This is a genomic window from Streptococcus sp. HPH0090 (genome assembly GCF_000411475.1).
In the GTDB taxonomy this organism is placed as follows: Bacteria; Bacillota; Bacilli; order Lactobacillales; family Streptococcaceae; genus Streptococcus.
Genome location: NZ_KE150464.1, coordinates 690358 through 1151730, shown reverse-complemented (window position 1 = coordinate 1151730; position 461373 = coordinate 690358). Strand labels below are relative to the sequence as shown.

Sequence of the window (461373 nt, the reverse complement as noted above, 5' to 3'; positions counted from 1 at the left end):
TCAAAATGACTTGATTATCTTTGCGGATGAAATCTATGACCGTATGGTTATGGATGGCAATGTCCACACACCCGTGGCAAGTTTGGCTCCAGACCTTTTCTGCGTCAGCATGAATGGTCTGTCTAAATCTCACCGTATCGCTGGTTTCCGTGTTGGTTGGATGGTCTTGTCTGGACCTAAACATCATGTAAAGGGCTACATTGAAGGTCTCAACATGCTTTCAAACATGCGACTTTGTTCGAATGTGCTTGCTCAACAGGTTGTTCAAACTTCACTAGGTGGTCACCAGTCAGTGGATGAGTTGCTTCTTCCTGGTGGACGAATTTACGAGCAAAGAAATTTCATTTACAATGCCATTCAAGATATTCCAGGTTTGTCTGCGGTTAAACCTAAGGCTGGACTCTATATCTTCCCTAAAATCGACCGCAATATGTACCGTATTGATGACGATGAACAATTTGTCCTTAATTTCTTGAAACAAGAAAAAGTGCTTTTGGTACATGGACGTGGTTTTAACTGGAAAGAACCAGATCACTTCCGTATCGTTTATCTACCACGTGTCGATGAGTTGGCCCAAATACAGGAAAAGATGACTCGCTTCTTGAAGCAGTATCGTAGATAAGAACGATCTAGGTTTCGAGTACAATCAGCAAATTTTATCTCAGAGAAATCAAATGTTTTGATGGTTTTAACATTGTTTCTCTGAGTTTTTTCATGTTTTAAAAAAAATGTAATGATTATCTGCAATATCCTAAGAATTTTGAATTTGTTGATTTAGATAATGAAGTATCTGCGATTGAACTTCTTTAATGTTGTGCATATAAATAAAAATGAAGCAAGAGTGTAGAATTGAATGGGATAGGAAGACGAATAAAATGTTAACTATGAAAGAGATTCTTGAGGAATTTGAGGAAAGTTCTAATGATATTAAATTCCTTAAATGTAACAAAAAAATAACGGATAGTATAGAAAGACCACAAGAACTAAAGTTTATCTTAGAACATTTTTCTTATGTAACTGTTAATGGTTATTTAAAAATCTTGGGGAATGATTCAGAGAATGGCTTCAGCTACTGTAATGAATTGTTTTCAAAATGTTATAATTCTAATCATTGTTTGATAGCTTATGATATCTTGGGAGGTCTATTTGCAATAAATATTGAAAAATTAAATTCAATAGAATATTTCGCTCCTGATACATTAGAATGGGAGGATTTGGAGATAGATTATAAGGAATTTCTATATTGGGTTACTACAAATCAGTTAGACACATTTTATCAAGAACTTATAGTACCAGATTTGTTAACATTAGATTTATCGCTTGAAAAAAATGAAGTTGTTTTGACCTATCCTTTTATTTGGTCAATGGAATACACTCCATCAGGTGCAGTTAGAAAAATAGTTCCCTTTAAAGAATTGTTAGAAATGAATGCTGATTTTTATAGACAGTTAAGGATGTGATAAATAAAGGGTACAATGCACTAAAAAGATATTTGAAATTAGTACATACAGACTTCCCCCAGCAAAAAAGCTGGAAACATTTGTCAGAGCTATTGACAAATACGTAAGAATCAGATAGAATAGTAAAGTATGTTTAGTAACTGATCACTTTATAGCCGGCTAAACGAATACAAAATCTATGAGGAGGTATTCATCGTGAAACGTACTTATCAACCAAGTAAACTTCGTCGTGCGCGCAAACACGGATTCCGTAACCGTATGTCAACTAAAAACGGTCGTCGCGTATTGGCAGCTCGTCGTCGTAAAGGACGCAAAGTTTTGGCTGCATAATCCAAACGAATTAAACAAAGAAGTCAGTAGGAACTCGAGCCTACTGACTTTTCTGTTATCTAAAAGTGAATGTTCTAAGGTGATTGATTTAGTCTGAAAACTTTAGAAGATTTATTGGAAAGCTGATATATAGAAAAAAGCTCAAAACCAGAGGTTAAGTTTTCTGGTTTTGAGCTTTTCTTTATTCTTTCAAATGATAAGAGTAGCTAGCAACGACGACATCTTCGTGCCATCTGAGAGCATATTTTAATTTGAGACTCATTTGATTGTGGAGGATATTTTGCCAAGGTTTGTTAGGGATGAATTGGGGTACTAGAACTGTAACTGTGTAGTTCTTTTTCTTGGCTTCTTGAGAGATTTTTCGAACATAGCGAACTGTTGGTGTGATGATATCGCGATAGCTAGTATTAATGTTTTTTAGAGTGATATTTGGGAAATAGTCGGCGAATTCTTGGAGGATTTCTTGGTCTTTTTCCTCCGTTTCCTTGGTGGAAATGTGCATGGCCAAAACCTCATCTCCTATGCTTTGAGCGTAATTAATCGCTCCGACGCTGACTCGAGTGACATTTCCTACTAAGACAAGGACGACATTGCCATCGTAGACTTTCTTTTGAATTCCTTCATAAAGTCGAAGTTGTTTAGCCACCTTTTGGTAATGACTGTGGATGGCTAAAAAGAGGAAAGTTAAGACTAGGATAATTGGGAAGAAGGGCCAGATATCTCCAAGTCTGAAGAAGAGTAAGATAAGAACGATAGCATAACAAATGATGGCACCGAGGATATTTGCAAAGGCAGATTTTAAGAAATGAGAGCCTTTTTCTTTTTTCCAGTGGCGAATCATCCCTGTTTGAGAAAGAGCAAAAGGTACGAAAACTCCAATAGTATAAAGAGGGATCAAGCGTTCCGTATTTCCGTTAAAAATGAGCAGAAGAATCATAGCGCCAAAGGCCAAGGTTAGGATACCGTTTGAGTAGCCTAGACGATCTCCTTTTTCCATAAAAAGATGGGGCATGTACTTGTTTTTAGCCATATTGTAAGCCAACATTGGAAAGGCAGAAAAACCAGTATTTGCAGCTACGGCAAGGATGAGGGCTGTTGAAAATTGGAATAGATAATAAACAACTTGACCGAGAGCTGAATCCCCTAAAATTCCTTTAGCCATCTGTGAAAGGATTGTTTCTCCGTGTTGAGGAGTAATCCCCATCCAGTAGTTTAGGAAGGTAATTCCTGCAAAGAGAAATCCAAGGATCAGAGACATGATGGTCAGTGTTTGAGCTGCGTTTTTCTCTTTGGGAGTTTTGAAAAATGGAACAGCGTTTGAGATAGCTTCAACTCCAGTAAGTGAAGCCGAACCGCTGGTAAAGGCTCTTAAAATGAGAACAATTGAGAGACTTGGAACTGTTTGACCAATAGAGGAAGTTGCATGATAGCTTAGAGAACCTGTCAATAGCTGGGAGAGACCAAACAATAAGAGGAAGACCGTGCTAAAGATAAAGAGGTAGACAGGGATCATCAGAGAACTAGCAGATTCCCTCAAGCCTCGCAGATTCAAAAGCATGAGCAAACAGACCAGAAAAATGGAGATGTGGAGGTTGTAAGGATGGAGTGCGGGAAGTGCAGCAGTGATTGCATCCGCACCTGCAGCCACGGATACGGCTACTGTTAGCATATAGTCAACAAGCAAGCTTCCCCCAGCAATCAAACCGAGCTCAGGTGATAGGTTTTCTCGAGTAACCATATAGGCACCCCCACCTTGAGGGTAGGCGTGAATGATTTGTCGGTAAGAAATGGTTAGACTAGCAAGTAGCAAGAGGACAAAAATGCCGATAGGGAGACTCCACCAAATAGCAAGCGGAGATAGGCTAGCCAAGACAAGGACAACCTGCTCAGGCCCATAGGCGATAGATGAAAGGGCATCGCTTGAGAGCATTGCAAGTGCTTGTGTTTTTCCAAGAAGTCCTCCTTCACCCTCAGTTAAAGATTTTAGAGGACGACCGATAAAGGTATATTTAAGTTTTGTAAACATTTTCTTTCCTTTTTTGAAATTTTCAACAAGAGCTATTATACTGCTATGAAAAAATACCGTCAAGGGAAAATCATTGATTTCAAAATATTTTTTTCCTATAAGGATGCGACTAGTTTTTTGGTATAATAGAAAGTAGAAAAAACGAGGGAATATAAATGATTTTTGATACACATACCCACTTGAATGTGGAAGAATTTTCAGGAAGAGAAGCAGAAGAAATAGCCTTAGCAGCTGAAATGGGTGTGACTCGGATGAATATTGTTGGATTTGATAAACCGACCATTGAGCGTGCTCTAGAATTGGTGGACAAGTATGACCAACTCTATGCGACAATTGGATGGCATCCAACAGAGGCAGGGACCTATACAGAGGATGTTGAGAAATACCTGCTGGAGAAACTAAAACATCCCAAAGTTGTTGCCTTGGGTGAGATTGGTTTGGACTATCATTGGATGACAGCCCCTAAAGAAGTGCAGGAGAAGGTTTTTCGTCGTCAGATTCAGCTATCAAAGGAATTGAACTTGCCTTTTGTGGTCCATACTCGTGATGCGCTAGAAGACACCTATGAGATTATTAAGAGTGAGGGAGTTGGTCCTCGTGGTGGTATCATGCACTCTTTCTCAGGTTCACTGGAGTGGGCTGAGAAGTTTGTGGAGCTTGGCATGACTATTTCCTTTTCTGGAGTAGTAACCTTTAAAAAAGCGACTGACATTCAGGACGCTGCTAAAGAGTTACCTTTGGATAAGATTTTGGTAGAAACGGATGCCCCTTACCTGGCTCCTGTTCCTAAACGTGGCCGTGAAAACAAGACAGCTTACACGCGCTATGTAGTGGACTTTATTGCAGACTTGCGTGGCATGACGACAGAAGAGTTAGCTGCTGCAACCAGTGCCAATGCAGAACGAATCTTTGGATTGGAACGTAAATCATGAAAGAGAAAATTTCCCAAGTCATCGTAGTCGAAGGGCGTGATGATACGGCCAATCTCAAACGTTATTTTGATGTGGAGACCTATGAGACTCGTGGCTCCGCTATCAATGGGCAGGATCTTGAACGTATCCAACGTCTACATGAACGTCATGGGGTGATTGTCTTTACAGATCCTGACTTTAATGGGGAGCGCATTCGTCGTTTGATTATGACGGCTGTTCCATCAGTGCAACACGCTTTTCTCAAGCGTGATGAGGCAGTTCCTAAGTCCAAGACCAAAGGACGTTCCCTAGGAATCGAACATGCCAGTTATGAAGACTTGAAGACAGCCTTGGCGCAAGTGACAGAGCAATTTGAAGTAGAAAGTGACTTTGATATTAGTCGTAGTGACTTGATTCGATTAGGGTTTCTAGCTGGATCAGACAGCCGAAAACGCAGAGAATATCTAGGAGAAAGCCTTCGTATTGGTTATTCCAATGGGAAACAACTTCTCAAGCGTTTGGAATTATTTGGCATCCGTTTAGCTGAAGTTGAAGATGCCATGAAATCTTATGAAGATTGAGAAACTCCCCAAAATGTAAGGGGAATATGATACAATAGAAGTAATCATAAACGGTTTAATCAAGCTTGGTAGCAAGCATTAGAAAAGTGACTCCATAGGCTTTGTGCTAAGTGGAGTTAATGAGGAAAAGTTATGGGAATCTTTGATTTTTTAAAAAAGACAGAAGCAACAAAAACAACTGAAATAACGGAATCCAATAAGGAAGCAGAAGAGGCGAAAGGCAATGCTTGCTTGGGAGTTCTAGGATTTTTCCCAATGGAAGAAAAGGGGGAGCTCTTAATTGCTGCCAACCTAGAAGGAAGTTTGAAGGTTGGTGATTGTCTCCTGTTTTGTAATCCCGATCAGGGGATGGATGCTCTTGGTTCAGTAGTCGTGAAAAAACTTTCCTGCCATAAAGAGGATGTAGAAGCTCTAAACGACGAAGAACTGATCTATCTAGAAGTTGATAAGGTTCCTTCCTTGGATAAACTGAAAAAGGGAAGTGTGCTCTATAGTCAGGGAGTCGAAGAGGAAAAACGTTCATCTACTTATGGATATGCTCTTTACCGAGCTTTTGTGACTATCCAAGAAGGTAAAGTAGGTGATGAGGACTATCAGGCCCTTAGTCTTGAGGATAGCATTGAGATTCTACAAGCATTTTTATGGGATTGCCGTCAAAATCAGGAAACTGAAAGTGAAGAAAGTTATCAAGCTAACACCCGCAAGTTGGAGCGCCTAGCAGAAATTGTCAAGGACAAGTTGTTGGTAGCAGATTCGGTTTATGCAGTTTATTCGGAAAAAACAGGTGAACCCTATCTTTTTTCAACTACCTATGACAGAGGAGAAGAAGGGTATCTCTGTACAGACCCGATGATCATGCTTTTTACACCACGTTGCTATCATCGATTTAAGGAAACCATTGACAGTCGACCAAAGTCAGTGGTGAAACTAATTGAAAATACAGAAGATAAAAAAGGGATTGAGAATTTTCTTGGGACAGCCTTTTATTTAAACGGTGCTTTAGGTGCTTTCTTTAATAGTAAGGAAGTAAGCATTGCTGCATCGGTTTTAGTTCCAAAACCAGATTTTTCTGATTTGCCAGAAATACAAGTTCCTGTGATGAATCCTGATGTTGTAAGATGGATGCTTTTGATGGGACAACTGGATAGTCCGACGACAGAAGACGAAGAAGTAATTTATAAGCTCTATTATAAGTTCTTTTCAATGGCTGTGCCAAAAGCCAAATTCTTATTGCCTTTAGAGGCGGCTTCAGGCTTCCCAGAGGGTGGTCAGGAAGCAAACTCCTTTGTCTTAGATGAGTCAGCGAAATTTAATATTCCAACTGGAGAAGGCAAAAATGGGCGAAACTCTGTTCCAGTATTTACTGATTGGAAACGTCTGCGCATGGTCTTTGACGAAAAATGGAATGGGATGATTGAAAACGCTGGGAACATGATTGAATTCTTCGACTATGCCATTAACCCAACGGAATACTATGAAGCGGGTGCCTATGTTGGCCTAACAGCTTTTAAAGAAATGCAAAAGCTTAGTGAGGAACAAGAAGGCAGAGCTAAAGATTAGAGAGTTTCTTTACATTGGGAAACTATATAGTTTTATCTACATCCTAATTGAACCTCTACCCTTTTTCAAAGATTTTGAAAGGAAATGGAATGGCGAATAGAAGTTATATTTACTTAAAAAACGGAGATGAGGCTCGTATTCTAACAGAGGGAATTTACACAATACCCTATTTTTGGCAATTATTTTGGGATGAAGAAGATTTAAAAGCTCCAATTGCTCTTTGGAAAACAGCAGAAGAACTCGAAGAAGATGAAGAGCAAGCAGAAAGATTTTACCAAGAGCAGAATGTAGATATCTTGCTTCCTATTGAAAAATTCCGGCAAAATGCCCTCCAAAACCGGTCTTTTTTAGAAGAAAATGTCCCACAATCCGTGCAACTATATGATGCCTTTGTTCGTTATATTCTTGCAAATGTCAAAGATGGTGATGTACTCGGATTTGATGTCTTAGATATTGTTTTTATGGACCAAGTGTCTGTTGTTTCTGATAAACTGTTAAAAAATATAGGAGCTATTCGGGAAAATCAACCCAAAGACTTAGATTTTTCTTTGACAGAAAAGAACTTAATTGGTCTTGCTATGGGCTTCCCTGATTATTATGCTTCAGAATTATTGCCAGAAGATAATATTCTAGATTCGGTTGCCTATCAGGATGAACTCAAGAAAATGAAGCCTCAAGAAGATAAGCAAGGGGGCGATATGACTGGAGCCGATACAAAAGCGAACAAGTGGAGGAGTGGTATAGTATATTTGCTTATACTTGCATTAGTAATTAGGTTGATTTTTTATATGATGGTTAAGAGATAGAAAAGAGAATAAATGAGAATTGCAGATTATAGCGTGACCAAGGCAGTGCTGGAGCGTCACGGTTTTACCTTTAAAAAATCCTTCGGGCAAAATTTCTTGACCGATACCAATATCCTTCAAAAAATTGTGGATACGGCTGAGATTGATGATCAGGTCAATGTCATTGAAATTGGTCCAGGGATTGGTGCCTTGACGGAGTTTTTAGCTGAGCGTGCAGCTGAAGTCATGGCCTTTGAAATTGACCACCGTTTGGTACCAATTTTAGCAGATACCCTGCGTGATTTTGACAATGTGACCGTAGTCAACGAGGACATTCTAAAGGTTGACTTGGCGCAGCATATCCAAAATTTTAAAAATCCTGACTTACCAATTAAGGTAGTGGCAAACTTGCCTTACTATATCACGACGCCTATTCTCATGCACTTGATTGAAAGTGGCATTCCTTTTAGTGAGTTTGTGGTCATGATGCAAAAAGAGGTGGCAGATCGTATCTCTGCTAAGCCAAATACCAAGGCTTACGGTAGCTTGTCAATTGCGGTTCAGTATTATATGACAGCCAAGGTTGCCTTTATCGTGCCTCGTACAGTATTTGTGCCAGCACCAAATGTGGACTCAGCTATCCTGAAAATGGTGCGCCGTCCAGAACCAGCTGTAGCAGTTGAAGACGAGAACTTCTTCTTTAAAGTTTCCAAGGCTAGTTTTACTCATCGTCGCAAGACCTTGTGGAACAACTTGACAGGTTACTTTGGGAAGTCTGAAGAAGTCAAGGATAAATTGACCAAGGCTTTGGACCAATCAGGCTTGTCACCATCTGTACGTGGTGAAGCTCTTGGTTTAGAAGAATTTGCCAGTCTAGCAGACGCACTTAAAGAACAAGGACTCTAAGATGCAGGGACAAATTATTAAAGCCTTAGCGGGTTTCTACTATGTGGAGAGTGATGGCAAGGTTTATCAAACACGCGCACGTGGGAATTTTCGTAAAAAAGGTCACACACCCTATGTTGGGGATTGGGTAGATTTTTCTGCAGAGGAGAACTCAGAAGGCTATATATTGGAAATTCATGAACGAAAAAATAGTCTGGTTCGTCCACCCATTGTCAATATTGACCAAGCTGTTGTCATTATGTCCGTTAAAGAACCTGACTTTAATAGCAACTTGTTGGATCGCTTCTTGGTTCTCTTAGAACATAAGGGCATTCATCCTATCATCTATATTTCCAAAATGGACTTACTGGAAGATGGGGGAGAACTGGATTTTTACGAGCAGACCTATGGTGCTATTGGTTACGACTTTGTGACTAGTAAAGAGGAGCTCCTACCCTTGTTGACAGACAAAGTGACAGTCTTTATGGGGCAGACAGGTGTTGGAAAGTCAACCCTCCTTAATAAAATTGCACCTGACCTCAATCTAGAAACGGGAGAAATCTCAGACAGTCTAGGACGCGGTCGCCATACTACTCGAGCTGTTAGTTTTTACAACCTCAATGGTGGTAAAATCGCAGATACACCAGGTTTTTCGTCGCTAGATTATGAAGTATCAAGTGCTGAAGAGCTGAACCAAGCCTTTCCAGAGATTGCTAGTGTCAGTCGCGATTGTAAGTTCCGTACTTGTACGCATACTCATGAGCCATCTTGTGCAGTGAAACCAGCAGTAGAAGAGGGTATCATTGCAAACTTCCGTTTCGACAACTATCTACAATTCCTCAGTGAGATTGAAAATCGCAGAGAAACCTATAAAAAAGTCAGCAAAAAAATTCCAAAATAAGGAGAAACCTATGTCTCAATACAAGATTGCTCCGTCAATTCTGGCAGCAGATTATGCCAACTTTGAACGTGAAATTAAACGCCTAGAAGCAACTGGGGCAGAATACGCCCATATCGATATCATGGATGGTCACTTTGTACCTCAGATCAGCTTTGGTGCAGGTGTAGTCGAAAGTCTTCGACCTCATAGTAAGATGGTCTTTGACTGTCACTTGATGGTCTCTAACCCAGAACATCATTTAGAGGATTTTGCGCGTGCAGGAGCTGACATCATCAGCATCCATGTTGAAGCGACACCTCATATCCATGGCGCTCTTCAAAAGATTCGTTCTCTCGGTGTTAAACCTTCGGTTGTCATTAATCCAGGTACGCCTATTGAGGCGATTAAACATGTCCTTCACTTAGTTGATCAAGTTTTGGTCATGACGGTTAATCCTGGATTTGGTGGGCAAGCTTTTCTCCCTGAAACCATGGATAAGGTTCGTGAGTTGGTTGCCCTTCGTGAAGAAAAAGGCTTGAACTTTGAAATCGAAGTCGATGGTGGTATTGATGACCAAACCATTGCTCAAGCCAAAGAAGCTGGCGCTACAGTTTTTGTAGCAGGGTCTTATGTCTTTAAGGGAGATGTCAATGAACGAGTGCAAGCCCTCAGAAATCAACTGGGCTAAAGCTGCAGTTTTTGCAGGGGGAGACCGCGGTCACTACCGGACAGATTTTGACTGTTTTGTCGGTGTAGATCGAGGCTCACTCTGGATATTGGAAGAAGAACTTGCTCTTGCTTTAGCAGTTGGGGATTTTGATTCTGTGACTGTAGAAGAACGTCAGTTGATTCAAGAACGTGCCCAACACTTTGTCCAAGCTCAGCCAGAGAAGGATGATACCGATCTGGAACTAGCACTTTTAACGATTTTTGAAAAAAATCCTCAGGCTCAGGTGACCATTTTTGGTGCCCTAGGTGGTCGCATCGACCATATGCTGGCTAATGTCTTTCTGCCTAGCAATCCTAAATTGGCGCCCTATATGCGTCAAATAGAGATTGAGGATGGGCAAAACTTGATTAGCTATTGCCCAGAAGGGACCAGTCAGCTAGAACCACGTTCGGACTATGATTATCTTGCTTTTATGCCCGTGAGGGATAGTCAGTTGACTATTATCGGAGCCAAGTACGAATTGACAGAGGAGAACTTTTTCTTTAAGAAAGTCTATGCTTCTAACGAATATATAGATAGGGAAGTTTCGGTAACATGCCCGGATGGCTATGTGGTCGTACTGCATAGTAAGGACAGGAGATAGGATGGAGATTGTATTACTACTGTTATTAATTGCTAACCTAGTCGGCCTCTTTCTCATTTGGCAAAGGCAGGACAAGCAGGAGCAATATTTGACCAAGAGTCTAGAAGATCAGGCAGATAATCTCTCAGACCAGCTGGATTATCGCTTCGAACAAGCTAGACAGGCCAGTCAGCTGGATCAAAAAAAACTTGAAGTGGCTGTCAGTGATCGCTTGCAGGAAGTGCGTATCGAGTTGCACCAAGGTCTGACTCAGGTTCGCCAGGAGATGAATGAGAACCTCCTCCAAACCAGAGATAAGACCGACCAACGTCTCCAAGCCATGCAGGAATCAAATGAACAACGCTTAGAGCAGATGCGCCAAACAGTCGAGGAAAAGTTAGAAAAGACCTTGCAAACTCGCTTGCAAGCCTCCTTCGAAACAGTGTCCAAGCAATTGGAGTCTGTCAATCGAGGTCTGGGCGAAATGCAGACGGTGGCACGGGATGTCGGTGCGCTTAATAAAGTCTTATCTGGAACCAAGACCCGAGGAATTCTGGGTGAATTACAACTGGGACAGATTATTGAAGATATCATGACACCTGCCCAGTATGAACGAGAATTTGCAACGGTTGAAAATTCGAGTGAGCGAGTCGAGTACGCCATCAAGTTGCCTGGGCAAGGCGACCAAGAATATGTTTATCTACCAATTGACTCTAAGTTTCCATTGGCGGATTACTACCGCCTAGAAGAAGCCTATGAATCAGGTGACAAGGACGAGATCGAGCGCTGCCGTAAGTCACTCTTAACGAGTGTTAAGCGTTTTGCAAAGGATATCAAGAGTAAGTATCTGGCGCCACCTCGAACAACCAATTTTGGAGTATTGTTTGTCCCGACAGAAGGTCTCTATTCAGAGATTGTTCGCAATCCGATTTTCTTTGATGATTTGAGACGGGAGGAGCAGATTATCGTTGCAGGGCCAAGTACATTATCAGCCCTTCTTAACTCTCTATCAGTTGGCTTCAAAACTCTCAATATCCAAAAGAGTGCCGACCATATCAGCAAGACTCTTGCCAGCGTCAAGACCGAGTTTGGCAAGTTTGGGGGGGTTTTGGTCAAGGCACAAAAACATCTCCAACATGCCTCTGGCAATATTGATGATTTATTAAACCGTCGTACTACAGCTATCGAGCGAACGCTCCGTCACATTGAGTTATCAGAAGGTGAGCCTGCGCTTGATCTACTCCAGTTCCAAGAAGATGAGGAAGAATATGAAGATTAGTCACATGAAAAAAGATGAGCTATTTGAAGGCTTTTATCTGATCAAATCAGCCGATCTGAGACAAACGCGTGCTGGGAAAAATTACCTAGCTTTCACCTTCCAAGATGATAGTGGGGAAATCGAAGGAAAACTCTGGGATGCCCAACCTCATAATGTTGAGGCCTTTACGGCAGGGAAGGTTGTTCACATGCAAGGTCGTCGTGAAGTGTACAACAATACGCCTCAGGTAAATCAAATCTCTCTTCGCTTACCTCAGCCTGGCGAACCAAATGACCCAGCAGATTTCAAGGTCAAATCACCAGTTGATGTTAAGGAAATCCGTGAGTATATGGCGCAGATGATTTTCAAAATTGAAAATCCTATCTGGCAACGAATCGTTCGAGCTCTTTATACCAAATATGATAAAGAATTTTATTCTTATCCAGCTGCCAAAACCAACCATCATGCCTTTGAAACAGGACTTGCTTATCATACAGCGACTATGGTTCGTTTAGCAGAGGCAATTGCTGATGTGTACCCACAGCTTAATAAGAGTTTGCTCTATGCTGGAATTATGCTCCATGACCTAGCCAAGGTTATTGAGTTGACTGGCCCAGACCAGACAGAGTATACAGTTAGAGGGAATCTAATTGGCCATATCGCTTTGATTGATAGTGAAATTACCAAAACAGTAATGGAGTTAGGCATTGATGACACTCGTGAAGAAGTGGTACTCTTACGCCATGTGATTCTCAGCCACCATGGCTTGCTTGAGTATGGTAGTCCAGTTCGTCCTCGTGTGATGGAAGCTGAAATCATTCATATGATTGATAATCTAGATGCCAGCATGATGATGATGTCAACAGCGCTCGCCCTTGTTGATGAGGGGGAAATGACCAATAAGGTCTTTGCTATGGACAATCGTTCCTTCTACAAGCCCAAATTAGACTAGAAACTAAAAAAATGAGCTTTATTTAAACAATAAAGTTCGTTTTTTTGCTTTAGTGTGATATAATGAGAAAAAGACTAATAAAAAAGAATGGTGAATAACTAATGAAATTAAGAAGAAGTGATCGGATGGTTGTTATTTCCAATTACTTGATTAACAATCCTTACAAATTAACCAGTCTCAATACCTTTGCAGAAAAGTATGAATCTGCTAAGTCTTCTATTTCAGAAGATATTGTCATCATTAAGCGCGCCTTCGAAGAAATTGAAATCGGGCATATTCAAACGGTGACAGGTGCTGGTGGTGGAGTTATTTTCACACCATCTATCTCTACCCTTGAGTCCAAAACAATCATCGAAGAGCTACGCGATAAACTTTCAGAGAGTGACCGTATTCTTCCAGGTGGCTACATCTATTTATCTGACCTATTAAGCACCCCAGCTATTTTGAAAAATATCGGTCGCATTATTGCTAAGAGCTTTATGGATCAAAAGATTGATGCTGTTATGACTGTTGCGACCAAAGGGGTTCCGCTTGCAAATGCGGTAGCAAATGTTCTCAATGTACCGTTTGTCATTGTTCGTCGTGACTTGAAAATCACTGAGGGTTCAACTGTTAGTGTCAACTACGTTTCAGGTTCTAGTGACCGTATCGAAAAAATGTTCCTTTCAAAACGTAGCCTCAAAGCAGGAAGTCGTGTCTTGATTGTCGATGACTTCTTGAAGGGTGGAGGAACCATTAACGGGATGATCAGCCTTTTAGCAGAGTTTGATTCTGAATTGGCTGGAGTAGCCGTCTTTGCCGATAATGCGCAAGAAGATCGCGAACAACAGTTTGATTACAAATCACTCTTGAAGGTTACCAACATTGATGTGAAGAATCAACAAATTGCTGTTGAAGTTGGAAACATCTTTGATGCAGAAAAATAAGAATGAACTTAAAATACAAAGGTTGGAACTTTCGTCCCAGCCTTTCTTTGATAATGAATATAAAGGAGTCCTATGAAAACACCATTTATTAATCGTGAAGCCCTAGAAAAAATTGTTGAAGAGTTTCCAACCCCTTTCCACCTCTACGATGAAAAAGGGATCCGCGAGAAAGCACGCGCAGTAAACAAAGCCTTTTCTTGGAATCAGGGCTTTAAAGAATATTTTGCAGTCAAGGCGACTCCGACCCCAGCTATCTTGAAAATCTTACAAGAAGAAGGATGTGGAGTGGATTGTTCTAGTTATGTAGAACTCTTGATGAGTCATAAGCTAGGATTTTCTGGTTCTGATATGATGTTCTCATCCAATAATACTCCAGATAGAGAGTATGCTTATGCCCGTGAATTAGGTGCGACGATTAATTTAGATGCTTTTGAAGATATCAAACATTTAGAGCGTGCAGCAGGTATCCCAGAAATCATCTCTTGCCGTTACAATCCCGGTGGAGTATTTGAACTAGGAACGGACATTATGGATAATCCTGGCGAAGCTAAGTTCGGGATGACTAAGGAGCAGCTTTTTGAAGCCTTTGCTATTTTGAAAGAAAAGGGAGCTAAAACCTTTGGAATTCATTCCTTCCTAGCTTCCAATACAGTGACTCACCTTTATTATCCAGAATTAGCGCGTCAGCTCTTTGAGTTAGCAGTAGAAATTAAGGAAAAGTTGGGTATTTCGCTGGACTTTATCAACCTTTCTGGTGGTATCGGGGTCAACTATCGTCCAGATCAAGAGGCTAATGACATCGCTTTGATTGGTGAGGGAGTTCGTCAGGTTTATGAAGAAGTTCTTACGCCAGCAGGTCTTGGTCAAGTTAAAATTTTTACAGAACTAGGACGCTTTATGTTGGCACCTCATGGAATTTTGGTGACAACAGTTACTCATAAAAAGAAAACCTACCGTACATATCTAGGAGTAGATGCGTCAGCTGTTAACCTGATGAGACCGGCTATGTATGGCGCTTATCACCATATTACCAATATGATGAATCCTGACGGTCAAGCTGAAGTCGTTGATGTTGTTGGTTCTCTTTGTGAAAACAACGACAAGTTTGCGGTTAATCGTGAAATACCTCAAACAGAAATTGGTGATTTGTTAGTGATTCATGATACAGGTGCGCATGGCTTCTCTATGGGTTACCAGTACAATGCGAAACTTCGTTCGGCAGAGATTCTCTACACAGAGGATGGTGGTGCTCGACTAATCCGTAGAGCAGAGCGCCCTGAGGACTATTTTGCAACTCTCTATGGGTTTGACTTTGACAAGGATTAGAAGAATTTTTGAAAATCATGAAAGTTGAAAGTAAAAAACAGATTGTTTTCTAAAAAATAGACAAAATCTATTGTTTTTCCTTTCAAGCGTGATATAATAAAATTATAAAACGGTTTCAAGGAAGGTGACGTTATGTCAGAAGAAACAATTGACTATGGACAAGTGACAGGAATGGTGCATTCGACAGAAAGTTTTGGGGCGGTAGATGGTCCCGGAATCCGTTTCATTGTCTTTTTGCAGGGCTGTCAGATGCGTTGCCAATATTGCCATAATCCCGATACATGGGCGATGGAAACCAATAAATCTCGTGTACGAACAGTAGATGATGTCTTGGAAGAAGCGCTTCGCTATCGTGGTTTTTGGGGAGACAAGGGAGGTATCACAGTCAGCGGAGGAGAAGCCCTCTTGCAGATTGATTTCTTGATTGCCCTCTTTACCAAGGCGAAAGAAAAAGGCATCCACTGTACCTTGGATACTTGTGCCCTTCCGTTCCGTAATAAACCACGCTATCTTGAAAAATTCAACAAGCTTATGGCTGTGACTGACTTGGTTCTCCTTGATATCAAGGAAATCAACGAAGCTCAACATAAGATTGTAACCAGCCAAACCAATAAAAATATCTTGGCTTGTGCGCAGTACTTGTCAGATATTGGAAAACCTGTTTGGATTCGTCACGTTCTCGTGCCTGGATTGACAGACCGTGATGAAGATTTGATTGAGCTTGGGAAGTTCGTAAAGACTCTCAAAAATGTTGATAAGTTTGAAATCTTACCTTATCACACGATGGGTGAGTTCAAGTGGCGTGAACTTGGCATTCCGTATTCGCTTGAAGGCGTTAAACCTCCAACAGCAGATCGTGTTAAGAACGCTAAGGAACTAATGGATACAGAGAGTTATCAAGATTACATGAAACGTGTTCATGGATAAAAAAAGAAGCCTGATGGGAACATCGGGCTTTTAAGTTTACACAGATAAATATAGATAAGGCTAAATTAAACAAAATAAAATTTTTATGATTTATATGACAATACAGATTTTATAAAGATTTAAAATCCTGAAAAAAATCCGAAAATTATTGATTAATATATACTTGTTTCAAATGATACAACAAATTGAATAGGAGAAATCTATGGAACAAAGTATTACCATTAAAAATCTATGTAAGTCATATGGTCAAACTCAAATTTTAAAAGATATTTCTTTTGAAGCAAAAGCAGGAAGAGTAACTGCTTTCCTAGGTCCAAATGGAGCTGGTAAAAGTTCAACCTTACGTATCTTATTAGGATTAGACAAAGCAACATCTGGTCTTACCAAAATTGGAGATCAAACTTATAAGGAATTAAAATTTCCTCTAAAGACTGTAGGAGCTTCATTTGACAGTGTCGGTGCTCCTGATGATCGGACTGTTTATCAACATTTGAAAATTGTTGCTGCTAGTAATGGGATATCCAGTCAGCGAATTGAGCAAGTCTTGGATATGGTGGATATTAGCCATAAGAAAAAATCTAAAATTGGGAAATTATCATTAGGAGAAGGACAACGCTTGGGAATTGCAACAGCTCTATTAGGAAATCCTCAATATCTGATATTGGATGAACCGACAAATGGTTTGGATCCAAGAGGAATTCGGTGGTTTAGAGAGTTTATAAAAAAACAAGCTCAAGAAGGAAAGACCGTCTTGCTATCATCTCATATATTATCGGAAGTGGAAGCAGTGACAGATGATGTGGTCATCATAAATAAAGGCAAAGTTCTTATAAAAGGGACTTTACAAGAAGTGATGAGAAATCTTTCTTCACTGGAGGAAGTTTTCTTTAGTTTAACAGAGGGAGGAAAGTGACATGGCACTTATTTACTCTCTTCATTCTGAAATATTGAAATTACTTTATAAGAGAGCTACTCATGTTGTACTATTCTTGATACTAGTATTTCAAACGTTTTTAGCAGATATTGGTGCTTCTCAAATTGTTTCAGTTGGTATCCATGCTACACCAGAGACAAATCCAGAGTTAGTAGAAGCTATTCCACCTATTGAATTTTTAGGATTTGATGTTACTCTAATTGGCATTTTTTTTATGATTATCTTAGGCTCAATCTACGGAGCTGAAGAGTATAAAGATTCTGCTATTCGCACAAGCCTCCTCTCTAATACGAGTCGAATTACTCTCCTAGTTTCAAAGACATTAATTTGGCTGGTATTTTCTTTTGTCATTTCCTTCCTATCAATATTTCTGACGATTAACATGACACATTATGTTTTAGGACAAGATGGTTTATTGCTTTTTTCACTAAATGGGACAGTTTGGTTCTATATGTTTTTGGACAGTATAGCTTGGACATTGTTGGGACTTTTAGCCTATATTCTGGCTTTAACATTTAAAAAAGCCCTTGTTCCCCTATTGTTTTTGCTTCCTCAAGTCTACAATTTAGGAACATTCTTAGCCGACCATATATCAATTGCAAAATTTCTTCCAGTTTCATTGAGCTATGGACTGATTGCTACATCTCCACAAATGTTAGAACAGAATAGTTTACAAAATATTTTGCTTTTACTTTGTTGGAATTTGTCATTCTTGGCTTTGGCAATTTACCGCGTACTTCAGTCAGATATTGGAGGAGGAGAATGAGTTGAAAGAGCAATTTAAATGTGAGTATCTCAAGTTTATGATGAATCCTTGGCATTGGTTGATTATAGGTGCTCTATTACTTTGTGTTCCGCCGATGGTTATTTTTTTAAATAGTAAACCAGATCAGTTGACCCTACACTTTGTTTTGGAACAGCTACTGCAAAGTCTCTATTTAGGACAGGCGGGTTTTATTAGTCTAGCTGTACTATTTATAGGTCAAGAATTTACAGGTTCTAGCCTTCGTACAAGTTTTCTTACATGTCCAAATCGTTTAAAATTTATAATATGTAAAATAGCTATTGTGTTATGTGTGGAAATTGTATTATTGCTAGCTGTAATATCAGTATGTATACTATTTGCTCAAGGATATTACAATATCAATCTTTTGAGCAATATTAAAAATGTTCTAACAGTTCTATTTCCAGTTTGTATTTCTATTTTAACCTTCTCTCTTTTAAGTGGTATTTTTGTATTTATTTTCCGATCTTTTACCTTAATTTTGGGAATAAGTTTATCACTTTTATTGGGGCTAGGGCAAATGTTATTACAATTCAGTTCTTTATTTAGAAATTTACCCTTACTAGCGAGTATGAACTGTTACTATATCCATCCTTTATCACTTTATTATCCAGTGTGGCAAGGCTTAGGGATACAAATAGTATGGTTATTAATTGTTTTTGTATTTGCTACATTGATACTTAGAGAAAGAAATGTACGCTAAAGACAGGGGTTATCCTGTCTTTTTCTCAGTTAATGATATAATATAATTTAGGAGCGTGAGTTATGGCTTATAAAATTTTAGTGGTAGATGATGATCTTGATATTCTTCGTCTAATAAAAAAGGTACTAGAATATGAAAAGTATGAAGTAGTCATACGAAATAACATAGAAGAGATTGATCTTTGTGATTTTACAGGATTTGACTTGATTTTATTAGATATTATGATGCCTGTTAGTGGTTTAGAAATTTGTCAGATGATTCGCAATCAGATAACTGTTCCTATCTGTTTTATAACTGCTAAGGATATGGATGAAGATTTGGTGGTTGGAATCAATGCAGGCGCTGATGATTATATTATGAAACCTTTTAGTATGCAGGAGCTTTTAGCGCGTGTAAAAATGCATCTACGTCGTGAAGAACGGACTAAAGGAACTGTGCATCAGATAAAAAGTGGGAAGCTTGTACTATATACTGATAGTAAGGAACTATTTATAAAGAATAATAAGGTTCCATTGACAAGTAGGGAATTTGATATTGTCAGCCTTCTAGCAAGTCACCCAAATAAAATATACTCAATTGAGGAAATATATAATTATCTATATCCACAAAATTCAGAAGCTCTTTTACGTTCGGTTTCAGAGTACATTTATCAAATTCGTCAAAAGCTGAAACCATATCAGTTAAATCCAATTAAAACCTTGTACGGTGGAGGATATCAATGGGTAGAATCAAAAGTTTTAGACAATTAATTCTAGAAACTTGTTGGAGAATTATTTGGCAGTTTGGTCTTGGTTTGTTATTAGCTTATCTTATTCCCTTAGCTTCTGTATCAATACAAATAATGGAGGACGGGAAGCCTCTTAAAAATAATGATGTTCAATCAATTTTTTTCAATGTGTCATCATGGATATATATTTGTGTTTTATTGATTATTCTAATAAGTTATCACATTGGCAAATTGTTGAAAAAACTAAGTTATGAAATGAATTTGATTTATGAAAATAGTATGTGGCTAGAAAGCGAATGTACAGAAAGATTAACAGTTAAGGAATTTCGTGAGACAGGAAATCGAATTATTGTGATGCAAGATCGTATTCGACAGCTATTAGATGATGAGAAGCAACAGAAAGAAGATTTGATGTTTCAGGTTTCAGCAGCTTCTCATGATTTAAAGACACCTCTAACTATCATCAAAGGGAATGCAGAATTTTTGCACACTTCCACTAAAGATGAGCAGTCTAAAGAATGTTTAGCAGATATCGTTCGTGCTAGTCAACGCTTACTAGATTATTTTAATCAGTTGATTCATTATTCTAAAACTTACTATGATGATGAGGCAGACTGGACGGAGTATTCCTCTTCAGATTTTATCAATGAATTAAAGAATGAAATCTCTTTTTTGATAAAAAATCAGATGAAGTTTTCTTTTGAACAAAATTTGAATGGAACTGAAAGCTATTATATAAATCCATCTCTTCTGATTCGTGCAATACAAAATATTTTAACAAATGCTTTGGAGTATGCAGATAAACAGAATCCTAAAATTAAAATTAGAGTAGAGCAAGAGGGGAAGGAATTGAAAATAGGTATATGGAATAATGGCTCTGAATTTCCAGAAGAAGTTTTAAATAATTTTGGGAAGCTCTTTTATCGTATGGATAAAGCTAGATCGGTTAAAGAGCAACATTATGGTATTGGACTTAGTTTTGTATGTAGAGTTGCAAAACTGCATAAAGGACAAGTAGAACTGAAAAATAGAGACGAGGGAGCAGAAGTTATAATGAGTCTCAATTGTATTAAATCAAAGTAATTGACTTACTAATTTGTTGCCATAGGATTTAAATAAATTAAGATGTGAAAGTAGATAATAAAAACGAGTGAAGATAAGCAGTTAATGAAAACCATTTATCTTCATTCGTTTTTTAATTATTTGATAATACACGTAGCTTTATCTCGAATGTTGTTTACCAGCATTGCGTTTTTTGTTTTTCTTCTTGTTAGAAGTTGAGATTACTGCTGCTGATTCAGGAGTCACATCCTTGCGAGCGCCTGAAGTTTTGCTTGCTTTTGGTGGGTTCTTTGCAAATTCTTCGCGTACTTTTTTACGAAGTTTTGGACGAATGATGTAGTTGACGATGAATTGTTGAAGGATCATCATGAAACCACCGACAACCCAGTAAAGTGTGACACTGGCTGGGGAGAAGATTGAGAACATGACAATCATCAACGGACTCATGTAAATCATTTTCTTGAGTTGTTCTCTTTGAGTCTCGTCTTCAACTCCGTGTAGAGAAAGGAGTGATTGGATGTAGTATAGAACACCTGCGCAGGCAATGAGAATCCAACTTGGAGAACCCAGTGCAATACCTAAGAAGCTAGCTTCAGAAACACCTTCTGTGTGTTGAGCAGCAAAATAGATAGCAGAGAAGAAAGGCATTTGAATGAGGATAGGGAAACATCCTACACCACCAAACATACTAATGCCATGCTCTTTTTGAGCAGCAAAGAGAGCTTGTTGGGCTTCTAGTTTTTCTTCTTGAGTCGTTGCTTCTTTCAGACGAGTCTGATGTGGCTCAAGGACATGCTTGAGGGCGTTCATCTTCTCAGAGTGAAGGGTAGCCTTCCATGATTGGTAGATACCAAGTGGGAGGATAATCAAGCGGACGATAATAGTTACGATGATGATACCAACACCGAAACCGAGACCTTGGTCATTGGCAAAGTATTTGATAGCCTCTGCCATAGGCGCTCCGATGGTATTCCAGATAAATCCGGTTGGCTGACCTGTTGCTTTATCAACCTGGACACAACCTGTCAATGCTAATAGCATAGCCACTCCCATGATTGAGAGGCCGATTCGTTTAATTGATTTCACTGTTTTTATTCCTTCTTTAAAAATTATACCTTTCTATTCTACTGTTTTTTTTGAAAATATACAATAGTTCTAGAGACCTAATTTGCGACTTTGAAGTCAGAATAGGATGGAAAGTTACTCAATTGAACGTCAAGATAGGTTACTTTTGAGAAGGGAGTTGGTCCTTTTCGGATTTCTTGGATGAACTTAGCCATAATGGCAGAAGACTCTGCCTGGGCAAGAATTTCAACGGTTCCGTCATCGTTGTTCCAGACCCGACCGGTGATTCCGCCTAGTTCGAGAGCAAGGGTATAAACACCCCAGCGGAAGCCAACACCTTGGACGCGTCCCTGTGCAATCATTTTGACCTTTTGCATACCAAACCTCCTTGATTGTGTTATAATACTCCTATGACTATTATAACCTCTAAAGCGAATTCTGTGGTAAAAAATGCCAAGAAATTGCATCAAAAAAAATATCGAAAATCTTCTTATTTAATTGAGGGCTGGCATTTATTTGAGGAAGCTGTTCAGGCAGGAGTAACGATTGAGAAAATTTTTGCCTTGGCAGAACATGGGGGAAAATTAGCTGACTATCCTCAGACAGTCTTTGTGACGGAAGAAATCTTGCTTGATTTGGCTGATTCACAAACACCTCAGGGCATTGTAGCTATTGTTCAAAAGGAAGAGGAGCTGTTGCCGGATTTGACCTCAGGTAAATATCTTTTCTTAGAAGATGTGCAGGACCCCGGAAATGTGGGGACTATGATTCGGACGGCAGATGCAGCAGGTTTTTCAGGAGTCATTGTTTCAAGTAAATCAGCTGATATCTACAGTCTTAAAACTCTTCGCTCCATGCAGGGGAGTCATTTTCATTTGCCGATTTATCGGATGCCTGTTGATACATTTGTTGAAGAGGCGAAAAAGAATCACTTGCCCATTCTAGCCACCACCTTGTCTCAAAATTCTAAAGATTATCGTGAACTGGATCGGTTAGAGGATTTTGCCTTGGTTATGGGAAATGAAGGGCAGGGCATTAGTCCATTCATGACAGATCAGGCAGACCAACTGGTTCATATCAGCATGAAAGGACGAGCAGAGAGTCTCAATGTTGCCATCGCCGCAGGCATACTCATGTTTTATTTGAGTTAAATAATTTTATTTTTGTTATAATCAATAAAAAGATTTCATAAGGAGAAAAAGATATGAATCAAACAATTATTCAAGAACGTTCAGGTTTGAATCAATTTTATGCAAAAGTCTATGCTTTCGTAGGAATTGGAATTGCCTTATCTGCAATTGTCTCAGCCTTAATGTTAACAACCTTCCAAGACCTTCTCGTACAGTTAATGCTTAATGCTCGTATATGGCTAATCGTGACAGGAGTAGTTGAAGTTGCTCTTGTCATATTCGCAAGTGGTTTAGCATTAAAGAATAGTCCAGCGGCATTTCCAATATTCCTATTATATTCTGCGGTCAACGGTTTTTCGCTGAGTTTCATCGTATCGCTTTACCTTCCTGGTACAGTCCTAACAGCCTTTATCTCCAGTGCAGCCCTTTTCTTTGTCATGGCGATCGTCGGAGTCGTCATCAAAAAGGATTTGAGTGGTATCGGACGTGCTTTGATTGCAGCCTTATTTGGTCTGATACTGGCCATGGTTGTTAATATCTTCCTAAATAGTGGCCTAATGGACTACATTATTAGTATTGTTATGGTACTTGTTTTTGCAGGTTTGATTGCTTGGGATAATCAAAAAATTCGTTATGTTTACGAAGAGTCAGACGGTCAGGTTGCTACTGGCTGGGCAATTTCTTTAGCACTTAGCCTCTACCTTGACTTTATCAACCTCTTCCTTAGCTTCTTGCGTATCTTTGGAAGTGACGATTAATACTTTTAGAGCTCAAATGAGCTCTTTTTTAATTTTTACTTTCATTTTTACTAGCAAAAGGGTATAATCTTTTTATTATTCAAAAGGAGGGATACATATGAAAAAAAGTTTTATTCACCAGCAGGAAGAGATTTCATTTGTAAAAAATACCTTTACCCAGTATTTAAAAGATAAGTTAGAAGTAGTAGAAGTACAAGGTCCAATCTTGAGTAAGGTTGGAGATGGGATGCAGGATAACCTTTCAGGGATTGAACATCCGGTATCTGTTAAGGTTCTGCAAATCCCAGATGAAACCTATGAGGTGGTACATTCGCTTGCTAAATGGAAACGCCATACTTTGGCTCGTTTTGGTTTTGGCGAAGGAGAAGGTCTCTTCGTTCACATGAAGGCTCTTCGCCCAGACGAAGATTCACTGGATGCGACTCACTCGGTTTATGTTGACCAGTGGGACTGGGAAAAGGTTATTCCCAATGGACAACGCAATTTAGCTTATCTTAAAGAAACAGTTGAAAAAATTTATAAGGCTATTCGTTTGACTGAGTTAGCAGTTGAAGCACGTTACGATATTGAGTCAATTTTGCCCAAACAAATTACCTTTATCCATACAGAAGAGTTGGTTGAGCGCTATCCAGATTTGACACCGAAAGAACGTGAAAATGCTATCTGTAAGGAGTATGGTGCTGTCTTCTTGATTGGTATCGGTGGTGTATTGTCGGATGGAAAACCTCATGATGGCCGTGCACCAGACTATGATGACTGGACAACTGAGTCTGAAAATGGCTATCATGGCTTGAATGGAGACATTCTTGTTTGGAATGATAACTTGGGCGCAGCCTTTGAATTATCTTCAATGGGAATTCGTGTCGATGAAGACACTCTCCGTCGCCAAGTAGCTATTACAGGAGATGAAGACCGCCTTTCTTTGGAATGGCACAAAGCTCTCTTAAATGGCCTCTTCCCATTGACAATTGGTGGAGGAATCGGGCAATCACGTATGGCTATGTTCTTACTTCGTAAGAAGCACATCGGTGAAGTCCAAACCAGTGTTTGGCCACAAGAAGTTAGAGATACTTACGACAATATTCTTTAAACAATCGAACCGAGAGGTTCGATTTTCTAATTTCATCAGAATTTGGTATAATAGACCTTATGAAAATCGTATCAGGAATCTACGGAGGACGTCCTTTAAAGACGTTAGACGGGAAAACAACGAGGCCGACATCGGACAAGGTCCGAGGAGCTATTTTCAATATGATTGGTCCCTACTTTGAAGGAGGACGTGTACTAGATCTTTATGCTGGTAGCGGTGGTCTATCCATAGAGGCAGTTTCGAGAGGAATGTCGAGTGCCGTTCTGGTTGAGAAGGATCGCCAGGCCCAGAATATTGTGGCAGAAAATATCCGGATGACCAAGGAAACCTCAAAGTTTCAATTATTGAAAATGGAGTCCAGTCGTGCGTTGGAGCAGGTGGATGGTGTCTTTGATCTCATCTTTTTGGACCCTCCCTATGCAAAGGAGCAAATCGTATCCGACATTGAAAAAATGGCGGAGAGAAATCTTTTCTCAGAAGATGTCATGGTGGTCTGCGAGACCGATAAATCAGTAGAGCTTCCAGAAGAAATCGCCTGTTTAGGCATCTGGAAGGAAAAAATATATGGGATTAGTAAGGTGACGGTTTATGTCAGATAAAATTGGGCTATTTACAGGTTCGTTTGATCCAATTACCATTGGTCATTTGGACCTTATTGAACGTGCAAGTAAGCTCTTTGATAAATTGTATGTAGGAATTTTTTATAATCCACACAAAAATGGATTTTTACCAATAGAAAGTCGGCTAGAGACGGTTGAAAAAGCGGTGGGACACCTAAAAAATGTCCAAGTCATTGCTTCTCATGATGAATTAGTCGTTGATGTTGCTAGAAAACTGGGTGTCCATGTTCTTGTTCGTGGTTTGCGTAATGCTGCGGATCTTCAGTACGAAGCCAGTTTTGATTTTTACAATCATCAATTAGCAGGAGAAATGGAGACAATCTATCTTCATAGTCGCCCAGAGCATATCTATATCAGTTCTTCAGCTGTGAGGGAATTGTTGAAATTTGGCCAAGATATCAGTGAGTATGTACCAGCTACTGTCTTAGAGGAGTTAAATCATGAAGAAAAAAACTAGATGGCCCATATATCTAATTATTGGGCTTATTATCACATTTATAGCTTTTACAGTGCCCCTACCTTATTACATTGAGGTTCCAGGGACTTCAGAAGATATTCGAAAAGTCTTACAAGTCAATAATCAACCTGATCAAGAGGAAGGTTCCTACCAATTTGTAACGGTTGGAGTTAAGCACGCTAGACTGGTCGATTTGGTTTATGCCTGGCTGACACCTTTTACAGATATTCGAAGCGCCAAAGAAATGACAGGTGGTTCATCAGATGCTGAATATATGCGAATCAACCAGTTTTACATGGAAACGTCGCAAAATATGGCTAAATATCAAGGCCTGAAAACTGCTGGCAAGGAGATAGAACTCAAATATCTCGGCGTTTATGTTTTGACTGTGACGGATAACTCGACTTTCAAGGGAATTCTCAATATCGCTGACACCGTGACGGCTGTCAATGATAAAACTTTTGAAAGCTCCAAGGAGATGGTCGACTACGTCAACTCTCAAACTCTTGGTGATAAAGTTAAGGTTACTTACCAAGAGGATGGGAAAGTTAAAACGGCTGAAGGGAAAATCATTACTCTTGAGAATGGGAAAAATGGTATCGGAATCGGTTTGATTGACCGAACAGAAGTATCAAGTGATGTGCCAATCAAGTTTTCAACTGCAGGCATTGGTGGTCCTAGTGCTGGGCTGATGTTTAGCTTGTCGATTTATACACAAATTGCGGATCCAACTCTTCGAAATGGACGAGTTATTGCCGGTACAGGAAGTATCGATAGAGATGGGAATGTTGGTGATATTGGTGGAATTGACAAAAAAGTTGTTGCCGCATCTAAAAAGGGAGCTACTGTATTCTTCGCACCGAATAATCCCGTTTCTGATGAAGCTAAAAAGGCAAATCCAAATGCCAAGAGTAATTATGACACAGCTGTAGAAGCGGCTCAGATGATTAAAACTGACATGAAGATTGTTCCAGTCAAAACGCTTCAAGATGCGATTGATTATTTGAAAAACAATCCATAAATTAAAGCGTGAGTTTAGAGACTAGCGTAGAAAAAGAGAAGATGGTATAATAGGCAGATGATTCAATTGTTTTTTACCCTCAGTAGTCATATGTTTTTTGTCTACCTAGTGTTTCAGCTCTTGAAAGATTTGGTTAAATGGGATCAAATCTTGAAGGTGACCAAGGACAATGCGAGGAAGGTACGACTTTTGGTAGTATTGTGTAGTATTGGTTTAGGGTATCTGATTAGTTCTTTTTTCCTAAATCTCTATCAACTATGGCAAGAAGCAGTACGAACATTATTTTAAACTTGAAAGTAAAGGAAAATATCCATGGAAAAAATTGTAGTTCAAGGTGGAGATGATCGCCTAGTTGGAAGTGTTACGATTGAAGGTGCGAAAAATGCAGTTTTACCATTACTTGCAGCGACTATTTTAGCAAGTGAAGGAAAAACAGTTCTAAAAAATGTTCCAATCTTATCAGATGTCTTTACCATGAATCAAGTGGTTCGTGGATTAAATGCGAAAGTGGATTTTGATCAAGAAGCACATATTGTTGAAGTTGATGCGACAGATGAGATCACAGAAGAAGCGCCTTATAAGTATGTTAGCAAGATGCGTGCGTCTATTGTAGTCTTAGGTCCAATCCTAGCTAGAGTTGGTCATGCTAAAGTTTCCATGCCAGGTGGCTGTACGATTGGTAGTCGTCCAATTGATCTTCACCTTAAGGGCTTGGAAGCGATGGGGGCTAAAATTACCCAAACAGCTGGTTATATCGAAGCCAAGGCAGAACGTCTACAAGGCGCTCACATCTACATGGATTTCCCAAGTGTAGGTGCTACACAGAACTTGATGATGGCTGCAACGCTAGCTGATGGCGTAACTGTTATCGAAAATGCTGCGCGTGAACCTGAAATTGTAGACTTGGCTGTTCTCTTGAATAAAATGGGAGCAAAAGTCAAGGGTGCAGGAACAGAAACTGTGACAATCACTGGTGTTGAGAAACTCCATGGTGCGACACACAATGTTGTTCAGGACCGTATTGAAGCAGGGACCTTTATGGTGGCAGCTGCCATGACAGGTGGAGATGTCTTGATTAAAGATGCTATCTGGGAACACAACCGTCCTTTGATTGCTAAATTGCAAGAAATGGGTGTGGAAGTCATTGACGAAGATGAAGGTATTCGTATCCGTTCTCAGCGTGATAAGTTAAAGGCTGTTCATGTTAAGACACTTCCGCATCCAGGATTTCCAACAGATATGCAGGCGCAATTCACAGCTCTGATGACAGTTGCCCAAGGTGAGTCAACCATGGTGGAAACTGTATTTGAGAATCGTTTCCAACATTTAGAGGAAATGCGTCGTATGGGCTTGCACTCTGAAATTATCCGTGATACAGCTCGTATCGTCGGTGGCCAACGCCTCCAAGGAGCAGAAGTCTTGTCTACAGACTTACGTGCGAGTGCTGCCTTGATCTTAACAGGTCTTGTAGCCGAAGGTGAAACAGTTGTTGGAAAACTTGTCCATTTGGATAGAGGATATTATCGTTTCCATGAAAAATTGGCTCAGTTAGGAGCTAATATTGAACGGGTAAGTGTGGAAGCTGATGAAGATGAATAAACAAGTAGGGTATGTGCTACGTCGATTTCTATTAGTCATTATTGTTTTACTTCTAGGAGCCTTAGCACTTGGTATCGGCTTGATGATTGGCTATGGCATCGTAGGAAAAGGTCAAGATCCATGGGCGATTTTGACACCCGATAAATGGCATGAACTGATTGCAAAATTTACAGGAAAATAGGCTGGGGAACCGGCCTTTTTCTAGGGATAAAAGTAAGGAGGAAACATGAATAAAAAAACCAGACAGGCCCTCATAGGTCTCCTGATTTTTCTACTATTGACGGCAGGAAGTTACTACATTAAAAAAATGCAGGCTTCCAATAATACACCACAAACACAAGTGACACAAAAATCGCAGTCATCCGACACTCCTGGTCAAGAATTGGCAGAGAGTGTACTGACTGACTCGGTCAAAAAACAAATCAAGGGCACAATCGAGTGGAATGGAGCCGGAGCCTTTGTAGTCAATGGGAACAAAACAAATCTAGATGCAAAGGTTTCAAGTAAACCCTATGCAGATAATAAAACAAAAACTGTAGGTGGTGAGACCGTTCCTACCGTAGCCAATGCGCTCATGTCAAAGGCAACTCGACAGTACAAAGACCGTGAAGAGACGGGGAATGGTTCAACTTCTTGGACACCAGCAGGATGGCATCAAGTTAAGAACCTAAAAGGAACCTACAATCACGCAGTAGATAGAGGGCATTTATTAGGCTATGCCTTGATTGGTGGTTTGGATGGTTTTGATGCATCTACTAGCAATCCAAAAAATATTGCTGTACAAACAGCCTGGGCCAACCAAGCACGAGCTGAAGATTCGACTGGACAAAACTACTATGAAGGTTTAGTTCGAAAAGCGCTAGATAAGAATAAACGAGTGCGTTACCGCGTTACGCTACTGTATGCGACAGAAGAGGACCTAGTACCATCTGCTTCTCAGATAGAAGCCAAATCTTCTGATGGTGAATTAGAGTTTAACGTTGTAATTCCTAATGTTCAAAAGGGAATTCGGTTAGATTACCGAACAGGAGAAGTTACGGTTACAAAAGACTAATAAATAGTAAATCCCTTATCGTTTTGATAGGGGATTTACTATAGAAATCGAAAATTAATGTGTAGAAATTGAAAAATATGGTATAATAGTCTCAATTATACTTTTTAGGAGAAGGAAAATGGAAGACCCGAGCAGTCAGGATTTGTTACTGCAGTTTGTATTATTAGTTGTTTTGACCTTTTTAAATGCTTTTTTCTCTGCGACAGAGATGGCTATGGTTTCTCTTAGCCGTTCACGTGTTGAACAAAAGGCAGAAGAAGGAGATAAACGCTATATCCGTTTGCTAAAGGTACTTGAAAACCCAAATCACTTTTTATCAACTATTCAGGTTGGTATTACCTTAATTACGATCTTGTCAGGGGCTAAACTAGCAGACTCTCTCGGAGAATTGATAGCCTCATGGATGGGAAATAGCGAAACTGCGCACGCAATCGCAAGTTTCCTGTCACTTGCTTTCTTGACCTATATCTCTATCGTTTTTGGTGAACTCTATCCCAAACGAATCGCTCTTAATCTTAAAGATGCCTTGGCTATCCGAACAGTGCCATTTATTATCGCTCTTGGTAAGATTGTGAGTCCATTTGTTTGGATGTTGTCAGCATCAACCAATCTCTTGAGTCGTTTGACGCCAATGACATTTGACGATGCAGATGAAAAAATGACTCGTGATGAGATTGAGTATATGCTTACCAATAGTGAAGAAACCTTGGATGCAGATGAAATCGAAATGTTGCAAGGAATTTTCTCGCTGGACGAGCTTATGGCACGTGAAGTCATGGTTCCTCGAACTGATGCTTTCATGGTAGATATTCAAGATGACACTCAGACGATTATCGAAAGCATCTTAAAACAAAACTTTTCTCGAATTCCTGTTTATGACAATGACAAGGATAACGTGATTGGTTTGATTCACACCAAGAGTCTGCTAAAAGCTGGGTTTACCGATGGTTTTGATAATATTGTATTGAGAAAGATATTACAGGAACCTCTATTTGTACCAGAAACTATTTTTGTGGATGATTTATTAAAAGAATTGAGAAATTCACAAAGACAAATGGCTATTCTTCTCGATGAATATGGAGGAATGGCAGGTTTGGTTACTCTTGAGGACTTGCTCGAAGAGATTGTCGGTGAAATTGATGATGAGACTGACAGAGCTGAAGTTTATGTTCATACCATTGCTGAGAACACTTATATTGTCCAAGGGACAATGAATTTGAACGATTTCAATGATTATTTTGATGTCGAACTTGAAAGTGACGATGTAGATACCATTGCTGGTTATTATTTGACAGGTGTGGGAACTATTCCGACTTCAGAGAAACTTAGTTATGAGTTAGAAAGTAGCAATAAGCATATCACTCTAACCAATGACAAAGTAAAAAATGGTCGTGTAACCAAAGTTAAGGTTCAAATCCAAGAACTGGAAGTAGAAGAAGAAACTGAATAAAATAAAGGCTTTATCAGCTGATTGCTGATAAAGCTTTTTTAATTGTTAAAAAGAAAAGACTCCGCTCGGAGTCTTTGTTAATATAGAGGCGGTAGACGGATTTGAACCGACGATCAAGCTTTTGCAGAGCCGTGCCTTACCACTTGGCTATACCGCCTTAACTTTTATTATTATACCTTGAAAATTGTTTCTCGTCAATAGTTTTCTTTTCTGAAAACATAAGATTCAAATGTTTAAAAAAACATGCGACAAAATATTCTGAAAATTCGTTTACTTTTTGAAAAAACTGTGGTATAATCTTCAATATCCACTATTTAAAACGAGGAGTTTAAAAAATGAAAAAAAGTCGGATTCTTGCGGTAGCAGGAGTATCCTTGCTTGCAGTAGGAGTGCTTGCTGCATGTTCAAATTCAAATGCAGGTTCAAGCAATGCAAAATTAGCATCAGATTATAAATACGTTTATTCAGTTGACCCTGAAACATTGGATTATGTTGTTAACAATGTTGATTCTACTTCTTTTGTAACGACAAATGCAGTAGATGGTTTGCTTGCTAACGATAAATATGGAAACCTTGTGCCATCGATTGCTGAATCATGGACAGTTTCACAAGACGGTTTGACTTACACTTATAAAATCCGTAAGGATGCTAAGTGGGTTACTGCTGAAGGAGAAGAATACGCTCCAGTTAAAGCCCAAGACTTTGTGACAGGTTTGAAACACGCGGTAGAAGGCAAATCAAAAGGTTTGTCAGTTATTAGTTCTTCAATTAAAGGACTCGATGCTTACATTAACGGTGAAACAAACGACTTCTCAACTGTTGGTGTAAAAGCTGTTGATGATAACACTCTTGAATATACATTGAACCAGCCAGAAACGTTCTGGAATGACAAAACAACAAACGGCGTGATGATGCCAATCAACGAAGATTTCCTTAAATCTCAAGGGGAAAGCTTTGGTGCGCCTACAGATCCATCATCTATTTTGTACAATGGACCATTTGTTTTGAAATCAATCACTGCTAAGTCTTCGATTGAAATGGCTAAGAATGACGCTTATTGGGATAAAGATGCTGTTAAAATTCAAAACATCAAATTTACTTACTTTGATGGAAAAGACCCAGATATCATTGCTAAAGGATTCTCAGAAGGCCAATACAGTAAAGCTCGTATCTATCCTACTAGCTCAACATATGAAAAATATGCTTCTGAGTTCAAAGACAATATCTTCTTTAACGAACCAGGATCAGCTATTGCTACTGTAAGTGTGAACTATGGTCGTACAACTTATAACCATACCTCAAAAACAACAGATAGCCAAAAAGAATCTACAAGAAAAGCTTTGCTAAACAAAGAATTCCGTCAAGCCCTTAACTTTGCGGTAGACCGTAATTCTTACTCAGCTCAGACAAATGGTACAGAGGGAGCTGCGGTTGCAATCCGTAATACTTTCTCACCATATGACCTTCAAGTTGGAGACAAACAGTTTGGTAAACTTGTAGAAGAAAGTCTTGCGAAGACAAACTCAAGCACATGGTCAAACGTATCGCTTGCTGATTCACAAAACGGTCTCTACAACGAAGAAAAAGCTAAAGCTGCCTTTGCAAAAGCAAAAGAAAGCTTGAAAGCTGAAGGAGTAGAATTCCCAATCCATTTGGATGCTCTAACCATCCAAGAATCTACAGCTGTTGTGAATCGTGTTCAATCGCTTAAACAGTCTATTGAAAACGTACTTGGATCTGACAATGTTGTTATCGATCTTCAACAAATGACTCAAGCAGAAGCATTACCACTTTCATTCAGTGCTCCAACAGCGAAAGAACAAGACTGGGATATTCATACCTTGACTGGATGGAATCCAGATTATCAGGATCCATCAACATTCTTAGACCAGTTCACGATTAAAGGCGGAAACACTCGCTTGCTCATGGGTATTGATAAGGATACTGATGCATCAGTTATCCAAAAACTTGGTTTGTCTGACTATGAAAAATTACTTGACGATGCAAACAAAGAAAATCAAGACGTTCAAAAACGTTACGAAAAATATGCCCTTGCTCAAGCTTGGTTAACTGATAACGGTTTGACAATTCCTGTTATGGCAGGTCCAAAAGAAACCGCTGTTTCATTTGTATCTAAAGTTATTCCATTTACTTCTGCTTACTCAACTGCGGGTCTTAAAGGAGAAAACTCAGGTTACTTGAAATACACTGAGGTTGGTGAAAAACCTATTACAAAAGAAGAATACCAACAAGCTCGTGAAAAATGGCTTAAAGAAAAAGCTGAATCAAATGAAAAAGCTCAAAAAGATTTAGCAAGTCACGTGAAATAAATAATGCTCATTAGAACTTTCTCTCCAAAAGGAGAAGGTTCTTTTGGGATTTTAAAGGAAATAATATGAAAAAATATGTTTTTATGCGTATCTTGCGGTCGTTAGTTTCTATCTTTTTAGTAACGACCTTGATTTACACAATCATCTATACGTTGGTTCCACGGAAGTTGATCTTCAAACAAGATACTAACTACAATAAAATTGCAACCACAGCTGATAAACGCGATAATTATGAAAATACCGTTTATGAGCGTATGGGTTATATCGAGTATTACGATACGAAAGAGTTGCAGGAAAAAGCTAGTAGCATTGACCCTTCTGTAACCGTTGATGCAAACGATACAAATAAAGCTATCTACGAAAAATACATCCAACAAATTGGAAACGGTTGGACTTTGGGTGAGTTTACAGAGAGCGGCCAATTCTATGCTACTCGTGAAATCCCTATTTTCGAGCGTGTGTTCAAATTCTATGCAAACTTGCTTGATATTGACCATACAAACAAGATTCAAGACCCAGAAAATCCTAACTTAGAGCGTTATTTGCGTTTTGAAAACGATCCAGCTATTGGATGGTCTTTAGTAGGTTCAGGGACTAAACATAAATACCTCTTGTACTTCAACAGTCAGTTCCCATTTGTTCACCAAAACTTTGTGAACTTGAACCTAGGAGATTCTTACCCAACTTATGCCAATACTCCTGTACTTCAAGTTATTACACAAGGACAAGGACAAACCAAGACTTCAGAAGTTCAATTCCCAACAGGTAAGAAAACTTCATCAGTCAACATCTATACAAGAACTTATAAATCACCAAGTCAGGCTGATGCCCGTGAAATAGCCAACTATGGTAAGGATGATCCATATACAGCTACTGAAAGTAACTATCAGTATCCATCAATGATTGCAAGTTCTGCTATCACAGGTTTGATTGGTCTTGCTATTTCATACGCGATTGCAATCCCACTTGGTTCTGCAATGGCTCGTTACAAGAACACATGGATTGATAGTTTCTCAACAGGAGCTTTGACATTCTTGCTTGCACTTCCAACGATTGCCCTTGTATATATCATTCGTTTGATTGGTTCTTCAATTGGATTCCCAGATTCATTCCCTATCTTGGGTGCTGGAGACTGGCGTTCATATGTTTTACCTGCAGTTATCCTTGGTTTGCTTGGAGCACCAGGTCTAGCTATTTGGATCCGTCGTTACATGATTGACTTGCAATCACAAGACTTCGTTCGTTTTGCTCGAGCTAAAGGTCTTTCTGAAAAAGAAATTTCTAACAAACACATCTTTAAAAATGCCATGGTGCCACTTGTTTCTGGTATCCCAGGTTCAATTATTGGTGTTATCGGTGGAGCGACTCTTACTGAAACAGTCTTCGCCTTTCCAGGTATGGGTAAAATGTTGATTGACTCTGTAAAAGCGTCAAATAACAACATGGTTGTCGGTCTAGTATTCATCTTTACAAGTGTCTCAATTTTCTCTTACTTAATCGGAGATATTTGGATGACTATTATTGACCCTCGTATTAAGTTGACAGAGAAAGGAGGCAAATAATGTCTACAATTAGTAATGATAAATTTCAATTTGTAAAACGAGATGATTTTGCCTCTGAAGCAATTGATGCTCCTGCCTACTCATACTGGGGATCTGTTTTTAGACAGTTTTTGAAGAAAAAATCAACAATCATCATGCTCGGTATTTTGATTTCCATCGTATTGATGAGTTTCATCTACCCAATGTTCTCAGATTTTGACTTCAATGATGTAAGTAAAGTAAATGATTTTAGTGCTCGTTACATTAAGCCAAATGCTGAACATTGGTTTGGTACAGATAGTAATGGTAAGTCTCTTTTTGACGGTGTATGGTTTGGAGCACGTAACTCTATCTTGATTTCAGTAATCGCGACTTTTATCAACCTTGTTATTGGTGTTATTGTTGGTGGTATCTGGGGTATTTCAAAATCTGTTGACCGTATCATGATGGAAGTTTATAACGTTATCAATAACATCCCATCACTTTTAATCGTTATTGTTTTGACTTACTCTATCGGTGCAGGTTTCTGGAACTTGATCTTTGCCATGAGTGTAACCACTTGGATTGGTATCGCTTATATGATTCGTATCCAAATCATGCGTTACCGTGATTTGGAGTATAACCTTGCTTCACGTACATTGGGAACACCAACTTACAAAATCGTCATTAAAAACATCATGCCTCAATTGGTATCTGTTATTGTTACGACAATGTCACAAATGCTTCCTGCATTTATCTCATATGAAGCCTTCCTATCATTCTTTGGACTTGGTTTGCCAATCACAGTACCAAGTTTGGGACGTTTGATTTCGGACTATTCTCAGAACGTAACAACAAATGCTTACCTCTTCTGGATTCCATTGACAACTTTGGTTTTGGTATCCTTGTCACTTTTCGTAGTTGGTCAAAACCTAGCGGATGCTAGTGATCCACGTACACATAGATAGGAGTAGACATGACAAAAGAAAAAAATGTAATTTTGACTGCTCAAGATATTGTCGTGGAATTTGACGTTCGTGACAAAATTTTGACAGCTATTCGAGGTGTCTCCATCGATTTGATTGAGGGAGAAGTTCTCGCATTAGTTGGTGAGTCAGGTTCAGGTAAATCAGTTTTAACAAAAACCTTCACAGGGATGTTAGAAGAAAATGGTCGTATTGCACGCGGTAGCATTCAATACCGTGGACAAGAATTGACAGAGCTTACATCTAATAAAGATTGGGAACAAATTCGTGGTGCTAAGATTGCAACAATCTTCCAAGATCCGATGACCAGTCTTGACCCAATCAAGACAATCGGAAGTCAAATCACTGAAGTTATTGTGAAACACCAAGGGAAAACAGCCCAAGAAGCAAAAGAGTTGGCTATCGACTATATGAATAAGGTTGGTATCCCTGATGCTAAGAGACGTTTTGATGAGTATCCATTCCAGTATTCTGGTGGGATGCGTCAACGTATTGTTATTGCAATTGCGCTTGCATGTCGTCCAGATGTTCTTATCTGTGATGAGCCAACAACAGCCCTTGATGTGACCATCCAAGCTCAGATTATTGACTTATTGAAATCACTTCAACAGGAATACCACTTTACAACAATCTTTATTACCCACGACCTTGGTGTCGTAGCAAGTATTGCTGATAAAGTTGCAGTTATGTATGCTGGTGAAATCGTCGAGTATGGTACAGTTGAGGAAATTTTCTACGACCCACGTCACCCATACACATGGAGTCTCTTGTCAAGTTTGCCACAGTTGGCTGACGAAAAGGGTGAATTGTACTCAATCCCTGGAACACCTCCATCACTTTATACAGAATTGAAGGGAGATGCTTTTGCTCTTCGTTCAGATTATGCGATGAAGATTGATTTCGAAGAAAAAGCTCCACAGTTTGTAGTATCAGATACTCATTGGGCGAAAACATGGTTGCTTCATGAACAGGCTCCAAAAGTTTCAAAACCAGCAGTGATTGAAGACTTACACGATAAAATTCGTGAAAAGATGGGCTTTGCTCATCTTGAGGACTAGGAGGAAGGAAATGTCTGAAAAATTAGTAGAAATTAAAGACTTAGAAATTTCCTTCGGTGAAGGAAGCAAAAAGTTTGTAGCCGTTAAGAATGCAAACTTCTTTATCAACAAAGGAGAAACTTTCTCACTCGTTGGAGAATCTGGTAGTGGTAAGACAACAATTGGTCGTGCTATTATCGGTCTTAACGACACCAGCAAGGGAGATATTATCTTTGATGGTCAAAAAATCAATGGTAAAAAATCACGTGAACAAGCAGCGGAATTAATCCGTCGCATTCAAATGATTTTCCAAGACCCAGCCGCAAGTTTGAATGAACGTGCGACAGTAGACTATATCATCTCTGAAGGTCTTTACAACCACCATTTGTTTAAAGATGAAGAAGAAAGAAAAGAAAAAGTTCAAAATATCATTCGTGAAGTAGGGCTTTTGGCTGAACATTTGACACGTTACCCACACGAGTTTTCAGGTGGACAACGTCAACGTATCGGGATTGCACGTGCCTTGGTTATGCAACCTGACTTCGTTATCGCGGATGAGCCAATTTCAGCCTTGGACGTTTCTGTACGTGCCCAAGTTTTGAACTTGCTCAAGAAATTCCAAAAAGAATTAGGCTTGACTTATCTCTTTATCGCCCATGATTTGTCAGTAGTTCGTTTTATCTCTGATCGTATTGCGGTAATCTATAAGGGTGTCATTGTTGAAGTAGCTGAGACGGAAGAGTTGTTTAACAATCCAGTCCATCCATATACACAAGCACTTTTATCAGCTGTTCCTATTCCAGACCCAATCTTGGAACGTAAAAAAGTTTTGAAAGTCTATGATCCAGATCAACATGACTATGAAACTGATAAACCTTCTATGGTAGAAATTCGTCCAGGTCATTTTGTTTGGGCTAACCAAGCAGAATTGGAACGTTATAAAAAAGAAATGAAATAATAAATAAGGTTTTATAGTCTTGCTAGAAGAATTCTAGAAAGGTTATGAAACTTTTTTATTTTGTAGATAAAAGCTTGATTATCTACAAAAATTTGATATACTGAATTCAGTAAGATCTGATTTGTTAGAAACGAGATGAACTAGGGGAGAATCGCATGGATCAACAACCAAATTTTTTACCAACATGGCTAGAGTAATTGGAACATGCCTCTGGGTAAAAGGGATGGAAGTATTGACTGAAAAGAAGGAGTCTGAGCCAAAAGCGATAGAGCTTGCTAAGTTTCTTACGGCCTATAAAATGTTATCTTCTTTACCTTGGATTGTGGGACTTCCTAGAAAGGAAGATAAAAAATGAAGTTTATTTGGGATATTTTATTTTATATCCTGGTGAAACCACTAATCGCTATTGTAGAATTCATTTGGTATCTTATTTGCTCAATTTTCTATGATTTCCTTATGAATCTTTTGTATTCGATTTTTAACTGGTTTTATAGTTTGTTTTAGAGGAATCAAAAAGGATGAGTATTTTACTCATCCTTTTTTGTCTATCGAAGTTTTTATAGATTTATCAAAATCACTCTTTTTTTCCTTTAAGCAAGAAAGCTGCCGTTAAGGCTAGACCAAGGCTTGCCATAAAGAGGAGTGGGCTTGACTCTTCTCCAGTAGCAGGAAGCTGTTTGTCATTTGTAGAATTTTCACCATTGATCTGGTTTTTATTTGCTAATGGACTAGCTTCTTCGAGTTGAACTGAATTTGCTGGTTCAGCTACTGTGTCCGTCTTGTAGACGATGGCATAAGTAGTCAAGTCAAGAGTGAGAAACTCAAGCATGCCATCACGAATCGTGAAATCTTGTGCTTTCAAGTCTTTTTGTGAATTAAAGCGATAGAATTCTTGGACTGTTCCAGAAATTGGTAATCGAACGAGGATAGCACCTTTTGCTTGGATAGGTTGACCATTTTCATTCTTGAGTTGAAGGTTATAGGCATCATATTTCTTGCCTAAGAGTTCCTGTTTTTCTACTTTCTGAATTTCAAGATAGCTTGCTCCTTCTAGTTCATTTGTTCCGCTAATGACTTGAACTCCAGTAGCCTGATCTTTTAAGACTTTGAGTTTGAACTCAGGAAGAGAGATACTTGGCGCCGCTTGATCACTAGCAGTTCCGATAGGTCCAGTGTATTCAGGAATGTCCAGAATAGGAGCCGCCTGGTCGCTCGCAGTACCGATAGGCTTAGTGTATTCAGGAATATCTACGCTAGGCGCTTCTTGTTCCCCTGCAGTACCGATAGGCTCAGTGTATTCAGGAATATCTACAGTAGGCGCTTCCTGTTCTCCTGCAGTTCCAATTGGGTCAGTATATTCAGGAATGGTTACTACTGGAGCTGGCTCATCACCTTTGCTTGTAACAACTTTTTCTTCTACAGGTGCAGTTTCCCCTTTTGGAAAAACTGTTACAATAGTACTGCTTCGTGTTTCTCCTAGGATAGCATAAGCTTCTATTGGATTGCCAGATTTACGTTCCACAGTTTCAGGAATGTCGATTTGAACCTTATTATCCTTTATGCTTAATACAGTTTGCTCGCCAGAAGTGACAAGATGATCTTCATCAACTTTTCTTAGGAGTAGGGGATCTGTAACACCAGGGAATGTCACAGCAACAGCATCCCAGTTACCAGTTGGTAAAGTTAGTGTTACTTTCTTATCTTCTACCTTTATAGGTTCGAGGCTTGGTGTATCTAATGATACTGATGGAGCTTTTAGAATGTCGAATGAATCAAGGGAGATTTTCTTTCGACCGTCTGGAGAATCTGGGTCCACTTTTAAAGTTAAGACGTGGTCGCCATCTGCTAGATTCGTGAATTCACCAATCAAAGCTCCTTTTTCGGTAGCTCCGGCAGTGTAGAAATCAAGGCTTGGCATTTCTTTTCCATCGAGTGTCACAAGAGCCTTGCCAAGAGCTGAAGTTTTCAGCCCATAGATACGAATACCTGTACCAGAGAATGGGATTCTTGCAGTTGCTTCAGGAGCAAGACTATCGTCTGCGTTGATATCTGCATATTTCTCTGTAGAAGCATAGAGTTCCGCATCAGTCCAGTCTTTAAATGCTGAGCCGTATTGGATACGAGAATCACGATCATCTATTTTCTCAACTGTTTCTCCTTGTCCTGGGAAGACCTTGAAGTAATCTAAGGAAATTTTTGAGCGTTCACTTCCACGTCCCTTATGTTCACGCTTAACAGTGATAGTCATAAGGTGAGGGCCTGAAGATAGATTTGTATAACGACCGATTAGGACACCCTTTTCAGTAGCTCCAGCCGTATAGAAATCAAGCTCACCAACAGATTTGCCATCGATTGTAACCTCAGCAAGTCCTAATTGAGAAGACTTGAGTCCGTAAATTTCAATACCAGATCCATTGAAAGGAATGGTTGCTGTTGCATCCTTATCGGAATAATTCCCATTTGAGATATCGGCGTATTTTTCTGTTCCGCCAAAGAGTTCTGAGTCAGACCAGTCTCCAAAGGCAGTACCATACTGAATGCGAGAGTCACGATCGTCCATGAGCTCACTAAAGGCAGAGATTGAAGCAGTATCTGAAATAGGTGTTGAGCGTTCTCCCAAAACTGCCTGGACTGTATATGTATAAGCGTGGCTTGAATCAATAGAACGATCGACGAAGTGAGTTTGGTTGGTTGTGAACTCACGTACGGTAGAGTTTTGACTATTTTCATCCGTACTTTCTCGGCGGATAATATAGTGGGTAGCTCCTTCAACAGCATTAAAGTTGAGTTCAGCAGTTGTTGAATCTTTTCGTTGGGCAGTCAGACGAGTGACACGCCCAGGGAAGTTTTCAAAGGTAATGACATCGCCCTTTTGAGTTGCAAGTTGAATGCGGTTGTCTTTGATGCGGGTAACTTGTACTTCCTTACCGTTTACCTTGACAATGCTAGCTTCGATATTTGGATAGTCTACGACTAAGTCTCCACCAACATTAGAAAGGAAGGATAGCGTCTCAAGATTTTTCTCTTTCCATTTCATGCTGACTTCAAAATTACCACGAGCTACGAGACCTGAGACTTGACCGTCTTTCCATGCATCTGGAAGGGCTGGTAATGGGGCAATGTAGCCTGTGTGAGATTGAAGGAGCATTTCTGCCATACCGCTGGTTGCGCCAAAGTTACCATCGATTTGGAAAGGCGCGTGCGTATCCCAGAGGTTTTCTAGAGTTGAGGATCTGAGCTGTTCTGCCAACAAATGGTGGGCACGATTTCCATCTAGGAGACGAGCCCAGAGGTTGATTTTATTGGCCTTAGACCAACCGGTACCGCCATCTCCACGATGGTTTAGGGTTGCGCGTGCAGCTTCCAAATATTCAGGCTGATCCTTGCCAAATAGAGTACCTGGGAAGAGACCAACTAGATGGGAAACGTGACGGTGATGGTTTTCAATTCCTTCGTTGGTGAATTGTGGGCTGTCTTCCTCGTACCATTCCTTAATACGGCCCTCTTGGTTGATGTGAAGTGGTTTGAGCTTGTCAAATTTTGCCTTTACTTCGGTCACCAAGTCTTGGTCGACATTCAGATGATTGGCTGCTTCCATATAGTCATGGAAGAGCTGCCAAACTAGTGATTGGTCAAAGGTATTTCCGATTGTGATAGTACCATGCTCTGGCGAGTAAGATGGAGAAGAAACCCAACGGTCACTAGCCTTGTCGTAGTGTAAGAAGGAGTTCCAGAACTTAGCTGTTTCCTTGAGCATTGGATAAATCTTTTCTTTGAGATAAGTTTCATCCTTGGTGAATTTGTAGTAGTCATAGACGTTCTGCATCATCCAAGCATTAGCAGCTGGAGACCAACCCCAATAGTAGTTCCAACCAGGAGTAGTCCAGCCAAATGGTGTCGCCTGGGTATGAACCAGCCAACCGTTTTCTTGACCTTCTTTGGACTCGATACCTGCATATTCTTTAGCAGCGATACGGCCATAGTAACGCATATCATCGATATAATTGATCATTGGCTTTGCCGTTTCTGCAAGATTGTTCATGTAGGCAGGCCAATAGTTCATTTGTAGGTTGACATTGAGGTGGTAGTCAGAATTCCAAGGTGGATTATCTACCGCATTCCAGACTCCTTGCAAGTTGGCAGGAAGGGCATCTGTCCGATTACGAGAAGAACTGATGAGTAGGTAACGGCCGTATTGGAAGAAGAGTTCTTCTAGTTTTTGCCCTTTTTCGGGATTATAGGTTTGAAGAGCTTCTTTTGTAGTTTGATTAGACTTGCTACCGCCAAGATTTAGTTGAACGCGGTTGAAGAGGCTTTGATAGTCCTTGATATGATCATTTTTCAGAGTTTCATAGTCTTTGGCCTTGGCAGCTTCAACGATAGACTTAACCGTTTTTTCTAAGTCAATATCTTTGCGATAATTGGTTTTTGGATTTTGAGCAAAGTTGGTTTTGGCACTGAGTAAAAGGGTCGCATAACTGGCCCCTGTAACAGTCAAGTAGCCATCTTGAGAAGTGACCTGTCCGTCTGTTTTAATACCAAGATATGAGGCGAATTTTAGGCCGTTGTCTTTGACAGTACCCTTGAGTAAGATACCATTTGAATCGGTAGTGACTGCTCCCTGTTTATACTTCGAATATTCCCAAGAGTAGTCACCATTCGCAAGTAAATCTTCTGTCAAGCTATTCCAAAGGGTAAAATCGAGGGTCTTATCCCCTTTTTTACTCAAGTGAGTCACAGTGACATCGTCAGGATAGCTAGAGAAGGTTTCACGTTTAAAGTTTGTCCCGTCCTGAGTATAAGAAGTGGTCGTCACAGCTTCGGTAATATCTAAGTCACGGTGGTAGTCGGTAACGTTCTCTAAACCTTTCTTTTGGTTGTTAAAGACCATGAAGATATCACCAAAAGATAGGTAACGACCATACTGAGCATTGTTTGGCCCTACGAGGTTGCGCTCTGCCAATTGCTTGGCTTTTTGGCGGTTTCCTTCTTCTAATGCTTTACGTATTTCTGCCAAAACCTTATAGCGGTCCTGATAGTTCCCTCCATTGTAGTCAGTGCTATCAGGTTGAGGTCCTCCAGACCAGAGAGTTTTTTCGTTGTATTGGATTCTTTCTTCACCGATAAGTCCGAAAACCTTAGCCCCCATTTCTCCATTTCCGACAGGAAGGGCTTGTTTTTCCCAACCGTCATAAGAAGGAGTAGTTGGCTGATCGTAATGAAGTTGATAGTTCTCTTGCTTAGTCATAGGAAGTTCGGGCTTTTCACTCTCCTTGTTTTCAGAAGGTTCAGCTACGGCGCTAGTTTCTGATTGATTGTTGGTTTGAGGTGCTTCCTTTTCTGGTTTGACCTCTTTGTCAGCTATTTCAGTAGAAGGCTGACTTTCTGTGTTTGGCTGATTCTCTGTCTTGGCTTGAGTTGGTTCCTCTACTTTCGTATCCACTTGAACCGTTGTCTCGCTGACGTTTGTTTGATGTTCCTTCACTTCGAGGCTATCTGCGGCTACGTTTTGTGTCGCTAGAAAAACAGCTCCAAGTAAAACAGAAGCAGTTCCAACGGTTAATTTTCGGATGCTATACTTACAGGATTTTTCCCAATAGCTCTTATCCATAAAAACTCCTTTCTCAAATCTGTAAGCGCATACATTTTTTGATAAAAAAATAAGACTTGCAGAAAGATATTTTCTTTGTTTTGTATAATCTTAATATAGCAAATAAATCAAACCAATGCAAGGTTTTTTCGGAAAAACTGAATTATTTTACCAAATTTTAGTGCTTTTATTTTTTTATAAAAATCGAACTCAAAAATGATTAGATATTAAATGAAATATGAGGAATTAGCCGTTTGAAAGCGTAACTCAAACTAGTCAGGCGTAGGACTTTATGGTATAATATAGAAGATTCAAAAAGAAACAGGAGAAAAATTATGGACCTTATTTTAGCAATTGTCTTGATTGTTTTAGCTTTTCTAGGCGGAGCTCTTGGAGGAATGTACTTGGTGCGCAAGCAAATCGAAAAAGAATTTGCGGATAACCCACGTTTGAATGCAGAAGCTGTTCGTACTCTCTTGAGTGCAAATGGTCAAAAACCAAGTGAAGCTAAGGTACAACAAGTTTACCACCAAATCATTCGTCAACAAAAAGCAGCCCTCGCTAACAATAAAAAGAAATAAATAGGAAAAGTCTGGGATGAAAGTTCCAGACTTCTCACTATGTTCAACTGATATTTAGAGACAAGACTTTTTCCTTGCATTCTATTGATATTTGATTATGATTAAGATGGAGACAACTGATGACGAATCAGTCGGTCGGAAATTTCAGTAAGAAATGTAATGATAATGAACTATCAATCAGAATAATAAGACTAGAAAGAAGACTATATGGATAATCGACCAATCGGTTTTTTGGACTCTGGTGTTGGAGGCTTAACTGTTGTGCGTGAGCTCATGCGTCAGCTTCCTCATGAAGAAATCGTCTATATTGGAGATTCGGCACGGGCGCCATATGGCCCTCGTCCTGCTGAGCAAATTCGTGAATATACTTGGCAGTTGGTCAACTTTCTTTTGACCAAGGATGTCAAGATGATTGTCATTGCTTGTAATACAGCAACAGCAGTCGTCTGGGAAGAAATTAAAGCGCAGTTAGATATTCCTGTTCTTGGAGTGATTTTGCCTGGTGCTTCAGCAGCTATCAAAGCAAGTCAGGGTGGGAAAATCGGAGTGATTGGAACACCGATGACTGTACAATCAGATATTTATCGCCAAAAAATCCATGATTTGGATCCAGATTTGCAGGTTGAAAGTTTGGCTTGTCCCAAGTTTGCTCCCTTGGTTGAGTCTGGTGCCCTTTCAACCAGTGTAACCAAGAAAGTAGTTTATGAAACCTTGCGTCCATTAGTGGGCAAGGTAGACAGCTTGATTTTGGGATGTACCCACTACCCACTCCTCAGACCTATCATCCAAAATGTCATGGGACCTAAGGTACAACTAATCGATAGTGGAGCGGAGTGTGTTCGTGATATCTCGGTCCTACTCAATTATTTTGAGATTAACCGTAGTCGAGATGCGGCACCACTTCAACACCGTTTTTACACAACTGCAAATAGCCAAAGCTTTGCTCAAATCGGAGCAGAATGGCTGGAAAGAGATATTCATGTGGAGCATGTAACATTATGACAAACAAAATTTATGAATACAAGGATGACCAAGACTGGTATGTTGGATCCTACAGTGTTTTTGGTGGTATCCGTACTTTGACGGATGATGAGTTAGATTTTCCTTTGTTTGATTTAGCCAAAATCTTTCGGGATGAGGAGCGAGGATTTCCGCTTTCAGTCACTGTTTTACGATATGGTTCAGCCTATCGCCTGCTTTCTTTTGTAGTAGATATCCTCAATCAAGAAGCAAATCGAAACTTGGAAGTCATCCAACGTCAGGGTGCCTTGCTCTTAGTTGAAAATGGACAACTCTTGCATATTGAATTACCTAAAGAAGGAGTCGATGTAGAAGCCTTCTTTGAGACAAACAAGGTTAGAGAAACTTTGCTGATTGCGACTCGTAACGAAGGGAAGACCAAGGAATTTCGAGCTATCTTTGACAAACTAGGTTATGACGTAGAAAATCTCAATGATTATCCAGACCTACCTGAAGTTGCTGAAACGGGTATGACCTTCGAAGAAAATGCCCGCCTCAAAGCAGAAACTATTTCCCAATTAACAGGGAAGATGGTTCTGGCAGATGATTCTGGTCTTAAAGTCGATGTTCTCGGTGGTTTGCCAGGTGTTTGGTCAGCTCGCTTCGCAGGAGTCGGCGCAACTGACCAAGAAAACAACGCCAAACTCTTGCACGAGTTAGCCATGGTCTTTGATCTCAAGGACCGCTCAGCTCAATTTCACACAACCTTGGTCGTTGCCAGTCCAGGTAAGGAAAGCTTGGTCGTCGAAGCTGACTGGCCAGGTTACATTAACTTTGAACCTAAGGGTGAAAATGGTTTTGGCTATGATCCGCTCTTTTTAGTAGGAGAAACTGGTAAATCATCAGCCGAATTAACCCTTGAAGAAAAAAATAGTCAATCCCACCGTGCCTTAGCCGTTAAGAAACTTTTGGAGGTATTTCCATCATGGCAAAGCAAACCATCATTGTAATGAGTGACTCCCACGGAGATAGCTTGATTGTAGAAGAAATACGTGACCGTTATCTTGGGAAAGTCGATGCTATTTTTCACGATGGTGACTCGGAACTTCGCCCAGATTCACCACTCTGGGAAGGAATCCAGGTAGTCAGAGGAAACATGGATTTTTATTCAGATTATCCAGAACGCATAGTGACTCAGCTGGGTCCTACCAAGATTATCCAGACTCATGGGCATTTGTTTGATATTAACTTCAACTTCCAAAAACTTGATTTCTGGGCTCAAGAGGAAGATGCAGATATCTGTCTTTATGGGCACTTGCATGTACCAAATGCTTGGATGGAAGGAAAGACCCTCTTTCTAAATCCTGGTTCAATCAGTCAACCACGTGGAACTATCAGAGAATGTCTCTACGCTCGTGTGGAAATTGATGATAGCTACTTTAAAGTGGACTTTTTGACACGTGACCATGAGGTATATCCAGGCTTGTCTAAGGAGTTTCCTCGATGATTGCCAAAGAATTTGAACAGTTTTTACTGGAGCAAGAGGAAACCTTTTTAACTCCTGCTGAAAATTTGGCTGTACTCATTGATACCCACAATGCAGATCATGCAATTCTCCTCCTTAGCCAGATGACCTATACCAGAGTGCCAGTCGTGACTGATGAGAAAAAATTCGTCGGGACTATTGGTCTTAGAGATATTCTTGCCTACCAGATGGAGCAGGGATTGAGTCAGGAAGTCATGGCAGATACAGATATCGTACACATGACCAAGAAGGATGTTGCGGTGGTAGCTCCAGATTATACATTGACAGATGTTTTACATAAGTTAGTGGATGAATCATTCCTACCAGTTGTTGATAAGGATGGAATCTTCCAAGGGATTATTACACGGAAATCAATCCTTAAGGCTGTCAATGCCCTTCTGCATGATTTTAGTAAGGAATATGAGATTCGAAGCAAATGAGAGAATGGATTTCAGTATTTTTAGAAGAAAAACAAAATCTATCTAGTAATTCTAAGCAGTCTTATAAGTATGATTTGGAGCAGTTTTTGGATTTTGTTGGAAAACAAATTTCAGAGACAAGTTTAAAAATCTACCAAGCTCAATTATCAAATTTTAAAATGAGTGCCCAAAAGCGGAAGGTTTCTGCTTGCAACCAATTTCTTTACTTTTTATATCAGAAAGGAAAGATTGGTACCTTTTACCGTCTGGAATTACCCAAACAGGCTGAGAAAAAGCCAGGAAAGTCGGAACTTTTAGACCTCAGTTCTTTCTGGCAAGAAAGTGCTTATCCAGAAGGACGCCTACTAGCCTTGTTAATAGTAGAGTTGGGCCTCTTGCCGAGTGAAATTTTAGCCTTAAAAACAGGTGATGTGAACCTGGATTTTCAAGTTTTGAGAGTCAATAAAGCTTCTCAACAAAGAATCTTGAGCCTTCCCACAAATTTGCTTGCGGAGTTAGAGCCCTTGATGGGGCAGACCTATCTCTTTGAAAAAGCTGGGAAACCGTATTCCCGTCAATGGGCCTTTCGTCAGTTGGAAGCTTTTTTAAAGGAAAAAGGTTTTTCAGATTTATCTGCCCAAGGATTGAGAGAACAGTTTATATTAAGACAAATCGAAGAAAAGGTTGACTTGTACGAAATCGCTAAAAAATTAGGATTAAAGACAGTCATGACCTTAGAAAAATATAGATAATGGATATTAAATTAAAAGATTTTGAAGGGCCTTTGGACTTGCTCCTACACTTGGTTTCAAAGTATCAGATGGATATCTATGATGTGCCGATCACAGAGGTTATCGAGCAATATCTAGCCTATATCTCGACATTACAAGCCATGCGTTTAGAAGTTGCAGGCGAATACATGGTGATGGCTAGCCAACTGATGCTGATTAAAAGTCGCAAGCTCTTGCCAAAAGTTGCAGAAGTGACGGATTTAGAGGACGACCTAGAGCAGGACCTCCTTTCTCAGATTGAGGAATACCGTAAATTTAAACTTTTGGGAGAGCAGTTGGAAGTGAAGCACCAGGAACGAGCTCAATATTACTCAAAAGCACCTACAGAGTTGATTTATGAGGATGCAGAACTTGTGCATGATAAAACGACGATTGATCTTTTCTTAGCCTTTTCAACCTTACTGACCAAGAAAAAGGAAGAATTCTCGAAAAGTCACACAACTATTTTACGAGATGAGTATAAGATTGAGGATATGATGGTTATCGTCCGAGAAGCCTTGGTTGAAGGTCAGCAATTATGCTTGCAGGATTTGTTTAAAGAAACAAAGGATTTACAAGAGGTCATTACACTCTTTTTAGCAACTTTGGAGTTGATTAAAACCCAAGAAATTCTCTTGATTCAAAAAGAGAGTTTTGGAGATATTTATCTCATGAAAAAGAATGAAGAAAATCAAGTAGAGCAGAGTCAAGCTTGATAGAGAGGAAATATGAGTACTTTAGCAGAAATAGAAGCACTCCTGTTTGTAGCGGGGGAGGATGGCATTAGAGTCCGTCAGCTGGCTGAGGTCCTATCGCTTCCACCGACTGGGATTCAGCAAAGCTTAGAAAAGTTAGCCCACAAGTATGAAAAAGACCAGGATTCTAGTTTAGCACTGATTGAGACCGGTGGTGCCTACAGATTGGTGACCAAGCCACAATTTGCAGCAATTTTAAAAGAATACTCTAAGGCACCAATCAATCAAAGTCTATCTCGGGCCGCCCTTGAAACCTTATCCATCATTGCTTACAAGCAACCCATCACACGGATTGAGATTGATGCTATTCGGGGGGTTAATTCAAGTGGAGCGCTAGCTAAGTTACAGGCCTTTGAGTTGATACGAGAAGACGGGAAAAAAGAAGTTCTTGGGCGCCCTAATCTCTATGTAACGACGGATTATTTTCTAGATTACATGGGAATTAATCACTTGGAAGAGTTGCCCGTGATTGATGAGCTTGATATTCAAGCACAAGAAAGCCAATTATTTGGTGAAAGGATAGAAGAAGATGAGAATCAATAAATATATTGCCCACGCAGGAGTGGCCAGTAGGAGAAAAGCAGAAGAGTTGATCAAGCAAGGCTTGGTGACGGTTAACGGTCAAGTCGTGCGTGAACTAGCAACGACCATCAAGTCAGGCGACAAGGTCGAAGTTGAAGGTCAACCAATCTATAACGAAGAAAAAGTCTACTATCTGCTTAACAAACCGCGCGGTGTGATTTCTAGCGTGACAGATGACAAGGGCCGCAAGACAGTTGTCGATCTCTTGCCTAATGTGAAAGAGCGCATCTATCCTGTGGGGCGCTTGGACTGGGATACGTCTGGTGTCTTGATTTTGACCAACGATGGGGACTTTACAGATGAGATGATTCACCCTCGTAATGAGATTGACAAGGTCTATGTTGCGCGTGTGAAAGGGATTGCCAACAAAGAAAATCTCCGTCCCTTGACTCGTGGAGTTGAGATTGATGGCAAGAAGACGAAGCCAGCTGTTTACGAGATTTTAAAAGTAGATCCAGTAAAAAACCGCTCAGTTGTTCAGTTGACCATCCATGAAGGGCGCAATCACCAGGTTAAAAAGATGTTTGAAGCTGTTGGTCTCCAAGTGGATAAACTCTCTCGTACTCGTTTTGGACATCTAGACTTAACAGGTCTTCGTCCAGGTGAATCACGTCGTCTTAATAAAAAAGAAATTAGCCAATTACACACCATGGCTGTAACCAATAATAAATAATGAAAAAAATTTTAATTGCGCCAGTGCGCTTTTACCAACGGTTTATCTCGCCTGCTTTCCCGCCATCTTGTCGCTTTGAACCGACTTGTTCGAACTACATGATTCAAGCTATCGAAAAGCATGGTGCCAAGGGAGTTCTGATGGGTTTGGCACGGATTTTACGATGCCACCCTTGGTCCGAAGAGGGTAAGGATCCAGTGCCGGATGTTTTCTCATTAAAAAGAAATTCAAAATAAAAGAATCACATTTGTGATTCTTTTTTGTTGCAGGAAATAAGTTACATGGTAAAATGTTGATTTCTACTACCTTTCTCCTATAAAAAGTGGTAAAATGGTTGAAAGAAAGAAGGGATAGAAATGACAACATTATTTTCTAAAATCAAAGAAGTAACAGAGCTTTCTGCTATCTCAGGTCATGAAGCACCTGTTCGCGCTTATCTTCGTGAAAAATTAACACCTCACGTGGATGAAGTGGTGACTGATGGCTTGGGTGGTATTTTTGGGGTTAAGCACTCAGAAGCAGCCAATGCACCTCGTGTTTTAGTAGCCTCTCACATGGATGAAGTTGGTTTCATGGTCAGTGAAATCAAAGCAGACGGGACCTTCCGAGTAGTCAGCATTGGTGGTTGGAACCCAATGGTTGTTAGTAGCCAACGCTTTAAACTCTTTACACGTGAAGGTCGTGAGATTCCAGTAATTTCAGGCTCAGTTCCTCCACATTTGACTCGTGGTACAGGTGGGCCAACTATGCCAGCTATTTCTGATATCGTTTTTGATGGTGGTTTTGCAGATAAGGCTGAGGCTGAAAGTTTTGGTATCCGTCCTGGAGATACAATTGTTCCAGATAGTAGTGCTATCCTAACTGCTAATGAAAAAAATATCATCTCAAAAGCATGGGATAACCGTTATGGTGTTCTCATGGTTAGCGAGTTGGCTGAAAACTTGTCAGGCCAAAAACTAGGAAATGAACTTTACCTTGGTGCTAACGTCCAAGAAGAAGTTGGACTTCGTGGTGCCCATGCCTCTACAACAAAATTTGATCCAGAAGTATTCCTTGCTGTGGATTGCTCACCAGCAGGTGATGTTTATGGTGGTCAAGGTAAGATTGGTGATGGAACCTTGATTCGTTTCTACGACCCAGGTCACTTGCTTCTCCCAGGTATGAAGGACTTCCTTTTGACAACTGCAGAAGAAGCTGGAATCAAATACCAATACTACTGTGGAAAAGGTGGTACAGATGCAGGAGCAGCTCATCTGAAAAATGCTGGTGTTCCATCAACAACAATCGGTGTCTGCGCTCGTTATATTCACTCTCACCAAACCCTTTATGCTATGGACGATTTCCTTGAAGCTCAAGCTTTCCTACAAGCCTTGGTTAAAAAATTAGATCGCTCTACTGTAGATTTGATCAAAAATTATTAAACTAAAAAGATGGAAGTGATGGGTATGGAAGAACCAAACCTAGAAACCTTGATACGAGAACTTTACAACAATGCTCGCCAAACATTGAGTGAAGACTTAGTGGCTGCACTCCTAGAAACTGCTAAGCAGTTGCCCAGCACCAATGAACGATTGCTAGCAGTCCGACTTTCAGGGTTAGTCACACTTGAACTACTCAAGAATCCCAGAACACCTGCGCCAGAGTTAGTCAATCTGGCCCGCTATATCAAAAAGGAAGAAGCTAGGTACAAGGGGGCAGCTGCCTCTTCCTTTATGATTGGAGAGTTATTTAAAATGCTTTGATTCGAAAGAATCAAAGCATTTTTTTATCTTAGATTTGTTCTGCCAAAACTTTTTCAGCAAGGTTCATAGCATGGTCTGACACACGAGTATAGTGTGAAATGATGTCGATAAAGTTGACACCTGCTTGAGTAGAACATTCACCGTTGTTTAGGCGTTTGATATGGGTCTTACGAAGAACACGTTCCATCTTGTTAATAGCTTCATGACGTTCGATAAGAGACTCAGCTAACTCAAGGTCGTTGTTCTCCACACTTTCGAGAGCATCTTTAACGAACTCACTTGTTTGACGGTAAATTTCTTCTAACTCTTTTAGGGCTGAGCTAGAGAATTGAACATTCTTGCGTTGCAAGTAGTCGTTGAGATTGATTAGAGCTTCTGCGTGGTCTCCGATACGTTCCAAGTCTCGAGAAGAGTCGAGGATATTTGTTAAGACTTCACTCTCTTTTTGACTCAAAGCTTCACTAGAAAGAGTAATGAGGTAGCGCGTTAATTTCTCATCGATTGTATTGATAGCTTCTTCAGTCTTGTGCCCTTTTTCAGCTACTTTTTCGTTAGAATTGATGATGTAATCGTAAGAAAGGTCAAATGCTTTTACAGCATAGTTTCCAAGGTGCAGAAGTTCTTTCTTGGCATTTCCTAGGGCGATAGAAGGAGCTTGCTGGATCAGTTGTTCATCTAGATAAAGAGGTTCGTATTTAACAACCTCATCTTCACCAGGGATTAACTTAGTTACAAAGTAAGCCAAAGCACCGATGAATGGGAATTGTACAATGGTATTACTTACGTTGAAGGCACCGTGTGAGAAGGCAATCGTCATTTCAGGAGAGAGATGAAGTAGAGCCTGGAAGTACTCAATCATCGAAGTGAATGGGCCTAACAAGATTAAGCAGAGGATGGTTCCTAAAACGTTAAAAGTAACATGTGTTGCAGCAACTCGTTTAGCAGAAATATTTGCTCCGGCTGCTGCGATAATAACCGTTAAGGTTGTACCGATATTATCCCCGAAGAGGACAGGTAGTGAACCTTTGAGGTCGAGGAAGCCGCCTGCATAGAGACCTTGTAAAATCCCGATGGTTGCAGAAGATGCCTGAATCAGAACGGTAATGACTGCACCAGCCACAACTCCCAAGATAGGATTTTGACCCAAAGTAACCATGTATTCCTTGAATTGAGGCAAGTCCTTAAGCGGGCTCATCCCAGCACTAATGAGGTTGAGGGCATAGAAGATACCACCAACACCAAAAAGGATACGTCCAATATTGTTTACAGTACGATTTTTTGTAAAGAATAAAAACATGGTTCCAAGGAAAATCAAGGGTAGTGCATACTCGCCAAGTTTGAAACCGATGATAAATGACGTTACGGTCGTACCAATATTGGCTCCCATGATAATCCCGATAGCCTGTCTTAGAGTTAAGAGACTAGCGCTGACCAGTCCAACTGTAATAACCGTTACACCCGTACTCGACTGAATCAGGGCAGTAACGACAATCCCCACTAGGACCCCTAAGAAAGGATTACTTGTGTACTTATCAATGTAATAACGAAGGCGATCTCCAGCAGCTTGTTGCAAACCGTCTCCCATGGTCTTGATACTATACAAAAATAGTCCTAGACCACCTAAAAAGTGAAAAATAATTTCCTGCCAATTAATGGACATTTCCTTTTTCCTCCGAAAAATAATCACGGAATTTCTCCCATTCTATTTTAAAGGATTAATAGCAATCTAACAAGTAGTAAATGAAGTTTTTTAGGAAAAATGATAGTAAAAGTATAAAAAATGCTTCTGATTGTCTAATTTATATCATTTATTCACTCCTTTATAGATATTTATGGACAAGTGTTGACTCTTCTATGAAAAAACGTAAAATAAAAATGAACAGTTCTGCTATTTTAAGGGCAGTTACTTTTTTAAAATAAAAATAAAGCGCTTACTTTTTAGAAATAAAAGGAGGAAAAGATGAAGAATCCGTTTTTTGAGAAACGTTGCCGCTACAGTATTCGAAAATTATCAGTGGGTGCCTGCTCCTTGATGATTGGATCTGTTTTGTTTGCTAACCAGGCTTTAGCAGAAGAAGTCGCCCTTCCAGCAAATGAAACAACAACTACTGCTGTAGCTACAGAGCAACCGTCAAATAACACGACTGAACAGCCATCGACTGCAACTACAGAACAACCAATAACTACTTCACCTGAAGTCTTGAAGCAGTTAGAGGAAACTGAAAATAAGGTTAGTGAACAACCTGTATCAGAAGAAAAACCAACCTTGGACCAATTGACTGCAACTGATAAGGAAGCGACTAGGCCAGTTACTGAAACTCCTAAGGTTGAAGAAGTACCTGCAACTACAGAAAATAAACCAGAAGAAAAAGCTACTGTTTCTGATGTTCCTAAGAAAGAAGAAAAAAGTCTTCGACCAAAAGAAATTAAGTTTGACACCTGGGAAGATTTGTTGAAATGGGAACCAGGTGCCCGTGAAGATGACGCTATTAACCGTTCTTCAGTTGAATTGGCTAAACGTTATCGTGGACATGTAGTCAACGAAAAAGCCAATAAGGACGCCAAGGTTGAAGCTCTTGCCAATACCAACTCTAAGGCTAAAGACCACGCTTCTGTAGGTGGTGAAGAGTTTAAGGCCTATGCTTTTGACTACTGGCAATACTTGAATTCAATGGTCTTCTGGGAAGGGCTTGTTCCAACTCCAGACGTGATTGATGCTGGTCACCGTAATGGTGTCCCAGTATTGGGTACTCTTTTCTTTAACTGGTCTAATAGTATTGCAGACCAAGAAAAATTTGCTGCAGCCCTTCAACAAGATGAGGATGGAACTTTCCCTATCGCTCGTAAGTTAGTTGATTTGGCTAAATATTATGGATTTGATGGCTACTTTATCAACCAAGAAACTACGGGTGATATCGTAACGCCTCTTGGTAAGAAAATGCGTGACTTCATGCTCTATACCAAGGAATATGCAGCTCAAGTTAACCATCCTGTTAAGTATTCTTGGTATGATGCCATGACTTATGAATATGGCCGTTACCATGAGGATGGACTTGGTGAGTACAACTATCAATTCATGGAAAAAGAAGGCGATAAAGTACCTGCAGATCACTTCTTTGCAAACTTTAACTGGACTAAAGAGAAAAATGATTACTCTGTAACAATGGCGCAATGGCTAGGACGCAGTCAGTATGATGTTTTTGCAGGTTTGGAATTGCAACAAGGTGGTTCTTACAAGACAAAAGTAAAATGGGATGCCCTCTTTGATGAAAATGGCAAACTTCGCTTATCACTTGGTCTCTTTGCCCCTGATACTATCACTAGTCTTGGGAAGACAGGAGAAGACTATCACAAGAATGAAAATATCTTCTTCACAGGCTACCAAGGAGATCCAACTGGTCAAAAACCAGATGACAAGGATTGGTACGGAATTGCTAACCTAGTAGCTGACCGTACACCAGCAGTGGGACGTACCTTTACAACATCCTTTAACACAGGACATGGTAAAAAATGGTTTGTAGACGGTAAAGTTTCTAAGGATTCGGAATGGAACTATCGTTCAGTATCAGGTATCTTGCCTACATGGCGCTGGTGGCAAACTTCATCAGGTGCTAAACTTCAAGCTGACTATGACTTTGAAGATGCCTACAATGGTGGTAACTCACTTAAGTTTGCGGGTGATTTAGCTGAAAATACCAACCAAGATGTTCGCCTTTACTCTACTAAACTGGAAGTAACAGATAAAACAAAACTTCGTGTTGCTCATAAAGGTGGTAAGGGAAGCAAGGTATATGTGGAGTTTGCGACTCAGAAAAACTATACCTATGGTGGCGAGAATACTCGTAAAGAGCTGACTTTATCTGACGATTGGACAAAAGATGAATTTGATTTGAGTGCCTTGGCAGGTCAGACTATTTATGGCATCAAGCTCACTTTTGAAAATACTGCTGCCCTTAAGGGTTATCAATTTAACTTGGGTGAGTTGACTGTGACAGATAATCAAGAGGCTCCTCAAGCACCAACAGCTCTAAAAGTAGCTAAACAATCCCTTAAAAACGCCCAAGAAGCAGAAGCTATTGTCCAATTTACTGGAAATAAAGATGCTGACTTCTATGAAGTTTATGAAAAGGATGGCGATACTTGGCGCCTATTGACAGGTTCATCTGCCACTACGATCTACCTACCAAAAGTTAGCCGTTCAGCTAGTGCAACTGGTACTAGTCAGGAGTTGAAGGTTGTCGCAGTTGGTAAGAATGGCCTTCGTTCTGAAGCAGCAACTACAAAATTTGAGTGGGGAATGACAGTCCAAGATACAAGTCTTCCAAGACCATTAGCAGAAAATATCGTTCCAGGAGCGACTGTTATCGGAAGTACCTTCCCAGACACAGAAGGCGGCGAAGGCATCGAAGGTATGTTGAATGGAACTATCACTAGCTTATCTGATAAATGGTCTTCTGCTCAATTGAGTGGTAGCGTTGATATCCGTTTGACACAACCACGCCGTGTCGTTAGATGGGTTATGGACCATGCTGGTGCTGGTGGAGAATCTGTCAACGATGGTTTGATGAATACGAAAGACTTTGACCTCTACTACAAGGATGAAGCTGGAGAATGGAAACTAGCCAAGGCTGTTCGTGGCAACAGAGCCCATGTTTCAGATATTACCCTTGATAGTCCAATCACTGCGCAAGAATGGCGTTTGCACGTCATCACGTCTGATAATGGAACACCATGGAAAGCCATCCGTATCTACAACTGGAAGATGTATGAAGCTCTTGACACTGAGAGCCAAAACATCCCAATGGCTAAAGTTGCAGCGCGTGTTCTAACAGACAATAAGATTCAGCTTGGCTTCTCAGAAGTTCCTGCTGGAGCTACCATCACAGTCTATGACAAGCCAGATTCAAAAACTCCAATCGCTACCTTGAATACAGTAGTTGGAGGGGATTTGGCGACAGATTCATTAAACTTTGAAAAACGTCCTAGCCTTCTATACTATCGTACACAATTACCAGACAAAGAAATCAGTAATACTCTTGCTGTGACGATTCCTCAGGATGAGAGAAAGATTAAGGCTGTCAGTCTAGAAGTAGCACCTAAAAAGACAACTTACCAAGATGGCGAGGAATTGAATCTCAAAGGTGGTCTTCTTCGCGTCAAATATGAGGGGGAAGAAGCAGATGAAGTCGTCAACCTCAGTCATGCAGGTGTAGTTGTTAACGGCTATGATGCTCACCGTCACGGCGAGCAAGAGTTAACAGTGACCTATCTTGGTCTACCGGTTGCAGGAAGCTTCAAGGTTCAAGTGACAGGTGGAGAAACTGGTCCAAAAGAAGTCGCAGCCTTGTATATTAGCAAACAACCGAAAATTGACTACTTGGTAGGCAATGCTCTTGATTTATCAGAAGGCCGCTTCAAGGTCTTGTATGATGATGAAACTGAAACAGAACATAGCTTTACAGACGAGGGAGTCGAAATTACAGGCTATGATTCTCAAAAAACAGGCCGTCAAAAACTTCAATTGCACTATCAAGGTCAAACTGTCGAGTTTGATGTTCTAGTGTCACCTAAGGCAGCCATTAACGACGAATATCTGAAACAAGAAATCACATCTGCTCAAGGACGCAAAGGAACAACAGCTTATACATTTGCGGATACCGAAAAACAAGCAGCTCTTGTTGAGAAGATTGATGCAGCAAAAGCGATCTTAGAAAATCACGATGCTAGCCAAGAAGCAGTCAACCAAGCCTTGAATGACTTGAAACAAGCTGGTGCTGACTTAAATGGTGTACAGGTTTATCAAGCAGCTAAAGAAGAACTTGAAACTCTACTAGGAAAAGTTCGTGAGAAAAATGCAGATGATCAAATCATCGCTCAAGCAGAAACTCTCATTGGCTCAACAAATCCTACTCCAGAAGCCTTTGCGGACATGAAAGAAAAGCTGAATAAGAAACTAACTCCTGCAGAAGAAAGCCATCATGTAGGTAGCTTAGAAGATGAAACAGCTCCAACAGTTGAAGCTTTACCTGAGTTGGTGATTGAAACAGAGACTCAAGCCTTCGAGCGTCAAGAACGTCCGTCAGGAGACCTCTTATTGGGTGAACGTCGAGTCGTTCAGGCAGGTGTAGAAGGTCAGACTCGTCGTCTGATTGAAGTTGATGCCAAAGGCAAACGCACTCTTCTTAAGACAGAAGTAGTCAAAGAAGCAGTGGCAGAGATTACTGAAGTTGGTAAGAAGGTAGAAAGTCGTGTTCAGCCAGTGGATGGAGTCAAAGATTTGACCATTAGCAACCCAGCACTAGTGATTGAGGAAGAAACAGTTGCATACGAACATGAAGAACGAGTAAATCCTGGTCTTAAAGCAGGTGAGCGTCGTCTGGTTCAAGCAGGAGTTGAAGGGCTTCGTAGAAATCTTGTAGAAGTTAACGCAGAAGGAAACCGCAGTCTTAAGGGATCAGAAGTTCTCAGAGAAACTGTAACTGAAATTGTTGAGGTTGGTCCAACAGTTGAAGCCCAAGAAGATAAACCTCTTACCCCTGCTCCAGTTGCACAAATAGCTAAGCAGGAACCAGCAAAAGAAGAAGCAGAAAAACCTGAAGGAAAACAACTTCCAAGCACAGGTGAAGAAGATGCAAATCTCCTTGCACTTGGATTGGTCGGAGTTCTAGGTGGTTTTGGATTACTTGCTCAAAAGAAAAAAGAAGATTAAGTCAGCTAACTGATCTAAAATTGACTTCATAACAATAAAAAAGATTTGACGATTCATGGTCAAATCTTTTTTTGACTTGCTAAGGTGAAAAACGGGAGTATCTGTTGTTACTTGAGAGATTCTCTAAATTTACCGGCGAGAAATGGTTGGGGGAAAAGTTTAAGGTTTTGCTATCTCTTTTATTGATTTTGTGATATAATTAACACGTAAAAAAAAAGAAGGAGTCATATCTAATGGCAAAATTGACTGTTAAAGACGTTGACTTGAAAGGGAAAAAAGTTCTCGTTCGTGTTGACTTCAACGTACCTGTAAAAGATGGCGTGATTACTAACGACAACCGTATCACTGCTGCCCTTCCAACTATCAAGTACATCCTTGAACAAGGTGGACGTGCAATCCTCTTCTCTCACCTTGGACGTGTAAAAGAAGAAGCAGATAAAGAAGGTAAATCACTTGCTCCTGTAGCTGCTGACTTGGCTGCAAAATTGGGTAAAGAAGTTAAATTTATCCCAGGTGTTACTCGTGGTGCTGAATTGGAAGCAGCGATTAACGCTCTTGAAGATGGACAAGTTCTCTTGGTTGAAAACACTCGTTACGAAGATGTTGACGGCAAGAAAGAATCTAAAAACGATCCTGAACTTGGTAAATACTGGGCATCACTTGGAGATGGTATCTTCGTAAACGATGCATTCGGTACAGCTCACCGTGCACACGCATCTAACGTTGGTATCTCAGCAAACGTTGAAAAAGCAGTTGCTGGATTCCTTCTTGAAAACGAAATTGCCTACATCCAAGAAGCAGTTGAAGCTCCAGAACGTCCATTCGTGGCTATCCTTGGTGGTTCAAAAGTTTCAGATAAGATCGGTGTTATCGAAAACTTGCTTGAAAAAGCTGATAAAGTTCTTATCGGTGGTGGGATGACTTACACATTCTACAAAGCACAAGGTATCGAAATCGGTAACTCACTTGTAGAAGAAGACAAATTGGATGTCGCTAAAGCTCTTCTTGAAAAAGCAAACGGCAAATTGATCTTGCCAGTTGACTCAAAAGAAGCGAACGCATTTGCTGACTACACCGAAGTGAAAGACACTGAAGGTGAAGCAGTAGATCCAGGATTCCTTGGTTTGGATATCGGTCCTAAATCTATCGCTAAGTTTGACGAAGCTTTGACTGGTGCGAAAACAGTTGTATGGAACGGACCAATGGGTGTATTTGAAAACCCTGACTTCCAAGCTGGTACAATCGGTGTAATGGACGCTATCGTGAAACAACCAGGCGTTAAATCAATCATCGGTGGTGGTGACTCAGCTGCCGCAGCTATCAACCTTGGTCGTGCAGACAAGTTCTCATGGATCTCTACTGGTGGTGGAGCTTCAATGGAACTTCTTGAAGGTAAAGTTCTTCCAGGACTTGCAGCTTTGACTGAAAAATAAGAATATAAAAAAGGAGGCTGGGACAAAAGTCCTAGCCTCTCAATTGTCTTTGGATTTTCGAGCAGGACGCAGTGGTTGAGTGGACTCTACTACGCTGATTTCATTAGTTTTTACAACCCTACTCAACTGTGCGGAGGTGGGACGATGAAATCGAATTCTAACGAATTACCGATTTCTGTCCCACACTTTTTTTTGCGCTCTTTTAAAGTTTGAGAGTAGCGAGGGATAATTGGACAGAATCCAAAAAAAACAGTAAAATAGAGGAATACCAATCTAAATGAAATTTGAGTGATAATCGTGGAAAAAAGAGACAATCATACAAAAACAGCTATTTGCGGTATTATCAATGTCACCCCAGATTCTTTTTCTGATGGGGGCCAGTTTTTTGCTGTTGAGGAAGCTTTGAAGCAGGCTCGAAAATTGATTGCTGAAGGTGCTACTATTTTAGATATTGGTGGAGAATCCACTCGACCTGGAAGTAGCTATGTTGAGATTGAAGAGGAAATCCAACGTGTGGTTCCAGTCATTAAGGCTATCCGTCAAGAAAGTGATGTTTTGATTTCGGTAGACACTTGGAAAAGTCAAGTTGCAGAAGCAGCTCTAAAGGCTGGGGCCCATATAGTCAATGACATTACAGGTCTTATGGGTGATGAGAAGATGGCGGATGTGGTTGCTAAAGCTGGAGCTCAGGTAGTCATCATGTTTAATCCAGTCATGGCACGCCCTCAGCACCCTAGTTCACTTATCTTCCCTCATTTTGGCTTTGGAGAGCCTTTTACAAAAGAAGACTTAGCAGACTTTGAACAACTACCAGTAGAAGAATTGATGACAGCTTTCTTTGACCGTGCTCTAGTAAGAGCGGGAAAAGCAGGCATTTCGCAAGAAAAGATTATGCTAGATCCTGGGATTGGCTTTGGCTTGACAAAAAAGGAAAATCTCATACTTCTACGTGACCTTGATAAATTACACGAGATGGGCTATCCTATCTTTTTAGGAGTCTCTCGCAAGCGCTTTGTCATCAATATTCTGGAAGAAAATGGTTTTGAAGTAAACCCAGAAACTGAAGCTGGTTTCCGCAATCGTGATACGGCTTCAGCTCATGTGACTAGTATCGCTGCTAGACAGGGTGTAGAAGTGGTGCGTGTACACGATGTAGCCAGCCACAAGATGGCAGTTGAAATCGCATCAGCCATCCGTCTGGCAGATGATGCGGAAAATTTAAACTTGAAACAGTATAAATAAGATGAATAAAAACGAAACGAAACAGTGGATAGCTAACTATCGGACAGACCAACCGCATTTTGGTTTGGAGAGGATGGTGAAGCTATTAGCCTTACGTGGCAATCCCCATCTGAAACTCAAGGTTATCCATATCGGAGGAACCAATGGTAAGGGGTCTACTATAGCCTTTTTGAAGAATATGTTGGAAAAGATGGGGCTAAGAGTTGGAGTCTTTAGCTCACCCTATCTGATTCATTATACCGATCAGATTGCCATTAATGAGGAATCTATCCCAGAAGCAAGATTAGAGACCTTGATGGTAAACTATCGCTCACTACTTGAGGGGGAGCATGCTCATGATTTGCGAGGGACGACAGAGTTTGAGATTATCACTGCTATAGCCTATGACTATTTTGCTTCTGAGCAAGTCGATGTGGCCATTATGGAAGTAGGTATGGGCGGACTTTTGGATAGTACCAATGTTTGTCAGCCTATCTTAACAGGTATTACGACCATTGGGTTGGACCATGTAGCTCTACTAGGGGATAGCTTGGAAGCTATCGCGGAGCAGAAGGCTGGAATTATCAAACAAGGAGTTACTCTTGTAACGGGGAACATTGTCCCAGAAGCCTTGGCGGTTATTGACCAAATTGCGGAAGCAAAACAGGCTCCTAGACTGTCCTATGGAGATGCCTATCAGGTTAGCCATCGTGAAAGTATTATCACTGGAGAGGTATTTGACTATACAAGTTCTGTTAGACAAGGTCGCTTTCAAACAGGTCTGCTTGGTTTGCACCAGATAGAGAATGCTGGAATGGCATTAACTTTGTTGGATGCCTATTGTCAAGAGACTGGACGAGAATTGCCAGAAAATGATATAGTGGCTCAAGCCGTAGAAGAAACAAGTTGGCCTGGACGCTTTGAAGTTGTTTCTAGAAGTCCCTTGATGATTTTAGATGGGGCCCACAACCCACATGCAATCAAAGCTTTATTAGCTACCCTGAAAGAACGCTTTGCTGATTATCACAAGGAAATACTTTTTACATGCATCAAAACCAAGGCCTTGGAGGACATGTTAGATTTATTAGAAATCTTGCCAGATACTGAGCTTACACTAACGCGCTTTGATGATGGACGAGCAACCGCCGAAGAGCTGCTCAGACAAGCAGCTCATTCTAGAAATCTCAATTATCAAAGTTGGCAGGCGTTTCTAGATCAGAAAAAACCAGAAAATGAAGAGGAAAAAACAGTTAGGATCATCACGGGCTCCTTGTATTTCTTGAGCCAGGTGAGAGCCTATCTGATGGAGAGGAAAAACTAGCGAATGGATACACAAAAAATTGAGAAGGCTGTCAAAATGATTATCGAGGCAGTCGGTGAAGATGTCAACCGCGAAGGCTTGCAGGAAACTCCTGCCCGTGTAGCTCGCATGTACCAAGAAATTTTTTCAGGACTTGGTCAAACTGCAGAGGAACATTTGTCAAAATCCTTTGAGATTATTGATGACAATATGGTAGTGGAAAAGGATATTTTTTTCCATACCATGTGTGAACACCACTTCTTGCCATTTTATGGGAAAGCCCATATTGCTTACATCCCAGATGGCCGTGTAGCAGGTTTGTCGAAGCTTGCACGTACAGTTGAAGTTTATGCTAAAAAGCCACAAATTCAAGAACGCTTGAATATCGAAGTAGCTGACGCCTTGATGGACTATCTTGGTGCCAAAGGTGCTTTCGTTGTTATTGAAGCGGAGCATATGTGTATGAGTATGCGAGGTGTTCGAAAACCAGGGACTGCTACCTTAACCACTGTAGCTCGTGGAGTCTTTGAAACGGATAAAGACCTCCGAGATCAAGCATACCGTTTGATGGGACTATAAGAAATCTGTTTTAAGTAGATTTTTCTAGAAAGGACTAGTTATGGATCAATTGCGCATTAAGGATCTGGAAGTTTTTGCCTTTCATGGACTCTTCCCTAGTGAGAAGGAATTAGGGCAAAAGTTTGTCATTTCAGCTAGCTTATCCTATGATATGACCAAGGCTGCGACGGAGTTGGACTTGGAGTCTTCTATCCATTATGGGGAACTTTGTCAGCAATGGACGACTTGGTTTCAGGAAGTAAGTGAAGACTTGATTGAAACAGTAGCCTACAAACTAGTAGAACGCACTTTTGAGACTTACCCTATCGTTCAAGAGATTGAATTGGAGCTCAAAAAACCATGGGCACCTGTCCATTTACCACTAGATACCTGTTCAGTAACCATCCATCGTCGTAAACAACGAGCTTTTATCGCACTAGGAAGTAATATGGGTGATAAGACAGCTAATCTTGAGCAAGCGATTGACAAAATGCGAGCTCGTGGCATCCATGTTCTCAAGGAGTCTAGCGTAATTACGACTGAGCCTTGGGGCGGGGTAGAGCAAGATAGCTTTGCCAATCAAGTCATTGAAGTGGAAACCTGGTTGCCAGCTCCAATCTTGTTAGAAACCTTGTTGGCGATTGAGTCAGAAATGGGACGAGTTAGAGAGGTACATTGGGGACCACGCTTGATTGACTTGGATTTGCTATTTGTAGAGGACCAAGTGATCTATACTGACGCCCTCATCTTGCCACATCCCTATATTCCCGAGCGCCTTTTTGTCCTAGAATCCCTTCAAGAAATAGCTCCGCATTTTATTCATCCAGTGCTAGGACAACCGATTCGTCACTTGTATAGTCAATTGGAGAAAGAAAATGCCTAAGTTTTCCGAAACTTATAGTAAATGGAGAAGTCTAGGGGAGGGAGCGCTAGCTATTATCCTTGGTCTTCTCCTGATTTGTTTTGGGCAGATAGTACCGAGATTGGGTTACCAGCTATTGATGGGTTACTTTTTCTTGTCAGCAGTTTGGCATTTATTGACACGATGGTTTCAGGAAAAGTCCCGTAGAGAAAATATTTTTGTAACATTAGCCAAGCTCTTTGTTGCTGTCATCCTATTTGATTCTGTCATTCTGCAGGGAATAGCCCTCTATTTCTTAGTCATTGCTATTGGAAGTTATCAATTGTGTACTGGTCTGATTAGTCTGATTACCTGGTTGATTTATCGGAAGAATCATATTCGTCCAAGGGTCAATTACTTATTTGATGCTGTGTGGATGATGGGATTTGGTCTCTACAGTATCTCCCCTTTCCATGATGCAACAAATTTTGAGTTGCTTCTGTTAGGTTTTTACTTAATCATGTTGGGGTCGAGCAGTTTCAGGGATGGTTTATTTTTTGAAAAAGGGAGAAGCAATCCCAAGCTGAAGCGCAGAATGAGAATGACACTGCCTATATTTGTGACAGCTTTGATTCCCATTAACACCTTACGAAAGTGGAATGAAACCTTAGCGACCCATCAAACGGAAGAAAGTCAAGTACATTCAGAGAGAAAAAATGAAAAATCAGTTGATCTAGAAATTTTTATCCATGCTTCAGAATCGTCTTTCTTCTTGGCAATGGGACATGTAGATATTTGCTATCAAGGTCAGGTTATTTCATATGGTTCCTATGACCCTCACTCAGAGCGCTTGTTTGGGACGATTGGCGACGGTGTTTTTTTTAAGGCCAATCGAGAAAAATATATTGAACTCTGTAAGAGAGAAAGCCAGAAAACGCTATTTGCTTATGGCTTGAGCTTGTCTGAACAACAGAAAAAGGCAATCGAAGAGCGATTGAAAGAAATAGAGAATCTTTTAATCCCTTGGGAACCAAGTTCGCAGTTGATGAAAAGAAGAGAAGGGGAAATCAAACATACTTACTCTTATCAATTGAAACATGAAGCAGATGCCAGTCTCTATAAGTTTAAATCGTCTAAATACAAAACCTATTTTGTCCTTAGTACCAACTGTGTTCTGCTAGCAGATTCTATCGTTGGAGAAGCTGGGACAGATATCCTGAGCCCGCAAGGGTTTATCGTTCCTGGAACCTATCAGGATTATCTAGATTTAGAATTTAAAAAACCAGGTGGTATCGTGGTCAGTCGATCTGTTTATTAATAAAAATAAAACTCTAGTCAGGAGACTAGAGTTTTTAAAATAGGTCATTTTCTTCAGGGAGGAGAATGGTTTCCTTGCCGTCCATATCCATCACAAGTACTTTGGGTGGATACAAAGGATCAAAACGATGATTAAAATCAAAGTCAATCGTTGTAGGCAGATGTTTACTAGAAAAGCGGAAGGTGATAGAGCCTTCGTTATTTAATAGTCGAAATTCCAATTCATCTTCTAATTCAAAAACATGCTTTAAAAAATGATCGATAATATACCAGATTGAATCGATAACATCATCTGGGAGATTAGTTACTACACCAAAACTGGCACAACGTCGATGCGAATCCGTGAAAGCCATCGATGCCTCCTACTTCATTTTTTTATTATCATACTGCAAACATCTCTAAAAATCAAGAAAAGTAAACTGATTTCAGAAAATATGATTTACAGTAAAATTTTTTCAAAGAAACTTTATATATCCCTTGAAAATGCTTACAATTAATGGTAAACTAGTGGTAGTGTAAACATGAAAACAAAATTTTCAACATTAGAAAGGAAACGGTATGAACACAGATGATACAGTAACAATTTATGACGTTGCCCGAGAAGCAGGAGTTTCAATGGCAACCGTCAGTCGTGTAGTTAATGGCAACAAAAATGTCAAAGAGAACACTCGTAAGAAAGTTCTAGAGGTTATTGATCGCCTTGACTATCGTCCCAATGCAGTTGCTCGTGGTTTGGCAAGCAAACGTACAACAACTGTTGGGGTTGTCATTCCAGATATCACAAACACTTATTTTGCGGCTCTCGCAAAAGGGATTGATGACATTGCAGAGATGTACAAGTACAACATCGTTCTCGCTAATAGTGATGAAGATGATGAAAAAGAAGTAGCCGTAGTAAACACACTTTTTTCAAAACAAGTTGATGGTGTTATCTTTATGGGCTACCATTTGACAGAGAAGATTCGTTCAGAGTTTTCACGCTCACGTACTCCTGTCGTTCTTGCAGGAACAGTAGATGTTGAACACCAACTTCCAAGTGTTAACATTGACTATAAGAATGCTACTGCGGATGCTGTTCGTCATTTATTGAAACGTAACAAAAAGATTGCCTTTGTGAGTGGCCCATTAGTAGATGATATCAATGGTAAAGTTCGCTTGGTTGGTTATAAGGAAGCTTTGAAACAGGCTGGAGTCAACTATAGTGAAGGTCTTGTATTCGAATCAAAATATCGCTATGATGATGGTTATGCCTTGGCAGAACGCTTAGTTTCTTCAAAAGCAACTGCGGCGATTGTGACTGGTGATGAATTGGCGGCAGGTCTCTTGAACAGCTTAGCTGACCATGGAGTTTCAGTACCAGAAGACTTTGAAATCATTACAAGTGATGATTCTCAAATCGCACGCTTTACTCGACCAAACCTGACTACTATCGCACAACCCTTGTATGACCTTGGTGCGATTAGTATGCGTATGTTGACGAAGATTATGCATAAAGAAGAGTTGGAGGAACGTGAAGTTCTTCTCCCTCACGGTTTGACAGAGCGTAAATCAACTCGTAAAGACTAACAAAAAATCCCAGGAAATCAGTTGATTTCCTGGTTTTTCTTATCCTTCCATATATGCTCGGAGTTCATCGCCCTTTAGTCCTGCATTAATCGCAATAAGGAGTTTAAGACGTGCTTTCTGAGCATTTAATTCTTTTACAAAATAAACACCATCATTTTGAAGGCAAATTCCTCCGCCTTCATAGGCATAAACAGGTTCTGCAATCCCATTGAAACAACGAGAAACGAGTGCAATAGGAAGTCCTGTTTGACAGAGAGATTTCAGTTTTTGAGCAGTTTCTTTAGGCACATTTCCAGCACCAAAAGCTTGAATTATCAGCCCATCTAACTGATCTACAGGAAGTAAATCAAGAAGCTCCTCAGTCATGCCCGCATAAACAGGTACGATAGGAACCAATCCCTGAATGTGGTCCAAGTCAAAACGAACACGAGGTTCTGCCGTTTTGAAGTAGAGAATTTCATGCTTCATAATGAGTCCAAGTGGACCGTGAGTCGGTGTTTGAAAGGTACTAACATTTGTAGTATGTGTTTTAGTGACATACTTCGCAGCGTGAATTTCGTCGTTCATAACGACTAGCACACCCTTATCTGCAGCCTTGTCATCACTAGCCACACGTAAGGCGCTAAGATAATTATAGACGCCATCACTTCCTAGTTCATTGGAAGATCTCATAGCACCTGTTAAAACGATAGGCATATGAGGAACCTCCATGGTATCTAGAAAATAGGCAGTTTCTTCTAGAGTATCTGTCCCATGTGTAATCACAACGCCATCGTATGCAGCTGCCTCTTCTTTTATCTTTTTGTAAAGAGCTAGCATATGCTTGGGTTTGATATGTGGACTTGGTAAATTTAAAAAATCCAAGGAATGGACTTCGATGCCTTCGAGTGGATTAGAGATATGGTTCATAGGGTTGTCAGCACTAGTTCTTACAGCTCCAGATTCATCTGCCTGCATGGAAATAGTACCACCAGTATGTAAAACAAGGATTTTCTTAGTCATGATTCACTCACTTTTTCTGAAATGTGGTATAATCATTGTATCATAAAAGAAAGGAATGAGATAGGATGGAAGTCAAAGCAGTTTTTTTTGATATCGATGGAACGCTTGTAAATGACCGTAAGAGTGTTTTGAAGTCCACTAAAGAAGCTATCAAGATTGTGAAAGAGCAAGGGGTGCTTGTTGGAGTAGCAACAGGGCGAGGACCTTTTTTTGTTAAGGATTTGATGGACGACTTAGACCTGGATTTTGCAGTAACCTACAATGGCCAATATATCTTTAACAAAGACCGTGTTCTTTTTGCTAGCCCTATTGATAAGAGAAGTCTCAGACAAATCATCTCTTATGCCAAGGAAAATCGAAAAGAGATTGCCATGGGAAGGAGACAAGATGTTGTCGGTTCTCGTATCATGTCCTTTGGGCTTAGTCCTCTGTCACAATTAGTTAGTCGTTTTGTGCCTAAGTTCTTAACACGTACTGTAAGTCATTCCTTTAATCGCATGATCAGCAAGGCGCTACCTCAGAAGGAAGATGATTTGCTGGACTTGATTAACCAACCGGTCTACCAGGTGCTCATGTTGATGACTCCTGAGGAGACCAATCATGCGGCTGAGCAATTAAGTCATCTCAAGTTTACTAGGAGTAATCCTTTTGCGGCGGATATTATCAATCAAGGAAATTCCAAGTTGGAAGGAATTCGCCGTGTCGGAAAAGAGTACGGTTTTGATCTCAATCAAGTCATGGCCTTTGGTGACTCAGATAATGACTTGGAGATGTTGGCTGGAGTTGGGATGTCTGTTGCCATGGGAAATGGTAGCAGTAGTGTGAAAGAGGTTGCCAAGCATATTACTGCCAGCAACCAAGATGACGGCATTCACAAGGCTTTAGAATATTTTGGAGTCTTGGCTTCTGAAAAAGTCTTTGTTAGTCGCGACTATCATTTCAATAAAGTCAAAACCTTCCATCACATGATGGATGAGCGAACTCAAGAAGAACCTATCGCTTGGGATTTAGAAGGGGCAACTCACCGTGCTGGCTTTAAGATTGAAGAGTTAGTTGAGTTTGTCCGCGCTGCCAGCAATTCTGAAGAGGAATTCCAACAAGCCGTACAAGATTTGCATCGAGCACTCGATAAAGCAGCAGAAAAAGTAAGTAAGTCAACACCAGCTGAGAAAAGCCTCGTTGGTCAAGTAGATGCTTTGATTGATACGCTCTACTTTACTTATGGTAGTTTTGTTCTGATGGGGGTAGACCCAGAGAGAATCTTTGAGATTGTCCATCAAGCGAATATGGGTAAAATCTTCCCAGATGGTAAAGCTCATTTTGATCCAGTAACCCACAAAATCTTGAAACCAGATAACTGGAAAGAAAAATATGCTCCAGAACCTGCGATCAAAAAGGAGATAGAGCGCCAAATTAAGGCTTATGAACGCCATAAGGAAAGAGAAAATAGAATGAGTTAGAAGCTTCAAGATGAAAAATTAAAATACCTATTGGATTTATTCAATAGGTATTTTTGTTCATATTAGATTTTGGAGCTAGTTTACACGACTTTTTTCTTTAGATGTTACATCTTTTACAGCTTCGACACCTTCACTTGCTTTTTCTTTAGCAGTTGATACACCATTACTGAAACCAGATTTAACTTTTCCAAATTGTTCGGATGCAAATTCACCTGTTGACTCTGCTACGTCAGTTACTCTATCTTGAAGACTCACTGAATCTGCTTCAAATTGTTCTTTTGTTTTGATATCAACAACGTTCACATTTACTTCAACAACTTCAAGATTTGTCATTTGTGAAACCTCAGAAGTGACAACTTTTTTAATTTTGTTGTATAGTTCAGGAACGTTAATTTTGTATTCTACAACAACATTCAAATCGACAGCAACTTGTGTCTTACCAACTTCAACATTAACTCCACGAGTAACATTATCTGTGTTAATAATTTTTTCAGTTAAATTAGAGAAAAATCCTCCATCAACGTCCAAAAGACCAGGTACTTTTTCTAGTGCTAGACCAATAATTTTTTGGATAACCTTATTTTCATAAGTAAGGCTTCCTTTTACTTCATGAGTAGTAGCAGTAGATTCATTTTTTTCTGTAGAAACGTTTTTTTCCAAGTTTGACATATGCAACTCCTTATTATTTATTTATATAGTTTTTTTGGATATATAATCCAATTACAATTCCTAAAGCTCCGAAAATCAAAACAAATAGTGTTTTGAAGAAACCAAAGGAAATAATTAAACAAGCTAGAATAATACCTATTAAGCCTGATAAAATTGGATACTGATACTTTTTAAGTAATTCCATCTTTTCACTTCCTTAATCTACACGACTTGTAGTTTTCTTGTGTTGAGTTGGAGGTTGATAGTTTTTAACCAAAACTTCAAGTTTTACCTCACGTTCAAGACCAAAAAACTGCCTTAATCCTTGAGTTATTTCATTTTGAATTGACTGGCACTTAGTAGAGATGTTGTCTGAAGTAATTATTCTACCTTCCACGTAAACAAAACATTTATTTCTTCTGATATTTACACGGATAGTTGGATTTTTAATCAACTCATATTCATCAACAACACATCTAACGAACCCTTCAATAGCTGAATTTTTTAGTTTAAGCTTATCATCTTTAGTACCTAATTGAATATCCAGATATTGTTTAGGATAAAATAGTATAACTAGGATTGATGATAAAACTAATACTGATAGGATTAATGTCCCCCAAAAAATGTATTTTGAAATGAATGTAGCAAAACTCCATTCTCTCCAACTAAACAATTGAATGCCTAAGTCACTTGCTTGTTGGTAATCAATCAAGATGGGGAGGAAGACTGTCAAGATAAGAATACAGAAAATAAGTAAAAGTATTTTCTTTGTTTTTGACATATACAATCCTTTCGAATTAAGCTCATAGATTATTGTAATAGTTTAGGCAGGTGTACAACAATCTATCATCTTCAAGATAGAAGAATACGGAATTAGTGACTTTGAAAAGTGCTACTATGATAGATGAGGTTAGCTAATTTAGTTAACGAAGGGCTCATCACCCCGAGGGATTGTTAATAGAGAACTAGGAAAATGGAGTAAGTAGTTTCAAAACAAAATGTATGATACCCTTAGACGTAAAAATGCCAAGTTGTCTATAACAAGTGGCAAAAAAATGGGTCTCCTTTTCTAAACTGCGAATACATTCTCAGTTGTTTTTAGTATAGCATTTTATGAAAGCACTGTCAATTTTGAACATCCTCTCCTTTACTTTACAGATTAGTTTAGGATTTTTTGACGAATATAGTCCTCGCTGTATAAAAGGCTATCACTAATAAAAAGCGAGGCCGGGATTTTCCCGACCTCTTTTGTTCTCATTATAAAGTTTTATCCTTGTCTCGAACAACGAGAAGGTCAACACTTGTATGGCGTAGGATATATTCTGATGAAGATCCGACAAGCAAACGTTCGAAGGCGTTAAGCCCAGTTGCTCCAACCAAAATCAAATCAACATGTTCTTGTTCAGGGATTGTTTTGGCTAAAAGAGTTTTAGGATTTCCCATTTCGATGACAACTTTTATGTCTGTAAGACCAGCGTCTCTAGCACGCTTTTCATATTCTGCCATCAAGTCTTGGGCTTCCACTTGTAACTCTTCATAAACTTCAGCATCAAATGTTGAAATACTTTGAAGAGCACGAGTGTCAATGACATGGGCAATGGTTAATTTAGCTTGGTTACGCACAGCTGACTGAACTCCCTTAACAAAAGCCAAATCAGCTTCTTTAGAACCGTCGACTGCTACCATGATGTTTTCGTAACGTTGTGTCATAGCAAAAACCTCCTCATTTCTTATCATCCTCATTGTAATCCTTTTCACTAAAAAAGTAAAGTAAAAAATGATAGGAAGGAAAACGCTTTTGACTTTGCTTTTAAGAGTGCTATAATTAAATGTGAGAAAACAAGAGGGATTGATATGACAAAAATTGCGGTACTTTCAGATATTCATGGCAACACAGGAGCATTGGAAGCAGTTCTCACAGATGCGGAAAAGGCAGGAGTTGAGGAATATTGGCTTTTGGGAGATATTCTCATGCCAGGAACAGGACGAAAAAGTATCCTCAGACGATTGGAGGAATTGCCGATTACGGTTCGGGTTCTGGGGAATTGGGAAGAAAGTTTATGGCGGGCTGCTCACCGCAAATTAGATACTAGAAGACCCAGTCATCGCTATCTTTTGCGTCAATGTCAGTATATCATGGAAGAAATTAGTCTAGATGAGATTGAAGAACTTCAGGATTTTCCTATGCACACCCATCGCCAGTTTGGAAATCTAAAGGTGGGGATTAGTCATCATTTACCGGATAAAAATTGGGGAAGAGAACTGATTCATCTTGGTAAGCAGGAAGATTTTGACCGTTTGGTGACGAATCCTGACTGTGATATTGCGATTTATGGGCATATTCATCAACAGTTTCTTCGCTATGGAAGTGGTGGGCAACTTATTTTGAACCCTGGTTCGATTGGGCAACCATTCTTTTTATCAGCAAGTCTGCGTGGGGACTTGCGAGCCCAGTATATGATTTTGGACTTTGATGACAAAGGACTGAAGGATGTAGACTTTCGACGTGTTGATTATGATGTTGAGGCAGAATTGCAGCTGGCTAGAGAGTTACAGTTGCCCTACTATAAAATTTACTATGAAAGCTTAGTCAATGGAATTCACCACACTCATAATCAAGAATTACTCCATGAAATTGCTCAAAATGAAGGACATGATGCAGAATTGGATGACTGGCTCAGTCGTAACTCTTGACATTACAACTAGAGGAGTTATAATAAATATAAGAGAAGAATGAGCTTAGTTAACGAAAAAGGAGAACTGCATGCAAATTTCAAGTCGCTTTACCATTGCAACCCATATGCTGGTTATCATTGCTCTTGAAGGAAAAGAAAACAAAGTTACCAGTGATTTGCTAGCTAGTAGCGTAGGAGTCAATCCTGTTATTATCCGTAAAACCTTGTCCCAACTGAAAAAAGCGAACTTGATTTCTGTTGCGCGTGGGACTGGAGGAGCAGAAATCATCAAAAATCTTGAAGATATCAGTCTCTTAGATGTTTATCAAGCTGTTGAATGCCTCGGAAAGACTGGTCAACTCTTTAGTTTTCATGACAATCCAAATCCAAATTGTCCAGTTGGAGCCAATATTCATGGGGTTTTGGATCAAAAACTCGATAAGATTCAGATGGCAATGGAGCAGGAGTTGGGTCAAACTAGTCTTGCTCAACTAGTGGCAGATGCAAAAGCAAAAATAAAAAGTTAAGAGGAATTTAGTTCCTCTTTTCTTATAAGGGAATCCTCTGGTAATAAAAGTCTCAATTTTGACTCTCTAATTTAAAAAAGCAAGAATTTTTTAGTTCTTGCTTTTTTGTTGATTATTTATAAAGTGCTGAATTATTGAAGCCTATAACCCTATTATTTCTCTTTTTTCTTTAGGAAACTTCCAAGTCCGAGAAGGGAGAGGATGCTGAATCCAGCAAGAGCAAGGAGGGATTTGCTCTCAGTTCCTGTGTTTGGAAGGAGGTTCTGAGAGTGAGCCTCTGCAGCAGTTTCTTGAGTTTCAGGATTGGCTGCTAGGTTTTGAGCTTGACCTTGTTCTGGTTCGACTTCCAAGCTAGAAAGATCAAATTCTGGTTTTTCTTCTACGGCTGGAGCGACGATGGCGCCACCTTGAGACAAGCGGAGAACGACAGCAGTGAGAGCGTTCAATTTCAAGCCTTTTTCAGTCCATTCGAGACCTTGAGGTTTAGCGATTCCTACTGGTCCGGCTTGATTTTCATCTGCCAAAACTTCAGCATTTCTTAAGTGAGCAAAGTCTGTTCCTAGAGTGAATTCACGAGCCTTTTCATCTGCATTTACAAAGACAGCGTAGATATCTCCATTTGGAGCAGTGATTTGGTAGCCGATGACCACATCTTCATTTTTAACTCCATTTTGTCCTGGGACAGTAATGAGGCGGACACGCTCCTTGATATCTTGCAGACTCTTGAGTCGGAAGGCATCTGTAGATTGACGAAGAGCAATCAGTCCTTTCATGTAGTCGCGACTCTTGACATTTTCAGGGAAAGCTTTACCATCTGTAGCCTTAGTCCAGTCAAACTTGTTGACAGCATCGCTAGAGTCATAAGAGTCATGGATGAAATATGGATAGACAAATGGATTGCCGTCCTTATCACGCAACAAGTGAGATTTGTTTGGAACCTTATCCTCTGAAACAGGAGTTTTATAGGCTGGATCCAGGAATTGTTTGGTACGTCCATACTCCTGACCAGAGTGGATAAATGGTGTTCCTTGTGCCGTTAAGACCATGAGGTTTCCAAGTCGTAAACGACGATGTATTTCCGCATAGTTCTCAGCCTTACTTGGGTCTTTTTTGATAGATTGGGCAATGATGTCAAAGAGGGTCAAGTTATCATGGGCTGCGATATACTGGATAACATCTCCTGGGTTGTCCGCTTCAAAGTTGGTTGGTTGAGCAATGAGATTTTTAAAGATGGTATTGATATCACGTTTACCACCTGTGATAAAGGCAGGTTGCCCTTCGTTTGGATAGCCAGACTTGAGGTTGTTGCGGATGTCGTCTGAAAAGACAGCGACAGTATCTGTTTTCTTCATCCAATCTTGGTCAGCAGGTTGTACAGGCGTATTTTCATCACCAGTGTAGGTTCTCCAGCCTTCACCTAACATGATAAGGTGTGGATTGAGGGCGCGTGCAGCCTTATAAGCTTCTTCGATAGAAGCTGCATCGTGGTCTCCCATCATATCGAAACGGAAACCATCCACTTTGTAGGTGTCAACCAGGTACTTGATAGAGTCTACCAAGACACGTTTAGACATGTAGTGGGTTGTTCCTAGACGACCACCACCAAAGTTAGTACGTGGCGAACCATCAGCATCCATGAAGTGGTAGTAGTTTGGCTCAAGGTCTTCAAAGATATCGACATTGGCAGTATGGTTGTATACTACGTCCAAGATGGCTCCCATGCCACGTTTGTGGATCTCGTTCACGAGATTTTTAAATTCTGCGATACGTTTTTCTGGATTCTTAGGATCACTTGAGTACATACCGGTTAAGGAGAAGTAGTTTTGAGGGTCATAACCCCAGTTGTAGTTGCTATTGCTTGAAGCATAACCAGCTAAGCGTTCTTGGTTCTTCAATTCATTGACATAGTAGTAAGACAAGACAGGAAGGAGTTGGATGTGGGTAACACCTAAATCCTTGAGGTAGTCAAGCTTTTCGATAAAGGCTTCAAAGGTACCAAAGGGTTTTGTCAAGTCTTTTGCGATGGCAGGATCTGAAGTGAAGTCGCGAACATGGGCTTCATAGATGACAGCATCTTCACGTGATTTGAAGTTGCGAATTTTACCATAGGTCAAGTCTTGTGGACCTAGTTTTGATGGATCTACAAAGGCAGCTTTAGCAACTTTATGAGCAGGATCTGTTTTTGCTAGATCGCTATTCCAAGCTGCTAGTGATTTAGCATAAGGGTCTAGCGCAAGGATGGATTTGCCTTGGCGTTCGATTTGGTAGTGGTAGTAGTAACCAGTGTAGTTACTGATGCCGAGACCTGAATTTTCATCTAGAGTTTGTTTCCAAGTTCCTTTTTCTCCCTTTTCAAGGGCTACAGTTCCGACCACTTTTTCAGGATCTCTCTTATCGTAGACGACAACGGCAACTTTATCGGCACTTGGAGACCAGAGGGTGAGTTCAACGCGCTTGCCATCTTCTTTGAGGTTAGCACCGAGAGGACCGTCGTAACTGTAGGTTTCGTCCTTGAGACGCCAGCTAGAACGAGTTGTGAAACGATCTGAATCGTAAGCAACTGTGTAAGGGTTTTGAGTATCAGAGAAGTCACCGATGTAGGTTACTTTCTTACCAGCTTCATCTAGTTCGAGATCTGTGATGGCTATTTTGTTCCCTTGGTGGTCAGTGATGTTAGAATGTTTGAGGATATCTTCTTTCTTGGCACCAACTAGGGTAGAAAAACTGCTTTCGATACGAGACTTAGCGACATGTTGAGCACCAGTCATGCGAATATCGTGAACATAATATGGGTTGGTGTAGATAGTTGCATCATCATCTTTGAGGAAAATCTGACTGTGATTTTTCAAATCTGTGAATTTATAGTCTTCTTTTCTGATTTTCACATCATCTCCCTTTTTGCTTTCGTCTAGTAATAAAAAACCGAATTCTCTTGCAGCTTCATTCAGTGGAATATCAATGTAGCGACCGTGTTTTCCAGTTTCGGTAAAGTCTGTTCCATCAGGCCATTCTCCACTACTTGGATTCTTGACATCACCCCAGTACCAGAGGGATTTTTTATCATAATTTCCATCTGTTCGATAATAGTTGACACGAATAGTTCCTGCTGGTTGAGGTTGATAGTTGTATACTTTATAGTTTTCATCTAGCCAAGCTTCATTCATTTTTGGAGAGAGACGCTCTACAGAACGGTCTCCAGTAAGATTATCTCCTTTTGTATTGTTGATGAGGAAGCTGACCTTCTTGGCTTGATCATTTTTGAGTTTGACATCCAGGTAGTAGCCATAGTCATCTCGTTTGGCATCTTTAAATGACTGGGCTCCATTTGGCCAATTTTCAGATGGTTTTTCGACATCGTCCCAGGTCCAAAGTCCTTGAGAATCCTTAGTTTCTTCTGGGAGTTTTTTTACATGGATACGGAAGTAGTTGTCTGCGATTGGAGTTTCAGAATTAGTTTCTACTTTTGTTTTTTCATCTGAAACTGGACTTGCAGCTACTTCAGTTTTTTTATCCTCTGAAGTTGTGGCTGGCTCGTCTTTCTTTTCTACTTGATCGCTAGAAGGATTGGTTGTTGCACCCTCAGCTTTAGCATTTTCAGTAGTTAAAGCTACTTCAGATTTTTTAGCCTTTTCTTCAGTTTCGAGGGAATCACTTTCATTGTTTTGGTCAGAAACAGGAATTGGAACTGGCATAGAATTTGTATCTGCAGGGTTAACAGTAACAGCGCTTACATTTTCTCTAGTGCTTGATAAATTCTCATCTGCAGTAACATGAGGAGTTGCAAGAGCTAGTAGGATAAAGCTAGCACCAATAAGTACTGACCCTGTTCCATTTTTTAGAGAACGAATACTATAAACCATTTTTTTCTAGTGCTGAGGAAATATGTTTTTCATCAATAGTCTCCTATAAATTTATTTTTAAATCAGTATAACATGGGGTAAAAAATTGTGCAAGCGTTTTCCTAAAAGCTATGCTATTAAAAAAAACTCTCCTTGATTTTTAAGGAGAGTTTTTTTATAGAAATACTTGAAAGAAGGCAATGGGAAAGTTTCTCGGCTTATGGAAGAATGGGGTGAGAATTTTTTTCAGTTGCTACCCTTAGAAGAGAGACTATTTTTCGCTGATGCGAGAAATAATTGTGAAGGTTTATTAAGGAAAAGATCTTCTGAACTATAAAGTATTTGTGTCTGGATGTCTGAGAAACCATGATTTTTTATATTCTCTTCAAGTTCAGAAATGATAAAACCATGTTTTTCTTTATCTGGCTTGGTATAGTCGGCGATAAATAATTGTCCACCATGAGTCAAATGTTCCTTAAACATGGCGAGACTGTCATCAAGATTAGGCATATGATGAAGAACACGACTGACGATAATGAGATCGAATGTTTGTTCTAATGGCTTATGCAATAAGTCTTGATGAATCAAGTCTATATTTTCAAGTTTTTGGTTTTTAATCTTGATACGAGCTTGCTCCAGCATTTTATCTGAAATATCAACCAAGGTCACTGAATTTACTTTTTTGGCTAGAGGTAGAGAGATTAGACCAGTTCCTCCTCCAAAGTCTAGAATTGATTTACTTGATAAATCGTGCATTTGTTTTTCAATATTTTTTATGATAAGTTCGGCAAGAAATTTATTTTTGGGAGAATCAAACGATTCGGCACGATGATTAAAATGATGTTCCATGTTAATAGTTTAGCATAAAGAGAAAACATTTTGAGATTATAGATATCTCTTGTTCAAAAAAGTTTAGGGTTTTGACTGCTCTTTGGTTCTTTTTTAAAAATTGATGGGGACAGAAGGTTTTGAGGTTTAGCTTTATTAAGCTGAGAATATAAAAAAGAGAAAAAGTAAAAATCGTGTTATAATAAATGAATAGAATCGTAAGAAAGAGTGGATGAATGTGTGATAATTCCTACTTATAATTGGAAATTTTCTCCGCAAGTTGAGGATGCGGATTTTACAAAGATAGCCAAGAGTGCAGGCTTGAGTTCTGAAGTCGCTTGTTTGTTGTTTCAACGTGGAATCAAGGACGAAAGTTGCCTGAAGAAATTTTTAGAACCTTCTTTGGAAGATTTACATGACCCTTATCTATTACATGATATGGATAAGGCAGTTGAGCGGATTCGCCTTGCCATCGAGCGAGGAGAATTGATTCTCGTCTATGGTGACTACGATGCAGATGGGATGACTTCAGCTTCGATTATCAAGGAGAGTTTGGAACAATTAGGGGCAGAGTGTCTGGTTTATCTCCCAAATCGCTTTACAGATGGTTATGGTCCAAATGCCAGTGTTTACAAATATTTCATCGAGCAACAGGGTGTGTCTTTGATTGTGACAGTGGATAATGGAGTTGCTGGACACGAAGCCATTGATTTGGCTCAGTCTATGGGAGTGGATGTCATTGTGACAGACCACCACTCCATGCCAGAAGTTTTACCAGATGCATATGCAATCGTCCATCCTGAACATCCAGAAGCAGATTATCCTTTTAAACATTTAGCAGGCTGTGGAGTTGCTTTTAAACTAGCTTGTGCCCTCTTGGAGGAAGTGCAGGTTGAGTTGCTTGACTTGGTTGCCATTGGAACCATTGCGGATATGGTTAGCCTGACGGATGAAAATCGTATCATGGTTCAGTACGGTCTAGAAGTTTTACGCAATACTCAACGAATTGGTCTCCAAGAACTCTTTGAAATTGCAGGAATTGCTAGTAGTGATATTACAGGTGAAACAGTTGGTTTTCAGTTGGCGCCACGTTTGAATGCCCTAGGACGCTTGGATGATCCCAATCCAGCGATTGATTTACTGACTGGCTTTGATGATGAAGAGGTGCATGAGATTGCCCTCATGATTCAAGAAAAAAATGAAGAACGCAAGGAAATCGTTCAATCCATCTATGAAGAAGCTAAAAGTTTGGTAGATCCTAACAAAAGTGTTCAAGTTTTAGCTAAGGAAGGCTGGAACCCGGGCGTACTTGGGATTGTAGCAGGTCGCTTATTGGAAGAGCTGGGACAAACAGTTATTGTTTTAAATCTTGAAGATGGACGTGCTAAGGGAAGTGCGCGGAGTATTGAAGCTGTCGATATCTTTGAAGCCTTGGATCCACATCGTGAACTTTTCATCGCCTTTGGTGGCCATGCAGGTGCCGCAGGTATGACGCTCGAAGCTGAACAGTTAGACGCCTTGTCAGAAATTTTAGAAACCTATGTAAAAGACAAAGGGATAGATGCCAAAGGTAAGAGTAAATTATATCTAGATGAAGAACTAGATTTGGAAAACTTGAGTTTAGATACGGTTAAAAGTTTTGAACGATTAGCTCCTTTCGGGATGGATAATCAAAAGCCTGTCTTCTATATTCGAAATTTTCAAGTTGAAAATGCTCGTTCTATGGGAGCAGGCGATAGTCACCTGAAATTGAAAATATCCAAAGGTAATGCGAACTTTGAAGTAGTTGCTTTTGGTCAAGGGTCGAAAGCGACAGAATTTGCGCAGACCAAACAACTGGAGTTGGCAGTCACTCTTTCCGTTAACCAGTGGAATGGACAAACAACCCTCCAGTTGATGATGGTAGACGCTCGTGTAGACGGTGTTCAACTCTTTAATATTCGTGGGAAGACTGCAGCTCTACCAGAAGGAGAACCAGTACTTGATTTTACAGGAGAATTGCCTGATATTTCTTCAAGTCAAGCTGTTGTGATCAAGAATCTCCCGGAAGACATCAGGATTCTCAAGGACATTTTCCAGCAACATGATTTTCTAGCAGTCTACTTTAAAAATGATATCGACAAGCCCTACTATTTGACTGGCTCTGGTACAAGAGAGCAGTTTGCTAAGCTTTATAAGACTATCTACCAGTTTCCAGAATTCGATATCCGTTATAAATTAAAAGATCTATCAGCTTATCTTAAAATTGAGCAAATCTTACTCGTTAAGATGATTCAAATTTTTGAAGAGCTTGGTTTTGTCACCATTGAAAATGGTGTGATGAGGGTTAATAAAGATGCGGCTAAACGGGACATTGCTGAAAGTCAGATTTATCAAAATCTCAAACAAACTGTTAAAGACCAAGAAATGATGGCACTAGGTACAGTGCAGGAAATGTATGATTTCTTGATGGGAAAATAAAAGGAAAGAAGCTGAGGTAATCTATCTCAGCTTTTTTGTAGTCTCTTATAATTTTAAATGTTGTGTTCTTTAGAGCGTCATGTAGTAAAAGTAAACAGATTTGTAACATGACTACAACATAACTCTAAAATAATTGACATGTAAAAGATGTATGATTCTCTTGTCAACAAAAAAATTAAAAATGATCAATAAAATTTTAGGAGAAAATTGTTATGAAAAAAACAGTTGCTAAACTGACTCTTGGTTTAACATCTACAGCTATTTTGGCTACAGTTGGTGCTCAGACTGTTAGCGCAGACTCTTACGTTGTTCAAGACGGGGATTCATTTTTTGGTATTGCTGCTGCAAGTGGTATGGATCCTTATGTATTGGCTGCTAATAATGGGAAAAACATTTTTGATACCATCCACCCAGGTGATGTGCTCGAAGTGAGCGGCTCAACTCAAGCGAATTATTCATACAATGCTCCAGCTTCTGAAGCAACAAGTACTTTGAATCCAGCTTCAGATGATGATGTTGTCGTGAATACTCCGACAAACTATGGGAACTCATACCCTGTTGGTCAGTGTACATGGGGCGTGAAAGAATTGGCGCCTTGGGCTAGCAACTGGTGGGGAAATGCTAACACTTGGGCAATCTACGCAAGTGCTCAAGGTTATAAGACAGGTAGCGTTCCAGTAGTAGGTGCAATCGCCGTTTGGGACGGTGGTGAATATGGTCACGTTGCTTATGTCACAGATGTTCAAAGTGAAAACTCTATCCAGGTCTTGGAAGCAAACTACAGACGTCAAAAGCAGATTGCTAATTACCGTGGTTTCTTTAACCCTCATGAATTTTTAGGTAACGTCACTTATATCTATCCAAACTAAAAAATAATTAAAAAGATTTAGAAACTCTAAATCTTTTTTTAGTTACTCCTTCCTAGTTATTTAGATTTTAGTGGTGAATGTTCTATACTTGAAATCCTGTCTTCATTTTGAAAATTAGTAAAAAAATGGTATAATGAGAAGAAAAGATTCGGATAAAAGTAAATTGAACTTTTAAAAAAAGAGAGTTATATAGACTCTACAAACACGATATAGTAATACTTCGGAGGGAAAATGACCAATATTAAATTAACAACTTTGGGTGGTGTTCGTGAAAATGGGAAAAACATGTACATCGCAGAAATTAACGACTCAATCTTTGTTTTAGATGCAGGTTTGAAATATCCTGAAAATGAGCAGTTGGGTGTCGATGTCGTTATTCCAAACATGGAATATCTGTTTGAAAATAGTGATCGTATTGCCGGTGTCTTTTTAACACACGGACACGCGGATGCAATCGGAGCTCTTCCTTATCTCTTATCAGAAGTAAAAGTTCCTGTCTTTGGTTCAGAGTTAACTGTCGAACTTGCTAAGCTATTTGTAAAGGGGAATGATAGCGTTAAGAAATTCGATGACTTCCATGTTATTGATGAAAATACAGAAATCGACTTTGGCGGTACGGAGGTTTCCTTCTTCCGCACAACTCACTCTATCCCAGAGAGTCTGGGTGTCGTTTTGAAAACATCTAAAGGAAGTATCGTTTATACAGGGGACTTCAAATTTGACCAAACGGCTAGCGAATCATATGCGACTGACTTCGGTCGTTTAGCAGAAATTGGTCGCGAAGGAGTTTTAGCTCTTCTAAGCGACTCAGCAAACGCAGACAGTAATATTCAAGTAGCCAGCGAAAGTGAAGTTGGTGATGAAATTACGCAAACCATTTCTGACTGGGATGGACGTATCATCGTAGCTGCCGTTGCAAGTAACCTTTCTCGCATTCAGCAAGTCTTTGATGCTGCTGCAGAGACAGGACGTCGCGTTGTTTTGACTGGATTTGATATTGAAAATATCGTTCGTACAGCTATTCGCTTGAAAAAATTGTCATTGGCTAACGAAAGTCTCTTGATTAAACCTAAAGATATGTCTCGTTTTGAAGACCACGAGTTAATTATCCTGGAAACCGGTCGTATGGGTGAACCGATTAATGGACTCCGTAAAATGTCAATCGGTCGTCACCGCTATGTTGAAATCAAGGATGGAGACTTGGTTTATATCGTTACAACGCCATCAATTGCTAAGGAGGCTGTGATGGCACGTGTAGAAAACATGGTCTACCAAGCAGGTGGTGTCGTTAAGCCGATTACTCAAAGCTTGCGTGTATCAGGGCATGGGAATGCACGTGATCTTCAATTAATGATTAATCTCTTACATCCTCAGTATCTCTTCCCAATCCAGGGAGAATACCGTGAGTTGGATGCTCATGCCAAGGCTGCTATGGCTGTTGGGTTGCTACCAGAGCGTATTTTTATCCCTAAAAAAGGGACTACTATGTCTTATGAGCATGGGGACTTTGTTCCATCTGGTGCAGTTGCTGCAGGTGATGTCTTGATTGATGGTAATGCCATTGGGGATGTTGGGAACGTTGTTCTTCGTGACCGCAAGGTCTTGTCAGAAGATGGTATCTTTATCGTAGCTATCACTGTTAACCGTCGTGAGAAGAAGATCATTGCTAAAGCGCGAGTACATACGCGTGGATTTGTCTATCTCAAGAAGAGTCGCGATATTTTACGTGAAAGTACAGAGTTAGTGAACCAAACCGTTGAAGATTATCTCCAAGGTGAGGACTTTGACTGGGCTGATCTTAAAGGGAAGGTCCGTGATAATTTGGCAAAATTCCTTTTTGACCAAACCAAGCGTCGTCCAGCTATCCTCCCAGTAGTCATGGAAGCAAAATAAGGATTAAATAGCAAGGAGAGAAAGTCGAGTTTCGGCTTTTTCTTATCTCAAACAAATAAGGAGCAAGTTATGGCAGTAATGAAGATTGAGTATTACTCAGAAGTTTTAGATATGGAGTGGGGTGTAAATGTTCTCTACCCTGATGCATCTCGGGTGACAGAACCAGACTCTACAGATATCCCTGTTCTCTATCTCCTTCATGGGATGTCAGGAAATCATAACAGTTGGCTTAAACGGACCAACGTAGAGCGCTTGGTGCGAGGAACCAATCTGATTGTTGTTCTGCCAAATACATGTAATGGCTGGTACACAGATACTCAGTATGGCTATAACTACTATACAGCCCTAGCAGAAGAACTACCTAAGGTGCTCAAACGCTTCTTCCCAAATATGACTAACAAGCGTGAAAAGACTTTTATCGCTGGTCTTTCAATGGGAGGTTACGGTTCCTTCAAGTTGGCACTGTCAACTGATCGTTTCTCCCATGCAGCTAGTTTTTCAGGCGCTCTAAGTTTTGAAGAGTTTTCTCCTGAAAGTCAAAATCTAGGAACGAATAATTACTGGAGGGGTGTTTTTGGCAAAATCACTGACTGGGTGAATAGTCCTTACTCACTTGAAACCCTTGCTAAAAAGTCAGACAAAAAGACAAAACTCTGGGTTTGGTGCGGGGAGCAAGATTTCTTGTATACTGCTAATAATCTAGCAGTGAAGAATCTCAAGAAACTTGGTTTTGATGTGACTTATAGTCATAGTGCGGGTAACCACGAGTGGTATTATTGGGAAAAACAATTGGAACGCTTTTTAGCTACTTTGCCAATCGATTTTGTTTTGGAAGAACGCTTGTCTTGATTTTAGCTTTCTTTCAGTTTGTTTCAGTAAAATAAAGAATCTATCTTTAGAATGGGAATCCATGGCTTAAAGATGGGTTCTTATTTTTTTAGAAAGGTGGGCAATTATGGGCTGGATTATTCGTGTGTTATGTCGATTTTTACTAGGGATTTTTCGCATTTTTTGGCGCCTTATATGGACGCTTATCTTCTTCATTCTCATCACTTTTGGGATCCTCTGGTATGTGACAGGTGATTTACCTGCTACTTTAAATCAAGTTAGCAAAGTGGTCCAAGTCGGCCAAGCAGGTTGGCAACAATGGCAAGAAACTGGCACGTTGCAAGGTTTGTCTCAGACAGATCATCACCAAGATTCAGGAGCAAAATGGCCAAAGGCAGAAGCAACGATTTATATCGATCCTCAAATGGATGTTAGCTTTCAAAAAGCTTATGCTGAAGCTATTTCCAACTGGAACCAGACTGGTGCTTTTAATTTTGAGCTTGTAACCGAACCGGACCAGGCCGATATTTTCGCTACTGAAATGAATGATGGTTCGACAGCTGTAGCAGGTGAGGCGGAGAGTCAGACAAATCTCCTAACCAAACAATTAATTTCAGTGACCGTTCGCTTGAATCATTATTATCTATCCAATCCAAACTATGGTTATAGCTATGATCGTATCATGCATACAGCAGAGCATGAACTAGGTCATGCGATTGGTTTGGAACACACCAATGAAGTTTCGGTTATGCAACCAGCAGGCTCCTATTATGGAATCCAATCTCAAGATGTAAAAGAAGTTCAAGAACTGTATGATTCTGGGGAATAAGTGATTTTCTAAGGGAACTGGAGCTCTCTGATTTAAGCAATACAGGGGGCTTTTTGCTATAATGGAACTATGAATAACTTGATCAAATCAAAACTGGAGCTCTTGCCGACCAGCCCTGGTTGTTACATTCACAAAGATAAAAACGGCACTATCATTTATGTAGGAAAGGCTAAAAATCTGCGCAATCGGGTGCGGTCCTACTTCCGTGGGAGCCATGATACCAAGACAGAAGCCCTGGTGTCTGAGATTGTAGATTTTGAGTTCATTGTCACGGAGTCTAATATTGAGGCCCTTCTTTTAGAGATTAATCTCATCAAGGAAAACAAGCCTAAGTACAATATTATGCTCAAGGATGATAAGTCCTATCCTTTCATCAAAATCACCAATGAGCGCTATCCTCGCTTGATTATCACCCGTCAGGTCAAAAAAGACGGAGGTCTCTATTTTGGTCCCTATCCGGATGTGGGGGCAGCCAATGAAATCAAACGGCTATTGGATCGGATTTTCCCTTTTCGCAAGTGTACCAATCCACCATCTAAGGTTTGTTTTTATTACCATATCGGCCAGTGCATGGCTCACACCATCTGTAAGAAAGACGAGGCTTATTTCAAGGCTATGGCGCAAGAAGTCTCTGATTTTCTCAAGGGACAAGACGATAAAATCATTGATGAACTTAAGAGTAAGATGGCTTTGGCAGCCCAAAGTATGGAGTTTGAACGTGCAGCGGAATACCGTGATTTGATTCAGGCCATTGGCACTCTGCGGACTAAGCAACGAGTCATGGCAAAAGATCTTCAAAATCGGGATGTATTTGGCTACTATGTAGACAAGGGATGGATGTGTGTTCAGGTTTTCTTTGTCCGTCAAGGTAAACTGATCGAGCGGGATGTCAATCTCTTCCCTTACTACAATGATCCGGACGAGGATTTCCTGACCTATGTGGGGCAGTTTTACCAGGAGAAATCTCACTTGGTACCTAATGAAATTTTGATACCTCAGGATATTGACGAAGAAGCTATCAAGGCTTTGGTGGATACAAAGGTTCTCAAGCCCCAACGAGGGGAGAAGAAGCAACTGGTTAATCTGGCTATCAAAAACGCTCGTGTTAGTTTAGAGCAAAAGTTTAATCTGTTAGAAAAATCAGTCGAAAAGACCCAGGGTGCTATTGAAAATCTTGGGCGACTTCTACAAATTCCAACCCCAGTCCGTATCGAGTCTTTTGACAACTCTAATATTATGGGGACTAGTCCAGTCTCTGCTATGGTTGTTTTTGTTAACGGAAAACCGAGCAAGAAGGATTACCGTAAGTATAAAATCAAGACGGTGGTCGGGCCAGATGACTATGCAAGTATGCGAGAGGTTATTCGTAGACGTTATGGACGGGTCCAGCGTGACGGTTTGACACCGCCAGATCTAATTGTCATCGATGGTGGACAAGGTCAAGTAAATATTGCTAAGCAGGTTATTCAAGAAGAGTTAGGCTTAGATATTCCGATTGCAGGACTTCAAAAAAATGACAAGCACCAAACCCATGAATTACTTTTTGGAGATCCGCTTGAGGTGGTAGAGTTGTCTCGCAATTCTCAGGAATTTTTCCTCTTGCAGCGCATTCAGGATGAGGTACACCGCTTTGCCATTACATTCCACCGTCAACTTCGTTCTAAAAATTCCTTCTCTTCTCAATTGGATGGAATCGAAGGCTTAGGTCCCAAACGCAAGCAGAATTTGATGAAATATTTCAAATCTCTGACAAAAATCAAGGAAGCTAGCGTGGACGAGATTGTTGCAGTTGGTATACCAAGAGCAGTGGCAGAGGCAATTCATCAACACTTAAATCTAGAAGAAGACTCAGCGCTAGCTCAAGTAGCTGAGAAACCTCTTGAATACAAGGAATAAAGTAGCAATGGAATGTTTTGGCTTTAGTGGGTGCAAGCTAGTCGGATTTGTGGTAAAATAGATAAGATATGACAAAAGAATTTCATCATGTAACGGTTATGCTCCATGAGACCATTGATATGCTAGATGTAAAACCTGATGGTATTTACGTTGATGCGACCTTGGGAGGAGCAGGACACAGCGAGTATTTATTAAGTAAGTTAAGCGAGAAAGGGCATCTCTATGCCTTTGACCAAGACCAGAATGCCATTGATAATGCGCAAAAACGTTTGGCTCCCTATATCGAAAAGGGAATGGTCACCTTCATCAAGGATAATTTTCGTCATTTGAAGGATCGCTTACATGACTTAGGTGTGACTGAAATTGATGGAATTTGTTATGATTTAGGTGTGTCAAGCCCGCAGTTGGATCAGCGTGAACGTGGTTTTTCATATAAGAAGGATGCGCCGCTGGATATGCGGATGAATCAGGAAGCTAATTTGACTGCTTATGAAGTCGTTAATCATTATGACTATCACGAATTGGTTCGAATCTTTTTCAAATATGGAGAAGATAAGTTTTCCAAACAGATTGCTCGAAAAATTGAACAGGCACGTGAACAGAAACCGATTGAGACGACAACCGAATTGGCAGAGATTATTAAATCTGCCAAACCGGCAAAGGAGCTCAAGAAAAAAGGCCACCCAGCCAAACAAATTTTCCAAGCTATCCGTATAGAGGTCAATGATGAACTAGGTGCTGCAGATGAATCAATCCAGCAGGCTATGGATATGCTGGCTCTAGATGGCAGAATATCAGTGATTACCTTCCATTCGCTGGAGGACCGCTTGACCAAACAGTTATTTAAGGAAGCTTCCACAGTTGAAGTTCCTAAAGGTTTGCCTTTCATCCCAGACGATCTCAAGCCCAAAATGGAATTGGTATCTCGAAAACCGATTTTACCAAGTAAGGAAGAATTGGAAGCCAATAATCGTTCCCACTCAGCCAAGCTTCGAGTGGCAAGAAAAATTCACAAGTAAGAGGAAATAATGGCAGAAAACAGAGGAACAACGAGCCAATTGCTACAAGCTCGTATAAAAAAAATTTCACGTGTTGAAAAGGCCTTTTACCTTTCAATTGCCATCACTGCTCTTGTCTTGGCAATCAGTGTAGTCTATATGCAGACTAAACTTTTGCAGGTCCAGAATGATTTGACAACTGTTAACACACAGATTGAAGAGAAAAAGACAGAGCTGGATGATGCTAAACAAGAAGTTAATGAATTAATCCGATCAGAACGTTTGACCGGAATTGCAAATTCGCAAGACTTGCAATTGAATAATGAAAATATCCGATCGGCGGAGTAGTAAATGAAAAACTGGAAAGAAAGAATCATACGCTTTGCCATTAAAAACCGTAAATCTCCAGCAGAAAACCGCAGATTAGTGGGAAAGAATTTGAGCCTTTTGGCCGTCTTTCTCTTTGCTGTTTTTTTGGTTAACTTTGCGGTGATTATTGGTACAGGCTCAAAATTTGGTGTAAACCTAGTTAAAGAAGCAAGTAAGGTCCATCAAACCACTCGGACAGTTCCTGCAAAACGTGGAACAATTTATGACCGTAATGGAACACCGATTGCAGAGGATGCCACATCCTATAATGTCTACGCGATTATCGATAAAGAATATAAATCTGCAACCGGGAAAATTCTCTATGTAGAGGATTCTCAGTACAGTAAGGTTGCAGAAGTCTTTCATAAATATCTAGACATGGATGAATCCTACGTCAAGGAGCAACTTTCTCAACCGAATCTCAAACAAGTTTCCTTTGGTGTTAAGGGCAATGGGATTACCTATGCCAACATGATGTCCATTAAAAAAGATTTGGAAGCAGCTAATGTTCAAGGAATTGACTTTACAACAAGTCCAAATCGTAGCTATCCAAATGGGAAATTCGCTTCATCCTTCATCGGTCTTGCTCAACTCCATGAGAATGAAGATGGTTCAAAGAGTCTCATCGGAACGTCTGGTGTTGAAAGCTCCTTGAATACCTTGTTAGCAGGGACTGACGGAATTATTACTTACGAAAAAGATCGCCTGGGTAATATTGTACCGGGAACAGAGCAAGTTACTCGACAAACAGTAAACGGAAAAGATGTTTATACAACCCTATCAAGTCCATTACAATCTTTCATGGAAAGTCAAATGGATGCCTTCCAGGAAAAGGTGAAAGGTAAGTATATGACTGCAACCTTAGTCAGCGCCAAGACTGGAGAAATTCTGGCGACGACTCAAAGACCGACCTTTGACGCTGATACCAAAGAAGGAATTACCGAAGACTTTGTTTGGCGTGATATCCTTTACCAAAGTAACTACGAGCCAGGTTCGACCATGAAGGTAATGACCTTGGCGGCAGCGATTGACAACAACACCTTCCCTGGGGGAGAATATTTCAATAGTAGTGAACTGAAAGTAGCAGATGCTACCATCAAGGACTGGGACGTTAACGAAGGTTTGACTAGTGGTGGCATGATGACCTTCTCGCAAGGTTTTGCTCACTCTAGTAACATTGGTATGACACTCCTTGAACAAAAGATGGGTGATAGCACTTGGCTAGATTATCTCAACCGTTTCAAGTTTGGGGTTCCGACTCGTTTTGGAATGAGTGATGAATACGCTGGTCAACTCCCTGAAGACAATATCGTTAATATTGCCATGAGTTCCTTTGGTCAAGGGATCTCCGTTACACAAACGCAGATGCTTCGTGCCTTTACGGCTATTGCCAATGATGGGGTTATGTTGGAGCCTAAATTCATCAGTGCCCTTTATGACCCAAATGATCAAACAGTACGTAAGTCACAAAAAGAAGTTGTGGGAAATCCTGTTTCTAAGGAAGCTGCAAGCTTGACTCGAGACCACATGGTGATGGTTGGTACAGATCCGACCTATGGTACAATGTACAATCACAGTACAGGTAAAGGAACCGTCAATGTTCCTGGCTATAATGTAGCCTTGAAATCAGGGACTGCTCAGATTGCGGATGAGAAAAATGGAGGATATCTAAAGGGAAATACCAACTATATCTTCTCTGTTGTCTCTATGCATCCGGCTGAGAACCCAGATTTCATCCTCTATGTTACTGTCCAACAACCAGAACATTACTCAGGAATTCAGTTGGGTGAATTTGCCAATCCTATCTTAGAGCGAGCTTCAGCGATGAAGGAATCTCTCAATCTCCAATCAACAGCTAAGAGTTTGGATCAGGTAACAACTACAACCAACTATGCGATGCCTGCAACAAAAGACTATAGCCCTGGAGACTTGGCAGAAGAACTACGACGCAATCTTGTTCAACCAATCGTTATCGGTTCTGGGACAAAAATCAAAGATAGTTCAGTATCAGAAGGAACCAATCTAGATGCCAACGAACAAATCTTATTGCTCTCTGATAAGGTAGAAGAAATGCCTGATTTGTACGGATGGTCCAAGAAAAATGTTGAAACTTTTGCAAAATGGCTGAATATTGAAGTTGAATTTGAAGGTACAGGAGAAACTGTAAAAAAACAAAGTGTTCGTACCAATACAGCTTTAAAAAATATACAGAAAATAAAAATAACTTTAGGAGATTAGAATGCTAGTTTCTATCTTTCCTGGAATCCTTACTTTTGTTCTTACAGTGGTAGGAATTCCAGCTTTTATCCGTTTTTACCGTAAAGCACAGATTACTGGTCAACAGATGCATGAGGATGTTAAACAACACCAGGCAAAAGCTGGGACGCCAACAATGGGAGGAATTGTCTTTCTCATAACAAGTGTTTTAGTTAGTTTAGTTCTTGCACTTTTGACTAATCAACTAACCAACAATGTCGGAATGATCCTCTTTATCCTTGTTTTGTATGGTTTGGTTGGCTTCTTAGATGATTTCCTCAAGGTTTTCCGTAAAATCAACGAAGGACTTAATCCAAAACAAAAACTCTTGCTTCAGTTAGTCGGAGGAGTGATCTTTTATTTCTTTTATGAAAGAGGAGGAGATATCTTAAATGTATTTGGCTATCCGTTGCATTTGGGTGTGCTTTATATTCTCTTTGCCCTTTTCTGGTTAGTCGGTTTTTCAAATGCTGTTAACCTAACTGATGGTATTGACGGACTAGCAAGTATTTCGGTGGTCATTAGCCTATCTGCCTACGGAGTGATTGCCTATGTGCAAAACCAGTTGGATATCTTACTAGTGATTGTAGCTATGATTGGTGGCCTTCTTGGTTTCTTTGTCTTTAATCACAAGCCTGCTAAGGTCTTCATGGGTGATGTTGGAAGTCTTGCCCTTGGAGGGATGTTGGCTGCTATTTCTATGGCACTTCACCAAGAATGGACCTTGCTCTTGATTGGGATTGTATATGTTTTTGAAACAACATCTGTTATGATGCAAGTTAGCTACTTTAAGTTGAGTGGAGGGAAACGCATCTTCCGTATGACACCAGTTCACCACCATTTTGAGTTGGGTGGCTTTTCAGGTAAAGGTCAAGCTTGGAGTGAGTGGAAGGTCGATTTCTTCTTCTGGGGAGTCGGTTTACTCGCTAGTCTTCTAACGTTAGCTATTATGTACTTGTTCTAAAAATAGAATGATAAATCATAGAAAAAGAGAAGGATTTTTACCTTCTCTTTTTCTATTTTTGAATCCTTTTCTCAAAAAAAGTAAAATTATGGTAAAATGGAAAAAAGAAAGATGAGATTATGAGTTATTTTAAAAAATATACATTTGACAAATCGAAGTTTAAGTTAGGGATGCGAACGTTTAAAACAGGAATCGCTGTTTTTTTGGTCCTCATGATTTTTGGATTTTTTGGTTGGAAGGGACTTCAAATCGGAGCTCTAACAGCAGTGTTTAGTTTGAGAGAAGACTTTGATAAGAGTGTCCATTTTGGGACATCTCGTATTTTAGGGAATAGTATCGGTGGTTTTTATGCTCTGATTTTCTTCCTCCTAAATAATTTTTTCCATGGGGCCTTTTGGGTAACTCTCCTTGTGGTTCCGATATGTACCATGTTAACCATCATGACAAATGTTGCCATGAATAATAAGTCGGGAGTCATCGGTGGAGTTGCAGCTATGTTGATTATTACCCTATCAATTCCAAATGGCGAAACTGTTTTGTACGTGTTTGCCCGGGTTTTCGAAACTTTTATGGGTGTTTTTGTAGCAATTCTTGTAAATTACGATATTGACCGTTTGCGGAGTATTTTGCTGAAAAAATAAAATAATGTCACAAAATGTGACATAAACAATTGACGATTGATTTTTTTTAGACTATAATAGACAGAAAGAAGGAAGTGTACATGAAGGAAAAAGAATTTCGCCGCAATATGGCAGTTTTCCCTATTGGTAGTGTTATGAAGCTAACCGATCTTTCGGCGCGCCAAATTCGTTACTATGAGGACCAGGAGTTGATTAAGCCTGACCGCAATGAAGGCAATCGTCGGATGTATTCTTTGAATGACATGGATCGCTTGTTGGAGATTAAAGATTATATCTCTGAAGGTCTTAACATTGCTGCCATCAAGAAAAAATATGCTGAACGTGAAGCGAAATCTAAAAAACCAGTTAGTCAGACTGAAGTGCGTCGGGCGCTTCGGAATGAGGTTCTCCAACAAAGCCGCTTTGCTTCTCAACAATCACCTTTTGGTCGCGGTTAGGCAACCGCTAGTCGTCATATATAAGGAGAAAAACCATGCCAATCACAGCTGCAGATATTCGTCGTGAAGTTAAGGAAAAAAATGTAACTTTTATCCGCCTCATGTTCTCAGATATTTTGGGAACTATGAAAAACGTCGAAATTCCTGCTACAGATGAACAACTAGACAAGGTCTTGTCAAATAAGGCTATGTTTGATGGATCTTCTATTGAGGGATTTGTACGTATCAATGAATCAGATATGTATCTATACCCTGACTTGGATACCTGGACAGTCTTTCCTTGGGGAGATGAAAATGGTAGTGTCGCGGGATTGATTTGTGATGTTTATACGACAGAAGGAAAACCTTTTGCAGGAGACCCTCGTGGAAACCTCAAACGTGCTCTTCGTCACATGGAAGAAGTTGGATTCAAGTCTTTCAACCTTGGTCCTGAACCAGAATTCTTCCTATTTAAGCTGGATGAGAATGGTGATCCAACTCTTGAGGTAAATGACAAGGGTGGTTACTTTGATTTGGCGCCTACAGACCTTGCCGATAACACTCGTCGTGAGATTGTTAACGTCTTGACCAAAATGGGATTTGAAGTTGAAGCGAGCCACCACGAAGTTGCCGTAGGTCAACATGAGATTGACTTTAAGTACGATGAAGTTCTTCGTGCTTGTGATAAGATTCAAATCTTTAAACTTGTTGTAAAAACAATTGCCCGTAAACATGGTCTCTATGCAACCTTTATGGCTAAACCAAAATTTGGTATCGCTGGTTCAGGTATGCACTGTAATATGTCCTTGTTTGATGCGGAAGGAAACAATGCCTTCTTTGATCCAAATGATCCCAAAGGAATGCAGTTATCAGAAACTGCTTACTACTTCCTTGGTGGTTTGATCAAACATGCCTACAACTATACAGCTATCATGAACCCAACTGTTAACTCATACAAACGTTTGGTTCCAGGCTACGAAGCCCCTGTTTACATCGCTTGGGCAGGTCGCAATCGTTCACCACTTGTCCGCGTACCAGCATCACGCGGAATGGGAACTCGTTTGGAGTTGCGCTCAGTAGACCCAATGGCAAACCCATATATCGCTATGGCTGTCCTTTTGGAAGTTGGTTTGCACGGTATTGAAAACAAAATCGAAGCACCAGCTCCAATCGAAGAAAATATCTATATTATGACTGCAGAAGAGCGTAAAGAGGCAGGCATTACTGACCTTCCATCGACTCTTCACAACGCTTTGAAGGCTTTGACAGAAGACGAAGTGGTTAAAGCAGCCCTTGGTGAGCATATCTATACGAGCTTCCTTGAAGCCAAACGCATCGAGTGGGCAAGCTATGCAACCTTTGTCTCACAATGGGAAATTGACAACTACTTAGATCTATACTAATGATAAATCAGAAAGATTGTCCGTGAGGACAATCTTTTTTTTTTTTTTTTTTTCTTGCATTTTATATCGAGGTGTGATATATTCTATATAACGAAGTGCGATACATCGAACTACATAGGGGGTGCTTAAATGGGATTAACAGATAAGATTAGACGGGTCTACCTTCCCATGACTGAAACAGGTTTTTATATTCTGTTCTGTCTGCAAAAGGAGAACCATGGTTATGGTATTACACAAAAGGTCAAAGAGATGACAGATTCGCAGGTTTCAATTAGTCCTGGAACCATGTATGGAACCCTGTCAAAGATGGAAAAGGATGGTTTGATTTACTTTGTCCGAGAAGAGGAAAAACGAAAAATCTATCAGATAACAGACTTGGGCCGAAAAGTTTTAGACATTGAGTTGAAGCGTATTGAACGACTCTACAGAAACAGTCGGGAGGAGTTTTGATGGAAAAGAAAGTTGTTTATAGGATTTGTACCATTGCGGATTATGATAGAGAGGCTCTCTATCTCAGGAAAATGCATGCTGAGGGCTGGAAACTTAAGGAAGTAAGTTATTCTAACTTAGTAGTTGCGGTTAAGTATACTTTTGAAAAGTGCCAACCGGAGCAGGTGGTTTATCAGTTGGACTTTTATCCAATGAAAAAGTCAGAGAGAGCTTCCTATTTACAACTGTTTAAAGATTGTGGCTGGGAGCATATTACAGGATTTAATGGTTTTTCCTATTTTAGAAAACCTTATTCTCAAATTGAATCGGATGCCGAGTTTGAAATTTATAACGACGCGGCCGGGAAGTTAGCTATGGTCAAGCGCATTTTAATAATGCGGATGCTTCCTGTCTTGCTTCTCTTTTCAGTGCTTCTACCTGTTTTTTTAAAGTTACTCAGTGGAAGAGGTTATTTCAGTTGGGGAATGTTTTTGATTGTTAGCATAGACTGTACTTTATTGATTGTTTTTACGATTCAGATTTCTTATATTTTTTGGAGATTGTTTCAAAAGTGGAAAGAATTATCTGATAAATAAAACCATTTTGGAGGTCAGACAATGAATAGCAAGGTACAATTTCGAATGTTTACCATTTTTGATTTGGATAAGGTAGAAGATTATTTGCATGAGATGCATTTGAAAGGTTGGAAATTTAAATCGAATCGTTTTGGCTTTTTCTATTTTGAACAATGCCAACCTGATGATGTGATTTACCGTGTGTGGAATACTAGCTATCTTAGAAAAAATGAGGTAGATTTACAAGGTATTAAGGATAGAGGATGGGAATTTGTGAGAAATTGTTCTTATTCTGTTTTTCGAAAAGAAACTTGTGATGTAGATTTAAATGATCGATTTTTCATGGACAATCGTCTTCGATGGGCTGATGTGAAATCTAGACTTCGTACATCTACAGTTTCTATCTCTGGCGGTCTAGTTGTTTGTATGAGCTTGTTTCGCGAAAGTCTCTCTCAGTCTTTCTTCCTTATTTTTGCCCTATATGCTCTCATGATTTCTTATCTAATCTATAGTTTTTATAGACTGAGACGAAAATATCTGGTTGATTGACATTGGTTTCTAGGTCCTCAGACTGATTTTTAGCACTCTTGATAAAAGAGTGCTAATTTTTTGTGTTTTTGTCTTGACATTCTCTTTTAAGGGTGTATAATAGAATTATAAGTTAGCACTTGAATGTATTGAGTGCTAAAAGATCTATCAGAGAGGAGTAGCGAGATGGTTACAGAACGTCAGCAGAATATTTTAAATCTGATTATTGACATCTTTACCAAAACGCACGAACCTGTTGGATCCAAAGCCTTGCAAGAGTCTATCAACTCTAGTAGTGCAACCATTCGAAATGATATGGCAGCCCTAGAAAAGCAAGGTTTGCTTGAAAAGGCTCATACTTCCAGTGGTCGGATGCCGAGTGTAGCTGGATTTCAATACTATGTTAAACATTCCTTATCCTTTGACCGTTTAGCCGAGAATCAAGTTTATGAGATTGTAAAAGCTTTTGATCAGGAGTTCTTCAAACTTGAGGATATCCTTCAAGAGGCAACGAAAATCTTGACAGACTTGAGTGGTTGTACGGTTGTAGCGCTGGATGTCGAACCAAGTAGGCAGAAGCTAACAGCTTTTGATATTGTTGTCCTCGGACAACATACAGCTCTGGCAGTTTTTACACTTGATGAGTCTAGAACAGTTACCAGTCAGTTTTTGATTCCGAGAAACTTCTTGCAGGAGGATTTAAATCGCCTCAAGACTATGATTCAGGAACGTTTCCTGGAACAGACTGTTTTGGATATTCACTACAAGATTCGGACAGAGATTCCGCAGATTATCCAACGTTACTTTACAACAACGGATAACGTCATGGACCTCGTCGAACATATCTTCAAAGAAATGTTCAATGAAAACATCGTGGTTTCTGGGAAAGTCAATCTTTTGAATTTCGCTAATTTAGCGGCATATCAATTCTTTGATCATCCGCAAAAAGTAGCATTGGAAATTCGAGAGAATTTGATTGGAGACCAGATGCAGAGTGTCCGAGTTGCAGATAGCCAAGAATCTTGTCTTGCTGACTTAGCAGTGATTAGCAGTAAATTCCTGATTCCCTATCGTGGATTTGGAATTCTTGCGATTATAGGTCCAGTCAATTTGAATTATCAACAATTGGTAAATCAACTCAATGTTGTTAATCGAGTTTTGACTATGAAGTTGACGGATTTTTACCGCTATCTCAGCAGCAATCACTATGAAGTGAATTAAGATTGAAATCATTAAAGGAGGCGAAAATGGCCCAAGATATTAAAAATGAAGAAGTAAAAGAAGAGGAAGTTGTGGAAACAGCTGAAGAAACAACTCCTGAGAAGTCTGAATTGGACTTGGCAAATGAACGTGCCGAAGAATTTGAAAACAAATACCTTCGTGCCCATGCAGAAATGCAAAACATTCAGCGCCGTGCCAACGAAGAACGCCAACTCTTGCAACGCTATCGTAGCCAAGATTTGGCGAAAGCAATCTTGCCATCACTGGATAACCTTGAACGTGCCCTTGCTGTTGAAGGATTGACGGATGATGTGAAGAAGGGCTTGGAAATGGTCCAAGAAAGTTTGGTACATGCTCTGAAAGAAGAAGGAATCGAAGAAATTCCAGCAGATGGAGAATTTGACCATAACTACCACATGGCCATCCAAACCTTGCCTGCAGATGACGAACATCCAGCAGACACCATCGCACAAGTCTTCCAAAAAGGCTACAAACTCCATGACCGCATCCTACGCCCAGCCATGGTAGTTGTCTACAACTAGGATAGAAAACTTAAAAACTTTGTCCGAAACGACACTAAACTATGAAAGAAAGATAAACAATGGTTCAGCTTTACCAATAGTGAGCGAAGCGAACCAAAGGCGATACTCTTCGCCGTGGCGGTATCTTCGCAAACTTTGAGACCTTAGGCTCAAAGTTTAGTCAAAGAGATTGACGAAGTCAAGCTCTGACGGCGTCGCCACTTAAGAAGAGTATCAAAAAGAAAGAATATATAATTTAAGGAGAAAAACATATGTCTAAAATTATCGGTATTGACTTAGGTACAACAAACTCAGCAGTAGCAGTTCTTGAAGGAACTGAAAGCAAAATTATCGCAAACCCAGAAGGAAACCGCACAACTCCATCTGTAGTGTCATTCAAAAACGGTGAAATCATCGTTGGTGACGCAGCAAAACGTCAAGCAGTAACAAACCCAGATACAGTGATCTCTATCAAATCTAAGATGGGTACTTCTGAAAAAGTTTCTGCTAACGGAAAAGAATACACTCCACAAGAAATCTCAGCTATGATCCTTCAATACTTGAAAGGTTACGCTGAAGAATACCTTGGTGAAAAAGTAACTAAGGCTGTTATCACCGTTCCAGCTTACTTCAACGATGCTCAACGTCAAGCAACAAAAGACGCTGGTAAAATCGCTGGTCTTGAAGTAGAACGTATCGTCAACGAACCAACTGCAGCAGCTCTTGCTTACGGTTTGGATAAGACTGACAAAGAAGAAAAAATCTTGGTATTCGACCTTGGTGGTGGTACATTCGACGTATCTATCCTCGAACTCGGTGATGGTGTCTTTGACGTATTGGCAACTGCAGGGGATAACAAACTTGGTGGTGATGACTTTGACCAAAAAATCATCGACCACTTGGTAGCTGAATTTAAGAAAGAAAATGGTATCGACTTGTCAACAGACAAGATGGCACTTCAACGTTTGAAAGATGCAGCTGAAAAAGCGAAGAAAGACCTTTCTGGTGTGACTTCAACACAAATCAGCTTGCCGTTCATCACTGCTGGTGAAGCTGGACCTCTTCACTTGGAAATGACCTTGACTCGTGCTAAATTTGACGATTTGACTCGTGACCTTGTAGAACGTACAAAAGTTCCAGTTCGTCAAGCCCTTTCAGATGCAGGTTTGAGCTTGTCAGATATTGATGAAGTGATCCTTGTCGGTGGTTCAACTCGTATCCCTGCCGTTGTAGAAGCTGTTAAAGCTGAAACTGGTAAAGAACCAAACAAATCAGTGAACCCTGACGAAGTAGTTGCCATGGGTGCTGCTATCCAAGGTGGTGTGATCACTGGTGATGTTAAAGACGTTGTCCTTCTTGACGTAACGCCGTTGTCACTTGGTATCGAAACAATGGGTGGCGTATTTACAAAACTCATCGATCGCAACACTACTATTCCAACATCTAAATCACAAGTCTTCTCAACTGCAGCAGACAACCAACCAGCTGTTGATATCCACGTTCTTCAAGGTGAACGCCCAATGGCAGCAGATAACAAGACTCTTGGACGCTTCCAATTGACAGACATCCCAGCTGCACCTCGTGGAATTCCTCAAATCGAAGTAACATTTGACATCGACAAGAACGGTATCGTATCTGTTAAAGCTAAAGATCTTGGAACTCAAAAAGAACAAACTATTGTCATCCAATCAAACTCAGGTTTGACAGACGAAGAAATCGACCGCATGATGAAAGATGCAGAAGCAAATGCTGAAGCAGATAAGAAACGTAAAGAAGAAGTAGACCTTCGTAACGAAGTAGACCAAGCAATCTTTGCGACTGAAAAGACAATCAAGGAAACTGAAGGCAAAGGCTTCGATGCAGAACGTGATGCTGCTCAAGCTGCACTTGATGACCTTAAGAAAGCTCAAGAAGACAACAACTTGGACGAAATGAAAGCAAAACTTGAAGCATTGAACGAAAAAGCTCAAGGACTTGCGGTTAAACTTTACGAACAAGCCGCTGCAGCCCAACAAGCTCAAGCAGGAGCAGAAGGCGCACAAGCAACAGGAAACGCAGGCGATGACGTCGTAGACGGAGAGTTTACGGAAAAGTAAAACAATCCAGTGGATTGTTTTAGCGGAACCTCTTGAAATAAAGAAAGGTTCCGAGATTTTAGGATTCCTTTAATCCGAAACTCAATTCAGCCTTACTAGTTCAAAAACAAAGTATAATTGACTTTGTTTTTGAATGTCGTAATGATAGGAAGAAATCCAGAGGTTGCAACCCAGCCTCTGTTTTTCGGTAAAAGGGGAATAAACCTGATTGATGTTGGGTTTGTATCACAATAACAATAGAAAGGAACAAAGAGTGTTCGGGGAATTGAACTCGAGCTCTTAAGTTTCTTACTCAATATGAAAGAAAGGAACTGAACCCGACCTAAATTCTCGGAAAAAAGATAAATCTGTCTAGGAGCATCGCTCCTGCGCCAGATTTCCTATTTTTCAGTCGAATTTTACGGTCTTGGTATCTTAAATGAACAATACTGAATTTTATGACCGTTTGGGCGTTTCAAAGAATGCATCTCAGGATGAAATCAAGAAAGCCTATCGGAAATTATCTAAAAAATATCACCCAGATATCAACAAAGAACCTGGTGCTGAGGAAAAGTACAAGGAAGTTCAAGAAGCTTATGAGACCTTAAGTGATGAACAGAAACGTGCTGCCTATGACCAATACGGTGCTGCTGGTGCCAATGGTGGCTTTGGTGGTGCAGGCGGTTTCGGTGGCTTCGATGGAGCAGGTGGTTTTGGTGGCTTCGAAGATATTTTTTCAAGTTTTTTCGGCGGAGGCGGTTCTTCTCGCAATCCAAACGCTCCGCGTCAAGGTGATGATCTCCAATATCGCGTTAATTTGACTTTTGAAGAAGCTATCTTTGGTACTGAAAAAGAAGTCAAATACAACCGTGAAGCAAGCTGTCGTACATGTAATGGATCTGGTGCTAAGCCTGGAACAAGTCCAGTTACTTGTGGACGCTGTCACGGTTCTGGTGTTATCAATGTTGATACCCAAACACCACTTGGTATGATGCGCCGTCAAGTAACCTGTGATGTCTGTCACGGGCGTGGAAAAGAAATCAAAGATCCATGTACAACTTGTCATGGAACAGGTCATGAAAAACAAGCCCATAGTGTCCATGTGAAAATTCCAGCTGGTGTCGAAACAGGTCAACAAATCCGTTTAGCGGGTCAAGGGGAAGCTGGGTTTAACGGCGGACCATACGGTGACTTGTATGTTGTGGTTAATGTTGAGCCTAGCGACAAATTTGAACGTGAAGGAACAACTATTTTCTACAAATTAAACCTCAATATCGTTCAAGCAACTCTTGGTGATACAGTCGATATTCCAACCGTTCACGGTGATGTTGAATTGGTGATCCCAGAGGGAACTCAAACCGGTAAACGATTCCGCCTACGTGGCAAGGGAGCTCCGAGCCTACGTGGTGGTGCTGTTGGTGACCAATACGTGACTGTTAATGTCGTGACTCCAACAGGCTTGAACGAACGTCAAAAAGCAGCCTTGAAAGAATTCGCAGCTGCAGGTGACTTGAAAGTCAATCCAAAGAAAAAAGGTTTCTTTGACCATATAAAAGATGCCTTTGAAGGAGAATAAAGCAAAAAGAGCCGATTGGCTCTTTTTGTGTTGTCTTGAAAAATTTAGCTTCAGAAAATCATTTTCCAGTTAGTCTACTATTTATACTTTTGAGTGAGCAAGCCAGCTTCATCCATTTTCTGGATGAGTTGCTTGAGTTCCGCTTCTTTACCAGGTTTCACGGTGACAGTATCAATATGCTTAATCGCCGAATTATCCTGAATATCTACCAAGGTCAACGCTTTTTCATAGAATGCGATTCCCTTTTTCATGCTTTCCGAATCCTTCAAAGTTAGAATTGAGTAATTAGGATTTGGTTTCTTTCCGATTTCCTGTAAATAATTCCTACTTTCCTTCTCTAAAAATTGCAATAAACCGTGATTGAATAAGTTGTCCTCTACTTTATAGTAAGAAATATCTCCTGTCTGTAGGACATAGACTTTGAGTCGGTTTTTAGTGAGGTTTGGACTTTCTTTCAGGACAGGGTGGCTATTGATGACCTCATCTGAGAAAGTCACATAAAAATTTAAGCCTCCACCCTCGAATTCATAGTGTCCATCTGATTCTACTTTTTCAGGAGGTAGGTCAAGGGAGATAAAGATTTGTTTTAAGTCTTCATTCCCTTTTCGGATGTCACTTGATGAAGCCTTGAAAAGATTGGCCACTAGTAGAAATGCTAGGGTTGCAAGAAGGCAGAGGCCACCAGAAATAATCAAGATGACTTTTAAAAACAGTTTCATTTTTAGTCCCTCCCTTTTCTGTTAGGATCTGGTAATCCAAGATGAATTTAAGGGGATATAAGTAAAGTTGGATTCTTTCTTTTTTAGTTTTCTTCAGTTTCTCGTAGTTCTTTTATCACAGCAAGTCTTGCTTGGAGGTCTTTTTCTAAGACTTTAAATTTGTAAGTGAGGTCTTCTTGGTATTCTTTGATGACTTCTTTTTGTTGATTGATAATTTGTAAGCTATTTTGGATAACATCTAAATCACCTTTGATTGCTTCAACGCGATCAGTGGTATCTAAAACTTCTTCAGTGATAACTTCACGATTTTTAACGAGGAGGTAAGATCCAACTGCAGAGCCTGCAAAAAGTAGTAAATTTGATAGTTTCATAGGAACTCCTTAAGCGTTTTTGATGGTTTCAGCGACTTGGGCAAGTTTGTCAAAGTCAGGTTCGTGGGCGACAAAGTCAATCTTGAGGTCATCCTCGGCACCATAGCGAGGGACGAGGTGGACATGGGTATGAAAGACTGTTTGTCCAGCGACTTCTTCGCAGTTAGCGATGATATTCATACCATCAGCTTGGGTAGCCTTCATGACTTTTTGAGCAATGACTGGAATCTTAGCAAAGAGTTGACTAGCACTCGCAGCATCCATCTCTAAAAGGTTGCGATAGTGTTCTTTAGGTACGACCAAGGTATGACCTGGGGTAACTTGGGAAATATCGAGGAAGGCAAGAACCTGTTCATCCTCATAAACCTTTGATGCAGGAATTTCCCCAGCTAAAATCTTACAAAAAATACAATCTGACATAAAAAACCACCTCTTGCGTATTGAATTTTGATATAATATAGCTACATTATACCAGATTCGGAGAAAATATGTTAGAAATTAAAAACCTGACAGGAGGCTATGTTCACGTACCTGTCTTGAAGGATGTATCTTTTTCAGTTGAGAGTGGACAGTTGGTCGGTTTGATTGGTTTGAATGGTGCTGGTAAATCAACTACTATCAATGAAATTATTGGCCTCTTGACACCCTATAGTGGAGAGATTAAGATTGACGGCTTAACCCTGCGTGAGGATGCTACGAGCTATCGCAAGAAAATTGGTTATATCCCTGAAACTCCTAGCTTGTACGAGGAATTGACTCTCAGAGAGCATATTGAGACAGTTGCTATGGCCTATGGTATCGAGCAAAATCTAGCTTTCGAACGTGTAGAGCCCCTTCTAAAAATGTTTCGATTGGATCAGAAACTGGATTGGTTCCCTGTTCATTTTTCCAAAGGAATGAAGCAAAAGGTTATGATTATCTGTGCCTTTGTTGTGGATCCAAGTCTCTTTATCGTAGACGAGCCATTTCTCGGCCTCGACCCCTTGGCGATTTCAGATTTGATTCAACTTCTAGAAGTGGAAAAGAAAAAAGGCAAATCTATTCTCATGAGTACCCACGTTCTTGATTCTGCTGAAAAGATGTGTGACTCTTTTGTCATTCTTCACAAAGGTCAAGTGAGAGCTCAAGGAAATCTACAACAACTCCAAGAAGCCTTTGATATGCCAGAAGCAAGCCTCAATGATATCTATTTGGCTCTGACCAAAGAGGAGGAGCTATGAAAGACTTGTTTTTAAAACGAAAGCAGGAATTTCGTAAGGAATGCTTGGGCTATCTTCGTTATGTGCTCAATGACCATTTTGTCTTGTTTTTGTTGGTGTTACTAGGATTTTTGGCTTACCAGTACAATCAACTATTGCAAGATTTTCCTGCAAATCATTTCCCAATCCTAATTTTGATTGGGATGATATCTATTTTACTTTTGCTTTGGGGCGGTATTGCGACCTACCTAGAAGCGCCTGACAAACTATTTCTTTTAGTTGCTGAAGAAGAAGTGAGAGAACACATCCAGAAGCAAAGTCTGATTTCTTTCATCTTTTGGGTCAGTATACAGACTCTCTTTTTGCTCCTGTTTGCGCCTTTATTCTTAGCCATGGGTCTTGGTTTGCCGATTTTTGGAGTCTATCTCCTTGTCTTGGGGATAGCAAAATACGTGATTTTTCGCCAAAAGTCTAGCAACTTTTTCCTTGGAAATGGACTTGACTGGGATTATGTCATTGCACAAGAAAGTAAACGGAAGCAGTTCTTACTTCGATTCTTTGCCCTCTTTACCCAGGTTAAGGGGGTTTCAAACAGTGTTAAGCGCCGAGCCTATCTGGACTTTATTCTCAAGGGTGTTCAGAAAGTACCAGGGAAAATCTGGCAGAATCTTTATCTCCGATCCTATCTTAGAAATGGAGATTTATTCGCTCTTAGTCTGCGGCTCATAATCCTATCTTTGACCGCTCTCATCTTCATTGAGCAATCTTGGATTGCAGTCGCAATTGTAATTTTATTCAATTATCTTTTGTTATTCCAGCTTCTAGCCCTCTATCATGCCTTTGACTATCAATATTTGACGCAATTATTCCCAGTAGGTAAGGGGCAAAAAGAGAAAGGCTTGAAGGAAATTTTGAGAGCGATTGGGATCTTTGTCTTGATCTTGGAAAGTCTCATAGGATTGCTTGTTTTCGAGGAAAAAATTCTTGTTCTAGCACTTGTGGGAGCAAGTTTTGTCTTGCAATTTCTTTATCTGCCATATCAACTGAGAAGATTGGTTGACGAATAGCATAAAAATTAGTAGAATAATAAGGAAACTTTATTCGGAGGAAAGAAATGGACTTGGGTGATATTGAGCTAACGCTAACCCCGATATCTGGGAAGAGCGGGAAAGCTTATATGGGAAGTTATCCTGATGGAAAACGTGTTTTTATAAAAATGAATACTTCTCCAATCCTGCCTGGTTTAGCTAGAGAGCAAATTGCACCACAATTACTCTGGAGCCGTCGTTTACCAGACGGCCGTGATATGTCCGCTCAGGAGTGGTTGGCAGGAAAAATTTTGACGCCAAGCGATATGAACCGTAAACAAATTATCGATATTTTGACACGTTTACACCGTTCACGTCCCTTAATGACCCAGTTGACACGCTTGGGATATGCAATGGAAACACCTTCGGATTTACTTCAGTCATGGGTAAACAAGGCTCCGGATGCTTTAAAAAACAACCAGTATCTACGTATGGTTTTAGGTGATTTGCGTGAAAATCTTCCTGGCTTTAGAGAAGATTATGCAACTATAGTCCATGGGGATGTCCGTCATAGCAACTGGTTTGAGACAGAAAGTGGCTTGATTTATTTAGTAGATTGGGATTCCGTTCGCTTGACTGATCGTATGTTTGATGTGGCCTATCTGCTCTGTCACTATATTCCAGAGTTTCAATGGCAAGAGTGGCTAACTAATTATGGCTATAAGTATAATCAAACTGTCTTGAATAAGTTATATTGGTACGCTCAACTGTCATTTTTGAGCCTCATTACTAAATACTATGAAAATCAAGATTTGGATAATGTAAATCGGGAAATCTATGCTTTGCGTAGCTTCCGAGATAAGTATGGAAAGAAAAAATGAGAGTTAGAAATCGTAAAGGTGCAACAGAACTGTTAGAGGCTAATCCGCAGTACGTTGTTTTAAATCCCACAGAGGCTAAAGGAAAGTGGCGAGATTTATTTGGCAATGACAATCCAATCCATGTAGAGGTGGGTAGCGGCAAAGGTGCTTTCGTAACAGGAATGGCCAAACAAAACCCTGACATCAACTATATCGGGATTGACATTCAGAAGTCTGTATTAAGCTATGCTTTGGACAAGGTATTAGAAGTTGGAGTTCCAAATATCAAACTTCTATGGGTTGATGGTTCAGAATTGACCAATTATTTTGAAGATGGTGAAATTGACCGCTTATATTTGAATTTCTCGGATCCATGGCCTAAAAAACGCCATGAGAAGCGTCGTTTGACTTATAAGAGCTTCTTGGATACTTTCAAACGAATCTTACCTGAACACGGTGAAATTCATTTCAAGACAGATAATCGTGGCTTGTTTGAATATAGCTTAGTGAGCTTTTCACAATATGGTATGAAACTCAATGGCGTTTGGCTAGATTTGCATGCTAGTGATTTTGAAGGAAATGTCATGACTGAGTATGAGCAAAAGTTCTCAAGCAAGGGTCAAGTCATCTACCGAGTTGAAGCTCAGTTTTAATGTAAAGACTTGTTAGTGAGAAACTGTCGTTCACTCAAATATAATGTAAATATGCATCTCAAGGATTTAGTTCTGTCTTGGACAGGACTGAATCCTTGAGTTTTTTTATAGATTTGGAATTTTGATAAGTGTGTACTTGTGCCCTGATAAGTGGTATAATGATGGGGTTATGAGAAGAAGCATAAAACCTGTTGTAGTCTATCTTTTCTTTCTCCTTGTGATAGGTGGTTTGATTTTTTCTGACCATCAACATCGTAGACAAGAAGAGGCACAAGTAGACAAAGTTGATAGAACTAGTCAAGCCAGTGATGTAGAAAAAAATAAGGTTATTGAAGACAGATTGGCCAAGATGACCTTGGAAGAGAAAGTAGGACAGTTATTCTGGGCTAGAGTTCCCGATAATCATCAGATAGAAGATCTTCAGTCCTATCATTTGTCTGGTTATATCTTATTCGGGAGGGATTTTGAGGGCCAAACCATAGAGAATATGAAGGCTTTGACAAATCGCTACCAGGCCGCTTCCAAAACACCATTGTTAATTGGTTCCGATGAAGAAGGAGGAACAGTAACTCGTATCAGTTCGATTTTAGATACTCCTTTCCAATCTCCTATGACACTTTATCAACAAGGAGGAATGGAGGCAATCCTTTCTGATACTAGGCAGAAGGCCGAGGTGCTAAAATCTGTTGGGATCAATGCTGGGCTCTTTCCAGTTGCGGATCTTGCAACTGATCCATCAGCTTTTATTTATGACCGGACCATCGGACAAGATGCCCAAACAACTGCAAGTTATGTTAAGCAAGTTGTAGAAGAACTTCAAAAGAATAAGGTCGGTTCAACCTTGAAGCATTTTCCGGGATATGGTGATAATGGAGACAGTCATACTGCTATTATCCGAGACAATCGCTCCCTAGATGAATTAAGACAGGCAGATTTTTTACCCTTTCAAGCTGGGATAGATGCAGGGGCGGATAGTGTTTTAGTTTCTCACAATATCCTATCTAAAATTGATACAGTGCCATCATCTATCTCGCCGAAAATCAATGACATTCTTCGCAAGGAACTGAATTTTAAAGGCGTTATAATGACGGATGATTTAGACATGGCAGGGTTAGCCGACTTTGTCAGTCAGGATGAAGCTGCGCTTCAAGTAATTTTAGCAGGCAATGATTTGATTTTAGGGTCTTCCTACCAAACTCAGATTCCTTATCTATTAAAGAAAGTTTCTTCTGGGGATTTGACAGAAGAACGGATTGATGAGTCTGTGAGACGTATTTTAGCTTGGAAATATGACTTAGGATTATTCGAAACATCACAGTAAAAGGAAGCGTCATTTATAAAATCATACAGAAACCTTTGAAGGAAAGCCTTCTATTGGTTGTAAAAAGGTCAAATCCTTGCAGGTTTGATTGATTTGTGCTATACTAATAACAAGAATATAAGAAAGAGAGGCGGGGAGATATCTTCGCCTCTTGCTTATGAGGAGGTGGACGCAATCGCAACGATCGTTGAATTAGTCAGAGAAGTCGTAGAACCTGTCATTGAAGCGCCTTTCGAACTCGTGGATATCGAGTATGGAAAGATTGGCAGTGACATGATTCTTAGTATTTTTGTAGACAAGCCTGAAGGAATCACCTTGAATGATACAGCAGACTTGACTGAAATTATCAGTCCTGTCCTAGATACTATCAAGCCGGATCCCTTCCCAGAACAATATTTCCTAGAAATTACCAGTCCAGGATTGGAGCGTCCTTTGAAAACCAAGGAAGCAGTCGCTGGAGCGGTCGGGAAATACATCCATGTCGGGCTCTACCAAGCCATCGATAAGCAAAAGGTTTTTGAAGGAACCTTATTGTCCTTTGAAGAGGATGAGTTGACAATGGAATATATGGATAAAACGCGCAAGAAGACAGTCCAAATTCCATATAACTTGGTATCAAAAGCACGTTTAGCAGTAAAATTATAGAAAAGAAAGGATAGCTTTTGAAAATTCAAAAGTAAAAAGAACATGAGTAAAGAAATGCTAGAGGCCTTCCGCATTTTGGAAGAAGACAAGGGAATCAAGAAAGAAGATATCATCGACGCAGTAGTAGAATCACTTCGTTCTGCTTATCGTAGACGCTATGGTCAATCAGATAGCGTAGCTATCGACTTCAACGAAAAAACAGGCGACTTTACAGTCTACACTGTCCGCGAAGTTGTTGATGAAGTATTTGATAGCCGTTTGGAAATCAGCTTGAAAGATGCTCTTGCCATTAATTCAGCCTATGAGCTTGGTGACAAAATCAAATTTGAAGAAGCACCAGGAGAGTTTGGTCGTGTAGCGGCTCAGTCTGCGAAACAAACCATCATGGAAAAAATGCGCAAGCAAACACGTGCCATTACCTACAATACATACAAAGAACATGAACAAGAAATCATGTCAGGTACAGTAGAACGCTTTGACAACCGTTTCATCTATGTCAACCTTGGCAGCATCGAAGCTCAATTGTCAAAACAAGACCAAATTCCTGGAGAAGTTTTTGCTTCTCATGATCGTATCGAAGTTTATGTCTACAAAGTTGAAGACAACCCTCGTGGTGTTAACGTCTTTGTTAGCCGTAGCCATCCAGAAATGATCAAACGTTTGATGGAACAAGAAATTCCAGAAGTATACGATGGAACTGTTGAAATCATGAGTGTGGCTCGTGAAGCGGGTGACCGTACCAAGGTTGCAGTTCGTAGTCACAATCCAAATGTGGATGCTATCGGAACAATCGTAGGACGCGGTGGTGCAAACATTAAGAAAATCACTAGCAAATTCCACCCAGCTCGTTACGATGCTAAGAGCGACCGCATGGTACCTGTAGAAGAAAATATCGATGTTATCGAGTGGGTAGCAGATCCAGCTGAATTTATCTACAATGCTATTGCTCCTGCAGAAGTTGACCAAGTTATCTTTGATGAAAACGACAGCAAGCGTGCCTTGGTTGTTGTACCAGATAACAAACTTTCTCTTGCAATCGGTCGTCGTGGACAAAACGTTCGCTTGGCAGCTCACTTGACTGGATACCGTATCGATATCAAGTCTGCAAGTGAATTTGAAGCAATGGAAGAAGCCGGTCAAGTTGATTTCGCTGACGCAGACGAATTGACAGAAGAATAAAAGCTGCAAGAGGAGGGAAAGATGAAAACAAGAAAAATCCCTTTGCGCAAGTCTGTTGTTTCCAACGAAGTGATTGATAAACGTGATTTGCTCCGTATTGTCAAGAACAAAGAAGGCGAAGTCTTTATCGATCCGACAGGCAAGGCTAATGGCCGTGGCGCTTATATCAAGCTAGACAATGCAGAGGCCCTAGAGGCTAAAAAGAAAAAAGTCTTTAACCGTAGCTTTAACATGGAAGTTGAAGAAAGTTTTTATGACGAGTTGATCGCTTATGTTGATCACAAAGTAAAAAGAAGAGAGTTAGGACTTGAATAAGCAAAAAGTAAGTAATCTCTTGGGACTTGCTCAACGAGCAGGTCGGATCATATCAGGTGAGGAATTGGTGGTCAAGGCCATCCAAGACCAGAAAGCTAAGTTAGTCTTTCTAGCCCATGATGCTGGTCCCAATCTGACCAAGAAGATTCAAGATAAAAGTGACTATTATCAAGTAGAAGTTATAACCGTGTTTTCAACACTGGAATTAAGCATAGCAGTTGGGAAATCAAGAAAGGTTTTAGCTGTGACAGATGCTGGATTTACAAAGAAAATGAGGTCTCTTATGGAATAGAAGAGGAGGACATGATTTGTCTAAGAAAAGATTGTACGAAATCGCAAAAGAACTTGGAAAAGAAAGTAAAGAAGTTGTAGCGCGTGCAAAAGAGTTGGGCTTGGAGGTGAAGAGCCACTCGTCAAGCGTTGAAGCTGATGTTGCTGAAAAAATCGTTGCTAGCTTTAAGCCTGCTGCTCCTAAAGCAGAAGCAAAACCTGTAGCGCCAAAAGCAAGTGAAGCGAAGGTGGAAAAGAAATCTGAAACACCAGTAGCTCCTAAGGAAGAAAAAGTAGTAGCTGCTAGACCACAAAGCCGAAACTTCAAGGCAGAGCGTGAAGCTCGTGCAAAAGAGCAAGCAGAGCGACGCAAGCAAAACAAGGGCAACAACCGCGACCAACAACAAAACGGGAACCGTCAAAAAAATGAGAACCGTAATGGTGGAAAAACAGGTCAAGGAAACCGCGACAACCGTCGTTTTAATGATCAAGGGAAGAAACAACAAGGTCAGCAAAACCGTGGCAATGATCGTCGCCAACAAGCGGAAAATCGTCCGAACCAAGCTGGTCCACGTATTGATTTCAAGGCTCGTGCTGCAGCCCTGAAGGCAGAACAAAATGCCGAATACGCACGCTCAAGCGAGGAACGTTTCAAACAGTCACAAGCAGCTAAAGAAGCTTTTGCTCAAGCTAATAAACGCAAAGAACCAGAGGAAATCTTTGAGGAAGCTGCTAAACTAGCTGAACAAACTCAGCAAGTGGTTGAAGTAGCTCCTGTAGTCAAAGAGCCTGTAGTGGATACACGTCGTAAAAAACAAGCCCGACCAGACAAAGATCGTGATGATTACGATCGTGAAGAAGATGGTCCTAGAAAACAACAAAAGAATCGAAGTAGTCAGAATCAAGTGAGAAATCAAAGAAATAGTAACTGGAATAACAATAAGAAAAATAAAAAAGGCAACAAACAAAACAATCGTAATCAGGCTCCAAAACCTATTACAGAACGTAAATTCCATGAATTGCCAACAGAATTTGAGTATACAGATGGTATGACTGTTGCGGAAATCGCAAAACGTATCAAACGTGAACCAGCTGAGATTGTTAAGAAACTATTTATGATGGGCGTTATGGCCACTCAAAACCAATCTTTGGATGGAGAAACAATCGAACTCCTCATGGTTGATTACGGAATTGAAGCTAAACAAAAGGTAGAAGTGGACAATGCGGATATCGAACGTTTCTTCGTAGAAGATGATTATCTGAATGAGGATGAGTTGGTTGAACGTCCACCAGTTGTAACTATCATGGGACACGTTGACCATGGTAAAACAACCCTTTTGGATACTCTACGTAATTCACGTGTTGCGACAGGAGAAGCTGGTGGTATCACTCAGCATATCGGTGCCTATCAGATTGAGGAAAATGGTAAGAAGATTACCTTCCTTGATACACCAGGACACGCGGCCTTTACTTCCATGCGTGCACGTGGTGCTTCTGTTACCGACATTACTATCCTAGTCGTAGCGGCAGATGACGGGGTTATGCCTCAGACTATCGAAGCCATTAACCACTCAAAAGCAGCTAATGTTCCAATTATCGTAGCTATTAACAAGATTGATAAACCAGGTGCAAACCCAGAGCGCGTTATCGGTGAATTGGCTGAACACGGTGTTATGTCAACAGCTTGGGGTGGAGATTCTGAGTTTGTAGAGATCTCAGCTAAATTCAACCAAAATATCGATGAACTCTTGGAAACTGTTCTTCTTGTGGCTGAAATCCAAGAACTTAAAGCAGACCCAACAGTTCGCGCCATCGGTACTGTTATCGAAGCGCGCTTGGATAAAGGAAAAGGTGCGGTTGCAACTCTTCTTGTTCAACAAGGTACCTTGAACGTTCAAGACCCAATCGTTGTCGGAAATACCTTCGGTCGTGTCCGTGCCATGACCAATGACCTTGGACGTCGTGTGAAGGTAGCTGGACCATCAACACCAGTATCTATTACAGGTCTAAACGAAGCGCCAATGGCGGGTGACCACTTTGCTGTATATGAAGATGAAAAATCTGCTCGTGCAGCTGGTGAAGAACGTGCTAAACGTGCTCTTATGAAGCAACGTCAAGCTACTCAACGTGTCAGCCTTGAAAACCTTTTTGACACTCTTAAAGCTGGTGAACTCAAGTCTGTTAATGTCATTATCAAAGCCGACGTACAAGGTTCTGTTGAAGCTCTTGCTGCTTCCCTTCAAAAGATTGATGTGGAAGGTGTAAAAGTTACCATCGTTCACTCAGCAGTTGGTGCGATCAATGAATCTGACGTCACCCTTGCCGAAGCTTCAAATGCCTTTATCATTGGTTTCAACGTACGCCCTACACCACAAGCTCGTCAACAAGCAGAAGCAGACGATGTAGAAATCCGTCTTCACAGCATTATCTACAAGGTTATCGAAGAGATGGAAGAAGCTATGAAAGGGATGCTTGATCCAGAATTCGAAGAAAAAGTTATCGGTGAAGCAATCATCCGTGAAACCTTCAAGGTATCTAAAGTCGGAACAATCGGTGGATTTATGGTTACTAGCGGTAAAGTTACCCGTGACTCTAAAGTCCGTGTTATTCGTGACGGAGTCGTTATTTACGATGGTGAACTTGCAAGCTTGAAACACTATAAAGATGACGTCAAAGAAGTTACAAACGGCCGTGAAGGTGGTCTTATGATAGATGGCTACAATGATATCAAGACTGATGATGTGATTGAGGCCTACATCATGGAAGAAATTAAGAGATAAGATTTTTGCTCCTTTCTTAGGTGGTGAGGGACGCAAGCAAACCGATGGTTTCATTGCTTATTTTTGAGCCTGAGGTCTCAAAAATCCCCTATGATGGTACGGATAAATCAGTTCCATCACTTTCACCACAGCGAAAGAAGCGGATGAGTTCAAACTGAACTTCGTTTCAATTTGAACTGAAAATCAGTAAGTTTAAAAATAGCTAGGTCTGCTGGCCTAGCTTTTGGTTCAATAGAGAGGAAGGAATAGCATGGCAAATCATTTCCGTACGGACCGTGTGGGCATGGAAATCAAACGTGAAGTCAATGAGATTTTACAAAAGAAAGTCCGTGATCCACGTGTCCAAGGAGTGACCATCACAGATGTTCAGATGCTAGGCGACTTGTCTGTAGCGAAGGTCTACTACACTATTTTGAGTAACCTTGCCTCAGATAATCAAAAAGCTCAAATCGGACTTGAAAAAGCAACTGGAACCATCAAACGTGAACTTGGTCGCAATTTGAAATTGTATAAAATTCCAGACTTAACTTTCGTTAAAGACGAATCCATCGAGTATGGAAACAAGATTGACGAGATGCTACGCAATCTGGATAAAAATTAATACTCTTCGAAAATCAAATTCAAACTACGTCAGCGTCGCCTTACCGTACTCAAGTACAGCTTACGGCTAGCTTCCTAGTTTGCTCTTTGATTTTCATTGAGTATAAGAAAGAGGGGGAACCCTCTTTTTTATTTTATACACGAGGACTCTGCTTTACTAAAAGCTTATCAAGAAAAAATGAGTTCAGAAAATTTCTTTTCAAGAATAAATGTGATATGATATAGTTCAAAATTGATAGAAGAAGAGAAAAAAACAAGATGTCTAAACAAGATGTAGCTTTGCAAGTATTGCAACAAGTCGTGAAACTCCCTGTTGTCAAAGTTGATCGGTCAAAATTTTTAGTAGATAAATTTTCCAAATTATTGGATCCAAAGGATATTCCTAGATTATTAGAAGAGGGTCCAACAGCCTTATTGTCTCAAGATGCTTTAGATAAAGTTGCTGATACTTGTATCAAGGATAATGTCTTATTGGCAAGTGGTACTTCTGTAATTGCAGGTATACCAGGTGGTCTAGCTTTGGCAATCACCATCCCAACAGATGTAGCTCAGTTTTATGCTTTTTCCTTAAAACTAGCGCAAGAATTAGGATATATTTATGGCTATGATGATCTTTGGGCTTCTCGAAATGAATTGAGTGAAGAAGCAAAAAATACACTCTTGCTCTATCTCGGAGTTATGCTTGGAGTCAATAGTGCTGGAGCTCTCCTTCGATCTGGTGGAGTTTCAGTTGCTAAACACGTCATGAAGACAGTTCCCCAGAAGGCTTTAGCTAAGACTTTGTGGTATCCCATTTTAGAAAAAGTTTTGAAAATTTTTGGGGTAAATCTGACAAAGGGAGGTTTTGCTAAAGGGTTAGGCAAATGTATCCCGATTCTAGGAGGTATCGTATCAGGTGGTTTAACCTATACAACTATGAAACCGATGGGTAAAAGTTTGCAAAGAGAATTATCCAAACTAGTCAATTACAGCGAAGTTCAATATCAAAGAGATGTGGAAACAATTCGAAAAGAAGCAGAAATTATCGAAGCAGAGTAATGTGAAGAAACTAGCAGGCTTGTACTGCTAGTTTTTTTATCCAAATCCTTGTGGTATAATAAGAAAAGAAAAACCAGCGAGAGAATATGATGGAGGTTGTGATGGATAATATTATTGACGTTTCTATTCCTGTTGCGGAAGTGGTGGACAAGCATCCCGAAGTTTTAGATATTTTAGTTGAGCTTGGTTTCAAACCTCTTGCTAATCCCTTGATGCGCAATACTGTAGGTCGAAAGGTTTCGCTCAAACAAGCTTCTAAGCTCGAAGGAACTCCTATGGACAAGATTGTACGAACCCTTGAAGCAAATGGTTACGAAGTGATTGGATTAGACTAATGACAGATGAACGAATTCATGTCCTTCGGGATATTTTATTAGAATTGCATAATGGAGCCTCTCCTGAATCCGTTCAGGAGCGCTTTGACGCAACCTTTACAGGTGTATCAGCCATTGAGATTTCTCTCATGGAGCATGAGTTGATGAACTCGGACTCAGGTGTAACATTTGAGGATGTCATGGAGCTCTGTGATGTCCATGCTAATCTCTTTAAAAATGCTGTTAAAGGAGTGGAAGTTGAAGATACCGAACATCCAGGTCATCCTGTACGTGTCTTCAAGGATGAAAATCTAGCCCTCCGTGCAGCCTTGATTCGGGTCCGTAGATTGCTAGACACTTATGAGTCTATGGAAGACGAGGAAATGCTGGCGGAGATGCGTAAGGGTTTGGTTCGCCAAATGGGACTTGTAGGCCAGTTCGACCGTCACTATCAGCGTAAGGAAGAACTCTTTTTCCATATCATGGAGCGTTATGGACATGATTCGCCACCAAAAGTCATGTGGGGAGTCGATGATCAAATCAGGGAACTCTATCAAAAAGCTTTATCTTCTGTTAAATCTTTGCCAGAAACAACCATTGCAAATGTAAAAGAAACCTTTGAAATTTTTGCGACAGAATTTGAGAGTATGATTTTCAAGGAAGAGTCTATCCTTCTCATGATTCTGCTCGAATCCTTTACCCAAGATGACTGGATTCAGATTGCCGAGGAAAGTGATGCCTATGGTTATGCTATCATCCGTCCGTCTGAAAAATGGGTCCCCGAACGTCAAAGTTTTGTTGAGGAAAAAAGTGTAGAAGAACCAATTCAGCCAGAAACTGTAGATGGACAAGTTCAGCAAGTGATTGATACGCCAGAAGGTCAGTTTACTATTACCTTTACACCTAAGGAAAAGGAAGCAGTGCTAGACCGTAATAGCCAACAGGCTTTTGGCAACGGTTATCTCTCAGTTGAACAAGCTAATCTTATCCTTAATCACCTGCCTATGGAGATTACCTTTGTTAATAAGGATGATATCTTCCAGTATTATAACGATAATACACCAGCAGATGATATGATTTTCAAGCGGACACCATCCCAAGTCGGGCGAAATGTTGAGCTTTGTCACCCACCCAAGTACCTTGATAAGGTAAAGACCATTATGAAAGGTCTTCGTGAGGGAGAAAAAGACAAGTACGAGATGTGGTTCAAGTCGGAGTCACGGGGCAAGTTTGTTCATATCACTTATGCTGCGGTACACGATGAAGACGGAGAGTTTCAAGGAGTCTTGGAGTATGTTCAGGATATTCAGCCTTACCGTGAGATTGATACAGACTACTATCGAGGAATAGAATAAGGAGAGACAATGAGTTACGAACAAGAATTTATGAAAGAATTTGAAGCTTGGGTCAATACCCAAATCATGATTAACGATATGGCCTTCAAAGAAAGCCAAAAAGTCTATGAAGAAGATCAAGATGAGCGTGCTAAAGATGCCATGATTCGCTACGAAAGTCGCTTGGATGCCTATCAGTTCTTACTTGGTAAGTTTGAAAATTTCAAGGCAGGCAAGGGGTTCCATGAATTGCCAGAAGATTTGTTTGGTGAGAGACATTATTAAAATTTAGGAATTAGAAAAGGGAGTTCAACTCCCTTTTTCATTGTTCCTAGAACCTTTTTGTGTTACAATGTTAGCATGAAAACGAAAAATATTATTAAAACAGGTTTGGCATTAGTAGGTCTTGGAGCACTTGCTTTTGGAGCAAAGAAAGTAGCTGATGAGCACAAGCTCATGAAGACACAAGAAGAGTTGACTGCGATTGTGCGTGACTACTTTTCAGAGATGGGTGAAATTGCGACTCTCTATGTCCAAGTATATGAAAGCAGCCTAGAGCGTCTCGTTGGCGGTGTCATTTTTGAAGATGGCCGTCACTATACCTTTGTCTATGAAGATGAAGATCTCATCTACGAGGAGGAACTCTTATGATTTCTCCTAAGAGTTTGGAAGAACTAGCTAATCTAGTTGAACAGGATGGCAAGAAGGTCTTCCTTTTTGTTGCGGATTGGTGTGGCGATTGCCGTTATATCTATCCCGCCTTGCCAGAGATTGAAGCGGCAAATCCAGAGTTCACTTTTATACGGGTCGACCGTGATGACTACATGGAACTTGCTAAACTTTGGGATGTATACGGGATTCCAAGTCTTGTTGTTTTAGACAAGGACAAGGAAATTGGGCGCTTTGTCAATCGTAACCGTAAAACTAAGGAAGAGATTAATCACTTTTTAGCAGGATTGAAATAGGAGAAAAGAATGATTTTTACATACAATAAAGAATATGTAGGCGATGTCCTTATGGTTATCGTGAAAAACAGTGGTGATGCCAAGCTAGATGCTGAGCGTAAAGGCAATATTGCGCGTGTTTTTCTAAAAGAAACTGGTGAAACTGTCGCTTGGAATATTTTTGAAGTTTCTAGCTTATTTGAGATTGAGAATCGTGGCCAAGTATTTCTAACAGACGACCAAGTGGCTCGTTTGAATCAAGAATTGCAAGCTCAAGGATTTACTGAAGAAATCATCAATGACAAGGAACCAAAATTTGTCGTTGGAGAAATTGTAGAGATGGTTGCGCATCCAGATAGTGACCATTTGAATATCTGCCAAGTTGCTGTTGGAAATGACAAAACAGTACAAATCGTTGCGGGTGCTCCTAATGCGCGTGTGGGCTTGAAAACCATTGTAGCTCTTCCAGGAGCGATGATGCCAAAAGGCAATCTCATTTTTCCAGGGGAACTTCGTGGTGAAAAGAGTTTTGGGATGATGTGTAGTCCTCGTGAACTTGCCTTACCAAGTGCTCCCCAAAAACGTGGTGTTATTGAATTGTCAGAAGACCAAGTTGTTGGAACTCCATTCGATCCGGCTAAACACTGGACAGCTTAATTGGTAACTAGTATATATTAAACTAGATAGGAGAAAGTAAGATGGCAAAAAATGTAGTGATTACAGGTGCAACATCAGGTATTGGTGAAGCAATTGCGCGTGCCTATCTAGAAAAAGGTGAAAATATTGTTCTCACAGGACGTCGAATAGAAAGACTTGAAGCTCTAAAAGCAGAGTTTGCAGAAGCCTTTCCGAATCAAAATGTTTGGACCTTTCCGCTAGATGTAACCGATATGACAATGGTTAAAACGGTTTGTTCAGATATTCTTGAAGCAGTAGGTTCGATTGATGTTTTAGTTAATAACGCTGGACTTGCTTTAGGCTTAGCTCCATATCAGGACTATGATGAGTTGGATATGTTGACCATGCTAGATACCAATGTCAAGGGATTGATGGCGGTTACGCGGTGTTTCTTGCCTTCCATGGTAGCTGCCAATCAAGGTCATATCATTAACATGGGTTCAACCGCAGGTATTTATGCCTATGCGGGTGCAGCAGTCTATTCAGCAACCAAGGCTGCAGTTAAAACCTTTTCAGATGGGCTTCGGATTGATACCATTGCCACAGATATCAAGGTGACCACTATTCAACCTGGAATTGTAGAGACGGATTTTTCTAAGGTACGTTTTCATGGAGATGAAGCACGGGCTGCGACGGTCTATCAGGGAATCGAAGCCTTGCAAGCACAAGACATCGCTGATGCAGTAGTTTATGTGACCAGTCAACCACGTCGTATACAAATCACAGATATGACCATCATGGCCAATCAACAAGCTACTGGATTTACGATTCACAGAGATTAATATTATTATTAAAAAAGTTACAAATGTTGTAACTTTTTTTGATTTCCTTCGAATAGATAAGTAGGAGGATGAAAAATGTATAATAAAGTGATTATGATTGGACGCTTGACGTCTACACCCGAATTGCACAAAACCAACAATGATAAGTCTGTAGCTCGTGCGACGATTGCTATTAACCGTCGTTTTAAGGATCAAAATGGGGAACGTGAAGCGGACTTCATCAATATTGTTGTCTGGGGGAAATTGGCTGAAACCTTGGCTAGCTATGCGACTAAAGGCAGTCTCATTTCTGTCGATGGGGAGCTCCGTACTCGTAAGTTTGAGAAGAATGGTCAGACCAACTATGTGACCGAAGTTCTAGCTACAGGATTTCAACTTTTGGAAAGTCGCGCCCAACGTGCTATGCGTGAAAATAATGCTGGTCAAGACTTAGCAGATTTAGTTTTGGAAGAGGAGGAACTTCCCTTCTAGTAATAATAAAGAAAGCTGGTTCGTCAATAGACCAGCTTTTTTAGTTTATTATAGTCAAATGATTCGGGAATTACTTCTTAGAAATAAAATAGTTAAATGCATTTGTACAATAAAATCAAGCACTTTTTTTGAAAAAATAGTAAAATAAAGTAAAGTATATTCAAAATTTTCAGAAAAAGGAACGAAGCTTGAAGGGAAACAAAGAGAGAAAAGAACAGTTGAAATGGTTGATAAAACGGATATTACTGCTGATTCCAGTGGCCTGTCTTCTCTTCTGGGTCTATACAGTTTGTCAAACGACTAGTATGAATGAAAAGACTAAGATTGGTGTCACCTATATGACCATGAATAATGAGTTCTATAAAAGTATTCATTCGGAAATTAGTCGAATTGCTGACGAGAGGGGAGCTCTGGTTTATGTCCGAGATCCAGAATTGGACGAAGAAAGACAGTGCCAACAAATCGATGATTTTTGCGCTCAAAAAGTCAATGTGATTGTGATTAATCCGGTCAAGGGGGATAGTCAACTAATTTTAAGGGCTCTTGAAAAAGCTAGAAAACAAGGGATTAAGATTATTGCAGTAGATACTCAGTTGAAGAATTTTAAGCCTGATGCTAGTATTGTATCCGATAACTACCAAGCAGGAGTATTGATTGCTAAAGAGCTCATGAAACGCTCTTCTAGTGCTCGGATACTCCTCTTGGAGCATAAAGGAACAATTTCAGCAGATACACGGATTCAGGGATTTAAGGATACTATCGAAGGACACGAATCTTATCAGATTGTCTCGGAACTAGAAACTAAGGGACAGACAGAAATTGCGATGCCAACTGTACGCAACTTCTTGCAACTAGAATTTGAGATCGATACCTTGGTTGCCTTAAATGACCGTTCAGCTATAGGAGCTTTAGCTGCTATTAAGGAGAAAGGAATTAGCTACCCCATTGCGATTTATGGAATTGATGGTTCACCAGATATGAAATCTTTATTGCATTCAACAGATGATGTTGTGGGAACAGTTGCTCAGTCTCCTTTGCAGATGGGAGATCGCGTGATGGAAGTCATCCAGGATATTGTTGATGGGAAGAGCTACTCTGAAGAGGTAACCATTCCAGTTCAAATGATGACAAAGGAAAACATCGATCGATTCGATGTGAATGGGTGGCAGTGATGAGAAAATTTAGAGGTGTGCGATACAGTTTGACCCTCCTGATGATCGTGAATTTTATTGCAGTCATGCTCAATAGTATTATCTATCTTCAAGCAACCAACTATATCATCGTCCAACGACAAGCTTCTTTGTTAGTAGAACGCTTAGATCGCGTTCCTTTTGCGCCTTCTCTGACCTTTTGGTTGTCTGCGCTCTTATTTGCTGGGATTGCCTTGATATCGATGGCTCGTTATCGTCCTCAAACGAGCCGATGGTCTATCTTTGATAAACGAAATATTCTAGAGATTCTCCTGATGTTGCTCTTGATGTGGGTTCAAAATATAGCTTATAATGGGATTATTCTCTTGGTTTTTGCGGATATTTTCTATGGTTCTAAAGAGTTGAATACTAAACGAGACCGCAAGTATTGGTTTGCGTTTATACTAGTGAGTTTCCTGATGCTTCTTGTGACCAACTCAGACGTCTTTTCACTTTTCTTTCCGATTCCGTCCTTGGATACGTATATTCAGTTTTATCCGTCCTCCCTCCGAATTTTGGCCTTTTTTCTGAAGAATTCTCTCTATGCCTCAAATTTGGTGTTCTTCATTATTTCGCTTTTGTTTTATATTATGAATGTCCTTGCGGAGAACCACGAAGTGGAAGAGGAATTGGCCATGGTATCCAAAGTTAATACGGAGTTGAACAACTATATGGCCTTATCTGAGAAAATTGCAGAGGATCGGGAGCGTAAGCGGATTGCTCGTGAGATTCACGATACCTTGGGGCATGCGTTAACAGGAATCTCAGCTGGTTTAGATGCAGTTGGAGTCTTGATTGATATAGATCCTAATCGGGCAAAAGAACAGGTAAAAAATGTGTCGGAAGTCGTCCGCGAAGGGATTCAAGATGTGAGAGGCTCTCTCAATCGCCTTCGGCCAGGAGCTCTTGAGGGACGAACTCTCAAAGATGCTTTAGAAAAGATGATTCATGAGTATCAGAATCTTTCAAATTTACAGGTTGATTTAATCTATGAATGGGTTGATGTCGATATGGACGTCATGATTGAAGATACGATTTTTCGTGTGATTCAAGAGTCTATGACCAATGCGGTTCGTCACGGCCATGCTAGTCTAATGGAGCTTCATTTTTTTGAGGATGAAGCAGATTACATAATAGAGTTGCAGGACAATGGAGTTGGGTTTGAAACCTTGACCTATGGATATGGGCTCAAGCAGATGATGGAGCGTATTTCTATCCTAGGAGGACAACTTCAATTTGAAAGTCGCGATGGATTTTTCACACGAGTCAGTTTGCCGAAATAAAAAGAAGGGAGATAAGAGATGGTGATAAAAGTAATGGTGGCAGATGACCAGTCTTTGATTCGAGAATCTCTGAAAATTATTTTGTCAGCTCACTCCGATATCGAAGTGGTAGCAACAGTAGAAGATGGGAATCATGTCTTGTCGAGCATTCCACAAACTCATCCTGATCTAATTTTGATGGATATTCGGATGCCAGGTATGGATGGAGTTTTGGCTACAAAAGAAGTAAAAGAGCATTATCCGGATATCAAAATTATTATTTTAACGACCTTTGATGATGATGAATTTATCTATAGTGCGCTCAAATATGGTGCTTCAGGATATCTCTTAAAAGGGACCTCGACAGACGAGCTCTATGAAGCTATTAAGGTGGTATATCAGGGTGGAGCTATGATTAACCCTAATATCGCTAGCAAAGTCTTTCAAATTTTCTCACAGATGGCTAAATCCAACTTTTCTATTACTGTGGATGAAGATAATGTCAAAGATTTAAGCACTACGGAATGGCGAATTATTCAAGAAATTGGTTATGGCGAGTCTAACAAAGAAATTGCGGCTAAACTTTTCTTGTCAGAAGGAACCGTGCGCAATTACTTATCAACGATTTTGGCAAAATTAAACCTACGGGATCGAACGCAATTAGCAATTTGGTCAGTCCAAACAGGAGTGACCAGACGCGATTTTTCAAAAGGGAATACGGAATGAAATTAAAGCGAAAGCATCTTTATTTTGGGATTGGGCTCCTTATTATGCTCTGTGTAAGTGCGGGGGTTTATGGGTGGAAACAGCAACCAACCGTGCTTCATATAGGAGTTTATGCAGGTTCTAGTTGGGATGTACCAACCAGTCAACGTTCGCATGCTTTGGATCGAGCAATTGAAAAATTTGAAAAATCCCATCCCAATGTCCGTGTGGAGTATGAAAATGGAATTCCACAGTCTGAATATTCAAACTGGCTCTCAGAAAAAATTGTTTCAGGAAAGACACCGGATGTCTTTATGGTCTCTGAACAAGATATTTCTTTATTGGCAGCGCGTGGCGTTTTAGAAAATTTGAATGGTTATATGAGTCAAAAAGATCAGGCTACTTTTTATACCGCTGCATTTGAATCCTGTGTCTATCAGGAACAACCCTATGCATTACCTTACGAAAGCAATCCTATTTTAATGTGTGTCAATAAAGATTTGCTGGATAAGGAAGGTATTGAGGTTCCCAAAGAAGGTTGGAGTCTTGAAGAATTTTATGAGATTTGTAAGGAACTAACCAAAGATACCAATGGAGATGGGCAATTGGACCAATTTGGGAGTACAGAATACACCTGGAAAGAAGCTTTGGCAGCAAATGGAGGCAGTCTCTTTCAAGGAGGGATGCTCAAGCTCACAGCTCCAGAAGTCAAAGAATCTTTGACTTTTCTGCAAAAATTGGAAGAGTTAAATAAAAATTATAAGGTTAGTTTCAAAGATTTTGACCAGGGGAAAGTAGCGTTTTACCCCATGACCTTGGCTCAATATAGGACTTATAAACCTTATCCCTATCATGTTTCCAAATATTCAAACTTCACCTGGACCTGTATTCCTATGCCTGCTAAGTCAAAAACCACCAAGGCGACCTTGGTTACGACGACTTCTTTTGCCATGTCTGCTCGGACTCCTCATTCAAAGTTGGCTTGGGAGTTGATGCAAGTGTTGACAGAGGATCCAGAAATCCAACAAACTCTTTTTGCTGAATCTCAAGGGATTTCTGTCATGCCTGATGTAGTCAAGAGTCGTTCTAGTAAAGATCTTCTGCAAGTGGATGATTTTGGGGTAGATTCCTTAACCAATCAGACCTTGAACCGGATTATGGAACAAGCTGTTGAAAGTAGTCCCAAGAATGTCTCAAAAGAGGTGTTAGAAAAGCTAGACTACTTGATTGGCAATGCCTTGCGCAATCAAGATGTTGAGAACCGCCTGCCGCAAATTCAAAGGGAGATTGAAAGTAGTCTTCAGGTAGGATTTTAAAGAAAAAAGATGACATCGTGTCAAGTGACAGATGTCATTTTTTTATTGCTAAATGTCATGTTTATAATGTGACATTTGACAATGTAAAAACGCTTTCAAATAATCTACAATAGAGTCAAATAAAGGAGGCGTAGCAAAATGAAATACCTCATTTTAGTCAGTCATGGAGGATTGGCAGAAGGCCTAAAAACATCACTAGCTATGTTTGCTGGTGATAAGATGAGCCAGGTCATCGCAGTTGGACTCAAAGAAGGAAAATCGGTCGATGATTTTGCAGTTGATTTTAGAGAAAGCATTTCAGAATTGACAGCAGATGATTCTGTGCTGGTCTTGGCAGATATTGTAGGTGGTAGTCCATTAACCACGGCAGCCACTGTCCTAGAAGAAGCTGGAAAGCTAGATGGAGCTTTGATCCTTGGTGGGATGAACCTCACCATGGCCTTGACAGCAGTTGTGATGAAGGATGTGTTGGATGGAGAGGATTTGTCAGCCACCATCTTATCAGAAGCACAATCTGCACTACAGCCTTTTGAAGTTTCAGCCACTAGTGCTGAAGAAGATGATGACGATATTTAATAGGGAGGTACCTTATGGTAGTAACATTTGTACGGATTGATGACCGCATGATTCACGGTCAAACAGTCACACGCTGGGCAAAGGAAAAACCATGTGATGGTTTGATTGCCGTAAACGATGCAGCAGCATCAAACAAGGTTTTAATTCAAGCATACAAGGGTGCGTCAGACAAGAAAACCTTTGTATGGACAAAGGAAGCCTTTAAAGAAAAATCAGCAAAAGTAACGGAATCTGACAGTCGGTACTTCTTGATTACCAAAAACCCAATTGATATGAAGGAAATTTTGGTGGATCAAGGTTTTGTCCCAGGAGATGTTAAAGAAATCATTGTTGGCCCTGCAAATGATCGACCTGGTGCAGTGAAATTGGGTAATAACCAATCCATCACACAGGAAGAAGCAGAAGCCTTCCAAGCCATTCAAGCAGCAGGATATAAGGTGAAATTCCAGTTGTTGCCTGATGTTTCGATCGGTTATTGGGATGATTTCAAATCAAAATTTGGTTTTTAAAACTAACAGTTCAACTGTTAAATAAATTTACAAACAAAAAGGAGCGTTTGTTATGACAATTTCATGGATTCAAGCAATCTTGCTTGCTGTTTTCGCCAGCTTGTCTTCAATGCCTGGTATGGGAGGTTCCAGTATCGGGAACTATACACTCGGTCGTCCCTTGATCGGTGGGTTGATTTCAGGTTTAATTCTTGGAGATGTGACAACCGGTATTATGGTCGGGGTTGCCCTTCAAGTCGTTTATATCGCCTTGGTAACACCTGGTGGAACCGTATCTGCCGATGTTCGTGCCATCTCTTATATCGGTGTTCCTCTTGCTATCTTGTTTGTGCATGCAAATCACATCACAGATGAAGCTGGAATTGCAGCAGCTGCAGCCCCAATCGGTGCGGCCGTTGGAACAATCGGTACAGTTCTTTTCTACGGAACAGCTACCATGAACTTGCTTTGGCAACACATTGGTTGGAAAGCCGTTGAAGAAGGAAACTTCAAAAAACTCTACGCAGTTGACTGGGTTTACCCATGGATCTCTCACTTCCTCTTCTCTTTCCTTCCAACTATGATTATCACTAAATATGGTGAAAACATGGTTGATTTGATGAAACTTTACCTTCCTATGGATGGTTTCTGGATGAAAGCTCTCTTTACAGTCGGAGCTCTTCTCCCATGTGTCGGTATTGCTATCTTGTTGAAACAAATTGTTACAAAAGCAACTGACTTCATTCCATTCTTTGTTGGATTTACCTTGGCTAAATCTCTCGGCTTGAACTTAGTAGCTAGTGCGGTTGTTTCATTGATCTTTGCAGTAATCTACTATGAACTTGAAGTAATCAAATCTATGAAAGCTGTTCCAGCTGGGGCTGTTTACGTAGACGATGATGAGGAGGATATTTAAAATGGCTGATAGAAAGAAAATTTCAAAGAAAACATTAGCAAAAGCATTTCATCATTGGTATTATGGTCATTTGACTTGTTTCTCTCAAGAACACATGCAAACCTTTGGGTACTTGACTTCTATGCTTCCAATCGTAGAAGAAATGTATGATACAAAAGAAGAACAAAAAGATGCTATGCAAACCTATACTGCCTTCTTCAATACTGAACCACAACTTGGATCTCTTGTTGTAGGGATTACAGCTGGTTTGGAAGAAGCACGTGCAAATGGAGATGCAGTAGATGGTGAAACCATCAATGGGATGCGTGCCGGTTTAATGGGACCAATCGCTGGTATTGGTGACTCTTTGATCGTTGGTACCTTGATTCCAGTTCTTTTGGGGATTGCACTTGGTCTTTCAAAAGGTGGTAACGTCGCTGGTGCTATCTTCTACATCGTCGTGTGGAATTTCCTAGTCTACTTTGGTATGCGCTTTGCCTTCTTTAAAGGGTATCAATTAGGGGATAAAGCCGTTGAATTTCTTGTAGGACCAAAAGGACAAGCTCTTCGTAAAGCGATCAGCGTTGTTGGTGGTATGGTTATTGGTGCCGTAGCAGCGACTTGGGTCTCTGTTACAACAGCACTCGAATTCAAAAATGCTAACGGAGAAGCCTTCCTTAAAATTCAAGAAAAGATTGATGGTGTTTATCCAGGTCTCTTGACAGCAACCTTCATCACTATTTGCTGGTGGTTGATGTCTAAGAAAAAAGTATCACCAAACAAAGTCATGTTAATTCTAGTTGTTGTTGCCTTAATTGGTGTTGCTCTAGGTATCTTTGACCCACATCTTAATTACTAAGGTCAAGAGACCCCAATATTTACTAGTAAAAATTTTGAGAATGAAGTAGACTAATCTCCTTCTCTTACACTTCATTCTCAATTTTTATCAGGAGGATTTTCATGGTTACAAAACAAGAACTTGTTAATGGATATGAAATAGAAATTAAGTATCAACGCCACATGCTTGAAAATTTGGGTCGTTGGTTCAGTTTGCTCTTTATCACTGCTAGTATTGGTGTGGTATTGATTTATCTTTTTCATAAAACTTTCCTCCCACTCTTAATTTTCGGAATTTTACTTGCCTTGATTGGAATATTAGGAATGGTGGTTTTTGGATATGGTATCTATCGCGGGCGGATCAATCTCCAAAAGGTTATCGATGATTTCAATCAAAAATTGACGATTCTCAATTAATATTAAAGGAACATCTCTTTCACTTTAGAGGTGTTTTTTTCTTGACTATTTCTGACTAAGTGATACAATAGAACTATGGTTTAGCACTCATAGATAAAGAGTGCTAATAATATGATTGTCTTATGGAGGAAAGCAGATGTTGAAACCATTAGGAGACCGTGTGGTCTTGAAAATTGAAGAAAAAGAACAAACTGTCGGAGGCTTTGTCCTGGCAGGATCAGCCCAAGAAAAAACAAAAACAGCTAAAGTTGTAGCTACTGGGGAAGGTGTTCGCACCTTGAGTGGTGAACTAGTTGCTCCAAGTGTAAAAGCTGGAGATCAAGTTTTAGTTGAAGCTAATGCAGGTATTGATGTCAAAGATGGGGATGAAAAATATATCATCGTAGGTGAAGCTAACATCTTGGCAATTATTGAAGAATAGAAGGAGAAAGTAAGTATGGCAAAAGACATTAAATTTTCATCTGATGCACGTTCAGCTATGGTTCGTGGCGTTGATATTCTAGCAGATACTGTTAAAGTAACTTTGGGACCTAAAGGTCGTAACGTTGTGCTTGAAAAATCATTTGGTTCTCCATTGATTACCAACGACGGTGTAACAATCGCCAAAGAAATCGAATTGGAAGACCATTTTGAAAATATGGGTGCCAAATTGGTATCAGAAGTAGCTTCTAAAACTAATGATATTGCTGGTGACGGAACAACTACTGCAACTGTCTTGACTCAGGCTATCGTTCGTGAAGGAATTAAAAACGTAACTGCTGGCGCAAATCCAATTGGTATTCGTCGTGGGATTGAAGCAGCGGTTGCAACTGCTGTAGAAGCCTTGAAGAACAATGCCATTCCTGTTGCTAACAAAGAAGCGATTGCGCAGGTCGCTGCCGTTTCATCTCGTTCTGAAAAAGTTGGTGAGTACATCTCTGAAGCTATGGAAAAAGTTGGAAAAGATGGAGTTATCACTATTGAAGAATCACGTGGTATGGAAACAGAGCTTGAAGTTGTAGAAGGAATGCAATTTGACCGTGGTTATCTATCTCAGTACATGGTTACTGATAATGAAAAAATGGTTGCAGACCTTGAAAATCCATACATTTTAATTACTGACAAGAAAATTTCAAATATCCAAGAAATCTTGCCACTTCTAGAAAGCATTCTTCAAAGTAGCCGTCCGCTCTTGATTATTGCAGACGATGTTGATGGAGAAGCTCTACCAACTCTTGTCTTGAACAAGATTCGTGGAACTTTCAACGTAGTTGCTGTTAAGGCTCCTGGTTTCGGTGACCGTCGTAAAGCGATGTTGGAAGATGTTGCGATTTTGACAGGTGGAACTGTTATTACCGAAGACCTTGGTCTTGAGTTGAAAGATGCTACCATCGAAGCTTTAGGTCAAGCAGCTAAAGTGTCTGTTGATAAAGATAGCACAGTTATTGTAGAAGGTGCAGGAAATCCTGAAGCCATCGCTAACCGTGTCGCTGTCATCAAGTCTCAAATCGAAACAACAACTTCAGAATTCGACCGTGAAAAACTCCAAGAACGCCTGGCTAAATTATCAGGTGGAGTAGCAGTTATCAAGGTCGGTGCTGCAACTGAAACTGAATTGAAAGAAATGAAACTCCGCATCGAAGATGCCCTTAACGCTACCCGTGCAGCAGTAGAAGAAGGAATTGTTGCAGGTGGTGGTACTGCCTTAGTGAATGTCATTCCAGCTGTTGAGGCCTTAGAATTGACAGGTGACGAAGCAACAGGACGTAGCATTGTTCTTCGTGCCTTGGAAGAACCAGTTCGCCAAATTGCCTACAATGCAGGCTATGAAGGTTCAATCGTTATCGATCGTTTGAAAAATGCAGAAGCTGGTACAGGCTTTAACGCTGCGACAGGTGAATGGGTGAACATGATTGAAGCAGGTATTATCGACCCTGTTAAGGTTAGCCGTTCAGCCCTTCAAAACGCAGCTTCAGTAGCAAGTCTTATCTTGACAACAGAAGCAGTTGTGGCTAACAAACCAGAACCTGTAGCACCAGCTCCAGCTATGGACCCATCAATGATGGGTGGTTACTAGAGAATATAAAAATAACAGGTAGAGATGAAAGATTTTCTACCTGTTTTTTTACATGAAATGCAAAAGAGGAAGTTATGCTTCCTCTTGTTTATTTTATGGTTTGATAACTTCAGCTCCACCCATGTATGGACGAAGGATTTCTGGAATAGTAACAGAACCATCTTCGTTTTGATAGTTTTCAAGAATAGCAGCGACGGTACGTCCAACGGCAAGTCCAGAACCGTTCAAGGTATGTAGAAGTTTAACCTTACCATCGGCTTCATCACGGTAACGGATTTGGGCACGACGTGCTTGGAAATCTTCTGTATTGGAACAGCTTGAGATTTCACGGTAGGTATTTTGTGCTGGGATCCAAACTTCCAAGTCGTAAGTCTTAGCAGCTGAGAAGCCCATATCTCCTGTAGAAAGAGCAACTACACGGTATGGCAAGTTGAGTTTTTGAAGGATGTTTTCAGCGTTGGCTGTCATCTTTTCAAGTTCTTCGTATGATTCTTCAGGCTTGGCAAATTTCACCATTTCTACCTTGTGGAATTGGTGCAAACGAATCAAACCGCGAGTATCGCGACCAGCAGAACCAGCTTCAGAACGGAATGATGGACTCATAGCAGTAAAGTAGATTGGCAAGTCTTTTCCGTCAAGAATTTCATCACGGTAGTAGTTAGTTAGAGGAACTTCAGCTGTAGGAATGAGGACATAGTTGGTATCGCTAATCTCAAAAGTATCTTCCTTGAATTTTGGATATTGACCAGTACCAAACATAGAGTCATGGTTAACCATGTAAGGGGTGATGACTTCAGTGTAACCTTCTTTTCCGTGTTCATCCAACATAAAGTTGTAGATGGCACGTTCCAAACGAGCTCCGAGGCCTTTATAGAAGAGGAAACGAGCTCCAGTGACTTTTCCACCACGTTCCCAGTCAAGAATACCAAGGTCTTCTCCGAGATCCCAGTGGGCTTTTGGTTCAAAGTCAAACTCACGAGGAGTTCCCCAACGGCGAACTTCTACGTTATCATCTTCGTCTGCCCCAATAGGAACACTGTCAGCAGGGATGTTTGGAAGAGTAGTGGTAAATTCTGTCAATTTAGCATCGATTTCAGCTAATTCTGCATCGAGTGCTTTGACTTCGGCAGATAGGGTTTGCATGGCAGCAATCTTATCATCGGCATTTTCCTTGTTGCGCTTAGCTTGGGCGATTTCAGCAGAAACCGTGTTACGCTCTGCCTTGAGGGTTTCAACCTTGACCAAGATGTCACGACGTTTAGCATCGATTTCTTTCATCTCGTTCAAGATAGCAGCGTCTACACCACGTGTAGCCAATTTTTCTGCGACAGCATCAAAGTCTGTACGAATACGTTTGATATCTAGCATATAAACTCCTTTATGAAAAAAGCACACCTGACAAAGCGTTGGAGTGGCAGAGCCACGGTTCCATCCAACTTCACAGGTGTGCACTTGATTCTGTATTTGATTTAAAACAACGGTAGAATTTCACCTATCTCTCCTATCTGCTCGCAACATCCGCAGACTTTCTGGAAGAAGAGGATAACCTACTTATCCGTTTCTATGATTATACTAAACTTTCTATTTTTTTGCAAATAGATTTTTGATTTTACGACCGATGATTTGGAGTAAGGTTGGAAGCTTCACAACCTTTTCATTTCCGATTTTTTCCCGAGCAATTTTAAGAATTTTTCCGGAGTCTTTTGAGGCAAAGAGGAATTTTCCTTGGTCAGTGAAGACTTCGAAATGACGACTAACCTTGCGCCTAGAGACATTGGCTCCGATTTGATTAACGCTGGACCAGGGAATCTGAATGTAATCCTCAACATTACGGTCTGCGTAAAATTCTAAAGCCTGATCTCCAACCAGAAATTTTCCAACCTTTCCTGAAATGGAAAGATAGGAGGTTCCAGTAGTTTGCAGGTCAACGACTTTGTTAAGGGATTGTGCCATCTTTAGTCTTCCTTACTTTCACCAAAAAATGCCTGGTAAAGAGCCTTGATGGCTGCTTTCTCTTGGTCTTTGTGGACAACGAACATGATAGAAACTTCGCTAGACCCTTGGGACATCATTTGGATGTTGATATTATTTTCAGACAAGGCGCGAGTAGCAGTAGCAGTTACCCCGATATGACGCTTCATCTTTTCACCAACGATCATAATGATTGAGAGGTCATGTTCAATTTCAGCATGATCGACTTCTGCTTTTTGAACAAGTTGACGAAGGATTTCTTCTTCTTTAATAGGAGTGAGTTCACGTGAACGTAAAATGATTGACAAGTCATCGATACCAGTTGGCATATGTTCCCAACCGATATTTAAGTCTTCAAGGATTTGAAGAACTTTACGACCAAACCCAATTTCACGGTTCATAAGGTACTTAGACATATTGATGCTGACAAAGCCAGAGTCACCTGCGATTCCTACTACTGGGAATTTATCACTACTATGTTGTAGTACGATACGAGTACCTGGATGGTCAGGGTTATTGGTGTTCTTGATAACCAAAGGAATTTTCCCGCGGTAGGCTGGCAAGAGAGCTTCGTCATGGAGCACAGAAAATCCAGCATAAGCCAATTCACGCATTTCACGGTAAGTCAATTCAGGAATTGAGTGTGGTTTGTGAATAATACCAGGGTGAGCCGCAAAAATCCCATTAACATCAGTAAAGTTCTCGTAAAGGTCTGCTTTGACACCAGCAGCAATGATAGAACCTGTGATATCAGATCCACCACGGGAGAAGGTACAGATTTGGTTTTCTTTTGTGACACCGAAGAATCCAGGAATAACAAGGACTTCTGTGCCGTTATTGAGTTCCTCGATTTTATCATAGCTTGAAGGAATGATACGAGCGTTACCAGGTTCGCTTGTCACAACGATACCAGCTTCTCGTGGATGAACATAGCGAGCTTCTACTCCGTTTTGGTTGAAGTAAGCTGCAATCAGTTTGGCATTATTGTTTTCTCCTGCAGCAAGAAAGGTATCATAAAGAAATTCGTTGTTTTCAATTGGAAGAGTAGCGAGAGCTCGGATACTTTTAGAAATTCGTTCTAAAACAGCTGGTTTAAGTCCTAGTTCGCTAACCATTGTAGCATAACGGTCGATAATCCAATTTTGGCTTGCGCTGATATCATTTCCTGCTACATAATCACGATAATATTTAATCAAAGCATCCGTAACTTTTGTATCTTCAGCATCGCGCTTTCCTGGTGCAGATACAACTACAAAACGACGTTCAGGATCACTTTTTACAATGTCCAAAACCTTTTTCAACTGGCTTGCAGAGGCAAGTGAACTCCCTCCAAATTTTACAACCTTCATAAGAACTCCTCAGTTAGTATTTTATACGATTATAGCAGAAAGAAGGGCTTTTTTCAATCTGGAATAGGAAAACCACCTTCTTGTAAGAGGTCTGGACATGATTATCTCAACCAAACTATTTTAAAGATAGAAAATATATTTTCAAAATCGGCTGATACACTTTTTATCGATTTTTGCTTGTGTAAATAGAAATAAAAAGATATACTTTGAAGATAAAATAATTTAATCAGCTTTTTAAATTAAAGGAGTAGCTATGAATCATATTATCTTTCAAATTCAAGACGATTTAGCAACGATTACTTTAAATCGTCCCGAAGTGGCAAATGGTTTCCATATTCCTATGTGTGAAGAAATTTTAGAAGCACTGGAATTGGCTGAAAAAGACGATTCTGTTTCATTTATTCTCATCAATGCAGCAGGCAAGGTATTTTCAGTCGGTGGAGACTTAGTTGAGATGAAACGTGCTGTCGATGAAGATGATATTGCTTCACTTGCACGAATTGCTGAATTGGTTAATACAATTTCTTATAAGATTAAACAGATTCCTAAGCCAATTATCATGGAAGTGGACGGAGCAGTTGCTGGAGCCGCAGCAAATATGGCCTTAGCAGTTGATTTCTGTATTGCATCTGATAAAGCTAAATTCATCCAGGCTTTTGTAGGTGTGGGCTTAGCTCCTGATGCTGGTGGATTGTTCTTGTTGACTCGTTCATTAGGTGCAACGCGTGCAACACAATTGGCTATGACAGGCGAAGCATTTACCGCTGAAAAAGCCTTTGAAGCAGGAGCTTTGTATCGTCTATGTACTAGTGAACAATTAGAAAAAACAAGAGAACAATTGTTGAAGAAATTGAGACGTGGTTCTTCAAATTCTTATGCAGCAATTAAGAAACTTGTTTGGGAAAGTGAATTTAAACAGTGGCATGAATACGCTCAACTTGAATTAGAATTGCAAGAATCACTATCCTACACAGAAGATTTTAAAGAAGGTGTACGTGCACATTCTGAGAGAAGACGTCCAAAATTTGTCGGGAAATAAAAAAATGCTTGCGTAATTCTTTGAAGTTTGATATACTTTTTTTGTCAAATGTTTTGATTATTAAACTTTTTTGGTAAGGAGGGAAGAGAAATGGACTACCAACAAGTCAATGATTATTTAACATCAATTTTTAACAACGTCCTAGTGATTGAGGAAGTTAGTTTGCGAGGTAGTCGTTTCAAGGATATCTCCATCAAAGAAATGCACACGATTGATGTTATCGGTAAGTATCCAGAAGTGACTCCAAGTCAAGTTTCCAAAGAGTTGATGGTAACTCTAGGGACTGTGACAACGAGCTTAAACAATTTGGAACGAAAAGGATACATCGAACGGATTCGTTCAGATCAAGATCGTCGTGTAGTACATCTACTTTTGACAAAGAAGGGTCGTCTCGTGCACCGTCTCCATAAACGTTTCCATAAGGCCATGGTCGAAAGAATTATCGAAGGTATGAGTCCTGAGGAAATGGATGTTATGGGTAGAGGGTTGACAAATCTGTATCACTTTTTGGAGGATTTGAAATAATGGCTTTTGCAAAAATAAGCCAGGTTGCTCATTATGCTCCAGAGCAAATTGTCACTAACGAGGACTTGGCACAGATCATGGACACGAGTGATGAATGGATTTCAAGTCGGACAGGAATTAAAGAACGCCATATTTCAAAGACAGAATCAACAGGAGATTTGGCCACAGAGGTTGCAAGACAACTTCTAGAGAAAGCAGGTATTTCTGCAGAGGAACTAGATTTTATTATTCTAGCTACAATGACACCTGACTCGATGATGCCTTCAACAGCTGCTCGTGTTCAGGCCAAAATCGGCGCTCATAAGGCTTTTGCTTATGATTTAACAGCCGCTTGTAGTGGATTTGTCTTTGCGCTATCAACTGCAGAAAAGTTCATATCTTCAGGGGTTTATCGCAAGGGACTAGTTATCGGTAGTGAAACCATGTCAAAAACCTTGGACTGGTTTGACCGTTCAACAGCGGTCTTATTTGGAGATGGGGCTGGTGGTGTCCTACTAGAGGCGAGTGACCAAGAACATTTCTTGGCGGAAAGTCTCAATAGTGATGGTTCTCGTGGTGAGTGCCTCACTTATGGACAAACAGGATTGATTTCACCGTTTTCAATCCAAGAAGAGCCAGATGTTTTCTTAAAAATGGATGGTAGAGCAGTTTTCGACTTCGCAATTCGAGATGTGGCTAAATCCATTAAAGAGACCATCGAAAAGAGTCCGATATCAGCAGATGAACTGGATTATCTCTTGCTTCATCAAGCTAATATTCGAATTTTAGATAAGATGGCTAGAAAAATCGGTGTCGATCGTGAAAAGCTTCCTGCCAATATGACCAAGTATGGAAATACGAGTGCGGCAAGTATCCCGATTTTACTTTCTGAGTGTGTAGAAGAAGGGCTCATCCATTTGGATGGTAGCCAAAAAATTCTCTTGTCAGGTTTCGGTGGAGGTTTGACATGGGGCACACTTATTGTTACAATTTAGGTAATCATGTGGTGATCACATTGTTATAAAAAACTATTTATTTTAAAGGAGTCTATCATGGCAGTATTTGAAAAAGTACAAGAAATTATCGTTGAAGAACTTGGAAAAGACGCATCAGAAGTAACACTTGAATCTACTTTTGATGATTTGGATGCAGATTCATTGGACTTGTTCCAAGTTATCTCAGAAATCGAAGATGCTTTTGACATCCAAATCGAAGCTGAAGACAACTTGAAAACAGTTGGTGACTTGGTTGCTTACGTTGAAGAGCAAACAAAATAATTAGAATAAACAAAGAAGGAGTAGGGGAGACCCGCTCCCTCTTGTTTAGGTAATAGTTTGACTGTCAAATTATAATGTAGTCGAACTATTACGTAAGCAAGACATATGGAGGCAATATGAAAACACGTATCACTGAACTATTAAATATTAAATATCCTATCTTCCAAGGTGGAATGGCCTGGGTAGCAGATGGTGACTTGGCTGGAGCTGTTTCAAAAGCTGGTGGTCTTGGAATCATTGGTGGAGGAAACGCACCTAAAGAAGTTGTTAAAGCTAATATCGATAAGATTAAATCTTTAACAGATAAACCTTTTGGTGTTAACATTATGCTTCTGTCTCCATTTGTAGATGATATTGTTGACCTCGTTATTGAAGAAGGGGTTAAAGTAGTCACAACTGGTGCAGGAAATCCAAGCAAATACATGGAGCGATTCCACGAAGCGGGGATTACCGTTATTCCTGTAGTCCCAAGTGTAGCTTTGGCTAAACGCATGGAAAAAATCGGTGCAGATGCCGTCATTGCAGAAGGTATGGAAGCTGGTGGACACATCGGTAAATTAACAACAATGACCTTGGTTCGTCAAGTTGCTGCTGCTGTTTCAATTCCTGTAATTGCTGCAGGTGGTATTGCAGACGGTGAGGGAGCTGCCGCTGGATTTATGCTTGGTGCAGAAGCCGTGCAAGTGGGAACTCGTTTTGTAGTTGCTAAAGAATCAAACGCCCATCCAAACTATAAAGCTAAAATTTTAAAAGCTCGTGATATTGATACAACGATTTCAGCACAACATTTTGGACACGCAGTTCGTGCCATCAAAAACCAATTGACTCGTGATTTCGAGCAAGCTGAAAAAGATGCCTTCAAACAAGAAAATCCAGACTTAGAAATCTTTGAACAAATGGGCGCTGGAGCCTTAGCTAAGGCTGTTGTCCATGGTGATGTAGATGGCGGTTCAGTAATGGCCGGCCAGATTGCAGGTTTGGTATCTAAAGAAGAAACTGTTGAAGAAATCTTAAAAGATATCTACTATGGTGCAGCTGAGAAAATTCAAAAAGAAGCCGCTCGTTGGGCAGGAGTTACAAGAAATGACTAAAACAGCCTTTCTATTTGCAGGTCAAGGAGCCCAGTACCTTGGAATGGGACGTGAACTATACGACCAATATGCTATCGTCAAGGAAACAATTGACCAAGCTAGCCAAGTCTTGGGTTATGATCTCCGTGATTTGATTGATAATGATGAAAAAAAGTTAAATCAGACTCGTTATACGCAACCAGCTATTTTAGCTACTTCAGTAGCAATTTACCGACTTCTAGAGGAAAAAGGTTACCAGCCTGATATGGTGGCAGGTTTGTCTCTTGGAGAATATTCAGCCCTTGTAGCTAGTGGTGCTTTGAATTTTGAAGATGCAGTGGCACTAGTTGCTAAACGTGGTGCTTATATGGAAGAAGCGGCACCTGCAGGATCAGGGAAAATGGTAGCTGTGCTCAATACACCAGTTGAAGTTATCGAACAAGCTTGTCAAGAAGCTTCTCAACTTGGCGTTGTGACTCCAGCTAACTACAATACTTCAAGCCAGATTGTTATTGGTGGGGAGGTAGCTGCAGTAGATCGTGCAGTTGAACTCTTGCAAGAAGCAGGAGCAAAACGCTTGATTCCGCTAAATGTTTCTGGCCCTTTCCATACAGCTTTATTGGAGCCTGCTAGTCAAAAATTAGCACAAGCCCTGACAGCAGTTGAATTTTCTGACTTTGCTTGTCCTCTTGTTGGAAATACAGAAGCAAAGGTCATGGAAAAAGAACAAATAGCAGAACTCTTGACTCGTCAAGTTAAGGAACCTGTCCGTTTTTATGAAAGTATTGCAGTGATGCAAGAAGCTGGTGTGACTCGTTTTATCGAAGTTGGCCCTGGTAAAGTCTTGTCAGGATTTGTCAAAAAAATTGATAAAACGGCTCAACTTGCTAATGTGGAAGATCAAGCAAGTCTACAAGCACTCTTAGAAAATTAGACTAATGTGGTAGAAGTTCTGAAAGGAGAAAAATGAAACTAGAACAGAAAAATGTCTTTATTACAGGCTCAAGTCGAGGAATTGGTCTTGCCATTGCTCATAAATTTGCTAGCTTGGGAGCTAACGTTGTCTTGAATAGTCGTGGTGAAATCTCCGAGGAGCTTCTAAACGAGTTTAAACCATATCGTGTGAAGGTACTTGCTATTTCTGGTGATGTCTCAGACTTCACAGATGCAAAACGCATGGTGGATCAAGCGATTGAAGAACTAGGTTCAGTTGATGTCCTAGTGAATAATGCTGGGATTACTCAAGACACCCTCATGCTGAAGATGACAGAAGAAGATTTTGAGAGGGTCTTGAAAATCAATTTGACAGGTGCCTTCAATATGACACAAGCTGTTTTGAAACAGATGATAAAAGCACGTGAAGGTGCTATTATCAACATGTCGAGTGTTGTCGGTTTGATGGGAAATATCGGTCAAGCAAACTACGCTGCTTCTAAAGCTGGTTTAATTGGATTTACTAAATCAGTAGCACGTGAGGTTGCCAATCGTAATGTGCGTGTCAATGCTATTGCACCAGGAATGATTGAATCAGATATGACTGCAGTCCTATCTGATAAGGTGAAAGATGCTATGTTAGCACAAATTCCGATGAAACAATTTGGCCAAGCTGAGCAGGTCGCAGAGGTCACAGCCTTTCTTGCAAGCCAAGATTATCTAACGGGACAGGTCATTGCAATTGATGGTGGACTAACCATGCAATAAGAGTTAAAATAGAGGTATGAAAATGAAACTAAATCGAGTAGTAGTAACAGGTTATGGATTAACATCTCCAATCGGTAACACACCAGAAGAATTTTGGAACAGTCTTAAAAATGGAAAGATTGGAATTGGTGAAATCACCAAATTTGATCACAGTGCTTTTGATGTTCATAATGCAGCAGAAATTAACGATTTTCCGTTTGACAAATATTTTGTAAAAAAAGATACTAATCGTTTCGATGATTATTCTTTATATGCCTTGTATGCAGCTCAAGAAGCAGTGAACAATGCTAATCTTGACGTAGAAGCGCTTGATAAAGATCGCTTTGGTGTCATTGTTGCATCAGGTATCGGTGGAATCAGAGAAATCGAAGACCAAGTGCTTCGTCTTCACGAAAAAGGTCCAAAACGAGTAAAACCATTGACACTTCCAAAAGCCTTGCCAAATATGGCAGCAGGAAATGTTGCTATGCGCTTTGGTGCAAATGGTATCTGTAAATCTATCAATACAGCTTGTGCTTCATCAAATGATGCTATCGGAGATGCCTTCCGTTCTATCAAGTTTGGTTTCCAAGATATCATGTTGGTTGGTGGTTCAGAATCATCAATTACTCCATTTGCGATTGCAGGTTTCCAAGCCTTAACAGCTCTTTCAACAACAGAAGATCCAACTCGTGCTTCTATTCCATTTGACAAAGACCGTAATGGATTTGTCATGGGTGAAGGATCAGGTATGTTGGTTCTTGAAAGCTTAGAGCACGCAGAAAAACGTGGAGCAACGATCCTTGCCGAAGTTGTTGGTTATGGTAACACTTGTGATGCCTACCACATGACTTCACCACATCCAGAAGGCCAAGGTGCTATTAAAGCTATCAAACTTGCCTTGGATGAAGCTGAAATCACACCAGACCAAGTAGCCTATGTCAATGCTCACGGTACATCAACTCCAGCTAATGAAAAAGGAGAAAGTGGAGCGATTGTAGCTGTTCTTGGCAAGGAAGTACCTGTATCTTCAACCAAGTCATTTACAGGACACTTGCTCGGTGCAGCAGGTGCAGTTGAGGCTATTGCAACAATTGAAGCAATCCGTAACAACTATGTTCCAATGACAGCTGGAACAACAGAATTGTCAGACTACATTGAAGCAAACGTTATTTATGGACAAGGCTTGGAACATGAAATTCCTTATGCTATCTCAAATACTTTTGGATTTGGTGGGCATAACGCAGTTCTTGCTTTCAAACGTTGGGAGAATAAGTAAAAATGAATTTAAATGAAATCAAAGACTTGATGGCACAATTTGACCAGTCGAGCTTGAAAGAATTTTCTTATAAAAATGGAACGGACGAGTTGGTCTTCAGTAAGAATGAAGCGAAACTTGTGGCAGAAACAAGTCCAGCACCTCAACCTGTAGTTCCAGCAGCTGTACCTACAGTTGCACCACAAGCTCAAACTACACCAGCTGTAGAAGCAGTTTCAGAATCAAGTGCTAGTGAATCTGTAGCTGAGGGGGACCTTGTAGAAAGTCCACTTGTCGGAGTTGCTTACTTGGCTGCTGGACCGGACAAACCTAATTTTGTTTCAGTTGGTGATACTGTTAAAAAAGGCCAAACCTTGGTCATCATTGAAGCTATGAAAGTTATGAATGAAATTCCAGCACCTAAAGACGGTGTCGTAACAGAAATTCTTGTTGAAAATGAAGAAATGGTTGAGTTCGGGAAAGGCTTGGTACGTATCAAATGATTGATATTCAAGGAATTAAAGAAGCTTTGCCACATCGCTATCCCATGCTCTTAGTGGACCGTGTCTTGGAAGTTAGCGAAGACACCATTGTTGCTATTAAAAATGTAACGATAAACGAACCTTTCTTCAACGGACACTTTCCAGCCTACCCTGTAATGCCAGGTGTCTTGATCATGGAAGCTTTGGCACAAACAGCAGGTGTTTTGGAATTATCAAAACCTGAAAACAAAGAGAAGCTTGTCTTCTATGCTGGTATGGATAAGGTTAAGTTTAAGAAACAAGTTGTTCCTGGTGATCAGCTTGTCATGACAGCAACTTTTGTCAAACGTCGTAGCACAATTGCAGTAGTAGAAGCGAAGGCAGAAGTAGATGGTAAGCTTGCAGCAAGCGGTACTCTGACCTTTGCTATTGGAAACTAGGGAGGTTTTCCATGTTTCGTAAGATTTTAATTGCCAATCGTGGTGAAATTGCTGTTCGTATTATTCGTGCGGCACGAGAGTTAGGAATCGCAACAGTCGCTGTCTATTCGACTGCTGACAAGGAAGCTCTCCACACGCTTTTGGCTGATGAGGCTATCTGTATCGGCCCTGGGAAGGCTACAGAATCTTATCTGAACATCAATGCCATCCTATCAGCTGCGGTCTTGACTGAAGCTGAAGCTATTCACCCTGGATTTGGTTTTTTAAGTGAAAATTCCAAATTTGCAACTATGTGTGAAGAAGTCGGTATCAAATTTATCGGGCCATCAGCTCGAGTCATGGATGTCATGGGAGATAAAATTAACGCCCGTGCTCAAATGATTAAGGCTAATGTGCCTGTCATTCCAGGATCAGATGGAGAAGTCCATACTGCAGAAGAAGCGCTTGCTGTTGCCGAAAAAATTGGTTATCCAGTTATGCTGAAAGCTTCAGCTGGAGGTGGTGGTAAAGGAATTCGTAAGGTTGAAAAGGCAGAAGACCTTGTATCAGCCTTTGAAACAGCCTCTAGTGAAGCTAAAGCAAACTTTGGTAACGGGGCTATGTACCTCGAGCGTGTGATTTATCCTGCTCGCCACATTGAGGTACAGATTCTTGCTGACCAGATGGGACATGTGATTCACCTAGGTGAGCGTGACTGTTCGCTTCAACGGAACAATCAAAAGGTTTTAGAAGAAAGTCCTTCGATTGCTATCGGGAAAACACTTCGTAATGAAATTGGTGCTGCAGCAGTCCGTGCAGCGGAGTCTGTTGGTTATGAAAATGCGGGGACCATCGAATTTCTACTAGATGAAGCAACTGGGAAATTCTACTTTATGGAGATGAATACTCGTGTCCAAGTAGAACATCCAGTAACCGAATTTGTTTCTGGTGTGGATATTGTCAAGGAACAAATCCGTATTGCGTCAGGTCAACCTTTGACTCTGAAACAAGAAGACATTGTTCTAAAAGGACATGCTATTGAGTGCCGTATCAACGCAGAAAACCCAGCCTTTAATTTTGCACCGAGCCCTGGTAAGATTACCAATCTTTATCTACCAAGCGGTGGTGTTGGCTTGCGTGTTGACTCTGCAGTTTATCCGGGGTATACCATTCCACCATACTATGATAGTATGATTGCTAAAATTATTGTTCATGGTGAAAATCGTTTTGATGCACTCATGAAAATGCAAAGAGCTCTTTATGAACTCGAAATTGAAGGGGTCGTCACCAATGCTGATTTTCAACTCGATTTGATTTCAGATCGTCGTGTGATAGCAGGGGACTACGATACTTCATTCTTGATGGAAACTTTCTTACCACACTATCAAGAAAAAGAATAATATAAAAAGTATGAGACTGAAAAGGGGGATGTATGGCTCTATTTAGTAAAAAAGATAAATATATACGAATTAATCCCAATCGTTCACTTAGAGAAAAGCCCCAAGCCAAGCCTGAGGTTCCAGACGAACTCTTCTCAAAATGTCCAGGTTGTAAACATACCATTTACCAAAAGGATTTGGGGAGTGACCGTATTTGTCCTCACTGTGGCTATACCTTCCGTATTTCAGCTCAAGAGCGTCTTGCTTTAACCATTGACATGGGAAGCTTCCTAGAGATGTTTACAGGAATTGAGACACAAGATCCATTGGAATTTCCAGGCTACCAGAAAAAATTAGCCTCTATGCGTGAAAAGACAGGTCTTGATGAGGCTGTTGTCACAGGAACTGCTTTGATTAAGGGTGAAAAAGTTGCTCTTGGAATCATGGATTCTAACTTTATCATGGCGTCTATGGGAACAGTAGTTGGTGAAAAAATCACTCGTTTGTTTGAATACGCGACAGCTGAAAAATTACCAGTCGTTTTGTTTACAGCATCTGGTGGAGCACGTATGCAAGAAGGAATCATGAGTTTGATGCAGATGGCTAAAATCTCTGCAGCAGTCAAACGTCATTCCAATGCAGGTCTCTTTTACCTAACAATCCTTACTGATCCAACAACTGGTGGTGTTACAGCTTCCTTTGCTATGGAAGGGGATATTATCTTGGCAGAGCCTCAAAGTTTGGTAGGATTTGCTGGACGTCGTGTCATTGAAAATACCGTAAGGGAAGATTTGCCAGAGGATTTCCAGAAGGCAGAGTTTTTGTTAGAACATGGATTTGTGGATGCGATTGTTAAACGGAGAGAATTGCCAGATATGATTGCTCGATTAGTAAGGTTACATAAGGGGGATTGTTGATGAATATTGCAAAAATCGTCAGAGAAGCACGTGAACAAACCCGCTTAACTGCCTTGGACTTCGCAACAGGAATATTTGATGACTTTGTAGAGCTACATGGTGATCGCTCTTTCCGAGATGATGGTGCTGTTATTGGTGGTATCGGTTGGTTGGGAGACCAAGCAGTAACTGTTGTTGGAATTCAAAAAGGTAAAAGCTTACAGGATAATCTTAACCGTAACTTTGGACAACCTCATCCTGAAGGTTATCGAAAAGCCCTTCGCTTGATGAAGCAGGCTGAAAAATTTGGCCGTCCTGTTGTAACTTTTATCAACACGGCTGGAGCCTATCCTGGTGTTGGTGCAGAAGAACGTGGTCAAGGTGAAGCTATTGCTCGTAACCTCATGGAGATGAGCGATCTTAAGGTGCCGATTATCGCTATTATTATTGGTGAAGGTGGTTCTGGTGGAGCCCTAGCTCTTGCAGTAGCTGACCGTGTCTGGATGTTAGAAAACTCGATCTATGCAGTTCTCAGTCCTGAAGGTTTTGCTTCTATCCTTTGGAAGGATGGCAGTCGTGCCATGGAAGCTGCAGAGTTGATGAAGATTACTTCTTTTGAATTGCTAGATATGAAAATTGTTGATAAGGTTATATCTGAGGTAGGTCTATCAAGCAAAGATTTAATCAAGCAAGTCAAAGAACAACTTCAGGCAGAACTCAATGAACTTGGTAAACTTCCGCAAGATCAACTTATTGAGGAACGTTACCAACGCTTTAGAAAATACTAAGAAATATAAAAAAGCTAGAACTAACTATAAGTTCTAGCTTTATTCTTGTTCTCGGAAAGAATGATTCATTTGATTGAAGTGAAATAAAAAAGTGTTTGACAGAAGTCAAACACTTTTTAGAGATTTAGTTTTCTTCAGTTACGAATTGACTGAGTAGTCCGTTGATGAAACGGGCTGACTTTTGATCTGAAAAGCTTTTTGCAAGTTCAATAGCTTCATTCACAGCTACGAGTTGAGGAGTATCAAAAGAAGTAATTTCGAAGACTCCTAAACGCAATAGATTCTTTTCTACTAAGGTTAGACGGTCAATCGTCCAACCAGCCTTTAAATGCTGAGTGATTTGTTTATCTAGTTCCTCTTTTTGAGCTTGAACACCAGATACAAGATCGATTAGGAAACTAGGGAGTTTTACCTCGTCGTCTTCTCGATCATGAGTATAAGCGAAGCGACAAGCAGTTTCAATATCAGAACCATATTCAAGACTCATCAGTGCTTGGAAGGCACATTTTCTTAGTTCGCGTCTGGATTCTAATAATGGATTAGTCATTGAGGAAGTCCTCATCAAACAAATCTGTTAATGCTGGTTTCGGTGTTTTATCTGGTGCAATACCAGCAACGTGAATGTTTACAGCTGAGAGTTCGATGTCAGCCATATTACGAACAGCATCTTTTACAGCTTTTTGAATAGCCATTGCAACTTTAGGTACTTTGACACCGTACTCTAGATAGAGATAGATATCAGCTGTTAACTCTTCTTCAGATTCTTTTAGATAGACGCCACGACCAAGTGAAAGTTTTGAAAGGGTGTCAGATACTGATTTGTTTGAAAAAGAGTGGACACCATCAACTTTAGCTGTAGCGATAGCAATGATTTTTTCAAGTACACGTGGGGCGATAACGATTTCGCCTAATTGTTCTTCAATTCCCATAGAATGACCTCTTTCTTAGAGATTAGGCACGAGAAACATAAGTTCCTTCTGCAGTGTTGATAATGAGTTTTTGTCCTGCTTCAATGAAGTCTGGAACGTTAACGACAAGTCCAGTTTCCATTGTAGCTGGTTTACCAGAACCTGTAACAGTAGCACCTTTAATAGATGGTTGTGTTTCAGCAACTGTCAATTCAACAGTTGTAGGAACTGTTACACCGATGACTTCAGTTCCGTAAAATTGAATTTTAACTTCAGAATTTTCAAGGATGTAAAGTAATTCGTTTTCAACATTTACAACAGGAATTTCGTATTGGTCGTAAGTTTCAGTGTTCATGAAATAAGCTGTTTCATCCATTTTGTACAAGTATTGTGCTGGTACAGTTTCGATAATCGCTTGTTCAAATTTTTCCTCTGGACGGTAGCTAGTTTCAAATGTTGAACCAGTACGGACATCACGCAATTTCATACGCATGATAGTGTTACCTTTACCTGGTTTGTGGTGGCTAGCTTCCAAAACGCGGATCAATTTTCCGTCAGCTGTTTCAAAGGTCATACCAGCCTTTAATTTACTTGCTTCAATCATGTTTTTACCTCTTTAATAAAATAATTTACTCTTTATTGTATCATAAGTCGTTAGATTTCTCAAATATCAGGGAAGTGAGATTAGTTGACAGGAACGATGTTTCCTTCTTCATCTTTGGTTACCAATACGTACTTGCCATCAACTTCGATGTAGAAGTTTTTATTAGTTGGTTGTTCAGGAGTAGCAACTTGCTCAGGACTTGAAGTTTGTACCGGATTAACAACTTGGTTTGGATCAGCAGGTTGTACTGGGGGAACAGTTTGATTTGGGCTAACAGGTTGAGCTTGTTGGTTTAATTGACCACCAAGTGTTTGCCCTAGGTTCATTCCCATAATCATGTTCATACCATTGCCATTACCTTCGTTATTAGCTGCAGCAATAAGAGCTTCGTTACGAGCACGACGTTCTTCAATCTCGATGGTATTGTATTTCATAGCAACGAGTTCGCTGTCAAGTTTACGTACAATCTCCATGCTTTCTTGGTCGTAGCTCAAATCCTCAAGAAGGATATTGGTTGCTTCAATACCGTAAAGTCCTGTCCATACCTTGTTGACTTCTTGTTTAGCAAGTTCATTGAAAGTATCTTGGTTGGCATTGAGGCTATAGATATCAACTCTGTTTTCATTGGTATACTTAGCGATAGCAATTGCGATTTTAGGAGAGATATTTTGTCGAAGTGTTCCTTGAGCAATATCTTGGAGTGTAAATGGTTTATGTTCCTCAATTTGTTGACTGATAGAGCTAACATAGAAAAGAACTGGATCCGCAACTTTGATGTCAAACAAACCGTAAAAACGGATATTGAGCATTTGTTGGTAACGTTCACTGAAATACTCTACAGCATTTTGGGTACCAAATTTATTCCCTGCGATTGGTTGCATACGGATAAAGATGATTTCTTGTCGAGTAATGACTTGTCCACCAAAAGAGAAGCGGTTTTTGAAGTTTTCCCAAGTACCCTTGATTCCACCTTTTTCAAGAAGCCAAGCGTTATCACCTGCACGCCATTCATGGCTTCCAGCTTCGAGGACATCCCCTAGGAAGGTACCATTATTGACAAGAACAGCAACATATCCTTGAGGAACAATGACAACAGAACCGTCTGTTAATAGTCCTGTATTTTGATTGCTTTGTCTTGAACCACCGTCAGGATCTTTTGTAAGAAGTTGGCCCTTGATGGCCATAACATCTGCAGAGACTTGGTCTGGAAGTACAACGGCTTCCTTGAATTTGCTATCATTAAAACTATTTAGCCCAGCTGAAAGGGCAGCGCGAATAAATCCCATAATTTCCTCCTAATTATAAAGTTCGTCTTCATCCACAACTTCATAGGTGTCAAGAACCCATTGATTTGGACTACGTGTGAGCTCAGCTCCGCAGTATTCACATTGGCTAATAGCTGAGATTTTCAGTGGAGCACCACAGTTTGGACAGTGGTCGCTAACAGCTTCATCTTGAACATTGTTTTCAGTTTGGCTACCATGTTTGCGGATGAAGTTCATTTGATAAACTGTAAATAGATCTTGTTGAGGGTCTCCCTCAATAACCTTACGAGTCTTGTCATCGATGACATAGTCTCTCAAAGTAGATGAAAGGATAACCACTAAAGTATCATTTCCATCTGGATTACTCTTGAAATCTTTGATTCGTACATTATCAACATAAACTCGTTCCAAGACATTTGTTGTTTGTGCCTGAATATGTTCTTCCAGTTGAGCACTGTGTTGAGTATAGAGGCTAGCACTTTCAAGTGAGCGCACCAAATTCCAATCTTTTTTAGTCCAAGCTGATTGTAACTGGATGTAGACTTCTCTAACCCATGTAGTGAAAGCATCCGCATCAAAGTTTGGATCGTAGTATCTGAGTCGGTCGATAGCTTGGTTATTATTTTCAACTCTACGATGGCTAATTGGCTCTGGTTCGTAGTTAGTAGTATGTCTTCTATACGGTGTTTCAGATGGAGTGTTCTGATCGTTAAGGTACTTGATGAGCATGAAGAGTAGGAAAGCCCCGACACCAAACATGATAAGAATAGTCATCCCGGTACCTAAAGATCCACCTGAACTTGAGTAACTACCGCCAGAACGATAGCTGCTTCTAGAAGAAGAACTACCACTTGAACGACTAGAACTACTACTTCGTGAACTACTGCGACTAGAACTACTACTTCGTGAACTGCTACGGCTAGAGCTACCACTTCGAGAATGTCCAACACCCGCATCGATTGATTGTAGAGGTGTCACAAATAGAAGAAGCAAGAAGGTAGCGATAAGAGTATATAACTTTTTCATATGTCTCCTAACTATGTGAGTACAGAGTGCAAGGCAGCAAGCTAGAATTTTATATCAGCTTGTGACAGTTATATTTAGATTTATTGATTAATCATTTTTCAACTTAGCCAATTCTTGGGCAAGCAGTTTAAGGGCAACTTGTGGGTTGGCTTGGCCTTTGGTTGCCTTCATGAGGAAGCCGGCGAAGGCTTTATCAGCGTTACGTTTTCCTGACTTGAAGTCGGCAACAGCTGCTTCATTATCCGCAAAGACTTGGTGGATAATTGGAATCAAGACTTCAGGATCTGAGATTTGAACCAAACCAGCTTTTTCCACGTATTCACGAGCACCGCCACCATTTTTAGCAAGGTGGACAAAGACTTTCTTGGCAATCTTAGATGAAATCGTGCCGTCTTCGATGATGGCAATCATTTCCACCAAGTTTTCAGGTGTCAATGCGATTTGTTCCAGTGTTTTACCTTCAGCGTTCAAAAATTGAGCGACTTCACCTTGGAGCCAGTTAGAGACTTGTTTAGCATCACCACCTAGAGCAACTGCCTTTTCAAAGAAATCAGAAGTGACTTTGTTAGCAGTCAACTGACTAGCATCGTATTCTGATAAGCCAAGTTGAGAAACGTAACGAGCACGGCGCTCTTTTGGAAACTCTGGCAACTCAGTGCGCATTTCCTCAATCCACTCATCTGAGATTTCAAAGAGTGGTAGGTCTGGTTCTGGGAAGTAGCGGTAGTCTGCAGCACCTTCCTTGACACGCATGAGGATGGTTGCTTTGTTCGGTTCATCGTAACGACGTGTTTCTTGGCGGATTTGACCACCTGAGCGAAGAATTTCAGCCTGACGTTGCACTTCGTACTCAAGACCCTTGCGGACATTTGAGAAGGAGTTCAAGTTTTTCAACTCAGTCTTGGTACCAAATTTCTCTTGACCATAAGGACGAAGGGAGATGTTAGCATCTACACGCATAGATCCTTCTTCCATCTTAACGTCGGAAATACCAGCATATTGGATCACTTCCTTGAGGGCTGTTAGATAAGCGTAAGCTTCTTCTGGTGAGCGCATGTCGGCTTCAGATACAATCTCAATCAAAGGCACCCCTTGACGGTTGAGGTCGACATAAGAGAAACCATCTGTTCCGTGGGTATTCTTACCAGCATCTTCTTCTAGATGAGCACGTTCGATACCGATTTTCTTAGTTGTACCGTCTTCAAGTTCTACTTCAATCCAACCGTTGTAACCGATTGGCTCATCAAATTGAGAAATTTGGTAGGCTTTTGGATTATCAGGGTAGAAATAGTTCTTGCGGTCAAAGTGCATCTTCTTATGGATATCCATGTTGAGAGCAAGAGCTGCTTTGATACCGGCATCAACAACACCCTTATTGAGAACTGGCAGAACACCTGGGAAAGACCAGTCAATCACGTTGGTGTTGGCATTTTGGTCATTTCCAAAGTGGGCAGAAGTAGGTGAGAAGATTTTTGAATTGGTGTTGAGCTCTACGTGGACTTCAAGTCCAATGACTGTTTCAAAGTTCATTAGTTATCACCTCCAAAAATCACGGGTTGTTGTTTGTGGTAGTCTGTTGTTGCTTCAAAGGCAGCAGCAGCTTGGTAAATGGTTTCCTCAGAGTATTTAGGACCAATCAATTGCAAACCTACTGGTAGACCTTGAGCAAATCCTGCAGGAATCGAAATTCCTGGTAGACCAGCCAAGTTAACTGGGATTGTCAAGAGATCCGCCAAGTACATAGCAACTGGATCGTGGTTGAGCGAATCCAAATCAAAGGCTACGCTTGGAGCTGTCGGACCAAGGATGAGGTCATAATCTGCAAAGACTTTTTCGAAATCTTGGATAATAAGGGTACGAACTTGACCAGCTTTCTTGTAGTAGGCATCGTAGTAACCTGATGAAAGACTGAAAGTACCAAGCATGATCCGACGTTTGACCTCATCACCAAATCCTTGGCTACGAGTGTTAACGTAAATCTCATCCAAGTTCTTAGCATCCTCGGCACGGAAACCATAGCGGATCCCGTCAAAACGTTGCAAGTTTGATGAAGCTTCAGATGAAGCGATGATGTAGTATACAGCAACCCCATATTTTGAGTGTGGAAGGCTAACTTCTTCCACGATAGCACCTAGTTTTTCAAAGTGTTTAGCTGCGTTAAGGATGGTTTCTTTGATTTCTGGATCAATCCCTTCACCAAGGTATTCCTTAGGAAGGGCAATCTTCATTCCCTTGATGTCTTGGCCGATTTTTGAAGTAAAGTCAGCAACGCGGACAGGAGCAGAAGTAGAGTCTTTGGCATCTTCGCTAGCAATCGCATTGAGCAATAGGGCGTTTTCCTTAACGGTTGGAGCAAAAGGACCAATCTGGTCTAGCGAGCTACCAAAGGCAATCAGACCAAAACGTGAAACTGTTCCATAAGTAGGTTTGAGACCAACAATCCCGTTAAAAGCAGCCGGTTGACGGATAGAACCACCGGTATCTGAACCAAGGGACAAACGGACTTGCCCTGAAGCTACAGAAGCTGCAGATCCGCTAGATGAACCACCGGGAACCTTGCTGTTGTCCCAAGCGTTTTTAGTTGCACCATAGTATGATGTTTCACCAGAACCACCCATGGCAAACTCGTCCATATTAGTTTTTCCGACAACAATCATGCCCTTAGATTTTGCATTGGCAACTGCTGTTGCATCAAAGATTGGCTCGTAGTTATAAAGCATTTTTGAGGCTGCAGTTGTCAGAATGCCGTCTGTAGAGATATTATCCTTAACGGCTAGTGGAATTCCTGAAAGGATATTGTCAGCGTCGATTCCAGCCTCGTCAATAGCTTTAGCTTGAGCAAGGGCTTGGTCTTCAGCAATCGTAACGAAGGCATTGATAACCTCTTCACGCGCCTTGATATCTTCAAGAGTTGCTTGTGTTAGTTCAGTTGCAGAAATTTCCTTAGAGACAAGGAGGTTGTGCAACTCTTCAATCGTTTTATTGTTAAAAGTCATTAGGCATCTCCTCCGTCATCTAGGATAGCTGGCACCTTGATATAGTAGTTTTCTTTTTCAGGTACATTTTTAAACAAGCGGTCACGGTCAGTTCCTTTTTCAGCAATATCTGGACGCAATACTGTCTTACGATCAGCCATAGTAGTCGTTGGTTCAACACCAGTTGTATCGACTTCACCGAGCAACTCAACCATATCAACAATTTTAGACAAGGTTGTCGCAAACTCAGCTGTTTCATTTTCAGTGAATTTTAATTTAGAAAGATTGGCAACGTGGGTTACCTCTTCTTGTGTAATTTTCATCTTTTATCCTTTCGTGAAATGATGATTCTTTATCTGTTCTATTTTACCATATTTTCCTATAAATAAGGCAAGTCAAACTGAAAAGAAATAGAAATTGAAAAATAGTTTTTATTTCGATATAATGGTTGAAACTAGAAGAAATAACAACTGTCGTATTTAGTTGGTATATAACCCAACTAGAACACGTTAAGGATGGCACATGAAGCTTTGGGAGTTACTTTTTACCAGTGAAAAGACAGTCCCTCCTCGTTTGGGAGCATTTTACTTTTTATTACCTACTTCTTTGGTAATCATAGCTTTTTTATCGATTCGCTATGCAAGTTCTAAACGTTACCTAGAATTTTGGTATTGGGGACAATTGATTCAGTTGCTCATTATCAACGCTTGGTATATTGCTGCACGCCTGCCCCTATCTGAAGCTCTCCCTTTTTACCATAGTCGCATGGCTATGTGGATTATTCTTTTTGCCCCTAATAAGACCTTTTTCAAGCAATATTTTGCCTTAGTGGGAGTTTTTGGTTCTATCATGGCCTTGGTTTATCCAGTCTTTTATCCTTTTCCCTTCCCTCATGTTTCGTCTGTGAACAATGTTTTTGGACATTGGGCCCTCTTGGCTAACTGCTTGATTTATCTTGTTAGATATTATAAAGTTGAAAAAGGGGATACTTGGAAAATATGCCAGATGACATTTGGAATCAATGCCATTATCTTTCTAGCCAACCTCTTGACAGGAGGAAATTATGGCTTTATGAGTAACCCCCCTGTGATTGGGGATTATGGCGCTTTGGTTAACTATCTCATAGTGACCAGTATGATGACAGGAGTTGTCATCCTCATCAATCAACTTGTTAAATACAAACATAAGAAAAGTTAATGTACAACTGAATTCGTTGCCTTAAGGAGATTTTATGCATCATTTTATTACAAGAACCCAAACAACACCGCCTCCTATTTCCATTTTTTGGTATGGAGTCATGATAGGCCTTCTTGCTTTGTCTATTTATGCTTCTCTTACTTTCTACAAAAATCCAAAATTTGTTCGATTGTTTAAGTGGATTCAAATAGCGCAACTGCTAGCTCTTTATACTTGGTATATTGGTTTTAGCATTCCATTTTCAAATAGTCTGCCTCTTTACCATTGTCGTTTAGCTATGTTCGCGGTTGTCTTCCTACCAGACGGATGGAAAACCAAGCAGTATTTTGCCCTTATGGGAGCTAGTGGAGCAGTATTTGCCTTGGGCTACCCTGTTTTCGACCCCTATGATTTTCCGCATATTACCAGCTTTTCTTTCTTGATTGGTCATTATGCACTTTTGGTTAATTCCCTGGTCTATCTCATGAATCACTACGATAAGACCTTGCTGAAAAAGTATCGAATCATCGCTTACACTTTTGTTCTTAATCTTTTTCTAGTTGGAGTCAATCAATTGACAGGTGGGAATTACGGACTTTTGAATACTACGCCTTTTATCCCAGATGCTCCTATTTGGATCAAGTATCTTCTGGTTTCAATCATTCTTTCTTCAGCCTTAGTACTCTTTGATATCTTGTTTAAGAAACGCTGGCAAAAGAAAATGGCTTTAGAATCAACTTTTTCATGAAACCATAGTAAGTAAAAAACGATACAGATTCGATTGTAAAATATAAATTGAGATATCTATTATTTAAAAGCAAGTCTACTATGTAGACCTGCTTTTTCTGATATCAGCGATTGAAAAACTCCCTAAAATCCGATATAATGGAGTGTTGAAAGGAATTTAAGAGTCCAATGTAACAAAGAGTGATTATCTATTGAAATCATTGAAAATAAAAAGAAAAAAGAAAGAGAAGTTATGAGTATTCAAGAAGAAATTAAAAAACGTCGTACCTTTGCCATCATCTCCCACCCGGACGCGGGTAAAACGACGATTACAGAGCAGTTGCTCTACTTTGGGGGAGAGATTCGTGAGGCTGGTACCGTAAAAGGGAAGAAAACAGGAAACTTTGCCAAGTCTGACTGGATGGATATTGAGAAACAACGTGGGATTTCGGTAACCTCATCTGTCATGCAGTTTGACTATGATGGCAAACGGGTCAACATCCTTGATACACCAGGGCACGAGGATTTTTCAGAAGATACTTATCGGACCTTGATGGCGGTAGACGCTGCCGTCATGGTGGTGGACTCAGCCAAGGGTATCGAGGCCCAAACTAAGAAATTGTTTGAGGTTGTTAAACACCGCGGAATTCCAGTATTCACCTTTATGAACAAGCTGGACCGTGACGGTCGTGAGCCACTAGATCTTTTGCAAGAATTGGAAGAAGTCTTGGGCATCGCTAGCTATCCGATGAACTGGCCGATTGGGATGGGGAAAGCCTTTGAAGGACTTTACGACCTTTACAACAAACGCTTGGAACTTTATAAAGGAGACGAGCGTTTTGCTAGTCTGGAAGATGGGGACAATCTATTTGCTAGCAACCCATTCTACGAGCAAGTCAAAGATGACATCGAACTCTTGCAAGAAGCTGGGAATGAATTCTCAGAAGAAGCCATCCTTGCGGGTGAATTAACTCCAGTATTCTTCGGTTCGGCTCTTACTAACTTTGGAGTACAGACCTTCCTTGAAACCTTCCTCAAGTTTGCTCCAGAACCACACGGTCACAAGAAAACAGATGGCGAAATTGTCGATCCTTACGATAAGGATTTCTCAGGCTTTGTCTTTAAAATCCAAGCTAACATGGACCCTCGTCACCGTGACCGTATCGCCTTTGTCCGTATCGTATCGGGTGAATTCGAGCGTGGTATGAGTGTTAATCTTCCTCGTACTGGTAAGAGTGCTAAACTATCAAATGTTACCCAGTTTATGGCAGAAAGTCGTGAGAATGTCACCAATGCCGTAGCAGGAGATATTATCGGGGTTTACGATACTGGTACTTATCAGGTGGGAGATACTTTGACAGTTGGGAAAAACAAATTTGAATTTGAACCACTGCCAACCTTTACCCCTGAAATCTTCATGAAAGTTTCTGCTAAGAACGTTATGAAGCAAAAATCCTTCCACAAAGGGATTGAGCAATTGGTTCAAGAAGGAGCTATTCAGCTTTATACAAACTACCAAACGGGTGAATACATGTTAGGTGCCGTTGGTCAATTGCAGTTTGAAGTCTTCAAGCACCGGATGGAAAATGAGTACAATGCAGAAGTGGTTATGAGCCCAATGGGTAAAAAGACGGTTCGTTGGATTAAGCCAGAGGACCTAGATGAGCGCATGTCTTCAAGCCGAAATATCTTGGCGAAGGATCGCTTTGACCAGCCTGTCTTCCTCTTTGAAAATGACTTTGCTCTCCGCTGGTTTGCGGACAAGTATCCAGATGTGGAGTTGGAAGAAAAAATGTAGATCGCCAAAGTTACTTGATTGTGTGACAATCTAAGTAACTAACGCCAAGTTTCTATGGAACTTGGCTAGGCGCTCCACTAGTAAAGTTTTACGAATATTATCGATTCGTAAAACTTTACGTCGTGATGGGTAAAAAAGTGGCCTAACAGCCTTACTAACTTCGTTTTACAAATGAAATCGATTTATAAAACTCAGTGTCGTAATCTAATAAACTGCAACCACTATGGAGGTTTACCTAAACGCTTCATTAGGAAAAGTCCACGAATAGTATCGATTCGTGGGCTTTTCCGTCGTATCGTAACAGAAAGGAAGCGGTCTAACAACTGCCTTACTAACTGAGTTTGGCAAATAAAATCGATTTGCCAAATTCAGTGTCGTAGTTCAGGAAATTTATGTGGTTGTATGGCAATCTAAGTAACTAACGCCAAGTTTCTATGGAACTTGGCTAGGCACTCCACTAGTAAAGTTTTACGAATATTATCGATTCTTAAAACTTTACGTCGTAACAGAAAGGAAGTGGACTAGCTTACTGTCACTATCTCCGTATAGCAACTTCTCGCACCTAATTCGTGTTTCGTTCTTAAATAGACAAAAAGGACTAGAAATTAGATAGATTTCTAGTCTTTTTATTTTAAATTATATTAGTAGTGGAACCTTCATTTATTGAATGGCATCTATACCAACAACCTTGATAAGAATTGTCAGAAGGATAAGCATGAGAATGCTCATTCCATTAATTACTAAATGGAGGAAAATAGACATTTCTAGACGTTTGGTGCGATATGCAGTCCAAGTTAGGACGGCAGACATCCAACCATAGATTAAGAAAGAAGGCGGGTTTGTTGGGATATGGGCCATTGTAAAGAGGAGCCAACCAAAAACGTAACCAATTTTTTCATATCCTTCAAAAAGTTTAGTAGGTATAATACCACGGCAGATAATTTCCTCACAAATAGGAGCTACCAAGACAACTACGAAAAAGCTTGAAATGATCGAAGTTTCTGACATGAGGCTATTAATAGTTTCTTGATTTGAAGTAGTTGTTTGATTTAGAAGTCTTAGCCAAATTCCACCAACCATATTTACAGCGATAATGGCTGCATAGCTGAGTGCGATTCGAGGGGCATCATTAATGCTAAAGAGTTTCGATTTTAAATTTAAGAGTTTGCTTTTGTGAGCACCATATAAAAAGAGTGTAACAACAGTCGTAGAGACAATCCCTACTATTAAAGATGCCCAAATAGATTCTAGTTGAGTTCTTTGTAGCAATACCCAAGTCAAAATAGGAACTTGAGATAGAAACATGGCTACAAAAAAGATTCCTAACCAAAGCAGTCTTTTGCTATAATCTTTAAAAAAATTCATCCAAATATCTCCTAAAAAATTTATTTCATTATAGCATACTTTGGATAGGAATTCTATAAACTACCAAAACATGAGTGTAGAGACAATTAGTAAGATATTTCGTATTAAATGACTGTAGAAGGATAAATCGTGTCTTAATTTTTGGGGAAATAAAAAGCTGAGGAAGCTGACTCCTAATAGGATATAAAAGCTGACAGAAAGGATAGTTATAGGATTATGCAGAAAAAATAAACTAAAGATCATTAGGCTAATTAGTTTTCTTGTCTTATTATGAGTTGGTAACTTCTTCCATTTCTTGAGCGGTAAAAAAGTTGCAATATCTACTCCAAGCAAGAAAAAGAAAGAGATAAACATCAAATCCATCACTTCTTTTTGAAGCAAAGTGTCACTACTAGGATTATCAAATAGGATAAGGCTGACTCCCGCCACATTAATGACAATCATAGTGCTATATAATAAAAAGAAAGAACGGCTGCGATTTCGTAGCTGACTGTTGACAGGATCATGGCCTGAAAGATAGTGGATAAAAGTACACATAGCAGCTAATGCCAGCAAGAAAAGCAACAAGTAAAAGTATGATTGTTTGAGAGTTAGAGAAATTCCAGACCAAAATACACAACTACAGAGTCCAAGATATGCTACGGATCCCAATAAGAGAAACTGGATTGATTTTCTAATTTTTTCCATAAATAAACCCCTATGTTTTTTTAAAATTATAACGAAATGGATTCACAAAAAATCAACTTTTTCCCAAGTGTTTGTTTTCGACTCTCAACTGTCTTTTTTATCTGATCCAGCAAAAAACACATCCCTCGATTTTTGAAGGATGTGCTATTTGATTATAAAATTCTAACGTTTAGACCAAGTTCGCTTCATAAAGAGTAATATGATAGGATAAATTTCAAGACGTCCTGCAATCATTGCAAAGGATAGGAGGAGTTTTGAAAATGGACTAAAAATTGAGAAACTTGAAGTCGTTCCTAAAATTGGACCGATATTGTTAAAACAACTGAAAACAGCACTCGTAACAACCATTAGATTGTTAGTATCTAAACTGACGATAAAGATCAGACTGAGTAGAATCATGATGTAAACTACAAAATACTTCAAAATCTTGTGTTGGGTATCCTTGTCGATGACCGTTTTATTAACATGAAGAGTTAAGACACGGTGAGGGGATATAGTAGACAAGAATTGGTTTTTTGCAATTTTAGCGAGGATAACTCCACGGATGACCTTGAGACCACCGGCAGTGGAACCAGCAGAACCACCAATTGCCATTAACATCAGTAAGATGTATTGAGAAAACAAAGGCCAGTTCGTGATGTCACCATAACCAAAACCAGTAGTGGTAATGATATTAGAAACTTGGAAGAAGGCCATCTCAAAACTTTGTGAAACACCACTATAAAGGTGAAGTGTGTTGAGTGTGATTAAGCCAGTAGATATAGCCACGATTAAGAGATAAGCTCGAAGTTCCTCATCGAAAAAGAATTCCTTAACTCGACGAAGCATGAGATAGTAGTAAAGGTTGAAATTGACACCGAACATCAAAACCCCAATACTTGTCAAATAAGTGATGAGAGAACTATGATAGTGGGCAATACCATCGTTATAAACAGTGAATCCCCCAGTTCCAGCTGTTCCCATTGCGATAATAAAGCTATCGTAGAGGGGCATTCCTGCAATATAATAAATAACCACAAAGAGGGCGAACATAGCTAAGTAGAGGATGTAGAGGATTTGGGCTGTATTTTTTAGTTTAGACACAACCTTACCAAATACTGGTCCTGGGACCTCAGCCTTCATAACCTCTAAGTGACTGTTTTTGGCATTGTCCATTATAGCTAATGCAAAAACCAGCACCCCCATCCCTCCAATGAGGTGGGTAAAACTCCGCCAAAATAGAAGTGAACGGCTTAGGACAGATACGTCATTTAGGATGGTCGCACCCGTTGTTGTGAAACCGGAGCTAACTTCGAAGAAGGCATCGATAATATTGGGGATTTGTCCTGAAAAGACAAAGGGAAGGGCGCCAAAGAAAGACCAGAGAATCCAACATAGAGCAACGATCAAGACCCCTTCTTTTGCATAAATTCTTTGTTTTTTTGGCTTGCTGATGATACCAAGAAGACCTAGGACGACAAGAATCCCGATAGTAGAGAAAAGAGCTGTAAATACTTGACTAGATTCTTGATAGTAAAGAGCGATACTAACTGGTACCAAGAGAAGGGCAGCCTCGATTAAGAGTAGCTTTGCAAGAAGAAAGCGTACCATACTTCTATTCATAGCTTACCTCTCTAACAAATCATAAATCTTGGTGATGTTTGATAGCAAAGTGATGACCACTAGCTTATCACCGACTTGGAGCGTATCTTCTCCAGTTGGGAAGATTGTTTTTCCGTTCCGAATAATGGCGGCAATCAAGACATCTTTTTTTAGCTTTAATTGAGACAAGGGTTTGCCAGTCATCTTGTTTGCTTCCTTAATTAGGAACTGAAGGGTTTCTACCTGGCCATTTGCAAGGTGATGCATAGCTTGAAGGTCAGAATATTGGGCATTTACACGACCATGGATAAAGTGCATGATAGTATCAACAGCGATTGTCTTAGGCGTGATGATGCTTGAGAAGTCTGTTGCATGGATAATTTCCAAGAGACTAGTACGGTTAACTTTGGTAATGTTTTTTTGAACACCAATACTATCCAAGAACATAGATGTAATGATGTTTTCCTCGTCGACTCCAGTCAAAGTAGCAACAGCATCGTAGTTTTGGGCACTTTCTTCTAAGAGAATATCTTTAGTTGTTCCATCCCCTTGAACGATATAGAGTTTAGGGAATTTTTCACTAAAGAAGGCAGCTCTTTCTTGGTTGACCTCTATCACTTTCGTATCGATTCGACTATCTTTTAAAATACCTAGTAGGTAGTATGCAATCTTACCAGCTCCAATGATGAGCAAGCTCTTAACGACTCTAGATTTGAGATAATTGTGGAAGAGCATCATATCGACACGATGTCCTGTTACAAAGATGCGGTCTTTATCTTCTAGAACAAAATCTCCACTAGGAATCATCAGTTTATGATTACGTTCAATGACGCAGACGATAACGTTACCGAACTTTTTACGAAAATCAGCAATGGACATCTGACAAATATTGCTATCTTCTCGAACGACGAATTCCATTAGGCTAACCAAGCCACCCACGAAACGTTCAACTGATAGAGCGTTTGGGAAGTCAATGATGTTTGCGATAGCACGAGCAGCTAAGAGTTCTGGGTTAACAATCAGTGAAAATCCGAGAATATTTTTTTCTTTAAAGTAAGGATTAGAATATTCAGGATTACGAACACGAACGATGGTTTCTTTGGCTCCCATTTTTTTAGCGAGAACGGCTGAAACCATGTTAACTTCATCATACTGTGTCATGGCGATGAAAATATCGCAGTCTTGAACATTGGCTGCCTCTAACATAGCAAAGTCAGCACCGTTGCCTGCGATACCGATAATATCAAAGCGACTTGTCATGTAATTTAAAACAGTTTCGTTCTGTTCAATCAAGACAACGTCATGGTTGTCAGCAACAAGCGAACGACAAAGGGCAGAACCGACTTTTCCCCCTCCGACAAGAATAATTTTCATAGTTATATAACCTACTTTTTCAATATGTCTCTATCATACCTTTTTTTCGGAAAAAATGCACTCAACAACCGATTTCTTGCCCCTTTTGAAGAATCAGATTCACATCTAAAAATTTTTTGGTTTAAAATCAATAATCTTTTAGGAATCAGTTCATTTTTCCCAAGTTTTTAATACAAGCCAATCCCATGATATAATTGATTCGATGAACCTTATTTAACTTTTGTAAATATGTTTGTAAAAAAAATGAAAAAATCAAGTCATTTCTATTGACAATCAGGCTGAAAGTGTTATACTAAAAAAGTAGTTTCGCTGATTTACTTCAAACCTGTTGTGAGGTAAGTTAACGACGCCTTAACCACGCTGTTTGCTGAGCTTGACTCCGGGCAGTGTGGCTATTTTTTTGCACTAGTGAGAGGAAGCAAGGCATGACCAATCATATTGTATTGTTTGAACCACAAATTCCACAAAATACGGGAAATATTGCACGAACCTGTGCAGCGACAAATGCGCCCCTTCATATTATCAAACCTATGGGCTTTCCTATTGACGATCGTAAAATGAAGCGAGCTGGGCTTGACTATTGGGACAAACTTGATATTTATTTCTATGATAGTCTAGATGAATTTATGGGAAAAATGAATGGACAACTCTACTTGATTTCCAAGTTTGCAGAAAAGGTCTATTCAGATGCAGATTTCACAACAGAAGGGAATCATTATTTTCTCTTTGGCCGTGAAGATAAGGGTTTGCCTGAGGAATTTATGCGTGAACATCCTGAAAAAGCTCTCAGAATTCCTATGAATGATGAACATGTTCGTAGCTTGAATGTTTCCAATACAGTCTGTATGATTGTCTATGAGGCCCTACGTCAACAAAACTTTGCGGGACTTGAACTGGTTCACACTTACGAAACAGATAAGTTGAAATAAACACTGATGAGAGATAAAATGCTTGCGCTTGCAAGCTTTTTTTGTTATCATAAAGGGGTCTTCAGGGCTGGGTGAGATTCCCGACCGGCGGTGAATTTGACTAGCTATTTTAGCTTTCTCTTCGTTGTCTTGTCTCGATATACTTTAAGTATTATCTTCGACTGCGACGTCTAGATAAATCTAAAATATCTTAGCCAAATAAGTCCGCGAGCGCAAGCTGATGTGGTGAGATTCCACAACCGACAGTATAGTCTGGATGGGAGAAGACGAAAGAATGGCTTTGTCTATTCTAATTGATTTTTTATAGGTAAATTGCAACCGCTTGCTAAAAAGAGTGAGGGGGAACTTTTGGAATATAAAAATAAAGGATAGATAGAGGAATCCTTTCCAACTTCTTCTGATTTTATAGAAAATTGGAGGAACCTGTTATGACAAACACACGTCGACTTTCGACCATTGCAATTTTATCAGCACTTTCATTTGTGTTGATGTACTTTGACTTTCCGCTTTTGCCAGCGGCATCCTTTTTGAGGATTGAGTTCAGTATTTTACCGGTCCTTGTGGGCTTGGTAGTCTTGGATTTACCAGCAGCTTTTGGAGTGCTTTTCCTTCGGTCCTTGTTGAAAATCCTTCTGAACAATCAAGGGGTTAGTACCTATATTGGTTTACCGATGAATATTGTTGCCTTGGGAGTCTTTGTACTTGCTTTTGGTTTGATTTGGAAAGAAGAACGAACAGCCATTCGTTTTGCTCTAGCTTCCCTAATTGGTGTGATTAGTATGACTCTGGCAATGCTAGTGTTAAACTATGTTTATGCTGTCCCTTTGTACGCAAAATTTGCTAATTTTGATATTGAAAATATTCTAGGGCTAAGTAATTACTTGTTGGCAATGGTTTTACCATTCAATTTGATTGAAGGCGTCGTCTTTGCCCTCTCATTCTGGTTATTATTTGTCCTATTGAAACCAACCTTGAAATACTATGAAAGATAAACAAACATATTTCACAAAGGGCTCTTTCGCCCTTTTACTTTTTGTGATTATTGGTTATATGGTAAAGTTCTACCCTGAAATGTTGGTCAACTTTGATCAACCGATTCAGACAGCGATTCGAGGAGATTTGCCTGAATATCTAACCTTGCTTTTTAGAGCAATTACGCATCTAATTGATATCCCGATCATTATCACTTGGGTTCTAATCGTAGCTTTTATTTTTTATCGCAAGCAATGGAAAATGGAAAGTTTTCTCATGTTGGGAAATCTAGCTTTGGCTGGGATCTTGATTGTGACTTTTAAGAATATTTACCAAAGACCACGGCCAGAAATTCTACACTTGGTAGATGAAAAAGGTTTTTCGTTTCCTAGTGGACATTCTCTGGCGGTAACGATTATGGTAGGAACTTTGATTGTGATTTTCAGTCAAAGGATTAAAGACAAGCTTTGGAAAAGAATCGTCCAAATCTTACTAGGATTCTATTTATTGAGTGTACTCGTATCCAGAGTCTATCTGGGGGTTCATTATCCATCAGATGTTCTTGCCAGTCTTTGTGTTGGCCTTGGGGTTCTATTTATTGAATTTCCATTTTATGACAAACTCCGTTTTCAATGGCGTTTTAAAGGCAAGCAGAAGTAATGATAGGAAGCACTCAAATAGAGTGCTTTTTTGACGTGAAAACACTGTTTCTTAAAGTAAACGGTTAAAAAAATAAATAGATTTTAGATAATCATTTAAACGAAAAAAATCTCAAAAAAATTGATTTTTCCTACTTGAATTTTAGACAGAATAGTGTATAATAGATGGGTATGTGTAAAACATACTTGTGGGAGGTAAAAATCTCTAAATTACCGCCAAAACCACAAAGGAGGATTTAAAAATGGCTAAAAAAGTCGAAAAACTTGTAAAATTGCAAATCCCTGCTGGTAAAGCTACACCAGCTCCACCAGTTGGACCTGCTCTTGGTCAAGCTGGTATCAACATCATGGGATTCACAAAAGAGTTCAACGCTCGTACAGCTGATCAAGCTGGTATGATTATTCCAGTTGTTATCTCAGTATACGAAGATAAATCATTTACTTTCATCACTAAGACACCACCAGCTGCTGTTCTTTTGAAAAAAGCTGCAGGTGTTGAAAAAGGATCAGGTACACCTAACAAAACTAAAGTTGCTACAGTTACTCGTGCACAAGTACAAGAAATTGCAGAAACTAAGATGCCAGATTTGAACGCAGCAAACATTGAGTCTGCAATGCGTATGATTGAAGGTACTGCTCGTTCTATGGGATTCACTGTTGTTGACTAATCAATAACATCCCCAATATAACCCGCAAGACTTCATCATTTCGAGAAGTGACGTGGGAGATGAAAATCGATTGAACCACTTACAAGGAGAATAGAAAATGGCTAAAAAAAGCAAACAACTTCGTGCTGCACTTGAGAAAATCGACAGCACAAAAGCATACAGCGTAGAAGAAGCTGTAGCACTTGCAAAAGAAACTAACTTTGCAAAATTTGACGCAACTGTAGAAGTTGCTTACAACTTGAACATCGACGTTAAAAAAGCTGACCAACAAATCCGTGGAGCAATGGTATTGCCAAACGGTACTGGTAAAACTTCACGCGTTCTTGTTTTCGCACGTGGTGCTAAAGCAGAAGAAGCGAAAGCTGCTGGAGCAGACTTCGTAGGTGAAGATGACCTTGTTGCTAAAATCAACGACGGTTGGTTGGACTTCGACGTGGTTATCGCTACACCTGATATGATGGCTCTTGTTGGACGTCTTGGACGTGTCCTTGGACCACGTAACTTGATGCCAAACCCTAAAACTGGTACTGTAACAATGGATGTTGCGAAAGCAGTTGAAGAGTCTAAAGGTGGTAAAATTACTTACCGTGCTGACCGTGCAGGTAACGTTCAAGCAATCATCGGTAAAGTATCATTTGAAGCTGAAAAATTGGTTGAAAACTTCAAAGCTTTCAACGAAACAATTCAAAAAGCTAAACCAGCTACAGCTAAAGGTACTTACGTAACAAACTTGACTATCACAACTACTCAAGGTGTTGGTATCAAGGTTGATGTAAACTCACTTTAATTAGTAATTTGTAAAAAGGTTGAAGACGATAAGTCTCAACCTTTTTTTCTATGAAAATGTTAAAAAAACGGATAAACTTTGGAATCGATTTGATATTGTAAAGTATCTAGATAGAAAATTCAGAAAATTTCTTCTTTTGTCTTGAAAATTTTTGAAAAAATGGTATTATAGAAACAAGTCATTTTAAGAGAACAGAAAGGGGAACAATGGAGAAAATCATTTTAGATTCACCAAAGTCGGGATCAGAACTTGTTTTGGAAACACTCCGTGATTTAGGAATTGATACGATTTTTGGTTATCCAGGCGGAGCCGTATTGCCTTTGTATGATGCTATTTATAGTTTTAAAGGCATTCGTCATATTTTAGGGCGCCATGAACAAGGATGTCTTCATGAAGCTGAAGGTTATGCTAAGTCAACAGGAAAACTTGGTGTTGCAGTCGTCACAAGTGGACCGGGAGCTACAAATGCCATTACGGGTATTGCAGATGCTATGAGCGACAGTGTTCCTCTTTTGGTTTTCACAGGACAAGTGGCAAGAGCTGGTATCGGTAAAGACGCCTTCCAAGAAGCGGATATTGTCGGTATTACCATGCCAATTACCAAGTACAATTATCAGGTTCGTGAAACAGCAGATATTCCACGTGTGATTACAGAGGCGGTGCATATTGCGACAACAGGTCGTCCAGGTCCAGTCGTCATTGATTTGCCGAAAGATGTTTCTGCACTTGAGACAGATTTTATCTACTCACCAGAAGTAGTGTTACCAAGTTATCAACCAACCGTTGAGCCCAATGATATGCAAATCAAGAAAATCTTGAAGCAGTTATCTAAAGCTAAAAAACCAGTATTACTTGCTGGTGGTGGAATCAGTTACGCAGAGGCTGCCGCAGAGTTGATTGAATTCGCAGAACGGTATCAAATTCCGGTTGTAACCAGTCTTTTGGGACAGGGAACAATCGCAACTAGCCACCCACTGTTTTTGGGGATGGGTGGAATGCATGGTTCCTTTGCAGCTAACATTGCCATGACAGAAGCAGATTTTATGATTTCTATTGGTTGTCGTTTTGATGACCGCTTGACTGGAAATCCTAAGACTTTTGCTAAGAAGGCTAAAGTAGCGCATATTGATATTGATCCTGCAGAGATTGGTAAGATTATCGCAGTCGATATCCCAGTTGTTGGTGATGCTAAAAAAGCCTTACAACAATTACTTGCAGAACCAGTTGTTCATAACAATACTGAAAAATGGATTGAAAAGGTCACAAAAGATAAAAATCGTGTTCGATCTTATGATAAGAAAGAACGTGTGGTTCAACCTCAAGCAGTCATTGAACGCATCGGTGAGTTGACCGAGGGGGACGCCGTTGTTGTAACAGACGTTGGCCAACACCAAATGTGGACAGCTCAATACTATCCATACCAAAATGAGCGTCAATTGGTAACCTCAGGTGGTCTAGGAACGATGGGATTCGGAGTTCCTGCAGCCATCGGAGCAAAAATTGCTAATCCAGATAAAGAGGTCGTCCTCTTTGTCGGTGACGGTGGTTTCCAGATGACCAACCAAGAATTGGCAATCTTAAATATCTATAAGATTCCAATTAAAGTCATCATGCTCAATAACCACTCGCTCGGGATGGTTCGTCAATGGCAAGAAGCCTTCTATGAAGGACGAACATCAGAGTCGGTCTTTGATAGCCTTCCTGATTTCCAATTAATGGCGCAGGCGTACGGGATTAAAAATTATAAATTTGACAATCCTGAAACCTTAGAGAAGGATTTGGAAGTCATCAAAGAGAATGTACCAATGTTCATCGAAGTAGATATTTCTCGTAAAGAGCATGTCTTACCGATGGTACCAGCTGGTAAGAGTAATCATGAGATGTTGGGGGTGAAGTTTAATGCGTAGAATGTTAACAGCCAAACTTCAAAACCGTTCAGGTGTTCTCAATCGCTTTACTGGAGTCTTGTCGAGACGTCAAGTTAATATCGAAAGTATTTCTGTGGGTGCAACGGAGAATCCTAATGTATCACGAATTACTATTATCATTGATGTTGCATCGAATGATGAAGTGGAGCAAATCATCAAACAACTTAACCGTCAGGTCGATGTTATCCGTGTTCGTGATATCACTGATAAACCTCACCTAGAGCGAGAAGTTATCTTGGTTAAGATTGCTGCACCAGCTGAGAAGCGAGCAGAAATTTTGGCCATCATTCAACCTTTCCGTGCAACTGTGGTCGATGTAGCTCCTAGCTCCATTACCGTTCAGATGACGGGAAATGCAGAAAAGAGTGAAGCTTTGATTCGTGTCATTCGACCATACGGTATCAAGAATATTGCTCGTACGGGTGCAACTGGATTTACCCGTGATTAATACTCTTCGTAAATCAAATTCAAACTACGTTAGCGTCGCTTTGCCGTAGGTATATGTTACTGACTCCGTCAGTCTTATTTACAACCTCAAAGCAGTGCTTTGAGCAACCTACAGCTAGCTTCCTAGTTTGCTCTTTGATTTTCATTGAGTAAAAGAATCCAACCTAAATTTGTTAATTTAGCCTATCAGGCAATAAAAATAGAAAAGAGAGAAAAAACTATGGCAGTTCAAATGGAATACGAAAAAGATGTAAAAGTAGCAGCACTTGACGGTAAAAAAATCGCCGTTATCGGTTATGGTTCACAAGGACACGCCCACGCTCAAAACTTGCGTGATTCAGGTCACGATGTGATTATCGGTGTTCGTCCAGGTAAATCATTTGATAAAGCTAAAGAAGATGGTTTTGAAACTTACACAGTAGCAGAAGCAACTAAATTGGCTGATGTTATCATGATTCTGGCTCCAGACGAAATTCAACAAGAATTGTACGAGGCAGAAATCGCTCCAAACTTGGAAGCTGGAAATGCAGTTGGTTTTGCACATGGTTTCAACATCCACTTCGAATTCATCAAAGTTCCTGCAGATGTTGATGTCTTCATGTGTGCTCCTAAAGGACCAGGACACTTGGTACGTCGTACTTACGAAGAAGGATTTGGTGTTCCAGCGCTTTACGCTGTATACCAAGATGCTACAGGAAATGCTAAAGATATTGCTATGGACTGGTGTAAAGGTGTTGGTGCAGCGCGTGTAGGTCTTCTTGAAACAACATACAAAGAAGAAACTGAAGAAGATTTGTTTGGTGAACAAGCAGTTCTTTGCGGTGGTTTGACTGCCCTTATCGAAGCTGGTTTTGAAGTCTTGACTGAAGCTGGTTATGCTCCAGAATTGGCTTACTTCGAAGTGCTTCACGAAATGAAATTGATCGTTGACTTGATCTACGAAGGTGGATTCAAGAAAATGCGTCAATCAATCTCTAACACAGCTGAATACGGTGACTATGTTTCAGGTCCACGTGTGATTACTGAACAAGTCAAAGAAAACATGAAAGCTGTTCTTGCTGATATCCAAAATGGTAAATTTGCCAACGACTTTGTGAACGACTACAAAGCTGGTCGTCCAAAATTGACTGCTTACCGTGAACAAGCTGCTAACCTTGAAATTGAAAAGGTTGGTGCAGAATTGCGTAAAGCAATGCCATTTGTTGGTAAAAACGACGATGACGCATTCAAAATCTACAACTAATTTTTGAGAATAAAGATAGAAGGCGAGTTGGGGGTACCTAACCCGCTTTTTATCTTGAAAACGAATCAAGGAGAAGATTATGCTTAGTGCAAAAGATGTGGTAAAAGCCCATAAAGTATTGAGTGGTGTAGTAGTCAATACACCGTTAGAATATGATCATTACTTATCAGAGAAATACGGAGCTAAAATTTATCTCAAGAAAGAAAATGCTCAACGTGTTCGGTCATTTAAGATTCGTGGTGCTTATTATGCGATTTCTCAATTGACCAAGGAAGAACGTGAACGTGGTGTAGTGTGTGCTTCAGCGGGAAATCACGCCCAAGGAGTTGCTTACACATGTAATGAGATGAAGATTCCTGCAACAATCTTTATGCCAATTACAACACCTCAACAGAAAATTGGTCAGGTTCGTTTCTTTGGTGGTGATTTTGTAACCATTAAATTGGTAGGAGATACCTTTGATGCGTCAGCTAAGGCAGCTCAAGAGTTTACAGTCGCTGAAAATCGTACCTTTATCGATCCTTTCGATGATCCTTATGTTCAAGCGGGGCAAGGAACTGTTGCCTACGAGATTTTAGAAGAAGCACGCAAAGAATCCATTGATTTTGATACTGTTTTGGTACCTGTAGGAGGTGGAGGTCTTATTTCTGGTGTTTCTACCTATATTAAAGAAACAAATCCAGAAATTGAAGTAATTGGTGTTGAGGCTGAAGGGGCTCGTTCTATGAAGGCGGCGTTTGAAGCTGGAGGACCAGTCAAACTTAAGGAAATTGATAAGTTTGCTGATGGGATTGCTGTGCAAAAGGTAGGACAGTTGACCTATGAGGCAACTCGTAAAAATGTACAGACTCTTATCGGAGTGGATGAAGGTTTGATTTCTGAAACCTTAATTGATCTCTACTCTAAGCAAGGGATCGTAGCAGAACCTGCGGGTGCTGCTAGTGTTGCAGCCCTAGAAGTGTTATCTGATTATATTAAAGGAAAAACTATTTGTTGTATCATCTCTGGAGGGAATAATGACATCAACCGTATGCCAGAGATGGAAGAACGTGCCTTAATCTATGATGGCATCAAGCATTACTTTGTAGTGAATTTCCCACAACGTCCAGGTGCTCTTCGAGAGTTTGTAAATGATATCTTGGGACCGAATGATGATATCACACGTTTTGAATACATCAAACGTGCTAGCAAGGGAACTGGACCTGTTTTGATTGGTGTAGCTCTAGCAGATAAGCACGATTATGCAGGTTTGATTCATCGAATGGAAAAATTCGACCCGTCTTATATTAACTTAAATGGGAACGAAACCCTATATAATATGCTTGTTTAATATCCTATAAAATTTTTATCATATTATTTGCCTAACCTATATGCGAGTGCTATAATGTAAGTGAAGAAAGGGGGAGATTCCCATGGTTTTACCAGTTTTACTTGTTGTATTAATTCTAATGCTTATTGTGGGAGTTACTCTAGTAAGTTCTGTTTATGTCGTTCGTCAACAATCTGTTGCCATTATCGAACGATTTGGTAAATATCAAAAGTTAAGTAATAGTGGTATTCATCTGCGAGCACCATTTGGCATTGACAAAATTGCAGCTCGTGTACAGCTACGCCTTTTACAAAGTGAAATCGTGGTTGAAACCAAAACCCAAGATAACGTTTTTGTGACCATGAATGTCGCAACTCAATACCGTGTAAATGAGCAAAACGTTACAGATGCTTACTATAAATTGATGAGACCGGAAGCTCAAATTAAATCTTATATTGAAGATGCATTACGCTCATCTGTTCCTAGATTAACTTTGGATGAATTGTTTGAGAAAAAAGATGAAATTGCATTAGAAGTTCAAAAACAAGTAGCGGAAGAAATGTCAACGTATGGGTATATTATCGTTAAGACGCTCATTACCAAAGTTGAGCCGGATGCAGAAGTCAAACAATCTATGAACGAAATCAATGCTGCTCAACGTAAGAGAGTGGCAGCTCAAGAATTGGCTGAAGCAGACAAAATAAAGATCGTTACAGCGGCAGAAGCTGAGGCAGAAAAAGATCGTCTCCATGGTGTGGGGATCGCAGAGCAGCGGAAAGCAATTGTTGATGGACTTGCTGATTCTATTAAAGAGTTAAAAGGAGCTAATGTCGAATTAACTGAAGAACAAATTATGTCAATCCTATTAACCAATCAGTATTTAGATACATTGAATAATTTTGCAGACAAACAAGGAAATAATACTATATTCTTGCCAGCAAATCCTAATGGAGTTGAAGATATACGGACCCATATATTATCGGCTTTAAAAGCCAAATAATCATGTTCTGAGCGCTTTAATTCAGTGTATGTATGCGTTTTTATTGACAAATACTATAAAAACATATAGAATGAAATAGCGCAAAGAAAAAAATAGGAGAATAACATGGCTAAGTCTAACTTTGAAAAAGTAGAATCAGTTGTTAGCTGGGTTCGTGATAAGAAAATCACAGGGTATCGTATTTCTAAGGAAACAAATGCACGTGAAATGTCTATCATTGCTTTAGCTCAAGGACGTGCAAAAGTTAAAAACATTTCCTTTGAAACAGCCCTCGGCTTAATTGATTTCTACGACAAAAATCATGAAAAATTTGAAGATTAGTCTTTGGATATAGGCAGGTTCGAAAAGAATCTGCCTTTTCATTTTAGGAAATATAAAAAGACTGCAGGTTGCAGTCTTTTTTGATTATCCAAGATAGCGTTGTAAAAATTCTCTGGTGCGTTCTTCTTTAGGATTGGTAAATAGATCTTCAGGTTTGCCTTCTTCTGCAATAACCCCCTTATCCATAAAGATAACACGGTTTGATACATCGCGAGCAAATTCCATTTCATGGGTTACAACGATCATAGTCAAGCCTTCTTGAGCTAGTTCTTGCATGATTTTGAGAACTTCACCGACCATTTCAGGGTCGAGGGCTGATGTAGGCTCGTCAAAGAGAATGGCATCAGGATTCATAGAAAGAGCGCGAGCAATAGCCACACGTTGCTTTTGACCACCAGAAAGTTGTTTTGGTTTGGCTTGCCAGAAACGTTCTCCCATACCAACCTTTTCAAGGTTTTCTTTTGCAATTTTCTCTGCCTCTGAGTGTTCACGTTTGAGAACAGTTGTCTGTGCCACAATCGTATTTTCGAGAACATTGAGATTTTCAAAAAGATTAAAGGACTGGAAAACCATACCTAGTTTTTCACGGTAGTGAGTAAGGTTATACCCTTTTTCAAGGACGTTTTCACCGTGATAAAGAATTTCACCTTCAGTTGGGGTTTCGAGAAGGTTGATAGAACGTAGGAAGGTTGATTTACCACTACCGGAGCTACCGATGATAGAAATCACTTCTCCTTTATGAATAGTGAGTGAGATGTCTTTTAGGACCTCGTTTTGTCCATAGGATTTTTTGAGGTGTTTGATTTCAAGAATGGGTTGATTCATTATTTCAAATCCTCCGTTTGCATTTGGTTAGCACCTGTTGTATAGGTATCCATATCCATACGTTTTTCAATGTAACGGAGAATACGCGTTACTGTAAAGGTAAGGACAAAGTAGATAACTGCGATGATGGTAAAGGTTTGGAAGTATTGGTAGGTTTGTGTTGCTACTGTATTTCCTGAGAAGTAAAGTTCTACAACAGAGATAACGTTCAATACAGAAGTATCCTTGATGTTGATGACGAATTCATTACCAGTTGCTGGTAGAATATTTCGAACAACTTGAGGCAAAACAATCTTACGCATGGTTTGATTATGAGTCATACCAAGTGCAGTTGCCGCTTCAAATTGTCCCTTATCAACAGCCAGAATACCACCACGGACGATTTCTGTCATGTAGGCACCAGTATTGATAGAAACGATAAAGATAGCAGCCAGTGTTCGGTCTAGGTTGATTCCAAAGGCTTGTGCAGTACCATAGTAGATAACCATAGCTTGTACAATCATAGGCGTACCGCGGAAAATTTCAATATAGATGTTGAGAATCCAGCCAAGTAGATTTTGGATTACATAGATAAATTGATTTTCAGATTGAGGTGCAGTACGGAAGACACCGATAGCAAGACCGATGATGAGACCGACGATAGTACCGATAATGGAAATTAGAAGAGTGATACCGGCACCACGCAAGAGTTGTTGCCAGTTCTCAGATAGAATTTTAGCAACTTGGCCAAAGAAATTACTGTTGCTTTCTTCAGTTGTTGTAGATTCGGCAGGTTGCTCTTTAATCATACGATCCATGAGCGCAACTTGCTCTTCTTTAGAAATGGTTTCGATACTAGCGTTGATTTGACTGATACGTTCGTCGTCTTTACGTAAACCGATAGCGATAGATGTATCTTCCTCCCCAGTTTTAAAGCCAGGTTCAGGTTGAATCATTTTAAACTTAGCGTTTGCTGATTCAGCAGTTAAGGCTTCTGGACGTTCAGAGACATAGGCATCGATGACCCCAGCTTCAAGAGCTTGTCGCATTTGCGCAAAATCACCCATAGCAGTTTCTTTCTGAGCACCTGGGATTTGTGAAATCAAGTCATAAAGGTAAACACCTTGTTGAGAAGTGATTTTTGCTCCGCTAAAATCCTCTAGTGATTTGGCATTTGCATAGGCAGAATCCTTTTTGACCAAAAGTACTGGTTCGCTAGTGTAGTAGCTGCTTGAGAAAGCAATTTCTTGTTTGCGTTCAGCAGTTGGGCTCATACCTGCAATGATCATATCGATTTTACCAGAGGTAAGGGCTGGGACAAGTCCTTCCCATTTAGTTTTTACAACCAAAGGTTCTTTGCCGAGGTCCTTAGCAATCTTTTTAGCTATTTGGACATCGTACCCATTAGCATATTGATTGGTTCCATCGATTTTGACAGCACCGTTACTGTCATCATCCTGAGTCCAGTTAAAAGGTGCGTAAGCTGCCTCCATTCCAATGCGTAAATATTCATCGGCTTGGACCTGGCTAACTAGTCCTAGAGTAAGGGCTAGGCTAGCAAGGATAGATAAGCATAATTTTTTCATGTTTTCTCCTATTTCTAGTCTAAAAATGGCTCCCTCTATTGTATCTAAAAATGATGAGATTTTCAATACAAGTAAACCTTAACTTCTAAAAAATGATATAATAGTGAAAAAACTTGGAAGGCAGTGTAAGATGAAAAAGAAATGGCTATTGGCTTTGATATTCACCTGTTTCCTTTTTGTACCGCGCTTGGTTTTTGCTGTAGACTTTGATATTTTATCCTATAAGGGAGATTTGAATATTCATGCAGATAATACAGCAGTTTTCAAAGAAACAATTACCTACCATTTTAAAGATGATTTTAATGGTCAATTGATTGGGCTCGGTAAAGCAGGGAAGATGCCAAAGGGATTTGAGATTGATGATGACCCAACTGTCCTTGTATCTAAAAATGGGCAAATCGTTCAGGATGTTCTCTCATATACTAAGGAAGAAGAGGATGGCTACAAGGTCATCATTCTTAATCCAGGAAATGCAGGAGATACTGTTCGGGTAACCGTTACTTGGCAACTGTCAAATATTCTCTTTTTGTATAACGACATCGCGGAGCTAAATTGGCAACCACTGACAGATAGTTCTGGGGATATCAAAGATTTAGAATTTCGAGTAACTTCAGATAGTCCTGCAGAGAAACTCTTTTTCCATACTGGCAAACTCCTCAACGAGGGAAGTGTCGAAAAAATCAATGATATCTACTGGGTTAAAATGAAGGATCTTCCTAAAAAACGTCAAGTTGAACTACACGCCTATTGGCCGAGAGAGGCTTTCTCAAGTGCTCCGAGTCAGGGTCTAAATGAAGAAAATTTAAGCAACTTCAAAAGAGTTGAGGTAGAAATAAAAGCCAATAAAGTGCAGGCAAACGTCATGATAAAATGGATTTTCCCAACTTTCTTTATGGCTTTATTGCTACTTACTATCATGTATTATCGAGCCTTTCGCAAACAGATAAGTCTCCAAAAAGTATATCCGAAGAATCATCGACTTTACGAACCTCCAATGGACTTACCTCCAATGGTTTTGGCAGAAGCAATCTATTCAACCTCCTTAGAGGAAGTTAGTCCCCTAAATAAGCATAAGTTTGGTAAGTTCACTTTTGAACAACTAATCCAGGCAACATTGTTGGACTTAGTCGATCGTGGGCATTTATCCATTTTTCAGGGTGAAGAGGAACCGTGGATAAAAATTAATAGTGAAAAAGGCTTGTCTAATTTTGAAAAAGAATGTTTACGCATGACTCTTTCAACTAAGAAAGAAATTGCTTTATCTGACCTTTTCCTTGAATATCAAGTTTCTTCAACTTTGTTTCATGGTGCTAAGGAAGCTGATGAGAAACATATTCGAGAATTCGGATTACATCTAAAACGTTCTTTCGAGAGACGACTTCAACGTATGCAAAGTTGTGTTCGAGACAAGGTAAAAATTTTACGACTTCCGAGCTACTATCGTCCTTTGACAGATACAGAAAATAATCTTGTGAAGAAAATGAAAGTCTGTTCAGCTGTAACAGGACTTATCGGCCTTATCATTTTTTACTATAGTCTAAGAACCTGTGGTTATTTCTCAATTCCTTTACTTTCCCTCGGTTTACTGGGGTTACTTGCTAGTGCCTTAGTTCATTTTGCGACACGAGGGCCATCTCGTGATGGTGTCTTAAATGAAGAAGGAGCAGAAGCATTTTATCTCTGGACAAGTTTTGAAAATATGCTTCGGGATATTGCCCATTTAGAGAAGGCTGAACTAGAGAGTATTGTTGTTTGGAATCGCCTATTGGTTTATGCGACACTTTATGGATGTGCCAAGAAAGTGAACAAAATCATGAAACTCCATAACATACAACTTGGAAATGCAGATATGAATCTTTATGTGTATTGTGGATGGGATACAAACTTTCATGCATCGGCCTCTCATATCAACCATTATGCAACCATCGCAAATACTGCAAGTACTTTTTCTGTATCATCCGGAAGCGGTAGCTCTGGGGGTGGTTTCTCAGGCGGTGGCGGCGGTGGAAGTGTCGGCGCTTTCTAAAGAAAACTAAACACATCCTTTAAAAGTATGATATAATGGAGGATAGAAAAAAGGAGTAATCTATGTATTTTTTTGAAATTTTAAAAGCTATCTTTTTTGGAATTGTTGAAGGGATCACGGAGTGGCTACCGATTTCAAGTACTGGTCACTTGATTTTAGCACAAGAGTTTATCCAGTTTAAAGATCAAAATGAAACCTTTATGTCTATGTTTAACGTCGTTATTCAACTGGGTGCTATCTTAGCCGTTATGGTTATCTACTTTAACAAGCTTAATCCCTTTAAACCAGGTAAGGATAAAGTTCAAGTTCGTAGAACTTGGCAATTATGGTCCAAAGTATTTGTGGCTACACTTCCTTTATTAGCCGTTTTTAAATTTGATGATTGGTTTGAAACCCATTTCTATAATAAAGTTTCAGTAGCCATCATGTTGATTGTTTATGGGGTTGCCTTCATCTATCTTGAAAAACGAAACAAGGCACAAGCTATTGAGCCAACAGTTACTGACTTAGATAAATTACCTTATAAAACAGCATTGTATATTGGCCTTTTCCAAGTCTTGGCCCTTTTACCAGGAACTAGCCGTTCAGGTGCCACTATCGTCGGTGGTTTGTTAAATGGAACCAGTCGTTCAGTGGTGACAGAGTTTACCTTCTATCTAGGAATTCCAGTTATGTTTGGAGCCAGTGCCTTGAAGATTTTTAAATTCATCAAAGCAGGGGAAGTATTGAGTTTTGGTCAATTCTTCTTGCTCCTAGTCGCCATGGTAGTCGCTTTTGCAGTCAGCATGGTTGCTATTCGTTTCTTGACCGGCTATGTAAAAAAACACGACTTCACAGTCTTCGGTAAATACCGTATTGTTCTTGGTAGTGTCTTGTTGCTTTATAGCTTTGTTCGATTATTTGTATAAGAAAAAACCTTGAGGGAAGTTTCCTTCAAGGTTTTTAAAACCCTGTCACTGTGACTCCCAATAAACGGACGCCTTTATCCTTATCACTAAGTGTTTCGTAGAGTTGAATAATGCATTGAGCGATTTGGTCTGAATCTTGTGTTTGTTGATCTAGGGTTTTTCGCTTAGTCAAAGTAGAAAAGTCAGCGTAGCGAATTTTTAAGATGACAATCTTACCACTTTTTTCATATTTTTGAAGACTAAGAGCGACTTTTTGCGAAAGCAGAGTTAGCTCTTTTTTGATATCTTCTTCCAGACTAAGAATCTTACTATAGGTTTTTTCTTTACCAATAGACTTACGAATACGGTCAGATTTAACGGCAGAATTATCAATCCCACGAGCCTTTCGATAAAGGTCAAATCCAAGTCGTCCAAAACGATCAATAAGCGTAATTTCAGAGATTTCTATGAGATCAGCTCCTGTGAATACACCCATTTGATGCAATTTCTCAACAGTTTTCTTGCCAACGCCGTGGAATTTAGCAATATCCATTTGTTTGAGGAAATTTTCGGCTTCTTCAGGGAGAATAACCGTCAAACCACGAGGTTTTTGATAGTCACTAGCCATTTTAGCTAAAAACTTATTATAAGAAACCCCGGCAGAAGCGGTCAGATGGAGTTCTTGCCAAATATTCTGCTGAATTAAGCGAGCAATTTTAACGGCAGATTTGATACCGAGTTTGTTTTCAGTTACGTCTAGATAGGCTTCATCGATACTCATAGGCTCAATTTTATCTGTATATCGTTTGAAAATAGCTCGTATCTGTTGACCGACAGCAGTATATTTTTCGTAGTTTCCAGAAATGAAAACGGCTTGCGGACAACGCTCATAGGCCTCTTTGGAACTCATAGCTGAGTGGATGCCAAAGGCTCTCGCTTCATAACTACAAGTCGAAACAACTCCGCGACCTCCTGTTTTTCTTGGGTCGCTACCAATAACAACGGGTTTCCCTTTAAGCTTAGGATTGTCTCTAATTTCTATCGCAGCAAAAAAGGCATCCATGTCAATATGGATGATTTTACGAGATAAATCATTCATTAGTGGAAATATCAGCATGTGATGACCTTTCTTTGGTAGAATTACTAGCTATATTATAACCTTTTTCAGAAAAAATAGAAAATAGGTAAATCCTTTTTCAAAACTATAATACAGTTATCGCGAAAACAACAACTGTATTATAAAAGAAAGTGGCAAAAATGACTTATTTTAGTTGTTGAAATCGTTTACTGTGTGGTATACTGGATACATGAATGTAACAGATGACTGTTACTAGAAAGATAAAAGAGGACATTAACATGGTTGTTAAGACAGTTGTTGAAGCACAGGACATTTTTGACAAAGCCTGGGAAGGCTTTAAAGGTGTTGACTGGAAAGAAAAAGCAAGTGTATCACGCTTTGTACAAGCTAACTACACACCTTATGATGGAGATGAAAGCTTCCTTGCAGGACCAACAGAGCGTTCACTTCACATTAAAAAAATCGTAGAAGAAACTAAAGCACACTACGAAGAAACTCGTTTCCCAATGGACACTCGTCCAACTTCTATTGCTGATATTCCTGCTGGATTTATCGACAAAGAAAACGAATTGATTTATGGTATCCAAAACGATGAACTCTTCAAATTGAACTTCATGCCAAAAGGTGGTATCCGTATGGCTGAAACTACTTTGAAAGAAAATGGATACGAACCAGATCCAACTGTTCACGAAATTTTCACTAAATACGTAACAACTGTTAACGATGGTATCTTCCGTGCTTACACTTCAAACATCCGTCGTGCTCGTCACGCTCACACTGTAACTGGTCTTCCAGATGCATACTCACGTGGACGTATCATCGGTGTTTACGCACGTCTTGCTCTTTACGGTGCAGACTACTTGATGCAAGAAAAAGTAAACGATTGGAACTCAATCGAAGAAATCGATGAAGAAACAATCCGTCTTCGTGAAGAAATCAACCTTCAATATCAAGCTTTGCAACAAGTTGTACGCTTGGGTGATCTTTACGGAGTTGATGTTCGCAAACCAGCGATGAACGTTAAAGAAGCTATCCAATGGGTAAACATCGCCTTCATGGCAGTCTGCCGTGTGATCAACGGTGCGGCTACATCTCTAGGACGTGTGCCAATCGTATTGGACATCTTTGCAGAACGTGACCTTGCTCGTGGAACATTTACTGAATCAGAAATCCAAGAATTTGTTGATGATTTCGTTATGAAACTTCGTACAGTTAAATTTGCTCGTACAAAAGCTTATGACCAATTGTACTCAGGTGACCCAACCTTCATCACAACTTCTATGGCTGGTATGGGTAACGACGGTCGCCACCGTGTTACTAAAATGGACTACCGTTTCTTGAACACACTCGATAACATCGGTAACTCTCCAGAACCAAACTTGACAGTTCTTTGGACTGACAAATTGCCATACAACTTCCGTCGCTACTGTATGCACATGAGCCACAAACACTCTTCAATCCAATATGAAGGTGTTACAACAATGGCTAAAGATGGATACGGTGAAATGAGCTGTATCTCATGCTGTGTATCTCCACTTGACCCAGAAAACGAAGAACAACGTCACAACATCCAGTACTTCGGTGCTCGCGTTAACGTTCTTAAAGCTCTTCTTACTGGTTTGAACGGTGGTTACGACGATGTTCATAAAGACTACAAAGTATTTGATATCGAACCAATCCGTGACGAAGTTCTTGAGTTTGAATCAGTTAAAGCTAACTTTGAAAAATCTCTTGACTGGTTGACTGACACTTACGTAGATGCTTTGAACATCATCCACTACATGACTGACAAGTACAACTATGAAGCTGTTCAAATGGCCTTCTTGCCAACTAAACAACGTGCTAACATGGGATTCGGTATCTGTGGATTCGCTAACACTGTTGACACATTGTCAGCTATCAAGTACGCTACAGTTAAACCAATCCGTGATGAAAATGGCTACATCTACGATTATGAAACAATCGGTGAATACCCACGTTGGGGTGAAGATGACCCACGTTCAAACGAATTGGCAGAATGGTTGATCGAAGCTTACACAACTCGTCTACGTAGTCACAAACTTTACAAAGACGCAGAAGCTACTGTATCACTTTTGACAATCACATCTAACGTTGCTTACTCTAAACAAACTGGTAACTCTCCAGTTCACAAAGGTGTATACCTCAACGAAGATGGTTCTGTGAACTTGTCTAAACTTGAATTCTTCTCACCAGGTGCGAACCCATCTAACAAAGCTAAAGGTGGATGGTTGCAAAACTTGAACTCACTTGCGAGCCTTGACTTTGGTTACGCAGCTGATGGTATCTCATTGACAACTCAAGTATCACCACGTGCTCTTGGTAAAACTCGTGACGAACAAGTTGATAACTTGGTAACAATCCTTGATGGTTACTTCGAAAACGGTGGACAACACGTTAACTTGAACGTTATGGACTTGAACGATGTATACGAAAAGATCATGTCAGGTGAAGACGTTATCGTACGTATCTCTGGATACTGTGTAAACACTAAATACCTCACTCCAGAACAAAAAACTGAATTGACACAACGTGTCTTCCACGAAGTTCTTTCAATGGATGATGCATTGAGCTAAGATTCATAAATAGTAAATCGAAAACCAGTCATTTTGACTGGTTTTTTGGTATTAAAAAAATATTTAAAAAAAGTTGGTCAATTTTGGTCAAAACCCTTGACTAATACTGACCAAAGTGATATACTAAGAACATAAGGATGAGAAAATCCTTAGAAAACCTTGATTTTAAGGTGATTGTGTAATTTATCTTAAGATTAAAGTATGGGTAAAACCTAGAAAGAGGTGCAACCTATGTTTAACATTAGTATTTTTAGAAGTCCAATTAGAAAACTTGTATTGGATAAAGAAAAACCTGAAATTATACGTAGAGTAGCAAATAGCTAGTCTAAATTTTTTAAAATAAAGGTCAGAGAAAGTCAAAGTGTTTTGACTAACTAATTTTGAATTTAACGAGGTATGAAATATGAATAACAACTTTAATAACTTTAACAACATGGATGATTTGTTTAACCAATTGATGGGTGGTATGCGTGGATACAGTTCCGAAAATCGTCGCTACTTGATTAACGGTCGTGAAGTAACACCTGAAGAATTCGCGATTTACCGTCAAACAGGTCAACTTCCTAGCGAAGGAAGTGATCAAGCTCAGTACGTTCAAGGGAAAGGTATGAAACAAGACGGTATTCTTGCTAAACTTGGACGTAATTTAACTGCTGAAGCTCGTGAAGGGAAGCTAGATCCGGTTATTGGACGTAACAAGGAAATTCAAGAAACATCTGAAATCCTTTCTCGTCGTACAAAGAATAACCCGGTTCTTGTCGGCGATGCTGGTGTTGGTAAAACGGCAGTAGTAGAAGGTCTTGCCCAAGCTATTGTGAATGGTGACGTTCCAGCAGCAATCAAGAACAAAGAAATCATTTCAATTGATATTTCTGGACTTGAAGCTGGTACTCAATACCGTGGTAGCTTTGAAGAAAATATTCAAAACTTGGTAAACGAAGTCAAGGAAGCTGGGAATATAATCCTCTTCTTCGATGAAATCCACCAAATCCTTGGTGCAGGTAGCACAGGGGATGGTCAAGGATCTAAAGGTCTTGCTGATATCTTGAAACCAGCTCTTTCACGTGGGGAATTGACAGTGATTGGTGCAACAACTCAAGATGAATACCGTAATACCATCTTGAAAAACGCGGCCCTTGCTCGTCGTTTCAACGAAGTAAAAGTCAATGCACCATCTGCTGAAGATACTTTCAAGATTCTCCAAGGGATCCGTGATCTTTATCAACAACACCACAACGTCATCTTGCCAGATGAAGTATTGAAAGCGGCTGTTGATTACTCTGTTCAATACATTCCGCAACGTAGCTTGCCTGATAAGGCTATCGACCTTGTCGATGTGACAGCCGCTCACTTGGCAGCACAACATCCAGTAACAGATGTGCATGCAGTGGAACATGAAATTGAAGAAGAAAAAGCTAAACAAGAAGCTGCGGCTGCTAAAGAAGATTATGAAGCCGCTTTAAATGCAAAAGTTCGTATCGAAGAACTTGAAAAGCAAATTGCTAACCATACAGAAGATCACAAGGTTACAGCGACTGTAAATGACGTAGCTGAGTCTGTCGAACGGATGACAGGTATTCCAGTATCACAAATGGGGGCAACTGATATTGAACGCTTGAAAGATATGGGTCACCGTTTGCAAACTAAGGTTATCGGCCAAGATAAGGCTGTTGAAGCAGTAGCACGTGCGATTCGTCGTAACCGTGCAGGTTTTGATGAAGGAAATCGCCCAATCGGTAGCTTCCTCTTTGTAGGACCTACTGGTGTTGGTAAAACTGAGTTGGCTAAACAATTGGCACTTGATATGTTCGGTACTAAAGATGCCATCATTCGTTTGGACATGTCAGAATACAGCGATCGTACAGCCGTTTCTAAATTGATTGGTACAACAGCTGGTTATGTTGGTTATGATGACAACAACAATACTTTGACAGAACGTGTTCGCCGTAACCCATACTCAATCGTCCTTCTCGACGAAATTGAAAAGGCTGACCCTCAAGTGATTACTCTTCTTCTTCAAGTATTGGATGATGGTCGTTTGACAGATGGTCAAGGTAACACTGTAAACTTCAAGAATACTGTGATTATCGCAACTTCGAACGCTGGCTTTGGCTATGAAGCCAACTTGACAGAAGATGCGGATAAACCAGAATTGATGGATCGTTTGAAACCTTACTTCCGTCCAGAATTCTTGAACCGTTTCAACGCTGTGATTGAATTCTCACACTTGAGCAAAGAAGACCTTTCTAAGATTGTTGATTTGATGTTGATTGATGTCAATAAGACACTTTCTAAGAAAGAAATCGACTTGGCAGTGAGCGATGCAGCCAAAGAATACATGACTGAAGAAGGTTATGATGAAGTTATGGGTGTTCGTCCACTCCGTCGAGTAGTTGAACAACAAATCCGTGATAAAGTAACAGACTTCCATTTGGATAATCTTGATGCTAAACACCTTGAAGCCGACATGGAAGATGGTGTCTTGGTCATTCGTGAAAAAGCCTAAATCAAGAATTCGAAAATAAAAAAGGAACCAGCTGAAAAGCTGGTTCTTTTTTTATTGTTAAATAACATGACGTTCAAAGGCATCGTCTGAAATTCCTTGTTCAAGAATCAATTTAGCCCACTCCTTAGCTGAAAATAGGCTGTGATCCTTGTAGTTGCCACAAGATTCAATGGTAGTCCCTGGGACATCTTCCCAAGTTGTTGTCTCTGCAATTTCTTTCAGCGAATCTTTGATAACAGATGCGATTTCAGCGCTAGTATGGCGTCCCCACATAATCATATGGAAACCTGTACGACAACCAAATGGGGAACAATCAATCATACCATCAATGCGAGTACGGATGAGCTTAGCTAAGAGGTGCTCAATTGTATGAAGACCAGCGGTTGGGATAGAGTCCTCATTTGGTTGAACCAAGCGGATATCAAAGTTAGAAATGATATCTCCTTTAGGACCTGTTTCTTCTCCTATTAAACGAACGTACGGTGCTTTAACAATGGTGTGGTCAAGTTCAAAACTTTCAACAATAACTTCTTTTGACATAGTATTTCCTTTCAACTTTCTTCTTTCATTATATCATAAAGAATTGTTTGAGAACTGTCAAAAAAAGAATTTTGTATCAGATGTTTATTGAAAAGTTAGAAATAGAAAAAAATATTTTCAAATCAATTTGAAAAATTCTGAAAATTGTATTGACACTTAGCAAAAAAGGGACTATAATGTATAAAAAGTCATAAAGGAGTTTATTATGAAATTTTCAAAAGTAATGGCCCTAGCAGGAGTGACTCTGTTGGCGTCAGGTGTTTTGGCGGCTTGTTCAGGTTCGAGCGCAAAAGGTGAGAAAACTTTTTCTTACACGTATGAAACCGACCCAGACAACCTCAACTATTTGACAACTGGTAAAGCAGCAACTGCTAATATCACTAGTAACGTCATTGACGGTTTGATGGAAAATGACCGCTACGGAAACTTTGTGCCATCAATGGCAGAAGATTGGTCTGTATCTCAAGATGGTTTGACTTACACTTACACAATCCGTAAAGATGCTAAATGGTATACTTCTGAAGGTGAAGAGTACGCAGCTGTGAAAGCTCAAGACTTTGTAACAGGTCTTAAATATGCAGCTGACAATAAATCAGAAGCACTTTATCTCGTTCAAGATTCTATTAAGGGTCTTGATGCATATGTGAAAGGTGAAGTTAACGACTTTTCTGAAGTTGGAATCAAGGCAATTGATGATCAGACAGTTCAATACACTTTGAACAAACCTGAAAGCTTCTGGAACTCTAAAACAACTATGGGTGTTCTTGCACCGGTCAATGAAGAATTCCTTACTTCACAAGGAAGTAACTTTGCCAAAGCAACTGATCCAAGTAGTATCCTTTATAACGGTCCGTACTTGTTGAAATCATTGGTAGCTAAATCTTCAGTAGAATTTGAAAAGAATCCAAATTACTGGGATAAGGACAATGTTCATATTGATAAAGTAAAACTCTCATTCTGGGATGGTCAAGATACAAACAAACCTGCAGAAACCTTTAAGTCTGGTGGTTTCTCAACGGCTCGTCTATTCCCAACAAGTGCAAGTTATCCTGAAACTGAAAAAGAGTTTAAAGACAATATCGTTTATACACCACAAGATTCTTCAACTTACTTAATTGGTACCAATATTGATCGTCAGTCTTATAAATATACTTCTAAAACTACAGATGAGCAAAAAACTTCAACTAAGAAAGCTCTCCTTAACAAAGACTTCCGTCAAGCCATTGCCTTCGGTATTGATAGAACAGCTTATACTTCTCAAATCAATGGAGAAAGTGGAGCAACAAAACTTCTTCGTAACTTGTTCGTACCACCAACATTTGTTCAAGCAGATGGTAAAAACTTTGGTGAATTAGTTAAGGAAAAATTGGTGACCTATGGTGACGAGTGGAAAGATGTTAACCTAGACGATGCTCAAGACGGTCTTTACAGTCCAGAAAAAGCAAAAGCAGAATTTGCTAAAGCTAAGACAGCTCTCCAAGCAGAAGGTGTTCAATTCCCAATTCACTTGGATATGCCGGTTGACCAAACAAGTACTACAAAAGTACAACGTGTTCAATCATTGAAACAATCACTTGAAGCAACATTAGGAACTGATAACGTAGTCGTTGATATCCAACAACTTCCAAAAGATGAAGTTCTCAATGTCACTTACTTTGCAGAATCAGCTGCTGGGGAAGATTGGGACCTTTCAGATAACGTTGGTTGGACTCCAGACTTTGCAGATCCATCTACTTACCTTGATATCATCAAACCATCAGTCGGTGAAAACACTAAAACTTACCTAGGATTTGATGCAGGAACAAATAATGCTGCTGCCAAACAAGTTGGTTTGGAAGACTACGAAAAGATGGTTGTTGAAGCTGGAAATGAAAACACTGACGTTTCAAAACGTTATGACAAATATGCTGCAGCTCAAGCTTGGTTGACAGATAGCGCTTTGATTATTCCAACATCTTCTCAAACTGGACGTCCAATGTTGTCTAAGATGGTACCATTTACGCTTCCATTTGCTTACTCAGGTAACAAGGGAACAACTGAACCTCTCTTGTACAAATACCTTGAACTTCAAGATAAACCAGTAACTGCTGATGAATATCAAAAAGCTCAAGATAAATGGAAGAAAGAAAAAGAAGAATCCAATAAAAAAGCGCAAGAAGATCTTGCAAACCATGTCAAATAAAAGAAAGTGGAGTTAGTGATTAACTCCACTTTTTTACGCTAAAAAACCTAGGAAACTATTCCTAGGTCTTTTTTGATTATTGTTGTCCTTGAGGATTTGGATTTTGTTGAGGATTTGTATTTGGAGTAGTTGGATTCTGTGCTGTATTTGGACTAGTAGTTTCAGCTACTGTAGTATGATTTTCAGTAGTCGTACTAGCAGGTGTTTCTGTTGTTGTAACCTGCTGGGTTGTTTGAGGAACCCAGCTATTACGAGCACCGTTTTTAAAGACGTATTCACCATTGCGATACAAACCTTCAGGCATTGTCCAATCACCTGGGTTATCATCCTCTGAGAGATATGCCATCATTGAGCGGTAGATGTTTGCAGCTACTCTAAATCCATCTCCTACGATTGGAGTGAGACGGTTTGAATAACCGGTCCAAACGGCCATTGAATATTTACGGGTATATCCTACAAACATTTCATCAGGTGCAACATAATCGTATCTCTTAATGTAATTTTCAATTTCATCATCTGTATAGTTAGATGTTCCCGTCTTACCTGCTTGAGGTAACCATGACATGTAAGCTCCACGACCTGTTCCGTAGGTTAATACGGTTTTCATCATTTCTGTCATCATGTAAGCTGTAGTTTCCTTCATAGCGCGTGAACCTGGGTCAGAGAATTCTTTTGAAGTTCCGTCACTAAAGACAACTTTATTGATATACATTGGTTTGTGGTAAATACCACCGTTGGCAAAGGCAGCATAGGCAGCAGCCATTTTTTCACTACTTGCTCCGTACTGCTTATGGGACTCAACTGTATTACTTGAAATGGCGTTTGCGTATACCATAGATGGGTAGTCAATGCCTAAACCATTCAAGAAGGTCTTAGCTTGATCTAGTCCAACTTTTTCAAGTGTTTTAACAGCCGGTACGTTACGAGATTGCTGAATTGCATACTGGAGTGTGATATTTCCGTAGTAGGCTTTATCCCAGTTATAGACAGGAATGTCTGTTCCAGGATAGTTATAAGGAGCATCATTAATTGTTGCTGCAGTAGAGTCGAAAATTCCGTACTCAAGTGCAGGAGCGTAATCTGTGATAGGTTTCATAGTAGAACCCCAGTCACGGTTTGTTTCAACGGCTTGGTTAATACCGAAGGAAACATTACTTGATTGGTGTCTAGAACCAAGCTGAGCGATAACTTTACCATTTGTAACGTCAACGATAGTAGAAGCAGCTTGGATTTCATCATCAGGATAATCTACATACTCATCTGTGTTGTATACATCCCAGAGTCGTTTTTGAACATCTTGGTCCACATTGGTGTAGACATCCATACCAGTAGTCAAGAGGTTGTAACCTGTTTCATTTTCAACTTGTTCAATGACTTCTTTGAGGTAATTGTCTAAGTAAGGAGGGTAGCTGTTACTTCCTTTGAGGCTTTGTAAACCATCAGTAATCGGTGTGTTAATAGCTGTTTCGTATTGCTCGGATGTGAGATAGCCTTGATTTTGCATCTCTGATAGGACTAGATTGCGACGTTCAGTGGCTTCTTCTGGGTGAGAATAAGGGTCGTATTGGTTAGGTGCTTGAGGCATTCCAGCAAGCAGTGCAAGTTGTGGAATAGACAAATCTTTTAAGTCTTTACCATAGTAGTTTTGCGCTGCAGTCTGCATACCATAGTTACCATTTGACATGTATACCTTATTGATGTAATATGTCAAGATTTCTTGTTTGGTGGCAGTTCTTTCTAGCTGAATAGCGAGCCAAGCTTCCTGAGCCTTACGAGAGATTGTTTGATCTGACGAAGATGTTGAGAAATAAGTTAATTTAATCAACTGCTGGGTCAAGGTTGAACCACCTTGAAGACCGTTGCTTCGAAGATTTCGTAAGAAGGCGCCCATGATACGAATGCTATCAATCCCTCTGTGGTTGAAAAAGCGATGGTCCTCAATAGAGACGATTGCATTAACAAGGTCTGTTGGGATTTCATTGCTTTGAGCATTTACCCGACGTTCCGCTCCTAAGTCCGCAATCAATTCATTCTTACTGTCGTAAATTTTACTTGAAGTTGTTGCGACTAGTTTGCTTTCCGTAAGTTCAGGCGCTTTAGATGCATAATAGAAGAAGACACTTCCACCGATTAGTATCGAAGCGATAAAGGCAGCTAAGATTCCAATTCCTAGATATTTAGCAATGCGCCAGATAAGTTGTTTATTCATATTGTTTTACCACCTAGTAAATGTTGTTTGACGATATCGAGATAAGGTATTTGAGGAAAGGCTTGTTGTTCAATCACAAAACCGTGCTCTCGAATATAATCAAGTGGCATTGATTTTTTTCCCATATCCTGACGATAAAAACGGATGAGGTCAATTGCCGGTAATAAATACGTTTCCTGATAAGAAGAAAAATGGATTAAGACGAAGCAAATTCCTTTTTGTTCAAGGACCTGTTCCATATGCTGAATCTGATGAGAGTGGAAATTCTTCATCGGAAAAGCTTTTTTTTGTTTGGTTTCCTTGGCTTCGAAATCGATATAAAATCCTTCATAAACACCCGAGTAGTCAGTTGTTGATGCCTGTCTAAAATAGGCTTCGACAATTTTAGCACGACTCCGCTGAGGATAGTCGACTCGTACAATTTGAATCGGGGTTGGCTTTTTATGAATGACTGCCATTCCGTGTGAGAGATAGTAGTCGTTCGTAGCGTTGATCATCTTTTCAAAACTCATTCCCCGATTTGCGAAATTTTTAGTTTGAGGTAGGGAAGTTTTGCTTGATTTAGATGAAAGTTTATGTGGATAGTTGACCATAATCCTCCTTATTGGTACAATAACATCACTCTATTATACCATAAAGGTCTTTAGAAAGGGTGAAAAAATGCATACAGCCTTGGTTTTGGGATACTCAGCTTTTGATTTGGGATTATTTAATGAAAAGGATATCCGTTTAAAAATCATCAAAAAAGCTATCCGTAGAGACTTGGAAAGATTAGCTGAAGAAGGATTGAAATGGCTAGTGTTTACGGGGACTCTTGGATTTGAACATTGGGTTTTAGAAGTTGCTAAGGAGATGAAAGAAGACTATGGATTTCAACTAGCGACTATTTTTGATTTTGAAACACATGGATCAAATTGGAATGAGGCCAATCAAGCTAAATTGAGTGATTTTAAACAGGTTGATTTTATTAAGTATGCTTACCCTGCTTATGAGCATAAAGGTCAATTGAGAGATTATCAGATTTTTTTGCTCGAAAATACAGATGGTGCCTACCTTTTTTATGACGAAGAAAACGAAACAAAACTGAAATTTTTTTACGAACGGATGAAAAAGAAAGACAACTATATTACAAAAATATTAACATTTGAGGATTTAAATGAAGTAGCCGAAAATTTTTCCGAAAATTGAGGCTTTGACCTTGCTTTTTGTTTGCCTTTTTTTATATAATAATACTAGTAACTGAGAATGGAGAGAGACATGGCAAGTATTATTTTTACAGCAAAGGATATTTTTGAACAGGATTTTGGAAGAGAAGTACGTGGATACAGTAAAGCAGAGGTTGATGAATTCTTGGATGATGTTATCAAGGATTATGAAACCTATGCAGCCCTCGTGAAATCCCTTCGCTTGGAAATCGCAGAATTAAAAGAAGAATTAGCAAATAAACCTCAAGTAGCACCTGTATCTGTTGCTTCTGAACCTGCAGATCTTGGAAGCACAACTTCTATGACCAACTTTGATATCTTGAAACGTTTGAATCGTCTTGAAAAAGAAGTGTTTGGCAAACAAATCGTAGAAAACTCTGATTTCTAAGAATCATACAGTTGTGCAATTTTTGGATAATCGCGTGAAGAGTTTATCTTTTCATGAGGAAAGTCCATGCTAGCACAGGCTGTGATGCCTGTAGTGTTTGTGCTAGGCGAAACCATAAGCCTAGGGACGAGAAATCGTTACGGCGAGTGAATAGACTAAGTTTTCGGATATGTTTTAGTAGCTCTGAAAGTGCCACAGTGACGTAGTCTTTCTGGAAACAGAGAGAGTGGAACGCGGTAAACCCCTCAAGCTAGCAACCCAAATTTTGGTCGGGGCATGGAGTGCGCGGAAACGAACGTAGTACTCTGACTACTAGCAACTTCTGGTTGTTAGTGGTAGACAGATGATTATCGAAGGAAGCGGTCCTAGTCGCTTCTGGAACAAAACATGGCTTATAGAAAATTGCATATAGGTTGGGGCTGAGAAATCTTTCTCAACCTCATTTTTTAAAAGGTGAACAAGAGAAAGGTCTTTAAAGACTGACATGAAACAAACATTTAATTTAATCGCGACTGCTGCGGCAGGCTTAGAGGCGGTGGTAGGTCGAGAAGTGCGTGCACTAGGCTACGACTGTCAAGTTGAGAATGGTCGAGTTCGCTTTGAAGGAGATGTGAAGACAATTATTGAAAGCAATCTGTGGCTAAGAGCTGCGGATAGAATTAAGATTGTTGTTGGAACTTTTCCTGCAAAAACATTTGAAGAACTTTTTCAGGGAGTATTTGCTCTTGATTGGGAAAACTATCTTCCGCTCGGAGCGCGTTTCCCAATCTCTAAGGCTAAGTGTGTTAAATCAAAACTTCATAATGAACCGAGTGTCCAAGCCATTTCTAAAAAGGCTGTTGTCAAGAAATTGCAGAAACATTATGCAAGGCCAGAAGGCGTCCCATTAATGGAGAATGGACCAGAGTTTAAAATCGAGGTTTCGATTCTTAAAGATGTAGCGACAGTTCTGATTGATACAAGTGGCTCTAGTCTTTTCAAACGTGGGTATCGAACAGAAAAGGGGGGTGCTCCAATCAAGGAAAACATGGCAGCAGCTATCCTGCAATTGTCTAACTGGTATCCAGATAAACCTCTGATTGATCCAACCTGTGGTTCTGGAACCTTCTGTATCGAAGCGGCTATGATTGCCCGTAATATGGCACCAGGCTTGCGTCGTTCCTTTGCTTTTGAAGATTGGAACTGGGTTAGTGACCGTTTGATTCAGGAAGTCCGCACAGAAGCAAGTAAAAAAATTAATCGTGAGATTGAACTAGATATCATGGGCTGCGATATTGATGGTCGTATGGTAGAAATTGCGAAGGCAAATGCTCAGGCAGCAGGAGTTTCTAAAGACATCCTCTTTAAACAGATGCGCGTGCAGGATTTGCGTACGGACAAGATTAATGGAGTTATTATCTCTAATCCACCATATGGAGAACGCTTGTCAGATGATGCAGGAGTCACCAAGCTCTATGCTGAGATGGGAGAAGTTTTTGCCCCGCTTAAAACATGGAGTAAATTTATCCTGACTAGTGATGAAGCTTTTGAAAGTAAATATGGTAGTCAGGCAGATAAAAAACGAAAACTCTACAACGGTACTTTGAAAGTTGATTTATATCAATATTTTGGTCAACGAGTGAAAAGACAAGATGTTAAAACAGAAAGGAATGCAGATGAGTAAGAAAAGACGCGATCGTCATCATAAGGGTGAGCAAGAATCTAAATTCGAATTCGAGGAAGCTAAAGATTTAACGGTTGGTCAGGCCATTCGTAAGAACGAGGAAGTTGAAGCAGGTGTAACTCCAGATGATACAATCTTAGATAAATATATCAAGCAACACCGTGAAGAAATCGAAGCAGACAAATTTGAAAATTTACAAACGAAAAAAGAGGAATCTACTCAAAGCTTGGATGATATGATCCAAGAAGTGAGAGAAACGGCTGAACAAGAAAATGCATTAAGTTCAGAAGAGCAAGTAATTACAGATGCAGTTGCTGCCGAAACTACAGAGATTGTAGCTCAAGAAGTTGATATCGAGGAAACAAGAGTTCTTGAGCAACCTTTTAAGGATGAATTGGAAGCCGTTGAAATGGCTGAGGCCGATAACTCTCAAGGTACAGTAGTTGCTGAAGAAAATGAAGAACAAGTACAAACTTTGTCTCGTTTTGCTCAAGTTGATGATCAACCTGTAAATAAAAAGAAATGGGCAATTTTATCAGCCATTATTTTAGGTTTCCTCTTGGTTTTTGGAGGTGCCTATTACGTTTATCGCCAAATTTCTCGTTCTTCTCAAGAAATTCAAACGCAAGCGGCAGATTCAGGTCTGGTAAGCAATCAGTCAGTCTTGGAACAATTTAATACTCTCTACGATACATTCTATACTGATGAGAACAAAACAGCTCTTAAAAATAGCCAGTTTAGTCAACTAAATCAGTTAAAAGAAATCTTAGATAAACTTGAGGGAGCAAGAGAGTATACTCTAGCTAAATCAAAATATGATAGCTTAGAAACACAGATAAAAGCTATCCAAGAAGTGGACTCTCAATTTGAAACTCCAGCTATTACAGATGGTGTCTTGGATACAAATGCAAAAATCAAAGCAGATGCGAAATTCACAGATATCAAGACTGGAAATACAGAAATTGACAAACTTCTAGATAAGGCGATCAGCCTCGGTAAGAGTCAATTAGCAAGTACGACAACAACAGCTTCAACAACAGCCGCGACAACAGCCGCGAGCCAGGAAGCGTCAAGTCCAACTACTGAAAGCAGTAGTCCATCGACTTCAACAAACGAGACTGCAGCTACAACTAATGGAGGCTTGTCAAGCGAAGGTGTTAATTTGCAAAGAAGCGTTAGCCGAGTGCCGTACAATCAATCAGCTGTAAATGATAGCAGTAATCCTGCCTGGACATTTGCTGATGGAGTTCTTGAACAAATTCTTGAGACATCACGTGCGCGTGGTTACATCACTGGAAACCAATATATCTTGGAACGTGTAAATATCGTTAATGGTAATGGTTATTACAACCTTTATAAGCCAGATGGAACTTATCTCTTCACCCTTAACTGTAAGACAGGTTACTTTGTAGGGAATGGTTCTGGCCATGCGGATGATTTAGACTACTAGTCAAATTGTTATAAAATTCTTTCTTTTCACAGATAAACGTGATAAAATAAAACATATTAAATAAGAGGAGTGTCACATGACAAAAGCAAACTTTGGTGTTGTTGGTATGGCCGTAATGGGTCGTAACCTTGCCCTTAATATCGAATCTCGTGGCTATACAGTTGCCATTTATAACCGTAGTAAAGAAAAAACAGAAGATGTTGTTGCTTGCCATCCTGAAAAGAACTTCGTGCCAAGCTATGATATCGAAAGCTTCGTAAACTCAATCGAAAAACCACGTCGTATCATGCTCATGGTTCAAGCGGGACCTGGTACAGATGCAACTATCCAAGCTCTTCTTCCCCACTTGGATAAAGGTGATATCTTGATTGACGGAGGAAACACTTTCTACAAAGATACTATCCGTCGTAACGAAGAGTTGGCAAACTCTGGTATCAACTTCATCGGTACAGGTGTTTCTGGTGGTGAAAAAGGTGCCCTTGAAGGTCCTTCTATCATGCCTGGTGGACAAAAAGAAGCCTATGAATTGGTGGCTGACGTTCTTGAAGAAATCTCTGCAAAAGCACCAGAAGATGGCAAACCATGTGTGACTTACATCGGTCCTGATGGAGCTGGTCACTATGTGAAAATGGTCCATAATGGTATCGAGTATGGGGATATGCAATTGATTGCAGAAAGCTATGACTTGATGCAACACTTGCTCGGTCTTTCAGCAGAAGACATGGCTGAAATCTTTACTGAGTGGAACAAGGGTGAATTGGACAGCTACTTGATTGAAATCACAGCTGATATTTTAAGCCGTAAAGATGATGAAGGTCAAGATGGACCAATCGTAGACTACATCTTGGATGCTGCAGGAAACAAAGGAACTGGTAAATGGACTAGCCAATCAGCTCTTGACCTTGGTGTGCCATTGTCACTCATCACTGAGTCAGTATTTGCGCGTTACATCTCTACGTACAAAGAAGAACGTGTACACGCTAGCAAGGTTCTTCCAAAACCAGCCACTTTCAAATTTGAAGGAGACAAGGCTGAGTTGATTGAAAAAATCCGCCAAGCCCTTTACTTCTCAAAAATCATCTCATACGCACAAGGTTTTGCGCAATTGCGTGTAGCTTCTAAAGAAAATAACTGGAACTTGCCATTTGCAGATATCGCATCTATCTGGCGCGATGGATGTATCATCCGTTCTCGTTTCTTGCAAAAGATTACAGATGCTTACAACCGTGATGCAGATCTTGCTAACCTTCTTTTGGATGAGTACTTCTTGGATGTAACAGCTAAGTACCAACAATCAGTTCGTGATATCGTAGCTCTTGCTGTTCAAGCTGGTGTACCAGTACCAACCTTCTCAGCTGCCATCACTTACTTTGATAGCTACCGTTCAGCTGACCTTCCAGCGAACTTGATCCAAGCACAACGTGATTACTTTGGTGCCCACACATACCAACGTAAAGACAAAGAAGGAACATTCCACTACTCTTGGTATGACGAAAAATAAGTAGGTCAGCCATGGGGAAACGGATTTTATTACTTGAGAAAGAAAGAAATCTAGCTCATTTTTTAAGTCTGGAACTCCAAAAAGAGCAATACCGAGTTGATCAGGTAGAAGAGGGACAAAAAGCCCTTTCCATGGCTCTTCAGACAGACTATGACTTGATTTTACTAAATGCTCATCTAGGGGATATGACAGCCCAGGATTTTGCAGATAAGTTGAGTCGGACCAAGCCAGCCTCGGTTATCATGATTTTGGATCATCGAGAAGAATTGCAAGACCAACTTGAAACAATCCAGCGTTTCGCTGTTTCGTATATCTATAAACCAGTCATTATCGATGATTTGGTCAGTCGTATTGCAGCGATTTTCAGAGGTCGGGACTTCATTGATCAACATTGTAGTCAGATGAAGGTTCCTACATCCTATCGCAATCTGCGTATGGATTTAGAAAACCACACTGTCTATCGTGGAGATGAGATGATCGGTTTGACTCGGCGTGAGTATGATCTTTTAGCAACCCTTATGGGAAGCAAGAAGGTCTTAACTCGTGAGCAATTGCTGGAAAGTGTTTGGAAGTATGAAAGTGCGACCGAAACCAATATTGTGGATGTTTATATCCGTTATTTACGTAGCAAACTTGACGTAAAAGGTCAAAAGAGCTACATCAAAACTGTGCGTGGTGTTGGGTATACCATGCAGGAATAAAAAAGCAGTTGCAGTTGTGTAACTGCTTTTTTTGAAGTTTTTTATATATTGACATAGATTCTAGTCTTTGTTACAATCTTTGTGGAGGATATAGAAGTGAAATTTTTGAAAAAAATGATGCAAGTTGGACTAGCAGTATTTTTCTTTAGTCTGTTAGTAACCAGTACAGTATTTGCGGACGATGCTGATTCAGAAGGCTGGCAATTTGTCCAAGAAAATGGTAGAACCTACTACAAGAAGGGTGACATCAAAGAAACGGCCTGGAGAGTGATTGATGGGAAGACCTATTATTTTGATTATAATGGTGAAATGGTTGTTGGTTGGCAGTATATTCCTATGCCAGAAAAAGGTAGTACCATTGGTCCTTACCCAAATGGTATCAGATTAGAATATATGCCAATGTCAAAATGGTATTACTTTAACCAAGATGGCGTACTACAAGAATTTGTTGGCTGGCAACAATTAGAGGTAAAAGATTCCTTAACCGTTGGGAAAAAACATGGTGAAGGCTGGGAAGGTCCAGAAGTTCTTAAATTAGCATACTACTACTTTGATCAAGATCATTCTTTAAAGACAGGTTGGCTTTATGATCAGTCTAATTGGTATTACCTAACAAAAACAGGAAATTCTGGGAATAAGAATCTTGGTGGTGAGAAACGTTCTGGTTGGATTCAAGATGCTTCTACTTGGTACTATCTAGATCCAACAACTGCTACAATGCAAACGGGTTGGCAATATCTTGGTAACAAGTGGTACTATCTCCGTTCATCAGGTGCTATGGCGACCGGTTGGTATCTGGATGGTTCAACTTGGTATTATTTAGATGTTCAAAACGGTGATATGAAAACAGGCTGGATTTATGTCGATAATACTTGGTATTACCTCCGTTCGTCAGGAGCTATGGTGACAGGCTGGTTCCAAGTTAATGGTAAATGGTACTATGCCTATAGTTCAGGTGCCTTGGCTGTGAATACTACTGTAGGTGGCTACTACGTCAACTATAATGGTGAGTGGGTTCAGTAATGAAAACAAGCGATTGTGAAGGAAACAATCGCTTTTTTTGTGAAAATATAATAAAATAGAAAGGAATAAAGTTCTAAAATTTTATCTAGAAAAAGATGATTTTCATCTGATAGTAGGATTAAATGACAAAAGAAGTTGGTGTCGGTCAGGCACATAGTAAAATTATTTTAATCGGAGAGCATGCAGTGGTTTATGGCTACCCAGCCATTTCTTTGCCTCTTTTAGAGGTTGAAGTGACTTGTCGGGTGGTACCAGCAGCGACACCATGGCGTCTTTTTGAAGAGGACACCTTGTCTATGGCTGTTTATGCTTCTCTCGAGTATCTAAATATCAAAGATGCTTGCATTCGTTGTCAAATTGACTCGGCTATTCCAGAAAAACGGGGGATGGGATCTTCAGCAGCCATAAGTATTGCGGCCATTCGAGCTGTATTTGATTACTACCAAGCGGAACTTCCACATGAAGTGTTAGAGATTTTGGTCAATCGGGCGGAGATGATTGCCCATATGAATCCTAGTGGTTTAGATGCTAAGACTTGCCTAAGTGACCAGCCTATTCGTTTTATCAAGAATGTTGGTTTTGAAGAATTAGCCATGGATTTGTCAGCTTATCTGATCATTGCAGATACTGGAATTTATGGACATACTCGTGAAGCTATCCAAGTCGTAGAGAGCAAAGGTAAGGAAGCTCTGCCTTTCTTGCATGCATTAGGAGAATTAACCCAAGAAGCAGAAAAAGCAATAAAAACAAAAGATGCCGTGAAGCTAGGAGAAATTCTAACAAAAGCTCATGGAAATCTAAAAGAAATCGGAGTTAGTAGCCCTGAGGCAGATGCCTTGGTTGAAACTGCCCTTGAACATGGTGCCCTAGGTGCTAAGATGAGTGGTGGTGGTCTAGGAGGTTGCATCATTGCTTTGGTTGCTAATGTCAGTCAAGCACAAGAGCTCGCAGAAAGATTAGAAGAGAAAGGAGCTGTTCAGACATGGATCGAAAGCCTGTAACAGTACGTTCCTATGCCAATATTGCTATTATCAAATATTGGGGTAAGAAAAAAGAAAAAGAGATGGTTCCCGCGACTAGCAGTATCTCTCTGACTTTAGAAAATATGTATACGGAGACGACACTTTCTCCATTACCAGTAGATGCAACCGCTGATTCCTTTTACATCAATGGTCAGTTGCAAAATGAAGCTGAACATATCAAGATGCGTAAAATCATTGACCGCTACCGTCCTGAAGGGGCAGGTTTTGTTCGTATTGACACCAAGAACAATATGCCAACAGCGGCAGGTCTTTCTTCAAGTTCTAGTGGTTTGTCTGCTCTAGTCAAAGCTTGCAATGCTTACTTCCAATTAGGGCTAGATCGTAAAGAATTAGCTTTGGAAGCTAAGTTCGCATCTGGTTCTTCATCTCGTAGTTTTTATGGACCGATAGCAGCTTGGGATAAGGATAGTGGAGAAATCTATCCTGTCGAAACTGACTTGAAGCTAGCTATGATTATGTTGGTCTTGGAAGACCAGAAAAAACCAATCTCTAGTCGGGATGGCATGAAACTCTGCGTGGAAACTTCAACAACATTTGAGGACTGGATTCGTCAGTCTGAGCAAGACTACAAGGATATGCTAATCTACCTCAAGGAAAATGACTTTGAGAAAGTTGGAGTATTAACAGAAAAGAACGCTCTTGCCATGCATGCTACGACAAAAACTGCAAATCCGCCGTTCTCTTATCTGACAGATGCGAGTTATGAGGCTATGGATTTCGTTCGTCAGCTTAGAGAACAAGGAGAATCTTGTTACTTCACCATGGATGCGGGGCCTAATGTAAAGGTTCTTTGTTTAGAAAAAGACTTGGAACATCTATCAAAACTTTTAGGTCAACGCTATCGCTTAATCGTTTCAAAGACAAAGGATTTGAGCCAAGATGACGATTGTTAAAACTTGTGGGAAGCTCTACTGGGCTGGTGAGTATGCCATTTTAGAACCAGGACAGTTAGCACTAATAAAAGCTATTCCCATCTATATGACAGCTGAGATTGAGTCCTCAGAAGTTTATCGACTCTACTCAGATATGTTTACTTATAGTGTAGATATGCGCCCAGATTCTTCCTATGCCTTGATCCAAGAAACAGTTGCTTTGGTGGAGGACTATCTGACTGCCCAAGGAGTTGACTTGCAGCCGTTTTCCTTGGAGATTCGAGGGAAAATGGAACGTGAAGGCAAAAAGTTTGGTCTGGGTTCTAGTGGTAGCGTCGTTGTCTTGGTTATCAAGGCCATGCTTGCTTTCTATGAAAGACCAGCTGAAAGAGACCTCTTGTTTAAACTAGCGAGTGCTGTACTTCTCAAGCGAGGAGATAATGGTTCCATGGGAGACATCGCCTGTATCGTTTCAGAAGACTTAGTACTTTATCAGTCATTTGATCGCGAGAAAGTGGCACAATGGCTAGAAAAGGAAGACTTGCCAACTGTATTAACACGTGACTGGGGCTTTTCTATTAGGAATGTTGAAACGGCCTTGGACTTTGATTTTCTGGTAGGTTGGACTAAGGAAGTAGCGGTGTCTAGTCACATGGTTAAGCAAATCAAGAAGAATATGAACGCTAGCTTCTTGCAGGCTTCAAAAGAAACAGTAACTAACTTGGTAAAGGCTTTGCAGGAAGGCCAAGAAGAAAAGATAATGGAGCTACTAGAACAAGCCAGCCAACTTTTAGAAGGCTTGAGTTCAGATATTTACACCCCTTCTCTCAGACAATTAAAAAATGCCAGCAGAGACTTGAGAGCTGTTGCTAAAAGTAGTGGTGCTGGTGGTGGAGACTGCGGCATTGCCCTCAGTTTTGACCAAGATTCGACCACATTACTGAAAAAACGCTGGGCTAATCTAGGGATTGAGCTCTTGTATCAAGAAAGGATAGGACATGACGACAAATCGGAAGGATGAACACATCCGCTATGCCCTTGAACAAAAAAGTTCTTATAATAGTTTTGATGAAGTTGAATTGATTCATTCTTCTCTACCCTTATATGACTTAGATGAAATTGATCTTTCGACAGAATTTGCAGGACGAAAATGGGACTTTCCTTTTTATATTAACGCTATGACAGGCGGTAGTGACAAGGGCAGAGAAATCAATCAAAAATTAGCCCAGGTGGCAGAGGCCTGCGGGATTTTATTTGTGACAGGTTCTTACAGTGCTGCTCTTAAGGATCCATCGGATGATTCTTTCTCAGTCAAAACTAGTCACCCTAACCTTCTACTTGGAACCAATATTGGCTTAGACAAGCCTGTTGAATTGGGGATACAAACGGTAAAAGAAATGAATCCCCTCCTTTTGCAAGTTCATGTGAATGTTATGCAGGAATTGCTCATGCCAGAAGGTGAACGTCAATTTAGATTGTGGCCAAGTAATCTGAAAGATTATGCTGAGCAAATCTCTGTTCCCCTTGTTTTGAAAGAAGTCGGCTTTGGCATGGATGTGAAGACCATTGCTAAGGCATACGAGATAGGCATACGTACGGTTGATTTGTCTGGCCGTGGGGGAACTAGTTTTGCCTATATCGAAAATCGTCGTAGCGGGCAACGGGACTACCTCAATGATTGGGGGCAATCAACTATGCAGGCTCTTATCAATGCCCAAGACTGGAAAGATAAGATGGAGCTTCTGGTAAGTGGAGGAGTTCGCAATCCACTAGATATCATCAAATCTTTGGTCTTTGGAGCAAAAGCAGTTGGTCTATCGCGAACTATGTTAGAGTTAGTTGAAAACTACCCAGTAGATGTCGTTATCTCTATTGTTGAGAGTTGGAAGGAAGACCTACGCTTGATTATGTGTGCCCTTAATTGTGCAAAAATTGAGGATTTACAAGAGGTCGACTATCTTCTTTATGGAAAATTAAAAGAAGCAAAAGATCAACTATAAGGAGGTCGGGATTTTGGTCCCGGTCTTTTTATCATTCCTCAGACTGATGTGACATTTTGGTTTTGTGATACAATAAAATAGAGAGGACGGATACATGCGAAAATTTCAAATTTTTCTATTTATTGAAGCTTGTTTATTGACAGGAGCTCTGATTATGATGGTATCAGAGCATTTTTCCCGTTTTCTGCTCATTTTGCTCTTGTTCTTACTGCTGATACGATACTATACTGGAAGACAGGGTAATAACTTCATTTTAGTGGCGGTGAGTATTTTAGTTTTCTTTATCATCATGCTCAATCCCTTTGTCATTTTAGCGATTTTTGTAGCCTTGATTTACAGCCTATTCTTACTTTATCCTATGATGAACCAGGAAAGAGAAGATACCAATCTGATTTTTGAAGAAGTTGTGACGGTGAAGAGAGAGAAAAATCGCTGGTTTGGGAATCTCCACCATTTTTCAAGTTATCAGACTTGTCGCTTTGATGATATCAACCTTTTTCGTCTCATGGGGAAGGATACCATTCATCTAGAGCACGTGATTTTGAGCAATCATGATAATGTCATCATCCTTAGAAAACTAGTCGGTACGACTAGAATTATCGTACCAGTGGATGTGGAGGTCAGTCTCAGTGTCAATTCTTTGTATGGAGATTTAACCTTCTTTGACCAGCCTAAGCGTTCTTTACGCAATGAACAATTCCATCAAGAAACCAGAGATTATCTCAAGAGTCCAAAGAGTGTGAAGATTCTTTTGACAACCATGGTTGGAGATGTTGAGGTGGTGCGCGGATGAAAAAACAGCCCTATATTTTAATTGGACTCACCTCATTTCTCTTTGTTGCTTTTCTATTTCGAAGCATTTTTAAGGTCTTAGATTTGGAGTGGACTTCTCTCTTTCAGGATCTAGAAAAGACAGAAAAAGTCCTCTTTCTAGCTTTGATGTTTAGCCTTGCCCTAGCTTTTTTATTAGTCCTATTTTGGACAATGGTTGACGAAATTTCAAGAAGAAGAATCCAAGCAAATCTTAAACGTCTGCTAGCTGGTAAAGATATTAAAAGCCTTGGAGATGTAGATTTAGACGCAAGTTTTAGAAACTTGTCAGGAAAGCTTGGTTTGTTGACAGAAGCCATCCAAAAAGCAGACAATCAGACCTTGGTCAAGGAAGAAGAGATAATTGAAAAGGAGCGCAAGCGAATCGCGCGTGACTTGCATGATACGGTCAGCCAAGAAATTTTTGCTGCCCATATGATTTTATCAGGACTCAGTCAACAAGCTTCGAAATTAGATAGAGAAAAGATGCAAACTCAGCTTCAGAGTGTGACTGCTATTTTAGAAACAGCCCAAAGAGACTTGCGGATTCTGCTTTTGCATTTGCGTCCTATTGAACTGGAACAAAAGAGTCTAGTTGAGGGGATTCAGTTGCTTCTCAAAGAATTGGAAGAAAAAAGTGATCTAAAGGTAAGCTTTAAATATCAGGTAACTGCATTACCTAAAAAGATTGAAGAGCATATTTTCCGTATTGTCCAAGAATTGATTAGTAATACCCTTCGTCATGCTCAAGCTTCTTGTCTAGATGTTTATCTTTATCAGACTGAAACAGGCTTGCAGTTAAAGGTAGTAGACAACGGTCGCGGTTTTCAGTTAGATGATGTTGATGAACTTAGCTATGGACTACGCAATATCAAAGAAAGAGTGGAAGATATGGCAGGGAGCATACAACTATTAACAGCACCCAAGCAGGGTTTGGCAGTGGATATTCGGATCCCCTTGCTTGATTGACTAACAAAAGGAAATAAAATGAAACTATTATTAGTAGATGACCACCAAATGGTGCGTCTTGGTTTAAAAAGTTATTTTGAACTACAAGATGATGTAGAAGTTGTCGGAGAAGCAACTAATGGAGCCGAAGGGATTTCCATGGCCTTGGAGCGTCGTCCAGATGTGATCGTCATGGATATTGTTATGCCTGAAGTCAACGGAATTGATGCAACTCTAGCTATTCTCAAAGAATGGCCGGAGGCTAAAATTTTGATTGTGACTTCTTATCTAGACAATGAAAAAATTATGCCAGTATTAAATGCTGGGGCTAAAGGCTATATGCTAAAGACATCAAGTGCCGATGAATTGTTCCATGCTGTTCAAAAGGTGGCTGCTGGCGAGCTAGCGATCGAACAAGAGGTGAGTAAGAAAGTAGAATACCACCGCAATCATATGGAACTTCACGAAGAATTAACTGCACGTGAACGCGATGTCCTTCAACTGATTGCTAAGGGCTATGAAAATCAGCGCATTGCAGATGAGCTATTTATCTCTCTTAAGACAGTCAAGACCCATGTGTCCAACATCCTTGCCAAGCTTGAGGTCAGCGATCGCACCCAGGCGGCTGTTTATGCCTTTCAGCATCACCTGGTAGGTCCTGACGAATTTTAAGGAAGCTAAGATGTAACTCAAGCATGGATGAAAAGCGCATCCATTACTTGAAAAAATTCGCTACTATATGGTATAATGGACTGTATTAAAAATTTTAAGGAGAAATGACAGAATGTCTGTATCATTTGAAAACAAAGAAACAAACCGTGGTGTCTTGACTTTCACTATCTCTCAAGACCAAATCAAACCAGAATTGGACCGTGTATTTAACTCAGTAAAGAAAACTCTTAACGTTCCTGGTTTCCGTAAAGGTCACCTTCCACGTCCTATCTTCGACCAAAAATTTGGTGAAGAAGCACTTTACCAAGATGCAATGAACGCTCTTTTGCCAGACGCTTATGAAGCAGCTGTTAAAGAAGCTGGACTTGAAGTAGTTGCTCAACCAAAAATTGACGTAACTTCTATGGAAAAAGGTCAAGACTGGGTTATCACTGCAGAAGTTGTTACAAAACCTGAAGTTAAATTGGGTGAATACAAAAACCTTGAAGTATCAGTAGATGTTGATAAAGAAGTAACAGACGCTGATGTAGATGCACGTATCGAACGTGAACGCAACAACTTGGCTGAGTTGGTTATCAAAGATGGTGCTGCTGAAGAAGGCGACACTGTTGTTATCGACTTCGTTGGTTCTATCGACGGTGTTGAATTTGACGGCGGAAAAGGTGAAAACTTCTCACTTGGACTTGGTTCAGGACAATTCATCCCTGGATTTGAAGACCAATTGGTTGGACATTCAGCTGGTGAAACTGTTGACGTTATCGTAACATTCCCAGAAGACTACCAAGCAGAAGATCTTGCAGGTAAAGAAGCTAAATTCGTAACAACTATCCACGAAGTAAAAGCTAAAGAAGTTCCAGCTCTTGACGATGAACTTGCAAAAGACATCGACGAAGAAGTTGAAACTCTTGACGAATTGAAAGAAAAATACCGCAAAGAATTGGCTGCTGCTAAAGAAGAAGCATACAAAGATGCCGTTGAAGGTGCAGCAATCGATAAAGCTGTAGAAAACGCTGAAATCGTTGACCTTCCAGAAGAAATGATCCACGAAGAAGTTCACCGTTCAGTAAATGAATTCCTTGGCAACTTGCAACGTCAAGGTATCAATCCTGATATGTACTTCCAAATCACTGGAACTACTCAAGAAGACCTTCACAAACAATACGAAGCAGAAGCTGAGTCACGTACGAAGACTAACCTTGTTATCGAAGCAGTTGCGAAAGCTGAAGGATTTGACGCTACTGAAGAAGAAATCCAAAAAGAAATCGAGCAATTGGCTGCAGACTACAACATGGAAGTTGCTCAAGTACAAAGCTTGCTTTCAGCTGATATGTTGAAACACGATATCACAATCAAAAAAGCTGTTGAATTGATCACAAGCACTGCAACAGTAAAATAATCTGAAAAGATACAAAGCCCACCGGATTCGGTGGGCTTTCTTGTGCTTTATTTTCCGAAAAATTCTTGAAGGTCATCTTGGCTAATTCCAATCATAGCTGGGATACTAGACCAGTTTTCCTCGGTCAGAATGTAGGATTGCTGCGAATCAGTCTGATCAGTGGGTTCAAGAATAGGCTCATTTGCTTCTTCGGAGCTTTCAGTTAAGTCGCTGAAACGTTCAATCAGATAGGTCTTGCGAGCTGTCCCGATGTGCTTGGTTGCATAGTCAAAGGCCTGCAGTTCACCAAGTAGGATGAGTTTGCTTTTGGCGCGAGTGATAGCAGTATAGATGAGATTGCGCTCCAGCATGCGCTTGCTAGCACTGGTAATCGGAAGGATCACAACTGGAAACTCACTACCCTGAGACTTATGGATACTCATAGCATAGGCAAGGCGAATCTTGTACCATTCATTTCGAGGATAGGAGATCTCGTTGCCATCAAAATCGATCATAATTTCATCTTGTTTGGATTCAGTATATTTTCCAGGAATCAGGTCTGTAATATAGCCTAAGTCTCCATTAAAGACATTGATTTCAGCATCGTTGACCAGATGAATGACCTTATCGCCTGTGCGGTAATGAAACTGACTTGCCTCAAAACTAATCTGTCCCTTTTGAAGAGGATTGAGCAGTTCTTGCATGAGTTGATTGATGGCATCAATCCCTGCTGTACCACGGTACATAGGAGCTAGAACTTGGATATCACGAGCAGGAATGCCACTTCTAATAGCAGCATCTAGGATTTTTTCAATGGTCGCAGGGATATGGTTACTAGCGATTTCAAAGTAGGAACGATCTGCTTTTTTCTGAGTGAAATCTGCAGGTAGGATTCCCTGACGAATCTGACTAGAAAGGGTGACAATGGTTGATTCTTCGCTCTGACGGTAGATTCTTTCCAAGCGTGTTTGAGGAATACTTGAAATCTGGAGTAAGTCAGCAAGGACTTGACCAGGACTTACCGATGGTAGCTGGTCACTATCTCCGACGATGAGAATTTTACTATTAGAGGAGATATTGGAGAAGAGTTGGTTGGCTAGCCAGGTATCCACCATAGAGAACTCGTCTACGATGAAAAAATCAGCATCTAGATAATCTTCCAAATGACTGGTATCATCGTCTCCAGTCATACCTAAATGACGGTGAATTGTTGCACTAGGCAAACCTGTCAATTCATTCATGCGACGTGCTGCACGACCGGTTGGAGCAGCTAGGAGAATCGGTAGACTACTTTTCTTTCTAAGGTCTAGCCCCTCTAATAGAGCATAAACACCAATAATCCCATTGATAACAGTGGTCTTACCTGTACCAGGTCCACCTGTCAGGATAAAGACCTTGTTTTGGATAGCGTCACAGATAGCCTGTTTTTGAATGGCATCGTATTGGATGCCTAATTCCTTCTCAACAATTGTGATATGCTCCTGGATAGTTTTTATTTCGTGTTTATTGGGTTCTTCTTTTTCAAGGATGCGAATAAGGTGATTGTGAATACCTTCTTCAGCGAAAAAGAGACTGTTGTCAAAGATTTTCGTATCAACCTGCTGGACTTTTTCTTCTTCAATGAGATTGGATAATTCTCGTGCAAGTTGGCTGGGTTCCAGTTCAACAGGTCGTGAGGATTCAAGTAGGTTTAGAGTCTTTTCTAATAAATCTCTTGCTTCAACATAAGTATCCCCACTTTCCATACAAGCATTTAAAAGGCTATGGACGAGACCTGCTCGAAAGCGTTCAGGTGCCTGGCTTTCAATGCCCAATTCCTGTGCCAATTGGTCAGCGATAGTAAAGCCCAAGCCCTTGATATCTTCTACCAACTGGTAGGGATAATTTTCAACGATATCGATGGTTTCCTCTTTATAGGTATCCTGGATTTGAATAGCTAATTTATTAGGAATTCCGTAGTTGGCAAGTTTGGCCAAAACCATTTCAGTCCCGTAGTTGAGGCGAAGTGTGGAAACGAAGGCCTCGCGACTTTTAGAAGATAGTCCTGAGATGGTTTCGAGTTTCTCAGGATGCTCCAGGATTTCATCAATGGTATTGTCTCCGTAGAGTTCCACAATCTTTTGGGCAGTTTTGAGACCAATCCCTTTGAAATGGCTACTTGAGAAATACTTGACTAAGCCCTTACTAGTTGGTTTTGCTCTTTCGTAACGGGTGATTTGGAGTTGTTCTCCATATTTGGAATGTTGGACAATCTGTCCCCAAAAAGTGTACTCCTCGCCCTCGATGACATCAGCCATAGTTCCTGTCACAATGATCTCAAAATCATCAAAGTCCTCAGCATTGGTGTCTTCGATATCTAGGAGGAGGATACGGTAAAAATTACTGACATTTTCAAAAATAATACGTTCAATCGTACCTGTAAAATAGACTTCCATATAATTCCTTTGCATTCATGAATGAGAAAAGATCATTCAGAATAGAATGAGAAGAGGCTGAGATTAGTATTCTCGGCCTCTTAGTATTTTTAAACTGTTCCGATACGTTTGAGTGGCCAGAAACGGAATTTTGCCTCTCCAATGATATCTTTTGCTTTAAAAGTACCAACATGTCGGCTATCACTAGATACCAGACGGTCATCACCAAGTAGGAGGTATTGCCCCTCTGGAACAGTGAAGGTGAAGCTAGTGTTGTAATTTACATCTAAGGTGAATGCTTGAGCTTTTTCAGCAAGACTTCTGAAGTACTCGCCTTTTTTCCCATCCCAACTATCTCCAGTATAAGTAGATTGGAGTTTATCCTCCTTAAAGCGTTTAAGATACTCTGCTAGATAAGGTTCATCGGTTTCTTGGTCATTGATGTAGAGTTTATCATTTTCGTAATGAATAGTATCACCAGGCAATCCAATCACCCGTTTCACGATATCTTTATTTCCCTCATCCTCATGAGCGACAACAATATCAAAGCGATCGATAGGGAGGTGTTTAACAACAAAGAGAATTTCCCCATCAGCTAGAGTAGGGTCCATGGAGTGTCCTTCCACACGAACATTGCTCCAGAGAAAGAGACGGCTGAGACCAACTAAGGCGATAATCAGGAAGAAAACTCCCCATTCTCTTATAAATGATTTTAAATATTTCATGGTTCACCTCTATAGAAGTTTTTTGGCTTTTTCAGTATTTTTAAAATGAAGTTTGGCGCAGAAGTTAAGGCCCTTCATTCCATAAGCTTGTAAAATTTGACTGGCAACTTTATCAGAAGCGGTACCTGCCCCACTCGGAAGTTTGTAGCCTAACTCTCGGCCTAGATTTTCAAGATTTTCTAGGAAGAGGTCACGCGCGATGATGGAGCTAACAGCTACAGCCAAGTATTTGCCCTCAGCTTTTTCCTCAAGTGTAACTGGATTTGAGAAATGATTGGCTTCATTTTTTAAGTACTTATCATAGTTTTGAGCACTCGTAAAGGCATCAATGATAATCTTTTCTGGCTCAACTCCCTTTTGAAGGAGGAGAAAAATTGCTTGATTATGGAGAGCTACCTTGACCGAAACAGCATTATAACGTTCCCCAATGACTTCGTTATACTTACTTGGCGAAAGAAGGAGTGCTTGGTGCTGAATTTTCTCCTTAAGAAGGGGAGCAATCTGACGAATTTTTTGGTCTGTCAGTGTTTTGGAATCCCCTACACCGAGTCTTCGTAAATAGTCATGCTGGTCAGGAGTCACAAAGGATGCCACTACAGCAAGACCACCAAAATAGGAACCATTTCCGACTTCATCTGTCCCAATTAATGGGAAATTTTGTCCGCTAACAACTTGCGCTACCTGATAACCTAAAAAGCTGGCATAGTTTTCAGCGGCTTCTCCTTGCAAGAGGACTTTCCCAGATGTATAGACGGAAACACTGGCTTGAGGAAGCTTGAAAAAGTAGCGAATATAAGGATTTTTACTTGGAGCGAGAGCTTGCTCATGCTTTTGAACAAAAGCTTGAATTTCCTTTTCACTCGGTGTTAATGTGATACTTGCCATAGTCTCTATTGTACCATAAAAGCAGTAGAATTGGTTAAAACTGACAAACTTAGTGAAATTTGGTATAATATCGTGAGGTGAATTTTATGGCAAATTTAAATCGATTCAAGTTTACATTTGGGAAAAAAACATTAACGTTGACAACTGAACATGACAATCTTTTCATGGAGGAGATTGCGAAAGTTGCAACGGAAAAATATGAAGCAATCAAAGAACAAATGCCTGGAGCTGATGATGAGACAGTAGCTATCCTCTTAGCAGTTAACTGCCTATCTACCCAGCTTAGCCGTGAGATCGAGTTTGATGATAAGGAGCAAGAGTTAGAATCGCTCCGTTATAAACTAGTTGCGGCTAAACAAGAGCAGAGTAAGATTGAGGATTCCCTATGATTTCTATCCTACTCTTATTAATCCTTGCTTGGAGCTTTTATATTGGCTACCGCCGAGGAATCGTATTACAAGCATTTTATCTTGTGGCAACGATTGTCTCCGCTTATTTTGCAAGCAAATATTACCAATCTTTAGGACAGAAGTTCAATTTACTAATCCCATATGCTAATCCTCAGGAAGGACAGGGAACTTTCTTTTTCTCATCCACTCAACTCTTCCAATTGGACAAGGTCTTTTATGCAGGTATCGGTTTCCTCTTGGCCTTTACAGTATTTTACTGTATCGGTCGCTTCATTGGTCTTTTTCTAAACCTAGTACCGACGAAGCTAGTTGATGGAAAATATTTCCGTATCGGTGCCGGTGTGCTATCAGTCGGAGTGACCTTATTTGTCCTTCAGATGATGCTAACCATCCTCGCAACTGTACCATTACAAATTGTTCAAAATTCACTTGAAAATAGCTTTGTAGCTAGACATATCATCCAAAGCATTCCATTCACAACCAGTTTGATTAAGCAGCTTTGGGTTACCAAATTAATCGGATAAAAAGGGCGGGAACTATTCCTAGCCTTTTGTATACAATTTCAAAAGTAAGAGATTGATTTAAGAACTTGAAAATGACAAAAAGCCATAACTTTTTTACTAAGGAAATAAGATGAATACAAAAATATTAGAAACGTTAGAATTTAACAAGGTCAAGGCTCTATTTGAACCCCATCTTTTGACAGAACAAGGCCTAGAGCAGTTAAAAGAACTTGCTCCAACGGATAAAGGGGACAAGATAAAACAGGCTTTCGCAGAGATGAAGGAGATGCAAGAACTCTTTGTCGAACATCCTCATTTCAGCATTTCGGGGACAAAAGATATTGCTTTAACCTGCAAACGTTTGGAGATGGGTGCTGACCTTAGTATCGAGGAATTTCTCCTTCTCAAACGTGTCATATTTGCCAGCCGTGAATTGAAAAACTTCTATGATAATCTTGAAAATGTACGCTTGGATCACCTAGCAAATTGGTTTGAGAAACTTCACGACTTCCCACATCTACAGGGGAATCTCCAAGCTATCAATGAAGCTGGATTTATTGAGAATTTTGCAAGCGAAGAATTAGCACGAATCCGCCGTAAAATCCATGACAGTGAGAGCCGAGTTCGTGATGTCTTGCAAGACCTTCTCAAGCAGAAGGCGCAGATGTTAACAGAAGGGATTGTCGCTAGTAGAAATGGTCGCCAAGTTCTTCCAGTTAAAAATACCTATCGGAACAAGATTGCTGGGGTCGTTCACGATATTTCTGCCAGTGGGAACACTGTTTATATCGAACCTCGTGAAGTAGTTAAGCTAAGTGAGGAAATTGCTAGTCTTCGTGCAGATGAACGCTATGAGATGATGCGTATCCTCCAAGAACTCTCTGAACGAGTAAGACCGCATGCGGTTGAAATTGCCAATGATGCCTGGATTATTGGACGTTTGGATTTGATTCGCGCCAAGGTACGTTTTATCCAAGAAACTGGAGCAGTGGTCCCTCAAGTCTCTGAGGAACAGGAAATTCAACTCCTCCATGTTCGCCATCCCTTGGTTAAGAATGCTGTCGCAAATGATGTGCACTTTGGGAAAGATTTGACAGCTATCGTTATTACAGGTCCTAATACGGGTGGTAAGACCATTATGCTAAAAACCTTAGGTTTGACGCAATTGATGGCCCAGTCCGGTTTGCCTATTTTGGCAGATAAGGGCAGTCGTGTGGGGATTTTCGAGGAGGTCTTTGCGGATATTGGAGATGAACAATCCATTGAACAAAGTCTTTCAACCTTCTCTAGTCACATGACTAATATTGTTGATATTCTTGGTAAAGTCAACCAAAACTCGCTCTTGTTACTGGATGAGCTTGGAGCAGGAACTGATCCTCAGGAAGGTGCTGCCCTTGCCATGTCTATCTTAGAAGACTTGCGTTTGCGTCAAGTCAAGACTATGGCAACCACTCACTATCCTGAACTCAAGGCCTACGGAATTGAAACAGCCTATGTTCAGAATGCCAGTATGGAATTTGATACAGCTAGCCTGCGCCCGACTTATCGCTTTATGCAAGGAGTTCCAGGTCGAAGCAATGCCTTTGAAATTGCTAAACGTCTAGGCTTGTCAGATGTCATTGTAGGTGATGCTAGTAAGCAGATTGACCAAGACAACGATGTCAATCGTATCATTGAGCAATTGGAAGAACAGACACTTGAAAGTCGTAAACGTCTTGAAAATATCCGCCAAGTCGAGCAAGAGAACCTCAAGATGAATCGTGCGCTTAAAAAACTCTACAATGAGCTCAATCGTGAGAAGGAAACAGAACTCAATAAGGCGCGTGAGCAAGCTGCTGAGATTGTTGAATTGGCTCTAGCAGAAAGTGATGATATTCTAAAAAATCTTCATAGCAAATCTCAACTAAAACCACATGAGATTATCGAAGCCAAGGCTAAGCTCAAAAAATTAGCTCCTGAAAAAGTTGATCTTTCTAAAAACAAGGTTCTCCAAAAAGCCAAGAAAAAACGAGCTCCAAAAGTTGGAGATGATATTATCGTTTTAAGCTATGGTCAACGGGGTACCTTGACCAATCAACTCAAGGATGGTCGTTGGGAGGCTCAGGTTGGCTTGATTAAGATGACGCTTGAAGAGAAGGAATTTGACTTGGTTCAAGCTCAGCAAGAAGCACCAGTCAAGAAAAAACAAGTCAACGTTGTCAAACGTGCAGGTGGGAAAGGTCCACAGGCTCGACTAGACCTTCGTGGCAAACGCTACGAGGAAGCCATGGAAGCCTTAGACGCCTTTATCGACCAAGCTCTGCTCAACAATATGGCCCAAGTAGATATCATCCATGGTATCGGTACAGGAGTTATCCGTGAAGGTGTAACTAAGTACCTCCAAAGAAATAAACAGGTCAAGAGCTTTGGTTATGCACCCCAAAATGCAGGTGGAAGTGGAGCCACCATCGTAACCTTTAAAGGATAAAGCGAAATTATGAAAATTATAATAAAATTTTCTGAAAACATTGACAAGGACAGTTTTTTCTTGTAAAATAAATAAAAATTAAATACAACACCGAATGAAGTTTAATAGAAGTGGAAAGTCCTTTGACTTCCATGACTGTAAATGGACGGAACTCTGGAGAGACCGTAAAGGCACCGAAGGGGCAAGGCAGGCAACTGCTCAAACTCTCAGGTAAAAGGACAGAGCAATGATAGAGCGCTTTTTTGGCATTTATCGATGCATTCCAGAGTACATGTTAGTAAACATGTGCTCTTTCTTTTGGAGTTGAATAGATAGGAGAATGGTATGTTAAATTTGCTAAAAGAACTGGATGCTCTAGTATGGGGACCACCCCTTTTGATCTTATTAGTTGGTACAGGAATATATTTAACTCTTCGTTTAGGACTCTTACAAATCTTGCGTCTTCCTAAGGCATTTCAACTTATTTTTACTAAGGATAAGGGGCATGGGGATGTATCGAGTTTCGCGGCCTTGTGTACAGCCCTCGCAGCAACTGTTGGTACAGGAAACATCATCGGGGTGGCAACAGCTATCAAGGTCGGTGGCCCAGGGGCCCTCTTTTGGATGTGGATGGCTGCTTTCTTTGGAATGGCAACCAAGTATGCTGAAGGATTACTTGCTATCAAATACCGGACCAAGGATGACCATGGAGCTGTTGCGGGAGGAACGATGCACTATATTCTTCTGGGGATGGGAGAAAAATGGCGCCCTCTTGCTATCTTCTTTGCTATAGCTGGAGTATTGGTTGCACTTATGGGAATCGGTACTTTTACCCAGGTGAATTCCATTACAGAATCCGTTCAAAATACAGCTAGTATTGATCCGGCAATTACTGCGATTGTTTTATCTATTTTTGTAGGGATCGCGGTCTTTGGTGGACTCAAGTCCATTTCTAAGGTATCAACTACAGTTGTTCCTTTTATGGCCATTATCTATATATTGGGAACCTTGACAGTCATTTTCTTTAATATTGATAAAGTACCGGCAACAATTTCACTGGTTCTCACATCAGCTTTTAGTCCCATAGCTGCAGTGGGAGGATTTGCAGGAGCTAGTGTTCGGATGGCTATTCAAAATGGTGTGGCACGTGGTGTTTTCTCGAATGAATCTGGATTGGGTTCAGCTCCCATTGCGGCCGCAGCAGCCAAGACAAATGAACCGGTGGAGCAAGGTTTGATTTCCATGACTGGTACCTTTATTGATACCTTAATTATCTGTACTTTGACTGGTCTGACAATCTTGGTGACTGGAGTTTGGAATGGCAATTTAGACGGGGTTGCCCTGACTCAGTCCGCTTTCTCAACAGTCTTTTCATATTTTGGCCCAGCTCTTTTAACAATTTTCTTGGTGCTTTTTGCCTTTACCACGATTTTGGGATGGAACTATTATGGAGAGCGTTGTTTTGAGTTTCTCTTTGGTGTTCGCTTTATCTGGCTTTATCGAGTGGTCTTTGTTGCCATGGTCTTACTAGGAGGATTCATCGAGTTGGATATGGTCTGGGTCATTGCGGATATCGTCAATGCCCTCATGGCTCTACCAAACTTGATTGCTATCTTGACCTTATCACCAGTCGTCATTGCTGAGACTAAGAAGTATTTTGCTAAATAAGCTAATCACACATTTTGTGTGATTTTTTATTTTCATAAAGAAATCCTATCAATACAATTAAAAATATATATTATCCAAGAGAGAAATTCTGTGATAGACTAAGTGTCAAGAAAATGAAAAGAGGCCCCTTATGACAACATTTACTATCCATACTGTAGAATCAGCACCAGCAGAAGTCAAAGAAGTTCTTGAAACTGTTCAAAAGGACAATAATGGCTACATTCCCAACCTCATCGGACTTTTGGCCAATGCACCAACAGCTCTCGAAACTTATCGTACTGTCGGAGCTATCAACCGTCGCAATAGCCTAACACCTGTAGAGCGCGAAGTGGTCCAAATCACAGCAGCTGTAACCAACGGTTGTGCCTTCTGTGTAGCAGGGCACACTGCCTTTTCTATCAAGCAAATCCAGATGAATGATGATCTTCTCCAAGCCCTTCGTAATCGCACTCCGATTGAGACAGATCCTAAGTTGGATACCCTTGCCAAATTTACCTTGGCAGTCATTAATACCAAAGGACGCGTAGGTGATGAAGCACTCGGAGAGTTTTTGGAAGCTGGCTACACGCAAGAAAATGCCTTAGATGTCGTTCTTGGTGTGAGTTTGGCGACCCTCTGTAACTATGCTAATAATCTTGCTAACACGCCGATTAACCCAGAGTTGCAACCTTATGCCTAAGAATAGAAAAAATGGAGTCTGAACCTTTCAGACTCCATTTTTGTATGCTTTTTTAATGGTTTTTATGATATACTGATAATAACATTATTATTGGAGATTCACATGAAAAAACTTCCCTTGGCTTTTTCAGGTTGTTTATTGGGATTAGCTGGAGCTGGCAATCTCATCTTAGATACTTTTCCGCTATTGTCCCAGGTCTTTAGTTTGTCAGGATTGATTCTGTGGTTCTGTTTTCTAGTAAGGCACCTCAGTCATTGGCAAGAAAGTAAGCAAGAGTTGAAGAAAGCCCCTCTTTTATCAGGTATGGCGACCTTTCCCATGGCAGGGATGATTTTATCGACCTATATGCTACGGACTCTACCAGTTAGCTTGAACTTCATCGCGCAGGTTCTCTGGTGGTTTGCCTTTCTACTGGATGTAGGCTTAATCATCTACTTTACTATCAATTACGTACAAGCTAAACCAAGGACGAGCGCAACGCCAAGTTGGACGGTTCTTTATGTGGGAATCGCAGTGGCAAGCTTGACCTATCCAGTAGTGGGGATAGTTGGGATTGCCTATGGAGCTTGGATTTTTGGCTTTATCTTAACCCTTATCCTTTATCCTCTCATTTATCAAGATTTGAAAAGAAATCCATTGCCACGGGCCTTACTGGGGCAAGAAGGTATCTACTGTGCTCCATTTTCTCTCCTTTTAGCAGCCCTAGTTCGTATAGGAGGTCCAGCCCTTCCTAGCTGGATTTTGCTAGTCATGGTCCTTGCATCACAGACTTTCTTTTTCTTTGTCCTCAGTCGCTTGCCAAGAATTTTAAAACAGGGTTTCCAGCCAGCCTTTTCAGCCCTAACTTTCCCAACCATCATCACAGCAACTTCCTTGAAAATGGCCCAGGGAATTCTACAGTTTCCAGTCCTTAACCTTCTCGTTTGGATTGAAACAATCATTTGTTTAACAATCCTTGTCTATGTATTAGTAGAGTATATGCGGTATTTAAGAAACTAAAAGACCCCCTAGCATGGAGAAGTGCTAGGGGTTGGTTTTTAGAGCGATTAATAACCTTCTTTTTGTTTAACTTCTTTAAAGAGTTGATAGAGAGTATAGAAATAGACCAAACTAAAAATGATACAGATGGTTAGAAATAGGAGATATCTCCAATCCATAGAATTCGTTAACAGTTGTGGGAAAGATACGAGGATAAAGCAGAGAGATGCGTTTAAGAGGCGTATTTTTTTTGATGTGATTTTCTGAAATCTTTGTCCTTTGTTCAAGACAGGAAGGGCTAGCAGGAAGATGATCAGAAAAGGACGCGTAATATAGCCATAAACTAGGAAAACTGTGATAAAGATACTGACCAAAATATGACTGAGAATTAAAGTTTGTAATGATTTCATATGATTCCTCCTAATAGTCGTCTTGATCTTCTTTGGCTTTTCGAATGCGAAGCCAGACGACAAGTTGCATCATTAATCCGAAAAAGAAGGCTGCGAAAAGAATTGATGTGAAATGGCCTAGATTGAAAAGGTAACTAAGATAGTTCTTGCTATCATCCGTTAAGACATTGAGAAGAGGCATTCCAAAGAACATCAAAACTCCATAGACAAGTCCGGCTTTAAGGCCAGGGTAGCGCAATTGTTTTTGTTCTTTCTGGTTCAACATATCAGGGTCAATAGCAGTAATACCAGTTTTTTTGGTTTGAGTGGTGACATAGATTGCACAAATCATGGAAATCATAAAAATAATGATTGGATATCCGAAAGCGACAATTTGGGGATATTTATAAGCAAGGACAAAGGGAATGAGATTTCCAAAAATCATGAGGTAGAAGAGAACCATAAAGATTTTATTTCCAATGCGGTCAGCCTCGCGTTGTTTGTGTTCATCAAGTGGTCCTGAAATGCCATATGTGCGTTTGATTAGTTTTTCAGTGAGAGTTTCTTTTTTCATTTCTTTCTCCTTTCTCAAAAATCATCTTCCCAAAAGAGACTGTTGAGGTCTGTTTGGAGGCTGCGAGCGAGATTGAGACAGAGTTCCAGGGTAGGATTGTACTTGTCATTCTCAATCATGTTGATGGTTTGCCTAGAGACGCTGATATCTTTGGCAAGTTCGAGTTGGGACATGCCCAATTTCTTGCGGAATTCTTTTACACGATTCATGCTTCCTCCTTTTAAGAGTGTGTCACATATATTTGACCATAGTATATTCTTTTAAAAATAAAATGTCAACTATTTTTGACATATTTTTGTAAAATAAAAAAAGATTGGCTAGGCCAATCTTTTTATTTTAATTCTGACGCATCTGGTAGGTAAGAACCACCGAGATAGGTTTTGCTGAGTTTTTCAAGGGTTCCGTCTTGGTAGAGTTCTTTGAGGACCTTGTCAAATTGCTCTTTAAATTCTTTTTGGTCGCTTGAGAAGATGATGTAGTTGTTTGGATTGTCATTGCTTTCCAAGTCGACTACGTTCAAATCTAAACCTCGGTCTTGGATAATTTTTTGAACAGAGATTTTATCAAAAATTAGGAAATCAAATTCACCATTAGCGAGGTCAGTCAGACGTTTAGCGACATCTTCACCAGAATATTGGATGGTTGCAGGATTGTCGGAGTGGCTTTGATTCCAGTCTGTAACGACTTTGGCAGTAGAAGTTCCTGTATCATCCTGAGTTGTTTTACCAGCGATATCTTGAAGAGAAGTAAGAGCCTTGTCTTTTCTGCTTACAAGAACCAAAGGATTTTTAGCGATAGGTAGTGAGTAGAGGTATTTATCCGCTCTCTCTTTGGTATAGCTCAAGTTGTTGGCAGCAGCTTGGTAACGGCCAGCATCCACTCCGGGAAAGATACTTTCCCAGGCTGTTTTTTGGAATTCAATCTTGTATTGGTCTAATTTTTCATCGACTGCTTTTAAAACTTCAACATCATATCCAGTCAGATTTCCATCTTTTTCAAAGTCAAAAGGCGGGATGTCTCCGGCAGTTGCTACGACAATGGTTTTAGGACTAGAAGTGGAAGTAGAAGTAGAAGTACTTTCTTGTTTAGATTGTCCACAGGCAACCAACAAGGGACTAATAGCAAATAATAAGAATAATTTTTTCATGAGAGTCTCCTTTACTTAATGCTTTCTAGCTTACCAGACAATTCATCAAATAGCCAATATATATTTTTTATGGACGTGATAGAGAAATATTATAATTTCCAGTTTGAGTCTATAATTAAAAATCAAACCAGATAAGAAAAAGATAATTTATTCCGCCAATGAAAAAACTCTGCAAGCTCTTTCAGAATGTGGTAAAATGGAAGCAATAGAAATAGAAAAGGAACTTGCTTATGAAATTTCTTGAGTTAAATAAAAAACGTCATGCGACTAAGCATTTTATTGATAAACCTGTCGATCCGAAGGATGTTCGTACAGCTATTGAAATCGCAACCTTGGCACCAAGTGCCCACAACAGCCAGCCTTGGAAATTCGTCGTGGTTCGTGAGAAAAATGCTGAACTAGCAAAATTGGCTTATGGTTCAAACTTTGAGCAAGTAGCCTCTGCGCCTGTAACGATTGCCTTGTTTACAGATACAGACTTAGCTAAACGTGCTCGCAAGATTGCCCGAGTTGGTGGTGCCAACAATTTCTCAGAAGAGCAACTTCAGTACTTCTTGAAAAATCTTCCAGCAGAATTTGCGCGCTACAATGAACAACAAGTCAGCGACTACTTGGCCCTTAATGCAGGATTAGTAGCTATGAACTTGGTTCTTGCTTTGACTGACCAGGGAATCGGTTCAAACATTATCCTTGGTTTTGACAAATCAAAAGCCAATGAAGTCTTGGAAATCGAAGAACGTTTCCGTCCTGAACTTTTGATCACAGTAGGATACACAGATGAGAAGTTGGAACCAAGCTACCGCTTGCCAGTAGATGAAATTATCGAGAAGAGATAGGAAGAAAAAATGACAGTTATTGATTTTACAGCAGAAGTAGAAAAACGCAAAGAAGACCTTTTGGCTGACTTGTTTAGCCTTTTGGAAATCAACTCAGAACGTGATGACAGCAAGGCAGACGCGCAGCATCCATTTGGACCTGGGCCAGTAAAAGCCTTGGAGAAATTCCTTGAAATCGCAGACCGTGATGGCTACCCAACAAAAAATGTCGACAACTATGCCGGACATTTCGAGTTTGGTGAAGGAGAAGAAGTTCTCGGAATCTTTGCTCACATGGACGTAGTGCCAGCAGGTAGCGGTTGGGATACTGATCCTTACACTCCAACTATCAAAGATGGTCGTCTTTATGCGCGTGGTGCTTCTGATGACAAGGGACCAACTACAGCATGTTATTATGGTTTGAAAATCATCAAAGAATTGGGACTTCCAACTTCTAAGAAAGTTCGTTTCATCGTCGGAACTGACGAAGAGTCAGGTTGGGCAGATATGGACTACTATTTTGAGCATGTAGGACTTGCAAAACCAGACTTTGGCTTCTCTCCAGATGCTGAATTCCCTATCATCAATGGTGAAAAAGGAAACATCACAGAATACCTTCACTTTGCAGGTGAAAATGCAGGTGCTGCTCGTCTTCACAGCTTCACAGGTGGCTTACGCGAAAACATGGTGCCAGAGTCAGCAACTGCAGTCGTTTCAGGTGATTTAGCTGACTTGCAAGCTAAGCTAGATGCCTTCGTTGCAGAGCACAATCTCAGAGGAGAAATCCAAGAAGAAAATGGTCAGTACAAGGTGACTGTAATTGGTAAATCAGCCCATGGGGCTATGCCTGCTTCAGGTGTCAATGGTGCGACCTACCTTGCTCTCTTCCTCAGCCAATTTGCCTTTGAAGGGCCTGCGAAAGACTATCTTGACATTGCTGGTAAGATTCTCTTGAATGACCACGAAGGTAAAAATTTGAAAGTAGCTCATGTGGATGAAAAAATGGGTGCCCTTTCTATGAATGCGGGTGTCTTCCGCTTCGACGAAGCAAGTGCTGACAATACTATTGCCCTTAACTTCCGTTATCCAAAAGGAACAAGCCCAGAGCAAATCAAGTCAGTTCTTGAAAACTTGCCAGTTGCTTCAGTTAGCCTTTCTGAGCATGGTCACACTCCTCACTATGTGCCAATGGAAGATCCACTTGTCCAAACCTTGTTGAATGTTTATGAAAAACAAACTGGACTTCAAGGTCATGAACAAGTCATCGGTGGTGGAACATTTGGACGATTGTTAGAGCGTGGTGTAGCCTACGGTGCTATGTTCCCAGATTCTATCGATACCATGCACCAAGCCAACGAATTTATCGCCTTGGATGATCTTTTCCGTGCAGCAGCCATCTACGCTGAAGCTATCTACGAATTGATCAAATAATGCTCTAGAAGTCCGAGATTTTATGCTTGGACTTCTTTTTGGAGGGAAAGTAGATGTCTCAAATCGAAAGAATCAAGCAAGCCATTATGGCAGATCCACAGAATACCCGTTATACCGAGCAAGGAATAGAGCCTCTCTTTGCAGCACCAAAGACTGCTCGTATCAATATCATTGGACAAGCTCCTGGTCTTAAAACCCAAGAAGCAGGACTTTACTGGAAGGATAAAAGTGGGGACCGCTTGCGAGAGTGGTTAGGTGTAGACGAAGATACGTTTTATAACTCAGGTTATTTTGCAGTCATGCCCATGGACTTCTATTTTCCAGGACATGGAAAATCGGGTGACCTACCACCACGTCCAGGTTTTGCAGAAAAATGGCATCCAGAACTCTTGAAGGAGTTGCCAGATATTCAATTAACCCTCTTGATTGGTCAGTATGCCCAAGCCTACTATCTGCATGAAAAGGTCAGTGGCAAGGTGACGAACCGCGTACATCGGTTCAAGGATTATTTGCCTGATTATTTCCCTCTGGTACACCCATCACCACGTAATCAAATCTGGATGAAAAAAAATCCTTGGTTTGAAGAAGAAGTCTTGCCTGACTTGAAAGATAGAATCCAAAAAATTCTCGGAGAAGAAAAATGAAAGACATTACTTTTAACGATTTTTACCAACTTTACCAGAATAGCCCACTTTCTGTGCTGGATGTGAGAGAAGTAGAGGAATTTGAAGCTCTTCATTTAGAAGGTGCTCGTAATTTCCCTCTCAGCCAACTAGCGGATACTTATAAACAACTGGAAAAAGACCAACTTTACTACGTGATTTGTAAATCAGGAATGCGTTCAGCACGCGCTTGTCAATTTCTTGCAGAGCAAGGCTACGAAGTTATCAATGTCCAAGGTGGCATGGATGCTTTAGAATAAGAGAAACTCCCTTTGAGACTGAAATAGAAAAGATCTCGAAGGGAATTATTTTGCTCTAAAATTCCGAAAATTGAAAACATTTTAGAATTATTTCGAGATAGCCTTTTCATGCCTTTAAACATGTTATACTAAGAAAGTATTTTAATTTTATAAGGAGAGTTTATGGCTAAAAAAGGTGCTTTAACAGGATTACTTCTGTTTGGAATATTTTTTGGAGCAGGTAACTTGATTTTCCCTCCAACTCTAGGCGCACAGTCTGGAGAAAACTTCCTTCCTGCCATTGCAGGCTTTGTATTTTCAGGTGTTGGGATTGCCGTCCTAACTTTGATTATCGGAACCCTGAATCCTAAGGGTTATATCTATGAGATTTCTAAGAAAATTTCTCCATGGTTTGCGACGATTTATCTTGCAGCTTTGTACTTGTCGATTGGTCCATTCTTTGCCATTCCACGTACAGCAACAACATCGTTTGAGGTCGGTATTAGTCCCCTCCTAGCCGAAGCAGATAAGGGTTTAGGTTTGATTGTCTTTACCATTCTCTACTTTGTTGCAGCCTATTTAATCGCCCTTAACCCTTCAAAGATTTTGGATCGTATCGGACGAATCTTGACTCCAGTATTTGCAATTTTGATTGTTGTTTTGGTTATCCTTGGAGCCTTTAAATATGGTGGGAACGCACCGCAAGCAGCATCAGGTGCCTATCAAACTTCAGCCTTTGGTGCAGGTTTCCTTGAGGGGTATAATACACTTGATGCGCTTGCTTCTGTTGCCTTTAGTGTTATCGCTGTTCAAACCTTGAAACAGCTTGGATTTTCAAGTAAGAAAGAATACATTTCAACTATTTGGGTCGTTGGAATCGTTGTAGCTTTAGGATTTAGTGCTTTATACATTGGCCTAGGTTTCCTTGGAAATCATTTCCCAGTACCAGCTGAAGTGATGAATGAAGGAACCCCAGGAGTTTATATCTTGTCACAAGCAACACAAGAAATATTTGGTTCGATAGCGCAATTTTTCCTTGCAGTCATGGTAACTGTAACTTGTTTCACAACAACTGTAGGCTTGATTGTATCAACAGCTGAATTCTTTAACAACCGCTTCCCACAAATCAGTTATAAAGTTTATGCGACTGTCTTTTCCTTGATTGGTTTTGCTATCGCAAATCTTGGTTTGAGTGCCATTATCAAGTATTCAGTACCAGTGCTAGTTGTCTTGTATCCAATCACGATTGCCATTGTCATGATTGTGATTGTTAACAAGTTTATCGCTCTTTCTAAACCAGGTATGCAGTTGACTGTTGGGTTTGTCACAGCCATTGCTATTGCCAGTGTTTTAGGATCTACATTTAAGATTGACATTCTTGCAAATATCGTTAACACTCTACCGTTTGCAGATGCTTCTCTACCATGGTTAGTACCAGCAATTGTTGGGATATTGCTTTCTCTCGTTCTTCCAAATAAACAAGAGAGTGAAGCGTTTGAAATGGAATAAAAAAACTTGGCGTTAGCCAAGTTTTTTTATTCTTCTTAGTTCGTTTTTTCTTTATAACCTAAATCTTCAAGCATTTTTCTTGTTTTTGAGAAACTTACACGGTTTCCAACTCCCGAATATTCGTTTGGCATAGCTTTCTTCATCTCATCAAGATTGACTACAGTCATATCAATGACCATTGTATGAATGACTTTTCCGTCTTTGAATTCGATATTTTGTGTAACTCCTTTGATTCCTTCGTACCCTTTATAAGTTTTCACGATCAGTTCTTTAATCTCATCTGCAGTCTTATTGAGTACTTCGGGGTCAAAAACATTATAGACTTCCTGTTTCACAACGTCATCACCTTTAACAGTATAAGTTAAGGTAGAATTTCTTCCTGGATTACTGTCATGAACAAAGGCTACAGTTTTTAATTCTGCTTTCTTTTCAGTAGTTTCAGCCTCAGTAGTTTCAGCTTCGGTAGTTTTTACTTCACTCGTCTCTGCTTTTGAAGAGTTAGAAGTTGTTGATGATTGTTTAGAACATCCTAATAAGAATACCAAAGGCAAGGCTAAGCAAAGTATCATTTTAAAATATTTGTTCATATTTCTTCCTTTCATCATAAGAACTGTTTTTTATTATATCATAAAATACTTTTGTTATCAAAGTATATTAGTCTTTCCTTTTTACACATACTAAGATGGGAAAAATGATATAATGGTAGCAAGAGGTGAAGAAATGAATCAAACTGTAGAATATATCAAAGAATTGACTGCTATCGCATCGCCAACTGGTTTTACGCGTGAAATTACGAATTATCTAGTTGAGACGCTTGAAAAACTAGGTTATCAACCAATCCGAACTGCTAAAGGTGGTATCAACGTAACAATCAAAGGTAAAAATGACGAGCAACAACGCTATGTGACTGCCCATGTGGATACTTTGGGAGCTATTGTTCGTGCTATTAAACCAGACGGTCGCCTCAAGATGGACCGTATCGGTGGTTATCCTTGGAATATGATTGAAGGTGAAAACTGTACGGTTCATGTGGCTAGCACAGGTAACACCGTATCAGGTACGATTTTGATTCACCAAACTTCTTGCCATGTTTACAAGGATGCGGGGACAGCTGAACGTACGCAGGACAATATGGAAGTACGTTTGGATGAAAAAGTGACCAATGATAAGGAAACACGCGCACTCGGTATTGAGGTTGGTGACTTTATCAGCTTCGATCCACGAACTATCGTAACTGATTCAGGCTTTATCAAATCGCGTCATTTGGATGATAAAGTCAGTGCGGCTATCCTTCTCAATCTCCTCAAAGTATACAAAGAAGAAGGGATTGAACTTCCTGTTACTACGCATTTTGCTTTTTCAGTCTTTGAAGAAGTAGGTCATGGTGCTAACTCAAGTATTCCTAATCAAGTTGTCGAATATCTGGCTGTGGATATGGGAGCAATGGGGGATGATCAACAGACAGACGAGTACACAGTGTCTATCTGTGTCAAAGATGCTTCTGGACCGTATCACTATGAATTCCGTCAGCATTTGGTCGCCCTGGCAAAAGAGCAAGACATTCCGTTTAAACTAGATATCTATCCATTTTACGGTTCGGATGCTTCTGCAGCTATGTCAGCTGGAGCAGAAGTCAAACACGCTCTTCTTGGTGCAGGTATTGAGTCTAGTCACTCTTACGAGCGGACTCATGTTGATTCTGTAGTGGCTACTGAGCGTATGGTGGATGCTTATCTCAAGAGTGACTTGGTAAACTAAAATGTGCTTGATTTGTGATCGAATTGAATTGATTAAGTCTGGTAACAATCCCTACTTTGTGAAGGAATTAGAAACAGGCTATGTTGTTATCGGAGACCACCAGTATTTTGAAGGATACACTCTCTTTCTATCCAAGGAACATGTCACAGAATTACATCATCTACACACAACTGTCAAACTTCAATTTTTAGAGGAAATGAGTCTGGTTCAGGAAGCTGTCTCTAAGGCTTTTTCTGCTGAAAAGATGAATGTAGAGTTGTTGGGAAATGGAGACGCTCATGTTCACTGGCATATTTTTCCAAGACGAGCTGGTGATATGAAGGGGCACGGTCTAAATGGACGTGGTCCAGTCTGGTGGGTTCCTTGGGAAGAAATGGCAGCAGAAGATTACCAAGTACAACCGAAACAATTAGAAAATTTAATCCAATCTTTATCTGTTGAATTGGATAAAGTTATCAAATGAAAGGATAAAACATGAAAAAAAGATATCTTATCTTGTCAGGCTTATTAGTCTTGACATTGGCAGCTTGTTCACAAGAAAAATCAGCTACTCCTGACGCAAAAACTTCTTCAGAGCAATCAACTGTTCAAGAAGGAACTGTTGGTAGCAAGTCTCATGAGGCTAGCCAAAAGAAGGCAGAAGTAGTAGATAAAGGAGATCACTACAGTATTCAAGGTAAGTATGATGAGATTGTTGTCGCTAACAAGCATTATCCTATGTCCAAAGATTATAATCCTGGAGAAAATCCTACCGCAAAGGCAGAACTGTTAAAACTTATTGCAGCAATGCAGCAAGCAGGATTCTCGATTAGCGATCACTATAGTGGATTTAGAAGTTATGAAACTCAGGTTAAACTGTATCAAGATTATGTCAATCAAGATGGGAAGGCAGAGGCTGACCGTTATTCTGCAAGACCTGGCTATAGTGAACACCAGACCGGTCTAGCCTTTGACCTTATTGGTACAGATGGAGAATTGGTGACCGAACCTAAAGCTGCCCAATGGCTTTTAGATCATGCAGCTGACTATGGTTTTGTCGTTCGTTACCTCAAAGGTAAGGAAAAAGAAACTGGTTATATGGCTGAGGAATGGCACCTTCGCTATGTTGGTAAAGAAGCCAAAGAAATCGCTGCAAGTGGCCTCAGTTTGGAAGAGTATTACGGCTTTGAAGGTGGAGACTATGTTGATTAGTCGCAAAACACCTTGCAAGAATGCTTGAAATTTGATAAAATGAATAATAATTAAATAGGAATCTGCAAGACTAGTATCTCAGGGGAAGTATATCAGGGAGGAGAGCCGTGACTGAAAGCTCTCTATATGAAAGCTGGGTGAATTCACTTGCCTATGGATTCAGAAATAAAGGTCTGACTTGTCAGATGAAAACGGATGGTACCGCGTGTCAACGCTCCGAGTGGAGTTTTTGGCATGTGGTTTTCTTTTTATCTACGAGAGACTGATGGAGGAATTATGTCAACTATTGAAGAACAATTAAAAGCGCTTCGTGAAGAAACGCTAGCTAGCTTGAAGCAGATTACTGCTGAAAATGAAAAAGAGATGCAAGAATTGCGTGTTTCTGTCCTTGGGAAAAAAGGGTCACTGACTGAAATCCTGAAAGGGATGAAAGACGTTTCTGCAGAAATGCGTCCTGTTATCGGGAAACACGTCAATGAAGCGCGCGATATCTTGACAGCTGCCTTTGAAGAAACAGCTAAGCTTTTGGAAGAAAAGAAAGTCGCAGCTCAACTAGCAAGTGAGAGTATTGATGTGACTCTCCCAGGTCGTCCAGTTGCGACAGGTCACCGTCACGTCCTTACACAAACCAGTGAAGAAATCGAAGATATCTTCATCGGTATGGGTTACCAAGTCGTGGATGGTTTTGAAGTGGAGCAAGACTACTACAACTTTGAACGTATGAACCTTCCAAAAGATCACCCAGCTCGTGATATGCAGGACACTTTCTACATCACAGAAGAAATCTTGCTCCGTACCCACACGTCTCCAGTTCAGGCGCGTGCGATGGATGCCCATGATTTTTCTAAAGGTCCTTTGAAGATGATCTCACCAGGACGTGTTTTCCGTCGTGATACAGACGATGCAACCCACAGTCACCAATTTCACCAAATAGAAGGTTTGGTTGTAGGAAAAAACATCTCTATGGCTGACCTTCAAGGAACGCTTCAGTTGATTGTCCAAAAAATGTTTGGTGAAGAGCGTCAAATCCGTTTGCGTCCATCTTACTTCCCATTCACCGAGCCTTCTGTTGAGGTTGACGTCTCATGCTTCAAGTGTGGTGGAGATGGCTGTAATGTATGTAAGAAAACAGGTTGGATTGAGATTATGGGTGCCGGCATGGTTCACCCACGTGTCCTTGAAATGAGTGGGATTGATACAAGTGTTTACTCTGGTTTTGCCTTTGGTCTTGGTCAAGAGCGTGTAGCCATGCTTCGTTACGGAATTAACGATATCCGTGGATTCTACCAAGGCGATGTCCGCTTCTCAGAACAGTTTAAATAAGATTGAAACCTAAACACAATCCTACAAGTCGTCCTCATTTTTTATAGTGTAGCAATAGGAACGACTGACTCGAAGAAAAAGAAAGGAATTGAAAAGATCTCGCTGATTGGGATCTTATGCTCAGAATTATGTTAGTATCATATAAATGGTTAAAAGAATTGGTGGACATTGATGTACCATCAGATGAGTTGGCTGAAAAAATGTCAACCACAGGGATCGAAGTAGAAGGTGTGGAATCACCAGCTGCTGGTCTCTCAAAAATTGTCGTCGGAGAAGTCTTGTCTTGCGAAGATGTACCAGAAACACACTTGCATGTCTGCCAAGTCAATGTGGGTGAAGAAGAAGCTCGTCAAATCGTCTGTGGAGCACCAAATGTGCGTGCAGGCATCAAGGTCATGGTGGCTCTTCCAGGTGCTCGTATCGCAGATAACTACAAGATTAAAAAAGGGAAAATCCGTGGCTTAGAGTCACTCGGGATGATCTGTTCACTTGGTGAGTTAGGTATTTCTGACTCCGTTGTACCAAAGGAATTTGCAGATGGGATCCAAATCTTGCCTCAAGATGCCGTTCCAGGAGATGAAGTCTTCTCTTATCTAGACTTGGATGATGAAATTATCGAACTTTCCATCACCCCTAACCGTGCGGACGCTCTTTCTATGCGTGGAGTTGCACATGAAGTGGCAGCCATCTATGACAAGGCAGTCAACTTTAAGGAATTCAGTTTAACAGAAACAGACCAAGCTGCAGCGGATGCTCTTTCTGTCAGCATTGACACAGATAAGGCTCCTTACTATGCTGCCCGTATCCTGGATAATGTGACCATCGCACCAAGTCCGCAATGGTTGCAAAACCTCCTCATGAACGAAGGTATTCGTCCGATCAACAATGTCGTTGACGTGACCAACTACATCCTACTTTACTTTGGTCAGCCTATGCATGCCTTTGACTTGGATACCTTTGAAGGGACTGACATCCGTGTACGTGAAGCGCGTGCTGGTGAAAAATTAGTAACCTTGGACGGTGAAGAGCGTGAGTTAGAAACAAATGACCTCGTGATTACAGTTGCGAACAAACCAGTAGCTCTTGCCGGTGTCATGGGCGGTCAAGCTACAGAAATCTCTGAAAACTCTAGTCGTGTCGTCCTTGAAGCAGCTGTCTTCAATGGCAAATCTATCCGTAAGACTAGTGGTCGTCTCAACCTTCGTTCCGAATCATCTTCTCGCTTTGAAAAAGGAATCAATGTGGCAACAGTCAATGAAGCCCTTGATGCGGCAGCCAGCATGATTGCTGAACTTGCAGGAGCAACTGTTCGTAAAGGTATTGTTTCAGCAGGTCAGCTTGATACTTCTGATGTGGAAGTTTCCTCAACCCTTGCAGACGTCAACCGTGTCCTTGGAACAGAGCTTTCCTACGCAGATGTCGAAGATGTCTTCCGTCGCCTTGGATTTGGCCTTTCTGGAAATGCAAATCGCTTTACTGTCAGCGTCCCTCGTCGTCGTTGGGATATCACCATTGAAGCGGATCTCTTTGAAGAAATCGCACGTATCTATGGGTATGACCGCTTGCCAACTAGTCTTCCAAAAGACGATGGGACAGCAGGTGAGTTGACTGCGACCCAAAAACTCCGTCGTCAAGTTCGTACCATTGCTGAAGGAGCAGGAGTGACTGAAATCATTACCTACGCTCTGACAACTCCTGAAAAAGCCGTTGAGTTTACGATTCAGCCAAGCAACTTAACAGAGCTCATGTGGCCAATGACCGTGGACCGTTCAGTTCTCCGTCAAAATATGGTTTCAGGTATTTTGGATACAGTTGCCTACAATGTAGCGCGTAAGAACAAAGACTTGGCTCTTTACGAGATTGGAAAAGTCTTTGAACAAACAGGAAATCCAAAAGAAGAATTGCCAAACGAAATCAATAGCTTTGCCTTTGCTTTGACAGGTTTAGTCGCTGAAAAAGACTTCCAAACTGCAGCTGTTCCAGTTGACTTCTTCTATGCTAAGGGAATCCTTGAAGCCCTCTTTACTCGCCTAGGATTGGAAGTGACTTATACAGCAACCTCTGAAATTGCTAGCCTCCACCCAGGTCGTACAGCCTTGATCTCACTCGGTGACCAAGTTCTTGGTTTCCTCGGACAAGTGCACCCTGTGACAGCTAAGGTTTATGATGTCCCTGAAACTTATGTGGCAGAATTGAACTTGTCTGCTATTGAGGCAGCTCTTCAACCAGCTACTCCATTTGTGGAAATTACTAAATTCCCAGTAGTCAGCCGTGATATCGCCCTTCTCCTCAAAGCAGAAGTGACTCACCAAGATGTGGTTGATGCCATCAAATCTGCAGGTGTGAAACGCTTGACAGATATCAAACTCTTTGATGTCTTCTCAGGTGAAAAACTAGGACTTGGTATGAAGTCAATGGCTTATAGCTTGACCTTCCAAAATCCAGAAGATAGCTTGACTGACGAAGAAGTCGCACGCTACATGGAAAAAATCCAAGCATCACTCGAAGAAAAAGTAGACGCAGAAGTGCGTTAAAAGTCTAAGATCCATCCCTAGGGATGGATTTTTTTATTTTTGTAAATGCCTAATATTGGAAAGATAAATAAATGTGAATTTTATTATTTTGGTATAAAAAATTCCTAGCAAATTCTACTAATAAAAATGTACATAAATCCTTGTAATGGCTAAAAAAAGGAGTATAATGAGGATAAGATTCGTAGGAGGTGGAACATGTTAGAAATCCGCAATCTTGAAAAAAGTTTTGGACCTAAACAAGTCTTATTTGGTGTCGATTGCCAAGCGCAACCAGGACGTATTTTAGGTCTAGTAGGGAAAAATGGAGCTGGGAAAACAACTATTTTCCACAGTATTTTGAAATTTTTGGATTATCAGGGAGAGATTCAGTTTGATGGTCAGGAAATTCGTCAGGAGACCTATGCTCGGATTGGCTATCTACCCGAAGAACGTAGTCTCATGCCTAAGCTGACAGTACTTGAACAGGTACGTTATTTGGCAACATTAAAAGGCATGGATGCAAAAGAGGTCAAAGAAAAACTCCCTCAATGGATGGAAAAGCTGGAAGTTAAAGGAAAATTGACAGATAAAATCAAGAGTCTCTCAAAAGGGAATCAACAAAAGATTCAGCTGATCATTACTTTAATGCATGAACCAGATTTGATTATTCTCGATGAACCCTTTAGTGGTTTAGATCCAGTTAATACCGAGTTGCTCAAGCAGGTTATCCTCAAAGAAAAAGAACGTGGTGCGACCATTATCTTTTCTGACCACGTCATGACCAATGTCGAAGAGCTGTGTGATGATATCCTGATGATTCGTGATGGGCGTGTCGTCTTGCATGGACCAGTCCAAGATGTTCGTAATCAATACGGCAAAACGCGACTCTTTGTTGCAAGTGAAAAGAGTCAGGAAGACTTGGAAAAACTCCCACATGTCATTCATGCTAGCTTGACCAAGCAGGGGATTTGGAAGCTCATCCTAGATGATGAAAATGCTGGACAGGAGCTTTTTGCTATCTTGACTCAAGGACACTATATCGCGACCTTTGACCAGCAAGCTCCGACAATTGATGAAATCTTTAAACTAGAATCAGGGGTGGAAGTATGAGAAATATGTTGGTTGTAATCAAAGAAACTTATCTACGTCATGTCAAATCCTGGAGTTTCTTCTTTATGGTAATCTCGCCTTTTCTCTTTATCGGCTTGTCTGGCGGAATTGGCTATCTCCAAGGTTCCTCTTTGGCTCAGAATAATAAGGTGGCAGTAGTTAGTTCGGTGCCTGCTGTAACAGAGAGTCTTAAATCGACCAATGGCATTAACTTTGACTATAAGGATGAAGCAAGTGCGCAACAAGCCATCAAGGATGAGAAAATAAAAGGTTATCTGACTATTGATCAGGAAGATAGTGTACTTAAGGTGGTCTATCATGGAGAGACTTCACTAGAGAGTGGCATTAAATTAGCTGTGACTGCTAAGTTGAATGAACTGCAATCCCAACTCAACCGTTCAGAAGCAAATTTGTCTCAAGAACAGGAAAAACGTTTGGCTCAAACAATTCAATTCACAGAGCAGATAGATGAAGCCAAGGAAAATAAAAAGATGGTCCAAACCTTTGCGGCTGCAGGACTTGGCTTATTCCTTTATATGATTTTAATTACCTATGCTAGTGTCACTGCTCAAGAGGTAGCTAGTGAAAAAGGAACTAAAATCATGGAAGTGGTCTTCTCAAGTATTCGTGCCAGCCATTATTTCTACGCACGTATGATTGCCTTACTTCTTGTTATTTTGACGCATATTGGTATCTATGTTGTAGGTGGACTTGGAGCAATCTTATTCTTTAAAGATATGCCCTTATTAGCAAATTCAGGTATTTTAAACCACTTGGGAGAAGCCTTTTCGGTCAATACCTTGTTGTTTGTATTAGTCAGTCTCTTTATGTATGTGGTTTTAGCTGCCTTTCTCGGTTCGATGGTTTCTAGGCCCGAAGACTCTGGTAAAGCCTTGTCGCCTTTGATGCTTTTGATTATGGTAGGATTTATTGGAGTAACTGCCTTAGGAACTTCTGGCGATAATTTAGTTTTGAAGATTGGCTCATATATCCCATTCATTTCAACCTTCTTTATGCCTTTTAGAGCTATTAATGGCTATGCAGGTAGTGTAGAAACTTGGATTTCGCTTGCTATAACAGTCATTTTTGCAGTAACAGCAACAATCTTTATCGGCCGTATGTATGCTAGCCTAGTCCTTCAAACAGATGATTTAGGCATCTGGAAAACTTTTAAACGAGCTTTGACCTATAAATAATGTATTGGACCTGTGAGTCGATCTCCCAGGTCTTTCAATTAGCTGAAATATTTCACATGAATTTCTTCTAAACCTTTGACTAATAAAGAAAATTATCGTACAATAAAGAGTACATGATAAAATGAGACCAGAGTTTGTATGCTTTGGCGTTAGTAGTAAAAAATGAGGAGAAACGCTTTGGAATTAGAAGTATTTGCTGGGCAAGAAAAAAGTGAACTATCTATGATTGAGGTGGCTCGTGCCATCTTGGAACTCCGTGGTCGCGATCACGAAATGCATTTTAGCGATTTGGTTAATGAAATCCAAAACTATCTTGGTACCTCTAATAGCGATATTCGCGAAGCACTACCTTTGTTCTATACAGAGTTGAACTTTGATGGTAGCTTTATCTCTCTTGGAGATAACAAATGGGGCCTTCGTTCATGGTATGGAGTTGATGAAATTGACGAAGAAATTATCGCTCTTGAAGAAAGTGACGATGAAGAAGTAGCACCTAAGGCTAAGAAGAAACGCGTCAATGCCTTTATGGACGGAGATACGGATGCCATTGACTATGGTGCAGATGACCCAGAAGATGAAGATGCCTACGAAGAAGATCCAGCTCTTTCTTATGATGATGAAAATCCAGATGATGAGAAGAACGAAGTAGAAGCCTACGACGCTGAAATCAACGAAATTGCACCAGATGACCTTGGAGAAGACGTCGATCTTAACGAAGAAGATGACGAAGATTCTGAGGATGAAGAAGAATAATACTAAATGGCAAGGAAAATTTCCTTGTCTTTTTTAATGCTTGACACATACTTGAAGGTAAGACACTAAAATCTGATAGTCAATTAGATTTGACAAATGAGTCAAATTGAGGTAAGATATTGTTCGGGCACCTCTTTTAGAGGTCGGAGCTCCCTAGTTATTAGGGAGCTATTTTTGTTTTTCCGGGAACTTTTATCCTGGATTGTGGTTATTGATGAAGGTTTTGTTTTCTATCTCCCCTACTAGTGAGCAGGACCTTGAGCATTTTAGAAAGAGGAATCTATGTCTACGAAATATATTTTTGTAACTGGTGGAGTGGTGTCGTCTATTGGGAAAGGGATCGTTGCAGCGAGCCTTGGACGTCTTTTAAAAAACCGTGGTTTGAAAGTAACTATTCAAAAATTTGACCCTTATATCAATATCGACCCAGGGACCATGAGCCCATATCAGCACGGGGAAGTGTTTGTAACTGATGATGGGGCTGAGACAGACTTAGACTTGGGTCACTATGAGCGTTTTATTGATATTAACCTTAATAAATACTCAAACGTGACAACCGGTAAAATCTACAGCGAAGTTCTTCGCAAGGAACGTCGTGGAGAATACCTTGGTGCAACTGTCCAAGTTATTCCTCATATTACAGATGCCTTGAAAGAAAAAATCAAGCGTGCTGCTCTTACGACAGACTCTGATGTCATCATCACAGAAGTTGGGGGAACAGTTGGAGACATTGAGTCCCTTCCATTCTTAGAAGCTCTTCGTCAGATGAAAGCAGATGTCGGCGCAGATAATGTCATGTATATCCATACAACCTTGCTTCCTTACCTCAAGGCAGCTGGAGAAATGAAGACCAAGCCGACTCAACACTCTGTCAAAGAATTGCGTGGTCTTGGGATTCAGCCAAATATGTTGGTCATTCGTACAGAAAAGCCAGTTGGACAAGGAATTAAAAATAAACTAGCCCAGTTCTGTGACGTGGCGCCAGAAGCAGTTATTGAGTCATTAGATGTCGATCATCTTTACCAAATCCCACTTAATCTGCAAGCACAAGGAATGGATCAAATCGTCTGTGACCATTTGAAGATAGATGCACCTGTAGCAGATATGACAGAATGGTCAGCTATGGTTGATAAGGTTATGAACCTCAAAAAACAAGTCAAGATTGCTCTTGTTGGTAAGTATGTTGAGTTACAAGATGCTTATATCTCTGTAGTTGAAGCCTTGAAACACTCAGGTTATGCAAATGATGCAGAAGTGAAAATTGATTGGGTTAATGCGAACGACGTGACAGCAGATAATGTAGCAGAACTCCTTTCTGATGCTGATGGAATCATCGTGCCAGGTGGTTTTGGCCAACGTGGAACAGAAGGTAAGATTGAAGCGATTCGCTATGCGCGTGAAAATGATGTACCAATGCTGGGAGTCTGCTTGGGTATGCAGTTGACCTGTATCGAGTTTGCCCGAAATGTTTTAGGTCTTGAAGGGGCTAATTCAGCAGAGCTTAATCATGATACAAAATATCCAATCATCGATATCATGCGTGATCAGATTGATGTTGAGGACATGGGGGGAACCCTTCGTTTGGGACTTTATCCTTCTAAGTTGAAACGTGGTTCTAAGGCAGCGGCAGCTTATCATAACAAAGAAGTGGTCCAACGTCGCCACCGCCACCGTTATGAGTTTAACAATGCCTTCCGTGAACAGTTTGAAGGTGCAGGATTTGTCTTTTCAGGAGTGTCACCAGATAATCGCTTGGTCGAAATTGTTGAAATCCCAGAAAATAAATTTTTTGTGGCTTGTCAGTACCATCCAGAGCTTTCAAGTCGCCCAAACCGTCCAGAAGAACTTTACACTGCTTTTGTAACAGCAGCGGTTGAAAATAGTAACTAGTCATGATTAAACCTTTGAGAGTCATCTCAGAGGTTTTTTATTTGTTTTCAGTATCATGAAAATCTGGAAAATCAGCTCTGAATTTGGTAAGATAAGATTATGGATTTTGAAAAAATTGAACAAGCATATACCTATTTACTAGAAAACGTCCAAATCATTCAAAACGATTTGGCGACAAGCTTTTATGATGCCTTGATTGAACAAAATGGGATCTATCTGGATGGTCAGACAAACCTGGAAGATGTCAAGAAAAACAATCAAGCTTTGAAACGTTTGGCACTTCGAAAAGAGGAGTGGTTACGGACCTATCAATTTTTGTTAATGAAGGCAGCTCAAACAGAACCTCTTCAAGCCAATCACCAGTTCACACCGGATGCGGTTGGTCACTTGATGATTTTTATCATTGAACAACTTTTTCCTGCTGAAAATGTGAGCTTATTGGAATTGGGATCTGGGATGGGAATTCTGGGAGCTAGTTTCTTAACGTCCATGAACAAAAAGGTAGATTACCTGGGAATAGAACTTGATGACCTCTTGATTGACTTGGCGGCAAGCATGGCGGAAGTAATGGATCTTCAAATGGGCTTTGTCCAAGGAGATGCAGTACGTCCACAAGTATTAAAAGAAAGTGACATCATTGTGAGCGACCTGCCTGTCGGTTACTATCCAGATGATCAGATAGCCTCACGTTATCAAGTAGCGGCTAAGAATGAACATACTTATGCTCATCATTTGTTAATGGAACAAGCACTCAAGTATCTCAGAACAGGAGGCTATGCGATTTTTCTAGCTCCAACAGATCTCCTGACAAGTCCTCAGAGTGAACTTTTGAAATCATGGCTGACTGAACAGGCCCAACTAGTGGCTATTGTGGCCTTACCAGAGGATCTCTTCGCCCAAGGAGCTCAGTCTAAGAGCATTTTTGTCCTCCAAAAGAAGACAGGAGAAGGAGTTGAACCATTTGTTTATCCACTTACCAGTCTTCGTGACCCTGAAATTTTGATGGAATTTAAGGAAAATTTTCAAAATTGGTGTCAAGGGCATGAAATCTAGTGCAAATTTTGATATAATAGTTGAAAACGCTTAAAAAGGGGAATAAATTTATGACAAAAACCATTGCAATTAACGCTGGAAGCTCTAGCTTGAAATGGCAACTATATCAAATGCCAGAAGAAAAGGTGCTTGCAAAAGGTTTAATTGAGCGAATCGGATTGAAGGATTCTGTTTCAACAGTTAAGTTTGATGGTCGTTCTGAAGAACAAGTTCTTGATATTGAAAACCATACCTTGGCTGTTAAGATTTTACTTGATGACTTGATTCGTTTTAATATTATTAAAACTTATGATGAAATTACTGGTGTCGGACACCGTGTTGTTGCAGGTGGAGAGTACTTCAAAGAGTCTACAGTTGTTGAAGGTGATGTCTTAGAAAAAATTGAAGAACTGGGACTTCTTGCTCCATTGCACAACCCTGCCAATGCAGCTGGGATTCGTGCCTTCAAAGAATTGTTGCCAGATATTACAAGTGTAGCAGTCTTTGATACATCATTCCATACAACAATGCCAGAAAAAGCCTACCGTTATCCATTACCAACTAAGTACTATACAGAAAACAAGGTTCGTAAATATGGAGCACACGGTACAAGTCACCAATATGTTGCTCAAGAAGCAGCAAAACTTTTGGGACGTCCACTAGAAGAGTTGAAATTGATCACTTGCCATATCGGTAATGGTGCTTCTATTACAGCCGTTAAGGGTGGTCAATCAATCGATACATCAATGGGATTCACTCCACTTGGTGGTGTTATGATGGGAACTCGTACAGGGGATATTGACCCAGCTATCATTCCTTATTTAATGCAATATACAGAGGACTTTAACAAGCCTGAGGACATCAGTCGTATTCTTAATCGTGAGTCAGGATTGCTGGGTGTTTCAGGGAAGTCTAGTGATATGCGTGATGTGATTGCTGCAATGGAAGCAGGGGATCATGATGCTGCTTTGGCATTTGAAATGTATGTTGACCGTATCCAAAAACACATTGGACAATACTTGGCAGTCCTAAACGGGGCAGACGCTATTATCTTTACTGCTGGTGTTGGTGAAAATGCAACTCTTGTGCGTGAGAAAGTTATTTCAGGTATCTCTTGGTTTGGTTGTGATCTAGATCCAGAGAAAAATGTCTTTGGAGTAACTGGAGACATTTCTACAGATGCTGCGACACTTCGTGTACTTGTCATCCCAACTGATGAAGAACTTGTGATTGCGCGTGATGTTGAACGTTTGAAAAAATAAAGGATAATAAAATCGACCTTCTCAATAGAGAGATCGATTTTTTATATTGTTGACGAGTATTTACCATTTGGTAAGCGAAACTTCACCGCTATTGAGCCAGATTTTTTCCCCAGTAGCTAATTCTATCTGCAGTTTGCCTTGGTCAGAGATGTCACAGGCTTTTCCTGTGATTATTTCTTGATCTTTCTTGAAGGAAATTTCTTTGCCTAAAACGATGGAGCGTTTTTTATAGAGATAAAGTAGCTCGTCGGCATCTGTTTCGTAGAAACATCTCCAAATTTCAGCAATCAATTCATTGCGAGTAATGGGACTGCTTTGAGAAAAGAGACTTCCAGCTTTTCCTTGCAGATTTTTGGGGAAGTCAGCGATAGAAAAGTTGATTCCAACACCAATAATAACATCTGTAACAAGGCCTGTTTCGATAGAAGTGATGGCTTCGGTTAGAATACCGGCTATTTTTTTCTGATTTAAGTATAAATCATTTACCCATTTGATATCTAAATCAATTAGACAAAGGTTTTTTACAGCCTTATAAATTGCGGCTGCAGTCAGGAGTGTATAGGCTGGTAGATCTAGATAAGAGAGATTGGGCTTGAGGTGGAGAGACATGTAAATTCCACCTTGTTCTGGAGAATAATAGGGGCGTTGAAATCGACCACGTCCCATAGTTTGGCCTGTTGATAGGTAGAGTGTGTCTCCTTTGGCACCAGCTTCCATGGCCTCCTTAGCATCACTCTGGGTTGATTTGGTGATAGGTTTAAATTGAACTGAGATGGGACTATTGGCTTCGATGTCTTGAGGTAAGATTAGGTCACCGTGAAGAAGTTTGTAGCCACGGTTTTTGATGCTGTCAATTTCTAATCCTTCTTGTTGGAGGCGCTGAATCGCTTTCCAAACAGAGGTTCGAGAGAGATTTAATACTTCAGCGATTTTTTCTCCACTTACATAATCAGTTTCACTAGCTAATATTTTATAGACTTCTTGGTAAGATTTCATGGTAGAGCCTTTCCGGGAAAATTAATTTAATTGTACCACAATTTTACAAAAGATAGACTTCTTTTATGAGAGGAATCCTAGTTCCCTATAAAGTTTTACCAAGTTTTAGTCAGGATGAGAAGGACAAAGTGGTTTTCAAATCCTTTGAAAAATGGTAAAATGTTTTAATAGTTTATATATCTGTGCATTATAGCGCAGAGAGAAAGGATCTGTTGTGAAATCAATAGGTATCATTGAAAAATTGAAAGGCTTCTCTAAGCAAGAACTAGTCTTGCTAGCTGTAATTCTAAGTATTTTCTTGCCTTTTTATATTTTCATCATTATTTTTATCGCTTATTTGATAGGTCTTATATATACAGGTGAAATGAAGGGGATTCTAAAACGACTCTCTAACCATGCCATTCTACTGTTGTTTATTGGCTATAGCGGTGCCATCTCTCTTCTAGCACAAAATGTGATGGGGATGGTTGCTACTTTAGGAATGTTCCTCTTTGCGATTTTCTTTTACTATTACCAGGCTCATCTAACCCCTAAATTTTTTAGACTAGTATTACAAGGGATTTTATCGCTTAGTGTGTTAGCCTCGGTTTTCGCAACTTTGGAGCATTTTCAAATCGTTAAGAAATTTGATTATACCTTCTTATCACCAAAGATGCAGGTTTGGCACCAGAACCGAGCAGAAGTAGCTTTCTTTAATCCTAACTATTATGGAATTATCTGTTGTTTCTGTATCATGATTGGTTTTTATCTGATTAGTACAACCAGATTGAGATGGTTGAAAATCTTCTCAGTGATTGCAATCTTTGCGAATTTATTCGGGCTCAACTTTACTCAAAATAGAACGGCCTTTCCAGCCATTATCTTTGGTGCGATTATTTATCTGTTCACAACCATTAAGAACTGGCGAGCTTTCTGGTTAAGTATTGGAGTCTTTGGTATCGGATTGGCCTTTCTCTTCTCGAGTGATTTAGGAGTTCGAATGGGAACCCTTGATTCATCTATGGAAGAACGAGTGTCTATCTGGAATGCAGGTATGACCTTATTCAAACAAAACCCCTTCTGGGGAGAAGGTCCACTAACCTATATGCACTCTTATCCACGTATTTTTGCTCCTTATCATGAACATGCTCATAGTATTTACATTGATACGATATTGAGTTACGGCGTGGTTGGAACTGTATTATTAGGGATTGCCTCTTCTGACCCAATTCGAAAATTAATTGATATGAGTCAAGTACCAAGTAAACGACCGATTCTTGGACTCTATCTTTCATTTTTAACAGTGGTTGCTGTGCATGGAATTTTTGACTTGGCCCTCTTCTGGGTTCAGTCTTCATTTATCTTCCTTCTAGTGATGTGTAGTCTACCACTCAAACATAGTATGATTGCAGAACTTGTTGATTAACAAAAAAAGATAGTAGAAATAACATTTGTCTACTATCTTTTTCCTTTTGTTGCAATTATTGAATAGCTTGAAGCAAGTCTTCTGCTTGTTGTTTCAAAGAAGCAGCAACGCTGTCTTCGAGAACTAATTTACCATCTTCCCAAGCAGAATCGTTGACACGAGCTGCAGTGAAACCACCAACAACTTGTGTACGGATGAATGGCAAGAGGTCTTTGTAAATCGTAAAGAGCTGATCATGACCTGCATTCGCAACTGAAGATACTGTAACAATCTTATCTTGAAGTGCAGATGCTCCACGGGTATCAGACAAGTCGATGGCACGTGAAAGCCAGTCAAGCAAGTTTTTCACTGTTCCAGGAATTGAGAAGTTGTAGACTGGAGAGAAAATCCAGATGGCATCAGCAGCTAAAACAGCTTCACGAGCAGCCGCAACAGATGGAAGAGTTGGAACTTCAAGTTCTTGGTTGAAGAGAGGAATGGCTGAGTAGTCAAGGTAGCTTACCTCGGATTTGCCAGCAAGTGCCTTTTCAGCTTCTAATGCCATTTGGTGGTTGAATGAACCTTCACGAAGTGAACCAACGATAAACAATACTTTTTTAGACATAGGGAGTCTCCTTTTAATTTTAATCTTTTAATCAGAACCACTCTGTTGTTACAATATATGTTACAACAGAATAAAATCATTTGCAAGGGATATGCTCAGAAAATAAAATCAATAGAATCTAAGTTTTTAATTAAAAATGAAGAGCGTAGAAAAGTCTATAAAAACACGGCTTGAAGTTGTGTAATGATATCCTAAAAACGGATTGAAAATCCAGATTCCTCCCCTAACTTCACTTGTAATTCACTAGGATAGATGGTAAAATAGACGAGTGAAAAAGAGACAGAAAAAAGAAAAAAATTCCCTATTATTTCAGTACATTATTGGTATAACTTTGTTAACTCTAGTCATCACTTCTTCCTTTCTCTACTTAGTATGGCTCAGCATGAAGCCTTATCGAACTGCTAAGGTAGAAGGTGAAAGACTCGCTAAGCAGTATGCAAATCTAGAAACGGTTAGCCAGATTGATATCTTCAATGGTTTAGAAAGCTATTATAGTGTTCTTGGCCAAGATAAGAACCAGAAATCAGTTGCTGTCTTAGTAGAGAAAAGTAGCAACAATATTTACGTATATCAACTAAAAAATGGAACTTCTCAAGAAAAAGCAGAAGCAGTTGTCAGAGAAAAAGGAGCAACTGAGATTGACAAGATTACTTTCGGACGCTACGCTGAAAAGCCTGTCTGGGAAATCAAGTCTGGAGGAGACTATTATCTAGTAGATTTTGAATCTGGCGCCTTAGTCGAAAAGGAGAAACAATGAAATTATCCAAACGTGTCTTAGAGATGGAAGAAAGCGTTACTCTGGCTAGTGATGCAAGAGCAAAGAAGTTAAAAGCTGAAGGAAAAGACGTTCTTTTCTTGACTTTAGGTCAGCCCGATTTTCATACTCCTGAAAATATTCAAGATGCTGCGGTTGCAGCCATTCGAGATGGTCGCGCGTCTTTCTATACGGTAGCTTCGGGTTTGCCTGAATTGAAAGCAGCGGTTAATACCTATTTTGAACGTTATTATGGGTATTCTGTAGCAGCTAATGAGGTCACTTTTGCTACAGGTGCCAAGTTTTCCCTTTATACTTTCTTTATGGCTGTTATCAACCCTGGAGATGAGGTAATCATTCCTACTCCTTACTGGGTCAGCTATGGGGATCAGGTTAAGATGGCAGAAGGCCTTCCAGTATTTGTCCAAGCCAAAGAAGACAATCACTTTAAAGTGACTGTGGAGCAATTAGAAGCTGCTCGCACAGGTAAGACTAAGGTCTTGGTTCTTAACTCACCATCTAATCCTACCGGTATGATATACTCTCGTGAGGAATTGTTAGCCATTGGAAATTGGGCTGTTGAACATGATATTCTCATCCTGGCCGATGATATTTATGGTCGTTTGGTCTATAACGGGAATGAGTTCGTTCCAATCTCTAGTCTGTCAGAAGCTATTCGCAAACAAACCATTGTCATCAATGGAGTGTCTAAGGCCTACGCTATGACAGGATGGCGTGTTGGTTATGCAGTAGGTGATCCAGAAATTATTGCTGCTATGAGCAAATTGACTGGTCAAACAACTTCAAACCTAACCGCTGTTTCACAATACGCAACAATCGAGGCCTTAACTGGACCTCAAGATTCTGTAGAAATCATGCGTCAAGCTTTTGAAGAGCGTTTGAATACTATCTATCCACTCTTGTGTGAAGTTCCTGGATTTGAAGTTGTCAAACCACAAGGAGCTTTCTATCTCTTTCCAAATGTCAAAAAAGCGATGGAGATGAAAGGTTTTACCGATGTAACAGCATTTACAACGGCCATCCTTGAAGAGGTGGGGCTAGCCTTGATAACAGGTGCTGGATTTGGAGCACCAGAAAATGTCCGTCTCAGCTATGCGACAGACTTAGAAACTCTTAAAGAAGCCATTCGTCGTTTGCACCAATTTATGGAAAAATAAGAAGCTTAACCTCCGTCTTAATAACGGAGGTTTTTATTTTTAAAAACTTAGGAATTTCTGTCAAACTAGCTAGCTATCAGGCATTATTTGTGGTACAATAATGAGTAATAATGTCTTTGGACAAGTTAAACGAATAAAGGAAGATAAATGATGACAAAACGTGTAACAATTATCGAAGTAAAAGACTACGTTGGTCAAGAAGTGACTATCGGTGCTTGGGTTGCTAACAAGTCAGGAAAAGGAAAAATTGCTTTCTTGCAATTGCGTGACGGAACTGCCTTCTTCCAAGGCGTGGCTTTCAAACCAAACTTTATCGAAAAATTCGGTGAAGAAGTAGGTCTTGAAAAATTTGATACCATCAAACGCCTAAGCCAAGAAACTTCTGTTTTCGTGACAGGGATTGTCAAAGAAGACGAACGCTCAAAATTTGGTTATGAGTTGGATATTACAGACATCGAAGTCATCGGTGAATCTCAAGACTACCCAATTACTCCAAAAGAACACGGAACAGACTTCTTGATGGATAACCGCCACTTGTGGTTGCGTTCACGCAAACAAGTAGCAGTGATGCAAATCCGTAACGCTATTATCTATGCAACTTATGAGTTCTTTGATAAGAATGGCTTCATGAAATTTGATAGCCCAATCCTTTCAGGAAATGCGGCAGAAGATTCTACAGAACTTTTTGAAACAGACTACTTTGGAACACCAGCTTATTTGAGCCAATCAGGACAGCTTTATCTTGAAGCAGGTGCTATGGCCCTTGGTCGCGTCTTTGACTTTGGACCAGTATTCCGTGCGGAGAAATCAAAAACTCGCCGTCACTTGACTGAGTTCTGGATGATGGATGCTGAGTATTCATACTTAACACACGATGAATCACTTGACTTGCAAGAAGCTTATGTTAAAGCATTGCTTCAAGGAGTTCTTGACCGTGCTCCTCAAGCCTTGGAAACCTTGGAGCGTGATACAGAGCTCTTGAAACGCTACATTGCTGAACCGTTCAAACGTATTACTTACGATGAAGCCATTGATCTCTTGCAAGAGCATGAAAACGATGAAGATGCAGACTACGAGCACCTTGAGCATGGTGATGACTTTGGTTCACCACACGAAACTTGGATCTCAAACCACTTTGGTGTGCCAACATTTGTCATGAACTATCCAGCAGACATCAAGGCCTTCTACATGAAACCAGTTCCTGGGAACCCAGATCGCGTACTTTGTGCAGACTTGCTTGCGCCAGAAGGTTACGGAGAAATCATCGGTGGTTCCATGCGTGAGGAAGACTACGATGCCCTTGTCGCTAAGATGGAATCACTTGGAATGGATCTTACAGAGTACGAATTCTACCTTGACCTTCGTAAATATGGTACAGTACCACACGGTGGATTTGGTATCGGTATCGAGCGTATGGTAACCTTCGCAGCTGGAACTAAACACATCCGTGAAGCTATTCCATTCCCACGTATGTTGCACCGTATCAAACCTTAATAACCATGAGGCTGGGACAAAAGTCCTAGCCTCTCAATTGTCTTTGGATTATCGAGCAAGACGCAGTGGTTGAGTGGGCTCTACTACGCTGATTTCATCAGCTTTTACAGCCCTACTCAACTGTGCGGAGGTGGGATGACGAAATCGAATTCTAACGAATTACCGATTTCTGTCCCACTCTCACTTTAAATGAAAGAGGTGGAGAAAATGTAGGCAAATCTAGGTAAGTCTTTTAGAAACAGTCATAATACATATTGAAAGAGAGAAAACAATGTTTAAAAGAACTTACAAACGCAATATTCCACTCCTAGCAGGTCTGGAATTTACATCTTATTTTGGAATTACCAGTTTTTGGATTCTATTTTTCATTCAGAATGGTCTTTCCTTGCTTCAAATCGGTCTCTTAGAAAGTATCTTTCATGGGACAAGTCTCTTGTGTGAGATCCCTTCTGGTATGTTGGCTGATCGATTTAGCTACAAGACCAATCTCTATTTGGCTCGCTTGGCTAGTATTGTATCCTCTATCTTGATTTTGTTTGGTCAGGGGAATTTTTGGATCTATGCTCTTGCCATGATGGTCAGTGCTTGGTCTTACAATTTTGACTCGGGAACCAGCACCGCTTTCTTATATGATTCTGCGGTAGAAGCGGGTCAAAAGGACCGATATCTTCAGATTTCTAGCTTTTTGTCTGGTGTGGCAGAAGTCACCCGAACCCTAGGTACAGTTGTCGCAGGCTTCTTTATTCACGGAGCATTGGCTTGGACTTATCTAATTGCTATTGGATTATCTTTTCTTTCTATAATCTTGATTTATTTTATGAAAGAACCAATGGCTAAGAGAGGAAGAAATGAAGTCTTAACCTTTAAAACGATTGTCCTGCAAGTTCGAAAAGAATGGCAGGAAAAACCAGTACTCTTTTACTGGATGATGACTTATCAACTAGTCGGGACACTCATGTGCATGTTTTACTTTTACTATCAGCAGAAAATAAGTGACTTAGTAGGATGGCAGGTGTCGCTAGTCATGCTGATTGGTAGTGGCTTAAATCTTATAGCAGTTTATGTAGCTAGTCAAGTTGGGAAGAAATGGGATAGCAATCGAGTTTTTCCGACTCTTGTTGCACTAACGGGCTTGGCCTTGTTGTTGGTGTTTTCAGGAACCCCCTTTGCTTTTCTTCTTGTATATCTTTTAACCAATACACTTTATGCAGTTTATCAGCCTATCTATTTCAATGACTTACAAGGTTATTTACCTTCCAGTGTAAGAGCAACTATGCTTAGTATCAATTCCATGCTCTTTAGTCTTTCTATGATTGTCATTTTCCCATTGACAGGTTGGTTGATTGATCGTTGGGGTCTTGTAGCTATCTTTTTAGTTCTAGGTTTTATCTTACTTTTAAGTTATCCTATATTAATAATCGGTCTGACAAGGATGGGCAAGCTATTAAATCAGGACTTAAAAACTGAATAAAGCACGAAACCCTATTTGCCCAAAGAAAGATCCTGTGGTACAATAGCAAGAAGAAAAGGAGAAGAGAATGATTGATGTAGAAGAAATTCTAAGTAAGATGAATCCCAATCAAAAGATCAACTATGACCGTGTCATGCAAAAGATGGTTCAAGTTTGGGAAAAAAATGAAGAGAGACCAACTATTCTCATGCACGTCTGTTGTGCTCCCTGTAGCACTTACACTCTAGAGTATTTGACCAAGTATGCGGATGTGACCATCTATTTTGCAAATTCAAATATCCATCCAAAAGCTGAGTATCACAAGCGTACCTATGTGACCAAGAAGTTTGTCAGTGATTTCAATGAGCGAACTGGCAATAAGGTCCAATATCTAGAAGCTCCTTATGAACCAAATGAATACCGTAAACTGGTTCGAGGTTTGGAAGAAGAACCTGAAGGTGGGGACCGTTGCAAGGTCTGTTTTGATTATCGTTTGGACAAGACAGCGCAAGTGGCTATGGACTTAGGATTTGACTACTTTGGCTCAGCCCTAACCATCAGCCCTCACAAAAATTCACAAACCATCAATAGTATTGGGATTGATGTGCAAAAAATCTACACCACTCACTATCTTCCGAGTGATTTTAAGAAAAATCAAGGTTATAAACGCTCTGTAGAAATGTGTGAAGAGTACGACATTTATCGCCAATGCTACTGTGGCTGTGTCTATGCAGCTCAAGCACAGAATATTGACTTAGTACAGGTCAAGAAGGATGCGACAGCCTTTATGGTTGATAAGGATATCGAGAAAGACTATTCTCACATCAAATTTACTGTTACAAAGTTAGATATTTAAAGGAAAACCTGCCTCAAGGCAGGTTTTTTGCTTATAAAAAAACGAGGTCAGGATTTTGTTCCTGACCTCTGACAACTTTACCGATTCTTTAGTTCTACGTAGCGTTTGTACCAAATGTTGACATAGGCTTCTGAGAAGGGGCCTCGTTCATTGTTAATCCAATCAACAAGAATCTTGACATGCTCTTTCAAAATATAGTCTAAATCATCAGGATAATTCATCTTGCGCTTGTGACGTTCATACTCTTCGACGTCCAAGAGGCGTTTTTCGCCATCTGTAAAAACTTTAACATCCAAATCATAGTCGATGTATTTTAAAGCTTCTTCGTCTAGATAATAAGGGCTAGCCATATTGCAATAGTAGGAAATCCCATTATCACGAATCATGGCGATGATATTAAACCAATATTTTTTGTGAAAGTAAACAATAGCCGGTTCTCGAGTTACCCAACGACGACCGTCACTTTCGGTAACAAGTGTGTGGTCGTTGACGCCGATAATAGCGTTCTCTGTTGTTTTTAGTACCATGGTGTCTCGCCAAGTACGGTGAAGACTCCCATCATGCTTATAACTTTGAATTGTAATAAAGTCGCCTTCTTTTGGAAGTTTCATAACTAACCAACTTTCTACAATTTATAAGTTTATCGTTTACTATTGTATCACATTTTTGTTTAAAGTTCTTAGTTTTTCATGAAAAAATTAAAGATATTCTCTGAGAGCGCTGGCTATATCCGAAAAATCGTAGCCTTTTCGTGCTAAAACTTGGGTCAAACGCTGCTTAAGTTCGTATCCTTCATACTTACGCGAATATTTTCGATATTGCTTATCCAACTCTTTAAAAATAAGCTCCTGAACAGTTTCTTCTTCGACTTGGCTATCTAGTTGGTCAAAGGCTGTTTTGGCTTCTGTGTAGGAAAATCCTTTATTGGTTAGGCTTTGGATAATCTTATCTTTTAGAGCACGGGCAGGTAATTTTCCTTGGTATTTTTTCAGTAGTTTTTCGGCTGTGCGCTCTGCGACTTCCGCCATATCAAATTCTTGTAAGACTTCTTGGATGATAGATTTGGCAACTCCCTTTTGAGAAATCTTCTGCATCAGCATATAACTTCCCTTGTCACCAGATAGCTGATTGGAGTTGATAATAGCATAGGCATATTGACGGTCATTTATCCAGTTGTCATCTTTTAGAGATTGGATGACTTTGGGTATGATGTTCTCATCGATTTCATGTTTACTTAGATAATCTCGGACTTCTTTTTCAGTACGAGCCTTGAAGGATAAGTGGTAGAGCGCTAGATTTTTTCCGTAGGAAAATTGTGCAAAGGTCTGGATTTCTGCAAACTCTTCGGGACTAATGTCCTTATCCTTGGTCAACATAAAGCGAACAATGGTATCCTCTGTAATGTAGCAAGTTTTGTCGCTATCAAGCTCTAGTAGATAGAGTCTTTTTTTCTTTTCTAGTTTTGTGATTTTCATAGTTTTCTTTTATCCAAATGCTTCAAAGGCAGCAACGAGTCGAAGTTTATTGATATCGATCTGTTCTCTCCCGTAATAGTCAAGAAATAGTTCAGCGTATTTAGGGTCCTTTAGGTTATAGTTGAGGGACCAAACTATCCAAAAGAGATCGATATGTCGGTCACTAAAATCAGTCAAACCAAGGTCAATAAAACAAGAAAAATGGCTGGCATCTTTAAGAATCAAGTTTGGTAGACAGGCATCCCCGTGAATAAAGGCATCTGTTTTTAAAAGGTGGTCCTGCTCTTGAATAAGCTGAAAGGCTTCTTCACGACTATTAATCTGAAATTGGGGTAAGAGGACCTTAGCGTAAAATTTGCCCTGTTCATAGTTTTTAAAGGCTCTATCTTTATAGGTTTTTAAATGATTTTTAAAGGAAAATTTTGCGGGTTTAAGTTGTGAAGCTTTTTAAGAGCCTCTGCCATGCTTCGGCAGATTTTTTCTGGCTGATCTAAAAAAGCGAGTGCATTATGACCAATAGCTTCTTTGGTCAGAAGATAGTCTTTATCTGTAGATAGATAGTGGATGACTGGAGTTCCTATTCCCTCTTGTTCAAACCAACTTGCAATGCTAGCTTCTCGCTCTAAACGTCCCTTTCGATCTATTTTCAAGTAGTAACCTGAGTCAAGATAGAGGACGGTTGCTCCTGAATGAGAAGAGCTGTCAGAAAGGGTTGCCCCCTCTATATAAGTTCGTAATTGCTCAGGAAAATCCAATGGGGAAAAATGAGATGTCTCTGTATTCATGGTTTTATTGTAACATATTCTTAAACATTGAGAAACTACGTGGTATAATAGACTTATGAGTCTTAAAGTCAAACAAAAAATTCCATTAAAAATCAAGCGAATGGGGATAAACGGGGAAGGTATCGGATTTTACCAGAAAACACTCGTTTTTGTTCCAGGCGCCCTCAAGGGTGAAGATATCTATTGTCAGGTGACTTCTGTTAAGCGTAACTACGTTGAGGCTAAACTGCTTGAGGTCAATAAAAAATCTAAGTTTCGAGTGGTTCCAGACTGTACTATTTATAATGAGTGTGGTGGTTGTCAGATCATGCACCTACATTATGACAAGCAGCTAGAGTTCAAGACAGATCTTCTTCATCAAGCTCTAAAAAAATTTGCCCCTGCTGGCTATGAAAACTTTGAAATCAGACCAACCATTGGCATGCAAAAACCCAAGTATTATCGGGCTAAACTGCAATTCCAAACTCGAAAGTTTAAAGGCCAAGTTAAGGCAGGATTATATGCTCAAAATTCGCATTATTTGGTCGAGTTAAAAGACTGCCTAGTCCAAGACAAGGAGACACAAGCAATTGCTAATCGCATTGCTGAACTCTTGACCTATCATCAAATTCCGATTACAGATGAACGGAAAATCCTTGGTGTTCGGACCATCATGGTTCGCCGAGCACGGAAAACTGGGCAAGTTCAGATTATCATTGTAACCAATCGTCAATTGAATCTGACTCAATTTGTGAAAGACCTAGTCAAGGATTATCCTGAAGTAGTGACTGTTGCAGTCAATACCAATACTGCTAAAACAAGTGAGATTTATGGGGACAAGACAGAGATTATTTGGGGGCAGGATAGTATACGCGAGGGAGTCCTAGACTATGAGTTTTCTCTTTCACCTCGAGCTTTTTATCAGCTCAATCCTGAACAGACGGAGATTCTCTACAGTGAAGCTGTTAAAGCATTGGACGTGACTGAAGACGACCATCTGATCGATGCCTATTGTGGTGTTGGGACCATTGGTTTTGCTTTTGCTAAAAAAGTCAAAAGTTTGAGAGGGATGGATATTATTCCAGAAGCCATTGAGGATGCCAAAGAAAATGCCAAGCGCATGGGTTATACCAATACTCATTATGAAGCAGGAACTGCAGAAGAAATTATCCCTCGTTGGTACAAGGAAGGCTATCGTGCCGATGCTTTGATAGTAGACCCGCCGCGTACTGGTTTAGATGATAAGCTCTTGGATACCATCGTCAAATACGCTCCTGAAAAGATGGTTTATGTATCCTGTAATGTGTCTACCTTGGCGCGTGATTTGGTTAGATTGATGGAGGTCTATGACCTGCATTATATCCAGTCTGTCGATATGTTTCCCCACACGGCTAGAACAGAAGCAGTGGTCAAATTGACCAAGCGAAAGCCAGCTTCCAAATAGAAAGAACAACTGGAAAGTTTTTGAAAAGAAGGCTTCTAGTTACAGAGTAAGATTTGCAAGCTCCCTCTATTTATGATAAAATAAGTAGAAAATAAAATGAAAAAAGAGGTATGTGAAATGTCACGTAAACCATTTATCGCTGGTAACTGGAAAATGAACAAAAACCCAGAAGAAGCAAAAGCATTCGTTGAAGCTGTAGCATCAAAACTTCCTTCATCAGACCTTGTTGAAGCAGGTATCGCAGCTCCTGCAGTTGACTTGACAACTGTTCTTGCTGCTGCTAAAGGTTCAAACCTTAAAGTTGCTGCTCAAAACTGCTATTTTGAAAATGCAGGTGCTTTCACAGGTGAAACTAGCCCACAAGTTTTGAAAGAAATCGGTACTGACTATGTGGTTATCGGTCACTCAGAACGCCGTGACTACTTCCACGAAACAGACGAAGACATCAACAAAAAAGCAAAAGCAATCTTTGCGAACGGTATGCTTCCAATCATCTGTTGTGGTGAGTCACTTGAAACTTACGAAGCTGGTAAAGCAGCAGAATTCGTAGGTGCTCAAGTTTCAGCTGCTCTTGCTGGATTGACTGCAGAACAAGTAGCTTCAACAGTTATCGCATACGAGCCAATCTGGGCTATCGGTACTGGTAAATCAGCTTCACAAGACGACGCACAAAAAATGTGTAAAGTTGTTCGTGACGTTGTAGCTGCTGACTTCGGTCAAGAAGTTGCTGATAAAGTACGTGTTCAATACGGTGGTTCAGTAAAACCTGAAAATGTTGCTGAATACATGGCTTGTCCAGACGTTGATGGAGCTCTTGTTGGTGGTGCATCACTTGACCCAGAAAGTTTCTTGGCATTGCTTGACTTTGTAAAATAAGCCTCAAATATCTGAGACAGACAGTTTCCTCATTCGAGATTATGACTGCCTGTCTTCTTTTTGGTAAAATGGCGTGCGAAAGCACGCTCTTTTCTACGTTTCAGAAGAAAAAGAAAGGAGAATTATGCTTTATATTTGGTCTTATCTCAAACGCTATCCCAAGTGGTTAGTGTTAGACTTTCTCGGGGCGATTTTCTTTGTTATTGTCAATCTGGGTCTACCGACTATTCTGGCCCGCATGATTGACCAGGGAATCAACCAAGGAGACAAGGGTAAGCTCTATTTTTGGGCTATCGTCATGTTGGTTATTATCGTCCTGGGAACATGTGGGCGGATTGTTCTAGCCTACGCCGCTAGTAAACTGACCACCAATATGGTTAAGGACATGCGAAATGATGTTTATGCTAAATTACAAGAGTATTCACATCACGAATATGAACAAATCGGTGTATCTTCACTAGTTACTCGTATTACCAGTGATGCCTTTGTACTCATGCAGTTTGCAGAACAAACGCTTAAGTTGGGTGTTATCACACCCATGATGATGCTGTCGAGTATTCTCATGATTTTCTTGACGAGTCCTTCACTAGCCTGGATTGTAGCTTTTTCCGTTCCTTTTCTGGCTGTAGTAGTCATTTATGTGGCGGTGAAAACACGTCCCTTATCTGAAAAGCAACAGAAAACACTGGATAAGATTAACCAGTATGTCCGTGAAAATTTAATGGGCTTGCGAGTGATTCGTGCCTTTGCACGTGAAGATTTCCAAGAAAATCGTTTTGAAGAGAAAAATGCAATCTATGCGGACAATTCCAATCGCTTGTTTAAATTAACTGGTTTGACAGAACCGCTTTTTGTGCAAATCATTATTGCCATGATTGTGGCTATCGTTTGGTTTGCCCTTGATCCACTGAAGCATGGAAATTTGCAGATTGGGGATTTGGTGGCCTTCATCGAGTATAGTTTCCATGCTCTCTTGTCCTTCCTTTTCTTGTCAAACCTCTTTACCATGTATCCACGTACGGCTGTGTCTAGTGAGCGTCTGAAGGAAATCATGGACATGCCTATTTCCATTGATCCAAATGAGGATGGAATTCAAGAAACAGAAACACATGGTTATTTAGAATTTGATAATGTGACCTTTGCTTATCCTGGTGAAACGGAAAGCCCTGTTTTGCATAACATTTCCTTTACTGCTAAACCGGGAGAAACCATTGCATTTATCGGTTCAACTGGGTCAGGTAAGTCTACTCTGGTTCAATTGATTCCTCGATTCTACGATGTTACGCTAGGAAAAATAAAGGTCGATGGTGTAGACGTCCGAGATTACCGTCTCAAATCACTCCGTCAAAAGATTGGATTTATTCCACAAAAGGCCTTGCTCTTTACAGGAACTATCGCAGACAATCTCCGTTACGGGAAAGAGGATGCCAGTCATGAGGATTTGCACCAAGCAGCTGATGTAGCTCAAGCCAAAGACTTTATCGAAAGTCGAGAAGAAGGTTTTGCGACTCATCTGGCTGAAGGGGGAAGCAACCTATCAGGTGGTCAGAAACAACGCTTGTCTATTGCCCGAGCAGTCATCAAGGGTCCAGACATCTATATCTTTGATGATTCTTTCTCAGCCTTGGACTACCGTACAGATGCTATTTTGCGCCGTCGTCTCAAGGAAGTGACGCAAGATGCAACGGTTTTGATTGTTGCGCAGCGTGTTGGAACTATCATGGATGCTGACCAGATTATCGTCCTTGATAAGGGTGAAATCGTTGGTCGTGGCCGTCATCAAGAATTGATGGAAACCAATGATATCTATCGAGAAATTGCTGAGTCGCAGCTGAAAAATGCGTCTCTGACAGAAGAATAGGAGGTAAAGGATGAAACAACAATCTAGTCTAGCTCGTCTATGGAGCTATTTAAAAGCCTACCGATTCTCTGTTTTCTTTGCAGTCTTCTTGAAAATAGTCAGCGTTATTATGAGTGTCATCGAGCCTTTCGTATTGGGGCTTGCCATCACAGAATTAACTAGCAATCTCCTTGCTATGGCAAATGGTGTTGCAGGAGCGGGGATCAATACCAGCTATATCGCAGTAATTCTAGTGATCTATCTCTTGCGTGGTCTTCTCTATGAGTTGGGTTCTTACTACTCGAACTACTTTATGACCAATGCTGTGCAGTCTATGGTACAGGATTTGCGAAATGAAATGAGTGAAAAAATCAATCGCATCCCTGTGTCTTACTTTGACAAGCACCAGTTTGGAGATTTGTTAGGCCGTTTTACCAGTGATGTAGAGACTGTTTCAAATGCCCTTCAACAATCTTTCTTACAGATTGTCAATGCAGTCTTTACCATTCTTTTTGTTATGGGAATGGTGCTCTATCTAAATCTTCAGTTGGCTATCGTTGTCATTTTATCGATTCCGGTTACCTATTTTGGGGCTAAAACGATTCTAAATTGCTCGCAACCATACTTTAAACAGCAAGCAGCCATTCTGGGACAAATGAATGGGTTTGTACAGGAAAGCTTGACTGGTTTCAATGTTCTTAAACTTTTCGGACGTGAAGAGAAATCTCAAGAGAGATTTGAAAAGATTACGGATGAATTGCAACAGGTTGGATTCAAGGCAAGTTTTATTTCAGGTTTGATGATGCCTGCCTTACACATTGTATCTGACTTAACTTATCTGATAGTCGCTGTCCTAGGAGGATTGCAGGTTATTGCAGGACGCTTGACGATTGGTAATATGCAGGCTTTTGTTCAGTATGTGTGGCAGGTCAGTCAACCAATCCAAAACATCACTCAGTTAGCTGGACAAATGCAAAGTGCTAAGTCTTCGCTTGACCGTGTCTTCGAAGTTTTGGATGAACAGGAAGAAGTTCAAACTGTGGAAGTAAAAGACTTGGCGCCATTGACAGGTCAAGTTAGCTTCAAGAATGTTGATTTCCAATATGTGGAAAATAAACCATTGATTCGCGATTTCAACCTAGATGTTGAACCTGGAGAGATGGTAGCTATCGTTGGACCTACTGGAGCAGGGAAAACAACATTAATCAACCTTCTCATGCGTTTTTACGATGTGACAGCTGGTGCCATTTTAGTGGATGGTCAAGATATTCGAGACTTGTCTCGTCAGGACTACCGTCGACAGTTTGGGATGGTTCTACAGGATGCCTGGCTCTATGAAGGTAGTATCAAGGAAAATCTTCGCTTTGGAAATCTTGAGGCAACGGATGAGGAAATCGTTGAAGCTGCTAAGGCTGCCAATGTAGACCACTTTATCCGTACTCTTCCTGGTGGTTACAACATGGAGATGAACCAAGAGTCAAGTAATATTTCTCTTGGTCAGAAGCAGTTGTTAACTATCGCGCGTGCTCTCTTAGCAGATCCAAAAATTCTAATCCTTGACGAAGCGACCTCATCGGTCGATACACGTTTAGAACTCTTGATTCAAAAGGCCATGAAGCGTTTGATGAAGGGGAGAACAAGCTTTGTTATCGCTCATCGCCTTTCAACTATTCAGGAAGCTGACAAAATTTTGGTGCTGAAAGATGGGCAGATTATCGAACAAGGAAATCATGAAAGTCTCCTAGCTGCAAAAGGTTTCTATTATGACCTTTATCAAAGTCAATTTTCTGGTAAAAACAGAGAAAATAGCTAGGATAAATAGTCACTCATTTTCTTAAATTATCAGTCAATTACAACTTTTTTAATATGAGTTAATTTCCTTGCTTTTGTCTACTTGGAGTAGTATACTGAGGTAGTAATCAATAAAGATGGTTACAAAAAATAATAATGAGGTGAGAAAAATGGTAGAATTGAAAAAAGAAGCAGTAAAAGATGTAGCAACATTAACTAAACCAGCGGCTGAAGCGCTAGTAAATACAAAGGAAGTTTTGAATCAAGCCGTAGCTGACTTGTACGTAGCACATATCGCTCTTCATCAAGTACACTGGTACATGCGTGGACGTGGATTCATGGTATGGCATCCTAAGATGGATGAATACATGGATAGTCTAGATGCTTACCTTGATGAAATCAGCGAACGCTTGATTACACTTGGTGGCAAACCATACTCTACTTTGACAGAATTCCTTCAACACAGTGAAATCGAAGAAGGAGTTGGAGAATTCCGCAACGTAGAAGAAAGTTTGGAACGTGTCCTTGAAATTTATCGTTACCTCATCACTCTTTTCCAAAAAGCTTTGGATGTAACAGATGAAGAAGGTGATGATGTAACCAATGATATCTTCGTTGGTGCTAAAGCTGACCTTGAAAAAACAGTCTGGATGCTTGCAGCAGAATTAGGACAAGCACCTGGTTTGTAAGATACTGTACTTTTCTAAAAATCCGTAGAAGTTTTCTACGGATTTTTTCTATTCAGGAGGGCATTCCAAAACAGTCTTTTTTGAAGATTTTTGATAAAATAGAACTATCAATGAAAAGGATGAAAGCATGACAAAGAAAATCGTAGCCATTTGGGCTCAAGATGAAAAGGGTGTGATTGGGAAAGAGGATCGCTTGCCTTGGCATTTGCCAGCAGAGTTAAAACATTTTAAAGAAACAACCTTGAATCATGCCATTTTAATGGGTCGTGTAACCTTTGATGGGATGGGTCGACGATTGCTTCCAGGACGTGAAACCTTGATTTTGACGCGCAATCCCGAAGAGTCAATTGAAGGAGCACTGGTTTTCCAAAATGTTGAGGATGTTTTAGACTGGTATCATCATCAAGCTAAGAATCTCTATATCATTGGTGGCAAGCAGATTTTTCAGCTTTTTGAACCTTATCTCGATGAGATTATTGTGACACAAATTCATGCTCAAGTTGAAGGGGATACCTATTTCCCAGCAGATTTTGACTTGACTGCTTTTGAGACTGTTGCAAGCAAATCTTATTCCAAAGATGAGAAAAATGTCTATGATTTTACCATCGAATATAGAAAGAGAAAGGAAGTCTAATGGAGCGCAGTATTTTTGGATTTTTTACAGCTCTTTTGTGTGCTGTCTGTCTTGTAGCTGGAACACACGCTTTTCGTAAAAAGCGCTTTGGACTTGCTACTCTGCTATGGCTAAATGCTTTCACAAACTTGGTGAATAGCATTCATGCTTTTTATATGACCTTATTTTAGATAGAATGAATAGTTAGAACGGAAGGGAATCATGTCTACAAATAGGAAAAATGATATGATGGTTTATTGCTCATTTTGTGGCAAAAGCCAAGAAGAAGTTAAAAAAATAATTGCTGGGAACAATGCCTTTATCTGTAATGAATGTGTGGAGTTGGCTCAGGAAATTATTCGTGAGGAGTTGGCTGAGGAAGTTTTGGCGGACTTGTCTGAGGTACCAAAACCAATCGAACTCCTAAATATTTTGAACCACTATGTGATCGGTCAAGATCGTGCCAAACGTGCTTTGGCAGTGGCTGTATATAACCACTACAAACGCATCAATTTCCATGACACTCGTGAAGAGACTGAAGATGTTGATTTGCAAAAATCAAACATTTTGATGATTGGCCCAACTGGTTCAGGGAAGACTTTCCTTGCTCAAACACTTGCTAGAAGTTTGAATGTACCTTTTGCCATTGCAGATGCAACAGCTCTTACTGAGGCTGGTTATGTAGGTGAGGACGTGGAAAATATCCTCCTCAAACTCTTGCAAGCTGCTGACTTCAACATCGAACGTGCAGAACGTGGAATTATCTATGTAGATGAGATTGACAAGATTGCTAAGAAGAGCGAGAACGTGTCTATCACACGTGATGTTTCTGGTGAAGGTGTTCAACAAGCACTCCTCAAGATTATCGAAGGAACTGTAGCTAGCGTGCCACCTCAAGGTGGACGTAAACATCCACAACAAGAAATGATTCAAGTGGATACAAAAAACATCCTCTTTATTGTGGGTGGTGCCTTCGATGGCATCGAAGAGATTGTCAAACAGCGTCTGGGTGAAAAAGTGATTGGTTTTGGACAAAACAACAAGGCCATTGACGAAAACAGCTCATACATGCAAGAAATCATCGCAGAGGATATTCAAAAATTCGGTATTATTCCTGAATTAATTGGACGCTTGCCTGTCTTTGCAGCCTTGGAGCAGTTGACTGTGGATGACTTGGTTCGCATTTTGAAAGAGCCAAGAAATGCCTTGGTTAAACAATACCAGACCTTGCTTTCTTATGATGATGTTGAGCTTGAATTTGACGACGAAGCTCTTCAGGAAATCGCTAATAAAGCCATCGAACGTAAAACTGGTGCGCGTGGTCTTCGCTCAATCATCGAAGAAACCATGCTAGACGTTATGTTTGAGGTTCCAAGTCAAGAAAATTTGAAAACTGTTCGTATCACAAAAGAAGCAGTTGACGGAACAGCTAAACCAATCCTAGAGACAGCCTAGAGGTGACTATGGAAATCAATACACACAATGCTGAGATTTTGCTGAGTGCAGCTAACAAGTCCCACTATCCGCAAGATGAACTTCCTGAGATTGCTCTTGCAGGTCGCTCAAATGTGGGGAAATCGAGCTTTATCAACACCATGCTTAATCGTAAGAATCTAGCTCGTACCTCTGGAAAACCAGGAAAAACACAACTACTCAATTTCTTTAATATTGATGACAAGATGCGTTTTGTGGATGTACCCGGCTATGGATACGCCCGTGTTTCCAAAAAGGAACGTGAAAAATGGGGTCGTATGATTGAGGAGTACTTGACTACTCGAGAAAATCTTCGGGCAGTTGTTAGTCTCGTTGACCTTCGTCATGACCCGACAGCAGATGATGTGCAGATGTACGAATTTCTTAAGTATTATGAGATTCCTGTCATCATCGTGGCGACTAAGGCAGACAAAATTCCGCGTGGGAAATGGAACAAGCACGAATCAGCTATTAAAAAGAAATTAAACTTTGATCCAAGTGATGATTTCATCCTCTTTTCTTCAGTGACAAAAGCAGGAATGGACCAAGCTTGGGATGCTATTTTAGAAAAATTATGAGGAATACATATGGCAAAAACAATTCATACAGATAAAGCTCCAAAAGCAATCGGACCTTACGTTCAAGGAAAAATCGTTGGCAATCTTTTGTTCGCTAGCGGTCAAGTACCTCTATCTCCTGAAACTGGAGAAATCGTAGGAGAAACAATCCAAGAACAGACAGAACAAGTCTTGAAAAATATTGGAGCTATTCTAGCAGAAGCAGGAACAGATTTTGACCATGTTGTTAAAACAACTTGTTTCTTGAGTGATATGAACGACTTTGTACCTTTTAACGAGGTATACCAAACAGCCTTTAACAAGGAATTTCCAGCTCGTTCAGCTGTGGAAGTAGCTCGTCTACCTCGCGATGTAAAAGTCGAAATTGAAGTCATCGCAGAGATTGGATAAGCTAGTAGAAGTTTGGTTCTTCCAAACTTCTTTTGATATAAGGAGACTATGATGACAAAGAAACAACTTCACCTGGTGATTGTGACAGGGATGAGTGGTGCAGGGAAAACTGTAGCCATTCAATCCTTTGAAGATTTAGGATATTTTACCATTGATAATATGCCGCCTGCTCTCTTGCCAAAGTTTTTGCAGTTGGTCGAGACCAAGGATGATGACCACAAGTTAGCCCTAGTGGTTGATATGCGTAGTCGTTCTTTCTTTTCAGAGATTCAGGCTGTCTTGGATGAGTTGGAAAATCAAGATGATTTAGACTTTAAAATCCTCTTTTTGGATGCGGCTGATAAGGAATTAGTGGCACGTTATAAGGAAACAAGAAGAAGTCACCCACTAGCAGCAGATGGTCGTATCTTGGATGGAATCAAGTTGGAACGCGAACTCTTGGCGCCTTTGAAAAATATGAGTCAAAACGTGGTAGACACGACAGAGTTAACTCCACGTGAACTTCGAAAGACCATTGCAGAACAGTTTTCAGACCAAGAACAAACGCAGTCTTTCCGAATCGAGGTGATGTCTTTTGGGTTTAAATACGGAATTCCAATTGATGCCGATTTGGTATTTGATGTTCGCTTCTTGCCAAATCCTTACTACCTTCCTGAACTCCGTAATCAGACGGGTGAGGATCAGGCGGTTTATGACTATGTGATGAATCATGAAGAATCTGAAGATTTCTACCGTCATTTGTTAGCCTTGATTGAACCAATTCTGCCAGGTTACAAGAAAGAAGGTAAATCAGTTTTAACCATTGCAGTTGGTTGTACTGGGGGACAGCATCGAAGCGTTGCCTTTGCCAAACGATTAGCCAATGATTTGGCTAAAAATTGGCCTGTAAATGAAAGCCATCGTGATAAAGACCGAAGAAAGGAAACGGTAAACCGTTCATGAGAAAACCAAAAATTACGGTGATTGGTGGTGGAACCGGTATCCCTGTTATTTTAAAGAGTTTACGGGAAAAGGATGTCGAAATTGCAGCAATTGTAACCGTTGCTGATGATGGAGGTTCTTCAGGAGAGCTTCGTAAGAACATTCAGCAATTGACTCCTCCTGGGGATCTTCGCAATGTTCTTGTGGCTATGTCAGATATGCCAAAATTCTATGAAAAGGTCTTTCAATACCGTTTTTCTGAGGATGCTGGTTCATTTGCAGGTCATCCCCTAGGAAACATTATTATTGCCGGTCTTTCTGAAATGCAGGGCTCGACCTATAACGCCATGCAATTGCTGAGTAAATTTTTCCACACGACAGGTAAAATTTATCCTTCAAGTGACTATCCTTTAACACTCCATGCTGTCTTTAAAGATGGAACAGAAGTAGCTGGGGAAAGTCATATTGCAGACCATCCAGGTATGATTGACCATGTCTATGTGACCAATACTTTGGATGATGAAAAACCACAGGCAAGTCGCAGAGTCGTCAATACCATTCTCGAGAGTGATATGATTGTTTTGGGCCCAGGTTCGCTCTTTACATCGATTTTGCCAAATATTGTCATTGAGGAGATTGGACAAGCACTTCTTGAGACCAAGGCTGAAATTGCCTATGTCTGCAATATCATGACCCAGCGTGGAGAGACAGAACATTTCTCAGATAGTGATCACGTAGAAGTCTTACATCGTCATTTGGGTCGTCCATTTATCGATACCGTTCTTGTTAATATTGAAAAGGTTCCGAGAGATTATATGGATACCAACCGTTTTGATGAATATTTGGTGCAGGTTGAGCATGATTTTGAAGGTTTGCGCAAACAAGTACCTCGTGTCATTTCATCAAACTTCCTACGTTTGGAAAATGGTGGAGCCTTCCATGATGGAGATCTAATCGTGGACGAGTTGATGCGAATTATACAGGTGAGAAAATGAGTTTCACAGTAGCAGTAAAAGAAGAAATCCTAGGTCAGCACCATCTGAGTCGCTATGAGTTATCAGCAATTATCAAGATGTCTGGTAGTGTAGGTTTATCTAGCTCTGGTTTGACATTATCCGTCATTACAGAAAACGCTAAGTTAGCTCGTCACCTCTATGAATCTTTCCTGCACTTTTATGGCATCAAGTCGGAGATTCGTCATCATCAAAGAAGTAATCTTCGGAAAAATCGTGTTTATACTGTGTTTACGGATGAGCGAGTCCAAGAATTACTGGCAGATTTGCGTTTGGCTGATTCTTTCTTTGGTCTAGAGACTGGGATCGATCCAGATATTTTAGGAGATGAGGATGCTGGACGTGCTTACCTTTGTGGAGCCTTTTTGGCAAATGGGAGTATTCGGGATCCTGAGTCAGGAAAGTATCAGTTAGAAATTAGTTCCGTCTATGTGGACCATGCGCAAGGGATTGCCTCGCTTTTGCAGCAGTTCTTATTAGATGCCAAGGTTATCGAACGAAAAAAGGGAGCAGTAACCTATCTCCAAAGAGCCGAAGATATAATGGATTTCCTGATTTTAGTGGGAGCCATGCAGGCGCGTGATACTTTTGAAGGGGTCAAGATTCTCCGGGAAACTCGAAATGATCTCAATCGAGCTAATAATGCAGAGACAGCTAATATTGCACGTACGGTTTCTGCAAGCATGAAAACTATTAACAATATCAGTAAAATCATGGATACCATTGGTCTAGATAGTCTACCAGTCGATTTGCAGGAAGTAGCACATCTGCGTATCCAGCATCCAGACTATTCTATTCAACAATTGGCAGACAGTTTGACAAATCCACTCACCAAAAGTGGTGTCAATCATAGATTGCGAAAGATCAACAAAATTGCAGATGAAATTTAAAACCACGAATCAAAGGATTCGTGGTTTTTTCTTATAGACTAGTAGAGTGTTTTGGTTGTACTTTTTGCTCTGGGTCAATGTAGTTAATGGCATTGTTAACTGCAGTTGGTGCTTCACCAAGACCTGTCGCAATCAAGTCAATCTTACCTTCGTAGTAGCAGCAGTCTCCAATAGCATAAATTCCTGCCTGACTTGACTCTTGTTTACTGTTGACGATAATCTTATGGCGATTCAGTTCTAATCCCCAATTTTTAAGGTTTCCGACAGAAGATTTGAAACCATAGTTGACAAAGAGGTGGTCCAATTCAATGGATTCAGTCTCATCGGATTTAACTTTTGTAATTTCAAGCTTATCTAAAGTTTTTCCATCTCCAAGGAGTTGACTTGGCACAAATGGTGTTTTGATACTTACAGATGATTCTTGTAAAGCTTGTACACTATGTTCGAGAGCACGGAAGTTATCTCGACGGTGAACAAGTGTAGTAGGAGCAATCTTTTCAAAAGCTAAAGCCCAGTCCACAGCAGAATCTCCACCACCCAGAATAGTTACTTTCTGACCAGCATATTGTTGAATGTTAGAAACGTGATAGTGGATATTTTCATAACCTTCTACACCTTCTAATTCAAGTGGACGAGGTTTAAAGGCGCCACCACCCATAGCAATAATAACAGCTTTGCTAGTGTGACTTCCTTTAGTGGTTGTGATAGTAAAGATACCATCTTCTTTTTTAATCTCAAGAACAGTTTCGTTGAGGTGAACAGGTGTCTCGAATCCTTCAAGTTGTTCCAAGAGACGGTTAGTCAATTCTTCCCCTGTAAGGTTTGGGAAACCTGGTACATCGAGAATTTGTTTTTCAGGATAAAGGATAGCAGGTTGACCACCTAGCTGAGGGAGAGAATCGATGATTTGTACTTTAGCTTGACGAAGGTGAGCATAAAAGGCTGCGAAAAGACCAACAGGTCCACCACCTATAATGGTGATATCATATAGTTTAGACATGGCTTCTCCTTAATTCATTTCTGTCTTTTTATTCTATCATATTTTCTACCAATTTAAAATCAAGTAGGGGGAGAAAATTTTCATAGAAAATGGTATAATGAAGAGAAGCTTTTTTTATGGAGAGGAGTCCTAGGATGAATTTTCAGCAATTATCTAATCTCCAATACTGGTCTAGTTTATTCTCCAGTCCTTGGAGTATTGTGATAAATTTGATTGATATTCTAATCGTTGCTTATATCTTATATCAATTTACAAAATCAATTGCAGGAACCAAGATTATGATTCTGGTTCGAGGTGTTTTAGTCTTTATCTTAGCTCAGATAGCAGCTAACTTTTTAGGCCTGACAACTATTTCCTGGTTGATTAACCAATTGATTACCTATGGAGTTATTGCAGCGGTTGTCATCTTTTCTCCAGAAATTCGGACAGGCTTGGAACGCTTGGGTCGGGCTACGGATTTCTTCTCTTCTACTCCGATGAGTTCAGAAGAACAGATGATTCAGGCTTTTGTCAAAGCAGTTGAGTACATGAGTCCTCGTAAAATTGGAGCCTTGGTAGCTGTTCAACGTGTGAGAACCTTGCAGGAGTATATCGTGACAGGAATTCCTTTGGACGCTAAGATTTCTGCTGAACTATTAATTAATATCTTCATCCCTAATACTCCCCTTCATGACGGTGCAGTTATTATCAGTGGAGATCGGATTGCAGTAACTTCTGCCTATTTACCACTAACAGAAAACACAGGTATTTCCAAAGAGTTCGGGACACGTCACCGTGCAGCCATTGGTTTATCCGAAGTTTCAGATGCTCTCACTTTTGTAGTATCAGAGGAAACTGGTGGAATTTCGATTACCTACAATGGTGTCTTCAAACATGATTTAAGTTTGGAAGAATTCGAGGAAGAACTACGCCGCATCTTGATACCTGAGGAAACACAGGAATTAACTTTAAGAGAACGCATTTTTGGAGGGTGGAATAATGAAAAAAAATAGCCTTTATATCATCTCCTCGCTCCTGTTCGCATGTGTCCTATTTGTCTATGCGACATCGATTAATTATCAAAACAATTCTAGCGCAAGATCTACTAAAACAGAAACTTATACCAACACGGTAGTCAATGTACCGATTGATATCCATTATGATAGTGATCAATATTTCATCAGTGGCTTTAGTTCAGAAGTGACAGTGTTTCTAACGGGTTCAAATCGGGTAACCTTGGCCAGTGAAATGCAGGAGAGCACACGTAAATTCAAAGTTACTGCTGATTTATCGCAAGCTACAGAAGGAACAATCGAAGTTCCTTTAACCATTGAAAACCTTCCAAGTGGTTTAACAGCTGTCGCAACACCACAGAAGATTACAGTCAAAATTGGTAAGAAGGTTACTAGGGATAACGTACCAGTTGTACCTCAAATCGATTCCAGTCAAATTGATGAGCGGATTATAATCGAACGTGTGACTGTTTCTGATGAAAAGGTTTCAGTAACCAGCGATGCAGATACTTTATCTAAGATTGATCGCATTGTTGCTGTTTTACCAACGAGTGAACAGATTACAGGAAATTACTCTGGTTCAGTTCCGCTACAAGCAGTTGATAAAAATGGATCAGTCTTACCAACCGTTATCACACCTTCTGAGACTACTATAAAAGTCTCAACTAAAACTGTCAGAACAACAAGTAGTACGACTACAAGTAATGCTTCAACTGCTGAAAACTCATCAACGACAGCAGCAGAAACGAAGCCAGATACTTCAAAGCAAAATTAACATTAAACTAGAAAAGGATTATAAAAATGGGTAAATATTTTGGAACGGATGGAGTCCGTGGAGAAGCAAACGTAGAATTAACACCAGAATTGGCTTTTAAACTTGGCCGTTTTGGAGGGTATGTTCTCAGTCAACATGAGACAGAAGCGCCTAAGGTTTTTGTAGGACGTGATACTCGTATTTCAGGGGAAATGTTAGAAGCAGCCTTGATTGCTGGTCTTCTTTCTGTGGGAATTCACGTTTATAAACTTGGTGTACTTGCTACGCCTGCAGTAGCATATTTGGTGAAAACTGAAGGAGCGAGCGCAGGTGTCATGATTTCAGCTAGCCACAACCCAGCCCTTGATAACGGGATTAAATTCTTTGGTGGTGATGGCTTTAAGCTAGACGATGAAAAAGAAGCCGAAATCGAAGCCTTGCTTGACGCCAGTGAGGATACTCTCCCACGTCCAAGTGCTGAAGGATTAGGTACTGTTGTTGATTACCCAGAAGGATTACGCAAGTATGAAGCCTACCTGGTTTCAACTGGAACAGGTCTTGAAGGAATGAAGGTAGCCTTGGATACTGCAAATGGAGCAGCTTCTACAAGTGCTCGTCAAATTTTTGCAGATTTGGGTGCTCAAATCACTGTCATTGGAGAAACTCCAGATGGTTTGAACATTAACTTGAATGTTGGTTCGACTCATCCAGAAGCCTTGCAAGAACTTGTAAAAGAAAATCAATCTGCCATTGGTTTAGCCTTTGATGGGGACAGCGATCGTTTGATTGCAGTAGATGAAAACGGTGAGATTGTCGACGGTGATAAGATCATGTATATCATCGGTAAATACCTTTCTGAAAAAGGTCAATTGGCACAAAATACAATTGTAACAACAGTTATGTCCAACCTTGGTTTCCATAAAGCCTTGGATCGTGAAGGCATTAATAAAGCTGTCACTGCTGTTGGAGACCGCTATGTAGTTGAAGAAATGAGAAAATCAGGCTACAATCTCGGTGGAGAACAGTCAGGTCACGTTATCTTGATGGACTACAATACAACTGGTGATGGTCAACTTTCAGCAGTTCAATTGACTAAGATTATGCAAGAAACAGGTAAGAGCTTATCTCAATTGGCTTCAGAAGTAACAATTTACCCACAAAAATTAGTTAATATCCGTGTGGAAAACACCATGAAAGACAAAGCCATGGAAGTACCAGCTATCAAGGCTATTATCGATAAGATGGAAGAAGAGATGGCAGGTAACGGACGTATTCTCGTTCGCCCAAGTGGAACTGAGCCACTCTTGCGTGTCATGGCTGAAGCACCAACAACTGAAGAAGTAGATTACTATGTGGATACCATTGCTGAAGTTGTGAAAGCAGAAATCGGAATTTAGGAAAGTTAGCAGAAAATAAGAAAATATGTTACAATGTCAAAGTAAATTGTAACCATGGAGAATATGATGAATTTAAAACGTGAACAAGAATTTGTAAGTCAGTATCACTTTGATGCTCGTAACTTTGAATGGGAAAATGAGAATGGAATTCCTGAAACAAAGGTTGATGTGAACTTCCAACTACTTCAACATGACCAAGAAAATCAGGTGACTTCTCTCGTAGTTGTTTTGAGCTTTATGATTGTTTTTGATAAATTTGTTATCAGTGGGACTATTTCTCAAGTGAACCACGTTGAAGGTCGTATCGTAGATCAACCAAGTGATTTTAGTCAAGAAGAAGTTGAGACGCTTGCTCGTCCTTCTTTGGATATGCTAAACCGTTTGACTTATGAAGTAACAGAAATTGCACTAGACTTACCAGGGATCAATTTGGAGTTTTAGTCATGAAATTAGCTGTCATTACAGATTCTTCAGCCTATTTAGAGGAGAAGACGCTGCAAAGAGAGAATCTATTTATCTTGGATATCCCTGTCAATATTGATGGGGAAGAGTATGTTGAAGGTGTAAATCTAACCGCTCAAGAATTTTATGAAAAAATGGCTCGTTCATCTGAACTACCTAAAACAAGTCAACCAAGTATTGCAAAGTTGGATGAAATTTTATCATCATTAAAAGAAAAAGGCTATACTCATGTTTTGGGACTCTTCCTTTCTTCTGGAATCTCAGGATTTCACCAGAATATCCAGTATATGACGGATGAGTTCGAAAATCTAACCATTGCTTTTCCTGATACTCGAATTACAAGTGCACCACTAGGCTTCATGGTGGAAAGTGTGTTTCAATGGTCTGAGCAGGGAGATGATTTCCAGTCTATACTAGATAAGTTAACAGAACAGATTGAAAATACTTCTGCCTTTATCATGGTAGATGATCTTGATCATCTGGTTAAAGGTGGTCGTTTATCAAATGGCGCAGCCATTTTAGGAAACCTTCTTAGTATTAAACCAATTCTATATTTCAATGACCAAGGTGTTATCGAAGTTTATGAGAAGGTTCGTACAGAGAAGAAAGCAACAAAACGTTTGGTTGAAATTGTCAAAGAAGTAACAAGTAATGGAAATTATCAGATTACTGTCATTCACGGGAATGCTCCTCAAAAAGCAGCAGACTTGCGTCAGCTTTTGTTAGACGGCGGAGTGGCTACAGACATTTCAATTGCAACCTTCGGTAGTGTTATTGGGACTCACCTGGGAGAAGGAAGTATTGCTTTAGGTTATACACCAATCGTCTAGATTGTTCTTACAGGCTTTGTATCTTAGAAATTGAACACGGACTATCTGCCTCTTGAAAAAAGATGCCTGTCTTGCCTTTCATGGAAAGTCAGCGCCATTCCCTATTTTTCATGGGCAGCTAACGTCCTTTGTATCTTAGAATTGAACACGCCTGGAACCCTATGTGAAAAAGATAGTTCTTCCAAGGAGAAGAAACTCCTTGATCAGAACTCCTATTTTCACTTTGTGTTCTTACAGTCTTTGTATCTTAGATAGGAGTAAAGATGAGTATTCGAGTGATTATTGCTGGTTTTAAGGGAAGAATGGGTCAATCTGCTTGTCAGATGGTTTTGTCTGATCCTGAACTTGAACTAGTAGCTGTTTTGGATCCTTTTGAGTCTGCATCTGAATGGCAAGGAATTCCAGTATTCAATGATAAAAATGACTTAGCAGGCTTTGATGCCCATGTTTGGGTGGACTTTACTACACCAGCTGTCGCCTATGAGAATACACGCTTTGCGCTTGAAAATAGCTTTGCACCTGTCATTGGAACAACCGGTTTCACTAGTCAAGAGATTGAGGAACTAAAAGAATTGTCTCGTTCCAAAGGCTTGGGTGGCTTGATTGCTCCTAACTTTGCCTTGGGTGCTGTCTTACTGATGCAATTTGCAGCACAGGCAGCTAAATACTTCCCAAATGTGGAGATTATTGAACTTCACCATGATAAGAAAAAAGATGCGCCGAGCGGGACAGCTATCAAAACAGCTGAGTTGATGGCACAAGTTCGTGAGTCTATTCAACAAGGTGCTAGCGATGAGGAAGAACTCATTGCGGGAGCACGTGGAGCTAACTTTGATGGTATGCGAATCCATTCGGTTCGTTTACCAGGTTTGGTAGCTCATCAAGAGGTCATTTTTGGCAATCAAGGAGAGGGATTGACTCTGCGTCATGACTCCTATGATCGTAGCTCCTTCATGACAGGGGTGAATTTGGGAATCAAAGAAGTTGTCAAGCGTCATGAGCTTGTCTATGGATTAGAACACTTACTATGAAATTAACAAAAATGCCTTCTGAATTTCAGAAGGCTTTACCAGTATTAGAAAAAATTAAAGAAACAGGATTTGAGGCTTATTTTGTGGGTGGCTCTGTTAGGGATGCCCTACTCAATCGCCCCATCCATGATGTGGATATCGCGACTTCATCTTATCCTGAAGAGACTAAGCAGATTTTTCCACGCACAGCTGATATCGGCATTGAGCATGGGACCGTTTTGGTTTTAGATGGAGATGAAGAGTACGAAGTAACCACTTTTCGAACAGAGGATGTTTATGTAGACTATCGGAGACCAAGCTCAGTCTCTTTTGTTCGTTCGCTAGAAGAGGATCTTAAGCGTCGTGATTTCACAGTTAATGCCTTTGCCTTAGATGAGACAGGGAAGATTGTCGATTTGTTTAATGGTTTACAAGATTTAGAAAATCAAGTCCTACGAGCAGTTGGTGTAGCTAGTGAACGTTTTAATGAAGATGCTTTACGCATCATGCGTGGTTTTCGCTTCCAAGCTAGTCTTGGTTTTGAACTCGAGCAAGAAACGTTTGAAGCGATGAAGACCTTAACGCCACTCTTAGAGAAAATTTCTGTGGAGCGTACTTTTGTTGAATTTGATAAACTTCTACTAGCCCCTCATTGGCGAGTGGGTCTGTCTTCCATGATTGCAAGTAAAGCTTATGATTATCTTCCAGATATGGCTAGTAGTCAGGATAAACTCCAGTCATTATTTGATTTAGAAGATCATTTCACTTTTGAAACTTCTGAACAAGCCTGGGCAGCACTTTTATGGGTTTTAAAAGTGGAAGATGCTCAAAAATTTTTAAAACATTGGAAGACATCACGTCAATTTGCCAAGCAGGTACAGGATTTGCTCGCTATTTTAGCTCTCCGTGAAGAAGGGGAACTCGGCAAGCGTGATTGTTACCGATTCGATTTGGACTTGATTCTACAGGCTGAAAATCTCCGCAGAGCTCAAGGTAAAGACTATAATCCGGAAGTAATCACAGAAACCTATGAGAGTTTGACCATTCATGATAAGAAAGAAATTCAAATCAATGGTGGTATTCTCATCAAAGAATACGGATATAAACCTGGACCTGATTTGGGAGATGTTTTAGAAGAAATTGAGTATGCTATTGTTGATGGAGATTTGGAAAATGACCGTCAAGCCATCCATGACTACCTAAGGGAGAGAAAATGAGTGACTTTATCGTTGAAAAACTAAGTAAATCCGTTGGAGATAAGACAGTCTTTAAGGATATTTCCTTTATCATCCATGACTTGGATCGCATCGGACTCATTGGTGTCAATGGAACTGGGAAAACTACCCTTCTAGATGTTCTTTCGGGAATTTCAGGTTTTGATGGTGATGTTAGCCCATTTTCAGCAAAGAATGATTACAAGATTGGCTACTTGACCCAGGATCCGGATTTTGATGACAGCAAGACTGTCTTGGATACTGTCCTATCAAGTGATTTAAAAGAAATCCAGCTAATTCGTGAGTATGAATTGCTCATGCTTAACTATAGTGAGGACAAACAGGCCCGTTTGGAACGTGTCATGGCTGAGATGGATTCCCTCCATGCTTGGGAAATTGAGAGTCAAGTCAAGACGGTTCTCAGTAAACTAGGTATTCAAGACTTATCAACTCCTGTTGGAGCTTTGTCTGGAGGTCTCCGTAGACGGGTTCAGTTGGCGCAAGTCCTTCTTGGAAACCATGATCTCTTGCTTTTGGATGAGCCTACCAACCACTTAGATATTGCAACCATTGAGTGGCTGACTCTCTTTTTGAAAAATTCCAAGAAGACAGTTCTCTTTATCACCCACGACCGTTACTTCCTAGATGCTCTTTCTACGCGAATCTTTGAGTTGGATCGAGCTGGTTTGACAGAATATCAGGGGAATTACCAAGACTATGTTCGTCTCAAGGCGGAACAGGATGAGCGCGATGCAGCTCTACTTCACAAAAAGGAACAACTCTATAAACAAGAATTAGCCTGGATGAGAAGACAACCACAAGCTCGTGCAACCAAGCAACAGGCGCGTATCAATCGTTTCCATGACTTGAAGAAGGAAGTTTCAGATACTAGTATTGAGACAGACTTAAGCATGAATTTTGAAACTAGCCGTATCGGTAAAAAGGTCATCGAGTTTAAGAATGTTTCCTTTGCCTATGATGACAAACCGATTTTGCAAGATTTTAACCTTTTGGTTCAAGCCAAAGACCGTATCGGAATCGTTGGGGATAATGGTGTTGGGAAGTCAACCCTTCTTAACCTTATTGCAGAAAGACTTGAAGCTACTGAAGGACAAGTTATCATCGGTGAAACAGTTCGTATCGCTTATTTCTCTCAACAAATCGAAGGTTTAGATGAAAGTAAGCGGGTTATCAATTACCTGCAGGAAGTGGCAGAAGAGGTTAAGACTAGCGGTGGTACTACGACATCTATTGCAGAATTACTAGAACAATTTCTTTTCCCTCGTTCAACGCACGGTACCTTGATTGAGAAGCTGTCAGGTGGAGAGAAGAAACGTCTGTACCTCCTCAAATTACTCCTTGAAAAACCCAATGTACTTTTATTAGATGAACCAACAAATGACCTAGACATTGCGACCTTAACAGTTCTAGAAAATTTCTTACAAGGTTTTGCAGGACCAGTCTTGACAGTTAGTCACGACCGCTATTTCCTTGATAAGGTTGCAACTAAGATTCTTGCTTTTGAAGATGGAACCATCCGTCCTTTCTTTGGCCATTATACAGATTATCTAGATGAAAAGGCCTTTGAAGCAGAAGCAGTAACTCAAATCCAAAAGGCTGACAAGGAAAAAGTCGTCAAAGTTCGTGAAGAAAAGAAACGGATGACCTACCAAGAAAAGCAGGAGTGGGCAAGTATTGAAGGTGACATTGAAGCCTTGGAAAACCGCATCTCTTCTATAGAGGAAGAAATGCTAGCAAATGGTTCTGACTTTGGGAAACTAGCTACCCTTCAAAAAGAGTTAGACGAGAAAAATGAAGACTTGCTGGAAAAATATGAACGCTATGAATATTTAAGTGAGTTAGTATAATGGAAGAAACAATTATTAAATGGAGTAGTAAGAAAATCGTCTTGAGCCTTATTCTTTACCTACTAGAATTGGCTCTTCTACTTTGGATTTTTTCGTTTTTGATGAGCTATCCCGAAGAAGCACCTGCGGGATTGGTGGCTTTAATTCTCTTTATTGGTTTCTTAATCATCATCGTTGGCTTCATTTTGTATCAACATTTGCGACGGCTTTTTTCTGATAAAGAGTATTTGAAATGTACGGCTCAAGGATTTTCCTATAAACCATATCCAAAGAAAGACTGGCAGTTTTATTCCTGGGGACAGGTAGAAAAGTTTGCTCTCACGAAAATTAAGGGTAGTAGAAATGCAAGGGATTTTTATATAATTGAGGTTCAGTTTTATGACAAGGAACTTTTAAAATCCAACTTTTTCTGGTATCGTCTTCGAAGTAGATTTACAAGTTCAAAACATTCTAACGTTTTGAAAATCCCAATCTATTTACTGGATGTTGGATTACCTCGTAGAGTATTTGAAACCATGGCCTACTATGAGCGAGAGTGGCGCATCCAACAAAATCGTCAACGCAACCAAAACTCTAAAAGCAAAAAGAAGTAAGTACTTCTAGCAACAATTGAAGAAAAAATGAGAAGTCTTGAACCAAGTATCAAGGCCTCTTTCTATTTTGCTTTTCTAGGAATTATGGTATAATGGGGAGTAAAAACTTTAAAAGAAAGAAATGCTATGAACTTAAAAGATTACATTGCAAGTATTGAAAATTACCCACAAGAAGGAATTACTTTCCGTGATATTAGCCCATTGATGGCAGATGGAAATGCCTACAGTTACGCTGTTCGTGAAATTGTTCAATATGCTACTAATAAAAAGATTGATATGATCGTAGGACCAGAAGCTCGTGGATTTATCGTTGGATGTCCAGTCGCTTTTGAGTTGGGAATTGGTTTTGCGCCTGTTCGTAAACCTGGCAAGTTGCCACGTGAAGTCATTTCAGCGGACTACGAAAAAGAATATGGAGTTGACACTTTGACTATGCACGCAGATGCTATCAAACCAGGACAACGTGTTCTTATCGTAGATGACCTCTTGGCAACAGGTGGTACTGTTAAAGCAACCATCGAAATGATTGAAAAATTGGGTGGAGTCGTAGCAGGTTGTGCCTTCTTGATCGAACTGGATGAACTCAAAGGTCGTGAAGCTATCGGAGATTACGACTATAAAGTGCTGATGCATTATTAATGAAAAACAGTCCCTAGGGCTGTTTTCTCTTCATTTGATATAAAAATAAGCTATATCTAGTTAGAGAAAAACTATAATTGAAAACTATATCTTCATGCAGTATAATAAAGGGAAAGAGAAACGTCAGCATTTTTCCCCGTTGACGATACCATGTTTACTTGAGTCCAATATGATACAGTAAGGAGATTTCTATGCCGATTCGAATTGATAAAAAATTACCAGCAGTTGAGATTTTACGAACGGAAAATATTTTCGTCATGGATGACCAGAGGGCGGCTCATCAGGATATTCGACCACTGAAAATTCTGATTTTAAACTTGATGCCACTGAAAATGGTTACAGAAACTCAGCTTTTACGCCATTTAGCCAATACTCCTTTGCAGTTAGATATTGAATTTTTATATATGGAAAGTCATCAGTCGAAAACAACTCGTTCTGAGCATATGAAGACTTTTTATAAGACCTTCTCAGAAGTTCAAGACCAGTATTTTGATGGCTTGATTATTACAGGTGCTCCAGTTGAACATCTCCCTTTTGAAGAAGTGGACTATTGGGAGGAATTTACTAAGGTTATCGATTGGTCTAAGACTCATGTCTTTTCAACCCTGTATATTTGCTGGGGAGCACAAGCGGGTCTATACTATCGCTATGGCGTAGATAAATACCAGATGGACCAGAAGCTTTCTGGGATTTATTCTCAAGATGTTTTGAAAGAAGGTCATCTTCTACTGAGAGGTTTTGATGATTTATATGTATCCCCTCATTCTCGCCATACAGAAGTCCACAAAGAAGATATTCTAAACAAAACAAATCTAGAGATTTTAGCATCAGGAGAAGAGGTAGGAGTCTCTATCCTTGCGAGTCGAGATTTGAGAGAAGTCTATAGCTTTGGGCATTTAGAGTATGATCGCGATACGCTCGCAAAGGAATATTTTAGAGATCTAGATGCTGGTTTAGATCCACATATACCAGAAAATTATTTCAAAAATGATGACATTCATGAACTTCCTTGTATGAGGTGGAGTTCATCTGCAGCCCTCTTTTTCAGTAACTGGGTAAATTATGCAGTATACCAAGAAACGCCTTTTGAGTGGAAGAGTGTAGAAGATGATGTGTCTCATTTTGGATACTTATAAGAGGAATTATGACATATTTAGATGCTTTTAAATCAGGGAACTTAGTGTTACCGAGTGACCTGCTCTTACATTACAATCAACTGTTCTCGTCAAGCGATGATTTCTTGGTTTGGCAATTCTTTTACCTACAGAATACAACGGCTTTAGGTGAATTGTCTCCAAGTCAGATTGCTGAAAAAATTGGCAAGCAAGTTACTGAAGTCAACCAAGCAATTTCCCGCTTGACTGATAAGGGGTTGCTTCAATACCGAACCATTGAACTGAATGGCGAAATAGAAGTAATCTTCGATGCAACTCTTGCCTTGGAGCGCCTAGACCAACTGTTTGAAAAACAAGCTCCAAACCAGGTGCAATCTGCCCCAAATGATTTAAAGAGCTTGGTAGATACTTTCCAACAGGAGCTAGGTCGTCTATTGAGCCCGTTTGAGATTGAAGACTTGGAAAAGAGTTTGAAAGAAGACGGAACTAGTGCGGATTTGATAAAAGAAGCCTTACGAGAAGCTGTTCTAAATGGAAAACCAAATTGGAAATATATCCAAGCTATCCTACGAAACTGGCGTCATGAGGGAATTAAGAGTGTAGCCCAGGTAGAGGCTAAACGCCAGGAGAGAGAAGCAACAAACCCTCAAAATGTTCAGGTTTCATCTGATTTTAAAAATGCTATGGATCTATGGAAAGACTAATAATGAATAACAAAAAAACTTGCCTGCTTGGCAAGTTCTTTTATTTTTAATTAGCAAGTCCCCAAACACTTACAGAACGTTCAGAAACTGGGAAGTCACCATATCCTTCAGCATTAATAGTCACTTGGTCTGAATGGTTGCCAAGAATATCAACAAAAGTATGATCAGCCCATTCTGGACCTACAAACATGGTTTTATAATTCTCTTGAGCATTTGAGATAAGAACAGCTAGAGGTGTTTGGTTGTCTACACCTGAACGGACCCAACCAATACAGTTAGGGTCATCAAAGTAGTCCGTTTGCTCTCCATATGCCAATTCTTTTCGGATAGCTAGCAAACGGTCAAGAACTTCTTTAAAATTTTGCTGAGCATATTGACCAGAGATACCATAGTAGTCTCCGTAAAAGACACAGGGAAGACCCTGCTCGCGCAAAAGAATAAGAGCATAGGCTGCTGGTTTAAACCATTCTTCTACAGTAGATTCTAAAGCTTGTCCTCGTTGAGTATCATGGTTTTCGACAAAGGTTACAGCCTTATCTGGTTTGACTTGAACTAAACTATCATTAAAGATGGTACGCAAATCGTAGTCTGCACCAGCTTGGCTTGCTTCAAAGAGATTCATATGGAGGCGGACATCGACAAGGTCAAAGCGCTCTTCAATCTTTTCGAGATAGTCAAGGTTTGCATCCTTATCTGGATTCCAGAATTCTCCAAAGACATAGAAGTCTTGTCCATATTTCTCTTTGATGTCACGAATGAAATTACGCATAAAGAAGGAGTCGATATGCTTGACTGCATCTAAACGAAAACCAGCTACGCCAGTCGTTTCCATGAACCAATCAGCCCAATCGTAGATATTTTGTATGACTTCTGGATGCTTAAAATCTAAGTCCGCATACATGAGGTAGTCATAGTTACCATTTTCGTTATCGACTAATTCCTCGTGGGCCCACCCCTTATTATCTCCCTGGATAAGGTAAATACCAGACTTCCGTCTTTTGGCATCATAGTCAGTTCCAGTGAAATGGTACCAGTGCCAGTGGAAATCATTGTAGGTGTTTTGTCTTCCATCAAAAGTAAAGTTTGTCCAACCATTGATGGTAAAAGGTTCTCCAAGTTCAATTGTGCGATCTTCTGGGTCAACTTCAATAACCTGGAAGGATTCTAAACGGTCTGCAGCTGCCTTGTGGTTCAAGACGACGTCAGCCATAGGTTGAATCCCATGTGATTTAAGTGTTTGAATGGCTTGAAGATAGTCTTCTTTGAAACCGTACTTGGTACGCACAGTTCCTTTTTGATCAAATTCACCGAGGTCAAAAAGGTCATAGACACCATAACCGACATCTTTTTCGTTTGTAGCTTTAAAGGCAGGTGGCATCCAGACGTGGCTAATTCCTAGATTTGCAAGGTGCTCAGCATCTTCGGTAAGTCGCGTCCAGTGTTGTCCATCGTGGGGAAGGTACCACTCAAAATATTGCATTAGGGTTTGATTTTTCATAGATAGTCCTCATACTTAACAATTTGAGAATCATTTTACCACAAAGCAAGTAAATGCACAAACGTTTGCGCAAATCTAAAAATATTTTCGACTATTTTATCAAAAGTGTTGATTATTTTGTACTAAAGTGCTAATATAATAATATAAAGAACATAAATATAGGAGTCAGCCCATGATTGAATTTCAAAATGTTAGTAAGTTGTATGGTGATATAGAGGCTTTGAGCAATCTCAATTTGCAGATTGAAAACGGAGAGATTATGGGTTTGATTGGCCATAATGGTGCTGGAAAATCGACCACCATAAAATCTCTAGTCAGTATCATTTCACCCAGCAGTGGACGTATTTTGGTAGATGGCCAGGATTTATCGGAAAATCGTTTAGCGATCAAACGAAAGATTGGCTACGTTGCAGACTCGCCTGATTTGTTTTTGCGTTTAACGGCCAATGAATTTTGGGAATTGCTTGCCTCATCCTATGACCTAACTAGCTCTGACTTGGAGTCTAGTCTAGCTAGGCTATTGAGTGTTTTTGACTTTGCTGAAAACCGTTATCAGGTTATTGAAACTCTTTCTCACGGAATGCGTCAGAAAGTTTTTGTTATTGGGGCACTCTTGTCTGATCCTGATATTTGGGTCTTGGACGAACCCTTGACTGGTTTAGATCCCCAGGCTGCTTTTGATTTGAAGCAAATGATGAAGGAACATGCACAAAAAGGTAAAACAGTTTTGTTTTCGACCCATGTCTTAGAGGTAGCCGAGCAAGTCTGTGATCGGATTGCCATTTTGAAAAAGGGGCATTTGATTTATTGTGGTAGCGTGGAGGACTTGAGAAAAGACCACCCAGATCAGTCTTTGGAAAGTATCTACCTTAGCCTTGCTGGTAGAAAATAGGAGGTTACAGATGCGTCTCAAGGTCATTAAAAAATTAGTTGATATCAATATTCTCTATTCATCTAAAGAAGCTAATTTGGCTAACCTACGAAAGAAGCAAGCTAAGAATCCTGATAAAAAGGTTGATGTATCAGGGAAACTGTTGCGTTCTTATCTTGCTTCTAGTTTGTTGCTACTCATCTTATTTTCTAATCTAGCCTTTCGTTTCCCTTTTGAGGAAATGCCAAGTTTTTTTAGTACCATGGTTGCTATTTTATTGGTGCTTGCCTTTTCAACGTCTTTCACTGCATTTTACAATGTCTTTTATGAGAGTAAGGACTTGGCCTCCTATAGTCCCTATGCCTTTAAAGAATCAGAGATTATAATTGCTAAAGGACTGTCTGTCCTCTTGCCAGCTCTAACTGGAATTGTACCAATCCTAGCTTATTTTCTAGTCCTCTACATTAGGCTAGCTCCTACTCTTTGGCTGGGTTTGCCCTTGATGTTACTGTCCTTGGCCTTATTATTTGTCTCTGTGACTCTAGTGATGGTAGTGGCAGTGCATTTCTTGGCTCAAACTGCGGTTTTTAGAAAGTATCAGTCTATTTTTGCGAATGTGATGATTGGGATAGGGGTTATCACGCCTTTATTATTTGTCTTCTTTCTACAGTCGACTTCTGGAGATATAGTTGACAGAGTTAGAGACATTCCACCTCTTCTTTATCCTATTCATCTCTTTTACAAAATAGCAGTGGAGCCTTTTTCGACAGAGGCTATACTGGGTCTGCTCGCTTGGATAGGACTAACTCTCTTCTTACTTTATCTGACCAAAAAGAAGGTTCTTCCTCGTTTTTATGACATTATCCTGCTTAATAGTGAGGAGAAAGTCATAAAAGAACGTCGCAGTAAAGAGGGGATTTCAACGACTAAAAAGGGATTTTTCCGCATGGTTTTACGCTACAACCTCTCCCTATTGGGACAGGGGGCTGGCGTCATTACAGTGCTTTTTACAAGTGCCTTTTTTCCTTATATCATGATGATCGGATTGATTTCCAAAATTCGAGATTCTCAGTTAGTTCCAGATATTCATCCTCCATACTGGTTAGCCTTGTTTTTTGTAGGAGTGTTTATAGCAGTTTTAAATAACAATATCACAAGTCTACCTTCAATCGGGCTATCTCTGGAGAGGGAAAATTTTGATTTTCTGAAGAGTTTGCCCTTTGACTTTGCTCGTTATGTGAAAGTGAAATTTTGGATTATATTTGCTGTTCAGTCCTTTTTACCTATCTTGGCTTTACTTGGTCTTTCCCTTTATTTAGGATTGCCCATTTTTTCGATGCTTTACCTTCTTGTGGCATGGATCTTTGCCAGTGTCATCCTTTCTTGTCACCATTATTTTAAAGATGTGAAAAATCTGTCAACTAATTGGACTAGCATTACGGACCTGGTGAATCGTTCAAATGGTATAGTAACAATGGTTCTATTGTTTATTTATAGTGCAATTCTAATTGCCTTTGTAATTGGGAGCTTATTCTTGGTTCAATCTCTCTCTACTATCCTTGCCATCAGCTTGGGAGTAGGAGTTCTTATCCTCCTGCTTGCTCTTGCTATATTTAGCTATCATTACTATCTATCATGCATATTGGCAGAAATAGAAAAAAGATGAGCTAGTTGGTCGCTTGCTTGATAAATTTTACAAAAAGAAATGCTCTTCCAAGACGGAAGAGCATTTCTTTTATTGTGATTCTCACACAATTACTTCCTAATTTTTAATTAGTATTAATATACCATTTTTTAAAACGAGAGTAAAAAAGCAAGGGTTGTTTCTACTTTGTGAATTTTCAACAAATTTGATATAATTGTATCTATGAATAAAGTATTCGTCAGTCGGCGTGTCGAAAAAAAGCTCCGCAAAGGTCAGGTTCTTTTGGAAGAAGTTGATTTTCCAGACTTATCTGAAACTGATCAGGAAGTTGAACTTTTCAGCCAAAGCAAAGAATTTTTAGGGAAGGCTTATTTATCCCGACAAAATAAGGGAATAGGTTGGTTTGTAACTAACCAGAAAGTTTCTTTTAATCAAACCTTCTTTGAAAGCTTGTTTGAAAAAGCTAAACAAAAACGTTCTTCCTACTATCAAGATGAGTTGACAACTGCCTTTCGTTTGGTTAATCAAGAAGGTGATGGATTTGGTGGAATGACGCTTGATCTCTATGGAGATTATGTTGTTTTCTCTTGGTATAACTCCTATGTTTATAGTCTTCGCCAAGAGATTATAGCAGCCTTTAATCAAGTTTTTCCAGAAGTCTTAGGTGTCTATGAAAAGATTCGCTTTAAAGGTCTAGACTATGAGTCTGCCCATATCTATGGTCAAGAAGCAGCTGAATATTTCACTGTTCTCGAGAATGGAGTCTTGTACCAAGTCTTTATGAATGATGGTCTTATGACAGGGATTTTCTTGGATCAGCATGAAGTTCGTGGGAGCTTAGTTGATGGTTTAGCAATGGGGAAATCCTTACTCAATATGTTTTCTTATACAGCGGCCTTCTCAGTTGCTGCAGCTATGGGGGGAGCTAGTGAAACAACCTCTGTAGACCTAGCCAAACGTTCAAGAGAACTATCAGAAGCTCATTTTCATGCCAACGGTTTGAGTCTAGACAATCATCGACTGCTTGTCATGGATGTCTTTGAATACTTTAAATATGCTAAAAGAAAAGGTTTAAGCTATGACGTGATTGTTCTGGATCCGCCTAGCTTTGCCCGAAATAAAAAACAAACATTCTCTGTAGCTAAGGATTATCATAAGTTGATTTCCCAAAGCCTAGAGATTTTAAACCCAGGTGGAATCATTATTGCTAGTACCAATGCTGCTAATGTTACCCGTCAAAAATTTACAGAACAAATCGACAAAGGATTTGCAGGTAGAAAGTATCAGTTCCTTCATAAATATGGACTTCCAGCAGACTTTGTCTACAATGAAAAAGATGAAAGTAGTAATTACCTCAAAGTGATTACCATGAAGGTTAGTAAATGAAATTAATTGTTTCTGTCATGCCAAGAAGTATAGAAGAGGCTCAGGCTATTGATGTTATGCGGTATCATGATGCAGATATCATTGAGTGGAGAGCAGACTTCTTACCCAAGGAAGCTATCTTGCAGGTAGCGCCAGCTATTTTTGAAAAATTTGCAGGTCGTGAGCTTGTTTTCACTTTACGTACTCGTGCCGAGGGTGGTCAAATTGAGCTCTCTTCAGAAGAGTATGTTCAAATTATCAAGGAAGTGGCACAGCTTTATCAACCAGATTATATTGATTTTGAATATTTTAGCTACAAGGATGTTTTTGATCAGATGTTGGACTTTCCAAATCTCGTCTTGAGCTACCATAACTTCCAAGAGACACCTGAAAATCTAATGGAAATCTTGTCTGAGTTAACAAGTTTAAATCCTAAAGTTGTGAAAATAGCTGTTATGGCTAATACAGAACAAGATGTGTTAGATCTGATGAACTTTACACGTGGCTTTAAAACACTGAATCCTGAACAAGAATATGTAACGATTTCTATGGGAAAAGTGGGCAAGGTCTCTCGTATTACTTCAGATGTGACTGGTTCTAGTTGGTCTTTTGCAAGTCTAGATGAAGCTAGTGCTCCAGGACAAATTTCACTATCTAGCATGAAAAAAATTAGGGAGCTTCTAAATGAAGATTGATGGCTACACACGTTTAGCAGCTGTAGTCGCAAATCCTATCAAACACTCCATTTCTCCCTTTATTCACAATAGCGCTTTTGAAGCAACCAATACCAATGGTGTTTATCTTGCTTGGGAAGTAGATGCGGCTGAACTAGCAGAAACAGTTGCTAATATTCGTCGCTACCAGATGTATGGAATCAATCTTTCCATGCCTTACAAGGAACAAGTGATTCCTTATCTGGACCAGTTGAGCGAAGAGGCTTGTTTAATTGGTGCAGTTAATACAGTTGTGAATCGAGAAGGAACATTAATTGGATATAACACAGATGGCAAGGGATTCTTTAAGAGCTTGCCTTCTTTTAAAATATCAAGGAAAAGACTGGTTTTGTTAGGAGCAGGCGGTGCAGCCAAGGCAATTTTGGCACAGGCAATCTTGGATGGAGTGAGTCAGATTTCTGTCTTTGTTCGTTCTTCATCCATGGAAAAAACAAGACCTTACTTAGAAAAAATACAGAATGCGACTGGATTTAGAGTAGATTTATTTGCATTAGAGGATGTTCAAAATCTTCAAGACAGCATCACTAAAGCCGACCTTTTGGTCAATGCTACTAGTGTGGGCATGGATGGATCCTCTCAGCCGATCCCGACCAGCATCGTTTTACCAGAGAAGCTCTTGGTAGCAGATGTGATTTATCAACCCTTTGAAACACCGTTTTTAAAATGGGCAAGAAACCAGGGAAATCAATCTATCAATGGCCTTGGCATGCTGCTTTACCAAGCTGCTGAAGCTTTTGAGTTATGGACAGGCAAGGAAATGCCAACAGATCAAATCTGGGAATTATTAAAACAAAAGTACCAATAAAGAAAAAGGAGACCTGCTATGAAAATTAGAATAGACCTTCCACATCATCCTTACGATATTCAGATTGAAAAAGGATGCTTGTCTCAAGCAGGAAAATGGTTGCGCGAACTTTGGCAACCACAAAAAGTTGTTATCGTAACGGATAACCGTGTGGCTTCACTCTATGCAGAAAAGGTTAAATTGAGTTTGGAGGATGCTGGCTTTCAAGTGGCAGTTTTTGACTTTTTAGAGGGCGAAGAACGAAAAAATCTGACTACAGTTCAAAAAGTCTATGAATTTTTAGTTAAGCAAGGTTTAACTCGTAGTGATGGCATCGTTGCACTTGGTGGCGGAGTGGTCGGGGACTTGGCTGGTTTTGTGGCTTCAACCTACATGCGAGGTATTCACTTTGTTCAAATTCCGACTAGCTTGACAGCTCAAGTTGACTCTTCAATCGGGGGTAAGACAGGAGTGAATACTCCTTTTGCCAAGAATATGGTGGGAACTTTTGCCCAGCCGGATGGTGTTTTGATTGACCCAAACGTTCTTGAAACCTTGGGTAAGAGAGAGTTGATCGAAGGAATGGGTGAAGTCATCAAGTATGGCCTGATCGAAGATCCAGAGCTTTGGGACCTATTATCTGATATGGATGGTTCTGTAGAAAGCATATTGGAACATTCCGAGAGTTTGATTGAGCATTCTTGCCAGGTCAAGCGCAAGATGGTAGTTGAAGATGAGTTGGACAATGGTATTCGTTTATATCTCAACTTTGGTCACACAATTGGCCATGCCATCGAAGCAACTGCTGGTTACGGAAAAGTCATGCACGGTGAGGCAGTAGCTATGGGAATGGTTCAGGTCTCTAAGGTAGCAGAAGAAAAAGGACTCATGCCAGTGGGAATCACTCAGTCCATCCGAGAAATGTGTCAGAAATTTGGCCTTCCTGTTGATTATGAAAACTGGGACCTTGACAAGCTCTATCAGGCTTTGACTCACGATAAAAAAGCGCGTGGGAATACCATGAACTTAGTTTTGGTACCTGAGCTTGGTTCAGCGACCATTCACCCAGTTTCTCTCGAAGAAATGAAAGATTACTTAGTAAAATAAGGAGAATGTATGAGATATTTAACAGCAGGAGAATCACATGGTCCTCGTTTGACAGCAATTATTGAAGGAATTCCAGCTGGACTGCCTTTGACTGCAGAAGATATCAATGAGGATCTCAAACGTCGCCAAGGCGGTTACGGTCGTGGTGGACGAATGAAAATCGAGAGTGATCATGTTGTCTTCACTTCTGGAGTTCGTCATGGTAAGACGACAGGGGCACCTATTACCATGGATGTCATTAATAAAGACCATCAAAAATGGCTGGATATCATGTCTGCTGAGGATATTGAGGACAAACTCAAAAGTAAACGAAAAATCACACATCCTCGTCCAGGTCACGCTGACTTGGTAGGAGGTATCAAATACCGCTTTGATGATTTGCGAAATTCATTAGAACGTTCATCTGCTCGTGAAACGACAATGCGAGTTGCAGTTGGAGCAGTAGCCAAGCGGATTTTAGCTGAGCTTGATATCGAAATTGCCAACCATGTTGTTATCTTCGGTGGTAAGGAAATCAATGTCCCAGAAAACTTAACAGTCTCAGAGATTAAGAAACTAGCTGCCCAGTCTGAAGTTTCTATCGTCAACCAAGAACGTGAGCAGGAGATTAAGGACTATATTGACCAGATTAAGCGAGATGGGGATACCATCGGAGGTGTTGTGGAAACAGTTGTCGGAGGTGTTCCGGTTGGTCTTGGTTCTTATGTCCAATGGGATCGTAAACTAGATGCAAGGCTAGCTCAAGCTGTTGTTTCTATCAATGCCTTTAAGGGTGTGGAGTTTGGTCTTGGTTTTAAAGCAGGCCATCTTAAGGGTAGCCAAGTCATGGATGAAATCCTCTGGTCATCAGAAGATGGCTATACTCGTCGGACTAATAACCTTGGAGGTTTCGAAGGTGGTATGACAAACGGCCAACCGATTATCGTTCGTGGAGTTATGAAGCCAATTCCGACTCTCTATAAGCCGTTGATGAGTGTCGATATTGAAACTCATGAGCCTTATAAAGCAACAGTAGAGAGAAGTGATCCTACTGCTCTTCCAGCAGCAGGTGTCGTTATGGAGGCAGTCGTAGCAACGGTTTTGACTCAAGAAATCCTTGAGAAATTCTCCTCTGATAATCTGGAAGAATTAAAAGAAGCTGTTGCGAAACATCGGGAGTATACAAAGAATTATTAAGGAGTTCTTATGGCAAAAACGATCTATATCGCAGGACTAGGTTTGATTGGTGCTTCCATGGCACTCGGAATCAAGCGGAATCATCCTGATTATGAAATTTTAGGATACAATCGTAGTCAAGCGTCTAGAGATATTGCCTTGGAGAGAGGAATGATTGATCGTGCGACGGATGATTTTGCCAGTTTTGCTCCACTTGCAGACGTCATCATTCTTACCCTGCCAATCAAGCAAACCATTACCTTTATTAAGGAATTGGCCAACTTGGACTTGAAAGAAGGTGTCATTATTTCTGATGCTGGATCGACCAAGTCAGCTATCGTGGCTACAGCAGAAAAGTGTTTTGCTGATAAGTCCGTTCGCTTTGTTGGAGCTCATCCCATGGCAGGAAGTCATAAGACAGGAGCTGCCTCTGCGGATGTTAATCTTTTTGAAAATGCCTATTATATCTTCACGCCATCTAGTCTGACAACTCCGGATACGCTCGAAGAAATGAGAGACTTGCTGTCAGGTCTTCATGCTCGTTTCATTGAAATCGATGCTGAAGAGCATGACCGAGTGACTTCTCAGATTAGCCATTTTCCGCATATCTTAGCATCAGGCCTGATGGAACAAACCGCAAGTTATGCTGAAGAGCATGAAATGGCGCGACGCTTTGCGGCCGGTGGATTTCGAGATATGACTCGGATTGCTGAAAGTGAGCCAGGCATGTGGACTTCTATCCTCTTATCCAATCGGGATACCATTATTGAACGCATCGAGGACTTCAAGGGCCGTTTGGACGAGATTGGACAAGCTATCAGTAAGGGTGATGAAAACCAAATCTGGAGCTTTTTCAATCAAGCGCGTGAGCAACGTCAGGCTATGGAAATCCATAAACGTGGTGGTGTAGATAGTTCTTATGACCTTTATGTAGATGTTCCCGATGAGGAAAACGTCATCTTGCGCATCTTGGAATTGCTAAGAGGAACTTCCTTGGTCAATATCCATATCAATGAGGAAAACCGTGAAGACGTTCACGGAATTCTGCAAATTTCCTTTAAGAATGCTCAGGATTTAAAACGTGCTGAGCAAGTCATTACAGAAAATACTGACTACACAGTCGTAATAAAATAAGGAGGACAATCATGTCAAATATTTATGATAGTGCAAATGAACTTAGTCGTGGACTACGTGAGTTGCCTGAATACAAAGCGGTTAAAGAAGCTAGAGATGCCATCCAAGCAGATGCAGAAGCAAGCAAAATCTTTGCGGATTATATTGCTTTTCAGCATGAAATCCAAATCATGGCTCAAACTGGTCAAATTCCAGACGCTTCTTTCCAAGAAAAAATGGAAAACTTTGGTAAGTTGATTCAAGGCAATGCTCTTTTGTCAGCCTTCTTTGCCAAACAGCAACAACTTTCTATTTATCTATCTGATATTGAAAAAATTGTTTTTGAACCAATTTCAGAACTTTTAAAATAAGAATTTACCTCATAAAGTCAGGAATTTTTAAGAAATTTCTGACTTTTTATGATAAAATAAGAAAAAGTATTGTCAGTATGAGGTCTAGTATGAAGTTAAAAACAAATATTTGCCACTTGAATGGTAGTATTCGAGTGCCAGGTGATAAGTCTATCAGTCATCGCTCTATCATTTTTGGGAGCTTGGCTGAGGGCGAGACTAAAGTTTATGATATCTTGCGTGGCGAAGATGTTTTGTCAACCATGCAAGTTTTTCGTGACCTCGGTGTTGAGATAGAGGACAAAGAGGGGATCGTTACCATTCAAGGTGTTGGTATGGATGGATTGAAAGCCCCTCAGAATGCTCTCGATATGGGGAATTCTGGGACCTCTATTCGTTTGATTTCAGGCGTCCTTGCTGGTGCAGATTTTGAAGTGGAGATGTTTGGAGATGACAGTCTTTCCAAACGCCCTATGGACCGTGTGACCCTTCCTTTGAAAGAAATGGGAGTTAGTATTTCAGGTCAAACAGAGCGAGACTTGCCACCCTTGCACTTAAAAGGTACAAAAAACTTAAAACCTATTCATTATGAATTGCCCATTGCCTCTGCTCAAGTTAAATCAGCCTTGATTTTTGCGGCTTTGCAGGCTCAAGGCCAGTCTGTCATCATTGAGAAGGAGTGCACTCGTAATCATACAGAAGATATGCTGCGTCAATTTGGAGGAGACTTGTGTGTCGATGGTAAGAAAATAACAGTCCAAGGGCCACAAAAACTAAGTGGGCAAACGGTTGTTGTACCTGGAGATATTTCCAGTGCAGCCTTTTGGTTAGTTGCAGGTTTGATTGTTCCAAATTCTCGAGTGGTGCTTAAGAATGTTGGTATTAATGAAACACGTACAGGTATCATCGATGTTATCCGTGCTATGGGTGGGAAATTAGAGATTACTGATATTGATCCAATTGCTAAGTCTGCAACCTTAACTGTCGAAACTTCAGACCTAAAAGGAACCGAGATTGGTGGAGCCTTGATTCCGCGCTTAATTGATGAATTGCCAATTATCGCTCTTCTTGCTACCCAAGCTCAAGGGCAAACGGTTATCAAAGATGCTGAAGAACTTAAAGTCAAAGAGACAGACCGTATTCAGGTTGTTGCAGATGCTTTAAATAGCATGGGAGCGGCTATTACTCCTACAGCAGACGGCATGATTATCAAAGGAAAATCTACCCTCCATGGTGCCAGAGTCAATACCTTTGGGGACCACCGTATCGGCATGATGACAGCCATTGCAGCTCTTTTAGTTGCAGATGGAGAGGTCGAATTGGATCGTGCCGAAGCTATCAATACTAGTTACCCAAGCTTCTTTGATGATTTGGAGACTTTGATTCATGGCTAAGGTTTTACTAGGATTTATGGGTGCAGGGAAATCTACGATTGCTAGAAATTTAGCACCTGACTTCGTAGATATGGACACCCTGATTGAAGAACGCCTGGGAATGTCGATTGCTCGTTTCTTTGAAGAAAAAGGAGAAGCAGCCTTTCGTCAGGTAGAAGAAGAAGTTCTAGCTGACCTGCTAAAGACAGATAAAGTTATTTCCACTGGTGGAGGGATTGTTATTTCGCCACGTAATCGAGACTTACTCAAGCAAAATCCAGAGAATATCTACCTAAAAGCAGATTTTGAGACCCTTTACCAGAGAATTTCACTTGATAAGGACAATCAACGTCCGCTATTTCTAAATAATAGCAAGGAAGATTTGGAAGCGATTTTTAATGAAAGACAAATCTGGTATGAGGAAGTGGCTAGTCAGATTGTTGATGTATCAAGATTAAGCCCAGAGGAAATTATAGAGGAACTGAAATGAAAATTGCCTATCTAGGTCCCAAAGGATCTTTTTCGCACCATGTGGTGCAGACGGCTTTTCCTCATGAGAAACTAGAGCCTTTTTCAAATATTACGGACGTTATCAAGGCCTATGAACAAGGTTTGGTAGACTATTCAGTAGTACCAGTTGAAAATTCTATCGAAGGTAGTGTTCATGAGACCTTGGACTATCTTTTCCACCAGGCTCGCATTCAAGCTGTGGCAGAGATTGTTCAGCCAATCCATCAACAGCTGATGGCAGTATCAGGACAGTCTAAAATTGAGAAAATCTTTTCTCACCCACAGGCCTTGGCACAGGGGAAGAAATTTATCGATGAGCATTATCCAGATGCTCAATTAGAAGTAACGGCCAGTACAGCCTATGCTGCTCGGTATGTTTCCGAACATCCAGATCAACCATTTGCAGCTATTGCTCCAAAAAGCTCGGCTGGAGAATATGGATTAAAACTGGTCGCTCAAGATATTCAGGAAATGGAAGCCAACTTTACTCGCTTTTGGGTTTTGGGGCCTAACTTACCACAAATCCCTTTGGAAGCAAGTTATGAAAAGATGAGCCTGGCCTTGACCTTGCCGGATAATCTACCAGGTGCATTATATAAGGCACTTTCTACCTTTGCTTGGCGCGGTATTGACCTGACTAAGATTGAGAGTCGTCCCCTTAAAACAGCCTTGGGTGAATACTTTTTTATCATTGATGTAGACTATGCTGATAAAGAATTGGTCTATTTTGCTCAAAAAGAACTAGAAACGATTGGAATCCAGTATAAAATACTAGGATCTTACCCTATCTATACCATACAGGATAAAGGGAAGGAGAAGGAATGACTAGAGAGAATCCTCTAACACACCATGAAAAATTACGTTATGACTATCTCTTGAAAAATATTCATTATCTAAATGAAAGGGAAAGAAGAGAGTTTGCTTTTTTGCAAGCGAAGTTAGATGGTCAACAAGACGTACGTCCGGATGTAAAGGAAGAGATAGATAAATCAGAATATCAAGGCTTTTCTGAATCTAACACCGGTCTACCAAGTTATACAAATCGTACTCGTTCAAGCCGACGTACTAGTCAATCTCAACCAAAAGCTAAGCTTCCAAAGCAAAAGAAACCCAAGAAAAAAAGAGCTTTTCGAATCAAACGTATTCTTGCTTGGATTGGGATGCTCTTGCTATGTGCTGCAGTTGGAATGATTTTCATGTTCCTAAAGGGATTCCAATCAGCGAATCCGAACAGCTCAAATGGGCCCAAAGATGCTAAAGCTGCTCAGGTTGAAGTATTCAATGGACAGGATACTCGTGATGGAGTTAATATTCTTATTTTAGGAACAGATGGTCGTATCGGACAGAATAGTACAGAAACACGGACAGATTCCATTATGGTTCTAAATGTAAGTGGTAAGGATAAAAAGCTTAAGCTGGTCAGCTTTATGCGAGACAACCTAGTTTATATTGATGGTTATAGTCAAGTTATTAACGGTCAAAAACAGGCAGACCATAAGTTGAACTTGGCCTATGAATTGGGTGAACAAGAAGGAAAACAAGGGGCTGAAATGGTCCGTAAGGTCCTTAAGGATAATTTTGACTTAGATATTAAATACTATGCTCTTGTCGATTTCCAAGCCTTTGCGACTGCTATTGATACGCTATTCCCTGACGGAGTGACCATTGATGCTCAGTTTTCAACCCTAAACGGAGTTCCAGTTACAGAAGCTACAGTTGGAGATGATTTGCATGCCACAGAAACTGAATCACCAACTCAAACCATTAAAGTTGGGACACAACAAATGAATGGTTCAACACTTCTCAACTATGCACGTTTTCGTGATGATGATGAAGGGGACTATGGACGTACTCGTAGACAGCAACAAGTCATGACAGCTGTTTTACAGCAGATTAAGGATCCTACCAAACTATTCACAGGTTCAGAAGCTTTAGGAAAAGTATTTGCCATGACATCTACCAACATTCCTTATACCTTCTTACTGACTAACGGTTTATCAGTCCTCGAAGGCGGTCAGAATGGTATTGAAAAACTAACAATACCAGAGCTTGGTGACTGGGTAGACGATTACGATGTCTATGGAGGACAAGCCCTTCGAGTAGATCAAAAGGCTTATCAGAACAAGCTAGCCCAAATGGGATTTAGATAATATGTAACAATCGGTCAAAGCTTGAAACATCTAATAAAATAGGTGCTTCAGGCTTTGATTTTTCACATAATCAGATGGATTTTTTGACCATTTTTATGGTATAATAAAATGATGTAATTCTGATGTAATTCTATAGAAGAGGAAGAGAATAAGATGAGTGATTTAAAGGCAATTCAAGCTCGTAGCTTAGAGATGGCTGAATATTTTGTCGCCTTTTGTAAAGAACATGGCTTGCTCTGTTATTTGTGTGGTGGAGGAGCGATTGGAGCTTTACGACATAAAGGGTTTATCCCCTGGGATGATGACTTAGATTTCTTTATGCCGCGCAAGGACTATGAAAAACTAGCAGAGTTATGGCCTCAATACGCGGATGAGCGATATTTCCTATCAAATAGTTCTAAAGATTATGTAGATCGCAACCTTTTTATCACGATTCGAGATAAAGAAACGACTTGTATCAAGCCCTATCAACAGGACTTGGATCTTCCGCACGGCTTGGCTCTGGATGTTCTTCCCTTGGATTACTATCCTAAAAATCCAGCTGAACGTAAGAAACAAGTACGTTGGGCTCTGATTTATTCCCTCTTTTGTGCACAAACCATTCCAGAAAAACATGGAGCCCTCATGAAATGGGGTAGTACGATTTTATTAGGATTAACTCCTAAATCACTACGTTATCGTATCTGGAAAAAGGCTGAGAAAGAAATGACCAAGTATGGTCCAGCAGAAAGTGATGGTATCACAGAATTATGCTCAGGTCCAGGCTACATGAAGAAGAAATATCCAATTCAAGCCTTTGAAGATAGCATTTTCTTACCTTTTGAAGGAACAGAGATGCCTATTCCAGTTGGTTACGATGCCTATCTCAGCACAGCTTTTGGTGACTATATGACACCACCGCCGGCAGACAAGCAAGTACCTCACCACGATGCTGTTATAGCAGATATGGATAAAAGCTATACAGAATATAAGGGAGTATATAATGCAAGAAAAAATTAGTATCATTGTTCCTGTATACAACGTAGAAAATTATCTTGAACGATGTGTTGAGTCGATTTTAAAGCAGACTTATACCAATTTTGAATTGCTTCTTATTAATGATGGTTCGACAGACAAGAGTGGTGAGCTATGTGATCAACTAGTTTCTAAAAATGGAAATATCAAGGTTTTTCATCTTGAGAACGCTGGAGTCTCTAATGCTAGAAATGTAGGTATTCAAAACTCAACAGGAGAATGGATAACTTTTGTTGATAGCGATGATTTTATTACCAATGATTATTTGGAAACTTTAATAAGCGCAGTTGATGGTGATGATTCTATAGGATTTAGTATAGGACGTCTCCATCATATAAAAAATGGTCAAATCACAGAACTACCAGTTTTTACAGGAAAAGAAGAGAAGTGGTCGACTGAGCAGACAATGAGAGAATTATTGACGACAAGTAAAACTTCTTTTTTCCCTGTTGCAAAATTATTTAAAAGAGAGATTATTTCAGATTTTATATTTAATACAGACTATCATTTGGCTGAGGATGCTTTGTTTTTAACAGAAATTTTATTAAAAACCAAATGTACAAGTGTATTTATTGATAAACCAATCTACTATTATGACCATAGACAGGGGAGTGCAACAACTTCTGTCAATACTCATGTATTTGATACCATAGAGGTCTATAAGATTATTGTTTCGGATGTTTTTCAAATATTTCCACAACTAAAAACTGAATTAGTGAACAGGGAGTGTTGGTCCTATATCACTGTGTACGATAAAATAATCTTTACAGAATCAGATCAATATCGAACAGAAAAAAATAAGTTGAGAAAGTGGATTTCCAATCATTTGTCTGAAATATTGAAAGATCCTTATTTTACTAATTTTCGAAAAATAGCCGTTTTGTCTCTCCTTGTTTCTCCATGGATTTATAAACAAATTGTCGGCTTGAATCAATAATGTCATTTAAAGGAGTTGAAGATGAATTTTTCAAAAACGAATGAATGCTTTGAAAAATCAAAATTTTGGATTTCATATCTGTTTGTTTTTATTTCAATTTTAAGCATGAGTTCCCTTGTCTATAAAGTAACTAACCCTGTCTATAAGGGATTATCAGCAGTTGTTGTTCTTTGTATTTGTTTAACCTTATTATTAAATTGGAAACGAATAGAAATCGATAAGAAGTTTCTGGGTTTATTTGGACTTTTAGCAGGTAGTCATCTAGTTGCCGCATTGGTTAATCGCTCGGGCCACTTGATGGGAAATATGGTTGAAATCTTCTTTATGATTACCTACATTTTACTATTTACTATGGTGAATTCAGAGTATCTTAAGAAGTTAATTCGCTTGATTGCAGTAACAGTCCAATTTGTATCTTTTTTCTCAGCTATATTTGCTTTTGTTCTTTTAATATTTAGAGTTTTAATATTATTTAAAATTGGAGAACAATCCTATTATTATGGTGTTATGAATGGACGCCTATGGGGAATTGTTAATCCAAATGCAAGTGCTATTTTTTCTTATATTAGTATTGTTTTTGCTCTATACCTTATTCATAAGGGAAGTAAATATTCAGTTTATTTAAAAATAAATAACCTGATTCAATTTATTTATTTTGCGACTATGCAGAGTAGAGGTGCCTTATTATCAGCTGTTTTAATGCTGGGATTTTATTCGCTTTTTATTGCCAGAGGAAATCTACTGAAAAAATGTCTCACATTTCTGGTTGCTGGTACCTTAATTGTATCTAGCAATATTGGTATTAGTTATGTAACTTCAGTATATATTTTAGCTGCTAAGGCAACAGTCATTGACTTAAATAAAGGTGAGTCTTATTCTGAGACAGAATCGGACGTAGCCAAGAAAAATGGGGAACTTCACCTAATTGAAACAACTCCAAGCGGACGTACTTACATTTGGAAAAATGCTATTAAAATGGGAAGTGCAAAACCATTATTTGGATATGGTGTTCGAAACGTCACTGATTATTATACAGAGTACTTTAGCAAATTTGAAATTCAGAATTCACTGATTGGTGGGAATTTCCATAACATATTAATTACAATTTTTGTAAGTTCAGGATTGTTTGGTCTGCTTTCTTTCATACTTTTAATAGGCTACATCACTGTACGATTTCTCACTTATTTAATTGTTTCTAAGAAGAATAGCGAAAAATTAATCATGATTCTATTTTTTGGTATTTTATTTGGACAATTATTTGAAAGTCAGATCATGTACTCGACAAACTTTATCAATATCGTATTTTGGTTAGTGATTGGTTATGGTCTAACGATCTGTTTAAAAGAAAAAAATATTCGTTATGAGGAAGTGACAGACATTTCTGAAATTCAACAGATGGAATTAGGAATCATGGAATATATTCATGAAGTTTGTCAGAAAATTGGTGTCAAATATTTCTTATCATATGGAAGTCTAATTGGTGCTGTTCGCCATCAAGGTTTCATTCCTTGGGACGATGATATGGATATTTGTATGCTTCGAGATGATTATGAAAAATTACAAGATTATCTGATTGCCAATCCAGATGAACGATATGAAGTTATGTCCTATAAAAATAACATCAATTATGTCTATCCTTTTATGAAGATTCAAGACAATCAGACCTACTTAGTTGAAGAGGATGTACGAATTGATTCGAATATGGGTATCTATGTAGATATTTTCCCTGTAGATGGGTATGAAGATGATCAGGCGTTTAAGGATAAAATGACTAAAATTATAAAAAAACGCCAATTAAGTTGTTATACTTTTAAAGGAATTACGAATACTAAAAGTGTAGTAAATTCAATTATCCGCTATATTTCTGTTATTATCTTTTATTTTACAAACACAAATAAGTATGTTTCTCAAATCGATGAATTGGCTAAATCAAGAAAAGTAGAAGATTATGAACAAGTAGACTATCTTATTTATAAAGATATGAATAAGCCTGTCTGGGAACGTAAATGGTTAGAAGAGGTTGAAATAGGCATTTTTGAAGGTAAGGAATTCATGATACCAAAACACTACCATGAAATTCTTACTTCCGATTATGGAGACTACATGCAGTTGCCACCAGTGGAGCAACAAGTTTCCCATCATGACTTCAAATTGTGGAAGATTACTGAAAACCAATAGATTATTATTTAAACAAAGAAGTAGAGATTAGGAGTGACAAGTAATGTCAGAAAGAATCTTAAGCCTTGAAGAAATCAAGCAAATTGAGCTTGGAATTCTAGAATACTTACATCAAGTTTGTGAAAAACATAATATCAAATATTTTATCGATTTTGGAACTTTACTAGGGGCAGTTCGTCATAAAGGTTTTATTCCTTGGGATGATGATACAGACATCTCTTTAGCTAGAGATGAATTTGAAAAGTTATACGCAGTTTTGAAAAATGATAACCATCCATACTATAAGCTGATTTCTTTTAGAGAAACCAAGGGATATCCATATAGTTATATGCGTGTTTACGATATTCGAACACGGAGAGATTCGAATCTTTTAGATCCAAGTGTTGTACTTGGAACTTGTGTAGATGTCTTCCCGTATGATGGTCTTGTTACAGATGAGCAAGATCGTAAGAAAATGAAACTCTATAAACAACTAATTCGTCTATCGTCGTTAAACTTTAAGGGAATTAAATACGAAAACGGAGGGATTAAAAATCTTTCTCGTTATATTGCATCAGCAATATTCAGATTTACATCTCCTCAATTCTGGAATCAAAAGCTAGAACAACTTGCCTTAAAATACAGTGTTGAAAACTCTACAGACTTAGTTTGTTCAACTTATGATTCATACTATCCAGCTGGTATTAAAACAGAATGGCTGTATGATACAATTGATATGCCTTATGAAAATCTAATCCTAAAGGTACCAAGAAGATATCATGAGATTCTTGTCTATGAATTTGGGGAAGATTATATGACTCCACCTCCTGCTGACAAACAGATACCAGGAAATGAGAAGAATTATTGGATTGATTAACGAAAGAGTATAGAAATAATAGAGAAAGCTGAATGCCTTATGAAAAGTTTTACAAAATCAATATTACTTAGTGCCGTGCTTCTATCTGCAACAATAATTCATGCGCAAACAGTAAATGCAGATACAATCTCAGCAGGTGCAGGGAATCGAATCCATTTTATCAATACCAAAGCTAACTCTGGAAGTGATGCTATTTTACTAGAAAGTAATGGTCACTATGCTCTAATTGATATGGGAGAGGATTATGACTTTCCGGATGGAACGGATACACGTTATCCAAATCGATGGGGAATTTCTACTAACAATTATCAAGTATTAGAAGATCGTTTAATTCGTCATCTTGATCAGTTAGGAGTAAAGAAATTAGACTTTATACTAGGGACTCATGTTCATAGTGATCACATAGGTGGAGCAGATGAAATTCTTAATCGCTATCAAGTCGATAAGTTCTATTTGAAAAAATATTCGGATCAACGAATTACAAGCACTTGGGGATTGTGGGATAATCTTTTCAATTACGATAATGCTCTTCGTGCTGCACAGAATAAGGGTGTTACATTAATTCAAGATATCAAAGATCAGGATAGTCATTTCAAATTTGGTGACATGGATATTCAGCTTTATAATTATAAAAATGAATATGATTCTGATGGGAACTTAAAAAGAGTTCTTGATGATAATTCCAATTCAATTGTAGCAGTAGTAACTGTTGCAGGAAAAAGAATTTATCTTGGTGGTGATTTAGATAATGCTGAAGGAGCAGAAGACAAGTTAGGTCCTGTGATTGGCAAAGTAGATATGATGAAATGGAATCATCACTATGATGCTAAGATTTCTAATACAATTGACTTCATTAATCATCTTTCTCCTAGTATGGTCATTCAAACGACTGGAGGTGATATTAACGTTGCTTCAACGAGAGATTATCTCCAAAAGAAAAATATTCAAGTGATTCATGCATCAAGTAAAACTCAGGATGCAACTGTATTTGATATTAGTGATAAAGGCTTTACAAATGTTTCAGGAGATTTTCCGAATATTCCTACTGTTGAAGAGAAATGGTATCAAGAAGATGGTCATTGGAAATATCGCTTGAAAGATGGTCAGATGGCTATTGGTTGGCAAGACATTGCTGGTGCTACATATTTCTTTAACGGAAAAGGTCAAATGCAGAGTGGTCGTTGGCTCCGTATCACCGACGAATGGAACGGAGAACCAAAATTTAATGACTACTACCTAAACAATAATGGCAAAATGCAGACGGGTGGTTGGTTCTATCATGATAATACTTGGTACTATATCCAGTCAAACGGTGCAAGACGTTACAATGAACTAGCTGAAATTGGTGGTCAAAAATATCTCTTTGATAAAGATGGTAAAATGCTGACTGGCTTACAAGTCTTTAATGGCAAGAAGATGCTCTTTGCAAGTAGTGGCGCTCTTCAAACAGAAGGTAGCGCATCTAGTTGGCAAAAGCAAGGTTCAAGCTGGTATTATTATGATGAAGATGGTATTCGAACAGTTGGTAAAAAGAATATCAACGGCACTACCTATTACTTTAATCAAAATGGTATCATGCAAACTGGTTGGGCCTTAATTGAGGGTCATTGGAACTATTTTGCTAGCTCCGGAGCTATGAAAACTGGCTGGGTCAAGGATAAAGATACTTGGTACTACTTAGATAAAGAAGGTGTGATGCTAACAGGCCTTCAAGAGATTAATGGTTCTCGCTATTATCTCAATGCAAGTGGCGCTATGCAGACAGGTTGGAAATGGCTCAATAACCATTATTACTACTTCGTAAGCAGTGGTGCGATGAAAACAGGTTGGCTCAAGGATAAGGACATCTGGTATTATCTAGATAAAGAAGGTGTCATGTTAACAGGCTTCCAAGAAATCGATGGTTCTCGTTATTATCTCAATGCAAGCGGAGCTATGCAGACAGGTTGGAAATGGCTTGATAACCATTATTATTACTTCGCAAGCAGCGGCGCTATTAAGACAGGTTGGCTCAAAGATAAGGAACTATGGTACTATCTAGATAAAGAAGGTATCATGCTAACAGGCCTTCAAGAAATTAATGGTTCCCGTTATTATCTCAACGCAAGTGGCGCTATGCAGACAGGTTGGAAATGGCTTGATAACCATTATTATTACTTCACAGGAAGTGGTGCCATGAAAACAGGTTGGTTCAAAGACAAAGGTCTTTGGTACTATCTCGACAAGGAAGGTATCATGCTAACAGGCCTTCAAGAGATAAATGGAGCCAGCTATTATCTCAATGCAAGTGGTGCTATGGAAACTGGTTGGCAACAACTGAATGGTAACTGGTACTATTTCCAAACAAATGGTTCTCTCCTAAGAAATGGAACAAGTCCTGACGGGTACAAGCTCAATGCAGATGGAATTTGGACGACTGTTACAACCGAGGTAACAACTCAGGAACAAACGGTAGCAAATAGTCAGGGGCACATTTTCGAAACAACAGAAGTAGAGAGAACTCAACAAACAGAAAGCTCATCTGTTGCGTCTGAGGAAAAAAATCAATCTACTGAACCTAAGACACAAACGAGCCAAGAAAAGAATTAAGTTTCTAAATGACTTTTAATTAAATTTTTCTACAATAAAAACACCTATAAAGCTTAAGCTTTATAGGTGTTTTGTTAACTTCGTTTGATTTTTGCACGAACTAGATCTATTGCATAGTGAAGGGTTTTATCCTTAATGATAAAGAGAGCGAAAGCATAATAAATAGCACATCCGGCAATTGTAGCTACTACCATACTGAGCATAGCCATATTCACTGTGTATGAATGAACTTGGAAGAGAATTTTACAGATATAGTAAATTGGGATAAAGCCTAGTGACACAATTGTGTAGCGAGCTAATGTTCCAAAGATTTCTTTCAAATCCAAGAGTTTATGTTTCTGAATAAAGCGGATTTCAAGTAGAACCACAATTGCCTCAGCAATAATCGTTGTCCCGATGTAGTAGGCAGGAGTAAAGATGTTGTTGAAAAGGAGTAGAGAGTTTAGGATGACATTGACACCGCCACCGATAAAGTAGAAAGCTGTTAATCGGTTTTCATGGTCATTGATAAAGATAATTTGCTTTCCAAGGATTAATTCGATAGCCCAGATAATGGTTCGAAAGGCAAAGACGCTTGTTACAATTCCTGCTTCTATATATTTCTCAGAAGAGTAGATAACAGTTGCATAAGTTCCTAAAACCATAATTCCGATACTAGTCGGAATCATGAGGAAGAAAAAGAGAGATGCACCTTGGTTGACCAGATACTTATAAGAATGAAAATCTTTTTTTCCTAAGTAGTAACCAAGTCGAGGAATGCTGACATTGATAGCTCCACTCAGGACACTAGCAATCAGCATAACAATACTTGAAGCAATAGTGTAGTAGGAGATGTAATTCTCATCCGGTCCTTTGGTAATGAACATACGGTCTAGCAAGGTGTAGAGCATATTGGCATTTGCTAGAAGCAACATGGTCAGAAGAGGCTTAGATGCTTTGAGAAGTTCGATGATTTCAATCTTGACAAAGGAAACTTCTCGTTTAATCCATAGGAAACTGAGTAGATAGTTGATAATGGTTGTTGCACTCATGATTATAGCATAGGGAACAATATCATCAGGTGTCTTAACGAAAGCGAAGATAGCGACCAACATTCCAATACGAATCACGAGTGTTTTATAAAGGATAAAAGAATAATTCTCATAGGCTTCATTCATCCATTCGATATTCAGAAATTGGAAGAGAGCTTGGATTCCAAGGATATAGTAAAGAATTTTTAGATTGACAATACTAGTATCAAAATAAATAAAGAGGAAATAAATAGCGGTTGTTACAACTGAAGTAATGAGCGAAATATAGAACAACTTAGAAAAGACATAATTAATCTTATTTTTGTCATCCTTTACTTTACTAATTGCTCGAATCCCATAATTGTATATCCCAAAGGCAGCTAGTGGAATGACAAAGCTCGCCCAGGTGTTAGCTGTATTAAAGTAACCATAATTTGATTTACTAAGAATCCGCGTTAGATAGGGATTGGTAATCAGGGGAAAAACGATGTTTAAAATATTGACCAGCAAGCTAGCCAAAGCATTAACTTTTATATTTTTCATGAAACTTTCTTTCTTACATTCTAAAATAGATACTAGTATTATATCACATTCCAACGCCATTCTTTTGATAAAATCATTTAAATCTTGTATAATAGATAGAACTGAAAGTATGAGGTTACGAACTATGAAAATGAAACAAATCAGTGATACGACTTTAAAAATCACGATGTCTTTAGAAGATTTGATGGATCGTGGAATGGAAATCGCAGACTTTCTCGTTCCACAAGAAAAAACAGAAGAGTTCTTCTATGCCATTCTGGATGAGTTAGAGATGCCAGACAGTTTCCTGGATACAGGTATGCTTAGCTTCCGAGTGACACCGAAGCCTGATAAGGTTGATGTCTTTGTAACCAAGTCTAAGATTGACCAAAATTTGGATTTTGAGGATCTGGCAGACCTTCCTGACATGGATGAACTAGCAAAAATGTCTCCAGATGAGTTCTTGAAAACATTGGAAAAAACCATGGCAGAGAAAACTAAAGAAGACATTGAAGCTATTCAATCTCTAGAGCAGGTTGAAAAAGAAGAGGAAGCAGCGATTGATGAAATTGCTGAGGTGGATGAAGGGAAAAGAGAACCTTATATCTACTACATCCTACGCTTTGACGACTTAACTAGTTTGGTTTCTTTTGCGAAAACAGTTGATTACCAAATGGAGACTTCAGAACTTTACAAAATGAACGACCAATACTATCTAACAGTTTTGGTTGATGTAGAAGATCATCCAAGTCTTTATCCAGCGTGGTTATTGGCTCGCATGCGTGAATTTGCCGATGATAGTGATATCAGCCGTTCAGTTCTCCAAGAATACGGTCAAGTTATCATTAATCATGATGCTGTTCAAGGACTCCAAAAAGTATAATGATGGTTATAAATGAGACAGAGATAGAAATTCTCTGTCTTTTTTGATTTAGAAAATATAAACAGTCGTTTGGAAGCGAAACTATGTTCCCAGCTTGATAAAATGATGAAAAAACGATATCATAGAAGGAAATAAGCGAGGTAAAGTATGGACCAAGGACATTTACAAAAAGAGGTAGAGGAAATCCTAGAAGATGTATTAGCAAAAGCTTCTCTCCATGAGGGAGCTCTCTTTGTTTTGGGCTTATCTTCTAGTGAGGTGATAGGAGGACACATCGGGAAAGATTCTAGTCAAGAAATTGGGGAATTAATTGTTCAAAAGATCTTAGAAATCTTGTCAGCGAGAGGAATTCATCTAGCAGTTCAGGGATGTGAACATGTCAATCGGGCCTTGGTAGTAGAACGAGAGGTTGCAATCAAATACAATCTTGAGATTGTTAGTGTTCTTCCGACACTGAACGCTGGAGGATCAGGGCAATTGGCGGCCTTTCGCTATATGAAAGACCCAGTTGAGGTCGAATTTATCAAGGCAGATGCAGGACTCGATATTGGAGATACGGCTATAGGGATGCATATCAAACATGTTCAAGTACCGATACGTCCAGTTTTGAGATCAATCGGCCAAGCCCATGTAACTGCCCTCGCTAGTCGTCCGAAACTGATTGGAGGGGCGCGTGCTCAATATCCTCAAGATTTTATAAGAAAAATATAGATAAAAAGTTGAAAGCTCTCGTCTGCTAAGCAGGTGGGAGTTTTTTGTGTCCCAAAAGATGCCTTAATTTCCGAGCAGATTCCAAGTATTTTTAGAAAGGTAGGTATATAATAGAGCTATGAAACCGTTATCTATATTCATATATCTAATAAGAAAGGTGATGAAAATGAAAACATGGCAAGCAACTGTATTGGTCTGCGCTAGTCTGGTCTGTCTATCGGCTTGTAACAATCAGACGACGAGCGAGGCTGATAAACAAAATGGAGACAAAAATGCGCAAGTTAATTCTCAGGTAGCAAAAAAAGGAGAAGAAGTTCCAAACTTTGAACTTACGGGAGTTGATGGTAAAACTTATCGCCTATCAGATTACAAAGGCAAAAAAGTCTATCTCAAATTTTGGGCATCTTGGTGTTCTATTTGTCTAGCCAGCCTCTCTGATACAGATGAGCTGGCTAAAGAAGAAAGTGATGACTATATCATCTTGACAGTTGTTTCTCCTGGACAAAAAGGAGAGCAAGCAGAAGGAGACTTCCAAAAATGGTATCAGGGCTTGGACTATAAAAATCTCCCTGTCCTTCTAGATCCTTCGGGAAAACTCTTAGCAAGTTACGGAGTCCGTTCTTATCCGACTCAGGCCTTTATCGATAAAGAAGGCAAACTAGTTAAGACCCAGCCAGGCTTTATGGACAAGGAAACTATTTTAAAGACTTTAAAAAGCATAGATTAGAGGCTCATCATGAATGATAAATTAAAAATAATTGTATTCATAGGAATCATCATTTGCGTTATTATCGGACTTTTATTTCTTTGGGAAAAAAGAAGCGCAAGCTACACAGATACCACTCAAATCGAGAAGGCAGCAGTTAGTCAAGGACAAAAGGCCAAGAAAAAAACGGAGCCAAGTAAAGATGCTGACCTACATGAAATTTATCTAGCGGGAGGCTGTTTCTGGGGAGTTGAAGAGTATTTTTCAAGAGTAGCAGGTGTGACAGATGCTGTTTCTGGCTATGCGAATGGTAGAGGAGAAACAACCCAGTATGAATTGATCGGCCAAACAGGTCATGCTGAGACTGTTCATGTGACCTACGATGCCAATCAAATTTCTTTAAAAGAAATCTTGCTCCATTATTTCCGCATTATCAATCCAATTAGTAAGAATAAGCAGGGAAATGATGTGGGGACTCAGTACAGAACGGGAGTCTACTATAAGGACGAGCAGGACCTAGAAGTCATCAATCAAGTCTTTGAGCAAGTTGCTCAAAAGTATGACCAGCCTCTTGCGGTTGAAAAGGAAGCCTTAAGAAATTTTATCGTGGCTGAGGACTATCACCAAGACTATCTCCAGAAAAATCCAAATGGATACTGCCATATCAATGTCAATCAAGCATCCTATCCTGTTATTGATGCGAGTAAATATCCAAAACCGAGTGACGATGAATTGAAAAAACTCCTCTCTCCTGAAGAGTATACAGTGACTCAAAACAGTCAAACAGAACGAGCTTTTTCAAATCGTTACTGGGATAAGTTTGAAGCAGGAATTTATGTGGATGTGGCAACTGGAGAACCTCTCTTTTCTTCGAAAGATAAATTTGAATCGGGCTGTGGTTGGCCAAGTTTTACCCAGCCTATCAGTCCAGATGTTGCGACCTATAAGGAAGACAAGTCTTATAATATGGTCAGAACAGAAGTCAGAAATAGAACTGGTGATTCCCACTTAGGACATGTCTTTACAGACGGACCTCAGGACAAGGGGGGCCTTCGCTATTGCATTAACAGCCTTTCTATCCGTTTTATTCCAAAGGATCAAATGGAAGAAAAGGGTTATGGTTATTTGTTAGATTATGTTGAGTGAGCTTCGTTATTTAAATCAATCATAAAAAGCCAGATCTCCTTTTTGGGGTCTGGCTTTTATGGTATACTTAGGATATGCATAGAAAAACAGTGATTGATTTTAGGACTTTGGGCGAGAGATACACCTTCACTCAACCTATCAAAGAGTTAAAAACGAGAGATTTAGCAGAAGTGTCAGACTTGCTGGCACAAGTAGAAAGCTACCAAGAGCAGGGCTATTATGTGGTAGGTTATGTCAGCTATGAGGCTGCACCAGCTTTTGAGGAGAAGTTAGCAGTCCACTCAGTTCCCTTACTGGGAGAGTATCTCCTCTATTTCACCGTTCATGACAGTGTAGAAAAATCCAGTATCCCTCTGACTTATGAGAAGGTGGATTTGCCTTCAAACTGGCAGGAAGTAACTTCTGCAGAGGACTATGAAAAGGCTATTGCCCAAATTCACCATCATTTAAGGCAAGGGGATACCTATCAGGTCAATTATACTGTCCAACTCAAGCAGCATTTAAGTGCTAATCCTTTTACTATCTACAATCGCATGGTGGTGGAACAGGAAGCAGGTTATAATGCCTATGTTGAACATGACGACATGGCAGTGATTTCCATGAGTCCAGAACTCTTTTTTGAGCAAAATGGGCGTGAGTTGACCACTCGTCCTATGAAGGGGACGACTAAACGTGGTCTGACTGATGCTGAAGACTTGAAAGAGGCGGTTTGGTTGGAACAAGATCCCAAAAATTGCTCAGAAAATATGATGATAGTAGACCTCTTGCGCAATGACATGAATCGCCTGTCTGAGGTTGGAAGTGAGCATGTGGAACGTTTATGCCAAGTGGAGCAATATTCAACGGTTTGGCAGATGACTTCGACTATCAAGAGTCAGTTACTACCGAATGTTGACCTAGTAGAAATCTTCCGATCACTCTTTCCTTGTGGATCCATCACAGGAGCTCCCAAGATAGCGACCATGGAAATTATTAAGAACTTGGAACCACAACCGCGTGGAGTTTACTGTGGGACGATTGGTCTTTTACTTCCCAATGGGCGACGGATTTTCAATGTGGCTATTCGAACTATTCAACTGCATCAAGGACAAGCCATCTATGGAGTCGGTGGAGGCATTACTTGGGATAGTACTTGGGAGTCAGAATACCGTGAAGTCCATCAAAAAGCGGCAGTTCTCTATCGTAAACAGCCTCGTTTTCAACTGATTACAACAGGAAAAATTAGCCAGAGGAAATTACTTTTTGAAACTCAACATCTTGAAAGACTACAAAAGGCTAGTCGTTATTTTGCCTTTCCATTTGATCCAGAAGTTCTGAAACAAAAGATAGAGGAGGAGTGTCAAGCCTGTGACTTCCATCAAGAATATCGACTGCGAATCAGTCTCAGCAAATCTGGAGAGATTGAAATTGAACGACAAGTATTGACACCACTTAGCTCTAGTTTTTGTCAGGCCAAGCTTTGTCAGCAAGAAGCTGATTTGCAACAGGCATTTACCTACTTTAAGACGACATTCCGACCACATTTGACAGTGGGAGATCAGGAAATCATTTATCACACTGCTGGTGGAAAATTGCTTGAAACCTCTATTGGGAATCTGGTCTTAAAAATGGATGGCAAGCTCTATACACCTCCTAGTCAGCTAGGCCTGTTACCAGGGATTTATCGTCAACATTTACTTGAAAGTGGGCAGGTAGAAGAGAAGGTCTTGACCATAGAAGATTTGGCACAAGCAGAAGCTATCTATGGCTGTAATGCAGTTAGGGGATTGTATGAGTTGTCAGTAAAAAAGGAGCATTAAATGAAACTAATATTTTTACACGGTTTGGGACAGTCAGCAGATAGTTGGAAAGAAGTTCAGGATTTGCTGACAGATTATCCCTCTGAAGCACTGGACTTATTTCCTGCAGGAGTTGGAACCTACCAAGAAGCCAAGGAACGCATTTATCAGCGCTTAACAGTGGAAACAGAACCTTTTGTATTAGTTGGCTTGTCTTTAGGGGCTGCACTTGCATTAGAATTGTCAAGTTACAATCTGCCAAATCTTCAGGCCTTGATTTTATCAGGTTGTCCATTGAAACTAGCGGGAAACATCCCTTTTTATATTCAATCTCTGATATTTAAACTACTCCCAAAAAGGATATTTGAGAAGCAGGGAGCAGACAAATCGCTTTTAGTTGGAGTATCTGAAGAATTAAAAACACTTGATTTAAGAGAGATTGCAAAGAATTGTTCATATCCAACTTTTTTAATCTGTGGTAGTCAGGATAAGCCTAATCTAAAGTCTATGAAAGATCTGCAACAACTGATTCCAAATTCTCAGTTTCAGATTATTCCTGATGGACCTCATGTTCTGAATAGGGCCAAACCAAAAGAGTTTGCAGAAATAACTAGAAGTTTTCTTGAATTGCAGAAATAAGTTTGATAAAATAATATGGAAGTTGATATAATCATAAAGGAGAAAAAGATGAGTCAAAAGATTATTGGGATTGACCTTGGTGGAACATCTATCAAGTTCGCTATTTTAACGCAAGAAGGAGAAATCCAAGAAAAATGGTCTATCAAGACTAACATTTTGGATGAAGGAAGCCATATCGTAGACGATATGATTGAATCGATCCAACACCGTTTGGACTTACTTGGATTATCTGCTGAAGATTTTCGTGGAATTGGTATGGGTTCACCTGGTGTGGTTGACCGTGAAAAAGGAACTGTTATCGGTGCCTACAACCTCAACTGGAAAACTCTTCAACCAATCAAAGAAAAAATGGAAAAAGCCTTGGGGATTCCATTCTTTATCGACAATGACGCCAACGTAGCTGCTCTTGGTGAGCGTTGGATGGGGGCTGGTGAAAACCAACCAGACGTTGTCTTTATGACACTTGGTACAGGTGTTGGTGGCGGTATCGTGGCAGAAGGAAAATTGCTTCACGGTGTTGCAGGTGCTGCAGGTGAACTTGGACATATCACAGTTGACTTTGACCAACCAATCGCATGTACTTGTGGTAAAAAAGGCTGTCTTGAGACAGTAGCTTCAGCTACAGGGATTGTCAACTTGACTCGTCGTTATGCTGATGAGTACGAAGGTGATGCAGAGTTGAAACGCTTGATTGATGATGGAGAAGAAGTAACAGCTAAAACTGTCTTTGATTTGGCAAAAGAAGGGGACGACCTTGCTTTGATCGTTTACCGTAACTTCTCACGTTACTTGGGTATTGCATGTGCCAATATTGGTTCTATCCTAAACCCATCAACTATCGTTATCGGTGGAGGTGTATCAGCTGCAGGAGACTTCCTTCTTCAAGGCGTGCAAAAGGTTTACGATGAAAATACCTTCCCACAAGTTCGCACAACCACTAAATTGGCTCTTGCAACTCTAGGAAATGATGCCGGAGTTATCGGAGCAGCATCTCTTGTCTTGCAATAATAGTTAATAAGTATTAAAAGGAGAAAATTACTATCTTTAAGCGAGTGATTTTCCTCCTTTCTTTTTTTATGCTATACTAGTTAAGAATAAAAGTTGAGGTAAGGGTAAATGACAAAAGCAGATAAGATTTTTAAAGAAAATATTGAGCGAATTCTCAATGAAGGTGTCTTTTCAGAACAGGCTCGTCCCAAGTACAAGGACGGAACAGTTGCCAACTCCAAGTACATTACAGGTGCTTTTGCGGAGTATGATTTGTCTAAGGGCGAATTTCCAATCACAACCTTACGTCCAATTGCTATCAAATCAGCTATCAAAGAAGTGCTCTGGATTTATCAAGACCAGACAAATAGCTTAGAAGTTCTCAATGACAAGTACAATGTTCACTACTGGAATGATTGGGAAGTGGGAGACACAGGTACTATTGGGGAGCGTTATGGTGCTGTAGTTAAGAAGCACGACATCATCAATAAAATCCTCAAACAGTTGGAAGCCAATCCTTGGAACCGTCGCAATATCATCTCACTTTGGGATTATCAAGCTTTTGAGGAAACAGACGGACTTCTTCCTTGTGCTTTTCAAACCATGTTTGATGTCCGTCGTGTAGATGGGGAAATCTATTTGGATGCAACCTTGACTCAGCGCTCTAACGATATGCTTGTAGCTCATCACATCAATGCCATGCAGTATGTGGCTCTTCAAATGATGATTGCTAAACACTTTGGTTGGAAGGTAGGAAAATTCTTCTACTTTATCAACAACCTTCATATCTACGACAATCAATTTGAACAAGCTCAGGAATTGCTCCGTCGTGAGCCTTCAAATTGCCAACCACGTTTGGTCTTGAATGTACCAGATAAGACCAACTTCTTTGATATTAAAGCAGAAGATTTTGAGTTGGTTGATTATGATCCAGTAAAGCCGCAGTTGAAGTTTGACTTGGCTATTTAAGAACAACAAAAGAAGTTGGAAAAACCAACTTCTTTTTTGTTTATTAACGTGATACGCGACGGCGAGCTGCTTTTTTACGGTTTTCTTCGATGAAAGCTGCTTTTTGTTCTTCTGGTTCAATCACTTTCTTTTTGAATGCGTATACTGCACCTGCAACAGCAGCAACAGTTCCTGCAACACCTGTTACGAGACCTTTAGCAAATCCTTTAGCCATGAGTCTTCCTCCTTTTATTTATAAATCAGACGGAAATAGCTTAAGAGATAGCATTTTTCTGCCTGTCTATTTTGTGATATAATAATAGTAACGAAAAAATGGGAATTTTTCAAGGAAAAACGATGAAAAGCAAAATAATTGTGATTGTTGGTCCAACAGCTGTTGGAAAGACTGCACTTGCCATTGAAGTTGCTCAGCGATTTAATGGAGAAGTAGTTAGTGGAGATAGCCAACAAGTCTACCGAGGCCTAGATATTGGGACTGCCAAGGCTAGTCCGGAGGAGCAGGCAACTGTCCCTCATCACTTGATTGATGTGAGAGATGTAACCGAGTCTTACTCGGCTTTTGATTTTGTTTCAGAGGCCAAGACAGCCATCGAGGATATTCAAAGTCGTGGTAAACTTGCTATTATTGCTGGTGGGACAGGTCTTTATATCCAGAGTCTGCTAGAAGGATATCATCTTGGTGGGGAGACACCCCATGAGGACATTTTAGCTTATCGTGCTAATCTAGAGCCTTTTTCGGATGAGGAGTTAGCCCAACTCATAGAGCAAGCAGGCCTTGAAATTCCCCAGTTTAATCGTCGCCGTGCTATGCGTGCCTTGGAAATTGCCCATTTTGCTCAAGATTTAGAAAATCAAGAGACTTTATATGAGCCGTTGATTATTTGCTTGGACGATGAGCGCAGTCAATTGTATGAACGGATTAACCATCGTGTGGATTTGATGTTTGAAGCTGGACTATTGGATGAAGCTAAGTGGCTGTTTGAGCATTATCCAGAGGTGCAGGCTGCTAAAGGGATTGGCTATAAGGAACTCTTTCCCTATTTTCGAGGGGAGCAAAGTTTGGAGGAGGCTAGTGATAGTCTCAAGCAGGCGACTCGTCGTTTTGCCAAGCGTCAGTTGACCTGGTTCCGTAATCGCATGCAGGTGACCTTTTATCAGATAGGAGAATCTGGTGTAAAAGACCGTATTTTAAACCAGATTGAGGAGTTTTTAGATGATTGAAACGGAGAAAAAAGAGGAGCGAGTCCTGCTGATTGGTGTTGAACTTCAGGGCATGGACAATTTTGACCTCTCCATGGAAGAACTGGCTAGTCTAGCAAAGACGGCTGGAGCAGTCGTAGTGGATAGCTACAGACAGAAGCGTGAAAAATACGACTCTAAGACCTTTGTAGGCTCAGGTAAGTTGGAAGAAATTGCTAAAATGGTGGATGCAGAAGAAATCACGACTGTCATCGTCAACAACCGTCTGACACCTCGACAAAATGTCAATTTAGAGGAAGTCTTGGGTGTTAAGGTAATTGACCGTATGCAGTTGATTTTGGATATCTTTGCCATGCGAGCTCGAAGCCATGAAGGGAAACTCCAAGTTCATCTTGCCCAACTCAAGTATCTCTTGCCCCGTTTGGTGGGGCAGGGGATTATGCTTAGCCGTCAGGCAGGTGGAATTGGTTCCCGTGGACCTGGTGAAAGCCAGCTGGAACTGAACCGTCGTAGTGTTCGCAATCAGATCACAGATATCGAGCGTCAACTCAAGGTCGTTGAGAAAAATCGGGCAACAGTTCGAGAAAAACGTTTGGAGTCAAGTACCTTTAAGATTGGTTTGATTGGATACACCAATGCTGGGAAATCAACTATCATGAACACCTTGACCAGTAAGACCCAGTATGAGGCGGATGAGCTCTTTGCGACTCTGGATGCGACAACTAAGAGCATTCATCTGGAGGGCAATCTTCAGGTTACTTTGACTGATACCGTTGGATTTATCCAAGACTTACCGACAGAGTTAGTATCTAGTTTCAAGTCAACCTTGGAAGAAAGTAAGCACGTAGACCTCTTGGTTCATGTTATTGATGCTAGCAATCCTTACCATGAGGAACATGAAAAAACAGTCCTGTCTATCATGAAAGATTTGGATATGGAGGATATTCCTCGTTTGACCCTTTATAATAAAGCGGATTTGGTGGAGGATTTCACGCCTACTCAAACCCCATATGCATTGATTTCTGCCAAGTCTGAGAATAGTCGCGAACAGTTGCAGGCTTTATTGCTGGGTAAGATTAAGGACATTTTTGAACCCTTTACCTTGCGTGTACCTTTTTCTAAATCCTATAAGATTCACGATTTAGAGAGTGTTGCTATCCTAGAAGAAAGGGATTATCAAGATGACGGCGAAGTCATCAGAGGCTACATTTCTGAGAAAAATAAATGGAGATTAGAAGAATTTTATGGCTGATATCAAAACTTTAGCTCTCAAATATGGCGGCTATACAAGTCTAGACAAAGTCTATTTGGACCAGCTTCTAGCTGGTAGGTCTGAAGAGGAGCAGCTAGCTCTCATCACCCCTCCACCAAGCGTGGTCAATGCTTACTTTGCAGAACTCTACCAGAAAAAGAGTCCTCAAGCTGCGACAGATTATTTTGCGGAAGTCAGTAAAGAGCTAAACCTATACAATGTTGAGCCAAGTTTCACTGAAGAAAGCAAACCTTTTATTCGCCTCAATCTCTCAGGAAAGTCTTTTGGTTTTTGCTATGAGAGAGAAGGGCTAGGTCGCATTTTTTCAGAAGTTGAGGAAGCAATTACGGATGACTTACTTTTTGAGATTGCGCAAATTTTTTCTCATCAGCTAGTCTTTGAGGAGTCTGAAAAGATTTATATGAAAGCTGTCGGAGACGAGGGAGTTATTAGCGTGGAAAATCTCACGGCCTTGACAGATTTGGAAAGTTTGGCAGATGGTCGCAAGCGTCTCAAAGGCTATAGTCAAGAAGATTTACTACAAGAGGCTAAAGCCTTTACTGGTAAGTTTTATTACCGCTCGGAAAACCGCACTGCTATGTTATATTTTGATTAATTAGAAAGTAACGAATGGATATTCAATTTTTAGGAACGGGGGCTGGTCAGCCCTCTAAAGCCCGCAATGTTTCCAGTCTCGCCCTGAAACTCTTGGACGAGATTAACGAAGTCTGGCTTTTTGACTGTGGAGAAGGAACACAAAATCGCATTCTGGAAACTACGATTCGACCACGAAAGATCAGCAAAATCTTTATCACCCATTTACATGGAGACCATATCTTTGGCTTGCCAGGATTTCTTTCTAGTCGTGCCTTTCAGGCCAATGAAGAACAAACAGAATTGGAAATCTATGGTCCCAAAGGCATCAAGTCTTTTGTCTTGACTAGCCTTCGGGTATCAGGGTCTCGCCTGCCTTATAAGATTCATTTCCATGAATTTGACCAAGATTCTCTAGGGAAAATCCTTGAAACAGATAAATTCACGGTCTATGCAGAGGAGTTGGACCACACGATTTTCTGCGTTGGCTATCGTGTCATGCAAAAGGACCTTGAAGGGACCTTGGATGCTGAAAAGCTCAAGGCTGCTGGTGTGCCATTTGGACCACTCTTTGGAAAAATCAAAAACGGTCAGGATATCATCCTAGAAGACGGCACCGAGATCAAGGCAGCAGACTATATCTCAGCACCGCGACCTGGTAAGATTATCACCATTTTGGGAGATACTCGAAAAACAGATGCTAGTGTGCGTCTTGGAGTTAATGCGGATGTTCTTGTCCATGAGTCCACTTATGGTAAAGGTGATGAGAAAATTGCCCGCAATCATGGCCACTCAACCAATATGCAGGCTGCTCAGGTAGCAACAGAAGCAGGAGCCAAACGACTCTTGCTCAACCATATCAGTGCACGCTTCCTTTCAAAAGACATTAGCCAGCTTAAGAAAGATGCTGCAACGATTTTTGAAAATGTCCATGTAGTTAAAGATTTGGAAGAAGTGGAAATCTAGAAGATTGAGAAAGGATAAGGATGCGTACTGTTCTCATTACGGGAGCTAGCGGAGGTCTAGCTCAAGAAATGGTCAAACTCTTGCCCGATGACCAACTCATCTTACTTGGTAGAAACAAGGAAAAATTAGCTCAACTATACGGAAATCATCTACAGGCAGAATTGGTTGAGATTGATATTACCGATGAGCAAGCCCTAGAAGGACTGGTAGCCGAACTCTATCAGCGTTATGGCAAGATTGATGTCTTGATTAACAACGCTGGCTACGGAATTTTTGAGGATTTTGATAAGATTTCTGATCAAGATATTCATCAGATGTTTGAGGTTAACACCTTTGCTTTAATGAATCTGTCTCGGTTGGTTGCTTCTCGTATGAAGGAAATCCGAAAAGGACATATCATCAATATCGTCAGCATGGCAGGTTTGATAGCAACTGGCAAGTCTAGTCTATACTCTGCGACTAAGTTTGCGGCTATCGGTTTTTCAAATGCTCTTCGCCTTGAGCTCATGCCCTATGGTGTCTATGTGACGACGGTTAATCCCGGTCCTATCCGTACAGGGTTTTTCGACCAGGCTGACCCAGACGGCAGTTATCTAAAATCAGTTGACCGCTTCCTACTCGAGCCAGATGCAGTAGCTAAAAAAATTGTTAAGACCATAGGCAAAAACAAACGCGAGCTCAATCTCCCAACCTTGCTAAATTTAGCTCATAAATTTTATACCCTATTTCCCAAGCTAGCAGATAAGTTGGCTGGAGAGACCTTTAATTATAAATAAAAACATAGTTGCACCTCGAAAGTTAATCTAATACATTAACTTTTGGGGTGTTTTATTATGAATCTTGACCAAGTATTGCAAATCGAATCTTAAAGTAGTATACTAGAAACATTGATTATGAAAACGTTTGCGTTTTATTAATTTTAGGAGACAATACATGGAATTAACAGCCATTTATCATAGACCAGAATCAGAGTATGCTTATCTGTATAAAGAAGATCAGCTACATATCCGAATTAGAACAAAGAAAGATGATATTCAAAAGGTCATTTTGCATTATGGTGATCCCTTTATTTTCATTGAGGATAAGTATGAAACTAAGAAAGAAATGACCAAAGTAACCTCAGATGCCCTATTTGACTATTGGCAGGTTACGGTCTCTGTTGATTTTGCACGCATTCAATATCTCTTTGAACTCCTTGATAAGGAAGGTCAGGGTGTCTACTATGGCGATAAGGGTTGTGTAGAACATACTCAGGAAAACTTGGATGCTGAAGGCAATGGTTTCAAGCTTCCTTACATTCACGAAATCGATGGTTGCCAAGTTCCTAGCTGGGTTTCAAATACTGTTTGGTATCAGATTTTCCCTGAACGCTTCGCTAATGGAAATCCTAGATTGACTCCTGATGGAGCTCGAGAGTGGGATGCTGAGCTTGCGCCTAACAGGGATGACTTTTTTGGTGGGGATTTGCAAGGAATTATCGACCACCTAGACTATCTAAAAGACTTGGGAATCACTGGACTCTATCTCTGTCCGATTTTCGAAGCGACGACCAATCACAAGTATGATACAACGGATTATTTTGAGATTGACCGTCATTTTGGAGACAAGGAAGTCTTTCGTAATCTAGTCGATGAAGCTCATAAACGGGGCATCAAGATTATGCTAGATGCGGTGTTTAATCATATCGGATACCAGTCGGCTCAGTGGCAAGATGTTCTGAAGAATGGAGAAAATTCCCCTTATAAAGACTGGTTCCATATTCAAGAATTTCCAATTACTGAGGATAAACTGAAGAAGCCAAAAGAACTACCGTATCATACCTTTGCCTTTGCTAGCTATATGCCTAAGTTAAATACAGCCAATCCGGAAGTTAAAGAATTTCTTTTAAGTGTTGCGACCTATTGGATTGAGAATTTTGATATTGATGCTTGGCGCTTGGACGTTGCCAATGAAATTGACCACCAGTTCTGGAGAGATTTCAGAAAGGCAGTTCTGGCTAAAAAGCCTGATTTGTATATTTTAGGTGAAATCTGGCATACATCTCAGCCTTGGCTAAAAGGGGATGAGTTCCATGCAGTTATGAACTACCCACTTTCTGAAAGTATCAAAGACTATTTCTTGCGTCAGCATAAAAAGACGGAGCAGTTTATTTCAGAAATCAACAGCCAGTCAATGTACTACAAGCAACAAATCTCAGAGGTGATGTTTAACCTTTTAGATTCTCATGATACAGAGCGTATCCTCACAACTGCCAATGGGAATATCCAGCATGTTAAGGTTGCTCTCGCCTTCCTCTATCTTCAAAAAGGGACTCCTTGTATCTATTATGGAACCGAGCTGGCACTAAAAGGTGGACCAGACCCTGATTGCCGTCGTGTCATGCCTTGGGACCGCGTGTCTGAGGACAATGATATGCTGAATTTCATGAAGCAATTAATCCAAGTCCGTAAGGAAGTTGCAAGCATTATTCAGCATGGTTCATATAGCTTGAAAGAAGTGAAACCAGATGTTATTGTCTTGGAATGGATCTACGAAGAAAAAGAAGTTCAAGCTATCTTTAATCAGTCTAAGGAAAATTTTGTCTTGGACAGAGATTCAGTTGACTTGTCTAGTCATTGTCAGATTAAAGAAGGACAAGTGGTTATCTTATCAGATGGATTTGTGGTCTATATTTCTGAGTAAAAAAGGATTAAAATAATGGCACTCAAGGAAGTTTATGATTATTTTCGTCACTATGATAAGGAAACTTATCAAGTTGTCGCTTGCATGGGCAATGAACCATCGGAAGAAGATGTTCAGGATTTTGAAACTCAATATGGCATTCGTCTTCCAGAAGATTTCAGAGAATTCACCATGTCAGCTCTTGGAGGTCTCTTTATGGAAGTCAGGGAAGAGCTATGGCCAAGAGCCAAGGCTTACGATGTAACACCATTTTGGACCTTCTGTCGAGGTATTAAGGTTTTTGGAATTGCAAATGGCATCCCAGATTTCTTAGATATTCGAATTAAAACCAAGGAATTACACGCTCTGGGCTTTGTGGATTATATTCCATTTCTGTCTATCATCGGTGATGGAGATGTAATTTTCTGCTTTGATAAGGACAATCACATAGTAGCCTTATATTGGTATAATAGTGGCGAAACTGAAGAGCTTCATTGTGATTTTTCAGGACTTTTACTCCAGCAAATTGCAGAGCTAGAAGAACGTAAAAATGAGATGCTCAAGATGTTAAAAGAAAAGAATGATAATCAGTAATCGAAGGTAAATTCAGAATAGTTTTTCAGTAACAGCTGTTTCTATAAGTGAAACAGCTGTTTTGACGTATTTGTCTAAATGTACATTCACATTTTTCTGCTTTTCTACAAATTATAGAAAAAAGAATCAAAAGTATGATTTTTATAGGGATTCTATTGATGTTTCCTATATTATTTTATAGAATAGAAGTAATAAATACAATAAAAGTAAAGCGTTTTCAATTAAAAATGGAAGCGGTTACTTAACAAGGAGAACCCTATGGGAAAAGATCATTGGAATCGAAAAAGAGTCTATAGCATCCGTAAATTTACGGTAGGAACTTGCTCAGTGTTAATCGGAACTTGCTCAGTTTTATTTGGAGCTAATTTAGCTAGTGCAAGTACTGTATCTGCGGATGAAACTCCAGTCGCTGTTGCTACAGAAAATGTGGAGAAAGAAGCTCCTAAAGAGGAAGCTGTAGTATCAAAAGCTTCTGAACAACCTGTAACAACAGAAACTGTTAACAGTGAAGCAGTAGAAACTAATCATGAAGTAGAGAAAAAAGTGGAAGCCCCAACTACTGAGACTACTCCTGAGAAAAAAGAAACCTCTGATGTAGAAAAGCAAGCTCCAGCTGTGACTCAGGATCAATCTGCTCAAACAGAAAAACCAGAGCTCAAACCTGCAACTAATGATGAGGTAAAACAGTTGATTGAGGATAGAAAAGTAGAATTCAACCAAAACTGGCATTTCAAGCTCAATGCCAATGCTAAAGATGCAGTCAAACCGGATGCTGATGTTACTAACTGGAAGAAATTAGACCTTCCTCATGACTGGAGTATCTACAATGACTTTGACCATAACTCTCCTGCCCAAAACGAAGGTGGACAGCTAAATGGTGGTGATGCTTGGTATCGTAAGACCTTTAAACTTGATGAAGAAAACCTCAATAAGAATGTTCGTATCACATTTGATGGGGTTTATATGGATTCTCAGGTCTATGTCAATGGTCAGCTAGTTGATCATTATCCAAATGGTTACAACCAATTCTCATATGACATTACTGACTATCTCCATAAAGACGGTCGCGAAAATGTCGTCGCAGTCCATGCCATTAATAAACAACCAAGTAGTCGTTGGTACTCAGGAAGTGGTATCTACCGTGATGTTACCCTTCAAGTTACAGATAAAGTTCATGCTGAAAAGAATGGAACAACAATCTTAACACCAGATCTTGAAAAACAACAGAATGGTAAAGTTGATACTCATGTAACAAGTAAGATTGTCAACACAGATGACAAAGATCATGAAATTCTTGCTGAATACCAAATTATCGAACGTAACGGTCAAGCTGTAACAGACTTAGTTCGTACAGATAGCCAAGTCTTGAAAGCACATCAGTCAACAAGCTTGAATGCTATTTTGCAAGTTGATAAACCAAAACTGTGGACTGTTCTTAACGATAAACCTGCCCTTTATGAATTGGTGACTCGTGTCTATCGTGATGGCCAATTGGTCGATGCTAAGAAGGACTTGTTTGGTTACCGTTACTACAACTGGACACCAAATGAAGGCTTCTCTTTGAATGGTGAACGCATCAAATTCCATGGAGTTTCTCTTCACCATGACCACGGAGCTCTAGGGGCTGAAGAAAACTATAAAGCAGAATACCGTCGTCTGAAACAGATGAAGGATATGGGTGTAAACTCTATCCGTACAACTCACAACCCAGCTAGTGAGCAAACTTTACAGATCGCTGCTGAGCTTGGTTTGTTGGTCCAAGAAGAAGCTTTCGATACTTGGTATGGTGGTAAGAAACAGTATGACTACGGTCGCTTCTTTGATAAAGATGCTACTCACCCAGATGCTAAGAAAGGTGAAAAATGGTCTGACTTTGACCTACGTACTATGGTCGAAAGAGGGAAAAATAACCCTGCTATCGTTATGTGGTCTATCGGTAATGAAATCGGTGAAGCAGACGGGAAACCTCGTTCTCTAGCAACTGTTAAACGCTTGGTTCAAGTGATTAAAGCAGTTGATAAAACACGCTATGTCACTATGGGAGCAGACAAGTTCCGCTTTGGTGATGGTAGTGGTGATCATGAAAAGATTGCAAATGAACTTGACGCAGTTGGATTTAACTATTCAGAGGATAACTACAAGAAACTTCGTGCCAAACATCCAAATTGGTTGATTTACGGTTCAGAAACTTCTTCTGCGACACGTACTCGTGGTAGCTATTTCCGCCCAGAGAGTGAGTTGGTTCACAGTAATCAGGCTTACCGTCATTATGAGCAATCAGACTATGGTAATGACCGTGTTGGCTGGGGTAAAACAGCCACTGCATCTTGGACTTTTGACCGAGACAATGCTGGTTATGCTGGTCAGTTTATCTGGACAGGTACGGACTATATTGGTGAGCCTACTCCATGGCATAACCAAAACCAAACTCCAGTTAAGAGTTCTTACTTTGGTATCGTAGATACTGCGGGAATTCCAAAGAATGATTATTACTTGTATCAAAGTCAATGGGTATCTGCTGAGAAGAAACCAATGGTTCACTTGCTTCCTCACTGGAACTGGGAAAATCCTACTCTAAAAGCGAATGTAGCGGATGCAGATGGTAACATTCCAGTCCGTGCCTATTCTAACGCTGCAAGTGTAGAACTGTTCTTGAATGGTGAAACTCTAGGCAAGAAGACATTTACTAAAAAACAAACAAGCGATGGACGCACTTACCAAGAAGGTGCCAACGCTAATGAACTTTACCTTGAATGGAAGGTTGCTTTTGAAGCTGGTACTTTGGAAGCAGTAGCTCGTGACGAAGCTGGTAACATCATTGCTCGTGATAAGATTGTGACTGCTGGAGAACCTGCAGGGGTTCGTTTGGTCAAAGAAGAACATGCTATCGCAGCTGACGGAAAAGACCTCACTTATATCTATTACGAAATTGTTGACAGTAAAGGTAACGTAGTTCCTACTGCCAATAATCTTGTTCGATTCCAGTTGCATGGACAAGGTCAGATTGTCGGTGTGGATAACGGGGAACAAGCCAGCCGTGAACGTTACAAAGAACAAGCAGATGGTTCATGGATTCGCAAAGCCTTTAATGGTAAGGGTGTTGTGATTGTCAAATCAACTGAGCAAGCGGGAAAATTCACCTTGACTGCTCATTCTGATTTCTTGAAATCTGGTCAAACAACCATTTTCACAGGTAAGAAAGACCAAGAAGAAAAGACTGTTTTAGGTACAGAGGTTCCTAAAGTTCGTACAGTAATTGGTCAAGCTGCAAAAATGCCTTCGAAAGTAGGATTTATCTACAGTGATGGCAGCCGTGCAAAACTTCCAGTAGAATGGTCCGCAGTTGATGTCAACAAACCTGGTATTTTTACTGTTAAAGGTGTGGCAGACGGCCGTGACGTCGAAGCGCGTGTTGAAGTCTTGGCTCTTCAAACAGAATTGCCTGTAGTTAAGAGAATTGCACCAACTACAGATCTAAGTACGGTTGATCCATCTGTTACCTATGTGTTGTCAGATGGTACTGTAGGAAGCTATGACGTTGATAAGTGGGAAGTTGCAGCTGAAGATCAAGCTAAACTAGCTATCCCAGGTTCTCGCATTCAAGTTAAAGGAATTTCAGGTGATAACGAAATCGCAGCTACATTCGTAGTTGCCGAAGGTCAAGCTGCTGGTCCAGTAGTACCGACTGTAACAGTAGCAGACCAAGCAGTAGAAGGTCTCTCAACTGACCAACCAGTTCTATACCATAAACTTGCTTATGGAGCTGAGTTGCCTCAAGTCAAAGCTTTAGCTGAAAATGCTCAAGTAACAGTTATTCAAGCTAACGAAGCAAATGGTATGCGTGCAAGCATTTATGTTCAACCAAATGATGGTGGGCCACTTCAAGCTTATGCTATCCAATTCTTACAAGAAGCTCCACAGATTGAACGTTTGAGCCTAGAGGTAGAAAATGCAGATGCTTTAAAAGAAGACCAAACTGTTGGTATCAAGGTCTTTGCTCACTATCAAGATGGTACTGAAGCTGTCTTGAAAGCTGACAAGGTGACTTTCTCAACTACAGGTGAGGGAGAGGTTACTGTTCGTAAAGGTATGCTTGAATTGCACAAACCTGGTCAAGTAACACTGAAAGTCCAATTTGAAGGAGCTGAAGGTCAAATTGACTTGAATATTCAAGCGAATACTGAAAGCAAAGTCGTCCAAGCTATTCGCCCAGTCAGCGTAGTAACAGGTTTGAACCAAGAACCAAGTCTACCAGATACAGTAACTGTTGAATATGACAAAGGATTTCCAAAAGTTCACAAGGTAACTTGGCAAGCAGTTGCTAAAGAAGAACTTGCTAAGTATCATAGCTTTGATGTCTTAGGAAAAGTTGAAGGAGTCGAGAAAGAAGCACATGCTAAGGTATCTGTAGAAGGTATCATTGCTGTTGAAGAAGTGAGTGTAACAACTCCTGTTTCAGAAGTTCCTCAATTACCAGAAAGCGTCCGTACTTACCACTCAAATGGACAAGTATCTTCAGCTAAAGTGACTTGGGATGCTATTGATCCAAGCCAGTATGCACACGAAGGTAGCTTTACAGTGACAGGACATGTGGAAGGTACTCAGTTACCAACAAAACTTCATGTTCGTGTATCTGCTCAGACAGAAACTGGTGCCAATATTTCTGACCAGTGGACAGGTTCAGAGTTGCCACTTGCCTTTGCATCAGACTCAAATCCAAGCGATTCAGTAGCAAATGTCAATGACAAACTAATCTCATTTAATGATCAACCAGCAAACCGCTGGACAAACTGGAAACGTACAAGTGAGGCATCAGTCGGAATTCTATTTGGAGATTCTGGTATCATGTCTAAACGATCAGTTGATAACCTCAATGTAGCCTTCCACGAAGATCACGGTGTTGGTGCACCTAAGTCTTATGTTATCGAATACTATGTTGGTACAGAAGTTCCAACGGTTCCTAAGGATCCAAGCTTTGTCGCTAGTGAAGACCATGTCTTTAATAACGATAAAAACTGGAAACAAGTAACAAATCTCAAAGCTCCTGATCAAGTCAGAGCTGGAGAAATGACCCACTTTAGTTTTGATAAGGTCAACACTTATGCAGTTCGCATCCGCATGGTTCGACCAGATGACAAGTGGGGTACTTCTATCACAGAAATTCAAATCTTCTCTAAACAAGTAGCTGCGGCTAAAACTGCTCAAGTCCAAATCCAAGTAGATGGCAAAGATTTGTCAGGATTTAATCCTGGTTTAGCTGATTACTATTTAGAAGCAATTGAAGGGCAAGCACCAACTGTTACAGCAAGTGTGACTGAAAATGGTATTGCTACAGTGATTCCAAGCGTTCGTGAAGGGGATCCAGTTCGTGTAGTCGTTAAGGCTGAAAATGGAGATATTCTAGGTGAATACCGTTTACACTTTACAAATGATAAAGAGTTGCTAGCAAGTAAACCAGTAGTCGCTGTGAAGTCATCTCGCTTGGTTGCGAAGGGTCATACTCTTGAGTTACCAACGAAAGTAGGCGTCTATTTCACAGGTAAAGATGGCTATGAAGTCAAAGACTTGACTGTTGAATGGGATGAAGTTCCAACTGAAAATCTAGCGAATGCTGGTGAATTTACAGTTCATGGTCGCGTTTTAGGTACTGATTTAACTGCTGAAGTAGCAGTACGTGTGACTGATAAACTCGGTGAAAACCTATCAGATAACCCTTACTTTGATGACGATAGCAACCGCTCATTTGCTTCAGCAACCAATGATATTGATCCAAATTCTCATGACCGTGTGGACTATGTTAACGATGGTTCAGATGATGAAACCCGTCGTTGGACTAACTGGTCTCCAACTCCATCTGATAATCCAGAAGTTTCAGTAGGTGTTATCTTTAGAGAAGCTGGTAAGATTGTTGAACGCACAGTCGCTGAAGGAAGCATTCGATTCTTCTCAGATGGTGGAACAGACGCACCTTCTAAACTCGTCCTAGAACGCTACATCGGTCCAGACTTTGATGCACCAGAATACTATTCTAACTATCAACCATACGATCCAGAACATCCATTCAATACACCATCTAATTGGGAAAAGGTTGAATACCGTGCAGATCAAGAAATAGAAGCCGGAACAGATATCCATGTCACCTTCGCGCCAGTTAAAACCAAAGCCATGAGATGGCGTATGGATAGAAAAGCTGATAAGAAGGGTGTTGCTATCACTGAATTGACCTTCATTGCACCAAGTGAAGAACCTAAGGATAGCACAACTGCGAAACTTCTTGTAGATGGTAAAGAACTTTCAGACTTCTCTGAAGATCGTGTAGATTACCGTGTGACTTACACTGGTACTCGTCCAAATGTAACAGTAGAAGCTGGCGAAAACGTAGCAGCAACTATTGTTGATAGTGGTGATGATAAACTTCCAGTCTTGGTTCATCTTGTTTCAGAAAGTGGAAAACACGTCAAGGAATATCGCATTCAATTAACTAGAGCAGAAGTTGAAAGTGCCAAGACGGAACCAGCTGTTCACGAAATTCCAGAATATACTGGTGGTGTCAATGGAGAAGAAGCAGCTGTTCTTGAAGTCCCAGAGTTCATTGGTGGAGTGAATGCAGTTGAAGCAACAGTCAATGAAGTTCCAGAATACACAGGTGGTGTGAACGCAGTCGAAGCAGCGGTTAACGATGTGCCAGAGTACAAAGGTGGTGCCAATGCAGTCTTTGCAGCGGTTAACGATGTGCCAGAGTACAAAGGTGGCGTGAACGCAGCCGAAGCAGCGGTCAATGAAGTCCCAGAGTACAAAGATGAGCAGTCGATTGTATCCCTTGCTATGTCTCAAGATAAGACTTATCAAGCGCCTGCTAGCCATCAACATATTCTCCCAGAAACAGGTACTAAAGAAAATGCAACCCTTGCAACAGCAGGTGTTGTGGGAGCGCTTCTTGGTCTCTTTGCAATGGGTAAGAAAAAAGATCAAGAATAGAATGGTCTAACATCATCTAAATCCAAGAAAGTGGGTGGCTGAACCCATCTCGACAATAAAAAGTGGACAAAGCTAGTTCCTTAATGATAGGACTAATATTTGTCCGCTTTTTTATGCTTCTTCGTATAAAATGACTTAAGAACAGAAGTTAAAGTTGATTACTGACTTCATAAATAACAAAAAACAAATAAGAAAGCCCTTTGTGGCTTTTTTATTTTCATAAAAATGGTAAAATAGTAAGAGTAGAAATGGAGTTCTAGAAATGAAACGAATTGATCAATTTAAAAATAAGAAAGTATTAGTCCTCGGTTTGGCCAAATCTGGCGAGTCTGCAGCTCGTCTCTTGGACAAGTTAGGTGCCATTGTGACGGTTAATGATGGTAAACCTTTTGAGGAAAATCCAGCAGCTCAAAGCCTTTTGGAAGATGGGATTAAGGTTGTAACTGGTGGCCATCCCTTGGAATTGCTAGATGAAGATTTTGCTCTCATGGTGAAGAATCCAGGAATCCCTTATAGCAATCCAATGATTGAAAAAGCACTAGGAAAAGGCATTCCAGTCTTAACTGAAGTTGAGTTGGCTTACTTGATTTCTGAGGCACCAATCGTCGGTATTACTGGTTCAAATGGTAAGACAACGACGACAACCATGATTGGAGAAGTATTGACTGCAGCTGGGCAAAATGGCCTCTTATCAGGGAACATCGGTTATCCTGCTAGTCAAGTGGCCCAAACTGCGACAGATAAGGATACCCTTGTCATGGAACTTTCTTCTTTCCAATTAATGGGAATCCAGGAATTCCATCCTGAAGTTGCTGTTATCACGAATCTTATGCCAACGCATATTGACTATCACGGTTCTTTTGAAGCTTATGTGGCAGCCAAGTGGAATATCCAAAGCAATATGACAGCAACTGATTACCTAGTATTGAACTTCAACCAGGAATTAGCTAAAGAACTTGCGACAAAGACAAATGCGACTGTAGTACCGTTCTCAACACTTGAAAAGGTTGATGGAGCTTATCTTGAAGATGGTCTTCTTTACTTCCGTGGTGAAAAAGTCATGGCAGCTGATGAAATCGGTGTTCCGGGTAGCCACAATGTGGAAAATGCTCTTGCAACCATTGCTGTTGCTAAACTGCGTGGCGTTGATAATGAAACCATCAAGGAAACCTTGTCAGCCTTTGGTGGAGTTAAACACCGTCTCCAATTTGTAGACCAAATTAATGGCGTTAAATTTTATAACGATAGTAAGTCAACCAATATCTTAGCAACTCAAAAAGCCTTGTCAGGATTTGATAATAGCAAGGTTATCTTGATTGCTGGTGGGTTGGACCGTGGCAATGAGTTTGACGAATTGGTTCCTGATATTACTGGACTTAAGAAAATGGTCATACTCGGTCAATCTGCAGAACGTGTCAAACGTGCAGCGGATAAAGCTGGTGTGGCTTATATCGACGCGGCTGATATTGCAGATGCAACTCGCAAGGCTTATGAACTTGCAGAAGAAGGAGATGTGGTTCTCCTCAGTCCTGCTAATGCAAGCTGGGATATGTATGCTAACTTTGAAGTACGTGGAGATCTTTTCATCGACACTGTAGCGGAGTTAAAGGGATAATATGAAAAAAATAGTATTTACAGGTGGGGGAACGGTTGGACACGTTACCCTCAACCTTTTGTTAATGCCTAAGTTCATCGAAGATGGCTGGGAAGTCCACTATATTGGTGATAAAAACGGAATTGAGCATCATGAAATTCTCAAGTCAGGTTTAGATGTCACCTTCCATTCTATTGCAACAGGGAAACTACGTCGTTATTTCTCATGGCAAAATATGGTTGACGTCTTTAAAGTTGCATTTGGAATCCTTCAATCGCTCTTTATCATGCTACGTGTTCGTCCACAGGCCCTCTTTTCTAAGGGAGGATTTGTATCTGTTCCGCCTGTTATCGCGGCACGAGTTTGCAGAGTACCAGTCTTCATCCATGAGTCTGACCTCTCCATGGGCTTGGCCAATAAAATTGCCTATAAGTTTGCGACTAAGATGTACTCTACTTTTGAGCAAGCATCTAGTCTCACTAAGGTAGAGCACGTTGGAGCTGTGACTAAGGTTTCTGGTCCAATTATGGAAGAACCCGAAGAAATGGTGGATATCCGAACTTATTTTGATAGTAAATTACCAACCCTTCTCTTTGTAGGTGGTTCTGCTGGTGCGCGTGTCTTTAACCAATTAGTTACAGACCATAAGGAAGAGTTAACTAGTCGCTACAATATTATTAACCTGACAGGGGATGCTAGTTTAAATGAACTCAGTTCAAACCTCTATCGTGTTGACTATGTGACTGACCTCTATCAACCACTCATGAATCTGGCTGATGTGGTCATTACTCGTGGTGGTGCCAATACTATTTTTGAGCTCCTTGCTATGGCTAAATTGCATGTCATTGTGCCACTAGGTCGTGAAGCTAGCCGTGGAGACCAAATCGAAAATGCAGCCTATTTTGTGAAAAAAGGCTATGCAGAGGAGTTGCAAGAGAGTGACTTGACCTTGTCTACTCTAGAAGAAAAAGTTAATAAGCTCTTGACGAATAAAGAGAACTATCAAAATACAATGAAGAATTCTCATGAATTAAAATCTGTGGCAGATTTTTATGAGCTACTAAAAAAAGATTTATCATAAGGAATATTGATGTCAAAGGATAAAAAGAATCAGGACACTCAAGGCAAGGAATTGTCAGAGTGGCAAAAACGAAATCAAGAATATCTTCAAAAAAAAGCAGAAGAAGAGGCGAAACGTGCTGAACAAGAAGCACGTGAAAAAGAAGAGCAAACTCCAGAGTCTTCTTTTGAGGATACTCAAGAACTGTCAGAATGGCAAAAACAAAATAAAGAGTATTTAAATAAAAAAGCAGAAGAGGAATCGATCGATTCTGAAGAAGTTGATGAAGCATCTGAAAAATCTGAAGAGAAGGACTCGGATACTAGTGATGAAACTTCAAATGAAGACAAGGATGTAGAGGAAACTGAGGCTCCTCAAATAGAATCTGAGAGTCAGGACCAGAAAGTGGAAGAAAAGGCTGGTGCAGAGGTTAAGAAAGAGAAAAAAGTTAAGACCAAGAATAAACCTCCTAAACCTCCCATTCCATCGATTCATATCTGGCGAGCAGTTACAATCCTCGTCCCAAGTTTCTTAGTCTTGTTCTTGTCCATTTATCTTCTAACCCCTTTATCTACGATGAAACATATTGAGGTTACGGGGACTGTTCAGACAACTGCAGATCAAGTCAAGGAAGCTTCTGGTATTCAGGATAGTGACTATACGATTAGCTTGCTCTTAAATAAAGATAAGCATGCTGAAATGGTTAAATCAGATCACTGGATTGAATCGGCTAAGATAGTTTATCAGTTCCCGGTTCACTTCACCATTGAAGTGAAGGAATTTGAAATTGTAGCCTATTCTGTTTCAGGTGATAACTATTATCCAATCTTATCTAGTGGAAGTATTGAATCAACAGCTGTTAATGCGGCTAACTTACCTGAAAAATACATATCTGTTCTCTTTAACGATGAGGAGCAGATAAAAACCTTAATTTCTCAGTTAAATGATGTTAGTCCAGAAATTAAGCAGGAAATCCAGAAGATTGAACTTGCCCCAAGCAAGGCAACTAGTGACCTTCTAAAGATTACCATGTATGATTCAAATGAAATTTTGGTTCCTCTATCAGAACTAGGGAAAAAATTACCATACTATAGTAAAATTAAGCCACAGTTAACAGTTCCTAGTGGGATTGATATGGAAGTCGGTATTTATAGCTATAGTTTGGCAGATAAAGCTCTAGAAGAAGAAAGAATCAAAGCTCAAGAAGAGGAAAAGAAGAAAAAAGAAGAAGAGGAAAAGAAAAAGCAGGAAGAAGAAAAGCAAAAACAAACTGAGCAAGGCAATCAAGGTCAAACAACACAAACGACTCAAACCACACGAAGTCGCTAAGCATCAAACGATGTTACTCAGTTTGATGACTGATAATGTTTTAGACTAATTCAGTTACTTGTTTTTACTTGACAACTACCGCTTTAAATAATAGAATAGTAAAAAACCTTTAAAGCAGTCCAGAGAGGCAGCTAAGGTTAACGGTGAAAGGGTGAATTCTACCCATTTTTCGTGGAACCTTGCTGTAGGCAGGTTCCTTTTTTCATGCTCTCTCGCTGACAAAGGTAAAAGGAGAAAAGTATGCGCGAATCTCGTCCGGTTATTGCTCTTGATTTTCCAAACTTTGAGACGGTCAAGAAGTTTTTAGCTCAATTTCCAGCAGAAGAGAGCCTCTATCTAAAGGTAGGTATGGAGCTCTATTATGCTACAGGTCCGGAAATTGTTTCTTATTTGAAAGACTTAGGTCATAGTGTCTTTCTGGATCTCAAACTTCATGATATTCCCAATACGGTTAAGTCAGCCATGAAGGTTTTGTCTCATCTGGGTGTTGACATGACCAATGTTCATGCCGCAGGTGGTGTAGAGATGATGAAAGCTGCGCGTGAAGGTCTTGGAAAAGAAGCCAAATTGATTGCTGTTACCCAGTTGACTTCAACTTCTGAGGAGCAAATGAGAGACTTCCAAAATATCCAAACCAGTCTTCAAGAATCGGTCATTCATTATTCCAAGAAAACTGCTGAAGCTGGATTAGATGGTGTGGTTTGTTCAGCTCAGGAAGTCAAGCTTATCAAAGAAGCAACAAGCAAAGATTTTATCTGCCTGACACCGGGTATTCGACCAGCAGGGGCTGCAGTTGGAGACCAAAAACGAGTCATGACGCCAGCAGATGCTTATCAAATTGGTAGTGACTACATCGTTGTCGGTCGCCCAATTACTCAAGCCACTGATCCAGTTGCAGCTTATCATGCTATCAAGGATGAGTGGAACCAAGACTGAAATTAAAGAAATAGATTATAAAAACAAAAGGAGAAAACCATGACACTTGCTAAAGACATTGCTAGCCATCTATTGAAAATTCAAGCCGTTTACCTCAAACCAGAAGAGCCCTTCACTTGGGCATCAGGTATCAAGTCACCGATTTATACGGACAATCGTGTGACACTTGCTTACCCAGAAACTCGTACCTTGATTGAAAATGGTTTTGTAGAAGCCATCAAGGCAGAATTCCCAGAGGTAGAAGTGATTGCAGGAACAGCGACTGCAGGTATTCCTCATGGTGCTATCATCGCTGACAAGATGGACTTGCCATTTGCCTATATCCGTAGCAAACCAAAAGACCACGGTGCAGGAAACCAAATCGAAGGTCGTGTAGCCCAAGGTCAAAAAATGGTAGTTGTTGAAGACCTTATTTCAACTGGTGGTTCAGTTCTTGAAGCCGTTGCTGCTGCCAAACGTGAGGGAGCAGATGTTCTTGGTGTTGTGGCTATTTTCAGCTATCAATTGCCAAAAGCAGATATGAACTTTGCAGATGCTGGTGTCAAACTAGTAACCCTTTCAAACTACAGCGAACTGATTCATCTAGCTCAAGAAGAAGGTTATATCACACCAGAAGGACTCGACCTCCTAAAACGATTCAAAGAAGATCAAGAAAATTGGCAAAATGTATAAATAGATAGACACTCAGGTATTCTAAGAACTACCTGAGTTTTTTATTTAATGGAAAGTTTATAACCATAGTCTCTGTTTAGAGTAGGATAGGGGAGTGAATCTGTATCATCTTTAACTTCTAGTTCTTAATCTGTTTACCTTTATGATGAAAAGTACAGACAAATTTTTTGAAAACATCATGAAAAAGTTTTAAACTATTCTAGTAAACAAAAGTAAACGTTTACGTTTAAGGAGGACTATTGATGTCATATAAAACAAGCAATGCAGAAGGACCTGTAGATTTCATTAACACCTACGATTTAGAGCCAATGGCGCAACAAGTTATTCCAAAGGCAGCATTTGGTTATATCGCTAGTGGAGCAGAAGATACCTTTACTTTACGAGAAAACATCCGTGCCTTTAACCACAAACTCATCGTTCCGCATACGCTTTGTGATGTGGAAAATCCAAGCACAGAGATTGAATTTGATGGTGAAAAACTATCTTCACCAATCATTATGGCACCTGTTGCAGCCCATAAACTAGCTAATGAGCAAGGAGAAGTTGCGACTGCGCGTGGAGTACACGAGTTCGGTTCACTCTATACAACTAGTTCCTACTCAACAGTTGACCTACCTGAAATTTCTCAAGCCCTTCAAGGAACACCTCATTGGTTCCAATTCTACTTTAGTAAAGATGATGGTATTAACCGTCACATCATGGATCGCGTCAAGGCAGAAGGCTATAAGGCTATTGTCTTAACTGCCGATGCGACAGTAGGAGGTAACCGTGAGGTAGATAAACGAAACGGTTTTGTGTTCCCAGTTGGCATGCCTATCGTAGAAGAATACCTACCTCAAGGTGCTGGTAAGTCAATGGACTATGTCTATAAATCAGCTAAACAACGCCTATCTCCACGAGATGTAGAGTTTATCGCAGAATACTCAGGACTTCCCGTTTATGTCAAAGGTCCACAATGCCGAGAAGATGTTGAACGCTCACTGGATGCAGGGGCTTCAGGTATTTGGGTAACCAACCACGGTGGTCGACAAATTGACGGTGGATCGGCTGCTTTTGACTCGCTACAAGAAGTGGCTGAAGCGGTAAATAAACGTGTGCCAATCGTTTTTGACTCTGGTGTTCGTCGTGGTCAGCACGTCTTTAAAGCCTTGGCTTCTGGAGCTGACTTAGTAGCCATTGGACGACCTGTCATTTATGGTTTAGCCCTTGGTGGTAGTGTTGGTGTACGCCAAGTCTTTGAACATTTGAATGATGAATTGAAGACAGTTATGCAGTTATCTGGAACACAGACAATTGAAGATGTGAAACGATTCAAGCTTCGTCACAATCCATATGATCCAAGTTTCCCAGCTGATTCACATGATTTAAAATTGTATTAGTAGTAAAACAAACCTCCACTCCAAGTGGAGGTTTTTGAGTTATGGCTTTGTAAACATGAAAGAGAGTTTAAAAAGTGAACTTAACGAGTATATAAGAAAAAATTTTAATACATTTTAAACTATTTTAAAAATTTTTAGGAAATTTAGTTGACAAACGTAGATTTTAAGAGTATACTGATAATTGTAATTGACAAATGTAGATTTTGGAGGTGTGCTGATGCAGATTTCGGATGCAGAATGGCAGGTCATGAAGATTATCTGGATGCAGGGAGAACAGACTAGTACTGATCTCATAAAAGTATTAGAGAAAAGGTTCAGTTGGTCCAAATCCACGATCCAGACACTCTTGGCTCGTTTGGTGGAGAAGGAATGTTTGACTCGGGAAAAACAGGGCAAGTCCTTTGTGTATTCGTCCCTTTTAACTCCAGATGATAGTAGGGACTTAATGGTTCAGGATATCAAAGACAAGCTTTGTTCTCGAAGAATAAAGCTCTTGCTAGCTGATTTGATTGAAGAATGTGACTTTACCCTAGCTGATTTGGAAGGCTTGGAAGAAGTGATTTCAAAGAAAAAAGCAAGTGCTGTAACAGAAGTAAGATGTAATTGTATGTAAAGGAGACGCTATGTTAAATCTATTTGTATCTATTGTTGTTTTAGGAATGATTGCTTTTATCCTCTTTTGGTTTTTCAAAAAACCGCAAGAAGATGCTAAGAGAGCCCAGCAAAAAAATGGCTATCAGGAGATTCGAGTGGAGGTCATGGGAGGATATACTCCAGAAACCATTATCCTCAAAAAATCGCAACCTGCTCGCATTATTTTTGATCGAAAAGATCCTTCACCTTGCTTGGATCAAATCGTTTTTCCAGACTTTGGAGTGCATGCAGATCTGCCTATGGGAGACCAATATGTGGTTGAAATCACACCTGAAGAAGCAGGTGAGTATGGTTTCTCTTGTGGCATGAATATGATGCACGGTAAGATGATTGTAGAATAGGAGACGAATATGACCGAAATTGTAAAAGCAAGCCTTGAAAATGGTGTTCAAAAAATCCGTATCACAGCAGACAAAGGCTACCATCCAGCCCATATTCAACTACAAAAAGGAATTCCTGCTGAGATTACCTTTCATCGTGTGACACCATCAAACTGTTATAAAGAAATTCTTTTCGAAGAAGCAGGGATTTTAGAACCAATTGCTCAAGACGAAGAAAAAGTCATTCGTTTTACTCCTCAAGACTTGGGTGAGCATGAATTTTCATGTGGCATGAAGATGCAAAAGGGGACCTATACCGTTGTTGAAAAAACTAAAAAATCTCTCAGTCTTTTACAACGTTTTTGGATTACTAGTATCTTTACTGTGCCTCTTGTGATTCTCATGATTGGGATGTCTACAGGAGGAATTAGTCACCAAGTCATGCGTTGGGGCACATTTTTAGCCACAACACCCATTATGCTGGTAGCTGGAGTTCCATATATCAGAAGCGCCTGGGCTAGTTTTAAAAAGCACAATTCCAACATGGATACCTTGGTTGCTCTGGGAACCCTAGTGGCCTATTTCTATAGCTTAGTTGCCCTCTTCACTGGTTTGCCCGTTTACTTTGAAAGTGCTGCATTTATCCTCTTCTTCATTCTTTTGGGAGCAGTTTTTGAGGAAAAAATGCGAAAAAATACTTCGCAGGCAGTCGAAAAATTATTAGACCTACAAGCAAAAACAGCAGAGGTTTTGCGTGATGATGTTTATGTTCAAATACCTCTAGAACAAGTCAAAGTTGGGGATCTCATTCGCGTTCGACCAGGTGAAAAAATTGCCGTTGATGGTATTGTCTTAGAAGGTGAAACGAGTATTGATGAGTCAATGGTAACTGGGGAAAGTATTCCAGTCGATAAATCAGTTGGAGATGCTGTTATTGGGTCAACTATCAATAATAGTGGTACGATCATCTTTAGAGCTGAAAAAGTTGGTTCTGAGACTATGTTGGCTCAGATTGTGGACTTTGTGAAAAAAGCGCAAACGAGTCGTGCTCCTATTCAAGATTTGACCGACAAGATTTCTGGGATTTTCGTACCAGCAGTTGTCATTTTAGGACTTCTTACTTTTTGGATCTGGTTTGTCTTGCTTGGAGAAAGCTTTGTGACTTCACTTCTCTACGGAGTTGCTGTTTTGATTATTGCCTGCCCTTGTGCACTAGGACTCGCGACACCGACAGCACTCATGGTTGGAACAGGACGAAGTGCCAAGATGGGGATTCTCCTAAAAAATGGTACAGTTCTACAGGAAATCCAAAAAGTCCAAACGGTTGTTTTTGATAAGACAGGAACCTTGACCGAAGGGAAACCAGTAGTGACAGATGTTATTGGTGATGAAAGAGAAGTGCTAAGTTTGGCTGCTTCACTGGAAGATGTATCTCAACACCCGCTAGCTCAAGCTATTGTTAATCGTGCATCTGAACTAGGAATTAGCCTTTACCCAGTGGAAAACTTCCAAGCCTTGCATGGAAAAGGTGTGACTGGGATTATTAATGGTAAACAAGTCTTGCTTGGGAATGCCAAACTTTTAGCTGATCTTGACATTCCGAGTGACTATCAAGAACGATTTGATTTACTTGAGAAAGAAGCAAAAACAGTTGTCTTCCTATCCGTGGATGGTCAGTTAAAAGGCTTAATTGCCTTGCAGGATGTCCCTAAGGAAAATGCTCGAGAAGCTATTGCCAAATTGAAAAAACGTGGTCTTAAAACGGTCATGCTTACCGGAGATAATGCTGGAGTAGCGCATGCGATTGCAGAGCAAATTGGAATCGAAGAAGTGATCGCAAATGTCTTGCCAGAGGAAAAGGCACATGAAATTCACAAGCTTCAAAAGAATGGCAAATTGGCCTTTGTTGGAGATGGTATCAATGATGCGCCAGCCCTCAGTGTAGCGGATGTCGGAATTGCTATGGGCTCTGGGACAGATATTGCCATTGAATCAGCAGATCTTGTCCTCACAACCAACAATTTACTAGGATTGGCACGTGCTTTTGATATGAGTAAGAAGACCTTTAATCGTATTCTACTCAATCTTTTCTGGGCTTCTATCTATAACCTCATTGGTATTCCGATTGCAGCAGGAGTCTTTTCAAGTCTTGGTTTGGTGCTCAATCCAGAACTTGCAGGATTGGCCATGGCCTTTAGTTCAGTCTCTGTTTTAATCAGCTCTCTCATGCTCAATTTTACTAAAGTCGATTAATACTCTTCGAAAATCAAATTCAAACCACGTCAGCTTCACCTTGCCGTACTCAAGTACAGCCTGCGGCTAGCTTCCTAGTTTGCTCTTTGATTTTCATTGAGTATAAAAAGGCGGTTTTAACCGCTTTTTTGCTATTCTAAAACAGATTTCAAAAACGTTTTCAAACTGTACTGTAATAGAGAATGGAGTTTTGTGAGCACATTCTTATGAATCTGAAATCAAATATGATAAATTAGGATTGTAAATTTACTGAATCGTTTTCAAAAAACATATAAAAGCGCTTTTATCTTTTATCAAATTAACTTTAAGGAGAGTTATCATTATGACTCAAGGGAAAATCACTGCATCTGCAGCAATGCTCAACGTATTGAAAACATGGGGCGTAGACACGATCTACGGTATCCCATCAGGAACACTTAGCTCACTCATGGACGCTTTGGCTGAAGACAAAGATATCCGTTTCTTGCAAGTTCGCCACGAAGAAACAGGTGCTCTTGCAGCGGTTATGCAGGCTAAATTTGGCGGATCTATCGGGGTTGCAGTTGGTTCAGGTGGTCCAGGTGCGACTCACTTGATTAACGGTGTTTACGATGCAGCTATGGATAACACTCCATTCCTTGCTATCCTTGGATCACGTCCAGTTAACGAATTGAACATGGATGCCTTCCAAGAATTGAACCAAAACCCAATGTACAACGGTATCGCTGTTTACAACAAACGTGTAGCTTACGCAGAGCAATTACCAAAAGTTATTGACGAAGCTTGCCGTGCTGCAGTTTCTAAAAAAGGTCCAGCCGTTGTTGAAATTCCAGTAAACTTTGGTTTCCAAGAAATCGACGAAAACTCATACTACGGATCAGGTTCATATGAACGTTCATTCATCGCTCCTGCTTTGAACGAAGTTGAAATTGACAAAGCTGTTGAAATCTTGAACAATGCTGAGCGTCCAGTGATTTACGCTGGTTACGGTGGTGTTAAAGCTGGTGAAGTAATCACTGAATTGTCACGTAAAATCAAAGCACCAATCATTACGACTGGTAAAAACTTTGAAGCTTTCGAATGGAACTATGAAGGTTTGACAGGTTCTGCTTACCGTGTTGGTTGGAAACCAGCCAACGAAGTTGTCTTCGAAGCAGACACAGTTCTTTTCCTTGGTTCAAACTTCCCATTTGCTGAAGTATACGAAGCATTCAAGAACACTGAAAAATTCATCCAAGTGGATATCGACCCTTACAAACTTGGTAAACGTCATGCCCTAGATGCTTCAATCCTTGGTGATGCAGGTCAAGCAGCGAAAGCAATCCTTGATAAAGTAAACCCAGTTGAGTCTACTCCATGGTGGCGTGCTAACGTGAAGAACAACCAAAACTGGCGTGATTACATGAACAAGCTCGAAGGTAAAACTGAGGGTGAATTGCAATTGTATCAAGTTTACAATGCAATCAACAAACATGCTGATCAAGACGCTATCTATTCAATCGACGTAGGTGACACTACTCAAACATCTACTCGTCACCTTCACATGACACCTAAGAACATGTGGCGTACATCTCCACTCTTTGCGACAATGGGTATTGCCCTTCCTGGTGGTATCGCTGCTAAGAAAGACAATCCAGATCGCCAAGTATGGAACATCATGGGTGACGGTGCATTCAACATGTGCTACCCAGACGTTATCACAAACGTTCAATACGACCTTCCAGTTATCAACGTTGTCTTCTCAAATGGTAAATATGCCTTCATCAAGGACAAATACGAAGACACAAACAAACACTTGTTTGGTTGTGACTTCCCTAATGCTGACTATGCGAAAATCGCTGAAGCTCAAGGAGCTATTGGATTTACAGTTGACCGTATCGAAGACATCGACGCAGTCGTTGCTGAAGCTGTGAAACTCAACAAAGAAGGTAAAACTGTTGTTATTGATGCTCACATCACTCCACATCGTCCACTTCCAGTAGAAGTTCTTGAGTTGGATCCAAAACAACACTCAGATGAAGCTATTAAAGCCTTCAAGGAAAAATACGAAGCAGAAGAGCTTGTACCATTCCGCCTCTTCTTGGAAGAAGAAGGATTGCAATCACGCGCAATCAAATAATTTCTTTTGTGGAACTTAAAAAGATCGGAGTCCTCCGGTCTTTTTCTTTTATGTCTTTTCTGTTAAAATAGATTCATTAGGATATTTTAAGGAGAAAAAAGATGCCAACAACATTCTTTCTATTATTTGGCTTAATGTCGTTAGGCTTTGCTGCCTTCACCTATTTTATGTTCGACATTTTTATCTTTAGTAATTACAGAAATGCCAAGAGATGCACCGAAAGAACGGAAGGAGTTATTATCCGATATTCCTATGCTCTTTATAATGGAATTAGCCTGCCAGTTGTCGAGTACACTGTTGATGGGAACCAATACAAGGTTTTAGGACCGAAATTTCTATATGCGATTTCAAATACAATCAGTACTCCCTTGGGTTCGATCGTATCTGATGTCAAAATGGATAATTTTGAAGATGGGGAAATTCCTCAGGTTTTAAGATACAAGATTTATAGGAACAGTTTCATCTCTTTAACAAAATCACCTTTAATGGAACGATTTCCAATTGGAGGAAAGGTAACTGTTTATTATGATCCTAAAAAACCAAAACATTCCTACGTAGAAAGACCGCTAAAACCAGGTCGTTATGCATGGTTGACTAAATGTTTAGCTTATTTCCTTGTTTTTCTGATGGTTGCTCTAGCTTTCTTTATCGTGTTCATTCTTCCAAATCTTGTGAACTAATAGTTTTTTGTAGATTTTTTAAAGCATAAAAACAATATCGTTACTATTTTTATAAAATCTTCTCCCTACTTTATAAGATAAGAAAAAGAGTTCAATTAGGACTCTTTTTTTGCTATAATGAGGGTGAAAAATTAGACAGGAGATGTAACATGTCAGAACCATTATTTTTAAATTCCGTAATGCAAGAAAAAATCTGGGGTGGTACTAAGCTACGTGATGAGTTTGGCTACGACATACCAAGCGAAAAAATCGGAGAATATTGGGCAATTTCAGCTCACCCAAATGGTGTTTCTAAGATAGCCAATGGTCGTTTTGAGGGAACAGACCTAGCTACTTTGTATGCAGAACACCGTGAGTTATTTGGCAACCGTCCAGAGCCAGTATTTCCACTCTTAACTAAAATCCTCGATGCCAATGACTGGCTCAGTGTTCAAGTCCACCCAGACGATACTTACGGACTAGAGCATGAAGGCGAACTTGGAAAGACAGAGTGCTGGTATATTATCGCAGCAGATGAAGGTTCAGAGATTATTTATGGTCACAATGCCAAGTCAAAAGAAGAACTCCGTCAGCAAATCGAAGATAAAAACTGGGATGCCTTGTTAACAAAAGTTCCTGTAAAAGCTGGAGATTTCTTCTATGTACCAAGTGGAACCATGCATGCTATCGGAGCAGGTATCTTGATTCTTGAAACGCAACAGTCTAGTGATACCACCTACCGAGTTTATGATTTTGACCGTAAGGATGATAATGGCAACTTGCGCGAGCTTCACCTTGAAAAATCCATCGATGTTTTAAACATTGGTGAGCCTGCTAACAGCCGACCTGTGACTGTCAAAGCAGATGATTTGAGTTCGACTTTACTAGTTTCGAATGATTTCTTCGCAGTTTACAAGTGGGAAATCACTGGAAAAGTGGACTTTGAAAAGACAACCGACTACAGTTTATTTAGCGTCTTGGCTGGTCAAGGAAAATTGACTGTAGATGGTAAAGATTATTCAATTCAAAAAGGTAGCCATTTTATCTTGCCAAGTGATGTTGAATCTTGGACACTTGAAGGAAAAGATTTAGAATTAATTGTAAGCCATCCATAAAAAGAAAAGACTTGAGATTGATTCTCAAGTCTTTTTTAATGATTACATAAATTGGGCAATAAAAACCACGATGATGATGATTGGGATGATATAACGAAGAAGGAAGAGCCAAACTTTGAAAAGTCCTCGTTTCCATGGTGTTTCATCTAGATGAAGTTCTTTCATAGCCAGTGCTTTTTTGAAGATATAGCCTGTAAAAAGTGATAAACAGAGGGCACCAAAAGGCATGAGGAGATTGGAAACCAAGAAATCCATAGCATCAAAGAAGGTTTTCCCAAAGATTTGAACATCGGCCATCACTCCATAGGATAGGGCTGAGGGGATACCAAATACAAAAGTCAAAACCCCTAAAATCATACTCCACTTAGCACGCTTACGGTTGTCTTGATTGGTTATGTTACCAACGTTGATTTCAAGCATAACAACTGAAGAAGTTATCGTTGCAAAGAGGAAGAGTAAGAGAAAGAGAATATAGAAAATCGTACCAAACGGCATATTGTCAAAGAGTTGTGGTAACACGATAAAGAGGAGACTAGGTCCACCTTCAGACTGGATATTAAAGGCTGACATAGCAGGGAAAATCGCAAGTCCTGCCATGATCGATACAGAAATGTTCAAGGCTACGATGGAAATTCCTGATTGGACCAGATTGGTCTTCTTGTCCAGGTAGGAAGCGTAGGTCAGCATGGCTGTAACTCCAAGGGATAGAGCAAAGAAAGATTGGCCCAGTGCATAGAGGAGTCCAGCACTTGTCAGTTTTGAAAAATCCGGTTTGAGGAAGTAAACGACACCATCCATTGCATTTGGCAAACTGAGAGAACGCCCGATAATAACAACAAAGATAATAAAGAGCAGAGGCATCATGACCTTAGAAGCTCTTTCAATTCCTTTTTGAACGCCGTGTGAAACGATGAAAATATTCAAGAAGATAAAGGCTGCTTGGGCTCCAAGGGCAATAACTGGATTAGAAATGATGGAAGAGAATTGCTGGGCATAATCTCCAATTCCGATGAGGTGGAATAATCTTCCAATCTCGATACCAAGGTATACCAGAATCCAACCCCCAATAACACTATAAAATGAGAGAAGGATGAAAAGGGAAAAGGCGCCAATCCAACCGATAAAGTTGTACTTTTGATTGTTGCCAAGCTTACCAAAGGTTTTGATTGCTGACACGCCAGCACTTCGACCAAGGGCAAATTCAGCCAGTAAGAGAGGAAATCCAATCAAAAGTGTCGAGATGAGGAAGACTAGTAAAAACCCTCCACCACCATTGGCAGCGGTCATGTAAGGGAACTTCCAAACAGCTCCAAGACCAATAGCAGAGCCAGCAGACGCAAGGATGAAGCCCAGTTTCGAGCCCCATTGCGATTTTTCAGACATAGTTAAAACTCCAATCTATTTTCTAAAATAAGAAAAGGCTACTTGAGTTGTCAAATAGCCTTCTCTCAATTGCTCTTTATGAGCTTTTTATTTGATTGATAGACTTGATTATCCTATCATGTTTTCTGAAGCCTGTCAAGAAAGCGGTTTTCAAGTTTTCAAAAGTTTCTCAAAAAGTTAAAAATTTTTCGTAAAACCACTTGACTCTGACCTAAGGGGAGGGGTTATACTATCCTTGTAAGGAGAAAATCATGTACCATATCAAAGAAGCTGCGCAGCTTTCAGGTGTCTCTGTAAAAACCCTGCACCATTACGATAAGTTAGGACTCTTGGTTCCTTTAAAGTCGGAAAACGGCTATCGAACCTATAGTCAGGATGATTTGGAACGACTTCAGATCATTCTTTATTACAAATATCTAGGCTTTTCTTTAGAAAAAATAGCAGAGCTGTTAGAAGAAGAAACTTCAGATTTATTGCCCCATCTGATTAGACAACTGGACTATCTAACTCGAGAAAGGCAACATCTGGATACCTTGATATCTACCTTGCAAAAAACGATACAAGAACAAAAAGGAGAAATAAAAATGACCATTGAGGAAAAATTCACTGGATTTAGCTATCAAGACAATCAAAAATACCACCAAGAAGCAGTAGAGAAATATGGTCAAGAAGTCATGGATAAGGCTCTCGAACGTCAAACTGGTAGAGAAGATGAGGCCACGGAAACCTTCAACCAAGTCTTTCAAGCCCTGACTCAAAATTTCAAAGATGGACTACCTACAACAGCAACCGAAAACCAAGAAGAAGCAACCAAGCTCTTACAAGCCATTCGTACGTATGGGTTTGATTGTTCTATTGAAGTCTTCGGTCATATCGGTAAAGGCTATGTCTATAACCCAGAGTTTAAGAAAAATATTGATAAATTTGGACCTGGAACAGCTCAATACACATCAGATGTTATTGCCCACTATGTTCGAACTCAGACAAAATAAAAATCGGCGGAGTAATCTCTGCCGATTTCTTACTTTAAAGTTTAATCAAAATGCAAGCTTCCTGCCACCCATCCGGTACAGAGGGCAGAAGTAATGTTAAAGCCACCCGTATGGGCATTGATATCCAGCACCTCCCCTGCAAAGTGAAGACCAGGTACCAGTTTACTTTCCAGAGTTTTGGGATTGATTTCTTTGAGACTAACGCCACCTTTAGTTACAAATGACTTGGCAAGGGACATCTTTCCAGTCACAGGAATCTTGAGGGACTTGATAGATTGGAGAAGTTGCTCTAGCTCTTTTTCAGTTAGTTGTTTGACTTTTTCTGGGTATCCTTGCGAGAAGAAATCAGCCAAACGTTCTGGCAACAAAGATTTCAAGGCATTTTTTAAGGATTTGTCACGGTTTTCTTCGAGAAATGCCACCAAGTCGCTCTCAGAAAGTTGTGGCAAGACATCCAATGAGAGAACCTCTCCACCCTTGACAAAGCTTGACATACGTAGAGCAGCGGGACCTGATAAACCAAAGTGAGTAAAGAGGAGGTCATGGGTAATAACATGCTTGCCATAGCTTAGAGTCACATCATCCAGTGAAATCCCCTGCAATGCTTTATGTGGGAAATCCGTCAATAATGGACTCTCGGCTGCCTCAAGCTCGGTAATGGTATGTTTGAAGTGGCGAGCGATATCGTGGCCAAAACCAGTCGAACCAGTGGAAGGATAGGACTTGCCACCTGTTGTGACAATGAGTTTATCACAAGTGAAAGTCTGGTCTGCTGACTTGAGGACAAACTGGTCGTCTATCTTTTTAACAGAAACAATCTCTATTTGAGTCATGACTTGTCCGCCCAATTCAGAGATTTTCTTTTCTAAAGCTTCGATAATAGTCCGAGATTTGTCGCTAGCAGGAAAGACACGCCCGTGATCCTCTACCTTTAGTTTGACGCCATTTTCCGTAAAAAAGTTAATGATATCATGGTTATCAAACTGGGAGAAGACACTGTATAGAAATCGCCCATTTCCAGGGATGCCAGCGAGTAGATCGTCTAGAGTTCCGTTGTTAGTCACGTTACAGCGACCACCGCCAGTTCCAGCTAATTTTTTCCCGAGTTTCCGATTTTTTTCAATGAGAAGGGTTTGTTGGCCATAAAAGCTACTAGAAATTGTAGCCATCATACCAGCAGGGCCACCTCCGATGACAATAGTATCAAAATGTTTCATAAGAGTATTGTACCATAAAAAAACAAGAGATGATTAGGCATCTCTTGTCTGATTTATTAGTTGATTTCGTATCCCATGAGGAGCCCGCCTTCTTCCGCATAGAAACTGCAGAGTCCAGAAGTTGGGATGATTTTAATAGTAGCTGCTGGAAATTTTTCACGCACGAGCTCTGAAAGCTGTTGGCAGAATTTTTCATTGCTACGGTGAGCCATGACGATACGCCCACCAGCGTAGCCAGCTTTGATTAACTCTTCATAAGCAGCCTGAAGGGACTTTTTAGCACCACGAGCTTTTTGGAGGAGTTCTAAGGTTCCGGTTTCGCTTGCTTCCCCAACCATACGAATATTGAGGAGCCCGACAACTGCACCAATAAGTTTACTCAAGCGACCGTTTTTAACCAGGTTATCCACTTTAGCAAGAACGAACAACAACTTCGTTTTTTCTTGATAAGTAGTAATAACTTCAACCACTTCTTCAAAAGAAAGTCCTTGGTTGATCAAATCATTGATCTTTTCGACGATTAGGTCAACTTCCCCACCAGCTGATAAGCTATCGATGACATGAATCTGAGTATCAGGGTGTTCTTCGAGATAGATATTCTTAGCTAATTGAGCACTATTGTGGCTACCAGAGAGAGTTCCAGTGATAGTCACTACAAAAATATGTTTTGCACCTTCGAATGCTCGTAAGTAATCATCAGGACTAGGGCAGGCTGATTTTGAAGCTTCAGAAGTCGCATACATAGTTTCCATCATCTTATTGATATCCAGATTGGCATCATCGACAAAGACTTGATCTGCTACCTGAATCTTTAAGGGAACACTGACAAATTCAGTATCAAAAGCGGGGTTTGCCAGTTGGCGATAATCACAACCAGAGTCAGCTACAATCTTCCAAGTCATAGAAATTCTCCATCTTTATCACTTATACATTGACAAAGGTTCTGTCTTTTTTTACAATTATATCATGAAAGCCCTTGAAACAAAAGTAGTACCTCTCTGTTGTCACAACTAGAAAGAAATTGTTATGTCTGAACGTAAAATATCTGAAAAATCGCTTGAAAACCTTAGAAAATCAAATCAAGAATCTAATTTGCTAACCAGAGAAGCGATTGAAACAGCTCTTTTGCAACTCTTGGAGAAAAAGGAGTTGGCTAAGATTAGCATTTCTGAGTTAGTCAAGCGTGCTGGCGTTTCTCGTGCAGCTTTTTATCGAAACTATGATTCAAAAGAAGAGATTTTAGAAAGTGTCTTTAAACGTAGCGTCCATAACATCATGGAGCAATTAGGCCATTACGATGTTAAAACAGACCTTTATCTCGTATGGGTTCATCTCTTTAGAGAAGCCAAGAAAGAAGCCAAAGTTATTCAGCTTGCCCTAGACTATCACTTGGAAAAAATCTTTGTGCAAGCTATGCAGGAATTTTTGGAAAAATATTATGGAAAATCAAAGGGTGTTAGCAGTTATCTGCATTCTTTTTGGAGTTCTGCCATCGTATCCGTTTTGCTAAAATGGATCAAGGATGGAATGAAGGTTCCTGCTGAGAAAATTGCAGATTTGCGTTTGCCATTTTTCAAAAAATAAGTTAAGAGGAGAAAAACTATGACAGAAAAAAGACTGGCTTGGGATGAGTATTTCGCTGCTCAAGCTCTATTGATTGCCAATCGTTCAACCTGTAAACGTGCCAAGGTAGGAGCCGTTTTAGTTAAGGATAACAAGGTTGTTTCAACAGGCTATAATGGCTCTGTATCAGGAACAGAACATTGTATTGACCACGACTGTCTGGTGATTGAGGGCCACTGTGTCCGCACTCTTCATGCAGAGGTAAATGCTATTTTACAAGGGGCAGAGCGTGGCGTTCCAAAGGGCTTTACAGCCTACGTTACTCATTTTCCATGCCTCAACTGTACCAAGCAACTGCTTCAGGTAGGATGTGAACGTGTTGTTTATATCAATCAATACCGTATGGATGACTATGCCCAACATCTTTATCAAGAAAAGGGAACAGAATTAACTCACCTACCACTTGAAACAGTACAAGCAGCTCTCCAAGAGGCTCACCTAATCTAGAAATTATAAAAAATAAATGGTTTAGAAAGCTTTTTAAGCCATTTTTTGATATAATAAGAAGAATAAATTGAAAGAAGGAATTCTGAAAATGGGAAAACTTGAAGTTATTAATCATCCACTGATTCAACACAAATTGTCAATCTTGCGTCGCACTGACACTTCTACAAAAGCTTTTCGTGAGTTAGTTAACGAGATTGCAATGTTGATGGGATATGAAGTACTTCGTGATCTTCCACTTGAAGACGTTGAAATCGAAACACCTATCACAAAAACAGTTCAAAAACAATTGGCTGGTAAAAAATTAGCGATTGTTCCAATCTTACGTGCAGGTATTGGAATGGTTGATGGATTGTTGAGCTTGGTTCCAGCAGCAAAAGTTGGGCACATCGGTATGTACCGTGATGAAGAAACCCTTCAACCAGTAGAATACTTAGTAAAATTACCTGAAGATATCGACCAACGTCAAATCTTTGTGGTTGACCCTATGCTTGCAACTGGTGGTTCAGCAATCTTGGCTGTTGATTCCCTTAAAAAACGTGGGGCTTCAAACATCAAGTTTGTCTGCTTGGTATCTGCTCCTGAAGGAGTAAAAGCTCTTCAAGAAGCTCACCCAGATGTAGAAATCTTTACTGCAGCTTTGGATGAACGTTTGAACGAACATGGTTATATTGTTCCAGGTCTTGGAGACGCAGGAGACCGCTTGTTCGGTACAAAATAAGATTCTAAGCATAGACTAAAACTGTTCATTGGTTTTAGTTTCGAAAGGAGGTTGAATTTTTGTGTCTGTCTTTAGAATGGAGCAAAAATTTGACCTTTTTTGACCAAAAATATATAATAATCCTGTATCGAGTCGTTTGACTAAGAAATATTGAAATCAGAAGGAGAAAAGAATGATTCCTGTAGTTATTGAACAAACAAGTCGTGGAGAACGTTCATATGACATTTACTCACGTCTTTTAAAAGATCGTATCATCATGTTGACTGGACCAGTCGAAGACAATATGGCGAACTCAGTCATCGCTCAATTGCTTTTCTTGGATGCCCAAGATAGTACAAAAGATATTTACCTTTATGTAAATACTCCTGGTGGTTCTGTATCAGCTGGTTTGGCAATCGTTGATACTATGAACTTTATCAAGGCAGATGTCCAAACTATCGTTATGGGGATGGCTGCTTCAATGGGAACAATTATTGCTTCAAGTGGAGCAAAAGGTAAACGTTTCATGCTTCCAAATGCAGAGTACATGATTCACCAACCAATGGGTGGTACAGGTGGTGGTACTCAGCAAACAGATATGGCTATCGCTGCTGAACACTTGCTAAAAACTCGTAAGACTTTGGAGCAAATTCTTGCAGATAACTCTGGTAAATCAGTTGAGCAAATCCATGCAGATGCTGAACGTGATTACTGGATGAGTGCTCAAGAAACACTTGAATATGGTTTCATTGATGAAATTATGGCTAATAATTCTTTGAATTAATCTACTAAAGCAAACTCGACTGAGTTTGCTTTTTTTGGTATAATAAGAGGAAAATTACTAGAAGGAAGATGAATTATGTTTCAAAAAGAAAATCGGTCTGGTCTGATTATCTACCTATACTATAATCGTGATGCAAAAAAACTCGCAAATTATGGCGATATTTGTTATCACTCTAAAAAACACCGTTATCTACAACTTTATGTTCCAACAGAAGAAGTAGAAGACCTGGTAGGTCGTTTAGGTAAAGAGAAATTTATCAAGAAAGTGAGACGATGTCATATCCAAGAATTAGAAACTCCTTTCGTTGGTAACCTCTATAAAAATACCGAAAACGTTATCATTTAAAAATTAAGGTAAACTTGTTGACAATTTTCTGATAATTCGGTATATTCTTAACATGTAATTTAAATTAAGAAATTAAAAGGAGATAAACATGAAGAAAAAATTTGCATTGTCACTTGTAGCTCTTGCAAGTGTAGCTGTTTTAGGAGCCTGTGGAGAAGTGAAGTCAGGAGCTTCAAATACAACTGGTAACCCAATTGATGAAAAAGTTGTAAAAATTGGTTTCAACTTTGAAGAAACTGGAGCTGTAGCATCTTACGGTTCATCTGAGCAAAAAGGTGCTCAACTTGCGGTTGATGAAATCAACGCAGCAGGTGGTATCGACGGAAAACAAATCGAAGTAGTAGATAAAGATAACAAATCTGAAACTGCTGAAGCTGCTTCTGTTTCAACAAACCTTGTTACTCAATCTAAAGTTGCTGCAATCGTAGGACCTGCGACTTCAGGTGCAACTGCAGCAGCAGTAGCAAATGCTACACAAGCTGGAGTTCCATTGATTTCTCCAAGTGCTACTCAAGATGGTTTGACAAAAGGTCAAGATTTCCTTTTCATCGGAACATTCCAAGATAGCTTCCAAGGGAAAATCATTTCTAACTATGTTTCAAATAAATTGAATGCTAAGAAAGTTGTCTTGTACACAGATAACTCAAGTGACTACGCTAAAGGAATTGCAAAATCATTCCGTGATTCATTCACAGGTGAAATCGTAGCAGATGAAACATTTGTATCAGGTGATACAGACTTCCAAGCAGCTTTGACAAAAATCAAAGACAAAGACTTTGACGCTATCGTATTGCCTGGTTACTATACAGAAGCTGGTAAGATTGTAAACCAAGCTCGTGGTATGGGAATTGATAAACCAATCATCGGTGGTGATGGATTTAACGGAGCAGAATTTGTTCAACAAGCAACAGCTGAACGCGCATCAAATATCTACTTCATCTCAGGATTCTCAACTACTGTTGATGTTTCAGATAAAGCAAAAGCCTTCCTTGAAGCTTACCGTGCAAAATACAACGAAGATCCTTCAACATTTGCAGCTCTTGCTTATGACTCAGTTTACCTTGTAGCTAACGCAGCAAAAGGTGCAAAAACTTCAGTTGATCTCAAGAACAACCTTGCTAAAACACAAAACTTCGAAGGTGTTACAGGCCAAACAAGCTTTGATGCAGATCATAACACTGTGAAAACAGCCTTCATGATGACCATGAATAATGGTAAAGTAGAAGCGGCAGAAGTCGTAAAACCTTAATTTTATAGATATCGTAAATGGGGAATGAGCTTTTACTCACTCCCTGTTTCGGTGTTTATAAAGGGATTATTTTTTTATATAAATCCTAAGAAAAATAATTAGAAAGAGTGAACCATATGCTTCAACAACTTGTCAATGGTTTGATCCTAGGAAGTGTTTATGCGCTGCTAGCCTTGGGTTATACCATGGTTTATGGAATTATCAAACTCATTAACTTTGCCCACGGTGATATCTACATGATGGGTGCTTTCATGGGTTATTTCTTGATTAATTCTCTACAATTAAATTTCTTTTTAGCTTTAATTTTATCGATGATTGGTTCAGCCATTCTCGGTGTTATCATTGAGTTTCTAGCTTATCGCCCACTGCGTCATTCAACTCGTATCTCTGTACTGATTACAGCTATCGGGGTATCCTTCTTATTGGAATATGGAATGGTCTATCTGGTGGGTGCCAATACACGTGCCTTCCCTCAAGCAATCCAAACTGTACGATACGACTTGGGGCCAATTAGTCTTACTAATATCCAATTGTTGATTTTGACTGTCTCGATTGTCTTAATGATTCTTTTGCAACTTATCGTACAAAAAACCAAGATGGGGAAAGCTATGCGTGCCGTTTCTGTAGATAGCGATGCAGCTCAGTTGATGGGGATTAATGTAAATCGCACTATCAGTTTTACTTTCGCATTAGGTTCAGCTCTGGCTGGGGCAGCAGGTGTCTTGATTGCCCTTTATTACAACTCTCTCGAACCATTGATGGGAATGACTCCAGGTATTAAATCTTTCGTTGCTGCCGTTCTTGGTGGTATCGGTATCATCCCTGGTGCAGCTCTTGGAGGTTTTGTAATTGGTCTATTGGAAACTTTTGCAATCGCTTTTGGATTGTCAGATTTCCGTGATGCCATCGTGTATGGAATCTTGCTCTTAATCTTGATTGTTCGTCCTGCTGGTATCCTTGGTAAGAATGTGAAAGAGAAGGTGTAAACAATGAAAGTAAATGTAAAAGCTAATATTCTCTGGATATTCCTTTTGTTACTTGGATATGGTATGATTAGCCTCTTAGTTTCACTTGGTATTTTAAACCTTTTCCATATTCAAATTCTGGAACAAATCGGTATCAACATTATTCTTGCAGTAGGACTTAACCTGATCGTTGGTTTCTCTGGCCAATTTTCACTCGGACATGCTGGATTTATGGCTATCGGTGCTTATGCAGCAGCTATTATTGGATCAAAATCTCCAACTTATGGTGCCTTCTTTGGAGCTATGTTGCTCGGAGCCATCATTGCTGGTTTGGTTGCCCTCATCGTAGGAATTCCTACCCTCCGTTTGAAGGGGGACTATCTTGCAGTTGCGACACTTGGGGTTGCTGAGATTATTCGTATCTTAATTGTTAATGGTGGTAGTCTAACTAATGGAGCTGCAGGTATTTTGGGAATTCCAAGCTTCACTAACTGGCAAATGGTATATATCTTTGCCGTGATTACAACTATTTTAACACTGAACTTTTTACGTAGTCCAATCGGTCGTTTAACCTTGTCTGTTCGTGAAGATGAAATTGCGGCTGAGTCAGTAGGGGTCAATACAACAAAAAACAAAATTATTGCTTTCGTATTCGGAGCTATGACTGCAAGTATTGCAGGATCACTCCAAGCAGGATTTGTCGGTTCAGTTGTACCAAAAGATTATAGTTTTATCAACTCTATCAACGTTTTGATCATCGTTGTATTTGGTGGTTTGGGATCAATCACAGGATCAATTGTCGCGGCCATTGTTCTTGGTATTTTGAATATGTTACTCCAAGACGTTGCTAGCGTTCGTATGATTATCTATGCTTTGGCTTTGGTACTTGTTATGATTTTCAGACCAGGTGGACTCCTTGGTACATGGGAATTGAGCCTATCACGTCTCTTTAAAAAAGGTAAGAAGGAGGGACAAAACTAATGGCATTACTTGAAGTAAAAAACTTAACCAAACATTTTGGTGGTTTGACGGCTGTTGGAGATGTAACTCTGGAACTGAACGAAGGTGAACTTGTTGGCTTGATTGGGCCGAATGGAGCGGGCAAAACAACTCTTTTCAACTTGCTGACAGGAGTTTATGAACCGAGTGAAGGAACCGTTACTTTGGATGGGCATTTACTAAATGGGAAACAACCTTATAAAATCGCATCCCTTGGTTTAGGGCGTACCTTCCAAAATATTCGTCTTTTTAAAGACTTAACAGTATTGGATAATGTTCTGATTGCATTTAGTAACCATCATAAACAACATGTATTTGCTAGTTTCTTGCGCTTGCCAGCTTTCTATAAGAATGAACAAGAATTGAAAGCCAAAGCTTTAGAATTACTAAAAATCTTTGATTTGGATGGTGATGCTGAAACCTTAGCTAAAAATTTAGCCTATGGTCAACAGCGCCGTTTGGAAATTGTTCGTGCTCTTGCTACAGAACCTAAAATTCTTTTCTTGGATGAGCCTGCGGCTGGTATGAATCCCCAAGAGACTGCAGAATTGACTGAGTTGATTCGTCGGATAAAGGATGAATTCAACATTACCATTATGCTGATTGAACATGATATGAACTTGGTCATGGAAGTTACTGAACGTATCTACGTTCTTGAGTATGGTCGTTTGATTGCTCATGGTACACCAGATGAAATCAAGAGTAATAAACGTGTTATCGAAGCTTATCTTGGAGGTGAAGCCTAATGTCTATGTTAAAAGTTGAAAACCTCTCAGTACACTATGGTATGATTCAAGCTGTACGTGATGTGAGCTTTGAAGTTAATGAAGGAGAAGTTGTTTCTCTAATCGGTGCTAACGGTGCAGGTAAAACAACCATTCTTCGTACCCTATCAGGACTTGTTCGTCCAAGTTCTGGTCGAATTGAATTTTTGGGACAAGAAATCCAAAAGATGCCTGCACAGAAGATTGTGGCTTCAGGACTTTCTCAAGTACCAGAAGGACGTCATGTCTTCCCTGGTTTGACTGTTTTGGAAAACTTGGAGATGGGAGCTTTTCTTAAGAAAAATCGTGAAGAGAACCAAGCTAATTTGAAGAAGGTATTTTCACGTTTCCCACGTTTGGAAGAACGTAAAAATCAAGATGCGGCTACCCTATCTGGTGGTGAACAGCAGATGCTTGCCATGGGACGTGCACTCATGTCAACGCCTAAACTACTTTTATTAGATGAACCATCAATGGGTCTTGCTCCGATTTTTATCCAAGAAATTTTTGATATCATCCAAGATATTCAAAAACAAGGAACAACAGTTCTCTTGATTGAGCAAAATGCTAATAAAGCACTAGCTATCGCTGACCGAGGATATGTTCTTGAAACAGGAAAGATTGTCCTATCAGGAACAGGAAAAGAACTCGCAGCATCAGACGAAGTCAGAAAAGCATATCTAGGTGGCTAAAAAGGTCTGGGGGACCTTTTTAGTCGGCGGATAAAAATTGCGTCAGCAATTAACATCTAGTCTGGGGGACCTTTTTAGTCGGCGGATAAAGATTGCAAAGCAATCATACAATCTACATAAGTATAAGATTAAGGGCTCTAAGTTGAGCTCTTTTTCGTAAAGTCCTTCAGATTTTTCTGAATCTTGAAAAAGAAATGAAAGCGTTTGATAGCTTTCCGTAAAAAGTGTATAATAAAACTATAAACATAAAGGAGATTTCCTATGGCAGTTAAAGATTTTATGACACGCAAGGTCGTTTATATCAGTCCTGATACAACTGTTGCACACGCAGCAGATTTGATGCGCGAACAAGGCTTGCACCGTCTCCCTGTTATTGAGAATGATAAATTAGTAGGCTTGGTAACAGAAGGGACAATCGCTGAAGCTAGTCCTTCAAAAGCGACTAGTCTTTCAATCTTCGAGATGAATTATCTACTTAATAAGACAAAAGTAAAAGACGTCATGATTCGAGATGTTGTTACTGTCTCAGGCTATGCAAGTTTAGAAGATGCAACTTATCTCATGCTTAAAAATAAGATTGGTATTTTGCCAGTTGTTGACAACGGACAATTGTATGGAGTCATTACAGATCGTGATGTATTCAGTGCCTTTCTTGAAATCGCTGGATATGGTGAAGAAGGAATCCGTGTTCGTTTTATCACAGAAAATGAAGTTGGAGTTTTAGGTAAGATTGTTTCTTTAATCGTTGAGGAAAATCTTAATATCTCTCATACCGTTAATATTCCACGTAAGGATGGTAAAATTGTTATTGAAGTACAAATTGAGGGAAGCATTGATCTTTCATCATTGAAAAAGAAATTCGAGGATGAAAATATTCTCGTAGATGAAATTACAAAAACTTCTGCAAAAAAACTCTAAAAAGAAAAATATAACTTACTTTAAGCTTGCGAAAAAAATTTTTTTCTAGTATAATAGTTTATTGTGAGCAAACCTCACTTACCCCATGCAATGACTTGGGGTCATTAGACCAAAAGGAGGAACATATCAATGGCTAAATACGAAATTCTTTATATCATTCGTCCAAACATTGAAGAAGAAGCGAAAAACGCTTTGGTAGCACGTTTTGACTCTATCTTGACTGACAACGGTGCAACTGTTGTTGAATCAAAAGATTGGGAAAAACGTCGTCTTGCATACGAAATCCAAGATTTCCGTGAAGGACTTTACCGCATCGTTAACGTTGAAGCAAACGACGACGCAGCTCTTAAAGAGTTTGACCGTCTTTCAAAAATCAACGCTGACATTCTTCGTCACATGATCGTCAAACTTGACGCGTAAGAAGGTAGATTATGATTAACAATGTTGTACTTGTAGGGCGTATGACACGTGACGCTGAGTTACGTTATACCCCATCAAATGTAGCAGTTGCGACTTTTACTCTTGCAGTAAACCGTACATTCAAGAGTCAAAATGGCGAACGTGAGGCTGATTTTATCAATGTCGTTATGTGGCGCCAACAGGCTGAAAATCTTGCTAACTGGGCTAAAAAAGGCTCTCTTGTCGGGATTACAGGTCGTATTCAGACTCGTAGTTACGATAACCAGCAAGGACAACGTGTCTACGTGACAGAAGTCGTAGCTGAGAATTTCCAAATGTTGGAAAGCCGTAGTGCTCGTGAAGGACAAAGTGGTGGAGCTTATTCTGCACCAACTGCCAGTCATTCAGCACCTACAAATTCAGTACCAGACTTTTCACGTGATGAAAATCCATTTGGATCAACCAATCCTTTGGATATTTCAGATGATGATTTACCATTCTAATGGACAATTAATACTATAAAGGAGAAAAAACATGGCTCAACAACGTCGTGGCGGATTCAAACGCCGTAAAAAAGTTGATTACATCGCAGCAAATAAAATTGAATATGTTGATTACAAAGATACTGAGCTTCTTAGCCGTTTCGTTTCAGAACGTGGGAAAATCCTTCCACGTCGTGTAACTGGAACTTCAGCTAAAAACCAACGTAAAGTAACAACAGCTATCAAACGCGCTCGCGTAATGGCTTTGATGCCTTTCGTAAACGAAGATTAAAGAAAAGACCCTTATGGGTCTTTTTTTCACGAGCATTGAAATGTGAGAGCGAGTTGAGGTCCGGTGGACCTCTTTTTCATGAGCTTGAAAATAAGAAAGCGAATTAAGATCCCGACGGGTCTTTTTTTCACGAGCATTGAAATGTGAGAGCGAGTTGGGGTCCGGTGGACCTATTTTTCATGAGATAGTTTTTTTTGACCTTGGCGTGCTATAATGGTAATAGAAAGAGTAAAGGTGGGTAAGTCAAAGATGAATTGTACGATTGGAAATGAATGCAACTAGCCAAAATAATGATGATTTGGTTTTGTATCTAGTAAAGGAATTCGGATAAGAGACAAGGATTTTATTGGGGATGTGGGATTTCTCTACTTTATGGTATAATGGAAGGAGTGAATTGAAGGAGGTATTATAATGGATGTCAAGTTAAGATACAAGGCTAAGAAGATTAAGATTATCTTTTTTGATATAGATGATACTTTACGAAATTCAAAGACTGGCTTTATTCCAAGCACTATTCCAACAGCCTTTAAACAATTACGTGATAAAGGAATTTTGACAGGAATTGCGACTGGTCGAGGTATTTTTGGTGTCGTCCCAGAGATTAAAGCCCTCAAACCTGATTTCTTTGTAACCTTGAATGGTGCTTATATTGAGGACAAAAAGGGCAATGTCATTTATAGTAACAAAATTGCTAAAGATAAGGTTGAAGAGTATATTACTTGGACCAAAGAAGTTGGGATTGATTATGGTTTGGTGGGAAGTCATGCTACTAAACTATCAAGGCGAACAGAGATGATTAGCCAGGCGATTGACCCGATTTATCCTGATTTAGAGGTGGACCCTGATTTTTACCAAAAAGAAGATATTTATCAGATGTGGACCTTTGAGGAGCAGGGTGATGACCTTGTCTTGCCTGAAAGCTTAGCATCGACTTTGCGTATGGTACGCTGGCATGAACATTCGTCAGATGTGGTGCCGATTTCCGGTTCAAAAGCAGCTGGAGTTGCCAAAGTGGTAGACCAATTAGGTCTTAAACCTGAAAATGTGATGGTTTTTGGGGACGGACTTAACGATTTAGAGCTCTTTGATTATGCAGGCATTAGTGTCGCTATGGGTGTTTCTCATGACAAAATCAAAGAAAAAGCAGATTATATTACAAAAACATTAGAAGAAGATGGCATCTTTGATGCCTTAGAAGGATTTGGTATGGTAGAAAAAGAATTACATTTTCCACAAGTAGACATTGAAGCAGTAGAAGGTCCAATTGCGACTATTAAGACAAATCATGGGGATATGCGTATCAAACTTTTCCCTGATCACGCACCAAAAACAGTAGCCAACTTTATTGCTCTATCAAAAGACGGTTACTATGACGGTGTGATTTTCCACCGTATTATTAAAGATTTTATGATTCAAGGTGGAGACCCAACTGGAACCGGTATGGGTGGTGAATCTATCTATGGTGAGTCATTTGAGGATGAGTTTTCAGAAGAACTTTACAATGTCCGTGGAGCCCTTTCTATGGCTAATGCTGGGCCGAATACAAATGGTAGCCAGTTCTTTATCGTGCAGAATCAACACTTGCCATATTCTAAGAAAGAAATTGCTCGTGGTGGTTGGCCAGAGCCAATTGCGGAGATTTATGCAGAACAAGGTGGAGCTCCTCACCTAGACCGTCGTCATACTGTATTCGGTCAACTTGCGGATGAAGCTTCTTATGAAGTTCTGGATGCAATTGCAGGTGTCGAAACAGGTGCAATGGACAAGCCAGTTGAAGATGTCGTAATTGAAACTATTGAAATTGAGGACTAAAATGAAAATCGGTGATAAGCTAAATGGCCGTATTACTGGGATTCAGCCCTATGGAGCTTTTGTTGAGTTAGAAACAGGAGTGACAGGACTGATTCATATTTCGGAGATTCGGACAGGATTTATCGAGAATATTTACGAGGTTTTAAAAATCGGTGATGAAGTCCAGGTACAAGTAGTAGATTTTGACGAATACACAGGGAAGGCTAGTCTTTCCATTCGTACCTTGGAAGAAGAAAAACATCAACTTCCTAGACGGAGACGTTTTTCGAATGATCGCATCAAACATGGATTCGCGCCGCTTGGTCGCATGATGCCTGTTTGGACACGAGAAGCCTTGGAACATTTAAAGAAAAACAGTAATTGATATCCCTCAAATCATTGTGATGTTATTATATTTTGCTATAATAGAAGTATGAACGAAGAACAATTATTAAAATCAGGAGAGCGCATTAATCAACTCTTCTCTACTGACATCAAAATTATTCAAAATAGTGAGGTTTTCAGCTATTCAGTGGATAGTGTACTTTTGTCACGCTTTCCTCGTTTTCCGAAAAATGGTTTGATAGTAGATTTCTGTGCGGGCAATGGAGCTGTTGGACTGTTTGCCAGTAGCCGAACCAAGGCTAAAATTCTATCTGTAGAAATTCAGGAACGTCTTGCTGATATGGCCGAACGCTCAGTACGTTTAAATGGGCTGGACGGACAGATGCAGGTCATCTGTGATGATTTGAAGAATATGCCTAGTCATATTCAGGGGAGCAAGGTTGATTTGATTTTATGCAATCCGCCTTATTTTAAAGTGGATCCAAATTCTAATCTGAATGAAAGTGAGCATTACCTTTTAGCTCGGCATGAAATTACAACCAATCTTAAGGAAATCTGTCGTAGTGCCCAGAGTATTCTCAAATCAAATGGACGTTTGGCAATGGTTCATCGTCCTGATCGATTATTAGATATCTTAGCTACGCTCCAACAGCATAATCTGGCTCCAAAACGTCTGCAATTTGTTTATCCTAAACGGGAGAAGGAAGCTAATATGCTTTTGATTGAAGCTATCAAGGACGGCTCCACTAGTGGTTTTAAGGTTTTACCACCACTCATTGTTCATAATAGTGATGGCTCCTATACACCAGAAATTCAAGAGATTTATTATGGATCATAAGGCTTATATGTATGTAGTTGAGTGTCGTGATGGTTCTTACTATACAGGCTATACAACAGATGTTAAGAAACGAGTTGCTGTTCACAATAGTGGCAAAGGAGCCAAGTATACACGAGCTCGATTGCCGGTAAAACTCATCTATGCAGAAGGTTTTGATAGTAAGGAAGAAGCAATGTCGGCTGAGGCTCTACTCAAACGGAAGAAGCGTCCTCAGAAGGAAAGCTACCTAAACGATAATCAAAATAAAAATCTAGTGAATGCTTTTAACCTATAAAGAGAAGCCTTTTAGGCTTCTCTTACTTTTGTCAAAAATTGAAAAAAATGCTACAATAAAGAGAATAAAGAAACGAGGTATTATCATGTCTAAGATTCTAGTATTTGGTCACCAAAATCCAGATTCAGATGCTATCGGTTCATCTGTAGCCTTTGCTTATCTTGCAAAAGAAGCATACGGTTTGGACACAGAAGCGGTGGCTCTTGGAACTCCAAATGAAGAAACAGCTTTCGTCTTGAACTATTTTGGTGTAGACGCACCGCGCGTGATCACATCTGCTAAAGCAGAAGGTGCAGAACAAGTCATCTTAACAGACCACAATGAATTCCAACAATCTGTTTCAGATATCGCTGAAGTAGAAGTTTACGGTGTGGTGGACCACCACCGTGTGGCTAACTTTGAAACTGCAAGCCCACTTTACATGCGTTTGGAACCAGTTGGATCCGCATCATCTATCGTTTACCGCATGTTCAAAGAACATGGCGTGGCTGTTCCAAAAGAAATCGCAGGTTTGATGCTATCAGGTTTGATTTCAGATACCCTTCTTTTGAAATCTCCAACCACTCACCCATCAGATAAAGTCATTGCTCCTGAATTGGCCGAATTGGCTGGTGTAAACTTGGAAGAATACGGTCTTGCCATGCTCAAGGCTGGTACAAACTTGGCAAGCAAATCTGCTGAAGAATTGATTGATATCGATGCCAAGACCTTTGAACTCAACGGAAACAATGTCCGTGTGGCTCAAGTCAATACAGTTGATATTGCTGAAGTCTTGGAACGCCAAACTGAAATCGAAGCAGCTATCCAAGCCACAAATGCAGCTAACGGCTACTCTGACTTTGTCTTGATGATTACAGACATCGTCAACTCAAACTCAGAAATTTTGGCTCTTGGTGCTAATATGGACAAGGTAGAAGCAGCGTTCAACTTCAAACTTGAAAACAACCACGCTTTCCTTCCAGGTGCTGTTTCACGTAAGAAACAAGTGGTACCACAATTGACTGAAAGCTTTAATGCATAATCATAGATGGGAAAGCCCATTGTTAAAAAGGAGTTTCGGCTCCTTTTTTGCTAGGAGAGAAGTATGTTAGAAAATGGCGATTTGATTTTTGTGAAAGATGATTCGAATATAGGACAGGCCATCCAGGAATCTACTGGTCACTATAGCCATGTGGCCATCTTTTTGGACGGACAGGTCTATCATGCCACGGTAGAAGGTGGTGTTCTTGCTCAGTCTCCTGATGAATTCTTTGAACACGAGAAAGTATATGACCTTTATCATTATGAGCAGATTGATTGTACAGAGGTCAAAAAGCGAGCAGAGAGTCTTTTAGGGGCTCCCTACAATGCGTCCTTTTATCCAGATGGAGATGGTTTCTATTGTTCCCAGTTTGTAGCAGAAATCCTCCCTATTTATGAGACCATTCCCATGAAGTTTGGTGATGATACACAGGAAATCAGTGATTTCTGGAGAGAATATTATCGAGAGTTGGGGCTTCCTGTGCCTCTGAATCAGCCGGGTACCAATCCCAGTCAATTAGCAGCATCTCCTTTTTTAGTTTGTAAAGAAAGGAATCTTCATGATTCAGATTTTTAATCCATCACGTTTGACGCGGCAACCATTTTTTAGAGACTTGGTTGACTATCTTGACCAGCATGATGATGTTATCCTCCGTGAAATCAAGGCTCAGTTTCCAGGGGTTGCAGTTGACAAGCACTTGGAGGAATATATTAAAGCTGGTTTCATCCTTCGAGAAAACAAACTCTATTCTCTTAATCTCCCTTTTCTAGAATCTACAAACTCTCTTGAACTAGACCAGGAAGTCTTTGTGAGAGATGATAGTCCTGTTTATCCAGAAATCCTAGAGAAACATTTTCAGACGGAATTACGCAATCAAACCAATACGGCTATCCTAGAAGAGTATACGGATTTTGCTAGGGAAAAGATGACCTTGTCTAATTACTTTTATAAGGTTAAGCACCAGTATCCGCTGACAGAAGATCAGCAGAAACTCTATGCTGTTTTGGGGGATGTCAATCCTGAGTATGCCCTTAAGTATATGACAACATTCTTGCTTAAATTTCTCAAAAAAGACCAGCTTATGCAGAAACGTCGTGATATCTTTGTCGATAGTTTAGTTTTGTTAGGCTACATCGTTCAAAATGTAGATGGGAAATATGAGTTGGCTGTAGAATTTGATAAAGAAAGATTAATTTTTATAAAAAGATAAAGGCTAGGAAATTTCCTAGCCTTCTTTTAATTTATTATAGATAACGTTCTGCGATAGTTGCATCTCCAGGATAGTCTTCCTTTTTGCCTTGGACGATTTGGTAGCAATCAGCTCCTTTACCAGCGATAATCACAGCGTCCAGTTCTTGACTTGTAACAGACATAGCAGCCTTGATAGCTTGCTCGCGATCGACAATCTTTTCAACTGGATGATGGATATAGCTACTGATTTCATCTGCAATGGCCATTGGATCTTCATAGTTTGGATCGTCAGCCGTAAGGAATACTTGAATTTCAGGATGTTGATCGAGGAGAAGTCCAAAGTCCTTGCGACGGCTTTCTCCCTTGTTTCCAGTAGAACCAAGAACTAAAGCAATCTTTCCAGTCTGATGTGTTTCAACAACTGAGATCAATTTCTTCAGGCTATCACCATTATGGGCGTAATCAATGAAAACTTTTGCTCCATTTTTCTGAGTGAGAACTTCCATACGGCCAGGGACACGAGTAGTAGCAATCCCTTTTTTAATGTCTTCAAGACTAGCACCTAAACGAAGGCAAGCAAGTCCAGCAGCGACAGCATTTTCTTGGTTGAAATGTCCAATCAACTGGATATCATAATCGCCAGCTAATTTACCAGTAGCTGAGAAGCTAAAGGCTTTGGAGTTTTCGATTTGGTTATCAGATTGGCTACCGTAGAAGTCATGCTCTTGGTTCTCAACTTGTTCTTTTAGAACAGAGAAGTGGTCCATATCGCTATTAATGACAACTGCTCGGCTATTTTTCATCAAGAGACGCTTGTGGTAGAAGTAGTCTTCAAAGGTTGGATGCTCAATAGGACCAATATGGTCAGGACTGATATTTAGGAACACTCCTACATCAAAAGTGAGGCCGTAGACTCGCTTCACCAAGTAGGCTTGACTAGAAACTTCCATAATCAGGTGGCTTCTTCCATTATCAACTGCCTGCGCCATCATATCAAAGAGGTCGATGCTTTCAGGTGTTGTCAGAGCAGACTTGAAGAAAGTTTTTCCGTCCAAAGTCGTATTCATAGTTGATAACATAGCAGGACGATGCTGCTGATTTAAGATATTGTAGGCGAAGTATGCCGCTGTTGTTTTTCCTTTGGTACCAGTGAAAGCGAGAAGTTTTAGTTTTTCCTGCGGATTGCCATAAAATTCCATGGCAATCAAACTCATAGCCTTCTTAATATCGCTAACAACGATGACAGGAATGCCTACTTCATAATCCTGCTCCGCTACATACCAACCGAGTCCTTGTGAGATTGCTGAAAGAAGAAATTCCTTCTTGAAAGCAGCTCCCTTAACAAAAAATAGGCTATTATCTTTTGCTTTTCGGCTATCGTAGCAGATGCTATCAAAAGTTACATCATTAAAATTATAGTGGTAATGTCCTTGGTCGATAATCTCACGGAAGAGATCGTCTTTCTTTAAAATATCTAATACGGTTTCAATCTTTATCATACTTTCTATTGTAAACTGAAAGTCTGAATTTTACAAGTAACAAGGAAAAGTTTATAATGGAAGATAAGGAACTTTTCCTAGTGATTAAAAATGAATGAGGAAGTTATGTCTAACGAAAATAATCATCAGCAGGCCCAGATGTTACGCGGGACTGCCTGGCTTACAGCTAGTAACTTTATCAGTCGTCTACTTGGAGCTATTTACATTATCCCTTGGTATATTTGGATGGGAACATATGCTGCTAAGGCTAATGGTCTCTTTACCATGGGTTATAATATCTATGCTTGGTTCTTGTTGATTTCGACAGCAGGTATCCCAGTGGCGGTCGCTAAGCAGGTCGCTAAATACAATACCATGCATGAGGAAGAGCATAGTTTTGCCCTGATTCGAAGCTTCTTAGGCTTTATGACTGTATTGGGACTTGCCTTTGCTTTGATCTTATATCTCTTTGCACCTTGGTTGGCCGATCTTTCCGGTGTCGGTAAGGATTTGATTCCCATTATGCAGAGTCTAGCTTGGGCTGTCTTGATTTTCCCGTCTATGAGTGTTATCCGTGGATTTTTCCAAGGGATGAATAATCTTAAACCTTATGCCATGAGTCAAATTGCTGAGCAGGTTATCCGTGTTATTTGGATGCTCTTAGCAACCTTTATCATCATGAAGCTGGGTTCAAAAGATTATCTATCAGCAGTTACCCAATCTACTTTTGCTGCTTTTGTGGGAATGGTAGCTAGTTTTGCAGTCTTGCTTTATTTCCTTTATAAGGAAGGATTGCTCCAAAAAGTTTTTGAAACTCGAGATAAGATTGATAGTAAGAGTCTTTTGGTTGATACGATTAAGGAAGCTATTCCTTTTATCTTGACTGGTTCTGCTATTCAGCTTTTCCAAATCTTGGACCAAATGACCTTTATCAATAGCATGAAATGGTTTACCAACTATAGTAATGAAGACTTAGTTGTCATGTTTTCTTATTTCTCTGCCAATCCTAATAAAATCACTATGATTTTGATTTCGGTTGGAGTTTCGATTGGTAGCGTTGGTCTACCTCTCTTGACAGAGAACTATGTCAAGGGGGATTTGCCAGCGGCTTCTCGTCTAGTTCAAGATAGTATCACCATGCTCTTCCTATTCCTCTTACCTGCAACGGTTGGAGTAGTCATGGTAGGTGAACCACTCTATACAGTCTTTTACGGTAAGCCAGATAGTTTGGCTATGGGCTTGTTTGTCTTTGCAGTTTTACAGTCAACCATTCTTGGTTTGTACATGGTCTTGTCTCCTATGCTTCAGGCTATGTTCCGTAACCGCAAGGCAGTCTTGTATTTTGTTTATGGCTCAATTGCAAAGATTGTTCTACAATTACCATCGATAGCTATTTTCCATAGTTATGGTCCCCTCATTTCAACGACTATCGGTCTTATCATCCCGAATGTCTTGATGTATCGTGATATCTGTCAGGTTACAGGTGCGCGTCGAAAGATTATTCTGAAGAGAACAATCTTAGTTACTATTTTGACTCTGGTTATGTTTATTCTAGTAGGACTCTTGCAATGGATTATTGGATTTGTCTTCCAACCAACTGGACGTTTCTGGAGTTTCCTATATGTCGCCTTAATTGGTACAATCGGTGGCGGGCTTTACGGAGTTATGTGTCTCTATACTCGTCTCTTGGATAAGGTTATTGGACAGGAAAAAGCAAATCAGTTACGAGCACGATTAAAATTATCATAATCCTTTATAAATAAAATGAGCAATTTGAACTTTTAAAGAAAAAAAGTTTAGATTGTTCATTTTTTCTTTAAAAAATACATAAAAATATAAAAAATGGAGAAAAAAGTAATTTTTTAACACATAAACGCTTGACTAAAAAAAACTTTAACTGTATAATGATACAAATATTTAAATTTGGAGGTTCTGGAGATGAAAAAGTCTAAGGCAAAATATCTGACGCTGGCAGGAGTTGTCCTAAGTGCAGGTCTGCTATTGGCGGCTTGTAGCAACTCAGCTAGCTCTTCAAAATCATACAACTATGTATATAGTAGCGATCCATCTAGTCTAAACTATCTCTTAGAGAATCGTGCAACAACAGGTGATGTTGTGACAAACTTGGTAGATGGTTTGATGGAAAATGACCAGTATGGAAATTATATTCCTTCATTGGCAGAAGATTGGACTGTATCCCAAGATGGTTTGACTTATACTTACAAACTTCGTAAGGACGCCAAATGGTATACAGCAGATGGTGAAGAGTACGCCCCAGTTACAGCACAAGATTTTGTGACAGGATTGAAGTATGCTGCGGATAAAAAATCTGAAGCTCTCTATCTAGTTCAAGATTCTGTTGCTGGTTTAGATGATTATATCAACGGAAAAACAACAGACTTTTCAACAGTTGGAGTTAAGGCTATTGATGATCAAACAGTGCAGTATACTTTGAAACAACCAGAAACTTACTGGAACTCAAAAACAACTGCGACTATTCTGTTCCCAGTAAATGCAGACTTCTTGAACTCAAAAGGGGATGATTTCGGTAAAGTGGATCCAGCAAATATCTTGTATAATGGTCCATTTATTCTCAAATCATTCACATCTAAATCTGTCATGGAATACAAGAAAAATCCAAATTACTGGGATGCAAAAAATGTATTCGTAGATGAAGTGAAGTTGACTTACTACGATGGAAGCGACCAAGATGCCTTGGCACGTAACTTCATGGAAGGAGTTTACAGCTACGCACGTCTCTATCCAAATAGTTCGAGCTTTGAAGGAATTAAGGAAAAGAATAAAGATAATATTATTTACAGTATGCAAGATGCGACATCCTACTATTATAACTTTAACCTAGATAGACAATCTTATAACCATACTTCAAAAACAACTGATGCTGAAAAGACAGCCCAACAAGAAGCAGTTTTGAATAAATCATTCCGTCAGGCTATCAACTTTGCCTATGACCGTACTGCTTATGGTGCCCAATCTCAAGGGGAAGATGGAGCAACTAAGATTATCAGAAACTTGCTCGTTCCACCATCATTCGTTACTCTTGATGGTAAAGATTTTGGTGATGTCGTAGCTTCTAAGATGGTCAATTACGGTCAAGTATGGCAAAATATGAACTTCGCTGATGCCCAAGATGCTTACTACAATACCGATAAGGCCAAAGAAGTCTTTGCTCAAGCCAAGAAAGAATTGGAAGCCAAAGGTGTTCAATTCCCAATTCACCTGGATTTACCGGTTGACCAAACCTTTAAGAAGGGGGTGTTAGAGGCAAGTTCTTTCAAACAGTCTATCGAGTCTGTTTTGGGTGCAGATAATGTCGTCATCGATATTCAAATGCTGACTACTGAGGAAATGGATAGTATTGGTTATCTAGCGAATACAGCTGCACAAAAAGACTATGACCTCTATAACGGTGGTTGGGGACCAGACTATCAAGATCCATCAACCTACCTCGATACTCTTAGCTTAACAAGTGGTGGCTCACTACAAAACCTCGGTTTGGAACCAGGAGCAACCAATGCTAAAGCAACAGCTGTTGGTTTGGATGTCTATACTAAGATGTTGGAAGAAGCCAATGCTGAACAAGATTTGAACAAACGTTATGATAAATACGCTGAAGCCCAAGCTTGGTTGGTGGATAGCTCTCTAGCAATTCCAAACGTTTCTAAAGGTGGAACACCTACATTGAGAAAAACAGTTCCATTCTCTGCCGCCTTCTCTCAAGCTGGTAATAAGGGTGTTGAATCCTACAAATACGTGAAATTGCAAGATAAGATTGTCACAACAGCTGAGTATGAAGAAGCTAGACAAAAATGGCTGAAAGAAAAAGAAGAATCTAATAAAAAAGCCCAAGAAGATTTTGCTAAACACGTTAAGTAATCAGTCTATTCAACAGGAAAAACGATAGTTTCTCAGGAAGCTATCGTTTTTATATAGTTTGAAACTATAACTAGCTCTTGAAAACAAGAAAACGAAGGATACAAAATAAGTGGTACAATAGTTACTATAGATTTGGAGGTATTGTATGAGTAAATCATTTCACATCAACACAATTTTAGCACAAGCAGGGATCAAGTCTGATGAGGCAACAGGAGCTTTGGTTACACCAATTCACTTTTCAACGACTTATCAGCACCCAGAATTTGGTCAATCAACTGGATTTGACTATACCCGCACCAAAAACCCAACACGTAGCAAGGCAGAGGAAGTTTTGGCAGCTATTGAATCAGCCAAGTATGCTTTGGCGACTAGTTCAGGTATGTCTGCGATTGTGTTAGCCTTTAGTGTCTTCCCAGTAGGAAGCAAGGTTTTAGCTGTCCGTGACCTTTACGGTGGCTCTTTCCGCTGGTTCAATCAAGTGGAGCAGGAAGGACGTTTCCGCTTTACCTATGCCAACACAGAAGAAGAGCTAATTGCCGAGCTAGAAAAGGATGTGGATGTACTTTATATCGAAACACCAACCAACCCTTTGATGTTGGAATTTGATATTGAAAAATTGTCAAAATTAGCTCATGCTAAGGGTGCTAAAGTTGTCGTCGACAATACCTTCTATAGCCCGATTTACCAACGTCCAATTGAAGATGGAGCAGATATTGTTCTTCATTCAGCGACAAAATACCTTGCAGGCCATAATGATGTTCTAGCTGGTGTAGTTGTGACAGATAATGCTGATTTGTACGAAAAACTCTTTTACAATCTCAACACGACAGGGGCTGTTTTGTCACCATTTGATAGTTATCAATTGATTCGTGGTCTTAAAACATTGTCACTTCGTATTGAGCGCTCAACAGCTAATGCTCAAGAAATCGTAACCTTTTTGGAACAATCACCTGCAGTCAAAGAAGTCTTGTATACAGGACGTGGAGGGATGATTTCCTTTAAAGTAGCTGATGAGAAGCGTATTCCTCATATCTTAAATACCTTGAAAGTATTTTCTTTTGCTGAAAGTTTAGGTGGGGTTGAAAGTCTGATTACCTACCCAACTACTCAAACCCATGCAGACATTCCTGCAGAAGTTCGTCATTCTTATGGATTGACAGATGACCTTTTGCGCTTGTCTATTGGTATTGAGGATGCTAGAGATTTGATTGAAGACTTGCGTCAAGCCTTGGAAGGATAAGACTATGGGAAAATATGATTTCACGACCTTGCCCAATCGTTTTGGACACCATACCTACAAATGGAAAGAAGCAGAAACTGACCGAGAAGTATTGCCGGCTTGGATTGCTGATATGGACTTTGAAGTGTTACCTGAGATTCGTCAGACTGTTCATGACTATGCTGAGCAATTAGTCTATGGCTATACCTATGCTAGTGATGGGTTGATTGAAGCTGTTCAAAATTGGGAGGAAAAACAGCACGGTTATCGCTTTGATAAGGATGCTCTAGTTTTTATCGAAGGAGTAGTACCTGCCATTTCAACAGCCATTCAAGCTTTCACCAAGGAAGGTGAAGCAGTCCTCATTAACACACCGGTTTATCCTCCTTTTGCTCGTAGCATTAAGCTCAATAATCGTAGACTAATCACCAACTCTCTAGTAGAAAAAGACGGACTTTTTGAGATTGACTTTGAACAATTGGAGAAAGATTTTGTCGAAGAGGAAGTGAAACTCTATGTTCTCTGCAACCCTCATAATCCTGGTGGACGCGTTTGGGAGAAAGAAGTTTTAGAGAAGATTGGACAACTGTGTCAACAACATGGAGTCTTGCTAGTTTCAGATGAGATTCACCAAGACGTGGCTTTATTTGGAAACAAGCACCAGTCATTCAATACGGTAAATGAAGCCTTCAAAGAATTTTCACTAATTTTAAGCAGTGCTACCAAGACCTTCAACATTGCAGGAACCAAGAATTCTTACGCTATCATCGAGAATCCTAAATTAAGAGTGGCTTTCCAAAAACGCCAGCTTGCTAATAATCAACATGAGATTTCAGGTTTGGGTTATTTGGCAACGGAAACAGCTTATCGCTATGGTGAAGACTGGTTAGCAGAACTCAAAGAATTAATCGAGAAGCACATTAATTATGTAGTCGATTTGTTTGGGAAAGAAACTAAAATCAAGGTCATGAAACCTCAAGGGACCTATCTCATTTGGCTTGATTTTTCAGCCTATGATATTAGCGATGAAGAACTAAGAAAACTCTTGAGAGACCAAGCCAAGGTTATCCTGAATAGGGGCTTGGACTTTGGTGAAGAAGGAGCTCTCCATGCTCGCTTAAATGTAGCTATGCCTACATCTGTCTTGGAAGAAGTTTGCCAACGAATCATTGCCACTTTTTCAAATTATTAAAAAACTAGCCTTTTAGGAGAAAAGTACTCCTAGAAGGCTATTTTCATAGACAGAAATGTGGTATAATTAAGAGATAAAGTAAAGGGGACACTATGGCTAAATTGATTCCAGGAAAGCTTCGAATGGAGGGAGTAGAACTCTACGAAACTGGTCAGATTGAAATCATTAAAGAACAAGATCATCGCATCTATGCGCGTGTAGCGGATGAAGAAATTCGCTATAGTTTGGATGATGATTTGATTTTTTGTACCTGTGCATTTTTCAAAAAAAGAGGTTACTGTGTTCATTTGGCGGCATTGGAATATTACCTGAAAAATGACCAACTAGGGCAAGAAATCTTACTCAATCTAGAGGCTAATCAGGAAGAAAAGGAAATTGTTGAGACACAAGTGACTTTCGGAGGAAAATTCTTGGAGTCTATCCAAGTACCTAGTCAGTCTGACCTCTATCAGCTTTCTGCTCAAGGACAGGTGGAAGCAGGAACCAATCGCCTTATCTGGACTTTAAGGATTGGTCTTTCTAAGCAAGAAAAATTTTATGTAATCAGGGATATTTCTCTGTTTTTAAAAGTCATAGAGACCGCTAAACCATACATGATTGGGAAACATTACGAGACCTCATTAAGACTTGAGTATTTTGATAAAGCCAGCCAAGAAGTTTTGAGTTTCTTGCTAGGACTGGTTGAGGAGAAAACGGACAATCCTATTTTTTTCCCAAATCAAGGGCGACATCTCTATTTCCCTAAGACTTTTTTTGAACAAGGTGTCTGTCTTCTGATGGGCTTAGATGTATTCCAATTTGATCATCAGCTTACAACTTATCACCATCTTCTTTTCCAAGACTTTGATGATCAAGCAGGTTTGTTTACTTTTGAGATTAAAGAAAAATCCAACTATTATGAGATGGAAATCCTCGAACGGACAGGGGTCAATGCCTTTTATGGGGGACAAGTTTTATTCTCTAAAGGCAATTTTTACCTATTGACGAAAAAACAGGCTAGTCTATTAGATGCGCTTAGAAAAGTTCCTTTAGATCATAGTGGTAGAAAGATTTTACAGTTTGATAGTAGCGATCGAGATCTCTTAGCTTCGACTCTGTTCCAGTTTAAAGAACTCGGAAAAGTAGAGGCACCTGACTCGCTTCACATCCAATCTTTTCGTCCCATTTTCTACATGGAACGAGAAGAGGATGGCTCTATTCGTTTGGATATGCAGTTTCAGTATGAGAAATACCTAGTAACCAATCGCAATGAACTAGAGAACCTCCCTTTTGCGAGTGATATTCAACTAGAAAAAAGGATTTTTCAGCTGGCTCTATCAGCTGGATTTGAAGCAGATTTTCGTTCATGGCGTCAGAGTTTGAAAGCTGATGCAGTCCATACTTTCTTTCAGGAAATTTTGCCAGCCTTTGCGGTGCTTGGAGAATTAAAGATTTCTGAGAGTTTGCAGGAGCTTTATCGAGTTCAGAAACCTCAAGTCCACATCTCGTCCAAGGGAAGTCTTCTAGAAATTCAATTTGATTTTCAGGATATAGATCAAGAAGAAATTAATCGAGCGATGAAGGCTCTGGTTGCAAAGCAAGATTATTATATTTCTTCCACTAACCAGGTTTATTATTTCGACGAAGAGACCAAGCGTATTCGTCAGGATTTGGATGATTTGGGAATTGGAGAGATAGAGAGTGATACTTTCCATGCACGCAAATCTTTAGCTTATACCCTTTCTTATCTTTTTAAGGATCAGGACCAAGTAACATTTACCGAAGAATTTAAGCATTTAGCACACGATTTGACGCATCCAGAGGATTTTCCGATGACAGCTCTGAATATCAAAGCTGATCTCAGAGATTATCAGAAAAAGGGGATTCAATGGCTTCAAATGCTTCACCATTATGGATTTGGCGGGATTTTGGCGGATGATATGGGACTTGGCAAGACCTTGCAAGCTATTGCCTTTCTGAGTAGCCAGATGCACGAAAACAGTCGAGTCTTAATTCTTGCTCCATCGGGTCTCATCTATAATTGGGCCGATGAGTTTCAAAAATTTGCACCGAATTTGGATGTGGCTGTTGTGCATGGATTGAAACCTTATCGAGAGACTATTTTAGCAGAAAAACATCAGATTTATGTGACTAGTTATGCTACTTTCAGGCAAGATAGTGAAATCTACAAAAATTTATCATTTGATTTTCTATTTCTAGATGAAGCTCAGGTGATGAAAAATGCCCAGACTAAAATTGCGAAAACTTTGAGAAAGTTTGTGGTACCATCAGTTTTTGCTCTATCTGGAACACCGATTGAAAATAACCTTGGCGAATTGTGGTCTATTTTTCAAATAGTCTTACCTGGACTTTTACCAGCAAAAAAAGACTTTATGAAATTACCGGCTGAGAGAGTGGCTCAGTTTATCAAACCATTTGTCATGCGTCGTAAAAAAGAAGAAGTCTTAACTGAATTGCCTGACCTGATAGAAGTCGTTTATAAAAATGAACTGGAAGATCAGCAAAAGGCTATCTATCTAGCTCAACTACAACAGATGCAAGAACGTATAGAGCATGTGACAGCTGCAGAATTTCAACGAAATCGTGTCGAAATTTTAACAGGTCTCATGCGTCTCCGTCAGATTTGTGATACTCCAGCCTTATTTATGGAGGATTACAGCGGAGATAGCGGGAAGCTGGATAGTTTACGAGATTTGCTGAGTCAGATTGCTGAAGGAAATCATCGTGTACTCATCTTTTCTCAATTTAGGGGGATGCTAGACCGTATTGAAGAGGAGTTACCTCAGCTTGGCTTAACTTCCTTTAAGATTACAGGTTCAACTCCCTCACAGGAACGCCAAGAGATGACCAAGGCTTTTAATCAAGGTGACCGTGATGTGTTTTTGATTTCTCTAAAAGCTGGTGGTGTTGGTCTCAATCTTACTGGTGCTGACACAGTTATTCTGGTCGACTTATGGTGGAATCCAGCAGTCGAATCACAGGCTATTGGTAGGGCTCATCGCATGGGACAAGAACAAGCTGTTGAAGTTTATCGCCTAATAACTCGTGGAACAATCGAAGAGAAGATTCAAGAATTGCAAGAGCAGAAAAAAAATCTGGTTTCAGAAGTCTTAGACGGAACAGAATCTCGTGGTAGTCTGACACTTACTGAAATTCAAGAAATATTAGGAATTTCACAAGTCAGGACTTGAAAAATCAAGACTTTACGCTATAATGGAGTATTGAAAGGAAATAAAAATGAAGCAAGAACGATTTCCAATAGTGTCAGATGATGAGATCATGCTGACAGAGATGCCATTTATGAATTTATATGATGAGTCGGATTTGATTAGTAATATTAAAGGGGACTACAAAGATAAAAACTACTTGGAATGGTCGCCAATTACTACTGAAAAAAAGTCACCGACTAAGGCGCCAGAGAAACTGACTGAGCAAAAGGAAAAATCTTACGCTGAACTTGCTCGTGAGGAAGCTAGAGCTGATTTGAAACGTAAACGTTCAGCAAAGTATTTGACGCAAGATGTTAGTTTTGCAAAACGTCATAAACCTTCAAATACTGTAGTAAGACAGGCAAACCAGCCGACAGCTCCTTTTCAAAAGGAAAATCCTGGTGAGCTTACAAAATATAGTGATAAACTAACTCAGCGCCATTATATTTTGGCGGAAATGACTCCTCAGATACAGCAAACTACCAAAGAACAGCATCTAGGACCAAAGAAAAATAACTATGATTTTCTAAAGAAAAGCCAAATCTATAACAAGAAAGAAAATCAAACAGAAAAAGAACGTAAAATTGCTCAAGAATTAAACTTGACAACTATGACAGAGTAAAGGGGAAAAAGATGGCAAAAACCTATCATTTTATCGGAATTAAAGGATCAGGGATGAGTGCCTTGGCTTTGATGTTGCATCAAATGGGGCATAAGGTCCAAGGATCTGACGTTGAGAAATATTACTTTACACAACGTGGATTAGAGCAAGCAGGGATTAAAATTTTACCTTTCGATGAGAAAAATCTTCAGGGTGATTTAGAAATCATTGCTGGGAATGCCTTTCGTCCAGATAACAACGTTGAAATTGCCTATGCAGACAAGAATGGTCTAAGCTATAAACGTTATCATGAGTTTCTTGGTAGCTTTATGCGTGACTTTATCAGCATGGGAGTTGCTGGTGCACACGGTAAGACTTCAACAACAGGTATGCTTTCTCACGTTTTGTCACACATCACTGATACAAGCTACTTGATTGGAGATGGTACAGGTCGTGGTTCTGAAAATGCCAAGTATTTTGTCTTTGAATCAGACGAGTACGAACGTCATTTCATGCCATATCACCCAGAATACTCTATCATTACCAACATCGACTTTGACCATCCAGACTATTTCACAAGTTTAGAGGATGTCTTCAATGCCTTTAATGATTATGCTAAACAAATTACTAAAGGTTTGTTTGTTTACGGTGAAGATGCAGAATTGCGTAAGATTACGGCTAATGCTCCAATCTACTATTACGGATTTGAAGCAGAAAATAATGACTTTGTAGCAAGTGACTTGCTTCGTTCTACTACAGGTTCAACTTTCACAGTTCACTTCCGTGGTCAAGAGTTGGGTCAATTCCACATTCCAACTTTTGGTCGCCACAACATCATGAATGCAACCGCTGTGATTGGTTTGCTTTATACTGCTGGTTTTGACTTGAATTTAGTGCGTGAACACTTGAAGACTTTTGGAGGAGTGAAACGTCGCTTTACAGAAAAGATTGTTAATGACACTGTTATCATCGATGATTTTGCTCACCATCCAACTGAAATCGTAGCGACTCTTGATGCTGCACGTCAAAAATATCCAAGCAAGGAAATCGTCGCTATCTTCCAACCACACACCTTTACTCGTACAATCGCCTTGTTGGATGATTTTGCCCAAGCCTTGAATCAAGCAGATGCAGTTTACCTTGCACAAATCTATGGTTCAGCTCGTGAAGTTGACCATGGTGATGTCAAGGTTGAAGATTTAGCAAACAAGATTCATAAAAAACATCAAGTTATCACAGTTGAAAATGTATCTCCTCTCCTAGACCATGACAATGCTGTCTATGTCTTTATGGGAGCAGGCGATATTCAAACGTATGAATACTCATTCGAGCGTCTCTTGTCTAATTTGACAAGCAATGTTCAGTAAGGAAAATTATGGAATTTCCAATTAATATCAGGGAAGCTCAGGTTTCAGATATCGAACACATTTGTTTGATACAAGAGAGTGCTCAGACTTCCCAAGATGAAATAACTCGAGAAATATTAGAAGAACGTATCCGCAGTCATGCGGATACGTTTCTCTTAGCTAGCCTGGATGGTCAAGTAATTGCCTATATCTTCGCAAGGACTGTTAAATCCTCTTTAAACAAATGGATTTTAGAGAGTGGAAATGAGAAATTCATTAGCGATCGTTCAATAATCCTCGAAGATTTATCTGTTCATCCAGACTTCCAGAAACAAGGTTTTGGAACTTTGTTGCTTGCAAGTTTGAAAGAAGTTATCCGTCAAAAAAATAGTTCAGCTATTTATCTGGTTTGTAAAGATGAATGGCTTACTTATTTTGAAATGAATGGGTTTATGGAACAAGGAATTGTAGAAGGGGAAAGGAGCAGTGAAGTTGCCTTTCTTATGTGTTGGAGAAATCCCTTTTACCAGGAGGAATTATGATTATTCGACAAGCTAGACTTAGTGACTTAGATCGTATTTTGGAAATTGAATTAGAGAATTTCTCAATTGAAGAAGCCATACCTCGCTCTGTTTTTGAAGCACATTTAAAGGAGATTAAAACTAGTTTTCTAGTAGCAGAAAAAGAAGGTGAGATTCTCGGTTATATTGAAGGGCCAGTAGTCCCTCATCGCTATTTGCAGGACCAATCCTTTACAGAAGAAATAGAAGATCACAGTCATCAAGAAGGTGGGTATATATCTGTGACATGTCTGTCTGTTGCAAAGAAAGCTCAATCCTTGGGGCTTGGGAGAAAACTCTTAACTGCCTTAAAGGAAGTGGCTCTCAAGCATGAACGTGAGGGGATCAATCTGACCTGCCACGACTACCTCATTGAATACTATGAAAAGCATGGTTTTGTAAATGAAGGTAAGTCCAAGTCCCAATTTGCGGGAGAAGAATGGTATGATATGGTCTGGGAAAATGGGAATTAGTAGTGAGAAAAGCTCATAAGGTTGCTTTTCTCTAGTTTTTAAGATATAATATTAAGGATTATCAACAAGGAGGTAAATACCTTTGAGCGAAAATTCAAATGAAGAAGAAAAGTTAAGTTTTAAAGAGCAAATTTTACGCGATTTAGAACGACTTAAAAAAGAGGCAAATGAGGCAGAACAAACTGATGACCTCTTTTCAGCTTTAGCAGATTCTTCTAAATCAACTCCAGAAAAAAAAGAACCAAGTATTTCTGAAGAAGAATTAATTGCAAAATCAATTTCAGCTGTAGATCAGTTAATTGATAATGCACCAGTTGTTCCTCCACGTTCAACTGTTACAGAAGAAACTCCAGAAGAGGTAGTTGAGTCACCTCAAAGAATATCAGAAAAAGAAGAAAAACATTCGATTCCAACTAGGGTTTCAGTTTCTTACAAAACGCAAGATGCTTTACCAGAAGAAACTGAAGCTGTGAGCTTTGCATCTAGCAAAGAAGAGTTCGCAAATGAAAATCATGCGGATGTTGAAACTGAAGCTGCAGAACGTTCTAGAAGAAGTCGTAGAGAGTCTGTGAAACCAACCAAGAAAAAGAAAAAATCCCGCTTTAAAGGATGTTTAGTAACATTATTGGTATTGCTAATCCTATCCGGTGTTGGTGGATTCTTTGGTCTTCGTTATGCTAAATCAGCCCTACAACCAGTAGATCCAAATTCTAAGCAATATGTGACTGTTCAGATTCCAGATGGAGCCAATACGCAACAAATTGGTTCAGCTTTGGAAAATTCAGGTGTTATTAAAAATGGTTTGGTCTTTGCACTGTATGCCAAGTATAAAAACTACACTGAATTGAAGTCTGGTTATTACAACTTGCAAAAGAGCATGAGTGTAGAAGATGTTATCAAAGAATTACAAAAGGGTGGTACTCCTGAACCTCAAGAGCCTACTCTTGCAGAATTAACGATCCCTGAAGGTTATACTTTGGAACAGATTGCTCAGACAGTTGGTCAACTTCAAGGTGACTTTAAAGAACCTTTGACAGCGGAATCATTCCTAGCTAAGGTTCAAGATGAGACCTTTATTGCCCAAGAGGTTGCCAAATATCCAAACTTACTTGAAAGCTTACCAGCTAAAGATAGCGGTGTCCGTTATCGCCTAGAAGGATATCTTTTCCCTGCAACATATACCATCAAAGAAAGCACTACAATTGAAAGCTTAATTGATAACATGCTTGCAGCAATGGACAAGAACCTCTCTCCACACTATGCAGCTATCAAGGAAAAGAACTTAACGGTTAATGAGCTCTTAACAATTGCATCACTTGTTGAGAAAGAAGGGGCGAAAACAGAGGATCGTAAGTTGATTGCTGGAATTTTCTACAATCGCTTGAATCAAAATATGCCACTTCAAAGTAATATTGCTATCCTTTATGCAGAAGGAAAACTTGGTCAAAATATCAGTCTTGCTGATGATGCAGCTATTGATACTTCTATTGATTCACCTTACAATGTCTATACAAAAGTAGGTCTAATGCCTGGACCAGTTGATAGTCCAAGCTTAGATGCTATCGAAGCAAGTATCAATCAAACAAAGAGTGATTATCTCTACTTTGTGGCCAATGTTCAAGATGGTAAAGTTTACTATGCAACGACACGAGAAGAACATGATCGTAACGTTCAAGAACACATCAATAGTAAATTACCTCAATCAAATAGCACAAACTAAAATTATGTGGTTCTCCACATAATTTTGCTTTAAAAAAGTAAAATGTATTTAAAAAATTAAAAGAAAGTTGAGAAAAATGGTAGAAAAAACTTATCCAATGACATTGGAAGAAAAGGAAAAACTAGAAAAAGAATTAGAAGAATTAAAATTAGTGCGTCGTCCTGAAGTCGTAGAACGTATCAAGATTGCTCGTTCATACGGTGATTTGTCAGAAAATAGTGAGTATGAAGCAGCTAAGGATGAACAAGCCTTTGTTGAAGGACAAATCTCAAGCTTGGAGACAAAAATTCGTTATGCAGAAATCGTGAATAGCGATGCAGTTGCGCAAGATGAAGTTGCTATCGGAAAAACTGTAACTATCCAAGAAGTTGGAGAAGACGAAGAAGAAGTCTACATTATCGTTGGTTCAGCTGGTGCAGATGCCTTCGCAGGAAAAGTATCAAACGAAAGCCCAATCGGTCAAGCTTTGATTGGTAAGAAAAAAGGTGATATCGCTACAATCGAAACACCTGCTGGAAGCTATGACGTTAAAATTTTAAAAGTTGAAAAAACAGTTTAATAGGGTAAAAAAGAAGGAGTAGATAAAGGGAAAGCGCTTCCTGTCACTCCTTTTCTTCATTCTAAAAACTTGAGGAGACTAGATGAATTCAGAAAATAAACATAAAAAGAAAAGTAAAATGGAACGTGGATTAACCAATCGTCACGTTCAGGTCATGGCCATTGCGGGAACAATCGGGACTGGACTATTTTTGGGAGCTGGTCGCTCTATCAGTTTAACGGGACCGTCTATTGTACTGGTCTATATGATTACGGGTGGTTTTATGTATCTCATGATGCGAGCTATCGGAGAGATGTTGTACCAGGACCCAGAGCAACATACCTTTATCAATTTTATTACTCGTTATCTAGGTAAGGGCTGGGGCTATTTCTCAGTTTGGTCTTACTGGCTCTCAGTAGTCTTTATAGGAATGGCTGAGATTACAGCTATTGCTCACTATGTTCAGTTTTGGTTTCCATCTTGGCCATCTTGGTTGATTCAGGTTGTCTTTCTAACAATTTTAGGACTAGTCAATCTGATTGCTGTTAAAATCTTTGGTGAAGTAGAATTTTGGTTTGCCATGATTAAAATTGTGGCCATTCTTGCCATGATTGCGACAGGTATTTTTATGGTTTTGACCGGCTTTGAAACACCTTATGGTTCAGCAAGCCTTGCCAATATAAGTGATCAATTCTCTCTTTTCCCAAATGGTGGTATGAACTTTGTCATGGCCTTCCAGATGGTTTTCTTTGCCTACTTGATGATTGAATTTATCGGTGTTACTACATCTGAAACTAAGGATCCAAGAAAAGTATTGCCTAAGGCTGTTAAGGAAATTCCTTTACGAATTATCTTCTTCTACGGTGGAGCTCTCTTAGCTATTATGTCTATTATTCCTTGGCGTGAGCTTTCTGCAGCAGATTCACCATTTGTAACGGTATTTGAACTTGTTGGTCTTAAGTGGGCGGCTGCTTTGATTAACTTTGTTGTCTTGACTTCAGCAGCGTCAGCATTAAATTCAACCCTTTACTCAACAGGTCGTCACTTGTATCAGATTGCCCATGATTCACCAAATCGTTTCTTGAAAGCTATTAAGGCAGATACCCTCTCACGCCACAATGTTCCTCAGAATGCAATCATTGCTTCTGCCGTATTAATTGGTTTTGCAGCCTTCATCAATGTACTTCCGGGTGTATCAGATGCCTTTGCTTTGATTACAGCTTCTTCATCAGGTGTTTATATTGCCATCTACATCTTGATTATGGTAGCCCATCTCAAGTATCGTAAGTCTAAAGACTTTATGGCAGATGGCTATCTCATGCCCCAATATCGCTTGCTAAATCCTCTGACTATGCTCTTCTTTATCTTTGTATTTGGAACTCTCTTCTTACAAGAATCAACTGTAATGGGAGCTCGAGGTTCAGCAATCTGGATTGTTGCTTTTGGTATTTATAGCCAATGGAAGTTTAGAAAATAAGTCAGAAGCTCATCAACTTAGGTTGGTGAGTTTTTTAGTTTGACAGTTCTTTAAAATAGGAATATAATCAAGGCGTTAGTTGTCTTCGAGGAGGGTTTGATGCACATTCGATTGGAGAATACAGAGTCTCAGAAAGCACAAGAAATAGGGAATTTGATTCGCTCTTATAATCGTTCCAAAAGGGAAGCAGCTGAAAGTGAGCCACTTAACCTTTATGTTGAAGATAATAGCGGTGAAGTCCTGGCTGGTTTAGTAGCAGAGACCTTTGGAAATTGGCTAGAAATCGAGTATTTATTTGTGAAAGAAGACTTGCGAGGACAAGGAATTGGCTCCCAACTATTGCAGCGAGCAGAAAGTGAAGCTAAGAAGAGAAATTGTCGCTACGTTTTTGTGAATACGTATCAGTTTCAAGCACCAGCCTTTTATCAAAAACATGGCTACAAGGAAGTCTTTACCTTAAAAGACTATCCCTGCACTGGACAAAGGCACTATTATCAAAAAGATTTATAAACAGACATTGGACGCTTAAAGAGATTGTTCACAGAATGATGGAGGTAGGTTGATGGATATCATACTGGATATGGGTAATGTTCTACTGGAATGGAACAAGGAAAAGATTTTAAAAGCTGTAGCTAAAACCCAGAAAGATTATCTAATTTTAGACAAGGCTATTTTCCAGTCGGGGCTTTGGGAAAGATTGGACCTAGGAACCTTGACTCGAGAAGAATTGGTTGATAAGGTTCTTTCCCTATTAGGAGATTGCTATCAGAAAAAGGTTGAAGAAGTCATTTGGAACTGGCCTGCCTATATAGATATTTACACGGGAGTCTTTCCGCTTCTTGCACGTTTAAAGGAAAAAGGCCATCGTATTTTTGTCCTATCTAATACCTCACCAGTTTTTTATGAATTATTGAAAGATCAACTAGCACCTCTAGAAAAGATTTTAGATGGGTTTGTTCTTTCCTGTGATATCAAGGCTATCAAACCTGATCGAAAAATGTTTGAAGAAATTCTCCGTAAATATCAGTTGGACCCAGCAAATTGTGTCTTTCTTGATGATATAGCAGACAACACTAAGATAGCTGAAAGCCTAGGCATCAAAGCCTATCAAGTCAAACAGAGAAGTGACGTTGTAGATATTTTGAAAAAATTTGAATAAGCAGAAAACTCTCTATCATTTAGCTGATAGAGAGTTTTTTGTAAAAAAAATCGCACAAAATGACAGATATATATTGCATAATGTAAAATATATGATATAATAAAGTTAAAAAAAGAAGCGCGACTTTTAAAATTAAGGAGGAGGTTACAAGTGGCTAAGAATTTAAAATTAAAACTAGCTCGAGTAGAGCTTGATATGACACAAGGTGACTTGGCAGAAGCTGTCGGGGTTACGCGCCAGACTATCGGCTTGATAGAAGCTGGAAAGTACAATCCCTCGCTTTCGCTTTGCCAGTCTATTTGCAGATGCTTAGGGAAAACTTTAGACCAATTATTTTGGGAGGAAGAAGATGAAAAATAAATTTTATTATTATCAATTATTAGACGAAAGAGAAGAACAACTGATGAATAAAGCTAGTGCAGAGAGTTTTCATATCTCTATCGGATTGTTGTTTCTAGCTTATTTCATAGCAGTGTTAGCACCAAGCCTTTTTAATCCAAGTATGCTTCTCGTTATTATTATCATAGGGACTTTTTACTTTATCAATCGTGCTAGAAGTCTAGGTGTGTCTTACTATAGTCGTTTTCATTTTACAATTTTAGGTTGCCTATTATTAACTCTAGTGATTACAGCTACCTTGATGCTACAGAACTACCAGTTCAATATCGAAATATATCAGCATAACCCTCTACATCTTAAATACATTTTTGCTTGGGTATTTACCTATATCTTTTATCTTCCTTGGGTCTTTATTGGTAACTTAGGTTTGAAAAGTTATGGTGAATGGGCTCAGAAGAAGTATGAAAAAGATATGGATGAGCTCGAGAGCATGGAATAGCTTGTTAGCTTTTTATCAATATCGAGAAAATGTGTTATAATAGTACTAATTTATGAGAAAAGAAGAAACATTTTCATCTTTTTACAAATAGGGAAGAAGGACAGTATATGTACCCAGATGATAGTTTAACTTTGCACACTGATTTGTATCAAATTAACATGATGCAAGTTTACTTCGACCAAGGCATTCATAACAAGAAAGCAGTTTTTGAAGTTTATTTCCGCCAACAACCTTTTAAAAACGGTTATGCTGTATTTGCAGGTTTGGAACGAATTGTGAACTACCTAGAAAACCTGCGCTTTTCTGAGAGCGATATAGCTTATTTGGAATCACTTGGGTATCATGGCGACTTCTTGGAATATCTCCGTAATCTCAAGTTAGAGTTGACGGTACGTTCTGCTCAGGAAGGGGACTTAGTATTTGCCAATGAACCGATCGTTCAAGTGGAGGGGCCTTTGGCTCAGTGTCAATTGGTTGAAACAGCCCTCTTGAACATCGTCAACTTTCAAACCTTGATTGCGACTAAGGCAGCTCGTATTCGTTCAGTCATTGATGATGAACCTTTGATGGAATTCGGAACACGTCGTGCGCAAGAAATGGATGCGGCTATCTGGGGGACTCGTGCGGCTGTTATTGGTGGTGCCAATGGAACTAGTAATGTACGCGCAGGTAAGCTCTTTGGTATTCCGGTTTTAGGTACTCATGCACATGCCTTGGTTCAAGTCTATGGGAATGACTATCAGGCTTTCAAGGCTTATGCCTCAACGCACAAAAACTGTGTCTTTCTAGTAGATACCTATGATACTCTTCGCATCGGAGTTCCAGCAGCGATTCAGGTTGCGCGTGAACTTGGTGATAAGATTAATTTCCTTGGTGTCCGCATTGACTCTGGAGACATTGCCTATATCTCTAAAAAAGTTCGTCAGCAACTGGACGAGGCAGGATTTACGGATGCTAAGATCTATGCATCCAATGACCTGGATGAAAATACCATCCTTAACCTCAAGATGCAAAAAGCTAAGATTGACGTCTGGGGTGTAGGTACTAAGCTCATTACAGCCTATGACCAACCAGCTCTAGGAGCAGTTTATAAGGTTGTTGCCATTGAAGATGAAAATGGTCATATGCGCAATACTATCAAACTTTCAAACAATGCAGAGAAGGTTTCAACACCAGGTAAGAAGCAAGTTTGGCGTATCACCAGCCGTGAAAAAGGCAAGTCTGAAGGTGACTACATTACTTACGATGGTGTAGATGTTACTAGTATGACAGAGATTAAGATGTTCCATCCGACCTATACTTACATCAAGAAAACTGTCAGAAATTTTGATGCCGTTCCTCTCTTAGTGAATATCTTCAAGGACGGTAAGCTGGTCTATGATTTACCGAGCCTACCTGAGATTCAGGCCTATGCTCGCAAGGAATTTGACAAGCTCTGGGACGAATACAAACGTGTTCTTAATCCACAACATTACCCTGTCGACTTGGCTCGCGATGTATGGCAAGACAAGATGGACTTGATTGATAAGATGCGTAAAGAAGCTCTGGGCGAAGGAGAAGAAGAATGAGTTTGCAAGAGACCATTATCCAACAACTAGGCGTTAAACCAGTCATTGATGCTCAGGAAGAAATCCGTCGTTCCATTGACTTTTTAAAAAGATATTTAAAGAAGCATCCTTTCCTTAAAAGTTTTGTATTAGGAATTTCTGGTGGTCAAGACTCGACTTTAGCTGGTCGCCTTGCTCAACTAGCTATGGAAGAAATGCGAGCTGAAACCGGTGATGATTCTTATAAATTTATAGCAGTTCGCCTGCCTTATGGAATTCAAGCAGATGAGGATGATGCCCAAAAAGCCCTAGCTTTTATCCAGCCAGATGTGAGTTTGGTGGTCAATATCAAAGATTCTGTAGATGCAATGGCATCGGCAGTAGAGGCTACTGGTAGTCCAATGTCAGACTTTAATAAAGGGAATATCAAGGCTAGAAGCCGGATGATTGCCCAATATGCACTCGCAGGAGCTCATAGTGGAGCAGTTATTGGTACTGACCATGCTGCAGAAAATGTCACAGGTTTTTTTACCAAGTTCGGTGACGGCGGTGCAGATATTCTTCCTCTCTATCGCCTCAATAAACGTCAAGGAAAACAACTATTGAAGGAGCTGGGAGCTGATCCTGCTCTCTATGAAAAAGTACCGATTGCCGATCTAGAAGAAGAGAAACCAGGTATTGCAGATGAAGTAGCCTTGGGAGTCACTTATAATGAGATTGATGACTACTTGGAAGGTAAACAAATCAGCCAAGAAGCCCAAGCAACCATTGAAAAATGGTGGCACAAAGGCCAACACAAACGCCATTTACCAATCACAGTGTTTGATACGTTTTGGGAGTAAAAAGGTCCGGGAGACCTTTTTAGCCCGAGCCTTAAAATAGAAAAGCGAGGAAGGTCCGGGGGACCTTTTTACCTTCTTGCCTAGAAATTAGAAAGCAAGAATAACCTCCGGGGGAGGTTTTTACCCCGAGCCTGAAAATAGAAAAGCGAGGAAGGTCCGGAGGACCTTTTTTGGCTGAGTCTTGAAACAGGAAAACGAGGAAGAGTTCTATGAATACATTTTTTAACTCTTATAACCTTGATTTAATAGCGTTTTAGGACTTTTGAATCTTGCAAAATAGACTCATTTTTCAAATTTTTGTAACTTTTTGGTAACTCTGTTGTATCAAAAAGTTTTTACATATGCTACTATTTTCGTTATAGCTAACTTTAATTCTCATTTATTAAGTATACCTAAGTTTTATGTTTAAATTTTGTATAGAATAGCTGTACCTCTTAATAGAGTTATGATTACGCTTTCAATTAAAACTCTTTTATGATACTATTATAGTAATAGAAAAAATTCTTAGTTCGCTAAAGACCTTTATTCGAGTTCCAGATAAAAAAGAAATTTTATCCATTAAAAATTCGTTTCATAAGTTACTTACTTGATATTAATAGAATTCCAATTTATATAATAAAATCAAAGATGACACTGGAATCAGGAGGATTTATTATGGTTAATAATGTAGCTGTTAAAGTCTCAAACCTTTCAAAAGAATTTTTGTTAGGGCAAGACAAAACTGTCTCTATTTTGAAAGATGTTTCTTTATCTGTCAATTATGGGGAGTTTGTATCAATACTTGGTGTCAGTGGTTCTGGAAAGTCTACTTTGCTAAGTTGCTTATCAAGTTTATCTGAACCAACAAGTGGTGAAGTTGTTATCAATGGTATAAATCCATATACCTTAAAAGAAGGGAAGCTTGCTAAATTTAGAAGGCAAGATATTGCAATTATTTTTCAAAACTATAATCTGGTACCCGCTCTACCTGTACTAGAAAATGTTACACTTCCTCTGAGACTCTCAGGAAAGAGTGTTGATAGTAATAAAGTAAAAAAAATGTTGGATAGTTTGAATTTTAAAGCAGAACTATCATCATTAGTTGCTACCTTATCAGGTGGAGAACAGCAAAAAGTGGCTATTACTCGTGCAATAATAGCTGATAGTAAAATTATTTTTGCTGATGAGCCAACAGGAGCTCTGGACAGCGTCTCAAGAAAACTTATTTTTGAAACACTCCGTAATTTAGCGAGTCAAGGAAAATGTGTTCTTATGGTCACTCATGATATTGAGTTGGCTTCAAAAACTGACAGAGCACTCATTTTAAAAGACGGAAAAATATCTCGACAAATTATTAAACCTTCAGCTGATGAGCTCTACCAAGCACTTGAAAGTAGTAAAGATTAATTTGAGGAGGATTTATTATGCTAAAATTAATCATTTACCAATTTCAGTACTCAAAAAGACAATGGTTAGGAACAATACCATTACTATTTGTATCTAGCCTGATTGTTGGAACATCTTTATTTGGTATTGCTAGTGCAATAAAGACTGCTAATATTAACGCTTCACAACTTTTTCAAATGCTAATAGTTTTTGGCGGGACTACTCTATTTTTCCTTATTTCAAATAATATAAGACTGCTAATAGATATCTTTAAAAAGGATTACCAATTATGGGCTACCCTAGGCGCAAGCAGAACTCAGCTATCTTTATTAGTATCTGGACAGTTTTATTTAATGGCAGTGATTGTTAGTAGTATTGGTACAATACTTTCATTTATCATGGCAGATAGTTACTACAAATTTTTACAAAATTTATTAGGAAGAGATGAGTTACCTGATTTAGTTATTACATCCAACATTCAATCAATTTTATTGAGTGTTTTCATAGTCCCAACAATTGTCGGGATAGGGGCTTACTTTTATTCAAGTCGTATACTTAAAATATCATCAATATTAAAACCAAAAAAGAAAAAAAGAAAAGTTACAGTAACTGGTTTTATTAACATCTCTGTTCGTTTAATCCTATGGTTACTATGTATAGGTTTTATTGTTTCAGCAGGTTTTAGCAGTAATAAAGAAATAATTTCAACACAGTCAAGCATAATATTATTTTTATTAATTATTCACATCCTTATTATTCAATCACTATCTCCATCAATTCAAGTGTTTCTAATAAAATTTTTAATGAGGATATTTCCAACTGAAAATTATGTAATCAATACAGGCTTTTGGAATCTACTATCCAATCCTAGCTATTTGAAAAGTATACAAACTTCAATGAGCATGGGAGTAACTCTCATTTCTGGGTTTATTCTTTACACCCAAAATATGTATTCATTCATGAATACAGCAAACGGTGTACTCGAAGCAAGAGCTTCCTTTATTGCTTATCTGTCTGCTCCAATTATTCTGATTATTACTAGTTCTATTTCTCTTACAATTTTATCTTCTAATAAAGATATTGAAGACATTAAACAGTTAAAGACACTGGGAGTGTCAAGCTCACAACTGTTTAAAATACGTATAGGCGAGGCAATAATACATTCGGTGTTAATTTTATTAGTATCAGTAATTTTCAATTTAATTATTTTAATTTTAGTTAGCTTTATTGGCCAACTTTTAGGCCAAAGTGTAGTAGATATATCGGGTTTTTGGCAACCGAGTCTTATAGTTATTTCTTTGTTAGTTATTTTTTATAGTATTACAAAGGGATTTTATATATTTCGAGATAGATAAATTGGAATAGTTACTGATTCAAAAAGAACACACTTATTGACATTGAAACAAAAGCAATACTAAAACGAAAAAGACAAAGATAAAACACCTTGTCTTTTTAAAAATACTAACAGCTTAGACTAACAATGGGACTTTTTTCATAATTTAGCACCTCTTTATTAACCTGGTCAAGATACGGATTTTGAGTCCAATTGACCTTTTTAGCTTGGGCATTCAAATAGATAGCGAGACAGGTCCGGTAACTCGAAGAGTTCGATTTCGTAGTCTCACCCCCACAAGGCTGACTAGGCTTGAAAAAGCTTGACAAAGTGTATTTCAAGCTAGATAGCTATTGCGTCAAAGCGTTAATACCAGAAAAGGACGAGATTCTATATCCCGTCCTTTTTTATTTATAAAATTATGACTAATCAAAATAAAGCAAGTCTTTGCTGGTACTTGTAAAGAGGTCGAAGCCATCCTTCGTAACAACACCGCAGTCTTCGATACGGACACCGACTTTACCAGGGATGTAGATACCAGGCTCAACTGAGAAGCACATGCCTTCTTCGATAACCATGTCGTTTCCTTCCATGATGGATGGGAATTCGTGGACATCCATACCGATACCGTGACCGAGACGGTGGTTGAAGTACTCACCGTAGCCAGCTTTTTCGATTACTTCACGAGCAGCTCGGTCTACTTCATGAGCAGTCACACCAGGTTTGATAAAGTCAAGGGCAGCTTGTTGAGCTTCTAGAGTCAAGTTGTAGATATCTTTCTTGAATTGGTCAGGTTTACCAACAGCGACTGTACGAGTCATATCTGATGCATAACCATTGACCATCACACCGAGGTCAAAGAGGAGAAGGGCATTGTTTTCAACCTTGTTAGCTCCAGGAATACCATGTGGATTCGCAGCATTATCACCAGTCAAGACCATGGTATCAAAGCTCATTTCATAGCCTTCACGTTTCATAGCAAAGTCAATCTGAGCAATGATATCAGTTTCCGTATTATCAAGAGAGATATTATCAAAACCAACTTTAACAGACTTGTCGGCGTAAATACCCGCTACCATCATCTTTTGCACTTCGTCTGCAGATTTGATTAAGCGCATGCGTTGGATCAATGGAGTTAAGTTGTCAAACTCGGCTGTTTCAAAGACTGTTTTCAAGCCATGATATTTGGTCAAGATGAGATTATCAAACTCAACTGCTACACGTTTGAAATCAAGCTGTGGAAGAGCGTTTTGGATTTTCTTCCAAGGGTTTTCAGAGTCCACATAACCAACTACTGGGAAAGAGACAGTGCTAGTTGCACGTTCAACCTCAAGTGTTGGAACGAAGAGAAGCGGTTCCTGATCTGCAAGGACAAAAAGGAACATTTGACGTTCGTGTGGATCACTGTAAAAGCCAGTGAGGTAATTAATTGTGACGGGGTCAGATACGACAGCGACATCTAGCTTTTCTGATTCAAGATAAGTTAAGATTTGTTGTAATTTAGACATATGCTACCTTCTTTCTACCCCTCTATTTTTGCAAAAATTAGTAGAAAATGCAAGGGAGAAGGGGAAAAGAACCTAAAAAAATTCCAACAGCTAATAGCATATTGGAATCTAAATATTAATTGAATTCTGCCTTGCTCTTAACATCGCTATATTCTTCAGCGATTTCTTGGCTGAGAATTTCCTCGTAAGTTGGTAGAACAATGTCCTGACCATATTTTTTCTTAAGAGTAGTAGTGACCAAGCGATAGGCAAGGTTTGCATTACGAGATAAGATAGGCCCGTGGAAATAAGAACCAAAAACATTTTTATAGTGAACACCTTCACCGATTTTCTCCTCATTATTTCCGTTTCCGTATACGACCTTCCCCAATGGTTTTTGGTCATCTGAGAGGAAGGTACGACCTTGGTGATTTTCAAAACCATAGTAGGTTTCATCAAATTCTTCGTTATGAATTTTAATGTCACCAATAAAGCGGTTGTTGGTTTGATTAAGGGTATAGTGTCCCATGACACCGAGACCTTCGATGCGTCTTCCAGAAGCTTCAATATAGTATTGGCCTAATAGTTGGAAGCCACCACAAATAGCAAGAACGACACCATCATTTTGGATAAAGTTATCGATACTTTCTTTTTTAGCAGGCAAATCACCAGCAATGATACTTTGTTCAAAGTCTTGGCCACCACCGAAAAAGGCAATATCGTAGTGATGTTCATCGAAATCATCATGAAGTGAAACGATGTCAACTGTTACATGGGCCCCCAGCTTTTCAGCTACGTACTTGAGCATGAGGATATTCCCGTTATCTCCGTAGGTATTCATGAGATTCCCATAGAGGTGGGCGATATTTAGTTGGTAAGGATAATTGCCGTCTTTTGAGGAAAGTGAAGTATAAACCATTAGTTCATCTCCTTTCTAACAAGCTGACGATTGGCTAGTAATTCTCGGAATTCCAGCATAGCCGTATAAGTCGCAAGGATATAGGCATGCTTGCAGTCTTGAGCTTCGATCGTTTTGAGAACTTGTTCCAGGCTACTTGTTTCAGTGATCTTGTCAGCTGGATAGCCAGTAACACGTAGACGACGAGCAATTTCAGAATGACGAACTCCACCCGCATTGATTTCAGGAATATCCATGTCAGTAATTTGTTCAAAGTCAGCATCCCAAATCCAGCTGGTATCAATCCCGTCTGCATAGTTGGCATTGAGGAGAACAGATAGACTAAATGGATAAGGAGCTAGTTTGATCATTTCGATGGCCTGGGTAGCACCAACAGGGTTTTTAATAAGAACCAGTGTGCATTCCTTGTCACCGATATGGAAGGTTTCTTGTCGTCCAAAGACAGCACGACTCTTGTCAAATCCTTGTTTAATCAGTTGAGAATCAGCGCCTAGGTAACGAGCGATAGCAACTGCAGCAAGAGCATTGTAGATGTTGTAGAGACCACCGATTTGAATACCATATTCCTGACCATCAATAACAAAACGAGAACGATTGTTAGTCAACTCAACCAATTCTGTCAGACGGTAGTCCAAGTCAGGACGCTTGCATCCACAATTTTCACAGATATAAGCTCCCAAGTTAGCATAAGTGTTGAGCTCGTATTTCAGAATACTTTGACATTCAGGGCAGAGAATACCTTCAGTATTGTAGTGAGCAAGTTGCGCTGGACCTTTTTCTAGATCAAAACCAAAATACTGAACAGGATTTGAAATTGCAGGCTTGTAGAAAAGCGGACTATCACCGTTTAGAAGAACAGTAGCAGTAGGAACCTTTCGAATAGCGTCCAAAATCATGTTGTAGGTCGTATAGATCTCACCGTATCGGTCCATCTGATCGCGGAAGATATTAGTGATAACGAAAAGACTAGGCTGGATATAGTCACAGATATGTGAGAGACTAGCTTCGTCGATTTCAAGTACTGCAATATTTTTTCCAGTTTTTGAAGATTTTGCAGTCAAGAAAGTAGTCGTAATCCCTGTGATCATGTTGGCACCACTTGGATTGGTTAACACTTGACCATAAATTTCCTTTAGGATACCGACAGTGAGAGCGGTTGTCAAGGTTTTTCCATTGGTACCAGTTACCACAACAATTTCGTAGTTGTTTGCTAAATGTTGTAGAATATCTTTATCAAATTGAAGGGCGAGTTTTCCAGGCAGCGTACTTCCACGGCCAAGACGGCTCAAAATAAAGTGAGAAGAACGCCCAGCAAGAAGGCCCAAAGTAGTTTTAAATTTCATGTTTCTATTATATCATAAAAGCTAGAAAAGATAGATTTGAGATTTCAGTGAAGAAAAAACAGCCCGACGAGGGCTGCTTTCTAAAATTATACTCAATGAAAATCAAAGAGCAAACTAGGAAGCTAGCCGTAGGTAGTACTTGAGTACGGCAAGGTGAAGCTGACGTGGTTTGAATTTGATTTTCGAAGAGTATTAAATCGCAAACAAATCGTTTAGGTTCTCAGCCATAGTTGGGTGAGTAAAGATTTGTTTAGCCAAATCTGTGTATGGGATATGATGGTTCATAGCAAGAGTAATCAAATTGATAATTTCATGAGATTCTTGACCAAAGAGGGTCACACCCAAGATTTCCTTAGTTTCAGGGTTTACTACAGCTTTGAAGGCACCACGCAAATCGCCATTAACATGACCACGAGGCATGCCAGCAACTGGAAGTTCCTTGACAGCAACTGGTCCACCTGCTGCTCTGGCTTGGTCTTCAGTAAGACCAACTTGTGCCAAAGGTGGGTTGAGGAACATAGCGGTTGGAACAGCTCCACGTGTTTCAAGATTATAGCTACCATCCCCTGTCAAGTAATTAAAGACAATACGGAAATCATCTAATGAAATATAAGTGAATTGAAGACCACCATTGACATCACCTACTGCAAAGACACCTGGAACGCTTGTTTCCAAATGCTTATTAACCTGGATACCACCACGCTCAGTCAAGGCAATATCGGTGTTTTCCAAGTGAAGAGGTTCAATATTAGGCTTGCGTCCTGTCGCATAAAGGAGTGCATCAAAACGGAAGTCTCCTTTATCAGTAACAATGACAACTTCATCACCGTCATTCTTAACTTCGGAAGTTTTAACACCTTGCTCAAAGACAATGCCGTCCTCTTCCATGTATTCCTTAGCCAACTTAGCAATAGATGGCTCCACACGTGGCAAGAAGCTAGTCGCTGCATCCAAGACAGTCACTTGGCTACCCAAACGGTTATAAAGGCCAGCAAATTCAAGACCGATATTACCACCACCTAAGACACCTAAACGTTTTGGCAAGGCTTCAAGGGTTTGAATACCAGTTGAATCGTAGACATGCTCAGTTGTTGTCAACCCAGGAATCGGCAAGACATTAGACACAGCACCTGTATTGATGACAATAGTTTCAGCCGTAAGCTCTTGGCGGTCATCACCAGCCACTACTTCGATGACCTTATTTGACACGAAATGTGCCTCTGCATCAATGACATCAACGCCATTGTCTGCCAACATTTTATAATTCTTAGCGTTAAGACGACCTGTCACCGCACCACGCTCTTTCATGGTATCGTCAAATGACCAGCCCTTTTCAGCTGCTACAATCATAGTCTTGGTTGGGATACAAGCAAAATTAATGCAAATACCACCATACATCGCTTTACTGCGCTCGATGACAGCAACTTTCTTACCAGCCGCATTCATCTTAGCAGCCAAAGTCTTACCGGCTTTACCAAATCCAATTACAATTAAATCGTATGTTAACATTTTTAAATCCTCCTATTTGATTTCATTCTAGCACAAGAAAAAAACTTTTGCACAAATCTGCTACGGGAAAAAATATTGGACTAAAATAGTCTCACGAAAGCTTTCGGGAATCAAGTTCAAAAAATAGAAAAATCGTTTACATGTTTTAATCAAGTGGTTAGACTATCTTTTGGCCCTCTCTTGTGATATACTAGATAAGTTGCAAAGAAAGCAGTACTTTTCTTTAGTGGAAAAGAAGCAACACGATCTTTCATAAAAAGATATGAAAAACCGTCATGACAAGAAAAGTATAAATTAAGCGCTATAGGATGGCTTCGCACCATCTTTAGAAAGAAGAAAAACGTGAAATTTAATGAATTTAATCTTTCTGCTGATTTGTTAGCAGAAATTGAAAAAGCAGGATTTGTAGAAGCAAGTCCTATCCAAGAGCAAACCATTCCTTTGGCTCTTGAAGGAAAAGATGTTATCGGTCAAGCACAGACTGGTACAGGGAAAACAGCAGCATTTGGCTTGCCAACCCTTGAAAAAATTCGAACAGAAGAAGTAACTATCCAAGCTTTGGTGATTGCCCCAACTCGTGAACTGGCTGTTCAAAGTCAAGAAGAGCTTTTCCGCTTTGGTAGAAGCAAGGGTGTAAAAGTTCGTTCAGTCTATGGTGGCTCAAGCATTGAAAAACAAATCAAGGCTCTTAAATCAGGTGCTCATATCGTAGTAGGAACACCAGGACGACTTCTTGACCTCATTAAACGCAAGGCTTTGAAATTACATGATATTGAAACCTTGATTTTAGATGAAGCAGATGAAATGCTGAACATGGGATTCCTTGAAGATATTGAAGATATCATCTCTCGTGTACCAGAAAATCGTCAAACCTTGCTCTTTTCAGCGACTATGCCAGATGCTATCAAACGTATTGGTGTTCAGTTCATGAAAGAGCCTGAGCATGTGAAGATTGCTGCTAAAGAATTAACAACAGAATTAGTAGACCAGTACTATATCCGTGTTAAAGAACAAGAAAAATTCGATACCATGACTCGACTTATGGATGTTGATCAACCTGAGTTGTCAATCGTTTTTGGTCGTACCAAACGCCGTGTAGATGAGTTAACTCGTGGGCTTAAAATCCGTGGTTTCCGTGCAGAAGGGATTCATGGAGATTTGGACCAAAACAAACGTCTTCGTGTCCTTCGTGATTTTAAAAATGGTAACCTTGATGTCTTAGTTGCAACAGACGTTGCTGCTCGTGGTTTGGATATTTCAGGTGTGACTCATGTCTACAATTACGATATCCCACAAGATCCTGAGAGTTATGTTCACCGTATCGGTCGTACAGGGCGTGCAGGTAAGTCAGGTCAGTCTATTACCTTCGTTTCACCTAATGAAATGGGGTATCTACAAATCATTGAGAACTTAACTAAGAAACGCATGAAAGGTCTCAAGCCTGCAAGTGCAGAAGAAGCCTTTCAAGCTAAGAAGCAGGTTGCACTGAAGAAAATTGAACGTGATTTTGCGAATGAGGAGATTCGTAGTAACTTTGAGAAGTTTGGCAAGGATGCTCGTCAATTGGCCTCAGAATTCAGCCCAGAAGAATTGGCCATGTATATCCTCAGCTTAACAGTTCAAGACCCAGATAGTCTTCCTGAGGTTGAGATTGCACGTGAAAAACCTTTACCATTTAAACCATCTGGTGGTGGCTTCGGTGGCAAAGGCAAGGGTGGTCGAGGAGGTCGTCGTGGGGATGACCGTCGAGATCGTGATCGCCGTGGCAATGGACGTCGTGATGACTATCGTAAAGGTGGACGTTCAAAGGATCGCTTTGATAAAGAGAAGCGTTACCGCAAGGATACTAAAAAACCACGCAATACTTCAAGCGAGAAGAAAACAGGCTTTGTTATTCGTAACAAAGGAGATAAATAACAAAAAAAGCGGTTCACTGAGGTGGATCGCTTTTATATATAAGGAGACCGAGAGTCATATGAAAAAGTAATACGAGAAGTTTGTATTTATAAATTTGTTATCTTGTAATATTATTCTATCAAAAAATCAGAAAGCTGTCAATAAGAAAATTATAAAAAATAGGAAAAATTTTCGAATACACTTGAATTGCAATTCAATAAACAATTTTCAGATAATTGTTGAAAAAGTCAGAATTTTATGATATAATGAAAGCGATTATATGCGAGGTAAAAAATGGCACATTTATTAGAAAAAACAAGAAAAATCACATCAATTTTAAAGCGTTCGGAGGAGCAATTACAAGATGAGCTTCCTTATAATGCCATTACACGTCAATTAGCAGACATTATTGACTGTAACGCTTGTATTGTGAATAGCAAGGGTCGTTTGTTGGGCTACTTTATGCGCTACAAAACTAATAATGACCGAGTAGAGCAATTCTTCCAATCAAAGACTTTCCCAGAAGATTATGTGCAAGGTGCGAACATGATCTACGATACGGAGGCTAATCTTCCAGTTGAGCATGATTTGACAATTTTCCCAACTGAGAGTCGTTCTGATTTCCCAGATGGTTTGACAACGATTGCTCCAATCCATGTCTCTGGTATTCGCTTGGGTTCATTGATTATTTGGCGCAATGATAAAAAGTTTGAAGAAGATGATTTGATTCTGGTTGAGATTGCCAGTACAGTAGTAGGAATTCAACTCTTGAACTTCCAACGTGAAGAAGATGAGAAAAATATTCGTCGTCGTACGGCTGTAACTATGGCGGTCAATACACTTTCTTACTCTGAACTTAGAGCAGTATCGGCTATTCTAGCTGAATTAAATGGTAATGAAGGTCAATTAACAGCTTCAGTCATTGCTGACCGTATCGGTATCACTCGTTCTGTAATTGTTAATGCCCTTCGTAAACTCGAATCTGCAGGGATTATTGAGAGTCGTTCTCTTGGTATGAAAGGAACTTATCTCAAAGTTCTCATTCCAGATATTTTTGAAGAAGTGAAAAAGAGGGACTATTAATGGCTAAGGCTTTAATTTCTATTGACTATACAGAAGATTTTGTAGCGAATCATGGGAAACTGACTGCGGGCGCTCCAGCTCAAGCAATATCTGATGATATCTATCATGTGACCCAAAAGGCTTTTGAACGTGGCGATTACATCTTTTTTACCATCGATGCCCATGAAGAAAATGATGTTTTTCATCCTGAAAGCAAACTATTCCCACCACATAATATTATTGGGACTAGTGGACGAAACTTGTATGGCAAACTAGCCGAGTTCTATCAGGAATACGCCGATGATAGTCGTGTTTTTTGGATGGACAAACGTCACTATTCGGCCTTTTCTGGAACAGATTTGGATATCCGTCTCAGAGAGCGTAGGGTAGATACAGTCATTTTGACAGGAGTTCTTACTGACATTTGTGTCTTGCATACGGCCATTGATGCTTATAATCTTGGTTACCAGATAGAAGTTGTGAAACCAGCAGTAGCATCCATTTGGCCTGAAAATCATGCCTTTGCACTTGGACATTTCAAGAATACACTTGGTGCGAAATTGGTCGATGAAAATTTGCTTGAAATTACAGAATAATACATTTCAAGATGAAAAAATCTGAAAAAAGTCTTGACAATTTTTTTCAAAGTTGATATACTAGTAAAGTAATCGACGCGGGGATGGCGGAATTGGCAGACGCGCAGGACTAAGGATCCTGTGACCGCTTTAGGTCGTGAGGGTTCAAGTCCCTCTCTCCGCATACTAGTGAGCTAGCTTTGGCTAGCTTTTTATTTTTCATCAAAAAGAGCAAAAATATTTTTGCTCTTTTTTTGGTATTTCATAAACATTTCATATTTGAATATTATAATGGTTTTACAAATATGGAGGTGCTATATGAATCCCACTCAAAGAGCTTGGGCTTACGTCAGCAGAAAACGACTGAGAAGTCTCATATTATTCTTGATTCTATTTGTCTTATTGGCTGGAATATCGGCTTGTTTGACGCTTATGAAGTCCAACAAAGCAGTAGAAAATAATCTCTATCGCTCATTGAATACGTCTTTTTCGATTAAAAGAATAGAAGCAGATCAGACCTTTCAACTGTCTCAACTAGATGACCTTAAAAAAATAAAAGGTCTTGAGAAGATTTCACCTGAGCTAGAAACAATAGCCAAGTTGACTGACAAAGAAGTTGTTACTGGAGAACAAAGTATCCAAAGGGATGATTTGACAGAGGCTGAAAAAAATCTCATCACTTTAATTGCATTAGAAGATTCTTCCAAGGATGTTTCTTTTACAAGCTCCGCCTTTAGTCTTAAAGAAGGAAGACATCTCGAAAAAGGGGACAGTAAAAAAATCTTAATCCACGAAGATTTAGCTAAGAAAAACAATCTAAAGCTAGGAGATAAGATTAACTTAAATTCTGGACAAGTTGAAGGAAATAGTGGACAAAGGATAGACTATGAAATCGTGGGTATTTTCTCAGGTAAGAAGCAAGAAAAATTCACTGGTCTTTCGTCAGATTTTAGTGAAAACACGGTCTATACAGACTACGAAAGTAGCCAAACTCTTCTTGGAAATAAGGAAGCTCAAGTTAGCGCCGCTCGTTTCTATCTAGAAAATCCAAAAGATATGGATAGTATTATTCAAGAGATTGAAAAGTTATCCCTGGAAACCAAAGGTTATCAAGTTGAAAAGGAAAATAAGGCTTTTGAACAAATCAAGGATTCAGTTTCGACCTTCCAAACCTTCCTACAGATTTTCCTCTATGGCATTATGATCGCTGGTGTAGGAGCGCTGATCTTGGTCTTGTCACTTTGGTTACGAGAGCGAGTCTACGAGGTTGGTATTTTATTGGCACTAGGTAAGGGAAAAGGAGCAATCTTTAGCCAATTCTGCCTGGAAGTCATCATAGTTTCATTGGCATCTATTCTGCCTGCATTTGTAGCTGGAAATGCCATTACTTCCTATCTCTTGAAGACTGTACTAACAAGTGGCGACCAAGCTGCTCTACAAGATACTCTGTCAAAAGCAACGAATCTTACAACAAGTCTTCTATCATTTGGAGAATCTTATATCTTCCTACTTATAATCAGCTGCTTGTCAGTTGCACTTTGTTTTATCTTTTTATTTAGAAAATCACCGAAAGAAATTTTATCATCTATTAGTTAATGAAGGAGAAATCATGACATTACTACAATTACAAGATCTTACTTATCGTTATAAAAATACTGCAGAAGCAGTCTTATATAAAATCAATTACGATTTTGAACCTGGCAAGTTTTATAGTATTATTGGAGAATCAGGAGCTGGGAAGTCAACACTCTTATCTCTCTTAGCAGGACTTGATAGCCCAGTCGAAGGTGCTATCCTATTCGAAGGCAAGGATATTCGTGAACAAGGTTATTCTTATCATCGCATGCACCATATCTCGCTAGTTTTCCAAAACTATAACTTGATTGATTATCTTTCTCCATTGGAAAATATCCGCTTGGTCAATAAAAAGGCTAGCAAGGATACCCTTCTTGAACTTGGTTTAGATGAAAGTCAAATCAAGCGGAATGTTCTCCAATTATCAGGTGGACAGCAACAACGTGTTGCCATTGCTCGTAGCCTTGTATCGGAAGCACCAGTGATTTTAGCAGATGAACCAACAGGAAACTTGGATCCTAAAACTGCTGGAGATATCATCGATTTGCTCAAATCTCTTGCTGAGAAAACAGGCAAGTGTGTGATCGTTGTGACCCACAGCAAGGAAGTAGCACAGGCGTCAGATATTACACTTGAATTGAAGGATAAGAAACTGACTGAAATAAGAACAAACAGTAACTAAAACTTTTAAACATATTAAAAACTGAAGTAAATCTAGAAAGGAATCCTATGTTACACAACGCATTTGCCTACGTCACAAGAAAATTTTTCAAGTCTATTGTGATCTTTCTTATCATTCTCTTGATGGCTAGTTTGAGTTTGGTCGGCTTATCTATCAAGGGAGCGACAGCCAAGGCTTCTCAAGAAACCTTTAAAAATATCACCAATAGTTTCTCCATGCAAATCAACCGTAGGGTCAATCAAGGAACTCCACGTGGTGCGGGGAATATCAAGGGTGAAGATATCAAAAAAATTACCGAAAATAAGGCCATTGAATCCTACATCAAACGGATTAATGCTATCGGTGATTTGACAGGCTATGAACTGATTGAAACGCCTGAAACCAAGAAAAATCTAACTGCAGATCGAGCTCAACGTTTTGGAAGTAGCTTGATGATAACAGGAGTCAATGACTCTTCTAAAGAAGACAAGTTTGTGTCAGGCTCTTACAAACTGGTCGAAGGTGAGCATTTAACAAACGATGACAAATACCAGATTCTCATGCACAAAGACTTGGCTGCTAAACATGGCTGGAAGGTTGGAGACAAGGTCAAACTGAACTCCAATATCTACGATGCAGATAATGAAAAAGGAGCCAAGGAAACAGTAGAAGTAACGATCAAAGGACTTTTTGATGGACATAACAAATCTGCTGTAACCTACTCACAAGAACTCTATGAGAATACAGCTATCACAGATATTCACACAGCTGCCCAACTCTATGGTTATACAGAAGATACAGCTATTTATGGAGATGCTACTTTCTTTGTAGCTGGAGATAAGAACCTAGATAGTGTCATGCAAGAAATAGGCTCTATCAACGGTATCAACTGGAAGATGTATAGCTTGATTAAGAGTTCATCAAACTATCCTGCTCTTGAACAATCTATCTCAGGCATGTACAAGATGGCTAATCTCCTCTTCTGGGGTAGCTTGAGCTTCTCTGTTCTTCTACTCGCTCTCTTACTGACACTATGGATTAACGCCCGTCGTAAAGAGGTTGGAATTCTCCTTTCAATTGGTCTAAAACAAGCAAGTATTCTAGGACAATTTATCACAGAAGCAGTTATGATTGCAATTCCAGCTCTTATTTCAGCCTACTTCTTAGCTAACTATACTGCTCGTGCTATTGGAAATACAGTACTTGCCAATGTCACATCAGATGTGGCCAAGCAGGCAAGTAAGGCTGCACAAGCTTCCAATCTCGGTGGTGGAGCAGAAGTGGACGGCTTTAGTAAAACACTTTCTAGTCTAGATATTTCCATTCAGCCATCAGATTTTGCTATCGTTTTTGTTCTTGGATTAGTTCTAGTAGTACTTGTTATGGCACTTGCTTCAAGCAATCTCCTCTTTAAACAACCAAAAGAACTATTGATAGACGGTGAATAAGAATCCTGCTACCTATTCTCACTCAAATGAGATATAATATAGGTAGCATTTTTGATAGAAAAGGATTTATATGAAAATTCTAATTGTAGAAGATGAAGACATGATCCGCGAGGGAATTAGTGACTATTTGACGGATTGTGGCTATGAAACCATTCAGGCAGCAGATGGCCTTGAGGCCTTAGAGCAATTTTCGAATCACCAAGTTGCTCTGATTCTCTTAGATATTCAAATGCCGAAACTCAATGGTTTAGAGGTTTTGTCAGAAATTCGAAAAAGTAGCCAAGTTCCGGTCTTGATGTTGACAGCCTTTCAGGACGAAGAATATAAGATGAGTGCCTTTGCTGCATTAGCAGATGGGTATCTGGAAAAGCCCTTTTCCCTTTCTTTGTTAAAAGTACGAGTGGATGCCATCTTTAAACGTTATTATGATACTGGTCGTATTTTTACCTATAGGGACACCGAGGTAGACTTTGACAGTTATAGCGCCAAAGTGGCTGGTCAAGAAGTTGCAGTGAATGCAAAAGAACTGGAAATTTTAGACTATCTGGTTAAAAATGAAGGTCGAGCCTTAACACGGTCGCAGATTATCGATGCTGTATGGAAGATGACAGATGAGGTTCCTTTTGACAGAGTGATCGATGTCTATATCAAGGAACTACGGAAAAAATTGGATTTAGACTGTATTCTTACCGTGCGCAATGTTGGTTATAAATTGGAGAGAAAATGAGACGTTCAGGTTTATTTAAAAAAATTTTTATCTATACCTTCTCGGTATTTTCTACCTTGGTCATTTGTTTGCATTTGGCCATCTATTTCCTCTTTCCTCCGACCTATCTCAGTCACCGTCAGGAGAGCATCGGGCAAAAGGCTACAGAAATTGCCCAGTCCCTCCAAGGAAAGGACAGTCAAGCTATTCAGGAAGTCCTTGAACTTTATTCTAAAAGCAGTGATATTAAGGGAGCTGTTAAGGGAGAGATGACTCAGGATAAGTTGGAAGTCAATGATAATCTTCCCATTGATAAACAACGACAAACGGCCTCCTTGGTTATTGAGGAAAGAGAAGTTCAAACTAAGGATGGTCAGACCATGACCTTACAGTTTTTAGCTTCTATGGATTTGCAGAAAGAAGCAGAAGACATCAGTCTTCAATTTCTACCTTATACTTTATTAGCGTCTTTCATCATTTCGCTCCTCATCGCCTTTATCTATGCTAGAACCATTGTTGCTCCTATTTTGGAAATCAAACGAGTGACTCGACGGATGATGGATTTAGATGCAGAAGTGAGGTTGCGCGTGGATTCTAAGGATGAAATTGGCGATCTCAAAGAACAAATCAATAGCCTTTATCAGCATCTCTTGACGGTCATTGCAGACTTGCATGAAAAGAACGAGGCCATCCTCCAGCTGGAAAAGATGAAGGTTGAGTTTTTGCGAGGTGCTTCCCACGAACTGAAAACACCTCTAGCTAGTCTAAAGATTCTTCTGGAGAATATGAAAGCCAATATTGGACGCTATAAAGATCGTGACCATTATCTGGGAGTTTCTTTGGGTATTGTGGATGATTTGACTCACCACGTTCAGCAAATCTTATCCCTTTCTTCAGTGCAAGAATTGCGAGATAAGAAAGAACAAATCAACCTTCTTGAAATGACAGATTTTCTTTTAAAGGATTATGATTTATTAGCTAAAGAGAGGGAAATCTCAGTTGTGAATCAACTGACTGACCAACAAACTTATCTAAATCCTTCAGTACTCAAGCTAATTCTTTCCAATCTTATCAGTAATGCTGTGAAACACTCTGTTCAAGGTGGTTATTTAAAAATTGGGACAGAAGATGGCTGGCTTTTCATTGAGAACGCCTGTACACCTGAGGAGCAAGATAAATTTGAACAATCCTTTACAGTTTCTAGTAGACAAAGTAAGGGAGCTGGTTTGGGACTATTCGTAGTTAAAAGTTTATTGGAAAACGAAGAAATTGACTATCGATTTGAACGCTATGAAGACCACTTAGCCTTTTATATGAACCTACCTAAAGACCTATAAGATTAGGACTTTGAGGAGAGTTCCATATTTTTAGATAGAAGAAATTCAATCTAATCTACAGGAAAAACTAGATTTTTTTGTCAAAAAGTGATAAAATGAACAATGTAAATGGGATATCCCATAAAAATATACAGGAGGCCTGATAAAATGGCAATCGTTTCAGCAGAAAAATTTGTCCAAGCAGCTCGTGACAACGGTTATGCAGTTGGTGGATTTAACACAAACAACCTTGAGTGGACTCAAGCTATCTTGCGCGCAGCAGAAGCTAAAAAAGCTCCAGTTTTGATCCAAACTTCAATGGGTGCTGCTAAATACATGGGTGGTTACAAAGTTGCTCGCAACTTGATCGCTAACCTTGTAGAATCAATGGGTATCACTGTACCAGTAGCTATCCACCTTGACCACGGTCACTACGAAGATGCACTTGAGTGTATCGAAGTTGGTTATACTTCAATCATGTTTGACGGTTCACACCTTCCAGTTGAAGAAAACCTTAAATTGGCTAAAGACGTAGTTGAAAAAGCACACGCTAAAGGTATCTCAGTAGAAGCTGAAGTTGGTACTATCGGTGGTGAAGAAGACGGAATCATCGGTAAAGGTGAATTGGCTCCAATCGAAGACGCTAAAGCAATGGTTGCAACTGGTATTGACTTCTTGGCAGCTGGTATTGGTAACATCCACGGTCCTTACCCTGCAAACTGGGAAGGTCTTGACCTTGACCACTTGCAAAAATTGACAGAAGCTCTTCCAGGCTTCCCAATCGTATTGCACGGTGGATCAGGTATTCCTGATGACCAAATCCAAGCAGCTATCAAACTTGGTGTTGCTAAAGTTAACGTTAACACTGAATGCCAAATCGCATTCGCTAACGCAACTCGTAAATTTGCTCGTGACTACGAAGCAAACGAAGCAGAATACGACAAGAAGAAACTCTTCGACCCACGTAAATTCTTGGCTGACGGTGTAAAAGCTATCCAAGCATCAGTTGAAGAACGTATCGACGTATTCGGTTCAGAAGGTAAAGCTTAATCTAGCTGAACAATACAAAATGAAACCCGCCTGTGAAGGTGGGTTTTTTGTGTTCCTAATATATTTCGTAATTTTAGTAAAAGGGGATTACTTTTATTTTTAAACATAAAATGATTATTATAAATCATATAGACTTTATATTATGCTTTTGTTATAATTTATTTAATTTACAACTAAATATTGATAATTTATACAAATGATTTTAACCATATTTTGGAAAAAGTAATTTTATTTTTATAGTGTTTAGTTAATACTAGAGAGGTTATTTATTAAGTATGAAAGATAACATAGTGAGTTTTTTTCAATATTTTTCCTGGAAAAGAAAAATTAAAGGGGTCCATAATCATAGTGAGGAAAAAGTAAGACAGATTTTTAGAACAATTGCAAGGAATGCATTTGATTATTATGGAGAAGCTGTTCCTTATGGTCGTGCAAAATGGTTTATTGATTCAGAAAAAGATTTTTACTATGAATTTTGTAATACTGAATTTGAATTTTTTGGTTATTCTCCAGTTAGAAGTTTAAAAGAAGAAGAGTTTAAAGAGTATGGTTTACTTCTGACACAGTATGGTATTTTTGAAAAAGTTCAAATAAAAGATCAAGAAGAATGTAATGTACAGTTTTTCCCTTTTTCAAATTTATGGAAAGTATCAGTTGACGAAAATCATAATTTAGTATTTTACTATCCATATGGCATTATCAAACGATTGAATTCTCCAAAAAACCTAATTTATACTTTGAGAGAATTCAATGAATTGATTGATTCTGGTTATACAAATGATGTTCAAGTTGAAAATTTAAATACACAGTTATTAAAAATTGGTAAAAAGAATGTTAATTCAACTACTTTTAGAAGAGGAACTGAATTAGGAGTTGTTTCTTGGTTTTTTTTAAAAACTCGTACAGTATTTAAGGATATTCAATTAAATCGTATTGTTAACAATGATAAGGGAGGACATGGCTTTGCGGCCGAGTATGCGAATAATACAATTGATAAACTAAGATATCCTTTTAAAAAAGTGGAACTAGTAGGGCAAGGAAATGAGTTAAATGGAGCGGATAGAAGAGTTGGGAATCAATTAATCCAAACCAAATATCATAAAGATGCAAGGGAGAGTGTAAATGCGGCATTTGATTCTAGTAATAATGGAATGTACAAGTATAAAGATAAGCAACTTGAGATCCCTAAGGATCAATATGATAGAGGGCTAGAAATATTTGGAGAAAAAATTAGACAAGGAAAAGTTGAAGGAGTAACTAACCCAGCTGAGGCTAAAAATATCATCAGAAAAGGACGTATTACCTATGGTGAGGCAAAGAATATAGCGCAATCAGAAAAATTAACATCACTTAAATATGATGCATTAGATGGAGCAATTAATTCTTTACCTGGAGCAAGTATTAGTTTTGTAATTGTTTTTGCTCAAGCTAAATGGTCAGGTATTGAAACTAAGAAAGCTACTCTAATAGCTGGTGAACAAGGATTTTGGGCACTGGTAAAGGGTACATTAATCTATGCTGGGTCACAGCAATTTGCAAAAAGATTAACAACACAAATTAGTGATTATTTTAGAAAAAAAGTTACGGCTGAAGTGGTTGCAAGGCGAGCTGCACCTGTGATATCGTTTGCAGTTATTATTACACCAGATATCTTTGATGCCCTAGTAGGAAGAATTTCCTCACAACAACTCTTAAAAAATGTAGCGGTTGCTGGTGGCGGGATGCTTGCTGGAGCTGGAGCAGGTGCAGTTGGTGGAGCACTTGCTGGACCAGTAGGAGCTGTAGTAGGAGCACTTGCTGGTGGTATCGCAGGAGGATTCGGAGTTAAACTCATTGCGGATCAATTTATAGAAGATGATCGTGTGGAAATGTTTGCTCAATTAAAAGAAGAATTTATTGATCTTGTAATGATAATTTCTTTGTCTCAGGAAGAATTTAATAAAATTCAAGAAGGAGTTTTTAATGAACGTTTAGAAGATTTATTAAAAGATATGTTCCAGAGAAAAGAGGGAAGTAGAAATTACGCAAAAGAGTTTGTTGAGAGTCAAGTTCAATCTGTTATCAAAGACAGAAAAAAAGTTGAATTGAGAGAAATTATAGATGCAATTCAGGTATTAAATGGTAGTGAGAACTCATCCGATTCAGGTTGGAATCAATATGATGGAGCTTGGTATTATCTGAATAATAGTAGTTCTTTAGCAACGGGTTGGATTCAAGATAATGACAATTGGTATTATCTAAACGATGATGGAACTATGGCAACCGGATGGCTTAAAGACAAAGATGTCTGGTATTATTTAAAAGATAATGGGGCAATGGCAACCGGATGGATTCAAGACGATGGAGCTTGGTATTACTTAAATGACAATGGTTCGATGGCAACCGGTTGGTATCAAGTTGGAGAAAAATGGTACTATTCATATTCATCAGGAGAGCTCGCAGTTAATACTACTATAGATGGGTATAGAGTTAATGAAAAAGGTGAGTGTATGGATTAGTTTTAAGTGAATATTAAAGTTGAAGAACGTATCGACGTATTCGGTTCAGAAGGTAAAGCTTAATCTAGCTGAACTATACAAAATGAAACTCGCCTGTGAAGGTGGGTTTTTTGTTTCTGGATATATACAGATTATACTGGAAAATTCTTTAACTTAAGTTGCTAAAAGAGTCTAATTTTTGTACAATAATGCTATGAAAATACTGAAAAAATGGTGTCTAGGGCTTCTTAGTTTCATTCTTTTGTTTTTAGTAGGGACATTCATCTTTCATCGTAGCAGCTTAGAAAAGGAACAAGCCTCTCTAACTCCTATGGGTAAAACTGTTGTCGTTAATGGACACAAAATCAATGTTTACGTTGAGGGGGATGGTCCAGAGACAATAGTAGTTCTATCAGGTGCTGGAATTGCTTCCCCAATCTTGGACTTTAAGAATGTTTCAGATTCCTTATCAAAAAAATATAAGGTAGTCATCGTGGAGCGGGCTGGCTATGGTTATAGCGAGGATAGTAATCAATCCAGAGATGTGATGGAAGTTTTGTCTGAGACACGTCAAGCTCTATCACAAGCAGATGTCACAGGACCTTTTATCATTCTGTCTCATTCAATGGCTAGTCTTGAAAGTCTGGCTTGGCAGGAAAAGTATCCTGATGAAGTGAAAGCCTTGGTTGGTCTGGATTGGGCATTACCAGCAAGTTATGAGGATTTAAAGGATAATCAGGCCTTGCTTACTGTGGCTTATTGGAGCAGTAAGATTGGCTTATTACGCTATTTCCCTGAGTCCTTTTATATAAAAAATCCAACTCTGACTGAAACTGAACGAAAACAATATAAATTACTAGCATATAAGCAGTTAATGTCACAAGCCATGCTTCATGAATCCCGTTTGGTAAAGGAAAATGCCAAAAAAGTTCCCTCTAGCATCAATCCGAAAATTCCCACCTTATTACTGGTTTCTAACGGTGAAGGCACGACCTTTAGCAAATCAGAATGGCAGCATTATGCAGAGAAATTTTCTAGTGACCAGTCTAATGTTCAAGTCATCTATATGGACGCGCCTCACGAACTTTATCATTATCAAAGTCATGAAATAGTTTCTCAGATTGAAGATTTTTTAAAGAGTCATTGATGGTTTAGAGATCATTTAAATTTTAGACTGATGACAATAATTGAAAGGTAATGACTTATGAATAATTCTTATATTTTACTTAGACATGCTCATTCAAAATTTTCAAGTGATGATTTTAATAGAACTTTGTCAGAAAAAGGATTTTCATCTCTTGACCAGTTAGAGTTTTTGAATTCTTTTAATATTGATCATTATTTTTCTAGTCCTTATAAACGAGCATTTGAAACGATTAATAGCTCGCCAATTCAATTTGATAAAATAGTTCTTGATAATCGGTTACGAGAGCGAAAATTATCTTCAACCATTATAAAAGATTCTGAGTTTGAAGACAGTATTAAATATTTATGGCAAAATCCCAGTGAATCTCTTTCAGGAGGGGAATCAAATCAAGATGCACTAGCTAGAGTACTAAATTTTTTAATGGAATTGGAAGAGAGATACTCAGAAAAAACGATTTTACTTAGTTCACACGGGAATCTGATAGGAATACTACTACATCACTTTGATTCCAGTTTTGATTATGAAAAATGGGAGCAAATGACCTTTCCAGATTGTTTTCTAATTGATAGAAATGGGATTGTGAAAAGAATTATGAAAGATTAGTTCTTTGATTAAATAGTGAATCATATTGATCAAAATAGTTTGCTTTTTTACAATTCGTAGCCTGCCCCTAATGGCAGGTTTTTTGGTGTTTTAAGGAACTATTAAACCAGAATTTCTGACTCAAAAGTATTATTTTAAGAGAGAAATATCTAATTTCATAATCTATAAGCAAACGCTTGCATTCCTTTTTTTATTGGATTATAATAGGTTGGTATAAATCCTTCTGTAATAATATTGAGAAGGTGTAGAAAGTAAGGGTTTAGAATATTTGTAGTCAAAAATACAATGTTGTTTCTTACTAAAGGGAGATAGATATGGCAATGATAGAAGTGCAACATCTTCAGAAAAATTTTGTGAAGACTGTTAAGGAACCGGGCTTGAAGGGAGCTTTGCGCTCCTTTGTTCATCCTGAAAAGCAGACCTTTGAAGCGGTCAAGGATTTAACTTTTGAAGTTCCAAAAGGGCAGATTTTAGGATTTATCGGGGCGAATGGTGCTGGGAAGTCGACAACTATCAAAATGCTGACAGGGATTTTGAAACCGACATCTGGTTTTTGTCGGATTAACGGCAAGATTCCCCAGGACAATCGCCAAGATTATGTCAAGGATATTGGGGTTGTCTTTGGGCAAAGAACCCAGCTATGGTGGGATTTGGCTCTGCAAGAGACCTACACGGTCTTAAAAGAGATTTACGATGTGCCAGATTCGCTCTTCCATAAGCGCATGGATTTTTTGAATGAAGTCTTGGATTTGAAGGAATTTATCAAGGATCCTGTGCGGACTCTTTCACTAGGTCAACGGATGAGAGCGGATATTGCGGCTTCCTTGCTTCACAATCCCAAGGTTCTCTTTTTAGATGAACCGACCATTGGTTTGGACGTTTCGGTCAAGGATAACATTCGTCGGGCCATTACTCAGATCAATCAAGAGGAAGAAACCACCATTCTCTTGACCACTCACGATTTGAGTGATATTGAGCAACTCTGTGATCGGATTTTTATGATTGATAAGGGGCAAGAGATTTTTGATGGAACGGTGAGCCAGCTCAAGGAGACCTTTGGCAAGATGAAGACTCTTTCCTTTGAACTGCTACCAGGTCAAAGTCATCTCGTCTCTCATTATGAAGGCTTACCTGATATATCCATTGATAGACAAGGAAATACTCTTAATATTGAATTCGATAGTTCTCGCTACCAATCAGCTGATATTATCAAACAAACCCTGTCTGATTTTGAAGTCCGAGATTTGAAGATGGTAGATACGGATATTGAAGATATTATCCGTCGCTTCTATCGAAAGGAGCTCTAAGATGGTCAAATTGTGGAGACGTTATAAACCCTTTATCAATGCGGGGATTCAGGAATTGATTACCTATCGAGTCAACTTTATTCTTTATCGGATCGGCGATGTCATGGGGGCTTTTGTGGCCTTCTATCTCTGGAAGGCGGTCTTTGATTCCTCGCAGGAGTCTTTGATTCAGGGCTTCAGTATGGCAGATATCACCCTCTACATCATCATGAGTTTTGTGACTAATCTTCTGACTAGGTCGGATTCTTCCTTTATGACTGGTGATGAGGTCAAGGATGGCTCTATCATTATGCGCTTGTTGAGACCAGTGCATTTTGCAGCTTCTTACCTCTTTACAGAGCTTGGATCCAAGTGGTTGATTTTTATCTCTGTTGGACTGCCATTTTTAAGTGTTATTGTATTGATGAAAATCCTATCTGGGCAAGGGGTTGTAGAAGTACTGGGATTAACAATTCTTTATCTCTTTAGCTTAATCCTAGCCTACCTGATCAACTTTTTCTTTAATATCTGCTTTGGATTTTCAGCCTTTGTGTTTAAAAATCTATGGGGTTCCAATCTACTCAAGACTTCCATAGTAGCCTTTATGTCTGGGAGTTTGATTCCCTTGGCTTTCTTTCCAAAGGTCATTTCAGATATTCTGTCCTTCTTACCTTTCTCATCCTTAATTTACACTCCGGTCATGATTATTGTTGGGAAATACGATACCAGTCAGATTCTTCAAGCACTTTTGCTTCAGCTTTTCTGGCTTATAGTGATGGTGGGCTTGTCTCAGTTGATTTGGAAACGAGTCCAGTCATTTATCACCATTCAAGGAGGTTAGGATGAAAAAATATCAACGCATGCATCTGATTTTTATCAGACAATACATCAAGCAAATCATGGAATACAAAGTTGATTTTGTGGTAGGTGTCTTGGGAGTCTTTCTGACTCAAGGCCTGAACCTCTTGTTTCTTAATGTACTCTTTCAACACATCCCCTCGCTAGAAGGGTGGACCTTTCAAGAGATTGCCTTTATCTATGGATTTTCCTTAATTCCAAAGGGATTAGATCATCTCTTTTTTGACAATCTCTGGGCACTGGGGCAACGCTTGGTGAGAAAGGGAGAGTTTGACAAGTATCTGACTCGACCCATCAATCCTCTCTTCCATATCCTCGTTGAGACCTTTCAGATTGATGCCTTGGGTGAACTTTTGGTTGGTGGAATTTTACTAGCGACAACGGCGACTAGCATTGCTTGGACACTTCCAAAATTCCTGATTTTTCTAGTTTGTATTCCTTTTGCGACCTTGATCTATACTTCCTTGAAAATTGCAACAGCCAGCATCGCTTTTTGGACCAAGCAGTCAGGTGCCATGATTTATATTTTCTATATGTTTAATGATTTTGCCAAGTACCCGATTTCCATTTACAATTCGCTTCTTCGTTGGTTGATTAGCTTTATCGTTCCTTTCGCCTTTACGGCCTACTATCCTGCCAGCTATTTCTTACAGGGCAAGGATGGACTCTTTAATATCGGTGGTTTGATTCTGATTTCCCTTGTCTTCTTTGTTATTTCTTTGAAACTATGGGACAGGGGCTTGGATGCCTACGAAAGTGCGGGTTCCTAAGAGGAATAATCTCAAAGCCTTGTCTCAGGATAGGCTTTTTCTAATGGAGATGAAAATTTCTTGACATCTATTCTCAGAGTGCTATACTAAGAAGGTAATTGCCGATTTAGCTCAGTTGGTAGAGCACCGCACTCGTAACGCGTAGGTCACAGGTTCGATCCCTGCAATCGGCAGAGTAAAAGAAGTCCTCTTGGACTTCTTTTTTTTCTTTTGATAAGATTCTGACCACATAGTCTGCGATGTCTACCACATAGGCAAAAGCTATTGTTTGTGATTTTTATTTCTGTTATAGTAGTAACTGTCAAAGGGAGATAAAGCTTCCTAACAAATTAGAAAATGAGGTTATATCATGAAAAGAGTATTAGGTATCGGATTTTTAGTCGTTGCAGCAGTAGTCTTGTATTTTGGTTTTGTTGGATGGCCAAGTTTGGATGTTAACATCTGGGCACTCTTTCCAGTGGGTCTATTTCTATTCTTTACTCTTGAAAATCTAGTGAAAAAAGATTATAAAGCTAGTCTCATGTGCTTAATCATTGCTTTTATCATTGCAAATGCTATTCTTGATATCTTACCACTTTCAAGTGGGTTGGTAATCGGTGCAGGAGTGCTGGCTTGCGTGGGAATTGGATTCCTCGTTCCAGAAATGAAAAAGAAAGAAGCATAATACAAAAAAGTCTCGAGATTTCTCGGGACTTTTACTTTATTTACCTGCGTAATATTTTTGAATACCTTTGACAATCCCTGCCACTAATCTATTTTGGTAGGCATCGCTACGAATTTGTTGGTTTTCGTTGAAATTGTCAATATAACCAAGCTCCAATAGAACAGCTGGTTTATCCGTTTCTCGAAGGACAGCAAAGCTACTTTGGAGGAGGCCTGCATCCTTAGCACCAGTTTCAGCTAGGAGTGAAGAGTGGATATCAGCAGCAAGGCGATTGCTTTCACTGATACGATCAGGGTGGTTATGCCAGTACTGATTAATCTTAGAGCTATAACCTGGATCTTCTTCGTAAGAATAAGTCTGGATACCAGAGCGGTTAGAAGCAGGAGCTCCGCTTGCATTGAAGTGAATACTAATGAAGATATCTGAGTTTGTCTTGTTGACCATTTTTGAACGTTCAGTGACAAAGTCGACATAGACATCACTATCTCTTGAAGAAAGAACGGTATAACCAAGACCTTGGAGTTCCTTGCGTAGTTTTTTATAAACTTGCAAGGTGAGGTCTTTTTCATTAGTGTTGTAATAAACAGCACCTGGATCTTTACCGCCATGTCCTGGATCTAAGAAAACAGTTTTCGTATATTTTCCTTTTTCAAATCCACGACTGATTGGTACTTCGCCAATCCATTTTCCATTACTTTGGAACTGATGAGCCTTCCCATCGATCTTACGAGTTCCTGTGACATAGATACCACTTTCTTCTAGGTAATACCAAGCATTATAGTAGTTATCAAAGATCCATTCATTCTTAGCCATGTAACCACCGGCCTTGAGGTAGTAGGAACCAATCCATTCACGCGCAGCGTATGTACCACCTGATTTCAAATAAAACCAACTATTGTAGTTTTTATCAAAAATCCATTCTCTTTCAGCCATTGCACCACTAGCTTTTAAGTAGTAGCTGCCTTGCCATTGGTTGCTTGCCATGATGGCATCTTTGTTAAAGTAGTACCAAACTCCACCGATTTTATCCCACTTGTTTTTGATTAAGCTACCAGATGCTTGGGCATAATACCATTTGCCATCTTGTTTAACCCAAGCGCTCTCAGCCATGGCACCACTATTGGTAAAGATATAACCGTCAAAAATGGTGTTGCTGAGCATGATGCCTTCTTTATCAAAGTAGTACCAAACCCCACCAACCTTTTTCCAATCCTTTTTAACAATTCTTCCAGATGGATTAGCATAATACCATTTATCTTTGATTTTACCCCAGCCGCTATCAACCATAGCACCGTTGCTAGTCAGGATGTACCCATCATAAATCGTATCGCTGAGCATGATACCATCCTTATCGAAGTAGTACCATTTACCGTGGATTTTTTTCCAATTGATAGCAGCCTTGTTAGCTTCATAGAAGCGCCAGATATTTCCTTCAAATACCCAACCCTCTTTTATGACTTCTGGAGCCTTGCTTTCTTCTTTCTTAGCTGGACTAGTATTTGGGGCTGTAGTAGAAGTTGTCGGTAAACTTGAACTTGCTTCAGTAGAAGGAACTGTTTCCTTAGTTGAAGGCTCCTTTGTTTCAACCTTGTTAGCTGTTGTAGTTTCTTGAGTTGTTTCTACCGTAGTAGTTTGGACTTTATTTTCTTCAGCTAAAGCTGGGTTTGTTGCTAATCCTAAGTAAGTAAGCGTGATGGCACTTGCCAAGAACGTTTTTTTCACTTGTTTGATCTCCTATTTATTTTTTAATAATCTCTTTTTAAAATGTCATTAGAAAAGCACATCATATGGAACGTCGGGTTGCCAACTTTGTTGAGGTGCTGGTGAAAATTGATAGTGTTTTATTTCATCATAAAGATTTGAACAATCATGATGATGTAGATGAGCAATGTGAGTAGGAATCCAGCTCTCCAAAAGAATTTAAGGAATTTTGGATAATAAAAACTACGTTTTTTGCTCAAGAAGAAAAAGGCTAGAATGATAGCCAGCAAGGATAATGCTGCTCCCAAAACGGGAAGTTGATTGTGTGTAAAAACCTTAGCACTGATAAAATAATATTCAAAAATTAGAAAAGGAAAAGCCAGATCAGCAAAGTTGATGCCTCTTTTCTTTAACTTAAAGAATCTGCTCAGAATAATTGCTAAAGCCAAGGTTAATACCAAAAGCAAGACGGAAGCGAGTTTCATTAAAATCATAACAATATTGTATCATAAAACTTGAATAATAGGAAAGCATATTCCTTGATTTAACAGTGTTTTTCTAAAAATTTTTGTTTAGAAACTGATTTTTTATACTTTATACAAATTCAGTGTATGTTGGATACAAAAAATGTAATAGTTTGAGTCTTCAATATAAATCTTTTTTATGGTGACCATAGAAAATATATATTAGTCAGAAAGCAAGAATAGTAGTAGAATGAGTAGCAAATAAAACAAAGGAGTTTCTTATGAAATTAGTTACGTTATGGTCAAAACTCTCACTAGGAATCCAATTATTGGTGGCTTTGGTCTTGGGTGTGATTGCTGCGGTCATCTGGCCACAATTTGCAGGTTTTTATCAATTTTTAGGTCAAGCCTTTATTAAATTGATCAATATGGTTATCATTCCACTAATCTTCCCAACAATCGTTGTTGCAGTAGCTGGAGTTATCGGGAAAAAATCTTTCGGGAAAATCTTGACCAAGAGCTTGGTTTACTTTTTCGCAGTAACAACTGCTATTACCCTATTGTTTGTATTTGCTAGTTATTATTTGGGATTTGGACAAGGTGTGAACATTGGTCAAACTGGTGGAAACCTTGATGGTATCGCCAACAATGTAAAATTTAGCGAATTTCTCCTTGGTTTTATTCCATCAAATATCGTCAAATCTCTTTCAGATGGTGCTCTATTGCCGATTATCGTTTTTGCTATCTTTCTTGGTTACGGAATTGGTAACCTTAAGTCTGAGAAATCTCAGAAAATTATCGAAGGTTTCCAAATCTGGATTGAAGCCATCTACAAGATTGTTGCAGTGATTGTTAAACTATCACCGATTGGGATTTTTGGATTTATCGCAAAAGACGTTGCAACTACTGGTGTTGACAAATTGATTGGACTTGGTCAATTTGTAATCGGAACTTACTTGGCCTATGCTGTTTTGGTTCTCCTTATTTTCCCTTTGATTGCTCTATTCTTTAAAGTACCATATTTGTCAGCATTTCGTGAAAATTGGAGTCTCTTGACCCTGGCTTTTGTTACGGGTAGTTCTAGTGTTGTCTTGCCTTCCCTTCTTAAAGATTTGAAAAAACAGGGGCATGACGAGCATACGATTGATTTAGTTGTTCCTTTAGGATATACTTTTAACTTAGAAGGAGCAGCAGTATATTTCTCAGTGGCGACAATCTTTATCGCACACGCCTATGGCATTCAATTTTCATTATCAAGTCTCTTGTTTACTGTTTTACTCTTGACCTTGATTGGAAAAACTGCGGCAACCGTACCATCAGGAGCTATCGTGGTTCTACTAGCTGCAGCACCTCAGTTGGGCTTACCAGTTGAAGGAGTAGCCTTGATTTTTGCAGTTGATTTCTTTGTCAATGCTGGCCGTACCATGATCAATGTTTTGGGTCAAATCTTAACAGTTAGCGTTATCGAAAAAACAGAAGGATATATTTTAGAAGAAGAAAAGGAAAGCCAACTATCAGTCAGCTTTTCTTAAGGAGATGATAAGTAATGAGTGAAGCAAAAGTTTATGTGATTCATGAGAATCTTGAATGGACCCAGCATTTGGTCAAATGGTTGGAAGAACTAGAAGTCCCTTATGAACTGTGGGATTTGTCTAGTGGAATTTTGGATCTGCAAAGTCCACCGCCACAGGGTATTTTCTACAATCGTATGTCTGCGTCTTCTCACACAAGAGGACATCGCTATGCGCCAGAATTTACAGAGCAGGTGATTACTTGGTTAGAAGCCCACGGACGCAAGGTTGTGAATGGAACTGGAGCTATCAACCTAGAAATCAGTAAAGTCAAACAATATTTGAAGTTAAACGAGTCTGGCATTGAGACTCCTGCGACAGTTGCAGTTTTAGGCCAAGAAAATATCATTGAAGCAGCCAGAAAATTGAACATCTATCCATTGATTACCAAGCACAATCGAGCAGGTAAGGGGTTAGGCGTTCAACTCTTCCAAAATGAAGAAGAACTTGAAGCTTATGTCAATAGCCCTCTCTTTGAACCATCAGTGGACGGGATTACCTTGTTACAAGCCTACATCAAACCAAGTGATGGACGTATCCGTCGTTCAGAGTTTATCAATCAGAAGTTTCTCTATACTGTTTCAATCGATTCTTCAGATGGATTCCAACTTTGTCCAGCAGATGGTTGTCAAATTGGCAAGAGACCAGAACAACTAGAAACGTCTGAAAAATTTCAGATTACAGAACCTCTACCAGATTCTCGAAGAGAAGCTTATGAGAACTTCCTTAAGAATGCTCAGATTGAAGTTGCTGCTATTGAATGGGTTCAGTCAGAGAGTGGTGATATTTATGTTTATGATGTAAATACCAACACAAACTACAATCCTACCGCAGAAAAAAATGCCAATATTTTTGCTCACCAACATTTGGCTCAATATCTAAAAACAGAATTGCAAGCCCTAACGAGTGGACAATAAAGTACTAAAGAAAATCCCCCAGTATTAAATGACTGGGGGATTTATCTGTTTTCGTTATATACAAGTAGATGAGAATTATTGATTGACCTTGAAATCTGGATCCTTAAGACTTTGAACACTGGCATTAATCACAGCACCAACAATCAATAACTTGGCAATGATAATGAACCAAAACATCATGACAACAACGATGATGGAACTGAAAAATCGAACGTCGACGAGATAGTTGACATAGTTATTGAAGTAAGCTGAAAAGATGGTTAATAAAGAAATAAGAGTGACGAATACGAATAGACTTCCAGGAAGGACGTAACGAATACGACCAATTTTCACGTTTGGAAGTAAGTAATAAATCATGATGAGGATTGCAAAGAGGAATACATAAGCTAAAGGCCCTGTAAAATCTTGTAAGTAACTAAAAAGGGAACTCTCAGATTTCCAGTAGTTCTTAAGAAAGTCTAGTAACATATGACCAAACATACTGAAGAAGAGAATTATGGCAAAGAGAATCTGTAATCCCAAACTAACTAGGATACTCATCAACTGATGAGAAATAAGTCCTCTGTTTTTAGCGATTCCATAAGCTTTATTAAAGGCCTTCTGAAGGAAATTCATAGATTTTGAAAAAGTCCAAAGAGCTGATATCACCGCAAAGCTCAAGAGACCAGCAGATGGTTGTGTTAGCACTTCGCGGGCAATCTTTGCTACTACGTCATAGATTGTATCAGGTAAAAATTCCTTCAGTGAAATCAGAAAATCAGAGATTGGAATCTGAAAGTAGGGAAGGATATTGACCACTATCATGAGAAGTGGAAAGATTGAAATCAACCAATAATAAGCCACAGCTACACTGGTTAATTCAATATCTGAAACACGATAGTAGTGTAAAAAAGCTTTTAATAAGGGCCTATTAGTTAGTTGTTTCCACAACTCTTTCATTGCATAATCCTCCACAATAAAGTCTCACTTTTTATCCTAAATCTTAATTTCGTCGAACCAACTCCATCATATCATAAGGTAGCGTGTTGGCTGATTCTTTTAGAGAATAGGTTTCTAGGTTGTTTACATTTTGTCGTAGTTTTTTAGCATACTGGGCTGAGATGAGTTTTTGTTTCTCGTACTCAAAGATGCATTTACGTTCTAGATAATAACCTCTCAGCATTTCGTCGATATTATTGGGCTTAATACGATTGATAACCCGCTCCACAAAGGCACCACTGGTAATATGACTGGTTTCACGGAGACGAGATTCCTGCATAAAGCTAATAAGAGAACTCTTATAAATCCCTTTGAGGTTTTCCAAACTTTCGATGATGATTTCAGTGTTGGCTAGGTAGAGTTCAGCAATCTGGTCATAGTCAATGGCCAGAAGTCTTTGGGTTTCTTTGTTCTTCAAGGAACGGAGGGTTTTGCCAAATGTGAGCAACTCGTGTAGGAGAAAACGTACAATCCGAATAGAAACAAGGAAGTAGTAGGTTAGTCGAGAAGCAAAGTTTCGTTTAATATTTTTCTCCATGCTTTTCAGATAACGTTGGTAGACACGATATCCTCTTTCGCCGATTTTGCCTTCTTCATAGGCTTGCTCCAAACCATCGCTCTCGATACTGAGAATCAGTAGTTTGAGAGCTTCCCAGTCTTCCTGGATTTCCTTATTTTCCTGGTTGAGGATGAGGTTTTCAATCCGTCCATGATAATTATCGATCGCCGCATAGAGGGGAACCTTGTTTTTGGTATTGTCCAAATCTTTCTCTAACTCCATGGCAACATCATTTAGGATAGCGATGTGCATGAGATGATCCTTAGATGGCTCTTGCTCTTCAGAAAGGTGTGGTAAGACCAATAATCCAGTAAGAAAACTGACTAGGGTCACACCTGCGACGAGAAAGAGAAGTAGAGGATATTCTTGCTCTAAGTTAGACGGTATCAGGAGGATGGTAGCAATAGAAACTGTTCCTTTAACTCCAGAAAATGTCAAGAGAAGCATATCTTTAACATACTTGTGGAGACTTTTTTGAAGTTTCTTTATACGCAAAGCGTAAAAGCCATAAATCATTACAAAGCGGATAGCAAAAAGTAAGAAGGTTAAGAGGAAAACCGTGATGAGAAGAAGCACTTTGTTGTAAAAAGCACTCTTCAGAATTGGCTCCGCAATCATCTCCAGTTCCATTCCCAACAGAACGAAGACAGAACCATTGAGCATAAAGGTTACAGTGTGCCAAACGGTTTCAGTCACAGTATCCACCTGGGCTTCAAGAAGATTTATCTTTTTAAAACGACTCGCTTTCAAAATACCAGCAACAACGACTGCGATAATTCCAGAAACATGAATTCCTTCAGCTATGAAGAAGGTTAGAAGTGGTAAACTAAGATCTAGCAGTAGTTCACTGGCTATATCAGTAGCACGGACACTTAGAAGGAAGGAGTGGAGGAATCGGTTTATTAAAGCCGTTATAAGACCAACTGCAAGCCCTCCAACGATAGAGATAGCCAGAGATATTCCTGCTTGAGCGATTGAAAAAGTTCCCGTTGTCCAAGCGATGAGGGCTACACGAAAAGCAATTAGCCCAGAAGCGTCATTTAATAGGCCTTCCCCTTTTAAGATATTTGAAATTCGTTTTGGAAAAGTAAAACGTTCAGAAAGAGAAGCAAAAGCGACGAGATCGGTCGGACCAAGTGCAGCTCCGACCGCAACGCAAGCAGCTAATGGTAAACCAATCCAAAGGACATGGGCAAGGCCTCCCATACTCAATGTTGATACAAAGATAACAGGGAAAATCAGATAGAGCACAATTTTCCAGTGTTTTAAGATAGAGGTTACATCTGCTTCTTGAGCCTCACGAAAGAGGAGCGGGCCGATTACCAAAGCTAGAAACAACTCAGTGTCTAGGTGATATTGGTTATTCGGTAAGCACAGACCAATCCCAATCCCCAGAAGTATTTGAATCAGGGGCATGGGTAAAAAGGGAAGTAGTTTATTGGTCGTACTAGAAACAATGAGAACAAGTAAAAATATCAAGAGATAAAAAAGTAAGTCCATCTTCTACCTCCTTATTTTTGTTTTCGACAAGCTTCAAAAAGTTCCTTTTGTTCTTGGATTTTTTGATCAATCTTCGAGCAATCCTTATGCTCAATTTTCTTCTGACAACGCTCCATTTCAAGTGTTATCATTTTTTTCTTGATTTTTAGCATCTTTTTGCTCATATGAGCTTCATCTAACATACCAACTGCACGTTCATGTTGGGTTGATTCAACGAATTTGTGACGAAGTCCTTCTATTTTATCACGTAGGTATTGTTTATCCATGGCGATACCTTTCTAATTTTTCAATCATAACTAAAAATGGTGGATTGTTGATTTGGTTGAGGGTACGATAGATCGTAGCAGTGTATTCTTGTTGTGGCAACTGACTGACAAAATCTAAGACAGCATCTCGCTCTATATCTCCGCCTTCATGCCCGTAGTAAATCATAATGGCTATACGTCCGCCCTTAATGAGCATCTGACAGAGTTTTTCTAGTGCCTCAAGGGTTGTCTGAGGTTGAGTGATAATGCTTTTATCAGCTGAAGGAAGATAACCTAGATTAAAGATGGCCGCCTTGACTTCTGTCACAAATTGATCCACAGTTTCGTGGCCTTGTAGAAGTAAGTCGACATTGGTCAAACCAGCTTCTTGCAGACGTTTGCTAGTCTTTTCTAGAGCTTTTTCCTGTATATCAAAAGCGTAGACTTGTTTAGCTAGTTTTGCAAGGAAAAGTGTATCGTGGCCATTTCCCATGGTCGCATCCACGACAACATCCTCTGGGGTGATGACTTGGGCAAGAAAATCATGCGCCATTTCAAGTGGTCTTTTCATTCATAAACTCCTGTTTTACAGCCTTGCATCCTTGAACACTACCTCGACGCCTCATTTCAGCTTCAATGCTATTTAGAACTTCCCATTTGTTGAGACTCCACATAGGACCAATCAGCATATCTCTAGGTGCATCACCTGTAATCCGATGGATAACGATATGCTTGGGAATGATTTCCAGCTGGTCACAGATGACCTTGACATATTCATCTTGACTCATGAGTTGTAAACGTCCTTCGTGATAGTCTCGTTGCATTCGAGTGTTGGTCATGAGGTGAAGTAGGTGAAGCTTAATCCCTTGAATATCATTATCTGTCACACAACGGCGAACATTTTCAACCATCATCTCATGGGTTTCACCTGGCAAACCATTGATTAAATGAGCTACAATCTCGATCTTTGGATATTTTCTTAAGCGTTTGACAGTCTCCACGTAGAGTTCATAGGAGTGGGCACGGTTAATCAATTCAGAAGTTTCTTCATAGGTAGTTTGTAAGCCTAACTCTACGGTAACATGCATTCGCTCTGATAACTCTGCCAAGTATTCGATAGTTTCATCAGGAAGACAGTCAGGTCGAGTACCGATATTGATACCGACAATCCCCGGTTCATTGATGGCTTGCTCATAACGCTCGCGAATCACTTCTAATTTTTCATGAGTATTAGTAAAATTTTGGAAATAAACCAAATACTTTTGGACATCAGGCCATTTACGGTGCATAAAGTCTATTTCCTTATAGAATTGCTCGCGAATAGGAGCATCAGGAGCAACGATTGCATCACCAGAACCAGAAACCGTACAAAAAGTACAGCCTCCATGAGCTACTGTACCATCACGGTTGGGACAATCAAATCCAGCATCAATCGGAACTTTAAATGTCTTTTCTCCAAATAAATTTCGGTAATAATCATTCAAGGTATTATAGGATTTCATAGCTAATATTATATCAAAAAACACCTATAAACTCAAAGTCAGTAAACGATTGGTGAGAAGCTCAAAAGTTTGAATATCAAAAAAAAATTAAAAAAGCCTTTACAAAAAAATAAAAAGTGGTATAATAGAGGTGTGATTAATGCAAACGTTTTCGTAAATCGTTTGCATTAGAATAAAATAAGGAGATTTGAATGATGAAAGCTACATTCAAAAATGTTTTGTCTTTCGAGTTTTGGCAAAAATTCGGTAAGGCTCTAATGGTGGTTATCGCTGTTATGCCGGCTGCTGGTTTGATGATTTCAATCGGTAAGTCACTTGCAATGATTAACCCTAACTTTGCACCACTCGTGATTACAGGTGGAATTCTTGAGCAAATCGGTTGGGGAGTTATCGGTAACCTACATATCTTATTTGCTCTTGCTATCGGTGGTAGCTGGGCTAAAGAACGTGCAGGTGGTGCATTTGCAGCAGGACTTGCCTTTATCTTAATCAACCGTATCACTGGTGCTATCTTTAGTGTAAGCAGTGATATGTTGAAAGATCCTAACGCTATGGTTTCAACAATCTTTGGTAACTCTATCAAAGTTTCTGATTACTTTATCAGTGTGTTTGAAGCTCCAGCGCTTAACATGGGTGTGTTCGTAGGGATTATTTCTGGTTTTGTAGGGGCAACTGCCTTTAACAAATACTACAACTTCCGTAAATTGCCAGATGCACTTTCATTCTTTAACGGAAAACGTTTCGTACCGTTTGTTGTTATCCTTCGTTCAGCGATTGCAGCGATTGTTCTTTCAGTTGCTTGGCCAGTTGTTCAAACAGGTATCAACAACTTTGGTATTTGGATTGCGAACTCACAAGAAACAGCTCCAGTTCTAGCACCATTCTTGTATGGTACTTTGGAACGTTTGCTCTTGCCATTTGGACTTCACCACATGTTGACAATCCCAATGAACTATACAGCTCTTGGTGGTACTTATGATGTGTTAACTGGTGCAGCAAAAGGAACTCAAGTATTTGGTCAAGATCCACTTTGGCTTGCATGGGTAACAGACCTTGTCAACCTTAAAGGAACAGATCCAGATCAATACCAACACTTACTTACAACTGTAACTCCAGCTCGTTTCAAAGTTGGACAAATGATTGGTTCATTCGGTATCTTGATGGGTATCATCGTTGCTATTTACCGTAACGTTGATCCAGATAAGAAACACCAATACAAAGGTATGATGATTGCGACAGCTCTTGCAACTTTCTTGACAGGGGTTACTGAACCAATCGAGTATATGTTCATGTTCATCGCAACACCTCTTTACCTTGTTTACGCTCTTGTACAAGGTGCTGCATTTGCAATGGCTGATATTGTTCACTTACGTGTTCACTCATTCGGTTCAATCGAATTCTTGACTCGTACTCCACTAGCTATCAATGCTGGTCTTGGTATGGATATTGTCAACTTCATCTGGGTAACAGTACTCTTTGGATTTATCATGTACTTCATCGCTAACTTCATGATTAAGAAATTCAACTATGCTACCCCAGGACGTAACGGTAACTATGAAAATGCGGATGGTTCTTCTGAATCTTCAGCTGCTGGTGAAACTAAAGTTGCAGAAGCTTCTCAAGCTGTAAATATCATTAACCTTCTTGGTGGACGTGCTAATATCGTTGATGTGGACGCATGTATGACTCGTCTTCGTGTTACTGTAAAAGACGCTGAAAAAGTCGGAACAGAAGAACAATGGAAATCTGAAGGAGCTATGGGACTTGTCATGAAAGGACAAGGTGTCCAAGCTATCTACGGTCCTAAAGCTGACGTTTTGAAATCAGATATCCAAGATATCCTTGACTCAGGTGAAGTGATTCCTGAAACTCTTCCAAGTCAAATGGCAGCTTCTCAAAAAGACGCTGTTGTATACAAAGGTGTGACGGAAGAAGTTTACTCAGTTGCTGATGGTCAAGTGATTGAATTGGAACAAGTGAAAGACCCAGTCTTCTCACAAAAAATGATGGGTGATGGATTTGCAGTGGAACCAGCAAATGGAAACATTGTATCTCCAGTTTCAGGTACTGTATCAAGTATCTTCCCAACTAAACATGCTCTTGGTCTTGTGACTGCAGAAGGTCTTGAAGTTCTTGTTCACATCGGTCTTGATACTGTAAGCCTTGAAGGAAAACCATTCGATGTGAAGGTTTCTGAAGGTCAAGCAGTAGCTGCTGGTGATCTCTTAGTCAAAGCTGACCTTGGTGCTATTCAAGCAGCAGGTCGTGAAACTACAACTGTAGTTGTCTTTACAAATGGAGACGTGATCAAGTCAGTTAAATTAGAACAAACAGGTTCTCTTGCAGCTAATACACCAGTTGCAAAAGTAGAATTGTAATCGTTTAGGGGTTGGAAGTTTTTTCCAACCTCTTGTTTATAGGAGAAAAAGTATGAAATTTTTAACCCTTAATACTCATAGTTGGATGGAAAAAGATCCTGAAGAAAAATTTCAGCTCTTGTTACAAGATATCCTTGAAAACAATTATGATTTAATTTGTTTTCAGGAAATTAACCAAGAAATCACCTCAGAGCAAGTAGAGGCTGGTCCATTATATCATTCGTTACCTTCAGCAGAACCGATTCACCAAGACCACTATGTGCGCCTTATGGTAGAGAAATTGGCTGAAAAAGGACTAAAATACTATTGGACATGGGCTTATAACCATATCGGTTATGATCGCTATCATGAGGGTGTTGCAATCTTATCTAAAACGCCGATTGAAGCGCGTGAGATTTTGGTTTCAGATGTGGATGACCCGACAGATTACCACACACGCCGAGTTGCTTTAGCAGAAACGGTAGTGGAAGGTAAAGAACTTGCTGTTGCGAGTGTGCATCTCTCTTGGTGGGATAAAGGCTTCCAAGAGGAATGGGCGCGTTTTGAAGTAGTTCTGAAAGAATTAAATAAGCCTCTCTTACTAGCAGGTGATTTCAATAATCCTGCAGGCCAAGAGGGTTATCAAGCTATTTTAGCTAGTCCACTAAACTTACAAGATGCATTTGAAGTTGCTAAAGAGAAAAGTGGAAGCTACACTGTTCCACCTGAGATTGATGGTTGGAAAGGTAATAGTGAACCTCTACGAATCGATTATGTCTTTACAACAAAGGATATGCAGGTAGAAAATCTGCAGGTAGTTTTCGATGGTCAACAAAATCCTCAAGTTAGCGATCACTATGGCCTTAAAGCAGAACTCTCATGGAAAAACTAAACAAGGAATTTTAGTAAAAACAAACAAGTTCCCCTTCTACTGACAGAAGGGGTTGATTTATTTAAAGAGTTAATATAGTTAAAGTTTTTAGTTGAATAACTTGTAAAATATCATAAAATCCTTTAAAATAAAAATGTTGGAGGAATTTATGATTGTAAATCAAATTGTGCGTATGATCCCGACGCTAAAGGTAAATAATAGAAATTTAAATGAATCATTTTATATTAAGACTTTGGGTATGAAACCCTTGCTTGAAGAGTCTGCCTTCTTATCACTTGGAGACCAGTCAGGCATTGAAAAGTTAGTTTTAGAAGAGTCACCGAGTATGAGAAGCCGTAAGGTTGAAGGAGTAAAAAAATTAGCTAGATTGATTGTAAAAGTAGAAAATCCATCTGAGATTGAAGCGCTACTAGCTAAAATGGAAAAGCTTCCTCATCTCTATAAAGGAAACAAGGGATATGCTTTTGAGGTTCTTTCTCCAGAAGGCGATTGTGTCCTTGTTCATGCGGAAGATGATATTAGAGATTTGGAAAAGGTTGAAGAAGAAGTCACTTTTTCAAAAGACGAGAACATGCAATATTTGACGGCGTTTGAAATCTCAGTGGAAGTTAACTTTCCAGAAGATACAATCAGCCTACTTGAAAAAGAAGAAATCGAAAATCGAATCGCTTTTAGAGAAGCTCAAGGCGGTGATTTACTTGTTGAAAATAATGTAACTTGGGACTTGTCTATGTTGAAATTCCAAGTAAAAGAACTTGACCTAGCCAGTCTGCGTCAACGTTTTGAAACTGCAGGTTACTTTATTCCTAAGTCTGAAAAGTTTTTCCTAACCAAGGATACCAACAATATTGAATTGTGGTTTGAAGCAGTATGAAACAAAAAATCATTCAAAAAATAGATCAACAAATTGAGGCAGGGATTTATCCTGGTGCCTCTTTTGCGTATTATCAGGATGGCGTTTGGTCTGACTGGTATCTAGGTGAAGCAAATCCAGAAATTGGTGAGAAGACGCGTGAAGGGTTGGTCTATGATTTAGCGAGTGTGAGCAAGGTCGTCGGAGTAGGAACGGTCTTAACCTTCTTGTGGAAGGAAGGTAAGATTGAGCTCGATCAATCCATAAAAGCGTACCTTCCAGAGGCGGATTATCCAGACATCACCCTTCGACAATTATTAACGCATGCGACGGATTTGGATCCTTTTATTCCTAATAGGGATCAACTCTCAGCAGACCAACTTAAAGATGCCATGTTTCATCTTAATCGCCGAGAGAAACGAGCTTTTCTCTACTCGGATGTGCACTTTCTCTTGCTTGGTTTTCTCTTAGAATCCTTTTTTGAAAAGGACTTGGATCAGATTTTACAAGAGCAAGTTTTGAATCCTTGGGGAATGAAGGAAACTCAGTTTGGTCCAGTTAGCCGTGCTGTTCCAACGGTCCGTGGACAGAAAGCAGGAATAGTACATGATCCCAAGGCGCGTTTACTAGGTAGACACGCTGGGAGTGCAGGTTTATTTTCAACTGTTCATGATTTAAAAATCTTCTTAGAGCATTATTTAAAGGATTCCTTTGCTGAAGACTTAAGTCAAAATTTTTCAGACTTGGATGACAAGGAACGTTCATTGGCTTGGAATATAGAAGGTGATTGGCTGGATCACACAGGCTATACTGGAACTTTTATCATGTGGAATCGACAGAAACAAGAGGCGGCAATCTTTTTATCTAACCGAACCTATGAGAAAGATGAGCGTGCTCAGTGGATATTGGATCGTAATCAGGTCATGGACTTGATTCGTGAAGCAGACTAGGGAGGGATCATGTCTAAAGCGTTAAAAGGAACTCTTTTTACAGTGATTGCAGGTATCGCATGGGGTCTATCAGGGACTAGCGGTCAATACTTGATGGCTCATGGAATTTCTGCTCTTGTTTTAACCAATATCCGTTTAATTATAGCAGGTCTCCTATTAGTCCTTTTGTCCTATATCAAGTCTAAGGAGCAATTCATAACTTTTCTAAAAGATAAATCAAGTCTGTTTTCTCTCTTGTTATTTTCTTTGTTTGGGCTCTTTTTAAATCAATTGGCCTATTTATCAGCTATTCAGGAAACAAATGCTGGTACAGCGACGGTCTTACAGTATGTCTGTCCAGTTGGAATCTTAGCTTATACTTGTATAAAAGATAAGGTAGCCCCTACACTTTCAGAAATCCTGTCTATGATTTTGGCTATAGGTGGAACTTTTCTCATTGCAACCCATGGGCAGTTGGATCAGCTCTCCATGACTCCTGCTGGTCTATTTTGGGGTTTGTTTTCTGCTCTGACTTATGCTCTTTATATCATTTTACCAATTAAACTAATTCAAAAGTGGGGGAGCATTCTGGTTATTGGTGTGGGAATGATGATCTCAGGTTTTCTAGCAGTGCCTTTTACAGGGATTATCGGGGCTAGTATTCCCTTATCTTTTGATATCTTTCTAGCTTTTGCAGGAATCATTCTGATAGGAACGGTCTTTGCCTATACTGCCTTTCTTAAGGGTGCCAGTATGATTGGACCAGTCAAGTCTAGCCTTCTAGCTTCTATTGAGCCCATCTCTGCAGTATTTTTTGCCTTTATGATTATGGGGGATATCTTTTATCCAGTAGATTTTCTAGGTATGGCAATGATTTTACTAGCTGTGACTATTATTTCTTTGAAGGATTTGATGCTAGAAAAGAAACATAAGTCTAGTTAAGGATGTGACAACCTTCCTAGGAGGTTGTTTTTTTATTCCCTAATATCAATTTATATAATTTTAAGATTGAAAGTTTATAATGAACTAACAAAACACAAAGATTTATGGAGGCAGTATGAATTTTATCCAAAGTATACATCCAACTAAACCCCTAAAATATTTAAAATGGTTTGATATCTTAATTATCACTATTTTAATGTTTGGAGAGTTTATCATTCGTTCCACACAACAATTTATGGAGAGTTTATCACCCTCAACTGTTACCAGTGTTGTGGAGACTACGTCAAATGTAGCAAGTGATGGGGCCGCCTATTCTAGTAATTTCAATTTCCAGTTGATCATGCTAGGGATTACTTTCCTCTACCTCCTGATTCGAAACTATGATTTTAAACAGCTTCCAATTCGCTTTACTTGGTCAGTTTTGATTTGGGTTCCCCTTATTTTTGCTGTTGTTGGTATTTTTGGTGATATTATTACAACTCTTAGTGGTGAGTATAATTACTTCAATCCCCAACTGATTCCTTTTATAGATCCCATGGAGATTATTAGAAAATTCATGGCTTTAACACCAATGGCGATTGGTTATGCATTATTAAATGGTTTTTACGAAGAATTTTTCTTCTTGGGCTTACTGACTTCAGTCAAAGAAAAACATAAGTGGTTAGTCCTAGTTTACTCCGTAATTATCAGGATTTCTTTCCATACCTATCAAGGATTACTCTGGGCATTGGTTATTGGTCTTGTTTATGGTCTCCTTTATTACTTCTTGTACAAGTATGTGGTCAAAAATCTCCTCCCATTCTTCCTCATGCATGCCTTGGCAGATATGTTTGGATCTAGTCTAATGTATCTCTTGATTACTTGGGCTTCTTAAGAATCAAAAAAAGCCACTCAAATAGAGTGGCTTTTTGGTTTAATCTTTGTTTTCGTATGGCAAGATCAAGTTTAGGATGATACCTGTCATAGCTGAAAGAGCAGTCCCAGAAAGGGTAACTGGACCAAGTTTAAGGATTGCTCCACCAAGTCCAAGTACCAACATTGCACTTGCGATGATAAGGTTACGCATTTGACCAAAATCAACACGTTCCTTGATCAAGACTTTCAAACCGTTGCTTGCGATAACCCCGTATAGAAGGATTGACATACCACCAAGTACAGCGTTTGGAATTGTAGAAATCAAGGCAGTAAATTTACCAAGGAAGCTAAGGGCGATAGCGATAAAAGCAGCGTTACGGATAACAGAGACAGAAGCGATGCGAGTCATACCAATAACCCCTGTATTTTCACCGTAAGTTGTATTTGCTGGTCCACCAAGGAAGGCAGAAACAGAAGTTGCGATACCATCACCGAGAAGGGTGCGGTGAAGACCCGGATCTTTCAAGAATTGGCGTCCACAGATTTGACTTAGAACGGTGTGGTCACCGATATGTTCAGAAATGGTTACAATAGCGATTGGTAAGATGGCGATTGTTTCAGGACCAAAGTAAAGGTCGTATTGTTTGAAGGCACCACCTGTATTGAATGGTAGGTAGAAACCAGGAATTTCAATCCAGTTAGCTTCAAGAACAGGAGTGAAGTCAACCAAGCCGAGCGCTAGGGCAAAGAGATATCCACCAATAATGGCAAAGAGGAAAGGAATGATACGAAGGAAACCTTTTCCTTTTGTATTGATAAAGGCAGCAATCAGGAAAGTAACGACTGCTACAAGAGCGTTTTTCCAGTTGCCGTCTGCGACAAGGCCAGCGTTGGTTACAGCAGAACTTGCAAGTCCAAGACCGATAACGATGATCATTGGTCCTATAATGATTGGAGGCAAGAGTTTATCAATCCATTTTGTACCTGCGAAGCGAACACTTGCAGCAACAAGGACATAAACAAAACCAGTTAGGATAACCCCTGTTTGAGCAGCAGATACATCACCACCCATTTCTTTCATGGCAAGTGACATGGCTGTAATAAAGGCGAAAGAAGAACCAAGATAAACAGGAACTCTAAAACCTGTTGCAATCATATAGATGAGGGTACCAACCCCTGAAGCAAAGAGGGCAACGGATACAGGCATTCCCAAAATAAGTGGGACCAAAATTGTTGCACCAAACATAGCAAAAACGTGCTGGAAGCTGAGAAGAATTCCCTTACCAGCAGAAGGACGTTGGTCGACGTCTAATAACAAATCAACAGTTGATTCTTGTTTCATAAATACCTCACTTTTGGGCATCAAAAAAGAGCCCATTATTTTACAGCAATAGGCTCTCAGAGTAAGACTTCATTAAAAAAATAATTGAAAACATTTTAATGAATGTTATGTATATCTGCGTCTTCGTCACCTCACGGGATGACATTAAAAACCTTTGCTTGTGATAGTATAGCAGAAAAAAATGATTTTGTAAATCATTTTTTCCCGAGCCTAGAAATAGGAAAGCGAGGTATGATTTTGTAAACGAATTTTTCCCGAGCCTAGAAATAAGAAAGCAAGGTTCGTTTTGTAAATGAATTTTTCCCGAGCCTAGAAATAAGAAAGCGAGGCTGATTCTGCAGATTTATGTATAATTCCTTTAAAGCGGACGTTTATTTGGCATACCTGCTTTTCTTGGATATTTATTTGGAGTTTCTTTTTTCTTTTCTACCACAGTAATATAGCGAGGGTCTCCATTGGGAAGAGTGTAGCTGATGTTGTCCTCAACTTTGCTAAAGAGAAGGTTAAGGGCGTTCTTGGCTTCTGTCAATTCCTCTGGTGCATTACTGGCCTTAAGTGCCAAAAGTTTTCCTCCTACCTTTAGATAAGGAATCGTTAATTCAGACAAGACCTGCATGCGAGCAACTGCTCGAGCTGTGACGATATCAAACTGGGCACGAAAATTCTTGTCTTGACCGAAATCTTCTGCACGCCCATGGTAGAAGTGAACATTTTCTAACTCTAACTCTTGTGCTAAGAGATTAAGGAAGTTGATTCGCTTGTTTAGGGAGTCAATAATAGTTACATCTAACTGAGGGTAAAGAATTTTCATAGGAAGACTTGGAAATCCAGCACCAGCTCCAATATCTAATAACTTTATTTCCTGATTTTCAATCAACTCTTGCAGGATAGGTGCAATCGAATCATAAAAATGCTTGAGATAGACTTCTTCCTTTTCAGTAATTGCAGTCAAGTTGATTTTTTCATTCCACTTGACTAAGAGTTCAAAATAACGCTCAAATTGTGCTTTTTGCTGGTCAGTAAGAACAATATTTTGTTCAGCGAGTAATGTGTAAAATGTTTCTGGTTTCATAGTTGTATCCTTCTTTGATGTCATCTTATTTTACCAAAAAATATGGAAATTTGATATACTTGTACTAATCAAAAGGCAGAAAGGAGCTTTATGATGAATTGGATTTTTTATGGAGTTCTTGCTCTAATTATTTTTTTGGTTATCGATTGCTACAATAGACTGGTAAAAAATCGTATGCAAACCAAGGAAGCTTGGAGTCAGATTGATGTTCAGTTGAAGCGTCGAAATGATCTCTTACTGAACTTGATTGAAACTGTGAAAGGATATGCAAAGTATGAAGGTGCAACACTAGAAAAAGTTGCTGAACTTCGTAGTCAAGTTGCGACAGCATCTTCACCAGCCGAAGTTATGAAAGCCAGTGATGCCCTATCTCGTCAAATTTCAGGTATCTTTGCTGTAGCGGAAAACTATCCAGAATTGAAAGCTAGTGCTACCTTTGCTCAATTACAAGAAGAGTTGACCAACACAGAAAATAAAATTTCTTACTCTCGCCAACTCTACAATAGTGTTGTTAGCAAATATAATGTTAAATTAGAAACATTCCCAAGTAATCTGGTTGCGGCTATATTTGGCTTTAAGGAAGCGGATTTCCTTCAAACTCCAGAAGAAGAAAAAGCAGTTCCTAAAGTTGATTTTAGCGGTTTAAGTGACTAAGAAATATATAAAAGAAACATCCAGAGAATCTTCTGGATGTTTCTTTTTGTAAAGTTTGTATTTGCAATTGAATTTGGTTATTACATTCTAAAAACCAAAAACAGGTCCATAGAGTGTCAAAACGTGCTTAACTTGATCGTAGTGAAACTTGTCATAGTTTCGCCAAGCAGTGCGAGCTTGATCGTTTAGTTTTAGTGAGCCAAGTCCAATCAAAAGACTAGTCTGTTGGTAAAAGCTTTCAAGTTCAATTAAAATAGCATTATCCACTCTCTCAGCTTTTTTGAGAGCTCTGAGAATTTCATCAATATTTTGCTGTAAGCGTAGGTCGTCAGGCAACCCTTGTTTGCAGTTTTGTATCGTTTGATTTAATTCTGAAACGAGTTGATAGGCTTCAGCTAAAAGAGCTTTGTCTTCCATATGAGCGTCCTCCTTTGCTCATGTATTGATGCCTATAGTATAGCACAAAAAGAAAAATTGTCATAATAAATATATCAAAAATAGAGAAAGATATTTTAAATGTTTAGATACTATACTCGACCTCCTTTCATGGTATAATCAAGTGAGTAAATCTTTATGGAGGAAGTATGAAATTAAATATTCAAGAAATTCGTAAATTGCCTGAAGGCTTGCATTTTGAGCAAAATTTAGATTTGGCAGCTGACTTACGTAAACGTAATCAAGAAATTTTAGATGTAAAAGATATTGTCGCAGTAGGAAAAGTCCAGTACGAAGACCTTATGTTTTTCCTAGATTATCAGTTATCTTATACAATCGTTCTAGCTTCTAGCCGCAGTATGGAGCCGGTAGAATTGAAAGAGTCTTACCCAGTGACAGAAGTCTTTATGGAAGGTGCTACCAATCAATTGGACCAAGAAGTTCTAGATGATGACTTAGTATTACCGATTGAAAATGGTGAAATCGACCTTTCTGAGAGCGTATCTGATAATATCTTGCTAAATATTCCAATAAAGGTCTTAACAGCAGAAGAAGAGGCTGGTCAGGGATTTGTTTCTGGAAATGACTGGCAAATCATGTCTGAGGAAGAGTACCAAGCTCAACAAGCAGTTAAGAAAGAAGAAAATAGTCCTTTTTCAGGCTTGCAAGGGCTGTTTGATGGAGATGAGTAGATGGTTTTATCCAAAAAACGTGCCCGTCATGTCATTGAAGAAATCATCGCTCTTTTTCCAGATGCAAAACCTAGTCTAGACTTTCGCAATCATTTTGAGCTTTTGGTTGCCGTTATGCTATCTGCTCAGACGACAGATGCTGCAGTCAACAAGGCCACACCAGGTCTCTTTGCAGATTTTCCAACGCCTCAAGATATGGCAGATGCAAGTGAGAGTGAAATTGCTAAACATATTTCTCGTCTAGGCCTCTATCGCAATAAGGCTAAGTTTCTTAAAAAATGTGCCCAGCAGTTACTAGACGATTTTGACGGCCAAGTCCCTCAGACTAGAGAAGAATTAGAGAGTTTGGCAGGAGTTGGCAGAAAAACAGCTAACGTAGTTTTGAGCGTAGGCTTCGGTATTCCAGCTTTTGCAGTTGATACTCACGTAGAACGTATCTGCAAACACCATGATATTGTTAAAAAATCAGCTACGCCACTTGAAGTTGAAAAACGTGTCATGGATGTCTTACCACCGGAAGAATGGTTGGCAGCCCATCAGGCTATGATTTACTTTGGCCGTGCCATCTGTCATCCAAAAAATCCAGAATGCGAACACTATCCACAATTGTACGATTTTAGTTCTTTATAAGGCTGATCATTGAATGTTTTTACTTGCTTTGGCCTAGGCTTTGTGATATAGTAAGGACAATAAAATATTCCTTTAAACCTGTCCCGTGAGGCAGGCAAGGAGCTGGATTAAGTAGAAGAGTAAGTCTATACTGTTTACAGTAAGGCTCGCTTAGTTATACATTCTCAAGTCTCCTTGAAAAAGGAGACTTTTCTTTTTGGAGGTTTGTCATGAAGACAAAAGAAGTTGTAGACGAATTAACCGTCAAGCGAGCAATTACGCGTATCACTTATGAAATCATCGAACGCAACAAAGATTTGAATAAAATCATTTTAGCGGGTATCAAAACACGTGGTGTCTTTATTGCTTACCGTATTCAAGAACGCTTGGAACAATTGGAAAACATCTCAGTTCCTGTTGTAGAATTAGATACTAAACCTTTCCGCGACGATGTTAAAAGTGGTGAGGATACTTCATTAATTTCTGTCGATGTGACAGACCGCGAGGTCATCTTGGTGGATGATGTGCTCTATACAGGCCGTACAATCCGTGCTGCTATCGATAACATTGTTGGACATGGTCGTCCAGCGCGCGTGAGTCTTGCGGTGCTAGTTGACCGTGGACACAGAGAATTGCCAATTCGACCAGATTACGTTGGGAAAAATATTCCAACCAGTCGTTCGGAAGAAATCATCGTTGAGATGACAGAACTTGATGGCCAAGATAGAGTTTTGATTACTGAAGAAGCTTAATAGCTAAAGGAGTAGCCATGTCAGAAAATCAACAAGCACTCAACCATGTGGTGTCCATGGAAGATCTTACTGTGGATCAGGTTATGAAATTGATTAAACGAGGGATTGAGTTTAAAAATGGAGCTCAGATCCCTTACGAAGACCATCCCATTGTTTCCAATCTTTTCTTTGAAAATTCGACAAGAACGCATAAATCGTTTGAAGTTGCAGAGATTAAACTAGGATTGGAACGACTTGACTTTGATGTAAAGACAAGCTCAGTCAACAAAGGTGAGACACTCTATGATACCATCCTGACTTTGTCAGCGCTTGGTGTAGATGTCTGTGTTATTCGTCACCCTGAGGTTGATTACTACAGAGAATTGATTGCGAGTCCGACGATCACGACTTCGATTATCAACGGTGGTGACGGTTCAGGGCAACATCCTAGTCAGAGTCTGCTTGATTTAATGACAATTTACGAAGAATTCGGACATTTTGAAGGACTCAAGGTAGCGATTGCTGGAGACTTGGATCATTCACGCGTTGCCAAATCCAATATGCAGATTTTGAAACGCTTAGGTGCAGAGCTCTACTTTGCAGGACCTGAAGAATGGCGAAGTCAAGAATTTGCTGACTATGGACAGTTTGTTACCATTGATGAGATTGTTGACCAGGTGGATGTTTTGATGTTGCTTCGAGTTCAACATGAACGCCACGAAAGTGGAGCCGTCTTTTCAAAAGAAGGCTATCATGCTCAGCATGGCTTGAACCAAGAACGCTACAATCGCTTAAAAGAAGAAGCAATCATTATGCATCCTGCTCCAGTAAATCGGGATGTAGAAATCGCTGACCACTTGGTTGAAGCTCCAAAATCACGCATTGTTCAACAAATGACCAATGGAGTCTTTGTTCGAATGGCAATCTTAGAATCCGTATTGGCAAGTAGAAAAGCCAAATAAGACACAAAACGTTAAAAGACGCCAGTGAGCGTCCACGAGAGGTGAGAATATGACAAAACGACTTCTAGTTTTAGAAGATGGCACAGTTTTTGAAGGTAAAGCCTTCGGTGCAGATATTGATGTAACAGGGGAAATCGTCTTTAATACAGGGATGACAGGCTATCAAGAATCCATTACAGACCAGTCTTATAATGGACAAATTTTGACCTTCACTTATCCATTGGTGGGGAATTATGGGATTAACCGTGATGATTACGAATCTATCAGCCCTACTTGTAAGGGTGTTGTAGTCTTCGAAGAGGCACGTAGAGCAAGTAACTGGCGGAATCAAATGACGCTGGATGAATTCTTGAAAGCTAAGAAAATTCCTGGTATTTCAGGGATTGATACTCGTGCTCTTACAAAAATTATCCGTAAACATGGAACCATGCGAGCAACCTTGACACATGCTGGAGACAGTATGGATCATGTTGCTGATCAACTTCAAGCGACTGTTTTACCGACTGATAATATCAGACAAGTTTCTACCAAGACTTCTTATCCAGCTCCAGGAGTTGGCTTGAGTGTTGTTCTTGTTGATTTTGGACTAAAACACTCAATTCTACGAGAACTATCTAAACGCGATTGTAACGTAACTGTAGTTCCATATACAACAACTGCTGAGGAAATCCTACATTTGAATCCAGACGGAGTTATGTTGTCAAATGGTCCGGGTAACCCAGAAGACGTTCCAGAAGCGCTCGACATGATTCGTGGTATTCTAGGGAAGATTCCAATTTTTGGGATTTGTATGGGTCACCAACTCTTTGCAATGGCAAATGGTGCAAAGACTTACAAGATGAAGTTTGGTCACCGTGGCTTTAACCATGCAGTTCGAGAAATTGCAACTGGGCGCGTGGACTTTACTAGTCAAAACCATGGTTACGCCGTTAGCCGTGAGGATTTACCAGAGCACTTGATTATCACCCACGAAGAGATCAATGACAAGTCAGTTGAAGGTGTACGTCACAGATACCAACCAGGTTTCTCTGTACAATTCCACCCAGACGCAGCTCCTGGTCCACACGATGCAAATTATTTATTTGACGAGTTCATCGAGATGATGGAAGCCTTCAAACAAACAAATTAATGACGAGTGTAAAATCGTCGGAGAATTTATGTAACTGAACACGATCGGAAAGCTCGGAATTCAGAGAAACCAACTTGGATTGTCAATCCTTCCTTGGTTTCCTAAAATTCAATCGCTTTCTATTCGTCCTTTGTATCTTATTTAATGTCGCTCTGTGAGGCGACGAATAGAAAGGCAGGTCGTTTCTTTTAGTCGCTATTGGGCGAACTAAAAACTTCCTGCACTAGATTTTTTACCGAAAAGTATCGTTTCGCTAAAAAATCGTCGGAGAATTTATTTAATGTCGCTCTGTGAGGCGACGAATAGAAAGGAGAAGGGTGGTCCGTATTTACTAAACTGAATACGGGCTACGGACGGTGCTAAAAAGATAGTTATTCCTAGAACTGAGAGTTCTTCGTCATAACTCCTATTTTAGCTTTGTCCGCTTGACGCCCTTAATATCTTATAAATGCCTAAACGTACTGATATCAAAAAAATTATGGTGATTGGTTCTGGTCCGATTATTATTGGTCAGGCTGCTGAGTTTGACTATGCTGGGACCCAGGCTTGCTTGTCCTTAAAAGAGGAAGGTTACGAGGTTGTCTTGGTAAACTCAAACCCTGCAACCATCATGACTGATAAGGAAATTGCAGACAAGGTTTACATTGAGCCAATCACACTTGAATTTGTGACTCGTATTCTCCGTAAGGAACGTCCAGATGCTTTGCTTCCAACACTTGGAGGGCAAACAGGGCTTAACATGGCCATGGAATTGTCTAAAAACGGAATCTTAGATGAGCTTGGAGTAGAACTTCTCGGTACTAAATTGTCTGCCATTGATCAAGCTGAGGACCGTGATCTCTTTAAACAGTTGATGGAAGAACTGAACCAACCGATTCCAGAATCTGAAATTGTAAATACAGTTGAAGAAGCAGTTGCTTTTGCAGCAACTATTGGATACCCAGTCATTGTGCGTCCAGCCTTTACTCTTGGTGGTACCGGTGGTGGTATGTGTGCCAATGAGGAAGAACTGCGTGAAATTGCTGAAAATGGTTTGAAGTTATCACCTGTTACCCAGTGTTTGATTGAACGTTCCATTGCTGGTTTCAAGGAAATCGAGTACGAAGTCATGCGTGACTCAGCTGATAATGCCCTTGTGGTTTGTAACATGGAAAACTTTGACCCAGTTGGGATTCACACAGGGGACTCTATCGTATTTGCTCCAGCACAAACCATGTCCGACTATGAAAACCAAATGCTTCGTGATGCTAGTTTGAGCATTATTCGTGCGCTCAAGATTGAAGGTGGGTGTAACGTTCAGCTGGCACTTGATCCGCATAGCTTCAAATACTATGTTATCGAAGTAAATCCTCGTGTATCGCGTTCGTCAGCCCTTGCTTCTAAGGCGACGGGTTATCCAATTGCTAAATTAGCTGCCAAGATTGCGGTAGGGTTGACCTTGGATGAAGTTATTAACCCTGTTACAGGTTCAACTTATGCTATGTTTGAACCAGCCCTTGACTATGTGGTTGCAAAGATTCCACGCTTCCCATTTGACAAGTTTGAAAAGGGTGAACGTCGTCTTGGTACTCAGATGAAGGCAACTGGAGAAGTTATGGCTATCGGTCGTAACATCGAGGAATCACTTCTTAAGGCTTGTCGTTCTCTTGAAATTGGAGTTCACCACAATGAAATGCCTGAACTTGCAGAAGTCTCAGATGATGCCTTGATTGAAAAAGTTGTCAAAGCTCAAGATGACCGTCTTTTCTACGTATCTGAAGCCATTCGTCGTGGTTATACACCAGAAGAGATTGCTGACTTGACTAAGATTGATATCTTCTATCTTGATAAACTCTTGCATATCTTTGAGATTGAGCAAGAATTGGGTTCTCATCCACAAGATCTAGCAGTCCTAAAAACAGCAAAACTCAATGGTTTCTCAGATCGTAAGATTGCTGAACTCTGGAATACTACAGCTGACCAAGTTCGCCAACTACGTTTGGAAAACAAGATTGTCCCAGTTTACAAGATGGTTGATACTTGTGCAGCAGAGTTTGAATCAGAAACTCCATACTTCTATTCTACTTATGGTTGGGAAAATGAATCTATCAAGTCAGATAAGGAATCTGTACTTGTCCTTGGTTCTGGTCCAATCCGTATCGGTCAAGGGGTTGAGTTTGACTACGCAACTGTTCACTCAGTTAAGGCGATTCAAGCTGCTGGCTACGAAGCCATCATCATGAACTCAAACCCAGAGACAGTTTCAACAGACTTCTCTGTATCAGACAAACTTTACTTTGAACCATTGACATTTGAAGATGTCATGAATGTTATTGACCTTGAACAACCAAAAGGTGTTATCGTTCAATTTGGTGGTCAAACAGCCATCAACCTTGCTGAACCATTGGCAAAAGCTGGTGTAACTATCCTTGGGACGCAAGTTTCTGACCTAGACCGTGCCGAAGACCGTGACCTCTTCGAGCAAGCCCTCAAAGACTTGGATATTCCTCAGCCACCTGGACAAACAGCAACAAATGAAGAAGAAGCTGTGCTTGCAGCTCGTAAGATTGGCTTCCCAGTTCTCGTTCGCCCTTCTTATGTCTTGGGTGGGCGTGCTATGGAAATCGTAGAAAACGAAGAAGACCTTCGTTCTTATATGCGTACAGCTGTTAAGGCTAGTCCAGACCATCCAGTTCTTGTAGACTCATATATCGTCGGTCAGGAATGTGAAGTAGACGCCATCTCAGATGGGAAAAATGTACTCATTCCTGGTATCATGGAGCATATCGAACGTGCTGGTGTCCACTCAGGGGACTCCATGGCTGTTTACCCTCCACAAACCTTATCTCAAAAAGTCCAAGAAACCATTGCGGACTACACAAAACGCTTAGCTATTGGTCTTAACTGCCTTGGAATGATGAATATCCAGTTTGTCATCAAGGATGAAAAAGTCTACGTCATTGAAGTCAACCCACGAGCTAGTCGTACGGTTCCATTCCTTTCTAAAGTAACCAACATCCCTATGGCTCAGGTAGCGACTAAGTTGATTCTCGGTCAGAGTCTTGAAGAACTTGGTTACCAAGATGGACTCTATCCAGAAAGCACTCGCGTTCACATCAAGGCGCCAGTCTTCTCCTTTACCAAACTAGCAAAAGTAGATAGCTTGCTCGGTCCTGAAATGAAGTCAACAGGGGAAGTCATGGGTTCTGATACAACTCTTGAAAAAGCGTTATACAAAGCCTTTGAAGCTTCTTATTTGCACTTGCCAACATTTGGGAATGTTGTCTTTACAATTGCAGATGATGCAAAAGAAGAAGCCTTGGAATTGGCTCGTCGTTTCCAAAATATTGGCTACGGAATCCTTGCGACTCAAGGAACTGCAGAGTTCTTTGCAAGTCATGGATTGCAGGCTCAACTTGTTGGTAAGATTGGTGATGATGAACATGATATTCCAAGTTATGTTCGTAAAGGAAAAATCCAAGCCATTATCAATACAGTTGGTACCAAACGTACAGCCGATGAAGACGGTGAACAAATCCGTCGATCAGCTATCGAACATGGTGTGCCACTTTTTACAGCTCTTGATACGGCAGATGCCATGCTGAAAGTACTAGAAAGCAGAAGTTTTGTTACTGAGGCTATCTAAGATTAAAAAATGATTCTCGTAAGGGAATCATTTTTTTAGTCTGAAAATACGTTACAGTGTTCACAATCTTTAAAATGTAATCAAATCGAAATATTTAGAAAAAGAAATATAATAAATGAAACGATTATTAAATAAAAAAATCTTGTATATAAGGCTTTTTTTATACATACATTTAAATATATATTATAAATTATAAAAGGCTAAGAAACACTGTTAAAAGTGATTAGAAAGCGTTCTCTGGAGCATATAATTAATTGAATTAATATTGATTTTTTGATATGATAGAAATGCTAAAGCGGGTAAAATCTAGTTATAATTTTTGTGCATAAGGTTCAAGATTTGTAGAAATATTACCTTCTGTTAGTAAAATATATAAAAGGAGAACTTATCCATATGATAAGAAAAGAACAACAACGTTTTTCTTTGCGTAAATATAAGGTAGGTGTTGCATCAGTATTTTTAGGGACAACTCTTAGCTTTATGATGGCAAATGGTGGAGCAGTTAAAGCATCTGAGCTCCCTACACAACCAGCTTCTGAAGAAAAAACTGAGTTGGTGAAAAAGGATGTCAGCAGTGATGATTCCTCTAAAAAGGAACAAGATGTCGTAGCAAATGTTGCAACAACTGAGCTTGCTGAGGGGAACAAGGCAGAAGAAGTAAAACCTGCTTCTGAAGCTAAAACAGAAGAAGCTAAATCTGAACCAGTGTCTTCAGAAAAAGCAGAAGAGGTAAAACCTGCTTCAACAGAGACTGAGATTGCTAAGAAAGAAACCGCTAAGCCAGTTGAAAAAGCTGAAGAAACAAAGCCAGCTGTTTCAGAAGGTGATAAACCTAAAGTCCGTAATCGTCGTGCTACAACGGAAGATGCAGTTTCTGGAGATCACAACTCTAAACCAGTCAGTGTTAGTACATATCTAAAAGATGGTGAAACTGTAGATCCTGCGATCACAAATCCAAATGGAGCTAAGGTTGTGTCACAAACTGTTCCTTCTGGTTATGCAAGAAAAGAAGGAGATTGGTATACTTACAGTATCATAGACCTTACTCGCTTTAATGAACGATATAATACAAATTATTATACACGTGCGTATAAAAGATTTGATGATTCTACAGAAACAACTGTTGAATTAATCGATAAAACTACTGGTAATGTAGTAGAAACTAAAACTCTTTCTGCGTCAAGCGGTATTCAAAAATTCACAACTACAACTGCTGCCTCTAATGGACAATTAACTGTGAAATATGATTACAACAAAGGTTTAGGAGCAGGACCTGGTAAAACTGACGAACCATTCATTCAATTTGGTTATGAAGTTGGGGCAAGTATTCAAGCTTTAGTAAATCCAAAAAATGAAGCTGAACAAAAATTATATACAGATGTTTATAATGCTCGTACATCAACTGATATTATTAACGTTGTGGAACCAGCTTATAACGGTCGTACAATTACTGATTCAAACGCTAAAATTCCAAAATTTGTCGAAAAACCGACTTACTATAGAGTAGTCGATAAAAATAATGCTACATTTAACGCTAATAAAACAGATAAAACTGTTCAAGACTACGTACCAAATGGTAAAGAAGTAGATTTAGCTAAATATGCAACTAAAGCTATGGAAGGACAACATTTCACAGCGTCTGGTGAGCGTCAATTTGATGGATACAAACTTTACCAAACAGCAAATCCAGATTCGACAACTGGCTTTGTAAGTCGTCCTTACGTAGTTGGTACTAAATTCATGGACGCTGAGCGTGCAGGAATTAAACGTATTAAAGAAATCGTAGGTGAAGACGGTTCAGTCGTTATTCGTGTCTATCTACTTGATCCAAAACAACAAAGTAAACGTTCAGATGGTACATTAAGCACTGATGGATATATGTTACTAGCGGAAACTAAACCTATTAAACCAGGTGATTACAATAAAGAAGATTTAGTAGTTAAGAAATCACCTCTTAACACAATTGCTTTTACTGATAATAAAGGTGTAAACCATCCTAATGGAGTAGAAGTTCCATTTGACTTCCAAACTGCTGCTGGATATACACCCAAGAAAACAGTATTCGTACCATTTTTAGGAGACGGTATCGGACACCTTTCACCTAATAGTCAATTAGAAAATGGTGCATATGTACAGATTGGTACAAACGTTGACTTATTAAACTCGTTAACACCATATAAACCAACTGTTTACTACTATGTAAAACAAGAGCCAGTTGAAGTAACTCCAGAAGTTGAAAAACAATTGGATGGACGTGTCTTGACAGACGGCGAGTTCACATTCAAGTTAACAGAAGAGAAGAGCAGTCCTGATAAACACGAAGAAACTGTTACAAACAAGGACGGCAAAGCGACATTCAGCAAGCTTACTTTTAACAAAGTTGGTACCTATAAATACAAGATTACTGAGCAAAAAGGCTCTGATGCGAACGTTGACTACGATGCAATGACTGTTACAATGACAGTTACTGTAACAGAAAACTCTAAAGGTGATTTAGTAGCTAGCGTTAAATACAGTTCAGAAGGTGGATTTAGCACAAGTGCTGATGATAAGATCTTCAACAACTATGTTGTAGCTCCTGTTAAAGTTAAATTTGACTTCACTAAGAAATTGGCTGGACGTGAGCTTAAAGATGGCGAATTTAACTTCGTGCTTAAAAATTCTGATGGTGAAGAAGTTCAAACTGTAGCTAACAAAGCCGATGGAACTGTAACTTTCACAGAAATCGCATTCGACAACACTAAAGTTGGTACTCATACTTATACTGTTGAAGAAGTTGTCCCTGCAGCTAAAGAAGCTGGCATGGTATACGATGCTATGAAAGCTACCATTACTGTAGAAGTTTCTAAAAAAGGTCATGCATTAACAACCGTAACGAACGTAGTTTCTACTGGTGGTGTGGATGATAACGGTGCATCAACTGATGGTACTGAAGATAAAGTATTCAACAACAAGATTACTCCTCCAGAAACACCTGAATTCCAACCAGAAAAATTCGTACTTAACAAAGAAAAATATGATATTACTGGTACAAAATTAGTAGATGATGACAACGAGTTAACGGATGAGTACACTGAAACCAATGCAGATCCGTATGCTGATAAAACTACTAATAATGAACCTGAAAATATCAATACTAAAACAGTTGAACGTGGAGATAAATTAGTTTACCAAGTATGGTTGGATACTAGAAACTTCACAGATAGAAACAACATCCAATCTGTTGGTATTTCTGATACTTATGACGCTGAAAAAGTAACAGTTAACGCTGCTGATATCAAAGCATACGACAGTGTAACTGGTGAAGAAGTAACTTCTAAGTTTGATATTAAAGTTGAAAATGGTGTCATCACAGCTACTTCTAAAGCTTCTATGAACAAGTCTTTAGGTGATGCAGATAACACTCAAGTGATCGACACAACTAAATTCGAATTTGGTCGCTACTATAAATTCGATATTCCAGCTACTGTTAAATCAGATGTTAAAGGTGGAGTAGATATTGAAAACAAAGCCAACCAAATCGTTCATGTCTATAACCCAGTAAGCAAATCTGTAGAGACACCTGAAAAACCAACTCAAAAACGTGTAAATACTGTACCAATTACAGTTGATCTCAAGTTTACTAAGAAGTTGGAAGGACGTACTCTAGCAACTGGTGAATTTAGCTTTGTTCTTAAGAAAGACAATGTTGAAATTGAGACTGTTAAGAATGATGCAGAAGGTAAGATTACCTTTAAGACACTTAAGTTTGGTAAAGATGACCTTGGTAAGACCTACACTTATACTGTTTCAGAGGTTCCAGGTACTGATTCAACAGTTACATACGATGACATGGTTGCTACAGTAACAGTAAGCGTATCTCATGATGGTACTGCTAAAGCAATCGTTGCAAATGTGACTGATGCTCCTGATAAAGAGTTCAATAACGTTGTAACACCTCCAGAAGAACCTAAGTTCCAACCTAAGAAATATGTATTGGACCAAGAAGGTTTTGATATTAAAGGTGATTCATTATTAGATGACGATAAAGAACTAACTGATTCAGTAACGGATACAAACAACAACCCTTATGCTGATAGACATGATAATAACGAAGAGCATAACATCAACACACTGGGTGTTCGTAAAGGTGAACGCATTGTTTACCAAGTTTGGTTGGATACAACTAAATTTAACACAAACAACAAGGATAATATCCAAACTGTTGGCATCACAGATGATTATGACGAAACAAAAGTTGATGTCAATGCTTCAGATATCAAAGCTTACGATTCAGTAACTGGTGCTGATGTAACTAACAAGTTTGATATCAAGGTTGAAAATGGAATTATCACGGCTACACTTAAAGATGGTTTCACCAAGTCACTTGGAGATGCAGACAACACACAAATCATCGACACAACTAAATTCGAGTTTGGTCGTTACTATAAATTCGATATCCCAGCCACTGTAAAAGACTCTGTTGTAGCAGGTGCTGATATTGAAAATACTGCAAGTCAGTTGGTACATTATTACAATCCATCAACTAAGAAAGTTGAAAAACCAGTTAAACCAACTGAAAAACGTGTCAACTCAGTTCCAATCGACATCGAATTCAATTTCACTAAGAAATTGGAAGGCCGTGAGTTGAAAGCTGGCGAATTCAGCTTCGTATTGAAGGATTCAGAAGGCAACGAAATCGAAACTGTCAAGAATGATAAAGATGGTAAAGTGAAATTTGAACCATTATCATTCATGAAGGGTGACGAAGGAACTCACAAGTACACTGTAGAAGAAGTAGCTGGAACAGACGGAACAGTTACTTACGATACAATGAAAGCTGAGATTACAGTTGAAATTTCTTACGACGGTACAGCTAAAGCACTTGTGAAGACAGTGACTGACGCTCCAGATAAAGAATTCAATAACGTCGTGACTCCTCCAGAAGAGCCTAAGTTCCAACCAGAGAAATACGTATTGAATACAGCTAAATTCTCAATCACTGATAACAAGCTTCTTGATGATGATGTAGAGTTGACTGATAAATATGGTGAAACAAATACAGATCCATATGTAGATGGAACTTCAAACAACGAAGCAGAAAACATCAATACTAAGACTGTTAAACGTGGTGATAAGGTCTACTACCAAGTATGGTTGGACACTACTAAGTTCGACGCAAACAACAAGGATAACATCCAATCAGTAAGTATCACAGATGACTTCGATGAAACTAAGGTTGATGTAGACGCTTCAGCTATCAAGGCTTACGATTCAGTAACTGGTGCAGATGTGACAGATAAGTTCGACATCAAGGTTGAAAATGGTGTGATGACTGCAACTCTTAAAGCTGGCTTCACCAAGTCACTTGGCGATGCTGACAACACTCAAATCATCGACACAACTAAATTCGAGTTTGGTCGCTACTATAAATTTGATATCCCAGCCACTGTTAAAGCAGACGTTGCAGGTGGAGTAGATATCGAAAATACCGCAGCGCAAATCGTAAACTACTACAACCCAACTACGAAGAAAGTTGAAAAACCAGAAAAACCAACTGAAAAACGTGTCAACTCAGTTCCAATTGAAGTTGAATTCAACTTCACTAAGAAACTCGAAGGCCGTGAATTGAAAGCTGGTGAGTTCAGCTTCGTATTGAAAGACTCTGAAGGTACTGAAATCGAAACAGTTCAGAACGACAAAGATGGTAAGGTGAAATTCGCTACACTTGAATTCACGAAAGCCCAAGTTGGAACTCACAAGTACACTGTAGAAGAAGTAGCTGGAACAGACGGAACAGTTACTTACGATACAATGAAGGCTGAAATCACAGTAGAAGTTGAACACGATGGAAAAGCTAAAGCACTTGTGAAGACAGTGACTGACGCTCCAGACAAAGAGTTCAATAACACTGTGACTCCTCCAGAAACTCCTGAGTTTAACCCAGAGAAATACATTCTTAACGAAGAGAAATTTGACATTACTGGAACTAAACTTTTGGATGATGATAAAGAGTTGACTGATAAAGTAGCTGATACCAACAAAGATCCATATGCGGACAAAGCTGATAATAATGAAGCTCAAAATATCAATACTAAAACACTCCATAAAGGTGATAAGGTTGTTTACCAAGTATGGTTGGATACAACTAAATTTACAGAAGCTCACAATATTCAATCTGTTGGAATTACAGATAAATATGACAGTGAAAACTTGGATGTTAATGTAGCTGATATTAAAGCTTACGATTCAGTAACTGGTGAAGATGTAACCGCTAAGTTTGATATCTCAATTGTGGATGGTGTCATTACTGCTACATCTAAGGCTGAATTGACTAAGTCACTTGGAGATGCAGAGAATACACAAGTAATCGACACTGCTAAATTAGCATTTGGACGTTACTACAAGTTTGATATTCTTGCACGAATCAAGGATACTGCTAAGGAAGGTGTAGATATTGAAAATACAGCTTCTCAAATCGTTCACCAATACGATCCAACTAAGAAATCAGTTGAAAAACCAGAAAAACCAACTGAAAAACGTGTTGTAAATATTCCAGTTAAAGTTGAATTCAACTTCACTAAGAAATTGGAAGGTCGTGCACTTAAGGCTGGTGAGTTTACTTTTGTACTGAAAGACAAGGATGGAAATGTGATTGAAACTGTAAGCAATGATGCTGAAGGTAAGATCAAGTTCTCAGCTCTTGAATTCAAACGTGGCGAAGAAGGTACATATATCTATCACGTAGAAGAAGTACAAGGTACAGAAGCTGGCGTCGAATACGACAAGATGGTTGCTACAGTTGGAGTTACTGTAACTAAAGAAGGTAAGGTATTGACTCTTACTACACAAATGCCGGAAGATACTGAGTTTAATAACAAGGTAACACCTCCGACACCACCAGTAACACCACCAACTCCACCAACACCAGTAACACCACCAACCCCTGAAAAACCTAAGGGACGTGAGTTGCCAAATACAGGTGAGCAATCTACAGCTGGAGTGGCTGCTCTTGGTGCGGCACTTGGTCTAGTAGGACTTGGTTTGGTTGCAAAATCAAAAAGACGTGAAGACTAAAATTGATAGGTTCACATTAATCTAGTGAAAAACTAACGATTTTAGTTCTGAAATGAAAAGGCTTTGCTCGTAAGAGCAAGGCCTTTTTATAGTTTTTAAAAGATTTATGAAAAAAATATTGAAAGAAAGTGAAAACTATTGAAATTACATATCTTTTTTGATAAACTTAACATGTTTTTAAGAATCAAATCTTTTTATGCTTGAGAACATTTTAAATTTAAAATAAAAGAAGGAATAATCATGTCATCGTTAAAAGGTCAAAAAAAGATTAAATATGCTTTGAGAAAAACCTCTGTTGCTTTTGGATCTGTTGCTGTAGCGACAGTGATCACTGCTGCAGGAATTGCATCAGTATCTGCAGATGAAACTTCATCAGCTACTAACCCTATCTCTTCAACTACAATAGTAGCTAGTAAAGATATGAAAGAAGTTGTTGTTCCAGACGCTTTGGAAAAAGCTAAAACTGTTGCAACAAATGAAGGTCTTGAAGTAAAAGAAACTGAGACTAAACAACATGATTCTGAAGAATCTGCTACAAAAGATTACGAAAAACAAGTTACGGATATTCAAAAAACTGTAGCTGATTACAAAGCTCAAGTCGCAGCCAACAATGTAGCTTACGAAAAAGAAAAAGCTGAAGTTGCTAGTAAAAATGCTACTGCACAAGTAAACTATGAGAAAGAACTTAATTCATACAATGAACAGTTAGTTGCTTATGAGAAAGCTTTGACTGAAAAAGCAGCGGTAGAAGAAAGTAATGCAGAAACACGTGCTGCTTATGAAAAGAAACTTGAGGAATATAATAAAGCCTTAGCAGCATACAATGCATCTGTGAAGGCGAATCAGGAAGCTACTAACAGCAACAAATTAGCTCAAGAAGAATATGAAGCTAAAATGGCGGAGTACAAAACTAAGAAAGCTGCATATGATGAAGCACAAGCTGCTTACTTGATTGAACTTGAAGTTTATAATAAGAAGAAAGCACAATATGATGATGCCAAAGAAGCTTTCAATAAAATGGTTGCTGAACGTGGTGGAAATCCCGAAAAATACAAACAAGATTTGACTCTTCTTCCTGAAGAACTTGCTGAAGGAGAAACGACAAAAATCACACACCAAATAACTGGATTAACAACCTACTTGACAAGAGAAGGTCAATCTCGTATGTATGGTGATGGGAAAGCAACCAAAATGTATGAAACTAAGAATTTAAAAGATTCTGATTTAACAACAACAAACCCATATGCTAATAACGAAATTGAGTGGGCAGTTGTAAAAGTCGGAGATAAATTCGATGTAACATACAATGGTTTAACCCAAGCGAAAATAACTTATGGAAATAAAGAAATACCAATTGCTAAAGTCGTATACAAATACGAGGTAAAAAGTCTTCCTTCTTCTGACGGAAGAGGTATTGTTCAAATTTATAATGATCCAGCAGTTACAATGACAATCGGAAGTTCAACAGAAACTGAAAATCCTGCAATAGTTGCTGTGGACATTGAGTTTTATGATAAGAATAATCAATTGCTTAGCTTGACTAATCCGAATGCACTTCTTGCTCTTAACTCACTCAACCACTGGAATGGTGCATCTTATGTTGAAAACGATAAACCTCGTGCTCTAGTTGTGGAAGCTAAAGATAGCGATGGAAATACAGTTCGTGGAACTTGGGATCCATACGCAGACGGAAGCAATCCAACACTTGATGGAGCAGATGTTGTTGTCAAAAGTGGTAAAGCTGACTTTGGTAGTGCAGAAGTCTATATCGATGCAAGCAATCCGTTGAAAATTGTTGCACAAAAAGCGACATGGGTGGATGATGCCTTTAAAGTTACTGAAGAAACTGTAGTTGACGAAACAACAGTAAATGCTTCTGGTGGTGGTAATGGTCATTCAGTTGGGACCGAGGACTACACATTTAACAATCAATCAGATGTTATCGGTAGCTACACAGTAGATGCTACATCAGGTGTTTTGCGATACACACCTAAGATGAAACACCAAAATACACCTCACATTGAGTATGTAAATATTGGTGACAATGAATTTATTAAACTACCAAATTCAAGTGTTGATCAGGATGCATCTACAAAATTAGTCTATTCAAAAGATCAAAATCAATACATGTCTCAAGGAGCTACCTTTAATGCTGATTCTTCAAGTGAGACTAAGGGTTGGGATGATCCAAAGAGTCCTTACCTCTACTATGGTGGTGGTGCTGTTCTTTTAAAAAATAATCATCTTGAATTTATCGTAAAAGGTGCAAATGCAACAGGAGAAGCGACACTTTATTGGTTTTCAATTCAAACAAATGTTGCCTTCCCTCAAGACCCAGGTGAGGAACCAGTTAAACCAACTGAGCCAACTCCTCCTGTAAAACCTGAAAAGCCAGAGTTACTTGAAGTACCGATTGTTAAAGAAAACCCAATTCCACCTAGCAAGCCAGAGTACAAAGCTGTACCTGTTCTCCCAAGTCAACCAATTAAACCACAAGATCCAGAGTTGCTGAAAGATCCAGTTAAAAAAGAAGTAGAAAAGCCAGTTATTGAATGGCACAAAAATGTGGTAGTCAAAAAATCAGAAGAAACTTCACAAGCTATTAAACCAGAACCAGCTAAGAAAAACTTGCCAAATACTGGTTCAGCTGATCAATCATTCATGACATATTCAGCACTTGTTGGTTTAGCTACAGCAGGTTATGCTTTGTCACGAAAGAAAAAAGAAGATTAATTTAATCTAAGAATTATTTAAAAAGAGAAGACTAATTAGTTTTTCTCTTTTTTTTTTTTTTTTTTTTTATGAAATTTTGCTTATTAAAATTTAAAATATTAAACCGTTTTCACTTGACAAAAATTGGTCTATACCATATAATAAAATAAAGAAATGTGGAGGAACAATTATGAAAGTTATTCAAGTAAAAAATCCTGAAGAAGGTGGGAAAGTAGCTTTTGAAATTTTAAAAGAAAAGCTAGCAAATGGTGCTCAAACATTAGGGCTTGCAACAGGTAGTAGCCCGCTTGAGTTCTACAGAGAAATCGTTGAGAGTGACCTTGATTTTTCAAACCTTACAAGTGTCAACTTGGACGAATATGTAGGATTAGATGGAGATAATCCTCAATCTTATCGTTATTTCATGCAAGAACATCTGTTCAATAAAAAGCCATTTAAAGAAAGCTTTTTGCCTCGGGGAGTTAAAGACAATGCAGAAGAAGAAGTAGAACGCTATAATCAAATTCTTGCAGATCATCCAGTTGATTTACAAATTTTGGGAATTGGTCGTAATGGTCACATTGGATTTAACGAACCAGGAACTTCCTTTGACAGCCAAACACACCTTGTAGATCTTGATCAGTCTACGATTGAAGCTAATTCTCGTTTCTTTGATAAAATCGAAGACGTCCCAACACAAGCTATCTCAATGGGAATCAAAAATATTTTAGATGCTAAGTCTATTGTTCTATTTGCTTATGGTCCCTCAAAAGCAGAAGCGATTGCCGGAACTGTTGAAGGTCCAGTGACTGAAAATCTACCAGCAAGTAGTTTACAAAATCATCCGGATGTGACTATTATTGCGGATGCAGAAGCGCTTAGTTTATTAAAGAAATAAGTTGACATTTATATAGACCAATCAATAGCATACTTTGATTGGTCTTTTTATTTTATATTGATGTTTGATTAGTAAAAATAAAAAAATCTAACAGCCAGGATTGAATGAATTATAAAAAAGTAATACCTAGCAAACATAAAAATTATAAAAAATATTTTTTATAAATATATTTCAAACTATTTTAAGAATAAAACTAGACTTTGGTAAAAAATACTGGTATACTGAAATCGTTTAACGTCTAAACAATTAAATTTAAGGAGACAACTTAAGGTGAATAAGAAAAAAATAGCATTTTTTTCGTTCATTATTTGCTTATTTACGATCATTTTTTCTCTTAGCTTGAACAAAGCTTTTGCAGAAAATGCAGCGAGTAGTAAGACTATTGATGCCATTACGTCATTAGATATTGCAAATAATTCAGGCGGTGATCTTGAGAAAGATTTGGAACAGTGGGTTACATTTAGGCTTAACGCAACTTATGATTTGACAGACAAAGATGTTAAAGCCGGTGATACCACAGTTGTTGATTTGTCAGATGCTTTATATATCGAATCAGAAAACTTTGAAATTCGTGATGAAAAAACAAATGAGGTCATTGCGAATGCTAAGATTGACGAAACAAAAAAACATATCGTATTAACGTATACGGATTATGTAGAAAAGCACTCTGATACAAGCGGGTCTTTCTTTGTCTATACTCGAGTGGATTTCCAAAAGCACCCTGAAAAAGGAGAAATCCCTATCGAAGTTACTATTAATGGGAAAACACGAGTCGTTGGTAAGGTTAACTTTACTGGTGTTGGAGATGGAAATCCTGAATTAATCAATAAAACTGGATGGGTAAGTAGTGAAGACCAAAAAACACTTTCTTACACGATTTCAATTAACCGTACCAAAGAAAGCCTTCAAGATGCAACGGTAGAAGATACATTGAAGTTTTCTAATGCATCTTATATCAAAGATAGTATTCGTATCATCAAAGGTAAATTTAACTATGTGAACGGTCTATGGGAATTTACAGATAGAACAGATGTAACAGACCAACATACCATTACAGTGAGTGAAGATGGTCAGTCATTTGTTATTAAACTTGGTGATATTACAGAAAATGACCAGTACCGCATTGAATATAATGTTCAAGCTAATTATTCACCAGCAGATGGCGAAATCTTGAATAATGACGCTGTCTTAAAAGGTAAAGGTACAACTATTAAAGAGGTTGTACAATCAACTGTAGTTCAAGTATCTGGTGGTTCAGGGATTGGATATGTCTTCACGATAAATATCCATAAAGTTGATAATGAAAACCAACCGGTAGCTGGCGCTAAATTTAAGGTTGTAAGACAAGCTAACAATCAAGTTATTGGTGAGTATGTTACAGATGCTGAAGGTAAAATTACAGTAACTGGCCTTTTGAAAGATAAGTATATCCTAACTGAGGTGGAAGCACCAAAGGGATATGTGATAAATACAGCAGACACGGAAGTGAATGTAACAGATTTTGGAACTGATAAGTCAGTTACGAAAACAATTGTCAATCCAAAAGAACAAACCACAACAACGACAACTTCAACAACAACAGAAGCTCCGACGACAACTTCGACAACAACGACGGAAGCTCCGACGACAACCACAACAACAACGACAGAAGCTCCAACAACGACTTCAACAACAACGACAGAAGAGCCAACGACAACTTCAACAACAACGACAGAAGAGCCAACGACAACTTCAACAACAACAGAAGCTTCAACAACAACTTCAACAACAGAAGTGCCAAAGACGACTTCAACAACTTCAAAACCAGAAGTATCTGAAACCACTACTACAGAAGACAAACCAAGTCTTCCAAATACTGGTGAGTCTACAGGTATTGCATTAGTTATTGCTGGTGTATCTATCTTGGCAGGTACTCTCGTTATGAAAAAGAAATTTTCTAAATAATTGAGTTTAGAAAAAGATAGTTAATAAAAAGGACTTTAGGGTCCTTTTTTTATGTCAATGAAAAATAATGAAATGCACTATTTTTTCTTGACAATTTTTATCAATCCATGTAAAATAGAATAGATCTTGAACTTGAAGGGAGTGAAAATAATGTCTAAAACAGTAGTACGTAAGAATGAATCTCTTGACGATGCACTTCGTCGTTTCAAACGTGCGGTTACTAAAGCTGGTACTCTTCAAGAAACACGCAAACGTGAATTCTATGAAAAACCTTCTGTAAAACGTAAACGTAAATCAGAAGCAGCTCGTAAACGTAAAAAATTCTAATTAAAATGAAAGACTAGACTTGTCTAGTCTTTTTTTGCACATTGTTTAAGAATAAGAGGTTCTCACGAGAGAGTATATAAAAGAATATCAAAAGATGCGAGAAGATCGTTTTAATGATTGGGGTTATTATTCTGTTCCAATAAACTGGGAGGAATTTGAAGAGTCTAATCAAAGAATTTTTCAAAAGTATTTGAAGGATTCAAAAGTATCGTCTGATAAGGTTTTAAGGACAAAGTTGTACAGTAGTTTATTGCTAGATGATATTAAATATTTTGCATACTATACAGCTTTTCTAGACGGAGATTATAAACAATTAAATAATGCTTTGTGGCAAATAGGAAGAGAAGAATTGATTAGAGGCGGTTTGCTTGCTAGTGGTACAATCTATACTGATGGTATTTTGAGAGGCTTATTTACCTCTTTTGCTTGTAACGATTTTTCAGTCATTCCATCTTTTATACCAAAAGACTTGCCTTTACTGAAAGGAATCTATTATCCCCAAAATGTCATCAATCTTTTATACGCTCTTTATTATCAAGATGAAGACAGATTATCAGAGTCTCTTATATTGGCACAACAGTTTCTAGAGAAGAAAAAACGAACAGGTATGGAAGAATTTTCTGTTCGTTACTTCATACACTTGGCAAAAAAAGACACAGCTGGGATAAGCCAAGACTTACAAAACTTATGCCTAGCTTATCAGAGACGGGGTTATCCCTTTGAAAAGATAGATAAATGTTTTGCTGATGAAGTTCATGGTCTTTATCGCTTGGTGAAATATTTTGATCATTCTATGTTCGAAGCAGTTAATATGCCGTCTCATAAGACTTTTCTGCAAGATTTTGAAAAATGGCAAGTTCAAAATCAGTTTCCACAAGGACAACAGTTCTATGTCTATCCACGGCATTTTAAGAAGTGCAAAGAAATACAAAGAATATTTAATGTGTTTATTTACAGGCAATCATCACAATTTAGTTTTTTAAAATAGGATAGTATATTTTGATTTTTTGACCAAAACTTGACCAAAATTTGACCAAAAAATAAATTGAATATAAAATTAAGTGGATCAGATAGCTGATCTATTTTATTTTGTGTTTAATGAATATAAAAATTTGAATTGTCTGTCTAAAAGTGATACAATAGATATACAAGAAAAAAAGGAGAATTGATATGTCACAAATTGCTGTAAGAGTAGATGATGATTTGAAAAAAGAAGCAACTGAAATATTTAATGAACTTGGGCTAGATATGTCAACTGCTGTAAAATTGTTTTTGAAGCAAAGTGTACTAACTAGAAGTATTCCTTTTGATTTAAAATTGGATAAAGATTATGAGTTTGATTTAAGTAATGGAGATTATATTAGGACAAGAAATTTAGATGAATATAATGAAGTAACTCAAAATTCTTTTAAAGAAAGTATGAAGAAATATGAAGAACATGGAATATCAAAATGTAATGAAAGTGTTGATGAATACTTTGAAAGAATGGTGAAAGAAAATGCTGAGTTATGAGTTTTCGAATAGATATAATAAGGATTTATCTAAAATTATTAAACGTGGAGTAGATATAACTCCAATCAATGAAGCAGTTAAAAAGATTATTAATAATGAAGAATTAGGTTATGAGTATAAAAAGCATATTTTAGAGCCTAGAAAAAGGATTCCAAAATTATGGGAAATACATATTGGTGGTAGAAAATCAGATTTACTTATGATTTATTATTATTTAGAACGGGGAACACATGTAGTTTTTGAACGAATTGGAACTCATTCTGATTTATTTTAATAGGAGATAGAAAATGGAAATTCAAGAAATACGTTATCAGACAACTGTACCTAAAAAGATGATTCCAAAATTGAATTATTTTGTAAGGGATTTTCTTAATGATTATTCTGATTATTTAGATGAATTGGAAACAGGGGAAAGCTTTGATACGGAAGTTGAATATGAAGGTGATTTAGAACTTTATTTTGTTCAATTTCGTTTTAGTAAAGCAGGAACTGGATTTTTAGCTAGCAAGAGGAATGAACTATTTCTAGATTGTAATGGTGAATTTTGTGGGATAGTTTATTTACAGTAAATTAAAAAACACTATCATTAGATAGTGTTATTTTTTTTGTTTTCATTATAAAATTGTGTTGCTATTTCTTTAACATAGTTTTCATATTTTGAAGGAATATCAGCATTTTTGAGATAGTTCTGATAATTGAAACTATCATCTATTGGATATTCGCTGTTCACTAAACTCATAAAATCAAGGATTCGTCCTTTTTCGCTAGTATTTTCTATATGTTCTTTGAAGGTATCTATTTGAGATAGTGAGTTGTTACAATCATCATTGATTAGATGGTGTTTCTCATGTAGTAGAACGTTTATTTTCTCGATTTCTGATGTATCGGCTCGAAGAAAGATGAAGTGTTTATTCTTTGCTAGAACGTATCTTCCTTTAGTGGATAGGTCTTTAAGAATGATCACCTTACAGTTTAGGTGTTCAATCTCTTTTATAACTTTGTTTAGATTCATAGTTATTTCTTATTTGAAAAGTATTCGTTTAGATAGTTCTTTATAATTTCTCTATCGTGATCTGTGATAGGTGTACCATCATAGGCAACTGAATTGTCAATAGCAGTATCAAGGTCTGTTTCAGAAATCTTTATGCAAGTTGGATCGTCAGTAATACCTGTTAAATATTCGGAAGATGTATTTAAAATTTCAGCCAATTTATCTATTGTAGGTTGAATAGGTGTTCTATTTCCTTTTTCCCAATTTGAATAAGAGTTTTGTCCTACTTGAATTTTTTCGGCTATTTGTTTTTGTGTTAAACCAGCTTGTTTTCGTAGTTTTTTTAATCTATCAGGTATCATAAAAAAATCTTTCTAGAAATTTAAAAAAAATAAAAAAAGTGTTGACAAATAAATCTCAATGAGATATAATATAAGTATCTCAATGAGATAATTAGTTATGATTAAATAAAAACTTTACTCAATCATAACATTTTATGAAAATGATAATTTTAAAATATCTTTGGAGATGAAATGAGTAATTCAGCATTTACAAATAAAGAAAAGACAAAGTTACAAATGTTCTCATTTATTTCAGATATTTCAAGAATTTGCGAAGATAATCTTGAAATGGTTGAGACACTTAAAAGTAAATATGATATGCAAGGATTTTCTGAAATTTGTTTAAGTGATATTGAGCGAGTTTCATTGATGTATCGTCAAGCACTTGGTAAGGTCTTATTGAAGATGGACGAAGAGATCAATGAAATTTCATCGGAAGATTATAGTGATTTAGAAACTATTCTGTTTGATTAGGATAGATAATTTCATTGCCTTTACGGATTGGAATTGATAAAGTTATTTTTCCTTTTGAGTGATGTTTCAATGATTTGTTCATATTTTTAACTTTATCATATTTTCTTTTTGTAATTTTGTTGTTATCTTGGTAACAATTTCTGTTGTGGGAGTTAAAATCATCTTTAAGATGGTTTCCCTGCAAAACGTAAGGGTGTCTACTTTTAGCCATAATAATTATCCTTTTATTTAATTTAGTGGTTGTTTAGTATAAACAATAGTCTTTTGCTTATACTAAAGAACTATTAAAACGAAAAAAAGTTTAATAGTTTGTTCTTTGAAAATTAAATAAAAAACGTGTCAGGCAATGACTTTGATATACACTGACTAACACGAGTATTAAATGTAGCAATTTAATTATAAGTGAAAAATGGTAAAATGTCAAGTTGGTCTGATAGTAGATGTAGTTTGTGGAGTCTAGCTTTTGAAAAATCTACTTGAATTTTCTTTGGAATATCAAATTGAGAGCTTTCAAGTGCTACTTCTTTAAGTGAAAATAGTGAGTTCACGATATTAAATACAATGAGAAAAAACACGTTTGAGAATATTTTTTATATTTGTATCTTGTTGGAGAACCTCTGCTAATTTTCTATTCCAATTAGGTTTTGCCGTTCTAGTAAAAAATGCAAGAAAGATGTTTTAGACAATATCCAGTCAAAAACAGAACGTAAATTCTTAAAAATCTAGCTAGATTCCGTAAACTATATCTATTAGTCATTATTGACCATGTTGGGTTTTTCGTCCTTTTGCCTTAAAAGATAAGAAAAGGGAACTGACGGCTGTGGTGCAGTCAATGATACTTTGTAGAGGTAGCTAGAGTGAGATAGTGAGGCTATATCGTATGGTCGGTGTGTAAGATGAAAGTCTTGCTAATGCCTTAGGGTAAGGAAGAGGGGGTATTGAGTTATCCTTAAATCTGTGACCGTGGCGAAGGTAGTAAGCTATAAAGCTGAAAGTGTGCGAAGATAAGAGCATACACAAAAAAGAGTAACAAGAAAAGGCTTTGAAATATAAGCCTTTTTATTTTTACTCAAAAAGGAAATTAACAATAAAATTTATTGTTAGTTTTCACAAGAGAATAGTTACTATTCTTTTATGTGAATTAACAATAGAAAGAAAGAGGGTATTTATATAAGAGAAATTTTAGAAGGTTATATTCTTTTCCTGAAAAAAGGAATTTTATTTTTGTTAGAATATCATTTGGAATTATTGATAGTTTGTTTGAAATTTTTAAGTGTGTTGATGATGAATTTGGTATTCTGTGTTTTATTTGTGATGATTCTTAATAATGATCTATTTGGTTTTGTATCGTATTTGTTTATTCTAGTAATTGGAAGTTTTGGTTTTTATCTAATAGATCGTGATAGGAATTAAGATAATTGAAAGAGGTGTGTTAAGATCGTATCTATTGAGTGGAAGGGAGAAGATGATGTAAGAACATATTCAGAAGAATGGATTCGTAGGGAATACCTGCGAATATATAGTAGGTTCTGCTGGAATCTAAAAATTTATGCTCATGTAAAAAGGGGCGCTGATGTTTATGTATCGTCAAAAAAATGTTGTGAAGATTTGTATAGAAGATTGTATAGTATGGGGCAATTAACGAATACATTTTACCGTAAGATTGAAAATCGTATTGATCGTACTTATAATCATTTCTTAGAAACAGGAGAAATTATTGAGTTTCATTAAATAGTTGTTGTAGTAAGTCGGTTTATATCGGCTTTTTTATTTTTGAGAAAAAGGAGAAGTTATGTTACTAGGTATTTTTAGACGGTCACGTTCACCATCTAATGAATGAGATCGAAAAAGAAAAAAACATTATTTAAAAATAAAAAAAGAAAAAGGAGAAAAAAATTAATGTTTAAATCTAATGAATATAAGGCTTTCGGTTCAATCCGTAAAACAAAATTTGGTGCTTGTGGAGTTATCCTTGCGCTTGCTATGTTGATGGTTGCTTTTGGTGGAAACAATGTATCTGCTGATGAAGTTAAGCCTACAACTCCTGCAACTACTGAAGTTGCTAAACCTGTTTCACCTACTGAAGCACCTAAAACAGAAGCTAAAGCTGATCAAAAGGCTGAAGCTAAAGTAGAAGAAACAGTTAAACCTGTTGAATCACCTGATCTTGATTCTGCTGTTGAAAAAGCTAAAAGTGTTGGTATTAAGGTAACTGAAACAGAAAAAGTTGGCTATGATACTGAAGCTGAAGCAAAAGAAGATGAAGCGAAGCAAGTTAAGGAAATTGATAAGAAAACTGCTGAAAAAGAGCAAAATATCAAAGAAATTAAGGAAGCTGAAGCAAAAAACAGCAAAATCAATGCTGACAATAAATCTGCTATGGAAAAAGTCGGCTTGAAACATACAGGTGATTATCCAAAAGATAAGAAAACTGTTGATGGTTACAATGCGCAAGCGAAGAAAGAAAACGAAGCTAACGAAGCGAAGTTTAAAAAAGACAAGCTGGAAGCTGAAAAAATCAAAGCTAAAGACAAAGCTATCATGGAAAAAGTCGGCTTGAAATTTAGTGGTAACTATGCGCAAGATAAAAAAGCTGTTGATCAATGGAATAAGGATAACGCTGGTAAAGTGATCAAGTCAATTCAAACAGGATTGACTGCAACTGCAAGTACAACTTTTGAAGTTGTTTCAGGTGGTTCTAAAGTCACTCCTCCTGCTTATACAGCTAATGTAATTCAAGGTTATGCACGCAATACTAACCTTGATGCAAACTTTGATAATGTGTTCCTTCTTGATGATAAGAGTGGATCAATCAAAATTAAAGTTAAAAACACTTCTAATGGTGATGTCACTTTAACATTTAGTGATATTACTCCATCTGCTGAATCAGGATTCATTCGTTCTTATGTTGCTCTATGGGCAGGTGAAGATGGTGGAATTGGTTATGGTGTCTTTATCTCTGCTGGTGCTGGTGAGGCAAACGGTGGAGGTGGTGTTGATGGTCAAGGTGGAGGGGGCGCTTCAGGTGCTTACCTTAATGATCGTCAAGGCTGGGTGAAAATGGTGACTGTTGGAGTTGAAACAGATTCTAATAATGTAAGTGAAGTAACCGTAAATGATGTTGACAGCAATCAAGTCATTGATGTGTCTAAACTTGATGGTGCTAAAGTAACAACTGGTGCTAACATTACACAAAGTGGAAACTCATTCACTGCGAATGATTCTGCGCAAAGTCAAAGTACAGCAGGCGTGCTTGATTCTAATGGTATTGGCTGGTCATTTGCTAAAGGTCAAAAGATTAACTTTACCTTTATTCACTCAAACACTTCTGATACAAGCTATTCTATTGTAGGTGGTTTGTTTGGTCGTGCTTCTCAAAAAGAAGTTAAGCAAGAGCCTATCTCTATTGAGAAATACAATGATCCAAAATACACTCCTAAAGCATATGTGCAAATTAAACCGTATGTTCCTGTTCCTGAAGAAAAACAAGTGGAAGTAGAATATCATAAGGCTTACGTTAAAGAAGTTCCTGTAACTCCTGAAAAACCACAAGAGCATAAGCCTGAATTGCCTAATACTGGTACTGCTGAATCATCACTTGGTCTTGCTGGTGTAGTAGGTGTTGTGGGAACTATGCTTGGTCTTGCTGGTCTTAAACGTAAAGAGGACTAATGTATTTGTTAAGGGCGATTAAAACAGGACAATCGCCCTTTTTGATTTTAAAAAAATAAGAAAAAATATAATAAAGAGGTATAAAAAATGGCAAAAATTAAAAAAATCCCTGTTGGGTTGGAAGCGATTGGATCAAAAGTAGTTGTAAATCCAAAATTTCGTGAAGTTGTGACTGGTAACGGAGAAAATTTCGTTCCTTTCCGTGAGTTTGAATTGTCAGGTGATCAACAAAATAGCGTGATTGTTCGTGTTTATGGAGTAAATAATTCTGATACTCCTAAAGCTAAAGGCTTGACTATTGTTAAGTCTGTATCAGGACTTAATTTTGTAACTCGCTTGGTTGGTCGAAAAGAAGAAGTCCAATTTGAAGCAAGTGAAATTCGTTTTGAAAAATAATAAAAAGGAGAAATAAAAAATGGCTTTTAATATTCGTAAATTTAACAATGCAGAAATTCCTGTAAACGTGAAGGAAAAATTCGGTACGCTTACTTTCTTAGGTTTTGATGAGAACTGGAAAATGGTAGATGGTGAGCCTGTTGAATATCCTACTCATGCCGAAGTTTTCTCTGATAAAATGCAAGAAACTATTGCGATCAAGTTGGAAGAAGGTATTTCAGTAGATGAAATTCCGTTCATGTCTGAAGTTGAAATTGTTGGTCAAGCGACAATTTGGATCTATGATTATGAAGATACAGTATATCGTGGCAATAACAATGTGTCAGAAATTAAGGCGCTCGCCTTCTCATTGCGTGCTGAAAACGTTAAGCGTGTTGGTGCTGGTGCAACTCCACAACCTAAACAAGAGCAGAAGCAAGAGCAAAAACAAGAGCATAAAGGCTAGTTTGTAAAGGAGAAAAGATATGGGTTTGTTTCCTGCATACAGGGGAATTAAGGTGAAGCCTTATATGGTGAATCTTAGATACTTTATCTTTTCTTTTTTCTTTTTGTTGTTAGCACCTGTGCTTGTAATTTATGGTTATTTAAACTTTGAAAAAATTAAAAATTTAGATATACCAGCTATTATTATTTCTGTGAGCCTGTTGATAGTAGTTGTTGTTTTAAGTATTTATCTTACATGGTTGTCACAAGAAAGAATCTTTTTCTTTCAAAAGCTAGAAAGACTAGCAAAATTGGCTTTCTTTTTGAAGGAGAATGGCTATACCTATACGAAGAAGGTTAAGCGTGAATCAGGTACTATTGATAAAATAGCGTTTCCTCCTGTTTATTTGAAGCAGAATCGCTATGATCTTGATGTAGCCTTTAAAATGGCTGGTAACAAGTTTCAAGAGAAGTTTAAGAAGATTGGTAGTGAGTTAGAAACAACGTTCTTTATGGACTTTATGGAGGTTCAGGACGATATTAAGTTTAAGACTTATAAACTCGCCTACTCTGCTTTCTTGAATCGTATTAAGGTAACTGATGTCAACTATTCTGATAAGGGTATTCAACTGATGAAGAATCTTTATTGGAATCCTGTTGACGATCCTCATATGTTGGTCTGTGGTGGTACTGGTGGAGGTAAAACTGTACTTTTAAGAACATTGATTCTTGCTATGTCGAAAGTTGGAGTAGTGGATATTTGTGATCCAAAACAAGCTGACTTTGTGACTATGGCTGAACAGAAGGCTTTTGAAGGTCGTATTTCATATCAAGTAGAAGATATTGTATCTATGATTGAAAGAGCAGTCGTGATCATGTTTGCTCGTTATTCTTATATGCGTAAAAAACGTGAAGAAAATGGCGATAAGGATTTGAAAAAATTCTATGAGTACGGTTTAGAGCCTTATTTCCTAGTTTGTGATGAATATAACGCCTTGTGCGCTATGTTAGACTTTCAAACTAGACAGCGCCTAGACAATGCTATGGGTCAATTCCTGCTTCTTGGAAGGCAAGCTGGGTGCTTTGCGACAATAGCTATGCAGAAGCCTTCAAGGGAGGATTTAGGTTCAAAATTACAAGCTAATATTAACTTCCGTGTATCTGTTGGTAGGTTAGATGAAGTTGGATATGATCTTGCCTTTGGTGAAGTCAATAGAAACAAGGAATTTAAGTATGTGAAATATCTTGCTGGTAAGCGTGTTTATGGTCGTGGTTATGCTTCAGTATATGGAGAAGTAGCAAGGGAATTTTATTCACCACTATTTGAGAATGGATTCTCATTTACTGATGAATTTAGTAAGGTTGAAAGAAGGGAAAATCCTTTCAATCCTCTTGAAAATCCATCTGCTGAATTGACTGAAGAAGAAAAACAAGCATTACAGGAAGAAATGGAAGCTAAACAAGAACTTGAAAAAGGAACAGTTAAAAAGGCCAATCCTGAATTGGTTCAAGAGCTGTTTGCTAGTAAACAAAAAGAAGAAGAAAATCTTGGTGATCTAAAAAAGGCTAGTGATTTTTCTAGGACGATCAATAATAGTTTTGCTTCGGTTCAGAATCTTATGAAGAAGCTGGAAGAAAAAGATAAGCTAGAATTGATCAGAAAAGATGGTATTTTATATTTAGATAAAAAACAGATGGTCTTGGTCAAAGATTTGTTTGAATTGAAAGAAAACACTAATCAAAATTGGAGTGAAATTATTGATGATTTCCCTTTTGATGATTATTTGTGATGTATTGAGGGGGTTTTCCCCTCTTTTTTTCTATTGGAGTGCTAGTTGGTACAATCCAGCTTGCTAGTAGCTAGTAGCAGGAGCGAGGAAGCGTATGCGACGAGCGACTGCGGTCACTAGCGGTCACTGGCAGGCTGGATTGTGCGAATTAACCCCCTATGACTAATAGGGGGGTAGAAGTATTCAAAAGTGTTCAAAAGTATTGATATTACTGACTTTTTGATAGCGAAAACTTTGAAAAAATGAAAAAGTGAGGAATTATGGAGTTTAGTTATTTAGAAAAGGTTATGAGAATGTATAATTTCTCTGTAAATGAAATAGCCGATTATCTAGGAATTAATGCTGGTTCTTTTTATCATTGGAAAGAAGCTGGAAAAATTCCTGATTCGTATGATTCACAAATTCAAGAGTTGATGGCTTTTAAAGAAGGAGTGAGAGATAGTGGTTTTTCTTTGGAAGGTAAGGTTGACTATTTGAAGGTAACATTCAAAACAAGAGATTATATTGAAGTGATTGAGAAAGTTTTGTGTTTGAAGAATAAGCCTTTTCTCGAAGAAGAAAAAGGTGGTTCAGGCTATGATACAAAATATACATTTCAGCATATCAATGTTTTCATATCGAAGAAAAGGGAAGATATGGGTTGTATGATTGAATTAAAAGGTCAGGCTTGCAGGCAATTTGAATATTACCTAGAAGAAGAACAAAAAGTAAGCTGGAGAGATTTCTTTATTCGCTGTTTTGAGTATGAGCGTGAAATTGCTGAAGGTGATGGAAAGTATATGAATATACCTCGGTTGGATATAGCGCTTGATGAAAAGTATAGCGAAGAAGGGAATTTTGAACTTGGTAAGCTGGTAGAACTTTGGGATAAAGGGTTGATTGATAGTCGGTTGAGATTGAAGCAAATTGAAGATAATGGTGAGTATGGAAAAGCTAAAACAATCTACTTTGGATCAAGACAATCTGCATATCATTTCTGCTTTTATCAGAAAGATATTGAGCAAGCGAAAAAACTTGGTTTTGGTTTAGATTTCATTCATTCGGCTTTGAAATTCAAGAATCGGTATGAAGTGCGAATGTGTGATGAAGTCGCTTTGGATTTCGTAAAAAAAGCCTTGAATGAAAGACTGGATATGGCAAAGATGGCTGTAAGAGTGATCAATAGCAAGATTAAGGTCTTTGAAAAAGATAATGGAAAAAAGGTCTTGAATAAAGAGTGGTATTCATTGCTGGGTGAAGTTGATCGTATTGGTTTTTCAACTGCTCCTGTTGAGGTTGGTTTCTTTGACAAACAGTATAAATGGATCAATGAGAATGTTTCAGGTGTTACGACTGTTCTTAAAACTTGGGAAAACATAACAGGTGAGCATAAATTGAAAAGAATATTGTTTGAAGGAAATATATCCGAAAAAAACTGGAAAAAATTAGAGCAAGCGAAGGTGGACTATGAGAAAAATTTACAAATTGATAGGTTCTGATTCAGTAGTAGTGAATAATAGTAACCTTGTTGTATCAACTGATAAAGGGTTGATGTCTGTTAGCAAGTATTTTCCGTCTTATGAAGGGAATCAAAATTTAACTGTGATTCCTGTTGAGCCTTCTAGAATCTATCGGACTTATTTCAAGGATTATATATTGGATTGGTCTAGGATTCACGAAGATGTAAATGCAATTCTTGATATGAAAAAATAGTTAGTTAAGATTGAGGTTGTTCTATGAAGAAAAGAAAGAAAAAAATATCTGATGAAGCGTTAAGAAAGTTGGTATATTTGATTCCTGCTAGATATTTCTATGATGGTATTGTAACAAGTGAGAAGGCAAGAGGTTATCAAGATTATATTGAGTTTCAATGTCAGACTTATAGAGCAACTAAAAAAAGACAAGATTGGTATGAAGTTAAAAGACTAACTAAAGAATATGAGGAATATTTACAGAAAGAGGTTGATATAAAAAGAAAGTTGTTATTGTTTGGTTTGCTAACAAGAGATAGTAAGGAAAGAATAGATGTCTATAATTTATTGGTTAAAAAATATCATTTGGAAAGATGGGTTTGAAGATGGTTAGAGTTTTGAAGTGGTTAAGAGAAGTCCTGCGCTTTATGTGTTTGAATTATATATTGCCTATGGTTGTATTTTTTGTTGTGAATTTGATTAGTGGCAACTCTAAAATCGCTTTTGTTTTCTTTAGTATTACGTTAATTGTAGGAGTTGTGATGAATTTTAGAGAATTGGATAGGTCTATATATGATAAGAATGGTAAAGATGATTTTTAAAATCATACATTATTTGCTTGTAAATATTATTGTTGGATTGGTTATGGCGCTGGGTTCGTATGTGTTGATAGGGAATGTTAAATTCTCTATTTTGCTATTTCTGATATTTTTTGTAGGTGGTTTATTTGTTGAATGAAAAGGGTGAATTTAGGATATGGAGAAATTTCATGAGAAATTAAAAGTGTTAAGAAAGAAGCATGGACTTACACAAAAGGAAGTTGCTGATTTTCTTGGTACAGTTCAAGCTGTTTATTCAAAATGGGAAAGAGGAGTGTACGAACCTAACTATGAAAATTTAAGTATGTTAGCTTGTATATTTGATGTTTCTATTGATTTTTTGTTAAGTGAATATTTAGTAGTATCAAAAGAGAGATGTTTGAAATTTGAAAAAGAAATAAAGGAAGGAGAAAAAATGAAAATATTAGAAGAAGATGAGTTGAAAGAATTTTGTAAAAAGCTTTCACGTGATGAGTTTGAAGATAGTGAGCGTGCAAAAAGAGTTGCTATTAAAGCTATGAGAGTAGTCTTACTTGCATTGGGTTATGATACAGATTTTGTAGAAGATAAATTTAGAAGAGAAGTAGAGAAAGTTATTGTGGTGAATGGAAATGGAATTTATGACAATTTTTTCAGAACGTTTAAAGAGATTAAGAAAGAATAAAGGTCTAAAACAACAAGAATTAGCAGAGATATTCGGAATAAAGAGAAATACATATAGTGATTGGGAGAATGGAAAGACAGAGCCTAGTTTTGACAATCTTGTCAAATTAGCTGATTTTTTTGAAGTTTCGTTGGATTGGTTGTTTGGGAGAAAGTAAATGAAAATAAAAAAACGTTCTCCTGCATGATAGCTGGAAAAAAAGTAAAAGCTAAAAAATAGAAAATGAGGTATAAAAAAAATGGCTTTAAGTGGAAAAGATAAACAAGTGATTGACTTGTCATTGGAACTTAGTAAGAAATTGAAGGATCAAGAATTTAAGCAAGCGTGGACTTTAGCTGGTGAGTTAAGTGCGCTTCTTAAAAATACTGATGATTTGAGCCTTCCATATCAAGTGATTGAATGTATCAAGAAAGATGTATCAAGTTATTACTCAATGAATCAAGAGTATAACAAGGTAACGAATCGTGCATTTGCGATTGGCTCTAGCTTTGAGCGTTCAGCTTCAATTTAATTAAAACGATAAAGGAAGTCAAAGTTGGCTTCCTTTTTTATATGGAAAAGGAGAAAAAATGAATAAAAAATTTGATTGTCAAGTAGGAGAAGTGTTTCCTATTGTAGATAGAGAAAGTGATAGTAACATTGTTTTGGTTCAGCAAGCATTTGTAGTGTGTAATGCTTTACGGAGTGAATCATATTCTTATGAAAAATTTTTGGTAGAATTTAAACTTTTAGAATCAATGGTAGTCAAGGTTTTAAATGCTAGAGATGGAGAAGATTATCCTGATGATTTATTTTATTTAGAAGAAGGTTCAGATATGTTTTCTCGTGTTTATCAGACTTATCTTTGGGCTAGGTTTAATGTGAATATGTGTGTATTGTCAGAAGAAGAAGAAGAATTTCTACAAAAAATTTCTGAAATGAGTGTGAATTTGGATTCAGAAGATGAGTATAAAGTTAGCTGTTTAATTTCAGCATATTCCGATATTCTTAGTCTGTTGAAAAAGAAATATATTCATTTTGAAGGTATTGAAGTAATTGAAGATTCTATTTGTTCTTTGAATATGATTTTAGATTAACTTTAAAAGGAGATAGAAAATGAGTATTAAAGTTATTTATGATAGTTATTCTGATATTTGTAAAGATTATGTTTATGGGAAAAGATTCCTTGACGAACCTGAAATTGTTATTGAAAGGTTGAATGAGCATTTTGATGGTGTTGAATTTGGTCAGTTTGATGGTTGTAACCCTGATAATGTTTATATCAATTCATTTACAGAAGTTGATACACAAGAAGCCTTGATTGATTTTGCTGGTATTTTGGATCATGGAGAATATGAGCAGTTAATGAATGAAGAACGTTTGTCTGCTTATGTAGAAGAGCATGAAGAAGAAATTGTTAGTCGTTTAGAAGATTCTTATACTTTCCTTGGTCATGAAGGCGATAGCTGGTACTTCTTGCAATAAAGAATAGTTGGTATTGAATATGGCTTCAAGAGTTTTAATCAAGAATCCAAAAAATGGAAGGCAGGCTTGGTTTAGCTTGCCTTTATATTTTGGAAAATTGTCTGTGATTGGTTTGAGTGGTTCTTATGATGATCAAATTGAAATTGTTGATTATGAGGGGACTTCATTCATTGGATATGGTTTATTTACTGTTGCTGACTTGGAACAGTTAAATAGACAAGTGGAAGGCTAGTTTTTAAAGGAGAAAAGAAAAAATGGAATTAACAGCTTTAATTATGGATAATCGGACAAAGAAAGTAAAACAATTTTCTTTACCTGTTGATTTTGAATATGTTGCTTCTGAATTTGGATATGATGTCGAAGATGTTTCTATAACGATTCAATCTATTGAAGAATTGTCTGATTTGGATTGTGAACGCTTGAATTTGGATTTAGCGAATGAACTTGCTGAAAACTTGGAAGATGTAGATGAAGATATTGTTTTATCATTCATTGAATCAGATAGTTCTGATCCAAAGGCTTTAGCAAATGCTGAATTTGATGATTGTTGGTTATATCCTGATGTTTCAACTGATAGAGATTTAGGCGAATATATTGTAGATGAGATTGGTTTTGAATTGTCGAGGGAAACATTAGAACGCTATTTTGACTATGAAAAATTTGGTCGTGATGTTCGTTTAGAAGAAGGTGGTAGCTTTGTTGATAGAGGTTACTTTGTATCAAGATGATAGCGAATATCAGGGTTCTGAATGAAGGCAATTTCGATTATCTTTGTGAGTTAGATATTATGAAGCATAGTCAAGAGCAGATTGTTGCAAGATTGAAAGAATTGGGGATTGATAAAGGGAATTTCTTTGTATGTGGTATTACTGATTGGGAAGTTGATAAGATCATGTCGCTGGACGAGGTTTACTTGCTGAAAAAAGCAGTCCTTGATTTGTATGATGGTGATGATTATGTTGTGAGATTTCAGTTACAGCGATATGTTCCTATCAAAAAGATTATTTCAACCTATTATCAATTCTGTTCTAATGATGAAGTAGCAACTGTGATTCAACTTTCAAAAAATTTAGATATTGGTCTTTTGATAAATTATTTTTTTAAGTGTGGAAATTGGGTGACAGCATTTCAAGGTTTTGTTGAGCAAGGGGAAGTGCTGAATACTCCAAAAGGATTTTATAGAAAGGTTTCTTTTGAATGAGAAATATGTTTTTAAAGAAGCCACGCAAAGACAAACAACTGACAGTTAAGAAGATTAGTCAGAAAAAATCGAATCTGATTTTTATGATCAGTTTGGGTGGATTCGTCTTGTTGTGTGGTTTAACCATGTTTGTTTCAATAGTAACTACTGCGAAGATGAAGGCAAGGCTTTCTGAAGCGCCTGTTGTAGAAGCTAAAAAGGAAACAGATCGTACTTTGGAACAGTTCCTAGATGGATATGTAAGTCGATATTTTACATACAATTCACAAAGTGGCTCTGCTGATGAAGATGTCACAAAGTTGAATGATTATTATGGAAGTGTTCCTGATGTGAAGAATCAAGGTCAGACGAAGCAGGAGATGAATATTGTTAGCGCTCGTATGTTGAGTGCTAAAGATGGTATCGCTGTGTATCGTGTGATTTATGATACGAAGAAAGATGGTAAGAATCAAAGAGTAGGAATTGAATTTTCGATTCCATACGGTGTCAAAGATGGTAAGTATTATGTAAGTGGATTGTCTTGGTTCTCTCCTGTGAGCGATTTTAAAGCTGAAGGGGTGGATAAAGAGAATCATGTATCGCTGGTGGCGAATGATGAAATGGAAGAAGGTAAACGCAAGAAGTTAGTTTCTTTCTTGGAATTGTTCTTTAAGAATTATACTACCAGTCAAGCAAACTTGGATTTGATTTCTAATGGAATTAAGTCCATTGGAGGTGCAACTTTCAAGAGTTTAGATTATACCTACTTTAAAGAGAAAGATGGGAAAATCTATGCTTATGCACAAATTACTCTTGATGTAGCTGGTACAACTCATAGTGAGAATTTTAGCTTTGAGTTAAGAGAAGATAAAGACAGCTATTTTGTAGAAAAAATGGATCATACGATCCCAGCAGATTTCAATAAAAAAGATGATAAAGGAGAATAAAACAAATGGCATTATTTCAATTTCTAGTAGCAAAACTCGGTATCCCAGCAGTAGCATTTTTCGCTGGTACGAAGGTTCTTAAAGCATGGAAGGATCAAAAGATTGGAACGATTGTAGGAACAGTCTTAATTGCAGGATTCATTATCTATTTCATGGATAACCCTGAAACAGTATTGCGTGCAACGAATACAATTTGGTCTAAAGTGCTTGAAGTATTCAAGTAGGACTACGCTATGAAAAGAGAAGATAAGAAGTTGTATGTTTACACTACTGCTTTTAGACAGCCTATATGGGTGCATAAGATAAATGAGGAATTTAGTTTACCGTTTGCATTGAAAATGTCAACGATCATTTATACTCTAGTAAGTTTTGCTATTTCATGGTTCTTGCTAGGGTATGTACCCTTCTTGGATTGGGGTTTCCGATTCATGGGTTCATTGTTCATTGGCTGGTGGTGTGGAAATTTACTAGCTGAAAATAAAATTGATGGAAAATCATTGTTTCGATTCTTAGTTGATTATTTAATGTTTTGGGTTAAATATGACAGTAAGAGAAATTCAATGTATTTTTGTAAAGGTAAAAAATATGAGAAAGTGAGAAGAATTTATCGTGGAATTAACGAATAATATTTGGGCGATAGATGATAGCTTGATTCTCTTGAAAGATGGAAGTGTGCTGGCTGTATTTGAAGTTGAGCCACAAGTTATTAACACTATTGAAGATGGTGAGAAGGAAGAGTCAAAAGACTTAGTATTCAATTATTTATCAAGTATTGCTGAATATGGTGATTTTGGAATCTATACTCTGAATTTTGACTTAGAATTGGCAAAGAAAATTGAGTTGCTTTCTCACGATATTGAGCAGGGTGTTGGAAGTTCTCCATTGGCAAATTATGTGATTTCAAATTTAGCTGAACGCTTAGAAGAAGAAGTTACCTATTTGTTAGAATCAAAAGACTATCTAGTAGTGCCTTTGAAGTCGGTCAATGTATCGTCTGATTTTAAAGTGACGGTGAAACAGTCTGTTGCAAACGTTAGAAAATCAGTTATGAAAATGGTTGGTTTTGAAGAATTACCGAAGGTCGATTGGGCGAAGGAATGGCAGGATCAAAAAGAATTGATTCAGACAAAATTACACGCTTTGAATATTCAGGAAGTCGTGAAAGATGATTTGATGTTGTTGAATCGGATTCATTTCTTGAATGGTCAATACTATGATAAAGATAGTGAAATTATCGCCCTTCAAAATTCGATTGAGAATGTTGATGAAACAATCATTGAAATTGGATCAGGTAACGCTTTGAAGCTGGTCAATGGTGAAGAAGAAAGCTATGTAGCAACGATTCCTGTATATGGTTATCCAAAGAATGTTTCCTACTTGCACTTAGCAGAAGAGATTAAGAATATTGGTTTCCCTGTAAATAGTGTCTTGAAAGTGAAATTCTCAACCAAAAGTGGATTTTATTCTTTGAATACAAGGGCAAGGAATAAACGTAAAAATCTTGGGAATACTGTGACTGAAACAGCAGAAAATGATGATGTTCAAAAGATTGAAGTCTTAGAAAGTTATCAGTTACTAGAAGATTATCAAGAAAAGTCTGATAACAATGAACCTATGATTATATACCTTCACTTATTACAAATTACTGGTGATAGCATTGAAGAATTGAATGTGAAGTATGATATTTTAGCTTCAAGATTGAAAGATTTGGAAGTTGAAATTGTGAAGGCTGTTGCCGATCAGATTTATCTATTCTATAAGTGTAGAATGACTGAATTAGTTGATGGTGATAGAGAAGGGTATTTACAATATTCAAGTTTGCGTGGTCTTTGTGAGAATCTATTTTTTACAAAGAAAAAAGTAGGTACTGATGTTGGTTTCCCTATTGGTCGAATTGATAAAGAAAGTGCTTCATGGTATGGAGATTTTAAACGTGCTTTAGATAATAGCACGAATGTTGTATTTACTAACTTGTTACAAGCTAATAAAATTGGTGTTCACGGTAAAGAAACAAGCAATCCTCATACAGCTATTACTGGTGCAACTGGTAACGGTAAGTCATTCTTGACAAAATTACTCTTTACTTACCATTCATTGTTAAAAGCAAAAGTTCTTTATGTCGATCCTAAAGCTGAAATGCGAACACAATATTTATCTGTGCTAGCTGATTTGGAAGAAAAAGGTGAATACGAAGAATTACAAGAATACATACGATCTATTCGCTTTATTACTTTGGATATGCGTAAGGAAGAGAATAGAGGTGTTCTTGATCCATTCTCATTCTTGCAAGATGAAGGTGAGTTGACGGAGTTAGCAACCGTACTTGTTGCTTCTGTGTTGGATAAAGATACTTATATTAAGATTAAAGCTCACCTGTTAGATTCACTTGATAAAGTGATTGAGCGTAGAAAAGCTGGTGAAAAGGTTGGTATGTTACAAGTTTTTGATGAATTGGAAAAATCGTCAAAAGAGGAAGTTTCAACTGCTGGATATTTACTAAAGAGAATTTCAAAAAATTCATTGTTATCATTGTGTTTTGCTGATGGTAGTCAAGAAGTATTAAAGACTGATGATAAGACAATTATTGTTGAAATTACTGGTCTTGATATGCCTGAAGGTACTGACAAAGATGAAATGACTGAAACACAATTAAGAAGTTTGACTGTTATGTATGCTTTGACCTATTTCTGTGCGATCTTTGGTGAACGTGAGAAAGATAAGGAAACAATGTTATACCTTGATGAAGCATGGCAGATTATGTCAACTCCTGCTGGAAGGCAAGTAGTCAATCGTGTTAAACGTACTGGACGATCATTCAATAATTTCTTGGTACTTATTACTCAATCGGTAAAAGACTTGAAAACAAGTGATGATACAACTGGTTTTGGTACAGTATTTGCGTTTCCTGAAAATACAGAAACAGAAGCAATACTGGAACATTTAAGAGTTGAAAACGATGATGCTTCAAGAGCATGGCTTGAAAATCAGACAATGGGTCAATGTATCTACTATGATACATTTGGACGTAAGGAACGTATAACTGTTGATGGTACAATTTTCCCTGAATTTTTACCATTGTTTGAAACAGTTAAATCAGATTTGGTGTCAGTTCAATAGAAGGAGGAAAAATGAGAAGAAATATTTTACTAGGATTTGTTTTGTCTATCTTTTTCCTTCCCTTTTTAGCTGGTGCGACTGAACCATCATTACCGAATAGTGGAATAAATGCTTTTAATTCTAATTCGATTTCAACGACAACTCCATCTTCTGATTCGTCTGTGAAGCTGGATAGTGGTATTGGAACAGATTACTTACCAAAGAATAATTTTAATATTATTGAATTTGATAAGAATACGAATAAACCTGTCATTAAAGATCGTGATGCTGAAATAGCAAAGAAAACGCTTGAACGAGCAAAGAAGGATGTGGAAGGTAAAAAAGCTATTCAAAAGAAAGAAGCAGAAGCAAGAAAATTGACTTATGAAAATTATAAGTCGAAGATGTCTGATCTAACTAGCAAGGTTTACTTTGATAAGAAATTCTTTGGTTTTGATTCAAACATGAATTATTTCTTTAATGCTGTTGTGCAAGCTATCTTTTGGTTGTCAAAATTTATCTTCACGATTATAGCTGGAATTTATAATGCAGTAGAGGGAATGAGTGATGTATCAACCTTATTGAATAATGTGATAGGCAATTCTAGTAAAGTATTTTCTTCTCTGTTCAGTAAAGAGATAGTTTATGTTATCGGTGCAAGTATGGCTATGTATCTCTTGTATCTGTTCGCAACTGGTAACGGAAGTGTCGTTAAAGCATTTGTGAAAATGTTGTTGATTTATACAATTATTGGTCTTTACTTTATTAAAATAAATGTAAATGATCAGAATAAGTATTTACTAACTCATTTGTATGATGGATTTAGAACGACAACGATTTCTCTTAATGGTCAAATTACAAAGACTTTGACCAATGAAAATTCTAATGCTATTGATGTCTATTTTACTGAAACAATCGTAAAATCGTATAAGTATATGAATTCGCCTTTGAAAGAAGATGGAGAATTTCAGTTATCTGAAGCAGAATTTGAAGATTTAGCTGGCTATAAGCAAGGTGATGGAGATTATCTTGTTGGTGGTAAGAAAATCAAGGATATTGCAAAAGACAAAGATCCTGAAAACAAAATGTTGAAAAGTGAGTGGGGCGCAAAGTTTAGCTATGCTTTTTCTTCATTGATTGATGTAACCGTAGTAGGAATTGTTTATCTAGTCTTAGGACTAGCAAGGTTCTTCTTTTTGATGATTTATGTGTTCTTGATTCTCTTGTTACCGTTTATTCTGCTGGTTAGTCTATTTCCTTCAATGGAAGGTTTGATTCACTCATTCAATAAAAAAGCTATATCAATGTTGATTCTATCGTCTGTGACCTTGTTAGCTACAACTCTATTTGTGTTTTTCTATAATTCACTAACAGATTTTATTAGCTTGGCAGTCGGTCAAAATGTTCTGATCGTGATATTTGTAAAAGCTATTCTATTGCTCTTAATGTTTAAGAATAAGAATATGATCCTGTCATTGTTCTCACAAATTGGACGATTACCTGTAAATAGAATGAATGGCTTGAATCTCAATCAAGGTACTAAAAAGATTCGTGAAAGAATGTTCGGTGCTGGAAAGAGTGGACTTTCTGCTGGTGGTCAGTTTGCTAAAGGTGGTTTGAAGATGGGTAAAGACAACTTGCAATCACGCCTTAAAGGTTTACGATCTAACAGTTCGAAAAATGAATCTCTTGGAAAATTTGGGAATAGATATGCTTCTATGAAACATGGTGCTAGAAGTACGGTGAATGCCTTGAAAGAAAAAGGGAATCGTGGTATGGCTTTCTTGTATCAAGCTAGGGCAAATTCATTTAAAGGTGGAATGAATAAAAAATTGCTTAATGATAAAGCAGATAAATTGACTAAAAAAGCTGATTTGCAAGAGAAAATCAAAAATAGTTCTCGTGCTGAAGTGAAGCGTTTGAAAGAACAAAGACTGGCTAGAAAGAAAGCAGAATTTCAGGCTAAAAATGAACATAGAATGAATCAAGTGGATTCAGGAAAGAATCCTAAAATTGATACTCCTAAAGCAAAACGAATGAAGGGAGGAAATTCTAGTTCAAAAAAGCAGGGAAGAAAAGATAAGAAAAATCGTCCGAATGTTACGATAGATAGAAAGAGAAATAAGATTTAATGAAGAAACAGATTAAGAATCAGGTAAAGAAATATGTAGTTGCCTTTCTTTTGTCGAATCTTACAACTATTCTACCTATTATCTTGATTTTGATACTTGTCATGGGTGCTGTGGTTGCTGGAAGTTCAGGTTCATCTGATTCAACGACTGGAAAAAGAACACGTTTAACAGCACAAGAAGTAGCACAAAAAGCGAATATCTCTGTTGAAAGAGCAGAAGATGTGATTAAGATTCTTAACTGGCAATTATCCAAAGAAAAATTCACTTTAGAGGGCGCAAGTGGTTCTCTTGCCAATGCTGAAAGAGAAAGTGACTTTGATCCTAAACTAACAAATCCATCAGGTGGAGTTGCTGGATATTTTCAATGGTCAGGTTGGGACGGTAACACAATCAATGGTGATAGATGGGCGAAGGCTAGTTCTCGTACCTTAGATAGTACGGTTGAATTGGAGTTAATGAGTTATGAGTTAAACCATGGCTATAAAAAGGTAAAAGACTATATGCAAAAGGCAACTGATCCTTATGAAAGTGCTAAATATTGGTCTGAACATTATGAAGGTGTAGCTTTAACAGACGGTCAGACAAAATTAGAGAAGCTGGAGAAGGATAGTAAGAAGTGGTATGAAGTCTTTAAAGGTACGATTGAATCTGATGGATCATCAGGTGGGAACGCAATAGCTGGTAGCTTAGATGTTCCTGCTGGTCAAGTGGCTATGGATATACCTAGTGGATATTCGATAGATAAGGAGATAACAAAAGATGGTTATATAACAGCTTCTTATCCTTATGGTGAATGTACTTGGTATGTGTTTAATCGTGCTAAAGAATTTGGAATACAGTTTGATCCATACATGGGAAATGGTCAAGATTGGGCGCATAAGTCAGGGTATGAAGTTTCTAATACTCCTACGAAACATTCTGCTGTAAGTTTTCAAGGAAGGCAGGCAGGTGGTCACCCTACTTATGGTCATGTGGCTTTTGTTGAAGATGTGAAAGATGATGGATCAATATTAATTTCTGAATGTAACTTTGTTCAAAGTGGTCAGGGAACAGGAATTACAAACTATCGTGTATTTACTGCTGATCAGGCAAAAGAATTTTTATATGTAACTGGAAAATAAAAGAAAGAAAAGGAAAGAAAATATGAATAAAAAAATTGTAACTTTAGCGTGTGTAACGCTATTGAGTAGCTTTGTAGCTGGTGTAAATGCTGATGAATTGTCTTTGGGTGGAAGTGTTACTCCTAAAGAAGATACTGCTGGTCTAGTTGTTGCAGAACAGCCAAAAGAAGATAAGCCTGCTGTTGTGCCTGCTGTAAATGCTGAAGCTGAAAATCTTGGTAAGGAATCAGAAAAAGAGCCTTCACAAGATAATACAGGTGTTGTGGTAGAGCCTACAACTCCATCAGAAAAGCCTAAAGAGGAAAAGCCTAAAGAAGAAAAGCCTTCTGAAAATCTTGGCAAGGAATCAGAAAAAGAGCCTTCACAAGATAATACAGGTGTCGTAGTAGAGCCTACAACTCCATCAGAAAAACCGAAGGAAGATCAACCAAAAGAGGAAAAGCCAAAAGCTGATTCTCAAAAGGAAGATGATCCAAAGGTTCAGGAGGATAAAAAGAAGGCTGAAGATAATGTTGGTGTGAAAGAGTCTGATGTTCCTAAACCATTGAATGTCACTAAAGAAGATATTCAAGAACAGCCTATTGAAACAAATACTGGTCACAAGGTAGTTTCAACGAATCAAGGAAAAGTTGTAGTTGAAACAAGCGAAGGTGATTATGCTGAAAAAGAGCCTTACGAAGTAGGTGCTGTGAAACAAAAAGATGGTACTATTGTTTTGAAGGATAAAGAAGGTCAGTTAAAAGTCCTTCCGAATACTGGAACAGCTAGTACAATTTTTACTACTATTTGGGGATTTGTAGGATTGATTGCAACTGTAATTGGTAAGCGTAAGTTTGATTAAAAACAGCAAGGTAGGGTATTTCCTACCTTGTTTTTTCTTTTTGAGAAATATAATAAGACAGAAATAGAAAGTGATTAAGGAGTATTCAGTTATGGATTGGGTAATAGTTAGTGGAATTGTTGTGACGATAATTTTACTAGTAGGAATATTGATTAAGCTAGTACGAGATAATAGTGTACTTAAAGTTGAGATGAAGGCATTGGCTGATGAAGTATATTTAGGAAATAATAGATTGTTTAAATACTATGTTTCTATAAAAAAAGATACAAAATATATTTATGATAGAATGGTACAAGAGAAATTGTTAAGAGAAATTTTGTTTCAAAATACTCCAAAGGCTGGAGAAATTATAGATAAGATGGATTTGATGAAGGAAGTTGTGCTTCAAAATTCAACATTAACTCAAGAAGTAACAAGATTGGAAGTGGAAAATTCTAGTTTATCTAGTAGAAATTTTAATCTAGAAAGACAGCTACAAGCATATCCACTTTTAAGAAAGATACATGGGCAGTTAGATTCTCTTGAAAGTTATTGCAATACAGAAGAAACACAAGAACTTTTGAAACGTGTTAAAAGTAAATTGTCTGAATTGACTAATTAGTGTAAGTGACAATTTTAGAAAAAATGATATAATAAAAGAAAGTGAAAGGAGAAGGAATCATGATTAAAGAGTTTGGTGTTACAAATTTAGAAGTAACTAAAGAAGATATTTCTAAAAATCCTAACAATCCAATTTTGCGTATGTATGATGATGATGAATTGATTGGAACATTTAGTATTCTTACAGGTGAAGTTGTGGAAAATTTAGATTTAGCAGACTATGATATACGATTTGCGCAAAAACAAATTGAATTAAATCGTGATAACTACCTTGAAACGTGGAAGGACTACGTGGGGTTATTACATGCCTAAGTATTCTTTTTTGAAGTATGGTATTGAAATTCGTCCGAATGAACATAACCATAAAGGTCAGATGGCTCATATTCATATTTATATTCATGGTGAAGAAGTTGGATCAATGTTTTTAAATGGTGAACTTCGAGATGGAAAATTAAAATCAAAAGATATGAAAATAGTAAGACAGTATGTTTTAGAAAATGCAGATGAATTTCAGGCATTATGGAATGAGTATCAAAATAGTGCATATTAAAGGACAAGTCAGAAATGGCTTGTTTTTTTGTTGTGTGAAGGAGTTTTAAATGAAAGAGCAGAAACAAGTATTTAATATTGAAGTTCCGATTCCTGCTGATATGGTTTTGATTAGTCGAACTGAATATTTAGATTTGCTTCAAAAAGAAGAAGTTGGTCAATGGTGGACGATTGATAAGGTTGAGGAATTATTATCAATTAGCAAGACTAAACTGGTAAATGATATTTTGTTGAATCCTGCGATTAAAAAGGAAGTGGATATTGAGCAGAATGAAGATGGTTTTGTACTTTATCCAAAGAGTAAGGGTTCACCGTATAGATTCCTTGCAAGGAAAACTAGAGAATATTTTGATAAAAACTATCAAAGAATATCATTGATGTTATAATAGAATGGTGATGATTTGCCGTTTTAGAAAGGAGATATTGTGGCAAGTTATAGACAGCGTGGCAAGAGTAAACTTTGGGATTATCGAATTTTCGATAAAAAAGGCAAAGTTATTGCGACAAATTCAGGCTTTAAGACGAAGCGTGAAGCTATGAATGAAGCGCAAGAGAAAGAACGTAAGCTGTTTCAATCAAATTATACAGCTAGATTTGATAGTAAGGTTACTTTGTTTGATTTATGGAAAGATTGGTATGATCTTATGATTTTACCTTCAGAAAAGGCAGAATCTACGAAAGAAGGCTATCGTTTTAGAGGAAAGATGATAGAAAAACTCTTTTCGGATATTCCAGCAGTACAAATTACTCATAAAGAATATCAAATTCGATTAAATGAGTATGGAGAAAAGGTTACTAAAGAATATGTTGGTCGTTTAAATGCAGATATACGGACTGTTGTTAAGTTTAGTAAGCGTAGTGGTATAGTGATGAATGACTTTACTGATGGAGTTAAAATATTTGGGTTAGCTGGTAGAGATATTGAAGATAAGTATATTCATAGTATTTCTAACTATAAAGATTTGTTATCTCATTTACGGTCAAAATTTAATTATAGAGAATCTGTAATGCCTTATTTATTGTATTTCTTATTTAAGACAGGTTTTAGGGTTGGTGAAGGAATGGCAGTCTGTTGGTCTGATATTGATTTTGAAAATAGGACGATCAAAACATATCGGAGATTTTCAGGTGATAAACAAGTATTTACTCTTCCAAAAACAAAGACTTCAATTAGAGAGATTCCTGTTGACGATAAGTTGTTACAAGTTTTGAAAGATTTAAAAGAAGAACAATCTATGGTTCTTTATGATCGTAAAGATTTGAATAAGGAAGATTTAGTTTTCTATGATAGAAGGTATAGAATACCGACTAATGCAGGTTTAAACAAATATTTAAGAGTATGTTTATCGGAACTTGGAATTGGCAGTCAGGAGATGTCTGCGACTTCAGGAAGGCATACATACGGATCATATTTATTGTCACAAGGAGTTGATATATGGGTAGTTGCAAAGTTGATGGGGCATAAAGATATTCAGCAACTTATCAGGACTTATGGTCATGTATTGCAAGAGGTTATTGATAAAGAATATGATACAATTAGAGATTTAATGGTTGAATAAAGAAGAAAAAAGAACAAGAAAAATTTGACCAAAATTTGACCGACAATTCTTGGAAGTGTTGATATAACAGCACTTGTTAGGGGGTTTAATATCTCTATCCACAAGATATGGCTGATGCAAACAGAATACTAACAAAAGAACTTCCAAGAATTTACTTAGAAAAATCTGGAAGGGACTTGGTGATAGACGTTGAACGATTTGCAGTTGATTTGTCTCAAGTACTTGAATGATGGTTGTTTTTTCTCCATATAATTTATGATTAGAGTTAGATTGTTAAGCGTTTGGAAGGCGTAAGACAAATTATTTGAAATATAAAAACAATCAGGCATTTCTGTTGAATTTTAAAGACAAATATAGTAAAATTGTAGTATAATAGTGTAAATTTACACGGAGGTAAAAAAGGGATGAAAAACCAGAAAAGGTTTGGAAAATTATTGATTACTTTATTGTCAACTGGAGTGCTTTTAGCAGCTCTTCAAAGTCAAGGAATTATTACAGCTGAAGAAGCAACAACGACAGCTGAACAAACTTCGACAACAACAGCAGAATCAGCAACAACAGCAGAATCAGCAACAAGTGCAGAAGTAGCAACAAATTCAAGTGCAGAAGCAGTAACAAGTACAGAAACTCCAGCACGTGCTGCTAAAGAAGTAAATGCACAAGTGACTGGTACTATAAAAAATCATGACATTAAATATTATGAATACTATACAGATGTAGACCTTTCTTTTTCAGTCACAGATGATGATGTGAAAGAAG

Annotated in this window: 438 protein-coding genes, 3 tRNA genes, 1 other RNA gene, 6 pseudogenes and 2 riboswitches (2 of these 450 cut by a window edge); of the genes and pseudogenes, 372 read left to right on the top strand and 76 right to left on the bottom strand. The window is 39.3% G+C overall.

What is annotated here, in order from left to right; genetic code table 11:
* The 3 genes from HMPREF1481_RS07545 to rpmH form a co-directional block, all read left to right on the top strand.
* A protein-coding gene (locus tag HMPREF1481_RS07545; RefSeq protein ID WP_016466880.1) for a pyridoxal phosphate-dependent aminotransferase crosses the window boundary here: on the top strand, positions 1 to 622 show its 3' portion. It extends 593 nt beyond the left edge of the window; the window shows 622 of its 1215 coding nt (coding positions 594-1215); the start codon falls outside the window, past its left edge; the stop codon is at positions 620 to 622.
* 253 nt (positions 623 to 875) lie between these two features.
* Positions 876 to 1460, top strand: coding sequence for a DUF2625 family protein (locus tag HMPREF1481_RS07540; protein WP_016466879.1), 585 nt, complete (start codon positions 876 to 878; stop codon positions 1458 to 1460).
* A gap of 195 nt (positions 1461 to 1655) precedes the next feature.
* On the top strand, positions 1656 to 1790 hold the full coding sequence (gene rpmH / locus HMPREF1481_RS07535; RefSeq protein WP_000831905.1) for a 50S ribosomal protein L34: 135 nt from the start codon (positions 1656 to 1658) through the stop codon (positions 1788 to 1790).
* A 181-nt stretch (positions 1791 to 1971) separates the two neighbouring features.
* Here rpmH and HMPREF1481_RS07530 read toward each other — a convergent pair whose 3' ends face one another.
* Positions 1972 to 3816 carry an APC family permease gene (locus HMPREF1481_RS07530; protein WP_016466878.1) on the bottom strand — a complete coding sequence of 615 codons (1845 nt, stop codon included), beginning with the start codon at positions 3814 to 3816 and terminating at the stop codon, positions 1972 to 1974.
* A gap of 155 nt (positions 3817 to 3971) precedes the next feature.
* Here HMPREF1481_RS07530 and HMPREF1481_RS07525 point away from each other — a divergent pair, with 155 nt between their 5' ends.
* The 18 genes from HMPREF1481_RS07525 to HMPREF1481_RS07440 all read left to right on the top strand — a co-directional run bounded on the left by HMPREF1481_RS07525 (position 3972) and on the right by HMPREF1481_RS07440 (position 20330).
* Positions 3972 to 4748, top strand: coding sequence for a TatD family hydrolase (locus HMPREF1481_RS07525; protein ID WP_016466877.1), 777 nt, complete (start codon positions 3972 to 3974; stop codon positions 4746 to 4748).
* Positions 4745 to 5308: a ribonuclease M5 gene (gene rnmV / locus HMPREF1481_RS07520; protein WP_016466876.1), complete on the top strand. Its 564-nt coding sequence runs from the start codon at positions 4745 to 4747 to the stop codon at positions 5306 to 5308. Before HMPREF1481_RS07525 ends, rnmV begins: the two co-directional genes overlap by 4 nt.
* Before the next feature lie 132 nt (positions 5309 to 5440).
* The gene (locus HMPREF1481_RS07515) at positions 5441 to 6868 is read left to right on the top strand and encodes an SseB family protein (RefSeq protein WP_016466875.1); all 1428 of its coding nucleotides are present in this window, start codon (positions 5441 to 5443) and stop codon (positions 6866 to 6868) included.
* Between the two features lie 89 nt (positions 6869 to 6957).
* Positions 6958 to 7674 carry a hypothetical protein gene (locus HMPREF1481_RS07510; RefSeq protein ID WP_016466874.1) on the top strand — a complete coding sequence of 239 codons (717 nt, stop codon included), beginning with the start codon at positions 6958 to 6960 and terminating at the stop codon, positions 7672 to 7674.
* Positions 7675 to 7686: 12 nt separating this feature from the next.
* Positions 7687 to 8559, top strand: a complete 873-nt coding sequence (rsmA, locus tag HMPREF1481_RS07505; protein WP_016466873.1) for a 16S rRNA (adenine(1518)-N(6)/adenine(1519)-N(6))-dimethyltransferase RsmA — start codon at positions 7687 to 7689, stop codon at positions 8557 to 8559.
* A gap of 1 nt (position 8560) precedes the next feature.
* Positions 8561 to 9439: a ribosome small subunit-dependent GTPase A gene (rsgA, locus tag HMPREF1481_RS07500; RefSeq protein ID WP_016466872.1), complete on the top strand. Its 879-nt coding sequence runs from the start codon at positions 8561 to 8563 to the stop codon at positions 9437 to 9439.
* 10 nt (positions 9440 to 9449) lie between these two features.
* Positions 9450 to 10106, top strand: a complete 657-nt coding sequence (gene rpe, locus HMPREF1481_RS07495) for a ribulose-phosphate 3-epimerase (protein ID WP_016466871.1) — start codon at positions 9450 to 9452, stop codon at positions 10104 to 10106.
* Complete coding sequence (locus HMPREF1481_RS07490; protein WP_016466870.1) at positions 10069 to 10731, top strand: thiamine diphosphokinase; 663 nt, start codon at positions 10069 to 10071, stop codon at positions 10729 to 10731. The genes rpe and HMPREF1481_RS07490 overlap by 38 nt, the downstream gene beginning before the upstream one ends.
* A gap of 1 nt (position 10732) precedes the next feature.
* Positions 10733 to 11989, top strand: coding sequence for a DNA recombination protein RmuC (gene rmuC / locus HMPREF1481_RS07485; protein ID WP_016466869.1), 1257 nt, complete (start codon positions 10733 to 10735; stop codon positions 11987 to 11989).
* On the top strand, positions 11979 to 12920 hold the full coding sequence (locus tag HMPREF1481_RS07480) for a 3'-5' exoribonuclease YhaM family protein (RefSeq protein WP_016466868.1): 942 nt from the start codon (positions 11979 to 11981) through the stop codon (positions 12918 to 12920). Before rmuC ends, HMPREF1481_RS07480 begins: the two co-directional genes overlap by 11 nt.
* Before the next feature lie 101 nt (positions 12921 to 13021).
* On the top strand, positions 13022 to 13846 hold the full coding sequence (gene purR, locus HMPREF1481_RS07475; protein ID WP_025173297.1) for a pur operon repressor: 825 nt from the start codon (positions 13022 to 13024) through the stop codon (positions 13844 to 13846).
* Positions 13847 to 13918: 72 nt separating this feature from the next.
* The gene (locus HMPREF1481_RS07470; protein WP_016466866.1) at positions 13919 to 15172 is read left to right on the top strand and encodes a diaminopimelate decarboxylase; all 1254 of its coding nucleotides are present in this window, start codon (positions 13919 to 13921) and stop codon (positions 15170 to 15172) included.
* A gap of 132 nt (positions 15173 to 15304) precedes the next feature.
* Entirely contained in the window at positions 15305 to 16099 is a 795-nt protein-coding gene (pflA, locus tag HMPREF1481_RS07465) for a pyruvate formate-lyase-activating protein (RefSeq protein ID WP_004251620.1), read from the top strand.
* Between the two features lie 202 nt (positions 16100 to 16301).
* The gene (locus HMPREF1481_RS07460) at positions 16302 to 17012 is read left to right on the top strand and encodes an ABC transporter ATP-binding protein (protein WP_016466865.1); all 711 of its coding nucleotides are present in this window, start codon (positions 16302 to 16304) and stop codon (positions 17010 to 17012) included.
* A 1-nt stretch (position 17013) separates the two neighbouring features.
* The gene (locus tag HMPREF1481_RS07455) at positions 17014 to 17799 is read left to right on the top strand and encodes an ABC transporter permease (RefSeq protein WP_016466864.1); all 786 of its coding nucleotides are present in this window, start codon (positions 17014 to 17016) and stop codon (positions 17797 to 17799) included.
* A 1-nt stretch (position 17800) separates the two neighbouring features.
* Complete coding sequence (locus HMPREF1481_RS07450; protein WP_025173296.1) at positions 17801 to 18520, top strand: ABC transporter permease; 720 nt, start codon at positions 17801 to 17803, stop codon at positions 18518 to 18520.
* Positions 18521 to 18582: 62 nt separating this feature from the next.
* The gene (locus HMPREF1481_RS07445) at positions 18583 to 19269 is read left to right on the top strand and encodes a response regulator transcription factor (protein WP_016466862.1); all 687 of its coding nucleotides are present in this window, start codon (positions 18583 to 18585) and stop codon (positions 19267 to 19269) included.
* Entirely contained in the window at positions 19239 to 20330 is a 1092-nt protein-coding gene (locus tag HMPREF1481_RS07440) for a sensor histidine kinase (protein WP_016466861.1), read from the top strand. Before HMPREF1481_RS07445 ends, HMPREF1481_RS07440 begins: the two co-directional genes overlap by 31 nt.
* A gap of 138 nt (positions 20331 to 20468) precedes the next feature.
* On the opposite strand, the gene yidC is transcribed toward HMPREF1481_RS07440, so the two are convergent.
* Together yidC and HMPREF1481_RS07430 are read right to left on the bottom strand one after the other, a co-directional pair.
* A complete protein-coding gene (gene yidC / locus HMPREF1481_RS07435) occupies positions 20469 to 21395 on the bottom strand; it encodes a membrane protein insertase YidC (protein WP_016466860.1) in 927 nt (308 codons plus the stop codon).
* Positions 21396 to 21472: 77 nt separating this feature from the next.
* On the bottom strand, positions 21473 to 21751 hold the full coding sequence (locus HMPREF1481_RS07430) for an acylphosphatase (RefSeq protein WP_001174501.1): 279 nt from the start codon (positions 21749 to 21751) through the stop codon (positions 21473 to 21475).
* A gap of 33 nt (positions 21752 to 21784) precedes the next feature.
* Between HMPREF1481_RS07430 and HMPREF1481_RS07425 the strand changes: the two genes are divergently transcribed.
* The 11 genes from HMPREF1481_RS07425 to HMPREF1481_RS07375 all read left to right on the top strand — a co-directional run bounded on the left by HMPREF1481_RS07425 (position 21785) and on the right by HMPREF1481_RS07375 (position 30553).
* Positions 21785 to 22525 (top strand): TrmH family RNA methyltransferase, encoded by a 741-nt coding sequence (locus HMPREF1481_RS07425; RefSeq protein WP_016466859.1) that lies wholly within the window; start codon positions 21785 to 21787, stop codon positions 22523 to 22525.
* Positions 22526 to 22578: 53 nt separating this feature from the next.
* The gene (locus HMPREF1481_RS07420) at positions 22579 to 23262 is read left to right on the top strand and encodes a Bax inhibitor-1/YccA family protein (RefSeq protein ID WP_016466858.1); all 684 of its coding nucleotides are present in this window, start codon (positions 22579 to 22581) and stop codon (positions 23260 to 23262) included.
* A 97-nt stretch (positions 23263 to 23359) separates the two neighbouring features.
* Positions 23360 to 24352: an aspartate--ammonia ligase gene (gene asnA, locus HMPREF1481_RS07415; RefSeq protein ID WP_016466857.1), complete on the top strand. Its 993-nt coding sequence runs from the start codon at positions 23360 to 23362 to the stop codon at positions 24350 to 24352.
* 59 nt (positions 24353 to 24411) lie between these two features.
* On the top strand, positions 24412 to 24951 hold the full coding sequence (rsmD, locus tag HMPREF1481_RS07410; RefSeq protein ID WP_025173295.1) for a 16S rRNA (guanine(966)-N(2))-methyltransferase RsmD: 540 nt from the start codon (positions 24412 to 24414) through the stop codon (positions 24949 to 24951).
* Positions 24941 to 25429 (top strand): pantetheine-phosphate adenylyltransferase, encoded by a 489-nt coding sequence (gene coaD, locus HMPREF1481_RS07405; protein WP_016466855.1) that lies wholly within the window; start codon positions 24941 to 24943, stop codon positions 25427 to 25429. Before rsmD ends, coaD begins: the two co-directional genes overlap by 11 nt.
* Entirely contained in the window at positions 25413 to 26450 is a 1038-nt protein-coding gene (locus HMPREF1481_RS07400) for a SepM family pheromone-processing serine protease (protein ID WP_016466854.1), read from the top strand. Before coaD ends, HMPREF1481_RS07400 begins: the two co-directional genes overlap by 17 nt.
* Positions 26451 to 26507: 57 nt before the next feature.
* Entirely contained in the window at positions 26508 to 26738 is a 231-nt protein-coding gene (locus HMPREF1481_RS07395) for a DUF1146 family protein (protein ID WP_033587493.1), read from the top strand.
* Positions 26739 to 26762: 24 nt separating this feature from the next.
* Complete coding sequence (murA, locus tag HMPREF1481_RS07390) at positions 26763 to 28049, top strand: UDP-N-acetylglucosamine 1-carboxyvinyltransferase (protein ID WP_016466852.1); 1287 nt, start codon at positions 26763 to 26765, stop codon at positions 28047 to 28049.
* Positions 28036 to 28230, top strand: a complete 195-nt coding sequence (locus tag HMPREF1481_RS07385; protein WP_016466851.1) for a DNA-directed RNA polymerase subunit beta — start codon at positions 28036 to 28038, stop codon at positions 28228 to 28230. The genes murA and HMPREF1481_RS07385 overlap by 14 nt, the downstream gene beginning before the upstream one ends.
* 45 nt (positions 28231 to 28275) lie before the next feature.
* Positions 28276 to 29103, top strand: coding sequence for a DNA/RNA non-specific endonuclease (locus tag HMPREF1481_RS07380; RefSeq protein ID WP_016466850.1), 828 nt, complete (start codon positions 28276 to 28278; stop codon positions 29101 to 29103).
* A gap of 118 nt (positions 29104 to 29221) precedes the next feature.
* Entirely contained in the window at positions 29222 to 30553 is a 1332-nt protein-coding gene (locus HMPREF1481_RS07375; RefSeq protein ID WP_016466849.1) for a hemolysin family protein, read from the top strand.
* A gap of 86 nt (positions 30554 to 30639) precedes the next feature.
* Here HMPREF1481_RS07375 and HMPREF1481_RS07370 read toward each other — a convergent pair.
* A tRNA-Cys gene (locus tag HMPREF1481_RS07370) sits at positions 30640 to 30710 on the bottom strand.
* Between the two features lie 178 nt (positions 30711 to 30888).
* Here HMPREF1481_RS07370 and HMPREF1481_RS07365 point away from each other — a divergent pair.
* From HMPREF1481_RS07365 to HMPREF1481_RS10980, 6 genes are all read left to right on the top strand, one after another.
* Positions 30889 to 32883 carry a peptide ABC transporter substrate-binding protein gene (locus HMPREF1481_RS07365; protein WP_016466848.1) on the top strand — a complete coding sequence of 665 codons (1995 nt, stop codon included), beginning with the start codon at positions 30889 to 30891 and terminating at the stop codon, positions 32881 to 32883.
* 65 nt (positions 32884 to 32948) lie between these two features.
* A complete protein-coding gene (locus HMPREF1481_RS07360; RefSeq protein WP_016466847.1) occupies positions 32949 to 34445 on the top strand; it encodes an ABC transporter permease in 1497 nt (498 codons plus the stop codon).
* Positions 34445 to 35371: an oligopeptide ABC transporter permease OppC gene (gene oppC / locus HMPREF1481_RS07355; RefSeq protein ID WP_016466846.1), complete on the top strand. Its 927-nt coding sequence runs from the start codon at positions 34445 to 34447 to the stop codon at positions 35369 to 35371. Before HMPREF1481_RS07360 ends, oppC begins: the two co-directional genes overlap by 1 nt.
* An 8-nt stretch (positions 35372 to 35379) precedes the next feature.
* Positions 35380 to 36447: an ABC transporter ATP-binding protein gene (locus HMPREF1481_RS07350; protein WP_016466845.1), complete on the top strand. Its 1068-nt coding sequence runs from the start codon at positions 35380 to 35382 to the stop codon at positions 36445 to 36447.
* Positions 36448 to 36457: 10 nt separating this feature from the next.
* The gene (locus tag HMPREF1481_RS07345; protein WP_016466844.1) at positions 36458 to 37384 is read left to right on the top strand and encodes an ATP-binding cassette domain-containing protein; all 927 of its coding nucleotides are present in this window, start codon (positions 36458 to 36460) and stop codon (positions 37382 to 37384) included.
* 223 nt (positions 37385 to 37607) lie between these two features.
* The gene (locus tag HMPREF1481_RS10980; protein WP_269479225.1) at positions 37608 to 37739 is read left to right on the top strand and encodes a hypothetical protein; all 132 of its coding nucleotides are present in this window, start codon (positions 37608 to 37610) and stop codon (positions 37737 to 37739) included.
* A 219-nt stretch (positions 37740 to 37958) separates the two neighbouring features.
* Here HMPREF1481_RS10980 and HMPREF1481_RS10585 read toward each other — a convergent pair whose 3' ends face one another.
* Positions 37959 to 42995: an SIALI-17 repeat-containing surface protein gene (locus HMPREF1481_RS10585; RefSeq protein WP_016466843.1), complete on the bottom strand. Its 5037-nt coding sequence runs from the start codon at positions 42993 to 42995 to the stop codon at positions 37959 to 37961.
* 314 nt (positions 42996 to 43309) lie between these two features.
* On the opposite strand from HMPREF1481_RS10585, the gene HMPREF1481_RS07340 reads away from it, so the two are divergent.
* From HMPREF1481_RS07340 to HMPREF1481_RS07290, 12 genes are all read left to right on the top strand, one after another.
* Entirely contained in the window at positions 43310 to 43555 is a 246-nt protein-coding gene (locus tag HMPREF1481_RS07340) for a YneF family protein (RefSeq protein WP_004251708.1), read from the top strand.
* Between the two features lie 207 nt (positions 43556 to 43762).
* Positions 43763 to 44557, top strand: coding sequence for a glutamate racemase (racE, locus tag HMPREF1481_RS07335; protein ID WP_016466842.1), 795 nt, complete (start codon positions 43763 to 43765; stop codon positions 44555 to 44557).
* Positions 44554 to 45525 (top strand): nucleoside-triphosphate diphosphatase, encoded by a 972-nt coding sequence (locus tag HMPREF1481_RS07330; RefSeq protein ID WP_016466841.1) that lies wholly within the window; start codon positions 44554 to 44556, stop codon positions 45523 to 45525. Before racE ends, HMPREF1481_RS07330 begins: the two co-directional genes overlap by 4 nt.
* Positions 45501 to 46022, top strand: coding sequence for a metallophosphoesterase (locus HMPREF1481_RS07325; RefSeq protein WP_016466840.1), 522 nt, complete (start codon positions 45501 to 45503; stop codon positions 46020 to 46022). Before HMPREF1481_RS07330 ends, HMPREF1481_RS07325 begins: the two co-directional genes overlap by 25 nt.
* Complete coding sequence (gene cbpB / locus HMPREF1481_RS07320; protein ID WP_006150178.1) at positions 46019 to 46480, top strand: cyclic-di-AMP-binding protein CbpB; 462 nt, start codon at positions 46019 to 46021, stop codon at positions 46478 to 46480. Before HMPREF1481_RS07325 ends, cbpB begins: the two co-directional genes overlap by 4 nt.
* Positions 46477 to 47211, top strand: coding sequence for a site-specific tyrosine recombinase XerD (xerD, locus tag HMPREF1481_RS07315; RefSeq protein WP_016466839.1), 735 nt, complete (start codon positions 46477 to 46479; stop codon positions 47209 to 47211). The genes cbpB and xerD overlap by 4 nt, the downstream gene beginning before the upstream one ends.
* A complete protein-coding gene (locus tag HMPREF1481_RS07310; RefSeq protein WP_016466838.1) occupies positions 47211 to 47945 on the top strand; it encodes a segregation/condensation protein A in 735 nt (244 codons plus the stop codon). The genes xerD and HMPREF1481_RS07310 overlap by 1 nt, the downstream gene beginning before the upstream one ends.
* 12 nt (positions 47946 to 47957) lie before the next feature.
* Positions 47958 to 48527 carry an SMC-Scp complex subunit ScpB gene (scpB, locus tag HMPREF1481_RS07305; RefSeq protein ID WP_016466837.1) on the top strand — a complete coding sequence of 190 codons (570 nt, stop codon included), beginning with the start codon at positions 47958 to 47960 and terminating at the stop codon, positions 48525 to 48527.
* On the top strand, positions 48514 to 49239 hold the full coding sequence (locus HMPREF1481_RS07300; protein ID WP_016466836.1) for a pseudouridine synthase: 726 nt from the start codon (positions 48514 to 48516) through the stop codon (positions 49237 to 49239). The genes scpB and HMPREF1481_RS07300 overlap by 14 nt, the downstream gene beginning before the upstream one ends.
* Positions 49239 to 49475, top strand: coding sequence for a membrane protein insertion efficiency factor YidD (gene yidD, locus HMPREF1481_RS10690; RefSeq protein WP_016466835.1), 237 nt, complete (start codon positions 49239 to 49241; stop codon positions 49473 to 49475). The genes HMPREF1481_RS07300 and yidD overlap by 1 nt, the downstream gene beginning before the upstream one ends.
* Positions 49476 to 49595: 120 nt before the next feature.
* A complete protein-coding gene (gene pepA / locus HMPREF1481_RS07295) occupies positions 49596 to 50660 on the top strand; it encodes a glutamyl aminopeptidase (RefSeq protein WP_016466834.1) in 1065 nt (354 codons plus the stop codon).
* A 24-nt stretch (positions 50661 to 50684) separates the two neighbouring features.
* Positions 50685 to 50981, top strand: coding sequence for a hypothetical protein (locus HMPREF1481_RS07290; RefSeq protein WP_016466833.1), 297 nt, complete (start codon positions 50685 to 50687; stop codon positions 50979 to 50981).
* Positions 50982 to 51009: 28 nt separating this feature from the next.
* On the opposite strand, the gene HMPREF1481_RS07285 is transcribed toward HMPREF1481_RS07290, so the two are convergent.
* Positions 51010 to 52641, bottom strand: coding sequence for a Na/Pi cotransporter family protein (locus HMPREF1481_RS07285; protein WP_016466832.1), 1632 nt, complete (start codon positions 52639 to 52641; stop codon positions 51010 to 51012).
* 300 nt (positions 52642 to 52941) lie between these two features.
* Here HMPREF1481_RS07285 and HMPREF1481_RS07280 point away from each other — a divergent pair, with 300 nt between their 5' ends.
* The 7 genes from HMPREF1481_RS07280 to HMPREF1481_RS07250 all read left to right on the top strand — a co-directional run bounded on the left by HMPREF1481_RS07280 (position 52942) and on the right by HMPREF1481_RS07250 (position 64361).
* On the top strand, positions 52942 to 57690 hold the full coding sequence (locus tag HMPREF1481_RS07280) for a YSIRK signal domain/LPXTG anchor domain surface protein (RefSeq protein ID WP_016466831.1): 4749 nt from the start codon (positions 52942 to 52944) through the stop codon (positions 57688 to 57690).
* 233 nt (positions 57691 to 57923) lie between these two features.
* Positions 57924 to 59123, top strand: coding sequence for a phosphoglycerate kinase (locus tag HMPREF1481_RS07275; protein WP_016466830.1), 1200 nt, complete (start codon positions 57924 to 57926; stop codon positions 59121 to 59123).
* Positions 59124 to 59420: 297 nt separating this feature from the next.
* Positions 59421 to 60365, top strand: coding sequence for a dihydropteroate synthase (gene folP, locus HMPREF1481_RS07270; RefSeq protein WP_016466829.1), 945 nt, complete (start codon positions 59421 to 59423; stop codon positions 60363 to 60365).
* A 1-nt stretch (position 60366) separates the two neighbouring features.
* Entirely contained in the window at positions 60367 to 61665 is a 1299-nt protein-coding gene (locus tag HMPREF1481_RS07265) for a bifunctional folylpolyglutamate synthase/dihydrofolate synthase (protein WP_016466828.1), read from the top strand.
* 3 nt (positions 61666 to 61668) lie between these two features.
* A complete protein-coding gene (gene folE, locus HMPREF1481_RS07260; protein ID WP_016466827.1) occupies positions 61669 to 62223 on the top strand; it encodes a GTP cyclohydrolase I FolE in 555 nt (184 codons plus the stop codon).
* A gap of 40 nt (positions 62224 to 62263) precedes the next feature.
* On the top strand, positions 62264 to 63085 hold the full coding sequence (folK, locus tag HMPREF1481_RS07255) for a 2-amino-4-hydroxy-6-hydroxymethyldihydropteridine diphosphokinase (RefSeq protein ID WP_016466826.1): 822 nt from the start codon (positions 62264 to 62266) through the stop codon (positions 63083 to 63085).
* The gene (locus tag HMPREF1481_RS07250; RefSeq protein ID WP_016466825.1) at positions 63078 to 64361 is read left to right on the top strand and encodes a hypothetical protein; all 1284 of its coding nucleotides are present in this window, start codon (positions 63078 to 63080) and stop codon (positions 64359 to 64361) included. Before folK ends, HMPREF1481_RS07250 begins: the two co-directional genes overlap by 8 nt.
* A 34-nt stretch (positions 64362 to 64395) precedes the next feature.
* Here HMPREF1481_RS07250 and HMPREF1481_RS07245 read toward each other — a convergent pair whose 3' ends face one another.
* Complete coding sequence (locus tag HMPREF1481_RS07245) at positions 64396 to 64713, bottom strand: DUF960 domain-containing protein (RefSeq protein WP_016466824.1); 318 nt, start codon at positions 64711 to 64713, stop codon at positions 64396 to 64398.
* Between the two features lie 205 nt (positions 64714 to 64918).
* On the opposite strand from HMPREF1481_RS07245, the gene ccpA reads away from it, so the two are divergent.
* A complete protein-coding gene (gene ccpA / locus HMPREF1481_RS07240; RefSeq protein ID WP_016466823.1) occupies positions 64919 to 65926 on the top strand; it encodes a catabolite control protein A in 1008 nt (335 codons plus the stop codon).
* Positions 65927 to 65965: 39 nt separating this feature from the next.
* On the opposite strand, the gene HMPREF1481_RS07235 is transcribed toward ccpA, so the two are convergent.
* Positions 65966 to 66928 (bottom strand): asparaginase, encoded by a 963-nt coding sequence (locus HMPREF1481_RS07235; protein WP_016466822.1) that lies wholly within the window; start codon positions 66926 to 66928, stop codon positions 65966 to 65968.
* Between the two features lie 65 nt (positions 66929 to 66993).
* Here HMPREF1481_RS07235 and HMPREF1481_RS07230 point away from each other — a divergent pair, with 65 nt between their 5' ends.
* Positions 66994 to 68388, top strand: coding sequence for a Cof-type HAD-IIB family hydrolase (locus HMPREF1481_RS07230; RefSeq protein WP_016466821.1), 1395 nt, complete (start codon positions 66994 to 66996; stop codon positions 68386 to 68388).
* A gap of 75 nt (positions 68389 to 68463) precedes the next feature.
* Here the strand turns inward: HMPREF1481_RS07230 and HMPREF1481_RS07225 are convergent, their stop codons facing one another.
* The 4 genes from HMPREF1481_RS07225 to HMPREF1481_RS07210 all read right to left on the bottom strand — a co-directional run bounded on the left by HMPREF1481_RS07225 (position 68464) and on the right by HMPREF1481_RS07210 (position 70746).
* Positions 68464 to 69057: an Asp23/Gls24 family envelope stress response protein gene (locus HMPREF1481_RS07225; RefSeq protein ID WP_006150062.1), complete on the bottom strand. Its 594-nt coding sequence runs from the start codon at positions 69055 to 69057 to the stop codon at positions 68464 to 68466.
* Positions 69058 to 69070: 13 nt separating this feature from the next.
* Positions 69071 to 69241, bottom strand: coding sequence for a DUF2273 domain-containing protein (locus tag HMPREF1481_RS10685; protein WP_006144923.1), 171 nt, complete (start codon positions 69239 to 69241; stop codon positions 69071 to 69073).
* A 12-nt stretch (positions 69242 to 69253) separates the two neighbouring features.
* Entirely contained in the window at positions 69254 to 69817 is a 564-nt protein-coding gene (amaP, locus tag HMPREF1481_RS07215; protein ID WP_016466820.1) for an alkaline shock response membrane anchor protein AmaP, read from the bottom strand.
* A 476-nt stretch (positions 69818 to 70293) separates the two neighbouring features.
* Complete coding sequence (locus tag HMPREF1481_RS07210; protein WP_016466819.1) at positions 70294 to 70746, bottom strand: universal stress protein; 453 nt, start codon at positions 70744 to 70746, stop codon at positions 70294 to 70296.
* Between the two features lie 144 nt (positions 70747 to 70890).
* Between HMPREF1481_RS07210 and HMPREF1481_RS07205 the strand changes: the two genes are divergently transcribed.
* On the top strand, positions 70891 to 71730 hold the full coding sequence (locus HMPREF1481_RS07205) for a metallophosphoesterase family protein (protein ID WP_016466818.1): 840 nt from the start codon (positions 70891 to 70893) through the stop codon (positions 71728 to 71730).
* 70 nt (positions 71731 to 71800) lie between these two features.
* Positions 71801 to 72238, top strand: coding sequence for an Rrf2 family transcriptional regulator (locus HMPREF1481_RS07200; RefSeq protein WP_016466817.1), 438 nt, complete (start codon positions 71801 to 71803; stop codon positions 72236 to 72238).
* Positions 72239 to 72390: 152 nt separating this feature from the next.
* On the opposite strand, the gene HMPREF1481_RS07195 is transcribed toward HMPREF1481_RS07200, so the two are convergent.
* Both HMPREF1481_RS07195 and HMPREF1481_RS07190 read right to left on the bottom strand, forming a co-directional pair.
* Positions 72391 to 76098, bottom strand: a complete 3708-nt coding sequence (locus HMPREF1481_RS07195; RefSeq protein ID WP_016466816.1) for a pullulanase — start codon at positions 76096 to 76098, stop codon at positions 72391 to 72393.
* A 225-nt stretch (positions 76099 to 76323) separates the two neighbouring features.
* Complete coding sequence (locus HMPREF1481_RS07190; protein ID WP_016466815.1) at positions 76324 to 76926, bottom strand: class I SAM-dependent methyltransferase; 603 nt, start codon at positions 76924 to 76926, stop codon at positions 76324 to 76326.
* 219 nt (positions 76927 to 77145) lie between these two features.
* Here HMPREF1481_RS07190 and recJ point away from each other — a divergent pair, with 219 nt between their 5' ends.
* The 20 genes from recJ (at position 77146) to dnaJ (ending at position 99652) form a co-directional block, all read left to right on the top strand.
* The gene (recJ, locus tag HMPREF1481_RS07185; protein WP_016466814.1) at positions 77146 to 79365 is read left to right on the top strand and encodes a single-stranded-DNA-specific exonuclease RecJ; all 2220 of its coding nucleotides are present in this window, start codon (positions 77146 to 77148) and stop codon (positions 79363 to 79365) included.
* A gap of 212 nt (positions 79366 to 79577) precedes the next feature.
* Entirely contained in the window at positions 79578 to 80234 is a 657-nt protein-coding gene (locus tag HMPREF1481_RS07180) for a COG3942 and LysM peptidoglycan-binding domain-containing protein (protein ID WP_016466813.1), read from the top strand.
* 231 nt (positions 80235 to 80465) lie between these two features.
* Positions 80466 to 82127, top strand: a complete 1662-nt coding sequence (locus HMPREF1481_RS07175; protein ID WP_016466812.1) for a ribonuclease J — start codon at positions 80466 to 80468, stop codon at positions 82125 to 82127.
* 69 nt (positions 82128 to 82196) lie between these two features.
* Complete coding sequence (locus HMPREF1481_RS07170; RefSeq protein ID WP_016466811.1) at positions 82197 to 82976, top strand: alpha/beta hydrolase; 780 nt, start codon at positions 82197 to 82199, stop codon at positions 82974 to 82976.
* Between the two features lie 106 nt (positions 82977 to 83082).
* Positions 83083 to 83784 (top strand): M57 family metalloprotease, encoded by a 702-nt coding sequence (locus HMPREF1481_RS07165; RefSeq protein ID WP_016466810.1) that lies wholly within the window; start codon positions 83083 to 83085, stop codon positions 83782 to 83784.
* Positions 83785 to 83853: 69 nt separating this feature from the next.
* On the top strand, positions 83854 to 85680 hold the full coding sequence (uvrC, locus tag HMPREF1481_RS07160; RefSeq protein ID WP_016466809.1) for an excinuclease ABC subunit UvrC: 1827 nt from the start codon (positions 83854 to 83856) through the stop codon (positions 85678 to 85680).
* Positions 85681 to 85748: 68 nt separating this feature from the next.
* Positions 85749 to 86699: a 16S rRNA (cytosine(1402)-N(4))-methyltransferase RsmH gene (gene rsmH / locus HMPREF1481_RS07155; RefSeq protein ID WP_016466808.1), complete on the top strand. Its 951-nt coding sequence runs from the start codon at positions 85749 to 85751 to the stop codon at positions 86697 to 86699.
* 9 nt (positions 86700 to 86708) lie between these two features.
* Positions 86709 to 87026, top strand: coding sequence for a cell division protein FtsL (ftsL, locus tag HMPREF1481_RS07150; protein WP_016466807.1), 318 nt, complete (start codon positions 86709 to 86711; stop codon positions 87024 to 87026).
* A gap of 3 nt (positions 87027 to 87029) precedes the next feature.
* Positions 87030 to 89285, top strand: a complete 2256-nt coding sequence (gene pbp2x, locus HMPREF1481_RS07145; protein WP_016466806.1) for a penicillin-binding protein PBP2X — start codon at positions 87030 to 87032, stop codon at positions 89283 to 89285.
* Between the two features lies 1 nt (position 89286).
* The gene (gene mraY / locus HMPREF1481_RS07140; RefSeq protein WP_016466805.1) at positions 89287 to 90267 is read left to right on the top strand and encodes a phospho-N-acetylmuramoyl-pentapeptide-transferase; all 981 of its coding nucleotides are present in this window, start codon (positions 89287 to 89289) and stop codon (positions 90265 to 90267) included.
* A 119-nt stretch (positions 90268 to 90386) separates the two neighbouring features.
* Positions 90387 to 90908, top strand: coding sequence for an FUSC family protein (locus HMPREF1481_RS07135; protein ID WP_016466804.1), 522 nt, complete (start codon positions 90387 to 90389; stop codon positions 90906 to 90908).
* Positions 90909 to 90988: 80 nt separating this feature from the next.
* Positions 90989 to 91345, top strand: coding sequence for a transcriptional repressor GlnR (gene glnR, locus HMPREF1481_RS07130; RefSeq protein WP_000659543.1), 357 nt, complete (start codon positions 90989 to 90991; stop codon positions 91343 to 91345).
* Positions 91346 to 91380: 35 nt separating this feature from the next.
* The gene (gene glnA, locus HMPREF1481_RS07125; RefSeq protein WP_016466803.1) at positions 91381 to 92727 is read left to right on the top strand and encodes a type I glutamate--ammonia ligase; all 1347 of its coding nucleotides are present in this window, start codon (positions 91381 to 91383) and stop codon (positions 92725 to 92727) included.
* A 129-nt stretch (positions 92728 to 92856) separates the two neighbouring features.
* Positions 92857 to 93177, top strand: a complete 321-nt coding sequence (locus HMPREF1481_RS07120; RefSeq protein ID WP_016466802.1) for a PadR family transcriptional regulator — start codon at positions 92857 to 92859, stop codon at positions 93175 to 93177.
* Entirely contained in the window at positions 93177 to 93752 is a 576-nt protein-coding gene (locus tag HMPREF1481_RS07115; RefSeq protein WP_016466801.1) for a DUF2812 domain-containing protein, read from the top strand. Before HMPREF1481_RS07120 ends, HMPREF1481_RS07115 begins: the two co-directional genes overlap by 1 nt.
* A 21-nt stretch (positions 93753 to 93773) precedes the next feature.
* Positions 93774 to 94280 (top strand): DUF2812 domain-containing protein, encoded by a 507-nt coding sequence (locus HMPREF1481_RS07110; RefSeq protein ID WP_016466800.1) that lies wholly within the window; start codon positions 93774 to 93776, stop codon positions 94278 to 94280.
* Between the two features lie 165 nt (positions 94281 to 94445).
* Entirely contained in the window at positions 94446 to 95480 is a 1035-nt protein-coding gene (hrcA, locus tag HMPREF1481_RS07105; RefSeq protein ID WP_016466799.1) for a heat-inducible transcriptional repressor HrcA, read from the top strand.
* Between the two features lie 26 nt (positions 95481 to 95506).
* A complete protein-coding gene (gene grpE / locus HMPREF1481_RS07100) occupies positions 95507 to 96022 on the top strand; it encodes a nucleotide exchange factor GrpE (protein WP_016466798.1) in 516 nt (171 codons plus the stop codon).
* A 251-nt stretch (positions 96023 to 96273) separates the two neighbouring features.
* Positions 96274 to 98097 (top strand): molecular chaperone DnaK, encoded by a 1824-nt coding sequence (dnaK, locus tag HMPREF1481_RS07095; protein WP_016466797.1) that lies wholly within the window; start codon positions 96274 to 96276, stop codon positions 98095 to 98097.
* Positions 98098 to 98515: 418 nt separating this feature from the next.
* Positions 98516 to 99652 carry a molecular chaperone DnaJ gene (gene dnaJ / locus HMPREF1481_RS07090; protein WP_016466796.1) on the top strand — a complete coding sequence of 379 codons (1137 nt, stop codon included), beginning with the start codon at positions 98516 to 98518 and terminating at the stop codon, positions 99650 to 99652.
* A gap of 77 nt (positions 99653 to 99729) precedes the next feature.
* Here the strand turns inward: dnaJ and HMPREF1481_RS07085 are convergent, their stop codons facing one another.
* From HMPREF1481_RS07085 to HMPREF1481_RS07075, 3 genes are all read right to left on the bottom strand, one after another.
* Positions 99730 to 100371 carry a hypothetical protein gene (locus HMPREF1481_RS07085; protein ID WP_016466795.1) on the bottom strand — a complete coding sequence of 214 codons (642 nt, stop codon included), beginning with the start codon at positions 100369 to 100371 and terminating at the stop codon, positions 99730 to 99732.
* Between the two features lie 83 nt (positions 100372 to 100454).
* Positions 100455 to 100742 (bottom strand): hypothetical protein, encoded by a 288-nt coding sequence (locus HMPREF1481_RS07080; protein WP_004251799.1) that lies wholly within the window; start codon positions 100740 to 100742, stop codon positions 100455 to 100457.
* A 9-nt stretch (positions 100743 to 100751) separates the two neighbouring features.
* Positions 100752 to 101162, bottom strand: a complete 411-nt coding sequence (locus tag HMPREF1481_RS07075; protein ID WP_016466794.1) for an HIT family protein — start codon at positions 101160 to 101162, stop codon at positions 100752 to 100754.
* Between the two features lie 68 nt (positions 101163 to 101230).
* Here HMPREF1481_RS07075 and HMPREF1481_RS07070 point away from each other — a divergent pair, with 68 nt between their 5' ends.
* From HMPREF1481_RS07070 to groL, 31 genes are all read left to right on the top strand, one after another.
* Positions 101231 to 101962 (top strand): ABC transporter ATP-binding protein, encoded by a 732-nt coding sequence (locus HMPREF1481_RS07070; RefSeq protein WP_016466793.1) that lies wholly within the window; start codon positions 101231 to 101233, stop codon positions 101960 to 101962.
* Positions 101959 to 103008: an ABC transporter permease gene (locus HMPREF1481_RS07065; protein WP_016466792.1), complete on the top strand. Its 1050-nt coding sequence runs from the start codon at positions 101959 to 101961 to the stop codon at positions 103006 to 103008. Before HMPREF1481_RS07070 ends, HMPREF1481_RS07065 begins: the two co-directional genes overlap by 4 nt.
* A 47-nt stretch (positions 103009 to 103055) precedes the next feature.
* Complete coding sequence (gene ccrZ / locus HMPREF1481_RS07060) at positions 103056 to 103850, top strand: cell cycle regulator CcrZ (RefSeq protein WP_016466791.1); 795 nt, start codon at positions 103056 to 103058, stop codon at positions 103848 to 103850.
* A complete protein-coding gene (gene trmB / locus HMPREF1481_RS07055; protein ID WP_016466790.1) occupies positions 103847 to 104482 on the top strand; it encodes a tRNA (guanosine(46)-N7)-methyltransferase TrmB in 636 nt (211 codons plus the stop codon). The genes ccrZ and trmB overlap by 4 nt, the downstream gene beginning before the upstream one ends.
* 169 nt (positions 104483 to 104651) lie before the next feature.
* Positions 104652 to 105803, top strand: coding sequence for a glycoside hydrolase family 3 protein (locus HMPREF1481_RS07050; protein ID WP_033587492.1), 1152 nt, complete (start codon positions 104652 to 104654; stop codon positions 105801 to 105803).
* Between the two features lie 165 nt (positions 105804 to 105968).
* Positions 105969 to 106448 carry a ribosome maturation factor RimP gene (gene rimP, locus HMPREF1481_RS07045; protein WP_004251813.1) on the top strand — a complete coding sequence of 160 codons (480 nt, stop codon included), beginning with the start codon at positions 105969 to 105971 and terminating at the stop codon, positions 106446 to 106448.
* A gap of 42 nt (positions 106449 to 106490) precedes the next feature.
* Entirely contained in the window at positions 106491 to 107627 is a 1137-nt protein-coding gene (gene nusA, locus HMPREF1481_RS07040) for a transcription termination factor NusA (protein ID WP_025173291.1), read from the top strand.
* Positions 107628 to 107648: 21 nt separating this feature from the next.
* Positions 107649 to 107942 carry an RNase P modulator RnpM gene (gene rnpM / locus HMPREF1481_RS07035; RefSeq protein ID WP_006144965.1) on the top strand — a complete coding sequence of 98 codons (294 nt, stop codon included), beginning with the start codon at positions 107649 to 107651 and terminating at the stop codon, positions 107940 to 107942.
* Positions 107935 to 108234 (top strand): YlxQ-related RNA-binding protein, encoded by a 300-nt coding sequence (locus tag HMPREF1481_RS07030; RefSeq protein WP_016466786.1) that lies wholly within the window; start codon positions 107935 to 107937, stop codon positions 108232 to 108234. Before rnpM ends, HMPREF1481_RS07030 begins: the two co-directional genes overlap by 8 nt.
* Positions 108235 to 108250: 16 nt before the next feature.
* Positions 108251 to 110992 (top strand): translation initiation factor IF-2, encoded by a 2742-nt coding sequence (infB, locus tag HMPREF1481_RS07025; RefSeq protein ID WP_016466785.1) that lies wholly within the window; start codon positions 108251 to 108253, stop codon positions 110990 to 110992.
* Between the two features lie 250 nt (positions 110993 to 111242).
* On the top strand, positions 111243 to 111593 hold the full coding sequence (gene rbfA, locus HMPREF1481_RS07020) for a 30S ribosome-binding factor RbfA (RefSeq protein WP_001273601.1): 351 nt from the start codon (positions 111243 to 111245) through the stop codon (positions 111591 to 111593).
* Between the two features lie 257 nt (positions 111594 to 111850).
* Positions 111851 to 112630, top strand: a complete 780-nt coding sequence (locus HMPREF1481_RS07015; RefSeq protein WP_016466784.1) for a hypothetical protein — start codon at positions 111851 to 111853, stop codon at positions 112628 to 112630.
* Between the two features lie 101 nt (positions 112631 to 112731).
* The gene (locus HMPREF1481_RS07010) at positions 112732 to 112965 is read left to right on the top strand and encodes a DUF1858 domain-containing protein (protein WP_016466783.1); all 234 of its coding nucleotides are present in this window, start codon (positions 112732 to 112734) and stop codon (positions 112963 to 112965) included.
* On the top strand, positions 112965 to 114299 hold the full coding sequence (locus HMPREF1481_RS07005) for a DUF438 domain-containing protein (protein ID WP_016466782.1): 1335 nt from the start codon (positions 112965 to 112967) through the stop codon (positions 114297 to 114299). Before HMPREF1481_RS07010 ends, HMPREF1481_RS07005 begins: the two co-directional genes overlap by 1 nt.
* Positions 114300 to 114308: 9 nt before the next feature.
* The gene (locus HMPREF1481_RS07000; protein WP_016466781.1) at positions 114309 to 114563 is read left to right on the top strand and encodes a DUF1912 family protein; all 255 of its coding nucleotides are present in this window, start codon (positions 114309 to 114311) and stop codon (positions 114561 to 114563) included.
* Positions 114564 to 114638: 75 nt separating this feature from the next.
* Positions 114639 to 114929 carry a DUF4651 domain-containing protein gene (locus HMPREF1481_RS06995; RefSeq protein WP_016466780.1) on the top strand — a complete coding sequence of 97 codons (291 nt, stop codon included), beginning with the start codon at positions 114639 to 114641 and terminating at the stop codon, positions 114927 to 114929.
* Positions 114926 to 115243, top strand: coding sequence for a thioredoxin family protein (locus HMPREF1481_RS06990; RefSeq protein ID WP_016466779.1), 318 nt, complete (start codon positions 114926 to 114928; stop codon positions 115241 to 115243). The genes HMPREF1481_RS06995 and HMPREF1481_RS06990 overlap by 4 nt, the downstream gene beginning before the upstream one ends.
* Before the next feature lie 9 nt (positions 115244 to 115252).
* The gene (gene ytpR, locus HMPREF1481_RS06985) at positions 115253 to 115879 is read left to right on the top strand and encodes a YtpR family tRNA-binding protein (RefSeq protein WP_016466778.1); all 627 of its coding nucleotides are present in this window, start codon (positions 115253 to 115255) and stop codon (positions 115877 to 115879) included.
* 41 nt (positions 115880 to 115920) lie between these two features.
* Positions 115921 to 116682 (top strand): SDR family NAD(P)-dependent oxidoreductase, encoded by a 762-nt coding sequence (locus tag HMPREF1481_RS06980; RefSeq protein WP_016466777.1) that lies wholly within the window; start codon positions 115921 to 115923, stop codon positions 116680 to 116682.
* Positions 116683 to 116757: 75 nt separating this feature from the next.
* Positions 116758 to 117153 (top strand): single-stranded DNA-binding protein, encoded by a 396-nt coding sequence (locus tag HMPREF1481_RS06975; RefSeq protein ID WP_006144984.1) that lies wholly within the window; start codon positions 116758 to 116760, stop codon positions 117151 to 117153.
* Between the two features lie 188 nt (positions 117154 to 117341).
* Positions 117342 to 118325, top strand: coding sequence for a substrate-binding domain-containing protein (locus HMPREF1481_RS06970; RefSeq protein WP_016466776.1), 984 nt, complete (start codon positions 117342 to 117344; stop codon positions 118323 to 118325).
* Positions 118325 to 119626 carry a sensor histidine kinase gene (locus tag HMPREF1481_RS06965; RefSeq protein WP_016466775.1) on the top strand — a complete coding sequence of 434 codons (1302 nt, stop codon included), beginning with the start codon at positions 118325 to 118327 and terminating at the stop codon, positions 119624 to 119626. Before HMPREF1481_RS06970 ends, HMPREF1481_RS06965 begins: the two co-directional genes overlap by 1 nt.
* Positions 119627 to 119647: 21 nt before the next feature.
* Positions 119648 to 120331, top strand: coding sequence for a response regulator transcription factor (locus tag HMPREF1481_RS06960; protein ID WP_025173290.1), 684 nt, complete (start codon positions 119648 to 119650; stop codon positions 120329 to 120331).
* A complete protein-coding gene (locus HMPREF1481_RS06955) occupies positions 120328 to 121626 on the top strand; it encodes an ABC transporter substrate-binding protein (protein ID WP_016466773.1) in 1299 nt (432 codons plus the stop codon). The genes HMPREF1481_RS06960 and HMPREF1481_RS06955 overlap by 4 nt, the downstream gene beginning before the upstream one ends.
* A 138-nt stretch (positions 121627 to 121764) precedes the next feature.
* Positions 121765 to 122202, top strand: coding sequence for a PTS sugar transporter subunit IIA (locus HMPREF1481_RS06950; RefSeq protein ID WP_016466772.1), 438 nt, complete (start codon positions 121765 to 121767; stop codon positions 122200 to 122202).
* Positions 122203 to 122216: 14 nt separating this feature from the next.
* On the top strand, positions 122217 to 122711 hold the full coding sequence (locus tag HMPREF1481_RS06945) for a PTS system mannose/fructose/N-acetylgalactosamine-transporter subunit IIB (RefSeq protein ID WP_000261775.1): 495 nt from the start codon (positions 122217 to 122219) through the stop codon (positions 122709 to 122711).
* A 52-nt stretch (positions 122712 to 122763) separates the two neighbouring features.
* Complete coding sequence (locus HMPREF1481_RS06940) at positions 122764 to 123606, top strand: PTS mannose/fructose/sorbose/N-acetylgalactosamine transporter subunit IIC (RefSeq protein WP_000156207.1); 843 nt, start codon at positions 122764 to 122766, stop codon at positions 123604 to 123606.
* Positions 123590 to 124444 (top strand): PTS system mannose/fructose/sorbose family transporter subunit IID, encoded by an 855-nt coding sequence (locus HMPREF1481_RS06935; protein ID WP_029689583.1) that lies wholly within the window; start codon positions 123590 to 123592, stop codon positions 124442 to 124444. Before HMPREF1481_RS06940 ends, HMPREF1481_RS06935 begins: the two co-directional genes overlap by 17 nt.
* A gap of 101 nt (positions 124445 to 124545) precedes the next feature.
* Entirely contained in the window at positions 124546 to 124839 is a 294-nt protein-coding gene (locus HMPREF1481_RS06930; RefSeq protein WP_016466771.1) for a hypothetical protein, read from the top strand.
* 136 nt (positions 124840 to 124975) lie between these two features.
* Positions 124976 to 125260, top strand: coding sequence for a co-chaperone GroES (gene groES, locus HMPREF1481_RS06925; protein ID WP_016466770.1), 285 nt, complete (start codon positions 124976 to 124978; stop codon positions 125258 to 125260).
* Positions 125261 to 125275: 15 nt separating this feature from the next.
* Positions 125276 to 126895 carry a chaperonin GroEL gene (groL, locus tag HMPREF1481_RS06920; RefSeq protein WP_016466769.1) on the top strand — a complete coding sequence of 540 codons (1620 nt, stop codon included), beginning with the start codon at positions 125276 to 125278 and terminating at the stop codon, positions 126893 to 126895.
* Positions 126896 to 126988: 93 nt separating this feature from the next.
* On the opposite strand, the gene serS is transcribed toward groL, so the two are convergent.
* The 3 genes from serS to HMPREF1481_RS06905 form a co-directional block, all read right to left on the bottom strand.
* On the bottom strand, positions 126989 to 128263 hold the full coding sequence (serS, locus tag HMPREF1481_RS06915) for a serine--tRNA ligase (protein ID WP_016466768.1): 1275 nt from the start codon (positions 128261 to 128263) through the stop codon (positions 126989 to 126991).
* Between the two features lie 213 nt (positions 128264 to 128476).
* The gene (locus HMPREF1481_RS06910; RefSeq protein WP_016466767.1) at positions 128477 to 128848 is read right to left on the bottom strand and encodes a DUF956 family protein; all 372 of its coding nucleotides are present in this window, start codon (positions 128846 to 128848) and stop codon (positions 128477 to 128479) included.
* 2 nt (positions 128849 to 128850) lie between these two features.
* Positions 128851 to 130215 (bottom strand): aspartate kinase, encoded by a 1365-nt coding sequence (locus tag HMPREF1481_RS06905; RefSeq protein WP_016466766.1) that lies wholly within the window; start codon positions 130213 to 130215, stop codon positions 128851 to 128853.
* A 253-nt stretch (positions 130216 to 130468) separates the two neighbouring features.
* Here HMPREF1481_RS06905 and HMPREF1481_RS06900 point away from each other — a divergent pair, with 253 nt between their 5' ends.
* From HMPREF1481_RS06900 to HMPREF1481_RS06840, 13 genes are all read left to right on the top strand, one after another.
* On the top strand, positions 130469 to 131254 hold the full coding sequence (locus tag HMPREF1481_RS06900) for an enoyl-CoA hydratase (protein WP_016466765.1): 786 nt from the start codon (positions 130469 to 130471) through the stop codon (positions 131252 to 131254).
* A gap of 90 nt (positions 131255 to 131344) precedes the next feature.
* Positions 131345 to 131779, top strand: a complete 435-nt coding sequence (gene fabT / locus HMPREF1481_RS06895) for a fatty acid biosynthesis transcriptional regulator FabT (protein ID WP_016466764.1) — start codon at positions 131345 to 131347, stop codon at positions 131777 to 131779.
* Complete coding sequence (locus HMPREF1481_RS06890; protein ID WP_016466763.1) at positions 131779 to 132753, top strand: beta-ketoacyl-ACP synthase III; 975 nt, start codon at positions 131779 to 131781, stop codon at positions 132751 to 132753. The genes fabT and HMPREF1481_RS06890 overlap by 1 nt, the downstream gene beginning before the upstream one ends.
* Positions 132754 to 132810: 57 nt before the next feature.
* Positions 132811 to 133035, top strand: coding sequence for an acyl carrier protein (locus tag HMPREF1481_RS06885; RefSeq protein WP_000257840.1), 225 nt, complete (start codon positions 132811 to 132813; stop codon positions 133033 to 133035).
* A gap of 116 nt (positions 133036 to 133151) precedes the next feature.
* Entirely contained in the window at positions 133152 to 134126 is a 975-nt protein-coding gene (fabK, locus tag HMPREF1481_RS06880; RefSeq protein ID WP_016466762.1) for an enoyl-[acyl-carrier-protein] reductase FabK, read from the top strand.
* Positions 134119 to 135039 carry an ACP S-malonyltransferase gene (fabD, locus tag HMPREF1481_RS06875; RefSeq protein WP_016466761.1) on the top strand — a complete coding sequence of 307 codons (921 nt, stop codon included), beginning with the start codon at positions 134119 to 134121 and terminating at the stop codon, positions 135037 to 135039. The genes fabK and fabD overlap by 8 nt, the downstream gene beginning before the upstream one ends.
* Positions 135040 to 135071: 32 nt before the next feature.
* Positions 135072 to 135806 carry a 3-oxoacyl-[acyl-carrier-protein] reductase gene (fabG, locus tag HMPREF1481_RS06870; protein ID WP_016466760.1) on the top strand — a complete coding sequence of 245 codons (735 nt, stop codon included), beginning with the start codon at positions 135072 to 135074 and terminating at the stop codon, positions 135804 to 135806.
* A gap of 22 nt (positions 135807 to 135828) precedes the next feature.
* Positions 135829 to 137064, top strand: coding sequence for a beta-ketoacyl-ACP synthase II (fabF, locus tag HMPREF1481_RS06865; protein WP_016466759.1), 1236 nt, complete (start codon positions 135829 to 135831; stop codon positions 137062 to 137064).
* 2 nt (positions 137065 to 137066) lie between these two features.
* Positions 137067 to 137546 carry an acetyl-CoA carboxylase biotin carboxyl carrier protein gene (accB, locus tag HMPREF1481_RS06860; protein ID WP_016466758.1) on the top strand — a complete coding sequence of 160 codons (480 nt, stop codon included), beginning with the start codon at positions 137067 to 137069 and terminating at the stop codon, positions 137544 to 137546.
* Positions 137543 to 137965, top strand: coding sequence for a 3-hydroxyacyl-ACP dehydratase FabZ (gene fabZ, locus HMPREF1481_RS06855; protein ID WP_016466757.1), 423 nt, complete (start codon positions 137543 to 137545; stop codon positions 137963 to 137965). Before accB ends, fabZ begins: the two co-directional genes overlap by 4 nt.
* A gap of 11 nt (positions 137966 to 137976) precedes the next feature.
* Positions 137977 to 139344, top strand: coding sequence for an acetyl-CoA carboxylase biotin carboxylase subunit (gene accC, locus HMPREF1481_RS06850; RefSeq protein ID WP_000488670.1), 1368 nt, complete (start codon positions 137977 to 137979; stop codon positions 139342 to 139344).
* 32 nt (positions 139345 to 139376) lie between these two features.
* Positions 139377 to 140240 carry an acetyl-CoA carboxylase, carboxyltransferase subunit beta gene (gene accD, locus HMPREF1481_RS06845; RefSeq protein WP_004251892.1) on the top strand — a complete coding sequence of 288 codons (864 nt, stop codon included), beginning with the start codon at positions 139377 to 139379 and terminating at the stop codon, positions 140238 to 140240.
* Complete coding sequence (locus tag HMPREF1481_RS06840; protein ID WP_016466756.1) at positions 140240 to 141007, top strand: acetyl-CoA carboxylase carboxyl transferase subunit alpha; 768 nt, start codon at positions 140240 to 140242, stop codon at positions 141005 to 141007. The genes accD and HMPREF1481_RS06840 overlap by 1 nt, the downstream gene beginning before the upstream one ends.
* Positions 141008 to 141131: 124 nt before the next feature.
* Here the strand turns inward: HMPREF1481_RS06840 and nusB are convergent, their stop codons facing one another.
* The 8 genes from nusB to gatC form a co-directional block, all read right to left on the bottom strand.
* Positions 141132 to 141554, bottom strand: coding sequence for a transcription antitermination factor NusB (gene nusB, locus HMPREF1481_RS06835; RefSeq protein ID WP_016466755.1), 423 nt, complete (start codon positions 141552 to 141554; stop codon positions 141132 to 141134).
* A complete protein-coding gene (locus tag HMPREF1481_RS06830) occupies positions 141547 to 141936 on the bottom strand; it encodes an Asp23/Gls24 family envelope stress response protein (protein ID WP_016466754.1) in 390 nt (129 codons plus the stop codon). The genes nusB and HMPREF1481_RS06830 overlap by 8 nt, the downstream gene beginning before the upstream one ends.
* A gap of 22 nt (positions 141937 to 141958) precedes the next feature.
* A complete protein-coding gene (gene efp / locus HMPREF1481_RS06825; RefSeq protein WP_016466753.1) occupies positions 141959 to 142519 on the bottom strand; it encodes an elongation factor P in 561 nt (186 codons plus the stop codon).
* An 80-nt stretch (positions 142520 to 142599) separates the two neighbouring features.
* Positions 142600 to 143805 (bottom strand): SPFH domain-containing protein, encoded by a 1206-nt coding sequence (locus HMPREF1481_RS06820; RefSeq protein WP_016466752.1) that lies wholly within the window; start codon positions 143803 to 143805, stop codon positions 142600 to 142602.
* A 9-nt stretch (positions 143806 to 143814) separates the two neighbouring features.
* Complete coding sequence (locus HMPREF1481_RS06815; RefSeq protein ID WP_016466751.1) at positions 143815 to 144810, bottom strand: zinc-ribbon domain-containing transport protein; 996 nt, start codon at positions 144808 to 144810, stop codon at positions 143815 to 143817.
* An 87-nt stretch (positions 144811 to 144897) separates the two neighbouring features.
* On the bottom strand, positions 144898 to 146340 hold the full coding sequence (gatB, locus tag HMPREF1481_RS06810; protein WP_016466750.1) for an Asp-tRNA(Asn)/Glu-tRNA(Gln) amidotransferase subunit GatB: 1443 nt from the start codon (positions 146338 to 146340) through the stop codon (positions 144898 to 144900).
* Entirely contained in the window at positions 146340 to 147806 is a 1467-nt protein-coding gene (gatA, locus tag HMPREF1481_RS06805) for an Asp-tRNA(Asn)/Glu-tRNA(Gln) amidotransferase subunit GatA (RefSeq protein WP_016466749.1), read from the bottom strand. The genes gatB and gatA overlap by 1 nt, the downstream gene beginning before the upstream one ends.
* Positions 147806 to 148108 carry an Asp-tRNA(Asn)/Glu-tRNA(Gln) amidotransferase subunit GatC gene (gene gatC / locus HMPREF1481_RS06800; RefSeq protein WP_016466748.1) on the bottom strand — a complete coding sequence of 101 codons (303 nt, stop codon included), beginning with the start codon at positions 148106 to 148108 and terminating at the stop codon, positions 147806 to 147808. The genes gatA and gatC overlap by 1 nt, the downstream gene beginning before the upstream one ends.
* 199 nt (positions 148109 to 148307) lie before the next feature.
* Here gatC and HMPREF1481_RS06795 point away from each other — a divergent pair, with 199 nt between their 5' ends.
* The 3 genes from HMPREF1481_RS06795 to HMPREF1481_RS06785 all read left to right on the top strand — a co-directional run bounded on the left by HMPREF1481_RS06795 (position 148308) and on the right by HMPREF1481_RS06785 (position 151485).
* Positions 148308 to 148982 carry a YwaF family protein gene (locus tag HMPREF1481_RS06795; protein ID WP_016466747.1) on the top strand — a complete coding sequence of 225 codons (675 nt, stop codon included), beginning with the start codon at positions 148308 to 148310 and terminating at the stop codon, positions 148980 to 148982.
* A gap of 34 nt (positions 148983 to 149016) precedes the next feature.
* On the top strand, positions 149017 to 149709 hold the full coding sequence (locus HMPREF1481_RS06790; protein WP_016466746.1) for a YwaF family protein: 693 nt from the start codon (positions 149017 to 149019) through the stop codon (positions 149707 to 149709).
* Between the two features lie 231 nt (positions 149710 to 149940).
* Positions 149941 to 151485, top strand: coding sequence for a peptide chain release factor 3 (locus HMPREF1481_RS06785; RefSeq protein ID WP_016466745.1), 1545 nt, complete (start codon positions 149941 to 149943; stop codon positions 151483 to 151485).
* Positions 151486 to 152145: 660 nt separating this feature from the next.
* Here the strand turns inward: HMPREF1481_RS06785 and HMPREF1481_RS06780 are convergent.
* The 4 genes from HMPREF1481_RS06780 to trkA form a co-directional block, all read right to left on the bottom strand.
* On the bottom strand, positions 152146 to 152850 hold the full coding sequence (locus HMPREF1481_RS06780; protein WP_016466744.1) for a CPBP family intramembrane glutamic endopeptidase: 705 nt from the start codon (positions 152848 to 152850) through the stop codon (positions 152146 to 152148).
* A gap of 60 nt (positions 152851 to 152910) precedes the next feature.
* The gene (locus HMPREF1481_RS06775; RefSeq protein WP_016466743.1) at positions 152911 to 153537 is read right to left on the bottom strand and encodes a hypothetical protein; all 627 of its coding nucleotides are present in this window, start codon (positions 153535 to 153537) and stop codon (positions 152911 to 152913) included.
* 162 nt (positions 153538 to 153699) lie between these two features.
* The gene (locus tag HMPREF1481_RS06770) at positions 153700 to 155139 is read right to left on the bottom strand and encodes a TrkH family potassium uptake protein (protein ID WP_016466742.1); all 1440 of its coding nucleotides are present in this window, start codon (positions 155137 to 155139) and stop codon (positions 153700 to 153702) included.
* Between the two features lie 3 nt (positions 155140 to 155142).
* A complete protein-coding gene (gene trkA, locus HMPREF1481_RS06765) occupies positions 155143 to 156492 on the bottom strand; it encodes a Trk system potassium transporter TrkA (protein ID WP_016466741.1) in 1350 nt (449 codons plus the stop codon).
* 425 nt (positions 156493 to 156917) lie between these two features.
* Here trkA and HMPREF1481_RS06760 point away from each other — a divergent pair, with 425 nt between their 5' ends.
* From HMPREF1481_RS06760 to HMPREF1481_RS06710, 11 genes are all read left to right on the top strand, one after another.
* The gene (locus tag HMPREF1481_RS06760; protein WP_016466740.1) at positions 156918 to 157421 is read left to right on the top strand and encodes a tRNA (cytidine(34)-2'-O)-methyltransferase; all 504 of its coding nucleotides are present in this window, start codon (positions 156918 to 156920) and stop codon (positions 157419 to 157421) included.
* A 53-nt stretch (positions 157422 to 157474) separates the two neighbouring features.
* Positions 157475 to 157693: riboswitch (FMN riboswitch) on the top strand.
* A gap of 156 nt (positions 157694 to 157849) precedes the next feature.
* Entirely contained in the window at positions 157850 to 158413 is a 564-nt protein-coding gene (locus tag HMPREF1481_RS06755) for an ECF transporter S component (protein WP_016466739.1), read from the top strand.
* Positions 158403 to 159053, top strand: coding sequence for a phosphatase PAP2 family protein (locus HMPREF1481_RS06750; RefSeq protein ID WP_016466738.1), 651 nt, complete (start codon positions 158403 to 158405; stop codon positions 159051 to 159053). The genes HMPREF1481_RS06755 and HMPREF1481_RS06750 overlap by 11 nt, the downstream gene beginning before the upstream one ends.
* Positions 159054 to 159294: 241 nt before the next feature.
* Entirely contained in the window at positions 159295 to 159720 is a 426-nt protein-coding gene (rplK, locus tag HMPREF1481_RS06745) for a 50S ribosomal protein L11 (protein ID WP_001085806.1), read from the top strand.
* A 97-nt stretch (positions 159721 to 159817) separates the two neighbouring features.
* Positions 159818 to 160507, top strand: a complete 690-nt coding sequence (gene rplA / locus HMPREF1481_RS06740; RefSeq protein ID WP_001085675.1) for a 50S ribosomal protein L1 — start codon at positions 159818 to 159820, stop codon at positions 160505 to 160507.
* Between the two features lie 206 nt (positions 160508 to 160713).
* Positions 160714 to 162414: an acetolactate synthase large subunit gene (locus HMPREF1481_RS06735; protein WP_016466737.1), complete on the top strand. Its 1701-nt coding sequence runs from the start codon at positions 160714 to 160716 to the stop codon at positions 162412 to 162414.
* A complete protein-coding gene (gene ilvN, locus HMPREF1481_RS06730) occupies positions 162407 to 162883 on the top strand; it encodes an acetolactate synthase small subunit (protein WP_006150351.1) in 477 nt (158 codons plus the stop codon). The genes HMPREF1481_RS06735 and ilvN overlap by 8 nt, the downstream gene beginning before the upstream one ends.
* Before the next feature lie 219 nt (positions 162884 to 163102).
* A complete protein-coding gene (ilvC, locus tag HMPREF1481_RS06725; RefSeq protein ID WP_016466736.1) occupies positions 163103 to 164125 on the top strand; it encodes a ketol-acid reductoisomerase in 1023 nt (340 codons plus the stop codon).
* A gap of 79 nt (positions 164126 to 164204) precedes the next feature.
* Entirely contained in the window at positions 164205 to 165455 is a 1251-nt protein-coding gene (ilvA, locus tag HMPREF1481_RS06720) for a threonine ammonia-lyase IlvA (protein WP_016466735.1), read from the top strand.
* Positions 165456 to 165537: 82 nt separating this feature from the next.
* Positions 165538 to 166434, top strand: a complete 897-nt coding sequence (locus HMPREF1481_RS06715; protein WP_016466734.1) for an SPFH domain-containing protein — start codon at positions 165538 to 165540, stop codon at positions 166432 to 166434.
* Between the two features lie 105 nt (positions 166435 to 166539).
* Positions 166540 to 166755 (top strand): capsule biosynthesis transcriptional regulator, encoded by a 216-nt coding sequence (locus HMPREF1481_RS06710; RefSeq protein WP_002893653.1) that lies wholly within the window; start codon positions 166540 to 166542, stop codon positions 166753 to 166755.
* Between the two features lie 84 nt (positions 166756 to 166839).
* Here the strand turns inward: HMPREF1481_RS06710 and HMPREF1481_RS06705 are convergent, their stop codons facing one another.
* Together HMPREF1481_RS06705 and HMPREF1481_RS06700 are read right to left on the bottom strand one after the other, a co-directional pair.
* Positions 166840 to 167580, bottom strand: a complete 741-nt coding sequence (locus HMPREF1481_RS06705) for an amino acid ABC transporter ATP-binding protein (RefSeq protein ID WP_006147962.1) — start codon at positions 167578 to 167580, stop codon at positions 166840 to 166842.
* Positions 167580 to 169145 carry an ABC transporter substrate-binding protein/permease gene (locus tag HMPREF1481_RS06700; RefSeq protein WP_016466733.1) on the bottom strand — a complete coding sequence of 522 codons (1566 nt, stop codon included), beginning with the start codon at positions 169143 to 169145 and terminating at the stop codon, positions 167580 to 167582. The genes HMPREF1481_RS06705 and HMPREF1481_RS06700 overlap by 1 nt, the downstream gene beginning before the upstream one ends.
* A gap of 130 nt (positions 169146 to 169275) precedes the next feature.
* Here HMPREF1481_RS06700 and HMPREF1481_RS06695 point away from each other — a divergent pair, with 130 nt between their 5' ends.
* Together HMPREF1481_RS06695 and HMPREF1481_RS06690 are read left to right on the top strand one after the other, a co-directional pair.
* Positions 169276 to 171171, top strand: coding sequence for a DUF2207 domain-containing protein (locus HMPREF1481_RS06695; protein ID WP_016466732.1), 1896 nt, complete (start codon positions 169276 to 169278; stop codon positions 171169 to 171171).
* 62 nt (positions 171172 to 171233) lie between these two features.
* Positions 171234 to 172079: an undecaprenyl-diphosphate phosphatase gene (locus HMPREF1481_RS06690; RefSeq protein ID WP_016466731.1), complete on the top strand. Its 846-nt coding sequence runs from the start codon at positions 171234 to 171236 to the stop codon at positions 172077 to 172079.
* 34 nt (positions 172080 to 172113) lie between these two features.
* Here the strand turns inward: HMPREF1481_RS06690 and dinB are convergent, their stop codons facing one another.
* Positions 172114 to 173175, bottom strand: a complete 1062-nt coding sequence (dinB, locus tag HMPREF1481_RS06685) for a DNA polymerase IV (protein WP_016466730.1) — start codon at positions 173173 to 173175, stop codon at positions 172114 to 172116.
* Positions 173176 to 173414: 239 nt separating this feature from the next.
* Between dinB and pflB the strand changes: the two genes are divergently transcribed.
* Together pflB and HMPREF1481_RS06675 are read left to right on the top strand one after the other, a co-directional pair.
* Positions 173415 to 175730 (top strand): formate C-acetyltransferase, encoded by a 2316-nt coding sequence (gene pflB / locus HMPREF1481_RS06680; RefSeq protein ID WP_016466729.1) that lies wholly within the window; start codon positions 173415 to 173417, stop codon positions 175728 to 175730.
* 403 nt (positions 175731 to 176133) lie between these two features.
* Positions 176134 to 178236, top strand: coding sequence for an AAA family ATPase (locus HMPREF1481_RS06675; protein ID WP_016466728.1), 2103 nt, complete (start codon positions 176134 to 176136; stop codon positions 178234 to 178236).
* A 57-nt stretch (positions 178237 to 178293) separates the two neighbouring features.
* On the opposite strand, the gene HMPREF1481_RS06670 is transcribed toward HMPREF1481_RS06675, so the two are convergent.
* Positions 178294 to 178776, bottom strand: coding sequence for an S-ribosylhomocysteine lyase (locus HMPREF1481_RS06670; RefSeq protein WP_004262051.1), 483 nt, complete (start codon positions 178774 to 178776; stop codon positions 178294 to 178296).
* 205 nt (positions 178777 to 178981) lie between these two features.
* Here HMPREF1481_RS06670 and HMPREF1481_RS06665 point away from each other — a divergent pair, with 205 nt between their 5' ends.
* The gene (locus tag HMPREF1481_RS06665; protein WP_016466727.1) at positions 178982 to 180958 is read left to right on the top strand and encodes a peptide ABC transporter substrate-binding protein; all 1977 of its coding nucleotides are present in this window, start codon (positions 178982 to 178984) and stop codon (positions 180956 to 180958) included.
* Between the two features lie 76 nt (positions 180959 to 181034).
* On the opposite strand, the gene pbp1a is transcribed toward HMPREF1481_RS06665, so the two are convergent.
* Positions 181035 to 183167 (bottom strand): penicillin-binding protein PBP1A, encoded by a 2133-nt coding sequence (gene pbp1a / locus HMPREF1481_RS06660; RefSeq protein WP_016466726.1) that lies wholly within the window; start codon positions 183165 to 183167, stop codon positions 181035 to 181037.
* Complete coding sequence (gene recU, locus HMPREF1481_RS06655; protein ID WP_016466725.1) at positions 183164 to 183760, bottom strand: Holliday junction resolvase RecU; 597 nt, start codon at positions 183758 to 183760, stop codon at positions 183164 to 183166. The genes pbp1a and recU overlap by 4 nt, the downstream gene beginning before the upstream one ends.
* A 67-nt stretch (positions 183761 to 183827) precedes the next feature.
* Between recU and HMPREF1481_RS06650 the strand changes: the two genes are divergently transcribed.
* The 16 genes from HMPREF1481_RS06650 (at position 183828) to tig (ending at position 198839) form a co-directional block, all read left to right on the top strand.
* A complete protein-coding gene (locus HMPREF1481_RS06650) occupies positions 183828 to 184355 on the top strand; it encodes a DUF1273 domain-containing protein (RefSeq protein WP_016466724.1) in 528 nt (175 codons plus the stop codon).
* 69 nt (positions 184356 to 184424) lie between these two features.
* A complete protein-coding gene (gene gpsB, locus HMPREF1481_RS06645) occupies positions 184425 to 184760 on the top strand; it encodes a cell division regulator GpsB (protein WP_016466723.1) in 336 nt (111 codons plus the stop codon).
* A gap of 18 nt (positions 184761 to 184778) precedes the next feature.
* Positions 184779 to 185160: RNase P RNA component class B (gene rnpB, locus HMPREF1481_RS10675), an RNA gene on the top strand.
* An 84-nt stretch (positions 185161 to 185244) separates the two neighbouring features.
* Positions 185245 to 186423 (top strand): THUMP domain-containing class I SAM-dependent RNA methyltransferase, encoded by a 1179-nt coding sequence (locus tag HMPREF1481_RS06640; protein WP_016466722.1) that lies wholly within the window; start codon positions 185245 to 185247, stop codon positions 186421 to 186423.
* Positions 186416 to 187873, top strand: coding sequence for a cell division site-positioning protein MapZ (gene mapZ / locus HMPREF1481_RS06635; protein ID WP_016466721.1), 1458 nt, complete (start codon positions 186416 to 186418; stop codon positions 187871 to 187873). Before HMPREF1481_RS06640 ends, mapZ begins: the two co-directional genes overlap by 8 nt.
* A gap of 76 nt (positions 187874 to 187949) precedes the next feature.
* Positions 187950 to 189374: an NADP-dependent phosphogluconate dehydrogenase gene (gndA, locus tag HMPREF1481_RS06630; protein WP_016466720.1), complete on the top strand. Its 1425-nt coding sequence runs from the start codon at positions 187950 to 187952 to the stop codon at positions 189372 to 189374.
* A gap of 11 nt (positions 189375 to 189385) precedes the next feature.
* A complete protein-coding gene (locus HMPREF1481_RS06625) occupies positions 189386 to 190075 on the top strand; it encodes a response regulator transcription factor (protein WP_016466719.1) in 690 nt (229 codons plus the stop codon).
* A 96-nt stretch (positions 190076 to 190171) separates the two neighbouring features.
* Entirely contained in the window at positions 190172 to 191098 is a 927-nt protein-coding gene (locus HMPREF1481_RS06620) for an N-acetylmuramoyl-L-alanine amidase family protein (protein WP_016466718.1), read from the top strand.
* Positions 191099 to 191220: 122 nt separating this feature from the next.
* Positions 191221 to 192099, top strand: a complete 879-nt coding sequence (gene mvk / locus HMPREF1481_RS06615; protein ID WP_016466717.1) for a mevalonate kinase — start codon at positions 191221 to 191223, stop codon at positions 192097 to 192099.
* Positions 192081 to 193034 (top strand): diphosphomevalonate decarboxylase, encoded by a 954-nt coding sequence (mvaD, locus tag HMPREF1481_RS06610; protein ID WP_016466716.1) that lies wholly within the window; start codon positions 192081 to 192083, stop codon positions 193032 to 193034. Before mvk ends, mvaD begins: the two co-directional genes overlap by 19 nt.
* Positions 193021 to 194034 (top strand): phosphomevalonate kinase, encoded by a 1014-nt coding sequence (locus tag HMPREF1481_RS06605; protein WP_016466715.1) that lies wholly within the window; start codon positions 193021 to 193023, stop codon positions 194032 to 194034. The genes mvaD and HMPREF1481_RS06605 overlap by 14 nt, the downstream gene beginning before the upstream one ends.
* Positions 194012 to 195013 (top strand): type 2 isopentenyl-diphosphate Delta-isomerase, encoded by a 1002-nt coding sequence (gene fni / locus HMPREF1481_RS06600; protein WP_016466714.1) that lies wholly within the window; start codon positions 194012 to 194014, stop codon positions 195011 to 195013. Before HMPREF1481_RS06605 ends, fni begins: the two co-directional genes overlap by 23 nt.
* A 94-nt stretch (positions 195014 to 195107) precedes the next feature.
* On the top strand, positions 195108 to 195806 hold the full coding sequence (gene liaF, locus HMPREF1481_RS06595) for a cell wall-active antibiotics response protein LiaF (RefSeq protein WP_016466713.1): 699 nt from the start codon (positions 195108 to 195110) through the stop codon (positions 195804 to 195806).
* Entirely contained in the window at positions 195803 to 196792 is a 990-nt protein-coding gene (locus HMPREF1481_RS06590) for a sensor histidine kinase (RefSeq protein WP_016466712.1), read from the top strand. The genes liaF and HMPREF1481_RS06590 overlap by 4 nt, the downstream gene beginning before the upstream one ends.
* Before the next feature lie 18 nt (positions 196793 to 196810).
* Positions 196811 to 197443, top strand: a complete 633-nt coding sequence (locus HMPREF1481_RS06585) for a response regulator transcription factor (RefSeq protein WP_016466711.1) — start codon at positions 196811 to 196813, stop codon at positions 197441 to 197443.
* Positions 197444 to 197555: 112 nt separating this feature from the next.
* Positions 197556 to 198839 (top strand): trigger factor, encoded by a 1284-nt coding sequence (gene tig, locus HMPREF1481_RS06580; RefSeq protein ID WP_016466710.1) that lies wholly within the window; start codon positions 197556 to 197558, stop codon positions 198837 to 198839.
* A gap of 47 nt (positions 198840 to 198886) precedes the next feature.
* On the opposite strand, the gene recD2 is transcribed toward tig, so the two are convergent.
* From recD2 to rnhC, 3 genes are all read right to left on the bottom strand, one after another.
* Entirely contained in the window at positions 198887 to 201253 is a 2367-nt protein-coding gene (gene recD2 / locus HMPREF1481_RS06575) for an SF1B family DNA helicase RecD2 (RefSeq protein ID WP_016466709.1), read from the bottom strand.
* Positions 201254 to 201342: 89 nt separating this feature from the next.
* Positions 201343 to 201957: a signal peptidase I gene (gene lepB, locus HMPREF1481_RS06570; RefSeq protein WP_016466708.1), complete on the bottom strand. Its 615-nt coding sequence runs from the start codon at positions 201955 to 201957 to the stop codon at positions 201343 to 201345.
* A gap of 9 nt (positions 201958 to 201966) precedes the next feature.
* On the bottom strand, positions 201967 to 202842 hold the full coding sequence (gene rnhC / locus HMPREF1481_RS06565) for a ribonuclease HIII (RefSeq protein WP_016466707.1): 876 nt from the start codon (positions 202840 to 202842) through the stop codon (positions 201967 to 201969).
* An 86-nt stretch (positions 202843 to 202928) separates the two neighbouring features.
* On the opposite strand from rnhC, the gene zapA reads away from it, so the two are divergent.
* From zapA to HMPREF1481_RS06535, 6 genes are all read left to right on the top strand, one after another.
* Positions 202929 to 203231, top strand: a complete 303-nt coding sequence (gene zapA / locus HMPREF1481_RS06560) for a cell division protein ZapA (RefSeq protein WP_016466706.1) — start codon at positions 202929 to 202931, stop codon at positions 203229 to 203231.
* The gene (locus HMPREF1481_RS06555) at positions 203228 to 203776 is read left to right on the top strand and encodes a CvpA family protein (protein ID WP_016466705.1); all 549 of its coding nucleotides are present in this window, start codon (positions 203228 to 203230) and stop codon (positions 203774 to 203776) included. Before zapA ends, HMPREF1481_RS06555 begins: the two co-directional genes overlap by 4 nt.
* 109 nt (positions 203777 to 203885) lie before the next feature.
* Complete coding sequence (locus HMPREF1481_RS06550; protein ID WP_016466704.1) at positions 203886 to 206222, top strand: endonuclease MutS2; 2337 nt, start codon at positions 203886 to 203888, stop codon at positions 206220 to 206222.
* A 143-nt stretch (positions 206223 to 206365) separates the two neighbouring features.
* A riboswitch (glycine riboswitch) is annotated at positions 206366 to 206454 on the top strand.
* A 92-nt stretch (positions 206455 to 206546) separates the two neighbouring features.
* A complete protein-coding gene (locus HMPREF1481_RS06545; RefSeq protein ID WP_016466703.1) occupies positions 206547 to 207869 on the top strand; it encodes an alanine/glycine:cation symporter family protein in 1323 nt (440 codons plus the stop codon).
* 130 nt (positions 207870 to 207999) lie between these two features.
* Positions 208000 to 208548, top strand: coding sequence for a carboxymuconolactone decarboxylase family protein (locus tag HMPREF1481_RS06540; RefSeq protein WP_016466702.1), 549 nt, complete (start codon positions 208000 to 208002; stop codon positions 208546 to 208548).
* A 102-nt stretch (positions 208549 to 208650) separates the two neighbouring features.
* Positions 208651 to 209547 (top strand): TDT family transporter, encoded by an 897-nt coding sequence (locus HMPREF1481_RS06535; protein ID WP_016466701.1) that lies wholly within the window; start codon positions 208651 to 208653, stop codon positions 209545 to 209547.
* 47 nt (positions 209548 to 209594) lie between these two features.
* Here HMPREF1481_RS06535 and HMPREF1481_RS06530 read toward each other — a convergent pair whose 3' ends face one another.
* From HMPREF1481_RS06530 to HMPREF1481_RS06515, 4 genes are all read right to left on the bottom strand, one after another.
* A complete protein-coding gene (locus tag HMPREF1481_RS06530) occupies positions 209595 to 209936 on the bottom strand; it encodes a hypothetical protein (protein ID WP_016466700.1) in 342 nt (113 codons plus the stop codon).
* A gap of 10 nt (positions 209937 to 209946) precedes the next feature.
* On the bottom strand, positions 209947 to 210489 hold the full coding sequence (locus HMPREF1481_RS06525) for a DUF3278 domain-containing protein (protein WP_016466699.1): 543 nt from the start codon (positions 210487 to 210489) through the stop codon (positions 209947 to 209949).
* 14 nt (positions 210490 to 210503) lie between these two features.
* Positions 210504 to 210698 (bottom strand): helix-turn-helix transcriptional regulator, encoded by a 195-nt coding sequence (locus HMPREF1481_RS06520; RefSeq protein ID WP_016466698.1) that lies wholly within the window; start codon positions 210696 to 210698, stop codon positions 210504 to 210506.
* Positions 210699 to 210820: 122 nt separating this feature from the next.
* The gene (locus HMPREF1481_RS06515; RefSeq protein ID WP_016466697.1) at positions 210821 to 211636 is read right to left on the bottom strand and encodes an amino acid ABC transporter substrate-binding protein; all 816 of its coding nucleotides are present in this window, start codon (positions 211634 to 211636) and stop codon (positions 210821 to 210823) included.
* A 230-nt stretch (positions 211637 to 211866) separates the two neighbouring features.
* On the opposite strand from HMPREF1481_RS06515, the gene HMPREF1481_RS06510 reads away from it, so the two are divergent.
* The 5 genes from HMPREF1481_RS06510 to brnQ all read left to right on the top strand — a co-directional run bounded on the left by HMPREF1481_RS06510 (position 211867) and on the right by brnQ (position 216292).
* Positions 211867 to 212472 (top strand): nitroreductase family protein, encoded by a 606-nt coding sequence (locus HMPREF1481_RS06510; RefSeq protein WP_016466696.1) that lies wholly within the window; start codon positions 211867 to 211869, stop codon positions 212470 to 212472.
* A gap of 9 nt (positions 212473 to 212481) precedes the next feature.
* Entirely contained in the window at positions 212482 to 213882 is a 1401-nt protein-coding gene (gene pepV / locus HMPREF1481_RS06505; RefSeq protein ID WP_016466695.1) for a dipeptidase PepV, read from the top strand.
* Positions 213883 to 213935: 53 nt separating this feature from the next.
* Positions 213936 to 214526, top strand: a complete 591-nt coding sequence (locus HMPREF1481_RS06500) for a uracil-DNA glycosylase family protein (RefSeq protein WP_016466694.1) — start codon at positions 213936 to 213938, stop codon at positions 214524 to 214526.
* Complete coding sequence (locus HMPREF1481_RS06495) at positions 214523 to 214804, top strand: rhodanese-like domain-containing protein (RefSeq protein ID WP_016466693.1); 282 nt, start codon at positions 214523 to 214525, stop codon at positions 214802 to 214804. The genes HMPREF1481_RS06500 and HMPREF1481_RS06495 overlap by 4 nt, the downstream gene beginning before the upstream one ends.
* A 162-nt stretch (positions 214805 to 214966) precedes the next feature.
* Positions 214967 to 216292, top strand: a complete 1326-nt coding sequence (gene brnQ / locus HMPREF1481_RS06490; protein WP_016466692.1) for a branched-chain amino acid transport system II carrier protein — start codon at positions 214967 to 214969, stop codon at positions 216290 to 216292.
* Positions 216293 to 216327: 35 nt separating this feature from the next.
* Here brnQ and HMPREF1481_RS06485 read toward each other — a convergent pair whose 3' ends face one another.
* The gene (locus tag HMPREF1481_RS06485) at positions 216328 to 216879 is read right to left on the bottom strand and encodes a DUF1307 domain-containing protein (RefSeq protein ID WP_016466691.1); all 552 of its coding nucleotides are present in this window, start codon (positions 216877 to 216879) and stop codon (positions 216328 to 216330) included.
* Positions 216880 to 217012: 133 nt separating this feature from the next.
* Between HMPREF1481_RS06485 and HMPREF1481_RS06480 the strand changes: the two genes are divergently transcribed.
* The 11 genes from HMPREF1481_RS06480 to HMPREF1481_RS06430 all read left to right on the top strand — a co-directional run bounded on the left by HMPREF1481_RS06480 (position 217013) and on the right by HMPREF1481_RS06430 (position 230320).
* Entirely contained in the window at positions 217013 to 218050 is a 1038-nt protein-coding gene (locus tag HMPREF1481_RS06480) for a M42 family metallopeptidase (protein WP_016466690.1), read from the top strand.
* A gap of 1 nt (position 218051) precedes the next feature.
* The gene (locus HMPREF1481_RS06475; protein ID WP_016466689.1) at positions 218052 to 218513 is read left to right on the top strand and encodes an HIT family protein; all 462 of its coding nucleotides are present in this window, start codon (positions 218052 to 218054) and stop codon (positions 218511 to 218513) included.
* 11 nt (positions 218514 to 218524) lie between these two features.
* Positions 218525 to 219241, top strand: coding sequence for an LD-carboxypeptidase LdcB/DacB (ldcB, locus tag HMPREF1481_RS06470; RefSeq protein ID WP_016466688.1), 717 nt, complete (start codon positions 218525 to 218527; stop codon positions 219239 to 219241).
* Between the two features lie 276 nt (positions 219242 to 219517).
* Positions 219518 to 220564, top strand: coding sequence for a phenylalanine--tRNA ligase subunit alpha (gene pheS, locus HMPREF1481_RS06465; protein WP_016466687.1), 1047 nt, complete (start codon positions 219518 to 219520; stop codon positions 220562 to 220564).
* Between the two features lie 128 nt (positions 220565 to 220692).
* Positions 220693 to 223098, top strand: coding sequence for a phenylalanine--tRNA ligase subunit beta (pheT, locus tag HMPREF1481_RS06460; protein WP_025173288.1), 2406 nt, complete (start codon positions 220693 to 220695; stop codon positions 223096 to 223098).
* 195 nt (positions 223099 to 223293) lie between these two features.
* Positions 223294 to 224187: an ABC transporter ATP-binding protein gene (locus tag HMPREF1481_RS06455; RefSeq protein ID WP_016466685.1), complete on the top strand. Its 894-nt coding sequence runs from the start codon at positions 223294 to 223296 to the stop codon at positions 224185 to 224187.
* A complete protein-coding gene (locus HMPREF1481_RS06450) occupies positions 224184 to 225383 on the top strand; it encodes an ABC transporter permease (protein ID WP_016466684.1) in 1200 nt (399 codons plus the stop codon). The genes HMPREF1481_RS06455 and HMPREF1481_RS06450 overlap by 4 nt, the downstream gene beginning before the upstream one ends.
* Before the next feature lie 177 nt (positions 225384 to 225560).
* Positions 225561 to 226136 carry a DNA-directed RNA polymerase subunit delta gene (gene rpoE / locus HMPREF1481_RS06445; RefSeq protein WP_025173287.1) on the top strand — a complete coding sequence of 192 codons (576 nt, stop codon included), beginning with the start codon at positions 225561 to 225563 and terminating at the stop codon, positions 226134 to 226136.
* A 282-nt stretch (positions 226137 to 226418) separates the two neighbouring features.
* Positions 226419 to 228026: a CTP synthase gene (locus tag HMPREF1481_RS06440; RefSeq protein WP_016466682.1), complete on the top strand. Its 1608-nt coding sequence runs from the start codon at positions 226419 to 226421 to the stop codon at positions 228024 to 228026.
* Between the two features lie 99 nt (positions 228027 to 228125).
* Complete coding sequence (locus HMPREF1481_RS06435; protein ID WP_016466681.1) at positions 228126 to 229079, top strand: class I SAM-dependent methyltransferase; 954 nt, start codon at positions 228126 to 228128, stop codon at positions 229077 to 229079.
* 50 nt (positions 229080 to 229129) lie between these two features.
* The gene (locus HMPREF1481_RS06430) at positions 229130 to 230320 is read left to right on the top strand and encodes an acetate kinase (protein WP_006155691.1); all 1191 of its coding nucleotides are present in this window, start codon (positions 229130 to 229132) and stop codon (positions 230318 to 230320) included.
* 60 nt (positions 230321 to 230380) lie between these two features.
* Here the strand turns inward: HMPREF1481_RS06430 and birA are convergent, their stop codons facing one another.
* The gene (birA, locus tag HMPREF1481_RS06425) at positions 230381 to 231316 is read right to left on the bottom strand and encodes a bifunctional biotin--[acetyl-CoA-carboxylase] ligase/biotin operon repressor BirA (RefSeq protein ID WP_016466680.1); all 936 of its coding nucleotides are present in this window, start codon (positions 231314 to 231316) and stop codon (positions 230381 to 230383) included.
* 214 nt (positions 231317 to 231530) lie between these two features.
* On the opposite strand from birA, the gene HMPREF1481_RS06420 reads away from it, so the two are divergent.
* Positions 231531 to 232721 carry an O-antigen ligase family protein gene (locus HMPREF1481_RS06420; RefSeq protein ID WP_016466679.1) on the top strand — a complete coding sequence of 397 codons (1191 nt, stop codon included), beginning with the start codon at positions 231531 to 231533 and terminating at the stop codon, positions 232719 to 232721.
* Positions 232722 to 232776: 55 nt separating this feature from the next.
* Here HMPREF1481_RS06420 and HMPREF1481_RS06415 read toward each other — a convergent pair whose 3' ends face one another.
* Positions 232777 to 233325 carry an NADPH-dependent FMN reductase gene (locus HMPREF1481_RS06415; protein ID WP_016466678.1) on the bottom strand — a complete coding sequence of 183 codons (549 nt, stop codon included), beginning with the start codon at positions 233323 to 233325 and terminating at the stop codon, positions 232777 to 232779.
* Positions 233326 to 233593: 268 nt separating this feature from the next.
* On the opposite strand from HMPREF1481_RS06415, the gene HMPREF1481_RS0101865 reads away from it, so the two are divergent.
* The 5 genes from HMPREF1481_RS0101865 to HMPREF1481_RS06395 all read left to right on the top strand — a co-directional run bounded on the left by HMPREF1481_RS0101865 (position 233594) and on the right by HMPREF1481_RS06395 (position 239057).
* Positions 233594 to 234082, top strand: a complete 489-nt coding sequence (locus HMPREF1481_RS0101865) for a cell wall elongation regulator TseB-like domain-containing protein (RefSeq protein WP_025173286.1) — start codon at positions 233594 to 233596, stop codon at positions 234080 to 234082.
* Complete coding sequence (locus tag HMPREF1481_RS06410; RefSeq protein ID WP_016466676.1) at positions 234079 to 235257, top strand: pyridoxal phosphate-dependent aminotransferase; 1179 nt, start codon at positions 234079 to 234081, stop codon at positions 235255 to 235257. The genes HMPREF1481_RS0101865 and HMPREF1481_RS06410 overlap by 4 nt, the downstream gene beginning before the upstream one ends.
* A gap of 150 nt (positions 235258 to 235407) precedes the next feature.
* Positions 235408 to 236751 (top strand): asparagine--tRNA ligase, encoded by a 1344-nt coding sequence (gene asnS, locus HMPREF1481_RS06405; protein WP_025173285.1) that lies wholly within the window; start codon positions 235408 to 235410, stop codon positions 236749 to 236751.
* A gap of 271 nt (positions 236752 to 237022) precedes the next feature.
* Positions 237023 to 238222 carry an MFS transporter gene (locus tag HMPREF1481_RS06400; protein ID WP_016466674.1) on the top strand — a complete coding sequence of 400 codons (1200 nt, stop codon included), beginning with the start codon at positions 237023 to 237025 and terminating at the stop codon, positions 238220 to 238222.
* A gap of 67 nt (positions 238223 to 238289) precedes the next feature.
* Positions 238290 to 239057, top strand: coding sequence for an epoxyqueuosine reductase QueH (locus HMPREF1481_RS06395; RefSeq protein ID WP_016466673.1), 768 nt, complete (start codon positions 238290 to 238292; stop codon positions 239055 to 239057).
* Between the two features lie 77 nt (positions 239058 to 239134).
* Here HMPREF1481_RS06395 and ntdP read toward each other — a convergent pair whose 3' ends face one another.
* The 3 genes and pseudogenes from ntdP to HMPREF1481_RS10530 all read right to left on the bottom strand — a co-directional run bounded on the left by ntdP (position 239135) and on the right by HMPREF1481_RS10530 (position 241317).
* The gene (gene ntdP / locus HMPREF1481_RS06390; protein WP_004252157.1) at positions 239135 to 239668 is read right to left on the bottom strand and encodes a nucleoside tri-diphosphate phosphatase; all 534 of its coding nucleotides are present in this window, start codon (positions 239666 to 239668) and stop codon (positions 239135 to 239137) included.
* An 87-nt stretch (positions 239669 to 239755) separates the two neighbouring features.
* The gene (gene recX / locus HMPREF1481_RS06385; protein WP_016466672.1) at positions 239756 to 240532 is read right to left on the bottom strand and encodes a recombination regulator RecX; all 777 of its coding nucleotides are present in this window, start codon (positions 240530 to 240532) and stop codon (positions 239756 to 239758) included.
* A 9-nt stretch (positions 240533 to 240541) separates the two neighbouring features.
* Positions 240542 to 241317 (bottom strand): annotated as a pseudogene (locus tag HMPREF1481_RS10530) (aminoglycoside 3'-phosphotransferase).
* Positions 241318 to 241372: 55 nt separating this feature from the next.
* Between HMPREF1481_RS10530 and rlmD the strand changes: the two are divergent.
* The 12 genes from rlmD to whiA all read left to right on the top strand — a co-directional run bounded on the left by rlmD (position 241373) and on the right by whiA (position 253814).
* Positions 241373 to 242740 (top strand): 23S rRNA (uracil(1939)-C(5))-methyltransferase RlmD, encoded by a 1368-nt coding sequence (rlmD, locus tag HMPREF1481_RS06375; RefSeq protein WP_016466670.1) that lies wholly within the window; start codon positions 241373 to 241375, stop codon positions 242738 to 242740.
* A 117-nt stretch (positions 242741 to 242857) separates the two neighbouring features.
* Entirely contained in the window at positions 242858 to 243616 is a 759-nt protein-coding gene (tpiA, locus tag HMPREF1481_RS06370) for a triose-phosphate isomerase (protein ID WP_006150433.1), read from the top strand.
* Between the two features lie 124 nt (positions 243617 to 243740).
* A complete protein-coding gene (locus tag HMPREF1481_RS06365) occupies positions 243741 to 245477 on the top strand; it encodes an ABC transporter ATP-binding protein (protein WP_016466669.1) in 1737 nt (578 codons plus the stop codon).
* 10 nt (positions 245478 to 245487) lie between these two features.
* Positions 245488 to 247269 carry an ABC transporter ATP-binding protein gene (locus HMPREF1481_RS06360; RefSeq protein WP_016466668.1) on the top strand — a complete coding sequence of 594 codons (1782 nt, stop codon included), beginning with the start codon at positions 245488 to 245490 and terminating at the stop codon, positions 247267 to 247269.
* Positions 247270 to 247417: 148 nt separating this feature from the next.
* The gene (locus HMPREF1481_RS06355) at positions 247418 to 247936 is read left to right on the top strand and encodes a Dps family protein (RefSeq protein WP_016466667.1); all 519 of its coding nucleotides are present in this window, start codon (positions 247418 to 247420) and stop codon (positions 247934 to 247936) included.
* A gap of 127 nt (positions 247937 to 248063) precedes the next feature.
* Positions 248064 to 248570: a dihydrofolate reductase gene (locus HMPREF1481_RS06350; protein WP_016466666.1), complete on the top strand. Its 507-nt coding sequence runs from the start codon at positions 248064 to 248066 to the stop codon at positions 248568 to 248570.
* 201 nt (positions 248571 to 248771) lie between these two features.
* A complete protein-coding gene (gene clpX, locus HMPREF1481_RS06340; RefSeq protein ID WP_025173284.1) occupies positions 248772 to 250004 on the top strand; it encodes an ATP-dependent Clp protease ATP-binding subunit ClpX in 1233 nt (410 codons plus the stop codon).
* A gap of 8 nt (positions 250005 to 250012) precedes the next feature.
* A complete protein-coding gene (yihA, locus tag HMPREF1481_RS06335) occupies positions 250013 to 250600 on the top strand; it encodes a ribosome biogenesis GTP-binding protein YihA/YsxC (RefSeq protein ID WP_006148034.1) in 588 nt (195 codons plus the stop codon).
* A 9-nt stretch (positions 250601 to 250609) separates the two neighbouring features.
* Positions 250610 to 250990, top strand: coding sequence for a RidA family protein (locus HMPREF1481_RS06330; RefSeq protein WP_001140424.1), 381 nt, complete (start codon positions 250610 to 250612; stop codon positions 250988 to 250990).
* 51 nt (positions 250991 to 251041) lie between these two features.
* The gene (gene rapZ, locus HMPREF1481_RS06325) at positions 251042 to 251932 is read left to right on the top strand and encodes an RNase adapter RapZ (protein ID WP_016466664.1); all 891 of its coding nucleotides are present in this window, start codon (positions 251042 to 251044) and stop codon (positions 251930 to 251932) included.
* On the top strand, positions 251929 to 252906 hold the full coding sequence (locus tag HMPREF1481_RS06320; protein ID WP_016466663.1) for a YvcK family protein: 978 nt from the start codon (positions 251929 to 251931) through the stop codon (positions 252904 to 252906). Before rapZ ends, HMPREF1481_RS06320 begins: the two co-directional genes overlap by 4 nt.
* Positions 252903 to 253814: a DNA-binding protein WhiA gene (gene whiA, locus HMPREF1481_RS06315; RefSeq protein ID WP_016466662.1), complete on the top strand. Its 912-nt coding sequence runs from the start codon at positions 252903 to 252905 to the stop codon at positions 253812 to 253814. The genes HMPREF1481_RS06320 and whiA overlap by 4 nt, the downstream gene beginning before the upstream one ends.
* Before the next feature lie 31 nt (positions 253815 to 253845).
* On the opposite strand, the gene HMPREF1481_RS06310 is transcribed toward whiA, so the two are convergent.
* Positions 253846 to 254814, bottom strand: coding sequence for an NAD(P)/FAD-dependent oxidoreductase (locus HMPREF1481_RS06310; protein ID WP_016466661.1), 969 nt, complete (start codon positions 254812 to 254814; stop codon positions 253846 to 253848).
* Positions 254815 to 254948: 134 nt separating this feature from the next.
* On the opposite strand from HMPREF1481_RS06310, the gene cdaA reads away from it, so the two are divergent.
* The 12 genes from cdaA (at position 254949) to HMPREF1481_RS06250 (ending at position 266392) form a co-directional block, all read left to right on the top strand.
* Positions 254949 to 255806, top strand: a complete 858-nt coding sequence (gene cdaA / locus HMPREF1481_RS06305) for a diadenylate cyclase CdaA (protein WP_016466660.1) — start codon at positions 254949 to 254951, stop codon at positions 255804 to 255806.
* Entirely contained in the window at positions 255793 to 256581 is a 789-nt protein-coding gene (locus HMPREF1481_RS06300; RefSeq protein WP_016466659.1) for a CdaR family protein, read from the top strand. The genes cdaA and HMPREF1481_RS06300 overlap by 14 nt, the downstream gene beginning before the upstream one ends.
* 26 nt (positions 256582 to 256607) lie before the next feature.
* Positions 256608 to 257957 (top strand): phosphoglucosamine mutase, encoded by a 1350-nt coding sequence (gene glmM / locus HMPREF1481_RS06295; RefSeq protein ID WP_016466658.1) that lies wholly within the window; start codon positions 256608 to 256610, stop codon positions 257955 to 257957.
* Positions 257958 to 258023: 66 nt separating this feature from the next.
* Complete coding sequence (locus tag HMPREF1481_RS06290) at positions 258024 to 258398, top strand: DUF1149 family protein (protein WP_004252208.1); 375 nt, start codon at positions 258024 to 258026, stop codon at positions 258396 to 258398.
* Positions 258399 to 258400: 2 nt separating this feature from the next.
* Positions 258401 to 259249 (top strand): DegV family protein, encoded by an 849-nt coding sequence (locus HMPREF1481_RS06285; protein WP_016466657.1) that lies wholly within the window; start codon positions 258401 to 258403, stop codon positions 259247 to 259249.
* A gap of 263 nt (positions 259250 to 259512) precedes the next feature.
* A complete protein-coding gene (gene dapB / locus HMPREF1481_RS06280) occupies positions 259513 to 260280 on the top strand; it encodes a 4-hydroxy-tetrahydrodipicolinate reductase (protein WP_016466656.1) in 768 nt (255 codons plus the stop codon).
* Positions 260277 to 261476, top strand: a complete 1200-nt coding sequence (locus HMPREF1481_RS06275; RefSeq protein WP_016466655.1) for a CCA tRNA nucleotidyltransferase — start codon at positions 260277 to 260279, stop codon at positions 261474 to 261476. Before dapB ends, HMPREF1481_RS06275 begins: the two co-directional genes overlap by 4 nt.
* Entirely contained in the window at positions 261473 to 263341 is a 1869-nt protein-coding gene (locus HMPREF1481_RS06270) for an ABC-F family ATP-binding cassette domain-containing protein (protein ID WP_016466654.1), read from the top strand. The genes HMPREF1481_RS06275 and HMPREF1481_RS06270 overlap by 4 nt, the downstream gene beginning before the upstream one ends.
* Positions 263341 to 263934 carry a hypothetical protein gene (locus tag HMPREF1481_RS06265; protein ID WP_016466653.1) on the top strand — a complete coding sequence of 198 codons (594 nt, stop codon included), beginning with the start codon at positions 263341 to 263343 and terminating at the stop codon, positions 263932 to 263934. The genes HMPREF1481_RS06270 and HMPREF1481_RS06265 overlap by 1 nt, the downstream gene beginning before the upstream one ends.
* Positions 263935 to 264060: 126 nt before the next feature.
* Positions 264061 to 264573, top strand: coding sequence for an adenine phosphoribosyltransferase (locus HMPREF1481_RS06260; protein WP_006148048.1), 513 nt, complete (start codon positions 264061 to 264063; stop codon positions 264571 to 264573).
* Between the two features lie 191 nt (positions 264574 to 264764).
* Positions 264765 to 265709: a homoserine O-acetyltransferase MetA gene (gene metA, locus HMPREF1481_RS06255; RefSeq protein ID WP_016466652.1), complete on the top strand. Its 945-nt coding sequence runs from the start codon at positions 264765 to 264767 to the stop codon at positions 265707 to 265709.
* An 8-nt stretch (positions 265710 to 265717) separates the two neighbouring features.
* Entirely contained in the window at positions 265718 to 266392 is a 675-nt protein-coding gene (locus tag HMPREF1481_RS06250; RefSeq protein WP_016466651.1) for a DnaD domain-containing protein, read from the top strand.
* 46 nt (positions 266393 to 266438) lie between these two features.
* Here HMPREF1481_RS06250 and HMPREF1481_RS06245 read toward each other — a convergent pair whose 3' ends face one another.
* Positions 266439 to 267890, bottom strand: a complete 1452-nt coding sequence (locus tag HMPREF1481_RS06245) for an alpha-amylase (RefSeq protein WP_016466650.1) — start codon at positions 267888 to 267890, stop codon at positions 266439 to 266441.
* A 172-nt stretch (positions 267891 to 268062) separates the two neighbouring features.
* On the opposite strand from HMPREF1481_RS06245, the gene HMPREF1481_RS06240 reads away from it, so the two are divergent.
* The 18 genes from HMPREF1481_RS06240 to HMPREF1481_RS06155 all read left to right on the top strand — a co-directional run bounded on the left by HMPREF1481_RS06240 (position 268063) and on the right by HMPREF1481_RS06155 (position 288621).
* Complete coding sequence (locus HMPREF1481_RS06240) at positions 268063 to 268782, top strand: ABC transporter ATP-binding protein (protein WP_016466649.1); 720 nt, start codon at positions 268063 to 268065, stop codon at positions 268780 to 268782.
* A gap of 10 nt (positions 268783 to 268792) precedes the next feature.
* Positions 268793 to 270427, top strand: a complete 1635-nt coding sequence (locus tag HMPREF1481_RS06235; RefSeq protein ID WP_016466648.1) for a hypothetical protein — start codon at positions 268793 to 268795, stop codon at positions 270425 to 270427.
* Positions 270428 to 270628: 201 nt separating this feature from the next.
* Entirely contained in the window at positions 270629 to 271792 is a 1164-nt protein-coding gene (locus tag HMPREF1481_RS06230) for a class I SAM-dependent rRNA methyltransferase (RefSeq protein WP_016466647.1), read from the top strand.
* Positions 271789 to 272466 (top strand): type I 3-dehydroquinate dehydratase, encoded by a 678-nt coding sequence (aroD, locus tag HMPREF1481_RS06225; RefSeq protein WP_016466646.1) that lies wholly within the window; start codon positions 271789 to 271791, stop codon positions 272464 to 272466. The genes HMPREF1481_RS06230 and aroD overlap by 4 nt, the downstream gene beginning before the upstream one ends.
* Positions 272456 to 273310 carry a shikimate dehydrogenase gene (locus HMPREF1481_RS06220; RefSeq protein WP_016466645.1) on the top strand — a complete coding sequence of 285 codons (855 nt, stop codon included), beginning with the start codon at positions 272456 to 272458 and terminating at the stop codon, positions 273308 to 273310. Before aroD ends, HMPREF1481_RS06220 begins: the two co-directional genes overlap by 11 nt.
* 18 nt (positions 273311 to 273328) lie before the next feature.
* Positions 273329 to 274396, top strand: a complete 1068-nt coding sequence (gene aroB / locus HMPREF1481_RS06215; RefSeq protein ID WP_016466644.1) for a 3-dehydroquinate synthase — start codon at positions 273329 to 273331, stop codon at positions 274394 to 274396.
* Between the two features lie 9 nt (positions 274397 to 274405).
* On the top strand, positions 274406 to 275572 hold the full coding sequence (aroC, locus tag HMPREF1481_RS06210) for a chorismate synthase (protein WP_016466643.1): 1167 nt from the start codon (positions 274406 to 274408) through the stop codon (positions 275570 to 275572).
* Between the two features lie 9 nt (positions 275573 to 275581).
* Entirely contained in the window at positions 275582 to 276685 is a 1104-nt protein-coding gene (locus tag HMPREF1481_RS06205; protein WP_016466642.1) for a prephenate dehydrogenase, read from the top strand.
* Between the two features lie 11 nt (positions 276686 to 276696).
* Positions 276697 to 277035, top strand: coding sequence for a YlbF/YmcA family competence regulator (locus HMPREF1481_RS06200; RefSeq protein WP_016466641.1), 339 nt, complete (start codon positions 276697 to 276699; stop codon positions 277033 to 277035).
* Between the two features lie 89 nt (positions 277036 to 277124).
* Positions 277125 to 278408: a 3-phosphoshikimate 1-carboxyvinyltransferase gene (gene aroA, locus HMPREF1481_RS06195; protein ID WP_016466640.1), complete on the top strand. Its 1284-nt coding sequence runs from the start codon at positions 277125 to 277127 to the stop codon at positions 278406 to 278408.
* Positions 278401 to 278877: a shikimate kinase gene (locus HMPREF1481_RS06190; RefSeq protein WP_016466639.1), complete on the top strand. Its 477-nt coding sequence runs from the start codon at positions 278401 to 278403 to the stop codon at positions 278875 to 278877. The genes aroA and HMPREF1481_RS06190 overlap by 8 nt, the downstream gene beginning before the upstream one ends.
* On the top strand, positions 278874 to 279722 hold the full coding sequence (gene pheA / locus HMPREF1481_RS06185; RefSeq protein WP_016466638.1) for a prephenate dehydratase: 849 nt from the start codon (positions 278874 to 278876) through the stop codon (positions 279720 to 279722). The genes HMPREF1481_RS06190 and pheA overlap by 4 nt, the downstream gene beginning before the upstream one ends.
* Positions 279719 to 281047, top strand: a complete 1329-nt coding sequence (locus HMPREF1481_RS06180) for an LCP family protein (RefSeq protein ID WP_016466637.1) — start codon at positions 279719 to 279721, stop codon at positions 281045 to 281047. Before pheA ends, HMPREF1481_RS06180 begins: the two co-directional genes overlap by 4 nt.
* Before the next feature lie 153 nt (positions 281048 to 281200).
* A complete protein-coding gene (locus HMPREF1481_RS06175) occupies positions 281201 to 282046 on the top strand; it encodes a LicD family protein (RefSeq protein WP_016466636.1) in 846 nt (281 codons plus the stop codon).
* Positions 282027 to 282998 (top strand): glycosyltransferase family 2 protein, encoded by a 972-nt coding sequence (locus HMPREF1481_RS06170; RefSeq protein ID WP_025173282.1) that lies wholly within the window; start codon positions 282027 to 282029, stop codon positions 282996 to 282998. The genes HMPREF1481_RS06175 and HMPREF1481_RS06170 overlap by 20 nt, the downstream gene beginning before the upstream one ends.
* A gap of 21 nt (positions 282999 to 283019) precedes the next feature.
* Positions 283020 to 285176 (top strand): LicD family protein, encoded by a 2157-nt coding sequence (locus HMPREF1481_RS06165; RefSeq protein ID WP_016466634.1) that lies wholly within the window; start codon positions 283020 to 283022, stop codon positions 285174 to 285176.
* A 43-nt stretch (positions 285177 to 285219) separates the two neighbouring features.
* Complete coding sequence (locus tag HMPREF1481_RS06160; protein ID WP_016466633.1) at positions 285220 to 286032, top strand: LicD family protein; 813 nt, start codon at positions 285220 to 285222, stop codon at positions 286030 to 286032.
* Between the two features lie 39 nt (positions 286033 to 286071).
* The gene (locus HMPREF1481_RS06155; protein ID WP_016466632.1) at positions 286072 to 288621 is read left to right on the top strand and encodes an MBL fold metallo-hydrolase; all 2550 of its coding nucleotides are present in this window, start codon (positions 286072 to 286074) and stop codon (positions 288619 to 288621) included.
* A 74-nt stretch (positions 288622 to 288695) separates the two neighbouring features.
* Here HMPREF1481_RS06155 and HMPREF1481_RS06150 read toward each other — a convergent pair whose 3' ends face one another.
* Complete coding sequence (locus HMPREF1481_RS06150; protein WP_025173280.1) at positions 288696 to 290174, bottom strand: oligosaccharide flippase family protein; 1479 nt, start codon at positions 290172 to 290174, stop codon at positions 288696 to 288698.
* 124 nt (positions 290175 to 290298) lie between these two features.
* Between HMPREF1481_RS06150 and mecA the strand changes: the two genes are divergently transcribed.
* The 8 genes from mecA to HMPREF1481_RS06110 all read left to right on the top strand — a co-directional run bounded on the left by mecA (position 290299) and on the right by HMPREF1481_RS06110 (position 297972).
* On the top strand, positions 290299 to 291036 hold the full coding sequence (gene mecA / locus HMPREF1481_RS06145) for an adaptor protein MecA (protein WP_006148076.1): 738 nt from the start codon (positions 290299 to 290301) through the stop codon (positions 291034 to 291036).
* A 147-nt stretch (positions 291037 to 291183) separates the two neighbouring features.
* Positions 291184 to 291747 carry a TIGR01440 family protein gene (locus HMPREF1481_RS06140; RefSeq protein ID WP_016466630.1) on the top strand — a complete coding sequence of 188 codons (564 nt, stop codon included), beginning with the start codon at positions 291184 to 291186 and terminating at the stop codon, positions 291745 to 291747.
* Positions 291748 to 291913: 166 nt separating this feature from the next.
* A complete protein-coding gene (locus HMPREF1481_RS06135; protein ID WP_016466629.1) occupies positions 291914 to 292474 on the top strand; it encodes a redoxin family protein in 561 nt (186 codons plus the stop codon).
* 9 nt (positions 292475 to 292483) lie between these two features.
* Positions 292484 to 293599 carry a peptide-methionine (R)-S-oxide reductase MsrB gene (gene msrB / locus HMPREF1481_RS06130; protein WP_016466628.1) on the top strand — a complete coding sequence of 372 codons (1116 nt, stop codon included), beginning with the start codon at positions 292484 to 292486 and terminating at the stop codon, positions 293597 to 293599.
* A 74-nt stretch (positions 293600 to 293673) separates the two neighbouring features.
* Positions 293674 to 295398 (top strand): aminodeoxychorismate synthase component I, encoded by a 1725-nt coding sequence (pabB, locus tag HMPREF1481_RS06125; RefSeq protein WP_016466627.1) that lies wholly within the window; start codon positions 293674 to 293676, stop codon positions 295396 to 295398.
* Complete coding sequence (locus HMPREF1481_RS06120; RefSeq protein WP_016466626.1) at positions 295399 to 296016, top strand: alpha/beta fold hydrolase; 618 nt, start codon at positions 295399 to 295401, stop codon at positions 296014 to 296016.
* Between the two features lie 48 nt (positions 296017 to 296064).
* A complete protein-coding gene (locus tag HMPREF1481_RS06115; RefSeq protein ID WP_016466625.1) occupies positions 296065 to 297024 on the top strand; it encodes an ROK family glucokinase in 960 nt (319 codons plus the stop codon).
* A 108-nt stretch (positions 297025 to 297132) separates the two neighbouring features.
* Positions 297133 to 297972, top strand: a complete 840-nt coding sequence (locus tag HMPREF1481_RS06110) for a thymidylate synthase (RefSeq protein WP_016466624.1) — start codon at positions 297133 to 297135, stop codon at positions 297970 to 297972.
* Between the two features lie 43 nt (positions 297973 to 298015).
* Here the strand turns inward: HMPREF1481_RS06110 and HMPREF1481_RS10665 are convergent, their stop codons facing one another.
* Entirely contained in the window at positions 298016 to 298186 is a 171-nt protein-coding gene (locus tag HMPREF1481_RS10665) for a DUF3042 family protein (protein ID WP_001051780.1), read from the bottom strand.
* 122 nt (positions 298187 to 298308) lie between these two features.
* Between HMPREF1481_RS10665 and miaA the strand changes: the two genes are divergently transcribed.
* The 21 genes and pseudogenes from miaA (at position 298309) to manA (ending at position 326286) form a co-directional block, all read left to right on the top strand.
* Positions 298309 to 299193, top strand: coding sequence for a tRNA (adenosine(37)-N6)-dimethylallyltransferase MiaA (miaA, locus tag HMPREF1481_RS06105; RefSeq protein ID WP_016466623.1), 885 nt, complete (start codon positions 298309 to 298311; stop codon positions 299191 to 299193).
* A complete protein-coding gene (hflX, locus tag HMPREF1481_RS06100; RefSeq protein ID WP_016466622.1) occupies positions 299186 to 300424 on the top strand; it encodes a GTPase HflX in 1239 nt (412 codons plus the stop codon). Before miaA ends, hflX begins: the two co-directional genes overlap by 8 nt.
* Positions 300417 to 301040: a hypothetical protein gene (locus tag HMPREF1481_RS06095; RefSeq protein ID WP_016466621.1), complete on the top strand. Its 624-nt coding sequence runs from the start codon at positions 300417 to 300419 to the stop codon at positions 301038 to 301040. Before hflX ends, HMPREF1481_RS06095 begins: the two co-directional genes overlap by 8 nt.
* A 14-nt stretch (positions 301041 to 301054) precedes the next feature.
* Positions 301055 to 301984 (top strand): ribonuclease Z, encoded by a 930-nt coding sequence (gene rnz / locus HMPREF1481_RS06090; RefSeq protein WP_016466620.1) that lies wholly within the window; start codon positions 301055 to 301057, stop codon positions 301982 to 301984.
* A 20-nt stretch (positions 301985 to 302004) separates the two neighbouring features.
* Complete coding sequence (locus HMPREF1481_RS06085) at positions 302005 to 302760, top strand: SDR family NAD(P)-dependent oxidoreductase (protein WP_016466619.1); 756 nt, start codon at positions 302005 to 302007, stop codon at positions 302758 to 302760.
* Between the two features lie 157 nt (positions 302761 to 302917).
* Entirely contained in the window at positions 302918 to 304666 is a 1749-nt protein-coding gene (locus HMPREF1481_RS06080; protein ID WP_016466618.1) for a glycoside hydrolase family 13 protein, read from the top strand.
* A 15-nt stretch (positions 304667 to 304681) separates the two neighbouring features.
* A complete protein-coding gene (locus tag HMPREF1481_RS06075; RefSeq protein ID WP_016466617.1) occupies positions 304682 to 305239 on the top strand; it encodes an SMI1/KNR4 family protein in 558 nt (185 codons plus the stop codon).
* Between the two features lie 258 nt (positions 305240 to 305497).
* Positions 305498 to 305645, top strand: a pseudogene (locus tag HMPREF1481_RS11015) (YSIRK-type signal peptide-containing protein); the annotation flags it as partial.
* A gap of 251 nt (positions 305646 to 305896) precedes the next feature.
* Positions 305897 to 312217 (top strand): annotated as a pseudogene (gene bgaA, locus HMPREF1481_RS06070) (LPXTG-anchored adhesin/beta-galactosidase BgaA); the annotation flags it as partial.
* 262 nt (positions 312218 to 312479) lie between these two features.
* Positions 312480 to 313832 carry a UDP-N-acetylmuramoyl-L-alanine--D-glutamate ligase gene (murD, locus tag HMPREF1481_RS06065; protein ID WP_016466615.1) on the top strand — a complete coding sequence of 451 codons (1353 nt, stop codon included), beginning with the start codon at positions 312480 to 312482 and terminating at the stop codon, positions 313830 to 313832.
* Position 313833: 1 nt separating this feature from the next.
* Entirely contained in the window at positions 313834 to 314892 is a 1059-nt protein-coding gene (locus HMPREF1481_RS06060) for a UDP-N-acetylglucosamine--N-acetylmuramyl-(pentapeptide) pyrophosphoryl-undecaprenol N-acetylglucosamine transferase (RefSeq protein ID WP_016466614.1), read from the top strand.
* A gap of 9 nt (positions 314893 to 314901) precedes the next feature.
* A complete protein-coding gene (locus HMPREF1481_RS06055) occupies positions 314902 to 316200 on the top strand; it encodes a cell division protein FtsQ/DivIB (RefSeq protein WP_016466613.1) in 1299 nt (432 codons plus the stop codon).
* Positions 316201 to 316440: 240 nt separating this feature from the next.
* A complete protein-coding gene (gene pyrF / locus HMPREF1481_RS06050; RefSeq protein ID WP_016466612.1) occupies positions 316441 to 317136 on the top strand; it encodes an orotidine-5'-phosphate decarboxylase in 696 nt (231 codons plus the stop codon).
* A 39-nt stretch (positions 317137 to 317175) separates the two neighbouring features.
* Positions 317176 to 317808 carry an orotate phosphoribosyltransferase gene (gene pyrE / locus HMPREF1481_RS06045; RefSeq protein WP_016466611.1) on the top strand — a complete coding sequence of 211 codons (633 nt, stop codon included), beginning with the start codon at positions 317176 to 317178 and terminating at the stop codon, positions 317806 to 317808.
* A gap of 242 nt (positions 317809 to 318050) precedes the next feature.
* Positions 318051 to 319187, top strand: coding sequence for an L-lactate oxidase (gene lctO, locus HMPREF1481_RS06040; protein ID WP_016466610.1), 1137 nt, complete (start codon positions 318051 to 318053; stop codon positions 319185 to 319187).
* A 217-nt stretch (positions 319188 to 319404) separates the two neighbouring features.
* Positions 319405 to 319800 (top strand): CopY/TcrY family copper transport repressor, encoded by a 396-nt coding sequence (locus HMPREF1481_RS06035; RefSeq protein WP_016466609.1) that lies wholly within the window; start codon positions 319405 to 319407, stop codon positions 319798 to 319800.
* A gap of 10 nt (positions 319801 to 319810) precedes the next feature.
* A complete protein-coding gene (locus HMPREF1481_RS06030) occupies positions 319811 to 320182 on the top strand; it encodes a cupredoxin domain-containing protein (protein ID WP_000933322.1) in 372 nt (123 codons plus the stop codon).
* A gap of 9 nt (positions 320183 to 320191) precedes the next feature.
* Positions 320192 to 322414: a heavy metal translocating P-type ATPase gene (locus tag HMPREF1481_RS06025; protein ID WP_016466608.1), complete on the top strand. Its 2223-nt coding sequence runs from the start codon at positions 320192 to 320194 to the stop codon at positions 322412 to 322414.
* Between the two features lie 322 nt (positions 322415 to 322736).
* Positions 322737 to 324512, top strand: a complete 1776-nt coding sequence (gene spxB / locus HMPREF1481_RS06020; protein ID WP_016466607.1) for a pyruvate oxidase — start codon at positions 322737 to 322739, stop codon at positions 324510 to 324512.
* Between the two features lie 101 nt (positions 324513 to 324613).
* Positions 324614 to 325192, top strand: coding sequence for a DUF3592 domain-containing protein (locus tag HMPREF1481_RS06015; protein ID WP_016466606.1), 579 nt, complete (start codon positions 324614 to 324616; stop codon positions 325190 to 325192).
* 149 nt (positions 325193 to 325341) lie between these two features.
* A complete protein-coding gene (gene manA / locus HMPREF1481_RS06010) occupies positions 325342 to 326286 on the top strand; it encodes a mannose-6-phosphate isomerase, class I (RefSeq protein ID WP_016466605.1) in 945 nt (314 codons plus the stop codon).
* 42 nt (positions 326287 to 326328) lie between these two features.
* On the opposite strand, the pseudogene HMPREF1481_RS06005 reads toward manA, so the two are convergent.
* A pseudogene (locus HMPREF1481_RS06005) lies at positions 326329 to 327723 on the bottom strand (sodium-dependent transporter).
* A 197-nt stretch (positions 327724 to 327920) separates the two neighbouring features.
* On the opposite strand from HMPREF1481_RS06005, the gene HMPREF1481_RS06000 reads away from it, so the two are divergent.
* On the top strand, positions 327921 to 328661 hold the full coding sequence (locus HMPREF1481_RS06000; RefSeq protein ID WP_016466603.1) for a MerR family transcriptional regulator: 741 nt from the start codon (positions 327921 to 327923) through the stop codon (positions 328659 to 328661).
* Positions 328662 to 328702: 41 nt separating this feature from the next.
* Here HMPREF1481_RS06000 and HMPREF1481_RS05995 read toward each other — a convergent pair whose 3' ends face one another.
* On the bottom strand, positions 328703 to 329878 hold the full coding sequence (locus HMPREF1481_RS05995; RefSeq protein ID WP_016466602.1) for an NAD(P)/FAD-dependent oxidoreductase: 1176 nt from the start codon (positions 329876 to 329878) through the stop codon (positions 328703 to 328705).
* A 56-nt stretch (positions 329879 to 329934) separates the two neighbouring features.
* Complete coding sequence (locus tag HMPREF1481_RS05990; RefSeq protein ID WP_016466601.1) at positions 329935 to 330780, bottom strand: DegV family protein; 846 nt, start codon at positions 330778 to 330780, stop codon at positions 329935 to 329937.
* Positions 330781 to 330904: 124 nt separating this feature from the next.
* On the opposite strand from HMPREF1481_RS05990, the gene HMPREF1481_RS05985 reads away from it, so the two are divergent.
* From HMPREF1481_RS05985 to HMPREF1481_RS05885, 22 genes and pseudogenes are all read left to right on the top strand, one after another.
* Complete coding sequence (locus HMPREF1481_RS05985) at positions 330905 to 331462, top strand: TetR/AcrR family transcriptional regulator (RefSeq protein ID WP_016466600.1); 558 nt, start codon at positions 330905 to 330907, stop codon at positions 331460 to 331462.
* An 18-nt stretch (positions 331463 to 331480) separates the two neighbouring features.
* Entirely contained in the window at positions 331481 to 331948 is a 468-nt protein-coding gene (locus HMPREF1481_RS05980; protein ID WP_006150202.1) for a deoxycytidylate deaminase, read from the top strand.
* 88 nt (positions 331949 to 332036) lie between these two features.
* Entirely contained in the window at positions 332037 to 332666 is a 630-nt protein-coding gene (gene upp / locus HMPREF1481_RS05975; RefSeq protein ID WP_006150334.1) for a uracil phosphoribosyltransferase, read from the top strand.
* A 169-nt stretch (positions 332667 to 332835) separates the two neighbouring features.
* Positions 332836 to 333429, top strand: a pseudogene (locus HMPREF1481_RS05970) (ATP-dependent Clp protease proteolytic subunit); the annotation flags it as partial.
* A 75-nt stretch (positions 333430 to 333504) separates the two neighbouring features.
* Positions 333505 to 333774 carry a YlbG family protein gene (locus HMPREF1481_RS05965; RefSeq protein WP_016466599.1) on the top strand — a complete coding sequence of 90 codons (270 nt, stop codon included), beginning with the start codon at positions 333505 to 333507 and terminating at the stop codon, positions 333772 to 333774.
* A gap of 88 nt (positions 333775 to 333862) precedes the next feature.
* A complete protein-coding gene (locus tag HMPREF1481_RS05960; protein WP_016466598.1) occupies positions 333863 to 335023 on the top strand; it encodes an ABC transporter substrate-binding protein in 1161 nt (386 codons plus the stop codon).
* Between the two features lie 116 nt (positions 335024 to 335139).
* Positions 335140 to 336009, top strand: a complete 870-nt coding sequence (locus HMPREF1481_RS05955; RefSeq protein WP_006150094.1) for a branched-chain amino acid ABC transporter permease — start codon at positions 335140 to 335142, stop codon at positions 336007 to 336009.
* Between the two features lie 3 nt (positions 336010 to 336012).
* Positions 336013 to 336969, top strand: coding sequence for a branched-chain amino acid ABC transporter permease (locus tag HMPREF1481_RS05950; RefSeq protein WP_016466597.1), 957 nt, complete (start codon positions 336013 to 336015; stop codon positions 336967 to 336969).
* Positions 336969 to 337733: an ABC transporter ATP-binding protein gene (locus HMPREF1481_RS05945; RefSeq protein WP_016466596.1), complete on the top strand. Its 765-nt coding sequence runs from the start codon at positions 336969 to 336971 to the stop codon at positions 337731 to 337733. The genes HMPREF1481_RS05950 and HMPREF1481_RS05945 overlap by 1 nt, the downstream gene beginning before the upstream one ends.
* Entirely contained in the window at positions 337733 to 338443 is a 711-nt protein-coding gene (locus HMPREF1481_RS05940) for an ABC transporter ATP-binding protein (RefSeq protein ID WP_006151996.1), read from the top strand. The genes HMPREF1481_RS05945 and HMPREF1481_RS05940 overlap by 1 nt, the downstream gene beginning before the upstream one ends.
* A 261-nt stretch (positions 338444 to 338704) precedes the next feature.
* The gene (locus HMPREF1481_RS05935; protein ID WP_006148127.1) at positions 338705 to 339361 is read left to right on the top strand and encodes a CBS domain-containing protein; all 657 of its coding nucleotides are present in this window, start codon (positions 338705 to 338707) and stop codon (positions 339359 to 339361) included.
* A 129-nt stretch (positions 339362 to 339490) separates the two neighbouring features.
* Positions 339491 to 339781, top strand: a complete 291-nt coding sequence (gene rpsF / locus HMPREF1481_RS05930) for a 30S ribosomal protein S6 (RefSeq protein WP_016466595.1) — start codon at positions 339491 to 339493, stop codon at positions 339779 to 339781.
* A gap of 11 nt (positions 339782 to 339792) precedes the next feature.
* On the top strand, positions 339793 to 340263 hold the full coding sequence (ssbA, locus tag HMPREF1481_RS05925; protein ID WP_016466131.1) for a single-stranded DNA-binding protein SsbA: 471 nt from the start codon (positions 339793 to 339795) through the stop codon (positions 340261 to 340263).
* A gap of 31 nt (positions 340264 to 340294) precedes the next feature.
* A complete protein-coding gene (gene rpsR, locus HMPREF1481_RS05920) occupies positions 340295 to 340534 on the top strand; it encodes a 30S ribosomal protein S18 (protein ID WP_000068664.1) in 240 nt (79 codons plus the stop codon).
* Positions 340535 to 340796: 262 nt separating this feature from the next.
* A pseudogene (locus tag HMPREF1481_RS10905) lies at positions 340797 to 340865 on the top strand (GNAT family N-acetyltransferase); the annotation flags it as partial.
* Positions 340866 to 340945: 80 nt separating this feature from the next.
* Positions 340946 to 342346 carry a bifunctional Cof-type HAD-IIB family hydrolase/peptidylprolyl isomerase gene (locus HMPREF1481_RS05915; RefSeq protein ID WP_016466130.1) on the top strand — a complete coding sequence of 467 codons (1401 nt, stop codon included), beginning with the start codon at positions 340946 to 340948 and terminating at the stop codon, positions 342344 to 342346.
* A 1-nt stretch (position 342347) separates the two neighbouring features.
* Positions 342348 to 342710 carry a S1 RNA-binding domain-containing protein gene (locus HMPREF1481_RS05910; RefSeq protein ID WP_004252382.1) on the top strand — a complete coding sequence of 121 codons (363 nt, stop codon included), beginning with the start codon at positions 342348 to 342350 and terminating at the stop codon, positions 342708 to 342710.
* Between the two features lie 48 nt (positions 342711 to 342758).
* Positions 342759 to 343508 (top strand): tRNA1(Val) (adenine(37)-N6)-methyltransferase, encoded by a 750-nt coding sequence (locus HMPREF1481_RS05905; RefSeq protein WP_016466129.1) that lies wholly within the window; start codon positions 342759 to 342761, stop codon positions 343506 to 343508.
* A complete protein-coding gene (locus HMPREF1481_RS05900) occupies positions 343498 to 343782 on the top strand; it encodes a GIY-YIG nuclease family protein (RefSeq protein ID WP_016466128.1) in 285 nt (94 codons plus the stop codon). Before HMPREF1481_RS05905 ends, HMPREF1481_RS05900 begins: the two co-directional genes overlap by 11 nt.
* 85 nt (positions 343783 to 343867) lie before the next feature.
* Positions 343868 to 344803 (top strand): manganese-dependent inorganic pyrophosphatase, encoded by a 936-nt coding sequence (locus HMPREF1481_RS05895; RefSeq protein WP_016466127.1) that lies wholly within the window; start codon positions 343868 to 343870, stop codon positions 344801 to 344803.
* Positions 344804 to 344866: 63 nt separating this feature from the next.
* The gene (locus HMPREF1481_RS05890; protein ID WP_016466126.1) at positions 344867 to 345379 is read left to right on the top strand and encodes a YiiX/YebB-like N1pC/P60 family cysteine hydrolase; all 513 of its coding nucleotides are present in this window, start codon (positions 344867 to 344869) and stop codon (positions 345377 to 345379) included.
* On the top strand, positions 345363 to 346013 hold the full coding sequence (locus HMPREF1481_RS05885) for a DUF1803 domain-containing protein (RefSeq protein WP_016466125.1): 651 nt from the start codon (positions 345363 to 345365) through the stop codon (positions 346011 to 346013). The genes HMPREF1481_RS05890 and HMPREF1481_RS05885 overlap by 17 nt, the downstream gene beginning before the upstream one ends.
* A 34-nt stretch (positions 346014 to 346047) precedes the next feature.
* Here the strand turns inward: HMPREF1481_RS05885 and HMPREF1481_RS05880 are convergent, their stop codons facing one another.
* Complete coding sequence (locus HMPREF1481_RS05880; RefSeq protein ID WP_016466124.1) at positions 346048 to 347493, bottom strand: UDP-N-acetylmuramoyl-L-alanyl-D-glutamate--L-lysine ligase; 1446 nt, start codon at positions 347491 to 347493, stop codon at positions 346048 to 346050.
* Between the two features lie 105 nt (positions 347494 to 347598).
* Here HMPREF1481_RS05880 and HMPREF1481_RS05875 point away from each other — a divergent pair, with 105 nt between their 5' ends.
* From HMPREF1481_RS05875 to HMPREF1481_RS05780, 20 genes are all read left to right on the top strand, one after another.
* Positions 347599 to 349221 carry a putative polysaccharide biosynthesis protein gene (locus HMPREF1481_RS05875; protein WP_016466123.1) on the top strand — a complete coding sequence of 541 codons (1623 nt, stop codon included), beginning with the start codon at positions 347599 to 347601 and terminating at the stop codon, positions 349219 to 349221.
* A gap of 189 nt (positions 349222 to 349410) precedes the next feature.
* The gene (locus HMPREF1481_RS05870; RefSeq protein ID WP_016466122.1) at positions 349411 to 351369 is read left to right on the top strand and encodes a peptide ABC transporter substrate-binding protein; all 1959 of its coding nucleotides are present in this window, start codon (positions 349411 to 349413) and stop codon (positions 351367 to 351369) included.
* 145 nt (positions 351370 to 351514) lie between these two features.
* Positions 351515 to 352609 carry a cystathionine gamma-synthase gene (locus tag HMPREF1481_RS05865; RefSeq protein ID WP_016466121.1) on the top strand — a complete coding sequence of 365 codons (1095 nt, stop codon included), beginning with the start codon at positions 351515 to 351517 and terminating at the stop codon, positions 352607 to 352609.
* 4 nt (positions 352610 to 352613) lie between these two features.
* Positions 352614 to 353780 (top strand): MalY/PatB family protein, encoded by a 1167-nt coding sequence (locus tag HMPREF1481_RS05860; protein ID WP_016466120.1) that lies wholly within the window; start codon positions 352614 to 352616, stop codon positions 353778 to 353780.
* Positions 353781 to 353872: 92 nt separating this feature from the next.
* Positions 353873 to 356971 carry a DEAD/DEAH box helicase gene (locus tag HMPREF1481_RS05855; protein WP_016466119.1) on the top strand — a complete coding sequence of 1033 codons (3099 nt, stop codon included), beginning with the start codon at positions 353873 to 353875 and terminating at the stop codon, positions 356969 to 356971.
* Between the two features lie 46 nt (positions 356972 to 357017).
* Positions 357018 to 357611, top strand: coding sequence for a hypothetical protein (locus HMPREF1481_RS05850; RefSeq protein ID WP_016466118.1), 594 nt, complete (start codon positions 357018 to 357020; stop codon positions 357609 to 357611).
* An 11-nt stretch (positions 357612 to 357622) separates the two neighbouring features.
* A complete protein-coding gene (gene murC / locus HMPREF1481_RS05845; RefSeq protein WP_016466117.1) occupies positions 357623 to 358957 on the top strand; it encodes a UDP-N-acetylmuramate--L-alanine ligase in 1335 nt (444 codons plus the stop codon).
* An 8-nt stretch (positions 358958 to 358965) separates the two neighbouring features.
* Positions 358966 to 359478, top strand: coding sequence for a GNAT family N-acetyltransferase (locus HMPREF1481_RS05840; RefSeq protein ID WP_016466116.1), 513 nt, complete (start codon positions 358966 to 358968; stop codon positions 359476 to 359478).
* Positions 359475 to 359969 carry a GNAT family N-acetyltransferase gene (locus tag HMPREF1481_RS05835; RefSeq protein ID WP_016466115.1) on the top strand — a complete coding sequence of 165 codons (495 nt, stop codon included), beginning with the start codon at positions 359475 to 359477 and terminating at the stop codon, positions 359967 to 359969. Before HMPREF1481_RS05840 ends, HMPREF1481_RS05835 begins: the two co-directional genes overlap by 4 nt.
* A gap of 76 nt (positions 359970 to 360045) precedes the next feature.
* Positions 360046 to 361689 carry an endolytic transglycosylase MltG gene (gene mltG, locus HMPREF1481_RS05830; RefSeq protein WP_198007789.1) on the top strand — a complete coding sequence of 548 codons (1644 nt, stop codon included), beginning with the start codon at positions 360046 to 360048 and terminating at the stop codon, positions 361687 to 361689.
* 76 nt (positions 361690 to 361765) lie between these two features.
* Entirely contained in the window at positions 361766 to 362248 is a 483-nt protein-coding gene (gene greA, locus HMPREF1481_RS05825; RefSeq protein ID WP_006150140.1) for a transcription elongation factor GreA, read from the top strand.
* Between the two features lie 82 nt (positions 362249 to 362330).
* The gene (locus tag HMPREF1481_RS05820) at positions 362331 to 363704 is read left to right on the top strand and encodes an amino acid permease (protein WP_016466113.1); all 1374 of its coding nucleotides are present in this window, start codon (positions 362331 to 362333) and stop codon (positions 363702 to 363704) included.
* Positions 363705 to 363803: 99 nt separating this feature from the next.
* Positions 363804 to 364214: a GNAT family N-acetyltransferase gene (locus tag HMPREF1481_RS05815; RefSeq protein ID WP_016466112.1), complete on the top strand. Its 411-nt coding sequence runs from the start codon at positions 363804 to 363806 to the stop codon at positions 364212 to 364214.
* Between the two features lie 52 nt (positions 364215 to 364266).
* Positions 364267 to 364863: an HAD family hydrolase gene (locus HMPREF1481_RS05810; RefSeq protein ID WP_016466111.1), complete on the top strand. Its 597-nt coding sequence runs from the start codon at positions 364267 to 364269 to the stop codon at positions 364861 to 364863.
* 150 nt (positions 364864 to 365013) lie between these two features.
* Positions 365014 to 365223, top strand: a complete 210-nt coding sequence (locus HMPREF1481_RS05805) for a helix-turn-helix transcriptional regulator (protein ID WP_001107501.1) — start codon at positions 365014 to 365016, stop codon at positions 365221 to 365223.
* Positions 365213 to 365701 carry a DUF6773 family protein gene (locus HMPREF1481_RS05800; RefSeq protein WP_016466110.1) on the top strand — a complete coding sequence of 163 codons (489 nt, stop codon included), beginning with the start codon at positions 365213 to 365215 and terminating at the stop codon, positions 365699 to 365701. The genes HMPREF1481_RS05805 and HMPREF1481_RS05800 overlap by 11 nt, the downstream gene beginning before the upstream one ends.
* A gap of 107 nt (positions 365702 to 365808) precedes the next feature.
* Positions 365809 to 367269: a nicotinate phosphoribosyltransferase gene (locus HMPREF1481_RS05795; protein ID WP_016466109.1), complete on the top strand. Its 1461-nt coding sequence runs from the start codon at positions 365809 to 365811 to the stop codon at positions 367267 to 367269.
* Positions 367266 to 368090: an ammonia-dependent NAD(+) synthetase gene (gene nadE / locus HMPREF1481_RS05790; RefSeq protein ID WP_016466108.1), complete on the top strand. Its 825-nt coding sequence runs from the start codon at positions 367266 to 367268 to the stop codon at positions 368088 to 368090. Before HMPREF1481_RS05795 ends, nadE begins: the two co-directional genes overlap by 4 nt.
* A 654-nt stretch (positions 368091 to 368744) precedes the next feature.
* A complete protein-coding gene (locus tag HMPREF1481_RS05785) occupies positions 368745 to 369476 on the top strand; it encodes an ABC transporter ATP-binding protein (RefSeq protein WP_016466107.1) in 732 nt (243 codons plus the stop codon).
* A 17-nt stretch (positions 369477 to 369493) separates the two neighbouring features.
* On the top strand, positions 369494 to 370810 hold the full coding sequence (locus tag HMPREF1481_RS05780; RefSeq protein ID WP_016466106.1) for a hypothetical protein: 1317 nt from the start codon (positions 369494 to 369496) through the stop codon (positions 370808 to 370810).
* Between the two features lie 403 nt (positions 370811 to 371213).
* Here the strand turns inward: HMPREF1481_RS05780 and HMPREF1481_RS05775 are convergent, their stop codons facing one another.
* The 4 genes from HMPREF1481_RS05775 to HMPREF1481_RS05760 all read right to left on the bottom strand — a co-directional run bounded on the left by HMPREF1481_RS05775 (position 371214) and on the right by HMPREF1481_RS05760 (position 376046).
* Positions 371214 to 372296 (bottom strand): M24 family metallopeptidase, encoded by a 1083-nt coding sequence (locus HMPREF1481_RS05775; RefSeq protein WP_016466105.1) that lies wholly within the window; start codon positions 372294 to 372296, stop codon positions 371214 to 371216.
* A 115-nt stretch (positions 372297 to 372411) separates the two neighbouring features.
* Positions 372412 to 373194: a lipid II isoglutaminyl synthase subunit GatD gene (gene gatD / locus HMPREF1481_RS05770; protein WP_016466104.1), complete on the bottom strand. Its 783-nt coding sequence runs from the start codon at positions 373192 to 373194 to the stop codon at positions 372412 to 372414.
* A complete protein-coding gene (gene murT / locus HMPREF1481_RS05765; protein ID WP_016466103.1) occupies positions 373194 to 374537 on the bottom strand; it encodes a lipid II isoglutaminyl synthase subunit MurT in 1344 nt (447 codons plus the stop codon). The genes gatD and murT overlap by 1 nt, the downstream gene beginning before the upstream one ends.
* 192 nt (positions 374538 to 374729) lie before the next feature.
* Complete coding sequence (locus HMPREF1481_RS05760) at positions 374730 to 376046, bottom strand: FAD-containing oxidoreductase (RefSeq protein ID WP_016466102.1); 1317 nt, start codon at positions 376044 to 376046, stop codon at positions 374730 to 374732.
* Between the two features lie 342 nt (positions 376047 to 376388).
* Here HMPREF1481_RS05760 and HMPREF1481_RS05755 point away from each other — a divergent pair, with 342 nt between their 5' ends.
* The 18 genes from HMPREF1481_RS05755 to HMPREF1481_RS05670 all read left to right on the top strand — a co-directional run bounded on the left by HMPREF1481_RS05755 (position 376389) and on the right by HMPREF1481_RS05670 (position 394140).
* Positions 376389 to 377963, top strand: coding sequence for a DEAD/DEAH box helicase (locus tag HMPREF1481_RS05755; RefSeq protein ID WP_016466101.1), 1575 nt, complete (start codon positions 376389 to 376391; stop codon positions 377961 to 377963).
* A gap of 273 nt (positions 377964 to 378236) precedes the next feature.
* Entirely contained in the window at positions 378237 to 379025 is a 789-nt protein-coding gene (gene codY, locus HMPREF1481_RS05750) for a GTP-sensing pleiotropic transcriptional regulator CodY (protein ID WP_016466100.1), read from the top strand.
* Complete coding sequence (locus HMPREF1481_RS05745) at positions 379025 to 379600, top strand: cysteine hydrolase family protein (protein ID WP_016466099.1); 576 nt, start codon at positions 379025 to 379027, stop codon at positions 379598 to 379600. The genes codY and HMPREF1481_RS05745 overlap by 1 nt, the downstream gene beginning before the upstream one ends.
* A gap of 77 nt (positions 379601 to 379677) precedes the next feature.
* Positions 379678 to 379763 (top strand) — tRNA-Leu (locus HMPREF1481_RS05740).
* Between the two features lie 134 nt (positions 379764 to 379897).
* Positions 379898 to 381175 carry an ABC transporter permease gene (locus HMPREF1481_RS05735; RefSeq protein WP_016466098.1) on the top strand — a complete coding sequence of 426 codons (1278 nt, stop codon included), beginning with the start codon at positions 379898 to 379900 and terminating at the stop codon, positions 381173 to 381175.
* A 13-nt stretch (positions 381176 to 381188) separates the two neighbouring features.
* Positions 381189 to 381836, top strand: coding sequence for an ABC transporter ATP-binding subunit Vex2 (vex2, locus tag HMPREF1481_RS05730; protein ID WP_016466097.1), 648 nt, complete (start codon positions 381189 to 381191; stop codon positions 381834 to 381836).
* A gap of 47 nt (positions 381837 to 381883) precedes the next feature.
* Positions 381884 to 383263, top strand: coding sequence for an ABC transporter permease subunit Vex3 (gene vex3, locus HMPREF1481_RS05725; RefSeq protein ID WP_016466096.1), 1380 nt, complete (start codon positions 381884 to 381886; stop codon positions 383261 to 383263).
* Positions 383264 to 383333: 70 nt separating this feature from the next.
* Positions 383334 to 383990: a response regulator transcription factor VncR gene (vncR, locus tag HMPREF1481_RS05720; RefSeq protein ID WP_016466095.1), complete on the top strand. Its 657-nt coding sequence runs from the start codon at positions 383334 to 383336 to the stop codon at positions 383988 to 383990.
* Positions 383987 to 385306: a sensor histidine kinase VncS gene (gene vncS, locus HMPREF1481_RS05715; RefSeq protein WP_016466094.1), complete on the top strand. Its 1320-nt coding sequence runs from the start codon at positions 383987 to 383989 to the stop codon at positions 385304 to 385306. The genes vncR and vncS overlap by 4 nt, the downstream gene beginning before the upstream one ends.
* Before the next feature lie 147 nt (positions 385307 to 385453).
* Positions 385454 to 386335, top strand: coding sequence for a class II fructose-bisphosphate aldolase (locus HMPREF1481_RS05710; RefSeq protein ID WP_016466093.1), 882 nt, complete (start codon positions 385454 to 385456; stop codon positions 386333 to 386335).
* A gap of 275 nt (positions 386336 to 386610) precedes the next feature.
* Positions 386611 to 388833 (top strand): N-acetylmuramoyl-L-alanine amidase family protein, encoded by a 2223-nt coding sequence (locus tag HMPREF1481_RS11000; RefSeq protein WP_016466092.1) that lies wholly within the window; start codon positions 386611 to 386613, stop codon positions 388831 to 388833.
* Between the two features lie 193 nt (positions 388834 to 389026).
* The gene (locus HMPREF1481_RS05700; RefSeq protein ID WP_016466091.1) at positions 389027 to 389959 is read left to right on the top strand and encodes an alpha/beta fold hydrolase; all 933 of its coding nucleotides are present in this window, start codon (positions 389027 to 389029) and stop codon (positions 389957 to 389959) included.
* Positions 389960 to 390016: 57 nt separating this feature from the next.
* Positions 390017 to 390562, top strand: coding sequence for a histidine phosphatase family protein (locus HMPREF1481_RS05695; protein WP_016466090.1), 546 nt, complete (start codon positions 390017 to 390019; stop codon positions 390560 to 390562).
* Positions 390563 to 390876: 314 nt separating this feature from the next.
* Complete coding sequence (locus tag HMPREF1481_RS05690; protein WP_016466089.1) at positions 390877 to 391869, top strand: ABC transporter ATP-binding protein; 993 nt, start codon at positions 390877 to 390879, stop codon at positions 391867 to 391869.
* Between the two features lies 1 nt (position 391870).
* Positions 391871 to 392689: an ABC transporter permease gene (locus HMPREF1481_RS05685; protein WP_016466088.1), complete on the top strand. Its 819-nt coding sequence runs from the start codon at positions 391871 to 391873 to the stop codon at positions 392687 to 392689.
* 1 nt (position 392690) lies between these two features.
* On the top strand, positions 392691 to 393476 hold the full coding sequence (locus tag HMPREF1481_RS05680; protein WP_016466087.1) for an ABC transporter permease: 786 nt from the start codon (positions 392691 to 392693) through the stop codon (positions 393474 to 393476).
* Between the two features lie 100 nt (positions 393477 to 393576).
* A tRNA-Thr gene (locus HMPREF1481_RS05675) sits at positions 393577 to 393649 on the top strand.
* A 176-nt stretch (positions 393650 to 393825) separates the two neighbouring features.
* Positions 393826 to 394140: a hypothetical protein gene (locus HMPREF1481_RS05670; RefSeq protein WP_016466086.1), complete on the top strand. Its 315-nt coding sequence runs from the start codon at positions 393826 to 393828 to the stop codon at positions 394138 to 394140.
* A gap of 36 nt (positions 394141 to 394176) precedes the next feature.
* Here the strand turns inward: HMPREF1481_RS05670 and HMPREF1481_RS05665 are convergent, their stop codons facing one another.
* Complete coding sequence (locus HMPREF1481_RS05665) at positions 394177 to 395862, bottom strand: N-acetylmuramoyl-L-alanine amidase (RefSeq protein ID WP_016466085.1); 1686 nt, start codon at positions 395860 to 395862, stop codon at positions 394177 to 394179.
* A gap of 119 nt (positions 395863 to 395981) precedes the next feature.
* A complete protein-coding gene (locus tag HMPREF1481_RS05660) occupies positions 395982 to 396341 on the bottom strand; it encodes a DUF3397 domain-containing protein (protein ID WP_025170012.1) in 360 nt (119 codons plus the stop codon).
* 245 nt (positions 396342 to 396586) lie between these two features.
* Here HMPREF1481_RS05660 and HMPREF1481_RS05655 point away from each other — a divergent pair, with 245 nt between their 5' ends.
* Both HMPREF1481_RS05655 and HMPREF1481_RS05650 read left to right on the top strand, forming a co-directional pair.
* Entirely contained in the window at positions 396587 to 397837 is a 1251-nt protein-coding gene (locus tag HMPREF1481_RS05655) for a dicarboxylate/amino acid:cation symporter (protein ID WP_016466084.1), read from the top strand.
* Positions 397838 to 397851: 14 nt separating this feature from the next.
* Positions 397852 to 398793 (top strand): ATP-grasp domain-containing protein, encoded by a 942-nt coding sequence (locus tag HMPREF1481_RS05650; protein WP_016466083.1) that lies wholly within the window; start codon positions 397852 to 397854, stop codon positions 398791 to 398793.
* A gap of 75 nt (positions 398794 to 398868) precedes the next feature.
* Here HMPREF1481_RS05650 and HMPREF1481_RS05645 read toward each other — a convergent pair whose 3' ends face one another.
* The 5 genes from HMPREF1481_RS05645 to HMPREF1481_RS05625 are packed head-to-tail and all read right to left on the bottom strand — an operon-like array spanning position 398869 to position 403577.
* A complete protein-coding gene (locus tag HMPREF1481_RS05645) occupies positions 398869 to 399732 on the bottom strand; it encodes a YihY/virulence factor BrkB family protein (protein WP_016466082.1) in 864 nt (287 codons plus the stop codon).
* Positions 399733 to 399775: 43 nt separating this feature from the next.
* On the bottom strand, positions 399776 to 401830 hold the full coding sequence (locus HMPREF1481_RS05640) for a cation:proton antiporter (protein ID WP_016466081.1): 2055 nt from the start codon (positions 401828 to 401830) through the stop codon (positions 399776 to 399778).
* Positions 401831 to 401841: 11 nt separating this feature from the next.
* Positions 401842 to 402096, bottom strand: coding sequence for a hypothetical protein (locus HMPREF1481_RS05635; RefSeq protein ID WP_006150587.1), 255 nt, complete (start codon positions 402094 to 402096; stop codon positions 401842 to 401844).
* Positions 402089 to 402646 carry a tRNA (mnm(5)s(2)U34)-methyltransferase gene (locus HMPREF1481_RS05630; protein ID WP_016466080.1) on the bottom strand — a complete coding sequence of 186 codons (558 nt, stop codon included), beginning with the start codon at positions 402644 to 402646 and terminating at the stop codon, positions 402089 to 402091. The genes HMPREF1481_RS05635 and HMPREF1481_RS05630 overlap by 8 nt, the downstream gene beginning before the upstream one ends.
* On the bottom strand, positions 402630 to 403577 hold the full coding sequence (locus HMPREF1481_RS05625; RefSeq protein WP_016466079.1) for a TIGR01212 family radical SAM protein: 948 nt from the start codon (positions 403575 to 403577) through the stop codon (positions 402630 to 402632). Before HMPREF1481_RS05625 ends, HMPREF1481_RS05630 begins: the two co-directional genes overlap by 17 nt.
* A 191-nt stretch (positions 403578 to 403768) precedes the next feature.
* Between HMPREF1481_RS05625 and HMPREF1481_RS05620 the strand changes: the two genes are divergently transcribed.
* The 6 genes from HMPREF1481_RS05620 to HMPREF1481_RS05595 all read left to right on the top strand — a co-directional run bounded on the left by HMPREF1481_RS05620 (position 403769) and on the right by HMPREF1481_RS05595 (position 410424).
* The gene (locus HMPREF1481_RS05620; RefSeq protein ID WP_016466078.1) at positions 403769 to 405955 is read left to right on the top strand and encodes a PTS transporter subunit IIBC; all 2187 of its coding nucleotides are present in this window, start codon (positions 403769 to 403771) and stop codon (positions 405953 to 405955) included.
* Positions 405956 to 406007: 52 nt separating this feature from the next.
* The gene (locus tag HMPREF1481_RS05615; protein WP_016466077.1) at positions 406008 to 406826 is read left to right on the top strand and encodes an endonuclease/exonuclease/phosphatase family protein; all 819 of its coding nucleotides are present in this window, start codon (positions 406008 to 406010) and stop codon (positions 406824 to 406826) included.
* Between the two features lie 148 nt (positions 406827 to 406974).
* Complete coding sequence (locus HMPREF1481_RS05610; protein WP_016466076.1) at positions 406975 to 407700, top strand: CppA N-terminal domain-containing protein; 726 nt, start codon at positions 406975 to 406977, stop codon at positions 407698 to 407700.
* The gene (locus HMPREF1481_RS05605; RefSeq protein ID WP_016466075.1) at positions 407697 to 408629 is read left to right on the top strand and encodes a serine hydrolase domain-containing protein; all 933 of its coding nucleotides are present in this window, start codon (positions 407697 to 407699) and stop codon (positions 408627 to 408629) included. Before HMPREF1481_RS05610 ends, HMPREF1481_RS05605 begins: the two co-directional genes overlap by 4 nt.
* Before the next feature lie 9 nt (positions 408630 to 408638).
* Positions 408639 to 409550, top strand: coding sequence for a DMT family transporter (locus HMPREF1481_RS05600; RefSeq protein ID WP_016466074.1), 912 nt, complete (start codon positions 408639 to 408641; stop codon positions 409548 to 409550).
* A 115-nt stretch (positions 409551 to 409665) separates the two neighbouring features.
* Complete coding sequence (locus tag HMPREF1481_RS05595) at positions 409666 to 410424, top strand: CPBP family intramembrane glutamic endopeptidase (RefSeq protein ID WP_016466073.1); 759 nt, start codon at positions 409666 to 409668, stop codon at positions 410422 to 410424.
* A 39-nt stretch (positions 410425 to 410463) separates the two neighbouring features.
* On the opposite strand, the gene HMPREF1481_RS05590 is transcribed toward HMPREF1481_RS05595, so the two are convergent.
* Together HMPREF1481_RS05590 and rsmG are read right to left on the bottom strand one after the other, a co-directional pair.
* Positions 410464 to 411747: a uracil-xanthine permease family protein gene (locus tag HMPREF1481_RS05590; RefSeq protein WP_016466072.1), complete on the bottom strand. Its 1284-nt coding sequence runs from the start codon at positions 411745 to 411747 to the stop codon at positions 410464 to 410466.
* A 358-nt stretch (positions 411748 to 412105) separates the two neighbouring features.
* Positions 412106 to 412819, bottom strand: a complete 714-nt coding sequence (gene rsmG / locus HMPREF1481_RS05585) for a 16S rRNA (guanine(527)-N(7))-methyltransferase RsmG (protein ID WP_016466071.1) — start codon at positions 412817 to 412819, stop codon at positions 412106 to 412108.
* Positions 412820 to 412912: 93 nt separating this feature from the next.
* Here rsmG and HMPREF1481_RS05580 point away from each other — a divergent pair, with 93 nt between their 5' ends.
* Positions 412913 to 413473, top strand: coding sequence for a LemA family protein (locus HMPREF1481_RS05580; RefSeq protein WP_016466070.1), 561 nt, complete (start codon positions 412913 to 412915; stop codon positions 413471 to 413473).
* An 87-nt stretch (positions 413474 to 413560) separates the two neighbouring features.
* Here HMPREF1481_RS05580 and HMPREF1481_RS05575 read toward each other — a convergent pair whose 3' ends face one another.
* Complete coding sequence (locus HMPREF1481_RS05575; protein ID WP_016466069.1) at positions 413561 to 413890, bottom strand: hypothetical protein; 330 nt, start codon at positions 413888 to 413890, stop codon at positions 413561 to 413563.
* A gap of 167 nt (positions 413891 to 414057) precedes the next feature.
* On the opposite strand from HMPREF1481_RS05575, the gene HMPREF1481_RS05570 reads away from it, so the two are divergent.
* The 15 genes from HMPREF1481_RS05570 (at position 414058) to HMPREF1481_RS05500 (ending at position 436674) form a co-directional block, all read left to right on the top strand.
* On the top strand, positions 414058 to 414600 hold the full coding sequence (locus HMPREF1481_RS05570; RefSeq protein ID WP_016466068.1) for a YceD family protein: 543 nt from the start codon (positions 414058 to 414060) through the stop codon (positions 414598 to 414600).
* Positions 414601 to 415230 carry an endonuclease III gene (nth, locus tag HMPREF1481_RS05565; RefSeq protein ID WP_016466067.1) on the top strand — a complete coding sequence of 210 codons (630 nt, stop codon included), beginning with the start codon at positions 414601 to 414603 and terminating at the stop codon, positions 415228 to 415230.
* A 209-nt stretch (positions 415231 to 415439) separates the two neighbouring features.
* Complete coding sequence (pyrR, locus tag HMPREF1481_RS05560; protein ID WP_016466066.1) at positions 415440 to 415961, top strand: bifunctional pyr operon transcriptional regulator/uracil phosphoribosyltransferase PyrR; 522 nt, start codon at positions 415440 to 415442, stop codon at positions 415959 to 415961.
* A gap of 17 nt (positions 415962 to 415978) precedes the next feature.
* Positions 415979 to 416902 carry an aspartate carbamoyltransferase catalytic subunit gene (locus HMPREF1481_RS05555; protein WP_016466065.1) on the top strand — a complete coding sequence of 308 codons (924 nt, stop codon included), beginning with the start codon at positions 415979 to 415981 and terminating at the stop codon, positions 416900 to 416902.
* A 49-nt stretch (positions 416903 to 416951) separates the two neighbouring features.
* Entirely contained in the window at positions 416952 to 418031 is a 1080-nt protein-coding gene (locus tag HMPREF1481_RS05550) for a carbamoyl phosphate synthase small subunit (RefSeq protein WP_016466064.1), read from the top strand.
* Between the two features lie 448 nt (positions 418032 to 418479).
* A complete protein-coding gene (gene carB / locus HMPREF1481_RS05545) occupies positions 418480 to 421656 on the top strand; it encodes a carbamoyl-phosphate synthase large subunit (RefSeq protein WP_016466063.1) in 3177 nt (1058 codons plus the stop codon).
* Positions 421657 to 422049: 393 nt separating this feature from the next.
* Complete coding sequence (locus HMPREF1481_RS05540; protein WP_016466062.1) at positions 422050 to 428712, top strand: SspB-related isopeptide-forming adhesin; 6663 nt, start codon at positions 422050 to 422052, stop codon at positions 428710 to 428712.
* Positions 428713 to 428952: 240 nt separating this feature from the next.
* Positions 428953 to 431445, top strand: coding sequence for a GbpC/Spa domain-containing protein (locus tag HMPREF1481_RS05535; protein WP_016466061.1), 2493 nt, complete (start codon positions 428953 to 428955; stop codon positions 431443 to 431445).
* A gap of 169 nt (positions 431446 to 431614) precedes the next feature.
* Positions 431615 to 432322: a glucosamine-6-phosphate deaminase gene (locus tag HMPREF1481_RS05530; RefSeq protein WP_016466060.1), complete on the top strand. Its 708-nt coding sequence runs from the start codon at positions 431615 to 431617 to the stop codon at positions 432320 to 432322.
* Between the two features lie 270 nt (positions 432323 to 432592).
* Entirely contained in the window at positions 432593 to 434266 is a 1674-nt protein-coding gene (locus HMPREF1481_RS05525; RefSeq protein WP_016466059.1) for an LPXTG cell wall anchor domain-containing protein, read from the top strand.
* A gap of 150 nt (positions 434267 to 434416) precedes the next feature.
* On the top strand, positions 434417 to 434593 hold the full coding sequence (rpsU, locus tag HMPREF1481_RS05520; RefSeq protein WP_000048054.1) for a 30S ribosomal protein S21: 177 nt from the start codon (positions 434417 to 434419) through the stop codon (positions 434591 to 434593).
* Positions 434594 to 434687: 94 nt separating this feature from the next.
* Entirely contained in the window at positions 434688 to 435581 is an 894-nt protein-coding gene (locus tag HMPREF1481_RS05515; RefSeq protein WP_016466058.1) for a hypothetical protein, read from the top strand.
* Positions 435582 to 435763: 182 nt separating this feature from the next.
* Complete coding sequence (locus tag HMPREF1481_RS05510) at positions 435764 to 436105, top strand: type II toxin-antitoxin system RelB/DinJ family antitoxin (RefSeq protein WP_016466057.1); 342 nt, start codon at positions 435764 to 435766, stop codon at positions 436103 to 436105.
* On the top strand, positions 436092 to 436379 hold the full coding sequence (locus HMPREF1481_RS05505) for a type II toxin-antitoxin system mRNA interferase toxin, RelE/StbE family (protein WP_016466056.1): 288 nt from the start codon (positions 436092 to 436094) through the stop codon (positions 436377 to 436379). The genes HMPREF1481_RS05510 and HMPREF1481_RS05505 overlap by 14 nt, the downstream gene beginning before the upstream one ends.
* A gap of 13 nt (positions 436380 to 436392) precedes the next feature.
* Entirely contained in the window at positions 436393 to 436674 is a 282-nt protein-coding gene (locus HMPREF1481_RS05500; RefSeq protein WP_016466055.1) for a hypothetical protein, read from the top strand.
* Positions 436675 to 436691: 17 nt separating this feature from the next.
* Here the strand turns inward: HMPREF1481_RS05500 and HMPREF1481_RS05495 are convergent, their stop codons facing one another.
* Positions 436692 to 437117, bottom strand: a complete 426-nt coding sequence (locus HMPREF1481_RS05495; RefSeq protein ID WP_016466054.1) for an ImmA/IrrE family metallo-endopeptidase — start codon at positions 437115 to 437117, stop codon at positions 436692 to 436694.
* A 2-nt stretch (positions 437118 to 437119) separates the two neighbouring features.
* The gene (locus HMPREF1481_RS05490) at positions 437120 to 437458 is read right to left on the bottom strand and encodes a helix-turn-helix domain-containing protein (protein WP_016466053.1); all 339 of its coding nucleotides are present in this window, start codon (positions 437456 to 437458) and stop codon (positions 437120 to 437122) included.
* A 171-nt stretch (positions 437459 to 437629) separates the two neighbouring features.
* On the opposite strand from HMPREF1481_RS05490, the gene HMPREF1481_RS05485 reads away from it, so the two are divergent.
* Positions 437630 to 437911 carry a hypothetical protein gene (locus tag HMPREF1481_RS05485; RefSeq protein WP_016466052.1) on the top strand — a complete coding sequence of 94 codons (282 nt, stop codon included), beginning with the start codon at positions 437630 to 437632 and terminating at the stop codon, positions 437909 to 437911.
* Here the strand turns inward: HMPREF1481_RS05485 and HMPREF1481_RS05480 are convergent.
* The gene (locus HMPREF1481_RS05480) at positions 437895 to 438122 is read right to left on the bottom strand and encodes a hypothetical protein (RefSeq protein ID WP_016466051.1); all 228 of its coding nucleotides are present in this window, start codon (positions 438120 to 438122) and stop codon (positions 437895 to 437897) included. The genes HMPREF1481_RS05485 and HMPREF1481_RS05480 overlap by 17 nt on opposite strands.
* A gap of 1688 nt (positions 438123 to 439810) precedes the next feature.
* Here HMPREF1481_RS05480 and HMPREF1481_RS05475 point away from each other — a divergent pair.
* From HMPREF1481_RS05475 to HMPREF1481_RS05345, 27 genes are all read left to right on the top strand, one after another.
* On the top strand, positions 439811 to 441583 hold the full coding sequence (locus HMPREF1481_RS05475) for an LPXTG cell wall anchor domain-containing protein (RefSeq protein ID WP_016466049.1): 1773 nt from the start codon (positions 439811 to 439813) through the stop codon (positions 441581 to 441583).
* A gap of 87 nt (positions 441584 to 441670) precedes the next feature.
* Positions 441671 to 441979, top strand: a complete 309-nt coding sequence (locus HMPREF1481_RS05470) for a hypothetical protein (RefSeq protein WP_016466048.1) — start codon at positions 441671 to 441673, stop codon at positions 441977 to 441979.
* Positions 441980 to 441998: 19 nt separating this feature from the next.
* Positions 441999 to 442424 (top strand): hypothetical protein, encoded by a 426-nt coding sequence (locus HMPREF1481_RS05465; protein WP_016466047.1) that lies wholly within the window; start codon positions 441999 to 442001, stop codon positions 442422 to 442424.
* A 19-nt stretch (positions 442425 to 442443) separates the two neighbouring features.
* On the top strand, positions 442444 to 444192 hold the full coding sequence (locus tag HMPREF1481_RS05460; RefSeq protein WP_016466046.1) for an FtsK/SpoIIIE domain-containing protein: 1749 nt from the start codon (positions 442444 to 442446) through the stop codon (positions 444190 to 444192).
* 260 nt (positions 444193 to 444452) lie between these two features.
* A complete protein-coding gene (locus tag HMPREF1481_RS05455; protein WP_016466045.1) occupies positions 444453 to 445670 on the top strand; it encodes a replication initiation factor domain-containing protein in 1218 nt (405 codons plus the stop codon).
* 237 nt (positions 445671 to 445907) lie between these two features.
* The gene (locus tag HMPREF1481_RS05445; protein WP_016466043.1) at positions 445908 to 446246 is read left to right on the top strand and encodes a hypothetical protein; all 339 of its coding nucleotides are present in this window, start codon (positions 445908 to 445910) and stop codon (positions 446244 to 446246) included.
* A 372-nt stretch (positions 446247 to 446618) separates the two neighbouring features.
* Entirely contained in the window at positions 446619 to 447125 is a 507-nt protein-coding gene (locus tag HMPREF1481_RS10575) for a helix-turn-helix domain-containing protein (RefSeq protein ID WP_016466041.1), read from the top strand.
* Complete coding sequence (locus tag HMPREF1481_RS0101840) at positions 447067 to 447282, top strand: helix-turn-helix domain-containing protein (RefSeq protein WP_051125953.1); 216 nt, start codon at positions 447067 to 447069, stop codon at positions 447280 to 447282. The genes HMPREF1481_RS10575 and HMPREF1481_RS0101840 overlap by 59 nt, the downstream gene beginning before the upstream one ends.
* Before the next feature lie 81 nt (positions 447283 to 447363).
* Positions 447364 to 447636 (top strand): hypothetical protein, encoded by a 273-nt coding sequence (locus HMPREF1481_RS05435; RefSeq protein WP_016466040.1) that lies wholly within the window; start codon positions 447364 to 447366, stop codon positions 447634 to 447636.
* Positions 447637 to 447694: 58 nt separating this feature from the next.
* Positions 447695 to 448201: a hypothetical protein gene (locus HMPREF1481_RS05430; RefSeq protein WP_016466039.1), complete on the top strand. Its 507-nt coding sequence runs from the start codon at positions 447695 to 447697 to the stop codon at positions 448199 to 448201.
* 19 nt (positions 448202 to 448220) lie between these two features.
* Entirely contained in the window at positions 448221 to 448589 is a 369-nt protein-coding gene (locus HMPREF1481_RS05425; protein WP_016466038.1) for a hypothetical protein, read from the top strand.
* Positions 448590 to 448608: 19 nt separating this feature from the next.
* Positions 448609 to 448821 (top strand): hypothetical protein, encoded by a 213-nt coding sequence (locus tag HMPREF1481_RS05420; RefSeq protein ID WP_016466037.1) that lies wholly within the window; start codon positions 448609 to 448611, stop codon positions 448819 to 448821.
* A 22-nt stretch (positions 448822 to 448843) separates the two neighbouring features.
* Positions 448844 to 449317: an antirestriction protein ArdA gene (locus HMPREF1481_RS05415; RefSeq protein ID WP_016466036.1), complete on the top strand. Its 474-nt coding sequence runs from the start codon at positions 448844 to 448846 to the stop codon at positions 449315 to 449317.
* The gene (locus tag HMPREF1481_RS05410; protein WP_016466035.1) at positions 449314 to 449790 is read left to right on the top strand and encodes a hypothetical protein; all 477 of its coding nucleotides are present in this window, start codon (positions 449314 to 449316) and stop codon (positions 449788 to 449790) included. Before HMPREF1481_RS05415 ends, HMPREF1481_RS05410 begins: the two co-directional genes overlap by 4 nt.
* Positions 449787 to 450716 carry a conjugal transfer protein gene (locus tag HMPREF1481_RS05405; protein ID WP_016466034.1) on the top strand — a complete coding sequence of 310 codons (930 nt, stop codon included), beginning with the start codon at positions 449787 to 449789 and terminating at the stop codon, positions 450714 to 450716. Before HMPREF1481_RS05410 ends, HMPREF1481_RS05405 begins: the two co-directional genes overlap by 4 nt.
* A gap of 5 nt (positions 450717 to 450721) precedes the next feature.
* Complete coding sequence (locus HMPREF1481_RS05400) at positions 450722 to 450940, top strand: TcpD family membrane protein (protein ID WP_016466033.1); 219 nt, start codon at positions 450722 to 450724, stop codon at positions 450938 to 450940.
* Positions 450941 to 450949: 9 nt separating this feature from the next.
* A complete protein-coding gene (locus HMPREF1481_RS05395; RefSeq protein WP_016466032.1) occupies positions 450950 to 451342 on the top strand; it encodes a TcpE family conjugal transfer membrane protein in 393 nt (130 codons plus the stop codon).
* A complete protein-coding gene (locus HMPREF1481_RS05390; RefSeq protein ID WP_016466031.1) occupies positions 451326 to 453833 on the top strand; it encodes an ATP-binding protein in 2508 nt (835 codons plus the stop codon). The genes HMPREF1481_RS05395 and HMPREF1481_RS05390 overlap by 17 nt, the downstream gene beginning before the upstream one ends.
* Before the next feature lie 11 nt (positions 453834 to 453844).
* Entirely contained in the window at positions 453845 to 455944 is a 2100-nt protein-coding gene (locus HMPREF1481_RS05385; RefSeq protein WP_016466030.1) for a hypothetical protein, read from the top strand.
* Positions 455944 to 457065 carry a phage tail tip lysozyme gene (locus HMPREF1481_RS05380; protein ID WP_016466029.1) on the top strand — a complete coding sequence of 374 codons (1122 nt, stop codon included), beginning with the start codon at positions 455944 to 455946 and terminating at the stop codon, positions 457063 to 457065. Before HMPREF1481_RS05385 ends, HMPREF1481_RS05380 begins: the two co-directional genes overlap by 1 nt.
* Before the next feature lie 22 nt (positions 457066 to 457087).
* The gene (locus HMPREF1481_RS05375; protein WP_016466028.1) at positions 457088 to 457906 is read left to right on the top strand and encodes an LPXTG cell wall anchor domain-containing protein; all 819 of its coding nucleotides are present in this window, start codon (positions 457088 to 457090) and stop codon (positions 457904 to 457906) included.
* Positions 457907 to 457997: 91 nt separating this feature from the next.
* Entirely contained in the window at positions 457998 to 458507 is a 510-nt protein-coding gene (locus HMPREF1481_RS05370) for a hypothetical protein (protein WP_016466027.1), read from the top strand.
* Between the two features lie 59 nt (positions 458508 to 458566).
* Complete coding sequence (locus HMPREF1481_RS05365) at positions 458567 to 458818, top strand: hypothetical protein (protein ID WP_016466026.1); 252 nt, start codon at positions 458567 to 458569, stop codon at positions 458816 to 458818.
* Positions 458811 to 459056 (top strand): DUF4160 domain-containing protein, encoded by a 246-nt coding sequence (locus HMPREF1481_RS05360; protein ID WP_016466025.1) that lies wholly within the window; start codon positions 458811 to 458813, stop codon positions 459054 to 459056. The genes HMPREF1481_RS05365 and HMPREF1481_RS05360 overlap by 8 nt, the downstream gene beginning before the upstream one ends.
* Positions 459057 to 459105: 49 nt before the next feature.
* Positions 459106 to 459441 (top strand): DUF771 domain-containing protein, encoded by a 336-nt coding sequence (locus HMPREF1481_RS05355; RefSeq protein WP_016466024.1) that lies wholly within the window; start codon positions 459106 to 459108, stop codon positions 459439 to 459441.
* A 39-nt stretch (positions 459442 to 459480) separates the two neighbouring features.
* On the top strand, positions 459481 to 460614 hold the full coding sequence (locus HMPREF1481_RS05350; RefSeq protein ID WP_016466023.1) for a site-specific integrase: 1134 nt from the start codon (positions 459481 to 459483) through the stop codon (positions 460612 to 460614).
* Positions 460615 to 461018: 404 nt separating this feature from the next.
* Positions 461019 to 461373, top strand: the start of a protein-coding gene (locus tag HMPREF1481_RS05345; protein ID WP_016466022.1) for an LPXTG cell wall anchor domain-containing protein. The gene runs 1322 nt beyond the window's last position; the window shows 355 of its 1677 coding nt (coding positions 1-355); its start codon is at positions 461019 to 461021; its stop codon lies off the right edge, out of view.

Excerpts from the sequence above, each read along its gene's own strand:
- HMPREF1481_RS07540 (WP_016466879.1), top strand. The coding sequence starts at position 876 with ATGTTAACTATGAAAGAGATTCTTGAGGAATTTGAGGAAAGTTCTAAT.
- HMPREF1481_RS07530 (WP_016466878.1), bottom strand. The coding sequence starts at position 3,816 with ATGTTTACAAAACTTAAATATACCTTTATCGGTCGTCCTCTAAAATCT.
- HMPREF1481_RS07525 (WP_016466877.1), top strand. The coding sequence starts at position 3,972 with ATGATTTTTGATACACATACCCACTTGAATGTGGAAGAATTTTCAGGA.
- rnmV (WP_016466876.1), top strand. The coding sequence starts at position 4,745 with ATGAAAGAGAAAATTTCCCAAGTCATCGTAGTCGAAGGGCGTGATGAT.
- HMPREF1481_RS07515 (WP_016466875.1), top strand. The coding sequence starts at position 5,441 with ATGGGAATCTTTGATTTTTTAAAAAAGACAGAAGCAACAAAAACAACT.
- HMPREF1481_RS07510 (WP_016466874.1), top strand. The coding sequence starts at position 6,958 with ATGGCGAATAGAAGTTATATTTACTTAAAAAACGGAGATGAGGCTCGT.
- rsmA (WP_016466873.1), top strand. The coding sequence starts at position 7,687 with ATGAGAATTGCAGATTATAGCGTGACCAAGGCAGTGCTGGAGCGTCAC.
- rsgA (WP_016466872.1), top strand. The coding sequence starts at position 8,561 with ATGCAGGGACAAATTATTAAAGCCTTAGCGGGTTTCTACTATGTGGAG.
- rpe (WP_016466871.1), top strand. The coding sequence starts at position 9,450 with ATGTCTCAATACAAGATTGCTCCGTCAATTCTGGCAGCAGATTATGCC.
- HMPREF1481_RS07490 (WP_016466870.1), top strand. The coding sequence starts at position 10,069 with ATGAACGAGTGCAAGCCCTCAGAAATCAACTGGGCTAAAGCTGCAGTT.
- rmuC (WP_016466869.1), top strand. The coding sequence starts at position 10,733 with ATGGAGATTGTATTACTACTGTTATTAATTGCTAACCTAGTCGGCCTC.
- HMPREF1481_RS07480 (WP_016466868.1), top strand. The coding sequence starts at position 11,979 with ATGAAGATTAGTCACATGAAAAAAGATGAGCTATTTGAAGGCTTTTAT.
- purR (WP_025173297.1), top strand. The coding sequence starts at position 13,022 with ATGAAATTAAGAAGAAGTGATCGGATGGTTGTTATTTCCAATTACTTG.
- HMPREF1481_RS07470 (WP_016466866.1), top strand. The coding sequence starts at position 13,919 with ATGAAAACACCATTTATTAATCGTGAAGCCCTAGAAAAAATTGTTGAA.
- pflA (WP_004251620.1), top strand. The coding sequence starts at position 15,305 with ATGTCAGAAGAAACAATTGACTATGGACAAGTGACAGGAATGGTGCAT.
- HMPREF1481_RS07460 (WP_016466865.1), top strand. The coding sequence starts at position 16,302 with ATGGAACAAAGTATTACCATTAAAAATCTATGTAAGTCATATGGTCAA.
- HMPREF1481_RS07455 (WP_016466864.1), top strand. The coding sequence starts at position 17,014 with ATGGCACTTATTTACTCTCTTCATTCTGAAATATTGAAATTACTTTAT.
- HMPREF1481_RS07445 (WP_016466862.1), top strand. The coding sequence starts at position 18,583 with ATGGCTTATAAAATTTTAGTGGTAGATGATGATCTTGATATTCTTCGT.
- HMPREF1481_RS07440 (WP_016466861.1), top strand. The coding sequence starts at position 19,239 with ATGGGTAGAATCAAAAGTTTTAGACAATTAATTCTAGAAACTTGTTGG.
- HMPREF1481_RS07430 (WP_001174501.1), bottom strand. The coding sequence starts at position 21,751 with ATGCAAAAGGTCAAAATGATTGCACAGGGACGCGTCCAAGGTGTTGGC.
- HMPREF1481_RS07425 (WP_016466859.1), top strand. The coding sequence starts at position 21,785 with ATGACTATTATAACCTCTAAAGCGAATTCTGTGGTAAAAAATGCCAAG.
- HMPREF1481_RS07420 (WP_016466858.1), top strand. The coding sequence starts at position 22,579 with ATGAATCAAACAATTATTCAAGAACGTTCAGGTTTGAATCAATTTTAT.
- asnA (WP_016466857.1), top strand. The coding sequence starts at position 23,360 with ATGAAAAAAAGTTTTATTCACCAGCAGGAAGAGATTTCATTTGTAAAA.
- rsmD (WP_025173295.1), top strand. The coding sequence starts at position 24,412 with ATGAAAATCGTATCAGGAATCTACGGAGGACGTCCTTTAAAGACGTTA.
- coaD (WP_016466855.1), top strand. The coding sequence starts at position 24,941 with ATGTCAGATAAAATTGGGCTATTTACAGGTTCGTTTGATCCAATTACC.
- HMPREF1481_RS07400 (WP_016466854.1), top strand. The coding sequence starts at position 25,413 with ATGAAGAAAAAAACTAGATGGCCCATATATCTAATTATTGGGCTTATT.
- HMPREF1481_RS07395 (WP_033587493.1), top strand. The coding sequence starts at position 26,508 with ATGATTCAATTGTTTTTTACCCTCAGTAGTCATATGTTTTTTGTCTAC.
- murA (WP_016466852.1), top strand. The coding sequence starts at position 26,763 with ATGGAAAAAATTGTAGTTCAAGGTGGAGATGATCGCCTAGTTGGAAGT.
- HMPREF1481_RS07385 (WP_016466851.1), top strand. The coding sequence starts at position 28,036 with ATGAAGATGAATAAACAAGTAGGGTATGTGCTACGTCGATTTCTATTA.
- HMPREF1481_RS07380 (WP_016466850.1), top strand. The coding sequence starts at position 28,276 with ATGAATAAAAAAACCAGACAGGCCCTCATAGGTCTCCTGATTTTTCTA.
- HMPREF1481_RS07375 (WP_016466849.1), top strand. The coding sequence starts at position 29,222 with ATGGAAGACCCGAGCAGTCAGGATTTGTTACTGCAGTTTGTATTATTA.
- HMPREF1481_RS07365 (WP_016466848.1), top strand. The coding sequence starts at position 30,889 with ATGAAAAAAAGTCGGATTCTTGCGGTAGCAGGAGTATCCTTGCTTGCA.
- HMPREF1481_RS07360 (WP_016466847.1), top strand. The coding sequence starts at position 32,949 with ATGAAAAAATATGTTTTTATGCGTATCTTGCGGTCGTTAGTTTCTATC.
- oppC (WP_016466846.1), top strand. The coding sequence starts at position 34,445 with ATGTCTACAATTAGTAATGATAAATTTCAATTTGTAAAACGAGATGAT.
- HMPREF1481_RS07350 (WP_016466845.1), top strand. The coding sequence starts at position 35,380 with ATGACAAAAGAAAAAAATGTAATTTTGACTGCTCAAGATATTGTCGTG.
- HMPREF1481_RS07345 (WP_016466844.1), top strand. The coding sequence starts at position 36,458 with ATGTCTGAAAAATTAGTAGAAATTAAAGACTTAGAAATTTCCTTCGGT.
- HMPREF1481_RS10980 (WP_269479225.1), top strand. The coding sequence starts at position 37,608 with ATGGAAGTATTGACTGAAAAGAAGGAGTCTGAGCCAAAAGCGATAGAG.
- HMPREF1481_RS10585 (WP_016466843.1), bottom strand. The coding sequence starts at position 42,995 with ATGGATAAGAGCTATTGGGAAAAATCCTGTAAGTATAGCATCCGAAAA.
- HMPREF1481_RS07340 (WP_004251708.1), top strand. The coding sequence starts at position 43,310 with ATGGACCTTATTTTAGCAATTGTCTTGATTGTTTTAGCTTTTCTAGGC.
- racE (WP_016466842.1), top strand. The coding sequence starts at position 43,763 with ATGGATAATCGACCAATCGGTTTTTTGGACTCTGGTGTTGGAGGCTTA.
- HMPREF1481_RS07330 (WP_016466841.1), top strand. The coding sequence starts at position 44,554 with ATGACAAACAAAATTTATGAATACAAGGATGACCAAGACTGGTATGTT.
- HMPREF1481_RS07325 (WP_016466840.1), top strand. The coding sequence starts at position 45,501 with ATGGCAAAGCAAACCATCATTGTAATGAGTGACTCCCACGGAGATAGC.
- cbpB (WP_006150178.1), top strand. The coding sequence starts at position 46,019 with ATGATTGCCAAAGAATTTGAACAGTTTTTACTGGAGCAAGAGGAAACC.
- xerD (WP_016466839.1), top strand. The coding sequence starts at position 46,477 with ATGAGAGAATGGATTTCAGTATTTTTAGAAGAAAAACAAAATCTATCT.
- HMPREF1481_RS07310 (WP_016466838.1), top strand. The coding sequence starts at position 47,211 with ATGGATATTAAATTAAAAGATTTTGAAGGGCCTTTGGACTTGCTCCTA.
- scpB (WP_016466837.1), top strand. The coding sequence starts at position 47,958 with ATGAGTACTTTAGCAGAAATAGAAGCACTCCTGTTTGTAGCGGGGGAG.
- HMPREF1481_RS07300 (WP_016466836.1), top strand. The coding sequence starts at position 48,514 with ATGAGAATCAATAAATATATTGCCCACGCAGGAGTGGCCAGTAGGAGA.
- yidD (WP_016466835.1), top strand. The coding sequence starts at position 49,239 with ATGAAAAAAATTTTAATTGCGCCAGTGCGCTTTTACCAACGGTTTATC.
- pepA (WP_016466834.1), top strand. The coding sequence starts at position 49,596 with ATGACAACATTATTTTCTAAAATCAAAGAAGTAACAGAGCTTTCTGCT.
- HMPREF1481_RS07290 (WP_016466833.1), top strand. The coding sequence starts at position 50,685 with ATGGAAGAACCAAACCTAGAAACCTTGATACGAGAACTTTACAACAAT.
- HMPREF1481_RS07285 (WP_016466832.1), bottom strand. The coding sequence starts at position 52,641 with ATGTCCATTAATTGGCAGGAAATTATTTTTCACTTTTTAGGTGGTCTA.
- HMPREF1481_RS07280 (WP_016466831.1), top strand. The coding sequence starts at position 52,942 with ATGAAGAATCCGTTTTTTGAGAAACGTTGCCGCTACAGTATTCGAAAA.
- HMPREF1481_RS07275 (WP_016466830.1), top strand. The coding sequence starts at position 57,924 with ATGGCAAAATTGACTGTTAAAGACGTTGACTTGAAAGGGAAAAAAGTT.
- HMPREF1481_RS07265 (WP_016466828.1), top strand. The coding sequence starts at position 60,367 with ATGAATAAAAACGAAACGAAACAGTGGATAGCTAACTATCGGACAGAC.
- folE (WP_016466827.1), top strand. The coding sequence starts at position 61,669 with ATGGATACACAAAAAATTGAGAAGGCTGTCAAAATGATTATCGAGGCA.
- folK (WP_016466826.1), top strand. The coding sequence starts at position 62,264 with ATGGATCAATTGCGCATTAAGGATCTGGAAGTTTTTGCCTTTCATGGA.
- HMPREF1481_RS07250 (WP_016466825.1), top strand. The coding sequence starts at position 63,078 with ATGCCTAAGTTTTCCGAAACTTATAGTAAATGGAGAAGTCTAGGGGAG.
- HMPREF1481_RS07245 (WP_016466824.1), bottom strand. The coding sequence starts at position 64,713 with ATGGCTTTCACGGATTCGCATCGACGTTGTGCCAGTTTTGGTGTAGTA.
- ccpA (WP_016466823.1), top strand. The coding sequence starts at position 64,919 with ATGAACACAGATGATACAGTAACAATTTATGACGTTGCCCGAGAAGCA.
- HMPREF1481_RS07235 (WP_016466822.1), bottom strand. The coding sequence starts at position 66,928 with ATGACTAAGAAAATCCTTGTTTTACATACTGGTGGTACTATTTCCATG.
- HMPREF1481_RS07230 (WP_016466821.1), top strand. The coding sequence starts at position 66,994 with ATGGAAGTCAAAGCAGTTTTTTTTGATATCGATGGAACGCTTGTAAAT.
- HMPREF1481_RS07225 (WP_006150062.1), bottom strand. The coding sequence starts at position 69,057 with ATGTCAAACTTGGAAAAAAACGTTTCTACAGAAAAAAATGAATCTACT.
- HMPREF1481_RS10685 (WP_006144923.1), bottom strand. The coding sequence starts at position 69,241 with ATGGAATTACTTAAAAAGTATCAGTATCCAATTTTATCAGGCTTAATA.
- amaP (WP_016466820.1), bottom strand. The coding sequence starts at position 69,817 with ATGTCAAAAACAAAGAAAATACTTTTACTTATTTTCTGTATTCTTATC.
- HMPREF1481_RS07210 (WP_016466819.1), bottom strand. The coding sequence starts at position 70,746 with ATGACACAACGTTACGAAAACATCATGGTAGCAGTCGACGGTTCTAAA.
- HMPREF1481_RS07205 (WP_016466818.1), top strand. The coding sequence starts at position 70,891 with ATGACAAAAATTGCGGTACTTTCAGATATTCATGGCAACACAGGAGCA.
- HMPREF1481_RS07200 (WP_016466817.1), top strand. The coding sequence starts at position 71,801 with ATGCAAATTTCAAGTCGCTTTACCATTGCAACCCATATGCTGGTTATC.
- HMPREF1481_RS07195 (WP_016466816.1), bottom strand. The coding sequence starts at position 76,098 with ATGGTTTATAGTATTCGTTCTCTAAAAAATGGAACAGGGTCAGTACTT.
- HMPREF1481_RS07190 (WP_016466815.1), bottom strand. The coding sequence starts at position 76,926 with ATGGAACATCATTTTAATCATCGTGCCGAATCGTTTGATTCTCCCAAA.
- HMPREF1481_RS07180 (WP_016466813.1), top strand. The coding sequence starts at position 79,578 with ATGAAAAAAACAGTTGCTAAACTGACTCTTGGTTTAACATCTACAGCT.
- HMPREF1481_RS07175 (WP_016466812.1), top strand. The coding sequence starts at position 80,466 with ATGACCAATATTAAATTAACAACTTTGGGTGGTGTTCGTGAAAATGGG.
- HMPREF1481_RS07170 (WP_016466811.1), top strand. The coding sequence starts at position 82,197 with ATGGCAGTAATGAAGATTGAGTATTACTCAGAAGTTTTAGATATGGAG.
- HMPREF1481_RS07165 (WP_016466810.1), top strand. The coding sequence starts at position 83,083 with ATGGGCTGGATTATTCGTGTGTTATGTCGATTTTTACTAGGGATTTTT.
- uvrC (WP_016466809.1), top strand. The coding sequence starts at position 83,854 with ATGAATAACTTGATCAAATCAAAACTGGAGCTCTTGCCGACCAGCCCT.
- rsmH (WP_016466808.1), top strand. The coding sequence starts at position 85,749 with ATGACAAAAGAATTTCATCATGTAACGGTTATGCTCCATGAGACCATT.
- ftsL (WP_016466807.1), top strand. The coding sequence starts at position 86,709 with ATGGCAGAAAACAGAGGAACAACGAGCCAATTGCTACAAGCTCGTATA.
- pbp2x (WP_016466806.1), top strand. The coding sequence starts at position 87,030 with ATGAAAAACTGGAAAGAAAGAATCATACGCTTTGCCATTAAAAACCGT.
- mraY (WP_016466805.1), top strand. The coding sequence starts at position 89,287 with ATGCTAGTTTCTATCTTTCCTGGAATCCTTACTTTTGTTCTTACAGTG.
- HMPREF1481_RS07135 (WP_016466804.1), top strand. The coding sequence starts at position 90,387 with ATGAGTTATTTTAAAAAATATACATTTGACAAATCGAAGTTTAAGTTA.
- glnR (WP_000659543.1), top strand. The coding sequence starts at position 90,989 with ATGAAGGAAAAAGAATTTCGCCGCAATATGGCAGTTTTCCCTATTGGT.
- glnA (WP_016466803.1), top strand. The coding sequence starts at position 91,381 with ATGCCAATCACAGCTGCAGATATTCGTCGTGAAGTTAAGGAAAAAAAT.
- HMPREF1481_RS07120 (WP_016466802.1), top strand. The coding sequence starts at position 92,857 with ATGGGATTAACAGATAAGATTAGACGGGTCTACCTTCCCATGACTGAA.
- HMPREF1481_RS07115 (WP_016466801.1), top strand. The coding sequence starts at position 93,177 with ATGGAAAAGAAAGTTGTTTATAGGATTTGTACCATTGCGGATTATGAT.
- HMPREF1481_RS07110 (WP_016466800.1), top strand. The coding sequence starts at position 93,774 with ATGAATAGCAAGGTACAATTTCGAATGTTTACCATTTTTGATTTGGAT.
- hrcA (WP_016466799.1), top strand. The coding sequence starts at position 94,446 with ATGGTTACAGAACGTCAGCAGAATATTTTAAATCTGATTATTGACATC.
- grpE (WP_016466798.1), top strand. The coding sequence starts at position 95,507 with ATGGCCCAAGATATTAAAAATGAAGAAGTAAAAGAAGAGGAAGTTGTG.
- dnaK (WP_016466797.1), top strand. The coding sequence starts at position 96,274 with ATGTCTAAAATTATCGGTATTGACTTAGGTACAACAAACTCAGCAGTA.
- dnaJ (WP_016466796.1), top strand. The coding sequence starts at position 98,516 with ATGAACAATACTGAATTTTATGACCGTTTGGGCGTTTCAAAGAATGCA.
- HMPREF1481_RS07085 (WP_016466795.1), bottom strand. The coding sequence starts at position 100,371 with ATGAAACTGTTTTTAAAAGTCATCTTGATTATTTCTGGTGGCCTCTGC.
- HMPREF1481_RS07080 (WP_004251799.1), bottom strand. The coding sequence starts at position 100,742 with ATGAAACTATCAAATTTACTACTTTTTGCAGGCTCTGCAGTTGGATCT.
- HMPREF1481_RS07075 (WP_016466794.1), bottom strand. The coding sequence starts at position 101,162 with ATGTCAGATTGTATTTTTTGTAAGATTTTAGCTGGGGAAATTCCTGCA.
- HMPREF1481_RS07070 (WP_016466793.1), top strand. The coding sequence starts at position 101,231 with ATGTTAGAAATTAAAAACCTGACAGGAGGCTATGTTCACGTACCTGTC.
- HMPREF1481_RS07065 (WP_016466792.1), top strand. The coding sequence starts at position 101,959 with ATGAAAGACTTGTTTTTAAAACGAAAGCAGGAATTTCGTAAGGAATGC.
- ccrZ (WP_016466791.1), top strand. The coding sequence starts at position 103,056 with ATGGACTTGGGTGATATTGAGCTAACGCTAACCCCGATATCTGGGAAG.
- trmB (WP_016466790.1), top strand. The coding sequence starts at position 103,847 with ATGAGAGTTAGAAATCGTAAAGGTGCAACAGAACTGTTAGAGGCTAAT.
- HMPREF1481_RS07050 (WP_033587492.1), top strand. The coding sequence starts at position 104,652 with ATGAGAAGAAGCATAAAACCTGTTGTAGTCTATCTTTTCTTTCTCCTT.
- nusA (WP_025173291.1), top strand. The coding sequence starts at position 106,491 with ATGAGTAAAGAAATGCTAGAGGCCTTCCGCATTTTGGAAGAAGACAAG.
- rnpM (WP_006144965.1), top strand. The coding sequence starts at position 107,649 with ATGAAAACAAGAAAAATCCCTTTGCGCAAGTCTGTTGTTTCCAACGAA.
- rbfA (WP_001273601.1), top strand. The coding sequence starts at position 111,243 with ATGGCAAATCATTTCCGTACGGACCGTGTGGGCATGGAAATCAAACGT.
- HMPREF1481_RS07015 (WP_016466784.1), top strand. The coding sequence starts at position 111,851 with ATGTCTAAACAAGATGTAGCTTTGCAAGTATTGCAACAAGTCGTGAAA.
- HMPREF1481_RS07010 (WP_016466783.1), top strand. The coding sequence starts at position 112,732 with ATGGATAATATTATTGACGTTTCTATTCCTGTTGCGGAAGTGGTGGAC.
- HMPREF1481_RS07005 (WP_016466782.1), top strand. The coding sequence starts at position 112,965 with ATGACAGATGAACGAATTCATGTCCTTCGGGATATTTTATTAGAATTG.
- HMPREF1481_RS07000 (WP_016466781.1), top strand. The coding sequence starts at position 114,309 with ATGAGTTACGAACAAGAATTTATGAAAGAATTTGAAGCTTGGGTCAAT.
- HMPREF1481_RS06995 (WP_016466780.1), top strand. The coding sequence starts at position 114,639 with ATGAAAACGAAAAATATTATTAAAACAGGTTTGGCATTAGTAGGTCTT.
- HMPREF1481_RS06990 (WP_016466779.1), top strand. The coding sequence starts at position 114,926 with ATGATTTCTCCTAAGAGTTTGGAAGAACTAGCTAATCTAGTTGAACAG.
- ytpR (WP_016466778.1), top strand. The coding sequence starts at position 115,253 with ATGATTTTTACATACAATAAAGAATATGTAGGCGATGTCCTTATGGTT.
- HMPREF1481_RS06980 (WP_016466777.1), top strand. The coding sequence starts at position 115,921 with ATGGCAAAAAATGTAGTGATTACAGGTGCAACATCAGGTATTGGTGAA.
- HMPREF1481_RS06975 (WP_006144984.1), top strand. The coding sequence starts at position 116,758 with ATGTATAATAAAGTGATTATGATTGGACGCTTGACGTCTACACCCGAA.
- HMPREF1481_RS06965 (WP_016466775.1), top strand. The coding sequence starts at position 118,325 with ATGAGAAAATTTAGAGGTGTGCGATACAGTTTGACCCTCCTGATGATC.
- HMPREF1481_RS06955 (WP_016466773.1), top strand. The coding sequence starts at position 120,328 with ATGAAATTAAAGCGAAAGCATCTTTATTTTGGGATTGGGCTCCTTATT.
- HMPREF1481_RS06950 (WP_016466772.1), top strand. The coding sequence starts at position 121,765 with ATGAAATACCTCATTTTAGTCAGTCATGGAGGATTGGCAGAAGGCCTA.
- HMPREF1481_RS06945 (WP_000261775.1), top strand. The coding sequence starts at position 122,217 with ATGGTAGTAACATTTGTACGGATTGATGACCGCATGATTCACGGTCAA.
- HMPREF1481_RS06940 (WP_000156207.1), top strand. The coding sequence starts at position 122,764 with ATGACAATTTCATGGATTCAAGCAATCTTGCTTGCTGTTTTCGCCAGC.
- HMPREF1481_RS06935 (WP_029689583.1), top strand. The coding sequence starts at position 123,590 with ATGAGGAGGATATTTAAAATGGCTGATAGAAAGAAAATTTCAAAGAAA.
- HMPREF1481_RS06930 (WP_016466771.1), top strand. The coding sequence starts at position 124,546 with ATGGTTACAAAACAAGAACTTGTTAATGGATATGAAATAGAAATTAAG.
- groES (WP_016466770.1), top strand. The coding sequence starts at position 124,976 with ATGTTGAAACCATTAGGAGACCGTGTGGTCTTGAAAATTGAAGAAAAA.
- groL (WP_016466769.1), top strand. The coding sequence starts at position 125,276 with ATGGCAAAAGACATTAAATTTTCATCTGATGCACGTTCAGCTATGGTT.
- serS (WP_016466768.1), bottom strand. The coding sequence starts at position 128,263 with ATGCTAGATATCAAACGTATTCGTACAGACTTTGATGCTGTCGCAGAA.
- HMPREF1481_RS06910 (WP_016466767.1), bottom strand. The coding sequence starts at position 128,848 with ATGGCACAATCCCTTAACAAAGTCGTTGACCTGCAAACTACTGGAACC.
- HMPREF1481_RS06905 (WP_016466766.1), bottom strand. The coding sequence starts at position 130,215 with ATGAAGGTTGTAAAATTTGGAGGGAGTTCACTTGCCTCTGCAAGCCAG.
- HMPREF1481_RS06900 (WP_016466765.1), top strand. The coding sequence starts at position 130,469 with ATGAATCATATTATCTTTCAAATTCAAGACGATTTAGCAACGATTACT.
- fabT (WP_016466764.1), top strand. The coding sequence starts at position 131,345 with ATGGACTACCAACAAGTCAATGATTATTTAACATCAATTTTTAACAAC.
- HMPREF1481_RS06890 (WP_016466763.1), top strand. The coding sequence starts at position 131,779 with ATGGCTTTTGCAAAAATAAGCCAGGTTGCTCATTATGCTCCAGAGCAA.
- HMPREF1481_RS06885 (WP_000257840.1), top strand. The coding sequence starts at position 132,811 with ATGGCAGTATTTGAAAAAGTACAAGAAATTATCGTTGAAGAACTTGGA.
- fabK (WP_016466762.1), top strand. The coding sequence starts at position 133,152 with ATGAAAACACGTATCACTGAACTATTAAATATTAAATATCCTATCTTC.
- fabD (WP_016466761.1), top strand. The coding sequence starts at position 134,119 with ATGACTAAAACAGCCTTTCTATTTGCAGGTCAAGGAGCCCAGTACCTT.
- fabG (WP_016466760.1), top strand. The coding sequence starts at position 135,072 with ATGAAACTAGAACAGAAAAATGTCTTTATTACAGGCTCAAGTCGAGGA.
- fabF (WP_016466759.1), top strand. The coding sequence starts at position 135,829 with ATGAAACTAAATCGAGTAGTAGTAACAGGTTATGGATTAACATCTCCA.
- accB (WP_016466758.1), top strand. The coding sequence starts at position 137,067 with ATGAATTTAAATGAAATCAAAGACTTGATGGCACAATTTGACCAGTCG.
- fabZ (WP_016466757.1), top strand. The coding sequence starts at position 137,543 with ATGATTGATATTCAAGGAATTAAAGAAGCTTTGCCACATCGCTATCCC.
- accC (WP_000488670.1), top strand. The coding sequence starts at position 137,977 with ATGTTTCGTAAGATTTTAATTGCCAATCGTGGTGAAATTGCTGTTCGT.
- accD (WP_004251892.1), top strand. The coding sequence starts at position 139,377 with ATGGCTCTATTTAGTAAAAAAGATAAATATATACGAATTAATCCCAAT.
- HMPREF1481_RS06840 (WP_016466756.1), top strand. The coding sequence starts at position 140,240 with ATGAATATTGCAAAAATCGTCAGAGAAGCACGTGAACAAACCCGCTTA.
- nusB (WP_016466755.1), bottom strand. The coding sequence starts at position 141,554 with ATGACTAATCCATTATTAGAATCCAGACGCGAACTAAGAAAATGTGCC.
- HMPREF1481_RS06830 (WP_016466754.1), bottom strand. The coding sequence starts at position 141,936 with ATGGGAATTGAAGAACAATTAGGCGAAATCGTTATCGCCCCACGTGTA.
- efp (WP_016466753.1), bottom strand. The coding sequence starts at position 142,519 with ATGATTGAAGCAAGTAAATTAAAGGCTGGTATGACCTTTGAAACAGCT.
- HMPREF1481_RS06820 (WP_016466752.1), bottom strand. The coding sequence starts at position 143,805 with ATGGGATTTATTCGCGCTGCCCTTTCAGCTGGGCTAAATAGTTTTAAT.
- HMPREF1481_RS06815 (WP_016466751.1), bottom strand. The coding sequence starts at position 144,810 with ATGAAAAAGTTATATACTCTTATCGCTACCTTCTTGCTTCTTCTATTT.
- gatB (WP_016466750.1), bottom strand. The coding sequence starts at position 146,340 with ATGAACTTTGAAACAGTCATTGGACTTGAAGTCCACGTAGAGCTCAAC.
- gatA (WP_016466749.1), bottom strand. The coding sequence starts at position 147,806 with ATGACTTTTAACAATAAAACGATTGAAGAGTTGCACAACCTCCTTGTC.
- gatC (WP_016466748.1), bottom strand. The coding sequence starts at position 148,108 with ATGAAAATTACACAAGAAGAGGTAACCCACGTTGCCAATCTTTCTAAA.
- HMPREF1481_RS06795 (WP_016466747.1), top strand. The coding sequence starts at position 148,308 with ATGAAGCTTTGGGAGTTACTTTTTACCAGTGAAAAGACAGTCCCTCCT.
- HMPREF1481_RS06790 (WP_016466746.1), top strand. The coding sequence starts at position 149,017 with ATGCATCATTTTATTACAAGAACCCAAACAACACCGCCTCCTATTTCC.
- HMPREF1481_RS06785 (WP_016466745.1), top strand. The coding sequence starts at position 149,941 with ATGAGTATTCAAGAAGAAATTAAAAAACGTCGTACCTTTGCCATCATC.
- HMPREF1481_RS06780 (WP_016466744.1), bottom strand. The coding sequence starts at position 152,850 with ATGAATTTTTTTAAAGATTATAGCAAAAGACTGCTTTGGTTAGGAATC.
- HMPREF1481_RS06775 (WP_016466743.1), bottom strand. The coding sequence starts at position 153,537 with ATGGAAAAAATTAGAAAATCAATCCAGTTTCTCTTATTGGGATCCGTA.
- HMPREF1481_RS06770 (WP_016466742.1), bottom strand. The coding sequence starts at position 155,139 with ATGAATAGAAGTATGGTACGCTTTCTTCTTGCAAAGCTACTCTTAATC.
- trkA (WP_016466741.1), bottom strand. The coding sequence starts at position 156,492 with ATGAAAATTATTCTTGTCGGAGGGGGAAAAGTCGGTTCTGCCCTTTGT.
- HMPREF1481_RS06760 (WP_016466740.1), top strand. The coding sequence starts at position 156,918 with ATGACCAATCATATTGTATTGTTTGAACCACAAATTCCACAAAATACG.
- HMPREF1481_RS06755 (WP_016466739.1), top strand. The coding sequence starts at position 157,850 with ATGACAAACACACGTCGACTTTCGACCATTGCAATTTTATCAGCACTT.
- HMPREF1481_RS06750 (WP_016466738.1), top strand. The coding sequence starts at position 158,403 with ATGAAAGATAAACAAACATATTTCACAAAGGGCTCTTTCGCCCTTTTA.
- rplK (WP_001085806.1), top strand. The coding sequence starts at position 159,295 with ATGGCTAAAAAAGTCGAAAAACTTGTAAAATTGCAAATCCCTGCTGGT.
- rplA (WP_001085675.1), top strand. The coding sequence starts at position 159,818 with ATGGCTAAAAAAAGCAAACAACTTCGTGCTGCACTTGAGAAAATCGAC.
- HMPREF1481_RS06735 (WP_016466737.1), top strand. The coding sequence starts at position 160,714 with ATGGAGAAAATCATTTTAGATTCACCAAAGTCGGGATCAGAACTTGTT.
- ilvN (WP_006150351.1), top strand. The coding sequence starts at position 162,407 with ATGCGTAGAATGTTAACAGCCAAACTTCAAAACCGTTCAGGTGTTCTC.
- ilvC (WP_016466736.1), top strand. The coding sequence starts at position 163,103 with ATGGCAGTTCAAATGGAATACGAAAAAGATGTAAAAGTAGCAGCACTT.
- ilvA (WP_016466735.1), top strand. The coding sequence starts at position 164,205 with ATGCTTAGTGCAAAAGATGTGGTAAAAGCCCATAAAGTATTGAGTGGT.
- HMPREF1481_RS06715 (WP_016466734.1), top strand. The coding sequence starts at position 165,538 with ATGGTTTTACCAGTTTTACTTGTTGTATTAATTCTAATGCTTATTGTG.
- HMPREF1481_RS06710 (WP_002893653.1), top strand. The coding sequence starts at position 166,540 with ATGGCTAAGTCTAACTTTGAAAAAGTAGAATCAGTTGTTAGCTGGGTT.
- HMPREF1481_RS06705 (WP_006147962.1), bottom strand. The coding sequence starts at position 167,580 with ATGAATCAACCCATTCTTGAAATCAAACACCTCAAAAAATCCTATGGA.
- HMPREF1481_RS06700 (WP_016466733.1), bottom strand. The coding sequence starts at position 169,145 with ATGAAAAAATTATGCTTATCTATCCTTGCTAGCCTAGCCCTTACTCTA.
- HMPREF1481_RS06695 (WP_016466732.1), top strand. The coding sequence starts at position 169,276 with ATGAAAAAGAAATGGCTATTGGCTTTGATATTCACCTGTTTCCTTTTT.
- HMPREF1481_RS06690 (WP_016466731.1), top strand. The coding sequence starts at position 171,234 with ATGTATTTTTTTGAAATTTTAAAAGCTATCTTTTTTGGAATTGTTGAA.
- dinB (WP_016466730.1), bottom strand. The coding sequence starts at position 173,175 with ATGCTGATATTTCCACTAATGAATGATTTATCTCGTAAAATCATCCAT.
- pflB (WP_016466729.1), top strand. The coding sequence starts at position 173,415 with ATGGTTGTTAAGACAGTTGTTGAAGCACAGGACATTTTTGACAAAGCC.
- HMPREF1481_RS06675 (WP_016466728.1), top strand. The coding sequence starts at position 176,134 with ATGAATAACAACTTTAATAACTTTAACAACATGGATGATTTGTTTAAC.
- HMPREF1481_RS06670 (WP_004262051.1), bottom strand. The coding sequence starts at position 178,776 with ATGTCAAAAGAAGTTATTGTTGAAAGTTTTGAACTTGACCACACCATT.
- HMPREF1481_RS06665 (WP_016466727.1), top strand. The coding sequence starts at position 178,982 with ATGAAATTTTCAAAAGTAATGGCCCTAGCAGGAGTGACTCTGTTGGCG.
- pbp1a (WP_016466726.1), bottom strand. The coding sequence starts at position 183,167 with ATGAATAAACAACTTATCTGGCGCATTGCTAAATATCTAGGAATTGGA.
- recU (WP_016466725.1), bottom strand. The coding sequence starts at position 183,760 with ATGGTCAACTATCCACATAAACTTTCATCTAAATCAAGCAAAACTTCC.
- HMPREF1481_RS06650 (WP_016466724.1), top strand. The coding sequence starts at position 183,828 with ATGCATACAGCCTTGGTTTTGGGATACTCAGCTTTTGATTTGGGATTA.
- gpsB (WP_016466723.1), top strand. The coding sequence starts at position 184,425 with ATGGCAAGTATTATTTTTACAGCAAAGGATATTTTTGAACAGGATTTT.
- HMPREF1481_RS06640 (WP_016466722.1), top strand. The coding sequence starts at position 185,245 with ATGAAACAAACATTTAATTTAATCGCGACTGCTGCGGCAGGCTTAGAG.
- mapZ (WP_016466721.1), top strand. The coding sequence starts at position 186,416 with ATGAGTAAGAAAAGACGCGATCGTCATCATAAGGGTGAGCAAGAATCT.
- gndA (WP_016466720.1), top strand. The coding sequence starts at position 187,950 with ATGACAAAAGCAAACTTTGGTGTTGTTGGTATGGCCGTAATGGGTCGT.
- HMPREF1481_RS06625 (WP_016466719.1), top strand. The coding sequence starts at position 189,386 with ATGGGGAAACGGATTTTATTACTTGAGAAAGAAAGAAATCTAGCTCAT.
- mvk (WP_016466717.1), top strand. The coding sequence starts at position 191,221 with ATGACAAAAGAAGTTGGTGTCGGTCAGGCACATAGTAAAATTATTTTA.
- mvaD (WP_016466716.1), top strand. The coding sequence starts at position 192,081 with ATGGATCGAAAGCCTGTAACAGTACGTTCCTATGCCAATATTGCTATT.
- HMPREF1481_RS06605 (WP_016466715.1), top strand. The coding sequence starts at position 193,021 with ATGACGATTGTTAAAACTTGTGGGAAGCTCTACTGGGCTGGTGAGTAT.
- fni (WP_016466714.1), top strand. The coding sequence starts at position 194,012 with ATGACGACAAATCGGAAGGATGAACACATCCGCTATGCCCTTGAACAA.
- liaF (WP_016466713.1), top strand. The coding sequence starts at position 195,108 with ATGCGAAAATTTCAAATTTTTCTATTTATTGAAGCTTGTTTATTGACA.
- HMPREF1481_RS06590 (WP_016466712.1), top strand. The coding sequence starts at position 195,803 with ATGAAAAAACAGCCCTATATTTTAATTGGACTCACCTCATTTCTCTTT.
- HMPREF1481_RS06585 (WP_016466711.1), top strand. The coding sequence starts at position 196,811 with ATGAAACTATTATTAGTAGATGACCACCAAATGGTGCGTCTTGGTTTA.
- tig (WP_016466710.1), top strand. The coding sequence starts at position 197,556 with ATGTCTGTATCATTTGAAAACAAAGAAACAAACCGTGGTGTCTTGACT.
- recD2 (WP_016466709.1), bottom strand. The coding sequence starts at position 201,253 with ATGGAAGTCTATTTTACAGGTACGATTGAACGTATTATTTTTGAAAAT.
- lepB (WP_016466708.1), bottom strand. The coding sequence starts at position 201,957 with ATGAAATATTTAAAATCATTTATAAGAGAATGGGGAGTTTTCTTCCTG.
- rnhC (WP_016466707.1), bottom strand. The coding sequence starts at position 202,842 with ATGGCAAGTATCACATTAACACCGAGTGAAAAGGAAATTCAAGCTTTT.
- zapA (WP_016466706.1), top strand. The coding sequence starts at position 202,929 with ATGGCAAATTTAAATCGATTCAAGTTTACATTTGGGAAAAAAACATTA.
- HMPREF1481_RS06555 (WP_016466705.1), top strand. The coding sequence starts at position 203,228 with ATGATTTCTATCCTACTCTTATTAATCCTTGCTTGGAGCTTTTATATT.
- HMPREF1481_RS06550 (WP_016466704.1), top strand. The coding sequence starts at position 203,886 with ATGAATACAAAAATATTAGAAACGTTAGAATTTAACAAGGTCAAGGCT.
- HMPREF1481_RS06545 (WP_016466703.1), top strand. The coding sequence starts at position 206,547 with ATGTTAAATTTGCTAAAAGAACTGGATGCTCTAGTATGGGGACCACCC.
- HMPREF1481_RS06540 (WP_016466702.1), top strand. The coding sequence starts at position 208,000 with ATGACAACATTTACTATCCATACTGTAGAATCAGCACCAGCAGAAGTC.
- HMPREF1481_RS06535 (WP_016466701.1), top strand. The coding sequence starts at position 208,651 with ATGAAAAAACTTCCCTTGGCTTTTTCAGGTTGTTTATTGGGATTAGCT.
- HMPREF1481_RS06530 (WP_016466700.1), bottom strand. The coding sequence starts at position 209,936 with ATGAAATCATTACAAACTTTAATTCTCAGTCATATTTTGGTCAGTATC.
- HMPREF1481_RS06525 (WP_016466699.1), bottom strand. The coding sequence starts at position 210,489 with ATGAAAAAAGAAACTCTCACTGAAAAACTAATCAAACGCACATATGGC.
- HMPREF1481_RS06520 (WP_016466698.1), bottom strand. The coding sequence starts at position 210,698 with ATGAATCGTGTAAAAGAATTCCGCAAGAAATTGGGCATGTCCCAACTC.
- HMPREF1481_RS06515 (WP_016466697.1), bottom strand. The coding sequence starts at position 211,636 with ATGAAAAAATTATTCTTATTATTTGCTATTAGTCCCTTGTTGGTTGCC.
- HMPREF1481_RS06510 (WP_016466696.1), top strand. The coding sequence starts at position 211,867 with ATGAAATTTCTTGAGTTAAATAAAAAACGTCATGCGACTAAGCATTTT.
- pepV (WP_016466695.1), top strand. The coding sequence starts at position 212,482 with ATGACAGTTATTGATTTTACAGCAGAAGTAGAAAAACGCAAAGAAGAC.
- HMPREF1481_RS06500 (WP_016466694.1), top strand. The coding sequence starts at position 213,936 with ATGTCTCAAATCGAAAGAATCAAGCAAGCCATTATGGCAGATCCACAG.
- HMPREF1481_RS06495 (WP_016466693.1), top strand. The coding sequence starts at position 214,523 with ATGAAAGACATTACTTTTAACGATTTTTACCAACTTTACCAGAATAGC.
- brnQ (WP_016466692.1), top strand. The coding sequence starts at position 214,967 with ATGGCTAAAAAAGGTGCTTTAACAGGATTACTTCTGTTTGGAATATTT.
- HMPREF1481_RS06485 (WP_016466691.1), bottom strand. The coding sequence starts at position 216,879 with ATGAACAAATATTTTAAAATGATACTTTGCTTAGCCTTGCCTTTGGTA.
- HMPREF1481_RS06480 (WP_016466690.1), top strand. The coding sequence starts at position 217,013 with ATGAATCAAACTGTAGAATATATCAAAGAATTGACTGCTATCGCATCG.
- HMPREF1481_RS06475 (WP_016466689.1), top strand. The coding sequence starts at position 218,052 with ATGTGCTTGATTTGTGATCGAATTGAATTGATTAAGTCTGGTAACAAT.
- ldcB (WP_016466688.1), top strand. The coding sequence starts at position 218,525 with ATGAAAAAAAGATATCTTATCTTGTCAGGCTTATTAGTCTTGACATTG.
- pheS (WP_016466687.1), top strand. The coding sequence starts at position 219,518 with ATGTCAACTATTGAAGAACAATTAAAAGCGCTTCGTGAAGAAACGCTA.
- pheT (WP_025173288.1), top strand. The coding sequence starts at position 220,693 with ATGTTAGTATCATATAAATGGTTAAAAGAATTGGTGGACATTGATGTA.
- HMPREF1481_RS06455 (WP_016466685.1), top strand. The coding sequence starts at position 223,294 with ATGTTAGAAATCCGCAATCTTGAAAAAAGTTTTGGACCTAAACAAGTC.
- HMPREF1481_RS06450 (WP_016466684.1), top strand. The coding sequence starts at position 224,184 with ATGAGAAATATGTTGGTTGTAATCAAAGAAACTTATCTACGTCATGTC.
- HMPREF1481_RS06440 (WP_016466682.1), top strand. The coding sequence starts at position 226,419 with ATGTCTACGAAATATATTTTTGTAACTGGTGGAGTGGTGTCGTCTATT.
- HMPREF1481_RS06435 (WP_016466681.1), top strand. The coding sequence starts at position 228,126 with ATGGATTTTGAAAAAATTGAACAAGCATATACCTATTTACTAGAAAAC.
- HMPREF1481_RS06430 (WP_006155691.1), top strand. The coding sequence starts at position 229,130 with ATGACAAAAACCATTGCAATTAACGCTGGAAGCTCTAGCTTGAAATGG.
- birA (WP_016466680.1), bottom strand. The coding sequence starts at position 231,316 with ATGAAATCTTACCAAGAAGTCTATAAAATATTAGCTAGTGAAACTGAT.
- HMPREF1481_RS06415 (WP_016466678.1), bottom strand. The coding sequence starts at position 233,325 with ATGTCTAAAAAAGTATTGTTTATCGTTGGTTCACTTCGTGAAGGTTCA.
- HMPREF1481_RS06410 (WP_016466676.1), top strand. The coding sequence starts at position 234,079 with ATGAAATTATCCAAACGTGTCTTAGAGATGGAAGAAAGCGTTACTCTG.
- asnS (WP_025173285.1), top strand. The coding sequence starts at position 235,408 with ATGACAAAACGTGTAACAATTATCGAAGTAAAAGACTACGTTGGTCAA.
- HMPREF1481_RS06400 (WP_016466674.1), top strand. The coding sequence starts at position 237,023 with ATGTTTAAAAGAACTTACAAACGCAATATTCCACTCCTAGCAGGTCTG.
- HMPREF1481_RS06395 (WP_016466673.1), top strand. The coding sequence starts at position 238,290 with ATGATTGATGTAGAAGAAATTCTAAGTAAGATGAATCCCAATCAAAAG.
- ntdP (WP_004252157.1), bottom strand. The coding sequence starts at position 239,668 with ATGAAACTTCCAAAAGAAGGCGACTTTATTACAATTCAAAGTTATAAG.
- recX (WP_016466672.1), bottom strand. The coding sequence starts at position 240,532 with ATGAAAATCACAAAACTAGAAAAGAAAAAAAGACTCTATCTACTAGAG.
- rlmD (WP_016466670.1), top strand. The coding sequence starts at position 241,373 with ATGAGTCTTAAAGTCAAACAAAAAATTCCATTAAAAATCAAGCGAATG.
- tpiA (WP_006150433.1), top strand. The coding sequence starts at position 242,858 with ATGTCACGTAAACCATTTATCGCTGGTAACTGGAAAATGAACAAAAAC.
- HMPREF1481_RS06365 (WP_016466669.1), top strand. The coding sequence starts at position 243,741 with ATGCTTTATATTTGGTCTTATCTCAAACGCTATCCCAAGTGGTTAGTG.
- HMPREF1481_RS06360 (WP_016466668.1), top strand. The coding sequence starts at position 245,488 with ATGAAACAACAATCTAGTCTAGCTCGTCTATGGAGCTATTTAAAAGCC.
- HMPREF1481_RS06355 (WP_016466667.1), top strand. The coding sequence starts at position 247,418 with ATGGTAGAATTGAAAAAAGAAGCAGTAAAAGATGTAGCAACATTAACT.
- HMPREF1481_RS06350 (WP_016466666.1), top strand. The coding sequence starts at position 248,064 with ATGACAAAGAAAATCGTAGCCATTTGGGCTCAAGATGAAAAGGGTGTG.
- clpX (WP_025173284.1), top strand. The coding sequence starts at position 248,772 with ATGTCTACAAATAGGAAAAATGATATGATGGTTTATTGCTCATTTTGT.
- yihA (WP_006148034.1), top strand. The coding sequence starts at position 250,013 with ATGGAAATCAATACACACAATGCTGAGATTTTGCTGAGTGCAGCTAAC.
- HMPREF1481_RS06330 (WP_001140424.1), top strand. The coding sequence starts at position 250,610 with ATGGCAAAAACAATTCATACAGATAAAGCTCCAAAAGCAATCGGACCT.
- rapZ (WP_016466664.1), top strand. The coding sequence starts at position 251,042 with ATGACAAAGAAACAACTTCACCTGGTGATTGTGACAGGGATGAGTGGT.
- HMPREF1481_RS06320 (WP_016466663.1), top strand. The coding sequence starts at position 251,929 with ATGAGAAAACCAAAAATTACGGTGATTGGTGGTGGAACCGGTATCCCT.
- whiA (WP_016466662.1), top strand. The coding sequence starts at position 252,903 with ATGAGTTTCACAGTAGCAGTAAAAGAAGAAATCCTAGGTCAGCACCAT.
- HMPREF1481_RS06310 (WP_016466661.1), bottom strand. The coding sequence starts at position 254,814 with ATGTCTAAACTATATGATATCACCATTATAGGTGGTGGACCTGTTGGT.
- cdaA (WP_016466660.1), top strand. The coding sequence starts at position 254,949 with ATGAATTTTCAGCAATTATCTAATCTCCAATACTGGTCTAGTTTATTC.
- HMPREF1481_RS06300 (WP_016466659.1), top strand. The coding sequence starts at position 255,793 with ATGAAAAAAAATAGCCTTTATATCATCTCCTCGCTCCTGTTCGCATGT.
- glmM (WP_016466658.1), top strand. The coding sequence starts at position 256,608 with ATGGGTAAATATTTTGGAACGGATGGAGTCCGTGGAGAAGCAAACGTA.
- HMPREF1481_RS06290 (WP_004252208.1), top strand. The coding sequence starts at position 258,024 with ATGAATTTAAAACGTGAACAAGAATTTGTAAGTCAGTATCACTTTGAT.
- HMPREF1481_RS06285 (WP_016466657.1), top strand. The coding sequence starts at position 258,401 with ATGAAATTAGCTGTCATTACAGATTCTTCAGCCTATTTAGAGGAGAAG.
- dapB (WP_016466656.1), top strand. The coding sequence starts at position 259,513 with ATGAGTATTCGAGTGATTATTGCTGGTTTTAAGGGAAGAATGGGTCAA.
- HMPREF1481_RS06275 (WP_016466655.1), top strand. The coding sequence starts at position 260,277 with ATGAAATTAACAAAAATGCCTTCTGAATTTCAGAAGGCTTTACCAGTA.
- HMPREF1481_RS06270 (WP_016466654.1), top strand. The coding sequence starts at position 261,473 with ATGAGTGACTTTATCGTTGAAAAACTAAGTAAATCCGTTGGAGATAAG.
- HMPREF1481_RS06265 (WP_016466653.1), top strand. The coding sequence starts at position 263,341 with ATGGAAGAAACAATTATTAAATGGAGTAGTAAGAAAATCGTCTTGAGC.
- HMPREF1481_RS06260 (WP_006148048.1), top strand. The coding sequence starts at position 264,061 with ATGAACTTAAAAGATTACATTGCAAGTATTGAAAATTACCCACAAGAA.
- metA (WP_016466652.1), top strand. The coding sequence starts at position 264,765 with ATGCCGATTCGAATTGATAAAAAATTACCAGCAGTTGAGATTTTACGA.
- HMPREF1481_RS06250 (WP_016466651.1), top strand. The coding sequence starts at position 265,718 with ATGACATATTTAGATGCTTTTAAATCAGGGAACTTAGTGTTACCGAGT.
- HMPREF1481_RS06245 (WP_016466650.1), bottom strand. The coding sequence starts at position 267,890 with ATGAAAAATCAAACCCTAATGCAATATTTTGAGTGGTACCTTCCCCAC.
- HMPREF1481_RS06240 (WP_016466649.1), top strand. The coding sequence starts at position 268,063 with ATGATTGAATTTCAAAATGTTAGTAAGTTGTATGGTGATATAGAGGCT.
- HMPREF1481_RS06235 (WP_016466648.1), top strand. The coding sequence starts at position 268,793 with ATGCGTCTCAAGGTCATTAAAAAATTAGTTGATATCAATATTCTCTAT.
- HMPREF1481_RS06230 (WP_016466647.1), top strand. The coding sequence starts at position 270,629 with ATGAATAAAGTATTCGTCAGTCGGCGTGTCGAAAAAAAGCTCCGCAAA.
- aroD (WP_016466646.1), top strand. The coding sequence starts at position 271,789 with ATGAAATTAATTGTTTCTGTCATGCCAAGAAGTATAGAAGAGGCTCAG.
- HMPREF1481_RS06220 (WP_016466645.1), top strand. The coding sequence starts at position 272,456 with ATGAAGATTGATGGCTACACACGTTTAGCAGCTGTAGTCGCAAATCCT.
- aroB (WP_016466644.1), top strand. The coding sequence starts at position 273,329 with ATGAAAATTAGAATAGACCTTCCACATCATCCTTACGATATTCAGATT.
- aroC (WP_016466643.1), top strand. The coding sequence starts at position 274,406 with ATGAGATATTTAACAGCAGGAGAATCACATGGTCCTCGTTTGACAGCA.
- HMPREF1481_RS06205 (WP_016466642.1), top strand. The coding sequence starts at position 275,582 with ATGGCAAAAACGATCTATATCGCAGGACTAGGTTTGATTGGTGCTTCC.
- HMPREF1481_RS06200 (WP_016466641.1), top strand. The coding sequence starts at position 276,697 with ATGTCAAATATTTATGATAGTGCAAATGAACTTAGTCGTGGACTACGT.
- aroA (WP_016466640.1), top strand. The coding sequence starts at position 277,125 with ATGAAGTTAAAAACAAATATTTGCCACTTGAATGGTAGTATTCGAGTG.
- HMPREF1481_RS06190 (WP_016466639.1), top strand. The coding sequence starts at position 278,401 with ATGGCTAAGGTTTTACTAGGATTTATGGGTGCAGGGAAATCTACGATT.
- pheA (WP_016466638.1), top strand. The coding sequence starts at position 278,874 with ATGAAAATTGCCTATCTAGGTCCCAAAGGATCTTTTTCGCACCATGTG.
- HMPREF1481_RS06180 (WP_016466637.1), top strand. The coding sequence starts at position 279,719 with ATGACTAGAGAGAATCCTCTAACACACCATGAAAAATTACGTTATGAC.
- HMPREF1481_RS06175 (WP_016466636.1), top strand. The coding sequence starts at position 281,201 with ATGAGTGATTTAAAGGCAATTCAAGCTCGTAGCTTAGAGATGGCTGAA.
- HMPREF1481_RS06165 (WP_016466634.1), top strand. The coding sequence starts at position 283,020 with ATGAATTTTTCAAAAACGAATGAATGCTTTGAAAAATCAAAATTTTGG.
- HMPREF1481_RS06160 (WP_016466633.1), top strand. The coding sequence starts at position 285,220 with ATGTCAGAAAGAATCTTAAGCCTTGAAGAAATCAAGCAAATTGAGCTT.
- HMPREF1481_RS06155 (WP_016466632.1), top strand. The coding sequence starts at position 286,072 with ATGAAAAGTTTTACAAAATCAATATTACTTAGTGCCGTGCTTCTATCT.
- HMPREF1481_RS06150 (WP_025173280.1), bottom strand. The coding sequence starts at position 290,174 with ATGAAAAATATAAAAGTTAATGCTTTGGCTAGCTTGCTGGTCAATATT.
- mecA (WP_006148076.1), top strand. The coding sequence starts at position 290,299 with ATGAAAATGAAACAAATCAGTGATACGACTTTAAAAATCACGATGTCT.
- HMPREF1481_RS06140 (WP_016466630.1), top strand. The coding sequence starts at position 291,184 with ATGGACCAAGGACATTTACAAAAAGAGGTAGAGGAAATCCTAGAAGAT.
- HMPREF1481_RS06135 (WP_016466629.1), top strand. The coding sequence starts at position 291,914 with ATGAAAACATGGCAAGCAACTGTATTGGTCTGCGCTAGTCTGGTCTGT.
- msrB (WP_016466628.1), top strand. The coding sequence starts at position 292,484 with ATGAATGATAAATTAAAAATAATTGTATTCATAGGAATCATCATTTGC.
- pabB (WP_016466627.1), top strand. The coding sequence starts at position 293,674 with ATGCATAGAAAAACAGTGATTGATTTTAGGACTTTGGGCGAGAGATAC.
- HMPREF1481_RS06120 (WP_016466626.1), top strand. The coding sequence starts at position 295,399 with ATGAAACTAATATTTTTACACGGTTTGGGACAGTCAGCAGATAGTTGG.
- HMPREF1481_RS06115 (WP_016466625.1), top strand. The coding sequence starts at position 296,065 with ATGAGTCAAAAGATTATTGGGATTGACCTTGGTGGAACATCTATCAAG.
- HMPREF1481_RS06110 (WP_016466624.1), top strand. The coding sequence starts at position 297,133 with ATGACAAAAGCAGATAAGATTTTTAAAGAAAATATTGAGCGAATTCTC.
- HMPREF1481_RS10665 (WP_001051780.1), bottom strand. The coding sequence starts at position 298,186 with ATGGCTAAAGGATTTGCTAAAGGTCTCGTAACAGGTGTTGCAGGAACT.
- miaA (WP_016466623.1), top strand. The coding sequence starts at position 298,309 with ATGAAAAGCAAAATAATTGTGATTGTTGGTCCAACAGCTGTTGGAAAG.
- hflX (WP_016466622.1), top strand. The coding sequence starts at position 299,186 with ATGATTGAAACGGAGAAAAAAGAGGAGCGAGTCCTGCTGATTGGTGTT.
- HMPREF1481_RS06095 (WP_016466621.1), top strand. The coding sequence starts at position 300,417 with ATGGCTGATATCAAAACTTTAGCTCTCAAATATGGCGGCTATACAAGT.
- rnz (WP_016466620.1), top strand. The coding sequence starts at position 301,055 with ATGGATATTCAATTTTTAGGAACGGGGGCTGGTCAGCCCTCTAAAGCC.
- HMPREF1481_RS06085 (WP_016466619.1), top strand. The coding sequence starts at position 302,005 with ATGCGTACTGTTCTCATTACGGGAGCTAGCGGAGGTCTAGCTCAAGAA.
- HMPREF1481_RS06080 (WP_016466618.1), top strand. The coding sequence starts at position 302,918 with ATGGAATTAACAGCCATTTATCATAGACCAGAATCAGAGTATGCTTAT.
- HMPREF1481_RS06075 (WP_016466617.1), top strand. The coding sequence starts at position 304,682 with ATGGCACTCAAGGAAGTTTATGATTATTTTCGTCACTATGATAAGGAA.
- murD (WP_016466615.1), top strand. The coding sequence starts at position 312,480 with ATGAAACGAATTGATCAATTTAAAAATAAGAAAGTATTAGTCCTCGGT.
- HMPREF1481_RS06060 (WP_016466614.1), top strand. The coding sequence starts at position 313,834 with ATGAAAAAAATAGTATTTACAGGTGGGGGAACGGTTGGACACGTTACC.
- HMPREF1481_RS06055 (WP_016466613.1), top strand. The coding sequence starts at position 314,902 with ATGTCAAAGGATAAAAAGAATCAGGACACTCAAGGCAAGGAATTGTCA.
- pyrF (WP_016466612.1), top strand. The coding sequence starts at position 316,441 with ATGCGCGAATCTCGTCCGGTTATTGCTCTTGATTTTCCAAACTTTGAG.
- pyrE (WP_016466611.1), top strand. The coding sequence starts at position 317,176 with ATGACACTTGCTAAAGACATTGCTAGCCATCTATTGAAAATTCAAGCC.
- lctO (WP_016466610.1), top strand. The coding sequence starts at position 318,051 with ATGTCATATAAAACAAGCAATGCAGAAGGACCTGTAGATTTCATTAAC.
- HMPREF1481_RS06035 (WP_016466609.1), top strand. The coding sequence starts at position 319,405 with ATGCAGATTTCGGATGCAGAATGGCAGGTCATGAAGATTATCTGGATG.
- HMPREF1481_RS06030 (WP_000933322.1), top strand. The coding sequence starts at position 319,811 with ATGTTAAATCTATTTGTATCTATTGTTGTTTTAGGAATGATTGCTTTT.
- HMPREF1481_RS06025 (WP_016466608.1), top strand. The coding sequence starts at position 320,192 with ATGACCGAAATTGTAAAAGCAAGCCTTGAAAATGGTGTTCAAAAAATC.
- spxB (WP_016466607.1), top strand. The coding sequence starts at position 322,737 with ATGACTCAAGGGAAAATCACTGCATCTGCAGCAATGCTCAACGTATTG.
- HMPREF1481_RS06015 (WP_016466606.1), top strand. The coding sequence starts at position 324,614 with ATGCCAACAACATTCTTTCTATTATTTGGCTTAATGTCGTTAGGCTTT.
- manA (WP_016466605.1), top strand. The coding sequence starts at position 325,342 with ATGTCAGAACCATTATTTTTAAATTCCGTAATGCAAGAAAAAATCTGG.
- HMPREF1481_RS06000 (WP_016466603.1), top strand. The coding sequence starts at position 327,921 with ATGTACCATATCAAAGAAGCTGCGCAGCTTTCAGGTGTCTCTGTAAAA.
- HMPREF1481_RS05995 (WP_016466602.1), bottom strand. The coding sequence starts at position 329,878 with ATGAAACATTTTGATACTATTGTCATCGGAGGTGGCCCTGCTGGTATG.
- HMPREF1481_RS05990 (WP_016466601.1), bottom strand. The coding sequence starts at position 330,780 with ATGACTTGGAAGATTGTAGCTGACTCTGGTTGTGATTATCGCCAACTG.
- HMPREF1481_RS05985 (WP_016466600.1), top strand. The coding sequence starts at position 330,905 with ATGTCTGAACGTAAAATATCTGAAAAATCGCTTGAAAACCTTAGAAAA.
- HMPREF1481_RS05980 (WP_006150202.1), top strand. The coding sequence starts at position 331,481 with ATGACAGAAAAAAGACTGGCTTGGGATGAGTATTTCGCTGCTCAAGCT.
- upp (WP_006150334.1), top strand. The coding sequence starts at position 332,037 with ATGGGAAAACTTGAAGTTATTAATCATCCACTGATTCAACACAAATTG.
- HMPREF1481_RS05965 (WP_016466599.1), top strand. The coding sequence starts at position 333,505 with ATGTTTCAAAAAGAAAATCGGTCTGGTCTGATTATCTACCTATACTAT.
- HMPREF1481_RS05960 (WP_016466598.1), top strand. The coding sequence starts at position 333,863 with ATGAAGAAAAAATTTGCATTGTCACTTGTAGCTCTTGCAAGTGTAGCT.
- HMPREF1481_RS05955 (WP_006150094.1), top strand. The coding sequence starts at position 335,140 with ATGCTTCAACAACTTGTCAATGGTTTGATCCTAGGAAGTGTTTATGCG.
- HMPREF1481_RS05950 (WP_016466597.1), top strand. The coding sequence starts at position 336,013 with ATGAAAGTAAATGTAAAAGCTAATATTCTCTGGATATTCCTTTTGTTA.
- HMPREF1481_RS05945 (WP_016466596.1), top strand. The coding sequence starts at position 336,969 with ATGGCATTACTTGAAGTAAAAAACTTAACCAAACATTTTGGTGGTTTG.
- HMPREF1481_RS05940 (WP_006151996.1), top strand. The coding sequence starts at position 337,733 with ATGTCTATGTTAAAAGTTGAAAACCTCTCAGTACACTATGGTATGATT.
- HMPREF1481_RS05935 (WP_006148127.1), top strand. The coding sequence starts at position 338,705 with ATGGCAGTTAAAGATTTTATGACACGCAAGGTCGTTTATATCAGTCCT.
- rpsF (WP_016466595.1), top strand. The coding sequence starts at position 339,491 with ATGGCTAAATACGAAATTCTTTATATCATTCGTCCAAACATTGAAGAA.
- ssbA (WP_016466131.1), top strand. The coding sequence starts at position 339,793 with ATGATTAACAATGTTGTACTTGTAGGGCGTATGACACGTGACGCTGAG.
- rpsR (WP_000068664.1), top strand. The coding sequence starts at position 340,295 with ATGGCTCAACAACGTCGTGGCGGATTCAAACGCCGTAAAAAAGTTGAT.
- HMPREF1481_RS05915 (WP_016466130.1), top strand. The coding sequence starts at position 340,946 with ATGGATGTCAAGTTAAGATACAAGGCTAAGAAGATTAAGATTATCTTT.
- HMPREF1481_RS05910 (WP_004252382.1), top strand. The coding sequence starts at position 342,348 with ATGAAAATCGGTGATAAGCTAAATGGCCGTATTACTGGGATTCAGCCC.
- HMPREF1481_RS05905 (WP_016466129.1), top strand. The coding sequence starts at position 342,759 with ATGAACGAAGAACAATTATTAAAATCAGGAGAGCGCATTAATCAACTC.
- HMPREF1481_RS05900 (WP_016466128.1), top strand. The coding sequence starts at position 343,498 with ATGGATCATAAGGCTTATATGTATGTAGTTGAGTGTCGTGATGGTTCT.
- HMPREF1481_RS05895 (WP_016466127.1), top strand. The coding sequence starts at position 343,868 with ATGTCTAAGATTCTAGTATTTGGTCACCAAAATCCAGATTCAGATGCT.
- HMPREF1481_RS05890 (WP_016466126.1), top strand. The coding sequence starts at position 344,867 with ATGTTAGAAAATGGCGATTTGATTTTTGTGAAAGATGATTCGAATATA.
- HMPREF1481_RS05885 (WP_016466125.1), top strand. The coding sequence starts at position 345,363 with ATGATTCAGATTTTTAATCCATCACGTTTGACGCGGCAACCATTTTTT.
- HMPREF1481_RS05880 (WP_016466124.1), bottom strand. The coding sequence starts at position 347,493 with ATGATAAAGATTGAAACCGTATTAGATATTTTAAAGAAAGACGATCTC.
- HMPREF1481_RS05875 (WP_016466123.1), top strand. The coding sequence starts at position 347,599 with ATGTCTAACGAAAATAATCATCAGCAGGCCCAGATGTTACGCGGGACT.
- HMPREF1481_RS05870 (WP_016466122.1), top strand. The coding sequence starts at position 349,411 with ATGAAAAAGTCTAAGGCAAAATATCTGACGCTGGCAGGAGTTGTCCTA.
- HMPREF1481_RS05865 (WP_016466121.1), top strand. The coding sequence starts at position 351,515 with ATGAGTAAATCATTTCACATCAACACAATTTTAGCACAAGCAGGGATC.
- HMPREF1481_RS05860 (WP_016466120.1), top strand. The coding sequence starts at position 352,614 with ATGGGAAAATATGATTTCACGACCTTGCCCAATCGTTTTGGACACCAT.
- HMPREF1481_RS05855 (WP_016466119.1), top strand. The coding sequence starts at position 353,873 with ATGGCTAAATTGATTCCAGGAAAGCTTCGAATGGAGGGAGTAGAACTC.
- HMPREF1481_RS05850 (WP_016466118.1), top strand. The coding sequence starts at position 357,018 with ATGAAGCAAGAACGATTTCCAATAGTGTCAGATGATGAGATCATGCTG.
- murC (WP_016466117.1), top strand. The coding sequence starts at position 357,623 with ATGGCAAAAACCTATCATTTTATCGGAATTAAAGGATCAGGGATGAGT.
- HMPREF1481_RS05840 (WP_016466116.1), top strand. The coding sequence starts at position 358,966 with ATGGAATTTCCAATTAATATCAGGGAAGCTCAGGTTTCAGATATCGAA.
- HMPREF1481_RS05835 (WP_016466115.1), top strand. The coding sequence starts at position 359,475 with ATGATTATTCGACAAGCTAGACTTAGTGACTTAGATCGTATTTTGGAA.
- greA (WP_006150140.1), top strand. The coding sequence starts at position 361,766 with ATGGTAGAAAAAACTTATCCAATGACATTGGAAGAAAAGGAAAAACTA.
- HMPREF1481_RS05820 (WP_016466113.1), top strand. The coding sequence starts at position 362,331 with ATGAATTCAGAAAATAAACATAAAAAGAAAAGTAAAATGGAACGTGGA.
- HMPREF1481_RS05815 (WP_016466112.1), top strand. The coding sequence starts at position 363,804 with ATGCACATTCGATTGGAGAATACAGAGTCTCAGAAAGCACAAGAAATA.
- HMPREF1481_RS05810 (WP_016466111.1), top strand. The coding sequence starts at position 364,267 with ATGGATATCATACTGGATATGGGTAATGTTCTACTGGAATGGAACAAG.
- HMPREF1481_RS05800 (WP_016466110.1), top strand. The coding sequence starts at position 365,213 with ATGAAAAATAAATTTTATTATTATCAATTATTAGACGAAAGAGAAGAA.
- HMPREF1481_RS05795 (WP_016466109.1), top strand. The coding sequence starts at position 365,809 with ATGTACCCAGATGATAGTTTAACTTTGCACACTGATTTGTATCAAATT.
- nadE (WP_016466108.1), top strand. The coding sequence starts at position 367,266 with ATGAGTTTGCAAGAGACCATTATCCAACAACTAGGCGTTAAACCAGTC.
- HMPREF1481_RS05785 (WP_016466107.1), top strand. The coding sequence starts at position 368,745 with ATGGTTAATAATGTAGCTGTTAAAGTCTCAAACCTTTCAAAAGAATTT.
- HMPREF1481_RS05780 (WP_016466106.1), top strand. The coding sequence starts at position 369,494 with ATGCTAAAATTAATCATTTACCAATTTCAGTACTCAAAAAGACAATGG.
- HMPREF1481_RS05775 (WP_016466105.1), bottom strand. The coding sequence starts at position 372,296 with ATGTCTAAATTACAACAAATCTTAACTTATCTTGAATCAGAAAAGCTA.
- gatD (WP_016466104.1), bottom strand. The coding sequence starts at position 373,194 with ATGGTTTATACTTCACTTTCCTCAAAAGACGGCAATTATCCTTACCAA.
- murT (WP_016466103.1), bottom strand. The coding sequence starts at position 374,537 with ATGAAATTTAAAACTACTTTGGGCCTTCTTGCTGGGCGTTCTTCTCAC.
- HMPREF1481_RS05760 (WP_016466102.1), bottom strand. The coding sequence starts at position 376,046 with ATGTTAACATACGATTTAATTGTAATTGGATTTGGTAAAGCCGGTAAG.
- codY (WP_016466100.1), top strand. The coding sequence starts at position 378,237 with ATGGCACATTTATTAGAAAAAACAAGAAAAATCACATCAATTTTAAAG.
- HMPREF1481_RS05745 (WP_016466099.1), top strand. The coding sequence starts at position 379,025 with ATGGCTAAGGCTTTAATTTCTATTGACTATACAGAAGATTTTGTAGCG.
- HMPREF1481_RS05735 (WP_016466098.1), top strand. The coding sequence starts at position 379,898 with ATGAATCCCACTCAAAGAGCTTGGGCTTACGTCAGCAGAAAACGACTG.
- vex2 (WP_016466097.1), top strand. The coding sequence starts at position 381,189 with ATGACATTACTACAATTACAAGATCTTACTTATCGTTATAAAAATACT.
- vex3 (WP_016466096.1), top strand. The coding sequence starts at position 381,884 with ATGTTACACAACGCATTTGCCTACGTCACAAGAAAATTTTTCAAGTCT.
- vncR (WP_016466095.1), top strand. The coding sequence starts at position 383,334 with ATGAAAATTCTAATTGTAGAAGATGAAGACATGATCCGCGAGGGAATT.
- vncS (WP_016466094.1), top strand. The coding sequence starts at position 383,987 with ATGAGACGTTCAGGTTTATTTAAAAAAATTTTTATCTATACCTTCTCG.
- HMPREF1481_RS05710 (WP_016466093.1), top strand. The coding sequence starts at position 385,454 with ATGGCAATCGTTTCAGCAGAAAAATTTGTCCAAGCAGCTCGTGACAAC.
- HMPREF1481_RS11000 (WP_016466092.1), top strand. The coding sequence starts at position 386,611 with ATGAAAGATAACATAGTGAGTTTTTTTCAATATTTTTCCTGGAAAAGA.
- HMPREF1481_RS05700 (WP_016466091.1), top strand. The coding sequence starts at position 389,027 with ATGAAAATACTGAAAAAATGGTGTCTAGGGCTTCTTAGTTTCATTCTT.
- HMPREF1481_RS05695 (WP_016466090.1), top strand. The coding sequence starts at position 390,017 with ATGAATAATTCTTATATTTTACTTAGACATGCTCATTCAAAATTTTCA.
- HMPREF1481_RS05690 (WP_016466089.1), top strand. The coding sequence starts at position 390,877 with ATGGCAATGATAGAAGTGCAACATCTTCAGAAAAATTTTGTGAAGACT.
- HMPREF1481_RS05685 (WP_016466088.1), top strand. The coding sequence starts at position 391,871 with ATGGTCAAATTGTGGAGACGTTATAAACCCTTTATCAATGCGGGGATT.
- HMPREF1481_RS05680 (WP_016466087.1), top strand. The coding sequence starts at position 392,691 with ATGAAAAAATATCAACGCATGCATCTGATTTTTATCAGACAATACATC.
- HMPREF1481_RS05670 (WP_016466086.1), top strand. The coding sequence starts at position 393,826 with ATGAAAAGAGTATTAGGTATCGGATTTTTAGTCGTTGCAGCAGTAGTC.
- HMPREF1481_RS05655 (WP_016466084.1), top strand. The coding sequence starts at position 396,587 with ATGAAATTAGTTACGTTATGGTCAAAACTCTCACTAGGAATCCAATTA.
- HMPREF1481_RS05650 (WP_016466083.1), top strand. The coding sequence starts at position 397,852 with ATGAGTGAAGCAAAAGTTTATGTGATTCATGAGAATCTTGAATGGACC.
- HMPREF1481_RS05645 (WP_016466082.1), bottom strand. The coding sequence starts at position 399,732 with ATGAAAGAGTTGTGGAAACAACTAACTAATAGGCCCTTATTAAAAGCT.
- HMPREF1481_RS05640 (WP_016466081.1), bottom strand. The coding sequence starts at position 401,830 with ATGGACTTACTTTTTTATCTCTTGATATTTTTACTTGTTCTCATTGTT.
- HMPREF1481_RS05635 (WP_006150587.1), bottom strand. The coding sequence starts at position 402,096 with ATGGATAAACAATACCTACGTGATAAAATAGAAGGACTTCGTCACAAA.
- HMPREF1481_RS05630 (WP_016466080.1), bottom strand. The coding sequence starts at position 402,646 with ATGAAAAGACCACTTGAAATGGCGCATGATTTTCTTGCCCAAGTCATC.
- HMPREF1481_RS05625 (WP_016466079.1), bottom strand. The coding sequence starts at position 403,577 with ATGAAATCCTATAATACCTTGAATGATTATTACCGAAATTTATTTGGA.
- HMPREF1481_RS05620 (WP_016466078.1), top strand. The coding sequence starts at position 403,769 with ATGATGAAAGCTACATTCAAAAATGTTTTGTCTTTCGAGTTTTGGCAA.
- HMPREF1481_RS05615 (WP_016466077.1), top strand. The coding sequence starts at position 406,008 with ATGAAATTTTTAACCCTTAATACTCATAGTTGGATGGAAAAAGATCCT.
- HMPREF1481_RS05610 (WP_016466076.1), top strand. The coding sequence starts at position 406,975 with ATGATTGTAAATCAAATTGTGCGTATGATCCCGACGCTAAAGGTAAAT.
- HMPREF1481_RS05605 (WP_016466075.1), top strand. The coding sequence starts at position 407,697 with ATGAAACAAAAAATCATTCAAAAAATAGATCAACAAATTGAGGCAGGG.
- HMPREF1481_RS05600 (WP_016466074.1), top strand. The coding sequence starts at position 408,639 with ATGTCTAAAGCGTTAAAAGGAACTCTTTTTACAGTGATTGCAGGTATC.
- HMPREF1481_RS05595 (WP_016466073.1), top strand. The coding sequence starts at position 409,666 with ATGAATTTTATCCAAAGTATACATCCAACTAAACCCCTAAAATATTTA.
- HMPREF1481_RS05590 (WP_016466072.1), bottom strand. The coding sequence starts at position 411,747 with ATGAAACAAGAATCAACTGTTGATTTGTTATTAGACGTCGACCAACGT.
- rsmG (WP_016466071.1), bottom strand. The coding sequence starts at position 412,819 with ATGAAACCAGAAACATTTTACACATTACTCGCTGAACAAAATATTGTT.
- HMPREF1481_RS05580 (WP_016466070.1), top strand. The coding sequence starts at position 412,913 with ATGAATTGGATTTTTTATGGAGTTCTTGCTCTAATTATTTTTTTGGTT.
- HMPREF1481_RS05575 (WP_016466069.1), bottom strand. The coding sequence starts at position 413,890 with ATGGAAGACAAAGCTCTTTTAGCTGAAGCCTATCAACTCGTTTCAGAA.
- HMPREF1481_RS05570 (WP_016466068.1), top strand. The coding sequence starts at position 414,058 with ATGAAATTAAATATTCAAGAAATTCGTAAATTGCCTGAAGGCTTGCAT.
- nth (WP_016466067.1), top strand. The coding sequence starts at position 414,601 with ATGGTTTTATCCAAAAAACGTGCCCGTCATGTCATTGAAGAAATCATC.
- pyrR (WP_016466066.1), top strand. The coding sequence starts at position 415,440 with ATGAAGACAAAAGAAGTTGTAGACGAATTAACCGTCAAGCGAGCAATT.
- HMPREF1481_RS05555 (WP_016466065.1), top strand. The coding sequence starts at position 415,979 with ATGTCAGAAAATCAACAAGCACTCAACCATGTGGTGTCCATGGAAGAT.
- HMPREF1481_RS05550 (WP_016466064.1), top strand. The coding sequence starts at position 416,952 with ATGACAAAACGACTTCTAGTTTTAGAAGATGGCACAGTTTTTGAAGGT.
- carB (WP_016466063.1), top strand. The coding sequence starts at position 418,480 with ATGCCTAAACGTACTGATATCAAAAAAATTATGGTGATTGGTTCTGGT.
- HMPREF1481_RS05540 (WP_016466062.1), top strand. The coding sequence starts at position 422,050 with ATGATAAGAAAAGAACAACAACGTTTTTCTTTGCGTAAATATAAGGTA.
- HMPREF1481_RS05535 (WP_016466061.1), top strand. The coding sequence starts at position 428,953 with ATGTCATCGTTAAAAGGTCAAAAAAAGATTAAATATGCTTTGAGAAAA.
- HMPREF1481_RS05530 (WP_016466060.1), top strand. The coding sequence starts at position 431,615 with ATGAAAGTTATTCAAGTAAAAAATCCTGAAGAAGGTGGGAAAGTAGCT.
- rpsU (WP_000048054.1), top strand. The coding sequence starts at position 434,417 with ATGTCTAAAACAGTAGTACGTAAGAATGAATCTCTTGACGATGCACTT.
- HMPREF1481_RS05515 (WP_016466058.1), top strand. The coding sequence starts at position 434,688 with ATGCGAGAAGATCGTTTTAATGATTGGGGTTATTATTCTGTTCCAATA.
- HMPREF1481_RS05510 (WP_016466057.1), top strand. The coding sequence starts at position 435,764 with ATGTCACAAATTGCTGTAAGAGTAGATGATGATTTGAAAAAAGAAGCA.
- HMPREF1481_RS05505 (WP_016466056.1), top strand. The coding sequence starts at position 436,092 with ATGCTGAGTTATGAGTTTTCGAATAGATATAATAAGGATTTATCTAAA.
- HMPREF1481_RS05500 (WP_016466055.1), top strand. The coding sequence starts at position 436,393 with ATGGAAATTCAAGAAATACGTTATCAGACAACTGTACCTAAAAAGATG.
- HMPREF1481_RS05495 (WP_016466054.1), bottom strand. The coding sequence starts at position 437,117 with ATGAATCTAAACAAAGTTATAAAAGAGATTGAACACCTAAACTGTAAG.
- HMPREF1481_RS05490 (WP_016466053.1), bottom strand. The coding sequence starts at position 437,458 with ATGATACCTGATAGATTAAAAAAACTACGAAAACAAGCTGGTTTAACA.
- HMPREF1481_RS05485 (WP_016466052.1), top strand. The coding sequence starts at position 437,630 with ATGAGTAATTCAGCATTTACAAATAAAGAAAAGACAAAGTTACAAATG.
- HMPREF1481_RS05480 (WP_016466051.1), bottom strand. The coding sequence starts at position 438,122 with ATGGCTAAAAGTAGACACCCTTACGTTTTGCAGGGAAACCATCTTAAA.
- HMPREF1481_RS05475 (WP_016466049.1), top strand. The coding sequence starts at position 439,811 with ATGTTTAAATCTAATGAATATAAGGCTTTCGGTTCAATCCGTAAAACA.
- HMPREF1481_RS05470 (WP_016466048.1), top strand. The coding sequence starts at position 441,671 with ATGGCAAAAATTAAAAAAATCCCTGTTGGGTTGGAAGCGATTGGATCA.
- HMPREF1481_RS05465 (WP_016466047.1), top strand. The coding sequence starts at position 441,999 with ATGGCTTTTAATATTCGTAAATTTAACAATGCAGAAATTCCTGTAAAC.
- HMPREF1481_RS05460 (WP_016466046.1), top strand. The coding sequence starts at position 442,444 with ATGGGTTTGTTTCCTGCATACAGGGGAATTAAGGTGAAGCCTTATATG.
- HMPREF1481_RS05455 (WP_016466045.1), top strand. The coding sequence starts at position 444,453 with ATGGAGTTTAGTTATTTAGAAAAGGTTATGAGAATGTATAATTTCTCT.
- HMPREF1481_RS05445 (WP_016466043.1), top strand. The coding sequence starts at position 445,908 with ATGAAGAAAAGAAAGAAAAAAATATCTGATGAAGCGTTAAGAAAGTTG.
- HMPREF1481_RS10575 (WP_016466041.1), top strand. The coding sequence starts at position 446,619 with ATGGAGAAATTTCATGAGAAATTAAAAGTGTTAAGAAAGAAGCATGGA.
- HMPREF1481_RS0101840 (WP_051125953.1), top strand. The coding sequence starts at position 447,067 with ATGGAAATGGAATTTATGACAATTTTTTCAGAACGTTTAAAGAGATTA.
- HMPREF1481_RS05435 (WP_016466040.1), top strand. The coding sequence starts at position 447,364 with ATGGCTTTAAGTGGAAAAGATAAACAAGTGATTGACTTGTCATTGGAA.
- HMPREF1481_RS05430 (WP_016466039.1), top strand. The coding sequence starts at position 447,695 with ATGAATAAAAAATTTGATTGTCAAGTAGGAGAAGTGTTTCCTATTGTA.
- HMPREF1481_RS05425 (WP_016466038.1), top strand. The coding sequence starts at position 448,221 with ATGAGTATTAAAGTTATTTATGATAGTTATTCTGATATTTGTAAAGAT.
- HMPREF1481_RS05420 (WP_016466037.1), top strand. The coding sequence starts at position 448,609 with ATGGCTTCAAGAGTTTTAATCAAGAATCCAAAAAATGGAAGGCAGGCT.
- HMPREF1481_RS05415 (WP_016466036.1), top strand. The coding sequence starts at position 448,844 with ATGGAATTAACAGCTTTAATTATGGATAATCGGACAAAGAAAGTAAAA.
- HMPREF1481_RS05410 (WP_016466035.1), top strand. The coding sequence starts at position 449,314 with ATGATAGCGAATATCAGGGTTCTGAATGAAGGCAATTTCGATTATCTT.
- HMPREF1481_RS05405 (WP_016466034.1), top strand. The coding sequence starts at position 449,787 with ATGAGAAATATGTTTTTAAAGAAGCCACGCAAAGACAAACAACTGACA.
- HMPREF1481_RS05400 (WP_016466033.1), top strand. The coding sequence starts at position 450,722 with ATGGCATTATTTCAATTTCTAGTAGCAAAACTCGGTATCCCAGCAGTA.
- HMPREF1481_RS05395 (WP_016466032.1), top strand. The coding sequence starts at position 450,950 with ATGAAAAGAGAAGATAAGAAGTTGTATGTTTACACTACTGCTTTTAGA.
- HMPREF1481_RS05385 (WP_016466030.1), top strand. The coding sequence starts at position 453,845 with ATGAGAAGAAATATTTTACTAGGATTTGTTTTGTCTATCTTTTTCCTT.
- HMPREF1481_RS05380 (WP_016466029.1), top strand. The coding sequence starts at position 455,944 with ATGAAGAAACAGATTAAGAATCAGGTAAAGAAATATGTAGTTGCCTTT.
- HMPREF1481_RS05375 (WP_016466028.1), top strand. The coding sequence starts at position 457,088 with ATGAATAAAAAAATTGTAACTTTAGCGTGTGTAACGCTATTGAGTAGC.
- HMPREF1481_RS05370 (WP_016466027.1), top strand. The coding sequence starts at position 457,998 with ATGGATTGGGTAATAGTTAGTGGAATTGTTGTGACGATAATTTTACTA.
- HMPREF1481_RS05365 (WP_016466026.1), top strand. The coding sequence starts at position 458,567 with ATGATTAAAGAGTTTGGTGTTACAAATTTAGAAGTAACTAAAGAAGAT.
- HMPREF1481_RS05360 (WP_016466025.1), top strand. The coding sequence starts at position 458,811 with ATGCCTAAGTATTCTTTTTTGAAGTATGGTATTGAAATTCGTCCGAAT.
- HMPREF1481_RS05355 (WP_016466024.1), top strand. The coding sequence starts at position 459,106 with ATGAAAGAGCAGAAACAAGTATTTAATATTGAAGTTCCGATTCCTGCT.